The following is a 461373-nucleotide window of genomic DNA, read 5'->3' as shown; positions in this document are numbered from 1 at the left end:
TCTAGTCAAGCCTCTTTTGAGGAATTCTGCAATGCAGTTGTTCAAAGACTTAACATCAACAAAGCTCAACTTCGTCCTGAAGCTTCCTGGGTAGATGATGTCGGAATTTCTTCTGTAGATATCGTCAAAATTGTCATGTTAATACGTCAAAAATTTGGTGTGAAGATATCTACCACTCAAGCCGGAAAAATTAAAACTGTACAAGATGCTTACCAATTTTTAGAGACGGGAGTAAAGTAATGATTAGCACAGAGAACGTATATTTTCATAAGCTACATCAAATAACTTCTGGAAATAAGATTAGTTACTTGAGAATGGTAGCTTTTGATATGGATGGGACTTTACTAGATCCCCACCATCAACTTTCAGAACGTACAATTGCAGCTGTGAAAATGATTGCCAGAAAAGGCATAATTGTCTTATTGGCAACAGCTCGCATGGCCAGTGCTGTAAAAAATCATCTTGAAAAATTAGGAACGCCAGGTCTGATTGTTGCCCATAATGGAGCCTTGGTCAAAGATGTCAAAACAGGTCAAATTTATCATCATCAAACAATTTCCAAAGATGTAGTTGCAGCATTACTAAATTTGCTAGCAGGACAGGAGATAATTATTCATTTTAATTGTGATGATCATATTTATCTGACAACTCCTAATCCTTATAGCGATCGCTATTCACAAGAATTGCAAATTGCTCTGCAATATATCTCCTCATTAGAACAACTTGAAGAAACTCCCACAAGTATCTTAGTAATAGATACCAAAGATGTGCTAGAGCAATTATTAACGCAAGTATCTGCTCAATTACAAGGAAAAGTTGATTGCATATTAGTTCCTTGGCAAGGTAATATTTGGAGGATGCAGTTTTTACCTCCTAATACTTCCAAAGGCAAAGGAGTTTTGCAAGTCGCCAAACATTTGGGTATTGAACCAGAAGCAATTATCAGCTTTGGTGACAACTACAACGATATAGAAATGATTCAAAATGTGGGGCTAGGTATTGCAATGGGTAATGCAGTACCTGAACTTAAACAAGTGGCTGACTTTGTAACACTCTCTAACCGCGAAGATGGAGTAGCTTTGGCATTAGAAGCATTATTTGGGGTATGAAACAAATCAAGCAAGCTCGTTACGCCCTAGTCTTCCCAGGACAAGGTTCTCAGTATGTAGGAATGGGAAGGGAGATAGCTCAAGAGTTCCCATTAGCAGAGGAAATTTTCAAAGTTGCAGAACAGATTACCGATTTAGCTATTCAAGACCTTTGCTTCTTTGGTTCTGAAGATGATTTGACGGCAACTTCAATCACACAACCTTGCTTATTGACAACGAGCATAGCATTATACACTGTCTTTCAAATACATTTTCCTGTTAATCCAGATTTTATTTGTGGACACAGTGCAGGAGAATATGCTGCTTTGATTGCTGCTGGTGTACTCTCTTTCTCTGATGCTATACGTTTGATTCAGCTTAGAGGCTCTTTGATGTCAAAAATGCAAAAGGGCGGTATGGTAGCTCTGAAAGGAGTAACATTACAGGAAGTAGAAAGGTTATGTGCAAAGGCTGTTCAGTCAGAAGGTGTATTAGTTCCTGCTAACTTAAATTCACCAGAGCAAATAGTAATTTCTGGAGATGATAATTCTGTAGAAGCAGCAATTATATGTGCCTTTGAAAATAATATCAAGGCTATTCCTTTGCCTGTTTCAGGAGCATTTCATTCTCCTTTGATGCAAGAAGCTGCCCAAGAATTTGCTGATGAGATTCGTAATGTGCAATTTCGTAATGCAACTATACCTGTGATCTCAAATATTACAGCCCAGCCAGTTATTAACGGTTATGAATGGGCAAACTTGTTGAAGCAACAAATGACTTCTGCTGTCCTGTGGGAGGCTTCAATACGTTACATTCACCAACAAGGAATTGAAATTTTTGTTGAGATCGGCCCGGGGCAAGTATTATCCAAGTTAATTAGCAAAATTGTTCCGTCTGCTTTGATTTTGAATGTTGAAGATATTAATTCATTGCAGACAACAATTGCCCAGATAAAAGAAATTTTTGGAGCTAAGTCGATTTGACGATCAAAAGCTGCTTTATTTACATTTCATAGGAGGATCTTTCAATGACTTCAAACAACATTGCTTTATCTCCAGACTTAACAATCCAAATTGAAAATATAGATTCACCCGGACTGTTTCCTCAAGAACAGGGATTAGTTCGTGTTGTTGTCACAAATGAAGGTGAGGGACAATTTGCAGGACCTTTAGATATTAATCTCTATGCATCTATAGACTCAGATTTAGATTCACCTTTAAATGAAGGGAATTTAGTCGGTGAAGATGAGTTACTAGGCAGTGTAGATTCTGTTTTAGTTAACTTATCGCCTGGAGAATCCCAAGAATTTACTATAGACTTCGCAGGATCTGAAGTTCGTAACCCCTCTGTTGTTGCACCTGGTTCTTACTATTTGATTGCTGGAGTTGAAGCAGCCAATTACGTTGCTGAAAGCAATACAGAAAATAATCTAGGCAGCACACATGTTTCTGTTAACAATAGCGATGTTGTCATCGATTGGAATGCAACTGCTTTAAATGCAGTACAAAATACTCGAAAGTTTGCTCCAATAGCAGCACGTGATTTGGCGATCGTTCATGCGGCAATATACGATGCAGTCAATGCTATAGATCGCAGCTACGATCCTTATCTTGTGAGCGTGGAGGAATCTGTCGCTGAGGGTGCTTCCCTTGAAGCAGCAGCAGCAGCAGCAGCATATACTGCCTTAGTAGATCTGTTCCCAACTCAAACAGCTGAATTCGACCTCCAGTTCAAAAGATCGCTGGCAGAAATCCCTGATGATGCTGCAAAACTCAAAGGTATTGAGTTAGGAACATATGTTGCTGAGGAAATATTAGAAATTCGCAGTACAGATGGTGCAGATATTTATTCAGGGGGTTTCTACGAGCCAGGAACCGAAGCTGGTGAATGGCGACCAACGCCTCCTAATTACTTACCAGCAGGATTTTCGGAGTGGGGTAAAGTTACTCCCTTTGTTATACCTTCAGTTGATGACTACTTGGGCGAGGGTTTCCCAGAGTTGACAAGCGAACAATATGCAGCAGAGATTAATGAAACCAAGGCTTTAGGTAGTGTTGATAGCACATTACGTACAGATGACCAAACAGAAATTGCTAAATTCTGGTCTTTTGATCGCATAGATAGCTTTGGAGTCACGGGTTTTTGGAACCAAATTGCAGAAGAGATTGCTATTCAGCAGGATAATACATTAGTGGAAAATGCCCGCTTATTTGCACTGCTCAACTTTGGACAAGCTGATTCAGGTATTGCCGTCCTAGCATCCAAGTACAATTTTGGTCTATGGCGGCCAGTGACTGCAATTCGGGAAGCTGATAATGATGGTAATCCAGATACTGTTGGCGATCCAGAATGGATGCCACTGTTAACAACTCCACCTAATCCTGAATATTTAGCAGGACATTCTATAGGTGCTGGTGCAGCTGTGGAAGTTTTAACTGACTTTTTTGGTGAGGATTTTAATTTCACCATTACTTCACCAGAAACACCAGGTATATCTCGGTCATACGGTAGCTTCTATGAGGCTGGTGTTGAAGATAGTTTAAGTCGCATCTACGGTGGAGTACATTACCCAACTAGTGCCAATGAATCTTTCACATTGGGATTAAATTTAGGTAATTACGTTGTCAACAATGCTTTAGTGTAGTCAAAATTAGTACATACTTCCGAGAAGCGAGGTATGTACTACAATTTTTCATTAATTTGTAGCGAATTCTATGCAATAAAACTCTGCTACCTGGTGGGATGAATTCAGGTTTTTGGGGCATTTAAAAGCGCTACAATTTTACGCAAATCTGTAGTAAAAATTACAATTTACCTGAGTATTGAGCCGAATTTAACGATGTTGAAGATTAAATAATTCAGGTATTTAAATTGACAAACAATGTACAAACATCGCCGAATTTTCACACCTGCACTCAATGTCCCGTTGGTGATAACTGTTCTATCAGTTTGTGCTTTACTTGTACTGTCCCAACTTTACTTGGCAATTCCTTTAATTCCAGTTATTCGCGAATATTTTCATATATCTCCAATTGCAGCAACATGGATTGCAAGTACATTTGGTTTTGCATATGCTTTTGGTTTCTTGATATTTGGTCCTCTTTGTGACCGATTTGGTTGCAAAGTATTACTAGTTCCTGGGCTAGCAATGCTAGCTTTGATAACTATTGCTGTGGGTGCAAGTCCCTCTTTTGATTTCCTGATTAAATTTCGGACTTTGCAAGGATTTCTAGCTGCAACATTTGCACCAATCGCTTTAGTTTATGTCAGTGAAGTTTTACCTGTATCAACTCGTGCTACTGGTATTGCTTGCGTGAGTACAGGATTTCTTTTAGCTGGTATCGTAGGGCAAATATATTCCAGTATCGTAATTTTAACCTATGGCTGGCGTTGGATATTTTGGTTTTTAGCGATCGCTTACACTGTAGCTGCTTTTATTGTTGCTTATCGATTTCCTGATAGTGTAACCAAAAAGTCTGCTACAAGCGTTCTCAGTGTTTACAAAAATATGATATTCCTCTTGAAATCGCATCGACTTCTTGCTGCCTATACAGCAGCTTTCATGGTTCTCCTCAGCTTTGTATCAATGTACAGTGGATTGGAACCACATCTAGTTAGTCGATATGGAATTAGCCAAAACAATCTTTTGTTTATTCGGATGGCTGGTATTCCTGGAATGCTACTAGCTCCATTTACTAGTAGTTTCATCAAGCGATGGGGAAGCAAAAATGTAGTATTGACAGGACTTGTGCTTGCATCTATTGGTTTAGCTTTAGAAGCTATTTCTGGTCAACTGCTCATTCTAGTACTTTCGAGTGGTATCTTTGTTGCAGGTATATCTGCAATCATGCCATCCTTGATTGCCCTTGTGGGTTCTATTGCTACTGGAGCCAGTGGTTCTGCACTCGCTTTATACACATTTGTGCTTTTTATCGGTGCTAGTTTTGGTCCTTTAGTAACTAACCTTTTAAATCCTATTGGTTTTTCTGGTTTGTGTGCAATTCTAGCTCTCTTCTTATTGATCACAGCATTTATTATCAATATCAATATACAGGGAACTACACAAATTGGGTAAATGGTTAAGCCATGACGCATTTAACCTTATGGAGGTTTTATGAACCGTTTATTAGGAGCCTCAGAACAAACACTATCTTTACTAGCTCAGACTAAACCAATAAACGTTGTTCTTTGTGCAACTATTACAGGAGCAATCACTACTAAACAACTCAATGCAGCTTTGGCTTGGGTTCAACAGCGACATCCACTGCTGAAGGTAAAAGTTGTAGACGAAAACTCAGAGCATCCACGATTTGTATCAGAAGGAGTTGCTAGTATTCCACTGCAAGTCATTGAACGCCAAGGAGAAGGACATTGGTCTGTGGAGGTGCAAGAAGAACTTTCTCGTCCTTTTTCTAGGACTGATGATCCTCTCGTACGTGTGATGTGTCTGCAATCTCCTAGTATTTCTGAGCTTATTGTCAGCTTTGACCATTGTATTGGTGATGGCTTATCAGGAGTTTACTTATTACGAGATATCTTGTACTATCTTAGTGAACTTGACATAAATTACCTACCACAGCAGCGAGAATTACCTTCCTGTGAAGAGCTAATTCCTTTAAAAGACACTACTGATCAATTGATTGGAACAAGATATCCTATCAATCAAGAGAATTCCACAATCTTTGAACAAAAGTTATCTATTTCTCAAAACAGTATTGATGAAAAACAAAATCATCTAATTTACTGGTATTTTTTACCAGAGGAAACTGCTAAATTAATCTCTTACTGTCGAAAAGAGGAAATTAGCGTTCATAGTATACTATGTGCATCATACCTCTTAGCAATTGCTAATGAAATGAAGTTGGCAGACGATGCCATTCTCAAATGTATGTCTCCGATTAACCTCAGAAATTACCTTTTACCACAAGTAGGTGAAGATTTTGGAACATACTATACTCGTGAAGTCACTTACCATCAAATTAGAGATACAAGTAACTTATGCAATGTAGCTAGAGATGTTAAACGTCAGCTCAAACAGGTAATGGCAAGTGACAAGATATTCAATCATCTGTTAGAAGTAAAAGCTTTTTTATTTAACAAGCCTGATGCATTGAAGTTACGACAATATTTGAAAGGATTGATAGGTTCAGACCTAACTGTCACCAATTTAGGTCGCTTAGATTTTCCAGTGCAGTTTGGTTCATTGCACTTGCAGCAACTTTACATAACAGTGGCAGGAATTGCTCCAATTATTGTAGGAGCAGTCACATTGGGGGGTAAGATGTTTGTCACCTGTCGCAACTTAGAGATGATAGTACCGCAAGCTTACGCTCAAAGAATTAATCAGCAAGCAATCCAGCTACTCCGGGAAGTAGTCATTACATATCACAGCTAATTGATCAGGTAGCACCGCAGGATGTTGCAGCTGATATGCGTTATCCAGAGGCTTTGATGCGTACAGTTAACCTCTGAATCTAATTTTTTGGACTTACACTTTGACATCTAAATTTGTAGTGTAAGTTCTACCATGTCATTTTGTAAAAACAAGGAGAATATTTAGTATGAGCATGGATATAGCATCATTAGCCAATAAGCTTGGATTTTTGGCATTAGTTAGCTATATTGTCACATTGCTGCCTACGATTCTAAAAATCGTTTTTCCTCAAACAAAAGCAACCGGTCTGCCTCAATTGCTGCTGAAACATCGGCGTCTAATTGGTATTCTTGCTTTTTTTTTGCCTTGGGACATGGATTCCTAATGGTAAAAAAAAGGAACTTTGATGCTTTTGATCCAAAGACATATTTAATTTATTTTCAGGGGACAATCACTTTGATAATTTTTACACTTTTGGCTATCACTTCTAATAACTGGAGTGTGAAGAAACTGAAGAAAAATTGGAAAAAATTGCATCAACTGACTTACTTAGCTACATTTCTTTTGACATGGCACATTTGGGATAAAATGTCAGGTCATTGGACATATTTAACACCCGTTGGCATTGTAGGTTCTACCACGATAATAATTTTATTGCTGATTAGACTTTGGATTGAGTACCAAGAGCAACCACAAAAAACAAAGGAAAAAATATCTCAAACCAAGTTACCGGCAAACACTACAAGATAGCATGATTAACCATTGCATAGATTCTGAAAATGGAGCGCCTCTGTATGGTGTTAAAGCCAAATTACTATACAGTTTCAATAGCCTTGGCAATAACGGCAATGGCAGCTAGTCTTGGAATCTACTCATCTAGATTGTTTTCAAAATCAGAAACAATCACGCTAGCCTCTAACTCTGATCTAACTACTCAATCTTTTAGTACCTTCAAAAGTCATTCAGTATGGGTTTATGCACTCGCCTTCTACCCAGATGGCAAGACTTTAGTTAGTGGTAGTTATGATGGCACGATCAAAATTTGGAACCTGCATAGTGGTAAATTACTTCGCACTTTCAAAGCACATACCGATGCAATTGAATCTCTTGCTATCAGTCCCGATGGTAATATACTTGCTAGTGGTAGCTGGGATAATCGGATTAAGTTATGGAATTTGCAAACAGGGACTCTGATTAGTACCCTTGCAGGGCATACAGATGATGTGAAAGCGATCGCCATTAGCCCGAATGGAAAACTACTTGCCAGTGGTAGTACCGACAAGACTATACGGCTGTGGGACTTAAACACTGGCAAACAACTCTCCGCCTTTGAGGATGAAGACTGGGTAAGGTCTGTGGCTTTTAGTCCTCAAGGTAGTACCCTAGCTAGTGGCAATGAAAGTGGTAGCATCAAAATTTGGCAGTTACCCTCTCGCAAAGTGTTGCATGTACTAGCAGGGCATTCAGGAAGGGTGAGATCGCTTGCCTTTAGTTCTGACGGACAGACTTTAGCCAGTGGTAGTGCCGATAAAACCATCAAGCTATGGCACATTACCAATGGCAGAACATTATGCTCAGTTGTAGGGCATTCGGCAGAAGTATTATCAGTGGACTTTAGCTCAGACCAGCAAACTCTTGCCAGTAGTAGCTATGACAAAACAATCAAACTGTGGCATGTACCCACTGGTGAATTGTTGAACAATTTGACAGAACATTCTAAACCCGTTTGGTCAGTTGCTTTTAGTCCTCAAGGTAATACCTTAGCTAGTGGTAGTGGAGACGAAACAATTAAACTTTGGCGTATACCGATTACCAAACAACCTCTCAGTTCGACTTTATCCATTTGTAGCAATTCAGTAAACAGGTATTAACTATGGTTAGTTTGATAGGTTCCGCAATTCAGCAAGATGCTCTGAGCGTTGAAGAACTAGACAAGATGAACGCTTACTGGCGTGCAACTAATTATCTTTCAGTGGGACAAATTTATCTTTTAGATAACCCACTACTTAAAGAGCCGTTGCGATTAGAGCATATTAAGCCCAGATTACTTGGTCATTGGGGAACTACTCCCGGTCTTAATTTCATCTATGTACATTGCAACCGTATTATCAAGAAGTATGACCTGAACGTGATTTATATAGCTGGCCCTGGTCATGGTGGTCCTGCTTTGGTTGCCAACACCTATTTAGAAGGAACATACAGCAAATTTTACCCCAACGTTTCCCAAGATGCCGAAGGGATGAAGCGGTTGTTCAAACAATTCTCTTTTCCTGGTGGTATTCCCAGCCACCTTGCTGCTGAAATTCCTGGTTCCATTCATGAAGGTGGTGAACTTGGTTATTCTCTTGTCCACGCCTATGGTGCTGCTTTCGATAATCCTGATCTAATTGTTTGCTGCGTAATTGGTGACGGAGAAGCGGAAACAGGTCCGCTTGCTGCTAGTTGGCACAGCAACAAGTTCCTGAATCCTACACATGACGGAGCCGTTTTACCAATCTTGCACTTAAACGGTTACAAAATTGCTAATCCAACAATATTTGCCCGCATGAGTGATGAGGAACTAGAAAATTTATTTATTGGCTACGGCTATAAACCTTATTTTGTTGAGGGTTCATATCCGGTTGAAGATGCTCATCAGTCAATGGCAGCAACTCTCGACGCTGTAATACTAGAAATTAAAGCTATCCAACGTGAAGCTCGTGTTCATGGGTTTAGCAAGCGTCCGTTGTGGCCAATGATTATTCTGCGGACACCTAAAGGTTGGACAGGACCCAAAGAAATTAATGGCAAACCAGTTGAAGATTATTGGCGATCGCACCAAGTTCCCTTATCCGATTTAGCCACTAAACCAGAGCATCTCAAAATGCTCGAAGAGTGGATGAAGAGCTATAAACCAGAAGAACTCTTCGATGAAAATGGTAAACTTATAGCTGAACTTACAGAATTGGCTCCTAAAGGCGATCGGCGCATGGGTGCAAATCCCCAAGCTAATGGTGGCATGTTGCTTAGAGACCTGAAAATGCCAGACTTCCGCAGTTACGCTATTGATGTCCCTAAACCTGGTGTTGTTGTTGCTGAAGCTACCCGGATTATGGGTAGCTTTTTGCGAGATGTATTCAAGATGAACGCCGAATCTCGGAACTTCAGGTTAATGGGACCTGATGAGACTGACTCAAATCGCCTCAGTGCTGTGTTTGAAGCAACAAAGAAGGTGTCTACCGCAGAGATTCGTCCGAACGACGAAAATATTTCCCCTGATGGTCGAGTCATGGAAGTCTTAAGCGAACATATGTGCCAAGGTTGGCTGGAAGGCTATTTGCTTACAGGTCGTCACGGATTCTTTTCTTGCTACGAGGCATTCATCCATATTGTGGATTCAATGTTCAATCAACATGCTAAGTGGCTAAAGACCAGTCGTCACATTCCCTGGCGTAGACCGATCGCATCTCTCAACTACTTACTCACCTCTCATGTTTGGCGACAAGACCACAACGGCTTTTCTCACCAAGATCCTGGCTTTATTGATCATGTCGTCAATAAAAAGGCAGAAATTATCCGGGTATATTTGCCTCCCGATGCTAACACCTTGCTGTGGGTAACTGACAGTTGTTTACGTAGTCGTCATTGTGTCAACGTCATTGTTGTCGGTAAACAACCTGCATTACAGTACCTTGATATGGATGCTGCTATCAAACACTGTTCTAAAGGCATTGGTATTTGGGACTGGGCAAGCAATGATCAAGGTAGTGAGCCAGATGTAGTCATGGCTTGTGCAGGGGATATCCCCACTTTGGAAACTTTGGCTGCGGTTGACTTTCTTCATCAATACTTTCCTGATTTGAAAGTACGGGTGGTAAATGTGGTTGACTTGATGAAACTACAGCCACAAAGCGAACATCCTCACGGGCTGTCTGATCAAGACTTTGACAATATATTCACCACAGATAAGCCAATAATCTTTGCCTATCACGGTTATCCCTGGCTGATCCATCGCCTCACCTACCGCCGCACCAACCACAAAAATCTTCATGTTCGGGGTTATAAGGAAGAAGGCACTACGACAACACCTTTTGATATGGTTGTACTGAATGATTTGGATCGCTTTCATTTGGTGGCAGATGTGATTGATCGCGTTCCTAAACTGAAAGATAGGGTGGCTTATATCAAACAGATGCTCCAAGACAAGCTGATTGAGCATCAGCAATACATTACTGAACATGGCGAGGATATGCCAGAGGTTCGCAACTGGAAATGGCTTGATAGCTGAAGCAAAAACCATTAGGACTGACACCAGATAAATGATTTTTCTGAAGGTGTTAGTCCTAAAGCTTTACATATGAGATATTTTCTCAAACCCTCAAGACAAAATTAGTATCATGTCACAGCAAACAATCAAGTCTATTTTGCAGGAAAAGCGCTTATTCTATCCATCTGGTGATTTTTCCCAAAATGCCCATATTAAAAGTTTGGCAGATTATCAGCACCTCTACAACAAAGCTAAAGCCAATCCTGAACAATTCTGGGCAGAATTAGCAGAACAAGAATTAAACTGGTTTGCGAAGTGGGACAAAGTTTTAGATTGGCAACCACCGTTTGCCAAGTGGTTTGTGAACGGTAACATAAATATTTCTTACAATTGTCTTGACAGACATTTAACTACTTGGCGCAAAAATAAAGCCGCGATTATTTGGGAAGGAGAACCAGGAGACTCACGCACTCTCACCTACGCCCAACTACATCGGGAAGTTTGTCAATTTGCCAATGTGTTCAAACTATTGGGAGTACAAAAAGGCGATCGCGTTGGTATTTATATGCCGATGATTCCCGAAGCTGCCATTGCCATGCTTGCTTGTGCGAGAATTGGCGCACCCCACAGTGTTGTCTTTGGTGGTTTTAGTGCGGAAGCACTGCGGGATCGGTTAATTGATGCCAAAGCAAAGTTAGTTGTTACTGCTGATGGTGGTTGGCGCAAGGATGAGATTGTACCTCTTAAAGAACGAGTAGACCAAGCCCTCGCTAATAATGCTGTGCCTACAGTGCAAAATGTCCTAGTTGTCCAGCGTACCAATCAAAAAACTAACATGGAACCAGGACGTGACCATTGGTGGCATGATTTGCAAAAGAGTGTATCAACAGACTGTCCGGCTGAACCTATGGACAGTGAAGATATGCTGTTTATTCTTTATACTTCTGGGAGTACTGGTAAATCTAAAGGTGTTGTGCATACACACGGTGGCTATAACTTATACACACATATCACCACTAAATGGATCTTTGACCTTCAAGAGAAAGATGTATACTGGTGTACTGCTGATATAGGTTGGATTACCGGACATAGCTATATTGTCTATGGTCCCTTATCTAATGGCACAACAACGGTGATGTATGAAGGTGCGCCCCGTTTCTCTAACCCTGCTTGTTTTTGGGACATAATAGAGAAATATAGTGTGACAATTTTTTATACTGCACCTACTGCTATTCGTAGCTTTATCAAAATGGGTGAACATCTGCCCCAAACGCACAACCTGTCTTCTTTGCGCTTGTTGGGAACTGTAGGTGAACCGATTAATCCAGAAGCTTGGATGTGGTATTACAAAGTGATCGGTGGCGATCGCTGTCCGATTGTCGATACTTGGTGGCAAACAGAAACTGGTGGAATAATGATTACACCGTTACCTGGTGCTATCCCTACTAAACCTGGTTCAGCAACTCGTCCTTTTCCAGGAATTTTAGCTGATGTGGTGGATTCGGAAGGTAACTCAGTAAAAGACAACGAAGGTGGTTATTTAGTTATTCGCTATCCTTGGCCTGGCATGATGCGAACAATATATGGTGATCCAGACCGTTTTCGACGTAATTATTGGGAATATATTCCCCCAAAAGATGAACAGTATGTCTACTTTGCTGGTGATGGTGCAAAACGTGATGAAGAAGGGTACTTCTGGATCATGGGAAGAGTAGATGATGTCATTAATGTATCAGGTCATCGTCTTGGCACGATGGAAGTAGAATCAGCCCTAGTATCTCACCCTGCGGTGGCTGAAGCAGCCGTGGTCAGCAAACCAGATGAACTCAAAGGTGAAGATATCGTAGCTTTCATTACTTTAGAAAGTAAATATATATCTAGTGAAGAACTGAGTCAAGAACTGAAACAGCATGTTGTCAAAGAGATAGGAGCGATCGCTCGTCCTGGGGAAATTCGCTTTACGGACGGTTTGCCAAAAACGCGGTCGGGTAAAATCATGCGGCGGTTGCTGAGATCAATAGTAACTGGACAGGAAATATCTGGTGATACCTCAACCTTGGAAGATCGCAGCGCTTTAGAAAAGCTCCGGGAAACAAAAGTATCAAATCTTTAGCAAAAATCACTCAAAGCTTGATCGCTTAAGTCCATAATTACCAAGGAGGAAAAGCAAATGGTTTATGTACTTGCCATACTGACACCTAATCCTGACGAACCAGAAGCTCTAGAAAATTACAAAAGACAAGCTAAAGTCATCCGCGATGAATATGGAGCAGAACTGGTTTTACGTCTGAATGTCAAAGAACAATTGCTAGGCTCTTTTGAAGGAGAATCTATTCGGATATTAAAGTTTCCTTCTGCTGACCACGTACGCAAGTGGTTAACAGACCCTCGTTATTTAGAAACAGTACCATTGCGAGAGCGAGGTTACCGCCAAGTAACTATTACCCTTTTAGAAGAGTGACTCGGAAGAAAAACTCATCAGGGTGGGATTTGCGACAAGCTAGGGCTTGTGATCGCAAAACCGATTTACTGGTGATGAAAACAATGGTGTTGTTTGGTGAGGTTGAAGCAGATAAACCAAAGTGTCGATTGCGATCGCCTCAGATGATAAATATATCAAAATGCGGTTGAGGTTGCTGAAATCATGACTTCTAAGAAACACATTCAGTAGGTGTTTCTTAGAAGATCATCTGGTTTAAAAAACCCCGCTTACCCAAACGAGCGATCGCAGCTGCTACTGGCAATCTTGGCATATTTAAAATTTCAGCAGTTTTACTGCTATCTAGATATCCTATTTGTTGCACAGCCTCTAAGACTTTGTAGTCTAATTCCAAATTAGAGAATTCATTTTGCAGTACAGCCACAATTTGATCGATGACATCTTTGGCATTACTAACAGCTACACATTGACCACCGGTAGCTTGAGCGATCGCATTGAATGCCTTTTGTGCCAGCATATCACCACTCATACACAACCCATGAATAATAACTCGGTGGTTTTCTGCCGTTGCAGTTACTGACTGGACATTTAACCCACTAGGGCAAGCATCAGGCCAAGCATCACCACTATGATACCTGCGTGTCTCTAACATCATTTCTCGTAGCCATGTGCCAAAACCGTGGGGTGGTGCATCACCTACCAGTAAAATAAAACGACAACTGTGCTGACGCCATTTCATTTTTGTACAGGCATCGTAGACACCGCTATACACTGCTTCTGGGCCATCACCACCACCATCAGCTCTGAGTTTATTGATAACTTGCTGCATTTGCTGCAATTTAGCTGTCAGTGAGTAAACACGGGTAACAAAAGAGTTATCTTGGGGAGGATAGTCACGGTACTCTACCAAACCAATTTGCAAATCAATATTACTATTAGCCGACAGTACCTTGATAGTGTTTAACAATTGTTGCTGTGCTGAGTGAATAAAACTACCCATACTGGCAGTTGTATCAATAACAAAGCACAGGTCAACGTGGTTAAGAGGTTTCATAGAATTTTGATATGAATAAATTTGCTTGAATCTTAGGAATTTGTGATAAGCTATGTGGAGAAGTTTAAATTCGGTTGTGCGGTTTGTTTTTATTTGTACTTATATTACAGACTTCTCCGGATCTAAAACTCTACGCCATTTGATTCTGGAGATGTTTTATGTCGATTTACGTTGGTAATCTGTCCTATGAGGTTGAGCAAGACGACCTCAAGCAGGTTTTTTCCGAGTATGGAACTGTGAAGAGCGTTCAATTACCTGTAGACCGGGAAACTGGTCGTGTACGAGGATTCGCCTTTGTAGAAATGGGTTCAGAAGCAGAAGAAGCTGCGGCAATTGAAGCCCTTGATACTGCTGAGTGGATGGGTCGTAGCCTGAAAGTTAATAAAGCAAGACCTAAATCAGAGGGAGGTTCCTTTGGTGGTGGTAGACGTGGTGGCAATAATGGTGGAGGATACTCCCGACGCTACTAAGATTTGATGAAACCCAAGTTTAACTTTTAAGTCTCTTGGGCAGGCAAGGAGTCTGCCCTTTTTTGTTCTCTGTTAACTGGATTGGCAAAGCGAAAGTGCATTTTAATTTAGATATTTTCGGTTTTGAGGGAAATAGGGAAGCATAATTAATTTTTTCCCTCTACTCAAAAAATGCAAACTGAATGTTTATGAGCTTATCACTATCCAGTAGTAATATCTAAGGAGATAGAATGACCCAAATAGTAGTGGGCGAAAATGAAGCACTTGAGTCGGCTTTACGCCGATTTAAACGTCAAGTTTCCAAGGCAGGAATTATGCCTGACTTAAAGAAACATCGTCACTTTGAAACTCCTCTTGAGAAAAACAAGCGGAAAGCTAAAGCGGTTGCTAATTCTAGACGGTATAAGAAACGTTTCCGCTCTTAATATCTTTATACATTTAGTATGAATATACCTAAATAACATCTAGCGGCACAGCCGCTAGACGTTATTTATTTGTCATCCCGTACAGGTAGCGGTGTTTCTAAAATCTCCATCAACAATTCTAGTCGGGATGGACGAGATAGCAATGGCACTAGGTTCGGTAGAGAGTAGTAGTCACCCGCAAACGTAAAGGTATCCACAGGTATTTGCTTCTCCTTCAAGTTGCGTTCGATGTAATCACACCATCCTCCTACTCTGACGATAATCACATTAGGCATAACTCCTAAATCGCGCTGGTAAGCTTGGTAAGCAGCGACAAAGTAGGGTTGGGTGTTTTCGCCTTCGTCGGTGACAATGATGATTTGTTCTACCACCTGCTTTTTCAAGCGCATGGTTTCTAGACCTGCACCTATACTGGTTCCACCATTAGGGAAAATATGCTGGAATGCCTTTTCCCAATCTGATAGTTGTGTACCTTGAGCCTTGACTGGGTAAGCAATGGTGTCGAAAGCATAGACAAATAAATTTGCTTCAGTAATACCAGAAATCAAGGCAGCTATTTGCTTACCAACTTCTAGTGCTACATCCATACTTCCAGACTTATCAACCAACAAAGCTGTCGGCTTGGCAATTTTACCGCGCTTTTTGACTTGTTCGTTAGCGACATTTTCCAGTCGGGCCGCAGTCTCTGTATCCAGTTGAGTGACATCAGCCGCAACCGTGGCTTTAAACGCAGATATCCTATCACTCTTAGCTGCTTGTTCTAACTTCCCATTAATCAACGCCTTGACTTCTGGATGATCCATCGCACCGCGCTGCTTCAGAGATTTGAGGTTGTTAATTACCTCCTGTGGTGACATAGAGTTGATTAAAGCCACCAACACCGTTGGAGTAAGTTGCTTAACTGCACCAATGGCAATAGTGTAAGGGATGTTATGCTCAACTATCAAAGCAGCTTGTGCAGCTGGTGTTTCTGCCTTTGCTACCTGCTTCAGCATATAAGCCAAGCTACCCTCTGGTGGTGCATCTTTAAATAACACCGCATCTGCACGCATACTTGGTTTAATATGCAAAGTTGCATACAAGTGCTTCATCGCCTTACGTCCCCGTAAAGCAGCACGGTCAAAAAATTGGGGGTTTATTTCTCGCGCGCGCAAATAGCACTGTACAGCAGTACGTGTAGAACGGGGAACTTTACCGCGTTGCTGCTTCATAAAGTCCACAATCCGTGCAACTTGATAAGGTGGAAATTCTTGCAGCAATACAAAACCAGCATCACGGTGTGCAGTTACATTGCTTGTCAGCAGATGTCCCAAAAACACTTCCTTGTGGTCGCGGACATCGCCGTTATGCTGATACCATACAGCTAGGTGTCCGTAGAAAATTGGGTCAAGTTCTATCATTAACTTGTGAAATTCTGCTACCTTCTCCAACTCGCGGTGAGGCGTAGTCAGCAAGCTGTTGAGAAGTTCTAAACGCAAATCGCGTTCTGCTGTATTCATAGGTACTACCTCCATTAAGAATTTTGGATTTTAGATTTTGTTGCTTTTAGCGAAGCGTAGACACTCGTCAGGCGGCTTCCCGGAGGTTAGATCACGAAAACATAAATACACACTCATAATCTATCTGTGTCAATCTGTGTGTATCTATGTGCATCGGTGTTCGATTTCTAACAAATATCTTCGCCAGTGTAAACTTTAATTGCAAACAAAAACTAAAATTGTGGAGTATAGTTGTCACACGCTACGAGGTGAATAAAATCACCGCGCAAGTTGAGAAAGCTGTTGGTTTATACACAGGAATCGAACCTGTTACCCATCGGTTAATAGCCGACTGCTCTACCAATTGAGCTAGTATGTAAGCTTTTTCTGTTAGGGCGCGGTGACAACTACTGTTGTAACTGCAAGAAGACTAGATGTCAAATGCTACATTGAGACTCAGAATAAAATTGCCGCACAAGTTGAGGAAGCATAAGCCTGAAGACGGCTTCAGACGTAGACTCTGTTTTTTAAGTTGCTTATATAGGAGTGTGTAAGCTTCCTCGATGAGGGTACGGCAAAAATTATTAACTCACATCAAGATGTCTCAAATCTGGTTCAACCCAGCTTATACGGGCTTCCCAAGACATTAACAAATCCCGGCTATAGTATTGCAGTGGTAGATGCTTATTACCGTAACTATCGATGAGTCCATTAGTCAGCTGCAATAAGGAAGCTTGCTTTTGATTCACTGATAAATAATGACGCACCATGTGAATCCAGAATCTGGTAAGAGTTTCGTGATAACCACTATTTTTGCTGGTTTGGATACCTATAGCTGCGTTATAACGTTGGATAGCTTGGCGAATGCGATCGCTTGCTTGTTTTTCCTCGTACTCTATGAGGTAATATAATGCCACTGTTAAATGTGCAGTATGATGCCACTCACAGCTTGGTAAAGTACAATTTTTGAATGCAGTTATAAGATTTTCGATTTGCGTAACTGTTTGATATTTGCTATTTTCATCACTCATTATTCATATTTAATTACCCATGCAAGTTTAAAAAGCTTTTTCCAACTTACGATCGCTCTTACCCGTTTGATTCTCGAGCAGTGGGCGTGCATTCCGCATCTGGCGTGAGATGATGAACGCTGTCACTAGATCAGTCGCCCGATTTTCGCTACCTTAGGATCGTTATCACGTGTGTAGGCTTTTCAGGTTAGGACACGGGTTGAATTGTGAAATTGATAGGTCACTTCGCGCAAGTTGAAAAAGCCGTTTGTTCATACACAGGATTTGAACCTGTATAATCTTGAGCCGAAATCAAGCGCCTTTTCCATTTGGCTAGTATGTAAGCTTTTCCTGTGAGGGCGCGAAGTGGAATATTTAATAACTGGGAAAATGGTGTCCCGCATAAGTTTGTAAAGCCATGAACATTTTGCCTATACCAATTCGGCTACATCCCCATTGAACGGGGATGACAGGAATCGAACCTGTAAACTTCTTGCGAAGTTGAATTTGAATGTATGTAAGCTTCACCTGTGAGGATGCGGGACAAAAACTTATCTTTTATCCGTAAACTGCTTCTGGTCTTACTATTAAATCCCCACTTGGTCTACGGTCAATTACGTAAGATTCAAAGCGGTTTAGTTGCACATCAAAATGTTGTGCTAGTCGCTGTTTAATAATATTATCATTCATGTTAGCTGTTAAGCCTAGTTGCAACTCACTAACATCATAGGAACGACCTTCAAAGCGAATGTGAACCATACAACCTCCTTTGTGTAAATTTTTGGGAGGTAAGACTTTTTGTATTTGTTTAATTTGTTTGTTGTTTTTATACTACTAGCGTACTACAATAAATGTCAAGGGGTAAAAGAAAGTTTTTTCAAGATTCACAATTTGATGTTTTACGCTTAACCCAAAAAGTAAGTAGAGACGCAATGTTTCTCAAGTCTCTACAATCTGTTTTTAAGTGTTACACTAGTTTAGCTCTTGATCTGAGCGATCGCTACAGATGTCAGCTTTCAAAGTATTTATACTTAGCAAATTAGGATTTTTTATATAATAAAAAGCAGCACACACATCTTGACAATTATTGATTTATAAATACTACACACGTAAAAACTATCAAAAGTTGCTTGACACATGGGATTTAGACCAGCTTCGCTTTGAAATTTTAGAACTTATATTAAAATATTCTTAAATATATTAAGTACTTATAATTTATTTGCTAAATATTTTCTTTATTTTGTTTATAATCAGAAGGTGTAGCTACATTCTTTCAGCTTGATATACTTTTTCCTCTATATAATTTTGTTGTTAGAGCAAAAAGTACCGACTTGATAAAGTTGATAAACGAGCCAGTCTTGAATGAGCGTTATCTTACCGCTCTTGGAATGCCTCGTCTGTTCGTTCAGGAGGAACGGCGAATGCACATGAGATTGCCTGGAGAAGGAATGGAACTGGCACAAGTGTATATGGTTGATGAAAATAGACAAAGCTTCCAACCGCCATTGATACTGGTGGTGGAAGACAATGATGACAACCTATTACTGATGAGCTATGCTCTTGAATCATTTGGCTGTAGGCTTATTTGTCAAACAGACAGTTCTGCAACAGTGCTGGTAGCCAAAGAATATCAGCCAGATTTGATACTACTAGATATTTTGTTACCCGGCATCAATGGTATTGATGTAGTACGCTCCTTAAAACAAGAACCACTGACACATCATATTAATGTTATTGCAGTTACTGCTTTAGCTAGCTTAGAAGATAGAGAGCGTATTCTTGAAGCTGGCTTTGACGATTACATCAGCAAGCCTTACATGATAGAAGATCTAGAAGATATCGTTTCTCGTCATCTTGGTAGCCAATTAAAGCATAATTCAGCTCTTGACTTGTGTTAAAACTAAAATATAGGAGGACAAGAGTTTTTGATTGTTTATGAAGCCTTTTTCCTGATTTTGGTATTAGAAGCAGAATCACGAAGATCAGGTGTTTCGGATAAGATAGCAATAATCCCTGAACGCCCAGTTTCTAAGGTCGCATCACTTAGTATCTCTACTACAGATACATGCAAAATATGCTCAATTAATTCTCTTAATTGGGGTTGAATAGCTTCATCTAAATCAGAACGTACTTGTTCAGCTAATTCGTGTCTACCTGTTTGAGCTAATAACTGTTCTGGTGGTGTAATCGAATTTTCAATTACAATCACTAGATTTGTATCTGATAGGCGAGATGTTACTTTGCTAGGCTGATGTCCTAGTTGTTCGCGATATAAAGCCTGTATACGTTGTGCTAATGTACGTTCTACTTGACCGCGAGTGGGAATTGATTCTGCCATATATTTTGTATAACTAAGATATAGACCACTAGTAATAAGTCAACAAGTACAGCAACAAATCAACAATCAAGAGTCATTAGTTATTCGTTATTTATTAGTATTTAAAAACCAAACAATAACAAGCAACTATTAAGGAAATATAGACTCTTAATCATGAAATAATACCTCACTTTTTGAGTTATCACTAGCAGTGTAACCTAAAAAAATCATTGACGTATATTGATGTTAGAGATGATTTAGTGAGCCTGCTGTCTGCTGTTTAAGGTTGCTGTATTGAATAATAGTGGTACAAAATTTTTAGATCACCATCCCAATGAAGTATCTTCACTCTAAATCAAGTTATAAGTAAACTATCTGAAAGATATACACCTATGTATTACCTATAAAAATTTTTTATTATTTATTTGCTTAAATGTAATATATATAAGTCAATCTGAGTAAAAAAATTTCACTACTTCCCCTTGTTTCATATCTTGCGCTTGTCCAATTATTTGCCCTACTCTGAAAATAAGGCAGTCCCGATGAAAAAATTTCATCGCAATCATGTAAAACCTCACCCCTGCCCCTCTTTGCGAGTTCACCAGAGGGGTGTCCTCTTTTGACGGGGTGAGGTAACTTTCAGGTCATTTCTTTGGTAAACGGACTGTGAAAACACTGCCTTTACCCAATTCGGAAGTGGCTTCGATTGTTCCTCCGTGTAACTCGACAATACGACGTGATAAATGTAATCCTAAACCACTACCAGCACGTTTATTTTTACCTTGGCGAAATCGTTCAAATAGTGTTGGTAAGTCATCGGCAGCAATTCCGTATCCGGTGTCTTCTACTTCTATCTTGATCCAACCTTGATCTGTAGAAGATGGAGGAGTTGCACACATGCGAACGATTATACTACCTGTATCTGTAAATTTCAGAGCATTTCCAACTAAATTACTGATCAACCGCCGTAGTTCTAGGCGATCGCCTAAAATGATACAATCATTTTCAGTTTGTTGATTTAATTCACTGCTATCTACTTTTAGGAGTATTTCTTTTTCATCAGCGAGTGGATGTAATTCTTCAACTACTTCTGTGGCAATTTCGCAAACATCGCAGTTTTCAAATTGCAGTGTCTTTTTACCTGCTTCTAGACGATGGACTTCTAACAATGTGTTAACCATGTCCAATAAGTTTTGGTTGCTGCGAATCATGGCCGCGATCGCCTGTTTCATCTCTGGCGAAATTTTGCAGAAGGTTTCCTGGCGAAATAAATTTAGCATTCTGTCAGCAGCAACTAAAGGAGTCCGTAAGTCGTGAGTTAAACGTGAAACAAAGTCTTCCTGCTGACGAAATAATTTTTTTTGTTCATCAAGGCTACGCTTCAGTCTGAGTAGCGATCGCACCCTTGCTAATAGTTCATCTTGATCAAATGGTTTGCGGATAAAGTCGTCAGCCCCTGCATCCAAACCTTCCACAACACTCACATCATGAAATGCCGTCAATAACAAGATAGGAATATAATCTAGAAAAGGGTGATTACGGATGCGCCGGGTGACTTCATAGCCATCTAACCCTGGCATCATCACATCTAGTAAGATTAAATCTGGAGGAGATTCTTCGACTTGCTGTAAGGCTGTTGCCCCATCTGCCACTAAATCTATTTCGTACCCTTCAATTTCTAAGATTGTCTGTAGTAAGAATAAGTTATCAGGTGTATCATCAACGGCAAGAATTTTTTCTACTTTAGTATCTGTAGCTGAAAACATATTTCATTGGATAATAATATTGAGGAAAGCTGTATTGTCGTCATTTGTTATTTTTCTGTTTTTGCACTCTGTCATTATTTTTCATTTCACATTTCCACTTCATCAAAAATGACTAAATACATGAAATTACTTGCCTCTTTCTCTGGGTAGTTGCTGCACTTGGTCTTGGGCAAAATTAAGTGTCTCTGGCTGTTTACTCAAGGTCTTTTTTGATGATAATATATTAGAAATCCTTGGCGATCCATCTTGATTTTGTACCTTGGATGACAAAACTTGACGTGGTAGCGAAATCCGAAAGACTGAACCCTGGTTTAATTCACTTTCTATAGCTATTTTGCCCCCCATCATTTGGACTAGCGCATCTACAATTGGCAAACCAAGACCTGTACCGGGATATTTACGAGTAATACTTTGGTCAAGTTGGCGAAAGGCTTCAAAGATATATTTTAGATCTGAGGGGGCGATACCAATGCCTGTATCCCAAACAGCAATTTCTATTTGATGATCTGGCAGTTCTGTGACATCCACACCGATACTACCGGACTCTGTAAATTTAATCGCATTCGAGAGCAGATTCATTAAAATTTGCCGCACACGTACAGGATCATTAAATACCATACTATTTTGTAAGTTATTTTGAACCTGTACAGAAAGTTTTTTTGCCTCTGCTAGAGATAAAGTTTCAGCAACGGTAGCTTTGACTATCTGTGATAAATCGAATATTTCTGGTTTCAGACATAATCTACCAGACTCCAGTTTAGAGAAGTCAAGGACTTCATTTAACAACATTAATAAATGCTTGCCATTATTGAGGATACGTTCTACCATATCCCTTTGCTGGGCTGATAAATCACCACATTTGGGACGCAGCAATAGCTGAGAGAAGCCAATAATAGCATTCATCGGTGTCCGCAGTTCATGAGATATTGTTGCTAAAAACTGGGATTTTAGCAGTGAAGCTTCTTTCAGCTTGATGTTTTGTAGTTCAATTTGTTGTTGTTGTGCTTCTAATTCTTGATTTTTACGAATTAGCAATTCATTACTTTCTCGAAGTTGCTGGTTTACCAAAGCTACTTGCATTTCTGCCCGGTAAACTCGAATGGCATTTCGTAAAACCTGAGTTAGTGTGACTGGTGAGACTCTTGATTTGGAAAGATAGTCTATAGCACCAGCTTTCATCAACTCAACAGCAATTTGTTCGTCTCCTTGTCCGGTAAGGACTACCAAAGGCACTTTAATGTTACGAGAACGTACATCGTTGATCAAAGTTAATCCATCTTGATCTGGTAAGCGATAATCGAGAAAAACGCAGTCAAAAGAATTATCCTGCAAATGAGCGATCGCACTTTTACAGTCAGGGGCTTCAAACAGTTGTACATTTATCCCTGCGGCTTTCAAGCCCCGCCGGACTGACATGCGGTCTACTTCATCATCATCTACAACTAATACTTTTAGCGTTTCTTCCATCGCTTTTAATTATTGCTCTTATATACAGCTTCTCGTATAACATTGAAGTTTTCTAGTCATCTGGATAGTTTTTAGTTAGAAGTTAATGATTAATAATTGATTGTTAGTTCTTGGTTGACAATTATTTGCAACTGACCAATGATTTCTCAATCGTGCAAGCCGCTATATTTATGTGTAGAATTAATCCAACATCCAATTTTGGATGACATTTTACCAACTAAGGCATTTCACACAGAGTCCAATATTTATTGAGCGTTGCCATGAGTTCAATAAAATTATTAAAGGTCACAGGCTTGAGAAGATAACCAGCGACATTCAAATTATAAGCTTCCACTCTGTCTTTATCTTGATTGGAAGTTGTCATGACCACCACAGGAGTAGGTCTGAGTTGGGGATCAGCCCGTAGTTCTTGAAGAAATTCGATTCCACCCATTTTTGGCATATTTAAATCTAGTAATATCAAACGTCGGTTAGCAGGAACCTTAGGAGGTGTACCATTACTACTACGCAGCATTGCTAGGGCTTCTATACCATTAGTAGCAACATGTAATGGATTAGTAATATTAACTTTTTTGAATGCCCGTTTGACATTCATGACATCTACTTCGTCATCCTCCACTAGTAGTATGTTAATCATTCTTTGTGTCATCACCTACTTAAAATTGATTTAGTTCTATCCTAAATTCACTTTCCTGACTAGAGTATCAGAGTTATACTTATAGCTAATTACCAAAACATTAATACTTCTTAAAAATTAGTCATCATGATTTGGCAATCACCTTATTTGTTTTGCCTATGCAATTTTTAAGGAAAAAATTCGTTTCCCAAATTTTTCTCCCTAATAAAAGATAGGCCACATTAGCCTTGAGTATGCATTCCTAAATCACACAAATTCAAAGCAAAAAAAATAGTAAAAAAAAATACCTCCAATACCAGTTCATCCCAATTGTAGATTCACTGGTTGAATATCGTCTTCAGCCATTGGTCAGAGTTGCAATAAAGTTTTGCAATGAAAATATTCCACAGAGTTATTCTTTTGGTTGCTTAGGCCAAGTGAAGCGGAAGGTACTACCTACGCTCAGCTGAGAGTTCAAAGTGATTGTACCTGTTTCAGTTTCGACAATCTTTTTCACAATTGCTAAGCCCACCCCTGTACTTTCCTTATGATCGCGCGCTTCGAGTGTTTGGAAAATTACAAATATCTTATTTTGAAACTCAAGAGCAATGCCAGGCCCGTCATCTGCAATGGCAAATTCATAGTAATCTCCCCGGTCTTCTACGGAAATTTTGACGTGACCATCAGACCGATTGTGATGTTGAATTGCATTACTAATTAAATTACTAAACACCAGTTGCAGAGGCAGTCGCTTTGTTAGCAGAGTGGGCATTCCTGGTTGGATTTCAATTGTAAAACTTGGTGGTGGTGCTAAAGATTCAATGACTTCTTGCAACATCTCATCCACTTTTACTACACATAATGGCGTTTTGACCCGCCCAATGCGCGAATATTCCAACAACCCATTAATTAAAGCTTCCATACGCTGCACTCGTCCCCGCAGCAGGTGCATCTGTTGTCGATTTTCTTCTGGTAGTTGATCTTGCAGGTCTTCTTCTATCCATTCTGAAAGATTAGCGATCGCTCGTAAAGGCGCTTTCAAGTCGTGGGATGTGACATAAGCAAATTGATCCAATTCGTCGTTGCGCTTTTTCAACATTGTTGTTGTTTGCGCCAAGATAGTATTGACGCGTGTTAATTCTTCTGCCCGTTGTTGTATCGCCAATTCTGCTTGTTTGCGATCGCTAATATCAATACACGAACCAATATATCCAGCAAAACTACCATCCTCATTCCATCTTGGCGCGCCTACATCTAAAACCCAACGATATTCACCATCAAAGCGTCGCAGACGGTACTCCATTTCAAAATTCTGGCGAGCATCAAAAGCAGTAACATAAGTGTGTAAACAATGTTCTAAGTCCTCTGGATGCACTCCTTCTGCCCAGCCGTTACCTAGCTCCTGTTCCATTGTACGGCCAGTAAAGTCCAACCAAGGTTTGTTAAAATAATTACAAAGCTTGTTGACTCCAGACATCCAAATCATCATAGGCGCTGTATCAGCCAGCGCCTGGAAACGCTGTTCAGTCTCCCGCAATGCTTGCTCAGTTAACTTGCATTCAGTAAGATCAATTACCTGACCTTCCCACATTAAAGCGATGACTTGTCCTGTTTCACCTCGAATTGCTTGCACAGAATATTCGATGGTCAAAGCTTTATTTTCTTTGCTTTGAATGTGAACTTGGTTGCGAATTAATTTTCCTTGGACTGCACAAGCGATCGCTTCATGTAATTGAGTTTTAGCTTGTGCTGAAATCAATTTGTCCAAAACATCCCAAACCGGACAACCAACAACTGCGGTTTTCTCAAGTCCCAAAAAAGTTAAACTTGCCTGATTGACTTCAATAACACTACCATCCAACCCCATCAATAGGCAAAATCGCCAGTTTTGGTTAAAAAATCCACATAAGCATTGCTCTATTCTACTTGCTTCTACCTGCTCTACTTTGTTAATGTTGATTGCAGCAGATTGGGACTCTAGAACCATACCTAAATTCTTGTAAAACTTTATAAATTTATTTATACCGATTATTTTTTCATCAATACAGAACAAATTAGTGTTTATAAATTCAATATTGATTTCTTACTTAAGATAATTTCTGCTTACCGCTTCACACCAGGAATTTTTATTCATTAAGAGTCTATAGTAGCGGCGATTGTAGCTTAGTGACAGTATTCCATAGTTATTTGTGATTTAGCTATATGTCCTGGGCTAGATTTTCCCATCTGACGCGAGTAACAAACGTGGAAATGACTATTTCTATTGGTGGATGCAGATTTATTAAAATATCATCTATCTTAGGTTTTGGAAAATAAAAAAAATAAATCACTAAATGTCGGCTTACGACAGATGGAATTAGTAGAGAGTACAAGTAGCAATGAGTGAGATTAGTATTGTTTTAATTGAAGACCATGACTTGACAAGAATGGGATTAAAAGCAGCATTGCAAACTGACAGTGCAGTAAGAGTTATTGGCGAAGCTGCAAATGCTACTAAGGGTCTGAAACTTTTGGAAAGTGCCAAGCCAGATGTAGCTGTGGTAGATATAGGCTTGCCAGACATGGATGGTGTTGAACTCACCCGCAGATTTCGGCAGTGGCAAACTGAAACAGGAGATACAACAACTAAAATTCTCATCCTGACAATGGAACACTCAGAGGATACAGTACTTGCTGCTTTTGCTGCTGGTGCAGATTCTTACTACATGAAAGATACAAGCATCGAAAGATTAACAGAAGCGATCCAAGCAACATATGAAGGTAACTCCTGGATTGACCCTGCAATCGCCAATGTTGTATTACAACAAATGCGACAAGTTTTCCCAGAGAATCAGTCGGTTGACAAACCCAAGACTGTAAAAATAGATGCATTAGCGCCAGAATACGAGCAAGTCTTAGAAACTTATCCCTTAACTCAACGGGAATTAGAAATTCTAGAGTTGATTGTAGCCGGATGTAGCAATGGGCAAATAGCAGAAAAACTCTACATTACAGTTGGAACTGTCAAAACCCACGTTCGCAACATCTTAAACAAACTTTGTGCAGACGACCGTACCCAAGCAGCCGTTCGCGCCCTGCGTTCAGGGTTAGTAGCGTGAACAAATCCGCGCTATATCCTAAGGTATAGCGCAGGTTTTCCATTAGATATGTTCATACTGCTTATGATCAAATCAATTTACTCGGTTAGATCTTGAATTAAGTTATTGAGTCAATTTTATTTTTCTTTACAAAGTTTAAAATATAGAAATTTCAGAGAGAATTTGTAATGCATGAAAACTGCTTAATCAATGCATTACCTGTAACCCTTTTAATTAATTTATTACAAAAATAAGTATATTCACATATAATTTTGGATTATAAACTAATTGGATCAATTGTTGATACAAAACATTAAAATTAATTCATTTGTTTGATTTAATACCAAGAAAAACTATTCACATAATATTGTAAACATTTTCTTGATAGGTTTATTTTACTAATAATTTTATGAAGTTGATTAGCTAGATATTATTTCTTGCGATAGAGTCTCAACTGAACTTGAGATAGAACAAATAATATTTAGTAATTGTTATACTATTGGCAAATAGTAAGTTAATTGAGGAATAAATTAATTATGCTCAATCTAATTGCTTGGATAATTTTAGGTATTTTAGCGGGGGCTATCGCTAAAGCTATCTACCCTGGCCATCAAGGTGGTGGAATCATTGCAACCATGCTTTTAGGCATTATTGGTTCCTTAATTGGAGGAAGCTTATTTAATTTGTTATCCACAGGTAATTTGGTTCTTACAGGAGCAGGTTTTAGCATTGGAGGTTTAATTGTTGCCATCATTGGTGCAATTATTGCTATCTTTATCTGGAGTTTGATCACAAGACGTAGTGCAGTTTAGAGTAGTGTTGAATATGTATAAAATATCTGTGGTTAGCTCCAACAATTTAGGAACTAACCTTTTTTATTAATTAAGAGTAGAAATAATAATAGTTTACCCAATATCCAGTTGGATAAGATTAAATATAGCACTTTGTATTTAAATAGAGTATACACCGCAGCTTTGCTCAGCAAAGCTGCGGTGTACACATAAGTCTGAATAAGTCTGAAATCTGAAATAGCTTATGAATCCTGGTTTTACCCTACCTTAATCCTCCCCTTGTAAAGAGGAGGAAACTATATGTTTTGTTTCCCCCTGAAATTCGGGGGAATTAAGGGAAGGTACGTGATAGCACGGCTGGGTACTACTGTATAAACAATTTTTAGTAAATAGCTCTAGCAGTAATGAGGATTTTGTAAACAATTTGGCTAAGATAATCTGTTACTACACAAGCTAACTTTATCTATAAAAATTTTAGGAAACAACAAAAATTTTCCAGCTTAATTTTGCAATTTTTAGTTGTGTATAAACAAATTATAATCACCAGGCATCCTCTGGTTGCTAAAGCCCTAAATCTTGTTTTACTCTAAGGACTTTTTCACATCATCTTTGATGTTCTCAACTGTATGACGTAGCTGTGCTTCTGCTTGCTTCGCTTGACCTTCGGCTTTATCCTGAGGATTTCCAGTTACTTCGCCAACCATTTCTTGAACTTTTCCTTCTATGTTTTTAGCGGTTGCTTCTACTCTATTTTCGATACTCATAATTGTTTTTCCTCAATATATGTTGATCAAATACTATTGTTACTAATTCAAAAAGACATCGCCCTGTAGAGATAATTTTATTGAGTTACTCTTTACCAATAGATAGATTTTTTGATAAAAAACTTAAAACTAAACTATGAAATTTAAAGCTAATATCTTCCATATGATAGATACGACACTTTATGGAAGACTTCAAGCTTTTATTTCTAAACATCATTATTTGGTTGTAAGGGCAGTAAATTAAACACTTATTTATGCCTACATATCTATTTTCCAAGTAAGTATTAATTATATAGACAGAAAATAATGGGTGTAAAAAATAAACAGAAAAAAAATGTATGGGTACATGAAATTAACGATATTGTTAGGGGTATATGTGGTGGTTTTTTATTTGGAACCCCCTTACTTTATACGATGGAAGTCTGGTGGATAGGATCTATTGCTAAGCCATCAATAGTCATGTTAGCGATCGCATTGACGTTTATAGTAGTTTTTTTACTCAACCGCACAGAAGGCTTTCGCAGACGTAGACATGGTAGCCGACCTTATGAAGCAGTCACAGATACCATAGAAGCAATGGCAATTGGCATAGCCTGTTCTGCATTGATACTCCTACTATTACAAGAACTGACATCAGAAACTTCCCTCAGAGAAATACTGGGAAAAATCGTATTTGAAAGCGTACCATTTACTCTTGGTGTAGCACTAGCAAATCAATTTTTGGGAGACACTCGTGGCGAAACTAATTCACAGACACAAAAACGCTCCCCGGAAAACCAACACAGAAATAGTAACTCTGATGATCTATATGTCACCTTTGCAGATATTGGTGCGACTTTAATTGGTGCAGTCGTGATTGCATTTAACATCGCTCCCACAGATGAAATTCCCATGTTGGCGGCGGCAGTTTCACCACCCCGACTGATAGCTATTATTGCTGTATCTTTGCTGATTTCCTATGCCATTGTCTTTGAAGCTGGCTTTTCAGACCAAAAAAAACGCAGACAGCAAAGAGGTCTTTTCCAAAGACCAATCAGTGAAACGATTATGTCTTATTTAGTATCACTACTAGCAGCAGCTTTTATGCTGTGGTTTTTTCAAAAATTGTCTTTTAGCGACCCGTGGAGAATGTGGTTGGAATACACCTTACTATTAGGATTGCCTGGAACAATTGGTGGCGCTGCTGGTAGGTTGGCTATATGAACACAGAACAAGAACAACCAAAGCGTTCAGCTGCGGAATGGACTACTTTAGGTATAGCCTCATTCATCCTTGTTGTGATTGTGAGCTTAGTCGGTTACATTTGGCTCAATGAAAAAGATCAGCCTCCCATTCTTTCTGTCAGTAATAAACAGAAAACTTGGGAAGCTGACGGGCAGTTTTATGTTCCTTTTGAGGTCGTGAATATAGGCGGGGAGACAGCCGAGTCAGTTCAACTGATTGCTGAGTTAGAAATAGAAGGGAAACTTACCCAAACAGGAGAACAACAAATCGACTTTTTATCTCGTGGTGAAAAGCAGGAAGGAGCATTTGTATTCAACCAAAACCCCCGCAAAGGTAAGTTAACTATTCGAGTTGCCAGTTATAAATCACCTTAACAACTCGTTAACAACTCGTTGTGCATTATATTTTTTTCGTTATGGTCGTCATTAGTCATTAGTCAATTGACCAATGACCAATGACCTTTTCCCTAATTACTTCTATCCAATGACTAATGACTAAACAACCACTTTTTTCTTCGACCAAATACCATTATCATCTTCATCAAAATGTTGGTGAACAGCTTCCCAAGCAGCTTGTTCAGCCTTTGTTTGATCATTTGTCTCATCTAACACAGCATTGTAGCGCTCAATAAAGGTATTCTGAGCTTCAGGGGAAAGATGAGAGCGTACCTCAGCAGATAAATCCTCGGGACTATTGCAACGACCAGGACAGGGACGGGGTAATGCTGTTTCCATTGTATGAATTTCTTCACCACCGGCACTTTCCATCAGTATTTGAAATTCCCCACTCCGATCCGCAGGAACTTCTGCCATAACTAAGAACTCTCCTGCTTGCAGACGAGTTTGGTATACTGCGGCTTTATCTTCTGGCATACCCAAGGTGGCTAATACAGAGACTAAACCTGCACCCGCACTACCTGCGATCGCTCCACTTGCAGCCCCTAATAGTAATGCACCAATTGGACCTGCTGCTACAATTGGGCCAACAAAAGGAATAAATAATACACCAACACCTGTAAGCAAGCTTAAAAAAGAACCAAATAAAGAGCCAAAAATTGCTCCTGTTCTTAAACCACCGAGAATTACATCTTTTTTAGTAATGAAACCAGCAATGCGAGTTTCTGATTTAAAGTTTCTGCCCATGACCGAAATATGATCTCTGGGTACACCCCGGTCTAGCAAACGCCGAATCACGTTATCTACTTGGTTTTGTTCTTTGTACACAGCCGAAATTGTCCGTTCAGCTTTGTATTCTGCCGCCATTTAACACTCCTGTTATTTTGTTTTTGCACATATCCAAACAAATAGTTCGTAGTAAGTCTCTAGTCTTGATATATTCGGCGAAGATAGTACTTACTACGAACTTTCTTAATTCATGAGGTGTGAATTCTATCTATCTTTAGTTACACATAGTTACACACCCACAGGTGTTTTTTGGGTTTGGGGTTGAGAACCATCAGCTTGCAATGCCTGTCCTTCAATAAATGAACGTAACATCCAAGCAGCTTCTTCGTGACCTTCCATTAATCCAGTTAAGAAATCAGCAGTTCCTTGATCGTGGAATTCTTCAGCACAACGATCAATATGTTCACGAAGATTGCGAATAATTTGCTCGTGGTCATCTACCAGGCGAGACACCATCCCGGTTGCTGTAGGTACATTACCGCCTTCTTCCTTAATAGTACCTGCCTTCAAAAATCCCTCCATAGTGCCAATTGGATAACCACCTAAAGCACGAACTCGCTCAGCAATAGCATCAATATTTTCACTCAATTGTTCGTACTGTTCTTCCCAAATTTCATGCAGACTGCGGAACTGAGGTCCGACCACATCCCAGTGGAATTTTTTGGTTTTCACTATTAGTAGATAGGAATCTGCCAAATCTTGATTTAGCAAATTAATCACACCTTGACGTTGCTCGTCTGTCAAACCAATATTTAATGGACGCATTGTTTCTAAATCCTTAAGCTAACTCCTCTTATAACTTCAGCAATTCATGCCTTTGTAAACATCAATCCAAAGAATGATTATGTTTTATTTAGTAATAATGGCTTTTTTTGTTTAATAAACTATCTTATTCTCTCTCAAATTTATGTCTGTCTATAGATTTCACTAAAGACTATATTTTTTATTTAATGATTGGTATTACAGTTGTGCATGTATAGGTATACAAAGTATATACCGATAAAAATATTGAGATTATTTACACTCATCTAAATAACTTTTTTACAATATGAATATATAGCAATTCTATTTTATTTAGGAAAATTATCAGGCACAAATCCCCAACATCTTAGAGAAGTCGGGGATTCTATTTTCTGATATATAGAGAAAATCATAGTAAATAAATCCCCAGTTAAAAATACTGGGGCAAAGGACACTTGACGTCTATTACTTATTGCCTGTAACTTTTTTCAAAAAGTTACTTACTTCTTCTTCTACTGAGACTGCTTCTTGAGAATTTTCAGGACGATTCATTTTTTCAGCATCAGCAGTACCTTGAATTTCGTTCAGTCCTCCTCCACTAGTACGCTGTTGAGTTTCTTTCAATCCCAGAGGAGCAGATTTAGCTACCTCGTCAGTTTCACGCTGAGTTTCAAGTAATTGATCGGTAGCTTCTGTTGGATTACTTTGATAGCTTTCAATTGCAGCAGCAGGAAAAGCATTAGAGAATAACAGCAAAGCACATGTAAAGGCTACAACTAGAAAACGTACGGGACGCAAAATAGAACCTAAAAAAGAAATAGTTTTTTGCATTTTAATTCCTCCAGCGACTGGTGTAAATAATATAAGATCAAGAGGACATTGAGCAGTCATAAATACTAAATGCTGTTGTTGATTTAGTATTCATTTTTATTTATCTGTCTCAATAACTTTTTCTTGATTACATTTCACATTGATTTTTTTCAATGCGTGCATAGTAATTTTATAGTCGGGAATCTAGATTTGTTGAATCGACCTGTAGACTGAAAGTTTGAATACAAAAATTTACAAAATACTCTCTCTAGAGATAGATATTTTGATATATATTTGCCAGGCTAGTTATTAAATTATTACCTATAAGTAATAGTAATAATTCCATTTTTGAATGATCAAAAATGGAGAGGACTGGAATAGTAGACATCTGTAGAGCAGTTTCCCATCCTTATTATTTATGTATGATGATTGGTTATTTGGTCTTGATTTTTCCCGTTACTAGCTTACGCAACCTACATAATTAAATATTTAAGTGGATACAATATCATTCTATCTTTGGCGGTGGACTGTTATCCGCCTACTAGGGTCTTGCTTTCTGACCCAAGATAGGAATTTCTGCATTTGCGGCTCATTTCTAAGCTTCTCTATTGAATTAAGTTCTTTTGCAAGTAGTTTGTTATCAAAAAATGCATGAATTTGTCGATGACAGGCTGAACAAATATTCACAGTTGGCCCTGGGTCTGTTTTCTTGCGTTTGGTGTTTTGTCTTGGAACCAAGTGATGAACGGTAAGACATTCCATCTCTCTTTCACACAGTTCACATTGCATGGTTGATCTTTTTGCTCTTTGCTTGTAGTAAGCGTAAAGCATGCTTACTACAAAACAATTGTATTTCTCTGAATTGAGGATTGCGATCGCCTCAAGAAAAACGTCGCAAAATTTCGTCCAACTTGATTATTCACTCAAAACAGAGGCACAAGCTTGAGCCATAACCCAGAGTTTGTGTAGTAAAAACTCAGTGCGATCGCTCAGTGTGGTAACAAACACACCTTGTGCATTTTCAGAACCATCTGATAACCAAGAACCACTCAGAGTAACTTCAATGTACTCAGAATCAGATGCACATAAAGCGAGAATTTCTCTTTCTTCCCATTGCACCTGAGTTTTGAGTTGTTCTAGTCCTGGCAAATTCGCAGGAAGCAAAAAGGAAGCAGTGCTAGGTTCAACAGACAGACTTTGACCGACTCGCAGTGTCAAAATCACTCGTTGCGCTACCCATTCCTCAAGGGACTGAGCCAGACACTCTAGGTGAAAACTCGTTTCGGTGTAAGTTAATTTCAGCATTCCTCATGCTCTCCTGTTATTCCAGGTTTATTTGCATGTCCATCCAAAACTGTTCCGCAAAAGCAATCGTGGGATGGACTGGTGCTTTTGGTTTAGTACGTAGACGCATACCCGCTTCTTGTGGGGTTTTATCTCCTTTTTTGGAGTTACACCGTTCGCAAGCAGCAACCACGTTATCCCAGGTGTGCTGGCCACCTCGAGAACGGGGAAGCACGTGATCTAATGTCAAATGTTTGCTGCTACCGCAATATTGGCAACTGTGATGGTCTCGTCGCAACACTTCCCGTCTATTTACTGGTGGAACTTTCCACATCCGTTCCCGAGAAGCTATTTTCAAGCGAATTTGTTTTGGTACATCAATAACCAAGCTAGGAGAGTGAACTTGCCAGCCACCATTAGTGGTAATATCTAGCGGTTCCGCCTTATTTGTGATCAAAAGTACAATAGCTCGCTTGATATTTACTCGACACAGTGGCAAGTAATTTTGAGAAAACACCACCACAGATTGATCTAAAACTTGCGTTGCGATCGTCACGGTTTGACTCCTCATTAAAAAACCCCCGCTTTTTTCTTTAGTTAAAGCGGGGGTTGAGAATTGACTTTAAAAGTCTTTTATTCCTTTATCGGTACAGCATCTCGGTGTCTGTACCTCCCGCTTCTTTCTTTTAGTTGTGGTGCTCGATTAAGTACACCAATCCTGGCATATTTAGAATCATGATTACCCTCTGTAAATTTGCCCAGTTTTAGGCAAATTAGCCCCATAAATAAATACTCCACTTCCATAGGCGCTGATTCCCAACTGGTTTGGGACTGATCAGCACGTAAAGAAGTAGAGATGGGGTAAATGGATATCACAGAAAATTTCACCTATTGAACATTCCTTTAAACATACTACACTTGTATTACTATCCTGTCTATAGTTTTAAGGAGAAAAACTCATGCATACCATCACTCGCACCCCCACCACCGATATGGAAGTCACCAGCATCCGTCTTGAGCGCGAATTAAAAGATAAACTTAAAGATCTAGCAGGCAATCAGGGATATCAAGCTCTCATCCGCGATATCCTTTGGAATTATGTCCAGCAAAAATCAGGAGAGTGGAAACCTCGATTTTCGAGATCTGATATTCGAGCAAGTATAGCTGCTACAGCCCAACAAGAAGAGCGTTGTGTACTCACAGGTCAATTAATTCAACCGCAACAACCGATGCTGTTAGGACTGACGAGGACGGGCGATATGGTTCCTCTAAGTGTCGAAAGTTTAGCCGGATAAATTTGGATGCAGATGGATACAGCCTAGTTAATGTTATTTCAAGCAAAACTGGGCTGTGTTTATCATGAACTTTAGGAGAAACAAGATAGAAGGCAAACAAAGAATAAGGAAGCTTATTAGGTATAATTATTAACTCTATAAATTAATACTATAATTCGTTATTTTATCTATTTATTCATCAAATCAATAAAAACAGGCAGTAACAGTCGTAAAAATTCTGCCCGAATCATTGGGCTCCTTGCCCCAAAATTAAATTAGCTCAAAAAAATAAATATTTAACAGGAAAATAAACACACTGTTGCCTATTGCCCGTTCCTCCTTTTAAATAATGTTGAAACTATTTAGAAGCTTAGTAATTTATAACACAGGGGGTCTGACTACACTTGACAGATATAAAACATCAGCCTAAAGATTAAATGATTCTAAAGATGAGGAGTAAAGTAACTAGTCTCAATACAAATTTTTCCCTATCCCTTGTTTAACTGTCGAAAATTTTGCTAAACCCTGACGCTAATTACATCTATTGGTGTCTGACCTAACTAAAAAGTCAGCTATAGGAGCTAAATATGAAAAAATATTACATTTTTTATAAAAATTTTCAGTATTAATGCGGGAGTTAATTAGGAACTCTTGGTCACAAGTCTAGAGAAATTACGGTTTATGTATACTTATAGACAGGATAATCTAAGTAGATGTTAGTAACAAAATAGGCGTGTAAAAAGCTGTAATTATATTTGCTTAGTACAACTAAACTAATTTTTATGTATTTTATTACTCAAGGTTTCTGATATGAGATGATTTGACGATCTGCAATAGAAAAGGGCTATAACAGGTGAGAGTAAAGTCTTGAAGACAAGATGAAAGATTCAATTACAGGGTGCAGGGTTACAAAGGGATTAAGCATATGGCAGGAGGTTGGGTACAAAGGAAATGGGTTCAATATCCAAAAGCGTACCAGGAATGAGAAAGCGTTTGTCTTCGTTGCCACAACGCCCAGATGAAATAGATAGACTCAAACACTACCCGGTCAATCTGATGCAGCATGAGGAAGAGGCAGCCCTCCAGTTAGCACAAAAAATCAATCACATCATTGCCAATAGCTCAAAATCAGCAATGATGCTGCAAGACATTGCCCAATTGCTAGGAGTTGCATTCAAAGTAGATTGCTGCTGCTTAGTGACTGCACACAAAGAAGTGACTGGTGGTGAAGAAATTGCTGCAAATTGGTGTCCCCAAGAGTATTTAAATTCGTCGCCTGATGAAATATTCTCACTAGAGCAGCTGGATTTACCAGTAGTGCAATGTGCTGGTGAACCGACTATAGAGGACATTGCCACAATTCAAAACAGTCTGAAAATAGGATGCCAACAAGTGCCGATACCATTTAAATCGGTTCTGGCAATTACTACCCATTTTGGAAACAAAAAGAACGGCGTAATTAACTTAATTAAGTCCCAGCTATATGATTGGAGTGAGTCAGAAAAATATTTGCTCACAGCAGTGGAGTCAGTTTGCGCGATCGCTTTAGAACAAGTAGCACAAGCACAGCTGATCACTTCACAACAGCAATTTCTCCAAACTTGTGCCAAGCATCAAAACCTGATCAAGCAATTGACAATACTTGGTCGCAGCAACTTGGAGATTAATCAAATGCTTCAGGTGGCGATCGCATCTACTGCCGAGGCTTTAGAAGCAGACCGGGGTTTGATTATATTACTCAAATATACTGATCCGCTATTTAGAAATTTATTCAAAAAACAAATTCCCAAAGCGAAAGCTACTGTTATTGGTGAATGGTCTAGACAGCCAGAAAATTTTTACATTGAGAAACAAGATAACCAAGATCATTCCTTCTGGCTTTCAGAGTGTGGAATTAGTCGCCGCGCCTTTACAGCAGAGTCTGGCAAGCCTGTAATTATTAATGACACCAAAGATAGACGTAAGGATACCTCCACAATTGCCCAAGCGTTTATTTTAGAAAAATTGCCTGCAATGTTGTTAATGAGGTTGGAGAGTCAAGGCAAAGTTTTGGGATTTTTAGCACTACAGCAAACCCAACCTCGTTACTGGCATACAGCAGAAATCAACATGGTAGAAATGGTCTGCGCTCAACTCAGCAATGCCATCATTCAAACACAGACGCTGCGGCAAGTACAAATGTTAGTTGATGAGCGCACATCCCAATTGCAGCGCAGTCTAGACGTTCAAGCGAAACTCTATGAAAGAACAAAGCAATATGTTGAGCAATTGCGAGAACTCAACAAACTCAAAGATGAGTTTTTAAGTAACATGAGCGATCGCCTACGCTATCCTTTAACCAACATGCGTATGGCTTTGCGTATGCTGCGTCAACCAGGAAGAACCCCCGAACAGCAAACCAGGTATCTGGATATTTTGGAGGAGGAGTGTACAAAAGAAATTAACTTGATCAATGACTTGTTGACACTCCAGAAGCTAGAGAATCATCAAGAACCCCCGCAATTTGAAACCTTAGATTTAAATAGTAGAATCCAAGACATATCAGCATCTTTTGAGAAAAAGCTGGTAGACAAAGGATTAAATATTTCTTATGAGTTACCGGAACAATCTCTAGAATTAAAAACCGAACTAGAAAGTTTTGACCGCATCTTACAGGAACTTTTAACTAATGCGGTGAAATTCTCAGAACGAGATACTATCATCAAACTACAAGCCACACACCAAGTTATTCAACAGGTTGATCGAGTTATTATTAAAGTAATTAATATAGGACATGGCATCTCAGAGGCAGAAGGAACCTATATTTTCGATGCATTCCGTCGCGGTAGAGGAAGATGGACTCCTGGCACTGGCTTAGGACTTGCTCTGGTAAAATCCTTAGTGCAGCATTTGAGTGGGGAAATCGCTGTGGAAAGTACCCCGATTGAGGATACAGATCTCAGCCAAATCTGTTTTACCTTAAATCTGCCCCAATTTTCTGACCAAAACAAAACCTACTCCGAAAGTGACTGAAGAAAAATATACACCAGAAGAACTCAACTTGATCGCCATTGAAGACGAAACAAACCTCGAGGCGAAAGATTTACAAGCTGTGGCTGTTAAAATCGAGAAAATCACCGACAGACAGCGACAAATCACTGCTACAATTCAAATTCCCCAATCGGTGACAAAAGTTTGGGAAGTACTCACCAATTATGAAGCCTTAGCCGACTTCATCCCCAACTTAGCCCACAGTCGTTTACTGGAACATCCCAACGGTGGTATTCGTTTAGAACAAATAGGTTCTCAGCGCTTTTTACGCATGAATTTTTCTGCGCGTGTAGTTCTCGATCTTGAGGAACACTTTCCTAAAGAAATTACTTTCCAGATGGTAGAGGGCGATTTTAAAGATTTCTCTGGTAGCTGGTGCTTAGAGCCTTATTCTCTAGGTCAACAAACAGGGACTAGTCTGTGCTACACAGTCAAAGTTTGGCCTAAACTTACTATGCCCATAGGAATCATTGAGCGTCGCCTTGCGAAAGACCTGCAACTAAATCTGCTGGCAATTTACCAACGTTTAGAGGGTTAAGGTAGCCGACTTCCAACAAGCATGACGTTATCCGATTTTAGATTTTGGATTTTGCGAATAGGACACAACAATATTCAACATACAGTCTATCACCAGTGCGATTTAAGGGACTGTAAGATGAATGAAAGCGTCACCAAGATAATTCCTATAGTTATAAATAAGAGCGGATTAAGCCTTCAAAGATAAGGTTGGCAACTTTCTACCTAAGCAAATATCTTCATCTGTGATTGTATTTAGGGCTTTAGATGCAGAAAATCTAACTACAGTTGGAGACGACTAACCGACAATGCAGTTTTGATTAATATAACAATTTGAGCAAATCTTACTTCATTTCCTTCTAGGTTAGACTCGCTAAACTAAATGTTAGGAACTGCTTGGATTCTGATTCTAATTTGCAACAGAAAGATTTCTCATGTCGAACGATAACGAGCAAGCCAAAGCAGACCATCCGCTTGGGTGGAATGTCCCGAGTATCAACGATCTGCGCTCTGCGATCAAACATATCAAGAAATTCAAAGGGCAATACATTGAAACGGATCATCCTGTCGATCCCAAAGCAGAACTTGCTGGGGTATACCGATACATGGGTGCAGGTGGAACCGTAATGCGACCAACCCGGATAGGCCCAGCGAAACGAAGCGCACCAAGTTTATGTTCCTCCCAAACCCATCGACCCCAAGGAGATACCCAGCGCCATCCGCTCCTTTTTAGATGGCAACAACCTTCCTTCTAAACCGATGAATGCAATCCGCCTCTCCACCGTGAACGAAGAGGGCTGGCCTCATTCATCGCTCTTGAGCGTGGGTGAAGTTCTGGCTTTACCCAATGCAAAAATTCGATTCGCGATCTCTGCGAGAGCTAGCACAACAGCGAACTTGCTGCGAGATGGGCGGCTGACGATGGTCATTCCATTTGAGAAGGGCGTGTGCGAGATGCGGATGCGAGTGCAACAGATTAATCAGGAGGTCGAAGGCGTGCCCCTAACCTTCTTCGAGGCTCAAATCGAAAGTATTCGCCATCTTTTGCTACGTATGCTGATGTCTTGTCTGGAGAAACTTTCTCTCTGCACGAACCGCAAGCGGTATTTGCACGGTGGGACAAGCAAATAGCCCTTCAAGAGTCTGATAAGGCATTATGCGTGAAACTTACTGCTCTGCATGAAACTTGTAAATTTCATGCTTTATCTGAACAAGCAGATCGCGTACTCGATTTACTTGCTCCAAATTACCACTGCGTGCAATTTGTGTGACAGCATCATTCAACTGGGTTAAAGTACACCGCAACTCAATCAATTCAGAAGGCTTGTTTTCCGTAAATCTATCGTAAGTGTTTCTTGAACCAGCCTGTTGGTTGCGATCGCTCTCACCATCACGTTAAAACTTTCTAAGATTACTGAGGTTGAAATAAATCATTTCCAATCCAATCAATATGATCGTTGGGGGTTTGGGAAGGCATTACTCCCACAAAGTTTGCAGCATCGTCAATGCTTAAGGTGCCGTTATACCTAGCTTGCATCGGGTAAGGAAATATCGGTCTTGTTCTGACAATGTTTGCATTGCTGCTTGTTGATCCTTGGGTTGGATTACTAAAACCACCGCTTGCTGAGTTATTAGCCGTTTGGGATGCAATGACTTTGGTAGGTGGCTTACCTTGTTCAACCCATGCCACGATCGGTGTGAGCCAATCCACGCGGCTCGGACCCGTTCCACCTTGACAGTGATACACTCCAGACAGTGATACACTCCAGGCAGCATAAATAATCTGGCAAACGATTGCACCTTGGCAAGACCACCCATTGTGTCTTGAACTGCCTGATAGTAAGCGAGCGTGCCTTGAGGGGGAATTGCTGGATCAGCCCACCCATGATAGAGAATCAGTTTTCCACCGCGATCGCGAAACGCTTTGAGGTTAGGGTTGGTCGCATTGTACACTTTGCCCAGAGGACGCAGTCGCTCAAAGCCAAGAGCTGTAAATTGCCAGTCTTTGTAGGAAAACGATGCAGGGGGACTCTTGGGAAAGGCGAGATATTTCAGATAGCTGTTGGAGATCTCCGCTGCCATTGGCGGCATTCTAGTTGTGCCGATGCTCGCACCTGCCCACCCAAGTTCTGACCCAATCGTTTGGCTACCTGGATAAAGGAGCTTGCCCTGACGATCTACAGCACCCTGATAAAGTTTATTGACGACTGCAATCTGAGCCGTTGTTAAACAGCTTGCAGTAGCGCGATGATCAGGACAACGAAGCGATTGGGGCTTAAAAGTACAGACTCTTGGATCGGTGATTTGTCCATCGACTAGACCATCTTTACCGTCACAATCCGCGATCGCAGCCTTATGAATCAGCGCGAGTTTATCAACGGGCAGAATGGGATTTCCTTGCGAATCTTGGTTCGCGCGCCCATTCCACGTTTCGTATTCTCCATTGAGTGGTGCTTGGATGACAGCGGGTGCGCCAGCAATGATGCCAAGCAATGTAACATGCTCTGAGCGATAGCCGAAGTCAGCCCGCAGTTGGGGTTGATCCAGTCCCCAGAGTGCGCTCGCTGCGCCTATGCCGCCGCCAACGTGTCCGGTATTGTCGAACGCAACTGCAAAGTTTTGATTAAGTGCAGCAATAGATTCAGGTGAAGCTCTCAAACTGCCACAATATCCACCACAGCCAACTTGAAGGTAGCGACGATTCCAATTTTGGGTAGGCAACTGCACCTCAAATTGAATCTGGGGTGTCACGTACCCTTTGACATCGCAGTATTCAGGAGTTTGAGCGGTAGCAGGAACGACTTGAGTAGAAAGGATTGCGGTGGGCGCATCGGGAATAGCTGCAAAATCTCTCTGAGTTAAAACGCTACAGGGATTAGATGGCGTGGATTGTATCGGGACTTGTGCGATCGCACAAGTCTGGGATAATCTTGCCTTAGAGCTTAACAGCAAGTCTGAAAATAAAAGGGCGATGAGCAAGAAGCACAGAACGAGCGAGCTATCTCGGAACAATGATTGCAGTCTTTGACATCTGACAATAAATCTCCTCTGATTGTTTGCAGTCTAAATTCCCATTATTCCGCATCTGGAAAGCGCAAAAATCAGTTCAGATGCTTATTACTCACAACTGAAGCTCTCACCAAGCGACAGCGGAACACGAATGCGATCAGAAAGCTTAGTGTCGTGTGAGACAAGTTTTTTGATTTAGTCGCAGCCTGTAGAAACAGGCGAACGGAATAGTAAAAAAACACTCCACAAGCTGTTTAGCATAGCCGTGGAGTATTTTTATCGTATCAACTTTAGATACCCCCAGGGGAATTCGAATCCCCGTTACCTCCGTGAAAGGGAGGTGTCCTAGGCCTCTAGACGATGGGGGCGCGGGTCACACTTTTATTAATCTAACGGCTTTTACTTTTGATGTCAACAGTTTAAATGAATAATTTGATAGCAAAATTTTAAATTGCAGCAGGTTAAACTGGGTGGAAGCAAAAGTGATTCATTGCCAAGGGTTAAAAAATGCACTTTAGGAGGTAAAAATGGCACTGAAAAGCTGATAAATCAAGCATTAGGGTCGTTACCACTTTACCAATCCTCCGGAGCAAGTGTATCATAGGTAACTAAGTATAAAAACTTTTCTGCTTAGTAAAGAGTATTCAAGTTGTGATATTGCATCAGGTAAATAGAGTCTTTACAATTCTTTACAAGAGATTTTGAAAAACATAGCTCAAAATCTACAACATGGAAGCATCTTTTGAAATCACCTTGCAGATGGTTATTGCCGTCGTTGCCGGCATAAGCGCTCAGGTAGTAGCTGCGTACCTGCGAGTACCCAGTATAGTATTTTTATTGCTGTTTGGTATTCTGCTTGGCTCTGACGGATTTGGCCTGTTGCATCCTCATTTGTTAGGCACTGGATTAGAAGTTATTGTTGCTTTGGGAACAGCAATAATTTTGTTTGAAGGCGGACTAAACCTAGAATTGCGAGAGTTAAACAAAGTTTCTACAAGTTTGCAATTACTCGTAACTTTAGGAACTTTAATCACGTTACTTGGTGGGAGTATGGCGGCTCATTGGCTAGGTGAATTTCCTTGGCCGATCGCTTTGCTATTCGCCTCTCTAGTAGTGGTTACAGGCCCGACGGTAATTAGTCCTCTGCTCAAACAAATTAATGTGGAACGACAAGTTGCCACATTGTTAGAGGGTGAAGGAGTGTTAATTGACCCTGTTGGAGCTATTCTAGCTGTTGTGGTGCTGAACACGATCTTAAATGATAACGCCGATCCCTTTGGTGCTATCAGCAGCTTGCTTATGCGGCTAGGTCTTGGTGGCATAATTGGGGCAGTAGGCGGCTGGTTGATGGCGTTAATTTGCAAATATGCCAATTTTCTCTCTTTTGAGGTCAAGAACCTAGTAGTCTTGGCTGGTTCCTGGGGCTTATTTGCATTAGCACAAATGCTTCGCAGTGAATCAGGATTGATGGCGACTGTAGTCGCTGGTGTGATATTTGGAACTGCTTCAGTCCCAGAAGAACGACTACTGCGACACTTTAAAGGTCAGTTGACGATTTTGTGCGTTTCAGTCTTATTTATCTTACTGGCTGCTGATTTATCTATTGACAGTTTGTTTGCACTAGGTTGGGGCAGTTTATTTACTGTTTTGGCGTTAATGTTTCTTGTGCGTCCAATCAATATTCTCTGTTGTACTTGGAACAGTGACTTGAACTGGCGACAAAAATTGTTTCTTAGCTGGGTTGCTCCCAGAGGGATTGTTTCTGCTTCTGTAGCTTCTTTATTTGCAATTTTGTTGACCCAACACGGCATTAACGGTGGTGATGCCATTAAAGCCCTTGTCTTCTTGACAATCATCATGACAGTTTTCTGTCAGGGACTAACGGCTGGCTGGATTGCTAGGTGGCTGGAAATTACCTCCAAAGAAGCGACAGGGGCGGTAATTGTTGGTTGCAATCCTCTAAGTATTTTAGTTGCTCGCCTGCTGCAAGAACGGGGGGAAGCAGTTGTGATGATCGACACTGATCCTGAAGCTAGTAAACAAGCCCAAGCCGAAAATTTGCGAGTGTTAACCAGCAGCGCTTTGGATGCCAATGTTTTAGAAGAAGCAGGATTGGCTTCAGTGGGGACTTTTTTGGCGATGACCAAAAATGGCGAGGTGAATTTTGTTTTGGCACAACGAGCCGCAGAAGAGTTTAACCCACCTCGCGTCTTAGCAGTTTTCCCCCGTGATCCCCAAGCCACTAATGGTACAAATAATACTAAAGTCAGCCAGGCTTTCATTTCAGACCTGCAAATTAAAACCTGGAATCAATATCTCAACGATGAGCAAGTGAAGCTAGGGATAACAACACTCAAAGAACCTGGTTTTTCATTACAAAAGGTTCAGTTGCAGGCATTAATCCGGACTGGCGAGTTAGTACCACTCTTTTTAGAACGGGATGAGAAATTGCAGATCATGCCTGCGGGTGAAGCTTGGCAAAGTGGCGATCGCATCATCTACCTATTGCACGATCCCAGACCGAAGCTTTTAAAACGCTTATCGGGTGGTAGAGACTCAAATCGCCTCTCTCTAGAAAAATTACCAGAGGTTGAGGAAATCCCGATCGCTAAATTATCTCAACTTTCTGCCAGTGATGCTCCTGCACCTTGAATCTGACTTGGTGGCAAGCTAGCACCTTCAGAGTTGAGAAGCTGAGCTTTCATTTGTTTTTCTTGCCACAATACGCTGAATAAATGCACGCCAGAAATGATGATGGCAGCAATTGAAAGAATATAACTGTGTATGGTGTAAAGTCTTTGGATAGTTAGCGTACTAATTGCACCACCAGTCAGGATTTCGCGTAGCTGCGAACCAATCAAAGGAATCGCTTCAATGGTTCCTAACTCAATACTAAAACGCCAGAATCCTTCTTGATCCCAGCTTAAAATCATTGCTGTCCAACTTAACCCAATGGCAACGAGAGTGAAGAAAATCGCACTGATCCAGGCTGATAACCAACTCTTGCGAAATTGTCTGCCCAAAAATAACACCACGATTTGCACAAGTGCGATCGCAATCACTCCATTACCAGCTAAATTGTGGGCTTTGCGGAACAACCAGCCATATTGCACTTGCTCTGTAATCAATTTCAACGACTGATAAGCCCTACCTGCTGCTGGTTCATAGTAAAAAGACAACAAGATACCAGTAGAAGCTGCAACCAAAGATAGGGTAATAATAACGACAGATAATACAGTGGCTATGCGCCGCATAATCCTATTAAACTCGGTGCTTTCCATAACTCACCGCTCCTTTTATTAGCCAATAATGTACTTTTATAACAATTTTATCTAAGAAATATTAAGAAAGTATAATCACCAATTCACAATCTAAGCGAGAGAACAAGAGGAAAAGGGAAGAATTGGTGACTATAAATTATTCTCCTGACACTCCCCACTGCCCCTAATCCCCACCAGGGGCCGGTGAGTTCCCCATCTCCCCTCTACCTCGTCTCAGGATCATGCAATCGATAGCACATACTTTTATCTAATTGAACTCGCTCAAATGATTTATCCAGATTGATAGTTGTTTCGCCACTACCTAGAAACAAGTAACCATCAGGTCTTAATTGTTGCTTAACTTTATTCAGCAAGTTTTTTTTGGTTGATATATCAAAGTAGATTAAAACATTGCGTAAAAAAATAACGTCGATTTGGGGCAGGGATGACCAAGGTTGCACGATATTTATCTGGCGAAACTCAACCATTTGGCGAATTTCTTCGTGAATTTGCCACTCACTATCTAGCTTTTGAAAGTACTGTTCACAGAAATTTTTAGGCAACCCACGCTTAATTTCCAGTTGGTTATAACGCCCCTGACGGGCCCGCGCTAATACCTTGCTGGAAAAATCGCTAGCAATCAGCCTTACTGACCAATTGACAAGCATGGGAAAATGGGCGTGCAGCAGCATAGCAATACTGTAAGGTTCCTGTCCATGAGAGCAAGCAGCGCACCAAATATTTAGCGATCGCTCAATTGCCCGTTTTTTGAGCAATTCTGGTAGCACAAATTGTTTGAGTGCTTCAAAGGGATAGACATCACGGAAAAATGAGGTTTCATTGGTGACTAGTGCCTCAACCGTTTGAATGTGCAGATTGTTGAACGGTTGACTTCGTAGGTAACTTACCAAATTAGCGATTCCAGCAAATCCTGCTGATTCGGCAATTGGCTGTAAATGCAATTCTGCCAAGTAGCTTTTATCAGCATCCAAGACAACTGCGGAATGACGATGAACTAATTGACGCAGATAATCAAAATCAGTAGTGCTTATACCCATAATCTGCTGCATTACTGATCCAAAAGAATTCGTCGGATGATCTCATCTGCCATGCGATCAAGTCCCACAACTTGATCAGCAAGTCCAGCATTCACCACGAAACCAGGCATTCCCCAAACCACACTACTAGCTTCGTCTTGTGCTAGCACTTGTCCACCGACTTCACGGATACATTGACAGCCATACAACCCATCTTGTCCCATGCCTGTAAGTATAACTGCGAGTGTCCCAGCACCATACACTTGTGCAACCGAACGAAAGAGGACATCAACTGAAGGGCGACAGGAATTTTCCGGGGATTGCTGATGTGTAGCCAATCGAACCACAGCTTTGTCACGTTGCACGATCATGTGAAAATCTCCTGGTGCAATCCAGATGTGTCCTGGTTCTACTATGACTCCAGAAACAGCTTCTTGAACTGGGATTTGACACTTAGAGGATAATCTTTCAGCTAATAGTTTTGTAAACATCGGAGGCATATGTTGCACAATCAGGATCGGAACCGATAAATTGGCTGGAAGCTCACAAAGTAGTGTGGCCAGAGCATTAGGTCCTCCAGTAGAAACTCCAATTGCTACAACATCCACCCGATTTATATTCGTACGGGTAGGAAAAGCAACTGCATGAGCGATTTTGGTTGGCTTGAAAGAAGGACTAGTTACTGCACCAAATACCTTGATTTTGGGAATCAAGTCCTCGCGGATATGTTGGTTGATTGCCTCCACATTCCCTAAATTACTGGGTTTGGTTGCATAATCTGAAGCACCTAAAGATAGAGCTTCAAGTGTTGCACTTGCTCCGGTATACGTGGAGGTGCTGAACATAATCACCGACAGTTGGGGATAAGTTTGTCGAATCGCAGCTAGGGTTTCTAAACCGTTCATCTCCGGCATTTCGACATCTAAAATCACAACATCGGGATTTACATGAGGAATCTTAGCAAGAGCAATGCGACCATTGGCAGCAACCCCTACAACTTCTAACTCTGGATCGCTGGACAAAATTTTACTAACTCGACTACGAACTACCACTGCGTCATCTACAACCAGCACCCGAATTTTTGGCATAAGAGTTATCAGTTATCAGTTATTAGTTAGTAGAGACGCGAGGAACATCTCGTCTGTACATTAGTTTTCAGGTAATTTTTATTATCTTTACTGTTCACTGTTGACTGAAATTAATACTTAAAATTGTTGACGACTTTCTGTAAATCTACTGCCATCCGAGCTAGTTCTGTAGCTGCTTCAGATGTGTTACTGGCTCCAATTGTTGTACTTTGAGCATTGAGCGCTACAATCCCAATATTTTTGGCAATATCCGAGGTTCCTTTGGCTGCTTCAGCTATATTGCGAGCGATTTCATTAGTGGTTGCTGTTTGCTCCTCAACTGCACTGGCGATCACAGTTTGTAGATCATTAATTCGGTTGATAATTTCAGTAATCTGAGTAATAGCAGCAACCGCACCTTTAGTATCGGTCTGAATAGCTTCTATTCGCTGGCTAATATCCTCAGTAGCATTTGCCGTTTGCTTGGCTAATTCTTTGACTTCGTTAGCAACTACAGCAAATCCTCTTCCTGCATCCCCAGCTCTTGCTGCTTCAATTGTGGCATTGAGTGCGAGTAAATTTGTTTGTCCTGCGATCGAGGTAATGACTTTTATGACTTTGCCAATTTCAACGCTACTTTGACCGAGTTTGTCTATGGTTTCGTTGGTGCGATCAGCAGTTTTAGCGGCTTCATTTGCCACCTTTGCACCTTCCGCGACAGTTTTAGCTATTTCTCGAATGCTAGCATTCATTTCTTCCACCGCAGTTACAACTGTAGTGGTATTCTGACTGACTTGTTCTGCTGAGGCGGATGCAGAAGTGGCTTGTTCTGCGGTTTGTTTGGCATTTTCTGTCATTTCCTTACTAACAGCAGTCAGTTCTTCAGCAGAAGATGCAACTGCTGTCGCTACATCTGCCATTTGGCGGATTGATGACCTTAAGTTGTGAATCATCTGATTGGCGTTATCACTAAGCTGTTGAAACTCTCCAGCATTGGCTGCTTCGATGCGCTGAGACAAGTTTCCTTGAGCAACAGCAAGGGTGACATCATTTATACTTTTGATCTGCTCTGTGAGATTTGCAGACATTTGGTTTAAGTTGTCGAGTAATTCTTGCCAAGAACCCTTAGCACCTTTAACAACTGCTTGAGAACCGAGTTTTCCCTCCGTACCAATTTCAGATGCCAGGCGAGCAACTTCTTTAGTAACATTTTGGTTCAAACTCACCCATTCATTAAAAACTGAGGCAATTTCCCCCAAACCATTGTTCTCGACTGGTAAACGAACAGTAAAATCGCCATTTTTGGCTGCTTTTAATGCTTTTAGTAACGGCTGCAATTGCACATCTGTTGTAGTTTGATTGGTTTCGGTCGAATCTGCACTGTTGACCGAGGAAGATTTAGAATTGGCTGTTTTCCCAGATCGACTTGTAGCCATTTGCCAAGCACTCCTAAATTATCAGTTAGAGACGCGATGAATCGTGTCTGTACAATTATCAGTTAGAGATGCGATGAATCGGTCTGTACAGTGATCAGTTAGAGATGCGATGAATCGCGTCTGTATAGTTATCAGTTATCAAATTAAACTGGTCACTGTTAACTGTTAACTGTTCACTGATTTAAAGTCTCTAGAATTTTTTCGGTGTCTAGAACTAACAGAAAACCTTCTGCAAGGGGATAGGCTCCTGCTAGCATTTGACGCATTTTACCTTTTAACGTTGCGGGTGGGGGCACAAAGGTGTTCTCTGTAAACTCCAATACATCCCCGACCTGATCAACGAGTAAACTAGCTACTTCATAATCAGAACATACAATGATATTAAACCCCTGGGCTTCATCTTCCAGGTGAGTTGTTGATCGCACTGCTGATTCACCCATATCTAATCGCAGCTGCAAATCGATGACAGTGATAATTTGTCCCCGCAGGTTAATTAATCCACAAATATCTGCTGGTGCTAAAGGTACACGAGTCATAACTTGGGGACGAATTACTTCTTGAACATGCTGTACATCAATACCAAAGAAAATTTCGTTGAGAAAAAAGGTACACAATTGTTGTTGAGGTTGAGTCATTGTTTTTGAAGAGGTGGGGAGGACACGGGGGACACGGGGGACAAGGGGGAAGCGGATAGAATTATGATTATTTCACTGCTTCACGCGTCTTCCCCTCTCTGTGTCACCGTGTCACCGCGTCTTCTTTAGTGGCTTGCAGCAAGTGGGGGTTAGCAATGTGAATCACGGCTTCTATGTCAAGAATTTCAGTGATTTGATTTTGAATAACTGTATACAAAAGAACGCCTGGTCTACTGGGGGTACCATTAATTGTCAGTGGTTCTTCTACAATGTCGAGAATGCACTCAACTACTAAACCGACACTCAGTTGTGGGGAAGGGGAGACAATCACAATTGGGAGTGGATCGCTTAGCGTTGCTAAAGCTTGATCATTGAGATGATTTTGATGGCGATCGCCAAAAATATTTTGTAAATCAATTAATGGCAAAATTTCACCGTAAGAGCGGACTACGTACTGATTACCTACTTTTTCTATAGTAGAAGGGGGAATTTCTTCGAGCCGTAAGGCGATTGTCAGGGGAATTCCCATGCGTGCGCCTTGGGGACCCTCAAACAACAAAACCATTTGGCGATCGCTTACTTGCTCTTGGTTATTTCTAATTGTTGCACTCGATAGTAGCTGTTTTTGTTTTGCACTCACACCAGCTTGATTTGCTAAAGCGATCGCATCAATAATCAACGCTACTGTGCCATCTCCTAAAATAGTGGCTCCTGCAAATAGGGATAGCGCTTGCAACTGCTTTCCTAGAGATTTAACAACAATGTCTTGAATGTCTTCAATCGTGTCTACAACTAATCCAAATTGATAGTTATCAGCTTGGACAATGACCAAACTCAGTGTTTCTACGTTGCTGATGTTATCTGGAAGTTGCAAAACTTGATTTAAGTAAACCAATGGCACGAGATTACCGCGCAAGCGATACACTGGTACATCGTAAAATGTCTCAATACTATTTAGTGCTTGCTCTCCTTCTAAACGCACTAGTTCTTGTAAATTTACTTGGGGAATGCCATAGCGATCGCCTCCACTGCTGACAATTAATGCTGGGATAATTGTCAAAGTCAAGGGCATTTTAATTTTAAATGTTGTTCCCTGTCCCGGCTGGCTGTAAATTTCAATACTACCGTTCAGTTTCTCGATATTGCTTTTGACAATATCCATCCCAAACCCTCGTCCTGAAAGGTTATTAACCTGTTCAGTGGTTGAGAAGCTAGGTAAAAAAATTAAGTTCATAGCTTCCGACTCAGTCAGCGTCGCCGCCTGTACAGCGCTGACTAAACCTAGTTGCTGCGATCGCTCTTTGAGTTGTTCTGGATCAAGACCACGACCATCATCACCAATTTCAATATTGACTTTACTACCTTCATAAAAAGCTTTGAGAAATAAGCATCCGATGCTTGATTTTCCATTAGCTACTCGCTGTGTTGGTAATTCAATACCATGATCGATGCAGTTGCGGACTAAATGAATTAACGGGTCTTTAATTGTTTCAATAATACTTTTATCCAGTTCCGTATCTGCCCCTTGCATTTCTACTTGGACTTGTTTACCGAGTGCGATCGCTAAATCACGAATCACGCGAGGGAATTTTTGCCAGATAGTACTAATTGGTTGCAGACGAGTTTTCATCACTCCTTCCTGCAACTCACTTGTAATCAAGTTAAGACGCTGACAAGTTGCAGCCAAGCTAGTATCTTGAAACTTGTTACTCAAGCCGATCATCTGGTTACGGGTTAAAACGAGTTCACCCACCAAATTCATCAGCTGATCAAGCAAATCAACATTAACTCGGATATAGGAAGATTCTGATGCAGTGAAAGTGGAAACATCTGGAAGTTCACCGTCGAGAAAAATGGGTGTAGGGATATAAGGATGTGGGGGTGTAAGGGAGGAAAAAGTGTTTATTTGATTTGTATTGGGTAGCGCCTCGTCAGTGTGGCTACTCTGAAGCAATTGCACAGGTTCACTAGGCTGTTGCACTTGAGTATTCCCAGCCAGATGAGATGTGGGTTTAGTCTGTTGTAATTCCGTCAAAGCCTTGATGAGTGCAGAATAATCGTTGTCCCCCTCATGCCTAGTGTTTTTAATTTGAGATAGAATCTGTCGGATGCTGTCAACTGTTTGCAGTAAGATATTAATAATTTGAGGAGTGAGTACTAAATTGCGATCGCCGCCAGGCTGCTGCTTTGCTGCATCGCGCACAGATGAAAGCAAACTTTCCCCTGCATGTGCAAGCGCTTCTAATTTCGGAAACGGTAGAAAGCCACAGTTTCCTTTTAACGTGTGGAGTGAGCGATAAATACGAACTAGCGCTTCTCCATCAGGAGATGCTTTTTCTAAATCGATAATATTTCGTTCAATTTGATCCAGATTTTCATAGCTCTCAACTAAAAAAGCCTCTATGTCATCGTCAATTTCTGCTAACTCCATTTGGTTGATATACTTGAATTTTTCATGTTTTGTGTTAATAGTAACCTGATTTGAAAACAAGGAATAGGGAACTCTTAACACAGAATTCAGAGAAAACCTAAATTTTTATGCTATTTACTACAACATTTCACATATTCGTAGCGAAGTCTAAGCAGAAAAACTCTGCGAACCTCCGCGCTTTCCTCCGCGTCCCTCTGCGTTTCACGATCAACCAATGTACCTTTTTAGAGAGATGTATGTATAACTTAATCCTGAAAAGATTGAATTTACTTGAAATGATAAATTGAAGAGAATGTTGAGGCTTCCCGTGTCTCACACCTAATTAAAGTGCAGAAAAAAGATTAATTTCAACAAATCTCCCGATACATAGGCATTTTAATTTTAGCATCATTGAATTTATAAATCTTTTTATTATTTCATATAACTATAAATTTAGATTTTATTTAAATTAAGAATCCAGATTTTAACATATTAATTTTATACTTCATTTATATCGAGATTAGTTAATTACTTATAATAAAAAATCTCACTCTGCCTGCCGTACTCTTCTCCTTACCAATCAGAAGTGATGGCAGTGAAGTTAAATGGAAATTATAAGTAATCATCTGAACTTTATATTAGTCATAGTATTATCAACATAAAATTAATTGAGTATGAGTAAAACATCAAAAGGGTAAAGCTGATGGCGTTAATTCTAATTATTGATGATGCAGCTTTTTCTCGCAGAATGATTCGCAAATTTCTGCAAGCAGACGGCTATGAAATTCTAGAAGCAACCAATGGACGCGAGGGATTAGAAATAGTTCACAATCATAAACCGAATTGCGTGTTAGCGGATCTTTTAATGCCAGATATGAATGGCTTTGAATTCCTCCAGGCTTTACAAAATGAAGGATTGAAAGTTCCTACTATTATCATTTCTGCCGATATCCAGGAAGGATCACGCAATAAAAGTTATAATTTGGGAGCAGTTAACTTTATCAATAAACCACCAAAAGAACATGAACTGCGAGAGGCGGTTCAACAAGTTCTTCATAATAAGGAATGAAGTTCCCATGAATGTGACAGCAGATCAACTAGATGCGTTACAAGAATTGATTAATATTGGAGTTGGTCAAGCAGCAAGTTTACTCAATGAAATGCTTGATTCTCACATTCATTTGGAAATTCCATTTGTAAAAGTATTAACTGCTGCGGATACCTATCACGAATTAGCAACACGATTTCAGGATGACAGTTTAGCGACTGTCAGGCTTAGTTTTACAGGATCTTTTTATGGTACTGCTGGTTTGATTTTTCCTACAGAGAGTGCATCTACATTGGTTGCCATTTTAACTGGTGAAGAACCAGGTTCAGCTGATCTAGATGCAGTAAAAATAGGCACTTTGAGCGAGATAGGTAATATTGTGATTAATGGAGTCATGGGTTCGATCAGCAATGTGCTTAAACAACACATGAATTACACATTACCTGTTTATTTAGAAGATACTATTGAAAATTTACTATTACCTACCCGTGTAAGTGACTCCAATATTATACTTGCTCAAGCAAGGTTTGCTATTGAAAAATTAGAAATTATCGGAGACATTATTTTAATCTTTGAGGTAAGTACATTCGATGCGCTACTCAATGCAATTAATAAAGAGATTAGCGTCACCTGATGCGGAGAATTATTTTAGTGCATAAAAATATTAAAAACGGTTTGATGCAATGATGAACAAAATAGAACAAGCTCAGGAAAAATTTAGCCTTTTAGATAGAATTCCTTTAGGAGCTTTTGTTCTGCATTCAGATTGCACCGTTTTATTCTGGAATTGCTGTTTAGAGGAATGGACGAAAATTTCCAGAAGTAAGATTTTAGGAAACTCTATTTATGAATATTTTCCTCATCTAAATCATCCTCGCTATGCTAACCGTCTGCACCAAATTTTTGAAGGAGGTCCTCCTACAATCTTTTCTTCGCAATTGCATAAATATGTGATTCCTGTACCGCTACCACAGGATAGATACTGCATTCAACATACAACAGTAACTGCTGTTCCTGCATTAGATGGAGATGGATTTTATGCTCTTTTTTCAATTCAAGATGTCACTGATTTAACGTTTAGAGTTCAAGAATATAAAAACTTGCGAGATCAGGCTTTAGCAATAGCGGAAGAACGTCAACAAGCAAAAGAAGCAGCTGAAAAAGCGAACCGTGTTAAAGATGAATTTCTCGCTATTGTTTCTCATGAATTGCGTTCTCCGCTTCATCCTATTTTGGGTTGGGCAAAACTTTTGAAAAAAGGCTCATTGAACGAAGTTGCTAAAGTTCGGGCTGTGGAAACTATCGAACGGAATGCGGAACTACAGGTGCAATTAATTGATGATTTATTGGATATCTCGCGCATTCTTCGAGGTAAGTTAGCACTGAATTTAGAAACTGTTAATCTTGCTGCTATTATTGAAGCTGCTTTAGAGACAGTGCAATTAGCAGCCGAAGCTAAATCAATTCAAATTAGTCTGAATTTAGGTAAGAAGATTGGACGGGTAAAAGGTGATAGTGGACGTCTGCAACAAGTGATTTGGAATCTGCTCTCTAATGCAGTCAAATTTACCCCAACAGGCGGAAAAGTTGAAGTCTATTTAGAACAAATTGATTCTCACGTATATATTCGAGTTCAGGATACAGGACAGGGTATTAGTCTTGACTTTTTGCCCTATGTATTTGAGTACTTTCGTCAGGCAGATAGTAGCATCACCCGCAGTTCAGGTGGACTAGGACTTGGTTTGGCAATCGTACGTCAGCTTGTCGAGTTGCACGGTGGTAGAGTTTGGGCAGAAAGTCCAGGAGATGGACAAGGTGCAACATTTACGGTTAGTTTACCAGTGCTACAACAGAGTCAAAAATTAATAAGTGCAGATTACAAAGCATATGAGGCTTCTTATCCATTCTCAATGCTCCCTGTGCGGCTCGAAGGTATACAGTTGTTAGTCGTGGATGATGATGCAGATACACGCGAGTTTCTGGCCTTTTTATTAGAAGAACAGGGAGCAACTGTGACGATCGCAACCTCAGCGAATGAAGCACTTGCTGCGATCGCTCAATCAAAGCCAGATTTGCTATTAAGTGATTTGGGTATGCCAGAATTTGATGGCTACGCTTTAATTCGCAAACTGCGATCGCTACCTAGCAATCAAGGCGGAGAAATTCCAGCGATCACTTTAACTGCTTACGCCGCAGAAACGACACAACGACAAGTTTTTGCTGCTGGCTTTCAAATGCATATCGCTAAACCTGCTGATCCTGCAAAATTAGTTGCTGCAATTGCAGCACTTGTGAAGAAGTAAATCTTTATTCTTCAATTTTGAAATGTAAAGAGCGATCATCGCCACTGAGGAAGGCTATGCGCGATCTCACATTGTTACGTTGTAAGTAGAAATTGAGTTGTGGTTACGAACGTTGTTTCATCCATAGAGAACATCAAAGCGTTTGTCACAAATGTTTTAACGTTGCTTATTAACGTTGTTTCATCCATAGAGAACATCAAAGCGTTTGTCACAAACGTTTTAACGTTGCTTATTAACGTGAAGACGTTCATCACAAACGTGATCATTTTCATTGATAACATGATGGGCGAATGTCTAACGAAGTGCGATCGCTCTTAATCAAATACTCGTCTATGTCATATTTTGTACCAACTTTTCGTCGCGCCAAGAAATAAATTTTTTGGCTGATAGCGAAAGTCAGATCAATCTGACTAGGAAAGTCTTTGAGTCCGTTTAAACGGACTTATGCTATTGGGGTTGAGAATTTATTCTCACACCGGGATATGAGGTAACGAACACAGATGCACAGCGATAAACACAGATGGATTATCGCTGTGCATCTGTTTGAATTCACAATTTATTGTGCTGCCAAATACTCATACAATTGCCAACGTGCGTCTACTTCTGCTTGCGCTTGTTGTAGCAGGCGTTGAGCAAGTTCGGGTTTACTCTTTACAAGCATTTTGAAGCGATTTTCTTGATACATTGACTGCTCTAGTGATTGTTTAGGCGATCGCATATCCAATTGCAAAGGATTTTTACCCTGTTCTCGCAACTCTGGGTTATAGCGATACAGCAACCAACGACCTGATTCTACCAAAGCTTTTTGGTTGTTCATGGCTGTGGTCATATTAATGCCGTGAGCAATGCAATGACTGTAAGCAATAATTAGAGATGGGCCGTTGTAGGCTTCGGCTTCTAAAAATGCTTTTAGTGTTTGGTCATCACGTGCGCCCAACGCTACACTTGCTACGTAGACATTACCGTAGCTCATCGCCATTAATCCTAAATCTTTCTTGGCAGCAGGCTTACCACTAGCGGCAAATTTCGCGATCGCAGCTCGTGGAGTCGCTTTAGAAGATTGTCCACCTGTATTAGAATATACCTCTGTATCCATAACTAGGATATTCACGTTCCGGCCACTGGCAAGCACATGATCCAATCCGCCAAAGTCAATATCGTAAGCCCAACCGTCACCACCGACAATCCAAACGCTCTTTTTAACAAGATAATCAGCTAACAATTTTAGATTTTGGATTTTGGATTTTAGATTGGAGTTGGGTTGAGAATCGAGAATTTTATCTAATTGCTGTTTGAGCAATTCTACCCTTTGTCTTTGTTCATAGATATCTGCTTCGGTTTTTTGGGGTGCGTTAAGAATAGATTCAACTAAATCATCAGGAAGCTTACTTCCTAATTCTTGCAATAATTCCGCCGCATATTCAATATGTTTATCTAGAGATAAGCGAAAACCAAAACCGAATTCGGCGTTATCTTCAAATAAACTATTAGACCATGCCGGGCCTCTACCTTCAGAATTTTTAGTCCAAGGAGTTGTCGGTAGATTACCACCGTAAATCGAAGAACAACCAGTGGCGTTGGCAATCATCGCGCGATCGCCAAATAATTGTGATAGTAGTTTTAAATAAGGCGTTTCACCACAACCCGCACAAGCACCGGAAAATTCAAATAATGGTTCTTGTAGTTGTTGTTGGCGAATTTGGTTTAATTTCAGTTGCCGTCGGTCAGGATTTGGTAAATTCAAAAAGAAATTCCAGTTTTCCCGTTCTTGTTTCCGTAAAGGTAGCTGCGGCTTGAGATTAATTGCTTTCGTTTCTGGCTGCAATTTATTTTTCGCAGGGCAAATTTCAACGCAGATACCGCATCCTGTACAATCTTCCGGTGCTACTTGAATCGTAAATTTCTGTCCAGCAAAGTCTTTATCTTTGGCATTGATAGATTTGAATGTTACTGGAGCATTTGTTAATTCACTCTCTGCATAAACCTTACTGCGAATTGCAGCATGAGGACAAACCATCACACACTTACTGCATTGTATGCAGATATCAGCTTCCCAAACCGGAATCTCTAGCGCGACATTACGTTTTTCCCATTGAGAAGTACCTGTAGGGAAAGTTCCATCCGCAGGTAAAGCACTTACAGGTAAATCATCTCCTTCCCACCTCATAATTTTGCCTAAGACTTCTCGCACAAACTCAGGCGCACCCTCAATATTTTGGATTTTGGATTTTGGATTTTGGATTTCTACCTGTTGTGGAACATCGACTTTCTGCAAGTTTTCCAGCGTTTGATCCACTGCTTGTAGATTCATGCGGACGACTTCTGCACCTTTTTTACCGTATGTCTTTTCAATAGCTTGCTTGATTTTGGCGATCGCTTCTGCTTGGGGTAAAACTCCTGCTAAGGCAAAGAAGCATACTTGCATGATAGTGTTAATGCGTCCACCCATGCCACTATCACGGGCAAATTGAGTAGCATTAATCACGTAAAAATTTAGTTGTTTGCTGATAATTTGCTGCTGGAATTTGGCTGGTAGATATTCCCAGACTGTATCAGCATCATAAGGACTATTAAGTAAAAAAGTTGCCCTAATTTCAGCATCTTTCAGTACATCTACTCGATCTAAGAATACCCACTGGTGACAACCAATGAAATTCGCTTTACCAATCAGATAAGTAGAGCGAATTGGCTTCGGGCCAAAACGCAAGTAAGAAACTGTCATCGAACCAGATTTCTTGGAATCGTAGACAAAATAACCTTGGGCGTAGTTGTCGGTTTCTTCACCAATAATCTTGATTGAGTTTTTATTTGCACCCACAGTTCCATCAGAACCTAAGCCATAAAACATGGCTCTCACAACGTGATCTGGTTCGGTTGAGAAATTGGGGTCAAAGGTTAGGGAAGCATGATTAATGTCATCATTAATACCAACAGTGAAGTGATTTTGCGGTTGTGGTTGGGCAAGATTATCAAAAATAGCCTGCACCATTGCTGGGGTAAATTCTTTAGACGAAAGACCGTAGCGACCACCGATGATTGTTGGAGTGTGAGGGGTATGAGGGGTGTGGGGAGTATAAACATTTTCGTTATCCCCTTGTCCTCCAAGTCGTCCCCCTTGTCCCCTTATTCCTTCATGAATGGCGGTGACAACATCGAGATATAACGGTTCGCCGGCTGAACCTGGTTCTTTGCTGCGATCTAGAACTGCGATCGCTTTTGTGGTTTTTGGTAAAGCCTGAACAAATCTTTGGACATCAAAGGGGCGATATAATCTGACTTTGACAACACCAACTTTTTCACCACGGGCGTTGAAATAATCTACTGTTTCATGGACTGTTTCACAGCCTGAACCCATCAGGACAATGACGCGATCGGCGTCACTTGCACCATAGTATTCGTAAATTTGGTAATGTCTTCCTGTGCGTTCGCCAAATTTATCCATGACTTGCTGGACTATTTCTGCACAAGCATTGTAGTAGGGATTGGCGCGTTCGCGGGCTTGAAAATAAACATCGGGGTTTTGGGCAGTTCCCCGCAATACAGGGTGATCGGGAGTTAAAGCGCGGGTACGATGGGCAAGAATTAATTCTTCATCAATGAGCGATCGCAAATCGTCATCTTCCAGTAACTGGACTTTCTGAATTTCATGGGAAGTCCGAAAACCATCAAAAAAATGCATAAACGGCACTCGCGCCGCCAAAGTTGCAGCTTGGGCAATTAGCGCAAAATCATGGGCTTCCTGAACAGACGCAGAACACAGCAACGCAAACCCAGTACCACGGGCTGCCATAACATCACTGTGATCGCCAAAAATAGATAAAGCATGGGTAGCTAAAGCACGGGCAGCCACATGAATTACTGCACTAGTTAATTCTCCAGCAATTTTGTACAAATTAGGGACCATCAACAATAATCCCTGTGACGAAGTGAATGTAGTTGTCAGAGAACCCGTTTGTAGCGCCCCATGTACAGCCGCAGCAGCTCCGCCTTCACTCTGCATCTCGATTACACTAGGAACAGTACCCCACAAATTAGGGTGGTTTGACGCTGACCAAGCATCAGCCCATTCACCCATTGCTGAAGAGGGGGTGATGGGATAAATGGCTATGACTTCACTTAAACGGTAAGCAACACGGGCTACAGCCTCATTCCCATCAATGGTTGCAAAGGTTGTGTGCATGATTTCCTCCTGCAAGCTACCCCCAAAAGTTAAGGTTGTTGGTTGTTGTTTGTTGGTTGTTGTTTGTTGTACAGACGTGCCATGGCACGTCTGTACAGTGGTTAGTAGGGGTGTACTCTACCTTGAAGCCGCTTTGTGTCTACGGGTACTCTACCCTACGGGAACGCCTTACGGCGTACGAGAAGCCAGGCTTCGCCCGTCTACGGGGGTTCGCATACCCTTCCCTTACCTTAAGCCTATGAGCGCGTCTACGCGTAGCGTCTCCCTTCAGGGAGATAGAATTTGTATGGGTATCTTGAATTCAAAACAAAATATTTTCGTACAGTTTATAACCCGTTTTAACGGGTTTAAGCTTTCAGCCCAAAACTTTAGTTTTGGGATTACTAGACATATTTATTAATTATTTAGATTATCTCATTCACAAAAAATGCATGGATTGATGTTAATTAATAACTGTACTCATGCCAAAAAACTACCCATGAGTTAGCTTTTCAGAAAATATAAAAAATTTTTGGGGTAGAGGTTCAAGAATTAATTAATCAGAATTCTAGCGACTTTGTCTTCATTAGACCTCTTGCAGAAAAGTTTTGTGATAAATTAATGGGTTGGAGAAAATTGGGAAAAATTAATTGGCAGGTTGAAGTTCTGGTGCGGAATGTGGGATAAATTCGCATAGACCCTACTAGATTTGACCGTATAGAAACAACACTAGCTACACACAACAAATTCTTAGCCAGCTAGCTTCATTAAGCGTTCAAATGGCTCAATTGTTAGCACACCAAACTGCTAGAGGTGATCGTCATGATGAAGCACTAAGACAACTTGAAAATTCGATGCAAGCATTGTCCCAAACTCAAATTGATAATTGGGACTCATCTTTTCTTACCACGAATTGCTACACTCTTTATACAGCAAGCTCTTCATCGCGTATTGTCGCCCCGTCAATTAGGTACTTCAAGTTCCCCGATTTCTGCAAGATTATTATCTGTTTCTTTGATTTCCTCAGAGACTTCTTTTTGAATCCATAAAAATACTATGGCAAACACAGGAAAAGGCAAAATATAGAAAACTAGGGGAATCATGATCCAGGGTAGCCATGAAGCAGCATAGTCACCTGTTAGTTGTGTCATATCTACCATCATACAATTCCTCTGAAACTCAAAATTTAAAACTCAAATTTATCCAATGCAAAATTTGTGTTAAGAAAGTAACATTTAGCTAGCATTAACGGCTCCTCTAAGAATGGCATCCAAAGAGTCAAAGTTTTCGAGTAGCAAGTATGCAAATATAGCACCACCCATTGCACCAAGAAAAATTCCCCCATTTAATTGGCTCCATTCTTCACGAGTTCTCAATGGTCTTAAGGAATCTTTGGAATAGGAGCTGTAAGAACCTTTCGGATTTCCTTGAAATGTTGTAATCGCAAAAATGGAAATTCCTAAACAAGCGGATACAGCTATATATATAGCAGTGATTAATCCACTCAGATTTGCTCCATGTGCTGATTCCCGTAAAGGCCCAATTACAACCTCTGGTCCGACAAGAAAATAGCCATGAGCCATACCAATTTCCAGTCCCCGCATGAAAGGAGTTAACCCTTTGCGATAAGCAGGTAAATTATTGATGAAAGCTTTAGCTAAAGGAGAATCATTAATAGGAGTGGATAGATTACCAATACAGGGATCGCCTTTGAAAGGTTTAATTATATCGTTATCTACTGTATCAACTGTGTTAGACATTATTATTACCCTTTGAATTGAATTGGTTGATTGTTATCTTAATTTTTAATATATCAATTATCGATTTATAAAAATATCCTTTTAGATAATTTTAATAATATTATTAACAATGATGCAAACATAAATAGGAAAGTCTCTTGCTCAGTCAAGCAAGAGAGGAGGTCGAAACTTAATATTTTTAATAATTGATTTGTGAAGTAAAAATAACAAAATATAAACTTGATAATTGAAGTTTATTTGTTAACTGTTGACAGTCAAAAATTAACTGTCAACAGTTGATTCATTGACCAAATTTACTTGCCGTTGAGGCAATTAAAAAGGCTCCGTAGGTAGCGATATAACCAACAGTAAAGTGAGTTAAGCCGACTAAACGAGCCTGAACAATTGACAAAGCAACGGGTTTATCTCTCCAGTAGCCAAAGGACAGGGGTGTCTGTTCGTGTGCCCAAGCCAGGGTTTCGATTAACTCTTGCCAGTAACCCCGCCATGTAATTAGGAACATGAAGCTAACAGCCCAAGCTAAGTGTCCAAACAGGAACATCCAAGCCCAAACAGCTAAGTTACTGGTTCCGTAAGGGTTATAGCCGTTAATCAACTGAGCTGAGTTTGCCCAGAGGTAATCTCGGAACCAACCCATAAGATAGGTAGAAGATTCGTTAAATTGAGCAACATTCCCTTGCCAGATTGATAGATGCTTCCAATGCCAGTAGAATGTTACCCACCCCAGAGTGTTAAGCATCCAGAAGACAGCGAGGTAAGACGCATCCCAAGCTGAGATATCACAAGTGCCACCCCGACCGGGTCCATCACAAGGAAAGGCGTAGCCAAAGTCTTTTTTATCAGGCATTAGCTTGGAACCACGAGCATCCAACGCACCTTTTACTAATATCAAGGTGGTGACGTGCAAACCGAGAGCGATCGCATGATGAACATAAAAGTCACCCGGCCCAATTGTCAAGAACAATGAGTTAGTACCATTGTTAATTGCATCCAACCATCCCGGTAGCCAGACATTGGCATAGTTGGGCCATGCTGTGAAAGCAACACTATCTGGGTTTGATAGTAGTGTATGAAATCCATACAAAACCTTACCATTTGCTGACTGGATAAACTGAGCAAACACTGGCTCAATCAATATTTGCTTATCAGCCGCACCAAAGGCTACTTCTACATCATTGTGGACATACAAACCCAAGGTATGAAAGCCTAAGAATAGCGATACCCAACTTAGATGAGCAATAATAGCTTCTTTGTGCTTCAAGACTCGCTCTAGAACATTACCCTTATTTTGTTCTGGATCGTAATCTCTAATCCAGAATATAGCAGCATGGGAAAATGCCCCTATCATTAAAAAGCCAGCAATATACTGATGGTGTGTGTATAATGCCGCCATCGTGGTAAAATCCTTAGCGATAAAAGCGTAAGGCGGCATGGAATACATGTGCTGCGCCGTCAAAGAGCTAGCAACTCCCAGACAAGCTAACGCCAAAGAAAGTTGGAAATGCAGAGAATTGTTTACTGTTTCGTACAGTCCTTGGTGAGGGAGATTGAAGGGACCTTCAACTTTTCTACCAAAGAAAGTCTTTGAATCCATCATCTCTTTGAGACTGTGACCGATATCCCAATTAGTGCGGTACATATGACCTGCAATAATCAAGATAACTGCGATCGCTAAATGATGGTGTGCCATATCCGTCAGCCACAATGATTGTGTCTGGGGATGGAAACCACCTATGAACGTCAAAATTGCCGTTCCTGCACCTTGAGAAGTATTAAATACATGCTGGGCGGTATCAGGATTTTGAGCGTATGCTCCCCAATTCCCCGTGAAAAACGCCCACAAACCAGCGGGATGAGGTGGGGTAGATAAGAAGTTATTCCAGCCTACATGTTGACCGCGAGATTCTGGTATGGCAACGTGTATTAAATGACCAGCCCAAGCTAGGGAGCTAACACCAAATAAACCTGCCAAATGATGATTTAAGCGAGCTTCCGAATTCTTGAACCAACCTAAATTCGGTCTAAATCTAGGTTGTAAATGTAACCAGCCTGCAAATAAGAAAAGAGAAGCAAGTAAAATTAAAAACAAAGCACCAATATACAAATCAGTATTTGTACGTAAGCCAATGGTATACCACCAGTGGTAGACGCCGGAATAGCAAATATCTACAGGATTTCTTGCTCCTGCTTGGGTGAAAGCTTCAATTGCTCCTGGCCCAAATTGGGCATCCCAAATCGCATGAGCAATGGGACGCACATGTACAGGGTCTTGAATCCATACCTCAAAATTACCTTGCCAAGCAACGTGGAACAAAATCCCCGATGCCCACAGAAATATAATTGCTAGATGACCAAAGTGAGAGGCAAAAATCTTTTGATAGAGATTTTCCTCTGTCATTGCATCATGAGTTTCAAAATCGTGGGCAGTGGCGATCGCATACCAGATCCGACGTGTTGTCGGATCCTTTGCAAGGTCTTGGCTAAATTTTGGGAATTTAGTAGCCATAGTTTAGATAGCCGTTTTGCTTGTCAACTTATCGTTTGTTGTCATCAGTCATAAGTTATTGCACCACTATCCAAATGCCGTCATTCGTGCCAGGAAGAAAGCCCAAGTAGTGACAATTCCTCCTAAAAGGTAATGAGCAACCCCTACAGCGCGACCGTGAATGATGCTCAAAGCACGAGGTTGAATAGCTGGGGCAACTTTCAACTTATTGTGTGCCCAAACTATCGATTCAATCAGTTCTTGCCAGTAGCCGCGACCACTGAATAAGAACATCAAACTAAAGCCAAAAATGAAGTGTCCACCCAGGAACATTAAACCGTAGGCTGAAAGTGATGTGTTGTAAGATGTGATCACTTGTGATGATTGTGCCCAAAGGAAATCACGCAACCAACCATTATTAGTTATTGAAGAAGTCGCAAAATTTCCACCAGTGATATGAGTAACCACTCCATCTGCTCCCACCGTTCCCCAGACATCTGACTGCATCTTCCAGAAGAAATGGAAAATCACCATACTCAGAGAGTTGTACATCCAGAACAAACCCAGGAAGACATGATCCCAAGCCGATACCTGGCAAGTACCACCCCGTCCCGGTCCATCGCAGGGGAAGCGGAAGCCTAAATTAGCTTTATCTGGAATTAAACGGGAACTACGAGCAAATAAAACCCCTTTCAGCAGCACCAGAACAGTAACGTGAATCGTAAAGGCGTGAATATGGTGAATTAAGAAATCTGCTGTACCCAAGGTAATCGGCATCATCGCCACTTTCCCTGCCACAGCCACGACGCCACCACCAAAAGCATAGCTGACAGGCTCGTGTAAATTAGGAGCTGCGGTTCCCAATCCTGTTAGTTCTAGATTTCGCAAGCCGCCAAAAGCATGACCCAAAGGTGCAGCAACTGGGAGAGCTGGATTACCTACAGTCATCGTATGGATATGTTGCAACCACTGGGCAAACACCGGCTGTAATTGAATTCCCGTATCCGAGAACATATCCTGAGGACGACCAAAAGCGCGCATGGTGTCGTTGTGACAATACATAGCAAAGCTATGGAAGCCAAGAAACTGACACACCCAAACCAGGTGAGAAATAATAGCATCTCGATGCCGTAGTACCCGATCCAACACATTATTGAAATTTTGTTCTGGATCGTAGTCCCGCACCATATAAATCGCTGCATGGGCTGCCGCACCAACAATCAGGAAACCGCCAATCCAGACATGATGAGTGAACAAAGATACCACAGTTGCGTAGTCTGTTGCCAAATAAGGATAAGGCGGCATCGCATACATATGATGGGCAATAATAATGCTCAAAGAACCCAACATTGCCAAATTAATTGACAGTTGAGCGTGCCAGGAATTTGTCAGGACTTCAAACAGACCCTTGTGACCGACAGGCCCAATAAAGCTTAAAAATGGCAGCATATTGGGAGTTCGGGCATCATCTAGCATTTCTTTGATGCTGTGACCAATACCCCAATTAGTACGATACATATGACCAGCAATGATAAACATTACCGCGATCGCCAAATGATGGTGTGCAACATCCGTCAACCACAAGCCACCAGTAACAGGGTTAAGCCCACCCTTAAAGGTGAGAAAGTCAGTAAAATGCCCCCACTGCAACGTGAAGAAAGGTATTACACCTTTGACAAAACCCCAATCTACATGGGGATACAACTTGTTCATCAAACTGGGATTCAAGATGAACTCGTGCGGTAATGGAATATCCTCAAGAGCTACTCCCGCATTCAACAGCTTGTTAGTAGGTAGGGAAACATGGATTAGGTGTCCTGTCCAACCCAACGAACCCAAACCCAAAAGACCAGCCAAGTGATGATTTAACTTTGACTGGGTATTCTGGAACCATTCCAGTTTGGGAGCGCGTTTGTGATAGTGGAACCAACCAGCAAACAGCATCAGCGCTGCCATTACCAAACCGCCGATCGCAGTGCAATACAGCTGGGATGTATTGGTGAAACCAGCAGCACGCCACATTTGGAAAAGCCCAGATGTAATTTGAATGCCGTGGAAACCACCGCCCATGTCTCCATTCAAAATTTCTTGGCCAAATATCGGCCAAACAACTTGGGCGCTCGGTTTAATAGCAGTTGGATTTGCCATCCAAGCTTCAAAATTGGAAAAGCGAGCACCATGAAAATACATGCCGCTTAACCAAATAAACACCACCGCTAGATGCCCAAAATGGGCAGCAAAAATCTTGCGCGATATGTCTTCTAAATCGCTAGTATGAGTGTCGAAATCGTGGGCGTTAGCATGTAAGTTCCAAATCCAGGTTGTGGTTTTGGGGCCTTTGGCAAGGGTGCGGTCAAAGTGTCCTGGTTGCGACCACTTCTGAAAAGAAGTTGCCACTGGATCGTTATCAACTACAACCCTCGCCTCTTGCTCTCGCTCTGGCGTAAGAGTCATTGAACTCTCCCTCTTCTATTAAAGAAATGAGAACTTTACTCTGCTCAAAGTAGCTGTATTTAAGTTTTTTGTTGGTTGTTAGTTTGGGAATTAACTATTGCCACTAACCAAGAGAAAAAAGCCAGCGATTGGATTAACAGTGACGCTGGATTATCTTCTGTAGATAAATTATTCGCTCAAGAGACATCAAGTGGTTTTAAATAACCCTTTTAATAGAGAATAAGAAAAAAAAATGAAGAACTGATGAAGGAAGATAGTTATTAATAAAAAATTACAAAAACTAATTCCAATTCAGCACTTCAGCTACTTGTTTAGCTAAAGACATTAAATCAAAAGGCTTAGCGATCACAGCCCTCACCCCAAGTTTGACCATCTGGGATACTTCCTCTGTTGTTACCGTTGTTAATAAAATTACAGGAATATGATGGGTTACAGGGTTACTTTGTAGCTGTTGCAGGGTTGTAGACAAGTCTTGCTCGCAGACAAAAGCATCCACATCCATGAGGATAGCATCGACTTGCTCGATCTCAGTTTTAACAATTGCTTCATAACTGGATGCTGTTGTCAGCACTTCCCAGCCTGCCTCTGTTTCCAAGCAAAGCTGGGTCAATTCCCGAATAGCGTTTTCATTTTCAATCAGTAAAATGCGCCGGGTTACCACTACTAACATTTACCTTCTTGCCTCAATTCACTGGCAGATGTATAGTTCCAGCTTCTTGTAGAGTAGGCAACAAATCTGAATAATTAGTGAAGAAGGTTAAAAAGCTGCATCAGCAAACAGACTTAGTCCTCTATGCGATCGCAGTCATTGCTGAGAGCACAGACGGTAAAGTTGATGTACTCCAAAAACAACAATCAACAGCTATTACACGAAATATATTCACACCGACCCACTGATTAATGCCTCTAGCACTTGATCGGATAAGGTAAAAGGATCGTAGGGCTTGGTAATGACTGCCGCTATCTTGAGTTGAGTAAACTGACGTTGTTCGGCAGCCTGTGCTTTTGCTGTGAGCAAAACTACTGGAATATTCTGAGTAGTAGGATTTTTTTGGAGGTTTTGCAAGGTTGTTAACCCATCCATATCCGGCATCATCACATCCAAGAGAATAACATCAGGTTTTTCTGTTGCAGCTTTGATCAAACCTTCTTTACCGGAAACTGCTGTTAAAACTTCCCATTCACCTGCTATCTCTAGACACATCTGAGTAGTTTCTCGGATATCCTGTTCATCATCAATAATCAAAATGCGTTTTGTCATTTGTAATTTGTTGGTTGTTGGTTGTTGGTTGTTAGTTGTTAGTGGTTAGTGATTGGTATTTTACCCTTTCCCCTTTCCCCAATCCCCAATCACTAACCAATAGGCAATGTGAAATAAAAAGTGCTACCCTTCCCTAAAGTGCTCTCTGCCCAGATTTTGCCTCCATGCTGTTGTATTATGCTGCGACAAATTGCTAATCCCAAGCCAGTACCCCCTTGATGACGGGAGTTAGAAGCATCGACTTGCTGAAAGCGATCAAAAATTGTTTCTAGTTTATCTTCAGGAATACCTCGCCCTTGATCTTTGATTTGGAACAAGAGATACGAGGTAGGGGGAGTAGTAAATTTATTTTTCTCCACACAATCGGCTTTCTTTACTTCCCCCTCTTGTTGAAGTTCAACACTTAGCCATACTGTGCTACCTGGAGGCGAGAATTTAATAGCGTTGCTGAGTAAGTTAGTAATTGTCTGGATGATGCGGTCTGGATCTACCCATAATTGCACTGATGCCGGTGTCAGTTCTAGGTGAATTTCTGCTTTCTCAGCCATTGCTCGCATTTCATCCACAGCTTGAATCATTAAGTCTGCGGCGTTACAAGTTTGTTTGTGCATCGTCACTTTGCCTGAATTGATGCGCTCAATATCAAGGATGTCATTGATCAAACGCACTAAACGGTTGGTGTTATCAAAGGCAATTTCTAGCATCCGCTGACTTTTTTCGGGTTGATTGTTTAAGGAACCCCGTGCCAATAAGCCTAAAGCACTGCGAATTGAGGTTAAAGGTGTTCGTAATTCATGGCTGACAACAGAAACAAATTCATCCTTCATCCGTTCTATTATTTGTCGTTCGGTTATATCCTTAAAAATAACTACAGCACCAACAATTTTTTTTTGTTCTCGAATTGGTGTAGAGACGTATTCTACTGGAAATTTTGAACCATCGCGGCGGTAGAATATGTCGTCAGTAACATGTTGTACTGTTCCATTTTGCAAGGTAGCATAAATGGGGTTATCTTCCAAAAAATAGCGGACACCGTCGGGTCTAGAATGCTTCACGACTTCGTGCATAAATAGATTGATTAGTTCTTTCACCCCATATCCCAGCATTCTTGCTGCTGCTGGATTTACAAAAGTAATTTTGCCCTGACAATTTAAACCATAAATTCCCTCGCCGGCTGAGTTCAAAATTAACTCGCTTTGCCGACTAAGGCGTTCTAGTGAGGCTTGTGTTTGCTTGCGATCACGAAGTGCGCGTTCTCGTTCGTTGATTTCTTCCAACAATCGTCTATTGGCTCGTCGTAACTCTGCGGTTCGCTCTTGAACTCGTTGCTCTAATTCGGCATTCAATGCACAGATTTTTTTCTCAGCTTGCTTGCGCTCTTCGATATCGCACTGCAAGTTGGCGTTGAGAGCATTGACTTGCTGATACAGTTGGTACTGATGAATTGCCATTGCAAAGTGACTAGCTAAAGCTTGGGCAAGTTCAATTTCCGTAGCTTTCCATGCTTGGACTTGACCTCGCTTCAACTCTCGCCAGACCTCAAAGGATTTAATCGGGGACAAATGTCTCTCATCATCGCGGTCTGGTCGTCGTGCCCAGATGGTTTCTATGTCGATTTCGTTACGAAAAATACTTAAGTAACCCAAAATCTGCTGCCGATATTGCAAGCGCACAATTAACAAAGTACGAATCCCAGACTTCAAAAACGCCTGTGCTAAATCTGACTGTAGTGCCGCTTGATACAAATCATTAACAACCCAAACTGGGCTTTCTTCAACAACAGTTGTTTCCATTCTTAGCCATTCTCGCCAGCTAGGATATTCTTCGAGGGGAGTGTGAGGAGTGGGGAAAGACGAAGAATTTATTACTCCTCCTTGTCCCCCAAGTCGTCCCCCTTGTCCCCTTTTTACCCTTTTTCCCCCTTGTCTCCCTTGTTTTGTGTCGGGCTGTTTGCCAGTGGTAAACAACTGCGCTTTCTCACTAGAGTTCTGGGGAATGATACAAACTCTGCCGCCTGCGCCTTGTAGTGCTGATACAGTTAATTCTAGTGCTTGTTGCACCTGCATCTGTGTCATGGAGTGCAGCAGCTTGGCAACACGGTTAATTGTGGCTTCTTGTTGGGCTTGGAGGCGGGTTTGTTCGAGGAGAGTAGATTGAGCGATCGCAATTGATAATTGATCTGCGACTAACTGCACCACTTGTAATTCTCGCTCTGTCACTTGACGCGGTAAACTATGATGTGAAACTAATAAGCCCCATAATTGCTGACAATGCAAAATTGGCACTACTAAAGAAGATTGCACTCCCATTGAGGTGAGGTATTCTACATGACAAGGATCTACTGAACGAAATCGCATGTCATTTTTAAGTTCGATAGATTCGTCAGCTTCCGGCCCAGGGCTGAGTCCAATTTGTTGTGTTGCTACATCCACAATTGAACGCTGACGAGCCAACAAAAATAATTCTCTAGCTTCTTGTGGAATATCCTGAGCAGGAAAGTGTTGCCCTAGCAAGGATGGTAGACGTTCTTGATCCACTGATTCTGCTACCACTTCACCACTACCATCTGTATCAAATCGATAGATTTTAACCCGGTCAGTCTCCAAGAATCCACGGATTTCGGCAACAGTTATTGAGAGTATCGCTGGTAATTCCAGAGATTGGCGAATGCGATTCATCATCCGATGTAGCAATACTTCTAAAGAAGTGATTTGCTTTTCACCAGCAGTGTTAGTCTGATTTAACGCCTTGGAATGGGGATTATTCGATGGCATCATCTAAAACATCATGGCAAAGTATTTTCTCTAGTTCTGCAAACGCAGGCTGCTGTATTTCTTGCTTCAAGGCTATAACCAAGTTGTACAAATGCAACACTTGATTTTGATTAATGTTCATATGCGATCGCAACATCTGCTCAACTTCAAAAGCCAAACGCGAACCTTTGATAAAACCAAAGATGCCCAAAGCGCCTGCCAGTTTATGTGCTGCTTGCTGTGCTTTTTGTCTTAATTCGTCGCCCAGGTTGTTTTCTAGTAATGCTGTGGTGGCTTGTTCTAGGATGATGATGCGATCACAACTCTTAACTTTCAACTTCTCCCATAATTTAGTTAACGCTGCTTTGGTTTGTTGTATACCATTATGTAAATCTTGAGTCTCATCAAATGAATCTCCTGTCTGTTGTTTTGTACTTGGTTTTACATGATTCAATTTGCGATTTTCTGATATTTTTTTAGAAGATGTAGGTACTTTCAGACGATAACCTAGACCGTACACCGTTTCAATAAAATTATTCTCTGCTCCTGCTTGTTTGAGTTTTTGTCGCAAACCTTTAATGTGAGCTGTAACTGTATCTTCTTGAGGAGCTTCTTCCGTTGACCACAGGTGCTCTAAAATGTCGCTGCGGCTAAAAACTTGATGTCCATTGCGAAGAAAAAGTTCTAGCAAACGATATTCCTTGGGAGTCAAATTTAGAAGGTGATTGTTATAGACAACTTCACACTTACCAGGATCAAGACGCAGATTTTCCCATTCCAAAACTGTTTGTAGAGTTGAATTTCGCCGCCGCAATAAAACCCGAATCCGAGCTAATAATTCTGACATGTCAAAAGGTTTAACAAGATAATCATCTGCTCCAGCATCCAATCCCATCACTTTATGAGTGCTAGAATTTTGTGCTGTTAACAACAGCACTGGAGCTTGATAGTTATGAGAACGTAACCTTTGACAAAGCTGAATACCATCCAACTTCGGTAGCATGACATCCAACAAAATTAAGTCATAGTTGAAAGCCTCTACAAGCTCCCAGCCTAATTCCCCATCATTTGCAATATCAACAACATAATGTTGATTCCCAAGAATATTTTCTAGAGTATTGGCAATACACTCATCATCTTCAACTAATAAAAGTCTCATGAAATATTCGCCTTGTTATTAATCGGAATATATGGAATTACGCGCTTGTGTTTTGAGCTTGAACAATACGGAGAGATATTTAATCAAAAATTTCCGCTTGTTCGTTTCGATTTAGCAAGCGTGAGATTCACAATTAATCAGTTGACTGTTCCGATCATCTTTCGATGATGTCAAAGAAAGAATTCAAGAGAAAGATAAACAGGGAAGACTCACCTTTTCATCTTTTACTTTTTTAACAAGCAGCGTTGTAGAATTGCCATGCGATCGCTCCGCATCCTTTGGGAAGGCTCCAATTACAAAATGAAAGTACTTTGTTAAAAATGCATGGTTTTTGAATTAAGTTGCGGATAATTGTCAAAAAATCAAAAAAGCTGGGAACAAAAAATTTGGTTATTAAAAAGTAACTGATTGCTCACAAAAAATATTACTAACATTTTCCTTAGTTTAGGAGAATTTGGTTTATTAAATGTATATGGTGTTCACAGTTACAATCATTATTAACAGATTTCTCAACAAAACAGTTATCTAGCTTCAAGAAAGTTTTAGTTTCTTTACTTATTTTTATAAGTACTAGAGTGGTTTAAAGGGAAGAATTGTTACAGACCCCCGACACTCTAAAAACTCGGGGATCTTATTTTGTAGTTTGTCAAAGTAAAGTAAGCACTAAACTTCCGACTACGAACCACTTCTTAAAACTGCTCAAATTTACTATCAACTATTACTTAGTAAAGTTTTGTAAAGAAAATTAATTCCTTCATTAGTTCTTCATGTTTTTTCACTATTCTGATTTTCATCAATCTTGAATAATATTTTCGTCGTAGCTGATGAAGGTTTGACTGCAAATATATAGCCCTGCCATCGCCTCTGGTGTGAGAGTGTGCTGCGATGGAAACTCCTGCCCATTCAATGAGGATGTATTGAGTATGAAGCTAGAGTCAGACCATGTAATTGCAACCTCAGATAGTAGCAATTACACTTCTGAGCCAGCAGCAAACAAACTCTCAGAAAGACGCAAAAAAGTTAATCATTGGGAAAAATTTTGTTCATGGGTTACCAGCACAGAAAACAGACTATATGTCGGCTGGTTTGGTGTGTTGATGATTCCTTGCATCTTAACAGCAACAACTGTTTTTATCATCGCCATCATCGCTGCCCCTCCTGTAGACATGGATGGAATAGGTGCGCCCATTTCCGGTTCAATACTTTCTGGAAATAACATTATCACTGCTGCTGTTGTGCCAACATCGGCTGCAATTGGTCTGCATTTTTATCCAATTTGGGAAGCAGCTTCCATTGATGAGTGGCTTTACAATGGTGGGCCATATCAAATGATTGTGCTGCATTTTTTGATTGGCATCATCGCCTATCAAGACCGGGAATGGGAACTAAGTTACCGCTTGGGAATGCGTCCCTGGATTTCTCTAGCATTTACTGCTCCCGTCGCCGCATCCGTTTCAGTGTTGTTAGTCTACCCAGTGGGACAAGGTAGCCTATCTGCGGGAATGCCTTTAGGAATATCTGGCACATTTCACTTCATGTTGCAGTTTCAAGCAGACCACAACATCTTGATGAATCCTTTACATCAGTTAGGAGTGATTGGAGTTTTGGGTGGTGCTTTTGCGGCTGCAATGCACGGTTCCCTAGTCACATCTACCCTAATTCGCAGTCATAATCACAGCGAGTCTGAATCAATTAACAAAGGGTACAAACTTGGTCAACAACACCCAACCTATAATTTTAGGTCTGCTCAAGTTTATCTATGGCACTTGATATGGCATCGTGTTAGTTTTCCTAACTCTCGCAAATTGCACTTCTTTTTGGCAGCTTTACCAGTAGCAGGAATTTGGTCTGCGGCTTTGGGTGTAGACATTGCTGCCTTTGACTTTGACTACTTGCAATTTCATCAGCCTCAGATCAAAAGCCAAGGGCAGATTATTCATACTTGGGCAGACACAATTGATTGGGCTTCTTTAGGGATAAAAATTTTAGATGAACGCCATATTTATGACTTCCCTGAAAACTTAACAGCAGGTGAAGTAGTGCCTTGGAAATAGGCATCTTGAATTTTCAATTTGGAATTTTTTATGACTACTATTTCCACACGACCAACGAGCCGTTTCCCAACCTGGGATAGGTTCTGCGACTGGGTAACAAGTACCGAAAATCGTCTGTATATTGGCTGGTTCGGCGTCTTGATGATTCCTTTGTTAGGAGTTTCTATCTGTGTCTTTGTTATCGCCATCATTGCCGCTCCCCCAGTGGATATTGACGGCATCCGCGAACCAGTATCCGGTTCACTGCTCTACGGCAACAATATCATTACCGCCGCCGTAGTTCCTATGTCCAACGCAATTGGACTGCACTTTTACCCCATTTGGGAAGCAGCTTCTATGGACGAATGGCTCTACAACGGCGGGCCATACCAGATGATTGGTTTCCACTACATTCCAGCCCTTGCTTGCTACATGGGGCGTGAGTGGGAATTATCATACCGTCTGGGAATGCGTCCTTGGATTGCAGTTGCCTACAGCGCTCCTCTTGCCGCCACAACTTCAGTGTTCTTGATTTACCCAATTGGACAAGGTAGCTTCTCTGATGGTCTACCTATGGGTATCAGCGGTACTTTCAATTTTATGTTCGTGTTCCAAGCCGAACATAACATTCTCATGCATCCCTTACACATGATTGGAGTCGCTGGAGTCTTGGGAGGTTCGCTGTTCTGTGCAATGCACGGTTCACTAGTGACATCAAGTCTCATCCGTGAAACCACAGAATTAGAATCGCAGAACTACGGTTATAAATTTGGTCAAGAACAAGAGACTTATAACATCGTTGCAGCACATGGTTACTTTGGTCGCCTAATTTTCCAGTACGCCAGCTTTAACAATAGCCGCTCATTGCACTTTTTCCTCGCAGCTTGGCCGGTGATTTGTATATGGGGTACTGCTATAGGCATCAGCACAATGGCGTTTAACTTGAATGGCTTTAACTTTAATAATTCCATTCTTGATTCCCAAGGACGTGTACTCCCCAGTTGGGCTGATGTGTTGAACCGAGCAAATTTAGGCTTTGAAGTGATGCACGAACGGAATGCTCATAATTTCCCACTGGATCTTGCCTGTGGTGAAGCTGTTCCTGTAGCAATCACAGCGCCTTCCATCACTGCCTAATTGGTTTTCAGTTGTCAGCTTGATTCCTCCCTGACAACTGAACCTTTTCCTCATCGATTTGTTGTTGATTATTGGTTATTGCTTGTTTGTTATTTATAACCCACGAACCACGAATCAATGTACCAGACGTGCCATGGCACGTCTGGTACAACCACTAACCACTAACTAGAAAAATCAGGAGTAATGTAATGAGCGTTGTTACCGAATTAATTCTAAATGCTGATAGTGAATCTCGCTATCCTGCTCCTAAAGAGCTAAGGATTTTTCAAGACTTTTTGAAAACAGGAGATCAACGAATTCGGATTGCAAAAATTTTGTCAGAAAATGAACAACTAATTGTGCAACGCGGTAGCCAGAAATTCTGGGAACGCTGTCCTAATACACCTAGTAATAGTGGTAATGAGCGAAAAACAGCTTCCTGTCAGCGCGATCAAGGTTGGTATGTTCGCTTAGTTGCTTACTCAGTTTTGGCAGGCAGTGAGAAACCCTTGGAAGAAATAGGCACTGTTGGCATTAAAGAAATGTACAACAATTTAGAAATTCCACTCAGAAATATAGTGGAAGCAATGCGCTGCATTAAAGAAGAAGCTGTATCCATGATGAGTGAGGAAGATGCTGTTGAGGTAGGCCCATATTTTGACTACATCATTAGAGCGTTGTCATAGAAAGGAGTAACGGATGAATAATGAAGTATGAAAAATAAAAAATAAATTTATACTTCATTTTTCGTCTTTTCTTAAATATCTATTACTCGAATACTCAAATTAAGGACACAGAATTATGCAAGACGCAATTACTTCTTTGATTAATTCCTCTGACGTTCAAGGCAAATACCTGGATAACAATTCTTTAGAGAAGCTACAACACTACTACCATACTGGTGATATGCGGGCGCGTGCTGCTACTACGATTAGTGCTAATGCCAAAACTATCGTTACTCAAACAGTAGCAAAATCTCTGCTTTATACAGATATCACGGCTCCTGGTGGCAATATGTATACCTGTCGTCGTTATGCTGCTTGTGTTCGAGACTTAGATTACTTTTTACGCTATGCTACCTACGCCATGTTGGCTGGTGATCCCTCAATTTTAGACGAGCGCGTTTTGAATGGTTTGAGGGAAACTTACAACTCTTTGGGCGTTCCTATTGGTGCAACTATACGAGCAGTGCAAGCAATGAAGGAAGTAACTAATAGCATGATAGGTGTTGAAGCCGGTAAAGAAATGGGTGTCTATTTCGACTATATCGTCTCTGGTTTGAGTTAAAGAACAAAAAATAGGGGACAGTCAACAGCAAACAGCAAACAGTTATCAGTATGTTTATCTCTTTATTAATAATTGATAACTCATAACTGATAACTCATAACTGTTCCCAAATTCATACTTTTTTATTACCAATTAACAATTCCCTATTACCAATGAGCGTTATTATAAAATCAATTTTGAATGCTGATCGTGAAGCTCGGTATCTCAACGCTGGTGAGTTAAGCGCAATTCAACAATTTTACGAGGGCGGAGTTTCTCGGCTAAATCTTGCTGTGACTCTGACGGAAAATGAAAAAGAAATTGTAGAACAAGCAAGTCTCAAATTTTGGGAACGCTGTCCAAATACACCTAGTAATAGCGGTAATAGAATGTATCGAAATTCATGCTTGCGCGATCAAAGTTGGTACATTCGTTTGATTACTTATGCTGTAGTAGTGGGAGATGTAGAGCCTTTAGCAGCAATTGGCACTATTGGAGTGAAAGAAATGTACGAATCCCTAGAAATTCCCTTACCTAATTTAGTGGAAGCAATACGTTGCCTCAAAGAAGTATCTTTAGATTTATTTACTTTAGAAGACGCCACCGAAGTAGCGCCTTATTTTGATTATTTAATTCAAAGTTTGATGCCTTAATTTGTTAGTGGTTAATAGCAACAACCAACAACTAACTACCAACTACCAACTACCAACAAATAAAAAATGAGTACGAAAGCAAGTAGTAATATTTCAGTTGCTCATCCACAACTGTATCAAACTGTACCTCTTGCAGTTATTTCACAAGCAGAACAACAAGACCGCTATTTAAAGCGTACTGAACTTCAAGAACTCAATTCATTTTTTAGTTCTGGTAATAAGCGTTTAGAAATTGTAGAAACGCTAACTAAAAATGCAGATGAAATTGTCTCTGTGGGGGCAAATCGGATTTTTGTTGGCGGTTTTCCCATGGATTACTTGGAAAAAACCCAAGATCCCATAGGATTGCCAGGTTCAGGTTATTATGTAGGTGAGGATTACCTGAGTGCAGCACGAAGAAATGGTTATGTTCCGGATAAGGAACGGGTAAATTTAATACCAACGCCAAGATTTTTCAATCCTTTAAGGGGTTGGTGGGAACAAGCGCGTACTCTCTTTACTGACAGAGATCCGCTTCCGGAGGGCTTCCGTTTTATCAATATTTCTCGCTACGGGCCAACGAGAATGAAACGGTCTATGCGAGACTTAGCGTGGTTTTTACGTTATATAACTTATGCCATTGTTGCTGGTGATACTAGTATTTTGTCAGCTAATGCCAGAGGCTTGCGCGGTGTTATTCCAGAAGATGTAACAGATGCTACTGTTGTTGCTCTTAAGGAAATGCAACGACAATCCCTGAATTACTTTGCAAATGATGCTGAGGCGCAGGAAATTATCAAGCATAATTTTCAGGTATTAATATCGGAATACCTTGTTGAAAAACCTCCAGTTCAACTTAGAATTGGGGTTTCCAACGAACAGCAGGGTTTAGTATTACCTCAAAGTTATGCGATCGCCTCACTCGCGCGACTCAAATATGTGATGAAATCTGTCTTACCAGAGACAGAAAAGCAAGCAGTAATAAAAGCTGCCTATCGGCAAGTTTTTGAGCGCGATGTAACTGCTACCTATGGTTTCGCTGTAGATGAATTGGAGTCCCAACTCAAAGGTGGACAAATTTCCATGAAGGAGTTTGTTCGTTGTTTAGGTAAATCTCGCCTCTACCGCAGACTTTTCTGGGAGCCGTATACCATTAGTCGCGTGATTGAATTGGCAATGCGTCACTTTTTGGGACGGGGATTGAGTTCTCTAGAAGAGTTCCAAGAATACTTTGCTGTAGTTACCAAAGGTGGTTTACCTAAACTAATTGATACTTTGGTAGATTCCCAAGAATACGCTGACTACTTTGGCGAGGAAACAGTACCATATCTGCGTGGTTTGGGACAAGAAGCTCAGGAGTGCCGTAATTGGGGACCACAAATAGATTTGTTGAAGTACAGCGCTGTTATTCACAAAGTACCCCAGTTTGTGACCCTGTTTGGCAAATACGCCAAACCCCTACCCAATCAGCATCCTTACGGTTCTGGTAACGACCCTCTCGAAATTCAATTTGGTGCAATTTTTCCTGTAGATGCTTTACCCGCAACAACTCTCCACAGTCCTGCACCCTTTGGTAAAGATAATCGCCGCATACTGATTAGTTCTGATGGCTTGGGACAAGTCCCAGGAACTTTGGGAAGGGTAATCAAGTTAGATCATCCAGAGAAGTTACACACAAAATCTCTAGTAAATGGAAAACAAGCACCACCCAACGTCAGCCTAACAAATCATTCCCCGTCCGCAGTGATTCAGGCAGCTTATCAGCAAGTATTTGGACGCGATGTTTTTGAAGGTCAGCGTATAACAGTTGCAGAATCAGCATTCCTAAGTGGTGCAATTACAATGCGGGAGTTTATCCGCCAGTTAGCCAAATCTAAATTATTCCGCAGAATGTTTTGGGAACCACTGTACGTAACTAAAGCGATTGAATACATCCATCGACGCTTGTTGGGCCGTCCTACCTACGGGCGACAGGAAATGAATCATTACTACGACATCTCTGCAAATCAAGGCTTTTATGCACTGATTGATGAAATGATCGATAGTCCAGAATATATGCAAACTTTTGGGGAAGATACGGTTCCTTATGAACGCTATGTCACACCCAGAGGTTTTGCAATGCGATCGCCTAAATCATCTTACGCTGTAAATCTGTCAGTAAAATCTTTGCTGTCGTCGCCATCAGAATTAGATAGTTTTGTTCCCAAGCACCACAACGGACAAACGCAAACTTTGTCAGAGTTGGTAAATGAGTGTGAGACTAACCTCCAAGAACAAAAGTTGGAACCAGAACTAACCTATGTACAAGCTTCAGTGAGTGAGTCTGAAGGTGAAGACAACTATATCAATCCTGCCTGATAGGGAGGCGAGGTTTAAATCCTAATTTATAGGTTTTTCATGGTGTCTTTGCGTCTTGGTGGTGAAAAAATCTTTTTTGAAACACCAAGGCACAAAAACACAAAGAAGTTAGAAGTTACTGAAATTTAGGTTAGTTTCCTACTCACCTTGACACAGAGAGCTAATCCTAATTGCCAAATCCAAAATCCAAAATTGATATGAGTCTTGTAAAGCAGGTAATTGAGAATGCTGATGAACAGATGCGTTATCCTACTCCCGGAGAAATCCGCATGATTCAAAATTTTTGCCATTCGGGGGACAAACGGATTCGCATTGCTAAAACTTTGGCTAGTAACCAAAATCGGCTTGTAGAAACAGCTAGTCAAAAGTTCTGGAAGCGGTGTCCAGTGACACCCAGTAATAGCGGCAATATGAGGAAAACAGCTTCCTGCCAACGGGATCAAGGTTGGTATATCCGTTTAGTTGCCTATTGTGTTTTGGCAGGAAATGAGCAGCCCTTGACAGAAATTGGCACAGTTGGAATGCAACAAATGTATCAATCTTTAGGAATTCCACTTTCTAATTGGGTTGAGGCAGTGCGCTGTATTAAAGAAGAAGCTCAAGCACTGCTTGGTGATGAAGATGCTGCGGAAGTCACCCCTTATTTCGACCACATTATTCAAACTCTCTCCTTTCCAGGTGCTCCTTATTTTATGAATGATGGTCGGTCGGATTGGTGAACAAAGTTTTTTAGCAAAAGGATAAGTTCTTATGACCATTGCAATTAGACCCTCACGGACAAGGGGGTTTGAATGGTTTTATGTCCTCGATGACTGGCTGAAACGCGATCGCTTTGTTTTTATCGGTTGGTCAGGCTTGTTACTCTTCCCCTGTGCTTACCTGGCGATTGGGGGTTGGTTTACTGGCACGACTTTTGTTACTTCTTGGTACACTCATGGTATTGTGAGTTCTTACTTGGAAGGCTGTAACTTCCTGACAGCGGCTGTTTCCACTCCTGCTGATAGCATGGGACATTCTTTGTTGTTCCTGTGGGGGCCTGAGGCGCAGTGGGACTTTACCCGTTGGTGTCAAATTGGCGGTTTATGGGCTTTTGTCGCCCTCCATGGTGTTTTTGGTTTAATCGGCTTCATGCTGCGCCAATTTGAAATTGCTCGTTTAGTTGGCGTTCGACCCTACAATGCGATCGCTTTTTCTGCTCCCATCTCTGTATTTGTTTCTGTCTTTCTCATTTATCCATTAGGACAATCTTCCTGGTTTTTTGCGCCCTCGTTTGGGGTCGCTGCCATTTTCCGTTTCTTATTATTCTTCCAAGCGTTTCATAACTATACACTGAACCCATTTCATATGATGGGAGTCGCCGGTGTATTGGGAGGTGCGCTGTTGTGTGCTATTCATGGTGCAACAGTAGAAAATACTTTGTTTAGAGACACCAAAAGCTTTAACACTTTTGGGGGATTTTCTCCGACTCAAGCAGAAGAAACCTATTCTTTTGTGACTGCAAACCGCTATTGGTCACAGATTTTTGGAATTGCTTTTTCTAACAAGCGATGGTTGCATTTCTTTATGTTGTTTGTGCCAGTTACAGGCTTGTGGATGAGTTCTATTGGCATGGTGGGTTTAGCTTTTAACCTGCGGGCTTATGACTTTGTGTCTCAGGAAATACGCGCAGCAGAAGACCCAGAATTTGAAACATTCTATACCAAAAATATCTTATTGAACGAGGGAGCTAGAGCATGGATGGCGACTCAAGACCAGCCCCATGAAAAATTTGAATTCCCTGAAGAGGTACTGCCCCGTGGTAATGCTGAATGAGGGGATGGGTGTAGGGGTATAAGGGTGTAGGAGAGGAAAGTTGATTTGTAAGTATGATTACTTGGTTTTTAATTCTTTCCCTTACACTCCTACCTCCTTACACCCAAAATAGCCCCATGAAAAGTTTGAATTCCCTGAAGAGGTAATGCCCCGTGGAAACGCCCTTTGATTCTAAAGTTTCAAAACCAAAAGACGAAGTTCAAAAACCTGCTTATATTGTTAATTCACCAAGTGAAGGTCGTGATGAAGCCTCGACAGGATATGCTTGGTGGGCTGGTAACGCTCGTTTTATTAACCAATCTGGTCGGTTTTTGGGCGCTCATGTTGCCCATGCAGGGCTGATTGCCTTCTGGGCAGGAGCGATGCTGCTGTTTGAAGTCGCTCACTATGTTCCGGAAAAACCGATGTATGACCAGGGTTTGATCTTAATGCCTCACATTGCCACCCTTGGTTTTGGTGTGGGGCCAGGAGGTCAAGTAGTAGATATCTTTCCATTTTTTGCGATCGCTGTATTTCACCTGATCGGCTCGGCTGTTTTGGGTTTTGGTGGTATCTATCACTCCCTCAAAGGGCCGCAAAAACTTCCTGGTTTCTTCAATTTCGATTGGAGCGATAAAGATAAAGTCACCAGCATTTTGGGATATCACCTGATTGCTTTAGGTGTCGCCGCCTTCTTACTTGTCGGTAAGGCAATGTTGTGGGGCGGGTTGTATGACACCTGGGCCCCCGGTGGTGGTACTGTTCGCCTTGTTACCAATCCTACCCTTGACCCCAGAATCATCTTTGGTTATCTGTTCAAAGGTTTTACAGGTGGAGCAGGTAATATTGTTAGTGTTGACAACTTAGAAGATTTAGTCGGCGGTCATATTTGGATCGGTTCGCTGCTAATACTAGGTGGTATTTGGCACATTGTGACTAAGCCTTTTAAGTGGACTCATAAAGCCTTTATTTGGTCAGGAGAGGCTTACCTTTCGCAAAGTTTGGGCAATGTAGCCGGACAAGCATTTATTGCGACGATGTTCATCTGGTTTAACAACACTGCCTATCCCAGCGAATTTTATGGGCCGACAGTTGCTGAATCTTCCAATGCTCAGGCGCTAGTATTTCTTGTGCGTGACCAAAATTTAGGAGCGAACGTCGCTTCCGCTCAAGGACCAACAGGTCTGGGGAAATACTTGATGCGATCGCCAACCGGAGAAATTATCTTTGGCGGGGAAACTATGCGCTTTTGGGATGTCAAAGCGCCCTGGCTAGAACCTCTGCGTGGCCCCAATGGTCTAGATATTGACAAACTCCAGCATGATGTCCAGCCTTGGCAAATTCGCCGTGCTTCTGAATACATGACCCATGCACCTATAGGTTCCCTGAATTCTGTCGGCGGCTTAGCAACTGAACTCAACTCCTTTAACTTTGTTGGGCCTCGTGCCTGGCTAGCTTCTGCACATTTTGTCTTTGCTCTGCTTTTCTTAGTTGGTCATCTCTGGCACGCCGGTCGTGCCAGAGCCGCGGCCGCAGGCTTTGAAAGAGGTATAGACCGCGAAGATGAGCCAGTTCTATCCATGCCTCCATTAGATTAGTTAGCGATCAGGAATTAGGGATCGGGGATCGGGAATAGGGAATTACTTAATCCTTAAACTCTCCCTTCCCTTCCCATTTCCCAATCCCCAGTCCCCTATCACCAATCCCCGATCTCCCCACTCCCCATTAGGACTATGCAGTATTTGCTCAAAAATCAAATCATTGACTCTGTGGTTCACATAACTTTGTTGATGTTTTTTTGTGTAATTTTGTTTTTTTTGAAAAAATTTTTTCCTGATTCAGCGTCAGGTACATACCTACGACTTTTGTTCTAAATAAGAGATTTAATTCTCTTAACTCTTGACTTTTGACTAAGGAAGCACAATCGATGGGATTACCTTGGTATAGAGTTCATACAGTGGTCTTAAATGACCCAGGACGACTTATTGCTGTACACCTGATGCACAATGCTCTTTGTGCAGGCTTTGCTGGTTCGATGCTTTTGTTTGAACTAGCTTTGTACGATCCTAGCGATCCAGTACTCAATCCCATGTGGCGGCAGGGATGTTTTTTAATGCCGTTTGTGGCACGCTTGGGAGTGACGAATTCCTGGCAAGGCTGGAGTGTTACAGGTGAAACCTTCGCAGATCCTGGTTTTTGGACGTTTGAAACTGTAGCCATAGCTCACATTATCTTCTCAGGTCTTGAGTTCTTGGCTGCTTGCTGGCATTGGGTTTACTGGGATCTTGCCACATTCTTTGATTCCGAAACGGGCGAACCAACTTTAGATTTGCCCAAAATTTTTGGCATTCACCTATTCTTGGCTGGTTTACTCTGCTTTGGTTTTGGTGCTTTTCATCTCACCGGTATTTTTGGTCCGGGTATGTGGGTTTCTGACCCATACGGACTAACTGGTCATGTTCAAGGAGTTGCACCAGTATGGGGACCAGAGGGGTTTAATCCCCAAAATCCTGGTGGGGTTGTTGCTCATCACATTGCAGCGGGCATTGTGGGAATTATTGGTGGGCTTTTCCATATAGTTGTTCGACCCCCTGAAGTACTGTACAGGGGACTAAGGATGGGAAACATTGAAACCGTCCTTGCCAGTGCGCTGGCCACTTTCTTTTTTGCAGGTTTTGTAGCTGCTAGTAGTATGTGGTATGGTACTGCCACCACACCTATTGAACTGTGGGGACCGACTCGTTATCAGTGGGATCAAAGCTACTTTAAAAAAGAGATTGATAGACGGGTGCAAGCTGGTTTAGACGAGGGTAAAACTCTCTCACAATCTTGGTCAGCTATCCCAAAGAAACTAGCTTTCTATGACTATATTGGCAATAATCCTGCCAAAGGTGGTTTATTCCGAGTAGGTCGAATGGTGGATGGAGATGGAGTGGCTCGAAGTTGGCTTGGTCATCCAGTATTCCAAGACCGTGAAGGACGGGAATTGACAGTTCGTCGAATGCCTACTTTCTTTGAAACCTTCCCAGTAGTTCTGACTGACAAAGATGGTGTAGTGCGTGCAGATATTCCCTTCCAACGAGCAGAGGCAAAATATAGCTTTGAGCAAACTGGCGTTAATGTCAGTTTCTTTGGCGGGACACTTGATGGTCAAACGTTTACAGACCCAATGACGGTGAAGAAGTACGCACGTCAAGCCCAACTGGGTGAACCTTTTGAATTTGACCGCACAATCCACAATTCCGATGGAGTTTTCCGGACTAGTAACCGGGGCTTTTTTGCCTTTTTCCACACTTGCTTTGCTTTGGTATGGTTTTTCGGACACATCTGGCATGGTTCTCGTACCATCTACCGGGATGTATTTGCTGGCATTGACCCAGAACTTGATGAACAGGTAGAGTTTGGTGTTTTCCAGAAAGTGGGAGATACAACTACACGCAAGAAGCAAGCAGTTATCTAGCTTATCAGGTTTGTAGTAAGCGCTTAAGCGCTTACTACCACTGAATGTTTACCAAAAAAACTATCAATAATAGTCGGAGGAATCCATGCAAGCACAAAAGTTTCAATCTAAAAAAGTCGCACCTGTACAATATCTACTCAAAAAATTAAATACTGAGGCAGGTAAAGTTACTCCTGGTTGGGGTACTACACCACTAATGGCTATTTTGATGCTGTTGTTTTTTATTTTCTTATTAATGATTTTAGAGATTGTCAATTCATCGATTTTGCTTGAAGGAATCAATATGAATTGATAAATTGAATAAATTTGAGCAAATAATCATAGGTAAGAAACTAGGGGAAGAAGGAAATAGGAATAATGCAACACATTTATTTAGCTTATGGAGAGGGGCAATTTGCCTCAACAGCAACCGGAGTTTTTTTTGGTTTGATAACAGCTGTATCGTTTTGCGCTCTCTTGATAATTTATGCAGCCAACACTTATCCGATAAACCGTGAGTAAAGTCAAGGTTTAAATAAACAACAATTACTAACCAATAACTACTAACAACCAATACTCAGAAAATAACAAAATCATGAAAAGAATATTTGCTCTAATTCTCGGAATTTTGATTTGGTTTAGCGCTGTTTCTACTGCATTGGCAGAAAATACCACATTGGTTCCTTGTTACAAATCAGCTGCATTTGTAGAAAGGATGAAAAATGCTCCTGACAGTTATTACACTACAAAGCCATTAAAAGCTTATTCGCAGTTACTTTGTGGTGAGGATGGTCTACCTCGGATTGCTCTTGACCGCCTTAGTCTTGCTGTTGATGTAGCAATTCCTATCACCATATTTCTGTATACTGCTGGTTTTATTGGCTGGAGCGGTCGGTCTTACCTACAGGCAATTAAAAAACAAGATAAAGCAGAAGAAAAAGAAGTGTTTATTGATGTACCTTTATTCATCAGTTGTATGGTGATGGCTTTATTTTGGCCTCTGGCAGCAATTAAAGAATTACTAGCTGGTGAATTAGTTGCCAAGGATGAAGAAATTCCTATTTCAATTCGCTGAAATAATATTGAGAGGTTATCTGAAAAGTTTTTGTCAATATACCAAGTGATTGAGGCAAGATAATTCGTATTTGAACAGCTACCCTCTCAATAATCCAAATAAAAATACAAGTTCAACAAATTTGATTTAGGTTGGAGAATTTATCATGGAAGCACGTTATTTGCTAAGATATCTTTCCACTGCTCCTATAGTTGCTACACTAACATTGGTTACTATTTCTGTAATTATGATTGTATTGAATTATCTGTTTCCTGGTTTGCAATACGGTACTTTTTTCCATTCTTTGCCGTAATATCAAAGAAGTTTGAATGCGAGCGCCGCAGATTGTGTACAAAGGAAAAATAGCCTCCTGCTTTCATGAATGTAAAACCCTTGCAATCATACTGTTTGCTTGCGACTCATATCCGCCCCCAAACAAATTAAAGTGATTGAGGATGTGATACAAGTTATACAAAGTCTTCCTGCGTTTGTATCCTGGTTCTAGGGGAAACACTTCGTCATAACCACGATAAAACGCCGCAGGAAAACCGCCAAAAAGTTCGGTCATGGCGATGTCTACTTCCCTATCCCCAAAATATGTTGCTGGATCGAAAATAACTGGTTCTCCTTTAACGGCGTTGCTGAATAAAGGTATGTTTTAGGCAGGTAAGGGAACAGAACGATATTTGAGGTAGTGCAATAACAATCGAACAGAGTATCTCAGCATTTCCTCAGTTTTGGAATAACATAAAGTTTTACGATGAAGACGAGCCAAATAATGTCTAAGCCTTGTGTTTTCATTTTCGACTCGTGTCATGTAGGTCTTACTCACAATTTGGTCACCATCAGGAACAAAACAAGGGTAAACAGGGTATCCATCTGTGACGTAAAAATAACTCTGCCAACACTGGACAATGTTCCATAACTGTTGGAAAGTAGTCGAACTACGATCACCTAAAACCCAAGCAAGAATACCTTGAGTAAAGTGATTTACCGCCGTCCACAACCAGATTTTATTTTTTTTGAACCAATAAATGTTTCTAATTCATCTAGTTCTCCCACCTGCGGAATTTCCTTTGAATTTGGTGTATCCGCCAATTGTGTACCCACTCGTTTAACCCAATGAATAATGGTAGTATGATGAACGTTTTTCACCCTTTCAATTCCACGAAATCCCATACCATTGACGTACATTTTTAGGCATTCTTGTTTGATTTCATCCGAGTAGCCCCTGGGTGGTTTATAGACATCAATGAATTGACGACCACAATCACAGCAAATGTGATTCTGTTTACCTCTTTTCTTTCCATTCTTACGGTTATGACAAGATCCACAGCGTGGACATTCCATGATTAATTGACCTCAATTCATACCGCTATTATGCAACGCCCCTTTAACAGTACATCCAGCGTTACCCCCCCACAAATCACCATGTACTAGGGAGGGTTGTGGATCGTGGTCTGCTAATATTTCGGAAATAGCAGCTAGTAAATCTTCAGCTTGCGGAAATCTACCACCCCGTCGCCTTGCTAATTGAAACTGATAACCCAGGCGATGTTTGTTAAAAAATTCTGCCCAATTAGATGTCCAAGTATTTATTTGGGGCGTAGAACCAATAGTATTATTCATGTCCCAGCCAAAACTATTGACTGTAGTGGCTTTGTGCATCGCCGCTAACTTATGTCCCATCTCTTCCCAAGCTTTGGCATTACCTGAACCCATTTCCAACCACTCTAAAACCAAGTAACAAGAATTACCTGCTGTTCCATAACAGATTGGTTTGGGAACGCGGATAGTACCTGTGTTGTACATTTGTTCTAAACCCAGTGCTTCTGCTTCAAACATGGCAACTTGCGATGCTTGATTAAGCTTAACGAAGTAGGTAAGCTTGTCATCCGATATGGCATAACCTTGGTTGATGCACCCGCCACCAACTGAACGTCGTTGTGCAGAGTGGAATTTTTCACCAATGATTTGCGTAATATGGGCGTCGATGTCAGTCCACATGATTTTAGATGGGGAGGTGGGGAACTCACCGGTCCCCTCTGGGGATTAGGGGCGGTGGGGAGGTGGGGAGGTGGGAGGAGTGTGTAGACGCGTAGCGGCTTAAGGTAAGGGTGGAGTGTGAGGAGTAGTAAGCCATTAACTACTAACAACCAACAATCAACAACAACCAACCACTATTGTACAGACGCGATGTTCCTCGCGTCTCTACCTACTAACAACCAACCACTAACTAAACAGGTTTCATTACCACCACACCGTAAGCATCGGGGGTAAGATACTTTTGGGCAGCTTGCATTAATTTTGTTGCATCCTGTGCTTGGATGTGGCTGGGGTAGTCAAAGGCTGGTTCCAAATCACCTATTAGTGTTTGATAATAACCATATAAACCTGCGCGATCGCTTGGTGTCTCGTTGCCAAAAATAAATCTATTCGCAACTCGTTTCTGCACACGGGCAATTTCTGATTCTTGCACGAACTCGGTTTGTAAAGTTCTAATATGTTGAGCGATCGCTTCTTCTACTAACCCGACATTTTCTACTGGACAGTGGGCGGAAATATAAAATGTCCCCTGCAACTTATGAGTCATGTTACTCACAGAAATATGAGAAGCCAGTCCACGTTCTTCGCGTAACTCTCGGACTAATCTGGATGTACGTCCATGTCCGAGAATTGCTGCTAAAACATCCAAGGCGTAAGTTTCATCAAGTTTGTCTAAGCCTGGAACTCGCCAAACCATTACCAGTCGTGCTTGCTGTAAGCTTTCATCAGTAAACTCATGTCGGACAATTTCAGTAAATGGGAGTTCACAAGCAAGTGTTGGTAGTTGTTTGTTGGTAGTTGATTGGTGATTGTGAGATTTTCCAAAGCCTTGTGCAATGATTTCAATTAATTCTTCTACTGGTAAATTACCTATAGCGACAGCAGTTATTGACGGCGGTTGATACCAGGTAGCATGAAAATCTCGCATTTGTTGGGGATGGAGGTGAGAGATTACTTCTTCTGGTCCCAATACAGGTCGTCGATAAGGTAGTTGTGCAAAAGCCATCTCCATCGCCCTTTTGTAGGTGCGACGACGGGGATTATCTTCGGAACGTCTTATTTCTTCTAAAACTACCAACCTTTCCCGTTCAAAGGCATCATCAGGGATACTTGCATTAGCTACTACATCAATTTGCAGAGGCGCAAGCTCAGCAAAATCCTTAGGAGCAGTAGTTATATAGTAATGGGTATAATCCTGGCTAGTTGCAGCATTGGTAACAGCACCCCGCTCTTCAATTCTACGTTCAAACTCACCACTGATTAGTTGCTCAGTTCCCTTAAAAATCATATGCTCTAAAAAGTGAGCCATGCCATTAATTGCATCTGCTTCTACAGCTGAGCCAACGTTAATCCACAAACTCAGGTTAACTGCATCTATCGGCATTTGCTCCGCTATGATTGTTAAACCATTCGGCAATCGATGAAGCTGTGGTGCATTCAGACGAGGAAATTTTACCAGGGTTGAGGTCATGGGTAGTTGTAAGTGAGCAGTTACCTCTATCTTACATAGCACTTAAATGATAATTGCAGCGATCGCTTGACTACAAGAAATTTACTGGGTTCTTGATGTATGTGCGGTACGTTTTGGTAAATTTTTCTTGGTGTCTTCGTATCTTTGTGATGAAAATAAACCACGAAGACACTAAGATACTAAGATTCTGGTAGGAGATTGCTTCTTTATATTAAATATTTGTAAATTATAATTAGAAATATTAAGAAGTATATTACAGAATCAATGCCAAATCATCGTGTTGGCAAAAGTAAATCTCGTGTAATCGTCATTGGTGCAGGAATTGGCGGACTCACTGCTGGGGCATTATTGGCCCGTAGAGGTTATAGTGTCCTCATTCTAGATCAAGCCCTAGTGCCTGGTGGTTGTACTTCTACATTTAAACGCAAAGGCTTTACTTTTGATGTCGGCGCAACCCAAGTTGCAGGTTTAGAACCAGGAGGAATTCATCATCGGATTTTCTCAGAATTAGAAATTGATCTCCCGCCTGCAACGCCTTGTGACCCTGCTTGTGCGGTATTTTTACCAGGAGAAAATACACCCATCAATGTTTGGCGTGACCCTCAGAAATGGCAAGAGGAACGTCAGCGACAGTTTCCTGGTAGCGAACCTTTTTGGCAATTGATTGCAGAATTATTTAAAGCTAGCTGGGAATTTCAAGGGCGTAATCCGGTGCTACCACCGCGTAACACTTGGGATTTATGGCAGCTAACCAAGGCGGTACGTCCGAGTACTTTAATTACTGTACCTTATACCTTATTTACAGTAGGGGATGCGTTGCGTGCCTACAAGCTGTCAGACGATCAGCGTTTGCGGACGTTTTTGGATTTGCAACTGAAGCTATACTCTCAGGTAGATGCAGAAGAAACAGCACTATTATATGCTGCAACAGCGTTGAGTGTATCTCAGGAACCGCAAGGCTTGTTTCATCTCCAAGGTAGTATGCAGGTGCTGAGCGATCGCCTAGTTTCTGCTTTAGAACGAGATGGTGGTAAGTTATTAATGCGCCACACTGTTGAACAAATCAAAATAGCCCAAGGTAAAGCTAAGGCTGTAGTGATTCGCAACCAAAAAACTGGGGAAACTTGGACAGAATCAGCCGACCATATCATAGCTAATGTTACAATCCAAAATTTAGTGAAATTGCTAGGTGAAAAAGTTCCTTCTGGCTATAAGAAACGTATAGCAAAATTGCCACCTGCATCCGGTGCATTTGTAGTGTATCTAGGTGTGGATGCAAGCGCTATTCCCCTTGATTGTCCCCCCCACCTGCAATTTATGTATGATGCCAATGGGCCCATTGGCGAAAATAATTCCCTATTTGTATCTGTGAGTCATCCCGGTGATGGTCGCGCGCCTACAGGTCAAGCTACAATTATCGCCTCTTCCTTCGTAGACCCTCAACCTTGGTGGCAGACAGATGATTACAAAGGATTAAAACAAAAGTATACAGAAGATGCGATCGCTCGTTTAGCACAATACTTTTACTTAAAACCAGAAACTATCATTCACATAGAAGCTGCTACTCCCCGTACCTTTGCTCATTACACAGGTCGCGATCGCGGTATTGTCGGTGGTATTGGTCAAAGGATACCGACATTTGGCCCCTTTGGATTTGCCAATCGTACACCCATAGATCATCTCTGGTTAGTCGGTGACTCCACCCACCCCGGCGAAGGTACAGCAGGCGTGAGTTATTCAGCACTCACAGTAGTTAGGCAAATAGATGGGTAAGGGCAAGGGTCAATTGTTAATTGTCAATTGTCAATAGTTATTGGTTAGTAGTTAGTAGTTAATGGCGGCTTACTACTCCTCACACTCCACCCTTACCTTAAGCCGCTACGCGTCTACACACTCCCCCACTGCCCTTAATCCCCACCAGGGGATCGGTGAGTTCCCCACCTCCCTACCTCCCCAATCCCATCATGGCAAAAATCGATCTAAAGCTGCTTTGAGTTGCTCAATTTCCACATCAATATTGCCCTCTTGTGCTGCTCTAGCAATACACTCAGTTAAATGTTCATCCAAAACGATTCGTGCTACTTTATCCAGCGCACCTCGAACTGCGGCAATTTGCAATAACACCTCAGGACAAGGGCTATTTTGCTGTACCATTGTCTTGATCCCGCGAATATGTCCTTCTATACGTGATAATCGATTCACCAATCGACGCAAAGACTCTTCGCTATGAACGTGAGGATGAGGCGACTGCTCATGCTTGTGAGTCTTGTGTATGTGAACGTGGTCTGTTTCTTCCAAGAGTACATCTTCATCTTGCTCAAAACTAGGCAAAGATGATTTACCTAATTGCTTCGATCCATTCATGGGTTGCTGTTTGGAGTTTAGTAATACATAAGATCGTAGCTTAGACAGGGATAGTAATGGGAGAGTGTGGGGAGTAGGAGGAGTGTGGGAAGTGTGAGGAGTAAAAATATTTTCCTGATCCCCTTTATCCGTCTTTTCTGTCACAAGGGTCTGACAAAGGTCTCATGCTTGCTTTGGGAGCAATGAGTACATTTAAGTCCTATTTTGCTTTGTGATTTTAAGTGTAAGCATATATTATATCTTTGAATTAACAGCAATTACCAGGAATCAATCATCCTAATTCCCGAATATTGCGAGTGTAAGTTTCCAGAATAGCTTGGCAGCTATAAATTCACATAAATTGATTTACAAATGGATCATAATAATCCCCAAGTGTCAAGACTAAAGCAAACATGAAACTCTGACATGAGAGCTAGCGTCAACACTTAGGGATGATCATCAAATCTGCAACAATAATGTTTAGGTATGTAAGTAGTCATTATCAACTACTTGCACCAGAAAAAATGAACAAATACATAACTAACTAGCTGAAAAAATAAGGTTGTGGTTATGCGATTTTCCCAACTACCCAGGTCTATTAAACAACTCTTCACCCACGTATTAGCGATGTTTTTAGGAGTTGTTCTCACTGTCGGCACAATCCAAGTGTCACCTTCTCAAGCTGAGCCAGCACCTAAAATTGTCACAAATGACACACCACAACTTCTTGCTCAACGGCAATCACCAGCTACAGCAGCAATTGGTAACAGCAGCTTTGTGACTGCGGCGGTAAATCGTGTGGGGGCAGCTGTAGTTCGGATTGATACTGAACGTACGGTTACTCGTCGTCTACCTGATTTTTATGACGACCCATTTTTCCGCAGGTTCTTTGGAGAAAGTTTTCCCCAACAGTTACCTCCAGAGCAATTGCGAGGTCTGGGTTCTGGTTTCATTATTGATAAAAGTGGCTTAGTTATGACCAATGCCCATGTGGTCGATAATGCTGATAGAGTTACAGTCCGCCTCAAAGATGGACGTAATTTTGAAGGCAAAGTCCAAGGTGTTGATGAAGTTACTGATTTGGCAATAGTTAAGATTAACGCTGGTGGTGATTTGCCTGTCGCACCTTTGGGTTCTTCTTCTAATGTCCAGGTAGGAGACTGGGCGATCGCAGTCGGTAATCCCTTAGGATTTGATAATACCGTTACCTTAGGAATTGTCAGCACCCTGAGACGTTCTAGCGCTCAAGTTGGTATCCCCGACAAACGCTTAGACTTTATCCAAACAGATGCTGCAATCAACCCTGGTAACTCTGGCGGCCCACTGTTAAATGATCGAGGTGAAGTCATTGGTATTAACACAGCTATTCGTGCTGATGCTATGGGGATTGGTTTTGCTATTCCCATCGATAAAGCTAAACAAATTACAGCTCAATTGCAACGTGGTGGTAAAGTAGTTCATCCTTACTTGGGTGTACAAATGGTGACTCTTACACCCCAACTAGCCAAGGAAAGCAATAATGACCCCAATTCTCAGTTCATTATTCCAGAAGTGAACGGGGTTTTGGTCATGCGGGTTTTACCTAATTCTCCAGCCGCTAAAGCAGGTATTCGGCGTGGGGATGTTATTACCCAAGTTGATGGACAAGCAATTACTAGTGCTGAACAGTTGCAAAACCTTGTGGAAGACACTCGCGTCGGACAAGTGTTACAGGTGAAAGTGCAACGTGGAAATCAAACACAGCAATTATCAGTACGCACAGCTGAATTGAGGAGTACTTCGTAATTAGTTAGTAGATAGTGGTTAGTGGATAGTGATTGATAACTAATAACAATTACCAGTTACCTATTATCTACTAACTACTAACTACTAATGTACAGACGCGATGTTCCTCGCGTCTCTAACTACTAACTTTTTTGTGCTAAAAACTGACGCAAACTTAGTAAATTTAAACTTTGTCCTAAAGCCAGTGGCAAAAGTGATATTCCTTCTAGGCGAGATTGTACCCAACCTTCGCCCCAGTACCATTCATGAAAACCATCGATTCCTTGACTGAGAATTAAACGCAGACAATTAGGATTTGCTACATCTACTTGATGATGAATCGTGATTGGTCCGAATCGAGTTGCGAATTGAAATCCTGGATGTAACTGTTCTGGCATTCCGGGGGTAAGACTACCAGAAAGCAGCCATTTTTCCAATTGTGTAGGACGCAGCAGACTGTCTCCAATGGCAGCTGCTGATGCTTCCATTTCTATGCGGAGTTGACTTTTTTGGAAATTACCTAGCATTGTTGAGGCGATCGCTCTTATCGCTTTTTCTTTATAGTATGACCGATGTATGATCGATACTTCTTTGATCATACAAGCCCCTAGAAAAATCTGTAGAGTCAATCCAAAATCTAAAATCCAAAATCCAATATCTAAAATCGAATGGACTAGGATGAGCTATACTTCTGCTCTACGGAAAGCCGCTTGTGGTTGGTACGGTATTGTCATCCTAATTGCAATATATTTGGTCACTTTTAATCAAGCTGTGAACTTAAAATAGAGAAAGTAAATTTGTAAAGAAATGTAAGGATTTTCATGGCGGATCAATTAATTCGCGCTACAGCAGCCGATGGTGGAATTCGTGCGGTGGGTGCAATCACTACTCGTCTCACAGAAGAAGCACGGCAGCGCCATCAGATGTCTTATGTAGCAACAGCTGCTTTAGGACGGACTATGACAGCTGGCTTGTTGATGGCATCCAATATGAAGCGGACTGGCTCTAGAGTCAACATCCGGGTAAAAGGTGATGGACCTTTGGGTGGTATATTGATAGATGCCGGTTTAGATGGCACAGTGCGTGGCTATGTAGGCAATCCGGCGGTGGAACTACCACCCAATGCTCAAGGTAAATTAGATGTCGGTGGTGCAGTTGGTGATGGCTTTATTTATGTAGTGCGTGACATTGGTTACGGCTACCCGTACTCCAGTACAGTTGAAATTGTTTCTGGCGAAATAGGAGATGATGTGGCTCATTACCTGGTAACATCTGAACAAACTCCTTCAGCATTAGTACTAGGTGTATTTGTAGAACCAAAGGGGGTAACTGCTGCTGGTGGTCTCTTGGTGCAAGTGTTGCCCAAAGCGGCCAGAGATGAAGCTTTAATAGAAACATTAGAATCACGAGTTGCTGCTTTAAGCGGTTTTACACCTCTGCTCCAAGCTGGTAAGTCTCTAACAGAAATTTTTCAAGATTTACTGGGAGATATGGGAGTAAATATATTTCCCGAAACTCAGATGCTACGCTTCCACTGTGGTTGCTCTTTTGACCGGGTTTTAGGAGCGCTGAAAATGTTGGGAGAAGCAGAACTGCAAGACATGATCATCAAAGACAATGGCGCAGAAGCGACTTGTGACTTTTGTGGCACAGTTTACCAAGCAAGTAGCGATCACTTAGCTCAGCTAATTGTTGATCTGCAAGCAGAATCATCCGCTACGAGATAGTAGTGTAAAAAGATACTTTATGTTTGGGGTGGTAATGATATCTATGGAGCTATGATGGTGCAAGAGGTAGATTTTTCTCAATGAGAAAGTTACCATGACAACAACATAGTTGCAATTCAGCGCAGATCGCTATTAAACTACTTTGGTGTGAGAGATGACAGAGCGGGATACTTCAGAAAGTTGGTCACTAGGCAGAGCTAGAGAGCCAGATATGATGACAAGATTATCCCGAGCCGGGCACGTTAATGAGACTAAAATGTCTGGTGTACCACCTGCCGGCTCTAACTCCAAGTCTGTGATGCAGTCAAAACCAAACACTTCTGAACAACTACCACCCAGTGGTCATGGTTCTGGGAAAATGCCACGCTGGTTAAAAAGCTGGATTTTGTGGGCGCTTTTATTAACACTAGTCCCCGGCGGCATCGCCTTTATGGCAATGGGAATGCTGCTCAAGTTGCCATCTGCCCCCAACTGTCCATCTATTTTCTGGCCTCTGGCTAGTGCATCGGTACGCTTACACTGTGCCCAACTCGCCGCTTCTAAGCAAACAGTCAAAGACCTTCTCCAAGCAATTGATCTAGTTAAGCAATTACCGGAAAGCCATCCCTTACGAGAAGAAATAGACCGTTACCTGGAACAATGGTCACGAGATATTTTAAAGTTAGCAGATGAAAGTTTTCAACAAGGCAAATTAGAGGAAGCGATCGCCACTGCTAAGCAAATTCCGGAAGACCTTCCTGCTCATCAACTGGTAAAAGAGCAAATTACCGAATGGGAAAAAATTTGGTCAGAAGCAGAAGGTATTTACCAAGAAGTAGAAAACGAAATGCGTGAACAACACTGGCACGACGCATTTATGGCTGCTGCTAAATTATTACGAGTCGATAACAAGTATTGGGCGAGTATCAAATACGACCAATTAAATCGATTAATTACTAGTGCCAGGGAAGATGGCGATAAACTGGCAAAAGCTGAAAATCTAGCCCAAAGCGAGAATGTAGATAACTTACTCAAAGCGATTAAAATTGCAGAGTCGATCCAAAAGGACAGTTACGTTTATCCGAAAGCTCAAGAAGCTATTCCTAAATTTGGACGTGCAATGCTAGATTTAGCACAAAAAAATCTAGACCGTCGTGATGCCGACCAAGCAATATCTATTGCCCAACAAATTCCTATCAGTACAGGACTACAGTCAGAAACAGAGGACTTTATTGCGATCGCACAAGCCCAAAGAAATGCTTGGATTGGCACTGTAGCAGGTTTAGAGACAGCAATTGCCCAAGCTCAACAAATTGATCCATCGAGAACAGTCTACGACAAAGCCCAACAGTTAATCGCTCGTTGGCAACTAGAAATTGAAGATGTCTCGAAGCTCGAAAAAGCACGAACACTGGCGAGTCAAGGCACAATCAACGATTTAACAGCAGCGATCGCCGAAGCACAACAAATTCCCGATAGCAACCCGCGTGCACAAGAAGCTAGAGAAGAAATAAATGGTTGGGTTGCTCAAGTCCAGACAATCGAAGATAAACCTTATTTAGAACGTGCTGAAGAAATAGCCTTGTTAGAAGATATCAACTCTTTGCAGGCGGCAATTACTGAAGCAAGGCAGATTCGCCGAGGACGAGCATTATATAGAGAAGCACAGAGAAAAATTGCCATTTGGACAGCAAAGATAGAACGCATAGAAGACCAACCTTACTTGGATCAAGCACGAGACCTAGCTAGTAGTGGCAACCTTCCCGCCGCTATTAACGTTGCTCAACAAATACCCTCAGGCAGGGCATTATCTGGTGAAGCCCAAGCCGCTATAGATGACTGGCGCGCCCAAATTCGCGCTCGAGAAAACTGGAACAAAGCAAAAGAAGTGGCATTAGCTGGTACTCCCCAAGCTCTGATAGAAGCAATTAGACTTGCCAATCGAGTGCCTCGCAGTAGTATTCTCAGCAGTGATGCGAGCATTGCCATTGACCAATGGAGCCAGCAATTATTGGATATAGCACGCTCCCAAGGCGAGTCTGATATTCCCAGAGCGCTCGAAACAGCTAAGCTAATACCACGCTATGCCTCTGCTTACAACGCTGCTCAAGAACAAATTCGTATTTGGCGCAATTTCCTTAATCCTGCACCAGAGCAACAATTTGACCCATTATTGCCAGGAGGGATTCAACAACAGCAGTAATCTAAATTTGTTAGGGTGGATGGGCAGAGGAATGGGATTAAAAAAATTATTTCCCTTACACTCCCACACCCTTTTTAGTGCGAATAGAAAAATAACATAATTCTGTTGAATTTATACATATATGTGAGAAAGATGATTTAATAACTAGTTAGACAATTTGAAAACTTTCCTGTCAACTTTAATGCGGCACTGATCATTTATTTAATGATGAGCTATGATTTCTCACTAGGAAGTAATGATATGACCAAATATCTAGTGATAGCTTAACTGGTCGTAAAAACTATGCAGCGAAAAATTAAACTGTTTGCAAAATGCTTAATTTTACTTTAATAGTGATTAATTTAGCTGATTGCTAACTGTAATTTCAATAAAATTTTTTAATTTTTATATAGAGGCAATAATGTCTAACACTACCAATTTTAATAAAAAAAACACTCAAAATCAAGCATGGCGACACCAATCCCTATATCAAGAACAAAATCTAATTGAAGGAGAAACTCAAGACACAAAAATTGATGAAATACCGGAATTTTCGGAAGAAAGTACGATTTATAACATTTCCAATCGCGGGCGTGTAGTGATTTTGATTGATGGTTCTAACCTCTTTTATGCTGCTTTGCAATTAGGGATTGAAATTGATTACTCCAAGCTACTGTCTTATTTAGTAAAAGACGGTAGACTACTGCGTGCTTTCTTTTATAGTGGAGTTGACCGTACCAACGATAAACAACAGGGTTTTTTGTTATGGATGCGTCGTAATGGCTATCGCGTAGTCACCAAAGATGTAGTTCAATTTCCTGATGGCTCTAAAAAAGCCAATTTAGAAGTAGAAATTGCTGTAGATATGATGACTTTAGCTTCCCACTGCGACACAGTGGTTTTAGTCAGTGGGGATGGAGACTTAGCTTACGCTGTAAATGCAGTTTCCTATAAAGGAGTGAGAGTAGAAATTGTCAGTCTGCACTCTATGGCTAGTGAGAGTCTAATTAATTATGCTGACTGTTTTATTGATCTCGATAGCATTAAAGAAGAAATTCAAAAAGTTTCGAATACTGGCTATATGTAGTTAGTGGTTAGTGGTTAATGGTTGTTTAATACTTACTCCCCACACTCCCCACACTCCCCATCTCCCTTGTCCCCGATCCCCCATCCCTATTTTGTCTGAAAAATATTTTGTACCATTTTTTTATCTGTACTTGCTGCTGCTTTGTCCAGTTCTGCAATTTCGCCACAGTTGAGTTGCCAACCTAAAGTGCCAATATTATCTTGTGCCTGTTCTACACTTTTGGCTCCAGGGATAGGAATAGTTCCCTTGCAGATACACCAGTTGAGAGCTACTTGGGACATGGTTTTATTTCTAGACTGAGCAATCTGTTGTAAACAGGTTAAAAGCGATCGCACCCCTGGTAATAACTGTCTAAACAATAGTCCCCGAATTCCTTTGGGAAACGGGCCTTGCTCAGAATATTTTCCTGTTAATATTCCCAATGCCAAAGGACTGTAGGCAATTAGTTTAATTCCTAGTTCGTCACAAACCTTTTTAATCCCCAGTTGAGTGACAGGATAAGTAGACAGTAATGAGTATTGTATTTGCAGAGTCGCAATTGATATTCCTCGTTCTGCAAACTTTTTATGCACCTGTTTAAGCCGTTTCGATCCGTAATTAGATAAACCTACTCCTTTCACCAAACCTTGTTCGTAGAGATCTCCTAAACCATCCAACAGCGCCCCTTCTTGCCAAGGAGCATAGTTAGCTGTAGACCAGTGCATTTGTACCAAATCTACATTTTTTCCCAAACGCTTAGCAGAGGCTTGACAAGCCCGCACCATAGACTGGCGCGTCAATCTCCAAGGATAAGCAGCAAGTTTAGTGGCAATGCAAATATTTTCTTTACCTACACCTTGATATTCTCTAGTAAATCTTCCTAAAAGTAACTCACTACGACCATTCAATTTTCCCGTTCCGTAAGAGTCGCCCGTATCAAATAAAGTTACACCATGACTTACGCAAAGGTCAAAGACAGCTTGCAACTGGCTATCCATACTTTCATCGTATCCCCACAGCAGCCGATTGCCCCATGCCCAAGTTCCACAACCTATTGTTGGCAGAAAAAGTTTTTTGTCATTTGTCATTTGTCATTTTTCATGAATCATTGGTAAGGGTTTTAGGCTTGTTTACTGAATCACTGATTGGTTTTTTGTGATTAAATAAAAAGCTTTCCCAAAATTCATTATCAAACAATTCAATACATTCAATAAACTTATTCTTTGATTAAGTATTTACCCTTTGTGCAAAAGTAATACTAGGCACTAATGAGCTAGTATCTACGTCAATTATTTCACTGTGCTAAGTCTGCTTCAGTTTTTGGGCAGGCAGTAACTCAACGCGCACGGAATGAACAACTACTGATTAACCAGTTCGTAGACATGATGGCTAGTAAATTTCATAAACAAAGCAGACGATCGCACATGTGGGTAGATAAAAAATCATACAAACTTCAAGATTGCTGGCCTCCTAGCAGGCGATGGCTTAAGTATCTTCTCCCACTACTTTTTTTAATGTCATTCTTGACAACATCTTTGGTTAATAACCTTAACTCTGCAACCGCAGAGGTTTCTCGTCAAGAAATTCGTGGTGTGTGGATGACCAACAATGACTTTAACACCCTCAGGGATCGTACCAAAGTCCAAAATGCCGTTAGACAATTACGGGAATTGAACTTCAACACAATCTATCCCGTGGTGTGGAACTCTGGTTATGTCATGTATCCTAGTGCCGTAGCCAAACGCGAAGGTATCCAACCCTTTGTATTGCGAGGTTCAGATGGACATGATATCTTAGCAGACTTGATTAACCAAGCCCATCGTCAGGGCCTACTTGTGATTCCCTGGTTTGAGTTCGGTTTTATGGCTCCCCAGATGTCGGAACTGGTATTGAACCATCCAGATTGGTTTACTCAGAAACGGGATGGTAGCCAAACTTCCATCAGTGCTGCGGGTGAGGTGATGTGGCTCAATCCCTTTCATCCAAAAGTACAAGAGTTCATCACTAATCTCATCGTCGAAATCGTTACCCAATATGATGTCGATGGTATTCAGTTTGATGACCACATGAGTTTACCCCGCGAATTTGGCTACGACAAATACACAACTGCCTTGTATACTCAGGAAACTCAAAACAATCCACCTAGCAATCCCGAAGATCCAGCATGGATGCGCTGGCGGGCAGATAAGATTACAGCGTTTATGGTACAACTCAATCAAGCTGTAAAAGCCAGAAAACCCAATGCCATTTTCTCCGTTTCCCCTAATTACTACGACTTTGCTTATAAATTCCAGTTGCAAGATTGGCTAGCTTGGCTCGATCAAAATATTGTAGATGAGCTAATCATGCAAGTATATCGTTCCAATTTGGAAAGTTTCGTTGCTAAGCTTTCTCGTCCTGAAATTCAGATATCACAACAAAAAATACCAACAGGCATTGGTATTATGACAGGGTTACGAAATAATCCTGTGCCGATCCAACAAATTAAATCACAGGTGCGGGCTGCCCAAGAACGTGGTTTAGGCGTGGCTTTCTTCTATTACGAAAGCTTGTGGGAATATGCCCCAGAAACACCTGATAAGCGCCAGGCTGCATTTAAAACTCTGTTTGCAAATCCTGCACTCCGTGCCAGAGTTGAGTAATTTCTTTGTGTCTTAGTGTCTTATGTTTTAAAAATGATTTTTGAACCACCAAGGCACAAAGATACTAAGACAGTTGCAGTTACAAGCGTTTCTGTTGGCAGATCGCCATAGTCAACAAGCAAAAACTTTTCCGCTATCTAAATGGAACAATTCATCTCCCGTTAAGTCGTCGAATGTAACGGGAGATGTTTAGTATTTCTGCGTTGATCACTTTGCGGTTAGCTGGGGAGTGTCAATTCCATTCTTTGAATACACGCAGCCAACCAGACTAAACCTACAGCATAGCCAGCGACTACATCAGTAGGCCAATGTACACCTATATACAGCCGAGTTAAACCGATCGCCAAAATTAAAGCGGCAGTTCCGATAAAAATCAGTCGCCGATATTGAGGATATTGCTTTGCTAAGGTGTAACCAATCAAACCATAAATCACCATTGATGCCATAGCGTGACCGCTAGGAAAGCTATAGTGACGTACATTGACAAGATGATCCCACAGCACTGGACGCGCCCGACGAAATAGTTCTTTGAGAAAAATATTCAAGCCGATCGCACCAACTGCGGCTAGAGTTAAGTTATTTGCTTCCCAAGAACGCTGATTGTATGCTGATCTAGTTGCCAATCCCAGACAAACCAACAACAAAACTAGCGGCTCACCCAAAAAAGTGATACTAAGCATGATGCGGTCTAAAAGTGGCGTGTGCAACTTTTGAATTGTTAGTAAAATTACTTCGTCTAATCCAGACCTACGCAACCATGTGGCACATAAAACGAAGGTGGAAACAGCTCCTGATACCAGAATCAGTTTACTATTTGCTTTGTTTAGTTGTTTCTGCACAGGCAGGGTCAAGATAGGTGAATTCCTAACTTTTTTTTGTGCTGGGTTGGTGATAGCTGTTTTTACAGGTAATTTCCTAATGATTTTTGTGTAATCTACAACGATTTCTTGCAAAAGCCAAGCGATCGCATTTGGGTTAATCTCTGGATGGAAAAGAACCAGGACATTTCCTGTCACAGGATTAGCACGAACTTGTGTAATTATTTTCTCTTCTGACAATCTAGATTCCAGGTATGTTTTTAGATTTTCTGAATAATACAGTCCATTGACCTTATATCTAGCCCTGCCTTTGACAGCAGTATGTAGCGCCTGTATCAAAGGATTTCCGTTGGGGAAATGATTGAGAGAATTGCCCATTTTTACGAATTGGAGATTGGGGATCAGGAATCGGGAATCGGGGATCGGGAATCGGGGATCAGGGAATAAAAGAGAAAAATACCTCCTTGTCTCCTTTGTCGTCCTTACCTTCCAGTTCTTAATCTCCTATCCCTACTTTACTAATATCTAATATTTTAAGTATCTAAACAGAGTCAATTACACACTGTTTGTCTGTTAAGAGCACCCCACTAGCGGCACACCATCAGCTACGAATGAAGAAATAAACAACGAATCCTCTTCCCTTCGCCTTCTGCCTTCTGCCTTGTTTGTTTAAAGCTCCCTACTCCCTATTCCCTCTGTCCACTGAGTTTTGAGATACTTCACATTCAATTGACATTAGGTAACGATACACGATACACCAAAGCTTATGGTTGTGTAAATTTTTTCAATGCAAAGTTTTTTAAACTTTCAGTTTAATCAGCATAAGGAGGGATGGACATGGATGCCAATTTGATCGTATCCAACATCCTCAATCCCCCAATCTTGTTTTTTTTCTTGGGAATGACTGCTGTTTTTGTCAAGTCTGACTTAGAAATTCCCGCACCTGTACCCAAACTTTTTTCGCTTTATTTGCTGTTTGCAATTGGGTTTAAGGGAGGGGTAGAACTGATGAAAAGTAGCGTTACTCAAGAAGTAATACTGACACTTGTAGCAGCAGTACTGATGGCTTGTGTTGTGCCGATTTACACTTTTTTTATTTTAAGGCTGAAGCTAGATACTTACGATGCTGCTGCGATCGCTGCGACTTATGGTTCTATCAGTGCTGTTACTTTCATTACGGCGAGTGCCTTTTTAAATGAACTGGGCATTACTTTTGATGGTTACATGGTAGCAGCCTTAGCTCTGATGGAATCCCCAGCCATCATTGTTGGTTTGATCCTGGTGAATCTATTCACTAGTGATGGCAAGCGGGACTTTTCTTGGCCGGAAGTTTTAAGAGACGCATTTCTCAACAGTTCAGTCTTTCTTTTAGTTGGTAGTCTGCTGATTGGATTCTTAACAGGGGAACACGGTTGGCAGGTTTTAGAACCCTTTACTCAGGGAATGTTTTATGGCGTTCTCACCTTCTTTTTACTAGATATGGGGTTAGTCGCAGCTAGAAGAATTAAAGACTTACAAAAAACTGGGGTTTTTCTGATCTCATTTGCCATCCTGATCCCAATAGTCAATGCAGTCATTGGGTTAGCGATCGCCAAAGCAATTGGTATGCCTCAAGGAGATGCACTTTTATTTGCTGTGTTGTGTGCGAGTGCCTCTTACATAGCTGTGCCAGCAGCGATGCGATTAACCGTTCCAGAAGCAAATCCCAGCTTGTACGTTTCTACTGCTCTGGCAGTTACATTTCCGTTCAACATTATTGTAGGAATTCCGCTATATCTGTACGGAATTAACCTATTTTGGAGGTAATGTTATGCACCTAGTCAAAAAAATAGAAATTATTGCCAACTCTTTTGAACTGGCCAAAATTTTGGAGAGTTTAGACAAATCAGGTGTACATGGTCATATTGTAATTCGTAATGTCGCTGGCAAAGGATTACGAGGAACAGCTGAAGATTTGGACATGACGATGCTTGATAATGTTTACATCATCGCGTTCTGTATGCCAGAACAACTCAAGTCAGCTGTGGAAAATATCAGACCCGTACTCAATAAATTTGGGGGAACCTGTTACGTCTCCGATGTTATGGAAATCCGTTCATTAAAATGTGTCGCATCACTATGAGAAGGCAGAAGGGAATCCATCAATAAATTGAAGGATTTCAAGCAAGGATACCTTTTGTCTTCACTCTGGAAGTCTCGTAGACGCAAAGAGGCTTCAAGGGAGAGTAAAAGATCCTTTTACCCTTTTGATAAATATATTTTCTTCTGCCCTCTGCCTTTATTAGGTAAAAAACCTTACATGCAAGGAAGCTTTTCATGGAACGTCGTGACTTTTTAAAGTGGGGAATCTTTGGGGGACTTGGTTTATTGGTAACTGCTAGCGATTTACTCTGGCAGGTAGAACAAGTTCAAGCTGCTGAATTACCCCCAACAGCTGCTCCTTCCCTCAGTCCAGATGCTGCACTGCAAAAGCTGCTAGAGGGAAATCAGCGTTTTGTCCAGCATCAACCTCAATATCCCGATCAATCTCAGACTCGATTGCAGGAAGTAGCTCAAGCTCAACATCCATTTGCAACTATTTTAAGTTGTGCAGATTCGCGAGTGCCTGCGGAAATTATTTTTGACCAAGGCATCGGTGATATTTTTGATGTTCGCATTGCCGGAAATATTGCTACCCCAGAAGCGATCGGTAGTATTGAATATGCAGTTGCTTTGTTGAATACTCCTTTGCTGATGGTATTAGGTCATGAGCGATGTGGAGCAGTCACCGCCGCTGTGCAGAACGAAGTGTTACCTGGTGATATCAGTACTTTTGTCAAGGCAATTAAACCAGTCGTGGCCAAGGTCAAATATCAGCCAGGCGATAAAGTTGATAATGCTGTAATTGCCAATGTGCATTATCAAATTCAACGGTTAAAGCGATCGCCCCTTTTATCTGAGCTATTACAATCCGGGAAATTAAAAATCGTAGGTGGTCGTTATGATTTAGATACGGGTAGTGTAAATATTATCACTTAATAACATACCGTTGGTAATTGGTAATGAGCGATCATCTGCGTCATTACCGATTACTAGCCTTATAAGTCAAGATTTGAGTTAAATAACCGCCGCTTCCACAACCGCACCCTGCATTTTCTCAAATGCATCTATGAGGGTTTGCAACTGCTGATCTGCCTTGAACACTCCCAAACCACGCACTGTGACTTTTCCTGGTGAATAAACAAAACGAGATTTGAGATTTTCTGGTAAATTTCCTGCTAACAAATTCCAAGCAGGTTCTTCCATTGGTGTTTCTAAAACAACGTGTTGTTTTGCTTCTGGTTTAATGCGACTAAAGCCTAGTTTTTTAGCTAATTGTTTCAATTCCATCACTCGCAATAGTTGACTAGCAGGTTTGGGAATTGTACCGTAGCGATCGCTCCACTCGGCAGCAATTTGTGTTAGTTCTTCTTGAGATTTAGCAGCAGCCACCGCACGGTAAGCGCTCATTTTTTGGTCAATATCAGGGATGTAATCAGCAGGAACAAAGGCTGTAAGGTTGAGATCAATTTGGGTATCTTCAACTTGGGGTATTTCTTGTCCCCGGATTTCCCGAATGGCTTCTTCCAACATTTCCATGTATAAATCGAAACCGATAGCTTCCATTTGCCCTGATTGTTCTGCACCCAATAAGTTACCAACACCGCGAATTTCCATATCTCGCACAGCTAATTGATATCCAGAACCCAACTGTGTAAATTCCTGGATGGCTCGTAGACGCTGGCGGGCAGCATCAGATAGTGTGCGTTGCTTCGGGTAAAATAGCCAAGCGTGAGCCTGAATTCCTGCACGTCCTACTCTTCCCCGCAACTGATACAACTGTGCTAAACCAAAACGATGGGCATCTTCAATTAAAATCGTGTTGACACGGGGAATATCTAAACCAGATTCAATAATCGTCGTACAAACCAAAATATCTGCTTCCGCACTACTGAAGGAAAGCATGATCGATTCTAATTCGCCTGCTTCCATTTGCCCGTGAGCGATCACTATTCTCGCCCCCGGGATCATTTCCCGCAACTCATCTGTTCTTTCTTCGATACCTTCGACACGGGGTACGACATAAAACACCTGTCCGCCTCTGTCGAGTTCTTGCCGAATCGCACTGCGGACTGTTTCTGGGTGCATTGGTGCAAGATGAGTCTTGATCGGACGACGGGATGGTGGCGGTGTAGTAATCAAACTCATTTCCCGGATACCCGACAAAGACATATATAAGGTGCGCGGGATGGGTGTGGCTGAGAGAGTCAGTACATCTACCTGAGTTTTTAAAGTTTTAATTTTTTCTTTTTGATTCACCCCAAACCGTTGTTCTTCATCCACCACTAACATTCCCAAATCTTTGAAATTTACATCTTTACTCAATAGTTGGTGTGTACCTACAACTACATCTAATTCACCTGATGCTAGGCGTTTTTGAATATCGCGACGTTCTTGGGGACTGCGGAAGCGGTTCAGTAAACCAATGTTAATTGGGTAAGGTGCAAAGCGTTCTTTAAGAGTGTGATAGTGTTGCTGCGTTAGGATAGTAGTAGGTGCAAGGAGTGCCACTTGTTTGCCGGCGGTGACTGCTTTAAAGATAGCGCGGATAGCCACCTCAGTTTTACCGAAACCGACATCGCCACACACTAAGCGATCCATTGGGCGATTGCTTTCCATGTCCCGTTTCACATCTTGCACAGCTTTGAGCTGATCGGTTGTGGGTTGGTAAGGGAACGAATCTTCTAGTTCTTGCTGCCAAGGCATATCTGCCGGAAAGGCAAAACCTTTTTGTTGCGATCGCGCTGCATATAATTTCAGCAAGTCCACCGCCAGTTTCTTTATAGCTTTGCGGACTTTGTTCTTGGTATTTTCCCAAGCCTTACCAGTCATTTTGTTTAATTCTGGGGGCTTGTCGCTGGTGGTACGAAAACGTGATAAAGCATTAACTTGATCGGCTGCTACCCGCAATAAACCATCTGCATATTGCACCACCAAATAATCACGGGTTTCATTGTTAAGCGTGAGACTTTCCAACTTGAGGAATTTACCGACACCGTGATTTCTGTGAACTACATAATCACCGGGACGGAGTTTGTTGGGGTCTACTTGCTTAGAAGCAGCTTTACGCCGCTTGCGGATATAACCGAAGGTTGCCAGAGTATGCTGCCCGTAAAATTCCCGGTCAGTGACAATCACTGTGCGAAAAGTCGGCAGAATAAAGCCTTCCAACTCTGCCAAACCGGAATATTTCAGAGCAACTGGTACGTGATTAATTTGTAACTTGTCGATCGCCTGGTAGTCACGGGGATTAGGGATAAACTGAGCCGGACAATCGTGTTCTTGCAACAGTGAGACAGAACGACTGGGTTGTGCCGAAATTAACCAAATCGAGAAATTGCGCTCACGCTCTTGTCTAAGTGTTTCGGCAATTTTGGCATAAGCGTGCGGTGTCGTCGGTAGTCCACGACAAGCAAGATTTATACCTTGATTTTCTTCGGCAATTTCTGATAGATATATCTTTTTAAATGCTTGGGAAGCAGCTAAACAATCATCAAAACAACAATGAATTTTTGGTAAGGCGATCAAGGCTGCTTCTAAGGCACGATCACCTTCCTCTTCATCTGCTCCTCTACTCCCTAAAAGTAGCCATTGTTCCTCGGCATTTTCCACCCAGCGATCGCTATGAGCATGACACTGTTCTGGCTCATCAATTGCAATAAAGGTATTTGCTGGTAAATAATCTAATAATGAAGCTGGTTTTGTGAAAGCCAACCCTAAAAACCGACGGCTACCTTCCAACGATGCACCTGCTTCAATCTGTTCTTGTTCGACTGCGGAAAGATAAGTTTTGACATTTTCTAGCCTCTCTCCACTCAATGCTGCCATCACCACAGGCGCAAAGCTAGTGGGAGTAAGAATTAACTGGTCAATTTTATCTAAAGCTGAACGTTGAGTTGCTGGATCAAATTCTCGGATTTGCTCGATTTCGTCCCCAAACCACTCCAAGCGGACTGGTAGTTCAGAAGACACAGGGAACACGTCTACAATATCACCCCGCCGACTCCACTGCCCTTCTGTTTCTACTAATGCAACCCGTTCGTACCCTAGACTCGCTAATTTTTCACTGAAACTATTTAAATCCAACTCCATCCCTTGTTTGAGAGTGAGACACAAAGGAGCAAAGCTAGTTGGTGGTGGTAAGTGGGGTTGCAGGGCGGCGTGAGTGGCGATGATGGCCATTCGGCTGTTAGTGATGGGGTGATGGGGTGAAACTGTCTCCCCATCTCCCAACCTCCCCACCTCCCCATCTTCCTGGGTTCCAAATCTCACTAAGTCTGCCAATACCTGCATCTGTCCCCAAGTCATTTCGGTTTCAGGGTCAAAAGGTTCGTAGGGGGATGCTTCGGATGTGGGATAAAAATGTATAGTTTGCCATCCCATCGCTTCCAGTTGTGCTGTCCAGCGTCCAGCTTCCTCCAAAGTGGCACAGACCACAAATAAATTTTGTCCTTCAGTTTGAGCCAGTGCCGAAGCTAGTAAGCCTTTTGGTAGGCGAGGAATACCATTTAAATGTAAATTTTTTTGCCGATTCAGCTTAGAGATAAATTCTGTGGTGAGCGGCGATCGCCCTAGAGCGCGCACAATGGAAGAAAATGCCATAACTTTTTAAATAGGTGGGAGTCGTTCTGACCAGCAATGCACAATCATAGCGTTTACTTTAACTATTTTAGAAATGTCAACGATAATAGAGCTTTATTTCCAATAAGACAGAGGGCAGATAGCAGAAGGGGTAAGAATTTTCATGTTTGGTTGTCTACCAACATTCATAAGTGGCTTACCTTGAAAATATGTTAGTCCCTAGTACAATTACGACTGGACAATAGCTAATATACGGAAACAGTAGTTTTTTACCATTGACAATTGGCTATTGACTTTACTAAGTAAAGCTAAGTAAGTGTTAAACAACGCATACAGATTCAAATTAAATTTAAGTGTGGTTGCCGATAGCATCGGCAATTTTAAATAATGTCACCAACTGCTGAAATTTTACTTGTTTTATTACTAATCCTTGCCAACGCCCTGTTTGTCATGTCAGAGTTGGCTATTGTCTCAGCTCGAAAGGTACGCTTGCAACAGCTAGCAGAACGGGGAGATCAAAAGGCTCGTGTTGCGTTGGAATTAGCATCCTCCCCCAATCAATTCTTAGCAACTGTCCAGGTAGGGATCACTCTGTTAGCAATTTTATCTGGTGCTTTTGGTGAATCAGTGATCGCCAAGAGACTGGTTCCTATTTTTAATTCTATCCCTTTTTTGGCACCTTATAAAGATGTGACCGCTTCTGTAATAGCGGTTTTAATCATCACCTATCTGACGTTGATTATAGGCGAATTGGTTCCGAAACGAGTAGCATTAAACCACCCAGAACCAATTGCCTCCATTGTTGCTATTCCGATGCGGATGTTGGCAACAATTGGTTCACCTATCGTTTATTTACTCAGTATTTCTACAGATGCTGTATTGCGAATTTTAGGCATTAGACCATCCACAGAACCACAGGTAACAGAAGAAGAAATCCGAGTTTTAATTGAGCAAGGTACTGAAGAGGGGACTTTTGAGGAAGCTGAACAAGATATGGTAGAGCGAGTATTTCGCTTAGGCGATCGCCCTGTTAATTCTTTTATGACACCGCGTCCAGATATTGTTTGGCTAGACTTGGATGACTCTGCCACAGAAAATCGCCAAAAGGTAATTGAGAATGGTTATTCTCGGTATCCAGTTTGTCAAGGAGGACTAGATAATGTTCTCGGTATAATTGCTGTGACTGACTTGTTGGCTCGGAGTTTGTGTGGAGAACAGCTAGATTTAACTGTAGGATTGCGAAAGGCTGAATTTGTCCCAGAAAGCACCCGTGGCTTAAAGCTTTTGGAGTTGTTCAAACAAACCGCCACTCATATGGCGCTGGTAGTAGATGAATACGGTGTGATTCAGGGATTAGTCACTCTTAACGACGTGATGATTGAAATTGTTGGTGATGTTCCTACAGCAGATGAACTGGAGAATCCCCAAGCTATACAACGGGAAGATGGTTCTTGGTTATTGGATGGAATGTTATCTGTAGAAGAGTTTTTTGAAATGTTCGACCTTGAGGAATATCTACGAATTCATCAGGGAAATTACCAAACATTGGGTGGTTTTGTGATTACCCATCTCGGCCGAATTCCCGCAGCAGCCGATCACTTTGAATGGCAAGGTATGCGTTTTGAAGTGATGGATATGGATGGTAATCGCGTTGATAAAGTTCTGGTGATACCACAACAGATGCTATCTGATCGGGAAAAAGGAGATTAGGCGTTTGGGGAGGTGTGAGGGGTGTGTAGACACGCTCATAGGCTTAAGGCAGGGTGGGGTGTGAGAAGTAGAAGAACAAAATATTTTTTTACTCAGCACACTTCCCCTACTCCTCACACTCCCGATTCTAGGCTGTTTTAAAAAATCTAATAATCTCACGAACATGATCAAGAAATTGCCCATCGGTAGAAAGTTGAGCGATCGCAGCCCTTGCTTCTCTTGCTAAACGTTCGTGTTCTATTTGATTTATGGCGCGTAGTTCTTCTAAATTGGCAGAAAGACGAGCCAATTCTTTGCGTGTATCTTCTGTGTTACGTTGCTGATTTGCTACTAGCGAGTAGGAATTTTCGGGGTCTAGTTGTTCTTCTATGCGTTTAATTCTGTCTTCGGTGACATCAAAGCGGTTACGGAGTTCGACAATATCTTGGCGAGGATACTTCCATTCACTCCCAATTGCAGTTAAGCGTGTATATAAATATTCATAAGCACTAATCGCTGGACGTAAACCTGTTAAGAGTAAAGCTGCACCAGAACCGAAATATCCAACAGCACTAATACCTTTAACAGCGAGAATATAAAGACCGATGGCTGAGATTAAGTGTAAAGCAATGGCAATTAAGAGCGATCGCTTGGCCAAAATCTTCACATAATCTACTTGTTTGTGATCAACAGGGATTTCCTTTTCTGTTGATTGTTCTGCCTCTGCTAATACTTCTTTCGCTTTAAAATAGACATTCCAAGGCACTGTCACAATCACTAACAACCACCAAAAACTTGCACCACCAATCACCCAATCCAAAAAGTTACCAGAAGGTAAATGAAACCATTGGAATATACTAAAAATTAGCAATACAGAAACAACAATTCCAATACTGGAACTGAGAAAAAAGTTAAAATACATAATACTCTAGTTCCCATGAAGGTATTTTTTCCATCATGGCTTTGAGTTAATAGAAGAGCATAAAAGCTTGTGATGGTTTTCAGAGCTACACATTTTGGCATACCCCCCGTTGCTTGAGAAATTGCTTTAGCCTAGCTGGTTTTATGGATTAGTTGTGGGTTTTAGAAATAGCCATGCGACAAAAAATGTCGCTGCTGTGAATAATTGCGTTAAATCCAATGCAGATAGATATCCATCTGCAAACGAAGCAATACTTCTGTCTGTAATGCCAAACAACCAAGAAGAGATGCCAAACAACCAAATTCCATTCTTAAGATAGCCAACAAATTCCTTTGATTCAGAAGGTTGCTGGTTATTCATACTTTTTTGTCTCCGTTAGTTAAGAAATACGCAAAGAATCTAGATATGACGAAAAACCACTAGTAGCTGCCTTGGCTACCAGTGAAATACCCATGCGATATTCACTACATGCACTTTTTGCCTCTGATTACTATTAATTTCTGTATAACTATATTAATAAATATTTTTAGCTATTGACATAACTATCCAAAGATACATGTGTGGGAAGTTTCATTCATAGCGCTTCGTGATCGCCGCCAGTGCACCTGCTGCTAACAAACACATTAGACCTCTTGCATGAATCCTAAAAACCCCTCTCAATCACCCCTCCCCCCGTTCACGGGGGGAAGATTTAGTTCCCTCCCCGTAAACGGGGAGGGGTTAGGGTGGGGTAAAAAATATTTGTGCAAGAGGTCTATTGCATCGATTCAGAAATAGGGATGAGTTCTAGGTGCAGCAGCAACATTCAACCATCAACCCTTATACGCAAACAATGCGATCGCGTCCCTGTTTTTTGGCTTCATAAAGTGCTTCATCTGCGGCTGTGATCAGGGTTTCTGCTCTAAGGTTGTGAGTAGGAATTATACTTGAGACACCGAAACTTACAGTGATAAAGTCACTGATTTGAGATTGAATATGGGGTAATTTTAATAGTTTGATCGCTTTTTGAATTGCTTGGGCAACGGCGACAGCGCCTTGCTGTGTTGTAGAAGGCAAAATAATGGCAAATTCTTCGCCTCCGTAACGAGCAACTAAGTCTGCTGGACGCTTAAGGGTGTTACGCATGGCTGCGGCTACCCTTTTTAAACAAGCATCGCCTGCTTGATGTCCGTAGTGGTCATTGTAACTTTTAAAATAATCTACATCACATAAGATTAAAGATAAATACTGTTGTTCTCGTGCCATGCGTCGCCATTCTTGGGATAGGTATTCATCAAAGCGGCGACGATTTGCTACTTGCGTTAAGCCATCTAAAGTTGCGAGGCGTTCTAATTCTAAGTTTGCTTTGCGCAGAGCAATTTCGGCGGCTTTAGCTGCATCTTCAGCTCGTTTGCGTTCCCAAATTTCTTGTTCTAGGGCGATAGTTCTTTCGCGCACTTGTTTTTCAAGGGTACGGTTGTAGTCTGCTAAAAGTTGTTCTGTGTGTTTGCGTTGTGTGATGTCGATGACTACTCCATCCCAGATATTATCTCCGTTGGCTTGCTGTTCTGCTTGGGCTATGACTTGAATCCATTTCACCCGTCCAGAAGGAGTAATGATGCGGTGTTCAAGATTAATTGATTCTGGCTTGTGCAGAGATTCTGCAATCAGACTTTGGATAGCTAGGCTATCATCTGGATGAACTAAAGACCAAAGGTTTTGAGAATCCTGGATGATCGCTTCTGGTTCTAGTTCGTAAATTTCCCGACATCTGGGACTTAAATAAGTAAATTCATCATAACCATCAGGATGCAAGATATACCGATAGATCATGCCTGGTACATTTTCTGCTAGCCTACGAAACTGGGCTTCACTCTTCTTGAGAGCGTCTTCTGCTTGTTTGCGAGCAGTAATATCCATAGAAACACCAATCATTCCCTGGATGTTACCTTGGTCATCATAGAAGGGATTAGCCATCCCCTCTAATGTGCAACCATTGGTTGTAGCTGTGACGTAATAGGGAACACCTGTTGTTAGAGAATTGCGGAATGCTGCTACTACCTCTGGTAAATCGCCATACATCTCAAATACTGATTGACCAACAGCTTCTCCTGGCTTTAATCCCAATCCTTCTAATCCCTTTCCTTCTGAGAGGGTAAAGACCCCTTTTTTATCCATTGCCCAAAGAATTAGGGGAAAATTATTAACTACGGTACGTAAGTATGCCTCGCTTTTTTGTAGTGCTTCAGCTAAAACGGCTGCCTCTGCTTGTTTACGTTCTGTGATATCTTGAAATATTGCGATCGCATAAGCTACTTCACCACTGTCATCAAATATAGGAATAACCTTCATCTCTAGTGCGATCGTTTTTCCTTCACGGTAAATCTCTAAATCATCAGCATTTGCCACTTTCCCTGCTAATGCTTGTACTGATGGTAGTTGTTGACTAGGGTATAGTTGATTAGTACCAGCACGATAAATTTCATAGGCACCAGCAATGTGTTCGCTTACCAAATTCAGAACTTGACCTGCACCCAGTAAATTTTGCCCATTTTGATTGATGTAAGAATAGTTGCCATTTTTTTCGATGACAGCCACTCCTAAGGGTAAAACTTCTAAGACCTGATACAATCGCTGTTCAGCAAAGGGCAATATCGCACTCAAGGCTTTCATCGCATTAACGAGTTTTTATTATTATTTATTGGCTTGCCATCAAATTTATAGATTTGACAAGTTGTCTTATTGATAAGAGTTTATAATCTATTCATTACTATCTTTATTGACCATTTCAGGATGTTTTTTTATTTATTTCTAAGTCTGTCTTCAAGAAGCTAGAAATTAGAGATAGCGATCGCTTATTTTAAATACTGGTATCATAATTAACAAAAATCATGAAATTGCTTAAAAATAATTCTGTATAAATTATTTAACTATAGTAACGATTTAATTCAGTTAATATCATGAAAAAACCAGTTAATTTTTAACAGTAACTAAATAAAATACCTCGGATTATACTGAGTTCATCTCAGGAAAGGGAAAAGGTTAAAGGACAAAGGCAATAAATTCTTTATTCTCCCCTGTCCTCCTTGTCCCCCGTCTCCCTTCCCTTCTTTCACTTATCTTTAAACGTCCATACACCATCATCCCAATCTGCATCTGATGGAGGTTTTTGCAGCCAGTATAGACAACGGTTGTAATGCATCTTTGCAGCTTGGTCATTTTTGTCTATTTCCAAAACTCTGGCAAACTCAGCTTTGGCAGAGAAAAACTGACGATTCAGATAAAAATGCCGTCCTTTTTGATAATGTTCAATAACTTGTAATTTTTCACTGCTTATATTTTCAGAACGCAAGCCTACTAATTCATATATGGCTACTGGCTCATTTCTACCCTTCACACGAATGTAATCTAGTTCTCTAGCCCAGATATAATCTTTACAGGGGTGGTATGTTTTGTCACTGATAATAATGTCACAGCCGTACTGCTTGCTGACACTTTCTAGACGAGAACCAAGGTTGACTCCATCACCAATTGCTGTAAATTCCATCCGTTTGCTAGAACCAATATTGCCACTGATGACCACATCAGAATTAATACCAATACCAATATTAATGCGTGGCTTGTTACGGGCATGACGACGGGCATTAAATTCTTGCAGACGGCGGCGCATTTCTAAAGATGTCTGCACAGCCATCCAAGCGTGTTCTTGCAAAGGCAAGGGAGAACCATACACAGCCATGATGGCATCTCCTATATATTTATCAAGAGTACCCTTATACTTAAATACAGCTTCTACCATAGATTCAAAATATTCATTGAGCATACTTACCACTTCTTCCGCTTCTAGGTTTTCTGTCAAAGTGGTGTAGCCACGGATATCCGAGAATAAAATTGAAACTTCTTTGCGATCGCCTCCGAGTTTAGCGTCGTCCAATTTCAGTAATTCTTCTGCCAATTCCTGAGTCATGTAGCGATACATCGTACTCTTGAGGCGCTTTTCATCACTAATATCATCCATCACTATTAGCGCCCCCCGTACTTGACGATGATCGCTAGCATCGGCAATTGTATTAATCGATAAATTTACACTGTGTTGCACTTCGTCATTAGATACTAAGGTGCGATCAGGGTAATACTGTTCGCGATATTTGATCTCTGCTGCATTTAAAGCATGGTGACACCATTTTTTAAAGTTACCTTCTTTAATTCGAATGATGTCAGTAATTAATTTACCTTCTAATTTGTCTTCTGTTTCCCAACCTAACAAGCGCTTGGCACTTTCATTTACAGCGATAATATGACCAGCTTGATCTGTGGAAATCACACCATTAGAAAGACTGCGAAGAATATCTCGCTGCATTTGTTCTTGTTGCTTGACTGTAGCAAATAACTTCGCGTTTTGCAGTGCTACTCCCGCTTGAATATTAAAAGCTTCCATAAACTCTTCGTCGTTGCGATCAAAGCTAGCTTGGAAGCATTCAGGCGCTTGGGGCCAATGGATGGGGTTATACAGAGGAAAATCACCAGTTTTCTTTTTATTAACTAGTTGGGTGACACCAATCAATTCGCGATCAGCATTAAATACTGGCATACAAAGTAAGCTACAAGTACGATAGCCATTTTGCTGATCAATTTGTTTGGCTGTATCCGAGTCAGGATGGTTATACAAGTCAAAGGGAATATTTAGTGTTTTGCCGGATGCTGCGACTATACCAGCGAATCCTTTGCCAATGGGGACACGTAACTCTTTGGTAGAACCATTATCTTGATTGATTTTCGTCCATAATTCATGGCGATCGCGATCTACTAACCATAGCGTACTGCGATCAGCGTTCATTAATTCCTTGGCTTCATCCATCACTCGCTTAAGGGTATCTTCTAAGTCGAGACTGCTTTGAGAAAGGGATTTAATCGCCTTCATCAGTGCTGCTGCGGCCCTTTGTTTTTGAGTAGCGACATAAAAAGAGCGCGACGACTCTAAAATTAAACGAATAGAAGGGGCAAATTCCTGAAATAGCTGTTCATCAACACTAGTAAAGCCTCTGATATCAATTCGTTCTGATAGTGGTGCATGAAAATTGTTGGCATATTTTAATTTATTCAGCAATTGCACCACTGCCACTAACCGCCCTTGTTCGTTTAACAAAGGCAAAGCCAGCATTGTATAGGTACGGTAGCTGGTGCTTTTTTCTTGTTCTTGGGCAAAACGAGAACGTGGATCGTCGTAAAAATCAAAGGGAATATTGATCACCTGTTTATAAGTAGCTACTTCCCCAGCAATACCTTTGTCAGCCGGGATGCGAATTTCTAAAGAGCGATCGCCCTCCCCCCCAGCTACAATTGACCACAGTTCTTGTTTTTCTTCATCCAGTAAAAATATTGTCGTTCGGTCTGCTCCTAATAATTCTCCTGTTTTTAAAGTGATAGATTGTAACATTTCTTGCAAGATTGTCTCAAAGCCATGAGAGTCCAGCATGGATAAGGTTTGATTGACAATCAGTAACTTTTGTTCTACTTCCTTAACGACTTGTTTAAAAGTATCCTGCTTGAGAGGAGCAAGAAACGAAGAAATAGTCCCTTGTCTTTTGGCAAGAGTACCCACAGGAGTAGTATTTTGCGGCGAGTCGTGGTTTTCGCTGCGAACACCTATAATCAAATCGGCGGCTTCACCGCAACTACGTTGTTGAACTGACATAACTGACTTTTGATATAGGTAATGGTTTTATGTGTTTAAGAATGTCGTTAATACTTATGTAAATGTTGCTACCAGCTAGGCTAGATTAACATTATCCACAGTTTAATCTTTCTATAGAGTAAGCGTCACCCTGAATACGGAGGAAAAGATGGGGCGATGAGGAGATAAGATGATGGGATGGTGGGGTGATGGGGTGATAGAGTGATAGAGTGATAGGAGACAAGAAGTTGATTTTATTACCATATTTTTAATCGTAAATCCACTAGCATTAAATAGATACCATAGTCCAGGCTAAGCGTAAAGCTCAGCTTTGTGTCTTGGTGCCTTAGTGGTTTAAAAGACACGAAGAAATAAAAACTAGCTTTGCGCAAAAGGTAGTTTTTTTAAACGCAGAGTTACGCAGAGGAAGCGCAAAGGGGCGCGGAGGTTTGAGGAAGATTTTTCGCTGGGGATTAATGAGAGGTTAGACTTAGCTGTTCTACTAATTTATTAATATGGGTTTGCTCATGAGTTGCCATGAGAGAAATTCTGATTCTACTGGTAGGAACGGTGGGAGGACGAATCGCAGGGGCAAAAATGCCAGCAGATTTAAGTTGGTTTCCTGCTTGGAGTGCGTCTGTTGCGCTAGCAAATTGCAGCCCCAGAATGGGTGATTCTGAAGGTAGTAGTTTGAGATTGGGTAAGTGTTGGTGTATTAAGTTTTTTAAGTAATCTACATTTTTCCACAATTGTGTGCGGCGTTGTGGTTCTTGTTGAATAATATTGATTGCTGCTAATGCTGCGGCTGTATCTGCGGGTGAGACGGCTGTAGTATAAATCCAACTCGGGGCGCGATTTCGTAAATAGTCAATGAGTGTTGCACTTCCAGCTACATAGCCACCTAAGCTAGCTAAAGCTTTACTCAATGTCCCCATTTGTACTATTTGCTTACCTGTACAGCCGAAATATTCGACGCACCCTGCACCTGTTTTTCCTAATACCCCAGTAGCATGGGCTTCATCGACTAGCAGCATACAGCTAAATTCTTGGGCTAGATCAACTAGTGCAGGTAAAGGACATAAATCTCCATCCATACTAAAGACGCTATCGGTAGCGATCAAACAGCGTCGATAGTCTTGGCGTAATGTTTGTAACTCGCTTTTGACTGCTTCGACATTACAGTGGGGGTATTCAACAATTTTTGCACCACTGAGAATTGCCCCATTTTTAAGGCTGGAGTGATTATACTGGTCAGCTAAAATTAAATCTCGCTTGCCTACTAAGGCTGTGATTGCACCCAAATTTGCTAGATAGCCGGAACTGAATACAACTGCATCTTCTGTTTGCTTTAGGGATGCGATCGCTTTTTCTAGTTCTCTGTGGATTTTCTTATGCCCACTGAGTAACCGAGAACCAGTACTGCCAGTGCCAAATTCTTGCACAGCAGCAGTAGCCGCAGCTATCAAACGTTCATCCCCAGCCAATCCTAAATAATCATTACTGGCAAAATTAATTACTTCCCGCCCTTGAAGTAATACTGTTGCACCAGGAAGACCGTCAATAGTATGTACTGAACGATACCAGTCTGCACGGTGAATTGTTGCTAGAGATTGTTCTATCCAAGCGTAGGGATCGGGCATTGGGGAGTGTGGGGAGTGTGGGGAGATGGGGAGAGTAGTTCAGTTATTAGTTATCAATAGGACTTACGCAGTAGTAACGGAAAAACGAACCACCCTCCGGGTACTCTACCTTGAAGCCGCTGAGTCGTAAAGCGACACGCTGCGCGAACGTGTCTACGTGACGGAAACCGCTTTTTTTTGGGGGGCTGGACTCACAAAGGACACAAAGAAAGAGGCTTTCAGAGAGATTTTGCGTAAGTCCTAATCAAATTATATTACTTACTGTTAACTGTTAACAGTTAAGTGATTTCTAACCACTAACAACTAACTACTAACAAAAAACTAATAACTAAGATAATAATAAATAATTACTATTGACAATTGACAATTGACTAATAACTACATTCTGTACTACTAAGATGAGCGATCGCTTGTCTGAGCCATTCTTCTACGTATGCGTCTTTTGGTAGTCCAATATCTTCGCTAACTACATGCAAAGCGTGACTTACTTCAGTTGGAGTGTATCCCAATGCGAGGAGAGCCATTTGCACTTCTTCGAGAATTCCTGGTGCTGGTCCGCCTGTAGCGACGAAGAAGCCTGCTGTTTTGCGCCATTCGATTAATTTGCTTTTCAATTCTAGACAAATGCGTTCTGCGGTTTTTTTACCGACGCCAGGTGCTTGAATCAACAATTGAATATTACCAGTGATTATAGTCTGGACTAACTCTGGAACTTCTAGAGTATCTAATAAAGCGATCGCCAAAGCAGCACCGATACCACTCACACTCAGCAAGTGGCGAAATACATCCCGTTCTGCTGGGGAACCAAAACCGTACAGCAACGGTACTTCCTCACGAATTTGGTAATGGGTAAATAGTTGTACTTCACCTCCCGATTCTGGTAGCTGCTGTGCTAACCGCGCTGGGATTTGTAAATCGTAACCAATACCGTTGACTTCGAGAGTGAGAATATGGCGATTTCCACTCTGTTTTTGAATGCCAGCAACGATGCCTTTAAGATAACTAATCATTATTCCATCAGTCCAAAATATTTTAAGCCTTCCAAGATACCACCTGCACAGGCATTTTGTGCCAAGTAGCGGTGGTTAGCGGGATTTTTATTGTGCCAGTGGAGTAACTCTGGGCGAGCATTCCCAACAATAATCCCTCGTTCATTGCCTGTTGCGAATAAAGCAATATCATTACCAGAATCACCACAGACAACAGTTTGCTCTGCTACAAATTTCCACTTTTGGCGAAGAAACTGTACTGCCTGACCTTTATCGCTTCTGCGAGGCACAATGTCAAGGTCTATACCACTACTGTAGATTAACTTTACATTTAAATTAGATTTGAGCAACTCTGACTCTAGTTTTGGTAAAACTGCTACAGATGCCTCCTGTTCTAGGAAAAAACTTACTTTGAAAGGACGTTGTTCAGAATTTGGCTGTGGTTTTAACTCAGTGAATTCCGCAGTTTTAGATAACACTAAATTTCTGTCCCAACCCTGTGAAAGTATTGCTGCCCAAGTAGAGTCTGGGCTGTCGTTACCATCCAAGTATATTTCTGTTCCTACAGATAAAATTAGGGCATCTGGTTCAAGAAGATTTTTTTCTTCTTGCAGTTCACGGTACAGAACAGGCGATCGCCCGGTAGCATAAACAATTTTTGTACCATATTCTTCACGATGTCTTTGCAGGCGCTCATTCAATAGCAGCAGCGCTTGATCATCACCTACGAGAGTATGATCTAAATCAGTTACAAACAAAAATCCAGCCACGGCTACCTCTTTGGATGTTAGGTTTACATCAAAAGTGTATGCCGTTTTTGCTCCAATCTTATCTTGGCTAATAACTCAAGTCTACTAAAGTAGCAAAATTCAATAACTTAGTCATCTCAAGATGACTTTTACTATCAGCCTGGAACTTTAGTTCTAGGCGTACTTAGAGCAAGATGCAAGATATGCTCGCTCCAAATTATCCTCGCTAAATCTGCGTTTTGTAACGCTTCTTTCTAGAACGTAAGACTGACTAATTACTTACGATATCAAGCTTGGACATTGAGCATTGGGCATGGTGACAAAATAACTAATGATCACCAACTACCCATTACTAACTACGTTCTTGATACTTATATATAAAAATCGATAGTTATCATAGTATTTTGATTATAGTTTTGCTCTTGACATTTTTCATCTACTAAACTAGATAATACCAATTTGAAAAAAGAATACAACACATGGATTATATAAAACCTCACCCCAACCCTCCCCTTAGAAAGGGGAAGGTGCCGTCAGGCGGGTGGGGTTATTTGTCGCAAACACTATTTGAATTGGTATAGGCTAACAACTTACCACTTTACTTATGACGCAAAGTATGTAGATGAAAACAGAGGAGAGACTTGGAATTGATGCAATATAGAAATATATAGATTTAAATCAATAGTCACTATTTGATAAAAAATGTATAAGAATTTATTACAATAATTATCGTTGAATTGTCTAGGTAAGTAATTCCATTTTGAGAGACATAAGGATAATCTATATTTAATAAGATTAAGCAAATATAAATTTGTTTGAACTCCCATAGCAACGTTGTCTGGAAGTAACGGTTGTAATGACACAGCCGCTATTCGATCTTGCTGCAAATTTAGAGGTGAGTTAATGGCTCAGTTTCTGCTTGAAACGGTTTGGTTAGTACCTTTATATGCGTTAATAGGTGCGCTTTTAGCTGTGCCTTGGTCGCCGGGAATTATTAGGCGTACAGGGCCAAGACCGGCAGGGTATGTCAATTTAATCATGACATTTTTAGCATTTCTTCATGCTACTTTGGCATTTCCTGCTACTTGGAATCAACCTGCATATCAAGTATTTATACCTTGGTTAAGTACTGCGGGTTTAAATCTCTCCATTGATTTAGAAATTTCCTCGATCACTGTTGGCGCAATGATCGTAGTTTCTGGCTTAAATTTGCTAGCACAGATTTATGCCATTGGCTACATGGAAATGGACTGGGGTTGGGGACGCTTCTATTCTTTGTTGGGATTATTTGAAGCGGGACTATGCGCCCTTGCCTTGTGCAACAACCTATTCTTTAGCTATGTAATTCTGGAAATCCTGACTCTCGGAACTTACTTGCTGGTTGGGTTATGGTTTATCCAACCTTTAGTAGTCACTGGTGCGAGAGATGCGTTCCTAACTAAGCGGATAGGCGACTTATTCCTGTTGATGGGGGTACTGGGACTATGGCCTCTATCAGGAACTTGGAATTATACAGAACTAGCAGAGTGGGCAGCTAGTGCTAATGTAAATCCAACACTAATCACACTGGTTGGTTTGGCGCTGATTGCAGGGCCAATGGGTAAATGCGCCCAGTTCCCTTTGCATCTGTGGTTGGATGAGGCAATGGAAGGGCCTATCCCCAGTACTATTTTGCGTAATTCAGTGGTAGTTGCGAGTGGTGCTTGGGTGCTAGTAAAATTACAACCTGTTTTTAGCTTATCGCCTATAGTTTCTAACGCGATGGTTGGTATCGGTGCAGTCACGGCGGTAGGTGCTTCCTTAATTGCGATCGCTCAAGTTGATGTTAAACGCTGTTTGTCTTACTCTGTGAGTGCCTACTTAGGTTTGGTATTTATCGCTGTAGGTACGCAGCAAGACGAAGCGGCGCTGTTGTTGGTACTTACCCACGCTTTAAGCGCAGCATTACTGGTGATGAGTGCAGGTGCTGTTGTCTGGAACAGTATTACCCAAAATGTTACTTTGTTGGGTGGACTATGGTCACGTCGTCCAGTTTCCGGCTTAGCTTATATTGTTGGTATTTTAGGACTAATTGGTTTCCCTCCTCTAGGTAGCTTTTGGGCATTGTTGAAATTAGCAGATGGACTATGGACAACCAAACCTTGGCTAGTTGGAGTAGTAATAGCAGTCAATGCTTTGACAGCTTTTAGCTTAACCAGGGAATTCAGTCTCATTTTTGGTGGTAAACCCAAGCAAATGAGTGAGCGATCGCCTGAAGTTGGCTGGCAAATGGTGTTACCAATGATCATTTTGATGAGCTTTACTCTTCATTTACCCTTAATTTTGCAAAGCTTATCACTTCTACCTAGTTGGGCTGAATTAAATAAAGATGTTGCACTACTGTTAATTTGGTCAAGTATTTTTGGTTGCAGCATCAGTGGTGTAATTTATCTGGGCAATGTGCCAAAACCAATTCGCCTACCTTGGAAAGGTTTACAAGATTTAATCGCCTACGATTTTTACACTGCTAAACTCTATCGGATGAGTATTGTTTTGAGTGTTGACCTCATTTCTAAACTAGCCGACATTGTTGATCGTTTCGTAGTTGATGGCATTGTTAACTTGGTTGGTTTAGCTTCCATTGGTGGTGGCGAAAGTCTTAAGTATAGTACCTCTGGACAAACTCAATTTTATGCCTTCACTGTTCTGTTAGGAGTTGGTGTTTTAGGAATATTCGTCACTTGGCCCTACTGGGGAAATCAGTTCTTAGACATGATGTACTTGTCTCGCTAACAGTGCATCAAGTCAAAGGCGATAAGTTTTTTATCTCTGGTATTTGAGGAGCATTTCAGTGGAGAGAATTTTTTCCAGAAGAAATATACTGAAGCTAGGTGCAGGAGCATTAGGTACAGGAGTGGTAACAGCCGGTGTTGGCTCTCAATTAGTTTCTCCACCAAAAGTAATTGCCGAAAATAATATATCTCCCGACCAAGCATTGCAACAACTTCTAGAAGGTAATGAACGTTTTGTCAACAGAAAACGGAAAAATCCCCATCAAAGTTATACACGTCTAACAGAAGTTGCCAAAGGTCAAAAACCTTTTGCTTCTATTCTCAGTTGTGCAGATTCGCGTGTTCCTTCAGAGATTATTTTTGACCAAGGATTTGGCGATTTATTCGTATGCCGCGTTGCTGGTAATGTTGCCACACCAGAAGAAATTGGCAGTCTCGAATTTGGCAGCTTAATATTAGGTTCAAAAGTAATTATGGTGCTGGGACATGAAAGATGTGGTGCAGTAGATGCCACAATCAAAGGCGCTCAAGTCCCAGGTCAGATTGGTAGTTTAGTGGCTGCTATACAACCTGGTATAGAACAGTCAAAAAATCAACCCGGAGACAAGTTAGAAAATGCTTGTAAAGCCAACGTCAGGGCACAAATAGAGAAATTGAAAAAATCAACTGTTCTCTCTCAATTAATTCAAGAAAATAAACTCAAAATTGTTGGTGGATACTATGACTTAGATACTAGTAAAATCACGATTGTTAGTTAGCAAATTTACTTAAGTATATCGACACAAATAAAGCTAACTGGTGAGGATGGTCAATAGTTAATTGTCAATGGTCATTTGTCACTCGGTATGGGATGAGTAATTAATTTTTCTCCTTTGTCCTTCTTGTCTCTCTTTCCTTCGTCCGTACTTTAAGAACATCAATTTTACCATTCCAAATTATGCTCAGCGTTTTAATTTGGCTCCCGATTTTTGCGGCTGCTGTCATCGCATTATTACCAGGAAATATTTCTGCTAATCGTGTGCGTTTAGGAGCATTGTTTGCTTCTGGAATAGTACTGTTGTGGAATCTTTTTCTCTTACTCAAATTTGATATCAACAATCCAGGGATGCAGTTAAAAGAGTATCTCCCCTGGAATGAAACCCTTGGCTTAAGCTATCAGCTTGGGGTAGATGGACTTTCGATTTTACTGCTGATTTTAAATAGTTTGCTCACCTGGATTGCTATTTACAGCAGCAGTCAGCAAATAGAACGTCCTCGCCTTTTCTACTCTCTGGTGTTGTTAGTAAGTGGTGGAGTTGCAGGCGCGTTTTTAGCAGAAAATTTACTATTATTCTTCCTGTTCTACGAACTAGAATTAATACCCTTTTATCTGCTAATTAGTATTTGGGGTGGTCAAAGACGAGCTTATGCTGGTATTAAGTTCCTGATTTATACTGCCGTTTCCGGCGCATTAATTCTGGCTACCTTTTTGGGTATTGTCTGGGTGACAGGTTCCTCTAGCTTTAATTACGATGCCCTTTCTACTCAGACTCTATCAGCAACATTGCAAATTGTTCTGTTGGTAGGAATCATACTAGGCTTTGGGATTAAAATTCCCTTGGTTCCCTTGCATACTTGGTTGCCAGATGCTTACGTTGAAGCTTCCGCCCCGATTGCCATTCTGCTTGGTGGTGTACTGGCGAAGTTAGGAACTTACGGAATTTTGCGCTTTGGGATGGCTTTGTTTCCCGATGCTTGGAGTACTCTCGCACCAAGTTTGGCAATTTGGGGTGCAGTCAGTGCCATGTATGGGGCAGTAACAGCGATCGCTCAAAAAGACATCAAGCGCATGGTGGCATACAGTTCCATCGGTCACATGGGTTACATTCTCCTGGCTGCTGCTGCTAGTACTCCCCTTGCCCTTGTTGGTGCAGTTGCCCAAATGGTTAGCCACGGTATTATCCTAGCCATTCTCTTCCACCTAGTCGGAGTTGTAGAAGCCAAGGTGGGAACCCGGGAGTTGGATGTCCTCAATGGCTTAATGAATCCTATACGCGGTTTACCCCTAACCAGTGCCTTATTAGTTTTAGGCGGTATGGCTAGCGCGGGTATTCCTGGAATGACAGGATTTATCTCTGAATTTATCGTTTTCCAAGGTAGTTTCTCTGTCTTCCCCATCCCTACTCTATTGTGTGTAGTAGCTACTGGCTTAACCGCAGTTTACTTTGTCATTCTCCTCAACCGTACCTGTTTTGGTAAACTTGACAACAACCTTGCCTATTACCCACGAGTCCTGTGGCACGAAAAAATGCCAGCCCTAGTTTTGGCAGCCTTAATTTTGTTCTTAGGAGTACAACCCACTTGGTTAGTGCGTTGGGCTGAACCAACAACAACAGCAATGGTTGCAACCATTCCTCCCATCGAAAAACCAGTGACTCAGCAAGTAGCCCTGAAATAAAGAACTAAAAATGGTACAAGCACTAGATAAACCTACAACTAAATTACCGCCTTCTACTCATGAATTTGCAGAAATAATTCACCGTTTAGAAGCTGGCGGTTCAATGTTACCGGATACGCCAGAAAATTTGATGCAAATTATCGGCATTTATAAGGCTTATGCAGTGCCGATGGATTTCTACTGGCGTGACTTACTTTATATTGCCGAACAGGTTTTTTTAGATCCGTTTCCCTTCTTTAAATACTTTATTTCTCAGGAGTATTTAGAGCGGCATAATCATTATGCTGGTGACGATGCTGATTTGCGAATTTGGCGTGGTGAAGCAACAGCCCATCCAGAACTTTTGGCATTTATGGAAAAGGGTGAAACCTTTAAAATGCCAAAATTGCTTCATCATTGGTTTCATGACCGCATAAATATGGAATTTGCCGAAGAGTGTATGCGGGCAATGCTTTGGCATCGTCATATGTATGCACCAGTGAATCAATTTGATGCTTATCTCGACACTGAAGAGTACAAAGCTAATGCTGATCGCGCTATTAAGGCCTACTTCCAAGGCAACCCCGTAATGCTGGGATTGTATAAACTGTTTCCAGATATGTTTTTGGAACAGTGCCGCCAGATGTCTTATTACGCTAACCTGGGGTTGTTCTGGGAAGTCATGGCACCGGTTTTCTTTGAAATGTCGGACATCTATGATGAAGGCGGATTTAAAGGTGTCCCCGATGCTATGAATTTCTTGGTCAATGGAATTTTTGCGATCGCAGGTCGTCCCATTTACCATCATGTTTATATTCGGGGAGAATGTTACGAAATTATCCCTAAATCTAAGGGCTTTACCTGGCTTTATGAGGCAGCATTACCTTATGTAGAAGCTGTTTTCTATCGTACTTCTCCCTTCCGAGGTACAAAATCTTACAATGCCCAAGCCAGACAAATCCCTGATAAGCAAGAAGATTTCCACTACGGTATTTTATATGCCGATGTATTTCCTGTGGGGACTGCGGGCATTCCACCAACACTTTTAATGCAAGATATGTTGCATTTCTTGCCCCAATATCTTGTGGATTATTACAAACAACACTGTCGTGGTGAAGACGATATGTTGATTCAGTTGGGAATTACTTTCCAACGGTCAATGTACAACGTTACTTCTGCGGTAATTCAAGCCTTACGGACTGCACTTTTATATCCATTAGATGATCCAAATCCCAAACATTTACAAGCAAATCGCGAATTTTTTGAAGCACAATTAAATCGTTTTTGTCGCCCTGAATATGGTATGCGTGATGCTGCCCGTTTACGGCAAATTCAGCGACAGGATTATAGATAACTGATTCAGGGAAAAAGGGCAAGGGTTAAAGGGAAAAGAATAATCCCTTACCCTTGCCCTTTAAAATTTTCCCAAATATCATTAGACCTTTTGCATTAATCCTAAAAACCCCCTCAATCCCTCCATAAACAGGGGGAAGATTTTATTTCCAGAAAAAAACCTCCTTGCGGTACAAGACGAATTAATTGAAAGTAGTGCAACGTAGGAATAGTGTAAATATCAAATCTAGTAAATTATGGACGCTGCTAAACGCCTTACTACTCTCAACCGCATTCGTAAACTTAGCCAATTGATGGATACATCTATACGTATTCCTTTGATCGGCTTTCGCATTGGACTAGACCCCATTATTGGTTTAGTTCCAGGTGCTGGTGATTTAATTAGTACAGCTTTTTCAGCCTATATTATATATTTAGCTACCCGCTTTAGTATTCCACGCCAAGACCTAGCCAAAATGATTTTCAATGTCGGTTTGGAAGCAGTTGTTGGCAGTGTGCCTTTAGTAGGTGATTTATTTGATGCTTTCTATAAATCTAACATCCGTAATTTGGCAATTTTAGAAGAACATTTAATGGTAGTTGATCCGGAACTTGAAGAAACAAAACTTGAAGAATTCGCTCCAATTAACTCTTAATTCTTATTTTCTCTCAACTGATAAAATTTACTGACCTCCCTGGGGAAGTCTCCTTGAGGGACATCTACATGTGTGTTCGATAAAACATTATTTTTTAATATTATCAACACGCTGATTTAACTCTCTAACTTGTCGATTTAACTCTATTTGTCTTTTAATTAAAACATCAAAATCTGATTTCGTCGCTAAATTTGCTTGATTGGGAATAACTTCCTCCACCTGATTTAAACAAGCATTCATGCCAGCAGCAAACTCATAACGAGTGACTGCTTGAGAACCACGATACTTACCATCAGGATATCCAGACAAACAACCCGTCGGAGGCGCTGTGTTACGCCCACCCTTTATAGTTTGTGACAACGTTTTAGAAGGGTAGCAAATAATTGTTACTAATGCGAAAGTCGTCGCTAAGGCCACTGGAGTAATCCTGGACATTAGTTATGCCTCCAAGCCATTGACTGTAATATCTTCATTTTATAGCAGGCTGAGAAGCTAGAACCCCACAAGCAACAGACTTCTTGCAGAAGTCGGGAACAGGAAACGGGGAAGTCTTAACAGGAAAGATTTGGCAGTTTTGCCTGTGAAGAATTGCCTGTTCCCTACCTCTTGCAAAAGTACCTTTTGCAAGAGGTCTAATTAAGCCTACAACGAGGGCATGAAAATTTGACTCTTCCTACTACACCCCTATACCCTATTTTCAAGACAGGCAAGAGAAATAACAGATAATATAAAAAGCGCTTCATAGTTCTTAAACTTTTTCTAACCAATGGCAAGAGATTTGAAGGAATTTATCAAACTACTGGAACAAAAAGGACAACTACAGCGAATTCAAGCGCCAGTAGATCCAGATTTAGAAATTGCGGAAATTTCCAACCGCATGTTGCAAAAGGGCGGTCCGGCGTTATTGTTTGAAAACGTCAAAGGTTCATCTGTGCCAGTAGCGATTAATCTGATGGGGACGGTGGAAAGGATATGCTGGGCAATGAATATGCAGCATCCACAGGAGTTGGAAGAATTAGGGAAAAAGTTGGCGATGCTTCAACAACCTAAGCCGCCCAAAAAGATTTCCCAAGTGATCGATTTTGGTAAAGTGCTGTTTGATGTACTCAAGGCGAAACCAGGAAGAGATTTTTTCCCCGCTTGTCAGCAAGTGGTGGTGCAAGGGGGAGATTTGGATTTGAATAAGTTACCTTTGATACGTCCTTATCCAGGTGATGCTGGTAAGATTATAACGCTGGGATTGGTAATTACCAAGGATTGCGAGACGGGTACACCCAATATTGGCGTGTATCGCTTACAACTACAATCTCATAATACAATGACCGTGCATTGGTTATCGGTGCGGGGTGGGGCGAGACATTTACGTAAAGCAGCCGAACGTGGGAAGAAATTAGAAATTGCGATCGCACTCGGCGTTGATCCTCTAATTATCATGGCAGCAGCGACACCGATTCCGGTAGATTTATCTGAATGGTTATTTGCTGGACTTTACGGTGGTTCTGGTGTGCAGTTAGCAAAGTGTAAAACCGTAGATTTGGAAGTCCCCGCCGATTCTGAAATTGTTTTAGAAGGGACGATTACACCAGGGGAAGTTTTACCAGACGGGCCTTTTGGCGATCATATGGGTTATTACGGTGGTGTAGAGGATTCACCTTTGATTCGCTTCCAGTGTATGACACATCGTAAAGACCCAATTTATTTAACCACATTTAGCGGTCGTCCACCCAAAGAAGAAGCAATGATGGCGATCGCTCTCAATCGGATTTATACTCCTATACTGCGGCAACAAGTTTCGGAAATAGTCGATTTCTTCTTGCCAATGGAAGCTTTGAGTTACAAAGCAGCCATTATATCTATAGATAAAGCCTACCCTGGGCAAGCGCGACGGGCAGCATTGGCGTTTTGGAGTGCGCTACCACAGTTTACTTACACCAAATTTGTGATTGTGGTGGATAAAGACATTAATATCAGAGATCCGCGTCAAGTTGTGTGGGCGATTAGTTCAAAAGTAGATCCCACACGAGATGTATTTATTCTGCCGAATACACCCTTTGACAGCTTAGATTTTGCCAGTGAAAAGATAGGTTTAGGTGGACGCATGGGAATTGATGCTACCACAAAGATACCACCAGAAACCGAACACGAATGGGGTGCGCCCTTAGAATCAGATCCAGAAATAGCGGCGATGGTGGAAAAGCGCTGGGCGGAATATGGTTTAGCAGATTTGCAACTGGGAGAGGTTAATCCGAATTTATTTGGTTACGATTTGAAGTAAAAAGATGACATCAGCAATATTGCTGGTGTCCAAAAATCGGAGAAAGCAAGTGAACAATCAAGCAGCCAAGTTAGCGATCGCCTTAGCATTTAGTAGTATTAGCGTACTTGTTAATACTGGTATAGCTAATCATCATGTGTTAGCCCAATCACCCAAACAACAAAAGTGTGATATTTCTGCCTACATCATTACCAAAGATCCACAAGGTTTAAATGTGCGGAGTGGTGCAAGTCCCACTCACAAGATTTTGGGACAAATAGCTACTAATGAGACAGTAAAAATTACCGCAGCCTCCGGAGAATGGGTGCAAGTTACTGATGTTACTGGTGATTTTCAAGGAACTGGCTGGGTATATTTGCCAATGTTAGGTATATCATCGCGGGGCTATGGAACTAACGGCGTGAATCTTTACACCAATGCTGATCAGCAAAGTCAAAAAGTGGGACAAATTCCCCCCAGCACGAGTGTGAAATTATTAGGCTGTCAGGGAGAATGGGCGCAGGTAGAATATCAAGGTATCAAGGGTTGGTTGGCAAGTGAAGATCAATGTGGTGCTGCGCTGACTAGTTGTTCTTGAATTACACCTTCTACTGTTGTCCTACATGAGAGGGGGTAAGACAGAGAAAATAACTATAGAAACGCACAAGAAGTAACAAGAGAGTGTTTCAGGGAGATACTTTTATGCCTTCTCCATTTCCAGGAATGAACCCTTATTTAGAACATCCTGAACTATTTCCAGGATTACATCATTGGCTGATTATGCCTCATGGATCTGCTCGAATTGTAAACGTCATCACTCAAGAATATTTGAGTAATTTTAACAAAGCATTGTGCTGAATAGATAGGCGATCGCACTCTTTAACTCCTCAAAACCTGGCATAATCAAACTTTTACCACTCGCAAATCTGATGTAAATCCTGCCAATGCCTAACGATGAGTATGACAGCCCGTGGAAAGAAGCAATTGAAACCTACTTTCGAGAATGCATCGAATTTTTCTTCCCTATCGCAGCCGAGGGGATAAACTGGGAGCGAGGCTATACTTTTCTGGACAAAGAGTTACAGCAAGTTGTTCGAGATGCAGAATTGGGGCAAAGGTTGGTGAACAAAGGTGGGTATTAGTCCATCTAGAAGTCCAAAGTCATGAAGAAACTAACTTTGCCCAACGGATGTACGTCTACCACTACCGCCTGTTTGACCGTTACAATCGGTCTGTAGCTAGTTTAGCTATCTTAGGTGACGATCGCCCGACATGGAAACCAAACCAGTATAGCAATGAGTTATGGGGCTGCGAAGTCAAATTTAAGTTTCCTATAGACAAATTGCTTGACTATAGCCAACTATGGACAGAATTAGAAGAAAGTTCTAACCGCTTCGCTACAGTGGTTATGGCTCATTTGAAAGCAAAGGAAACACGCCAAGATGACGAAGGACGTAAGCGGTGGAAGCTTTATTTGACAAAACGACTCTATGAAAAAGGCTATTACCGCGAAGATATTATCAACCTGTTTCAGTTTATCGACTGGGTGATGAGATTACCTGAAGAATTAGAGAACAGCTTTTGGCGAGAAGTGACTCAATATGAGGAGGAAAAGAAAATGCCGTATGTAACTAGTGTAGAAAGAAAAGGGATTCAAAAAGGTATAAGGGAAGGGTTATTGGAAGGCATTGAAATGGGTTTGGAGCTAAAATTTGGTGATGAGAGGCTAACAATATTACCAGAAATCTCTCAGATACAGGACGTAGATGTATTAAGAGCGATTCTCACCAGTATCAAAACCGCGAATACTCTAGAAGAACTCCGGCGAATTTATCAATAAATTACTACTGATACCCTACTGTAAAAAGCAGCAATATTCTGACAAAACAAGCTACTCTCTCTTAGTACACACTCATCTCCAGTGCATCGCATTAGCCCCCTCCTCGCAAGCGAGAAGGGGGAATGAGAGTGAGATAGAAAGCTTTGTGAGTTCTCTTGTTGAGTCATTTGATGATTAGAGGCTAGCTGATTTATGTGCGTTTATTTTTCCCACTATCCTTGGCTACACAACTAAAAGCGTTGCGAATCTAACCAGATGGCTTAAGGCGATCGCATCCTGCATCCTACTTCTCAATACAGTTCAGTGAAGCGCCTATTCATCTACATCTGTTGAATTGCTTGAGTTTATTTGTGCGATCGCAGCAAACTAATCTATATTGTGAAAACTACCTCGTTGGATTGAGGGATTGTTTAGTTAAAAATATTAAATTTTGTAATATTTAATCTATATAGCTTGATTTTGCAAAAAAGCTATGAAAGCAAACAAAGGCATTTTACAAAAAGCTTTGTTCAGTATTGTTGGTACGGGTAGCCTATTTGCCTTGTCTGCCTGTGGTCAACCTAGTGTAGAAAATACCACCCCTTCAGCACAAACACCTACAGAAAATTCTTCATCCGTAGCTGAAGTAACTCCCACAACTACTGCACCCGCAACACAAACTCCTACTGGTACAACTGCAAACAAAAACTTTGCAGAACTTGCCCAAGCAGCAGCCAGCCAAGGTTCATTTAAAATTTTGACCCAAGCAACAAAAGCAGCAGGTTTAGAAGAACAACTAACAGCACAAGGACCCTATACAGTCTTTGCACCTACTGATGCTGCTTTCAACGCTTTACCACAAGGTACTTTAGAAAATCTCCTCAAACCAGAAAACAAACAACAACTAGTGCAACTTCTCACCTACCACGTCATTCCTGGACAAGTCACCTCAAGTCAATTGACATCTGGAGACGTAAAAACAGTCGAGGGTACTCCTGTCACAATCGATGTTAATAGTACTGCTAGAACAATATCAGTTAATGGTGCGAAAGTTACTCAAGCCGATATATTGGCTAGCAATGGTGTTGTTCACGTAGTCGATAAGGTAATTTTGCCTCCCAATTTTCAAGTAAATCCTACTTCTAGTCCAACATCACAATAAGTTAATAAGTAGCCATCATGAATTATATACACCAAAATGAATGAAAAACCTCACAAGAACTACCCCTCTGCCATCTGCCTTCTACTTATCATCAAATTAAAAAACCGGGGAACATAATTGCTACCCGGTTCAGTCTACTACGATGAGAATCCTCAGTTTAGGGACACCTTACTGCTGTGTCCCTATTTATTTAGTTTGTCTAGATTACAGAGCAACAGTTTTCTTGATAGCAGCATTGAGTTCGCCTTTAGCATACTTAGCAGCAAACTCTTCCAAAGAAACCTGCTTGATCTTACTAGCATTACCAGCAGTTTCAAATTGTTGGTAGCGTTCAGCACAGACTTTTTGCATGTACTTAATAGAAGGCTTGAGGAAGTGACGGGGGTCAAATTCTTTGGCATCTTTTGCCAAAGCTTCCCGCACAGCAGCAGTAATTGCCAAACGGTTGTCGGTGTCGATATTTACCTTGCGTACACCGCTCTTGATGCCTTTTTGAATTTCTTCTACAGGTACACCGTAGGTTTCAGGAATAGCACCACCGTACTGGTTAATCAAAGCAATCAAATCTTCAGGTACGGAGGAGGAACCGTGCATTACTAAGTGAGTGTTAGGCAAACGGCGGTGAATTTCTTCAATACGGCTGATTGCCAAAATTTCACCAGTTGGCTTGCGGGTGAACTTGTAAGCACCGTGGCTAGTACCAATCGCAACAGCCAAAGCGTCCACTTGGGTTTGCTCAACAAAATCAACAGCTTGGTCAGGATCAGTCAACAGTTGGGAATGATCAAGTTTACCCTCGAAACCATGACCATCTTCTGCTTCGCCCATACCAGTTTCCAGAGAACCCAAGCAACCGAGTTCGCCTTCAACGCTGACACCCAGTGCATGAGCTACTTCCACCACTTGGCGGGTAACTTTGACGTTGTACTCATAGCTAGCAGGGGTTTTAGCATCAGCTTCCAGGGAACCATCCATCATCACGCTGGTAAAGCCGTTCTTAATTGCTGAGTAGCAAGTGGCAGGCTCGTTACCATGATCTTGGTGCATAGCAATGGGAAGATGGGGATAAGTTTCCACTGCTGCCAAAATCAAATGACGCAGGAAGTTTTCACCAGCGTATTTACGAGCGCCACGAGAAGCTTGCAAAATCACGGGGCTATCTGTTTCATGGGCAGCTTGCATAATCGCTTGAATCTGCTCCATGTTGTTCACGTTAAAAGCTGGAATACCGTAATTGTTTTCAGCCGCGTGATCCAACAGCAGCCGCATTGGCACGAGCGCCATAGATAGTCCTCCTAATTGTGTTGTCAGCTAGTCGGTTTGGAATTTAGCGTAAATAAATATTACGCCAATCTTAAGAAAATATTGTGAGCCTATAGGAAATTATAACTAGTGATGGGTGATTTCTGTAGAAAAACTTTGCCCTATGGCTCAACATAAACCTACCTAATAGTTGCCTATATTTATTATCTACCTTTTTTATATGGGTCGCCTGGGATTCGAACCCAGAACTAATCGGTTAAAAGCCGAGTACTCTACCTTTGAGTTAGCGACCCGCTGTCCGCGATTTGCAACTTCACCACTATATCACATATAGCTGGGGATTTGTAAAGGGGTTTAGAAAAATTTTGCCGAAATTCTCACATTTGCTGTACAAGTGTCTCCTGGTTGCAACACTGTCAGATGTTCACTAGTATTGATGGCGTTACGGGGCGCACTCCAAGGTTCTAGACAGTAAAAATCTTTGCCCTTGAGAGTCCAAAACACAAGGGTAGAAAAGATATTGTCGTATTCCAGCGTGAGTTTTAATTTCCGGCTATTGTCAATTACACTGGCTGATTGACTAGCTAGCTGTTTAAATGCCACATCGATTTCATCTTGATTGAAATCAAATTTACCTGCAAAAGAGTGAATTTCCTGACTTCTTTGGTCTTGGTATTCTTGAGCAGGAATCTCAAACTGCAATTGGGTTTTATCCTGGGTAAAAAAGTAAGGATGAAACCCAAAAGAAAAGGGCATTACTTCCAAGGAAAGATTTGTATACTGCTGCTGGATTCCTAAGGTATTGCCTTGGATTTTATAATTAAAAATTAGCTGAAAATCAAAAGGATAAACTGCTCGTGTTTGTTCATTGCTATTAAGAGTAAGACTCAAACTCACTGCATCTTGAGTAACTTGATCAGTTACTTGCCAAGGTAAATCACGAGCAAAACCATGTTGTTTTAAGGTGTACTGCTTACCGTTGTAAGTGTAACTATTGTCGGGTACATTGCCGCAGATGGGGAACAAAATCGGGATACCACCCCTAACACTCAACTCTGGGTTAGCAAAGCGTTCTGTATCTAGGTAAAGAATTTCCTGCCCTTGAGTTCGCCAACGAGTAATAATACCGCCACGTTCTGGAACAACTTCTAGCTGAGAGTTGGCAATTTCATGCGTGAGAATGTAGGTTTTATATTGTTTTTGTTGAATAGAGATAGAAGACACTGCTTTGGAATAATGAATTATAAGTAACGTCTAAGGTGAATTGAAAAAGCAACATAAGGTTTTTTGGCAATTGTCCAGTTTGATTTTAATTAACGAACACCGATACACACTCATAGAACACAGAGAGATTTTCGCCTTACACGGTATTCATCTATGTTCGCCTTAAAAACAGGATTTTTGCCATAGTTTTAATTCACATTAAGACATAAATAATAAATTATGAAATTATGAAATTTTTCAGCATTCATAATTCATAATTCATTATTTCTATTAGTCTTCCGCAAATACGTAGCGATACAGTTCGCTTGGGTCTGGTTCCGGGCTACTTTCAGCGAACTTCACTGCCTCTTCTATTTCTTGCTGGATTTTGCGGTCAATCTCTTTTAATTCTTCCTCTGTTGCCAGGTTTCTTTCTGTAAGATAAGCAGCAAATTTCTTAATTGGATCACGGGCAAACCAAAATTCTTTCTCATCCTTGCTACGTAACTCATCTGGATCTGCTAAAGAGTGACCCCGGAAGCGGTAAGTAAGTGCTTCAATCAATGTCGGGCCTTCACCTGCACGGGCGCGGGCTACGGCTTCCTGGGCCACCGCACGCACTGCCATAATATCCATACCATCTACTTCCACACCCACCATGTTGAAGACGCTGGCTTTTTTATAAATTTCGGGGTCGGAAGTTGCCCGTTCATGAGCCATACCAATAGCCCATTTGTTATTTTCAACGACGAAAAGGATTGGTAATTTCCACAGCGCAGCCATATTTAAGGTCTCAAAAAACTGACCGTTGTTACAAGCACCATCACCAAAAAAGCAAGCTGTAACTTGATCAGCACTGGCATCACCTAGCACTTCTCGGCGGTATTTACTTTGAAAAGCTGCCCCAGCTGCTACAGGAATACCTTCTGCGACGAAAGCATAACCACCCAACAAATGATGTTCCGCAGAGAACATATGCATGGAACCGCCACGTCCTTTACTGCAACCTGTGGCTTTGCCAAATAACTCTGCCATTACTTCTTTTGCTGGTACTCCCGCACTCAAAGCATGAACGTGGTCGCGGTAGGTACTGCAAACAAAATCTTCTCCTGGTCGCATTGCTCCTTGGATGACACCTGTGGAGACTGCCTCCTGACCATTGTACAAGTGGACAAAACCAAACATTTTGCCCCTGTAATACATTTCGGCACATTTGTCTTCAAAGGTGCGTCCGAGTACCATATCTTGATACAATCGCAGTCCTTCTTCTCTATCAATTTGGGCGCTAGCAACGTCAAATTTGGGTAAAGTACGTTCTTGAACCATTATTTTTTAGTATCCCTGTAGTAACACTTAAAGTTACCATTTTTAAAAGAATTGGATAATTTAGACTCGAAAAACGAGTTAAAAATTAAACAGTCCTTTACTATTACTGTTTTATGTTTTTTCCTGGAGGAGTTAAGATAACAACCCTAGACCCAAGACTATCAACCAGGATAGCTTGCTTTCTGCATAGTCATTAACAAATTAAAAAATTGAATATTTTATATTTTTACTTCCCTAGATAATTGCCATAAATATACAACTATGTTATACTTCGGTTCGCTCGCCAGCAGCAGCAAACCTATGAAACGGGGTCTGCTTGATGGCATGTTTGGAAACTTTCCTCACAAGCAGTCGCAGGAATGTTTAACTCATACATTCCAGCCAGAAAAAAATAGTAAATATCTGCCAACAGAATATGATTGGCGCTACTCTCAAATAAATTGGAGGAGCAGAATAAAACTTGTTGCAAAACACACTTGTTGTGTGAAAACAACGAGTTATTATTATGGCACGGTTTTACACTCTTGGAATGCTCTCTTAGAATTATGTCGATCGCGCTGCAGGGGAAGTAGGCTGTGCGAATCCCGCTAGATTACTACCGAATTTTAGGACTGCCTTTGGCAGCAAGTGAGGAACAATTGCGGCAGGCGTATAGCGATCGCCGGCAGCAATTGCCACGACGCGAGTATTCCCAGGTAGCGATTAACTCTCGCAAACAACTTATTGAAGAAGCTTACGTGGTTTTATCAGATCCCAAAGAACGCAGAGCCTACGATCAAATTTATCTTGCCCATGCCTATGGTTCCGAGAGGGAAAACAATCCTACCGTAGCAGTGGAAAACCGTGCTGTTGACCATGACTCGATTGAGTCTCAAGGTCTCAGTATTGAAATTAATCCAGAGGAATTAGCAGGTGCTTTGCTGATTCTGCAAGAGTTAGGAGAATACGAACTGGTACTAAAGCTAGGTCATCCATACCTGACTAACAATAACAGTACTGGCGTCCAAGTAGGCAAAACTCCAGAAACTAGTGAATTTAGTGATATAGATCCCCAAAGAGCAGATGTTGTTCTTACAGTTGCTCTTGCTTGCCTAGAACTAGGTCGAGAAGAATGGCAACAGGGTCATTACGAAAATGCAGCTGCTTCCCTAGAAACAGGCGATCAGTTATTAGCACATTTTGGTCTATTCCCAAATGTGCAAGCTGAAATTCAGGCAGACCTTTACAGACTGCGACCGTACAGAATTTTAGAGTTACTTGCCTTACCCCTAGAAAAAACTGCCGAACGCAAGCAAGGGTTGCAATTACTACAAGATATCTTAGACGATCGCGGCGGTATTGATGGTACAGGGAATGACTACTCTGGTCTCAACATTGATGACTTTCTACGCTTTATTCAGCAACTGCGTAACCACCTGACAGTAGCAGAACAACATCAATTATTTGAAGCGGAAAGTAGGCGTCCTTCTGGCGTAGCCATATACTTGGCTGTTTATGCATTGATAGCACGCGGATTCACCCAACGTCAACCAGCTTTGATTCAGCAAGCAAAACAGATGCTGATCCGTCTAGGCAAGCGCCAAGATGTGCATTTAGAACAGTCTTTATGTGCTTTGATGTTGGGTCAAACAGAAGAAGCTACCCGGGTCTTAGAACTGAGTCAGGAATACGAAGCCCTAGCTTTTATTCGGGAACATTCTCAAAACTCTCCTGATCTGCTTCCAGGCTTGTGCTTATACGGTGAACATTGGCTGCAAAACGATGTTTTTCCTAACTTCCGAGATTTACTCAAGCAGCAAGCTTCCCTGAAAGATTATTTTGCTGATCGGCGGGTACAAACTTATCTAGAACAGCTACCTACGCAGGCAGAAACTAATTATGAAGGGTCAACAACTAACCAACCTTCCCATGCTCCAACCCAAATAAATCCTCAAAGTTACGGCAGCGACCCTAATATAGTTTACGGACAATTTCCCAATAGTAGAACTTATTCAGCAAAATCTCCACTCCAGTCATCTTCATCCTCTCCAACATCACCAACCCATTCAACTACCGAGGATACAAGAGTAGACATGCCCGTTATTCCCGTTTCTGGTGTGGAACGTGCAAGCAGAAGTAATAACTATTACATGAATGGTTCTGCTAGAGATGATGTACACTCTCATCCACAAACCCCAAGAAGACGTAAACCCAACCAATCTCCTCATTCCAGAGGACACTATAGAGAACAGCGTCCACCTGCTGCTTCACGCCGGAGGCGTTCTGCTTCTCGGGGGGGCAATGCCAAAATGCGGTTACTTTGGGTGGTGGTGACTACTTTGGCAAGTCTATTAGTTTTATGGCTGGCGATTTCAACAACTATAAAATTCGTACATAACGCATTGAGACCAGCACCAACTTTACAAGGTCAACAATTATCAATCCAAATCAATGAACCACCATTAACTATTCCTGAGCGCAACAGTAAACCCCAGTTTCCTACAGGGAAACTCACAGAAGTGACAGCAGAAGAGGTGATTCAGACCTGGTTAGCAACTAAATCTGCTGCCTTAGGACCAAATCATGAAATTGATAGTTTGGAGAATATTTTGATCGGCTCAGCCCTGACTCAATGGCAACTCGTTGCTCAACAAGACAAAGCTGATAACCGTTATCGCAAGTATGAACATAGCGTTAAGGTAGAATCTTTAGAAATTGATCCCACAGATCAGGAACATGCTGCGGTGCAAGCTTCCGTAACTGAAGCAACTAGTTTTTATGAAAACGGTTTACTAAACCAGCAGAAGTCCTCTAAAGAAACGGTGCGAGTTAGATATAACTTGGTTCGCAAACCTGATGGATGGCGTATCCGGGAAATCTCGGTTTTGAATAAAGTTAGTTAATTGTTATTAGTTAGGAATCAGTTAACAGTTAACAGTCAGTAATAGAATTTGATAACTGATAACTGATAACTGAGTTATGCACCTGATGATTTTTCATGTCTTGAAGTTAAGTCAAATTATCTACTTAAATCGGAGCAAAAGCCTCTGGCGGAATCGGTATCAGTTCAGGAGTTGCTAAGGTAGTTGCCTGTCTGTACCAGATGCCATCAACCTCAAAACTCTCAAATTGGGTTGTGAGGATTGCCCAAGTTTGTTCGTTTAACCCACCCCGGTAAGTCATAGTGAATCTGCTTTGCTGAGTTAGTCGTCGTTCCAGTTCTGCCAAATCTTCTGCTAACCAGAACCTATTCATCACCCTTTGAGTGGCAACCTCCGGGGGAGTTTGTAGCATGTCAGACATTAGTTGATTAACAATTATTTGTTTATTGTTATCTTGTCTGATAATGCTAATCGGACGTTCACTTTCAGCAGCAGCAACCATACGTTTCAACAACCCTACTGGTAATAGCAGCTGACTGCAAAAAACTTCGCCTCCCACAGGTAACATGCGCTCGGCAGTTTCGGCGGGTGTTGGGGGTTTCTGGGATGCCATCCACCCATAAAATTCAATGGGTCGCTTGCAGTGTCTCCACCCAATTCGCACCTTACCGTTGATTTTTGCTGCGGTTTCACTTAAAGCATATCCGTAGCTTTGAGCAAGGTGGGTTGCATCTTTCTTGGTTGGGGCAAGGATAGAAACCCCATCATAGGACAATTTATAGTTCCAGCCCGGTTGGTTTAGGACTTTCAGAACGCTCGCACTCATTCACACCACCAAAATCATTGTTTAGGGAACTAAAAGTTTTTTGCCAAATCATTTTTTGTTCTTCCTCAGGGATAGCCAAACTAGACATAATAATGGCGAAGTCCCCTGGTGTAGGCAGAACTTCTCCTTTGGCAAGCGCTTGTAGGTTTTTGACTCCACAGCGCTTAAGTTTTGTCATGTTGGCTCGAACTACATCAGCAATTGTGATCAGGCGATTTGCCTGTTCTAGTTGGGAGGAGTTGGAAGCTGTTTTTTTTCCCAGCCACTCACGGATCATCTCTTCTAACGCGTCGCTTTGAGACACACCCTCACGAGCGCAGATGCTTTTGAATTCCCGCGCCAACTCTACCGGTACATAACCGCTGACTTGTTTGTAATCCTCACAACGCCTTCTGTCGGTCATTTTGTGAACTGTATAGATATCACATTTGTCTTCTATTCTCTCTCATGATATCTAAATTGTTTGACATGATTTTTTGTCATTTTTACATGAATCATTGACATGAAAAAATGACAAGTGTTAGCATAGCAGTACTGACACAATTAATCGGTCAGCTACTGCAACTTAGTAAAATTTAAGATTAACGGTAGATGCCTATAAAAAAGGTAGATACCCTGGTAATTACTTGGCTACCCTGATAACTAGCTTGCGGGTGAAAAACAAGGGGCTTAAAGCCCCTTTGCTAGTTATTATACAATCATCAAGTTTAATTATGTATAATATTTTATAAATTCTCTGATAAGAAATTGAAATTTAGCTACACACAGAGAAATTTGAAGAAATATTAAGTATTTGGCTGGTAACAGGTAATATCAAGTTCGGCTAATTGCTGACGATATTATGCTTCGTTGTTGGGCATTAGGCATGGGAAAATCATCAGTATCTTAATTACCAATTACCCATCACCAGCCTATGCGACAGTATAACTGTTCAAGCGGACATGATATATCAAAAAATAAAAATTACTTGTAAGTCCCACTTTTGCTGTTGACGAATAATTTCTACTTGACGAATGAATTCGCGAAAATAAAATCGTCGTTCTGGTTCTGATAAATCCAACCAAAATTGAGGGATAGAAACTGCAACTGCAACAGAACGCAAGTTTACTGGTGGTAAAGCCGCTAACTTTGCTTGCAGTGTAGATATTTCTGTGCGGAGTTTGTATGCCCTTAATTTGGCTGTTTGTGCATCTAGTACTCCAGTTTCGACTAAAGCTGGTAATTGTGTGAGTATTTCTTGCTGACGAGCGATCGCATCCCCTAAGCTATGCTTAACTGCATCCAATTGAGGAGAATTCATTTTGTCCACCGCCACGGGTAAATCGCGACAAATAGCTTGAATAGTCTGCTCTAATACTTCTTGATAAGGAATAGCCCGACACTTGGGCTGTTTTATACAGCTAATTGGACGTAAATAAAGATACTCTTTGTCTTGGTTGCGAATAGTAACGCGAGCAACACCCATATGTGATTGACATTCGCCACAAACAACCAACCCCGCTAGAGAACGCGGCGCACTTGCAGTCCGTGATGGTAAACGACTATTACGGCGTAAAAGCCTGTCAACTTGCGCTGCTTCTTCCTGAGAAAGGATAGGGGGATGGGTATTGGCAAGAATTTCCCCATTTTGATAAGCAGTACTACCACGATAAACTGGATTAGTCAACCAACGACGCCCTGTGGTGACAGAAATTTTCTTGCCGTATTTTTTCGCGAGGTAACGCACTGCTCCTCGCAGGGAACCATAAAGCAGAAACTGTTCAAAAAAATCTTTAACTACAGGAGAAGTACTACGGTCAATAATGTACTTATCTTTACCTCGACGATATCCATAAGGTGCTTTTCCAGGAGGGGGAGTAGCATCTAAACGATTACGAGCGTGTCCTTGACGGATACGGCGACTGTGTTGCTGTCGTTGAATCTCATGTAGCAATTGTAACAATTGAGCATGAAGATTAGGAGAGTTCTCAGCAGAATTGTAACCTTGCTCCACTGCAACCAGCGTTATCCCCATTGCTTCGATTTGGCAAAGGCGATCGCTCACTTCCTCAACGTTATCCCCCAATTCATCTAGACGGCGGACAATGATATAATCAGGCGGATCGTTTTGACAGTCAATTAGTAATTGTTGTAACTCCGTGCGCTGTCCTAAATCTTGGTACACTCTATCTATTTCCCATCCCCAAGTCTGAGGATCGGCAGCAGTTTCTAGTAAAGGATCGTTGTAGGTGTAAGCAAGAATTTTCATCAGACAGAAGTTAGATGTTTGTTGGTTGTTGGTTGTTGGTTGTTGGTTGTTAGTGGGTACAGACGCGAGGAACATCGCGTCTGTACATTAGTAGTTAGTAGTTAGTAGTTAGTGGTTAGTGGTTAGTGGTTATTTACTCCACCCTTACCTTAAGCCTATGAGCGCGTCTACACACTCCCCACTGCCCCTAATCCCCACCAGCGATCCCGAGTTCCCCATCACCCCTGACTTAACTCAATCACATTTCCATCCGGATCTTGGGTGAAAACAGCAGGGCGACCAGAAGCACTGGGTTGTATTAGGCAGTTATAATTTAATAGCTGCTGTTTAGCGGCATCTAAGTCGGAAACTAAAAAAGCAACGTGGGGATTGCGTCCCCATTTTTCATTTTTGGATTCGTCCTTAACGCTAGGCCCTACGATCAGGTGAATTTGATACTCGCCGACTTGATACCAAGCGCCAGGGAATTTCATCGGACGTTCTACTTTGGGCAATCCCAACACAGTGCCATAAAAATGTTGGGAGCGTTCTAAGTCAGTTACAAGAATTGCTGTATGAACACACTGGGTAATCTGCATATGGAGAATCGGGGATAGGGGACAAATAATCAGTTATCAGTTATCAAATTAAACTGGTCACTGATTTAGGATACGGGGGAGGTGGGGGACAAGGGAGAACATCTATACTCCTCACACTCCACCCTTACCTTAAGCCGCTACGCGTCTACACACTTCCCCCACCTCCCCACCTCCCAATTCCTCTACGCAGGCACAATAAACTTCTCACTACCTGCTAGTCCAAATGCTGCATGAATAACTTGTAGTGCCTTCACACCTTCTTCTTGGGTGACTACACAACTAATTTTGATTTCTGAAGTAGCTATCATTTGAATGTTTATATGATGCTGCGCTAGGGCTTCAAACATTTTCGCAGCAATGCCTGGTTGTCCTACCATGCCAGCACCAACGATACTGACTTTGGCGATCGCCTGATCTAGGGCTACTTCACCCCAACCATATTCTACTGCTTTGGCTTGCAACATTTTCTGTGCTGCTTCTGCATCCATCTGCGCCACTGTAAAAGCAATATCGCGCATCGGCACACCATTAACTACATGACAGCGTTGGGACTGAATGATCATGTCCACACTGATATTGTTGTCTGCCAAAAGTCCAAACAGTTTTGCCGCAGTTCCCGGACGATCTTGAACTTGGCGAATAGCTAGACGTGCTTGGTTCATATCGAGGGCGACACCGCGTACGCAAGTGTGAGGAGTGAGGGGAGTGGGGGGAGTGTGAGGGGTGGGGGGAGTGTCTAAATCGAACGCTTCTTTAAGGGCGGCGACGGTGCGATCACATTCTTGGGCAGCAATGACGCAGCTGACTTTAATCTCACTGGTAGAAATCATTTGGATATTCACACCTGCTGCTGCTAGGGTGGCGAACATTTTGGCGGCGACTCCGGGACGCCCGATCATCCCTGCACCAGCAATACTGACTTTCGCAATATTTTGCTGCACCATCACCTCAGCTTCTTCATTTGGGCTACTCTTGTGACTGCGGAGAACAGGAGCAATGGCAGCAGCTACGGCTTCGGCTTTCGGTAGAACTGGTGTAATTACGGTAAAAGCAATGTCATTACTATTACCTTCATGGATTGATTGAATAATTAAATCTACATCTACATCCTGACGAGCAATTTCTCCAAACAGCCGCGCTGCGACACCTGGTTTATCTGGGACACGTAATAATGCTACTTTGGCTTGATTAGTATCAGATTCAACACTATCTACTGGACGTGCAATCTCTAAATTGATTAGCGATCGCTCTTTGACTGGAGGTGAAGTTACCCAAGTACCGGGATCATCTGTCCAGCTAGAACGTACAACCAGAGGCACTCCGTAGTTACGGGCAATTTCCACAGCCCGAGGATGCAAGACTTTTGCCCCTAAACTAGCGAGTTCTAGCATCTCATCGCAGGTGATTTCACTCATCAACTGCGCCTCAGGAACTAGACGAGGATCGGTAGTGAGAATCCCTGGTACATCGGTATAAATTTCACAAAAATCTGCCTTTAAAGCAGCTGCGATCGCCACAGCAGAAGTATCTGAGCCACCTCGCCCTAAGGTAGTAATTTCTAATGCATCGGTTCTGCTAATGCCTTGAAAACCAGCAACAACAACAACTTTGCCTTCTTGAAGATGCTTAGTGAGCCGTTCTGTTTGAATATGTAAAATCCGAGCGCGGGTGTGTTCAGCTTCGGTGACAATTCCTACTTGAGCGCCAGTCAGAGAAATTGCTAGTTGTCCTAACTCTTGCAACGCCATACTCACTAGAGCAATCGATACCTGCTCACCTGTAGAAAGCAACATATCCATTTCCCGACGGCAAGGATTTTTAGAGATTTCCGCAGCTAATTTCACAAGTCCATCGGTGGTTTTGCCCATCGCAGAAACCACCACCACTATGGAATTTCCTGCTTTTGCAGTTTTAGAAACGCGTTGTGCAACAGAGACAATGCGTTCAACGGAACCGACAGATGTACCACCGAATTTCTGAACTATGAGCGACATAACTTTTACTAAAGGAATTGTGCTTGCTTTATCAACACCCGCACTGCATGAGTAAGTTGGGAAGGCTCTGCAAGTATATTAATTTAACAACTTATCAGAATTAGCTGACACAAAAAATGTGAAATTTAAACTTCTTTGATAATACTTGGTTGTGGTTGCTGGAGAAACACGCTAGCTTGTGTTCTACAATGGATTATGACTCAAATAAATAAAACTGTATTCAAGCACCTGCTTTTGAAGTCTATTAGATATACACTAATCGTATCTTTAATCCTTGCCACTGTTGTTAATATACAAGCGTGCATTAAGTGTATTATTTATAGCAATTCTAAATCATTTGTGAAAAACAAGATCCCCGACTTTTCTAATAAGTCGGGGATCTGGGTGATGTGATTGTTTACAGATCAAATAGAATTGCTATAGTATATCTTGTCACTAATTAAATTTATTTCAAGACTGATACCTAAACAGGGATAGAAACCTTAATTAAGATTTGATGAACTTTCCTAGCTACTTTTAGCTAGGAAAATACCAACAAAAGCTTTTACTAGAATTCATAATTTATCCTGTTCATAGCAAATCTATGCGAGTCCACTATTACTCGACACATAAGTTTTGACTCTTCGCGAGGCGTCAGATCCCCAACTTTTTCAAAAAGTCGGGGATCTGGTCAACCTATCAAAATCAATTTGGTGAACTACTAGGAGCCAATTATTACTGAGGTGCTATTAGAAGTTTTGCTGGAGTTAGCTCCTAGCAGTATAGATATGTTGGCGACAGTTGCTGAGTATATCTAAGGGATTTATTAGGAAAAAACTAAAGCTTCAATGCAATTAGTTTTAACAAATATCAATGAGCGAGTGAAGATAAAATTACCTTATGCATCCTATACTATTGCATCTCCAAATATTACTTGAAACTGATTACAAAGATTACATCTTTCGCATATTTCTACTTTCAGGGTTAAAGCCATAAGAAAATTTGGTGCTATCGTCGTAACAAGCCCCTGTTAAATTTGCTCCAAATAGTTTGGTATGTTGTAGTTTAGCTCCACGTAGATTTGCTTCTATCAACTTTGCACCACTAAGGTTAGCTCTGGTTAAATTTGCTTTGGCTAGGTTTGCTCCACCTAAATTAGAACCCCATAGTTTAGCTTTTGCCAGGTTAGCACCACTCAGGTCTGCTGCGTACAAATTGATGCCAACTAAGTCTGCTCCTATCAACTTAGCTCCAGCTAAATTGACAGCAGTAAAATCTCTTTCTCCGGCGGCGTAACGCCGTATTAATTCATCGGCATCCATAATTGTTTCACCTTCATCAGCAAATCAGAAGCAATTTGTTCCCATTCTTGCTCAAGTCCAGCATGAAATTCTGGCTTACTACTACGTCTATACCAATAACGGGCATTGCTCAAATCACCTTCTTTTCTGTGCAAATACGCATGAACCCAAGCACTATCAAGATCATTGGCATTTTGAACGATTTCATGCGCTCTATCCCAGTTACCTTTATAGTCAAGCCACAAAGCTTGCAGGGCTTTTGGCAAGGAATCGGGACATTTTTGCTGTTTTTCTATCAATTGCTTGAATTCTTCTAGCGTCATCATTTTTACCCATCCAGTATCAAGCTTCTATTTACCACTCTACCAATGAGTTGTGGCGATCGCATGTGAGATCTTAATTGGAATTTGGATTAGTACTAGTATAAAAAGGTAGGGAACTCTTAATAGGGAAACAATGTGTGTAATTAATTCTGTTTAGCCACTTATAAATATCTACCAAAACCCGCCCCTACTAACAACTAACAACTAATAACCAACAACCAACTATGAATGATTGGCTGAATCAGAACCGTTCTATTTTTCAACTAGCACAAATTATTAGTTGGGCAGCTAATCACCCAATTATCAGTTGCATCATTCTATTGTTTGTTCTAGCTATAGTTAGCAGTATTATTCAAGCAATTGGTCGCTTGGTTGAAGTAGTTAGTAGATCAATATTACAAGTTCCTTTGAAGTTAATGTTGGCTGTGATTAAGTTTAGTTTTTTATCATTTACTCAAGTTGGTAGTATTGTAATCAAAAAGCTAACTAATTCTCAGAAATATGACCATAGTTTACCTGTTTTACCACCAGCAAATTCGCAACTGATGCACGTTCAAAAGCAACAAAGATTAGAAGAAATTTACCAAAGGCTAGCTGAAATTCATAAGGAACAACAGGAACTTTTACAAGAAGCTACAGAACTTATAGCTAAATCGGAGATTGCAAGCGAACAGGAGATAATTGGCAAATAATTTCGTCTTCTTTGCCTGTTAAATAATTGGCAAAGCGTTGAGCTAAAGGTGGGACAATTACTAAGGGGTTGCTAAATCCAGAGAATATGTAGATTCCATTAAATTCGGGAATAGCACCGATTATGGGAAGACGAACGCTACTAAATGCCACTAAACAATGATGCCAAGTTCCTGGTAAATTAGACAATGCTGGCAATATTTCTCCTATACTTCGCCTTAGCCAGCTTTCACTTACTTTTCTATCTATCTCAGCATTTGGATCAGTGAGAACACGGCTAATTTGACCCAAGCGTATACTACCATCTTGAAACTGAATTGCACCCGCATCTAAAATTGGCGTTGCTGGTTGATTTCCGGGTTGATTCCATAGTTCATCAACTCTGCTAGACTCTGCTTCTAATTGAAAGCGTTGCAGATTAGCTGGCATTACTAAGGTACGCAATTGCACTTCTACAGGTGGAGTTTGGATCATCTCCGCATGGGTGAAATACAACCGTATAGGAATACCGGATACTTTTAGCAATTGTCGAGAAAATCCGCCAGCACAGACGACAACGTTAGTGCTGTGATAAGTTTTTGTAGTTGTTTTGATAGTTGGCGAAGCATGGTTTGAGATCAACTGCTGTACTTGGGTAATTTCCATTTCACCCCCAAGGCGCAAAAATGCTTGAATGTAAGCTTGTGCTGTTTTTTCTGGGTTAATATGACCGTGTTTGACAGTTAAAGCGCCTGCGATCGCTTCTTTGTTTAATAATGGTTCCATCTCCCATGCTTGATCAACACTAAGTAACTTGGGAGGAATCGCAAAATGAGCATAAGACGCCGCAGCTACTTCTGGATCGGTATCGGTAGCGATTGTCAATAATAAATCTAACTCTCGAAATTCAATATCAGTGTTTAACTCTTGCGCCAGAATGCGATAACGTGCTATTCCCTCATCGCACAACTGACGCGTGAGGGGAGTTGTACCAGACCAAAAAGCTAAGCCACCATAACTATAATTAGTGGCATTGCGTAAAGTTGCATCTTGTTCTAACAAAAGTACTGAAAAGCCTGTTCTTACAAGTTCATAGGCAAGTGCAGCACCTGTAAAACCCGCACCAATCACGATCCAATCGTAGGTTTTCATCGTTTTGTTACAACTAAAGATGACTTAATCCAAGGATAAGCCGACTTTAGTCGACTTAAGCTATTAGCCCCAAATTTATTTGAGGGCGAGATGTTAAGTGCGCCCTTGAGATTATAGGGAAAAACGAACACAGATGTACACAGATGCACACCGATAAAGTTGTAATTTATCCAAACGAGAAGCGCTATATATTTTTTATTTAATAATATTTACTGGCTTATTTCCCCTACGTTTTGCTTTCAGAGCAATGGCAGCTAACATAAAAGATAAAGCTGAACCTAGATAAGTTGAAGGTTCTGGTGCTGCTACTTTTACTTTGCTTCTTCTTACTGCTACTAAAGTCAGATTTGTTTTATTCTCAAAAGAGCGTTTGTAAGAGCCATTAATAACAGCTCTAGCTAGTTCTTCATTTCCCACAAAATCAGATTCTTGAAATTCATTCAAAAAGCTAATATTTTGGCTGTTTTGATAGGATAGAAAATCATCATTTCCAGTAGTATTGACATTGCCAGTGAGTGAAAAGTAGTCTAAAGGATCTATGCCAATGCTTTGATTGCCAGATATGACAGCAGCGATCAAATCTGAGATATTTACTGGGTCAATATCACTCGTATCAAATAACAAGAATGAAATATCTCCAATTGCTCTGGCATTTTCTGCTAGGGGATCATCTATTGATGTTCTTAAATTTAAAGAAGCTCTGAAATCAAAAGCAAACAACTCTCCAGCATCAATGTCAAAATTACCAACAATTTTTCCCAGAGTATCTGCTGTTCCTAAATAACTTGTACCTTGACCACTAGCGAGACTCAAACCCACTTTAGTATATGCTTGTGGCGGAGTCAAAGTAAAATCTGTTTGTGCTTGTTGATTGAGAGTTAATACTGTTGCATCTTCACTGACAGTAGAAGCATTGGTGTTAGCCTGATTTTGTCTATCAATGATTCCAAAACTTTCACTAAAGCTGGTAAAACTTAATTCTTCCTGAGCAAAAGCTAGAGTAGCAGCTTGGCTAGGTGGGGTTGCTAAGATAGAACTAGCTATCATTGGAGTAATTACCAGTAAACATTGCTTAGCAAATCCCAGATATTGCTTCATATTTTCCTCTTTTTGGTCTTGGAAACTTAGTTAATTTTTCGGAATTTTTGAGTAATAAAAAATACTACTATGTGTGATAGTTCAATTTCGCAAACTCTCAAAATTCTTTGACGGTTTTTAAGTTTTAAGTAAAAATTAATGCTTGTTTATGTATACTCTGATTCCGTAAAGATATTTAATAACCCAATAGGTAGGCAATTATACGTAATATAATGTGAATTTTCAACTAAAAAACGCAATATTATTGTAAATTTTAGGTAATTAGCGCAGAAAATGTGAATTTAATGTCTGGGAAGCCTGTAGTTGCTCCCGGCATAGTTTTTCTAGAGATCATGGTATGAAAATTCTTTGTGTCTTAGAGTCTTAGTGGTTGGTGATTTTCACCATCAAGATACAAAGGCACTAAGTATTTCCCGGAAGTTAGGCAAAATTGATGTGCGATCGCAATTTGAGAAATTAAGCCAATAGTTAGATCCATCCAGCTTTGGGCAACCTATAATCTACAAAAGTTGAAACCGAGAGATGAAACTGTGGATGCACTATTCGAGCGATCGCACCAACTCAAGCAAGCGTTAATTGATTTTATTTTGGATGCAGATGATGAACTAGCACAAGCGCTGGAAACTTATGCAGCAACGCAGTTGCGTCGTGGTTCAGGTGATCTGATCCAACAAGAGTTATCAATAGACAGTTTTGCCATAGAAGGCAAAGTCGGAGATAACTCACCACTGGATCTGTTTATCCAAACTCATCCGGAACTGTCCGAAAGCGATCGCCAATTGCTCAATAGTTGGCATCGTAGTTTTATGGGTTTATTTGCGATCGTTAAAGTATTGGATGATGGCTTTGAGTTGATGAACTGGCTGACAGCCAAAAACTACATTGTTAAATTCAACAATACTAAAATACAACAGGAAATGTCGCGGTTAAAAGAAGGAGAAATTCTCCTGACTCGCATTTCTCCTGTAACAGAATCTGACTGGACATTTTCTGGCCCGTATACACAAATGGGGAAATTAGGTAAACCAAAATTAGCGGTGGCGATTGGTAATTTTAAAGATAATTACAAAAATCATCTTTACAGTGATGCACCCGATTTATTGGAAGAAGCTTGGCAGTCGGTAGTAAGGTATCATGAACAGTTTGTTGAGTTTTTTGGTAGTGATGAAGTCACAATGCCAGGATATCAACTCAACAAAAAAATAGCTGAACTCCAGGAAATAAATACAGAAAAAAGCTTAGCAGCAGCAGGAATTGATTCCTCAAAATCCCTTGCAGAAATTGCCCAAGAAGCAGGAGTTGATGAAGAGGAAATTGAAACCGCAGCAGCAGATTTGGGTGCTGACTCTAAGGTAGTATCACAATTGTTAAACAGCAAAACTACCACAGCCAAAATGGTAGCATCAAAAGTAGAGTTGCCTGCTGAACTCAAAAAAGCAGAAGCAGTAACAGCCCTTTCTCATCCCCGTTGGGGACAGATGTTTTTACCAACATACACAAAAATCAAAACTATATTAGTAGCAGAAGATTGGCAGAGTATAGAAGGAGCCGAAAAGCTAATTCGCCACTATTTAGAAAGCAAAAATATCAATGCTTTTATCTGGTATCGTCTAGCAGCAGAGTATCCAAATTCATTAGAAAAAATATTGCAAACAGTCTTACAGCGTCCAGACTTTAACTTGAAAAATGACTTAGATGCACTTTTGCAAGAATATGATAAACCTCTAGAACCAGAATTACCAGAAATAGCTAGTGTACCTGTACATCTACATAATCTATTCCAAGAAGCTTTAGGAGAAGTCCATAAATCTAAACCTAAAAGCAAGGGACAAAAGAAAGCAGCAAAAGGCTTTCAAACACTGTAAAGGTTAAACCTACGAAAAAATTAGGTTGAAAATATCGTAGACGCGCTCATAGGCTTCAAGGTAGAGTACCCGAAGGGCTTAAGGCAGGGTACACAGATAAACACAGATACACACCGATAACCTATCTGTGTGCATCGGTGTGCATCGGTGTTCGTTTATTCAAAATAACTAGTGAGACTTTGAAACTTTCTAATTGAAGCACAAATAACAAAACGCCAAACAAGTGTACTATAAAAAACTAAGAACTTACTGTGAGGTCGCATCCAGAGGTCAGGTGCTATGCCTAAACGCCTTCTAGTAGTTGAATCCCCCGGTAAAGTCAAAAAGCTCAGTCAAATCCTGGGAACGGAGTGGATTGTGCGTGCTAGTTGCGGTCATATCCGCGAACTTAGCAATGAAGGCGAGGATTCCTTGGGCTTTTCTATGGATGGTGACACTGTCCAGTGTCGATATATTCCCCGCGATCAACAGGCAAAAGAAACGATTCAATCGCTAAAAGCTGCCGCTAAACAAGCTAAAGAAGTAGTCTTAGCTACAGATCCCGATAGAGAAGGAGAAACCATCGCTTGGCATCTCAAGGAAGCTTTGGGATTAAAGGAACCAAAACGAGTTGTCTATACGGAGATTACAGAGTCTGCGGTGCGGGCTGCGATCGCTCATCCCAGAAAACTTGATTCTAACTTGATCGGAGCAGGATTGTGCCGAGATTGCTTAGATAAGCTGGTAGGTTATAAGGGGAGTCCTTTAGTTTGGGCGTTGAATAATGGAGCAAAAAGTGTTGGTAGAGTCCAGAGTGCTACTTTACACTTGATTTGCCAGCGTGAACGGGAAATAGTCTGTTTTGTTCCCCAAGATTATTGGAGTGTTTGGGTAGACTACGCTGAAGGTTTCCGTGCTTTCTATAAAGGAAATGTCAATGCTCCCAAGGAAGAAGCAAAGCAGGAAACTGAAGTTCATGATGATACGGCGGTAAATACTACAGAAGTCACCGAGTCTACCCGTGTGCTTTCGGAAGCCGAAGCCACACGCTTAGTTGAAGAAGCAAAACGCCATCCTCATCAAGTTATCCAATATGAGGGAAAAATCGTTAACCGCCAACCACCTCCAGCTTTTATTACTTCTACTCTTCAGCAGGCTGCTGGTTCTAGGTTGCGATTTGCCCCTGAGAAGACAATGCTTGTAGCCCAAAAGTTATATGAAGCTGGTTTAATTACTTACATGCGGACGGATTCAGTCATGCTGAGTCCAGAGTTCTGCAAGAGTGCGCGTCAATGGTTAGAGCAAAATGATCCGGAGAATGTACCACAGCAAACTGCTAGACATAGAAGTAATAAAACAGCACAGGAAGCCCACGAAGCAATTCGCCCCACCGATGTATTTCGTCCTTCTGCTCAATTACGAGTAGAACTTGCTACCGATGAATTTAACTTGTATGTCCTGATTTGGAAACGAGCGATCGCCTCTCAATGTCGTCCCGCCGTCCTCCGTAAAACCCTTGTCGTGACTCAGTCGGGTGAACTTTTATGGCAAGCTAGAGGACAGGTAGTAGAGTTTCTCGGTTATGCTCGTTACTGGTCAAACCTCAGCAAAGATACAATTCTGCCCAACTTGCAACAGGGACAGATGTTGACTTTGGAGAATGCAGGACACGAGAAGAAACAGACCCAACCACCACCACGTTACAGCGAACCAAAATTAGTCCAACTGATGGAGCGCAAAGGCATTGGTCGTCCCAGTACCTATTCTCCCACGATCGCAACCTTAAAGAAACGGGGTTACGTCCAACTCACCAAAGAAAATCTCCAGCCGACATCTTTGGGTTTGGAAGTTGATGATTTTTTACAAAAAGCATTACCAGATTTATTAGAAACAGAATTTACTGCCAAAATGGAAGATGCACTAGATGCGATCGCTTCTGGAAAACAATCTTGGCAGCATTATCTGACAAATTGGAACCAAAATTACTTTGCACCAGCGTTAGCGAAAGCCAAAACTGTACCTGTTAATTCTTCAGAAAATAGTACTAAAGCGTCTGGTATAACTGCGCGCAAATTTGAAACTTCCAGAACTCGTTGTCCTGAGTGCAAAAATAATCTGGCCAAAATTCCTAGTAATAAAGTCAAAAAGAAATACTTTCTTAAATGTGTCAGTGGGTGTGAGAATATTGTTTTGTTTTGGAACGAATACAGCAAAACTTGGGAAGCACCTCGTTCAAAAACTGCTGAAGATGCAAAACCTCAAAAACCTCCGGCTAAGATAACACAATATCCTTGTCCAGTGTGCAAAAAACCTTTGGAAGAATACACTTACACAAAAGACGGACAAAATAAGACTATGCTGCGGTGTTCAAATTCTAAATCCCGCAATGATCAAAAACATAAAGATGTCGCTTATTTCAATACTCAGAAAGGGTGGTGGAGTCCCAAATTTGGGGATTTGAAGTGTTAAGCAATTAAAAAAAATCATGACCGATATTAATAAACGTGTTGATTTTGATAGTCCTTAGAAAGAAATATTAGAAGCTTACTTTCCTCAAGCAATGCAGTTCTTTTTCCCTCAAACAGCTGTATTAATTAATTGGGAAAGTCACTATGAATTTCTAGATAAAGAATTTCAACAAATTGCCCGTGAAGCCGAACAAGGTAAACGATATGCTGATAAATTAGTTAAAGTTTGGCGCACTCAAGGAGAAGAACTTTGGTTATTAGTACATGTTGAAATTCAAGCCAAAAAAGAAGATAATTTCACCAAGCGGATGTTTACTTACAACTTTCGCATCTTTGATCGCTTTAACCAACCAGCCATTAGCCTCGCAATTCTCTGTGATGCAAATCGTGAATGACGACCAAACAATTACAGTTATAATTATCCCGATACTCGCTTAATTTTTGAATTTGGAAGTATTAAGCTTTTAGATTATGAAAATCGCTGGGAGGAGCTAGAAAATAGCAATAACCCGTTTGCAACTGTAGTAATGGCACATTTGAAAACGCAACAGACACAAAAACAACCCGAACAACGCAAAATATGGAAATTTGGCTTGATTCGTAGACTTTATGATTCAGGCTTACAAGAACAGGATATTCGTAACCTGTATCGATTTATTGATTGGGTTATGATATTACCAAAAGCATTAGAAAATCAGTTTTGGGAAGAATTGAAACAATTTGAGCAGGAGCGTAGTATGACTTATATTACGACAGGCGAGCGCATAGGCTACGAACGCGGGAAACAAGAAGGTAGACAAGAAGGCGAACAAACAATTATTCTGTGATTACTACAAAAAAGGGTGGGGGAATTATCACCAGAAGTTCGAGACCGCATCCAATCTCTTTCTTTAATTCAATTAGAAGCGCTTGGCGAAGCTTTGTTAGATTTTACTACAATTGCAGATTTATTGAATTGGTTACAGGCAAATCAACCAGAATAAATTGATAAATATACTTAATATTTTTGTAGCTGCGATTACGAACATCGCCAGAGATTTCTTCCAAAACTGGATTCTTCCTTAAAACATGAGTCCCACGCCTGCGATCGCACTTATAATTTTACTCTATTGCAGTCACATCCTGTTTTTTCTATGTCTTAGAAAAGTTGATGAATTTTATTTACTGCACTGATGATCACAGAGGATGCTTTTTCTATTTCTTCTGTGTTTGTAAATTTGCCAATCCCAATTCTTAAAGCTCCTTCAATGATATTTTCCGAAAGATTCATCGCTTGTAAAACGTGAGATGGTGCAACAACACCTGATGAACAAGCAGCACCACCAGAAATAGCTAATTGATGACGAACTCTTGCAATTATGGCACTATTGGGAATATCAGGGATAGAAATATGTAAGTTACCTGATAAACGGTGATTTAAGTCTCCATTCACTACTAAATCAGGAATTTGAGCTTGCAGCAAGTTTTGCAGTTGATCTCGCAAAATTGCGATCGCACTTTCATCTGCTGACATTTCCAATTGTCTCAATTGACAAGCTTCCCCCAAGCCAACAATTCCAGGGACATTGAGTGTACCGGATCTGAGTCCCTGTTGATGTCCACCACCATAAATCATCGGTTGAAGATGATAACCTTGTCTTACTACTAATGCACCAACTCCTTTGGGTGCATAAAGTTTATGTCCTGAAATAGCCAGATAGGTAATACCCCAGTCTTGAAAGTTGATGGGAATTTTACCGACTGCTTGGGAAGCATCACATAAGAAAGGGATATAGTAGTGTGAAGCGATCGCGCCAATTTTTTGCATTGGGTAAATTGTCCCTACTTCGTTGCTAGCAGCCATGACACAAAGTAAGGAAGCACCACTAGAGCAGACTTTTTCTAAATATTCTAAATCAATCTGCGCTTGTTTATTGACTTTTAACCAAATAATTTCTACAAGTCCTTTTTTAGCTAATGCTTGACAGGTATCTAGGATGGCTTTGTGTTCAACTGGGGAAACAATGATTTTGGAGGGAGTATTTTGTTGAGTAATATGTCCTTGAATTGCTAAGTTAATACTTTCTGTTGCACCAGATGTAAAGATAATTTCTTTTGGGGAAGCATTGATTAATTGGGCTATTTGTTGACGGGCTTGTTTAACTGCTTGTGTTGCTTTGTCTCCGTAACTATGATCTACACTACTGGCATTACCAAAAGCAGTAGTCATGTAGTACATGACTTTTTCTGCTACTCTCGGATCAACGGGAGTAGTTGAGTGGTAATCGAGGTAAATTATCTTTTGTTGTGTAGTCATTTTTTTATTTTTTAACGCAGAGGGACGCAAAGTGAGCGCGGAGGAACACGGAGAAGTATCATATAAACTCTCTCAAATTTATGCGTCTCTACGTGAGATTTATTCATCATTCATTCTCTAAAAATCTTCGACACTACAATTTAAGATTTACTGAAAGTTTAAATATTCTAAAATTAGTAATCTTAAGTAGTCTAACATTCTTAAGTAACATTTTATCTTCTCGTATTGATGAGAATTATTAAAAAAAATTGAGAAATCTTAGGAATATCAAACACTCGCTTGTGTTGTAAATCTTTGATTGCTTCATCTGGGTTTTCTATATAACCTCTGGCTTCGATTTGACTAGCGTAACCCCGAATATGTGTAGTTAATAGTTCAATTTATTCTAATAACGTAAATTCGTCTTCAGATGTAGAAGATTGATGAGCGATCGCTTGTCGTTCTGATTTAGTATTTTGATAATCAATCGTTAATTGCTCTAATAGTTGAATGATATAATTTTTAGTTAGTTCAGGATTTTGATTAGTTAGCGTGGTATTAGTCATCGTTAACTCCATAGGTGACGATTTTTTCAATGCCAAATTTATCTGGACGAACAATTAAATATTCATTGCCTTTACGATAAACGGCTGAACCATCTTGACGATAACCTGTTTTTGGTACTCTCAATGCTGCTTTTTTGTTAAAATTATGTACTTTGCGGAGTAATTTTAACAGCTCAATTTCTTTTCTAGCAGCATGATCTAAAATATTATGTATGGGCGACGCTGACATAACTAGCTTTATCCCAGTCGGTTAAATATTGTTCAATTTCAGCAATTTCCGAGGATGTGTATTCTTGACAGAGTTCTACAAAAAATGGATCATCTTGTGATTCATTAGGCATTATTTTATCGCTTCGCTACTCATTCTCTAAAAATCTTCTGGCAACTCTCCCCCAATCAATGCGAGTATCTATAGCATTTTCTTTGCGTTTACCATCTAGTTCATCTTCATATCTTGCCCATGCCATGAGTAGTAGTTTTAACCCATCTAAAGAATTAACTAGACGTGAACGTAAGGTATCTATATCGGCTTTATCTACATCCTCTTCTAAGATTTCTACTAAGTTTTGATAAGCTGGGTGATTGGTATTCAATGTAACAATAATTGCTCCGCCTCTGGATTGAACAGTGAAGAATTCAGGGGTATCAATAGGAGCTTGTGCAAAGGTATATTTTAAGCCATCATCTACTGTAGTTGCTGCTAATAATTCTGCTTGGGCTTCGGTCACTCCCTCTTCTTTTAAAGTTTCTTTGATAACTTGTTTGCGTTATCTAACTCATGGCTACCCCAGAAGCGATAGGTGGAGAGGGTGCGATCACCTAAACTATCCCATGCTTTTTGAAATTCTGTAACAACTTGTTCGCATAGTTCTTCACTATATACTAATAGAAATTCAAAATTCAAAATTCAAGATTAAGAATTTTAGGTGTAAATCCATTCAGGGCTAAAACCTTGGAGAGTTGCTAAAGAAATCAAAGGTTGTATAGTTTTTGTATAAACATTCATAAGAATTTCTAAATTTAATAAGTCATCTGGTTGCTCAACTTTCAACTCTGCCACAAAAGATTCAGTATCATTCAACCATTTTGTTTGAGAAACATTTTGCTTATAAATAGTTAAGCCTAAATGCTGTAATGTTACAAAATCATCAAAATATTTTTCTGATGGTAAATTATTAGACTTAGAAGAATTAACAGATTTTGTAGTCGGAATTAAATTCCATAATTGATCGTGAGCCACAAAAGACCAAGGCAAATAATGATCTAAGGAAATTTCATTCTTATTTAATTTGATTTTAGAATAAATACATTCAATATCTCGATGTTCTAAAATAATCTTCCAATATTTAGTTTGATTACTTAGAGAATCTCTCTCTTGTGGCATAAATAATTTATTAACTACATTAGGGGTACTGGGATTTCTCTGCTGCATATAATTCAACCATTCCCAAGAAGCCCACCCCCTAACTATTGTGTAATTTTCCTCTAAATAATGAATCCAATCGGGATGTAAAATAATAGCGTTACAATTTTTCTGGTCTTCAGCATTAAAGCAATATAAAGACTTTTTAGTATCAAATTGATTGTTAGCTAAATTAATAATAGTAGAATTAACATCGTAATCTTTTAAGCCTCTCGTTTCTTGAGAAAAGAAAGGACGAATTAAGCGATAAGAAACATAGCGATTAATGGAAATAACTATATCATCGAGATTTTGGTTATTAATAGCTGTACGCAAAAGCTTTTTGTCTGTATCTCTAAACTTTAAAATTGGTTCTGTAATTTCTAGTTCAAGAATATCTAATTTATTGGCAATTTGGTCTTGTTTTCCAAAAGACAGCTTAAAATAATTGTGAGGATACCAAGCATTAGCTAACATCTCAACAATGATTTCTCGAAAGCTGATAGGAGATAAAGTATCAAAATTTCTTCTTTTTATAATATCTAGTATTGATAAAAAGTAAAGATATTTATAAGAGTTAGTTATATTATTAAATATTTGAGATAATATTGTAACATTAACTTTATTTGACTTTGGTAAATCCTGACTCATAATTTGATCTTTACCAAAAGTACGTGAGCAACTTCATCAAAAAATTCAAGAACTTTCAAAAAAATATGGTGAAGTTTATGATACAGAAGTTAGATATAGAATCTCATCTCGATTGACTGCTTGGGCTTCTGAAGTTCATGATCTTAAATCTGTTTTTAGTTTTAATTCTCAATACTGGAACTTGTAATCTTATATAAGTGTTTGGCGTATAACCAAGTTTTTGAGTAATTGTATGCTCATACGGTTTAGGTATTAATTCCACTTTGCAATATTAAATAGGTGAATTATGGCAGAAGAATTTGTGATATTAGAAGATGACAGCAGCAATCAAGTCCAGGTAAGTAGAGAAAAGATAAAACATATATTAGTTGGTAGTCCTAATTTAGTGAGGAAGACTATCTGCGTTTTACATACCATAGGTTATGCAGAAATAGGCTCTTGGTCTAAACCTGTAAAAGCAGGTAATTTAGGTGAATCAGGCGACGTAGTGAGTGTATTGATTAGATAGCAAGTTTAGAAAATAAAAGATACAGGAGTTGGGCGCGATCGCACTAACTCTTGATAATCAAAATAGAATATTTAATATTGGTGAGAATCATAAATGACAAACTAAACAAGGTAAATCTTCTTTTTCTTGATTTAAACTTTCTTCTAATGCTTCAACCAAATGAAGATTAAAAGCCGTCTTTTTCTCTTTAACCATTAACTTCTCATGTGGAGCAATAATTTCATCCTTGCGTTCTAGAAGCTGCAATAAACTTTCCCCATCAGTCCAAGTATAGGTTCTACCATCAGCATGATTTGATTCATACTCAACAGCCTTTTGAAATAAATCAGGATGTTCCTGCGCTAACATTACCCATTCATACTTGCGTTGGAAGAAACAGAAAAAACACCCAGAACGACTGCGCCAGCGATAATAGTCAGGGAGTCCAATTCCACTATCTTCTAATAGCCGAATAATATCAGCCTTAACTAAACCCCTTTCCTTAAACGGAAACACAGGTTTAATATTAGGTTTAGTGGAAATATAACCATCACGATTTTCATCAGCACGAATGCCAATGTAACTAACAGCCTCATCATCCCCCACAAAATCCTCTAAAGGCTTAATTTTCATCTTCACCGTACACCAACGCATTTGGGGTGAAGGTAATAAACCATCATGAATCGCTAACCAATGGTCAAAGCCTCGTTTGTCACTGAGATAATGAATTTTAATCCCCAAACGGGCTTTAATGCGGTCAAGATATTCGTAAGTTTCCGGTAATTCTTTATGGGTATCACAAAAAAAATATTCCATCTCTGGAATTTCCTTATGTAGTAATACCGCTAAAGCTGTGCTATCCTTTCCCCCAGAAAGTCCTAATATGTGTCTAACTTTGCTCTCTGCCATGCTTGTTTCTTAGTGCTTTTTGGCAAATATATTAAGAATGCTAGTATCTTAGCAAATTTTAAAAAGTAATGTGTAGCATTTTTATACAAATGTTAAAAGCACTTCGTAAAATTACTGATAGCATTATATTTATATAAACTTATATAAACTGGGCAATTACGCTTTTATACCTTACTTAAAACTTACATAGTCATTCCTAAATTATTCGTAAACAAGATCCCCGACAACTTTCACAAAGTCGGGGGTCTGCTTCTCTCAAACTTATTGTAGGTATCGCTATCTCATTTGTTTGCGATCGCGTTGCCAAATTTTCGGACAATAACAGGTTTACGACTCAAAAACTTGATTTCCGACTCAGAAACTTAGTTTACAACTCAGAAACTTGATTTACGGCTCAAAAAGTTGAATTACAATTTAAAAAACTTGATTTAAAGCGTTTAATTAACTAAAATCTACCATTTTCGGAATTTTATGAGATTTTATCTTGATTTCGATTAATCACTTATAATGAAAAACCTCACCCCGCCCTATCGAACACCCCTCTTTGCGAGTTCGGAGAGGGGCTGGGGGTGAGGTTGTGATTCTAAGCTTTTCAAGTCAATTTAAATCAAGTTTTTCTGACTTCTGTGTACACCGTAGCCTCGCAGGAGAGAGAATTAGAGAGAGGTTTTCCAGATCCCGTAAAAAGTCAGGTGCTTCCGTAAGCGATCGCACTAACTCAGGATTTCAGAGGATGATTAATTTTGAATTTTGACCCTTAGACTACGCTCAGGGTAAAATTTTAAATTTGGAGCAAAGCGACGTGACGCGCTTTATCCATGATAAATTCGCCAAAGACTATCTGGAAGAATTACTAAAAAATTACGGCGAAGTCAAAGCCTCAGAAAAAGTCTCAGGAGAAATTAAAGAAATAGATGTTCTATTCACATCTAACAAACAGCAAAACTCTGACTTACAAATCCTGGGTTTGCTAGGAAGATTTGCCGAAAATCCTGCAATAATAGAACCCTTACGGGTTCGCCAGTCGCTCATGGGGGAAACCCCCTGCGTTCCCGTCGCTGGCTCACCATTCCGTAATCCAGCTTCTGGTGATGAAATCTGCGACTGTATTCTCAAATTATTAGAAGTTAAAGCTTTCTTACGACGAGAAGCCAAAGCCAATAAAACCAAACTTCAGGACTCAGAAATTCCTAAGTTGTGGATTCTGACTCCAACGGTATCCGAAACTAGATTATCTAGTTTTGGAACTATGCAAAAAGCAGATTGGTTATCCGGAGTACATTTTCTTCCTAAAGCACTGCGGACAGCAATTGTCGCCATCCACTAACTACCGCAAACACCAGAAACTTTATGGTTAAGGCTTTTGGGTAGGGGAAGCGTGCAGTCACAAGCAATTATCGAATTGCAAGCGTTACCATTAAATCATCCATACCAGAAAGCAACCCTCGAATTAGTTTACAACTTGCGCGAAAACTTAGGAGTCAATCAAGAATTAGAAACAGACGATCGGGAGTTAATTATGCGATTAGAACCACTTTATCAACGAGATAGAGAACAAGCTGTATGGGAAGGAAATAAATAAGGAGAACAACGTCTAGTTATACGTCTACTCAATCGCCGTATTGGGGAAATTAATCAATCATTAATTGAGCAAATTCAAGAATTATCGATCGAACAATTAGAGAATTTAGGGGAAGCATTACTAGATTTTTCTAATGTTGCTGATTTGGAAACTTGGTTAAATCAACAACAAGGATAAATCATCAGTAGATTTGAGAGGCTCAGATCCCCGACTTCTTTAAGAAGTCGGGGATCTTATTTTGTTCTCTTTCCACACAATAATGCTTCTTCTAACCTAATTTTTTCCCCTTGATATTTTCATCATTTCCCTTGTCCCCAATCTTCGTAACTGTCTCTGGCAAATCAGAACTTAAAATCCTTTCACTTAACTTTGCCAAAATCGCCTGTCTTAACTGCTGATCGTCAGGTAAATTCGCTAAAATTTCGTCAACAATCTTCTCAACTTGCGACTCTCTTTTATGATCTACCCATACCATTCGATTGATATCATTACCATCGGGACGAGTGATGGTAATTCGTCGGGCTTCAAAACCTTCCCCTTTGGCGGCGACTTCCTTTTGCAAAGCTTCCAAATTCTTAAACCGTCGCACCAAATCCGCTAACTTCATTTCAAATGCAACTGCATCATCATCTGTCCACGACTCAGCAGGTTTATCTGCGACAATCATCACTAAAGCTTCCAACCACTGAGAATCACTCTTGGTTTCATCCGATGCAGCACGAATAAAGCGTTTGAGTAAAGGTTCAATACATTTTCCCGCTAAATAATTCGCCCTGACTCGCAAATCTTCCCGCAGTTTTGTTTCTTGACTTCTCACACCAAAGGCTTCATAAATCAGTTTTTGGCAATCACTTAATAAATGATCATAAGCTGTATGAATGTCTCTTAAGGCGTGAACTAACTTAGTTCGTAAAGTTCTCGCCGTCACACCATCATCCCCAGTTTCAGTCCCAATTGCAGGTAAATTACAAGCTGCTGGTAAAGCTTTAAACAACAATTCATCCGGTTCAACTGTAGTTTGTAACGCCTTTAAAATCGCTCTGGGTTCATCTGCAAGCCGTCGGGTTTGTTGAGTATATTTCGGCAGTTTTTTCACAAATTGATAAAGCGGAGTCACCACTGTTAATAAAGTAGCGTTACGCACTTTCCCCAATTTTTTGATCTGCGGATTGCGTAAAATAACTTCTAATTCTTTGAATACTTCCGCCCTTAAGCCGACGACTGCAAAATATTTAACTGCAAATCGTTCAGGATATTTTACTAATAATTCAAAATGTTCTGTTCCCAATACAGGAATAAATGTTCCATCTTGATAAAGCCCCAAATCATCAGCGTGATACAACAATACCGCCGCTAAAATTACAGGAACTGCACCTTGTTTCACACCATAGGGAGGTGCTACTAAATATTGATAGAGTAAATCAAAACTTTGGCTTTTTTCTGTGGCGGCTAAACAAAAATTCTCCACCGCTTCCCACAGAGAATTCAAACCCGAATTTTCAGATGGTGGATAAAAGTCCCAATTTTCATCTTCCTGGCGATGAATCCCTGTTTCTTCTAACAGGGAATAATACATACTAACTTCCGCGGACCATAACCTTCTAAACCCAATCTCTCTTCATATTGGTGTTCCAACATTGCTTGAATTAATTCGCGTCTTGCTTTCGCCCCTTGAGAGGTTAAATCTCGACGGTTAATTAATTCATTCCACAAAATTGCACTACGATGATAAACGCGATCGCAAATATCAGAAAGCTTACTATTAAAATCAGTAATATTGTTGAGTGTTGCGATTTGTCCTTGAATCCAACATTGCTGATTTTCCTCAATACTAAAGGATTGATTGAGGGTTTCATCTAAAAATTGTTCAGCTTCTTTAGCGCGATAATTTACCTCTTTTCTCGCTACTCCATCAGTTTGTAACTCTTTAGCGGTTTTTTTGATATTATTTAAAGCCACAAATTCCAGAGTACGAATTCGCAAAATATCTAAATTAGCCGCACTCAAAATCACCAATGGTTTACCATCACTAGTTGTGTCAGGAACAGAACTCGGAACTTCATCATCTACCCAATATCCGACAAAACCATCTGCATCTACACTACTGCAACTTAACTGACTTAAATCCTGGGAATTATCTAAATAATGGCGTTCAAAATAACGTAAAGTTCCAGTTTGATAGCTGTGACGTTGGGCGACTAAAGGTTTCAGAGGACGATGCACAGATAATAGCTTAACTAAAGGCGATCGCTCTTGTTCTATATATGTACTTAACTCACCATCAACATTAAAATCAGAACCTTGCCAAATCCGCAATTCATCTAATTGACGACGATGAGTAATTAAATTCTGCTTGAGTAATTTATCAATAATTTGTTGCCAATAATTAATCTGTTCTGCTGAAGGGCGATCGCACATAGCTAACGAAACTAAAGTTATGGTCGCCCTCATTGAACCCGTAACCGTAATTAAGTTCAAAATTCCGATTGTTTTTAGTACCTTGAGACTATCTTCTTCTAAGCGTTTAGCATCATTAATTAAATCTTGAATTTCTACCCATCTTTGCAAATTAGGACGAGAAGCTAAACCCATTCCTGCGGCTTCAATAAAATAGTCATAAACTCGCTCTAATTTCAGACTTGGCAAAATATCATTTTTCACCGTGACTTCTTCTAAGAAATTACGAAAAGATAAAGGTTCACTACTAGTTAAAAATGTAAATAAAGAACGGTCATTTTGAGCATAACGTTGACAAAGAGTAGGTAAAACTAAAGCAGATAAAGGATGTAATGGGTAAACTTCTTTAATCACTTGCTCAGTTACTTCTTCGTCTACAATTGTAGATTCTAAATATTGCCACCACTCCTGGGAGTAACTATTAATAGCACAACTTATATTTTCTGCTGCTGAAGAGTCAATTGCTTGTCCAATCAAACCCATCATTTGTCCAGAGGATTCTGTAAACGGAATATCCTCAAATCGTCCCTGAATCTTTGCCCATTCATGGCGTTGAACAGTTGCTAATCGTTGACTATATTCTGCAAATGCCTGATGTAAAATACCTAAAATATAAATAGGAGTTTTACTATTTTTTGGTAATTCAGCTAACTGTTGTAAAACATATAAATCTTCAGTACCTTGAGCATGAGCAGCATACTCTAAATTTTTACCCAATTCATCAATAACTAGGAAAATTCCACTTTTAGATTCCTTTGCAACTTCTAATACTAAATTAGGAATTTCTTTACTATCAACTTTTCCACCATCATTAATTTCTGCTTCTAAATCTACTAACTGACGGATAACATTAATTTTGTTCCTTTGGTTAGCAGTCCAAAAATTATCAACACCTGTTAACAAAGCTCTAATAATGGTATGGCTAATTGGTTCTCTTTGTCCCGTAGCCACAGCCCTAATTAATCCTTTTGGGTTAATTTTCTCTTGAATTAATTGATAAATCTCACTATCTCTACCTAATTTCTCTTCAGCGATCGGTAAAGCTTTAATGTGCATTCTATTTTGTGAATTAGCAGCCAGAGAAATTAAATAATGAGCAAAAGCAGATTTCCCTGTACCATAAACACTAGTTAATGTCCAAGCTCTATTTCCTTCATCAGAATTAAAATTAGTTAGAATACGTCCTAGAGAATCAATTGCTCTTTTAGTCAGCACATAACCCTCTAAAGCTTCCACACTATCTAAATCTCTTTCTAAATTAATGGAACGAGAATAGCGACGCTGAAGACTAAAATAATGGGATAGCTTTTGATTAGTCATAATCTTACTCATTTGCTCAAGAATTATAATATTGCTCTAAAATTTCGTCAGCTAAAATCTCTGGTTCATCAGGTAAAGATAACTGAATTAAGCCAGCAGTATCAGAAAGAACTATTGCATCAAATTTTCTAGCAACCGTCTCAATAGCTGCACATAAAATATTTTCTGTCAATTTAAACACCATCCCCGGACTACCTTCATCATAAAGTAGACTAGGAATATTAATTGTGTTTCTTCCCTGACAGACTCGACTAGCGTATTCTAAACAAGTAGCTACTATAATTTCTGCTGGTAAATTCGCCTTAGTACCAATTTTAAATTGATAATTTTTCCCAAAATGACGAATCAAACCAAGTTCGTTAAAAGGACAATCAATAGAATCTTCAATGGGGGTATTGTCTCTAAGAAAATCTTGTGCTGCATACATTCTTAAAATACAATTTACATCTTTAATGAAAGAAGAGTCAGCAATAGTTTTGTTGAAATTATTTATATAATCTTTCAGACCTGCGAAAATATCTTCTTTGGTAAAATCTAAATCACGAAAAACATTAAAAATATAATACCAAGCAGCCGCTTCACAAGTAGGTTTTAACAAATTCCAATGTAACAACCATAATGATGCCGGATCTTCTAAATAACAGTCCCATCCATTGTTTCCTAAAAGTTTTTCCCCAAACATTGTTGGTGAATTATTTTTATCAAGTATCTTGAATGCACTACACCAATAACGAATAGCGCGTACCATATTTTTACCAACACCTAAACGTACAGGAGCATCATCTTGTAAAAAAATACCTGGATTTCTCTTAGCTGCATCAAATCCTTTTTTCAGCCAACCAAAACGAGGGTGAAAAGTTTCATGGTTGGCAAATATTGGAATGACTGGATTTTCAAGATGTTTGAAGTTCAGAGTAGTTTGAATCATGATAGGATTGATATAATAGCAACTGTTTTGGTTATTATGACTCAAAGTAGACAAAAATTAGTTAATTTAGTAAAAAAATAGTTACACGAAAAATCAAATATAAATACAACATTTTTTGAATCTTAAAAATTCCTGTAAGTGTTGTATTAATAGCACTGCATTTATTTTATGTTTCCACTTCACTGCCACCACCGTTATAGAAAAATCCCCTTCTAAGAGTAAATAATCTGCAAATTTCCGTTGACGATGGTTTGATGCTAACTTTATTGATTTAATTTTGCTCGAAGTGAAGTAACAAGGTTACGAACCCTTAGCATTCTTGGTGTCTTAGCGGTTTAATAACAAAAGCGGGTGATGGGACTCGAACCCACGACGTTCACCTTGGGAAGGTGACATTCTACCACTGAATTACACCCGCGCCTAGCATTTAGCATAAATCAAGCTAAATGCCATTATACAACTAGTTTTTCAAATTTGAATTGATGGATCACAAAGTTCGTAGTCAGAACTTTAGTCCTGAATTTTTAAGCACTAAAGTGCTTACTACAAACCCTCACTACTATTTTTTGATGGAGTACTGATGTGGTGGATCTTCGCTCGAAGATGGCAGAATTACCACTTCATCCTCAACCACTACTGAACGCGGAGGTTTTTTCCCAAAGCCATACTTGACTGTATTGATAATCCAGGTTTGGAAATTATCAATGTAGCTGAACAGCACCGGAACAACAAGAAGTGTCAACAGAGTAGATGTTGTGAAGCCTCCTAAAATCGCAATCCCCATCGGTTGACGATATTCTGCACCCGCACCCACACCCAAAGCCAGGGGAAGAGTACCAGCAATAGTAGCCAGAGAAGTCATCATAATTGGGCGCAGACGCGACACACCAGCTTCGATCAATGCCTGACGTTGAGTTTTCCCTTCTTGTAGGTTGATAATGGTGTAATCTACCAAGAGAATTGAGTTTTTGGTCACAATCCCCAACAGCAACACAATACCAATCAGGGCATATAATCCCAAGGCTTTTTGGGCAATCAGCAAGCCTATGAGTGTACCTCCTAAACAGAAGGGCAATGCTGCCATAATGGTGAGAGGATGTAAGAAGTTGTTATACAGCAGCACCAGAATTGCATAGATAAATATTAATGCCAATGCTAATGCGCCACCAAAGCGACCAAAAATTTCTGCCATGATTTTGGCATCACCAGAGTTTTGCAGTTTGACTCCCGGCGGCAAGTTTTTTAAAGCGGGTAGTGCAGTCACAGCTTGCAGCCCATCTCCCAAGGAAATACCTTGCAAGTTAGCTTCTAGCGAAACTTGGCGGGAACGATCATAGCGGTTGATAGTAGCAGGACCACTAGCAAAGCTGATATCTGCTACCGACATCAGAGGAACCAAACTACCGTTTTGAGTCGGAACTTGGAGATTTTTGATCGTGTTGATGTCTTCTCGCGCTTTGGGGTCAATTTGGACGCGAATCGGAATTTGGCGATCGCTCAAATTAAACTTAGCTAAGTTGGCATCATTATCTCCAATTGTTCCCAGAGAAGCAGTACGGGCAATTGCTTGTACAGTCACACCCAAATCTGCGGCGCGTTGCGGATCGGGAATGACAACAATTTCTGGTTTCACCAAACTTGCAGATGAAGATACCTCCACCAATCCAGGAACAGTCCGCATTTGCTTTTCTACTGCATCAGCAGCTTGATTGAGTGCTTCGGGATTTTCACTTTGTAGCAGTATAGTTAAATCTTTACGACCACCAACCGCCCCTGCACTTTCAAAACTGATTTTAGCTCCTGGCACTTGTTGAAACTGGGGACGTATCTGTTGTTCAAACTCTAATTGAGAAATCTTTCGTCCTGCTTCTTTAGACTTGAGCTTAACAGAAAGGGTTGCCGAGTTCACCTGTTCTGAGGCAAACACTGATTCTACTAGTGGATCTTTGTTGATGATATTGGTCAGTTGGCTGACAACCTTATTGGTATCAGTTAAGGTAGAACCGGGAGGTAATTCTACATTTAGGGTGGAAATACCGATGTCACCACCATCCACTAATCCCTTGGGAATAAAGGGAACTAGCATCACACTAGCAATGAAGAAAGCTAAGGCAATACCCAAAGTCGTCAATTTATGACGTAACGACCATTGCAGAAGGGATTTGTAGGGGTGGAAGCGGGGGGGAGTGTGGGGAGTGTGAGGAGTGGGGGGAGTGTGAGGGGTAAAAGAGGAGAAGTTATCTTGTCTTGTTGATTTCAGAGTTGGGAGTGTGAATTTGAAATTCCAGAATTTTATAACTCTCTTAGTTCCCTCATTCTGAGTAGCTTTTTTGTTTCCTTCCTTATCCTTGAGAAGATACGCCCCCATCATTGGTGTCACCATCCGCGCTACCAAGGTAGAGAAAATGGTGGAAACGGCAACGGTAACGCCAAAGGGTTGGAAAAACTGCCCTGGAATCCCACCCATGAAGGCGACGGGTAGAAATACAGCAATAATTGTGGCGGAACTAGCGATTACTGCTAAACCTACTTCATCGGATGAATCAAAAGCAGCTTCCCAAGCTGATTTACCCATTGCCATATGCCGTTCCATATTTTCAATTTCCACGACGGCATCATCCACTAAGTTACCCACTGCTAATGCTAATGCCAGCAAGGTCATGCTATTGAGGGTATAACCCAAGGCATACTGCACAGCAAAGGTAGGAATCATAGACAAGGGTAAAGCTACTGCTGTAATTAAAGTTGCCCGCCAATCACGTAAAAATAAAAGTATGACTATAACTGCAAGTACAGAGGCTTGAATTAATTCCTCTATCGTGCTTTGATAAGATTCCCGGACAAAATCAGCTCTGGTAAAAATTAATTCCAGCTTGACGTCAGAGGGCAGTGTTTTCTCTAGTTCTTTGATGGCTGCTTTGACTCCTTCCTCTACAGTCACCATGACGCTGCCGGTACTACGCAACACCTGGAACGCTACTACGGGTTTGTTATCTAAACGTGCGGTTTGTCGAACTTCGGCATAGCTATCTTCTACCGTTCCCAAACTAGATAAGAGAACAGAACCACCACCAGGTAGGAGAATTTCATAGGTTTTCAAGACATCCACACTCTTAGCACTACCCAAGGTACGGATACTTTGTTCGCTACCACCAACTTCGGCGCGCCCACCTGGTAGGTTGATATTCAGGGCGCGAATTTGATCGTTGACTTGAGTAGCGGTAATTCCCAAAGATTGTAAACGGTCTGGGTCGAGATTAACTCGGACTTCGCGATCAACTCCGCCCACACGCTTAACTTGGGCTACTCCTCTGACAGCTAACAAAGCGCGGCTGATAGTTTGGTCAACTAAGTAACTGAGTTCTTCTACGGAACGTCGGTCAGATTTCACCGCGTAGGACATAATCGGCCCACCAGAAAAATCTACACGTTCAACGATGGGGTCGTTGATGTCTTGGGGTAAATTTTGCCGAATTTGCGATACGGCATTGCGAACATCATTCGTAGCGCGGTCTGTATTTGTACCCAAGACAAAGGTAATTGTGGTTGTGGAATTACCATCGGTGACAGTGGATCGCAGTTCGTCAATGTTGCCTAAACTGGCGATCGCATCCTCAATTTTTTTGGTGAGTTGGAACTCTAGTTCCGCAGGCCCCGCCCCTGGTTGGGTAACTGTAACCCGCACTGTGGGTACATCAATATTGGGGTTGATATCAATTCCCAACGAATTAAATGAGAACCAACCAACCAGAGTCAAAATTAAAAATAAAACTATTGTGGGGACAGGTTTTTTAATTGACCAAGCAGAAATATTGAAGGACATAGATTATTGTTGATAGTTAGTAGTTAGTGGGTAGAGACGTGAGGAACATCGCGTCTGTACATTAGTAGGTAGTAGTTAGTGGGTAGTAGTTGATTGGTGGTTGGGTTGGTGGTTAATATTTTTCCCATTACCCATTCCCTATTGCTACTAACCACTAACCGCTAACCACCAACCACTCTGACTTTGTCACCATCTTTGAGATATCCAGCACCGTCAACTACGACGCGATCGCCTGTTTGCAAACCAGTTTTAATTTCCACTTTGCCACCGTTGAGGATTTCTCCTAGTTCTACTTTTTGAGCGCGAACCGTGTCTACACCCGATAAGGTGAATGCGATCGCACTGCCATCTGGTTGGGGTAGGACTGCTTTTTGTGGTACTACCACACCTGTGGTTGTATTAGTTGTGACTGCTGCCCGGGCAAACATTCCTGGTTTTAATAAGTTTGTCGGTGGTAGGTCAATTTTTACCGTTGCTTCCCGGCGTTGGTCGTTAACTATCGGTTCAATTTCTCGTACTTGTCCTTGTAAACGTATGCGTTTATCGGCATCCGAGGTAACTTCTACTGCTGCACCAACTTTTACCTCTGGTAGTTGTACGCTGGGAACTTGGGCTTGGAGTTCCAACTTGCCTTCCCGAATAATAGAAAACAATTTTTGTGTCCCACCCACCACATTTCCAACTTGAGTTTGGGGTGGTATACCAGTGACATCCCCGACTCTAGCCAGTTTCTCGGCAATTGTTCCTGATACAGGCGCACGCACCAAAGTTTGTGCGAGTTGAGTTTTCAACTGCTGGAGTTTGGCAGCATTACTTTTAACGTTGGCTTGGGCGCTGTTAATGCCTGCTTGGGCACTGTTAATATTTGCTTGGGCACTGCTGACATCTGCTTCGGCACTGCGAACATTTTCTTCGGCTACCCTGACTGCTTCTTTGGCAGTTTTCAAGGTAGTTTCCCGTGTTTCCAGTTCTTGTTTGCTGATCGCACCATTGCTGGCAAGTTTTTGATAGCGTTGATAATTTCTTTGTGCTTCTTCTAACTTCGCCTTGGCTTGGGCTAAATCTGCTCGTTTTTGTTGCACAACTGCTTGCAAGGAAGCAACATCTGCCTTTTTCGCTTCCAGATTTGCCTGATTAGAAGCCACATCTGCTTGTCTAGATTCTATATCTGCCTTTGCTTGGCTAATTTGGGCTTGCAGTAGGGAATCATCCAAAACTGCTAGTAATTGACCGACTTTGACTGTATCTCCTTCATTAACTAGTACCTGCTTGATTTGTAGACCGTTTGTCTGTGGTAAAACTGGTATTAAATCTCGTGCTGCCACTGTGCCAGTAATCTTAAGGGTACGGGCTATAGTGTTAGCTGCTGCTGAGACTGTGGTAACTGTCATGGTTGGGGCAACTTGCTGTGTAGATTTTGCTGCACCAGCATTTTTGCTAGGAGTCTGACGGTTACTTACAACACCCATCCCCAAAAAAGCGATCGCTACTCCCAAACCAGTACCAAGTAACAAAGGTAGCAGCCAAGGACTGCGCCTGTTTAGTTTTTTTCCTTCCCAGTCGCCATCTGCAATAACCACTGACTGTTGTGTTCCCAGTTCCGAATAACTCTCCTCGCCCACTGTCTTGCCTCCACTTCCTGCCTGATTCTCACTCAGCAGTTGTGCTTAAAAAAGTTTTAAGTAAGTTAATGTATATTTACTATGACCTATTTTTTTTATTTCTGGTGGTAGCATACCCAGAATCTGACGATACACAACTAGAAAAGCTTGCCATCATCTCAGATTAAGCAGTGATAATAACTACAAGGAGACATAAGCGTTGTGCTGAATTTTATTTAAAGCCAATAATGCATAAATAATTTAATTGTCCGACTGAGTAACTAGTATGTTCAATGCTACAGAAATATTAATAGATGCTTTTGTAAGGCAAATTCGAGAAGGCTACCGTCGTACCTACGGCTGCTTAAAAACTGATTATCAAGACATAATTGCTTGGGCGGGGAACATGGCTTTAGAAAACATTGCCAACAGCGACGCCCTCTATCACAATGTAGAACATTCGATTCTCGTTACGTTGGTAGGACAAGAAATTTTACGCGGCAAACACATTCGGGAAGGGGGTGTTTCCAGTGAAGACTGGTTGCACTTTATTATTTCCTTACTATGTCATGATATTGGCTATGTTAAAGGAGTGTGCCGAGAAGATCGTGAGGAAGAAGGCTTATATGCTACAGGTAAAGATAACAGAATGATTTCTCTTCCCCCTGGAGCCTCTGACGCTAGCTTGACACCTTATCATGTGGATAGAGCCAAACTTTTTATTGATGAACGCTTTGGCGGTCACAAATTGATAGATTCGGAAGTTATTAAGACCAATATTGAATTGACTCGCTTTCCCGTACCTGCTGCTGAGGATCATCAATGCACAAGTAGCTTTGCAGGTTTGGTTCGTGCAGCTGATTTAATCGGACAATTAAGTGACCCCCGCTACTTGAAAAAAATTACTTCTTTGTTTTACGAATTTGAAGAAACAGGGATGAATAAAGTTTTAGGGTATCAAACACCTGCTGACTTACGCAAGAACTACGCCAAGTTCTACTGGCATGGAGTTTACCCATATATTCAAGAAGCACTACGTTACCTAACTCTGACACAGCAAGGCAAACAAATTATTGCCAATCTCCACTCCAATGTTTTTGTAGTGGAACATGAAGTTCCTCAAGATGAAAAGTTATATTTTGTTGAACAACTACGTGCTTAGATATTAGTCATTGGTCAATCGACAAATGACAAAGGACAAAGGACAAATGACAAAGGACAAATAACTAACTATGAACTGGTGGCAAAGATTAAAGAAAAATCCTTTGGCGCGATTTGGGGCAATTTTGCTCTTAGTCTTTTATATAGCAGTAATTGCTGCTGATTTTGTTGCCCCCTATGACCCTTATATTCCGCAACCGGGTGGTTCCCTATTGCCACCAACAAGAATTTACTGGTTTTCGACTTCAGGGAAGTTTATTGGACCTCATGTTTATCCTACAACTCAAGGAGACACAAATTTAGAAACGGGCGAGCGCGAACTGATTGTAGATAAAAGTAAACCCTCGCCTTTGCGGTTATTTGTGCAAGGTTCAGAATACCACCTTTTACACTTGAGTTTGCCCTTACCTCCCAACTGGAATGAAGTGACTATTTTTCCCGGAATTCCTTTAAATTGGCATTTATTTGGTACTACTGGCGAAGCTAAAATCAACCTCCTGGGTACTGACGATCAAGGGCGCGATCAATTTAGTCGCTTATTACATGGAGGTCGCATCAGTTTATTTATTGGAATTGTGGGAGTAGCCCTGACTTTTCCTCTAGGGATGATCGTTGGCGGTATTTCTGGTTATTTCGGTGGCTGGATTGATGCTGCGATCATGCGTTTAGCTGAAGTACTAATGACGTTTCCTAGCATATATTTATTAGTCACCTTGGGTGCAGTATTACCACCAGGGTTAAGCAGTACGCAGCGATTTTTGTTAATTGTATGTATTACGTCGTTTATTAGTTGGGCTGGTTTAGCGCGAGTGATTCGTGGTCAAGTCTTATCCATCAAAGAGCGCGAATTTGTGCAAGCAGCACGAGCGATGGGTGCTAAGCCATTTTATATCATCACTCGCCATGTTTTACCCCAAACTGCAACTTATATTATTATCTCTGCCACTCTGGCAGTTCCCAGTTTTATTGGCGCAGAAGCCGTATTAAGTCTGATTGGACTGGGAATTCAGCAACCAGATCCTTCATGGGGAAATATGCTTTCCTTGGCAACTAATGCTTCCATCTTAGTGCTACAACCTTGGTTGATCTGGCCGCCAGCGTTGGTCATTATCTTGACAGTTTTGGCGTTCAACTTGCTGGGTGACGGACTCAGAGATGCCCTTGATCCTCGCAGTTTGGAAAGGTGATCAACAGTTAACAGTTAGCTACAGACGCGATGTTCCTCGCGTCTGTACATTTATCAGTTAACAGTTTTGACCAATCATTTCTCTTAGGATACAAGAAAGCCAGTAAATCTTGGGAATCAATTTGTATTCCAAAATCCAAAATTCCCAAGAAAGCGGATTGCTGTGTGGGTCAATCCAAAATCACGCCACGTGCTACAACAGAGGGAACCTCCGCAACGCAGTGGTTCCAAAATCTAAAATCCAAAATTTTTTGGCCGATGTAATAGCGGCATTGTAAACAAACCCCATGCCAAACCTGTAACCAATCCAAACAAAGTTACAACATAATTATTGAAACTCCACCACCCCAACACCTCAGCAGCTAACTCCAATGGATAAGCCATCATCAACACACTAGCGATCGCTGCACCATTCCAGCCGTATTGATGCAGCCAGTAAAAACTCTTACCATCACTCACCCCAAGTAACAACCGAGTCAACAATAAACCCGTTACTGTACCGTAACAACGCATACATACAGCCATGAGAAACGGTGATGCCAGCATCATCCCCATCTCTGGTTGTGGGCATACATGACGACCCATAAAATAGATAATTTCCGCAATTCCAGGTAAAATAAACAACCCAGATGCAGCTAGAAAAGGAGCAGCCAACGGCCCGACCACCATCCCCAACAACAGAAAATCAGCAACAAAACTTACCCAATTAATCCTTAAGCTTCTACCAAAAACAACTCCTTGCATCTCTGTTTCCTTCGTGTCCTTCGTGTCCTTCGTGTCTTACGTGGTTCGTTATTATCATAAAACTTAACAAATATAAAAAAAATAAAGGGAACAAACCTACTTTATGTTTGTAGTTCGCGACTCTAGGCGGATATAAGTACTTGATTGAGAAGATTGTGGTTGGTTAGATTTTGAACCAGAAAATTGGTATATCAACCATATTCCTCCAATTATCGCGCTAAAAATTGCAATCGTGGTGAGGTATACGTTTCTTATTTGCTTCCAGTTGAAAGGAACTCGTCGTATAAGATATTCAGACGAACTAGCAATAATTTGAGCCACTCCCCCGTTTTGAAAACGGGGGATTCAGGCATCAAACAGAGATTGCAGTCTGAGACTGTCTAACATCTCCTACGCCTAGAGTCGAACTCCCGACTCTTTTAATATTAAGACTGGCGTTTTCATCTCTATCATTTTCAGATTGACATGAAGGACAACGCCAGCGTCTAATCGACAAATCCAATTTTTCTAAAATGTGTCCACAGCTAGAACAAGTTTTTGTGGATGGATACCATTGATCTACAAACACTACTTGTTTATGCTTCTTCTTAGCAATCCATTCTAGAATTTGCAGAAATTCACGCCTCGCCAAGTCTGATATTTTCCTACCCCAAAGACGTTGCATTCCTTTAAGATTTAAGGTTTCAAAACAAAGCACATCAAAATTATCTGTTAATTTATGAGCGAGTTTCCAAAACCAATCACGTCTACGATGAGAAATATCCTCATATTTGCGAACTAGATTTTTTCTAAATCGCTCTCTGTTTGATGAACCTTTGAGTTTTTTAGAATGCTGTCGGCTAGCTTTCCTAATGGCATTTAATGATTGTTTTAAAAATTGGGGAGACTCAATTTTTGTTCCGTCCGAGCAAGTGAGGAATGTTTTTAATCCAAAATCAAATCCCGCTATTCTACCAGTCGCAAACTTGATTTTTGAATTAGAACAATCATCAACAACTATAATCATAAATAGCTCGCCTAAAGGAGTGCGTTTTATGGTTAAGGTTTTGACTGTTCCCTCTATCTCTCTCGACTTCCAAAATTGATAAACTTTGTTCCCAATCTTGACTCGATTTCCACCTAAAAACTTGTATCCAGATTGTTTAAGAGTGAATGATTTGTATTTCTTAACTTTTTTAAATCCTGGCGGTCTAACTCCTTTTTTGTTGTGTTTAAAAAATAATTGGTAGGCTTTCTCAATGCGTTGACAAATATCTTGTACTGATTGAGAACCTACTGTTTGCCAAAATGGATTACATTTCCGCAGTTTGGCAATATGAGATTGAAGTTTTGCACAGCTTAAGTGTTTGCCCCACATTCGATAGTAGCGTTTGTGTAGGGCAATACAATGATTGTAGATTATCCCACTCGCGTTAATCATGCGCTTGAGGAATCTATTTCTTTTGTGCTGATACAGTTTAAACTTCAGGGTTTTCATGTGATTATGATATCATCAGTGGTGTAGATAATCAATACTCATCTACATGAAAACTGTTTATAATCATTACAATCATGCTGTTGGATTAGCTACTGTCCATTTAATCTGGATACCATGCAGACGCGCTCGTGTATTCGCTAATAACGAAAACTTAAAACTTCGATGCATTGAAGTATTCCAGTCTGTTGCTAATGACAAGAAGTGGATTATCAAAGCATTAGAAGTTGCGCCGGATCATATACATCTACTAGTTGAATATGATCCGCACCACTCAATATCTCAAATAGTTAAAGCTTTTAAAGGAAGGTCATCAAGACTACTAAGAAAAGAATTTCCAGAATTATTGAGATTACCTAGCTTATGGACACATTCTTATATGTTTGACACGACTGGAAAGATTAGTACTCAGAAGGTTTTAGAGTATATTAATGACCCCCTTCACGGATGAATAAATTCATCATGTTCGCTTATATCCGCCCTTTAGAAAAAGGCGGCTTTACGCATCACGATTCGTAAAAAGAAAGTAATTTTCTTTTGCCTTTTAACTTTTAACTTTTGCTTTGTTTGATAAGGATATAGGGGTGTAGGGAAGAGAAAGCAGCTATTTCTTCCCCTTACACCCTTACACCCTCACATCCTCACATCCTTACACCCGTCCCAAGGGACTTGGTTAAACTGGCTTGTGAGCGATCAAATATTTGCTCATGAAATGAACTTGCACTTCCACATTCTCAAAACCAGCTTTTTCTAAGCGCTCTACCAAATCATCAGTCATGTAATGCTTATAGTAGGGTTCGTGGTAAATTTCGTGGAAGTTCTCCATCAGAAGTTCCATTTCTGGAGAATCGCTCATTTGAATAGAGTCACAAATTATAAATACTCCTCCTGGTTTTGTTACCCGGTAGCATTGTTCAATGACTCGCTGGCGTACTGCCGCCGGCAATTCATGGAAAAGAAACACAGAAGTCACTGCATGAAAATAATTATCCAGGTAGGGTAACTCTTCAGCATTTGCCTGCAACAGTTGTGGCAATTCTCCTGGGATTTGGCTTAACAATTCATTTGCCTTTCGCAAATAAGCTGGTGACAAATCCGTACCAGATAGGGATGCTTGCGGTAAAGCTGCACGAATCATCTTCAAAGTTCGACCCGTTCCACAAGCTACATCTAAAATACGTACTTGCTGGGATACTGTATCAGCAAAAAATCTTAGCTCTTCTTTGAGGGGTGCAAGAATTCGCCGTCGCATTGGATCGGCTGTACCGCCGAACAGAATTTCTACCTGTAAATCGTAGAGATTGGCTGACAAGTCACTCAAGTAGCCATCTGTTTGGTGATGGAAGTTCTGTACATAGTAACTGGGATAACCAGAAGTTTCCACATTTGGGGGAAAGTCTTGATACTTCTTCTGCTTAGCCCGCTCCCACATTTGGAATATATCTAGGCAGACTACTGGGTAGTATTGGAAAAAGTCTTGCCAAGGATTATCAAACAGCAAGCTGGTAGGATAGATGCCCCGCTCTGCATCTTGCCAATCAATTTCCAGTAGATTATCCAGTCTTTGTTGAAGTTTGGGTATAACTTCAATAGGAATGGGTTTGGCTTGCTGCTCAACAGGAGAAATTAAATTTAACAAGCGTGCGCTCAATGTTTTATGAGCCAAACCAAAGTAGTTTTTGCCTTGCTGAAAAGTTTGATAAGTCAGCTTCGTTAATGTGTCGGACATGTGAATGGCTAGGCTTTTATTTATTTTTATTTATGTAACTTAAATAATTGTAACTATGAATTCATTAATCTTGAGAATGATCTATTCACTAGAATTTTTCTCATTAACCAATACTCAGTAGGGTAGGCAAAGATTCACGTCACGACTCCAGCCGCACTTAATGAAGGGAAACGAAAATAAAGCAACAGTAATAAAGATTTTTTCTCTTGCCCTAACTAGTCATCTAAATATTAATTTTTGTTAAAGTGTATCATTCCGTAACTTAGTATACAGAATTTTATGTTATGTTATTAACAAAGAAAAACAAATCAATCAAATAAAACAACAGGGAGGACTCTGGTATGTCTACCCAAGACAAAGCTCGTGCTTTAATGATGCGTCATTATCAGCTGATCAAAAATCGGCAGCAATCGATGCTAGAACGTGCAGGGGAAGAATTGGGTCTTCCTGGAGAAGTGTCTCACTACTGGAACCCGACTCAAGGGAAAATAGACCCCAATGCTCGCATGACCTATGACCGCAGTAATGCTGCGATGAGTTAAATAATTGTTGGTAGAGACGTGAGGAACATCGTGTCTGTACATTAGTAGTTAGTAGTTAGTGGTGAGTCAGCACGCATTTATAGGGCGTTTCCCTCATGTAGATGCCTACACTCACCCCCTAGATTCCTGTAGGGTACGACCAAGGAAAACGAAGGGTTGGTAAAGACCAATGAACAAAAACCAGCAAATAGCTATTAAAAAAGCCACCAAATAAAGGTGGCTAAATTAATGCTCTCAAATAGCTAAGTTTGGTTAAATAGAAAATCATTAGATAAGTAGCTAACAGCAGGCGAGCAACCGATACTCACTAACTACTAACTACTAACTACTAACCCTTTCAAATTAACAATCGTAGTAAAGAGCAAATTCGTAAGGATGAGGACGTAAACGCATTGGGTTAACTTCATTGTCTAGCTTGTAAGAAATCCAAGTTTCAACGAAGTCTTCGGTGAATACACCAGGTTCGGTCAAGAAAGCATGATCTTTCTCTAGTGCTTCCAATGCTAATTCTAAAGAACCAGGAGTGGAGGGAACTTTCGCCAGTTCTTCTGGAGAAAGTTCATAAATGTTTTTATCCAGAGGTGAGCCAGGATCAATTTTGTTCTTGATACCATCTAAACCAGCACAAAGCATGGCAGCAAATGCCAAGTAGGGGTTAGAAGTCGCATCAGGACAACGGAACTCTAAGCGCTTGGCTTTGGGGTTAGTACCAGACAGAGGAATACGAATAGAAGCAGAACGATTCCCTTGAGAGTAAGCCAAGTTCACAGGTGCTTCATAACCAGGTACTAGGCGCTTGTAAGAGTTAGTGGTCGGGTTGGTAATTGCCAACAGTGCTGGTGCGTGCTTGAGAATGCCACCGATGTAATGCAATGCTGTTTCACTCAAACCAGCGTATTTATCGCCTGCGAACAGGGGTTGACCGTCTTTCCAAATTGATTGGTGGGTATGCATCCCAGAACCATTGTCTTGGAAGACAGGCTTAGGCATGAAGGTGACAGTTTTACCATATTTCCTGGCTACGTTCTTGATGACGTATTTGTAAGTCATCAGCCAGTCGGCAGCTTCAATTAACTTACCAAAGCGAAAACCAAGTTCGCACTGACCACCAGTAGCTACTTCGTGGTGCTGCTTTTCAATAGGCACGCCGCATTTTGCCATTGTCAGCAGCATTTCTGTACGAATATCTTGGAAAGTATCGGTGGGGGGCACTGGGAAATAACCCTCTTTGTAGCGGGGTTTGTAACCCAAGTTGGGACCTTCTTGTTTACCGGAATTCCAACGCCCTTCAACTGAGTCTACGTAGTAGTAGCCTTCATGAGAGTTTTGGTCAAAACGGACATCATCAAAGATGAAAAATTCAGCTTCAGGACCAAAGAAGGCTGTGTCACCAAGACCGGAGGAAACCAGATAATCTACTGCTTTTTGAGCAATCACACGAGGACAACGACTGTACCATTCGCCCGTACGGGGTTCTTTGATACTACAAATGATACTAAGAGTCGGTTCTTTCATGAATGGGTCGATCCAGGCAGTGTTTGGATCGAGAACCATTGCCATGTCTGATTCGTTAATAGCTTTCCAACCCCGGATACTGGAACCATCGAAGGGTACGCCGTCTGTGAAGCTACTTTCATCGATTTGATTGTGAAAGACTGTCAGGTGCTGCCATATCCCTGGCATATCGATGAATTTCAGATCGATCATCTGAATGTTGTTGTCCCGAATCATCTTCAGGACGTCTTGTGGGGTTGTCATGGTTACTCCTTCTCCGCCAATTTAGTACAGTAAACCACAATGTTAATGCACGCTGACCTTGCTTGATGAACCCAAATCATTAAAGACACCTGAAATATCCTAAGGATATAAATTTGAGATATTTTGTATTTTTTGTTACAGAATATCATGTTTATAGGTTATGTTCACTTTTGCTGAACAAACTCTACAAAACTTGACAGTTCATCTCACGAGGCCAACTTTGGCATAGAATCCTTTAAGTAGCGCATACATTGTTTTTGTGCTTGAGCTTCTTTTAATCAGTGAACAGTGAACAGTGAACAGTTATCAGGTATATGGTGCGGGGTTGTTACCCGTCATACAACGCCTTCCATATTGGTGGAGGGACGTTATCAAGTGATAAAACTGATAACTGATAACTCATAACTGATAACTGTTAATTTCATTGGCACAAAAATTAGCCGCTTGCAAAAGCAGTCAAATAAATATCAAACCATAAATAGCAATGATTGGGAGATAAAGGAATGCGGGATGCAGTCACAAGTTTAATTAAGAATTATGACGTTGCTGGGCGGTATTTTGACCGGAATGCGATCGACAGTCTCAAGTCCTATTTTGAAAGTGGGACAGCACGAGTACAAGCCGCAGGAGCTATTAATGCAAATGCGGCAGCAATTGTCAAGCAGGCTGGTTCGCAATTATTTGATGAACAGCCAGAGTTGATTCGTCCCGGCGGTAATGCCTACACTACCCGGCGGTATGCGGCTTGTCTGCGGGATATGGATTACTACCTGCGCTATGCTACTTATGCGATTGTTGCTGGCAGTATGGATGTACTGGATGAGCGTGTGCTGCAAGGTTTACGGGAAACTTATAATTCTTTGGGTGTTCCCATTGGCCCTACAGTTCGTGGTATCCAAATTATGAAGGATATTGTCAAGCAGCAATTGGCAGAAGCTGGTGTTAGTGGTGCTAGCTTTGTAGATGAGCCGTTTGACTACATGACCAGCGAGTTGAGTGAGAAGGATATTTAGTCCTTCTATACAAGCAGGCTTTTTGCCTGCTCGATTGGTATAAGATAGAGTCAGCCTCCTCAGGTTGGAGCTTTGTCAGCGCACTCTAATTAAGATGTTGTGTTAGCAAAGTTCAGGCCTGGGAGGTTAGTTTTTTATACGAACCATAAAGGCGTGAAGGACACCAAGGGAAGATTGGCAAAGAAGAGATTGGATGTTTTATTGGTAGAACTTGATTTATGTTCTTCTAGGCAACAGGCACAACGGTTAATTCAAGCGGGAGAAGTGACTGTTGATGGTAAGCTTGTTGATAAGCCGGGGACAGAGGTTGAGGTTGCTGCTGAGGTTAAGGTTAAGGAGCGATCGCGTTTTGTTTCTCGTGGGGGTGAAAAACTTGCCAAAGCGCTGCAAGAGTTTGCTATCACTGTAGAAGGTCGTGTTTGTTTAGATGGTGGCATTTCTACAGGGGGTTTTACTGATTGTCTCCTGCAAGCTGGGGCAAAGTTAGTTTATGGTGTTGATGTCGGTTACGGACAAGTTGACTGGAAGTTACGTAATGACCCACGAGTTATTTTGAAAGAACGCACGAATTTACGCTATCTAACGCCTGATGAGTTGTATGATGTATCCCCCCTAGTAGAAACGGAGGGGGATTATGCTGATTTGGTGGTGGTGGATGTTTCGTTTATTTCGTTAACGAAAATTCTGCCTGCGTTGTGGCAATTAACTCAACCTCAGCGTGAAGCGGTTTTGTTAGTGAAACCTCAATTTGAAGTGGGGAAGAGTCGTGTTGGGAAAAAAGGGGTGGTACGTGATCCCAAAGATCATGCTGATGCGATCGCTCAGGTGTTACAAGCAGCTGTTGAGCTAGGATGGCATTACAAAGGTCTAACTTGGTCGCCTGTGACTGGGCCAGCAGGAAATATTGAGTATCTTTTGTGGTTAGGAATGGATAGTGAGATAGCACCGCCAAATTTAGAAGCTATTGAGCAAGTTACAAAATCTGCTGTTGTTGATTTTAGAGAAAGTTAATTGTCGTAAATCCGACACTCAACAGCTTCTGGATGAATTTCACAGTAGCGTTCTAGGTCTGTTTTACGTTTTGTGATTTGCTGTTGGCGAGATTGCTCTGCTCTTAATTTTTCCACTATTTCCCAAGCTAAAATACATTCATTTGAGTTAGTTCCTTCTTGGTCACAAATCATACGAGCCTCATCGAGTGCTTGAAAGATATCTAAAGTTTGTGATGTCATAATTTACCCTTTTTGTACTGTACAATATGACTCAAAGTTTATGACTTCTTGAACCTTTATTAATAGCGTAGATAGACAAAATAAAAAAGTGTAGTTGTAATATTTTTCGTTATATAAAAATTTATAAAATTGATTAGATTTAATAAACTTTTGCTGGATTCATAAGTAACAAATCAATTAAATTAAAGCGATTTTCGACAAGCATGAAGTACAAAACCTCACCCCACCCTATCAGACATCCCTCTCCTTGCCAAGGAGAGGGGCAGGGGTGAGGTGTATTCTACTCAAATGCAAAGCGCTATATTACTTAATACATTCTTGGGTTGATTGAAAAAACCGCCCCTATAAAATCCAATCAAAGGGCGGATTTCAATATCAAACTTTTTATTAATCCTTTTGCCTTCTGCTTTCTTCATTTCTTCAACTTACTGAAATTGGTGTACCGCTAGACAAAATCAGTGGAAAATTATGGGTATTGGGAGCGTGCATAGCTTGTAAGCCTAAATTGGCTCGATTGAGAATATCAGCATCTGTAGGAATCATTGCACCCCGACTATCCAAGATAGAGTGATTGAAATTAAATCCGTTCAGGTTGAAGGCTACAGAACAAACACCTAGTGCAGCAAACCAAATACCTATTGTTGGCAAGGCAGCAAGCAGGAAATAAAAAGCACGGGGATTTCGACTAGCAAAAGGTGGAATCAGCAGGCGACCTAAGAAACCATAGTGACCTGCTAAGTAGCTGTAAGTCCTTTGCTGTTGACCAAGTCGATACCCAGCATTGATCGATTCATTTTCGTCGGTATTGCGAATCAGCGTTGAGGTAACTAACGAACCATGCAAGGCACTTAAAAGTGCGCCGCCAAAGACTCCAGCAACCCCCAACATGTGGAAGGGATGCGTCAGAATATTGTGATTTGCTTGCACGGCCAGCATAAAGTGAAATGTCCCTGCAATTCCCAAAGGTAGACCGTCAGCAAAGCTACCTTGACCAATAGGGTAAACTAGCAAAACTGCTGTTGCGGCTGCGGCATTTGCAGAAAAGGCGATGGCAATCCAAGGACGCATACCAAGGCGATAGCTAAGTTCCCAAAGTCTTCCCAAGTAGCACCAAATACCAATTAAAAAGTGCAGCACAATCAACTGATAGGGACCGCCATTGTAAAGCCATTCATCTAAGGAAGCAGCTTCCCAAATTGGATAAAAATGCAAGCCAATCGCAGCAGAAGTTGGCACAACAGTCGCTGTAATTAAATTGTTACCATCCATCAAAGAACCTTTAATTGGCTCTCTAATACCTTCCATATCTACGCCAGGAGCAGCAATGAAAGCGAGAATGAAACAGATAGTAGCAGCTAGTAAAGTAGGAATTATCAGCACGCCAAACCAGCCGATGTAAATCCGATTATTTGTGCTGGTAATCCATCCGCAAAATCGCTCCCAGAGATTAGAAAAATCAAATTCTTTTCGACGTTGAACAATAGTCGTCATCGTTTATGCCTCCTCTGAAAAGAGAATGTGCATTAATTGTTGAAAATGAGCTAAATTCGCATTGTTTCAGTTTTTATGCAGTTAACGTTGTATATTTTGTAGTTGTAAAATCTGGTGGCAAATAGTCTTTTAATTGCTGAGTTGAAGAGTTACTAAATCTCTTAAATATTCTCTATATATTCTAGAAAAAATATCAGTAACGCTTACTAAGGAGTTAAATAACTTTGCAATCTTTTGTGGATGTTTACTTCACAGAAAGACGGCAGTTATAAGCGCTCCTTGGCGTGGCGTTCCCAATCGCCGCCCGCCGTCTTTGGTAACGGGTAATGGGCGCTCTTACTGTTTAGTTTTAGCAATTCTAAATTATTTGTAAAAATAGATTAAATTGTAATTGTAGAGTGTATTATTACTCACTTTATAAAGAAAATTGGAAATAATTACTGAATCTATCCAAAGTAGGAAGTGATTAATTCATAAATTTTAGAAATTATATAAAAAGCTTAAAACTTTATTTTCTGTTCAAAAATGTACTCTAAGGAGAAAGAAGAGTTTTTTCATACTGAACTAGTTAAGTATGGCGTCGATTATCAAAGAGCTGCTCAAGTCGCTCAAATTTTAGCATCTGGAAAACCAGATGAGCTGTTGAGTGAAAAAGAGATACAAATTGCTAAAGAAGTTTGTAGAGAGTGGTTAAGACAATACAAGCGCTACAAACACTTGAACTCACTCTTAAGAGAATATAAGCGTTTGTGATGCTTAAAAACTTTAGTCATCCGCCATACCTAAGTTTCGTTCCAATTCCTGCCGCAAACGATACAAAATTGTATTTGATTCTACCTCAGCCAAAATTTCTGTAATAACAGTGCTAGCACCTAGTTGTCCCCACGTACAGCCTTTCTCTAGATATACTTGGGCAGCTTTACCGACTGCATACGCTCCATAGCCTGCGATCCCAGCTTGAGCGATCGCACTTCCGGCAAAGGCTGTTATATTACTAGGATTATCACCACTGGCAATAGCTGCCGTACTTTTACCTAAGCCTAAAATCAAACTGCTACCTAATTCCCCTAGTAGCAAACCACCAGAACTAAATAAAATAGTTTTTAATAGTCTCCCGGCTTCGTAACCAGTCATAGGTAAACTATACAACCTTGCTAAGGAACGAATTAAGGCTAAGTCGGCAACAGTTCCACCTAAGACATCTAAAAAAGCGATCGGATTTAACCCGACAGCGACAGCTTTATATTTGGTAAATTGCCAAATTAATTCTTCTGCTTCTTGTTGACGTACATCGATGGTTTTGAATGCGATCGCTTCTTCAGCATCTCGCGCTTGGATAAGTGCATTTAAAGCAATTAGCGATCGCCCTTCCCGGTTGAGAATTTTCAAAAGAGTCTGTTTGAGTTCGTCTATTTGGGGGGGTGGTGTCTCCCATTCATAAGTTACCTTCCCATCCGGCCATTCAACCCGTACTTCTATAGGTGCTGGTTCCGCCGCAATCATGACAATTTCATCGGGTTGTAAGGGTTTGGCTTGGATACTACCTGCACCGAGTTGTTGTAAATTTTTGTAAATCTTCTCGCGGTCTGTATCTGGATACAAGTCTATTTTGTTAAACACGAGAATCAATGGCTTTTGTGCCTGTCGCAATTCGCACAAAGCCTGATATTCAGTGCGGGTAATATCGCCAGCAACCACAAACAAAATCAAATCTGCTTGACGCGCCACATCTTTTGCCATTTGCGATCGCGCTTCTCCCGCAATTTCATCTAGTCCTGGCGTATCAATTAACTCCACCTGTGCTTGCTCACCAAGGTTCCAACGTACCGAACGGGGATACTGAGTTACACCATGTAGAGGCCCAGTTTGGAGAACCTTTTGCCCTAACAAAGCATTTAACACTGCTGACTTACCACGACTCACCAAACCAAAGGCGGCAATTACAATCACATTATGGTCTAGTTTGTTGAGGCTAGCAGTTAAAACCTCTAATTCTAGTTTTACTAAACCTGCTAATTTTGGGTTTGCGGATGCTTGTCCGGGTTTGCGGAGATTGCCATACCAGGATAGCGCTTGTCTGAGACTAGCACGAGCGCGGTTGAGATGAGTTTCTTGTGGGTTTTTTGGCACTTGCTGAGGTTGAGTCAAGGCTATTTCAATTTTAGATTTTAGATTTTGGATTTTGGATTGGGAAATTAAGTTTACAGCTTACTTATTCATTTTCCTTTATCTAAAAATACATAACGGGTAATCTATCTGTATCCATCAGTATTAATCGGTGTTAATCGGTGGTCGATTTCTCCAACATTTTGGTATTGAAAAATGAAAACTCGAAGGTTTTGATCATGATATAACTAAGGTTAATACTAGTATTAATTTTGACTAAAGAATATGGGAATAATAACTTCGGCTGAAGATTTAGTCGATGTTACTAATTTAATAGAAACATGAAATTATTTTATTCCCAGGGCTTTGCAAAAGTTCCTTTACGAGTGATCTTAATTGTTCCCTTCGTAGTTCAAATTTCTACCTCTGTTGGTTTAGTCGGATATCTATCCTTCAAAAACGGGCAGAAAGCAGTCAACGAACTTGCTGATCAAGTAATGAACAAAACTAACAGCCTAGTCAATCAGCATCTTGATACCTATCTAGCGATTCCCCATCAAATTAATCAAATGAACGCGGATGCTGTCAAGACGGGGTTGCTGGATTTACAGGACTTTGAAAGTGTAGGAAAATACATGTGGAAACAGATGCAGCTCTATAAAAATTTCAGCTACAACGGCTACACTCTAGTTACTGGTCAAGGGGCTGGTTCTGGTAATTATCCGGCAAGTAAATTTATCACGTTAGATTTATATCCTACTGCTATCAACAGAGTATCTAAGGTTTATTCCTATGCTACGGATTCCCAGGGCAACCGAAGTAAGCTACTTAGTACATATGATTACAATACTTTTGCACAACCTTGGGCTATAAATACAGTAAAAGCTGGTAAACAGATTTGGAGTGGTATCAATGCTTGGGATGGCGAGGCTGGTTATATTGCTGCTTCTGCTGGCTATCCTATTTATGACAAAAATGGTAAATTGTTTGCTGTTTTTGGCATAGATTTATTGCTGTCGAGTATTAGTGATTTTCTGCGGCAAATTCATGTGAGTCAAAATGGTAGTGTTTTTATTATTGAGCGCAACGGATTATTGGTTGCCAATTCCAGTAATCAAAAACCCTATGTGATAGTTAATCGTCAAACCAAACGATTAGCTGCAACTGATAGCCGTGATCCTCTAATTCAAGCTACTGCTAAGTACTTACAGCAAAGACTGGGGGACTTGCAACAAATTCAAGAAAAGCAGCAGTTAACGTTTGATTTTAAAGGCGATCGCCAATATGTCAAAGTTACTCCCTGGCGTGATCAATTTGGTTTGGACTGGCTTGTGGTTGTAACTGTCCCCGAGGCTGATTTTATGGGACAAATCAACACCAATACCCGTACTACAATCGCCTTGTGCTTGTTGACTTTGGTAGTAGCTTCAATAGTTGGCATTTATACATCTCGTTGGTTTACTCAACCCATATTACAGTTGAGTCAGGCAAGTCAGGCAATTGCTAATGGAAAATTAAATCGCCTAGTAGAAGTCAAAGGAATTAATGAGTTAGAAATTCTTGCTCAATCCTTCAACCACATGGCTAGACAGTTGCAAGAATCTTTTACAGCTTTAGAAACAGCCAACCAACAATTAGAGAAGACTAACGCTGAACTCGAACAACGCGTGGAAGTACGCACAGCTGAACTCCAAGCAACCATTGCGGAACTGCACTACACCCAAGCGCAGATGGTGCAGAGTGAAAAAATGTCAGCCCTTGGTCAAATGGTGGCAGGAGTCGCCCATGAAATCAACAATCCAGTTAATTTTATTCACGGTAATGTGACTTATGTAGAGGAATACACTCAGGATTTATTGCGCTTGGTGCAACTTTATCAAAAATATTTACCCGAACCACCTCTAGAAATTCAAGAGGAACTTGTAGCCATAGATTTTGACTTTTTAGAGCAGGATTTAACTAAGATACTCCAATCAATGCGGATGGGAACCAACCGTATTCGTGAAATTGTGTTGTCATTGCGAAACTTCTCGCGATTAGATGAAGCAGAGGTGAAAGAAGTTGATATTCATGAAGGTATCGATAGTACACTGGTGATTTTGAACAATCGTCTCAAGGCTAAGCCAGATCGTCCCGAAATCCAGGTGATCAAAGAGTACGGAAATTTACCTTTAGTAGAGTGCTATGCAGGGCAATTAAATCAGGTGTTTATGAATATTCTCAGCAATGCCATAGATGCATTGGAAGAACGCGATCGCAACCATACACCAGAGGAAATTCAAGCTCAACCAAGCACAATTCACATATCAACTGCTGCTCAACATCGGACTGTTACTATTAGTATTAAGGATAATGGAGCTGGTATCACCGAGGTAGTACGTTCCAAGCTGTTTGATCCGTTTTTTACTACTAAGCCAGTTGGTAAAGGCACAGGCTTGGGTTTAGCCATTAGCTACCAAATTGTGACTGAAAAACATGGTGGAAAGCTTTTTTGTTATTCTCAACCAGGACAGGGAGCAGAGTTTTTGATTGAACTTCCCATACTGCAAGCATCTGCTTATCCACAAGTCTACACAAATTTAGTGTAAGTTATATCATGTCGACTTGAACACTTATATTACTCGTTGGGGTCGGTAATTGGTAATTGGTAATGGGTAATTGGTAATTAAGATAGCGATGATTTTCCTATACCCGATGCTTAATACTCAATGCCCAAGCTTTATATCGTAAGCAATTAGTCGGACATGATATAAGTCACAGTAGGGATTGAGGCTGGGACAAATATTTTTTTATGAGTCGATCACAGATGCACACCGATGGCACAGATAGGTTAGCCGTGTGGAGTTTAAAAATTTTTAGAACTTATCTTTAATTACTTTTCTTCTTGGTTCGATGACATGTGCAGAAACACCGTAGTATTGAGCAGCTTGAGACATATTTAGTTTCAATAAACTTTCATCACCCAAGTGCATCTTTGTTTGTGGTTTGACTGGAACTACCCCCAAAACGTGAATAATAGAAGTTGCGATCGCTTTTGCAAGTAAGGGAGGAACTGAGTTTCCTACTTGTCGAAAGCCGTGCCATTTAGTGACATGGAACCGAAACCAGTCCGGATAGGAGTGTAACCGCGCTGCTTCTCGAACAGTAATACAGCGTGGACTCACAGGATGAATTGGTCGAGGAGAGGTAAAAGCCCCCCGATTACTGGCTGTTCCAGCCCTGAGAGTATTGCAAATACCATGTTTGTCAAGTTTATGAAAGCGGCTAATTGGTTCAGTTTCACCTGGTTCAGTTTGTTGAAATCTCAGTATAGATTCTGTACTATGTTTAGTGCGAATACTGGAAGTCAAAATTCTAGAATCAAATAGGCGTTCATAGGAGTAGTCATCTGCACTCCTATCTAAACCACGCAGCTTTTTGCTATAGTTGCTAGGCTTGCCGTACTCTGCTATTATCCAATCTCTACTCAACAATTCTGGATAAAAATTCACTTCCGGTAAATCGCCAATAGCTTCCCAAACTGTAGGCGTGTTTGGTAAATCAGAATTGAGTACAATGCCCACTGATTTTTTAGACTTTGCTGGTTGTGTTTGCGGTTGAGGATATTCTGGTAAATCAAATCCCTGACGGCATCCCAAAAGAAATAATCTGGCTCGATGTTGGGGTACTCCGTAATTAGCAGCATTGAGAACCTGATAGTTTGTTTCAACTTCATAACCTGATTCTCTAAACTCTTCAATAATTTCTAAGAGAAATTGGCGATGTTTTCCAACTGTGAGTCCAGGTACATTTTCAAACACAAAGTATTTAGGTTGTAGTTCTAAAACTAATCGTAAATAGTGAAACACAAGCGCATTACGGGGATCTTCAAAAGCACGTTTGCCAATCATTGAAAAACCTTGACAAGGAGAACCACCAAACACAACATCTATTTCTTGACTACCAATAGTTGAAATTTTTCTAATTTCTTCGCCTGTAGCGTATTCGACACTTTGACACAATGTAGACCAAAACGGAAAATTATATTTGTGTGTAGCGCAATGAATCGGATCTAACTCAACAGCAGCAAGCACATCAAACCCAGCTTGTTCAAAGCCAAGGGACATCCCACCAGCGCCTGCAAATAAATCTACACCTATAGGTCTTTGTTTGCTATCCATCCAATTTACAAGAAAGCAGAGGGCAGAAGGCACCAGGGCAGAAGGAATTAATCTCGATGATTTGCTTGATTACTCTATGGTATGGTCTAGTTTACCCGCAACTTGTTTGAAAATGATCCTAGTAGTTGGTGGGTGATTGTTAATTGTTGGTTGTTAGAAATCAGTTAACAGTTAACTGTTAACAGTGAGTAATAGAATTTGATAACTGATAACTGAACTACACTCCCCACCTCCCCATCTCAAGTCTATTTTTCCTGTATTTGAGCAGAAAACGGCGTATACTTTCCTCCCAATGCTTCCACAATAGTCCGTGTATTTGCTGCCATCATTTTGCTGTAGGTATCACCCTCACTTCCAGCAGCACCTATGGAATCAGAATAGAGTTGACGTGGTGCTAACTTCACTCCTGCTTCTTGTGCTACTGTCTGAATTAAATTTGGGTTAATTGTGGTTTCCGCAAAAATCGCTGGAACACCAATTTTTTTGATTGACTCTACTAGTTGCTTGACAGTTTGGGCGCTAGGCTGTTCTTCAGTGCTAATACCTATCAGCGTACCTGCGATCGCAATTTGATAAGCACGTCCATAATATTGAAATGCATCGTGGGTGGTTACAAGTTTGCGTTGATTTGGGGGGATCGTTTGAATTTGCTGGCTAATCCAGCTATCTAATTGTTGTAATTCTGTAGTTAGTTGCTGTGCATTCTGGGTAAATTCGGCTTTGTCTTGGGGTGATAACTCAATTAAGGCATCCCGAATTGCATTCACCATCGCGATCGCATTTTTCACATCACCCCAAACATGCGGATCTGGTACTACTTCACCTTTACCTTTGTCTAGCTGTAATGGTTTGACGACTTCTCCCACCGCTAACTTCTGCGCCTTTGTTCCAGCAGCATTCATCAACTTAATGAGTCCAGGTTCTAGGTTATACCCGTTATACAAAATCAAATCTGCTTCTTCTAAAAATCTACTATCTTGTGGTCTAGGTTCGTAGACATGGGGATCTGTACCCGGTTGAAGGATTCCTGTTAATTCAATTTCATCTCCTCCAACCTCCTGTGCTAAATCAGCAATAATTGTGCTAGTTGCCACAACTTGCGCCTTGTCATCCGCCCTTGAGTCGGAATTTGATGGCGTACAGCTTAATAAAGCAAGCGGTAAAAGTATCGCTAGACAAGCATTTTGGCAGATTTGCCACCACAGGGAAGAGGTGGATAATGGCAACAAGAAAGCTATTTTTCTCCCTTGTCCCCCTTCTGCTTCCAGTCTTCTACCCACAGTATTAGCTTTACTTATAACGAACATTATTCCCAGTTATAGATGTTTTCATTTTCTTTTCATTTTTATAGTAAGCTGAAGTTAAGAACTATAAAAACACAACTATGGAAATGCTATTTTTAGACCCAAGCCAACCTCAAGCTCAAGCAGTAGAAATACTTAGTACAGAGATAAAAGCTATTGAAAATAATGTTAGTGATGCTATTACCATTGCTCATTTAAGCGTGTACTATCGAGCAGTGGAAGCCCTCAGAGACATAAATTGCCTCATCAAACCAGGACAACTCACGGGTATTTTTGGCCCCAATGGTGCTGGTAAAAGTACGCTGATGAAAGCAATGTTGGGATTGGTTCCCAGTAGTGGCAAAATACTGTATAAAGGTAAACCCTTAATGCAGCAACTAGATCAAGTCGCTTACGTACCCCAGCGCAGTCAAATTGATTGGACTTATCCCGCCACTGTTTGGGATGTAGTCATGATGGGAAGGGTAAAAAAAACAGGCTGGTTACGGGGTTTTAGTACGGTGAGTCGGCAAGTAGCAAAAACTGCACTAGAACGAGTAGGCATGGGTGAATACCGTAATCGTCCTATTGGACAGCTTTCTGGTGGACAGCAACAACGAGTGTTCTTAGCACGTGCTTTAACACAGGAAGCAGAAATTTTTTGCTTTGACGAACCTTTTGTAGGTATCGATCAGAAAACTCAGTCAGTGATTTTTCAAGTCTTCCACGAACTGACTACTGCTGGCAAAATAGTTCTTGTTGTGAATCATGACTTGGGTGAGTCAATCTCTCATTTTGATGAATTAATTTTATTAAATCGTGACTTAATCGCTACAGGTTCTCGACAACAGGTTTTAACTCAAGAAAACTTGTCTCGCGCCTACGATGGTAATGTAATCTTTTGGAAAGAGGCAGCGTAATTTAGTCATTAGTCATTGGTCATTGGTATGACAAAGGACAAATGACTAATGACAAATGACAAAGAACAAAGGACAACTATGTTAGAAGCGTTGATTGAGCCTTTACAATATGGCTTTATGCAGCGATCGCTGATTATCGCCATTTTGGTAGGGATGTTGTGTGCGGTTGTGGGTAGCTACTTGATGGTACAACGCCTGGCTTTGCTGGGTGATGCAATCAGCCACTCGGTTTTACCTGGATTAGCGATCGCTTTTTTGTTGGGTGCTAACATCTTTATTGGGGCTTTCATTGCTGGGGTTTTGAGTACAACATGTATCGCCTGGATCAGGATGCGATCGCCTATCAAAGAAGATGCTGCAATGGGAATAGTATTCTCGGCATTTTTTGCTCTTGGTGTGACTTTAATTACTGTCATTCAAAAAGAAAATAAAATTGACCTCAACCATTTTCTTTTTGGGAATATTTTGGGCGTAACTATACAGGATGTAAGAGATACAGCTATTATTGCAGCCATAGTATTTGTAGTTGTTTTTTTGCTCTACAAAGAACTTCTATTTTACACATTTGATCCTTTAGGCGCACAAGCAGCAGGTCTACCAGTGAATCGCCTCAATTTTGGACTTATGCTGTTGATTGCTTTAACAATAGTCGCTAGCATGAAAGCCGTTGGTGTTATTTTAGTATTATCACTATTAATTACACCAGGAGCTACTGCCTATTTATTAGTGCAACGCCTACACGAAGTCATGATATTAGGGGCAGTAATTGGGGTCATTTCTAGTATTAGTGGCATGTATTTAAGTTACTTTTATAATTTACCTTCTGGCCCTGCGATCGTTTTAGTGGTATCAGGATTATTTGTGTTAGCTTTGTTATTTAGTCCTAATCATGGTGTTTTTAATCATAGACAGAATTTGAAAAATCAAGAGTAAAAAACAATATACACAGATACACACCAATGATTTATCTGTGTGCATCTGTGTGCATCTGTGTGCATCTGTGTTCGTTATTCATGAATTTTTGATTGTGGCAGAAAATTCTTGCGATGAATTCATATAAAAATGCAAAATTTAAATTCATGAATACGCTAAGCTGACAACAGCAGCTTTAATCTAAAAAAACAATGGCAAATATTCCCTCAATTCTCGCCCTAGACTTTGATGGTGTAATTTGCGACGGACTAATTGAATATTTTGAGGTAGCATGGCGTACTTATTGCCAAGTGTGGTTCCCTACTAATGAAACGCCACCAGATGGTTTAGCTTCTCAATTTTATCGACTCAGACCCGTAATTGAAACAGGTTGGGAAATGCCTGTTTTAGTTAAAGCCTTGTTAGAGGGAATTACAGAAGCAGAAATTCTCCAGCATTGGCACAGTATTAACCAGAAAATTTTGCTAGCAGATCATCTTAATGCCAAAGAAATAAGCACTAAATTAGACAAATTACGCGATGAATGGATTGCTACAGATTTAGAAGGTTGGTTGAGTTTGCATAAATTTTATTCAGGTGTAATTGAGAAACTTAAATCTACTATTGCCAGTACAACCAAATTATATGTTATCTCTACAAAAGAAGGACGTTTTGTCCAACAATTATTGCACCAAGAAGGAATAGAACTAGGATCAAAAGAGATTTTTGGTAAAGAAGTGAAGCGCCCTAAATACGAAATTTTACGAGAATTAATTCAATTACACAAAGTACCTACAGAAACGGTCTGGTTTGTGGAAGACAGATTAAAAACATTACAACTAGTAGATCAACAAATAGACCTTAAAGATGTAAAACTTTTCCTCGCAGATTGGGGTTATAACACTCCCTCAGAAAAAACTACAACCCAAAATGATCCACGCATTCAGCTATTATCACTTTCCAAATTTAGTCAAGATTTTTCCCAATGGTTAGTGGAATAAACTGTTTGCAAGAAGAATTTGGGCTTGTGGTTTAATTTGATTTGCGGACTACTCAACTACTAACTTGCCCTATTTTTTTAATTTGTGTAAAAGGTTTTATTGTATAACGGACAACCTTGCGAGTAAAAAGAAAAGAAAAGACAAGTCTTTCACTCTGACGAAAGCCACAAAGATTTTGTAGAAAAATATAAATTGCTTTTCTACTTTTCTTCTTAAAGCTTGGGTAGGTAATTAAAACTTCTTCTACTAATTTAAAGTATAATTTAAAATAGTTATGCCTTAAAGCCACTCTAGCCTGGTTCAAATAGCATTGAGCTATAGCATAACGATATTTATCGCCAAGTTTATTTAACTTCAATAGCTTATTTTCTGCTTTTTTTAAAACTATAGAGTGGTATTGAATCCAGCGCCTTGACGAGGAACTGGAGACTGTGATATAGCCATAGCGTCTGTAAACTGAATAGCAACCTGGTTGATATACGACTTTAGCACCACTGATAACGACTGATAAGAAAAAATCTCTATCTTGTGCGACTGCTAATTCTTCATCCCAGCCACCACTTTTTTCTACAGCTGTTCTTCTATAGAATAAAGAAGCAACAGCAGTCCACCAATCTAATAGTAGAGATTCAAGAATATCTGCTTGTTCTCCCGGAATCTCAATTTTGTCTAAATAACTTGTTCCGTCGGGTAAATGATGCTTGTATCTCCAATCACCATAAACAACATCTGCCCCCGTTGTTTCTAAAAAGCGCACTTGCCTTTCGATTTTTTCAGGTAAGATGTAGTCATCTGCATCCAAGAACTGAATATACTCTCCCTTTGATAAAGCAAAGCCGAAATTTCTAGCGTAATTTCCTCCTTGATGAGAGCAACTTTTCCAGATAATTTTGTCACCATAACTTTTGAGAATTTCTAAAGAGTTATCAGTTGAACCATCATCAATGACAATAATTTCAATATTAGGATAAGTTTGTTGCAAGCAGCTATCTATTGCCTCTGCTAACCATCTAGCGGCATTAAAGCAGGGTATAATTACTGAAACAAGCTTTGACATTTTTGTTAACCTCTAAATTTAGAAAAAGAAACAGGTAATGTCATTACGATGGAAATGGCAGTTATTTCTTTTTTCCCATCTGTCTGAATCTGAATTTTTTAATTTTTGTTGATCATCTGAACGGTTTTTTTCTAAATGAACAAACATTACTGCAGATATTTTCACCATTTTTTTTCAAAAAAGCAGAGAGTTTAAATTTTTTAATCTAAAAATAATTTACTACTCTCGATAGAGCAAATGAGAATAAAAATAATATAAACAAGTTCGTGATAAAAGTTTCTGTATCCTTAAAATAGTGAGCCAAATCGCTTTCTACAATTTGGCTCACGATGGGATTGGATTGCTGGACTACTCAATGATGAACTTGCTCTTGTTTCTTGATTCAACAAATTATTAACAAGCCAAAAATTCTTGTTGTAACCGTTTTTGAAAGGCTTCTATCCCAAAATTAGCGATCGCCATTTCTCGCAACCACTCACCATTACAACGTTGATCTTCGCCTTTGAGGATTTCAATACAAGCCGCAGCTACAGCATCAGGATCGCGGTGTGGGACTCGCCATCCGAGTTTACCATCCTGCAATGGCTCGGCTGAACCATCAGCATCACCAGATAGCACGGGTACACCACAGGCCATTGCTTCTAAATAGACAATACCAAACCCTTCTTGAGAAGGCATAATGTAAGCATCAGCAAGGCGGTAGTGTTCCACGAGTTCTTCTGTGGGTACAAAACCAGCAAACACAACGCGATCGCTTACTCCCAAATCTTGTGCTAATTTGGCCAGACGCGGTTGATCATCACCACGACCTATTACTAAATATTTCACTTCTGGGAAAACTTGAGCAATTTGTGGTAAGGCTTGAATTGTAATATCTACACCTTTATAAATATCACCAGACCACAACCGCGCTACAGTCATTAATACTTTCGCTCCTTGTAAACCATAGTGTTCTATTAAACTAGCTGGTTTGTCTCCAGGTGTGAGGCGATCGCCATCCACAGCACAGGGTAGAATTTTGACGCGATCAGGATTAAGATGATTAGCACTACAGGCAACTTCACGAGTGTAGCGGCTGATTGTCCAAACTTGTGCTGCTTTTTGCAGGCTAGATTGCATCGACTTTGGTAATGGTTGCCAAACTTCTTTACCGTAAGTGATTACAGTATAAGGAATTCCCAGAAATTTACATAGCATCCCTACCAAGGGCGCTAGCTTGATATGACCACAAAAAACATGCTGGGGTCGGCGACGGATAAGATGAGTGAGTAATGCGATCATAATTTTTGCTCGTCCTAATTGGGGAGACGGAGTTTTAAAATAATGAAACTGGCAACGATCAGATACAAACGGATTTGTGCAACCAGGGGCATCACGCAATATAAATATATCTGCATGTATTGGTTTTGTTAACGTCAAATAGGCTTGAAAAATGTCCTTGACATAAGATTGAATCCCACCTTCACAAGAAAAAATTTCCAAAAATACAAAGACGTGATTAACAGGGGAATTTATTGATTGGCTGAAATCGAAATTGTCTTGAATTTGAGAAGTTAGCATTTTTGTTAATGTTGTGATTACTAATAAATAGCAGGGTTAAGTTATATTATGTCCGCCTAGATCGCTAATAGGTAATTGGGGTATTACCTATATAGTTGCGATGGTCGAAGACTGGTCACAAAATTTTTCTTTGTAATATCGTTTCACCATAATTCTGATACACTTGGTGAACTGGAAGACAAGGAAGACAAGGAAGACAAGGAAGACAAGGAAGACAAGGAAGAGAATTTTTAACAATAATTTTGTGAAATTGTATAACTAATTTTTGATAAGTTTATATATAAAGGATTTACATAAGTGGTATTACTTAACTTATACCAACTCTTAAAAGCGCAGAGATATGTCATGTCACGTCTCTACAACACACGGTTCGTAGTCAGCACTTAAGTGCTTACTAAAAGCCAAGAACATTCGTAGTCATTTTTTGGATAAATAGTATGAGACTGAAATTCAGAAAATAGTAAAAATAAAAGCCCCCTCTAAAAAAATTGGGGGCTAAAGGCAAAGGGTAATTTGCCCTATGGCTCTTTGATACTAGCTATGCCAATTTCACAAAAGTTCACTCGCAAGATGGGAATTTAAATTAAGCAGCATTGTGATAGTAATCACAGATTTAAGTAGTTCTAAATGACATTTTCGTTAGGCTGAGAAGATGGTTTTCTGTTGAAAAACTTCCAGATGCTTTGCAGGGCAAATATTAGAAAACCAATGACGATGATTCCTGCTACCACTGGTAAAGCGATCGCTAATACAGATAGTGCAATTGCGATCACTAACTCAATGGTTGACACAACTGGATTAGTTAATCCGCCTGATACGCCTGTAGAGGTGATTCGTAAAATATTCATTAATACCTTCGTTAACCCTGCACTACCACCACCAGCTATTAAAGCTAACGTCCATTGCACCAAAGGGTTCATTTCCGGGGCAACCGATGCTGCTACAATTGTCCCAGCAATAAATGCAGCAGGCGTGGCAACAGTATCTAGCAGATGATCTAGCCAAGGAATGTAGTATCCAATAATTTCCAGCAAACAAGCAGCTGTGAATACAATCAAGGCTTGAGGCGTTTCCAACCAATCAAAGTCTGTTGGCAAATCAAAATGTCCTAATACCGAAGCCGCACTCAATACTAACAGTGGTACAAATACTCTAAAGCCAGCTGCGGCGCTCAAACTAATTCCCAATAGAAATTCAATCAATGTATCTAGATTGAATAAAGAATTTATGTCAATAGTAGGATTCAAATTCTCCTCCTGCTGCTCAAGCTAAATTGTCAAATGTATTCCTGCTGTTAATTGCTTTTGCGTTCCTAGTGATGACATTTACTCAACAGCGATCCAGAGTTAACACTAACAAATTGCGCTCAAACCTTCATCAGTCTATTGGTTTTGACTTCAAATGAATGTAGGAATAATCTCGCCATATAGTAACGGGTTTTTAGAAGTTGTACCAGAGGGTGAAGGTAGCGATTATTGGCAGATTGCAGCCATACATATCAATGGCAAAGCTTTCTGTCCTAGTCCTCGGCTTTATCGTTCAGAACAAGTAGCGTTAGCACAAGCAGCACAAATATATGATTGGATAGCTAACCACGAGCCAGAAATCAGTGGAGGGGATTGCTACTGCTCTAAGTTGAATTTAATGCTATGGTATCAACCGAAAGAATTTTAGCAGTTAAATTAATACACCAATGTGATGAAGTCTATGATTCCTTGCTGCCAATGCACCGCCTCTGAGTTCTTTTCCAGATTTACTTTTGAGCAAACAGCAACTTTCTGATGAAATAGAAGCCTGTCGTACTTCTAAAGAGCAAGCAGGGAAGATGAATGGCATTGTAAATGTCTTTACTAATGCATCGCCTGTAGACTCAATCAAAATAGCCAGATGCTCCTGCATCTGGGAATCTGACATTACATTAGTTTTATAACTGATCACAATTGATGCGGCATTAAGATTAACGCGGACACTTGTTACGTAGGCATCAGTTGCGAGCAATTTTTCCAGCCACTGTGCATATATCAAATCTTGGGCAATCCGAGGCACGTTAAATCTAACTCGTCCCGGAATTGCATGAACAATAGTGTAGGCAAATTTTTGAGATTGTACTGAATTTATCTTTTCCCTGCTAACATTTTCCTGGTTTGTACTTTCTGTTTGCTCAATTACCTTCAAAGTTAGATCAACAGTAATTAGGTAGAATAATATTGCTGCCCAGCCTTTGAGGCCTAGCATTCTTGCTACTAATAGACCTGCAAGAAGGACAATGAAATTAATTCCCTGCTCTTTCCAATAGCTAACTGATTTCCACTCAGTTAACTCTGATATGGTTGTTTTTTTTGACTGATAGTGATGTTCGCTTTGCTTCCACTCAGAGATTAAATTAGGAGGCGTTTTCAACTTAGCATCTGTATCTTCCCCAATACTGACAGTGCTTGTCATTTACGAGAAAGCTAAATAAAGGTTAATTATAAGTTAACTATAGTTTAGGTTAGGTATTGCAAGATCACCCTTGAGAGTGAAAACTATTACACCCCAGCAACCATCTGGAACCTTCCACAGCTAATTTGGATATGGCCATTGCTAGCATATGCGATCGCAAGATTCAGATGTGGAATTGTATTTACCTCACCAATCAATGATACTACTATTTCAATTAAATACGTTATACCGATAGATAATTAGTGATTAGCTGTTATCAAGAATCTTTTCATGAGTGGGGATAAAAATCAAGTGCTTTTTGTTGAGCAAAATACGTCATATCATGTTCGTCTGAACACTTATATTATCCGTTGGGGTCAGTAATTGGTAATGGGTAATTGGTGATAATGAGTTATTTTTCACCATCCCCAATGCTCAATACCTAAGCTTTATATTGTAAGCAATTAGCCGGACATCATATTCAGACTATTAAATCAGGGAACAGGAAAGAAGTACGTGGGTAGTGGTTGCTAGAGTGAGCCTTACCCAAGTGATAAAACTGATAACTGATAACTGTAATTGAAGGAGATTACAAAATCAATGTTGATACGTAAATGGTATAAATGGAGTTTATTGCTGTTGGCTGCTCTTCCTTTAATTTTGTCAATGAGTGCTTGTAGTAGTAGATCGGCAGGAAGTAATAGCCGCTTAGATACAATCAAAAATCGTGGCAAACTGATTTGTGGAGTCAGTGGACAATTGCCAGGATTTAGCTATGTCAAAGCTAATGGCGAATATGCAGGATTAGATGTAGATATTTGTCGAGCGATCGCAGCTGCTATCTTTGACGACCCGAAAAAAGTCGAATTTCGCAATTTAAACGCCAAAGAACGCTTTACCGCCGTGCAAACAGGTGAAGTAGATATCCTCAGTCGTAACACCAGCTGGACTATCAGCCGTGATACCTCTGTAGGTTTAGAATTTGCACCAGTGGTATTTTATGACGGTCAAGGGATTATGGTACGTAAAAATAGCAATATTAAAAAGCTAGAGGATCTTAAAGACAAATCTATCTGTACCCAAACCGGAACCACCAATGAACAGAACCTCAGCGATCAAATGCGTCAAAAAGGTATAACTTACAAACCATTGGTCTTTGAGGATGTAAATACTACCTACGCAACCTATGAACAAGGTCGCTGTGAAGCCATAACTTCTGATCGTTCCCAGCTAGTTTCTCGGCGTAGCACCTTCTCAAAACCAGATGATCATGTAGTGTTGGATTTAGTACTTTCCAAAGAACCCTTGACACCCGCCGTCGCTAATGGCGATTCTAAATGGTTTGATGCCGTCAAATGGACTGTGTATGGTTTGATAAATGCAGAAGAATTAGGTGTAAATTCACAAAATGTTAGTCAATTAACCAATAGTAGCAATCCAGAAATCAAACGACTTCTAGGAACAGAAGGAGATTTAGGCAAAGGAGCAGGTCTTTCCAATGATTTTGTTGCCAGAATTATTAAACATGTGGGAAATTATGGTGAAATTTACGAGCGTAATTTAGGTAAAAATTCACAGTTAAAACTAGATAGAGGACTAAATAAACTTTGGAATCAAGGTGGAATTGTTTACGCTCCGCCATTTCGGTAATCTATGAACAGAGAAAGGGGAACAGGGAGAATAATATACTAACCAATCCCCAATCCAAAATCCAAAATCTAAAATCCAAAATCAAATGACTCCTATTTGGTACAACCGGAAGTTTTGGGGTATTGTCATCCAACTGGGTGCTGTTTTTATCGCAGTTGCGATCGCACTACAGTTATGGGTAAACCTGACAGATAATTTACAGCGACTAGGTATTCAATTAGGGTTTGATTTTCTCAATTCCCAAGCATCCTTTGATATTAGTGAAACTCCTATTGCTTATCAGGCTTCTGACCCCTATCGTCGTGCTTTATTAGTAGGTCTGCTCAACTCTCTGCGGGTAATAATTTTCGGGATTATCTTTGCTACAGTTGTTGGTATTACTGTAGGAATAGCACGGCTATCTGATAATTTGTTAGTAAAGAAACTGGCTTTAATTTATGTGGAAATTCTCCGTAACACACCCTTACTACTACAGTTGTTTTTCTGGTATTTTGCGATATTTTTGAGCTTGCCAAAATCAGAAAGCACAATTTCTTTTTTAGGATTAATTCAAATTAGTAATCGTGGAATTTATTTACCTTTTAGTATTCAACTTTCTCCCGAATTATCAACATTAGCTCTGGGATTAACTTTGTATACTGGAGCTTTTATTGCCGAAATTATTAGAGCTGGGATTTTATCAGTTCCAAAAGGACAATGGGAAGCTGCAAAAGCATTAGGTTTTAAATCAAAATTAATATTGCGTTTAGTGATTTTTCCCCAAGCTTTACGGTTAATTATTCCACCATTAACAAGTCAATATCTGAATTTAGCCAAAAACTCAAGTTTAGCTATAGCAATTGGTTATCCTGATATTTACTTTGTGGCTTCCACTACTTTTAACCAAACTGGTAGGGCTGTAGAAGTGATGCTGCTAATTATGATTACTTATTTAACCATCAGTTTAGTTATTTCATTCATGATGAATTTGTTGAACCAGACTGTGCAGTTAAAGGAAAGATAAGCGGATGGCAAATCAAAATATTCAAAAATGGGTGAAAAAAAATCTTTTTAATAGCTGGTATAACAGTTTTTTAACTGTAGTTTGCATTTTGCTGGTAAGTTCGGCAATTACAAATATTTTTAACTGGATATTTAAACAAGCCCAATGGTCAGTAATTCAAGCTAATTTATCTTTATTTTTAGTGGGTCGTTATCCTGCGGAACTTTACTGGCGACTATGGTTAGTACTGGCTATTATTTTGAGTCTTTCTTTTGTGTCATGGGTAATTTTTACACAGCGTCTTTCCAGTCGTTTTAATACTTTTTTACCCGTAGCATGGGCGCTATCATTTCCAGTAGTGTTGTGGTTAATTGGGGGTGGTTTAGGATTACAACCTGTAGATACTAATTTATGGAATGGCTTACTACTGACTCTCGTCACTGCTGTCATCAGTATAGTGCTTTCTTTTCCTTTGGGTGTTCTCTTGGCATTGGGGCGTCAAAGTAAATTATTTGTGATCAAAAATTTTTCTATTCTTTATATTGAAATTGTGCGGGGATTGCCACTGATTGGTATTTTATTTTTAGCTCAGGTAATGCTACCGTTATTTTTGCCAATAGAATTTCGTTTAGATCGAGTTATCAGAGGTATTGCGGGTTTAACCCTTTTTAGTGCTGCCTATTTAGCAGAAAATGTGCGTGGAGGACTACAATCAATTCCTCATGGTCAATATGAAGCAGCTAGAGCCTTAGCATTAAATACTCCTTTGATGATGTTACTTATTATTTTGCCACAAGCTTTACGAGCAGTGATTCCGGCTTTGGTTGGACAATTTATTGGTTTGTTTAAAGATACTTCCTTATTATCAATTGTAGGATTATTAGAATTAACTGGTATTTCCCGTTCAATTCTGGCACAACCACAATTTCTGAATCGTTATGCTGAAGTTTATTTATTTGTTGGTTTACTTTACTGGATATTTTGTTATGCAATGTCCTTAACTTCTAGACGATTAGAAAAGCAGTTGGGAATTGGGCAAAGGTAAAAAGAAGGCAGAAGGTTTTACAAAGAAGGTTTAAAACTTTTTATGAATATAAAAGAGCCAATTATTGTTGCCCAAGATGTACATAAATGGTATGGCAAATTTCACGTTTTGCAGGGTGTCAGCCTGACAGTAAACCGGGGAGAAGTAGTGGTGATTATGGGTCCTTCTGGTTCCGGCAAATCGACTTTTATTCGCACTTTTAACGCCTTAGAAGACTATCAAAAAGGACGTATAGAAATAGATGGAATTGCTTTAACAGATGATTTACGTAATATCGAAGCAATTCGGCGGGAAGTGGGGATGGTGTTTCAGCAGTTCAACTTATTTCCACATTTGACAGTGCTACAGAATATTACTTTAGCGCCAATTTGGGTGCGTAAGCGATCGCGCATTAAAGCTGAAGAAGCGGCGATGCAGTTATTAGAACGAGTGGGAATCTTGGAACAAGCACACAAATATCCAGGACAACTTTCAGGAGGACAGCAGCAACGGGTAGCGATCGCCCGGGCTTTGGCAATGCAACCCAAAGTTATGCTATTCGATGAACCAACCTCTGCTCTCGATCCAGAGATGGTACGTGAAGTATTGGATGTCATTAAGACTCTTGCTGCGGATGGAATGACGATGGTGGTTGTCACTCACGAAGTCGGGTTTGCCAGGGAGGTAGCTGACCGAGTTATTCTCATGGATGGAGGTGTCATTGTAGAAGTAGCCACACCCTTAGAGTTTTTCCAAAATCCCCAGCAGGAACGTACCCGCAAGTTTTTATCCCAAATTCTTTAACATAATGATCTTTGAGGTCAATGGATTCTCACTCAGATCCAGAGTTAAATAAAACGCTTTCATAATGCTCCACAGTCGGAAATGGATCATAGAAGTGGTGCAGTAGCGATCGCCACTCTTGATATTTTGACGATTGTCGAAATCCAACCGTATGGTCTTCTAATTGCTGCCAGCGTACAAGCAGAATATAACGATTTGTAGTCTCTAGACATCGTTGAAGTTCATGGGAGACATAGCCCGACATAGAAGCAATAATCTTTGAGGCTGTTTTGAATGCAGCTTCAAACTCTTCAGCCGAACCAGGTTTAATATCAAGAATTGCCACTTCCAATATCATAGGCTGAAATGATTTAACCTTGATCAATCAGTGCATGAGGTAGACGGCTCCACTCATTCCACGATCCATCATAATTTCGCACGTTGGGATAGCCGAGTAAATACTTCAAAACAAACCAGATATATGCAGATCGTCCACCAATGGCACAGTAAGGAAATACTTCTTTATCAGCTGTAATGCCTCGGCTGCCATAGAGAGTGCGTAACTCTTCTACTGACTTAAACGTGCCATCTTCATTCAGCGTGAGAGTATGCTCAAGATGCACAGCACCTGGGATATGTCCCCCACGTTCCGACCCTTCTGGTGGCTTGATCATAAATACTTCGCCACGGTACTCTTGAAGAGTACGGACATCTAACAACACGCAATCCGAGCGCCCCAGAGATGTCTGAACCTCTGCCTGTAGAACTCGCAAATTGGGATCAAAAGATATTGCATGGTACTGAGTAGGTGCGAAGCTTGACAACTCTGATGTCACTGGACGACCTTCCGCCACCCATTTCTGATGTCCACCATTGAGGACATACACTCTCTCATGTCCAAAAAGTTGCAAAAGCCAAAATATCCAGGCTCCTGTGCCGGGGTAACTGCCATAGACAATCACAGTCGTTTCCTGAGAAATTCCCGATCGCGACATCAGTTTCTCAATGGCAACTTGCTCTAGATTCATGCGGAGGTCGGGCATAAGTAGATCCGCAAAGATATTCCAGAAAATTGCACCAGGAATATGAGCATCTTTGTAGGGTTCTGGACTCATATCGACTTCAACCACAGGCACCATCGGATCGTTGAGGTGATCCATCAGCCATTGCGTATCGACCAAAACTTCAGGGTGAGCATATTGGGACATCGGTTTTCTCCTGTCATTAGCACTACAGCTAAGATTAAAAGAGGCAGTTTCCTGCGCCCAGTCCTCGATCAAGTACACTTTTTGCCATCGCGACAATGACCAGTTCCTTGCAGCTTTTATTTGAAGCCATCAACCACCTCAAGGATGAACAAGACCTGCGATCGCGCATCGTACCGAAAATTGGTGAGTATTTTGCGGCAAAGCGATGGGGTATTTTTTTCTTCGATCAACTGTCTTTAGCAGATCGTAATCTTCAAAAAACACTGCAAATTGGGCTATCTATCGAACGTATATCCGGTTGTGCGTTATCTCGTAGAGCGTCATGCTCCTGTTCACGAGGCATTGGTAACATCACCCAAGGTTTGGACAATGATTTGTCCTCGACCAGATCATTGGCATGTGATGGCAGGACCGATCATCAGCAGTGGTCAATTAATAGGTGTTGTGGGTTGCACACGCCAACAGTCAATGCCTGCCTTTGATTCACAAAATCTAGCCGATTTGAGTGCAGTCTGTTTGCACTTGTCAGTTTGGGCTGCAACAGTACGATTTCAATACCAACGGTTCAAAACAGATTGCTTAACGCCTCGTGAATTGCAAATAGCTGAATTAGTTGCTTTGGGACGAACCAACGCAGAAATTGGGAATGAACTTTGGATTACTGAGAATTCAGTTAAGCAAGCTCTCAAGCGAATGTTTCGTAAGCTTGAAGTTTCATCTCGTGCACAGATGGTTGCCCAGCTTTCCGCTACAAAATACATGTTGTCTTAACTCATCAACGCTCATTGTGTCATAATTAGCAGTTATCATGGCTCCTATCTACCAGTAGGCTTGATTTTGAGAACAGAGATTCTACTGCTTTAGACCCTTCATCAACAAACCTATCCGCTTCAATTTTTCATTAATATCAAGTTCGCATGATTACTTACAATTCCCTTTTACCTCACCCCGCCTTCGGCACCCCTCTCCTTAGCAAGGAGAGGGGATGGGGGGGTCCCCTCTGGGGAACTCGGGGGCCCCACTCCCCTAAGGGAGTGGGGATTAGGGGTGAAGGGGCTGTTCTTGTGAGGTTTTTTATTCTAAGTGATTAACCGAACTTGATATAACTTCTATCACTCGCACTTTCACGAAAATTTAGCAAAAAAAGTAGCGATCGCATCTTGCTCATTAGCACCTGAGTTTTTCAATTGGGCGATCGCTTCCAGTTATTTTGCTAGTATTTGGACTTTATAGTAAGCGATCGCACTCATGCGCGATCGCTCATCTATAGCTATAACAAAGCGATCAGCAAACTCTGGAATCCTAACCAGGAAAAGCTGATCTTCGTCAGACCATTAGACCATTGAATTATCATGCTGTATCGACTCATGAATCATCGCCTCACATCCTTACAATTATCAGTTAATTGATAATCTCAAGGTTTCAAAGGCAATCGCCTACAGGTTACATTGTTTTCAATTACTTCTTGTGTGTCAGTGTCGATCATTAGTATTCCTTCATCTTTGTCATTTAGTTGTCCTACCAATAAGCCTTTGTTATTCCAAATTGATGTTTTTCCTGCACATTCATAACCATCAGATTGTCCAACGCAGTTTGACATTAATACTGCATTGAATATTTATTAGCAATCTCGGATAACCTGTTAATTGCTTTGTCAACTCCATTCACAAATTTTGCCACACTTGCAATATAAATTTCTGCCCCACTTTTAAAAGCGTTCTCCGAATGCTCATGAACTGATAATTCATAACAAATTGCAAGTGCAATGTTGGTTTTGTTAACTTTTAAACCAGTAAAGCTTTGTCCGCTAATAAAAAATTCCTCTTCATCAGGGTGTAAATACTGCTTTGAATACGTTTGTTTTGCTTTATATGGCTGAAAAATAACCATACTAATGCAGATGCCTGTATTACTTTTTGTTGGCACTCCAACTCCAATTGTTATCTGCTTGGCATCACTGGTTTTTTGGAAATCGTCAAACCTACTATCGTCTTGATTAGTCGCTAATTCTTTTGATAGTTTCGGTTCATATCCCGTTAACGATAGTTCTGGAAAAATAACTATGTCTGCTCGATTGGAAATGGCCAAATCAATTAATTTTTTGTGATTATCAATATTACTTTGAATGTTACCTTTGATAGGTCTTGTCTGTGCTGTACAAATTTTCATTTTTGTTGCCTTTTTTAAATTGCCACTAACGACAACATTTAGCAGATTCAATTAACCTTGAACTAAGGATAAAATACTCCATTCATTCTAGGGTTAATGCTCTAACAGGCATAAAGTTTTTGAGCTTCTGAGATTTTCAATCGGGCGATCGCTTATTGTTCTTTGGGCAGAAGCTAGTATTTATTATGTGAGCGATCGCTATCACTTGTTTATATAAATTCGTTGGAATTTCTATTACCTAATATACTTCGTCATGACTACCAAGATCTACAAACACAGCATTCCCATCCTCTGTGAAGTAAATCGAATATAGTTAACTAAGTGTAAGGCGATCGCTTACAGGTAGTTTGCTGATATCTGGACTCCTTTATGAGCGATCGCGCATTGTTGCGATTGTAAGCTGTAGCCTAGTTTTGTAGACTCTCGCATGACACGCGCAACAACCGAAATTAACTGATTATCTCGCTTTGCTTTGACTGGCTCAAAAATTAATCGGGGTAAAACTTTAATCAACGGTTTCGGCTCTTCCCAGACGAAGGACACTTTTAGATAAGTTTGCTGGTTCATCGGCGATCGCAACAACAATCTGTAAACTTTGTGGACATGCTACAAAATAATACAAAACCCTATTGTTAGGGTTCCGAATGCTCATAAATAACTTTCAGGCTACTGTCCCCACCAAGATTGAGCGGCATAACTATACTATTAGCTTGCTGTTGATGCTTTTGATCTGCAAATCTCATAGCGCAATTCTGCGAAAGCTGTTCCATAAGTTGTGGCAGATAGCAATTTGAGAGGCGGAGTCGTGATGACGCGCGGCAGCAAGGGCGCGCCACTGCCAAGAGTGACGGAAGCAATCGTCACAATTATTTCGTCCAATAAATCCGCATCGAAAAACTGACCCGCCAAGTCGCCCCCGCCGACCAGCCAAATGTTTTTATCGCCCGCAACTTTTGCCATTTCTGCGTGAACAGGCTGAACATCGCCTTTGACGAAATGAACATTCGCACCGTCAATCGTCGGCAGAGTACGTGAACTGAAAACCCATGTAGGTTGCTGATAGACCCATGTTTTCGGGTATTCTCCATGTTCAATTTTATGATGGTTCAAAATCCACTCATAAGTTGTTGAACCCATAGCGATAGCACCGACTTCGCTAAAGAACTGCGGATAGCTGGTTTCCGACACGTTGCCTAATTGTAAAAGCCAATCGAGTGAATTGTTTGAATCAGCGATAAATCCATCAAGGCTGGATGCGGTGTAATACTGAGTTTTCATGTCGTGCATTAAATTCTGATAAAATGCCGCAACTTTCGTCAAACTACGCGCAGCAAGCTAACGATTCGCTTGAGCGGCTGCAAATAATACTCGCAACTTGACTAAGATTTCTTGTCAGTTCGCTCCAGCAGGGTGGTTAGCCTTCGCTTTTATAATCATCTTTTTCAACAAATATGCACATAGCGAAAGTTGTTTGAGCTACTACAACTCCCAAAATTGCACTTCCAAGAGCTACCGTAGTCTGAAATTTTCTAAGAGTATCAAGCCTTTCCGTTTCAATACGTAGACCCGAATGGTCGAGATTGAATTGCCATTTTGCTGCATAAGCATCGAGATAAAAGCTCATCGGTATACTAATAATGTATCCAAGAGCTAAGAATACTAGGGCTGTTGGAATAGTGAATTTTAAGTTTCGCAAGAGCAAAGATTGCATAGCGAGAATTTGCTTCTAATAGCTGCTTATATGAAACTAGAATGTTAACAATAGTAGACAATTTCTATAGGCTAACAAAGTAAAATCAATAGCATCAGCACCCAGTAGTCGGAGAAGAAATGAAGTGCCTTTACAGCCCTGCTCAAGGAGTAATGATTGCATCCCCCCAACAAGCCTCTCAACCATCTTCCGACAGATAACTTATAGAAGGCTAACGGCACAGTTGTGCGGCGGCAGACAAGCTCGAACACCTACCGATAACCTCTGTACCGTCCGCACCAACGCAGTGTGTACGCCCGGCATGGGCGTGAACTAATGGGGTGAAAGTCCCCTGGAGGAGAACCAGCGTCCAAATGCTCGAAAGTCTTGGAGCCGAGTGACGACAACTCCTAGCTTAAGGCAAGGGCACTTCTGTGAGGAAGGGTCTGAAGGAAGCCAGCGGCAAATCTGCAAGCCGACGAACAGAAACGTCATAGAAGGCTGAGACAGTCCTGGGGCGAGTTGGCACAACACAACGAAGCCCTCTGGTTCAGGGAACACAGTAAATGACGCGGTTGTGCAGAGACAGTTCACACTCTTATCCGGGGAGGTCTGTCGGGTTGCGGTTCTCACTGCGATGGGAGTCTGATTGAGGTCTAGCTGGAAACGGCTAGGGAGCCACAGAACCCTAAGGCAGCAAGAACAGCACATTTGGGGGAAACCCCGATGTTAAGCCCGCCAGAAGTCAGCAGAAGCCATAGTAGTCCCACTGGGATGAAGGGCTGAACATGAACGAACTAAGGAGGAGTGATGAACAACTCAAGCCCATTGATGAACCCGGACGGGGGAGATCGGGTTTGGCGTGATGACAGAGAACCAGCCTTAGATAACCTGATGGCGCGAATCTTAGAGCGCGACAATGTCAAGCGGGCATGGGCAAGGGTGAAGTCCAACCAGGGTGCCCCCGGCAGTGACGGGATGAGCCTAGAGGATTTTCCAGCTTATGCCAGAGAACATTGGAGTGAGATTCGCCAATCCCTACTCGATGGCAGTTACCAACCTCGCCCTGTCAGGCGGGTGGTCATTCCCAAGCCCCAGGGCAAGGGAGAAAGAAAGCTAGGTGTCCCTTGTGTCGTAGACCGGGTAATCCAGCAAGCCATCCTCCAAGTACTATCGCCCATCTTTGAGCCAGAGTTTTCTGACTCAAGCTATGGGTGCCGCCCGAATCGTTCGGCTCACGGAGCAATCCGACAGGTGAAAACGATCCTCAAATCGGGATACCGCATCGCGGTGGATCTGGATCTGGAAAAATTCTTTGATACTGTCAACCACGATGTCTTGATGTCCCGGATCGCCCGTAAAGTAGCTGATAAAGTGCTATTGCGGTTAATCGGTCGTTACCTGCGAGCCGGAGTTTTGGTCGGAAGCACCGTTGAACCGACCGAATGGGGGACGCCGCAAGGCTCTCCACTTTCACCTTTGTTTTCCAATGTCTTATTGGACGACTTGGACAAGGAACTCGAAGCAAGAGGGCATCGCTTTGTTCGCTATGTAGATGACCTAGTCATTCTGGTCAAAAGTAGACGGGCAGGGAAACGGGTGATGGTGAAAATCAGCCGTTACCTCACACAAGTCCTCAAGTTGAAGGTTAATCGGGAAAAGAGCCGAGTGGTCAAGATCGAGGATCTGAATTACCTGGGATTTACGTTCCGAGGGATTCGCATCTTCGCCTCTGACATTGCCATGCAAGCGTTCAAACATCGATTGCGCGGCTTAACGTCACGCAGTTGGGGCGTTTCTATGGCAGAGCGATTCGAGCGATTGAACCGATACTTGCGCGGGTGGATGAACTACTTTGGCATTTCCCAGCACTACACCCCGATTGAAGAGCTAGATGGTTGGTTAAGGCGAAGGATTCGCATGTGCTATTGGAAGCAGTGGCGCAGACCGAGAACCCGCATTGCTAACTTGCTCAAACTGGGGACAAGTAAGCGTCATGCAATTTTGACCGGCATTAGCCGCAAAGGTTATTGGCGGTTGTCGAAAACGTTAGCGACGCAAACGGGAATGACCAATGAATGGTTGGAACAACAGGGATTGTTATCAATTCGGAATCTTTGGATGAAAGTTCAAGGATACGCTTAACTATCAGTGTTGTTTGCGCGTCTTCATGAACCGCCCATTGCGGACCCGCACGATGGGTGGTGTGGGAGGGGGGAGTTAAATGCTCTCCTCGACCCGATTAGCTGGCTTACCCCATAGATTACCTTCAAGTACGAAGAGAATTTAAGGTTGAAAGCGAAGGCTCTGGAGAGGTCGGACTTGGACAATAGTTTCAAAGTCGCGATCATTGTGAACCAAAAGTAAATTGTTTTCTAGCGCAACTTGAGCAATGCAGCAGTCGATTGGACTGCGAACGGTAAGCCCTTGACGGCGCAGGTCAAAGTAGATGTGGGCTGCTGCTTGCCAAGACTGATCTGTAAGTTCAACGTCATCTTGTGTTTCTAGGTACGTAGAGAGGAGACTCCATTCTTGCTCGTTCAAGCTACCTTGAAGCAGTTCCAGCTGAGTAAATCGGGAGAGTATTACTTCTCGATTAGCAATCAGGGTTTCGAGTTGCTGACGAACTTGACCACTGCGATCACGGAAGACGCTGATCCAAACAGATATATCAATCAGCAACATGACGAGTTTCGCGCAGGGTTTTGTGGTCAAAGTCTGGGGCAAACTGAATTTGTCCCGCGAGATCGAGAAGATTTTTCTTGCGGCGCGATCATACAAATTCCTGTAACGCTAGATTAATGAGTTCTTCTTGATTGGTAAGATTGGCAAGTTGGAACGCTTCGTTGAGAAGGGCTTCATCAATATTGATAGTAGTTTGCATGAGATAACTACCCTTAAAAGTTGTCCAAAGATTTCATGATCTCCGAATACTCGTCTATTGTGTCTAAATAAATTTCCGCATCACGGAGAAGAGAGCTATATCTGACTTTGAGGTCTGAATCTAATTCTTTATTCTTTTGTCTTGAGCTATCGACTTCGTTGATTACTTCAATAGGATCTATTCCAGATAGTTCCATACCAAGCAAATATTCATGAATTAATTGCTTGAGTTCTTCACTAAATCTCTCTCCTGATTTAATTTCATTTTCCAGTTTAAGAATTGTTTGTTCATACATCTGAACATACCCCGAATATATGTTAGAAGCAGCGGCAAATGGTATTTTAGTACGAATTTCCCCAATGCTAACTCTGTACTCAGAGATTTTTTGCATCTATTCTCCAAGTTTCTCTGAGCATCTCTCCTATCTCTTGCCAATTTTTAAAGTTATGATAATTGTCTTTAGGTATGAAAATGTCATCCAGGTTATAGGTTTCCTTAATTAATTTGAGGTCATACAACTTAGCTTCGGTACGAACAGTGCTTTTTCTAGTATGATCAAAGTCTTTTTTTACAACTCTTTTCCTATAAAGCCCTTCTAGCTCAGGGCGAATAACTATAAATTTAAAGGGCGAGCGACCATCTTTAACCTTATCATCTTTAAAGCTCTCTCTCGGAATTACCGCCAAATAACTGGTTGAATCACTCCATCTAGACTCTGGCACAGCTACTACAAACTTAGCATTTTCAACAAGCAGTCTCTTACGACGTTTGTATACTACTGATGACAACCATAACACAGTAGATAAGATGGAGAGAACACCTATAAAAGTATCGAAAGCACCGCTCATTTAAACGTTACTCCCATAATCTAGAGCATTTTGTACTTAAGGAGTGGCAGTGAAGAATCATAGATTGACTTCTCACTGATATATGACATTAGTAAGTCGGTAACACAATCGATAAAGTCCCTGAGTTTGTTCATTTGTGGGTTTCATGTCATACGTGTAGCTTAACTTACCAATTTATGATAGTAGCTTTTGTGCAACAAATAATACACACACTAGATATAATCTCGTAGTAACGACTAGAGTCGTTGCTTTAAAATAAGAGGACTAAAGTCCTTACTACGAACAATTTTTATACATGATGTGAAAATAGAGAATTTACTGCTTCACACCCTTCATCGACAAACCAATCCGCTTCAATTTCTCATTAACTTCCATCACTCGCACTTTCACGACTTGTCCCACTTTCACGATTTTCTTGGGATCATCCACAAATCTGTCTGCAAGTTGGGAGATATGCACTAAACCATCCTGGTGGACGCCAATATCAACGAATGCACCAAAGTTAGCAACATTCGTGACGATACCTTCTAGTTCCATCCCCTCTTTGAGATCAGAAATTTCTTTAATTCCTTCTTGGAAGGTGGCATACTTAAACTCGGCACGGGGATCTCTGCCTGGTTTTTCTAGTTCTTTGAGGATGTCGCGTAGGGTTGGTTCACCTACGGTTTTGGTGACGTATTTTTTCAAATTTGCCTTTTTGAGTTTTTCGGCAATTTCTGTCACTTGTTGTAAGGGTACATTTAAGTCGGTAGCGATCGCTTCCACTACTGAATAACTTTCTGGATGTACAGCAGTATTGTCTAAGGGATTTTTACCATTACGAATCCGCAGAAAACCTGCTGCTTGTTCAAAGGCTTTTGGCCCCAACTTGGGAACTTTCAGCAGTTCCCGACGATTTTTAAAGGCTCCGTTTTGGTTGCGGTAGGTGACAATATTGTTGGCAACGGTGGGCGTAATCCCAGAAACAAAAGTCAAAAGTTCTTTAGAAGCAGTATTTAAATCTACACCGACGTAGTTAACACAGCTTTCAACCGTTTCGTCTAATTTCTTTTTCAGCAACTTCTGATCTACGTCGTGCTGATATTGTCCCACACCAATAGATTTGGGATCGATTTTCACTAGTTCCGCTAAGGGATCTTGCAAGCGGCGACCGATGCTAATTGCACCGCGTACGGTAACATCTAAATCGGGAAATTCTTGTGCTGCAACTTTACTAGCACTATATATAGATGCACCAGACTCATTAACTATAACTTTTATCGGTTTACGTTCCAAAGTCTGCAAAACTTCTGTGACAAACTCGTCTGTCTCACGGGAAGCTGTACCATTGCCAATAGCGATTAACTCTATATTGTATTTTTCTATAAGATTTTTCAATATTTGTGCCGCTTTCAGACGTTGTTCGGCTGCTTGGTGTGGAAATACCGCTTGATACTCCAAAAATTTTCCGGTTTCATTGAGAATGGCAACTTTACACCCAGTTCTAAACCCTGGATCGATCGCCATTGTTGGTTTCATTCCCGCAGGTGCAGACAGCAGTAACTCCCGCAGGTTTGCTTCAAATGTCTTAATTGACTCAACATCAGCGTATAGTTTCTTCTGTGAGATTACCTCGCTGATTAAAGAAGTTTTCATCAGGCGGTTGAAGGCATCTTTGAGCATTTCCTGATAAAAGTTACGGATAGGACGGTGTTTGGAGCGAATTTCCTGGGCTTCTAAATAGGAAAGCACCATATCCTCATCAAAGGAAATGTCAAAACTCAACACTCCCTCATTTTCACCCCGACATAAAGCTAGCAGGTTGTGGGGTGCGATATTCTTAACTTTAATCTGATAGTTGCGGTACATCTCAAACTTAGTTGTACCTTCAGGATGTTCATCTTTGATCCGGGAGACAAATATTCCCTCCTCTAGCAGATATTCACGCAGATATGCACGTAAATCAGCTTTTTCTGCTATTTCCTCTGCAAGGATATCAGATGCACCCTTTAGCGCCTCTTCTGCCGTTTTAACTCCTTTGTCTTCAGAAATATACTTCGCTGCTTCTTCTTCCAAGTTTGCGGGTGCAGCATTTTTGGTATTCAACGATTTGATAAATTCTGCTAATTGTTCTAGTCCTTTTTCTCTGGCGACGGTGGCGCGGGTACGACGCTTAGGACGGAAGGGTAAATACAAATCTTCCAGTTCTGTTTTTTGTAAACAAGCTGTGATTTTTGCTTTGAGTTCGTCAGTGAGTTTACCTTGTTCAGCGATCGCATTTAAAATTACCGATTTTCGTTCTTCTAGTTCTGTCAAGTAGGTATGTCTATCTGCTAAGTCGCGCAGTTGGACTTCATTCATTTCCCCAGTGCGTTCTTTGCGGTAACGTGCAATGAAGGGAATAGTTGCACCCTCAGCCAGGAGTTCTAGGGCATTTTGCACCTGATAGGCTTTGAGGTTAAGTTCAGTTGCCAGTAGTTGAGGAATGTTCAGCATTGGGTGTCAGTCAGAAAAGCTACTCCATCAAGGTAATACCTTAGATAGCTTTGATTATGCAAGCGTATGATGATAAGCTAATATATTAGACTTTTTTGGAATCCTTATTAACGGTGTTGTTGTTTATTGAGTAGCGCATTATGACTTAAAAACAACATGAGTGTATAATTACTACACGTCTTTAAACTTCAGCCCCAATATTAAAATACTAAAAATTAGCGCTTCTGGTTTAGTTCAGAGGTGAAAGAAAAATGGCCTTGTTGTTTTTGATACCACTTTTTACTGGTCTAGTAACTGCCTATATTTTTAAGAAAAGCACCGATGAAATCGGGCAGATTATAGGTGTAGTAGCCGCTGTTAGCCTAGTTTTAGGCTTGATATTAGCGCCTTGGCAAGTACAGCTTTTGTTACTAGTAGTCGTTCTCGTTAGTACCAAAAAACTACTACAACAAAACGAGTACAAACTGAAGCAGCAGGAAAAAGAACAAGAACAATTCAACAATGGTTATAACCAGGAAGTAATTAGTTCCCAAGCTCCAAAAATTGAGCATGAAGCAACACATAAATATCGTGGTAGTTACTACCAAGCAACAGATGTAAGTGTTGAAGTTCAAGAGGGAGAAATTATCGGCAGATATCGTGGTCTTCCTTGGAGAATGCATCAAGTAGTCAATACACCCAGAAGCATGGAGTAACTATCTGAACAATGGCAGCAAAATTACCAGATACTACAACCTGTATCGCAATTCAAATCGAGCAGGCGATCGCTCCTGTAGAAACATCTAGGGTGAGAGCAGTTTAAAGAGTTGTTGATTGAAGGATTAATCATCAAATTTTACTCCTAAATCAATATTAAGCACTCGCTCAATCTTTCTCAGGGTATCTTCAGGTAAAGTATCCCGTATCCGTTCCGCTTCAATATCATGCCAGTAAGCTCGGCTAATTTGAGCTTCTCCTGCCAAAACCTCGACTGAACGCCCATCAGCTTTTCTAGCTTGTCTAATTTTTGCTCCTAATCCTTCAACTTTAATTTCTACATAGCGTCTGACTTTCACAGTGTCCACCTCTAGTAAATCATCGTTTTCTATTTATTATAAATTATCGTACGTCTGTTGACGATTGTCGTATGATGTTCTACTATAGAAGACTTAGACAACAGCGTTCCCAGTCTGAACAATGGACTCAACTTAAACCTATCAAAACAGAAACTACAGCTAACGCTAAAGCGCAGCAATTGTTTATTTCGGCAAATACAGCCTTTTGCATCTAAATAGAGTACAACTTCCCCAACCCCAAGCACAAGCGGAGAGGGGGCGCGCAGCGCGGGTGGGGTTCTTCTGTACCTCACTCAGATGAAATTTGCTGTATATAGATTAAAGTAAGCATAAATTATTCACCGAAATTATCTGAAAGAGTCACCTGTTGCTGAATAGTTAAACACATAGCGATTTGTTTCTCAAGATAGGCAGCTTCAGCAAGAAAAACGGGATAACAAATCGAATTTCCTTGATAGCTGATTTCCTGTCCATCAAATCCCAAAAACATAGGAGAGTTTGGATAAAGCGGCTCATAATCTTTAAGTTGAGGTGCAACCATCGCTTTTAATTCTCCTTGCTCATTCCTTGGATAGTCTATTGTTTCTACCTGTTTATAAATCAAAAAACTATTATCAATAGGCTGTTTTATTCCCTGGTTATTATTTTGTATATAATCTAATATCTGACAAAGCACTAATTCTGTTTGTAAGAATAAATATCCATTTAAAACACCTTGGGGAACTGGGCCTACTTCTATTGCTAATCCTAATTCACAAAGACTCCTAAGATAAGAGGGTTTTTGTTTTTGTGAATATTGTAGTATTTTGACTAACGGGTTAACTGTACTCAAATAGGCAGCTAGATGTAGCAAGAAACTATTATCATTATTCAAAATTATTGTGACTCCCATATGAGCAGTTGAACTGTGTAGATCGATAATAAAGTCAACTTTTTCTTGATGCAAATGCTGAGCAATTTGTTTGGCTCGTATTTGTTCATAATTAATGAGATGCGGATTTTGTAAATCTTCAGGTTGAAAACATCGATTTAAGTCGGTATCTATGTATCTTCTACCCACTTCTACAGCTTTGGGATTAGCTAGTAAAGTGAGAGTAGTAAAATTTGCTCGTTCAATCAACTGGGGAAATTTTTGAAACTTTTTAATTAGGTAAACTCCAGTTAATTCATTACCGTGAGTTCCACCAATAACAGCAACTTTTTTTATTGATTGACAAGACATAAAAAACTCCTTTAGTTCTTGTTAAAGCAATAATATAATTGATTATTTTTTCAATAATTCAGCGAATTATGTTGTTATTATAAAGAAGATTTTAGTATGAGTGCTAGCATAGTTTGTGCATAATAATATATAAAAAATCATATATTGTTGAAGTTGATAAACAATGGAAATTCAGCGCTTACAAGATTTTGAGTTGCGACACTTGCGTTACTTTATTGCTGTAGCCGAAAACAAAAACTGTAGCATTAGTGAGGTGGCTGAAGAGTTACATATGGCTCAACCTAATCTCAGTCAACAACTCAAAGATTTAGAGACAAAATTAAAGGTGAAACTGTTTGATCGCCAGAAACGTCCACTAAGGTTAACAAATGCAGGAGTAGAGTTTCTTAAGCAAGCTCGTTTAATCTTAGCTCAGGTTAACCATGCTATTGAGACAGCACAACAAGCAAGTCAAGGTACAATTGGAAGGCTGATAGTAGGCTTCAATAGCTCAGTTTCTAATAGTGTTTTACCTGATCTCCTGAGGAAATTTCGGAATTATTTTCCTAAAGTAAAACTTATTTTACAAGAACGTACAGCCTACAGTTTGATAGAAGGACTACAAACACAACAAATTGATATTGGTTTAATGCACTGGTCATCTCTGAACAGTCAAGACGAAACATTATGTGTCAAGAAAATTCAAGAAGAATCCTTGGTTCTTGCTCTTCCAGAAAATCATCCTTTTGTTACTCAGCAGGAAATTTCCTTAAAATCTCTGAGCGATGAGTCTTTTATTTTACCGCCATCTCATCTCCCTTACAGCTTGTATGAATCTATTGTTAGCTTTTGGAAACAGATAGAATTTGTTCCGAAAGAGATTCAAGAAGCAACATTGATGCTAACTATACTCAGCTTAGTAGCTGGTGGAGTTGGAGTCGCTTTGCTACCAGCAAATGCCCAAAATATTGGACGCAAAGGTGTTATTTATAGAGCAATTCAAGAACAAACACCAACTTTAGAGATAGTGGCTGTTTGGCGGCGCGATCGCTCTTCTACTGTTTTACAAAATTTTTTAGAGGTAATACAGACTATAGCCACTTGAACCAAGCTATACGACTATGGAAGCTTTGTGGATGCTTATAACCAAAATGAACCACTAGACCTCTTGCATGAATCCTCAAAACCTCACCCCAACCCTCCCCTTACTAAGTGGAGGGAGTTAATATATTGTTTTCCCCCTTGACAAGGGGGGACTAAGGGGAGTACTACAAATATTCGTGCAAGAGGTCTACTATATTTAAACGGAAGCCAAGACTAATTGCAGATATAAAACCACACTGTGTTACTAGTGTGGTGAGATAGAGTATAGAGTTTAAAAATTAGGAGATTTATACTAAATAACAGCGATCGCTCGATGTTATTAGTAGCTACAGAGCCAATACTCTGTATTCCCGAATTTTAAGTAAATTATTTGAATTTTTAATAGCAGCGTAGACACCACTACGCTGCTTGATATTAATAATACGCACAATTCAAATTTTGTTTTATCTGAGTAACCTAGTTACTCTAATATCATATTCAGTGCCTTTTGGATGGTCAGTTTTAGCCTGTTGAAATGCCATACCATCTGCTTTTTCTCTTGACTCTGCATCAATTTCGTAACGTGTGGTTCCGCTTTGAAAGCCAGTGCTTAGCTGATCACTATATTCTCTAATATCAACTAATACCTCGTATGTGTGAACCATTTTGGGCCTCCTCGTGCAACATGCAAACGATTGGGAATAAAACCAGTATATGAATATAAACAGGTGGTAGTCTTTAACAAATACAAATCTTATGAAAATGAAGTTTTAATACCTAATAAATTTTAAATTTTATTTACCAAAGAGTTCCTATTCCAGTTTATGAAAACAATTGATACTATTTCTGTAAATGATAAATACAAAAATTCTATTTCTTTAATAATTATAAAAGTAATTACTATAAATTATTTATAGTTTTATTTTCAATACAGGACTTACGCGGCTCAGATCTCCGACTTCTCCAAGAAGTCGGGGATCTTGTTGTTTACGCTTGTCCCCCACTTGCTTCCCAACTCTCCTAAAAGTCGCCAAACCGCACCTAGAGGGACGGACACCACTACAGTAACTAAGATTAAAATTGCTTAATATTTCGTTACGATAGAACTATCAAGAGGAACAAAAACCTCTAGTGGCTGAAATCAAAGGTAAACAGCATGAATAACACAATTCGCGTTGGCAACCTGTTTGGGATTCCCTTTTATATCCATCCGTCCTGGTTTTTAGTCTTGGGTTTAGTAACTTGGAGTTATAGCGGTGGACTAGTGGCACAATTTCCCCAGCTAGGGGCGGGGTTAGCTTTGCTACTAGGATTAATGACAGCGCTACTGTTATTCAGCTCTGTGGTTGCTCATGAACTAGGACACAGCTTTGTTGCCATGCGTCAAGGAATTGATGTCAAATCAATTACATTATTTATATTTGGTGGATTGGCAAGCTTAGAAAAAGAATCGAAAACTCCGGCTGAAGCTTTTTGGGTAGCGATCGCTGGTCCTTTAGTAAGCTTAATTCTATTCGGTATCTTTACAGCTATTGGTTTTGGGACTGCGGTATCTGGGCCATTAGCAGCGATTCTTACTGTAGTTGCTACTGTAAATTTGGCATTAGCGCTATTTAACCTCATTCCTGGCTTGCCTTTAGACGGGGGCAATATACTAAAAGCTATTGTATGGAAGATTACAGGTAATCCTTACAAAGGTGTGGTTTTTGCCAGCCGAGTTGGACAAATCTTTGGTTGGATAGCGATCGCCTCTGGTTTACTACCACTAATATTATTTGGTAGCTTTGCTAGCTTCTGGAACTTATTAATCGGTTTCTTCTTGCTGCAAAATGCTGGTAACGCAGCCCAATTTGCTAGGGTGCAAGAACAACTTACAGGATTGACAGCAGCAGATGCAGTCACTCTTGATAGCCCAATCGTCTTTGCTCATCTTACCCTCAGGGAATTTGCTGATGAACGTTTATTTAAATGGCAAAACTGGAATCGCTTCTTAGTTACAGATGACAACGGACAACTATTGGGAACAATCAATATTGATGATCTGCGATCAATTCCTGTAGGACAGTGGACAGCAACTCAAATCAAACAGATCATGCGACCAATCGAAGCGTCTAGCACTGTAAAATCCGACCAACCCCTGTTAGAAGTCATCCAACGACTCGAACAACAAAGATTGTCTTCACTAGCTGTGATTCGTGACAATGGCATACTAGTCGGAATCTTAGAAAAAGCTGCAATCATCAACTTGCTACAGAACAGAATGCAAACCAATCCTGCATAATCTTTGGTATGTCCTGTAATACAAAAACCCAGTCACGATGACTGGGTTTTTTGCTAAGAAAGAGTGGGGCTATATTGCCCATAGGTTAGTTATAAGAAGTTAGTTATAGATCGTTAAGCGCTATATATAACTACCAAACCCCTTCTATGAATTTCGGAAAATAAAAAACATAGTTTGAAATAAATGCAAACGAATAATCTATCTGTGTCCATCTGTGTTCGATTTCTAAAACATGATATTTTTAAACGTGATAAACCCTTATTTCTACTCCATTCACATTAGGTTTAATTTCCAATTAGTCCTGAGTCACTTGACAACGTTCGTGAGTCTTACATTCAATCCGTTGATTGCGTTCAGCAACAATCGTTGCTAAATCAGGTCTTCCAGTCAAACTCAGCCGCCAGTCAGCCCAAATAGCATACAATTTATCAACTACAGGGCCAATAATCGGCCATCTTGTCGCAGCATAAACCCAACTCATCCCCAAAATTTCGTAGACTCGTCGAAAAACCTCAACATTTTTGATGACAGTACCATCAGGTAGCACAGCATGTATTCGTCCCATTGCTGTTTCAAAGTCAATACCACCATTTGCTTCGGGGGTATAGTCATCGTCTGCAATATCTACAAATGCTACTAAACCTCGACCTGCATCCCGTTTTTGCAAAAAGTTCACTTCCCGCAAACATAACGGACACTGACCATCGTACAGTAGCTTAATTTGCCATGACGGCGTAGTTTCAAAGGATTTGCGAGATTGAGAATCCAATTCTGACATATGTATTTAAAAAAAGAATAAATGAAGATACTTAAATATTTTAATAAAAATTAACAAATCACCAGTCTATAATTTGGTGTAATCAAACGATGACTATTATGAAAAAGCAGTAGAAAAATCGGGACTATCTTAAAGTAGCTCCCATGAACTGCGTACACCAGGGTGAATAAAAATATAGCTCTTCTCACACCCCTACACCCTTTTTTTAGTCAGGTTTGATTCATGACTCAAAAAGCCTCAACACCTTCTTGTTTAGTAATTGGCGGTGGTATCTCTGGTTTGATTGCAGCTACAGTACTACGCGATCGCAACATGCACGTTACTGTCGTTGATAAAGGTCGGGCGATTGGTGGCAGAATGGCAACTCGTCGCATCAGAAATCCTCAGTACGGCGAAGGTGTTTTTGATTACGGCGCTCCATATTTCACTGTCCAAACTCCCAAGTTTCAAGCTTTAGTTAATAGCTGGATTCAAGAAGGAATCGTGAAGGAATGGTCACTGAATCATCAAATTTTGAGTAGAAAAGTTTACTATCGAGGAGTCAACAGTAACCGTAGCATCGCCCAGCACCTGGCTGAAAATTTGGATGTCCATACAAATACAAAAGTAGTCAGTTTTGCATGGCAAGACGATTATTGGCAGGTACTCACAGAAAAGAACGAAACCTTTGCAGCAGATATATTAATACTGACGCCACCACTACCCCAAACTCTAGAACTATTAGACCGATCGCAAATAAAATTACCACTACAAACAAAACATCGGCTAGAAGAAATTGTCTACCATTCTTGCATAGCACTACTGGCGTTGTTAGCACAACCTAGTCAGATTCCGAGTCCTGGTGGTATGCAGTTGGATGGGAATATTTTAAGTTGGATCGCTTGCAATCAAAAAAAGGGAATTTCACCTCAAGGTAACGCGGTGACACTGCACGCAACTTCTGAATATAGCAAAATCCACTGGGAGATGGATAACGCAGTCATTGCCAATCAACTTTTAGAAGCTGCATCACCGTGGCTTGGCTCATCGGTGATTGATTACCAAGTGCATCGTTGGCGCTACAGCCAACCACAGACAGTATACGGTGAACCTTATCTAGTGGTGACTAAACCGGGGCCAATAGTTATATGTGGAGATGCTTTTATTCAACCAGATGTTGAAGGTGCTGTTTTGTCTGGGTTAGCTGCTGCTGAGTATTTATTAGGATAGCGATCGCTTCACCTATCACTACAGCAGATATAAATTTCAAAATTCAGCTAAGATGAAAAAGTTATTTTCCGCCGAATCAGCTAAGCCGTTCGGTGAGATTTCCTTGTACCAATACGGCTAAGCCCGAAGGAAGAAAATATGTCATGGATGGAGTTAAGCCTCAACACAACAGAGGAGGCGGTCGATTGGGTCTGCACTCTACTTGCCTCAACCAACTATACCAGTGATATTCGGATTGCCAAATACACTGAACCCAATTCTTACAAACTAGTAGAAGATATTACACAACCCTGCTGGGCGTTTACAGTTTGCTTCTATCTACCCTGTGATGTTCATACAAATGTACGCAGGTCAGAAATTATTAATTTGCTCTCACCCTTGGAACGAGTAGGACTTGCTACTCCTATTCATACAGATGTATTTGAGGAAAAACCAGCACATCCAGAAGTACTCAATCCTGTTATCCATCGTATTGGTGAACGATTTGTTGTGCTTTCTTCTAACGCCTGTTATCATTCTGAAGCGGTAGACGAAGTTACCTTGAGACTTCAAACTAGCTTCGCCTTTGGTAGCGGTTTACATCCAGCAACTATCCTCAGCCTTCAACTACTTGAGCGCCATATTCTTCCCACAATGAATGTCCTCGACCTTGGCTCAGGTTCAGGTATTCTGAGTGTGGCAATGGCAAAGCTTGGAGCGCAAGTCTTAGCGCTGGACAACGACTTGATCGCTGTGCAATCAACTCATGACGCTGTAAATCGTAATGGAGTCGAGCAACAGGTAACTGTAATGGAAGGGAGTTTGGGACATGGCAGCGACTTGGGGCATTGGCTAAATGGGGATACGATCAAGAATGTACCCACCATTGAGCCAACAGCAGCTTTTGACCTCATTGTCGCCAATATCTTAGCACGAATACATATTGCCCTTGCTCCTGACTTCCGACGGGCGCTGCGTCAGACTGATACCCAGGGAGGAACATTAATTTTATCCGGTTTTAGCAGCGATTATGAGGATGCAGTCACAACATCCTTAAATAAGGAAGGATTCGAGGTTATCGATTGTGAAAGATTAGATGAATGGGTAGCAGTAGCTTACAGTTTGCAGTAGAAGCTTAAAGTCCTCCTTTCTTAAAATCCCACGCCAAAATCAACCCCCAAAGCCTCTTCTATCTTGCGGAGGTTCTCAATTGAGAGCGCTCCTTTGAGAGTTTCCTTTTCGATGTCGTACCAGTAAGTACGTGACACACCAACCTCATCGCATATCTGTTCGAGAGACTTCTTGGAATCTAGTCGAGCTTGCTTGATGCGATCGCCCAATCCCTCAATATCAATTTCTTTGACTTGTCTTATTCGCATGATCGCACTTATTACACAACCACATTAAACTTATATATCTAATATACACCAAAAATTTTTAGCTTGCTAACTAAAAATTTTTAGTGTATAATAAAAAATATAGAGAAGGCGCTTCCGAGCTCACAATCTCAAGCGCCTCTCTATTTCAAAACCATTATTTAGAACAATTGTTTTGATTATTCAAATTGTAGCAATGACACAACCCATTTTTTGCCAAACACCTAACAGAGGCTTTGTAAATTTAGCTTACGTTCGCAAAGTTTGCTTTCGGAAAATACATCTTCATATGGCTTGGCAACTTGCCTGCCTCATCGTTTGGAGTAATGGCGACAAGGAAACTTTTTTTGGAAAAGATGCTCAAGCTATAGCCCAAACACTTAAAAAAATGAAATAAAATAACATTCATTGCGGGGGGTTTCCTCCGCAATTAAAGGACTTGAACCATTAAGACCCCACCCAATTACCAATTACCAATCCTATATTTCTTTTTTCTTACGGTTGGAATACCATACCAAAAACACAAATAACCCGATCCCAACCAGATATTTTAATGGTAATGGTACACGGGGGTTAGGAGAGAAAAAACCCTCAATTGTACCAGCAATAATTAACATTGGCACTATTCCAAATACTAGCTGCACTGCTAGAGAACCGTAGAATTTTAATGCATCAGCACGGCGATACTTACCAGGAAATAAAAGCGCTTTGCCAATTAAAAAGCCTGCACCACCAGCAAAAAAAATAGCAGGTAATTCTAAAGAACCGTGGGGAAATACAAATGCCCAAAAAGGATAGGCAAGATTGTTTTGTCCTACCAGAGTACCAACAGCACCAATTAATAAACCATTAAATAATATTAAAAATGCTGTATAAGCTCCAGCTGTGATCCCACCAGCAACAGCACCAAAGGACACCGATAAATTATTAATCATAATATTGCTAGATGCCAAAGGTTCAATCCCAACAATTGATCCCATCCATAACTCATGCTTATCCCGCACTTGAATAATCATGCTTTCAGGCACTATTAAGGACATAAAGCTTGGATCTTGCCAAGCATACCACCAAGCAACTAGCGCGCCCAACAAAAATAAGCCAGTGGCAAAGGCAATATACAGCAATGTCTGCTGTATTACAGATGGCAAACCCCAACTGTAAAATTGCAGTACTGCTTGCCACTCTTGACGACGGGAACTTTGGTAAATTTGCGTGTAGGCGCGTGTGGTTAATAATTGTAAATTCTGTATCAGCATATTACCGACTTGCTGGGTGCGGGCGCGGGCTAAATCTGCTGATACAGAACGATATAAACTTGCTAGTTCCCTGATTTGTGAAGCTGGCAGTGATTTTAGCCCTTTTTTTTCTGCGTGTTTTAATAAAGTTTCTAGACGCAGCCAATTTGCTTCTCGCCTGGCAATCCATCGTTGAATATTCATAAATTTTAGGAACACTAGCTTGTACTTAGCTTAAGATAGCCTCAATTCAACACAGTAGATTATAAATAGGAGCAGTGTATGTCTTATAATTTGGGTTCTCCTAGTCCCATAGAACCACTAAGTCTCGGTAATGTCATTACTGCGGGAATACGGATATATCGATCCCACCTAAAAGATTATTTTTTGTTAGCTTTAAAAGCTTATGTGTGGTTACTTGTTCCAGTTTATGGCTGGGCAAAATTTTATGCCCTCTCTGCATTGATCTCTCGTTTGACTTTTGCTGAATTAGTCAACCAACCCGAAAGTATTTCCTCAGGGCAGCGTTTCGTCAATTCTAGAATATGGCAATTTTTAATTAACATGCTACTCATGTTACTTTTGGGTACGGGAATTGTTATTGGTGTTGTAGTTGTATTTGCTATTTTTGGTGTTTTATCAGCAGTATTGCTTGGGGGATTCAATCAACAAGCTAATATTGGCGTATACCTGATTTTGGGTTTGCTTGCTTTTATAGTTGGCATTTTGGCCCTTATAGCAGTGTTGTGGATAACTACACGGTTTTATTTAGTGGAGGTTCCTCTAGCAATTGAAGATAATGTTGATGGAACGTCAACAATTGGTCGGAGTTGGGAATTAACGAAGAGTTACGTATGGCGAATTATTTTGATTTCTTTTGTTGCTTTTTTGATTACGCTACCAATTCAAATTGTCGTTCAGATTATTAGTACTATTGTGCAATTAATTTTTACACCTTTACTAGAACAAAACTCTGGTTTTGGACTTCTGTTTGCTGTGATTATCTTGGCTTTAAGTTTTGCTAGCGGTGCGGTAATTTTACCATTTTGGCAAGCTATCAAAGCAGTAATATACTACGACCTGAGGAGCCGCAGAGAAGGTTTAGGTTTGAAGTTACGCGATTACGAAATCTAAAAAAATTAGCTTTAAATACAATGCATATTTTTAATCGTGTTAAATACCAAACACCAGAAAGTGTAGAACTTGAATTTGTTCTAGCTGGGATTGGTAGTCGTGCTTGGGCTTTAGTGATTGACTATCATATCTTGGCTTTAATTTTAGTTGTTTTTCTAGTTGCTTGGGTAGCAATTTCTTTTCAGATCATCGATTGGTTAAGCAATATTATCGGGTCTGAAAATATAGGTATTTGGTTTTTGGCGATCGCTATTTTAGTTAATTATTTTGTTTACACAGGATATTTTGTTTTTTTTGAAACTCTTTGGCATGGTCAAACCCCTGGCAAACGTATTGCTAAAATTCGTGTCATTAAGGACAATGGTCAACCAATAGGATTGCAGCAAGCAGCTCTGCGTGCTTTATTACGACCTATTGACGATACCTTATTTTTAGGAGCTTTTTTTATTCTTTTCGGTCGCCGTGAAAAACGTTTAGGTGATTGGGTAGCTGGTACAGTTGTGATTCAAGCACAAACAAGATCTATATCTACATTGACGATTTCGGAACAAGCTAAACCCATCTCTGAACAGTTATTGCAAACAGCCGATATCTCAGCAATGTTACCTGATGATTTTGCTGTGATTCGTGAATATTTGCTTAGACGTAGTGGTATGGCGGCAAAAGCTAGAAGTTCAGTGGCTCTGCAATTAGCGAAACAGGTAAAAGCGATTATTGACTTAGAAAAAGTACCAGAAAATGTCAGTCCTGATCTATTTTTAGAAGCAATTTATCTAAGTTATCAACAAAATTCAAATTTTGGTCAATAGTCATTTGTTATTTGTTATTAGTCATTAGTCATTTATCAATTGATTACGACTAAAAATTAACCAATCATCACTAAGTCATCACTAAATACTAAACAATTACTACTAGCTACTAACCATCGACCAATGACCAATGACTAATGACCAATGACCATTGACCATTGACTAACTAAAATTTAGGGCTGGCCAATCTGCTTGGCGGTAATAATAGGTCATATCATCAAATTTCCGTAATTCCGCACGGTGGATCAGAAACTCTGGTGTGTTCAATAACCATTGTTGATTCAACTGTGACAATAGAGTAGCCAGGCGATCGCGATCTAAATTTGGTGAAATTTCCCCAAAATAACCTAAGGTAACGTGGGCAGTAAAATGATACTGTTGTTCGATACCTAAAGTCATAATGTTAGGATTTTGGTAAATTGCCCGGCGAAAGTTAACAATTTCTTCGTAAGAGTTTTGATCTTGCGGTACTAGACAAACAGCCACAGCTCTTGTCATTACCATCAGTCCTAGCATTTGCCAACGAATAGGATGAACAACACGTCGTGTCAAAGATTGTTGATATTGCTGAAAAATTTCAGCAAAGCAAGAACGTAACTGTTGTTCGTATTCAGGATTTTTTTCACAAGCATCACAAAAAGCACTATCCCAAATTAAATCTGCCAAAGTTACATGGAAGCTAGCAGGCGGTACGGGTACAATCAGATCACTAGCAACAGGTAACTGCAAAAGTTCCTGTTGATAACTCTGTAACTGAGTATAAAAATTAGAGTTTTGTGTCTCTTCTTGCTGGGTTGGAGTAATAACTGTATAACCCGGAAAAGACACAGCCTGTCTTTCCCCGTTGTGTATAGGCTGAAATTTGGAAGATTCCAGGATATGCTGGACTTGAGTTCCAAAGGCTTCTGGCAGCGTCATCCGTGCTACCCGGTTGAGGTAGGTTTGATAATTGTCGTCCACTTTTCATATCCTCGCACTCTGTCCTTGATTTTAATTTGTTAGTGGTAGTAGTTAGTAGTTGGTTGTTGGTGGTTAGAAATCAGTTAACAGTTAACAGTTAACAGTGAGTAATAGAATTTGATCACTGATCACTGATAACTGAAACAGGAGGTTTCACTATGCCAATTTATGTTTACTGGGGTGAGGACGATTTTGCGATCGAAAAAGCAGTTGCAATTTTACGCGATCGCGTCCTTGACTCTGGGTGGGCAAGTTTTAACTACACTACCCTTTCCCCAGATCAAGCTGATGCTGCGATCACTGGGTTGAATCAAGTGATGACACCACCCTTTGGTGCTGGTAGTCGCTTGGTATGGCTTGTCAACACTACTATTTGTCAACATTGTCCAGACAATGTGTTATCAGAACTAGCACGAACTTTACCAGTAATTCCCGAAGATGCATTTTTATTGCTGACTAGCCGTAATAAGCCTGATGAACGGCTCAAATCTACAAAACTTTTAAAACAATTCGCTGCTGAGTTTCAGGAATTTTCGTTAATTCCGCCTTGGAAAACAGAACTCTTAGTACAATCTGTTCAGACTACTGCCCAAGCTGTAGGTGTAAAATTAACTGCTAAAGCTATAGAAATTTTGGCAGAGGCTGTAGGCAACGATACACGACTACTGTACAATGAGTTAGAGAAAATACAGCTTTATGCTGGTGACAGTAACAAACCACAAGATATAGATGTTGTTACTCAGCTAGTTAGAAATACGAATCAGAATAGCTTGCAATTAGCAGCAGCGATGAAGGTGGGAGATACAGCCAAGGCTTTAGCTATATTGGCAAATCTCATGAATGCTTGTGAACCCTCTTTACGGATCGTTGCTACACTGATTGGTCAATTTCGTACTTGGTTATGGGTAAAGCTGATGGTGGAAAGTGGTGAACGCAATCCTCAAGCGATCGCCCAAGCTGCTGAGATAAGCAACCCCAAGCGTATCTACTTTTTACAGCAAGAAGTTAAATCGCTTTGTGTACAGCAACTTATTGACTGTTTACCCCTACTACTAGAGTTAGAAGTTAATCTCAAACAAGGAGCAGCAGAAATGTTAATTCTCCAAACAAAAATTATAGAAATTTGTCAAGTATGTCAAAGAAGCTAAAAAAAAATATGAATATTGCCTAAACTCAGTATTTTCTTGGAACTTCTTTCTCCTAAAATTATTCATTCTAATTAACATAATTCTATATTGTAGTTGTTTTGAACACAGCAAATGAACAGATTGTCTCAACCATTCTGCCGCTCTAACGCGACTAGAATGCTTTCTAAAATAACGTTTTTTCGCTTTTTGACTATAGCTAGCTTTGTCTCTAGTATTTTAGTCTTTAGCTCAACAGCTAATGCTCAAAGTCCTCAACTCAACAATACAGACATAGTGAACTATTCTCGAGTTTTATTACGAATTGAGCCAGAGCGACAGCAAGCATTTGACAAAATCAAGAAAATTATTGGAGATAGAGAAATTCCTAAGATTGTTTGTAACGAACCCAATAGCTTTAAATCTCTACCATCCGAAGCTAGAGATGTGGCGGTAAACTACTGCAATCGCTCTCAGCAAATTGTCGAATCTAATGGTCTTAGCATTGATAAATTTAACAATATTACTCTCCAGTTACAAAATAATGAAGACTTAAAAAGACAAATTTATAATACTTTAATCCGTCTGCAAAAAGTACCTAATAATCAATAAGAGATATTTACTGAGATATAACCCTCCTGTATCCTACACCCCAGCTGTAGGAAACTGACTTTCTAAGAATATTTGTCGCTTGGCATGAATATTCTTCATATGTTTTTTCACAGTATTGATACTTATGTAAAGATGCTCTGCAATTTCTTTATAACTATAATTAGCTCTATACAGACTCCAAATATCAGCTTCTCGTTGTGTGAGATTATATTGTGTAACTTCTGCATTAACTAGGTTTCTAATTGATTCGTATCGATTCTCGATGGTAACTAAAAAGCAATAATGTTTGAATTTTGTTAAATTAAGTAATTTTACACGAACTCGAAATAATTTTAACTTATCAAGTGAAATTTCATCAGATAAGATGAATAATTTATCAGGAAAAAGATTATGACTTACAAGTAATAACTCACAAATTTGCCAAATAGCTTGTGGTAATTTGTGCTGATGATATTTATCTTGACTAAGTTGATTAAAAATATGATGTGCCGATGCATTAGCGTAAATAAGTTCACCTGTTTCACTTATAATTAGTAAACCATCTTGTAAGCTTTCTATAACTTCTTTTAAAAAATCAGCTTGCTGCCAGTAATGACATTTAAAATTATCTTTTAGATGGAGTGATATGTTTGCGAGAGTAATCATAGTAATTTGATGATTATTTTTAAAATTTTTATATTTGAATTGATTAGAATAAAGACACAAAACTAACTTATAGTCACACCGAAGCGCAACCATAAACAAGAATATGTATTGCAAAGATGGAAGTTTATTTAAATTGACATAGTTTAAATACAAATGTTTTATTGATTATTTCGGATATAGTTTTTAAGCATGTTTACTATTTGCATCAAAAAATATAACAAAAGTAGTAAATATGCTGTTGAGACTTTGTTTTTAATTTTATATTTACTAAGTATTTACTTTGAAGACATCGTAAAAATAGCTACAAGTTTTCAACTAAGTTATAATTTTTAGCTAGTATTAAGTAACACCTTAATAGCTAGATTTACAATAGTTTAGAAAGGCAGAAGGAAAAAATAAACTTTCATTGCTTTTTTGTGAACTCTATTCCTGGGAGTCTTGCATATACCTAATATGTCGCTAGAGAATAAAATCTCTGGCTAATACTCAACCATATAAGTTTTGAGGGATTGCCAAGATTCAGTTCTCCAACTTTGTTAAAAAAAGTCGGGGAACTGACCAACCTAATCAATGCAAATAACAATTACATTATTTTTCACAATTTTTTAGAGAATCGTTAACTATAACATAAACTCGGTATGCTCTCACCAGTTAGTGCGTTACCATCCTAAATAATGTAAATGACATTACAAGAGCTTATGGAGCCAGATACTTTACCAACCGAGGTAATTCTGACACATCCGCGTCAGTCCCTCGGTAGTGTGAAACTTGATTGGACACCGCAACCAGGAAATTATCTTGAGCTAGAAGGAAAAACCTATGCTGTTTTAGAACGTCGTCACCGTTATCAGCTAAAGTCGGGGCGCTACCGTTTACATAAAATAGCTTTGTATGTACAATCTGCCAAACGTCCAGAAGAAAAAAGCTGGTTAGATGGACGTTGGATCATCGGTAATCCCAGCTGTCGCTACAATGCTCGTTCAGAAATTATTCGCTGTGCAGTTAATCCAGAAGGTCCATGCGAATCTTGCCGTTACTATAAAAAGGATGAAGGATGAAGGATGAAGTGTGAAGTATGAAGTATTAGTATTTATCCTTATGCCTTCTGCCTTCTGCCTTCGACCCTCTGCCTTCTGCCTTCGACCCTCTGCCTTTATTCATTAATATTTTCAAATACTTCTGCTACTGTTAAACGCATCCCATTAACAAAATCCCATCCTGACTGGGGACGTTTCCCAGCTAGCTGGACTTCTCGTAAAATTAACAAACCATCTCCTGTCTGTGCGATCGCTCCTATTCCCTTGGCAATACTTACTACTTCCCCAGGTCTACCTGACACCGTTGACCAGTTAGATTCTTTTTGAAAATATTCCTGAATTTCCGATGGTAGTTCGTGCAAATAAGTAGAGTCAAGGGGAGCGGTTGCAGTAATTTTTATTGGTTGGTTGCGAAAGCTAGTAATACAGTTGGGGTAAAAACCTCTAATTTGATTGTGTAGTTGTATGGCGCTTTTTGACCAATCCAATTGGTAATCTTCCTTTTTAATCAAAGGTGCATAAGTAGCTTCAGAATTATCCTGAGGAATTGGCTTAATTTCCCTACGTTCTAAACCGATCAAAGTTTCTACTAATAAATCCGCGCCTATTGTCGCTAATTTTTCTGCCAAATCTTGAGCATTATCTAATAAGTTTATTGGTGTAGTTGCTTTCAATAGCATTGCGCCAGTATCCATACCCGCATCCATCAACATAGTTGTGATACCTGTTTGTTTTTCCCCGTTATACAAACACCACTGAATTGGAGCTGCACCCCGGTACTTAGGTAAAATCGAGCCATGTACATTCACACAACCTAATTTGGGCATATCCAAAATTTCTTGAGAGAGAATTTGCCCATAAGCAATCACCACAAATACATCTGCACCTACCTCCTGAAGCAAAGAGAGCGTTTCAGTATCTTTTTTGACTCGTTGTGGTTGCCATACAGGCAAATTATGAGTGGTCGCAACAGTTTTTATAGGCGAAGGTGTTAATTGATTTCCTCTTCCTCGACGCTTATCTGGCTGGGAAACAACTGCCAATACTTCAAATTCTGGATGATTCAACAATTTTTCCAGAGTAGGAACTGCAAATTGAGGAGTACCAAAAAATACAACTTTCATAGTTTGTCAATGGTCAATGGTCAATGGTCAATAGTCAATGGTTATTCTCTGTGAGATCTGGTCAATCATCTCCCTTTTCCCCCTTCGCCCCCTAATCCCCTCCAGGGAACCCCGAGTTCCCCCCTGTCTCCCCACACTTTCCACCTCTCCACCCTCTCCTGTGAAAGAATATTTGGTAGGTTTTTCTAGTAGAGTTATAATAAACTGGTTAAGTAATCAAATAAGCCAGTATTAACTGTATCTATTACAACCAAGTCCAACTCTTTGGCTTTGTCTAGCGACAAGTCAGCCAGCGTCTACTATAATCGATATAATTTTTATAAATGTTTCCCAGAAGCCAGCTGCTTTTGCTAAGCTTCTGTGTTAGGGTTGTGTTGCCAAAATCACTGCAAGCATAAAAACTTATCTTCTTGCAGTTATTCTCATATAAATTACTTTTGGCTAGACTTTAATTCTTATCATTTGGATTTGTTTTCAATGATACTTTTGCTAAGTTCCTTTAGCAAGGCTGCACTATCTCCCCTTGTCTGGAAATGTTGGTGTAGCAGTAACAAAATAGACAGGCTATATCTACCAATTTCACCTACGCATCTTTCAGATCTCTAGTAGTTAATATCACATACTAAGTTAATAACTAATCTAGGATGATGCTTAGGTATTAATTTCAATGACATTTAGCATTGACAAGAATTTTGTCAGGTAATGACAAGTGTCAGTTTTTCATCGATTTAGCGTCATGCTAGTAGATTTTGCTAGCAAAGGTTGGCTGATAACTTTTTGTAATAACTCATACACAAGACTTTGTAAAATTATGGCAAATTTTAGTGATTTATTTCGTGAATACAGTTAGTTTCCTGTTATACATATAATCAAACTCTGCTTTCTCACTATACTGGCATCTCTTCTCACACAGCACCCGCCCTCTAGAGAGTCAACCAATGCTTAAACATCTTTTGCTGTCGGGATGGTTTCGCGTGCAACCATTCTTCAAGTATGTTGTCGTCGTGATGCTGATTGCCCCCTTGGTAGATGCATCTAGTTACTCTTCCTCAGCGCAATCACAAACAGCTAAAAGTACTTCGATGATGACGGAATTAGCCTCTGTTTCCGCAGGAATAGATGCTAATAACACACTAAATCAAACTCAAGTATCAAAAATAACTAATGTTGACTCTTCGGCAGACAAATACCATTCCCGGCGAATGTCTGTAAATGCTGCTGAACCGCAAATATTAATAGTAGATAAGGTAGAGTCTTGGGTAGTAGAAAATGATTCTCTGTCGGTGATCGAAATACCTGAGAATGACTCATTGGCGGCGGTGGAACTTGCACCAGCCAAGGTGCAAACAGATTTTGTGTCTGGAGGGCTGTCTACTAGTCAACTAAGTTTGGTGGAAAAATTAAAGGCTGCAAAAATACAGTCTTTGGCTGGGGATAAAATTTATATATCGATGGATAAGTCTGCTAACCCATCACCTCAAGCAGCTACGAACGTAGCTCCCCAGTATCAAGAATTACCTGTTGTGGAACAGTCTGAACAGGTACAACAGGAACAGCAAGATCCGATCGCTAGTCCTCATCCAATTCCTTGGAATTGGATCATGACTACCCATGAAACTGTTAGTTCTAAAGAAGGTTCTGGAGTACGCCATTATCGCAGCCTACCTGTAGTTTCCCCTGATGGCAGGTATGCTGTTTACAGTCGTGTACAGCTAGAAATAAAACCAGAACTTTATAACAGCCGTGTCAGTAGCGTTTTGTTTTTAGAAGACAGGCAAAGCCGGAAATTGCGCGTATTATCTTCCACTTCTCGCAATATGGATACTTTAATAAATGCTAAAGTATCCCAAGATGCCAATGGCGAAGGGACTATCGGGGTATTAGTTCCCGTAAGTTGGTCAGAAAAAGGCGATCGCTTCCTAGCACGTAAATTTGAAGCTGTATTTAACACATCTGATGCTACAGATAGGGCAGTAATTTGGGATCGCCAAAGCGATCGCACTAACACCATTTCTCCTGCTTATGATGAGCAAGACCATGAAAAGATTGCTATACTCTTAGGCTGGAGTAAAACCCAACCGAATAACGTTCTATTCCGTACAGGTGAAATGGGCGAAGAAGAATGGCCTGTGTTAGCAGTTGCTAGTGATGGTAGCACTGTCCTAGCAGCAGATGCAGATAAAGCAGTAACTTTTGGTGAAACAGTCAAACAAGTCTGGCCAGGGCCGCAAGTTGCTTATCGGTAAAGTAATTTGAAATACTATTTAAGCTAAAACTGTATTTACTTAGCCTGCGTTTGCAGGCTTTTTTTTATCATTTTGGATTGCAACACACTTTGCGATCGCTCCAAAAATTACGAATCATGAACTATGCTTTTTTTCATAATTCACCATCTTTTTTAACTATGTCCAAAGAATTTAGCATCGGTAGTAAAGTCCGCGTCATTGCCTTACCCCCCTACGTCAAAACTGCTGATCCCATGCCTATGCTGCGTCCGCCCGACGTGATTCATATTGGCGAAGAAGGCGTAGTACTGGATCGCCGTCCTGCTGGATACTGGGGCGTCCGTTTTGCTAAAGGGGCTTTTCTGATGGAAAGCCAATATATCGAAAGTGTAGAAACAACCCAAGCTGAGAATAGCAACGAGTAATTGTAAACTTGTGTTAAGTTGTGATTCTGGTCAGCACAATGACTTCTCGCCGCCATTTTTTAACGATATTATTCGCTAGTTGTTTTGCATTCATCTGTTGGTTAAATTTTGCCCCAGCAGCTAACGCCTTAGGTGGCAAACTTCCCACTATTAACCAACCTGCACCAGAGTTTACTTTACCAACTAACTTGGGCGAAGGTAAACTTTCTCTGTCTGATTATCGTGGTCAGTGGGTAGTTCTTTACTTCTATCCCAAAGACTTCACCCCTGGTTGTACCATAGAGGCTCGTCGGTTTCAACAAGACTTACCTAAATACCTCGAAAAAAATGCACAAGTAATTGGTATTAGTGCTGACGATGTAAATTCTCACGCGGAATTTTGTGATTCACAAGGACTAAAATTTCCTCTGTTGGCAGATACAACAGGCGCAGTCAGCAAAGCTTATGGTTCTTGGATGAGTTTTGTTTCTGTACGCCATACATTTATTATCGATCCCCAAGGCATTCTGCGAGAGACTTTTGTCAAAGTTAATCCAGCTATTCACAGCCAAGAAGTATTAGCCCGGCTAGAGAAATTGCAACAAGCTACCTCATAGCTTAAGTGATTTTTGGTGCGTTAGGACTTCTGTCCATAACGCACGCTACCAGCTACCAGAATAAAAAACTAGCTACAAATCCTAGCGCGACTATATCCTAATGAATTAGCTTTAGACTTATAAGTAAGAATCATTGGTAATTAGTTATTCATTATTAGTTACTAATTGTTACAAATGACTCATGACTCTGTACTTTTGATTCTGGACTAATAACTATGGATTTTAAAAGCGAAGTAAATATTAAAAATAATACACAAAATATAAAATTTACTCAGCCCACTGTCACCCGTAAACCATTGGAATTCCTCAGAGAAACTGAGGCTTTGTTACGGCGGCCGACTGTAGCAAAATTAGCACCATTATTGCCACCAAAGGCAGGGAATAACTTACAAATCGCCTCTTCTGTAGCAGAAGAATCATTACAAGAGTTAGCAGAAATCGACTTGGAAACAATCAGTGATTGGGAACTAAGACCTATCCGAATTCGGATTGGATTAAGTTTTGTTGGGTTTGGAGCGCTGATGACAGTTTTACTGCTACTTTACTTAAATACTCTCTACTCACAATTAAGTCCGATTGAGCAGATAGGGAGATATTGGCATCAGTATGTTTGGTTTGTTTGCTTAGGTGTAACTGGAATGTTTATTCTAGGTCGAGAAGCAATGCGTCCTATTAACAAACCTCAAAAATCGGGTGAAAAATAAATTTGCGTGATCCGAATTTAACCAAGTAGATCAGGTTATGATGGCTGCTTAAATTTGTTTGTGAAACCAGGTTCAAGAATTTCTCTCGAACCATCGCTTTAATACATTATCCTACTGATCACAAGTAGTTTACACGCCTCGCTATTGCTGATATTATTCTTTCAAAGTAAAAACAACTAAAACTGAGAAATCTATAAAGTTAAGTAAAGAACATAGATAGCGGCTCTTGCAAGCTAAGGCAATGCTAGAGCAGGAAGATTGACTTTAGAAACCATAACTTTAACATATTGCCTAAGGATAGGTGGCGAATATGGAACCAGGGAGACTTGCACAATTTCTTAATTTTCTGCAAGAAGATTTAGCAATTCCTACCACTGATCTTCAGTTAGCATTACGGCATCCTGAACAGACCCCAAATTTATTACCAATAATTTTGTGGCAATACGGACTAATAACATTGAACCAGCTGGATTGTATTTTTGACTGGTTACAGGGGAATGTTTGAAGTGAAGCCACAATGAAAGCAAAAAAATCTTGGTATTTTGACCAGTAGTGGCGAATGTCGGAGTTAATACAATTGCAGATATTTTATCGCCTAACCTGCAATACTACAAACAACGATCGCGCCATTGTTGTAGAGATAATGGCGTTTACATCTGCACACTCGCTATAGAAATCAAGCGTGTTAGTAACTAACCTAATTGATGTCTCAGTTTCCGTATTGGGACAAATCTAACGTGATGGAACCCCTCAGCTAGCGATCACACTGTGATTAAATAGCAAAATTTTAGCTTTTGAGTTTTAAATCATTATTTAAATGATTCATACCTCCTATTGCTGATTTTAGCTGCCTATTGCTTCTCATATCTCTAACTTTTGGATATGATTGAGATTTCTTATCAAAAACTAATGAGAAAAGTTTGCACTTAAGGTATGCTAATTTAAGGAGTTCTACTCCCGATAATATCCATGTCAACGGAGTCGAAGCGCAGTATTTACTGCGAGTTTATTGCACTTTGAGGGCGGCAATCTTGAAGTCTTTCAGTTCAGAACTAGAAGCAAAATACGTTGTAGAAGTGAATTGGTCAGACCGTTGGCAGGTCTATCAACGTTTGCGGGAATTAGATATTCCTTGCTGGTGTGAGACTAACCAACCATTGACAGTTCAAATTGACAATGCTTACACAGCTATTCAACTTTGGAGTGTCATGCGGCAATTCACGGCATCTCGGCAAGTATTGATTTGGGCTTTAGAAGTGTGTTGGTAAAAGAATTCCAAATTCAAAATTAAATGCCAACGATTGATTTTACTAGTAAAAAACAGGTCACAATTATGGGTAAATTCCACGAGAGTGAAACAACAGCATTTTGTCTGGAGGCCAGATTTCTCGATTTTGTCATTAAAGATGGTTATAAACTCAAAGGGCTAATACTCGCGACTCCAGAAGGTGAATGTTATGTCAAACTAGCTAAACATTTACGAGTAGCTTTTGATTGGCACTTGCCACGTGGTACTTGGTTGCAAGTTGTGGGTGAGAAAAAATACGATCGCAAAACTGGTGAAGTTAAGCTGAAAGCTGAACGAATTTTGGCAGCCAGAATAGACACGGTGACGCAAAGACAAGATGCGGAGAAAGATGTGGAGAATTTCTCTGTGTATTCCCCTAAGGAAACCAAGCCAAAAGCAGTGAAATCAACTATTTTGGTATGTCAAAAATCTGATTGCATGAAACGTGGTGGCAAAGAGGTGTGCCAAGCTATACAAGCAGCTATGAGCGATCGCGGTTTAGAAGATCAAGTAACTATTAAAGGTACTGGCTGTATGAAGAATTGTAAAGCAGGGCCTAATGTAGTTATGCCCGATAAAACCCGCTATAGTGGCATCAAACCCACACAAGTACCCACGCTTATGGATAAGCATTTTGCTGCCAAACATCAAGACAGTGAAATGACAATAGCGATCGCTAAAAGTACCAATATTTAAAAAGAAAAAATTTAATAAATATATTTTGTTGCGGGTTTGATACTCAACTCTATTTTTTATGCCCTATGTGAGTTGGGTGGAGACACGATGTTCCTCGCGTCTGTGGGAAATTATTTTTTGAAAATCGAACACAGATGTAGACGCGCTCATAGGCTTAAGGCAGGATACACTCATGGAACACAGATAGATCATCCGTGTGTATTAATTATTCTGTTCCCCGTTAAGAGTTAAGAGTTCTCAATCTAACTTGGAGAAAAGCCCGTCCCAATCAATTACAGAAGGTCGCGGCCCAGTGTTGACTATCTCAAAAATTTTTCTTTCACAATGAGAATTGGTGATACATTCTACGCAGGCTGTGGCAACATCGATGCGGCTAGTCTGACCAGTGAGTTTGTCACCTGTTCCTAATACTACGCCAAGCTTACCTTCTGTTTTGGCTTTCAACAAAGTGTTGAGGTCGTATGAAGTATAAGGGCCGTCAATCAGGCGACCTGGGCGGATAATAGTGTAAGGCAAGCCGGAATTAATGATCGCTTCTTCACCCTTTTGTTTGGCATCAAGTACACCAAAGGCATTGAGAATACTATAAGGAAACTTATCTTTGTGTAGAACTCCGCACGAAGATATGTAAACAAATCGCTTCAACCCAGAGGGCGCTGCTTGTACTAAATTGGTGACACCTTGGGCATCAACTTTTTCAGGGCTATTTTTTGCTTTGGCTTTGGCATCTGAGGGATTAAAAAATAGCTTTATCCATGTAACCAAGTTAGGTGTTTCTTCAAAATCCCATTTAGCAGAAGGGAAAGCAGTAGTGCCAGTACAACATATGATGTAACTTACATCCATCATCGCTGCTGGGAGTGTAGCCTCCTCGCGTATATCACCAACAGCAATTTCTACTTTGTCATCAAACATCTTTTGGGCTTTGGCAGTGTTGCGTGTCAGGACGCGAACTTTAAAACCCTTTTCCAACAACTTGCCTACTACCAATTGCCCCACGCCACCAGTCGCGCCAGCAACAAGTACTCTTTCTTCAGTAGATACTCCCTCAGAAGTCATAACCGTACCATTAACTAACTTACTTACTGTTAATCCAGAAAACTCTGCGTTTCTGTGCGTTTACCTTTGCGTCCCTTAGCGTTTCAATTCCAACCCTTACAGAGAATGTCGCAAAAACTCAACCACCACTGATTTTGGCTTTATACCCCAGCTTGGTCAAAATTTCCAGAATTTTCTGCTTGTGTTCGCCTTGAATTTCAATTTCGTTATCTTTAACTGTGCCACCTGTACCGCACTGAGTTTTCAATTGTTTTACTAATGCTTGTAAGGTTTCTGGTTTGGTTTGAAAACCGCTAATTACAGTGACAGTCTTCCCTTTGCGCCCAGCGCGAGTTGCTTGTACCCGCAGATTTTGTTTTTCTGGTGGTAGTTCTTGAGTTGGTCTTTCTAATGCTGGGGAATTGTTGTCACCAAATTCACGGTAGACAAAGCGATCGCTAGATAATTTATCCTTTGGGGAAGCCATAAACTTTAATAATCAGTGAATAGTTATCAGTTATCAAAAACTGACAACTGTATTATTAGTCTTAACTAATCTGTTTTTATCCTAATCCGCTTCAGACTTTTTTATAATGAAGTTCATCTTGTAGTTTAAACTTCAACCCAAGCTACCAGCCCCCAAATTTCATCAGTATCAAGGCACGTGGCGGTGGCGACGCTATTGACACACCTGTGCCTCAGCAATCCCAAATCTCAAATCCAAAATCCAAAATCCAAAATCGAATGACCACTACTCCCATTTTCCCTAATTCCCAAACTCATCAACACCCTGATCCCCAAGGACGCTTTGGTCGCTTCGGTGGTAAATACGTTCCGGAAACACTCATGCCAGCGCTGGCAGAATTAGAAACAGCATACGAACAATATCGCAATCAACCTGCTTTTGTTGCTGAATTACAACAGTTACTCCGCGACTACGTAGGGCGTGTCACTCCTTTGTATTTTGCCGAACGCCTCACCGCCCACTATGCCCGACCAGATGGTACAGGTACGCAAATTTACTTAAAGCGTGAAGATTTAAATCATACAGGCGCTCACAAAATTAATAATGCGATCGGTCAGGTGTTGTTGGCAAAACGCATGGGCAAAAAGCGGATTATCGCCGAAACTGGTGCTGGACAACACGGTGTAGCAACAGCGACAGTATGCGCTCGATTTGGTTTGGAATGTGTAATTTACATGGGCGTTCACGATATGGAACGTCAAGCTTTGAATGTGTTTAGAATGCGGCTGATGGGGGCAGAAGTACGTCCAGTAGCGGCGGGAACAGGTACACTCAAGGATGCCACTTCGGAAGCAATTCGGGATTGGGTAACAAATGTAGAAACAACTCACTATATTTTGGGTTCGGTGGCTGGGCCCCATCCTTACCCAATGATGGTACGGGATTTTCATACAGTGATTGGGCAAGAAACCCGCGCTCAAGCAATGGAAAAATGGGGAGGCTTACCTGATATTCTTATAGCTTGTGTCGGTGGTGGTTCTAATGCGATGGGACTTTTTCACGAGTTTGTGAATGAACCATCTGTGCGGTTAATTGGGGTGGAAGCTGCTGGCGAAGGTGTAGATACAGACAAACACGCCGCTACCTTGACAAAAGGACGAGTTGGTGTATTGCACGGGGCAATGAGTTATCTGCTACAAGATAACGATGGACAGGTGATTGAAGCCCATTCGATTAGTGCTGGTTTAGACTATCCAGGTGTTGGGCCAGAACATAGTTATTTAAAAGATTCTAGACGTGCTGAGTATTACAGTGTCACCGATGCGGAAGCTTTAGCAGCATTCCAGAGACTTTCGCGCTTAGAGGGAATTATACCTGCACTAGAAACCGCCCATGCGATCGCCTATCTCGAAACTCTGTGTCCCCAACTTAGCGGTAGCCCCCGAATTGTGATTAACTGTTCTGGACGTGGCGACAAAGATGTGCAGACAGTAGCAAAGTTCCTCGATCAGTGAACTGACGACTGATAACTGATAACTGACATTGTACTCATTGGTGTCTATCTTAGGATTCTGGTTGCACTCAAGACTATAGTGTTACATTCAAAAAGCCAGATTAAAGCTGGGAAATTTGTTTGTAGTAAGTGCTTTAGCGCTTACTATGAACTATCAGCAACTTGTTAGTAACACAAGTGCAAGAGAAACTGATAGATAGTGATGGCTAATAGTGCCACCAAAAAGCATATGCTCACCGAAACGTCTTTGGCAGGAAAAGAAAGCCAATATTCTCACCAAAACGTACTGATTGTTGGGGGAGGACCAGCAGGACTTGCCACTGCGTTAATGTTAGCCAAACGTGGTTGGAGAAATATTACAGTTCTAGAAAAACGCGCTACTGCGGATTATTATGAACCCGATAAGTCATTCAATTACTTAATTGATGGTCGGGGTCAAAAATTTACTGACTTGTTTGGACTAACTCAGCAGTTAGCAACACTTAGTGTACCAAGTACAGAGTTTTATTTAACTGTCATTAAACCAAATGGTAGCCGCAAAACATCAAAAGTACCTGTTGTAGACCCAAAACGAAAAACTGCCTACTGGATACCACGCCGAGCATTTGTTAATTTACTCTATCAAGAAATAGAAAAGAATTGGTCAAACCACATCACTGTGTTATTTAACACGCAATGTGTAGAAATCAACAAAATAACTGTAGATAGTGAAGATGCAGAAAAGCTAGAAGTTTTTGCCCAGACAAACAATAGCAATCAAACTAAATTTGAACCTGATTTTCTTGTGGGTTGTGATGGAATAAACTCTATTGTGCGGGAGACCCTGAAAAAGTGGGATAAATCTACATCTAACAGATTTGAAATGAAGAAATTTCCCTCGCCTAGTTCAGGTTTGAGGTATAAAGTATTGAGTTTCCCGCCCAATTTTCCTCTTGATCACACTGATAAGGAACATGCTATCAGCACAATGGCCTATGGTATTCGTGGGGCACTTCGGGGTCGAAAGCATTCTGTATCTCTGGGTTTGTTACCTCTGAAAAATCCTGATGAGCCTCGTAGCGCCAATATCATTACATATCCAGACCATCAAATTTGGGAATTGCAAAGTGGTGAGGAAGTTTATAATTTTCTTGAGCAAGCTTTCCCGCAATTACCTATCAACAAAATCTTGTCGCTTCCAGAAGCAGAACGCTTTGCTAAAAGTGAAGGTGGGTACTTTCCCAATCCTCAGTACTCTTGTGAATTATACTTTTTGTTTAAACAACAACCAGACAAAGGCATAGTACTTTTAGGAGACGCTATCCATTGCTTTCCACCTGATATTGGACAAGGTGTAAATTCAGCATTAGAAGATGTTTATATCTTGAATGAGGCACTCGAAAGGAGTGATGATAAACTTTCAGATGCCTTACCTTTATATGAATGTTGGCGTTTACCGGATACCAAAGCACTGATACGTCTTGCTCAAATTGCTTATCCTTGGCAGTATAACCAAGCTCCTGTTCGCAAGTGGCTATGGAGTATTAATTTTGTTTGTCGGCTTCTACTTAATCGTTTGCTGCCATATGTATTTAGCCCGCCAGCCTTTTTTATGATTCAAAATCACCAGCTTTCCTATCAGGAAATCATGGTTATGGCTCAACATACCACCCAAAAATTATATTTACTTGTTTTAGCAGTTATTTTTGGATTTTTATCATTACCTTATTTTGTCTATTTTAAAGATATTTTTTAGAGGACAATGACTGAGCAACATGAGCCTGACTTGCCGTCAGCAAATATTCAAAAGTCAAATGAACCGACTGATGATGTCAACAAAGAGTCGGTAGATAATTCCAACACTAATGCGATCGCGAGTGTTTGGAACAAAACAACAGCACGATTGATACAATTATTACCTGTAGAACAAATTTCACAGGCTTTTGTGAAATGGTTCAGTGTCAACGAAGCTCAAGTTGCAGAGATTCTAGAGCAAGTAAGAGCAGAACTGCCCACCACACAAGCTTTATTGCTTGGTAAGCCTCAGTCTGGAAAAAGTTCGATTATACGGGGATTGACGGGGGTTTCGGCCGAAATTGTCGGTCAAGGATTTCGCCCCCATACCCAACACACTCAACGTTATGCCTATCCTTCCAACGACCTTCCTTTACTGATTTTTACGGATACAGTCGGGCTAGGTGATGTTAATCAAGATACTGATATAGTCATTCAAGAACTAATTGGCGATTTGCAAAAAGAGAGTCGTGGCGCTAAAGTTATAATTCTCACTGTCAAAATTAACGATTTCGCCACCGATACACTTAGGCAAATTGCTCAGGAGTTACGTCAAAAATATCCAGACATTCCCTGTTTATTGGCAGTTACCTGCTTACATGAAGTTTATCCTTCTGATGCTGCCGATCATCCAGAGTATCCACCAGCCTATGAAGAGATCAACCGCGCCTTCTGTGCCATACAGGATACTTTTACTGGACTCTATGATCGCTCTGTGATCATCGACTTTACCCTAGAAGAAGATGGCTACACACCAGTATTTTATGGCTTGGAGGTTTTGAGGGATACTCTAGCAGATTTACTTCCAGAAGCCGAAGCACGAGCAATTCATCAATTATTAGATCAGGAAACTGGTGAGAAAATTGGTAATCTCTACCGAGATGTAGGACGCCGTTATATTTTGGCATTTGCCGTGATTGCTGCCACGCTCGCAGCCACACCACTACCATTAGCGACAATGCCTGTGTTAATTGCATTGCAAGTATCAATGGTCGGGCTGTTAGGTAAATTGTATGGGCAGACACTCACCCCTTCTCAAGCTGGTGGTGTAGTCAGTGCGATCGCAGGTGGTTTTTTTGCAAGGGCGGTAGCACGGGAGTTAGTTAAGTTTATACCTGGGTTCGGCAGTGTGATTGCTGCTTCTTGGGCTGCTGCCTACACTTGGGCATTAGGGGAAGGAGCCTGTGTATACTTTGGTGATTTGCTGGGTGGTAAAAAACCTGACCCCCAAAAAATTCAATCTGTGATGCAAGATGCGTTTAAGCAAGCGAAAGCACGTTTTAAGGGAATGAAGTAGGAAGTGGGGAGGTGGGGAACTCGGGGTTCCCTGGTGGGGATTAGGGGCAGTGGGGAGTGTGGGGAGTGTGGGGAGTGTGAGGAGTGTGTAGACGCGTAGCGGCTTAAGGTAAGGGTGGAGTGTGAGGAGAATAACCAACCACTAACTACTGATGTACAGACGCGATGTTCCTCGCGTCTATCAACCAATACCATCAAAATCTAAAATTTAAAATTTTATGGGTGATGCGATCGCAAAAATTCTTTAACTTACCTAAGAAGCGGTAACTCTTACGAACAATATCTAGGACAAAGTATGGAAGCCTGAGTCGCAATGGCGAGAGGATGGGGCGATATAACCAATAGTATGCTCTTTTTAGGTTGTTCCATTTTGAACATTTTTCTTCTTGCAGGAAGTCTGAAATATCTACAACTAATCCCCTACCGTGATGCATCATGACATTACGCCCGTGGACGTCATGGGGATATAGTCCCCTCTTACGTGCATAATCTAGGGCCTCGTCAATGTCTTTGATTACCTGATTGGGGATACGTAGACCACGATGGATGCAGTCGTAGAGAGTGACTCCATGTAGCCGCTTCAAAATTAAAAAGCCCTCGGCAGCATACAGAGACTCAGAGAAGGCAGGGTGAGAACCGAGACGGCGGTAGACTTCTACCTCTTCCTCAAAGCCTGGGCGTCCGGGTGCGTAAATCTTGACTACCCAGTTTGGGTAATCAGGATGATAGACGACCGCAGCGTAATTTCCTGCTCCGAGCCTTTGCCAAGGATGGGGAAGATAGCTGACTTTTACCGGGTCATGGGGATCTATGCTCTCAATCTGTAACTTAGGAATTAATTGTTGGTGAACGGTCTCTATGAATTCATCTATGAGCGAGCCATCCATACTGAGTCCCCTGAGAGTAGTGAAGCTGTTCGGGATTATACATTACGGTTAGATGATCTAGAGTCATTCTTAGCCTACCCGAATTTCCAGGATTCACACATAATGTTGTATAGAATTCTTGCATCTAGTTGCGATCGCATCTAGACTACTGGTGAGCAAAACATGGAATAGCCAATTATAATTCCTAACCTGGAGGAGCAAAATGTTTATCTGCGTCATTGCAGACTACGGTACAGGAGATCCGGCATTTGCTGAAGTCAGCCAACGTCTCCTGATGGCTTTTCCTCAAGCCCAGATTCATTTGCTTTCGGTTCCTCCCTTCAGTACCTTGGCAACAGGTTTTTGGATAGCTCAATTAGGGCTGAACCCTGGGCCTGGCGATCGCCTGATTTATCACAACTGCGCTCCTCGTCAAGATGATCCACAAGCCCGTCGGGACAATGAGGGTGAGGGATTAACCTATGCTTTGTTATCTAATGGTGTCAAAGTAGTGGGTGTAAATGCAGGCTATACGCTGTCATTTATCAAACATCATAGTCAGGTCTTGCGAACGGTCAATGTTTCTCGCGGTGGTTCACAATTTCGCTCACGGGATGTCTTTCCGCCTGCGGCAGCTGTGATCGCGGGTGAAGATTTTAGTATTTTAGGAGACAGCTTGCTGCCTGAGCAAATTCCAGATGTACCAAGCGATCGTATTGCCTGGATTGATGGTTACGGCAATATCAAAACTACTATTGCAGCACATACAGTGAATCTGGAGCCTGAAAGCAAGATTGTGATCCGCATTGGAGATGTGGTTAGTGATGCTATCTATTCTGATGGTAGTTTTAAAGTTCCCGAAGGAACTTTGGCTTTTGCTCCCGGTAGTTCAGGTTGGCGATCAGCAAAGTCAAAAGAACCATTACGTTGGATGGAACTGTTTCTACGGGGTGGTAATGCTTGGGAACGGTTTGGCAGGCCCCGCTTGAATCAGCAAGTGACTCGAATAGTCTAAATTGAAGCAGGATGGTTTCATACAATCGTAGAAAAATGAAAATTTAGAGCCAATAATCAACTTGAACATATTTTTATTTGATTGCATGAAATTATTCTGCTCTCTGATCTGGAGAGAAGGCATAAGGTTTTCCATTGGCACTTCTTTCTTTCTACTTAATGAAAATTTTTACCTTTTATACAAACTCTATTCATTGCTAACAAACGACAACACCGCCTACTGCTCAGTTGTGTAGCTAACTGCTCTTAATGGCTAATATATGTCAAACGATTTGATGATATGTATTTTCAATAATAAATATACAGAAGTTTTGTTTAGTAAAAAAATCAGAATTTAATCATATTGCTCCAGTTGGTTTTCATTTTTAAAATGCTAATATGTAAAAACCTAAGCAGTTAGAAACTATAGCTGCTCAAAAGCGAGGAGAACAATGTCTGAAACGCAAACTTTATTACAAAATTTTGGTCAAGTTTATGACAATCCTGTGTTACTGGATCGCAGTGTTACCGCTCCAGTTTGCGAAGGATTTAACGTTGTTCTAGCTAGTTTTCAAGGTCTGGCTTTACAGTATCAAAAGCATCATTTCGTAGTTGAAGGTGCAGAATTCTACTCCCTGCACGAATTTTTTAACGATAGCTATCAAGAAATACAAGAACACATCCATGACATTGGTGAACGCTTAAATGGCCTGGGAGGAGTACCAGTTGCTACTTTTGCTAAATTGGCAGAACTGTGCTGCTTTGAACAAGAAATAGATGGTGTCTTTTCTTGCCGTGACATGGTAGTAAATGACCTCAAAGCAGAGCAAGCTATGATTAAATTGATCCGTAGCCAAGCTTCTCAGGCAGAAAGTTTAGGCGATCGCGCTACACGTTACCTCTACGAAAAAATCCTTTTGAAAACTGAAGAAAGAGCTTACCATTTAGCTCATTTCCTTGCTAAGGATAGTTTAACTTTAGGTTTCGTTCAACGTGTTCAAAACTAACACCTAATCGCTTTCAAATCCTTTTGTTAAACTTCAAAAAAATTTGCAAGTGTTAGTTGTAAAAAATTATAAAAAAGGCAGAGATCCAATTTTTAATTTCTCTGCCTTTTTATTCTTGTATATATCAACACACAGTGTCACTGTTCTAGAAAATTATTATTTTTTTATAAAAAATATTCTTGAATGAAAAAAGTCTAAAATTTGAAAACTTAATTTATGTAGAGTTAAAAATAAAATTATGGTTGTATTGATAAAAATCAAATTTATCAGCAAGCAAATTAAAAATGCTACATCTCTCCTACATGTAATTTTAGATATAAAAAATGGTAAAAACATGTTTAAAAAACTAAAAACTAAAATGAAAGTGTAATTTAACTGTATTTATAATTGTGAGACTTCTATAACTTTAGCTGACGAATGATTCCTCCCAGGGTAGAAGAAAGCAGATTTATCCGTGGAGTCAATCCAAAATCGTCTGAGTGCTTCTATCAACAGCAAGCAATTACACAAAATACTGGTAACACCAGGAAAATCAACAAGAGTGGCTTTTCTTTAGTTGGTCACTGTGATTTTGTCTAGAAAAGTTGATAATAAACAGCATTAGTAGTGGGTAAAGACCCTTAAAATAATCAGGATTTGTATTCTCTTACTCCAAAACAAGAACTATGCCACGCCGTGATGACATTAAAAAGATTCTGCTATTAGGGTCAGGTCCAATAGTAATTGGACAAGCTTGTGAGTTTGACTACTCTGGAACACAGGCTTGTAAAGCGTTACGAGAAGAAGGTTATGAAGTAGTGTTGGTCAACTCCAATCCTGCTACGATTATGACCGACCCAGAAACCGCCGATCGCACCTATATTGAACCGCTAACACCAGAATTAGTCGAAAAAGTGATCGCCAAAGAACGCCCCGACGCCTTATTACCAACAATGGGAGGACAAACCGCCCTCAACATTGCTGTGACTTTGGCAAAAAGTGGAGTGCTAGAACAGTATAACGTTGAGTTAATTGGTGCAAAGTTACCAGCGATAGAAAAAGCGGAAGACAGGCAACTGTTTAACGACGCGATGGCTAAAATTGGTGTGAAAGTGTGTCCGAGTGGCACAGCTTCATCACTAGAAGAAGCAAAAGTAATTGCCCGGCGCATTGGTACTTATCCTTTAATTATTCGTCCTGCCTTTACCTTAGGTGGTACTGGTGGTGGTATTGCTTACAATGAAGAAGAATTTGCGGAAATGGCCCAAACAGGAATTGATGCTTCGCCTGTATCGCAAATTCTGATTGATCAGTCCCTATTGGGTTGGAAAGAATACGAACTGGAAGTCATGCGGGACTTGGCAGATAACGTTGTTATTATCTGCTCAATTGAAAACTTAGATCCGATGGGTATCCATACCGGAGACTCTATTACCGTCGCCCCTGCCCAAACCCTTACTGACAAGGAATATCAACGGCTACGGGACATGGCAATTAAAATTATCCGTGAGATTGGTGTGGAAACTGGTGGTTCTAATATTCAGTTTGCTGTCAATCCTGTAGATGGGGAAGTAGTTGTGATCGAAATGAACCCCCGTGTTTCTCGTTCTTCAGCTTTGGCAAGTAAAGCAACTGGTTTCCCGATCGCCAAAATGGCAGCCAAGTTAGCTGTCGGCTACAGCTTAGACGAAATCAAAAACGACATTACGAAAAAAACTCCTGCTTCTTTTGAGCCGACTATAGATTATGTAGTCACCAAAATACCCCGATTCGCCTTTGAAAAATTCCCCGGTTCGGAACCAGTGTTGACCACACAAATGAAGTCTGTAGGGGAAGCAATGGCAATGGGACGGACATTTAATGAGTCTTTCCAAAAAGCTTTGCGTTCTCTAGAAACAGGACGTGCTGGTTGGGGATGCGACATCAAAGAAAAACTCCCCAGTGGTGAGCAAATTCGCGCCCAACTACGAACACCAAATCCTGAGCGCATTTTTGCTGTGCGCCACGCTATGCAATTGGGGTTAAGCATTGAAGAAATTTATGAGTTGACAGGTATTGACCCCTGGTTCCTAGAAAAAATGCAGGAACTACTAGAAATAGAAAAATTCCTCAAGCGTACATCCTTGCGACAGTTGACAAAAGAGCAAATGTATGAGGTAAAGCGGCAAGGATTTAGTGATCGCCAGATTGCCTATGCCAGCAAAACCACAGAAGATGAAGTTAGGGCATACCGCAAACAATTAGGTGTTATTCCAGTTTACAAAACTGTTGATACCTGCGCGGCTGAGTTTGAGGCATTTACTCCTTACTACTACTCTACCTACGAACAAGAAACAGAGATTTTGCCTACTGATAAACCCAAAGTCATGATTTTGGGAGGCGGGCCAAACCGAATTGGACAGGGAATAGAATTTGACTATTGTTGTTGTCATGCTGCTTTTGCACTCAAAAACGCAGGCTATGAAACAATCATGGTCAACTCCAACCCCGAAACTGTGTCAACAGATTATGACACAAGCGATCGCCTTTATTTTGAACCACTGACAAAAGAAGATGTCTTAAACATCATTGAGGCAGAAAATCCAGTAGGTATAATTGTGCAGTTTGGTGGACAAACACCATTGAAATTGGCTGTACAGTTGCAGAAGTATTTAAACCAACTTAATAATGGGTTATCGGTAATTAGTAATGGAGAAGAACCTAACCAATTACCAATTACCAAAATTTGGGGTACTTCTCCAGATTCTATTGACATTGCCGAAGACCGGGAGCGGTTTGAGAAGATTCTCAAACAATTAAATATTGCCCAACCAGCAAATGGAATAGCCCGTACTTATGAAGATGCGTTGATTGTCGCTAAACGTATTGGCTATCCGGTAGTAGTGCGTCCTAGCTATGTATTAGGAGGTAGAGCAATGGAAATAGTCTACTCTGATACAGAACTAGAACGCTACATGACCTTTGCGGTACAAGTGGAACCAGAACACCCAATTTTAATCGATAAGTTTCTAGAAAATGCGATCGAAGTCGATGTGGATGCGATCGCTGACCACACAGGTAGAGTAGTCATTGGTGGGATTATGGAACACATTGAACAAGCCGGTATCCACTCAGGAGATTCGGCGTGTTCTTTACCTGCTATTTCCTTATCTGCAACAGTTCTTGATCAGATTCGTCAGTGGACAGTGCAATTGGCACAAGCACTAAATGTAGTGGGGTTGATGAATATCCAATTTGCTGTAGCTGGTTCCCAAACTGAATCGCCCCAAGTTTACATTTTAGAAGCTAATCCCCGTGCCTCTCGGACTGTACCATTTGTTTCTAAAGCTACAGGCGTACCTTTGGCAAAACTGGCATCCTTAATTATGTCAGGTAAGACTTTGGAAGAACTAAGCTTTACAAAAGAAGTTATACCATCCCATATTGCCGTGAAGGAGGCTGTACTACCATTTAATAAATTTCCTGGTACTGATACCATCCTCGGTCCAGAAATGCGCTCTACTGGTGAAGTTATGGGCATAGATAGTGATTTTGGCCGCGCCTTTGCTAAGGCAGAATTAGGGGCTGGCGAACGTTTACCCTTAAGTGGTACAGTTTTTGTTTCAATGAATGATCGCGACAAAGCAGCAGCAGTACCAGTAGTCAAAGAATTTATGGATTTGGGCTTTGGTGTCATGGCTACCGATGGTACTCGCCGTGTCCTCCAAGAACATGGTTTAGAAGTTGAGTTAGTATTAAAACTCCATGAAGGCCGCCCCCATGTTTTGGATGCAATCAAAAATCACAAAATTCAACTGATTATTAACACACCTTCTGGAGAAGAAGCCCAAAGCGACGCTAGACTGATTCGGCGTACAGCCTTAGCTTACAAAATTCCCATTATCACTACTATTGCTGGTGCCAAAGCCACCGTCGCTGCTATCCGTACTCTGCAAAACACAACCTTAGATGTGAAAGTGATCCAAGAATATTGCATGGTTCCATAAGGGATAAGGGATTGGGGATTGGGGATTGGTCAATTGTCAATTGTCATTGGTCAATTGTCATTGGGCATGGGGCAAACAAGTCAAAAGTTCTTGATGCGTGAATTTTGCTTGGTTGAATTTTGAATTGATTATGTCTGCCTTGTCCCCATTACCCATTAAAAACTTAATTCTTTCATAGGGTTATCATTATAGTTAATATTGTGTTTTGTTAAGAAATATTAGAAAAAATTCTTGCCCTTGCTAGAGTTATGGAATAAGCTGGTAGATACAATTTCAGAAAAATACGTAGCCGAAGTTAGCAAAAAGAACATACAATTTTAGTCTGTCCTCTAGTCAAAAAATTATCATAAATGTTACAATGCTTAACAATGTAACAATAGTAAAATGTTTTACAAAATACCATCTTTCTATCCGTAGATACTTGTGCATCAAGAAAAGCAATTATAGTCTTTAACAACTGAGAACAAATCGGAACATTAACAGTCGTCCTCATCTTAGTGGGCGTGTAAATTGCAAATTACAGCATGGGTTCCCAGTTTGACTGGGTAGTCACCCAGGTGCAGGCATCCATAAATGACTTACTTCCACACCCAGAATTATTAAAGAGTAGTGCCATGAAGACCGCTCAGACAGCTACAGACCTAGTGCGGACTTACCTACGTGAAATTGGTCGCGTGCCATTGTTGACACACGAGGAAGAGATTTTTTATGGCAAACAGGTGCAACGGGCAACAGCCCTGCACGAAGTTAGAGAGTTACTTGCCACCCAGTTAGGTCGTGAACCAACATTAGAAGAATGGGCGACAGCGACACAGTTAGAACCGACGGAATTAGAGCGAGCGATCGCTGATGCCGAAATTGCTAAGCGCAAGATGGTAGAAGCTAATCTGCGACTGGTGGTTTCTGTGGCGAAAAAATATATTAAGCGCAACGTCGATTTGCTTGACTTAATTCAGGAAGGTAGCATTGGGATGCAGCGCGGTGTAGAGAAATTTGACCCCACTAAAGGCTATAGATTTTCCACCTATGCTTATTGGTGGATACGTCAAGCCATCACTCGCGCGATCGCTGAAAAAGGGCGTACGATTCGACTGCCAATTCACATCACCGAGAAACTGAATAAAATTAAAAAGGCACAACGTCAATTATCTCAGAGATTAGGACGCGCCCCTTCAGTTGCAGAATTAGCGCAAGAACTAGACTTAACTCCCAAACAAGTACGAGAGTATCTAGAAAAAGCACGTGTACCTCTGTCTCTAGATATACGCTTGGGAGATAACTATGATACCGAATTAGGAGAAATGCTAGAAGATCCAGGAGCATCTCCCGAAGAGTTTGTGACACAGTCTTCCTTGTCTGGTGACTTAGAACGTCTTATGGCAGAACTCACGCCACAACAACGGGAAGTAATATCCTTGCGTTTTGGTTTAAACGACGGACACGCCCTAACATTGGCAAAGATCGGCGAAATACTCAATATCAGTCGCGAACGAGTACGACAAATAGAACGAGAAGCCCTCAGTAAACTCCGTAAATCGAAACTCGGTATCAATGAATATTTAGCAAGTTAGTTAGTAGAGACGCGATTAATCGCGTCTGTACATTAGTAGTTAGTAGTTAGTAGTTGGTAGTTGGTAGTCATTAGAAAAATGCATTCACCCTTACACCCTCCTGCTACTTTTTTAACTAAATTTGTTGTTTACCACTAACCATTAATGTACAGACGCGAGGAACATCGCGTCTGTACCCACTAACCACTAACTACTAACCAATAACCTGGTGATACTTTCCGCTTTCTTTGGTACGGTTACACCCACTGTCAACACCAACTGTACCTGTTACATTAGTTTGCAGGAACACACAACAGCAATAGCAAAGTCAAACAGATTATGAATATCTGTGATTCAAGCTTACTCAATCTGTTTAGCTGCTGTGATAGTACAGGAGGAAAAACGTGAGCAACCAATCCAATCGAGTCTCAGAATTTTTTAACAGTGAGTCAGAAACCGAGAACTTGCTTTGGCAGTATGTTAAATCATTGAGTCCAGATACCGTTACTCAACTATCTAAACCTAATTCTCCTGAAGTATTTCAGGTAATGGAACGGAACATCATAGGACTGTTGGGTAATTTACCATCTGAACACTTCGGCGTCACAATTACCACTAGCCGTGAAAATCTCGGTCGTCTACTAGCATCTGCTATGATTAGCGGTTACTTTTTGCGTAATGCTGAACAGAGAATGAACTTTGAATTAGCGCTGCAAGGTACAGAAGTCAACAATGATTATGAAGTTGAATAGCAAATAAAAACTGGCTATTAATAGATCAAACACATTGACTTCATGCTTTGTCTTAATCACATAAAATAAATTCAAAATTATTCTCTGCGAAATCCTTCTAGTCTTTAGTTCAAAAGCATAGAGACAAATCAGAAAGCTAAAGTAGTCTAGAAGTCAATTAAAGTTCTGTTAAAGAGAATAAGCTGATTCAGCAAGTATTGTGATGATAGTGTACATGAAGATACTTGATTTACTCAGCCTCTGCAACAGAAGTACTAAAAAGATAATATACAAATTGTCATAAAATACATACTCGGCAAATAAATATTTGTCGAGTTTTGTTGTTTGTATGGTAGTTGTGATTACCAAATAACCAACCACCAACTACCAACCATCAATCACCAACAACTATCTATGAATGAATCTACTTTTGTTCCACCTCATAAAATTATAGGTGTTGCTGTAATTGCAAATGACCAAGGACAAATTTTAATTGATCGCCGTCGTCAAGAAGGCGCAATGGGTGGATTGTGGGAATTTCCTGGAGGGAAAATCGAGAGAAATGAAACTGTCGAAGAGTGTATTCAACGGGAAATAAAAGAAGAATTGGGAATAGTGGTTGAAGTCGGTGAACACATAATTACCATTGACCATACCTATAGCCATATCCGTGTTACTCTCACAGTACATCATTGTCGCCTCATACAAGGAATTCCCCAGCCCATAGAATGCGATGAAGTACGCTGGGTTAGTGTAGATCAACTAGAGTCTTTTGCTTTTCCAGAGGCGAATATTCAAATTATTGCTGTATTGCGGGAGTGGGAAGGTGGGGTGATGGGGTGTAGACGCGCAAGCGGCTTCCCGTAGGGTAGGGGTGATGGTGATGGGGTGATGGGGAGTGTGAGGAGAATAAAAAGTGACCAATGACCAACAACCAACAACCAACAACTACATATACACTGGCAATGTAAAGTGGAACCATGCACCGTTACTAGGTGAAGAATCTACCCATATTTGACCGTAGTGAGCGCGGATGATACGTTGGCACAAACATAGACCAATACCGTAGCCTTCTTTACTTTCATCTCGTTCTAGACGGAAGTGGTTTTCAAAAATCCGATCGCGATTTTCTTCGGGTATGCCAGGCCCTGTATCACCAATACTAAATTGAACTTTTTGGGTTGTGCGGTGCAGTCCTGCGACTGTGATTATACCGCCTTTTGGTGTATATTTAATGGCATTATCCAGGAGATTGATCAATACCTGACGGATACGTTCTGGATCGGCGTAAACTTGGGGTAAATCTTTGGGAATATCCTTTTCTACTTTTAGGGATTTAGCTATGTAGCGATCGCTCAATTCTTCCAATACATCCAAGCACAGTTGTCCCAAATTCGTTTTCTGCGGCTTCACTGGAAATTCTCTCTCGTTATGACCTACTTGCAAAAGGTCAGTAATCATACGGTCTATGATGCGAGTCTGGTTACGAGCTTGTTTAAATAAGTTAGTTGTCATTGTCGGCGTTAGCCGCTCAAAACCTGCTTTGTCTGGATTATAGTTAGATTGCAGAGTTTCTACAGCTATGGCAGTGGCTGTTAGGGGATTGCGCAGGTCATGAGCTAACATAGCAATTACCCTGTCTTTAAATTGCAATTGCTCTTCGAGTTGCTCTTTCTCTTGTTTTAAGCGAAAAATTTCATCTGACAGGTGCAGCAATTCGGCAGAAAGAGCCACTGAATAAATTGAGGATTTAGAAGATGAAGCAGTACGACCGTTATCCTCTGTATTTTCTTGCAGGTCAGTCTGTAATTTTAGATAGGCATCTACTGCGGTTTGCCAGCGCGGCCACCAGCTTTTGAGCTGCGTAATTATATTACTACCAGCCAGAACATGTCGAGGTTCTGGGTGAATTTTTATTAAAGCTGGTGTTGCTACCAGTTTAAAGTGTTCAGCCAAATAGGGTTGTTGTCCAACATCAACAATTTGTAGTTCAAACTTGTAGTCAGCCTGCAATTCTTTCAGATACGCACGAATTCGCTGGACTTGTTGTCGAGATTTTGGTCGTCCATCGACAAAAAGTAACAACTGTAGTGGAGCTTCAGAATAAATAGGCTGATCCTGGGAAGCTTGCATGTAATCGTGTTTTAGCACTGGTAACAAACCGACGACGCTTAACAAAAAGTAAAATCGATTGGCGTATGTCGATGATAATGGTCTTTCTTGTTTTTCAATTTAATATCTATTTTAGATTTTTCATACTCCTATCACCCATAGGTTTTTGAGATAAAATATGTCTTTTTTAACTGTTTGCTCCACTTTAGTGATCAGACTTATGCCCTATAGCCTAATTTGCGATCCTCGCCGAATCAAAATCTTTCGTCAAGAGCAGATGACAAGAGCAGATGAATTGATTTATACAACAGGTTCTTGACAGTGACAAGAACAGGATACTGGAAATGTAAACTAAACCCTATGTAAGGGCGATCGCATCACCAATAATAATTTATCTAGCTGTCAATTACATAGATAAATTAAGTACAAACCACAACCGCATTTTCCCAATGACACGATTTCAAAATTTTTGGGAAACACTACCAAGCTTGAATGCTTTGCAACGGAATGTCAAAACAATTACTGATGGGTTTTTAGTTGCACTTGAGCGCTAATAACAAAGTCAGCAAACTACCACCAGCCGTGCAATACTATCAAGTTTTTAGAAATGGCTAGCACTGGTAGTTTTTTAGTTTTGGTCTATCTAGCTTACCATCTTCAGCTAAATAGTCCTAGCGATCGCTTTCCTTTTCTATAGTTGGATAAAGCAAGTGTGGACTTATTTCCAGCTTACCACTTTCAACTACAGTTCACATCTGGGGATTGGGTATTGGTCAATTGTCAATTGTCATTGGTCAATGGTATTTTCTCCCCCAAGTCTCCCAAGTCTCCCTTGTCCCCTTTCCCTTTTCAAATACGCTAGGGTAGGAATTGACACTCAATTTTTGATTTCCTGTGCTGTACTTTCAACGTTCAGCTGTCCTTCTCAGTTTGGCAGTTTTACTTACTTCACTCACAGCCTGTACCAATAGTAATATTGGTAAAAGCCTTGAGCAGTCTTTAGCGGCAGATCCTCGGCTCAAAGATAACCCAGTGATTTTTGGCGCTAACCAAACGCCTAATAGCGATCGCCAAAATCCCAATCAATCCACCCAGCCAACAGTCCAGTTACCAGCAGATTTCCCCAAAGACATCCCCATATATCCCAATGCTCAAATACAGGAAGTGTCTCCTGCAACTGACTCACAGAACAAAGTAACTACTCGTTGGCTAAGTTCTGATCCAAGCAATTTCATTGCCAGTTTTTATCGCAATCAGTTGCAAAGTAATAATTGGCAGGTTTCCCAACAGCCTGCTGATGACAATGGTGGTACTTTTACAGCAAAGCGCAATGACTTGCAGCTTGTAATTTCTATTCAACCAAAGTCAGTCACTAACGCTGCACCCAATCAACCACAGACAGCCACTGAACTCCTAATTGAGTACCAGCCAAACTCCTCGACTACAGCTCAAGCTAGCCCAACTCCTAGCAGCGAAATTACTAGTAATGATACTGCCCCTCAACCGGGCAACCCACAGTTCATTGGTCCTGTACAACCAAAAGGCTCACTCACCCAACCAACTGGTATATCCAATACTACTAACTCTACACCAACAGCAACATCCAGCACTCAAGAATTCAGCGACTTAAACAAAGCACCCCAAGAATTGCAAAAATATATTCAAGATGTCGCTCGTTTGGGTGTTTTATCCGTAGAGTCCCAAGCTGCGAAAAACAATTCCACAACCACGACCAACCTGTTTGAACCTAATAAAAATATTACCCGTCGAGAATATGCTCGTTGGCTAGTAGCTGCTAATAATGCTATGTATGCCAACATCCCATCTAAACAGATTCGCTTGGCATCAGAAAACGCACAACCTGCTTTTAGTGACGTACCAAAAACAGATCCAGATTTTGCAGCTATTCAAGGACTAGCTGAAAGTGGTTTATTTCCAAGTCTTTTGTCTGGGGATTCCACACAAGTATTGTTTCGTCCAGATGCACCATTGACGCGCGAACAATTACTCATGTCAAAAGTACCTCTGGATACCCGCCAAGCTTTACCTGCTGCTAGTGTCAGCGCAGTTAGCCAAACTTGGGGTTTCCAGGATGCAGCAAAAATTGACCCCAAGGCCTTACGGGCGATATTAGCTGATTTCCAAAATGGAGAACAATCAAATATCCGTCGAGTCTATGGCTATACGACGCTTTTCCAACCTAAAAAACCAGTAACTCGGGCAGAAGCGGCAGCAGCGTTGTGGTACTTCGGTACTCAAGGCGAGGGTATATCGGCAACTGAGGCTGTGAAATTAACACGGAGTCAGACTCAGCCATAAATATTTCTTATTTTTACCAATCATCAAGTGAATGAATAAGAAATAGCAAAGATAAATCTTGACAAAAATTTGATTCACTCATGATACAATCCTTGTGACTACGTAGCTTTACGTAGTCTTTTTTATTGAGCAAGCTTTTTTAAATAACAAAAATATTTGAGTGAATTTGTCTAGAAAAACTAGTCTTTTTGCAGAACTAGCTATCAATACAAGGACAAAATTTATATGAAAAAAGAACTCGTAGCGGCAGGAATTTTGCTTCTATCTTTTCTGTCGCCTGTGAAATCTTCAGCTACAACACATATTAGTAAAATTTACGTATTTGGTGATAGTCTTTCTGACCCTGGCAATCTTTACAACGCTACACAATCCCAAATACCACCAAGTCCGCCCTACTCTGACGGACGTTTTTCCAATGGTCAGGTGTGGGTAGAATATCTTGGAGATGAACTCGGATTATCCCCCACTTTATTTACTGAGTTACAGAACAGTAACCCCACCGAAGGTATTAATTATGCCTTTGGTGGAAGTAGCTCTGGTCTAGGTAATACTTTGATTCCTGAATCATTATTACCAGGAGTCCTTGGACAAGTTGGTTTATTTACCCGCTCCTTACGAGAAAGCAATCAATCAGCTGATCCAGATGCTCTTTATATTGTCTGGGGTGGTGGCAATGATTATGTATTTGGTAATGTCACTGATGTTAGTCAACCAATTGCAAATTTATCAAGATCAGTAGCATTGCTTGCGCTTGCAGGTGCTAAAAATATCATGGTGGTTAACTTACCGGATTTGGGTAAGATTCCTTTAACATCAGGTCAAGAAAATTCCAGTCAATTAACGACTTTAAGCCGCAAACATAACATAGCATTGGCAGCAACTTTAAAAAGCTTGAGTGCAATTCCTAGCATTAATATCATTCCGATTGATATTAATTCCCTATTTCAAAGAGTGCGACGTTTTCCCAGTGAATTTGGTTTAACCAATGTTACCGATGCTTGTCTTGTAGGTGATTTAGACGATATCGCCCAAGGAAATTTTACTGTATGTACTAACCCAAACGAGTATTTATTCTGGGATGAGGTACATCCTACGACACGCGTCCACAGCATCGTCGCAGAAACAGCACTCTCTGCGCTGGATACTCAGCCCGTACCCGCACCTTGGCAAAATCAGGAATTTGAGGATTTGCAACTGTTGGAACAGTAGGAGTACTCAAGCTTATTCCAATAAATCTGGTTCTTGTCGCACAATCATTTCATACAAAGGTTGAAAACTAAACCAGCCCATGTAATGGGAACCTACCTGACTTTGTGCTAAGCTGGCATACTTATGTTTGATTGTCTCTGGTTTACCAGCTGCTTCTGCTAATAATTGAGCTTGACAGGTGCGTTCCATTGTAATAAACCACCATGCTGCCTCATCTACTGAATGACCGATAGTGAGTAAGCCGTGATTTTTCAGAATGACTGCTTTATTATTGCCTAGAGTTTGGGCAATGCGTTGACCCTCTTCTAAGTCGAGAACCACACCTGTATAATCGTCGAATAAGCTGTGGTCTTCGTAGAACATACAAGCATCTTGGGTAAGAGGGTCAAGTAGGCGACCAAGACTAGACCAACTTTTGCCATAGAGCGAATGAGCGTGAGCTGCTGCGACTACGTCAGGACGAGCAGCATGGATTTGGGAATGAATAGTGAAAGCTGCTTGGTTGACGGGGCGATCGCCTGCAATGACATCACCTTTATGGTTAACTAAAATTAAGTCACTAACTCGAATTAAACCGAAGTGCATCCCAACAGGATTAACCCAAAAACAATCGAGTTGTTCTGGATCACGAGCGGTAATATGACCTGCAATACCTTCATTAAATCCAAAACGAGAAAACAAGCGAAACGCCGCTGCTAGGCGTTGTTTGCGATGTAGACGTTCTTCTTCAGGTGTAGAAAAACTTGGGGGTTGAGGAAGATTAGGTTTTTCAACAGAGATAGCTTGCATTTTACCCACCTAATATTATGATTGTTTGCATTCAAAAGCTTGTATATCTCCGAGTATACTTATACCCATTAAAAAAAAATGCGACAGATTGACATTGCAAACGCTTATCCCATAAATATTTCACAATCCAAAATCCAAAATCTAAAATCCAAAATCGTATTATGTGGGATTACGACCACTTATTCAAAATAATTGCAGAATTGGTAATGCACCACTCTCCTAGTGGTGCTGAAACAGAAATTAATAAATACTTAATGCAGAGATTTACAGACCTGGGAGTAAAAGCATGGTGCGATCGCGCAGACAACATTATTGCCAAAATACCTGGTAAAAATTATGACCAAGCGATCGCCATCACTGCCCATAAAGATGAAATTGGTGGAATTGTCAAAAGTATTGGTGAGCAAGGTAGAGTCGAAGTCCGAAAATTAGGAGGTGCATTTCCGTGGGTTTACGGTGAAGGTGTTGTCGATTTACTAGGCGATCACACAACTATCAGTGGAATTCTCAGTTTTGGTTCTCGTCACGTTTCCCATGAATCACCACAAAAACTTCAGCAAGAAGATACTGCTGTGAAATGGGAAGATGCTTGGATTGAAACAAAATGTACCACTGCGGAACTAGAAGCAGCTGGCATTCGACCGGGAAGTAGAATGGTGATTGGTAAACATCGCAAGCATCCAATTCGTTTAAAAGACCATATTGCCAGTTATACATTGGATAACAAAGCCTCCGTTGCTATTTTGTTAGCCCTGGCAGAAAAGATCAAACAACCAGCAGTTGATGTTTATTTAGTTGCTTCAGCAAAAGAAGAAGTAGGGGCAATTGGCGCACTTTACTTTACTCAAAACCAGTGCTTGGATGCCCTAATTGCTTTAGAGATTTGTCCTTTATCGTCAGAATACCCCATAGAAGATGGCAAAAGCCCTGTAATTTTATCTCAGGATGCCTATGGAATGTATGATGAAACCTTAAATGGACAACTGCGCCAGTCTGCAAAAAAATTAAATATACCAGTGCAACTTGCAATCTTAAATGGTTTTGGCAGCGATGCTTCTATCGCCATGAAATTTGGTCATGTCCCCCGCGCCGCCTGTTTAGCCTTCCCGACACAAAACACCCACGGTTATGAAATTGCTCATTTAGGAGCGATCGCCAATTGTATTGATTTGTTACAAGTATTTTGTGAAACTCAATCATTTGTTAACGGTTAGTAGTTAGTGGGTAGAGACGCGATGTTCCTCGCGTCTGTACATTAGTAGTTAGTGGTAATAATCAATAACTATTGACCCTTGATAATTGACAAATGACCAATGACCAATGACCAAAATTCTCTACAATAATCCCAGAGTGGTTGATAAAAGGTATCAGCAAACAAATGCCTAAGACCGTTGCCGACGTAATGAGTCGTGACCCAATTGTAGTCCGACCCGAAACTCCTCTGAAGGAAGCTATCCAAATTCTGGCAGAACGACGCATCAGTGGACTACCTGTTGTAGATGACGCCGGTAAATTGGTAGGCATTATTTCGGAAACTGATTTAATGTGGCAAGAGACAGGTGTTACGCCCCCGGCGTATATTATGTTTCTTGATAGCGTGATTTATTTAAAAAATCCGGCCACATACGAACGCGATTTGCACAAAGCCTTGGGGCAAACTGTTGGGGAAGTTATGAGTAAACAGCCGCTTACCGTCTCCCCAGAAAAAACTCTCACAGAAGCCGCCAAAATCATGAATGATCGCAACGTTCACCGTCTACCAGTTCTTGACAGCGAGGGTCAAGTAATTGGTATTCTTACCCGTGGTGACGTAATTAGAGCAATGGCAGCAGGCCAAGATTAGTTAATGGTTAGTGGTTAATAGTTAGTAGTTAGTTGTTTACCACTAACTACTATCTACTAACTACTAACAAAATACCTTTAAAAAGTGAGATTAATAAATGAGTGTCAATCCTGAATCTGTAAAACAATTACTGGTGTCTGAAGATTTGGGCGATCGCTTACGAGCAGTAAATCAAATTCGCCAACTAGAACCAACGATTGGTTTTGAATTAATTCAAAACGCTATTAATGACAGTAATTCCCGTGTGCGTTACTCAGCCGTTAGTCAGTTGGATACCTTGGGTGGACAAAATTTAGATTTGTCTTTGAGTATATTACGCGATCGCTTACTCAATGACCCAGAACCAGATGTGCAAGCAGCAGCAGCAGACTGCTTAGGTGCTTTAAAGCTAAAAGCAGCTTATGAAGATTTGCAACAGCTTTACCAAACCAGCAATGAATGGATTGTGAAATTTAGCATTATCGCTACTTTAGGAGAATTGGGTGATCCGCGATCGTTTGAACTACTTCAACAGGCGCTTTCCTCGGACAATGAATTAGTGCAAACTGCTGCTATTAGTTCTCTTGGTGATTTAGGAGATACACAAGCAGTTCCTCTTTTAGCCCCCTACGCTACAAATCCTGATTGGCAAATTCGCTATAGAGTTGCACAAGCTTTAGGTCGTCTGAAAAGTACAGACGCCAAAACTATATTAGAAACATTGGTGAATGATGAAGTCGAGGCTGTTGCAACAGAAGCGCAAAAATCTCTAGAAAATTTCTAATATCATTTCACCTGTCTATTGAATAAAACAAAAATCGGTTCACAAATTAGATGATTTTGTTGGTGAATTAAAAACGAACCTAAGCAATCAGCGTTAATCTATGCACATTTGAGTGCGTTTAAACGTACTTAAGGTATTAGCCCGCAATTTCTTGCAGGGCGAGAGAGTGGTGCAAAAGCAAAGTTTTAATGCTGAAAGGCAATTTACCAACAAAATCATTAGGTTCGTGAACCTATTTTTATAAAAATTATTTACTTAATACGTATAATTTTCATAAACCAAGTAGTTAATATCATTTACAATCTCCTTATTTTTTTATTTAAGTAATTTCTTAATAATTCTGCGTATAATTTACTTTAGCTATTTTAAGTATTTTTCCCAAACTTATTTTCAAAATTAAGAATAGGTAAATATTCTGATTTTGAGATGACAATTACTCGGATACGGAAATAACATACGGATATGTTTCAGAAGAAACACAAAAGTTTGTGTCTGATACCCGAAATCATCCTTAGTTATTTCAAATAAATCATGCAAAAAATCTCTGCTTTAGCAAAAACACTGATAGCATTTTCTGTTGGATTAAGTGTTGCTGCTGCTATACCTTCAGCAAAAGCAGCTTCTCTAGTTCCTCAATTAGAAGGAGAAGTACAAACAAATCTCGGATGTCTTGATCCAAATCAATGTATTGATACAACTTTATTAGGTTACACAGTCACAAGTTTAGATTTTGATGGGGCTGGTGGTTATGGGCCTAGCCGACTATTTGTCGACAGCAGAAGCACTTCTAATACCTATGAAGGACAAGGTTTAAAAGTTAGTTTTGGTACAAAAGATGCAGGCACAAATCCAGCATTAAACGAGTATTGGTTCCGTCCTGTAGCAATTACAGAAAGCGGTAATTTACCTGAAAGTGGACAATTAGAAGTTGGTCGCTTCTTATTTGAGTTCACAGAGGTGATGTCGGAAATAACTTTAGACTTCTTTGATGTAGAAGATATAGGTACTGCTATCTTGATGCTAAATGGTGAAGATATTACTGATTTAGTTTTACAAGCTGGCAAAAATAACGGTATTCAGTCATTGACTCTTTACAACGTTAAGTCTTTTGAGGTGCAGTTGGGTAACGCTGCTTCTAGCAAATTCCCAAAAACTGGTGATGGCGTTGATCTCAAAGGGAATGTGGTTCCTAAACTAGTACCTGAACCAGGAACCACTCTCAGTTTAGGTGTTTTAGTAGTTGTCAGTATATTCGGTTTACGGCAACGGAAAAAAACCGCATCAGTAGCTTAGAAATTGATGATGAGATTACATACTAGTGATCTACCTCACACACCTTAACTTGTAGCGTATTTTCTGAAAAAGCCGGTTTCCCAACTTTAAGAAACCGGATGTCCATAACTCAGAAATATTGTATTAAACTAATATTTTTTAGACATTTAATATTCACAAAATTCTCCTTCTGTTTAATCTCATTGAGTAGGTATAGTAAATAAGTCCAGCACTTAATTACTCTAAACTACTCAATTTTTTATGGGTAGATTGTAATTTTTAGATCAATACAGCAATGTATAGACGTGACATGATACGTCTCTACACCTCATCAAATTTCACTAAAAATTCTTAAATAAACCGTATTTACTTATAGGTATAAACCACGAGATTGAATTTTATAATTACTAGTATTTCAATCCGTTATCAATTAAATTAAATTTAAACACTTGCTAGTATTAAGTTAAAAAATATTTTTATTAATAGTTAATCTCACGTATAGACATTGTATTTTTGCGGACAAGATTTGTATTTTTATTCGCAATTAAAGATAATGTAAAATCTATTTTTTGCTCTAGCAATTTCAGCAATTTATCTATTAGCTTAGTGGTGCATTAAGAGTAAATCATCATTTTTTTACTGCTACTTTCATATCAGGTTTGCAGAAGGGGAATCATGCCTAAGTTTAATTTTTTAGCAACAATGATAGGAACAGCTTTGGGTTTAGGCGTAGTTGCTGGTATGCCTGCTGCTCATGCTGCTTCTCTTATTCCTGAACAAGAAGGCGAAATCAAGACTAATCTGGGCTGTCTTGAGCCGAATCAATGTATTGACACAACTTCATTAGGTTACACAGTCACAAGTTTGGATTTTGATGGGGTTGGTGGCTATGGTGCAAGCCGATTATTTATAGATGATAGAGCTACTTCTAACACCTACCAAGGATCAGGTCTAAAAGTTAGTTTCGGAACAAAAGATGCTGGCACTAATACAGGAGTTAATGAATATTGGTTACGTCCTGTAGCTATTACAGAAAGCGGTAAGTTACCTGAAAATGGTCAATTAGAAATAGGTCGCTTCTTATTTGAGTTCACACAAGAAATGTCGGAAATAACTTTAGACTTCTTTGATGTGGAAGATATAGGCACTGGTGTCTTACTGATCAATGGCAAGCCTGTTGACGATTTAATGTTGTCTGCTGGCAAGAACAACGGTATTCAGGCTTTGACTTTTTATAACGTCAAATCTTTTGAAGTGCAGTTGGGTAATGCTTATTCTAGTAAGTTTCCGAAGTATGGTGACGGTGTAAACTTATCGGGAATCAAGGGAACACCAAAAGCTGTACCGGAAGCAGGAACAACCCTGGGCTTAGGTGCCTTGGCAGTAGCAGGTATGTTTGGCTTACGGCAACGTAAAAAGATTTTATTTGCAGGCTAAAGCTAACTCAGTTCTAGCTGCTGAAGAGATCAGCAGCTTTTTTTGGCACTGTTACTGATGATATCAAGCGAGTTCGTGAACTCCAATAAAGTTTAATCACATGCAATGATATTCATCTACCGTCCATTTGGCTGTACTTACACTTATAGCGATCACTTCTATTTGCGTGTTTCGTTATGTAAATTCACATTGTGACCTAACTTATTAGCAAGAAATAAACTAGATAGTTTATTTGCTAGAAAAATTAGTAATACAAATCACAGAATTTATAAATCCAAATCATTCCTGAGGAGTATTATTATTACTTTGGTTGAGAAAAAAAAAGATTTTAGCTAAAACTAAAAGTAGATATCGTTTTATAAATTTTGTGGCGTGGGGAGTACTATGATGGAGAGACTTTTGCTAGCTATAGTACTAACATTTACTTTGATCATTTTTACTGAACTAAAATGGCCTTCTTTCGCTCAGACTACTAGAGTCATAAATAGTCAAAACAGGCTGGTTTTTAATTTCAAGCATAACAATTAAAATATCAAGCAGCATGACTGCTTGATACAGCAATAATAAAAGCCCCGGCTAAACCCTTTCACTATAAGTTTGATATATTTGGCGACAAGGAGATAAGGACAACAAGGAAGGTAAAGGGGAGGATTTGTATCAAGAATTTTGTGAAATGGTATAAACTAACCGAGGCTACTCATCAAAAGTTCGGCAATCTACTCAAGATCCCTCATTTTTGCGTCATTTGGCGTTGCAATTGTTTCAAAGTTTGATACATATCGGGTAAGCGATTCAAAATCGCAGATACTTTTACAAACTGTTTATGAGGAATGGCGGGAAGACCGGAGACAATCTCTCCTGGTGCAACATCACTGTGAATCCCAGCTTTAGCGGAGGCGATCGCGCCATCGCCGATTTTTACTTGATTGGCAATTCCTGATTGTCCTGCTAAAATTACGCGATTGCCGATTTTGACTCCTCCTGCTATCCCCGATTGTCCTGCCAACGCACAACCTGCACCAATTTGGCAGCCGTGACCAATTTGTACTAAGTTGTCAATGATTGTATAACGACCAACTCGTGTTTCACCGACTGCTGGACGATCTATGGCACTGTTACAGCCAACAACAACACCATCTTCTAAAACCGTATAACCTGATTGTTCGACTTTGAGCCAGCCAGTGGCAGTAGGCACAAAGCCAAAGCCCTCTGCACCAATGACTGCACCACTGTGGATTTCACAATCTGCACCGATGAGAGTACGTTCGTGGATAGTGCAGTTAGCATGTAAAGTTGTGCGATCGCCTATCTTAGCATCGGGATAGATAACGACATTGGCATGGATGCATACACCACTGCCAATTTCTACTCCTTGATGAACTACTGCATGAGGCCCAATATAAACATCATTGCCAATTTTCACATGCGGATGAATGACGGCAGTAGGATGGATCTCCGGAGTAGGACGCCAAGGCTGGTAGAAAAACTTAAGTGTTCTTGCAAATATTAGTTTTGGTTCTGGGGTGGCGATCCAAGCAATACCGCGTTCTTGTGCTTGTGTCTGTAATGTTTCATCTTGAGGCACAATTAAAGCACTTGCACCTGTTTTGCCTACCATTGCACCAAATTTTGGCCCTTCAATGTAGCTGAGAGTACCACTTGTCGCTTCATCAACTGCCGCCATGCCAACAATTTCTGGATTGTTGTCTTTATTGAGATTCAAGCTATTACAGACGGCAGCATCACCAAGTTTTGCTAGTATATCGCTAAATTTCATAGTCAAAAACGGATTATAAGGGATCGAGGAAAAGGGATCGGGGAATGGGAGACAAGGGGGACACGAGGGACAAGGGAGACAAGGAGGACAAGGGAGAGAATAAACACCCATGCCTATGCCCTATGCCCTATGCCCTATGCCCTATGCCCTATGCCCAATCCCCGATCCCTGATCCCCAATCCCCAACTACTCCTTCAGCAGCAAATAATATAGAGTACCATTACTACCTGTAATACCGGCGCGATCGCCTGCTAATTTCCCAGTTCCCATAAAATAATCTACCCGTCCCGGGCCTTTAATAGCACTGCCAGTATCCTGATCTAGAACGAAGCGACTAACTCGGCGCTTAACCAATTTTCCTTTATTAGCAGGATAAGGAAATGAAGTATTAACTATTGCTAAGGCTCCTGGCGGCATGAGAGATTTATCTGTGGCGATCGAACGTTCTGGTGTGACTGGTACGCCAATACTGCCAGTTGCAGGTGTACCGCCAGTTTCTTTGAAAAAGACAAAGCGTTCCCACCGTGGTAGATAGTTATTCATCTCCTTAGGGTTCTGGCGAAAGTATTTGACTAAGATAGGCATTGTTAAATTTTGTAAAGGTAACTTGCCATCTTTAGCTAGTTCTTTGCCAATACTTGTCCAAGGATAGTCTGTGCCTCCTGCATAACCAACAGAGGTTTTTTTACCATTAGTTAATTTGAGTTGGGCAGAACCTTGGATATGTATCAAATATGCATCTAAGCGATCGCGCAACCAAAATAATTCCAAACCATGCAACTGACTTTCATTACCTAGTAAACCATCTTTTCCTTCCAGATCAATGCGTTTAGGATGTGGTTTTGCCCATGTGTCAAAGTTGGGTGGCAATTTATAAAGAGGATATTTATATACAGAAGTACGAACTTTACTAGCAGTGTACACTGGCTCATAATAAGCGGTGAACTTCACCGTACCTTGGCCGTCATTGCCAACTGATTGATAAAAATCAAATTCTCGACGCACAGCAGCTTGCAGTTGACCTGGCGATTTGGAATTAACCAGCAACTGGCGAAAACGCTGCAAGCTACGACGAACGCGATCAAGGGTGATTTCAGGAATAGGATAATTTTGATACGCTGCTAGTGCCTTGTTTGTTGCCAGGTAACGTAAACTGTTGTCAATAGATGCCAACAAAGCTTTGCGATCGCCCAGTTTACTCTTTCCACTCCAAAGCTGTTCGTCCCAACCCAAACATTGATGAACAGGTTTACAGTCCGTTCCTAGCCTTACTAATTTTAGTGGTGGTGATAACTCTGGTGGCGGTAACGGTTCAATAGGGCTAACTGGTGATGGTAAAGGCGTTATGTTAATAGGAACCTGAGCCAACACAGAGCAAACAGGATTTACAAAGCTAAGTCCCAGACTCAAGGAAACCAAAGCAAGCGTTTTTCTCATGATTTATGTAAATCTTTCCACACTAGAGCTAAAGAGTGGTTCCACCCGAATTGCCACAATCCGCGAGGGACGCACAACCATGTATTCACCTTGAATATTTTTGATCGGCACGTTTATAAAATCATCAGAAGCGGATTTGGGCATCAGTTCGCCACTGTACCACTTCTGAAAATCCTGAATCGTCGGAAAACGTACTTCTTCCCGATGACCACTTGCCATTAGTAAGTGTACTGCGTATTCATTGGGAGTTCTAGGCATATTGTTTGAATCATTTGAAACACATCCAACCCATTTTGGACTACGCACTGCCCGAATGGGAAGAGTGAAAAAAGCACAGTTGGGACTATGACGGTTGTTATCCTATTAAGGGTTCCCGGTTTGGAGAATTGGGGAGGTGGGGAGTGTGGGGAGTGTGAGGGGTGTGAGGAGTGTGTAGACGCGCCTTCTTCGGCTTAAGGTAAGGATGGAGTGTGAGGAGAAAAAATATTGACTAATGACTAATGACCAATGACAAATGACAACCAACAATCAACCACTAACTACTAACTATTGATTAAGACTTGTTTTTAAAACTTCATATTTTGTGAACATTAACTTATAAAAATATAAGACTTTTAAAGTATTTCTTTCTAGATATTTTGTGTATCTACTCTTTAAGAAAGATGATCTAATCAAAAGACTGGGTTGCTGACAATTAACCTGGAATTTTTAGTAAAGTTTAGTTTCAAAAAAACACACCCATATATAAGAGTGCTAATCTAATAATTGAAGCTAAACAAAGCTTCCCTGGCAGATCAAACAGCTAAATTCAAAAGTAAAAAGAGGTAAAAACGCTGTTGAAACTCTATCTGTCTCGTTATAAAACAACAACACCTAACTCTAAAAGCGATATTTCCTCATAGTGAAAAAAAAGGGGGCGCTGTGACTGCTTGACTTCATTGAAGTCAAAGGTGATTCACCCAGTACATCCCCGGCTAGAATTAACGATGAGAGGAAGTAGCTCAGCTATTAGTTGCTTGGGTGTTGTTGTTTTTTACAATACTCCAGCATTTCATTTTCCTTTTGCTCCTTAGCCTTTCCTCATCTCGGACTACTGAGTGTAAGCTGGTACGAAGTGGAATCGCACGAGACATTTAAAATAGTTGAAATAGCGCCTTATGTCAATAATTGCTCTTAGAGCATGGTATCTTGAGAATTACGAGCCGATACAAGAACTGGAAAAACGTCCACCGGATATTCGCCTCAGTAAAAAGAGTCTGCTGAAATCGGGGCTAAGAGCAGATTTCTTGGAAGATAGTGATGAAATCAGAAAATCAACGTGGTTTGGTCGCTATCTAGAAGGGGAAAATATTGAATTTTATATAGAAGGTAGTGGAGGCTATTGCGTAGCTAATATTGACTTGATTAGTCACGAAATTTATTTCACAAAGCAATCAATATTAGCACAGTTAGAACCTACTATATTTTTCTGTTCGCAAATAGAATATCCACCAGCAACTGATGCATTGCGGGAAGCATTATTGATTAGTTTGGAAAAATTGAACTTGCGATCACGCCTGCCTTTAAAATTAGTAGAATCTTATCGCCCTAAAGAAGTTCCTCTACGACTAGGAAGCGCAATGATGCGAAAAATTCGTAGGAGTTTGTTGTTTATTGCAGACACAACACCCATTGCTAAAATCGAAAGCAAACAAACTGCTCAATCAATACCCAGCCCAACCGTCTGTGTAGAAATTGGCTATGCTATTGGCAATAAAAGGTCTGAGCAAATTTTACTAGCGCAAATGCAGCGCCCTGATTTCCCAGAGCAGTTTCCCTTTGACTTGCTGCCTACACAAATTTTACAATTTCAAGACACTGTAGAATTACATAAAATTCTGCTGTCAACAATTGAAAGCCAACTCGTGCGATTTAAATTGTTTTTCTAAAAGTAATTAGTAGTAATTAGTGATTTGTAGGCAGTAGCTGACCAAAAAGCATTAATTATTTTCTGCTGATTAAGAAAAATATGCATAAAGATAGATTGAAAAAAATCTAATTTATCGCCCATATTACATTAGTAATGTAGTACATAATGGTAGAAATATCCTAATTAGAAAGAAAACTTTCATTACATCCCATAATTAGTTGTATTCGCCTGATTGTACTAGCACTTGCTTGTGATCAGTCTTTAAACTGACTGCAATCGATAAATGCAGTTACAACATCTTCAATGCTAAAAGTCAACCGCCTACACCAGCAAGATTTTCATCCAGTCTTTTCATCTTTACTAATTGCACAAACTGGAAGCATAATCGCTATAGTAATTGGCTGCTCAGTCATGCTTGGCTGGTGGTTCAATATTGACTTTTTCAAGAACTGCTTTTATCTCAGCACAGTGACAATGAAAGGTAATACAGCCCTGTGCTTTTTTTTATCAGGTTTATCACTGTGGCTGTCTTTGAGAAGGCAGGAGGCAGAAGGCAGAAGGCAGAAGGAGGAGTCCTCACTGAGTGCGGATAAGGTGCAATGGGGAGAAGACTTCACCCCACCACCCCATCACCCCTACCCTACGGGAAGCCGAGTAAAGCGCGTCTACACCTCATCACCCCACCACCTCATCACCCCACCACCCTATCTCAAAATCATTGCTCGAGTCTGTGCATTCACTGTGTTTACAATTGCGGCACTGACATTAACTCAATATTTATTTGGTTGGGATTTTGGTATTGACCAGTTGCTGTTTCACGAAGATGCAAACCCAATGCTGACTTTCCGCCGAGGGCGAATGGGTTTGAATACAGCACTAAGTTTTATGCTGGTAGGTAGGTCTTTAGAGCTTTTAGAGAAACCAAAAACCCGTCGCAGTTATTGGTTAGCGCAGATTTTCACGCTGATTACAGTTTTGATTGCTTTATTGGCTTTGGTTGGTTATGCCTATGGAGTAAAGATTTTTTATGACACGCCTGCTAATATCACATCAATGGCATTACACACCGCTATCGGGTTGATTGTACTTTGTCTAGGTATTTTGTGGAAGCGGCCAGAAAAGGGAGTAATGCAAGTAATCACAAGTCCGACAGCTGGTGGTTTGCTAGCACGTCGTTTATTAATAGCCGCGATCGCAATACCCTTGCTCACAGGGTGGTTAATTCTGCAAGGACAAAAGGCAGGAAAATATGAGTCGGGGTTTGCAATTTCCCTATTTGCCATTTTTCTGATGACAATTTTTGCAATCGTGATTTGGGAAAATGCAGCAGCGATTCAAAAGCTTAGTACTCAACGCGATCGCGCTAAATTAGCACTGAAAGCAAATACAGAAAAACTCAGAAGTTTTGCAGACTCAAACGTCATCGGCATTTTATTTGGTGATATTTACGGTGGTATCAGCCATGCCAATGACAAATTTTTGCAGATGATTGGCTACACACGAGAAGATTTACAAGCAGGTGGCATTAATTGGAAAGACATTACACCACCAGAGTATTTACCTGCGGATGCACAGGGTATTGCCCAAGCCCAATCTCAAGGTGCTTGCATCCCCTACGAAAAAGAATACATTCGGCGTGATGGCAGTCGCATTCCAGTTTTAGTAGGTTATACGTTAGTAGGAGAGAAACAACAAGAGTCGGTAGCGTTTATCCTAGATTTGAGCGATCGCAAAAAAGCTCAAGCAGCCCTACTCGAAAGTGAAGAGCGATTTAGATTGGCGGTTGATCACATGCCAGATGTTTTTGCCATTTATGATGCCCAACGGAGGTTTCAATTTGTCAATGCGGCGGCTTTGCAGCACCTTGGTAAGCCGAAAGAGGAAGTTATTGGACGCACTGACGAAGAAATCTTTCCAGTTGAGATTACACAACTTTATCTTCCGATTCTATTCAAAGCAGTTGAAACACGTACGACTCAAACAACAGAAACCACAATTACTTTACCTAATAATGGCACATTGACAACACTAATTAAGTATGTGCCGATAGTTGATGATCAAGGGGAAATTTATCAAATTTTGGCATTTGCTGAAGATATTACAGTCCGCAAGCAGGCAGAAGAAGCGCTCCGCAATCAACAAAAATGGTTGGAAGACTTACTCAATCTCATGCCCACACCCCTGTTATTGATAGAACCAGGGACAGCACGAGTCACTTTTGCTAATAAAGCTGCTGACGAAGTCGCTGGGGGGAAATTTCCGAAAGCAGATTCAGCCACAGAATATCAAGCTCTCTATTACTCAACTGACGCCGATGGCAATCCCATTGCCGATGAACAAGCACCAGGCATTAGGGTGGCCCGTGGCGAACGCTTAGACGGAGTAGAGTTAGACTGGCATACACCGACAGGTATCCGTTCTTTGCTGATTTATGCTGATACTTTACCAGCAATGCACGGCTATCCAACTACTTGTGTATTAACCTTCCAAGATATTACCAATCTCAAGCGCGTAGAAAAAGCACTATCGTTAGGTTATAAACGACTGCAACTACTATTTGGTACAGCCAGCGATTTACTTTCTAGCAAAGAGCCAGTCGCGTTGATTGAAAGTTTATTCCAAAAACTAGCAGAGCAAATTGGTTTAGATGTTTACTTTAATTTTTTAGTGAATGAAAACTCCCAGGTCATGCAATTAGCCTCCTGGCACGGAATTGATGAGCAAACTGCTAAAGCAGCAAATTGGCTAGAGATTGGTCAAGGAATGTGTGGTACAGTTGCCCAAGAACGCCGTCCCATTTCTATAGAAAATGTCCAGGAATCAAATGATCCAAAAACAGAACTCCTGCGTGTTATTGGTATTAAGACTTATTACGGCTACCCATTAATGGCTCAAGGAAAGTTGTTGGGTACTCTGTGTTTTTGCAGTCGCAGTCGCTTGCAATTTAGCCAAAATGAAATGGGAATGATGCAAGCAGTTTGTGATCAAATAGCGATCGCGATCGAGCGGGCACGATTAATAGCTTCTTTGCAACAACAAACCGAACAGTTGCAAGAGGCAAATCGGATGAAAGATGAATTTTTAGCAATATTATCCCACGAATTGCGATCGCCCCTCAATGCTATTCTGGGATGGTCGCAGTTGCTGCGTTCTCGCAAACTCAATGAAACCCAAATCACCAAAGCACTAGAAACTATAGAACGCAACGCTAAAACACAAACACAGTTGATAGAAGACTTACTTGATATCTCGCGGATCATCAGAGGCAAATTACGTTTAAATGTACGTACTTGCAATTTGATTGCGATTATAGAAGCCGCCTTAGATACAGTACGCCTAGCAGCGCAAGCAAAAGATATTCACATCCAAACTATGTTTGATTCTAAGGCAGCATTAGTTTCTGGCGATGGCGAGCGCCTACAGCAGGTAGTCTGGAATTTACTATCCAATGCCATCAAATTTACACCTGCTGGCGGTAAAGTAGAGGTAATTTTATCACTGATCAAAGAAGAAATAGGGACACAGAAATACAGAAATACCGAGAGTATCTTTGATAGATTCTCTGCATCACCCCGGCTGAACATTGGCGCGTCTTCCAAAGCATCATCGCCTCTGTCCACACTAAATGCAAAAATGGGAGGAACCCCTGCAACACAATGGTTTTCCTCCACCTCCTCTGAAACTGCTTATGCCCAAATTACAGTCAAAGATACTGGCATTGGTATCAGTCCTGAGTTTTTACCTTATGTATTTGATCGTTTTCGCCAAGCAGATAGTTCTAGTACTAGATCACATGGTGGGTTGGGACTAGGTTTAGCAATTGTGCGTCATTTAGTAGAAATGCATGGCGGTACTGTTGATGTAGCAAGTCCGGGAAAGGAACAAGGTACAACCTTTACAGTCAAACTACCACTCCTCAAAAGTCAAGATGCAATAGTCAACACTGAAGAATTAACAGTCAATAGCCAACAGCCAAATTTAAATTCTCTGCCGATCTCATCTTCTGTTCTAGATGGCGTACGTGTACTAGTCGTGGATGACGAAGCTGATACACGTGACTATCTCACTACTTTACTAAAACAGTCTCAGGCTCATGTACTAGCAGTAGCATCAGCACAAGCAGCAATAGAAGCTGTTAAGCAGTGGAAACCAGATGTTTTAGTCAGTGATATTGGAATGCCAGAGGAAGACGGTTACTCTTTACTCCGGAGATTGCGATCGCTTTCGCCAGAACAAGGAGGAAAAATACCAGCAGCAGCTTTAACAGCCTATGCTAGAGCAGAAGATCGACGCCGAGCTATACAGGCAGGTTTTCAGTTGCATTTACCTAAACCCGTCGATCCATCTGAGTTAATTACAGTAGTGGCTAGCCTTGTGGGACGCACTTAACTGCCAAGGCAATCAGATGAATCTACAGTTACCAGAAATTGTCATTTATCCTGACCGTAAGAAAACACTTTATCAAGAAAGGCTTCAGGCAGATGGCAGAAGGCAGCTATGCGAAGATCTAAAGTTTTCGTTCGTGATTGAGCCATCTGTACCCTCTGCCAAATGGGTTGAAGACCCCCAGTAAATCTTCGATTTACTGGTCTGCAATGTTCCTGGGGGTCACAAGACGCGGAGCGGCTTCCGCAGGTATCCCCCTTTAATTCCCTTCTGCCACGGCGTTCTTTGTTCGCCCGCAGCTTTGCAACCCACGCCTCCTCTGCCTCCGTACTTCTGCCTTCTTCAATATTTTATAAATTTCCTCTTTTTTACCCTGTTAGGCATTTGGTTATTATTCCAAGAAGGCGTTGCAATCATTGTCGGTTTGATAATCTCCCTTATTCTTGTACCAGGAACAATATTTCATGGATATCGTTTATTTTTTGTTCCACCAGCTTTAATTATTAATATTCATGGTCTTTAAGATAATACTTCTTTAATTAGTCTTGGCAGAATTGCTTGGCAACAAATACAGGCATTAATTCCAGGAGACTATATTGGTATTTATCCATGCGATCGCAAGATATTTCTATCTTCTCAGCCTGTCTGGAAAAAAGTTATATTCATTTTATTTCGTATGGGCAAGCCACTATCCCCATTTTTGATGCCAATGCAATGCTTGCGTGGAGAATCCAATGATATTTTCCAAACAATATACTATTACATGCAAGCCAATATTCATGCTGTCGATTGTGCAGTTAGTTGGTATTACAAAGGATATCTTTTATAATACTTAAGTGAAAAAAAGTCGTGTGATTGCTCAATGGCAACCTCAGTCAGAAAATCTTGATCTCAATTCACAATTATACTTAGAAAAATCATTATTTGCCTTTGAACAAGCGCTTGCTTTAGAAGCATTTCATCCTGATTGGTGGTATGAATTTGGTACAATTTTGGAAAAACACCAGTATTATTTAGATGCAATTACAGCTTATAAACAAGCAATTGAATTGAAACCAAATTTTGATGAAGCTTGGTATCGTGTAGCAGCAAGTTATGCAACTTGTGGTGATAAAAATAACTGCTTGCAATATTTGGCTGAGGCTTTGAAACTAGACCCAGATATGAGAAAAGATGCGGTAAATAATTTTGCTAACTTTGCCAACGATGAAGATTTTCAAAAAATCATAGGCGACACAAATTAAGTAAATCACCAGAGTGCAGGAAATCATCTATTTTGTTGCAACAAGTTTGTTCAACTAGCAAGATTCTACGATTAATAACTATTAATCGCAATTAGTAATAAGTAAATTCCCTGGCACTCTAGTGGTTTTTTAGCGGACAGTGCCGCTAACATTACAAAAGTAAAGGGCTTTGAAATACTATCTTATTTATTATTTCTGTATCGTATAAATGCACACAATTTTGCCCGAAGTTTGGGCATTGTTTAGTATTTCATACCATTTTATATTTCAGATTTGGAACTCTTTCCTAAAGCAATTTTTCATCGAATTAACCAAATACTTATACTGCCATTTTACGTGCGCTACTCAATACTCGGGAGATGGCTGATTTTGTCGCTTAAATCAGTAGAGTGAATGCGATCGCTGATGCTAATCCTGGATGCGTGTGGCGTTTACGTGGTCAGGGTGCAGACAATGCTACCAGTATTCGTGCTTTTGAGGATGAGCGAATTCTTATCCCTCTCCTTGTTTGGAAATCTTTGGAAGCTTTATGAGATTACGTTGATCGTAGCGATCACGCAAGTATCATGCGCGATCGCTATCGTTGGATGTTATCAAATCGATAGCATACCTCAAAATTATTTACTTCAGAGCATAATTTTGGTTATATTCTACTAGCTCAATTTCATTACCATCGGGGTCATTGACATAAATTCTATGCTTGGTTTCTGGTGCTGACATTGTGTAATATTCAATGCCTTTATCTTCAAGCAGCTTTTTCATGATTTCGCCATCTTTAATTACAAAACCAACATGGTTTATACCAATGTTTTCGTAAGCATTATGAACACGTTCTTGATGATTTTCATCATTCAAAGCTAAATAAAATTGGCGATCGCCTAGATGCATCCAACGACGACCATTAAATACACCTTCTGCACGCACGTACCACTCAGGAAACAAAGTTTGGTAAAAATTCCTGCTGTCGTCTATATTTTTACAAGATAGGTTAATGTGTTCAAAGCGAATCAAGTTCATATTTTTGTCCTTTGTTTTGATAATAATTACGTCTTCCTGTATTTATCCTCATCACCAAATAATTGATTATTGATAAGTTTTTACCCTAAGGTGATATCCAAAAACATCATGACTACAAAACCAATCATTACACCGATTGTTCCTTCTTTTTCTAAACCTTTGCAATGAGATTCGGGAATAATTTCATCACTGATGACAAACAACATTGCTCCAGCAGCAAAAGCCATCGCCCAAGGCAAAATAAAATTTGCAATACTCACTAATCCAGCGCCAATCAAACCACCAATTGGCTCAACTAAACCCGTCAACAAAGAAATCCATAAAGCATAATTTGTTGAATAACGCTCGGCAACCAAAGACAATGCTACAACTAAACCTTCGGGAATATTCTGTAAACCAATACCCAAGGCAACGGGAATTCCTTCTGTAATATTATGATTGCCAAAATTTACTCCCACAGCTAAACCTTCAGGAAAGTTATGGATAGTAATTGCGCCAATAAATAGCCAAATTTTCTTTAAATTTGCACCATTACAGTTTTCTTTCCCTTTAAAAAAATGTTCATGGGGTAAAAACTTATGGACTAGTTGCAAAAAAACTCCACCTAATAGTATGCCAATGACAATAGTCAAAGCTGCATAGGGTTTTGATGCTCCTTGAGCAATAGCTGCCTCGGTTCCCGGTAAAATCAATGAGAATGATGTCGCTGCTAACATCACTCCTGCACCAAAACCCAGCATGATTCCTTGTAGTCGTTGCGTAAGATTAATTGGTAACAAAATCGGTAAAGCGCCTACTACTGTCGCCAGTCCCGCGCCTAAACTGGCGATCGCACCGATAACAAGGCTGTCCATATCCGGGATTTTTGATTTAACTCCTTTAAATAAATCATAGTCGTTATGAGTTTTAGTTGCAAGTTTTTTTGCTTTGTGATTGTAGAGGGTGGAGAGTAGGGAATGCTGTGTTTTTCGCGTCTGGAACAAAAATTATGATTTAGAAATCGACCACCGATGCATACAGATGGACACTGATAAATTATGCGTTGGTGGCTGAGACCATTTCACAAAATTATTGATACAAATCCTTCCCCTTGTCTTCCTTGTCCTCTTTGTCCCCCTTGTCCTCTTTGTCTCTCTCGTCGCCATTAACTATTGATCGCTCCCCTGACCAAAATCACGGTACTGTCTACACCAGAGGCGATCGCTTCCGGAATGTTCCCTTTTATAGCCTGTTGTAGCAATCCCTCGCGGGAAGCACCTAGAACAACTACATCATAATGTTCGGTTTTTACTAGGTTGATTACTCCTTCGGTGACAGAATCTGCTTTCACAGGTGCAGCTACTACAGTACTGGATGATTTCTGGCGGCGAACAAGCATCCGAATTGCTTCTTCTAAAACTTTCATGTCTGGTTCTGATTCCGATGGCTTAAACACGCGGGTGAGGCGGATTTTCGGGTCATTTCCTAGCGTTACCAAAGCAGGTAATAATTTAATCGCCGCCCTAGCATTGGGACCGCCAGCCATTGGTACTAGCCAACTGTTGAATTGGGGAGGAGGGAGGGGGAGATGGGGGGCTAGGGGTCCCCACTTTGTAGGGTTGGGGGGCGATGGGGAGTGAGAGAGGGGAGGAGTAGGGAAAAGATGAGTTAAGGAGGGTCTTTGATGATTGATGATTGACTCTGGAGTTTTCCCTAACTTCACTAACACCATCTCACAAGTAGCTTGGCGAATCACACTGTCCACAACATCGCCAAAAATGCGACCAGGGGTGGAAGTGCTGCCCTTCCACCCCATTAGAATTAGGTCAATGTGTCTTTCTTTGATTGTCTCTAAGATTGCATGGGCAATATCATGAGTAACTCGGATCTGTGTATGCACCGGAATTTTCCATTTTTTGCCTAAAACTTCGGCGTTTCGCAGTAATCGCCGACTTTTGGCTGTCCTAACAGGGGTTTCGGCTGGAGATCTTTGACGAGAAACAAGGATTACTTGCAGACATTCTATTTCGTAGTGGCGATCGCGGGCGATCGCAGCTGCCATTTGTAATAGTGTGGCAGCTGTTTCAGGGTTTGCAACTGGTACTAACAATCTACCTCTACCAGTGCTGGGCGATCGCGTTTGATAAACTATGTAAGAAGGTTCTGGTTGTGGCCCATGTTCTCTAATTTGACAGTTGAGACTGTCGGCTTCTGCCCGAATAATATCAGCACGAGTAATGATGCCAATGATTCTGCGCCCTTCTACTACTGGCAAGCGACTGATTTGATGACGATCCAATAAATACAGCACATTGCTTAAATTATGGGTGGGCGTAACTGTCACTGGCTGCGGTGTCATGATTTCCCGTAGGGGAGTATCTTTTGCTAGGTTGTGATCGCGTATTTTTAATAAATCAGTTTGGGTGACAATTCCTAGCAATTTACCTTGTTCAACTACAGGAAATCCTCGGTGGTGAGAACGAGAGAAAGCCTGTACTACTTCTTCTACAGACATCTCTGCATCTAGGGTTTCCACCCGGCGCTGCATGACATCTTTTGCTGTTAACTTGGTGAATGCACCCTCAACGGGGGGTGCATTTTCGATGTTGATGCCACTGAAGTGTAAAAGTTTGGTATACAGCGATCCTGGCATCAGCTTGTCAGCAACCAGGTAGGATGTGACTGAGCCAACCATTAAAGGTAACACCAGATTAAAATCTGTTGTCATTTCAAATACAATCACGATCGCTGTGATTGGCACTTTCGAGACGGCACTAAAAAATGCCCCCATGCCTGCTAAAGCATAGGTCGTTGGGGAACCTAATCCGAATAGCTGAAATTCACCAACACCGACGATATAACCCAAACAAGAACCTAAAATCAAACTAGGCGCAAATAACCCTCCTGGCGCCCCTGAACCAAATGCTACCAAAGTTAAAAGAAATTGAGCCAAAAAAGCGATCGCCGCTATAGGTGCGTTAGCCTGACCAGCTATTACAAATTCTCTTAATCCCGTATTATCACGGAAAGAAGATGGTAAAACTGCAACTACTACACCAGAGATACATCCAGCTAAAGCTACCCTAAGGGGTAAGCTAATACGTAATCTACGATATATTTTAATACTTTCAATTAATCCACGATTAAATAATGCTGCTAGTAATCCTGCAAAAACACCCAAAACCAGGTAAAAAGGAATTTCTATGATTGAGAAACTGCTAGAAGATTGAGTTAATTCCAAGTTCAGTAGCAAACTACGACCACCCAAAAGACGGGAGACAACACCACCAATAAAAGAGGCAATGATTGCAGTTCCCAATGTTAGCCCCGATAAATCTTGGAGTAACTCTTCTACCACAAACAAAACGCCAGCAATGGGCGCATTGAAGGCTGCTGCTAAACCTGCACCCGCACCAGCAGCAATCATCTGGCGTCGATGATCTGGAGATGTGGGAACCCAACGACTCATCCCTGCTGCCAAAGCAGCCCCGACTTGTACAGTCGGGCCTTGCCTACCTAAAGTGATTCCTGAAGCTAAAGAGATCATGGCACTGAGTAACTTCACAAGTGCTACTCGCCACGAAAGCTTGACTGGTACATTGGCAAGAGAAGCTTTCACATGGGGGATACCACTGCCAGAAGCTTCTGGTGCTAACCTTTCTACCAATAATCCAGCTAGAAACCCGAAGCCCAAACCGACTGTTGGTAGGAATAACCAGGCTGGCAAAACGTGGGAATTATGAACTCGCCATGTTCCTAGCCATCCCGAACCAAATTTCAAGCATACAGCACAAAGGGCGGCAACAAGACCAATAATACAGGCTTCTGCGATCGCTAAACCTCTTCTTGGTTGCCAGACAGTGCGAATATACTGATTCAGAAAAGGGGGCGACATAGCAATTAAAAATTAAAAATTAAAAATTAAAAATTTAGTACTTTTGATATTTATAGGAGAAATTTTAACTTCTTCCGCAACCTTGTGATACCCAAAATCGTTGCAGTGCGTAGACATGTAGGGGCTTCTTGGAACGCGATCGCTCACCTTTACAAAATCTTATCAAAATGCCTGATTATTAAGAAATGCTGTATTTTCAGCTAGTAACTAGATATAATACTCACCAAAGTTAAGGTTAACCCTTTTTTTCTATCAACTTTAATTACTTATGAAGCTGGGGTTATTTAATCAAGGTTTGACAAAGGTAGTAGTCACCTCACTGGCGACACTCACCGCTGCTACAATCATTCACCAGCCCACTTACGCTCAAGGTACAAACTTCTACTGCGGTACAAGTAAATACCGAAATCAAAGTATACCTGCAACTTTTGTCCGTACCCAAGATGGTAGAAATGTGGCGATGATTCGCTGGTTACACACCAACTACTTTTCATCAAATTGGACTCCACAAATGCGTTGTCAAGAAGTAGCCCGCAGATTTCAAAAAAATTATGATAATGGAATGCTCAGACGCATAAATACTGGGACACTCAAAGGACAACCGGTTGTATGTGCTGCCATCAAACAAAGTGATCCTTGTACAGACAGCACCTTGTTATTCACTCTCAACCGTAATGTCAATCCTGAAAAAGCTTTAAAAATGCTCATGGATCGTCGTGGTTTGGCATCTGGAAACGCGTTTGTATCTAGAGGTCAAAACGTATCTAGAAGCGAAAAAAATAATAGTTCCTTTAGCGTTGAATTTGATAGTTATATTCAAGGTGCTACCGTTGAACCAAGTAATCCTCAACCTGAAAACAACAATACACCCTAATGGATTTATAATTAGGTAATTATGTAGTCAATATTGCTAAATTTTCATTGAGTGTTCACAGATTTGATTTTTCCAACCCCTACAGAAAGGGGCAATGGCAAATGAAATGGCACAATCAAAAGTCAGTAACATTGGTTACTGGCTTGTTATTTGTAATTTGTGTATCGGCAGTATATCTGAGATATTCGGCTAAGTGTACTAATATTAACTGTGAGGAGCAAAAGACTACACAGATAAACCGATTATCAATAGAACAAATACGTCATACTAGCGAAGCTATTACTGTGAAAGTGATGTCGAAAGAATTCTTGGGTTCAGGAATTCTACTGAAAAAGCAAGACTCTGCTTATACAGTTTTGACTAATGCCCATGTATTGCGTGCTGATGATCCTCCCTATCGGATTCAAACACCGGATGGTCGGATTTGGTCTGCGAATTTGCTGGCAAATGTCAAGTTTGGCACTAATGATTTAGCCATATTACAGTTTCGTAGCCTACACAGAAATTATACTGTGGCATCCATTGCTTTTAACGCTGCTATAGGTGATGAAGTATTTGCTGCTGGATTTCCCTATGGAGATGACGGAAAAGACAAAGGCTTTACATTTACAACTGGTAAGGTAGCACTAATATTACCAAAGGCTTTAGAAGGTGGTTATCAAATTGGCTACACAAATGATATCCAAAAAGGTATGAGTGGAGGGCCACTCCTCAATCATCAGGGTGAAGTAGTTGGAGTGAATGGAATGCACGCATACCCTTTGTGGGATGTTCCTTCAGTATTTGCTGATGGTTCCGAAGCAGATCAAAAATTGCATGAACAGATTATTCGCCTCAGTTGGGCTGTACCAACGGAGAAATTTACGTTTAGAAGCAAGATTGGTCAATTATCTAATTAATCTCAAAAGACTTTATCATTTCATTCACGGTTTTGATAAATTCATCATAATCATCTATCGCTGCTGTATAGGTAATTATGTATGCTTTATCACCTTTTAAAGTCCAGATTTGCAAATTTTTTAACTTAGTATCTTCGTCTTTGCCTGTGTAGACTATCTGATTTGCTGGTTTGAATGCCAAAGTAGTTGAACTCGTATTAATAATTTGAGCTTCTGGCAAAGTATTTTTAATTTCATCAACAAATAATTTTTTAGACTCAGCTAATGTTCCGGAAAATTTCTCAATATCTACATTTAACTTTTCTTGAAATTTATCTGTCTCACTTTGTTTTGGAGATATAAACGTTACTATTTCAGTAACGCCTAAAACATCAATTTCTTTGATTTGTAGCTGCCAACTGGCTGGATATTTGATTTTTAAACCGTAATTGGAATTCTCATAGGGTATAAACTTTTCTGGTTCCTGCCCAGGTCGAATTGCTACAAATACGCTAGCAAGCACTGCAACTATACCTAAAGGAACTAACCATTTCCAACCAGATGTGGAAGAACGAAGTTTCAGAATCGATGGAAGTCTTGTTTGTCCCTGTGTAAAAGTGTGATTTGAGTGTGAGATTTGTCTTAGTGCTTGTAGTGCTGACTCTGCTGACTGATAACGTCCACTAAAGTGATAGCGTACCATTCTATCTAGAATATCAGCTAGCTCAGGGCTAACCCGCGCTTGGTCACGCCAAACAATTTCTCCGGTTTGGGGATCTCTAGGTAATTTGCTTCCTTGGGAAGGGTCAGGATATATACCTGTTAAGGCTTGGATACCTATCACTCCTACAGCATAGACATCGCTGCTAAATTGTGGTTCACCAGCTGCTTGTTCACTTGGCATGTAGCCAAGAGTACCAATAGCCACGGTGACAGTTTGCCCCTGTTGATTAACTTCCAAACCTCTTACCTTTTTCACCGCACCAAAATCAATCAGGACAATTTTTCCGTCCTGTCGTCGCATGATATTGGCTGGTTTGATATCCCTGTGAATTACTCCTTGGCGATGGACAAAGGCTAAAACCTCTAGGATTTCCGTCAAAAGCTTAATCGTCTCGGCTTCAGTTAGTCTATCGGCTAATGGAGGTAATTCTTGCCTGAGGTCGTGACCTTCAATAAATTCTTGAACTAGATAAAATTCTTGATTTTCTTCAAAATAAGCTAAAAGACGGGGAATCTGATCATGATTGCCTAATTCTTCTTGAATTTCTGCCTCTTGTTTAAAGAAGCGTTGTGCTATTTGTAGAGTATTCGGGTCGTTAGTTCTTGGTTTTAGCTGCTTAACTAGACACTTAGGATTACCTGGGCGGTCGGTGTCACACGCGATGTAAGTAGCCCCAAATCCTCCTCCTAATCCCAATTGTTGGACAATTTGGTAACGTCCACGAAGCTTGTGACCCAACATTACATTCACCTTACATGCTAATAAGTTTAGAAGTTATGACTCAAAGCGTCTATGTGTTGATGTTATCTTGACATAGTTTGACACTTATACGATAAAAGTACCAGCAGCAGTTCTTGACGTACAATATTCAGGAAGTTTTTAGATTTATCGTCAAAAATAGGAATCCAGGGTAGGTGACAGAGTCACCCTAAATCTTGAGTGAATTAAGAATATTTTCCTCTTAGTGTTTTAGTGCCTTGGTGTTTCAAATAAAGATTTTTTCACCACCAAGTCACTAAAACACTAAGAAAAATCCTATTTCGACGTGCATAACCCACGATCTGTTACCAAGTAAACTACAAAAGTCCCCAACCAGTGACTACTAGAATAGTGTTCACTAACAGCCTCGATTGTGCTACTTTGACGATGTAGAACAGCAGCAGCACGAAGGGTTTCTATTCGAGGATCAGTTTCAGGCAAGCCAAAGATTATTCCTTCAAGCATCCAAGCGCGACTGAGATTTAAACCATGAAAATGAGATTGTAAATAGTCTTGAAAATTAGTGACTTTTACAGGTTGTAGGCAATCTACTGACTCATCAACAGTTAATTGTGGCAGAAAATCGGTGAGCCAGTGGGCAAAATCTGTCGGTGAAAGAATTCGTCGTACCAGATCAGCTTCAGCGAGGCAGGGGGAGATAAAATCATAGCCGAGTGGTTCTAAATGTAGCGGATAACTGCGATCGCTCAAATAAAATTGTTGGATTTTGTTTTCAATCAAATCAGCAAAGTTCTCATTTTTAGTGATTCGCGCCCAATCTATTACTAAACCCAGGGCAAACGCCGTTTGACTATGTGTTCCTGTGCGGTTGGGTAGTTCGAGTTTTTGCAGCCATCGCTGGAAATTACTCGCAACCAAGGTTTCTAGGGGTTCCAACACAGCTAGCCATTCTTGGGCTTGGGTATCATTCCATTCACGTAGTTCCGCAGCCAGTTGTAATAGCCATGCAAAACCATAGGGACATTCAAAGTAGGGATGTTTATGTAAATGGGCAATTTCCCCTTGAATTTTTTCAGGTATGAAGCTTTGAGTTAGGGCTTCTCTGACTGTTGTCTGAAAGGAGGCTTGAGGAAAATAACGAGTCAGACGTGTGAGTAACCAGTGTCCGTGTACGGCTGAATGCCAATCCAAGCAACCATAAAAAACAGGTGTTAATTCCCGTGGTGGCTTGATATCTTCGTCGCTATTAAACCAGTAAATAGCATTATGGGGATACTCTTGTTTGATGCAGTTAAGTACCAATTGCACAAGTTTTGTTGCGATCGCTACGTCAATCTCCATAGCTTTGGTTTTCATAATGACTCGTTTCGGTTGGTGGACAGGTTTAATTGTCGCTTTGAATTAGCTTGAGTCCTAGTAGGCGATCGCACACCGAAAAAGTCTGATCACAACTAAATTCCTGACTACAAAATTAGGTAACTTCCAAAAATAAATCATTTCCCCTTGTCCCCTTAATTTTCACAACCGTCGAATTCCCTTTTCCAAACCTTGACAAACACCAGTCAGAAAATCCAAATCTAAGGTGGCAATTGTATCACTGGGTTTGTGATAGTGGGGATTTCGCAAAAAAGCTGTATCTGTAATCATGATGGCTGGATAACCTGCATCCCAAAAAGGGGCATGATCACTCTGTCGAGTTTGCCGGACTATATGACCTTTGTTAGGTACTGGTAGCCATTGACTTGCTACACCTACTTTCCGAATACTGCGGCTAATGCTAATTAAATCTCTTAAGGTTCGCCAATTGCCAATTAAACCAATAAAATCGCCACGACTAGGATAAATATGTTGTAAAGGTGGTGGGTAAATTTGGGAACCAGGGTTAGTGTTACAGTAACCTAACATTTCCAGAGAAATCATTAATCGTAGCGGTTGCTGTTCTTTTTGCAACTTAGCTACATACTCAATGCTACCTAACAAGCCATACTCTTCCATATCAAAAGCTACTAGCTGCAAAGGATATTTGATTGGTTCTGTTGCAAACATCCTTGCTAACTCTAGTAACACTGCTACACCTGTAGCATTATCATCAGCCCCTGGTGAACCAGGCACAGCATCATAATGGGCACCAATTAAAATTGGTGGCAAGTCTCTTGTTTGTAAATCCGCAGCAGATAAGTTCAAGACGAGATTTTTGCAAGCTTTACCACCCACATAAAAGGTGTGGATATCCACACTCCCCCACTGTGCAAATGAGGCGCGAATGTATTCTTGAACAAAAAAATGGCCAGCACTTGCCATGAAAGGATCGCGATCGCGGACTATTTGAGTAAGATGAGTTTCCAGTTGGTTTTTTAAATTCACAAGATGCTAACAGCGAACCTGGTTGAAGGTGTATTTATCAACAGCAAGATACAATAAATCAAGCATTAGTTCTAAACAAAAAATTTATATAGAAATACTAGGAGAAACTTAACGCATGGGCAAGGTAGTAGGCATCGACTTGGGTACAACGAACTCTGTAGTCGCCGTTATGGAGGGTGGCAAGCCGGTGGTTATTGCCAATGCAGAAGGAATGCGCACAACTCCCTCCGTAGTTGGCTTTAGCAAAGACGGCGAACGCCTTGTAGGGCAAATGGCCAGGCGGCAAACTGTCCTCAACCCTCAAAATACTTTTTTTGCAATTAAACGCTTCATGGGACGTAGGTATAGCGAACTGAGTCCAGAATCAAAGCGCGTACCCTATACCATTCGTAAAGATGAAGTTGGCAATATTAAAGTTGTCTGTCCCCGTTTAAATAAAGATTTTGCCCCAGAAGAAATTTCGGCAATGATTCTCAAGAAATTGGCAGAAGATGCTAGTAAATACTTGGGGGAACCCGTTACAGGGGCAGTAATTACCGTTCCCGCCTATTTTAATGATTCTCAACGGCAAGCAACGCGGGATGCTGGTAGAATTGCTGGCCTAGAAGTTTTGCGAATTCTCAACGAACCAACTGCTGCTTCTTTAGCTTATGGTTTAGATCGCGGTGAGACAGAAACCATTTTAGTATTTGATTTGGGTGGTGGCACATTTGACGTTTCTATCCTAGATGTCGGTGACGGTGTATTTGAAGTGAAAGCTACCAGTGGTGATACTCAACTCGGTGGTAATGACTTTGATAAAAAAATAGTCGATTGGCTAGCAGAACAATTTCTCGAACAAGAAAAAGTAGATTTAAGAAGAGAACGACAATCTTTGCAGCGTTTGATGGAAGCTGCGGAAAAAGCCAAAATTGAACTTTCTGCTGTCAGTGTCACTGAAATCAACTTACCCTTCATTGCTGCTACAGAAGAAGGGCCTGTACACTTAGAAACTCGCCTGACTCGTTCCCAGTTTGAAGGCTTATGCGATGACTTGTTAGGGCGGTTGCGTGTCCCAGTAAAACGGGCTTTAAAAGATGCTGGACTCACCCCCAATGATATCGACGAAGTTGTACTAGTAGGCGGTTCTACGCGGATGCCTATGGTACAGCAACTAGTACGGGCGATGATTGGCAGAGAACCCAATCAAAACGTCAACCCTGATGAAGTTGTAGCAGTGGGTGCAGCGATTCAGGCGGGAATTCTTGCAGGCGAACTCAAGGATGTATTGTTATTGGATGTGACGCCCTTATCTTTGGGACTGGAAACTATAGGTGGTGTCAAGAAAGTACTAATTCCCCGCAACACTACTATTCCTGTCCGCCGTTCGGACATCTTTTCCACGTCAGAAAATAACCAGAACACTGTGGAAATTCACATAGTCCAAGGAGAACGGGAAATGGCAGCAGACAACAAATCCTTAGGGCGATTCAAGCTGTACGGTATCCCCCCAGCACCTCGCGGTATTCCCCAAATTCAAGTAGCATTTGATATCGATGCCAACGGGATATTACAGGTAACTGCTTTAGACAGAACCACAGGTAGAGAGCAGAGTATTACAATTCAAGGTGCTTCTACTTTGAGTGAAACTGAAGTGCAACAAGCGATTCGAGAAGCCGAGAAATTTGCTGACATAGACAGACAACGTAAAGAAAAAGTAGAAAAACGTACGCGGGCTGAGGCTTTGATTTTACAAGCCGAAAGACAACTGCGGGAAGTAGCACTAGATTTTGGTATGGCATTTGCCCGGAACCGTCGTCAACAAATTGATAACATCTGTCGGGAACTGCGCGAGAGTTTAAAAGAAAATGATGATCGCGGCATAGATCAAGCCTACGCCGACCTGCAAGATGCCTTATATGACCTCAACCGCGAAGTTCGACAATACTACGCTGAAGAGGAAGATGATGATTTGTTGGGTGCGATCAAAGACATTTTTACAGGTGGTGGTGATAAAGACCGGGATTATCCTAGAGACACTTTCCGCGATCGCGATTACTATGACAGAGACTATGACCGAGGCTATGGCAAAGATTATGACCGAGGTTATAGCAGAGATTATGACCGCAGTCCCAGCAGAGATTACGACCGCAGCCCCAGTCGAGACTACGACAGAAGCTATGGTCGAGACAATCGTTCCTCTGCCTTTGACAACAGTGGTTCTTCACGCCGTTCTCGCCCCACCTATCAAGATAACTGGGATGATGACGATGATTGGTAATCAAGCTTGTTAGGTAAAATGATCGCTCCTTCCCTATTCATATGTACTGCTTGTGCAAAATACTGAATATTTAGTTAGAAAAAGGTGATGAAATTGATTTGAAATTCGGATTTAGTCATTATTAATAGGTAATAGTTAGTGGTTCAGTGGTTATTTGTTTTTCCCAACAACTACCAACTGCTAACAATTGATCATTCATGAATCAAAAATTAACAACCAACAATCAACTATCTTAAAAAAATAAAAACTAAATCCCTAATTATAACTTATTATGCAGAATTTGCGGAATTTTCGCGATTATTACGAAGTTTTGGGAGTATCTAAAGATGCCACCAATGAAGATATTAAAAAAAATTATCGGCGTTTAGCTAGGCAGTATCATCCTGATCTCAATCCAGGTAACAAAGCAGCAGAGGAAAAATTTAAGGATATCGGTGAAGCTTATGAAATTCTCTCCGATCCCACAAAGCGGGCCCAATATGACCAATTCAGTCGCTACTGGAAGCAAAAAGGCTTTGATAAACAAGCACAGAAAAAACCTTGGGGCGCGGATAGCCGTAGCAATGGTCGCAGTACTCAAGATGTCAACCCTGGTAATTATTCAGATTTTACAACCTTTATTAATGAAGTCATTGGTGTAAAAACTGGTCGAAACGCCACATCTACAACTGCCAATACTACCAACACCGATCCATTTCGTACCCCAAGAACAAAAGTTGCATATACTCCAAATCAACGCCCTACCCGGCGAGATATCGAAGCAAGATTATCTCTACCCCTAGAAAAAGCTTATCACGGTGGTTTGGAAAGAATTCGCTTAGAGGATGGGCGATCGCTAGAAGTAGAAATGCCCGCAGGGATGGTAACAGGTCAAACGATTCGTCTCCGTAATCAAGGTATTAATGGTGGCGATTTATACTTAAAAATTACAGTCGAACCTCATCCTCTTTTTAAAATAGAAGGTACAGATATTCACTGTCAAATCCCTATTACTCCCAGCGAAGCTGTATTAGGAGGTCAAGTCGAAGCACCTACGCTTGATGGTTTGGTGAAAATGTCAATCCCTCCCGGAGTTAGATCTGGACAAAGATTACGTCTAGCTGGTAAGGGTTATCCCACTGACAAAGGTAAACGCGGCGACCAATTAGTAGAAATTCAGATAGTTACTCCTAAAAATATTAGCCAAGAAGAACGGCAATTATACGAGAAAATACGGCAGATTGAAAATTTTAAACCCCGCGCTGATTTATTTTCATAAGGTTGTTGGTTGTTGGTAGTTAGTAGTTAGTGGGTAGAGACGCGAGGAATATCGCGTCTGTACATTAGTAGTTGGTAGTTAGTAGTTACTTGTCCTTTAAACTACTTACTCCACCCTACGGGAAGCCACTTGCGTGTCTACACACTTCCCACACCCCTCACACTCCACCCTTACCTTAAGCCTATGAGCGTGTCTACACACTCCCCATCTCCCCATCCCCCCACCTCCTCTGCTTGAGCCAGGAGTTACAGAGTAAGTTTAAAATATTAGAAAAAAGTTTAGCGCTAGGTGAATTAAACAGCCGTGAATCAGAATGGTGCAATGTCACAAAGCAGCGAGAACACGTACTATATTCTGCTAGGATTGCATCCGAGTGCATCGCCAATTGAGATCCGTCGTGCTTATCGGGAATTGAGCAAACGCTATCATCCTGATACTACAAGCTTACCCACAGTTGTCGCTACTGCCAAATTTCAGCAACTCAATGAAGCCTACGCTACCTTAAGTAACCCAGAACGACGGTTAAGTTATGACCTGAAAATTGGTTATTCTCGGTTTGGAGTAATTCAAGCACCACCCGATTTAAATCGTCCCGTTTCCCGTTCCTACGACTGGTCTAAATCAGCTTATCTTGATGCTAGCGATCGCCCCCTCTCATCGGGTGAAATCTTTGCTTTATTTATCCTGGGTTTAACATTTTTAGGTTGCTTACTGTTAGCGATCGCCATTGGCTTAACTCGTGGTGAGGCCGCTTTCCAACCTGTAGGATTGATTTTACAACTCTTTATTTTTAATTTTTAATTGTTATGTCTCTTCCCCCGTCTGACACACCACTATATAACCACCCTCTTCCCCAAATTGAGCAGTGGTTAAGAGAACAAGGTTGTGAACAAGATGAAATACAGCTACATTGCTGGCGCGTACAGCGTCCTAGTTGGCAAGCAGAACTTTGGCTAGACATTGAGCAAATTGTAGTCCGATATCTCAATGTTGGAGACAATGGACAAGATATCCAACGCGCCTTCAAATATTCCTTGAGTCGGCGAGATGTAGAACAGGCTGTGTTTTCCGGACCATAGTGAACAAGAGTAGAGGAGTAGGGGGAGTGTGAGGAGTGTGTAGACGCGCTGTGCGCGGCTTCCTGTAAGTGGAGTAGGAATGTAGTTGGTGAGATAAATAATTTTCCCCTCATACCCCTCACACTCCTCACACCTCTCATACCCCTCATACCCCTCATACCTTCCCAAACCGCCTTTCCCGTTGCTGATACGCACACAAAGCGCGGTGGAATTCATGGCGATCAAAATCAGGCCAGAGAGTATCAGTTATATATATTTCTGAATAGGCTATTTGCCAGAGAAGAAAATTTGAAACTCGCATTTCTCCACTGGTGCGAATTAATAAATCAGGGTCACAAATACCGATGGTGTAAAGATGACGTTCAAATGTTGCTTCATCAATTTCATCTGGCTGGAGTAGACCTTGTTGGACTTTTTGGGCGATCGCTCGACAAGCTTGAATAATTTCTTGTCTGCCGCCATAATTGGTCGCGATCGTAAACTTGATCCCACGATTATCTTTCGTTTCTTCCATCGAACGGCTAATTTCTGCTTGTAGCGATCGCGGTAAGCTACTCAAGTTACCTACAAACCGAATTTGCACATTCTCTTCCACCATTTCCCGCAGTTCTTGACGCAAAACTCGCTGAAATAGAGTCATCAAAAAATCTACTTCTTCGTGTGGTCTTCCCCAGTTTTCCGTGGAAAACGCATAAGCTGTCAGGGCCTCAATCCCCCAATCTTTACAACAACGGAGTAAATCTTTTAAGGCATCAACACCAGCTTTATGACCCATAATTCTGGGTAGCCCTTGATGCTTTGCCCATCGACCATTGCCATCCATAATCACTGCAACGTGCTTGGGCAGCAGTTCTTGTTTTAAGTCAGGAGGCAGGTATTGCAGTTCAGTTTGTTGTGCTGTCATTTTTTGTCTCGCGATGCGGTCGATGGTAATCCGAGTAAACGTGAAACCAATGCTAAGGCCTGACTACGAATCTGACGACCCAAACTGATCAAACCAGGAGCAACAGCCTCCCGATCTACAGTTGGGGAAAATCTCGCTTCTAAAGACTCTTTCAGCTTCGTAATCGTCAGTGGTCTATTTAGAGTTCCCTTTTCCGCTAAAGAAATAGAACCTGTTTCTTCAGATACCACGACACAAATGCAATTCTCGACCCGCTCAGTTATTCCCATCGCCGCCCGGTGGCGTGTTCCCAACTGGCGCGAAGCTGTACGTCCCGAAAGCGGTAAAATTATACCCGATGCCACGATCCGAGAACCTCGTATCAATGTAGCACCATCGTGTAAGAGAGTTTTCGGTTGAAAAATTGTTTGTATTAGCTCTTTGGACACTTCAGCGTTCAGTTTTACTCCTGGTACAGAAAAATCCCGTTCATCAATAGGGCCAGTCGTTTCCAAAATTAGTAGCGCACCTATCCGATTTTTCGACAGTTCTCTGACTGCTTCGACTATTTCATCAATTACACTATCAGATTTAGGAACTGCTAGACGGGACGGTTGAAATAATTGCCAGAATTCGCCACGTCCTAATTGTTCCAAAAATCGCCGAAACTCGGATTGGAGAGCAACTGCCATTGCGACAGCACAACCAATCACTAACTTTTCTAGTACAAAATTTAGCAATTGTAGCTGTAACTTCCCACTGATGGCTGATGCCAGCATCAGAATAATAAAACCTCGCACCATCCACAGTGTCCGGCGCTCACTAATAATAATTAGTATCATGTACGTCAGCGCCAGCACTAAAACAATATCCAGAGTCTCAAGCAGCAAAGGCTGAGACCAACCTTGGTTTATCAGCCATTGCTTCCACCAATCTCCCATGACATCTGGGGTGAAAGTATGAAGTATGAGGTATGAAGTATGAAGTGTAAAGTATGAAGTGTAAAGTATGAAGTATGAAGTGTAAAGTATGAAGTGTGAACTATAAAATCTAAATTCTTATTTTCATCCTTCATCCTTGAGTTTTCATCCTTCATCCTTGAGTTTTCATTCTTCCTCCTTCATCCTTCAGTCTTTATCCTTCATCCTTCTTAAGTCTTTCTGGTAGGCAATCCTGTCGAATCAAATCCTGATAGGTTTCGCGTTGCAAAATCAAATTTGCTTCGCCATTGGCTACTACAACAGCAGCCGATCTGGGCAGGCGGTTGTAGTTAGATGCCATACTGTAATTGTAAGCACCAGTTGCCATAACTACGAGAATATCTCCAGATTCAGTTTTGGGTAGTTGGGCATCCTTAATCAAAATATCCCCTGATTCACAATGTTTACCAGCAATTGTGGTCGTTTCTGTCAAGGAAGCAGATATGCGGTTAGCAACTACAGTACGATACACTGACTGGTAAGTAATAGGACGGGGATTATCAGACATGCCACCATCAACTGCTATGTAAGTGCGAATATCGGGAATAACTTTAGAAGAACCTATAGTGTAAGCCGTAACACAAGCCGTAGCAATTAGCGATCGCCCTGGTTCGCAAAGTAATTTCGGCAAAGGCAAGTTTTCTGCTGCACACGCTTGTTGAATTACTTCACAAATTGGCTTTACCCACTCTTCAATACTAGGGGGATCATCCGATTCTGTATACTTGATCCCCAAACCTCCACCAACATTTAACTCTGTCACAGTTAAACCATAACCAGCAGCTTTACTCATCCACTGCACCATCACAGCTGCTAAATCTTGATGTGGTTGGCGTTCAAAGATTTGGGAACCAATATGAGCGTGTAATCCCACACAGTTTAAAACAGATTGCTGACTAACAAAAGCAAATAATTCATCTAAGTCATTGGGATCAAAGCCAAACTTACTATCCAGGTGTCCCGTACGAATATATTCGTGCGTATGACATTCAATACCTGGTGTTAGCCGCAGCATGATCCGGACGGAGTGATGAGGTGGTGGGGAGAGGGGGTGGTGGGGAGAGTTTGATTTTACATTCTCCCCATCTCCGTTTCTCCCCATCTTCCCATCGCTAAGCGTCTCTACATCTTCGGTTCTCTCAATCTTTTCAGTTATCTCCACCAAACTCCGTAACTCATACCAATTGTCTACAACAATAGTACAACCAGACTGAATTGCCAGAATTAATTCTTCTCGGGATTTATTATTACCGTGAAAATAAATTTTTTCGGAACTCACACCCGCATTTAGGGCTGTGTAGAGTTCACCTCCAGAGACAACATCAATTCCCAAGCCTTCTGAGGCGGCGATCGCACAGACTGCCAAACAACTCCAGGCTTTGGAGGCATATAATACTTGAGATTCACCCTTGTAATAGTGCTGGAAACTTTCCCGGTACTGGCGGCAAGCTATTCGCAGGGTTTCTTCATCCAAAATATACAAAGGTGAACCAAACTGTTGCACAAGAGTTGTCACATCACAACCCCCTATTTCTAGGTGGTCTTGATTATTTACTTTGGCAGTCAGTGGTAAAAGTTCTTGATTGGGTGAAAGATTAATGTGATTGCTAGCTGTTTGCGGTAAATACTGTCTACCAGAAAGTTGAACCCCGGCAGGGTGAGTCGATACCATAACTATTAAGAGTTGTCCTTCGTACTAATTACAAGCGATGAGCGGATATGCCGATTCCCAGTTTACCGAATAACGTGCTTTTTCGCCCCTGTCTTTCGGCATTGATTGAGAATGTGGGGAGTGCGGGGAGGGGAGATGGGGGACAAGGGGGACAAGGGGGACACGGAAGACAAGGGAGAAAACCTACGATCAACAAACAACAACGAACCACTAACTACTAACCAATGACCAATGACCAATGACAAATGACCAATTAGAACTGAAATCAATAACAGTAGATGATTTGAGTGCGGTTGTGGAACTAGATCAGGCTTGTTTTAGTGGTCTTTGGACTCAGGATGCCTATAAACGAGAGGTAGATAGTCCTAACAGCGTTTTACTCGGTTTATTTGCACCTTTGTCTACTGTAAAACTGCTGGCAATGGGTTGTTTTTGGTCAATTTTAGAAGAAGCTCATATTACTATTTTGGCGGTTCATCCCCAATATCAAGGTCAAGGTTTAGGACAGGCTATTCTTTATTTCTTGCTAAAGGCTGCTTATGAACTGGGCTTAGAAAGAGCTACCCTAGAAGTCCGAGTTTCTAACAAAGCTGCAATTTCTCTATATCAAAAATTTGGCTTTAAAACAGCAGGACAGCGAAGGCGTTACTATAAAGATAACGATGAAGACGCCTTGATTTTGTGGTTAGGAAATATCCAATATCCAGAATTTCAAGATTCTTTGAAAAAGCTATATATCAAAATGAGCGATCGCCTCAATCTATACAGTTGGTATATAGTTGATGGTTAGTTGTTTGTCAATGATCAATTGTTAGTAGTTAGTGGTTAGTGGTTATTATTTTACTCCCCACACTCCCCACACTCCTCATACTCTCCCTTGTCCCCTCCCAATCCCTGATCCCTGATCTCCTATCCCTAATAATAAATTTTTTATAAAAATTTTTAACTTAAGACGGTATTTTATTACCTATAAAAAATTTTCATACTGTTCAATAGTAAATTGACAGTTACAAAAAAATATGATAAAAATCTTTCCTTGGGATTGGCATTAAAAACTTGCAAGCCCAAACTCTTTTTTGCTTGTCAATCTCCACAAAGACAGTAAATTCAGACTCCTCAATACACACTCAATAAAAAGTAATAAAAAGTTAGCAATTCCCATTAAGGCTGGGTGATCCCGATTGAATGTCTATTTCTTTATACAGACATTCAATCGATTTGGCTGTGCTAAAATCAGCGTACCGGCACGACGCAGGTGATGGGAAAAATGCCATGTTTGAACGCTTCACAGAAAAAGCCATTAAGGTAATCATGTTGGCCCAGGAAGAGGCACGCCGCCTGGGACACAATTTCGTTGGTACCGAGCAGATCCTCCTGGGTCTGATTGGAGAAGGTACCGGAGTGGCGGCTAAGGTGCTGAAATCTATGGGCGTTAATCTCAAAGACGCTCGGATTGAAGTAGAAAAAATCATAGGCCGGGGTTCAGGCTTTGTAGCCGTGGAAATTCCGTTTACGCCACGGGCAAAGCGAGTTCTGGAACTATCCTTGGAAGAAGCGCGCCAATTAGGGCATAACTACATTGGCACCGAGCATCTGCTGTTGGGCCTGATCCGAGAAGGGGAAGGTGTAGCAGCCAGAGTGCTAGAGAATCTGGGTGTGGATCTTTCTAAGGTAAGAACTCAAGTGATCCGGATGCTGGGAGAGACCGCTGAGGTTACGCAAGGAGGTCCATCACGCGGCAACAAAACCCCGACCTTGGATGAGTTTGGCTCGAATTTGACCCAAATGGCATTGGACGGCAAGCTCGATCCAGTGGTGGGACGCGCCAAGGAAATTGAGCGGGTGATTCAAATCTTGGGTCGCCGCACCAAAAATAACCCAGTCTTGATTGGGGAACCAGGGGTTGGTAAAACCGCGATCGCCGAAGGTCTGGCACAGCGTATTGCCAACAAAGATGTCCCCGACATTCTAGAAGACAAGCGCGTAGTCACCTTGGATATCGGTTTACTCGTAGCAGGTACAAAGTACCGGGGTGAATTTGAAGAGCGCCTGAAGAAGATCATGGATGAGATTCGCCAGGCTGGAAATGTCATTTTAGTCATCGACGAAGTACACACCCTAATTGGTGCAGGTGCAGCAGAAGGTGCAATTGATGCGGCAAACATCCTCAAGCCAGCCTTGGCTAGAGGTGAATTGCAATGTATTGGTGCTACAACCTTAGATGAATACCGCAAGCACATAGAGCGAGATGCAGCCTTAGAACGCCGTTTCCAACCAGTGATGGTCGGCGAACCCTCAGTCGATGAGACAATTGAAATTTTACGTGGTCTGCGTGACCGCTACGAACAACACCACAAGCTCAAGATTTCTGACGAAGCTTTGATTGCGGCGGCAAAATTGTCTGACCGTTACATTAGCGATCGTTACCTACCAGACAAAGCCATCGACTTAATCGATGAAGCTGGTTCCCGCGTCCGTCTGATTAACTCCCAACTGCCACCCGCAGCCAAAGAGTTAGACAGGGAACTACGGCAAATTTTAAAAGAAAAAGATGATGCAGTTCGCGCTCAAGACTTTGATCGAGCCGGAGAACTGCGCGATCGCGAAATGGAAATCAAAGCCGAAATTCGCGCGATCGCTCAAAGCAAAACTGGTACTGGCCGCAGTGAAGGTGAAGAACCAGTAGTTACAGAAGAAGACATTGCCCACATTGTCGCTTCCTGGACAGGTGTACCGGTTAACAAACTCACCGAATCTGAGTCCGAAAAGCTGCTGCACATGGAAGACACCTTGCATCAGCGCCTAATTGGTCAAGAAGATGCTGTGAAGGCTGTTTCGCGGGCAATTCGTCGCGCTCGTGTCGGCTTAAAGAACCCCAACCGACCCATTGCTAGCTTTGTCTTCTCCGGGCCTACCGGCGTCGGTAAAACCGAGTTGGCAAAAGCATTGGCATCTTACTTCTTCGGTTCGGAAGAAGCGATGATCCGCCTGGATATGTCCGAATACATGGAACGTCATACTGTCTCCAAGTTAATCGGTTCGCCTCCAGGCTATGTTGGTTATAACGAAGGTGGTCAGCTTACTGAAGCAGTACGCCGTCGTCCTTACACCGTGGTGCTATTCGACGAAATCGAAAAAGCCCACCCCGATGTTTTCAACATGCTGCTGCAAATTCTGGAAGACGGTCGTTTAACTGATGCCAAAGGTCGCACTGTAGACTTCAAGAACACCTTGCTGATTTTGACTTCCAACATCGGTTCCAAGGTGATTGAAAAAGGTGGCGGCGGTATCGGCTTCGAGTTTGCTGAAGACCAAAGCGAATCGCAGTACAACCGCATTAAGTTCTTGGTCAACGAAGAACTGAAGAACTACTTCCGTCCAGAATTCCTCAACCGTCTGGATGAAATTATCGTCTTCCGTCAATTAAGCAAGGAAGAGGTAATGCTAATTGCCGACATTATGCTTAGAGAAGTATTTGGTCGCCTTACCGAGAAAGGAATCAATCTCGAAGTGAGCGATCGCTTCAAAGAGCGCTTGTTACAAGAGGGTTACAACCCCAGTTACGGTGCAAGACCCTTACGTCGAGCCATTATGCGCTTACTAGAAGACAGCCTCGCCGAAGAGATTCTGTCTGGTCGCATCAAGGAAGGCGATACAGCCATTGTTGATGTCGATGAGAGCGGTAATATCACGGTCAGAGGCGAACAGCGCCGAGAATTGATGACGCCTGGAGTTGAGTAAGATTTTGGGTTGAATCTAAAATTTAAATTGAAAACGGTAGGGGATGAAAGTCTTCTACCGTTTTTTGGTGTCACTATTTTGGATTAATATTGAGAATTAACACCTCTTATCAAAAGCAAGCCATGTTCGACATTCCTATTTTGCTTGCCCAAACAACTAATACAATTCAGATAGGTATTAATATTAATGGAATTGTAGCGCTAATAGCAGGAATACTAATTCTTTTGCTTCCTAGACTGCTTAACTATATAGTGGCAATTTATCTAATAATTATTGGGCTGGTACAGATTTTTAATATTCGTATTTGATTGTAGAGTAATGTTTCAACGCAGAGGGGCGCAAAGGGAAGCGCAGAGGTACGCAGAGTTAGAGGTTATTGGCTATGCGTTTGATACCTTCTTTGAGGTGGAGGACGTTAAAGTTGATGAGAAGACCAAGTTTACAGTTGGCGAGTTTGAGATAAGTAAGGAGTTGAACGGAGTGAATTGGTTTCAATATGTCTACGGATTTGATTTCAACAATGACTTTGTTTTCGACTTGCAAATCTAATCGATAAACACAGTCTAATTGCACTGATTGGTATACTAAAGGTAAAGGAACTTGTTTGTTAACATTCAATCCTGTTTTTTTTAGTTCATAATACAAACACTCTTCGTAAGCAGACTCCAGTAAACCTGCTCCTAAAGCTGTGTGTACTCTCATCGCACAACCAATAATCCCTCCGCTCAACTCATTTTCTGTCATCAATATTTGGGTGAAAAAGTAACTACTCTTAACTTGCCCAAAATTAAAATGAATCACATCACCTCCAACCAACCTGTAAACAAGCGCAGAGAAATATAAAAAACTCTGCGTTCCTCTGCGTTTTCCTCCGCGATCCTTTGCGTTTAAAACTCTTGCCCAAACTCTGTCAAGAATCTAAACGCCTTCACCACATAACTAGCACACTCCTTAGGAGAAGTATTGTAAAACGATCGCCACGCACTACCTTTGTCTTCATCATAGCGATCGCCTCTTTCTGGATGTCCATCTAACCATGCAAGTCTGACAGCATGACCGATTAACACATCTAAGACAATATATTCTTCGATCTGTAAATCGGGATTATTGGATGCGATCGCAGCTAATTCCATTAATGTTTCAATATTCACTTGGCGATACTCGGGAGCCTCTATTTTATTTAACAGATGCTCGATTTGCAGAGCAAAGTTCTTTTCCCCGGCTGTCATCTCCGAGATCATTTCTTCACTCTCTAAACGGTTGCGGCGTTCTAGTTTATCGCCAATCACCAAACCCTTACAATGATGCATTAACAACCAAACTTGTTTGTAAAAGTCTTTGGGTGTGCGTCCGGTTGCACCTTCAGCTTGACGGAACCGTCGCCAACCACCTGGTTGGACTTCAATATCCTCAAAAATTATTGGTTGTACCACCCAGTCAATATCGCTTTCTTTTTGTTTGACGTGCAAAGACTCTTGCTGGCGTAATAGCTTACTCATGTCTGAGTACTCACCTAATACCTGACGTAACCGGGTTTTGACTTCAAAAGGTGAAAGTTGCATCAAGGTTTCGTAGGCTTCATCTTGAGTAACTTTCAACTCCTGTGCCAGTTCGCTGGTAAGCAACAAAATCAGATAACCAACTCTCAGGGTGAGTAGTCCTTTAAATAATTCTGGTTCTGATTTAATTAACGTACTCAGATAAATGAGGATTTCTTGAGTTAAAACGCGATCGCGTATATCCTCACGGCAAAAATGATTGATTTTCTCGACTATTTCGTTGTGGGAGAGGGGTACAGTGATCAACGACGCTTCACTGTAAGCTTTACCAACTGCTATTTGCTTACCCCGAACGATGATACTTGTAACTACGTCTGATAAAGCAATATACGCCATTTGCCGCAATCCGGCTGCACGCCGCACAACTGCCCAAATCCCTAATTCTGCGGCTTTAGTGTAAACTTCATCTAGCAAATCCCCGACTGTGACAGGATTTCCTGAACCGCCAAAACCCGTATCAAATTCTAGCCCTTGCAAACGTGTCAGCGTCTGTAATAACTCTATTTGTTCATAAATATTTTCTGAGGAACGCAAGTAACTCAGCAATAACCCGAAGTTGGTTTCACATTCTACTTGAAATTCTTGAGTATGTCCTAAGGGCCAATTTTTACCTGGATGTAGTGCTAAATAAACGCACCGAGGTTTCGCATCTTTGACAGAAGACAGGGTAAATTCAAACTCTGGTAGAAAATCAATTCGTTCGATCGCTGCTGTTAACATCAGCTGATTCAACCGTCCTAATTTTACCCGTACGCCGTTACAAATACCATCTTTGAGTTCTTGCATTAAGTTCAGTAATGCTTCGGAACCTGTTTCTAGCATGGTGCGCGTTAACATTAAAGTTAAAATCGGACGCCCCAAATCACTCCAATACTTTTGAATGTAACCAAGTTCGCTTCGTAATTGTGCTACCAAAAAATGATAATCCAGCGTTAAATAGAACTGTTGAAAGTCTACAAATGAGGGTAAAAATACAACTGTTTCGCTACCAATACGAAAAATTCTGGATGTAGTTAAACTGCGGGGACGACGGGGTGGACGTCCTGTTAAACCAAGTTTGTCACTACGTCCAATTTGGGCATAAATATTAATAAAATCATCAGCTTGGCGGACTTGAATTGGTTCTACTTGCTTGGGTGTTTGGGTTTCAATTCCGTGAACTTCTAGTTCTGCTTGTAAGTCTTCATCTTCTGCTAATAAAGCAATTTGCACCAGAGGTTCTCGGTGTTTATCCATGCGTAAGTGTCGTCCCAAGGGATCTATATCCCCAACAGCAATTAATCTTTCACTTAGCATTTGAGCCAGATAATATAAACTTTGCGCCCATACTAAAGGCACATTTTCATTAGGTAAACGCGGCTGAGTTGATGGTGCTTGTTTTTCTGCTTCTACAAATTCTGCGCTCACATAATAAAGTTCTGGCAATAAACCCAAACCATCCCTTTCTACAAGTAGAGACTCTAAACGTTCTTGGTAATATTTAGCTTGTTCTTGATTGCCACAAAATAGCCCATCGAGAAATAAATAGGTGAAAAATAGCGGCCATTCACATTCGATATTTTCAAATTGTTTGAGTTCCCACGGTTCATAGTGCAAGCGTTTGTTATCTTCTAAAACTGTTTGATGTCCGTCGCGTAAAAACCTCTTGCAGCCGTATTTACCTTCTAGTTTTGTCATAATATCATTGCGAGTGCGTTCGCGAAGCGTCTCCGTAGGAGAATCGCGTAGTTGTACATCTTCAACTGCAAATGCGGGAAAACTAATCACACTCAAAAGAGCTGCATCTATTTCTTTAGAAGCTGATTCTCTTGGTAATAGAGATTCCAGAGTAATTCTGGCACGGGCAATTTCATCTGGCAATACATGAATTACTGATGCTTGACTACCACGTATACCAAATAAATCTAGTCCATCAATTGCTTCTAAAGCAGCTTTCGCCATACCGATAGAACTAGCATTTAATTCTGCATTGCCATGATTAATTTTATTGCCTCTTTCCCAAATTCCATAATCTGGTGTGCGATAAGCCCTCCCAATGTAGTAAACCAAATTTTGTACAAAGTTAACTTCATCAAGAGTGAAAATTATTTGCAATCCCGAAGAAGTCATTTGTGCCAGCATCAGCACAAATATTGATGTCGCATCCAGCTGCAAGTGTCCCCATTCTTCATCACCAACAACAATATCTCCTGTAGCGGTGTTGTATTTGGCATGTAAAGCATCTAAAGGTGACTGAGTATGTTTAAATTTTTCGACTTTGTGCGCTTGGCGCATCATCGCAAACAGTAAACCCCGCATCAATTTGACGACGCTATGTTCCAATTCATAAGTGCGTCCTTTGTCTTCATCAACTTTGCGGTATGCTAACGCTAACCCCCAAACTGCCAAAATACTGTAAACATTATCACGTACCCAAGCATCAGTGTAATCACCGTGGGCTGTGATTGCTGTACTTGCAGGCAGTAGACCAGTAATTGGATTTTGCCGTGCTAGGATGATTGTCTTGATTTGCTGATAATAATACTCTAGACGATCTTGCAATTGAAAAGCTTTTTTCATGATTGGACTAGAGAGTAGATTCCGGAAATTAACCCTGTGACTTTGTATTTAAGTATGTCAGCCAAGCTAGAAAAGCTTCTGTAATTGTAATGGGCAATAAAATTACAGTTTCAGTTCAGGGGTTGATTTATTATCTCTTGTGAATAGCTAATTGAACATAGGGATGAAAGACCACGCCCTAGATATTTGGGAATAACAGACAAAGAATAATAAAAAATCAAACATTTGATTTTGTTTATGTTGTTAATGATTAACTATAATCATCATACTAATTTTAACAAAACTATTTCATTGATTTTACTGAAACTTTTTCGATTTTAACTAATTAAAATTGTAGCATTAAATATTTTTATAACAATATTACAAAAAACAAAAAATAAGTAGATAAATCTATTATAAATTTTTAGCAATGAGGAACTATGTGTGTACGTTACAACGAAAATAAATCACCATTAGTAAAAATTGTTTACTCCCAAGTTAAAGTTAATGGCAAAGTAGAATTAGTACCATTAGAGTTATATGCTGATGGTAAAATTAAGCGCCAAGAAATAAATTTATTGGCGAGCTAGGGTGTTAATTGCAACCGACTTCTGCTATGAACTTTAACAATCGTTTCTATAACAAAAATAGGATAGGTGCAAAATATAGGCGTCCAAAGGGCACTTTTTTTTGCTAGCAACAAATGAATTAAATACATCTCACTGTTAAGAGTTTCCTGTGTTTTTTAAGTATTGGACTACACCAATCTTGTGATTATCTTTTAAAATTGACTAAATAATCCAGTGTTGCACAATATAAAGTAATAAACAGCAAAGAAGAGTCATCGCGCCCTTGGGAATTCCCGAGGGCGCAGTGATTCCAAAATCTAAAATATTGTTAGCGGATGACTACCAACTGTCAGACTGACAATAGTAACAATTTTCGTCAGTCAAACTACTAGTGGTCTGGCAACCAAACTTTGAGGGGTAAAGAACAAACCACAAAGGACACAAAGAACGCAAAGAAAGAGGTTTAATCGATTTGTCCAAGTTGTTTTACCAAGCAAAGTTGCCTGATCAGAGTAATAGTGTCATTATGATTGCTTAATTTTTGTCTGTAATGCTTAGAAAATGTATTGAAATAATGACTAATTCTCAAGTAGGAATTATTTTAACTTTATGAAGTTTAAAAATTAATCCTCACAGAAGCTTGACACAATTGCTGGCAGTAGTAGAATCTACTCAAAGCAATCAAAAAAAGTCAGGGTAGCTAAGTGGGTTGCTCGTGGGCAACATCATGGAATATCCACTTTAACGCTTGGCATCCGCCGGATCATGTAAATGATTCCGAGTTAGTATAATGACTTAGCGATGCCTTGATTGGTTATCAATGTTGAGTTCCTAAGATTTTATGGACCAAAGTCCACAAGACGGTAGTACTATCCTCCTCTGAGCTGGCGAGTTTGTCTCCCAGCGCGGGGGAGACAATTGGGAGGTTATGAATAAATGCTTGTACAGGACGTTCGCAATTCTGTCATTGACGTTGCTGACTTAAACCAGCTCAAATGGGATTTAAATCGTTTACAAGCCGTTGATGTAGGTGAGTACATTACACAATTACCCAGCAAGCAAAGGGCGATTGCATTTCGGCTACTCAATAAACATCAAGCCACAGACGTTTTTGAATATCTACCTCCAGAGGTGCAAGAAGAATTAATTAATTCTCTGCATGATGTGCAGGTTGTGCAAATTGTCGAGAATATGAGTCCCGATGATCGGGCAGAATTGTTTGATGAGTTACCCGCAAAGGTCGTAAGACGCTTATTACAACAACTTAGTCCGGAACAAAGACAAGTAACAGCAACAATTCTTGGCTATCCTGAAGGCACTGCTGGTAGGGTAATGACCACAGAATACGTACGCTTGCGGGAGGGATTGACTGTAGGTGAAGCTTTGAGCAAAATTCGTCGCCAAGACGAAGATAAAGAAACGATTTACTACGCCTACGTTACAGACGACAATCGCAAGTTAGTGAGTGTTGTCTCTCTGCGGCAATTGTTGTTTACTTTTCCTGATGTTCTAATTCGAGATATTGCTGGCGATCGCGTTGTCAAAGTCAAAACAGAAACGCCCCAAGAAGAAGTTGCCCGCATCATGCAGCGTTACGACTTGATCGCTTTACCTGTAGTTGATCGGGAAGATCGATTAGTTGGGATTATCACCATTGATGACGTGGTTGATATTATCGAAGAAGAAGCCACAGAAGATATTCAAAAACTGGCGGGGGTGAGTGGTGGAGATGAAGCCACTTTGTCTTCTCCATTAATCACGCTCAAAAAACGTTTACCTTGGCTGTTTGGAGTGATGCTGCTGTATATCGGGGCATCGAGTGCGATCGCACCGTTTCAGTCTACGATTTCAATGGTGCCAGTATTGGCTGTAATTATGCCTCTTTTTTCCAATACGGGCGGTACTGTTGGCATTCAAGCTTTAACAGTGACAATTCGCGGACTTGGTGTCGGAGAGGTAACACCCAAAGATACTTTGAAACTGCTGCGTAAAGAACTGACAGCAGGACTGGGTACAGCCTTAGCTTTAGGTTTGACAATGATTTGTCTTTCCTTAATTTGGGCGCCTCCCCAAGAACGTTGGGTATCATTAATTGCTGGAACGGTAATGGCTATCAATACCCTCGTCGCCGTCACATTAGGGACTTTGTTACCAATGGTTTTAAAGCGCCTGAAACTCGACCCAGCGCTAGTTAGTGGGCCATTAGTGACAACAATGCTGGATGCGATCGGTTTTGTGATTTTCTTAACTTTGATTTCTAGCGCTTTGCATATATTCCACTTAAAACCTTAAGAAAGTGGGAAACTTCCTTCCTGGTGAGATGGGGAAAGTTGACGTTGCACAAAATAGGGATGAATAACGAACCGCAAAGCACTCGAAGTACGCAAAGAAGGAGTTTTTTAAAGAGGAGAGAAATAAATATCATCCCGCAAATATGCAACACCGGGAGAGTTTAATTCTAGGTTCACCCCATCACCCCATCTCTTTCTAGACTTTCTGTATTCCTAAACGACCATTTTCAATCACAAATGAAGCACGTTTACTAATTGTGCCAGATTCAGTTGTCACGTTCGATAAGACTAGATAGTCAGTCTGCCAGTTTATAGGATTTAGTACACAACGGACATACCCGCGTTGACCATTGTAAAACTTAATGTGTGGGTTATCTGGCAAGTAAGCTGTAACTGTGGGGTTTGAGTCTGAACCATCACCACCAGAGGAAATAGAGGTACAAACGAATTCACTGCCGACAATACTAGATTCTGGATTACTATAGTCAGCCTTGAGATCCATTGCCCAGTTAGAATGAATATCACCTGTCAAGACGACTGGATTAGAAGGTTTGCGTTGTTCTAGAAAACGCATAAAGCGATCGCGAGAAGCCAGATACCCATCCCACTTATCCATGCTAAAGGTTTCACCTTCCCCTGGTGTAGTGTCTCTCTGAGCAACCATAACCTGCTGAGCCACAATATTCCATTGAGCCTGGGAGCGATCTAAGCCGCGATATAGCCAATTTTCTTGACGCTTGCCAGTAATTGTTGCATTCGGATCGAAATTCTCTGGACACCGTTGTTTTGTGCCATCACCACAGGGCTGATCTGTACGATATTGGCGTGTATCTAATACATGGAAGGTTGCCAAATTACCAAAAGAAAGCCGACGGAAAAGTTGCATATCCGGTCCTTCGGGCTTTGAGAAAGGTCGGAGCGGCATATGCTCATAATAAGCTTGGTAAGCAGCAGCTCGTCGCTGTAAAAAGACTTCAGGGTCTTGATCAGGTTCATTATCGACTTCTGAAGTGGCATTAGCGTAGTTATTTTCTACCTCATGGTCATCCCAGGTCACAATCCAAGTAAATGCCGCATGAGCTGCTTGGAGATTAAGATCACTTTTGTAGAGGGCGTAACGGTTGCGATAATCCTCTAAAGTCAAAATTTCAGGACTATTATGTTGTCTGACACGACCTGAGGTTATTCCTCCTTCATAGATGTAGTCACCTAAATGCACAACCAAATCTAGGTCGTCCTCTGCCAGATATTTGTATGCTGTATAATAGCCCTGCTCATAGTGTTGACAAGAGACAAATGCAAAGGCAAATTTACTTACGTTGCTACCTAGTTTAGGAGCCGTACGAGTACGACCGATTGGACTTGCTTCTCCACCTGATGTAAACCGATACCAGTACCAAGTGTTGGGTTTCAGCCCTTCAACAACAACTCGCACTGAATGAGCTAATTCTGGGATTGCAATTTCTGTCCCCTTTGCTACTATATGCTTTAAGTAAGGATCGGTTGCTACTTCCCAGCGAATGGGAACATTGACTTGGGGCATCCCACCACCATTTAAAGAATCTGGGGCCAAACGCGTCCAAAGCACAATGCTAGTTGGATACGGTTCACCGGATGCCACACCAAGGGTAAACGGATAACTGGAAAATGGAACTTGAGCGATCGCTCTTTGATGAGAAAATTGGCTGGCAAGTGCTAAACCAGTTAATGCTCCTGCTCCGATGATTAAGCTACGTCGCTTGATGCGGCTGTAGATAAATCGCTCAAAATTTTGGTAGTCCACCGTTGTTGCTCCTCTAACTAATGAATGGAAGCGGAGGAACAGATGACACAAGGCAGGGCGATCGCTGAGAAATTCTATAACCAATAGCCCAATCCAGGCTTAAATCACTTGGTTTCATCTCAAACAAAAATCAAACCTTATGATTTTAGCCAGGGCTGGGTGGCTTTGTTATAGTTGTAGAAGGTATACTTATTGGGTCATTCAAAGCACGCAAGCCATCAGATGATCCTGCCGTTTTATGGTGTCAACTGTTGCTTTGTCGTGTCTAACCTATCATTTGGATATTAATTTTTTGTCAAGAAATAGTTAATACAGACTTAATTAATTTTTCCTATAGAACTTTCGGTACGTTCATTAGAACATAGCTGCTGCATAAGATAAAGAATTGCTGCTATGTACTCCTGGGAGATTTCGACGGGACATAATAAATATGAACTTTTATTAACGATATATCGTGACATATCTATAATCAGAATAGAAGTATTTGAGACAAGCAATTATGTTTTTAGGTCTTCCTAAACACCGTCATTTTGCAGGTATGTTTTTAGGTGTTCCTATGCATCGTCATTTTTTTGAATCAGGATGCGACGATATGCCTCATAGAGGTAGGCATCGCCGATCCTCAAAGTGGGATTGGAAAGATGAGCAACGGACACCACGTGGTGATATTAAGTACATCCTGCTATCGTTACTGGCAGAGCAACCCCGACATGGATATGATTTGATCAAAGAATTAGAGGCACGTTACGGGGGTTTTTGGAAACCCAGTCCAGGTTCCGTTTATCCCACACTCCAGCTACTTGAAGAAGGGGGCTATCTCACTTCGGAACAAGTAGAAGAAAAAAAAGTATATACAATCACTGAAAGTGGTAGGCAATTATTAGCTGAACGGGGTGATCCTCAAGACTGGATGACCAGAAGAAATAAACCCCAACAGTGGATAGAATTGGGAAACGCGATCGCTGATTTAGGTGGAGTAGTAATGCAAGTTGCTCGTAGTGGCAACACAGATCAGATCAACAGAGTACGTGAAATCCTCAATCGAGCCAAACGCGAAATCTACACTATCTTGGCAGAAGAGTAATGCGTTTAGGTTGGTTGTTGGTTGTTAGTTGGTGGTTGGTGATTGTTTGTTGATTGTTAGTAGTTAGTGGTTTACTCCACCCTACGGGAAGCCACTTGCGTGTCTACACACTCCACCCTTACCTTAAGCCGCGCAAAGCGCACGGCAGGTGACGCCTCTTTCTTTATGCCGGGAAACCCTTACTTTACAGAAGCCGAGTAAAGCGCGTCTACGGCAATCGCTCATGGGGGACTCACCGGTCCCCATCACCCCATCTCCAACACTCCTACAACGCCTCTGGTGGTGAAATATCTGGCCCAACAGTTACACCAGCATTGCTAGACTTGATTCCCGGTGTGGTTCTAGACTCATTATGCTTTAACGAGTCTGAAACAGAAGAAGAGGTAGGAGTAACTGCATTTTGATTTACTAGTCTGCTAGTCTCTCCTTGCTGTGAAACATACGATAATCCACCGATAGCGCTAGCAACAAGGGCTGTGTAGCCTACATATAAATGCATGGGGCGAATTTCAAAGCCAACTCCTCTAGAGGTTTTTTTCGACTCACCCCAAGAAGGTAAAACGGATTTTGTTGTTTCTGGTGCTGGTAAGGAAGCAGCTAAAGCTGTGCCATTGAATCCTAAAGCATTTCCCATTACACGGATAAAACCACGTACAAAAACATCTTCTGGCAGTAACTCCCAATTACCATTTTCTACCGCTTCCATTTGATTGGCTGAGATGTAAGTGTAAACGCAGAGTTGTTCCAAAGAAAGACCTCTAGACTCACGAGCTTGGCGGAGTTGTTGCCCAATTTGACGCAGACTTTCTGTACGTCGTTCGTCTACGGAATGCTTTGTTGGCTCTGTTTTGGAAACTGTTTTATTTTTTAGCCATTCTAAAGATGTTTTTACTGTTGTCAGATTTTCGTGAGTGGCTATATTTGCTACTGCATTTGCTACTGCGTTAGGCTGAGATGGTAAATTTTCTTCTTTAGTATTTTCTTGGTTTTCTTTAGTATTAAATTTTACGGTGGTTAAATATTTTGATAAGTTATTGCTATTATCTTGTTGTGTTTGTTGTGTGAAATCGGCAGTCTCTGTTGGTGGTTGATTATTTGTCAGTTGTTCAACAGGGTTTTCCACTTTTTGATAATGTTGAGCTAATTGTCGAAATGCTAAACCAATCGCTTCTCTGCCCACGGCTTTTAACAACATCTTGCCTTGTTCGGTGGAGTCACCAAGTAATTTTTGTATAGTAGCTAAAGCACGACGGTAAACTTGAGAATTATGCAGTTCTGCTTCTATTTCTCCTAAAAGCGATCGCAATTCATCTTGAGAAATTTCAATAGTGGGATTGCCCAAAATTTGTAAGAAGTACACAGGTGTAGTAACCATCACTAGGAGTCTCTTTCAAGAAAGTAATACCTGTATTATTTCTTCTAACTTGACGCTCATATATCCGGATTTTTAGGTATCAATTTAGTGCTGTTTACTAGACAATAATGAATTATTTTAGCGATCTCTTCTTATAATTTTGTGTACGTAAATTTACTTGTAAACTAGTTAAGCATAATACTTTTTTTAAACAAGTTATTTAACTTTTCTGCCCTTATTCAATGACTTTATCCTCTCCCTCACACAGCCTATTGCATAAAAAAAGTACTGCTTCGAGGTATTTCACAGAAGCGACCTCTGCTACGTTATTATGCCCAGCACCGGGAACCAAAAGTAATCTTTTCGGTTCAGGAGCAGCATCATATAGTTCTTCACTCATGAAAACGGGGATAGTTACATCGCTGACACCATGAATGAATAAAACAGGCACTTTTAGTTGAGGTACTTTTTGGATTGAATTAAATTGCTGTGTCAGAATCAAATCGACAGGAAACATCCGAAAAATGTTCCTGTATGCTACTACTTGCCGAATTGAGGTAAAAGAACTTTCTACAATCAATCCAGCTGCATTTGGCTGTTTAATAGCTAGGTCAATAGCGATCGCACCCCCCAAAGAATGACCGTAGATAAATATTTGACTAGGTGTAATCTTTCGCTGTTGTACTAAATAGTTCCAAGCGATCGCTGCATCTTCACAGACTCGCTTTTCATTGGGAAAACGACCCCGGCTGCGACCGTAACCTCGATAGTCAATTAATAACACCGAAAATCCAAGTTGATAAAACCTACTGGCATGGGTAATATTTGCGCCAATATTTATACCGTTACCATGTAGATAAAGTATAACTTTCCCATTAGATTGATTTGCACTGAGCCACCAACCATGAATATATTCCACCTGATGCGATTTAATTTGTACAGGCAGCCAAACTTCTTCATAATGTAAATTTAAAAACGTTGGCGTCGTTTCAATGATAGAAGATGGAAAAAATATAAATCGTGGTTGTTGTAAAAAAAGAAGTATACATACAGCACAGTAGCTTAGTGCTGCAAGCATTCCAACCCAAACTAATAAATAGGTTAACAATTGTATTTTATGTTGCAGCTTATTTTTTCAGATGCCAGTATTTATGTATACAATATAATCACTAAAATCTGTAATTGTAGTATTTGACAATTAACATTGTTTATCAAAAAATTTATTATTGAAAAGTTTAATAAATAAAAAATAGTAGATTATCAGTAGATTTTGGGAGATGACAGTGACGTCGTTCAATGAGGCTCAACAAGAGCAACTCAAGGAAATCGGAGCATATTTACGACAGATACGCGAAGACAAATCCGTGCGTATAGAACAAATAACTGCTCAAACCCTGATCAGACAAGCCTTTTTAGAAGCATTGGAAGAAGGTCGATATGAAGATTTACCAGAGCCAATTTTTGTACAAGGATTTATCCGGCGCTACGGTGATGCACTTGGACTTGATGGTGTATCATTAGCCAAAAATTTTGCAATTAACTTTTTCCTTCTCGATTCTGGAAATGATGGTAAGGAAGAACAAAAAAATTCAAGTATACATATCCCTCTTGCTGTTCCTTATGCAGTATTATTAACTGTTGCTTCTTTTATATTGTTTTTTCGCCTGAATCCTAAAAGTCCAGCCGATTCTGTTGCTCAGGAACAAAAACCTAAAGCTTCCACCCAAACAACAGTATCTCCACCTGTAGCTTCGTCACCAACATTATCCCCATTTACTACCCCAGTAGCTACAACTCCATCACCAGCCTCTTCAGCTACCCCAACAACTGTAGCTGCGTCGCCAACATTGTCGCCATTTACTACCCCAGTAGCTACAACTCCCTTACCAGAAACATCTCCTTCAACCCCAGCAACTTCTCCAGTTGAAGTGACAGTCGAACTACAAGGAGAATCATGGGTGCGAGTCAAAGCAGACGGTAAAACTATGTTTGTGGGGACTTTAAATAAGGGAGATCGAAAAACTTGGACAGCAAACAAGGAATTGACTATACGTTCTGGTAACGCAGGTGCTGTATTGGTTTCTGCTAACAAAAGTGAACAAAAACCTCTGGGAGATTTAGGAAGGATAAGGACAGTAACCTTTACTCCTGAATCAGTCAGTAGTCAAGAGTCCATAGTCAATAGTCAATAGTTTTACCATTGACTATTGACTATTGGCTATTGACAATTGACCAATAACTAATAACTATACTTGCGGCATACGCAAGTGCCATGAAGTAGATTGTTCATAAGCATAAGCCACTTGAAACAGTTGATCTTCTCGTAAAGGTCTACCAATCAACTGCAAACCAATCGGTAGTCCATTGTTATCAAAGCCACAGGGTACACTTATACCTGGTAAACCTGCTAGATTCACAGGAATAGTCATTAAGTCGACCAAATACATACTTAGAGGATCAGCAGTTTTTTCTCCCGCTTTGAATGCGGTGGTAGGGGCGGTAGGACAAGCTAAGACATGAACTTGTTCAAAAGCTCTTTCAAAATCTTCTTTAATCAGGGTGCGTACCTTTTGCGCTTTTAAATAATAGGCATCGTAGTATCCTGCTGAAAGAGCATAGGTTCCTAACATAATCCGCCGTTTGACTTCTGCACCGAAACCACTAGCACGAGTACGGGTGTACATCTCCATCAAATTTTCTGCTTCCTCAGCACGATAACCATACTTGACGCCATCGTAACGAGCCAAATTTGCTGAAGCTTCTGAAGGGGCAATAATGTAGTAGCTAGGCAAACCATAACGAAAGCGGGGACAGGAAACTACATGAATTTCTGCACCCAGATTTTGCAGTTGATCAAGTGCTTTGGTAATAGCCTGTTCAACTTGTGAATCTAAACCTTCGCCAAAAGTTTCTTTAATAATGCCAATTCTCAGTTGTCCTCTGGGTTTGAGATCTGGTTTTAAGCTGGCGGCGTAGTTGGGAATAGCAACTTTTAAGCTAGTAGAGTCTTTAGGATCATAACCTGCGATCGCTTGCAACAATATCGCTGCATCTTCCACAGAACGAGCAAAGGGGCCAATTTGATCCAAAGACGAAGCAAACGCTACTAAACCATAACGCGAAACAAGTCCGTAGGTTGGCTTGATCCCCACCACCCCACAAAAAGAAGCTGGTTGACGAATCGAACCCCCAGTATCAGAACCCAGAGAAATAACACATTCTCCTGCTGCTACCGCCGCCGCCGAACCACCAGAAGAACCACCCGGAACTCTCGATAAATCCCAAGGATTAGCAGTCAGACCATAGGCTGAGGTTTCTGTGGAACCGCCCATCGCAAACTCATCCAAATTGGTTTTACCAACCATCACTGCATCGGCTGCCGCTAACTTTTGTGTTACCGTGGCTTCATAGGGCGGTACAAAATTTTCTAAAATTCGGGAAGCACAAGTAGTAGTAATTCCCTTTGTACATATATTGTCTTTAATGCCGGTGGGAATGCCTGCCAATAAACCAATTTCTTCGCCTGCGGCGATTTTAGCATCCACTGCCCGCGCTTGTTCCAATGCCCGTTCGGCAGTTACACACAAGAAACTGTGTAATTTTGGCTCTAGCGCTTGAATGCGGTCTAAAGCTTCTTGAGTAATTTCTACGGCAGAACGTTCTTTTTTAACTAGCTGTTTGTGCAACTCGCGGATGGATGCCATATTGCTTCCTTTGTGACTCAAGTCATTGATTTTAGTACAGTTTGACAATTTATGCTTAGTTGAAAGTTAGTAATTAGTGGGTAGAGACGCGAGGAACATCGCGTCTGTACATTAGTAGTTAGTGGTTGGTGGTGAGTCAGCGACGGGAACGCAGGGGGTTCCTCCCTTGGAGGAGTGGGGACCGGTGAGTCCCCCATGAGCAACTGACGAACCCGTAGACGCGCAAGCGTCTTCTCAAAAGAGTAGGGTTGGTGGTTGGTGGTTAGGAATCAGTGTAGACACATAGCAGCTTGCCGCATACAGTACTAGTCGCAGTAAGCAGTAGAATTTGATAACTGATAACTGAATTACACTCACAATTAGATTAATATGTATTCCACACTAAGTAAGTTGGTGGGAATAAACATAACATATGTTAAGAACAGTAAACATGCCTGTAAAGGCAAAGCATTTGTATGTATATCTTGACATCAAAACAGAATTTACTATTACAAATGCTTTACCCCTACCCGATGACGTAGACGCGCCTTCTTCGGCTTCCCGTAGGGTATGACGAATGACGACCCCAACTAGTTAACTTTATTTGTGCCGACTTACTTGCACAATTTTATAGAATTAACTAATTCTCAAGATTTCAGTTTTTTATAAAAAATGGTTAAAATTATAACTCGCCAATCATTAGGTACACAGAATGTATATGACATTGGAGTAGAGCAAAACCATAATTTTGTGATTAAAAACGGTTTGGTTGCTTCCAATTGTTTCAATAAATCCCACTCTACAGCTTATGGGTATGTAACTTATCAAACTGCATATTTAAAGGCTAATTATCCTTTAGAGTATATGGCGGCACTGTTAACAGCTAACAGTGACGATACAGATAAGGTGCAAAAATATATTGCTACCTGTACAAACATGGGTATTCAGATCGACCCACCCGATATTAATCGTTCTGGCGTTGATTTTACTCCTTTGGATGGTAAAGTCCTGTTTGGATTATCGGCGGTGCGGAACGTTGGACAAAATGCGATCGCTGCTATTTTAGAAGCCAGAGAATCTAAAGGTGAGTTTAAGTCATTGTCTGATTTTTGCGATCGCGTTGATTTGGGTACTGTTAACCGTCGCACTTTAGAATCACTAATTTATTGTGGAGCCTTTGACAAAATTGACTCCAATCGTAATCAGTTACTGCATGACTTGCCTCTAGTATACGACTGGGCCCAATCCCGCGCCAAAGATAGAGCTACTGGACAAGGTAATCTCTTTGATTTATTAGGCGGCGGATTTGCTAGCAATACTAATAAAAGTACAATGCAAAATAGTTTTGATAGCGCCCCGAAAGCAAAGCCTGTTCCTGATTTACCTCCCCAAGAAAAGTTACGCAAAGAAAAAGAATTATTAGGCTTCTACGTCTCAGATCATCCCCTAAAATCCATACGCAGATCAGCACGAGTCCTAGCACCAGTTAATCTTTCTCAATTAGGTGAACAAAAAGAAGAATCAACTTTATGTGCAGTAGTAATGCTTAATAATGTCAAAAAAGTCATCACCAAAAAAGGTGATCCAATGGCAATATTACACATAGAAGATTTAACTTCTCAATCAGAAGCAGTAGCATTTCCTAAAACTTACGAACGCATTAGTTCACTTCTGCAAGTTGATTCTAGATTAATCATTTGGGGTAAAGTAGACCGAAGAGATGAGCAAACTCAATTTATTGTTGAAGATGCAGAAGCAGTAGAAACAGTACAAATGGTGATGGTAGAATTAAACGTCCAACAGGCAGCTACCATTGAAGAACAGCATCGCTTACGAACAATTTTACAAGAGCAGTCAGGGGATAAAGAAAAAGCAAAAGTCCCAGTAATCGGAATTGTTCAGGCTGGAACTTCCCGCCATCTAGTCCGTTTTGGACGTCAATTCTGGGTGCAGGATTCTCGAAGTACTGTTTTAGCTTTACACAATGCTCGATTTTCTGCTCACGCACAACTACTTACTAACACTTAAATTATTACGCAAAAATTAATACTAGAAGTTTAAGTTTACTAAATTGCAATAGAACTCTTGTAAAAGTCGAAATTAATCCCCTCAATCGACCACTCTGGGGTTGTAGGGAAAGAAAACTTAGCTTTCTCTACAAAACGGGGAGGCTTAAGGAGGAGTTCTTTTTATTTTTGCAAGAAACTGGATTCTCTTCTATCTCTGTGTACTCTGTGTACTCTGCGGTTTATTAAAGCATTTCCATATTAAGAAGGGGTTGTATTGAGGAAAAAGTAATTACTTTTTCCCATTTCTATTTTTCAGTAATTAACCGTATGATTTAGGAAGATAATATGTTTTTTTAGTTACTTCTGCGGATGATGTTTTCCTGGAAAACATGGTATCTTTTTATGCCATGAGAATAAATGCAGTCACCAGGGTAAGGAGCAAACACTTGGTAAGCGCAAATGCGCTAGATCAGTTTGTTAAATATTGCAAAAAAATTCAACCTCAATCTCAAGAAGAAATTCAAAGATTTTTTGAGGGGGTTGTTGGGTTTCCTTATGACAAAGAACTTCTGTTGCAAGCATATTTATTTTTAAATATCAATAATTTATTTCCGATTTGTGCTGAATTGTTGTTATTTGAAAAGTCTCCTATTGCCGACTATACAGATTTAGGTAAATGTGATTTTGTCTATCTTACTTCTAAAAATAAATTGTTTTTAATTGAAACGAAATTTATTGATACAAAAGCAACAGGAGCAACAGAAAGAAAACGAAGAAACAAACATAGAAACAAAGTTTTTGAACAAGTTATCACTTTGAAAAATCGATTCAGTCAGTACTGGAATATCAAATTAGAGGAATTAGAATGTGGTGTTTTTACAACCGATCCAGAAATTGATTGGAGAGGAAATGACGTCAATGTCATGACTAAATCAGTACCGATTGAGAAATTAGAAAAGTGGCGAAAACAGTATAAAGTAGAAGGGTAAAGGGGAAAGGGAAAAGGGCAAGGGAATGGAAAAAAAGAAAATTGAAAGTTTTGAGGATCTAAGAGTATGGCAAAAAGGTATTGAGTTAGTTAAGCAAATATAATGTTTCCCCCTCACCCTCCTTAAGAACTATGTAACACTAGAGAGGAAAAGCGCACACAAGAGGTATAAAGAAGGTGTTTAGAACACTTTTGGTAATTGCCATTGGTTTCTTACCATCGCTATTCTCCCTGTGGTTGATGCGTAAAACTCAGGCTAGGATGCGATCGCACCTCAGACGCGTGGCGAGAAATTTTCCCAGAGAACCAATTCCATTAGATTCTAGACCAGAACTAAGCGATCGCTACTACTTAGAAGGAGTAGGTTATCTTATTGGTGACATCAGCTGTCGATATAATGCTCGTTCTGGTTACTTACGCTGTGCCGTCAATCCTAGCGGACCGTGTGAGGGTTGCCGTTACTATGAAGCCAAAGAATTCACTAAATGATAATTTATGTTTAATGTGAATTGAAGCGATGACAAAAATTATATTTTATAAATCGACTACAGATAAACACAGATGAAATTGGTAATCAGTTAATTGCTGGTTTTTCACCATTACCTATTACCCATTACTCATTACCAGTAACAGTTAATTCACATTGGACGTAATTTATTAGACAAATTATGACAATCTATTTTTATAGCACTCGTGAGGAATACGGATGCTTTTCTAATTTTTCACCTCATGGCTTTGAGTTAGATAATCTGTATTGGTACACTAGTGAACATTATTTTCAAGCACAAAAATTCCCTGGAACACCTCATTTAGAGCAAATTCGTCTTGTCAAAACACCAAAAGATGCAGCAAGAATGGGGCGAGAACGCAAACGTCCCCTACGTCCAGACTGGGAAAAAGTTAAAGACGATATTATGAGGAAAGCAGTTTTATGCAAATTTGAAACCCATACTGATATCCGAGAAATTCTCCTTTCCACAGGCGATGAAGAAATTGTTGAAAACTCTCCTATTGACTATTACTGGGGCTGTGGTGCTGATGGCAGTGGTAAAAATATGTTGGGAATCATTTTAATGGAAGTGCGAGAAATATTACGCCAGCGCTGAAACATCTCTAACAATTCCAAGGTTTCTGAACAGTCCAATGGCGATCGCTTGATTGATAAACTTCCACTTCAGACAAACCCACTTCAGCAAGTAAATTCCTCACTTCACCTATCGTTAAAGCAGCGTGCAAAGAATCACGAAATAATTTTTTTTGATGCTCGTTGTATTCTGCACCAATACTGTCAACTAAAGCATTCATTGTTGCTTCATCGCGAGGTCGAAATAAATCACGAATAAAAATACCACCATTAGGTTTCAATACGCGCTTGAGTTCTCGAAAAAAAGACAAAGGATCGGGTAAATGGTGGATAAGACTATTTGATACAACCATATCAAACTGCCCATCTCCGTAAGGCATATGTTTGACATCTACTAATTCCAAGCGAATTTGCTCTTGTAAACCAGCTTCTTGAACATGATTAGCAGCAATTTGTAGCATACTTGCAGCTAAGTCAATTGCGATTACTTGCCAATTGAGTCTTATTTTACACATCAAAATTGGAATCCGTCCCGTACCAGTACCAGCATCCAATACCACACCTTGTTCTGGTGGTCCCAAAGCGATCGCTTCTTGAGCAAAAGCACTATTTACCTCAGTAAAATCCATTGCATCATACTCAATAGCTTCTTCAAGGCTATCCATCACCTCTGGTTCTAACACTCTTTCCATAGTCATTTGTTAATGTCAATGGTCAATGGTCAATTGTCAGTTATCATTGGTTAGTAGTTATTAGTTAGTGGTTAGTAGTCATTGGTCATTTCTCATTGGTCAAAAGTCACTATTTATTCTCCTCACACTCCCCCCATCTCCCCATTGCCCCTTATCCCCACTCCCTTGGGGGAGTGGGGGCCGGTGAGTTCCCCATCTCCCCATTCCCTAACATGTAAAGAAACATCCACCTTTTGGGAACACTAGACTTATCACCAAAATAATCAGGGAAAAGTCGATGTGGAAAGGCGGATTTAATCATAACTCGAAAAATACACTCCCCTTGCACATATCGGAAACATACCTCAAAGCAAGGAAACATAATACAATTACCCATGAATTTCAGGACAGTTCCGAAGTAGAAATCCAAGTTCTCCAAGATCAAGCAGACCACGCATCAGAAGCATATATGCTACTACAGCTTGGAGTTCAGCAGCAGCAAGCTGGTGAATTACATTTGGCAATGAAATCTTTACAACAATCTTTGGCATTATTTCAAGTAGCTGGAGATTGTCACAAGCAAGCACAGGCTTTTTGTTGTTTAGCTTTGATCGCTTATAATTTAGGCGACTACAAAGGTGCGATTTCCTACTCCCAGCAATGCTTATCTTTAGCAAAAAAAATAGCTGACTTACAGTTGCAGATCCAAAGTTTTTCCCATATGGGCAATGCTTATCGTCACTTGGGTGAAAACCACAAAGCAGTTGAATCTTTGCAAGAGTGCTTGCAGTTAGCACAGCAAGTACAAGATGGACGCAGTCAGATAGCAGCGCTGAATAATCTTGGATTAGTTTATAAAGCTTTAGGTAATCTATCAAAAACAATAGAGTTACAGCAGCAAAGTCTGTTAATTATCAAGCAGTTCCAAGACAATTGGGGCGAACAACAAGTATTAAAAAATCTTGGCAACGCTTATTATAGTTTGGGAGATTACGTAAAAGCGATTGATTATTACAAGCAGTGTATAAAAATTTCCAAATATCTGAATAATTACCGTAGTGCAATTCAAGTTCTTAAGAATTTAGCCAATGCTTGCTATACCCTAGAAGAATACGCTGATGCAATCATGTATCATGAAGAACGTTTAAAAATAGCTATAGAAATCCAAGATCAACGTTCTCAGGAACAGTGCTTAGGCAGCTTGGGAATAGCTTGTGAAGCCTTGGGAGATTATGCCAAAGCAATTGCTTACTATGAAAGGCGTTTGGAACTAGCTAGAACTCTTAATGACCGTCGTAGTGAAGAACAAACCCTTGCCAGTCTCAGAGTAGCTTGTTATGCCTTAGGTGACTATGCCAAAGCGATGCAATATCAAGAGCCAGAACATGGAAGTGATAATATTGCTTATTAAAGATATATTTCGCGTCAATATTAATAAGTAGAGTGTCCGTCTAATTTTGGAACCAAATAGTTAACTTCATATGACCTCTCAGAAAAGTAATACAAAAGACGCTTCTGCGTCGTCAGGAGTATGGCGCAGTGTGCGGGAAAATTTGGGTTTGATAGCTATTGCCTTAGTTTTGGCATTCTTAATCCGGACTTTTATTGCTGAACCTCGCTACATTCCCTCAGATTCAATGGTGCCAACTCTACATACAGGCGATCGCTTAGTAGTAGAAAAAATCTCTTACTATTTTCACCCTCCACATTTGGGCGATATCATTGTTTTTCAGCCACCGGAAAAACTACAACAAAAAGGATACCCAAAAGATCAAGCCTTCATTAAGCGTGTAATCGGTGAACCAGGTCAAACAGTGGCAATTACTGATGGTAAGGTTTACATCAATGGACAACCCCTACAAGAAGACTATATTGCCGAACCACCAATTCAGCCATTTACACAAGTGCAAGTCCCGGAAAACGAATTTTTTGTTATGGGAGATAATCGCAACGATAGTAATGACTCCCGTTACTGGGGCTTCTTGCCTAGACAAAATATCATCGGTAGGGCTGTTTTTCGCTTTTGGCCCTTTGACCGGATTGGATTGGTTTAATTATTATTGTGTGTTGGTAGTTGTTTGTTGTTAGTTGTTTGTTGGTAGTTGTTTGTTGGTAGTTGTTTGTTGGTAGCAGCCCCACTGAGGGCACACCACCCGCTACGAATGAAATACAAATCCTCTTCCCTTCTGCCCTCTGCCTTGTTTCTTCAACAATCAACAACCAACTATCAACATTTAAAACCTGAGATAATACATCAGCTGGGCCAGGATATCACCAGAGAGATTCAAGCGTCGTTGGAAATCTACTAAATTACGATAGGGCCCAGCTGCTTGGCGATTGTCAATGACTGCCTGAGCAATGGATGAGTCTATAAATGGGATTTTTGCTAAACTCTCAACTGTTGCTGTATTAGGATTAATTGTATAAGTAATATTATCTACAGATTCGTCATCATAATAACTAAAATTTAAAATCGCCTCTAAAGGCTTGAGTCGCTGTACTGAGATGCTTAAAGCAGCTGCTATATCCTCTATACAGTAAAATTTAACACCAGTACGTGATAGTTCTACAAGCGATCGCGCCTGATGAATAGATAACCCTGGTAGGCGCAACCAATCATCTACAGTCGCCTGGTTGACATCTATACGTATACCCAAAGATATAGCGATCGCGATTTCTTCTATGGACTGAAATCTGTAGTAGGGGTCATTAAGCAGTTTAGAACGCAGTTTTTGTAATCTAGAGTTAAGTGTAAATGGCAACCTGTTTTGGTTCATGACATTGTTGTGGATAGTGGTTAGTGGATAGTAGATAGTGGTTAGTAGTTAAAAATTGCCCAACAACTACTAACTACTAACCACTAACAAATTAAGAAATTTGATCGAGCAATTGACGGCGTTTTTGTTCAAATTCATACTCAGAAATCAATCCATCTTGACGTAAAGCATCTAACTCACGCAAAGCATCTGCAACCGCCCCGACTTGATTTGCTCCTGAGTGTACAGAACGAACTACTGACTTACCTTGATTAAAATTGTGATCAAAAGCTTCTTCATCTTGAGCTAAATACCAAACTCCTTCAATGGCACTTGCTACCTTCGGAATCGGCGTCCATGACAGCAGCACATATAAAACGCCCCACAACGGCTGTCCCAAATAAAACTTATGTAAACCGGAAATTGTTAATGTGCCAGCAAACGCTAAAATCGCAGCAACACTTCGGCTTTTTCGCTTAGTCAACATCTTTGTTTCCTCATCCAACCAACCACTACCATACTTTTGATTGCAAGACAGCCATATTAGCAAAGACCCTTGATAAAATGAGCATTGCTGCTATCTAACTTTAAACCTCTAAATATTTATTGTATTGAAGCTGAGGATTGGTAATGGGGAGTGTGAAGAGTGTGAAGAGTGTGTAGACACGCAAGTGGCTTCCCGTAGGGTGGAGTAAGGTATTAACAACCAACCACCAACACCAACTACTAACCACTAACCAATGTACAGACGTGCCATGGCACGTCTGGTACAACAATCAACTACCAACAATTGACTATTGACAAATGACAATTGACCAACTAATTTCTAATTTCGTCAAGTGTTGATATCTCGGTAAAAAACCGTACTTTAACCGAAGCTTATTTTCTAGGTTAGTTCCCTAGACTAAAATAGACCTAGAGGCAAAAGTTATAAGACAAAGTGAGCTACTGATCATCAGTACTCATAGGGTACAGAAGTAAAATGGGATTCTTTGACTCTGAGATAGTTCAGCAAGAAGCAAAACAGCTATTTGAAGATTATCAAGCGCTGATTAAACTTGGCAGCAATTACGGCAAGTTTGATCGCGAGGGTAAGAAGCTGTTTATTGAGCAAATGGAAGCGATGATGGAGCGTTATCGCGTCTTTATGAAGCGATTCGAGCTGTCTGAAGATTTTATGGCGCAAATGACAATCCAGCAGCTGAAAACTCAGCTTAGTCAGTTTGGCGTCACACCACAACAAATGTTCGAGCAAATGCATGTCACCCTGGAACGGATGAAAGCAGAACTGGAAAAACAAAACTAGAGACCAGGGGCTAGAGGCTAGAAAATGAAAAACAAAAAATACAAAATTAAAATTTTTTAATTTCTAATTTTTAATTAACTTGTCTCTAATCCCCAATTTTTAGCTGCTAGTCCCTACTTTTTAGGGCGAGGAAACTTAGATGGTGGCTTGAAGTACTCTACTGGCTGATTCTTAAGTGCTTTCAGCATAAAGTCTCGCCAGATAGGAGCTACCATAGTACCGCCTGTGGCACCAGTCGCTAATTGTCTATTGTCGTCTCTACCTACCCAAACAGCAGTTGTCAGTTGGGGTACAGTGCCGACAAACCAAATATCTTTTTCTGAAGAAGTTGTTCCCGTCTTCCCAGCTGCTGGACGGTCAATAGCCGCATTCTTACCAGTACCATCAGTAATTACTGATTGCATGACATTCAAAATTGCTGCTGCTGCCCAAGGTTCTAGAACTTGTTGAGGCTTGGGAGTATTATCTAACAAGACATTACCGCTGCTATCGGTAACACGGACAATTACTGTTGTTGGTGACTGCCAACCATAATTGGCAAAGGTAGCATAAGCGCCTGCCATTTCCACAGGTGTCACCCCAATAGCCCCAAGGGGTAAAGAAGTCACCGGTTCCATCGGACTCATAATTCCCAAGGTACGGCATGTCTCAACAACTTTGTTCATGCCAATAGCCTTACCTATCTTGATCACGGGGACATTACGAGATAACTTCAAAGCAGTGCGGATTGACATAGCCCCACTGTAACCGCCGTCGTAGTTACGTGGACTATACCAACCACTACCATCTCGATAGCTAACTGGAGTATCATACACTATTGTTTCTGGATTGTACTTGCCAGTAGCAAAAGCGGTATAGTAAACAAAGGGTTTAAAGGCAGATCCTGGTTGCCGATAAGCTTGGGTTGCGCGGTTAAATTCACTCGTTTTAGGGTCTACACCTCCCACCAAAGCTTTTACGTAATGGGTACGAGGATCAATTGCTACTAAGGCAATTTGGTTTTTAGATAACCCTTGCCCAAGTAATCTTTTGTGCCACTTACTGACGGTATCCTCTGCCATTTCTTGAAACTTGGCATCAACGGTGGTTTGTACCCGCATACCGCCTTTTAACAAAGCTTCACGACCAAATTTCCTTGCTAGTTCTTGAGATACAGCGTTGGTTACATAAGGTAAGGCACTACCTTGGAATGATCGAATTCTACCTAGTTTGATTTTTTCTTTTAAAGCGTTGTCGTATTCTTTTTGAGTGATCCAGCCCAAAGTCAGCATTCGTCCCAAAACTTCCTTCTGCTGGTATTTAGCTTTTTCCATACTGACAAACGGGCTATACTCTTCTGGTGCTTGGATTAAACCCGCCATCATTGCCGACTCACCTAGAGTTAAGTACTCTGCTGACTTATTAAAATAACTGCGCGCCGCCGTTTGGACACCATAGTTGTTGTGACCCCAATACACTTGATTGAGGTACATTTCTAAGACTTGGTCTTTTGTAAGTATTTGTTCGAGGCGAATTGCCAATACCGCCTCTGCGATTTTACGGGTAAATTGACGTCTCTGGGACAAAAACAGGTTTTTCACCAGTTGCATGGTGATCGTAGAACCACCCTCACGCACCCCACCAGCTACCCAGTTGGTAACAACAGCACGCCCCACACCTTTGGGGTTAATACCGTGGTGAAAGTAAAAGTCAGCGTCTTCACTTGCTAGTACTGCACGCTTGAGTTGCGGGGAAATTTTATCTAGTGGTACAACCTCTCGATTAGCTTCACCGTGGATACTCGCTAATAACTTGCCCTTGATGTCATAAATATAGGTTGTTTCTGAAGGGAAAAAATTACGTAGCTGTCTTACATCAGGCAAGTTGCGGAAACTGATGGCTAAACCAACTAATCCTCCCGCTACAATGGAACTCGCTAGCATGGTAATTGATAGCAGAGTACCGCCAGCTACCTGACCGACTCCTTTCAAAAACTCAACGCCAGATGAAGGGCTACCTTGGGATTGCTTATCTTCAAAAGTCCTAGACGACACGGCGTTCTCACTTCCTCACTTGTAAATATAACTATAATTTCTTCAGCGCAGCAAAACGATTAATTTTTTGCAATTATATTAGTTTGGCAGATAAAAGAACGGAAGCATTGCTAGTGACTATAACCTACCCAACTTCCATATTGCAAAGTATAGATAACACTCAATATCCTCATAGTATGGCGCAGAATTTTTCTTGGTTACGTCGCGGCGTTGTCGAAATTTTTCCACAACCAACTGATTCGGACAGTGAATCTGAAAGTCTAGAAAAGCGTTTAGCCACAACCGACCGACCTTTGCGGATAAAATTGGGCATTGACCCGACAGGCGCGGATATTCATCTCGGTCATAGCATACCAGTAAGGAAACTGCGAGCTTTTCAAGATGCTGGTCATACAGCAGTGTTGATTATTGGTGATTTTACGGCACGGATTGGCGATCCTACAGGTAAGTCAGATGTACGTTGCCAACTTACACAACAAGAAGTTGAAGCAAACGCTCAGACTTATCTTGACCAAGTACGACCTATTTTAGATTTTGACACACCTGGAAGGTTAGAGGTGCGATATAACTCACAGTGGCTTTCCAAGCTGGACTTGGGAAAAATTTTAGAGTTACTCTCAACCATGACAGTGGGACAAATGCTAGCAAAAGAAGGATTTGCTGAACGTTATAAAAAAGAGAATCCAATTTTTCTACATGAGTTCCTTTATCCGTTAATGCAGGGTTTTGATTCTGTGGCTGTGGAGGCTGATGTGGAGTTGGGTGGTACTGATCAGAAATTTAACATAGCAGTAGGACGAGATTTACAGCGTCATTTTGGACAGAAACCCCAGTTTGGTGTACTGCTGCCGCTTTTACTTGGCACAGATGGCCTGCAAAAAATGTCTAAGTCTTTAGGTAACTACGTAGGATTACGAGAGCATCCTAGTCAAAAGTATCAAAAATTGCAAGGTATTCCAGACCACCTGCTAAAAGATTATTTTGAACTGTTGACAGATTTACCTCTAGACAAACTACCAGAAAATCCACGCGATCGCCAAAAACTACTCGCGCAAGAAATAGTCCGGCAGTATCACGGACAGAATGCCGTGGATAACATTGAAGCAGGAGATCTACCCGAATTTTCTCTATCTAAAGTAGAATTTCCAGCAAAATTATCCTATATTCTCAATGCCAGTGGCTTATGCAAAAGTAGTGGAGAAGGAAAGCGGAAAATTCAAGAGGGTGGTGTACGACTAGATGGCGATCGCATCACTGATGTAGATACTGCTTTCCAAGCTGCTGGTGAATTGTACGGACGAGTTTTGCAACTGGGGAAAAATAAGTTTGTCAGACTTGTACCATGATCGGTAATGGGTAATGGTAATAGGGGATAAAAAATACCAATTCCCCTTCGGGTTCGCTACTTTGCCATCTCGGCATAAGCCAAGACGGCAAGTAGTCTCACCAATTACCAATTACCAAAACTAACGTGATAAACCCTAAATGGACGCAGAGCAAAAAATTATTGTTCCCTTAGATGTGGCAAATATTACAGATGCGATCGCCCTGATGGAAAAATTGCCACAAGTCAGTTTTTGGAAAGTTGGTTTAGAGTTGTTTACAAGTACAGGGCCGCAGATTTTCCAGGAGTTAAAATCGCGGCAAAAGCGGATTTTCCTAGATTTGAAATTTCATGATATCCCTAACACCGTTGCTGGTGCTTGTCGGGTGGCAGCAGGTTACGACGTTGACTTGCTAACAATTCATGCCACAGCTGGTAGAGATGCCCTTAAAGCAGCAACAGAGGCAGTACAAACAGGGGCAGCACAAGCAGGAGTGGAACCACCTAAACTGATTGCCATTACAGTTTTAACTAGTATTTCTTCCCGACAGTTGGCATTTGATTTAAAAATTCCCCTAGAATTGCCAGAGTATGCTCTGGAAATGGCACTGATGGCCCAAGAGGCAGGGTTAAACGGGGCAGTTTGTTCGCCCCACGAAGTGGCACAACTGCGGCATAGTTGTGGAAATGAGTTTTTACTAGTTTGTCCAGGCGTACGTCCCCCTTGGGCAGAAAAAGGAGATCAAAAGCGATCACTTACCCCCAGCCAGGCACTAAAAGCAGGAGCAAATTATCTTGTGATTGGGCGTCCCATCACTGCTGCTATGGAACCTGAGTTAGCCTGGAAACAAATTTGCGAGGAGTTAGCAACAGTGGCATGAAGTCCAAAGCCAAAAAAAATCAACCCCAAACAGTAAGGGAAGGATTACAGGGTAAGGGAAAAGGGAAAAATGCCAACCCTTTAACCTTGAACCTTTACTCTTTACCCAACTTCTGTAAGAAGTCTATTTATTGCTTTTGGCTTACAGCTTGTAGCTTCTGGTTGTTCACCTCAAATTTCCTTAACTACCAAGTATTCGCGCAAAATCCTACCTCTTCATCAATAAGCAGGGAGAAGTCTTTTTGTTCAGAACCAAATCTAGAAATATTAACTACGCAGCTTTTGCGGGATTTACCTAGTTATGCCAATCGAGTTATTCAACGCGCCCGCCGCTTTGGCAGAAAAACTGATATTTTTAGTTATGTTCTGATAGCAGGTAGACCGGAATTTGCACCACTGCCCCTAAACTTAACCGGAGAAATCCCTAAAGAATTAAAATATACTGAAAAAGATGTTAGTCAAGTATTTTTTACTACTTTAGAGCGGCAGTATATTGGTAAAAAAGCTGTGGAATTACAACAATTTCACTGGCTATTTTTAGCCAAAGCTGAGAATGGATGGTGGATGGTGATGATGTTTTCTCGAACGGGTTCTGATCCTAAACAAAATCCTCCCACACCACCACAGGATAGCAGTCACGGTGTAGTTGCCCAAGGAATTAAAACATGGTTAAGAGATTGTCGTGCAGGAGATGTGCGATTTCAAAGAGCTATACTTAGCAGCACATCAGAGGAATAATACAGAGGGTAAATTTTCCCTAGTCGTTGTCTGAAAAACTGTATAATTATCCACCTAAACAAAAAAATTGATAATTTTAGAAGGATAAAAGACTGATGGCGCGTAGTAATGACTTTTGGGCTGATTTTCGCAGGTTTTTGATGCAAGGTAACGTGATTGATTTAGCTGTTGCAGTGGTTATCGGAGCTGCATTTAGCAAAATTGTCACTTCTGTTGTAGAGGATATCATCACACCAGTCATTTTGAATCCTGTATTAAAAGCTGCAAAAGTAAATGACTTACAAAATTTATCAGTCAACGGCATTAAATACGGTGTGTTTTTGGCTGCAATCATCAACTTTTTGGTGATTGCTTTTTGTATTTTTCTGATCATTCGTGCTTTTGAAAAAGCCAAGAAAAGATTCGTTCGTAGTGGGGAGGCTGCTGCGGAAGCAAGTGCGACTGATCCAGCAGTTGCAGCCCAAGAAAGATTAACTGACGCGATAGAACGTCTAACAACTACAATTGAATCTCAAACAAGCAGATAGCTAGTAGTAATCAAAACTCTAGTCTTTAGTCCCTAAAATTTCATCATACTTAGCGCGCACTGCTTGGATATCTTGCCACATCAACCATTTAGGGCTACCAACTTCGCGGGAAGGGTTACGCAGTAGGTAAGAAGGGTGAAAAATCGGCATACATAAACGTCCTTCCCACTCCATCCAAGTTCCGCGAATTTTAGTAATCCCTCGTTTATCGCCAATTAAACCTTTAACAGCAGTTGCACCTGTCAAAAGAATGATTTTTGGATCTACCAAGCGAATTTGTTCTAATAAATAGGGTTTGCAAGCTTCGATTTCTTCATTGGTAGGAACTCGGTTATTTGGTGGTCGGCATTTATTTACGTTACATATGTATACATCTTTTTCTGTATCTAGTTTTACCGACTCTAGAATTTTCTCTAAAAGCTGTCCTGCTCGACCAACAAATGGTAGCCCTGTTTCGTCTTCGTTTTGTCCAGGTGCTTCGCCTACAACCATAATGGGTGCTTTGAGGCTACCGCGTCCGACAACAGCATGGGTACGAGTGTTTCCTAAATCACAGCGATGACACTGGTTACAATGCTGTGCTAACTCGACCATATCGGCATAAACTCCCATAGGAATGGGAATTTTAGCGTCTGTGGGAATCAATTCTTTTTTGTCAAAATTAGATTCCTGTAAATTGGATTCCCCAAAAAGACTAAGTTGATGTTCGCTGCTCATGAAACTTGCAATATTAATTTAAGCACAAGGTGTCTAATCTGAGTAAAATCATTAACCCAAAAACTTGCACGTTCAGCCCAGCAGTGCAGTACCTTGTGTCTGTTAACATTACGAAATTATACTTTTATTGGGCTATTTGTGAACGTTTGTGCCAACAAAACTGTTTCTAGTTTAACAAAATAGAAAATTTGTTCAATTTCAGAAAAATTCAGTCATGATCAAAGCAATGGTATTGTCATGTACTGGGGGAAAACAATGTCAAATACCCCGCTTTTTAATGATCGTACTCAAGCTGGAGAGAGACTAGCCGAAGTAGTTCAGTCAACTTTAATTAAACAAGCATCTGAGTCTGAAATCAAGCCTGTACCAATAGTCTATGCTTTGCCGCGAGGTGGACTAGAGGTAGCAGCACCAGTTGCACGTGTTTTAGATTGTCCATTAACGATATTAGTATCGAAAAAGATTAGCCATCCAGAAAATCCAGAGTTGGCAATTGGTGCGGTAAGTGCTTGTGGTAGTGTAATTTGGGAGCAGCCAAGAAGATCAGATCAAAGACACAATTGGCGATCGCACATAACAGCATTAGATACAGCAATTAACCAAGCTAAATCTTTGGAAGCACAGTTGAGTGTTGCTTGCCCACAGGTGAATGCAGAAGGTGCTATAGCTATTATTGTTGATGATGGTATTGCGACGGGAATGACAATGGCAGCAGCAGCTGTTGCCATCAGAAAACTTTCTCCAGCAGAGGTTTGGTTATGTGCGCCAGTCGCACCACTACGATTAGTACCTTGGTTACATCAATGGGGCGATCGCGTCATTGTTTTAGCCACACCAGAACCGTTTGCCAGTGTGAGCAATTTTTATCAAGAATTCCCCCAAGTAGAAACTACAGAAGCTCTTACATATCTTCAATGTCAATAGTCATTGGTCATTTGTCATTTGTTATTAGTTAGTGGTTAGTTGTTGATTGTTAGTAGTTAGTGGTTAATGGTTGTTTGTTGGTTGTTAGTGGTTAGTTGTTAATGGCTTACAACTCCTCATACTCCCTTGGAGGAGTGGGGGCTGGTGAGTTCCCCACCTCCCCACACTCCCCCCACCCCTCACACTCTCCCTACTCCCAGCCGCACAGCTTGCACTAAATCATTTGGTGTACCAATATCTAGGTAGGTTCCATCGGCAAATACTTCTGCTTGAACATGAAAACCCTGTTTAATTGCAGCTTGAATGACATCTCCAATCGGCAGTTCTGGTAACTGAGGTAAATTAGGATTAGCCTTGAGAGGAATAAGATACTCATGTAGAAACTGAGTAAAAGCTGGTGTCCAAACAGCAATACCCCACATATAACGCAAGTCCGATTGGCGGGGTTTTTCGATTATTTGCCGTACTCTACCTGTATCATCGAAGTCAACCATACCTGCTTTCTCTGGTTGATCAGTGGGGAATAATCCCAAAACCACGTCTGCTTGAGTAACCTGTTGACGTGCTAACACCTTGACAAACGCATCTTGGGGTTGAAACAAGATATCAGGAAAACCCAACGCGATGATTGCATCCCGAACAAAAGGGTAAGCTTGATCTAAGGTAAACGGTACGCCATAAGGCAAACCCATAATTAGATAGCCCAAGCTCATAAAGAGCATAGCACCATCCCGAAAATACTCCGGGATATCCCACTTCCCCGGACGCAAAATAAAGTATGCCTGATTAATTTCCGCCAGTTGCATTTTCTCTAGCAGGTACTGGCAAACTACTTTCGGTCGCCAGTTATTTGGCTCACCAAAATCTTGAAAACCGACAGGATATAACTCTTTGCTTAGCGGTAAAGGAGAAATCCGTTTTGCCTGTCCACCTGCTGGTAGCAGTCCAATAACTTGGCGATCGCTCATAAATTATTTGTTAGTAGTTAGTGGGTAGAGACGCGAGGAACATCGCGTCTGTACATTAGTGGTTAGTAGTTAGTGGTTGGTTATTCTCCTCACACTCCCCACACTTCCCACACTCCCCACTGCCCCTAATCCCCACCAGGGGACCGATGAGTTCCCCCTTGTCCCCCTTGTCTTCCGTGTCTCTGTTCTAATACCCAATCCAAAATCTGTCTTGAAAAGTTTGTGTCTACAAAGTTTTCGCAAAATCTAAAATCCAAATTTGTATAAAAAATATCCCCTTCCCAAGCCATTCTGGCAACAGAAAGGGGTGATTCAATTTTAAGATTCAATTGCAACTATTTAACGGAAACTGCATCAACATCCACAGTCGTGCTGGAGGTAGAATCCTTAGTAGTATCAGTAGCTTCAACTTCTACATTGGCGTCTACATTACTCCGACGCGCTTTGAAGCCTTCAATTACGAGCCCTGATACCTCAGTTACCAGCAAAGTTAAAAGAAAAACATCGTCAATTTGTCCCACAATTGGTAAGAAGTCTGGGGCGATATCAAATGGACTGACAAAATATAAAAGTGTTCCTAAAATTACCCACCAGCGATATTTAGGGTTACGAATCAAGTCGCGATACCAGGTATAAAGAGATTGAACTGAAAATTTCATGACCTTCACCTCTAGTTACTTTTAATTTTGGCAAATGATTCTTTATAGTTCTTGGGGAAATAACCGTCCTAATATGTCTGGAAGTTGCTACCAAAATTGGGGATAGGGTATAGGGGACTGGAAGGGGTTATTTTTCTCTCCCTGCTCCCCGCTTCCCAATCCCCAATCCTTAATCCTTAACTCCTATTTAAACTTGTATGTCTTCCCAACTCTGGCCCTACCTAAGTCCTGGCATTCCTGATGATTTATTTGAGCATTTGCCAGGAATTCCCCTCAGTCAAAGAGAAATTCGACTACTGTTGATTGCCCAATTACGACTCTTACCCAACACAGTTTTATGGGATATTGGTGCAGGTACGGGTACTATTCCCGTAGAAGTTGGATTGTTATGTCCCCAAGGGCGAATCATTGCAGTGGAACGAGATGAAGAAGTTGCCAACCTGATTCGTCGTAACTGCGATCGCTTTAATGTCAAAAATGTTGAAGTTATTGAAGGTAGCGCTCCTGAGTGTTTGCATAATCTGAAGGAAACACCCCACCGTGTCTGTATAGAAGGTGGACGGGCCATCCAAGAAATTTTGCAAGCAGTCTGGTATTATTTGCCACCATCAGGTAGAGTGGTCGCCACAGCTGCTAATCTAGAAAGTCTGTATGCGATTTCTCTAAGCTTTGCCCAACTGCAAGCGAGAAATATTGAAGTTGTACAATCTGGGATTAACCGCTTGGAAACACGCGGTTTTTCTCAAACTTTTACTGCTGTCGATCCAATTTTTATCCTCAGTGGTGAAAAGTTAGATTAAATTCAATAACAACAAACTAGGAGATTACTCAATTCAAAATTAAAAAATCTTAATTGATTAGTCTCCAGTCCCTAGTCTCTATTTCCTACCTATGCCTTGGTCTCGAATTTTGAGTGGAATTGTTGCGATCGCTGTTGCTTTATCAGCAACTGTTTTGGGTGGATGGTACTTTACCATCGTATTTGCAATCATTATCTTTTTAGGTCAAAACGAATTCTTTGATTTGGTCAAAGCTAAAGGCATAGCTCCCACTGTTAAAACTACTATGGTTGTCAGTCAAATTCTCCTAGCAATTTGTACACTAGATGGCAATTTAGCTGATGCTGTTATGCCCTTAGCCGGTACTTTTATCTGTTTTTACTTGCTGTTTCAACCCAAAATGGCTACGATCGCGGATATTTCCGCTTCAATACTGGGACTTTTTTATACTGGATATTTACCGAGCTACTGGGTAAGATTGCGAGCATTTAACACCACAGCTAGCAATCTTCCTCTGGGAGGCTACTGGCCTCCAAATTGGGCAGATTTCTTCGCACATAAACACTCAGTTACTTTACCAGATGGTCTGACGGCTACACTAATGACTTTCCTTTGTATCTGGGCGGCAGATATTGGTGCTTATACCTTTGGTAAATTTTTTGGCAAGACTCCCTTATCTGATATTAGCCCGAAAAAAACTGTAGAAGGTGCTGTGTTTGGTGTTGCTGCAAGTATAATAGTTGCATTTGCTACAGCTTACTATTTTAACTGGCCTAAATACCCTATTACTGGTTTGATATTGGGCTTGTTAATTGGGGTTGCTGGTCTTTTAGGTGACTTAACTGAATCAATGCTTAAACGAGATGCTGGAGTCAAAGATTCAGGACAACTAATCCCTGGTCACGGCGGCATTTTAGACCGTACTGATAGTTATATTTTTACCGCTCCTTTAGTTTACTATTTTATATCTCTTCTATTACCGTTATTGATTTAGTTAGCAGTTGGTTGTTGGTTAGTAGGTAGAGACGCGAGGAACATCGCGTCTGTACATTAGTAGTTAGTGGTTAGTAGTTAGTGGTTAGTAGTTAGTTCTTAGTTATTCCTCACACCCCATCTCCTCATCTCCCCATCTCCCATAACTTCATAAATCTAATTGAATTTCTAGTAATGCTGATGGTAAAGATTACAAAGTTCAATCGTTGACTTTAAAAAGCAACCCTGAAAAATGTACTTTAATAAGGATAATAAATAATATATTATCTCAATACAAGAGATAACCTTGTTACATAAAACTATTGATAAACTATACTAATTTCAAGGCTGCATTCAACCAACCACTTCCTATCCATACAAATAATGTTTTGAAAAAGTGGCAATAACAGCCCAGCGGCAAAGGAGAAGCCAATGCGATGGGAACAGTCCCTGGCCATTGATGTGACTAGAGTAGATGTTCGTAAGCATGTTCTCACCAGACCGCCCATATTATCAAGCCATGAATCAGGATGGGAAAACCTGGGTTTGGAGTATCACATCCAGCCTGCCTATGAAAGCCCGGAACATTACTCTACTAATTATGTGCTTGTAATTAGGATTAGATGCCAGTTAGAATTAGAAAGGTGGCTAGGTGAATGCCATAAAAGCGAAACCTCCATGCCAGGGGATGTTGCAGTCATACCGCCTTACATAACTCATAGAGCAATCACTGTAGAGGAATCTGAGTTTATTGCTTTAACTTTGGATTCTGAATTAGTAGCCAAAATAGCCCACGAGTCAGTTGAATCAGACGTAGTTGAGATTATACCACACTTTTCCAAGCCTGATCCTTTGATTTATCAAATTGGGCTTGCCCTCAAGAGCGCACTAGAATCTAATCATTCTGTTAGTCGTCTTTATGCTGATTCTATGGCCACTGCATTGTCAGCCCATTTGTTGCAACACTACTCTGCCCCAAAACATTGTCTGCAAGATTACCGAGGAGGTTTACCCAAACACAAGCTACAAAGGGTAACAGAATATATTATTGACCATTTGGCAGAAGATTTGTTGCTGGGAGCGATGGCTCAGGAAGTTGGTCTGAGTAGATACCACTTTGCCCGATTATTCAAGCAATCCACAGGTCTTTCTCCCTATCAGTACGTAATTCACTGTAGGATTGAGCGTGCCAAAATGTTGCTCTTACAGAGTAAACTCAAAATTTCTGAAGTTGCTTCCATAGTAGGTTTTGCAGATCAAAGCCAATTTACACGCCATTTCAAGCGTTTATTGGGAGTCACACCCAAAGAATTACGTAGAAAATAGCAACAATATTCTAAAAAAGCAATAATCATCTATACAGCAACAATCAAGTTTCGATACCTTTAGATAGAAGATTTGGCGTTGCTGAATAAAGGTATGTTTTAGGCAGGTAAGGGAACAGAACGATATTTGAGGTAGTGCAATAACAATCGAACAGAGTATCTCAGCATTTCCTCAGTTTTGGAATAACATAAAGTTTTACGATGAAGACGAGCCAAATAATGTCTAAGCCTTGTGTTTTCATTTTCGACTCGTGTCATGTAGGTCTTACTCACAATTTGGTCACCATCAGGAACAAAACAAGGGTAAACAGGGTATCCATCTGTGACGTAAAAATAACTCTGCCAACACTGGACAATGTTCCATAACTGTTGGAAAGTAGTCGAACTACGATCACCTAAAACCCAAGCAAGAATACCTTGAGTAAAGTGATTTACCGCCGTCCACAACCAGATTTTATTTTTTTTGAACCAATAAATGTTTCTAATTCATCTAGTTCTCCCACCTGCGGAATTTCCTTTGAATTTGGTGTATCCGCCAATTGTGTACCCACTCGTTTAACCCAATGAATAATGGTAGTATGATGAACGTTTTTCACCCTTTCAATTCCACGAAATCCCATACCATTGACGTACATTTTTAGGCATTCTTGTTTGATTTCATCCGAGTAGCCCCTGGGTGGTTTATAGACATCAATGAATTGACGACCACAATCACAGCAAATGTGATTCTGTTTACCTCTTTTCTTTCCATTCTTACGGTTATGACAAGATCCACAGCGTGGACATTCCATGATTAATTGACCTCAATTCATACCGCTATTATGCAACGCCGAAGATTTAAAATCCCTATTGACATCGGCTAGTGGTGTTCAGCCCTAGCAATTCCCCCCAATTTCTGCCCTCACAGGTAGCTATTTGTCTACAACCCAAAGTAAACCGATGGGTAAAGGTTAAAGATCAAGGGGAAAGGAACTTTTCATCTATAACTAACCCTTTCCCTTTTTCCCCTCTTCTTTACCCTGACCTCTGCGATGATTCTGGTGCTTGTAAGGTAATAACAGGTGTGAGTGGGGGATAAAAGCTGAAGCAAAAGTCTGAAAGTGCATCCCAACAGATACTTATGCCAAAAGCGCTAGCTGGGCGTTCTATCACTAGATCTTTTTCCTTTCTTCTCTAAGGAGAGCGAATGAACGGTAGTAGTGAGCCTCGTGGTAAACGCCTAAATACATCTGAAATTAACCTACCCTTACAAGTTCGAGCGCAACTTATTGATATTCTCAATCAAACGCTTGCAACCACAATCGATCTCAAAACTCAAATTAAGCAGGCATATTGGAATGTTGATATTACAAATTCCTCCAATTTACACGAGTTGTTCAATGAAATTGCATCTGAATTAGATTTGTATATCGACTTGCTGGCACAGCGAGTTACAGTTCTTGGAGGTTTGGCAATTGGTACTGCTCGGAGTGCAGCAGGACTATCAGTTTTACCTGAATATCCCCTTCATATTGTACAAGGTAAAGATCATGTGACTTCGATCGCAGAGCGTTTGGCTATATACGGAAATTTACTCTGGGAAAATATTGACCGGACTGCCGTTTTAGGGGACGCTGATACAGCCTATCTCTATGCAGAAGTTTCTATGGTGGTTGATAAGCGTTTATGGTTTCTAGATGCCCATCTAGTCAATTCGGTTTTGCAAGTTAGTAATCAACTGGCGGAATATAACTAGACCAGTGTAAAAGTCAATTGTTAATGGTCAATAGGAGAAAAACTCTTAACAATTGACTACTTTGTTAAGGGTTAACATTAATTCGTCCGTGACAAACTAATTTTCCTGGGAGCAGCTTTAGCTGTTGGATATCAACATCTGAACCCAAATTCAGATAGTGTCCATTATGGCTTTCTAGGACTGTTCCCGTGTTGTTTTTTGCCTGGATGTGTGATATTTGCAACTCATGAGCGCTGAGTAACTCAATGTTTGCACATACTTCTGAAACTGTGGAGCTGTTTTCAGCAGGTTGAGAAATGTAAAGTATTATCCGACTGTGGGCAAGAATAATTTTTTGGTAAAAAATTGACTTGGATTTTGGACACTGTTCTGGTAAAAGTTTATCCAGTACATCATTTAAAGCAGTTGATAACAAAGAAGATGAAACAGAAGCGTTAAGTTCATCCTCCTCTACTATGACTTCACCAACCACTGGTACAGTTTCTAACAGCCGTAGTGGCTGACCCTTGAGTACTGAGCCAATGTTGATACGAATATTTTCTGCCACAAGTTGAATTTGCGTAAGATGAATACCTTGATAAACGGCATAACTAGCAAAAATCGACACCCAAGGAATGTAACCAGAGAGAATATCGCGATCGCTCGCTTTCATCTCGACTTCCAACTCATAGACTTGGCTAACTTGGGATCTCAGCCATAATTTGAGTGCTTTCGTCAGCACATTCGTAATGATGCGAATTTTTTTGTTCTGAGTTTGCCTTTCCAAATTGTTCTGTGCCATCTACCACTCTATTATTTGCTTATGATTAATTACTTACAAATCTCTAATTATTTAAACAAGTCTTAACTGTATCATTTGCGGCTACTTACTACCAACCGCAAAAGTAAAATCTTGTGCAATTGATTGTGTGTTTTATTATTGACTATAAAGTCAAGTAATTTCCACATGGAGGAAAGGTTACAAAAAATCTTATCCCAATGGGGTATTGCCTCACGCCGTCAAGCCGAAGAAATGATCAGGCGAGCGCGCGTGCGGGTCAATGGCGATTTGGCACATTTAGGTCAAAAAGTAGATCCTCAAAAAGATACAATCACAGTTGACGGAAAGCCAGTATCATCTGGGCAGCGTCCGAATTTAGTGTATCTACTACTGCACAAAGGCGTAGGTGTAGTTTCCACTTGCCATGATCCCCAAGGAAGAAAGACTGTTTTGGATCTGTTACCACCAGAATTGCACTCTGGTCAAGGGATTCACCCTGTTGGTCGCTTGGATATAGACTCTACAGGAGCCATCATACTGACAAACGATGGAGAGTTAACATTCTGGCTTACCCACCCACGCCATAGTATCCCCAAAACTTATCGTGTTTTAGTAGAAGGACATCCAACCGAATCAGTACTACGCATGTGGCGTCAGGGTGTGCTGTTAAACGGAAGAAAAACACGACCAGCACAGGTGCAACTAATCAAAAATTTTGCTGATACTACTTGTTTGGAAATCATTTTAAAGGAGGGAAGAAATCGTCAGATTCGCCGTGTAGCCGAACTGTTAGGACACCCAGTAATTAAATTGCATCGTACCGCCATAGGTTCAATTCAACTAGAATCACCTGGAAGAAAACCCTTAGGTGAAGGTGAATATCGTCACCTAAAAGAAAGTGAAATTCGCTTTTTACAAAAAGTTAAAGCAGATTCCTATAAATGATTTAGCTAGATTTAAGGAGTGAAAATAAAACATGAATTGGCTAACTAGGAAAAATAAGCATGAGTTGACAACTTCATTAGATCAACAGCGAGGCGAAAAGTTAGTAGCAATGGGCGCAAAACTTAGCTCCTCACGCCAGGAAAAAGGTTTATCATTAGACGAAATTGTTTTATTGACCAGAATACCCCGGCGGCTGTTGCAAGCAATTGAAGAAGGTAATTTAGCAGAACTACCCGAACCAGTTTACATTCAGGGTTTAATTCGGCAATTTGCTGATGCATTAGGTCTTAATGGTGCAGAATTTGCTAGTAATTTTCCCATTGGAACTCATCGAGTCAGTTTAAAATCTAGTTGGAAACATACACCAATAGGTGAGTTACGTCCATTGCATCTTTACCTACTTTACATATTTATGATTTTGTTTTCTGTAGGTGGCTTATCTCAGTTATTAAATGCTAATGCTTTGCAAGCAGTAAATAATAATCAAAATAAGCTCAAACAAAATCAACAGACTCTAATTCAATCGCAAAAGTTTCAACCTGTTAGTGATATAAATAAAAGTGTAAATCCTCAACAAGTGCAAATTGGTTTGACCCTAACAGAAAAATCTTGGATTCAGGTATTAGTTGATGGCAAGGTAGAGTATGAAGGTGAACTACCAGAAGGAACTCATAAGACTTGGAAAGCTCAAGAGCAACTAACAGTCAGAACAAATAATGCTGGTGGTGTATTAGTAAGCATCAATAAAGAAAAAGCTAAGCAACTGGGAGAACCAGGAAAACAAAAAGAAGTGACGATCGCTGCTAATACGAGGTCATAGTTAAATTGTGAATTATAAACTTGTGCTGTCTATGCTTTGGGCATAGCAGCACTATTTTTTGTTATCTGAGTAATCGTAAAAATCTTCTCCCTCTATGTCAGAAGAAACTATCAATTCGCTATCAGGAGCGTAATCTACAACAGCTGTCATTGCAGCTATTGCCAGTTGATGCTTTTGCTCTTTGTGATTGATTGTTGTTCTTGACGAATCAGTAGCAAAGCTGCTTCAGCGATTTTTAAGCGATCACTAACACTTAATTTTGGTAGTGCTTGGAGAATTTCTTTAGTTTCCATAAAGATTGTAGTCACTATCTTAACCCCAAGTTTAGCAGTCATAGGTAATCGTAAAGAGTTGCGATCGCTCTCAACTCACACTGATTAATATAGGTTAGGGATATACCCTAATAGGAGCATCCCCGCCATGAGTGAAGCAAAAGTTGCAGTAGTAGTTGGTGTCGGGCCAGGATTAGGTTGTGCAGTTGCTCATCGGTTTGCCCGTGAAGGATTTGCTGTGGGATTGATGGCCAGAAATATAGATAAACTCAGCCAAATTCAAAAGGATATTGAAGCTAATGGTGGGAAAGCGCTGGCTGTTGCTTGTGATGTGTCTGATCCTACGTCTGTCAACAACGCCTTTGAGCAAGTAAAGTCGCAACTAAATGCACCGGAAATCTTGGTGTATAATGCTGGAGCCTTTACAATGGCTGGTATTCTGGAACTGACACCAGAACAGTTTGAAGCAAATTGGAAAGTTAACTGTTTTGGTGCATTTCTCGCTGTACGGCAGGTTCTACCCCAAATGGTGGAACGAAGCCGAGGTACAATCCTGCTGACGGGCGCTACTGCTGCAACCAGAGGTGGGGCGCGGTTTGCAGCTTTAGCTGTAGGTAAGTTTGGGTTAAGGGCGCTGGCGCAGTCCTTAGCACGGGAGTTTGGGTCTCAAGGTATTCATGTTGCCCATATTATTATTGATGGCATGATCAATACTCCCAGAGTGCAAGCAATGGCCAGCAACCGAGATGCACACACTTTAGTTTCACCAGATGCTATAGCCGAAACTTACTGGCAACTCTACAAACAGGATACAACAGCTTGGACTTTAGAACTGGATTTGCGACCTGCGGTGGAGAAGTTTTAGATTTTTGTTAGTGGTTAGTAGGTACAGACGCGAGGAACATCGCGTCTGTACAATAGTAGTTAGTGGTTAGTTTTTTATTTTCTCCCATGTCCCCCTTGTCTTCCTTGTCCCCTTGTCCTTCCCATCTCCCCTTTCCCCTTTCCCTAACCATCATCAATGCCAGATTGTTCTTCGCTATTGGTGATTTTTTTGACTACTAAATCATCTGTTTCTTTTGTACTTTCATCGTTTAAATTGTCAGAAACTATGACAAATTCAGTTTCTCTTTTAGATTTACCATTCCATTGATCTAAAACATCTTTCACAAAAACTTCTTCCAACCAAATTTTAGCTACAACAGTTAATGGTAGAGCTAAAAATAAGCCTAAAAAGCCAAATAGATATGCGAAAAATAGTTGAGCAATTAGAGTAATTGCTGGTAGTAAGGAAACCTGATGCGCCATCACCACTGGTGTGATGAAATTGCTTTCAGTTTGTTGAATAACAAAGTAGAGTCCCAAGACAGCTAAAGATTTCCAGGGAGCATCCAAAAGAGCGATCGCCATTGCTGGGATAACGCTGAGTGTCGGGCCTAGATTGGGAATCAAGTTTAAAAATCCTGCTAAAACCCCTAAAGCTAGGGCGGCGGGAACACGCAAAATTGATAAGCCGATGACACTCATCAGTCCCACTACAGACATAGCGATAAAAGCGCCTGTAACCCATCCTTCTAAGGAAACTTCGCATCTATCCAAAATTCCATCTACTCGTCGCCGATAGAAGGAAGGAAACAACCGAATAAATAGCTTGCGGTATGCTTGGGGATCTGCTAAGAACATCCCTGTTAAAACAAGCACTAGTAATATTTTCAGAACAACTTCCAAAGAGCCAGAAACGACGGCAAAAGAAGTACCGACTGCACGATTAATAAATGGTTGTGCTTGTTGGCTCAAACTATTAATATCAGGGATATATGGAGTTATCTGGCTAGGAAGTGCTGATCTGAGATGGAAAAGCCAAGTATTAAAACGCTCTATACCTCTAGGAACCTGATAGGTGAGTTGTTGAAACTGCACGGCAAATGGCGGGACAATGAGCCAGAAAAAACCGATGATAACACCTATAAGAATGCCTACTGACAAAGCTACAGCAAATCCACGTCTCATGCCCGAACGTTGAAATCTGCGAGCGAGCCGATTTAAGGTAGTTGCTAGTACGATCGCAGCAAACATCAGTAGAAGTACTTCTTTGAGTTGCCACAATATATACACTGATAAAAGTATGGCAATTAAGCCTATCCATTGACCTAGATTCACGCCTTAACTCCTGGCAGCTTATCAACTGCTATCTTAAATCAGTCATCGCTTACCGAGGAGGGGAAAAGGGAAAAGGGCTTTAGACCTAAAACTAAAGTTTTTTTAGAAGACAGGAGGTAGAATCCCTTCTGCCCTCTGCCTTTCCTTGGTAAACTAGCTTTGTTTGTGGGCTTGAAATCGCCACAACAGAGCGATCGCCATCATCACAGTCGGTAATAAAACTATAATCAAAGCGTTGACTGACGTTGCAGGTATAAAGAGAAAAGGACCGACATACTTAATCAATAGCGAAATCACAGCAGAGAGTAAAAATACCTTTAAAACAAAGCTCAGTTGATCTTTCATAGAAAGTACGGCTATTCCCATTGTTATAGGGGGGTACACACGAAAACGAATTGTAACATCCAATTTTTACAATAAATTCAAGCAGAGCAAAAGCAAACTCCCTGCTTGCATACCCTTTATGATCTATTTGCCAGTTTCACTACTGCTATTTCTGCTGCTGCTGCTATTAGTCCCTTTTCTCTGGTTTGTGTTGGCAGTAGATGTGGTACAAATCGCAGTAGCTAAGTTGGGATTTTCTCCTAATATAGCTTTTCTACTGTTGATACTGGTGATTTTAGGCAGCACCATCAATATACCTTTGTACCGCGCTCGATCTGAGATTGTTGTAGCAAACGACTTGATTGATTTGTGGTTAAAGGAGTTTTGGGGTATTCCTCTGAGGAAAGTGCAACGTTCCACTATCATAGCCCTAAATGTTGGTGGTGGTTTAATCCCTGTACTATTAGCGCTGTATCAATTTACGCAAGGAAATATATTAGCTATTTTGTCAGTGACTGCGATTGTCACAGCAGTAAGTTACTATGCAGCACGGGTAGTGCCAGGAATTGGTATTCAAATGAACCCCTTACTAGCGCCCTTGACTGCTGCTGTGTCAGCTATGTTAATCGCCTCTTCCCATGCTGCGCCTGTTGCTTTTGCAGGCGGCATTTTGGGAACTTTAGTTGGTGCTGATTTATTGCACCTGAAGGATATTGTCGCTAAAAGTTCAGGAGTATTAAGTATTGGAGGTGCTGGTGTATTTGATGGTATCGCTTTGTGTGGTTTATTTGCACTGTTATTGAGTTAGTCATTGGTCATTTGTCATTCGTCATTAGTGATAACAAATGACAAATAACTAATGACAAATGACAAAAAACTTTTTAATCGGAGAGTAAATCAAAAATGCCTGTAGAAACTAACAATAATAAAAATCCCATTAAACCCCCAAGGGCGCGGCAGTTTGGTGGTAGTTTACTAATCCTTTTTACCCTGCTGTTACTGCTTAACTTTGTTGTTCCCAGTTTTTTTGGCCCCAGGTTGCCAGAAGTCCCTTATAGTGATTTTGTGGCTCAGGTAGAAGCAGGTAAAGTTGATCGGGCCGTTGTGGGTAGCGATCGCATTCAATATTCTATCAAAACTCAAACAGCCGATGGCAAAACTGTCGAACAGGTTTTCCAAACCACACCCATAGCAGTTGATCTGGATTTACCTAAGATTCTGCGCGATCATAATGTCGAATTTGCAGCACCGCCACCAAACCAAAATGGTTGGATCACCACTCTTCTGAGTTGGGTTGTACCACCATTAATTTTCTTTGGAATTTGGGGATTTTTACTCAATCGTGGTGGCGGTGGCCCTGCTGCACTTACTGTAGGTAAAAGCAAAGCTCGTATCTATTCCGAAGGAACAACAGGTGTAAAATTTATCGATGTTGCTGGTGTAGATGAAGCTAAAGCCGAACTGGAAGAAATCGTAGACTTCCTGAAAAATGCTGCGAAATATACCCGCTTGGGTGCAAAAATCCCCAAAGGTGTGTTGTTGGTAGGCCCTCCCGGAACTGGTAAAACCCTCTTAGCTAAAGCTATTGCTGGGGAAGCAAGTGTTCCCTTCTTCAGCATCTCTGGTTCCGAATTTATCGAGTTGTTTGTGGGTGTAGGTGCGGCCCGTGTGCGTGACTTATTTGAACAAGCTAAACAACAAGCGCCGTGTATCGTCTTTATTGATGAATTAGACGCGCTGGGTAAATCTCGTGGTGGTGCAGGCCCGATCATGGGTGGTAACGATGAACGGGAACAAACCCTCAACCAGTTACTCACCGAGATGGACGGCTTTGATGCGAACACTGGTGTGATCATCATCGCTGCAACCAACCGTCCAGAAGTTCTTGATCCAGCTTTGCGCCGTCCCGGACGTTTTGACCGTCAAGTAGTTGTAGATCGTCCTGATAAAATCGGTCGAGAGGCAATTCTAAAAGTTCATGCCCGTAACGTCAAATTAGCTGATGATGTCGACTTGGGCATTATTGCCGCTAAAACCCCTGGTTTTGCTGGAGCAGATTTAGCTAACCTGGTGAACGAAGCTGCACTGATGGCTGCACGGCAAAATCGCCAAGCAGTGACAATCGCAGATTTTAATGAAGCGATCGAGCGCCTTGTAGCTGGTTTAGAAAAACGCTCTCGCGTCCTCAATGAAATCGAGAAGAAGACTGTAGCTTATCACGAAGTTGGTCACGCCATCATTGGTGCTTTGATGCCTGGATCTGGTAAAGTCGAAAAAATCTCCGTTGTACCTAGAGGGGTGGGTGCTTTAGGTTATACAATTCAGATGCCAGAAGAAGACCGCTTCTTGATGATTGAAGACGAAATTCGTGGTCGTATTGCTATCCTGTTGGGTGGACGTTCCGCAGAAGAAACAGTGTTTGGTAAAGTCTCTACTGGTGCTAGTGACGACATCCAAAAAGCTACTGATTTGGCAGAACGCTATGTTACTCTCTACGGGATGAGCGATAAACTTGGCCCTGTGGCATTTGAGAAGATTCAACAGCAGTTTATTGAAGGTTACGGTAATCCGCGTCGATCTATTAGTCCGCAAGTAGCTGAGGAAATTGACCGTGAAGTGAAGCAAATAGTAGATAATGCTCATCATATGGCTTTAACTATTTTGCACGAAAACCGTGACTTGCTAGAACAAACCGCTCAGGAACTGTTGCAAAAAGAAATTCTCGAAGGTGCAGAACTACGCGAGAAACTCAATCAAGCCAAAGCACCAGCACAGTTAGAAGAATGGTTGCGGACAGGCAAGATATCAGAAGATCAGCCTTTAATGCAAACACTTCTAGTTTAGCTAGTTCGGTCAGAAGCCCCACGTCTTAGGCGAAGCCGAACGTGGGGACGGCGGCTCTATTCGTAGAAATCCCAAAAAAAGCGATCGCTTCTATTCATAAGTAGATATCTGATCGCTTTTTTGTGTTTTGAGGTGATTCTACAGCAGATTTCATCTGAGTCAAGAACAGAAGAACCTCACCCGCCTGACGACACCCTCCCCTTTGAAATTGGTATTACGCTAGAGCAGGAATAACTTTCTCACCAAACACTTCAATAAATTGCTCCTGTTCGCGGTTGACGTTATGTAGAATCAATTCATTAAACCCTAATGCAATATCTTTTTGCAACCACTCAATATGCTGCTGAGGCTCAGCCGAAATGCGTACGTGTTCATCTAGCTCCTGTGGCTTGACAAACTCACCAGCAGCATCAAATTGTTGGGGAGTTCGCAGTTCTGTCATCATTATGTTTTTAAAGATATTATTGCGCCACTGCTGATGCGCTTTTTGTCGTGCTATTTCCTCGTCGCGGTCATAAGAAAGTTGTACTTTCAAAATCATTGGCTTACCTTCTCCACCGCCACGCCGAAAAGCATCAACAACTTTTTGTAACTTGTGTGGGGGGCGAGATATAGTAATCAATCCATCTGCCCAGCTACCCAGCCATTCTGCTGTTTCAGTAGTAATGGCAGCACCAATAATGAGAGGAAGGTTTACTGGACGGGTATAAAGCTTTGCTTCTTCAACACATACTAAACCGTGATGGCTGATAGTTTCTCCTGCCCAAAGAGCGCGGATAATATCAACACACTCTTTGAGGCGGGCGTTGCGATCGCTTTTGCAGGGCCATTTGTCTGCGGTAATATGTTCGTTGATTGCTTGACCACTACCTACAGTAAGCCAAAAGCGGTTGGGAAACATTTCTGCCAAAGTTGCTGCTGCTTGGGCGATGATAGCAGGATGATATCGCTGTCCGGGAGCGCAAACAACGCGATAGCAAAGTTCAGGTGTTGCTTGCATGGCTGCACCAAGCCAAGACCAAGCGAAACCACTTTGTCCCTGGTCTTCACTCCAAGGGTGGAAATGGTCGGAGGAAAGGGCAAGGGTAAAGCTTGTCTGTTCTGCTATTTGTACATACTTCAACAGTTCGCTAGGTTTGAATTGTTCATGGGAAGCATGATATCCAATCTTGACCATTTTATGTACACCTATGGTTTTCAACTTATTCGATTCACTTGCAACCAGCGATAACCGTATGCCTCCAAAGGGATAGAAGACAAATCCCCATCACCATCAAGTGGTTCATATTGTGAATCGCTAAACAAATCAAACAAATACTTGTACTCCTGTACTTGGAGTCTGGCTATACATGGCTTGTCTGATAAATTATGCACAGCGATCGCTGCTTTACCTTCCCAATCACAACCATGAGCAAAGACACATTCAGAGTCTGTCTCTAAAATTTGCCATTTACCCCAACCAAACTGCGGACATTGTTTACGAATCCCGATTACCCGTTCCATCCAGTTAATTAACGAATCGCGATCGCGCTGCTGTGTTGCAACATTAACCCCTTTATACCCGTACTCTCCTTCTTTGATCACAGGTTGAGCAAGTGCATCCGGCGAAGCTGTGGCGAAGCTGTGGAGAAACCCCCATTATGTGCATTCGACCATTGCATCACTGTACGAACGCTGTTTCGACCCGGAAGCGACAGATCATCACCCATACCAATCTCTTCCCCATAACGTAACAGTGGCGTACCAGGTAGACTAAATAACAGACTGTAAGCAAGTTCGATCCGACGCCGATCACCTCCTAACATTGGTGGTAGGCGACGGCGAATACCATGCCCAAAGATTTGCATATTCTTTTCGGGAGCAAAAGCTTGGAAGATTTCTTCCTGTTCAGATTTACTCAGACCGTCAAGTGTTAACTCGTCATGGTGGCGAACAAAGTTAAGCCATTGCCCAATTTGAGGAATATCAGGTAGTATTTTCAACCCTTCACGCAATGCTTGCGAATCTTTGCGTGCTAAAGCCAAAAATATATGTTGATTCAACAGGAAGTTAAACAGCATTTGGCATCTATCACCATTGCCAAAGTAAACAGGTATTTTTTCTGGTGGGACGTTTGCTTCTGCTAATAGCACTGCATCACCCCGACGGGACATGAGAAACTCTCGCATTTCTCTAAGGAAACTCTCCAAATTTGGACTCTCTGGAATTCCCAGTGGGTTAATTAAAAATGGAGCAGCGTCAATGCGAAAGCCAGACACACCCAGTTGCAACCAAAAGCCCATGATTTTCCTTATTTCTTCCTGTACTTCTGGGTTAGCAATGTTTAAATCTGGCTGTTCTTTGTAGAAATGATGCAGATAGTATGCTCCTGCTTTTTCGTCGTACTCCCAAATACTTTCCTGCTCACCAGGAAAGCTAATCTGTTCTGGTTGCGTTGCGGGTGGATTTTCTACCCAAACGTAGTAGTGATAGTACTTGGAGTTTTTGTCAGAACGTGCCGCTTGAAACCAAGGATGTAAATTAGAGGTGTGATTTACTACCAAATCAATCATTACCCGAATACCACGTTCCCTGGCTTGATGCATAAACTCAACAAAATCCCCCAAAGTTCCTAGCCGGGGGTCTATGTTGTAATAATCCATAACATCGTAGCCGTTGTCCCGATTAGGTGAAGGATAAAAAGGTAGCAGCCACAAACAAGTAATCCCCAATGCAGAAAGATAATCTAGACGGCTGGTCAGTCCTTGAAAATCACCAATTCCATCACCATCTGAGTCTATGAATGTCTCTACATCCAAGGAGTAAAAAATCGCATTTTTATACCACCAGTTTCTCATTACAATTGTTTGATCAGCGCGACAACAATTTCGACTCAAAAGCCCTGGCCACAAGCTTAAATAATGTAAAATAATTACTCGCCAACAGCATCGGCAATACCCAGTAGCTCATTGCAGATATATGTTGATTATCCTTCTGCTATTGCCCAATGTGTATGTCCAACAGCTTTACTCATCGCTTAATTGTCTCCTGTTTTTGCCTTATTTCTTGAGTTTGCATTTCTTTACGCTTTCTCCTCACCTTCCTTTTGGTGGAAATTAGCGAACACTTTAGTAATGTTTCTGCTCATTAGACTTCTTACATGAATCCGGGCTACCACAATATACAAGTTGGATGTACCCCCCCTTAATCCCTCCGACTATCGGGGGGAAACTCCTCTATTTCCCTCCCCGGGTTTACGGGGAGGGTTAGGGTGGGGTAAAAGATATTGTTGCAAGAGGTCTATTATTTGGTATGAGATATTTGCACAAGCAACGCCTGAATTTGATTTAGTTCAAAAAGACCTGACCATCTTGTTGAATTCTCAATGCACTCCGACTGTTATTAACGTTAGTCGTTTCATCCAGCAAAACTGTTAGTACTCCCTCTGGGGAATCTGAGGCGGGCTGAACTTGGAGCAGTCCTCCATCTTCACGTACCATTGTTATGGTTACAGGTGTTGGTAGACCTTGCAGGACAATTTCTTCTCTACCTGCAAGCGATCGCGGTTCTGTATGTCCGATCGCTTGATAGGAAACACGGGCATTAGTGTTATTTTTTATTCTCACATTTACCGTGCCTGCTATAGGTGTGATGGTAGTGATCGGATTCTGTCTAGTTTCTGGCAAAGGTGGTTGTATAGGAGTTACACCTGTAACACCAGGAGCAGCAGGAGTAGTCTGCTCTCCAGATACTTGACCTTGCTGTCTCAGAGTTGCAGCATTCGGTGGACATCCCTGCGGAACCAAAACTCGGTTATTATGTGGCTCTTCGTAGAAAATTCTAGGACAGGGGTTGAGTGCAGAAGAAGGAGCTGCTGATGCAGCTAGGGGTATAACTGGCAAACCGATTAATAAACCGCCAAATATACTTCCCAATAGCCCTAACTGTTTTGTAGTTTTGAGATTTTGTTGATTCATAGCTATCTCCATTGATTCAATAGAAATTTGCAAACAAAAGATTTAATTCTGATTTTTATATTCTTTAATTTTTTTCATGACAATTTATAGTCTTATTCTGCTTAAATGTTAAGAGTTATTATTCAGAATAAGTACAAGTATTGCTTTAATTCCAGCTTAAATTCCGATAGTGAAAAATTTGTGGAACATGGAAGCTTATTTTTAAAATTACTACTCCAGAAATAGTGTAATGACTATTTCTAGAATTTTCTATTGTTCTGACTGATTCACAAATTCAATCTATAGACTGACAAAGATTTAATTCTGAAGAGAGAAGCCAAAACAAAACTATCCTGCATAACTAAGTTACAAGATTTTAAAATTAAACTATATATAGCCGCAGCAAACAAAGCTTTTTTATGTAATTAATTGTCAATGACACTACAATTGACTACGAGTTGTTGGGATTAGTATTAGTTTGAGATGGAAGTGGTTCAGGTCGTACTGTAAATTGCAAAGTCTGCCCGTTACGTAGCACTTTAATTTGCAAGTTGCTACCTACCCCATTTTGATCAAGAATCTGGAGAAGTTGGTCAGTAGTAGTAACTGGTTGATTATTAATTTCTTGAATAACATCTCCTACACGTAGCCCGGATCTAGCAGCTGGAGAACCAGAAATTACACGGACAATAAGAAGTCCTTGGTCTACTTCAATACGAAGGTTACTATTAGGATAATTATTAATTCTTTGCTTAATTTCAGGTGTGATGGACAGCATCTCAATACCTAAGTATGGGTATTCAACTTTTCCCTCAGTAATCAGGTTTTGGGCGATTCTTTTAGCCGTGTCGATAGGAATAGCAAAGCCGATACCTTCAGCACCCTGAATAATTGCTGTGTTGACGCCTATCACTTGACCACGAGCATTTAGCAGTGGACCACCAGAGTTTCCAGGATTAATTGCAGCATCGGTTTGAATATAGCTAGAGGGTCTGGTGGAAAGATTTAAGGAACGATCTATGGCACTAATAACGCCGACTGTTACTGTTTGTTGCAAACCCAAGGGATTACCGATCGCAATTGCCCATTGTCCCGGTCGTACTGATTCAGGATTGGCAATTTCTACTGTTGGTAAATTATTTCCTGGAATTTGTACAACTGCAACATCACTTACAGGGTCTGTTCCTAATACTTGACCCTCAAAAGTACGACCATCAGAGAAAGATACTGTTACCGTATCTGCATTATTAACAACGTGAGCGTTAGTGAGAATGCGCCCATTAGGATCGATGACAAAACCAGAACCAAGACCACGTACAACTCGTTCTTCGGGTTGTGTTGGTAAAGCTTCACCAAAAAATCGCCGAAAGAATGGATCATTAAGTACATCTGGTAATTGTGGTACTGGAGTTTTGACAGTTCGGGAAGTGTTAATTTGAACCACTGCTGGTTCTACTTTTTCGACAACTGCAACCACAAAGTTATTGTCATCCGCAGTTGGCGTCAGGGGGCGATTGTTGAGAGTTGAAGTTGGAGAAGGAACAGCAGGCGAAGGAACCTGTCTAGATAAATTTCTCGAGCAGCTACTCAAACCTACTATTATCCCTACACAAGGTAATAGTAAATAAGCTATTTTTTGATTTCTCGAATGCTTGTACCATCTTGCAGTCGAGAAAAACGAGAAAAAGGTGAAAAGAGAACTAGAAATTCTCATACAGAGATTATAGGCACAATTAAAGGATTTTTTAATGATTCAGCAATGATCATGATACTTAAAATTCTTAGTGCTTAACTCCATCTGTAGTTAGTCGTGGGGTGTATACATAAATTGTCTGGCTAGAGACTGTGTACAATCAAATACATAAGAATATCTTATTAATATACATTTTTGATTGCGAAACATTAAGGAATATTGCAATTCCGTGAAATCCCAACAGACAGAGAGAAATGAGCCAAAAGTCCGTGATACGATGCTTTCGGTAAAAGTGAAGATTGGGAGTAAACCTTTGACACTACGGGTTGCTGTTGTTGGGTCAGGCCCAGCTGGCTCATCTGCCGCAGAAACTTTGGCAAAAGCTGGGATTGAAACCTACTTGTTCGAGCGCAAGCTAGACAATGCCAAGCCCTGTGGCGGTGCAATTCCCCTGTGCATGGTCAGTGAGTTTGACCTGCCTCAGGATATAATCGATCGCCAAGTGCGGAAGATGAAAATGATTTCACCCTCTAATCGTGAGGTTGATATCAATTTAGTAAAACAAGAAGAATATATAGGAATGTGCCGTCGCGAGGTGCTGGATGGTTATCTGCGGAATCGTGCGGCAAAGCTAGGCGCAAATTTAATAAATGCGACTGTTCATAAACTAGATATACCTAGAAACAACACCGACCCCTATACTATCCATTATGTAGACCATACAGAAGGTGGGGCCCAAGGCATTGCCAACACCCTCAAAGTTGATTTAATCATTGGGGCGGATGGGGCAAACTCCCGTATTGCCAAAGAGATAGATGCTGGGGATTACAATTATGCGATCGCTTTCCAAGAGCGCATTCGCCTGCCCCAGGAGCAAATGACCTATTATAATGACCTAGCCGAAATGTACGTCGGTGACGACGTTTCTACCGACTTCTACGCTTGGGTTTTCCCCAAATACGACCATGTAGCTGTCGGTACTGGCACAATGCACGTTAACAAAGCCAGCATCAAACAACTGCAAGCTGGTATCCGCGCCCGTGCTGCCCGTAAACTGATAGGCGGTCAAATCATTAAAGTAGAAGCACATCCCATCCCGGAACACCCCCGTCCCCGTCGCGTCGTCGGTCGTGTCGCCTTGGTCGGAGATGCAGCAGGTTATGTTACCAAATCCTCTGGAGAAGGTATTTACTTTGCTGCTAAATCTGGACGCATGTGTGCTGAAACCATTGTAGAAGTGTCCAACGGCGGTACTCGCATCCCCACGGAAGCTGACCTTAAGGTTTACTTAAAGCGTTGGGATAAGAAATACGGACTCACCTACAAAGTATTAGACCTCCTGCAAACCGTATTTTATCGTTCTGATGCCACCCGCGAGGCATTTGTGGAAATGTGTGCTGACCTCGATGTGCAAAAGCTAACTTTTGATAGCTATCTGTACAAAACCGTTGTGCCGGCTAATCCCATTACCCAACTCAAAATTACTGCCAAGACCATTGGTAGCTTAATTCGCGGTAATGCCCTGGCCCCCTAATCGAAGAAGATTGAGACTAAGGGTTATTGAGAAGAGGACAACACAAGACGCACCTGATTTGGGGAAATTCTCCGTTTTGGGTGTGTCTAGTCGTTGAGGAATAAACCACCATCAAGCAGTAGGCTTGACCTATCTTGAAAATGGGTGTGAGGGATTAATAAGAAAACGTGAGTTCGAGGACTGGAAAACTACCAACTCAATTAATGACCAAAGCGATCGCTTGCCATACTGCTTGAAATAATTCGCGATCGCTCACTCAAATAATAATGCCACAACAACCGCGTTGCTACTGCTCTCCAAGGACGCCAATTCTCAGCAATAATTTCGATTTCTTGTGGTGTAGGTCGTTGTGCTAATTTTTTCACTTTTTGGATTGCCAATATTAACCCTAAATCTCCCTTTGGTAAAGCATCTAGTCGCCGCAATGCCATTAATAAATATATGTCTACTGTCCAATCTCCAATACCTTTGAGTTGTTTGAGGATGCTACGAACATCTTCATCATTCATTGTGTTGAGAATGTCTAAATCAAGTTGTCCAGCAATAATTGATTCTGCTAACAAGCGTCCATAAATAGCTTTTTGGCGACTAAAACCAATTGTTTTTAATTCTGTGTGATCCAGTTGAAAAAATTTTTCGGGAGTAATTGGTGAGATTTTTGCTTGCAATTTTGCAAAAACTGCTTTGGCTGAAGTGAGAGAAACTTGTTGTTCGAGAATGATTTGGATGAGAGTTGCAAAACCTGGTTCTCGTATCCACAATGGGGGTAAGCCAAAAGTATTGAGAATGTATTCAAGGTCTGGATCTTGTGCTGCGAGTACATTCAATGCGTGAGTAAAGTTGTTTTCATTTAGTGTTTCTAAATAATTCATAGTTCACGCTTGATGTGAATTAAAGCTGTAGTAAAAATGTTTTTTGGTTAACGAACACAGATGCACACAGATAAACACCGATTGACACAGATAGATTAGTCGCCGGGCGTTGATGACATCATCAACCTCTCGCACCTGTTACATAAGCAGCCGTCAAGGGATGTTGGGGATATTCAAAAATTTGCTGCACTGAACCGGATTCAATTAATTTTCCCACACCCTCTTGCACCCAAAATAAGGCAACTTTATCCGCGATGCGTTTGGCTTGCGCTAAGTTATGGGTGACAATTAATAATGTATACCGTTGACGCAAGCTAGTAATTAAATCTTCGACAACTGCACTGGAAATCGGATCAAGAGCGCTACATGGTTCATCTAATAGTAAAACTTGTGGTTGCAAACCCAAAGCCCTAGCTATACACAAACGCTGTTGTTGTCCACCAGAAAGTGCCAAAGCTGAGGTTTGCAGTCTGTCTTTGACTTCATCCCACAGTCCTACATCCTTGAGACTTGTCTCGATAATGGCATCAATTTGATGGCGATCGCGAATACCATGTTCTCGCAGTGGTAATTCTAAATTCTTCCAAATTGATAAAGGAAAGGGATTAGGCTTTTGAAAAATCATCCCGACTTGCCGCCGCAGTGCGATCGGATTTGTTTTGGTACTTAGCACTTCTAAATTACCAATCCGAATTCGCCCCTTCACCCGACACTGAGGAATCATATCTGTCAAGCGATTTAGACAACTGAGAAAGCTAGTTTTTCCACAACCAGAAGGCCCAACCAATGCTAAAATTTTCCCTGCATTCACACTTAAATTGACATTAGCAAAAGCGGTTTTTTGACCATATTGTAGGGTGAGATTTTCTGTTTGAATCAATACTTCCTCTAGTTTCATAGAGAAATAATTCTCCTGTGTAACCAAACTTCTGCAATCCATGCTGCTGTACCATTAATCAGCAGTAGTAACAGCAGCAAAACTAATGCTGAGGCGTAAGCATTGGCATCTCCCCCAGAAACATTCATTGATAAATCAAAAATATGAATCGAAAGCGCCCGTCCCGAATCTAGCAGCGATTCTGGCATTCGATCAACATAGCCACTAGTAAAAATTAACGCCGCAGTCTCCGCGATCGCTCGACCAATACCTAGCACTAAACCTACGACTAAACCGGGAACAGCAGCAGGTAACAATAATTGAAATAAAGTTGTTGTGCGCGAAAAACCCAGGGCTGCGGCTCCCAATCTATACTCATTGGGAACAGCGCGAAATCCTTCTTCTGTGGAACGAATCAAGATTGGCAGTACCATACACGCTAAGGTCAATCCTCCCGAAAGAATCGAAAATCCCAATCCCAAAACTTTGCAAAAGAAAACATTGCCAAATAATCCAAACACAATTGAGGGAACACCAGCCAGAACATCTAAACTACGCCGCACTAATCCACCAAACCAATTATCTATGGGGGTAAATTCTGCCAACAGGACAGCTGTACCAACACCAATAGGAATGGAAACAGCCATACAAATTGCCATAATCAGGAAAGTGGAAACTAGAATCGGAGCAATTCCCCCTTCCCTACCAGCATTTTCTGGTTCAGTGGTGAGAAATTCCCAGGATAAATGTCCCACACCATGCCAGAGAATATCACCAAGTATCCAGAGGAAGATACTAGTAACTAAAGCAGCAGTTGTCCAAACGATGATTGTTGGTAGCTTCATATCTATTTTGAAAATAAGGCAGAAGGCAGAAGGCAGATGGCAGATGGCAGATGGCAGATGGCAGATGGCAGAGGGCAGAAGGGGTAAGAAATTTTACCCTTGGTTGTGCCAAAACTTAGCATCATTGACAGTCTTGAAAATGGGGAAGTCTTAATAGGGATCAACTTAACAGCAAACCCATAACCCATCGGTGTCCATCGGTGTCCATCGGTGTCCATCTGTGTTCGTTATATTCTTAATCACCTCGTTGTGGGCTATTAGCTCGTAGAATTCTGACTGATAACTTCCGCAACCGCAACTAACAGCACAATCATTACCATCAACACCAAACCACTGACAAATAGTGCAGAACGATGATCTCCTGTAGCGTAAGCCATTTCTAGGGCAATATTAGCTGTTAGCGTGCGGATGGGGTCAAATATAGATTTGGGAACCTGTACTACATTCCCGCACACCATCAGAATTGCCATTGTTTCACCGATCGCTCGCCCTGTTTCTAGAATTAAGCCTGTGAACAATCCCGATTTAGCAGCCGGAAACACTACTTTATAAATAGTTCCCCAACGAGATAAGCCTAAAGCTGCTGCTCCCTGGAGGTAAGATGTAGGAACTTTTGCAAGACTCGCATCAGCTACAAGCGCAATTGTTGGTAAAATCATCACCGTCAAAATCGCCACACCAGCCAATAAACTTGCCCCTGGTGGATGCATCTTAGCAATCAGGGGAACTAGTACTACCAATCCCCAGAAACCATAGACTACAGAAGGAATTCCCGCTAATAGTTCAATTAAGCTACGGTAGAACCTTGCTACTACTGGCGGGGCGTAAAATTGGCAAAAAACAGCAGACAAAATCCCGATAGGTGTAGCAATCAGCACCGAGCCTACCATTGCCAACAGCGTACCTAGTAACATGGGCAAGAGATTATATAGCCCTGCGGTTGGGTTCCAAGAAGAGTCAGTAAAAAAGCGTTTTAGTCCGACATGATTGAGGACTGGTAGGGATTCTAAAATCAGAAAGATGATGATTAAAAGTGCGATCGCCCCTGCTATTACTGCCAATAACCGCAGTGTCCAAATTAACCACTGGTCATTTGGAAACGACAACAAAGTTTTGCTTTTTAACAATGTCACTCACCTGCTGCGATCGCGCGAAGTCAAGAAATTCCTTTGTCAGTCCCTGGGGTTCGGTTTTTGTTACCAGGTTAAGTGGACGAGAAATGGGAAAAGTACCGTTTTGGACATTCGCTGTTGTGGCAGCTATACCATTTACAGGTAGCAGTTTGATAGAGACTCCATTGGTTACACTATTTTCTGCCGAACCTATTGAGACATAACCAATGGCATTGGGATTACCTGCTACTGTCTTAATTCCCTGCTCATTGTCACCTATGACTACTTGCGCTTTGATATCTGTGTTTTTGAGTTTGAAGTAGTGAGTAAATAATTCCAATGTCGAACGTCCTTCGGCTTTGTTAACAACCGTAATTAACCCATCCTTCCCTCCTACTTGCTTCCAATTCGTGACCTTGCCTGTATAGATATCTACAATCTGCTTGTCACTCAAAGATGCTATTGGATTGTCTTTATGGAGAATCACCGTCACGCCATCACGAGCAATAGCAAATGCTTTTAAATCCTTTTCTTCCGGCTTCAAGGCACGAGAAACCATACCAATATCAGCTACACTCTGGCGAGCATCAGTAATACCACGAGAAGAACCTCCTGATTGGACATCAATTCGTACACCGGGATGCTCAGATTCAAAGCGCTTACCGATTTCAGCCGCTAAAGGTGCAATTGTACTGGAGCCAGTAAGTACTAGTTTTCCCTGAAGCTTATTTGGATTATTTGCGGCTTGATTTGCCGAGGAACAACCTTGCAAACAAACACAGACTGCCAACCCCACTGCAAGGGAGGCTAGAATTTGTGAACTTTTGCTCATTACTTCTTAACCTAAATCAAGGCTTTTATTCAAAACAGAGGACGCAACAGCCAAGGTTTAAAGCTTTGCCTGTAGTTACTTCTACTTCTGGAGCAAGGCGGTATAGAACTGATTTACCATCACGCTCTCCTACAACAAAATTTGCCCGACGTAGAACTTGCAAATGATGGGAGAGCAGGCTTTGTTCTAAGCCTAAAATTGCATTCATCTCTCCCACATATCTGGGATTGTTGATTAGTAGCTGTAACACTGCTAGACGAGTTTCGTCTGCCAGTACCTTGAGCTTTTCTGCACAGTCAACCTGCTTGCTGCTATGTTTCATTTTTTACAAATAATCAGGATTCATATGAAATTTAATTCATTTGTAGTGTAAAAAATACCACACTTTTCCATGATGCTTAACTTTTTCTTAACTAAAGCTTAATATATGCACTTTTGAAAAGTCTGAAAATAATCCTTAGGCACGGCATTGCCGTGCCTATGCCCTCCATTTTCATTTACAGCAATTCAACTAGGTAGGAATCTAATTCCAATTCTCTAAATTCTGCTACACATCAATCTCCACGTCACCGTGTCCCCGTGTTATTATCGGTAGCTATCTTTCAGAGAACAGGCATAATTTATGGCAAGGCAGCTGCTGGACTTAAATCCAAGAGGCTGAGCAAACGAGTAATATCAAAATGTTCAGCCATTAAATTACGAATGCAGTGGACTTTAATTGGTTCGTGGACACGCACTTGACCAAAAGTCCGATCCACAATTTCCACAGTAGTTAAGGTATCCAAATCTACTGATAAGATGGGGATTTCTAGTTCTTCAGCGCGGGTGAGAATGAAATTAGGTGGTGGTAGTTGTCCAGTCAGAATCAGACATTGGGTGGAAGTTTCCAAAGCTGCTTGCTGAATTTCGACGCGATCGCCCCCTGTTACTACTGCCATATTCCGACGTTTGCGAAAATACTTAACAGCAGCGTTCACGTTCATGGCTCCAATAGCTAAACTTTCCACCATTAAATCTAAGCGATCGCTGCGACAAAGAACTTCGGCGTTTAATTGATGTACTAGTTCACGAACGCTGACGCTACGTAACAAGTCGTTTTTCGGCAATATTCCTAACACGGCTATATCGTGCTGTTCCAAAAATGGACGGATAGTACTATCCAGGGCTGGTATTTGTTGTGCAGGAACATCGTTGATGACAACACCAATTAGGCGTTTTCCTAGTCGCTGTTTTGCAGACAGTAAAGACTCAACCGATAGCAGCGATTGATAACGGGTGACTAATACCACGGCAGCATCAATTATTTCAGCTACTTGTGGTAAAGACAAGTTAAACAAACTGCCTTCTTCCAAATTACCTGGCCCTTCTAGCAACACCAAATGACCAACCGATATTTGTAGATATTGTTGTAATAAGGCTTGACAATAATCGGTTTTGTCTTCCCCGCGCAGACGTTTTTGAATTGTGGCTTCATTTAAAGCCAACATGGATGGTACGATGTGGTTTTCGGGCAGATTGAGGCTAGCTGCAATAAACTGGACATCTTCCTCAACCATACTACCAGCAGATTCACTCAAACAAGTTCCTATTGGTTTGCCATAGGCAACATCCAATCCTTTTTGCTGTAGCAGATGAGACAAACCCAGAACAGTTGCAGATTTGCCACTGTAAGCCTCCGTCGAACCAATTAGCAAATGTTTAGCAGATTTTGGCACACATGCACTCCTAAATTCAAAAGTCGGCACAACCTTTGCTTGGTGTTTCCTAATTTTAGGGCGAACTAATGCGATCGCGGTGTTGCCAGAGGAGACATTAGGGGCAGTGGGGACCGATGAGTCCCCCATGAGCGATTGCCGTAGAGGCGCTAGCGGCTTCTGTAAAGTAAGGGTCCCCCGGCATAAAGAAAGAGGCGTTGGGAATTAGGGGCAGTGGGGAGAGTGAGGGGAGTTGTAAGCCATTAACCACTAACCACTAGCCACTAACCAACAACCACCAACCAATATTATTCATCTATCCGTAAGAGTTTACGGTAAAAGGTTTGAGAAAAATCTGTAAGTCGATAGCGTTTATAATTTTCCATCATCTCAATTAAAAAATTTATAAACTCGAAGCTAGCCATCATCACTTCATAACTTAGATCTGCGTTACCTTCAAACTGGACTCGACAACGGGTTAAGTCTGAGGGTAGGGTGGCAATATTCCAAGTCGCCACAAAAGGGATATTTTCACTGCCTTCTATTTTGCGGTGTCCTTCCAAAACACCTTTATGATAAAGGCTGATGGCATAGGGTAAGAAATTGCGCTTGCTGCTTTGAATGTATGGCAAGTAGACATTTGCTTGTTGTGGCGTCGCAGGCTGAAGTTGCTCAAAAGACATACTGAAATATTCCTCACGTAAGTTGACAACGAAAGATACTAGTGGTCTTACATAGTGTTCCCAAAAGGAGTGTTGTTATACACACTTTCTACGAGAGGTAAGGAGACAAGGGAGACAAGGAAGAAAACAAACAAAAAACAACTAAAAGCTAACCACTAACAACCAACAACCAACCACTAACCACTAACCACTAACAATTGACCATTGACAAATGACAAATGACAAATAACTAAATAATTATTGACTGTGTGTAAACTACGTTTAAAGATGTCTTAAGGAAAACTTTAGTGGTTTAACACTATAGGATTTTATGGCACCACTGGTTGCAAACTACTACTTGACTTATCGTTGTAATGCTCGATGTCATTTTTGTAACATTTGGGCATTAGAACCTGGAAAAGAAGCGGATTTTGAGACAATTAAACATAATTTACAGGATTTACGCCGCCTGGGAGTCAAATATGTGGACTTTACAGGTGGTGAACCACTGCTGCGGCAAGATGTGGGGCAGATTTATACTGAGGCAAAACGCCAAGGTTTTTATACCAGCATGACCACAAATACAATCTTGTATCCGCAGAAAGCAAAAGAAATTCAGGGGTTAGTGGACTTTTTGAATTTCTCTTTGGATGGTGCGGATGCTGAGACTCATGATCACTCGCGCGGAGTGAAAATTTTTGACAACTTAGTCGAGTCGGTAAAAATTGCTAAGTCTTTAGGAGAATTCCCAGTACTCAATCATACCGTCACCGCCCAAAACTACGAACGTATTGATGAAGTGGGTGAACTGGGTAAAAATTTGGGCGTGCGCGTCTGGCTGAACCCAGCTTTCACAGCCCATGAACACTACAACTCCAATAAAAATCCCACCCCTCAAATGGTGGCGGCAATAGAAGCTACTGCCAAGAAATACAAAAATGTCGGGTACAATAAGGCTGCATTGGCTTTTATTGAAGCTGGGGGCAATGACACTAAAAATCCCCGCTGCAAAGCGGTAGATGCAGTCATTGCAATTTCTCCTAACGACGAGCTGTTGCTACCTTGTTATCACTTTGCCCAAACCGGAGTTCCCATCCAAGGGCGACTTTACGAACTTTATCGTGAGTCGGAGGAGGTAGAAAATTACCGCCAATCTCAAGGTAAGTTAAAAGTGTGTGAAGGATGTACAGTTTGGTGTTACTTAATACCCAGCTTCTTTATGGGTGTTGACAAATACTGGTGGTTAAATCAAGTGACCTATGCCAGCGAATTTCTGGCCCGAAAACGATTCTTACAAAGAGCTTGATCCGCTTGACTCTTTGCTTTCTGAGCTAGCGGTGGAAGAGGAGTTAGAAGAAGAGACATCGCCTTGTGTGTCTCATCCGTCCCGGTTTCAAGGTCGCAGACGCAAAGCCGCTCTAGTTCTAACTATGGTCTGGAGTAGCACGATCGCGTTGCACCTAGTTTCTTGGGGTTATTTGTTCGTACTAGGACTGACTACTATCATCGGGCTTCATGTATTTGTGCTGGTGTTTACTAAACCCCGCCGTACTCATGAGCAATTAGAGGGTGATTACCCCTATGTTTCGGTGTTAGTGGCTGCGAAAAACGAGGAAGCTGTAATTGGCAAACTCGTCAAGAATCTTTGCAGTCTGGAATACCCAGAAGAAAAGTACGAAGTTTGGATTATTGATGATAACAGCAGCGATCGGACTCCGCAGTTTCTAGCAGAACTGGCCCAAAAATACGATCAATTAAAAATTTTTCAACGTTCACCAGGAGCAGGTGGTGGCAAATCCGGAGCTTTGAATCAGGTTTTACCACTAACTAAAGGTGAGGTTTTGGCGGTGTTTGATGCTGATGCTCAAGTTCCACCAGATATACTGCTACGAGTTGTACCCTTGTTTGAACGTCAAAAGGTGGGGGCGGTGCAAGTACGAAAAGCGATCGCCAACGCCAAAGAAAACTTTTGGACAAAGGGACAAATGGCAGAAATGGCATTAGATGCCTATTTCCAACAAGGGCGGACTGTTGTTGGTGGTTTGGGTGAACTACGGGGTAATGGTCAATTTGTCCGGCGAGAAGCACTCAAACGTTGCGGTGGCTGGAATGAAGAGACGATCACTGATGATTTGGATCTAACATTTCGTTTGCACCTAGACAACTGGGACATTGAAAATGTCTTTAACCCCGCAGTTGAAGAAGAGGGCGTAGTAAGTGCGATCGCTCTTTGGCATCAACGTAACCGTTGGGCAGAAGGCGGCTATCAACGCTATCTAGATTATTGGGATTTAATTCTCAAAAACCGCATGGGTAGCCGCAAAACCTGGGATTTGCTGGTTTTCCTGCTTAGCCAGTACATCCTACCCTCAGCAGCAGTACCAGATTTATTGATGGCGATCGCTCGGCATCGTCCACCGATCCTTAGCCCTATGACAGGCTTGACCATTACAATGTCGATGGCAGGTATGTTTGCTGGTCTGGTGCGGATTAGAAAACAAAAGGGGCTAAATTTGTCTAGTTATTTTCTGCTGCTGCTTCAGACTTTGCGTGGTACTCTTTATATGCTTCACTGGTTAATAGTAATCAGTAGCACCACCGCTCGCATGTCTGTGCGTCCTAAGCGTTTGAAATGGGTGAAAACTGTACATACAGGAAGTAAGTAAATTACCCAGCGCTCACGCTTGGCGTAGAGCGCGGGCTTCCTGGTTCATTTGAAAGTTTTGTTCAAAGTTCAAGACTGCAATCATACTCTTTAGCAGTTTGTTATGAGTGCAGAAAGCGACAGCGAGGCTCAAAGCTTTTCAAGACGGATTTTGGATTCAGAGTCTTTGCCAATACGCTATTCCAACAATCTCAAACAATACGATTTATCCCTGTAATCATCTAAAATCATTTACTCTTAATTATTTTTATTAAAATAGCGTAATTGTATCACAAACCGAGTTATACTTCCATGATTTAAATTTTTATATGGTAATTATAAAAACTATAAATCATAAATAGTGTAAACTGATCATAAAAATAGTATTTACTAGAATTTAATACTTGCGATAAATATTCACACAATAGCCTAGTAAATTCAGTGAACTAATTTCCTGAGTTAAATAATGTAAAGCAGGCAATATTTCTTTGCAAAATACGCTTTACATCTACTTGTCTATTGGTGTTAAATATCGTAATCAAATTTTCCATATCTTCATATATAGTCTGTGAGGAGTTATCATGACGAGATATCTACTAGCCTCTGCTGGTGGAGCAAGTTTATTATATTTAATTATGGGATTGTTACCATTACAAGGCCTGGCTAATTTTGAGATTGCAGAGCAAAAGCAGGTACAAAATAATTCTGAAAAAATAGCAATTTCTCACATTGGTAACACCCCTGAAAAAATAGATATTAATAGCGGAGTGAAACCTAATAATTCTCCAAAAAAATTAATTCTAGCTAGTGAGCATGAACAAAATTCACCTGTCTTAAATCAGAAGCAACAAGACAAAAATTTAGAGTTAACTTCAGCTCCTAATTCTTCACTACCAACTTCCTCCCAATCTGCAAATTCACCTCAGCCATCAGACAAAATCGCACAAGTTACATCTGTATCGCAACTATCTGATGTGCAACCTACAGACTGGGCTTTTGGTGCATTACAATCTTTGGTTGAGCGCTACGGTTGTATTGCTGGGTATCCCAATGGTACATACCGCGGTAATCGTCCGATGACTCGCTATGAATTTGCTGCTGGCTTAAATGCCTGTCTTGATCGAGTCAACGAAATAATTGCTACGGCGACTACTAATTTAGTAACAAAAGAAGATTTAGCCACTTTGCAGAGACTGCAAGAAGAATTTGCTGCGGAATTGGCGACACTGCGGGGTCGGGTAGATGTGCTGGAAGCACGCACCGCAGAACTGGAAGCAAATCAGTTTTCCACAACTACCAAACTGAATGGTGAGGTAATTATTGCAGCTATTGGTGCTACAGGAGGTTCTCCAGATACAGATGACCCTAATATCATCTTGACAAATAGAGTGCGGTTAAATCTCAACACCAGTTTTACAGGTAAAGACTTACTAATTACTGGTTTACAATCTCATAACTTTTTGGGCGGTTTGGATGGTAGCGGTAGCCTGCAAGAATCTTTGGGATTAGCTTCGCCTGTACTTAGCGCCAGTAGCGCTCGTACTAGTTTTGAACCTCAGTTTCCTGGTCTTGACGTTAAGACTTTATCAGATGTCAGCGCTAATGATGTTGAGCTTTACAAACTGCTTTATATCTTTCCAGTTGCTGATAAATTAACTTTGTTTGCTGGAACTGCGGCGGAAACATCGGATGCTTTTCCTGCCATTACACCTTTTTATGGTGAAGGACAAGAGTCAATTTCTCGCTTTGGCAATTTGAATCCTGTAGTACGTGTCTCCGGTGGTACTTCTGGTTCTGGCTTGGCTTCTGCTGTAGGGTTTATTTTTAACATTTCCGACCAGTTAGACCTTAGAGCTTTATACGGTAGCGTTAATGCTAACATTCCTGAAAATGCGCCAGACATTCAACCAGGAGTTTCTGGTACACCTTTAGGATCTGGTTTTTTTGGTGGTAGTAGCGTTATAGCCGCACAATTAACCTTTAGACCAACTAGTTCTATAGATATTGGTCTCAACTATGCTAATAGTTATCACGAAATCAATATCTTGGGTACAGGATTAACTAGTAGTGATATTGGTGCTTTGGCTGGTGTTTCACTGGGAACACCCGTCAAACTTAATTCTGTTGGTGGCACACTCACTTGGCGTTTCTCTCCAAAAATTGCTTTATCTGGCTACGGTGCAGCAATATTCGTAGATGATTCTTCCCGTGATGTTGATGCTTCTACTACCTTCACTAGTTGGATGGTGGGGCTTCACTTCAACGATTTGTTCAAACAGGGAAATAACGCAGGTATTCTATTTGGACAGCCACTATATCGCACTTCTGCTGATGGTGATGCTGAACTTGCCTCTACAGGTGTAGATCGGGCTACTCCTTATCATTTAGAAGCTTATTACCGCTTGAAACTAAGTGATAATGTAAGCATTACTCCTGGGGCATTTGTGCTGTTTAACCCCGAGGGTGACAACAGAAACGACACAACAACCGTTGGTGTACTCCGTACTACCTTCACTTTTTAACGGTCAACAGTTCTGATACGCACAATACACGTAGGTAGAGAGGCGAAGAACATCACCTCTCTACAAGCTATTTTTATACACAAATTAAAATTCCTCATCTGTTTCTACTTCGTTTTCCCACTCTGAGTTTGTGCTAGAGTCGGTAACTTCTACTACATCATCTGCAAAGCGAATAATTTCGCCATCAAAAAATTGTGCTAGACGTTGGGCTGCGATCGCTCCTTCATCACTCTCCCAATTGGCTGGTGGCATCTGAGGCTGTGGTAGGGGCATTTGCGCCACAGCAGTATTTGTTACTGAGTCTGTTTTTGTGATTACTGGTTTTACTGGTTGATGATTTTCAGCTACAGGCAGTTGCTGTTGATTGTAACTAGGTGGAGGCGGCTGATGAGCTTGAGGAGTATTATTTTTAGGAATATCTTTTTTTTCATTACTAGGTGCAGTTTTTCCCTGGTTTCCAACCAAGCTCACTTTATATTTTTGCTGAAAAACCTTCACAAAAGCGGCTTCCACATCGGCTAATTTGCCTTGAGCAAGTTTGATCAGCTTTGGTGGCACACCCACAACAGCGACACCATCACCGATACTTAATAAACGTCCGTGTTGGTTTAATAATGCTTTGGCAGGTATAGGCAAAGATTCTACTATTCTTTGCCAAGTTGCTTCCAATGATTCTTGAGTGGAAGAGTTTAGTTCCTCTTGTTCAGAAGGTGGGGGTGGGGAGATGGGGAGGTGGGGAGATGGGGAGGTGGGGGAGTGTGGGGAAGTGTGGGGAGTGGGGGAGAGACGGAAGATTTTTCGTTGTTGCTGTGTTGCTGTGTCGTTGTGTCTTGTTGATTTCCCGTGTCACGTTGTACCTGTGTTGTCTTGCCGTTAGAAACTGGGGAAGGTGGGATAAAAGGGGTTGGTGATACTGTGGGTACTACACGGTTTGTTGTTGATGGCTGAGTACGAATAGTTGCTGAAGGCAACCATCCCAGCAATGTAACTTCTAGCCACAAGCGGGGTTGGGTGGTATTTTTTAGTTGCACCTCAGCAGTTCTTAGGTGTTGTTGTCCTTGTAAAATTGTGCTGATATCTAACTGTTGAGCAAAACTAACAAGTGCTTGCCAAGTTTGGGGAGTGCAAGCAACCAAGTTTTGACGACTAGGTGCAGTTTTGGCTATGAGTAAATCGCGGTAAAAAGCGGCAAAATTTTGGAGAATAATCAGAGGTTCTCGACCACGATCTAGGATTTGACGAGTACAATCAACAACTGCTTCTGGGTTGTCTGTGGCGATCGCACCTAAAAGTGTGAGTAAGTCCCGTTCGCTTACCGAACCCACTAAATCCCACACTTGGTCTGGTGTGACTTCCCCTGATAATAAACTTAATTGGTCAAGTAAACTTTCGGCATCCCGCAATCCCCCCTGAGCAATTTGAGCTACAAGCGTAATTGCTTCAGGATTAATATTAATGTTTTCTTTTGTAGCAATAGTACTCAAATGCTGCACCATTGCTTCTAGAGGTATGCGGCGAAAATCAAACCGTTGACACCGGGAAATAATTGTAGGTAGTACTCTTTGTGGGTCAGTTGTTGCCAGGACAAAGATTACGTGCTTAGGTGGTTCTTCTAGGGTTTTTAGTAGTGCATTGAACGCTGCGGTACTGAGCATGTGACATTCATCGACCACATACACTTTATAACGACACTGAACAGGGGCAAATTGCGCTCTTTCGATAATCTCTCTAATGTTGTCTACACCTGTGTTGCTGGCAGCGTCGATTTCAATTACATCTAAGGAGTAGCCTTTGGTGATTCCTTGACAAACATCACACACACCACAAGGTTCAGCTGTGGGTTTGTCACTTTTAAGACAATTGAGTGATTTAGCTAAAATGCGGGCGCTGGAGGTTTTACCTGTACCTCTTGGGCCTGTGAATAAATAGGCTGGTGCAATTTTGGATGCACGGATAGCATTAGTGAGGGTGGTAGCGATCGCTTCTTGTCCCACCAGTTCAGCAAAACTCTTTGGGCGGTACTTATGGTGCAGGGGTTCGTAAGACATGGATGGCAATGCCTTTTCTGGTTTATGAGTCGCACCCAGTCGAGTTTGGGATTCAATCATTTTAGCTAAAGAGGGAACGAGGATCAGTTATCAGTTATCAGTAAACTGTTAACTGGTCACTGTTAACTGATTCATACCCATCCAAACGCGTAGCGACTAGCCGTAGACATCGCTACAATCTTAGGGTAAACAAAACTCGGGGGGGTGCCACAGATGCTTAAAAAGCTCATTTTATGGCTAAAAAGGTTTTTTCAACGCTTATTTGGCAACCAAAAAGCGCCAACAACATTTGCGGGTAATCATCCCAAAGAACCACCTCCACCTCTAACTGACACAGATTTAGAATTTTTGTTCACCGAACTGTTAGAAGGAGTACATCAAGCCCGAGGACAACAATGGGCGCTGAAATGGCTACATAATATTGAGCATCGCGTCCCAACAGAACGTTGGCTAGAGTGGTTGCATGGCTTTGGTGAAAAACTGTTGGCATCACCCACTCCTAATAATGAATTAGCCGCTCGGATGGTACAACTAGGGGAATTGGAAGTTGGAGAAGTGGGAGATGTTGCCTATGACATTGGGATGCAATTATTGACACGCAATCAAGGAGAACCTGTATGGGAGTATGAAGGCCCAGATGCTCAAATAGCAACCTTTGGCTCGGCAGAAGACACTGATGTAGAAAATTTCCCACCTAGTCAAGTTTTCCAAGCAGCAGATGACGTAGGAAGTCTCCCCGAAGGAGAATTCCAAACTGTAACTTTAGACGAATTACTGGCACTCATGCAGCAGGATGAAAATCTACGCCAGATGATTGCTCAACAATTGGGAGTTGAGACGGAAGATCCGCAAATGATTATCCAAGCATTGATTGATCAATTTCATGCTGCAAATCAATCAAATACAGAACAAGGTTGACGACATACTCACCGGACTGAAGTCACGGTGATTCTTGACGGTTCACAGCAACTTGCGTGACTGTTGCAGTCTTATGGTCGCTCCCGCCCGTTTAAGGTCGTGCCGATGCCCCATGCCGACCATTTCTATATTTCGGGCTGCGTTCTCATCTGTGTCCTGTTGAGTACCGCAATTCAAGCAAAGCACTGAACGGATTGAAAGATCGATTTTGCCCCATCGGAAACCACACTCTGAGCAAACTTGGCTTGTGGGTTCCCATCTGTTGACAGTCTGAAAATCCCTACCAAACTTCTCAGATTTAGCTTCACACAAATTCCTGAACTCTCTCCAACCTTGCAAACTAATCGAACGGGCTAACCGTCGATTCTTCACCATTCCAGACACATGCAAATCTTCTAAAATGATCGTTTGGTTTTCACTAACAATTTTAGTTGATAGCTTGTGCAAGAAATCCTTGCGGGTGTCAGCACTTAGATTGTGCAGTTTACCAATCTGAATCCGGGTTTTATTTCTCCGCTTTGAGTCCTTCTGTTGACGTGCTAGTTTGCGTTGTAGCTTGCGAATTTTGCGATCTTGTTTTGAGTAATCCGGACTCTTAGCTTTTTCGCCATTGCTCATGAGTGCAAACGTTTTGATTCCCAAATCAATTCCAATACTTTGGTTTTTAGCATCGATTTGATTTGCTTCAATCTCTAAAACAAAGCTGAGAAAATAGCGGTTAGCACAGTCCTTGATTACCGTGACTGAACTTGGATCACAGGGCAATTCTCTAGACCAAATCGGCTTTAAGTTACCGATTTTTGCGAGGTAGACTTCTCCCTTCTTGATTAAGAATGCGACTTTTGTCAACGTTGCAGACTGATCATTAGTCTTTTTCTTAAATCGAGGTTGACCTACTTTTCTACCCTTCCACTTGCCTTTAAGCGAATCGAAATAGTTTTTATAGGCTACTTTTAACTGCTTAAGAGATTGCTGTAATGGAACAGACGAAACATCATTCAACCATCGTCTTTCTTCAGTCTTTTTAGACTGAGTGAGAGACTTAGCCAAACTGTTGTAACCGGGATACTTGCTGGCTTTGCTCAGAGCTAAGGCATCATTCCAAACTATCCGAACACACCCGAACCACTCAGCTAGTCTCTGTTGCTGTTGGTCTGTTGGATAGAAACGGTATTGATATCTCGCTTTCATTGCTTGTGCTATAAATTATTGCGCTCCTTATGGGCGCAGTTCAAATATCGTAGTGGAGGCACGAAGTTGTCAGATTTGTTGCATACATTTGATGTACCTAGTTCATAATAATTGTTCAATAGCTGCATTGCATTGATATTTGTAGTTATATTGAATAGTACATAAATACTAAATTATCAAAAGACCAAATGTCAAACCCTATTTGTAGTTATATTGAATAGTACATAAATACTAAATTATCAAAAGACCAAATGTCAAACCCTGAAAAATGATAATAGTTCATAAAAAAGCAGCCACTTCTTCTCGGAAATGGCTGCTTTTTTTATAGAGGTGAGTTAAGATACTCACCCTACGCAATAATTTTAGTAATCGAAGTCGCCGCCCATACCAGCACCAGCACCAGCAGGAGCGCTATCTTTAGGCTCTGGCTTGTCAACAACAATACACTCTGTGGTCAACACCATACCAGCGATGGAAGCTGCGTTTTGCAGTGCAGAACGGGTCACTTTGGCAGGATCAACGATACCAGCAGCAAACAGGTCAACGAACTCGTTGGTAGCTGCGTTAAAGCCAACGTTGAATTCCTTCTCTTTCACGCGTTCAGCGATCACAGCACCATTCTGACCAGCGTTTTCAGCAATCCGCTTGAGGGGAGCAGCCAAGGCACGAGCAACTATCAGCGCACCAGTCAACTCTTCGCCTTTGAGATTACCATTTGCCCACTCTTCCAACTGAGGGCTGAGGTGAGCCAAGGTTGTACCACCACCAGGAACGATACCTTCTTCTACCGCAGCTTTGGTAGCGTTGATCGCATCTTCAAGGCGCAGTTTCTTGTCTTTCATTTCGGTTTCGGTAGCAGCACCAACTTTAACTACTGCTACACCACCGGACAACTTAGCTAAACGCTCTTGCAATTTCTCTTTGTCGTAGGAAGATTCGGTTTCGTCCATTTGACGACGAATCTGTTCGCAACGAGCTTTCACAGCTTGCTCGTTACCTTCAGCAACGATGGTGGTGTTGTCTTTGGTGATCGTGATACGGCGAGCTTTACCTAAACTATCCAGTTTGGTGTTTTCTAGCTTCAGACCAGCATCTTCAGTAATCAACTGACCACCAGTGAGAATGGCGATATCTTCCAGCATTGCTTTACGGCGATCGCCAAATCCAGGAGCTTTCACCGCAGCTACGTTCAGTACACCCCGCAGGCGGTTAACAACCAAGGTTGCCAAAGCTTCTTTTTCAATATCTTCGGCAATAATTACTAAGGGTTTGCCTTGACGTGCTACTTGCTCAAGGACGGGTACTAAATCTTGTACCAAAGCAATTTTCTTATCGGTCAGCAGTAAGTAAGGATCGTCAAATACTGCTTCCATCCGTTCAGGATCGGTAGCGAAGTAGGGAGAGATGTAGCCTTTGTCAAAGCGCATCCCTTCGGTGATTTCCAATTCGGTGGTCATAGATTTCCCTTCTTCTAGGGAAATTACACCTTCCTTACCTACTTTGTCCATTGCTTCAGCAATCATCTGACCGACTTCTTCGTCGTTACCAGCAGAGATTGCACCAACTTGAGCGATCGCTTTGGAATCTTCAACAGGACGAGCGTGTTCTTTAATTTTTTCTACTAAGAAGTTGGTAGCTTTATCAATACCACGCTTCAACAGAATAGCATTCGCACCAGCTGCTACGTTCCGCAAGCCTTCTTTGACCATTGCGTGTGCCAAAACAGTAGCGGTGGTGGTTCCGTCACCAGCAGCGTCGTTGGTTTTGGAAGCAGCTTGGCGGATCAAAGAAACGCCTGTATTTTCAACGTGGTCTTCTAATTCAATTTCTTTAGCAATGGTCACACCGTCATTGATGATTTGGGGTGCGCCAAATTTTTTCTCTAGTACTACGTTACGACCTTTGGGACCGAGGGTAACAGCCACTGCCTCAGCCAGGATATCCATGCCTCTTTCTAAGGCGCGACGAGCGTTTTCGTTGTAGATAATGCGCTTTGCCATAATTTCTTAGTTGTCCTTTGTCATTTGTTATTTGTCATTCGTTATTTGTCTTTTGTCATTTGTCATTTGTAATAAACCAATGACCAATGACCAATGACCAATCACTAAGAAACAATTGCTAAAATGTCTTTCTCAGAAAGCAATACGTATTCGTCGGTTCCTAGCTTGATATCAGTACCAGCATATTTAGAGTAGAGAACTTTATCCCCTACTTTGACATCCATTGGCTGACGAGAACCATCATCTTTGATTTTGCCTTCACCAACCGCAACAACTTCGCCAACTTGGGGCTTTTCTTTGGCGGTGTCGGGTAAATATAAACCACCAGCGGTCTTTTCTTCAGAGGCGCTCACTTTTACAAATACGCGATCGCCTAAAGGTTTTACAGTAGAAACGCTAAGAGATACAGCTGCCATACGAATTTCTCCAGAGTTAGCACTCTCAACTCCTGAGTGCTAATTTAGCGAACCACTGTAGGCAATGGCAATATTTGGGTTTGTACGGGTTCCCGAACTTTGGGAGAAGTGTGGGGGTGATGGGGAGGTTGGGGGGAGTGTGAGGGGTGTGTAGACGCGCTAGCGATGAGACAGCGCGGTCTTGGGGAGCCACTGCGCCCTTGGGGATTCCCCCCGTTGTAGCACAAGCGCGTGGTCTCCCCATGAGCGACTGCGTTCGCGTAGACGCGCTAGCGGCTTCTCGTAAGAGTAGCGTCCCGGAGAAAACTACCCGAAGGGCTTCCCGTTCGTCATCAGGCGTTCCCGTAGGGTAGGGTGGGGGGTGTGAGGAGAATAAATACTAACAAATGACCACCAATTCAAGTAAAAATACTCAATTATTTTAGTATTTCAGGTTTTTTTATATAAGTAACGAATAGTTATATATAGTCAACTTTATTTGCAAAGTTTAGAAATTGTTATAGAACAGAAATCAGAAAGCGCGAGATGGGTAACAAAATAGTGATCCAGTCCAGCCACAAAATAGAGAAGGCAACTCCACCACCAGAAAATAAAGCCCTAAATTACTCTATAGAAACTTTGGGACTAAAAAAAATTCAGCGACATGTTTTTATCTGTGCTGATCAAACATTGCCTAAATGTTGTTCAAAGCAAGCAAGTCTGGAAGCATGGGAGTATTTAAAAAAACGCCTGAAGGAATTAAGGTTAGATGTGCCTCAACAAGAGCGACCTAGTTGCATATTCAGAACCAAAGCTAATTGCTTGCGAGTTTGTTGCTCTGGGCCGATAATGGTGGTTTACCCGGATGGTGTCTGGTATCGCCAAGCAACCCCGGAAGTTATCGAGCGGATTATCCAGGAACATTTAATCGAAAATAAGATTGTGGAAGAATATGCTTTTTTAGTTCATCCTCTGTCAGAAACCTCTGTGGTTACTGAAGAGCAGCGCAACAGAAGCTTAACATCCAAGGGATATGGTGAAGCGGTGAGTTACACAAGTGCGGATTAACTGTTTACCGGGAGCATCTTAGAACTAGTGAAGTTTGATAATCTATAAGGATTATTATTCTGTTGAAGTTTTTTGCCCGCTCCTTTCAAAGCGATATATAATAACGCATTATAAATACTACTGCTCTACGTATCCTTACTGGACTTTTGCCATTGATAGAGTAGTTTCAGGGAAAGTAATTTTCAATTTTGAAACATTTACTCAACAAAGGCAAGTTAAGTGGGAAAAAGCACAACATCACAATCATCCACCAAAAAGGATCGCTATACAAGGCCCCTATGGATCTACGCGCGACAAGTGCCACTGCTATGAAAGAACCCAGCATGAAAGAATACAAACGACTTCTACTCATTGATGATGACCCTAACCTCATCTTGCTGGTGAAGGATTACTTGGAATTCCGGGGATACGAAGTCATCACCGCAGAAAACGGTCGAGAAGCTTTGGAAATTTTAGAGCAGGATGTTCCAGATATGATCATCTGCGACGTGATGATGCCGGAAATGGACGGATATACTTTTGTTGAACAAGTCCGGCAAAACGAACGCACTAGTTGGATTCCTGTTCTATTTCTCTCAGCAAAGGGACAAAGCGCAGACCGGGTCAAAGGACTAAATAAAGGTGCTGATGTATACATGGTCAAGCCCTTTGAACCAGAAGAGTTGGTGGCGCAAGTAGAATCGTCTCTCAAGCAAACCATTCGTTGGAAAGAACATCAAGCCAAAGGAGGAGACAACGGTTCGCGTATTCAAGTTCCCTTTGATGTGCAGTTAACCCCAACCGAACTAAAAGTTGTCCAGTTTGTCGCTAGGGGTTTAGCTAACCGCGAAATTGCTGAAGAACTAAATGTTAGTCAGCGTACAGTTGAAAGCCATGTGTCCAACATGTTGGGCAAAACCAATCTCCACAATCGTACTGAATTAGCACGGTGGGCGATTGAGAATCAAATGGCATAGATCAAGCTCTAATTTATGAGTGTTGAGTTATGAGTTGGTTTGTGACGATTTCAAACTCATAACTCAATTACTTGTTTTTTATCCAGTGAGTGTTTTTTAATGATTGCACTAATGCTAGCGATCGCTTCAGTTCTATCTAGCAATTTTTAATGTTAGTTCGATAAATATTACTAGACTCGCCCGCTAGTAAACTGCGGGCTAATAGTTCAATTCTACTAAAAGTAGACTGATTGCATAAGCTTTTCAACCCACTTTAAGTGGGTTTTAGCTATCAGCCCGCAACTAAAGTGCGGGCTAGATAAGCACCTAGCCTTAACGATTAGAAATCGTGGCTATACAAACTAATGTGTCTAAAACTCCGCACTTTCTGGTGTACGTGGGAAAGGAATCACATCACGAATATTCCCCATCCCGGTCATAAATTGCACGAGTCTTTCAAAGCCCAATCCAAAACCAGCATGGGGAACAGTACCGTAACGACGCAAATCTAGATACCACCACAAGTCTTCTAGTTTCATTCCTTGCGCTAGTACCCGCTTTTCTAACACTTCTAAACGTTCTTCCCGTTGGGAACCACCGATAATTTCACCAATCTTCGGTGCTAGAATATCCATCGCCGCAACGGTTTTTTCATCATCGTTTAAGCGCATATAAAAGGCTTTGATTTGGGCTGGATAATCAGTCACAATTACTGGTTTTTTGAATAATTGTTCACAAAGATAACGCTCGTGTTCTGATTGTAGATCTAAGCCCCAATTAACGGGATAATCAAACTGCACATCGGCTTTTTCTAAAAGTTTGATGGCTTCTGTATAAGTGATACGTTCAAATTGATTGTTAATTATATTATCTGCTGTTGCTAACACAGTATTATCAATGCGCTGGTTAAAAAATTCCATGTCTTCTGGGCATTTTTCTAGCACATATTTAAAAATATATTTAAGGAATTCCTCTGCTAAATCCATATCGCCATGGAGATCACAAAAAGCCATTTCTGGCTCAACCATCCAAAATTCTGCGAGATGACGGGAAGTATTGGAGTTTTCGGCGCGAAAGGTAGGGCCAAAGGTGTAGACGTTGCTAAACGCCATCGCCATGATTTCGGCTTCTAATTGACCGCTAACTGTTAAGTATGTGGGTCTGGCGAAGAAGTCTTTAGTATAGTCTACAGTTTGATTTTCTGTGCGGGGAATGTTTTTTAAATCTAAACTAGTGACGCTAAAAAGTTCTCCTGCACCTTCACAGTCACTGGCGGTGATAATAGGAGTATGTACCCACATAAAACCGCGTTCTTGAAAGAATTGGTGGATGGCGGTAGCACAAGCATTGCGGACACGGAAAACTGCACCAAAGGAATTAGTACGCGATCGCAAATGTCCAATAGTCCGCAGAAACTCAAAGGAATGACGTTTCTTTTGTAGAGGATAAGTTTCGGGATCAGCTTCTCCGTAAACTTTGACGCTATCTGCTTTTAATTCTACACGCTGTCCTTTGGCAGGAGAAGCTACTAAAACCCCAGACACTTCTACGGAAGCGCCTGTATTTAACTTTTTCAAGATATTTTCATAATCCGGCAATTCTTGATTAATTACTACTTGTAGGTTAGCTAGAGATGAGCCATCATTTACTTCTATAAAAGCAAAACCTTTTAATTCGCGTTTAGTACGCACCCAGCCTTTAACTTCTAGTGAGTCATCAGGCTGACCATTTCGCAATATTTCTACAATTCTTTTATCTACCATATCTGTATCAGAGCATAAAATCTAGAGTGTGACATTTTTAGAATTGTAGACTCTAAATTTTAATTTAAAAAATTAGATCTTAAATAAATCCCCGATTCCTACCCAGCACAAGACTTTAATATCCAACCTATGATAACGCCCATTCCGCCAAAGCGTATGGCTTGCCAAAAAGGTTCTTTGAAACTGCGCCAAGAAAACAGTTGACTCTCTAAGCAGACTTCCAATACTTCTAATTGCTGTTGAATTTGCCGTAACTCTGCTTCTATTTCTGGTGTTGGTTTTTTATCTTGACTGAGTTTATAAAGTTTGTATTGCAGTTGTTTTTGTTGACGAAGATCGCGCTGTACCTGTTGATAACGTTCTCTTAAAGCTGCAAGCGATCGCTCGACTTCTAAGAGTTCTTGTTCAAAATCAAGTTCCTGATTATCCTCTTGTGGTGGTTCTGACGGTTTTTGAGGCTGCTTCATTAAAGTAGTAGAGTAAAAGTAAATGCGACAATACCTTGGAGTGTATGTCTCAATCTACACAGCCGCTTAAAAACAGTCAACTGAATCAATTTACTACTTTAGAATTAGCTCAAGCCCTGATGGAAAGGTTGAGCATTTCTCCTAATGATTGGCACCGCCTCAAATCTAACCGTAAAGCTCGTGCTGGCGAACAAGCAGCAGCAGCTATTGTCTTCCTCCTTAAGGAAGAACCACAAGAAGCTCTCACGAGGTTAGAACAAGCAACAGGTTGGTTAGATCACTCTATTTCTGCACCACCTTGTCCGACACACGGAACTAAGATGGGGTGATGGGGTGATGGGGAGATGGGGTGCTTTTTTCTCCCCATCTCCCACCTCTAGCGCAGCAATGGTATACGCGGTCGAGCTTGCTCCAATTGCTTACACAACCTTAACTCAGTACCTTTGGTATTCCACTCAACTTCGTCAAAAACAAGATGCAAAATCGACAAACCACGACCGCATTCTGACTCATCCGGTGGCAGGTACTCGGTTGGATCTGTATCACACTTACAAGAAGGAGTAAATCCTCCGCCTTGGTCTGAGATGATCCACCAATATTTGTTATCTATTAGGGAATAACGTACTATTACCTTTTTACTAGGATCAAGATTATTGCCATGTTTAGCTGCATTAACTAAGGCTTCTTGAAGCCCTAGTCGCAGTTCGGCTTGCATGGGCGTTGGAATTTCTGCCAGAAGCAAATCTAATATTGGACACAGATATAAAGTTGAGGCGAAACTAATAGTCCCCCAACTACGTCCAACTGGACGAAGTGAAATGGTGATCACAAGAGAAACCCCGCAGCTTCAGAGTTAGCTAGACATCAGTTTGCTGTCACAGGCACCCTGATTATTTGTGAGGTGGTCGTGTTGCCTTCAAACCTAACGTCTTTGGAACTAAATTTTGAAAATGCTAGGGAGCATTGGCTCTCCTAATGATTTTGGGCTGTTCTCACACAAAACGGCTGAAGTAACTTTACCCAAGTAGTTAGCAACTCAAAAAAATGCTTTGCTTTCACAAAAGAGTATAAACATACTCTTTCATTTGCCGATTTTTAGTTTAGACGACCCAATTCATGTCTGAGAGTAGCCCATGCAGCTTCTATTTTTTTGCACAATTAGAATTATATTTTTAGCTTAATTCTAGTTTAGCATTTTTACTATCCGCTAGACTACAAATTTTCAATTTGAGTTTTTTAAAAGACTCATCTTTGTTTAAAGCAACTGCGATCGCACAAGAAAAGCTGCTGCTTCTACATGGGCGGTTTGAGGAAAAAAATCTGCTGGTTGTACACGTGTAAGAGTATATACATCATTTTCGCAAAGTAATTTCAAATCGCGTGCCAGGGTTGCGACTTTACAGCTGACATAAACGATACGTTCTGGTTGAAATGTTAATAAAGTTTCAACAACTTGGCGATCGCATCCTTTGCGTGGGGGATCTAGCAAAACAATATCTGGTTTAATTTCCAGTTGTGGCAGTAATTTTTCCACTGCACCTGTTATAAAAGTCACATTATGAATTTGATTGTTTTGAGCATTACAAATTGCCTGTTCTACCGCCTCTGGTTGTATTTCCAACCCAATTGCTTGGTGAACTTGTTTTGCTAGTGGCAAAGTTAACGTACCGACACCACAATAGGCATCAAGTAACACTTCAGTTCCTTGTAAATGCAGTTCTGATTGAATAACCTGTAACAATGTCTCTGCCGTCTCCGTGGAAACCTGGAAAAACGTGTCTGGACGTACCTGAAATTCTAACCCGGCAAATTCTTCTCGCAGATAACCAGTACCGACAATACAACGAGTTTCCCTACCAAAAATAGTATTTGTGCGTTTCGAGTTATAGTTTAAACAAACTCCTACTAAAGTAGGATAGCGATTAAACCATTCCTGTGCTTGCTCTTTAATACCTGGTAAATCCCAATCTTTTACAACCAAAGTTAATAATATTTCTCCTGTCCGCCGACCGATGCGTAATCCAAGATGACGTATTATTCCTGTGTGGTCTTTTTCGTTATAAATTGCCCAATTTTGCTTTTGAATATCTTGTTTAATTCCTGCCAATAAAGAATTTAATCGTGGATCTTGGACTGGACATTGATTTAAATTAATTAATTGATGGCTAGCTTTTTGGTAGTAGCCTGTTTGGACATTTCCAGTTGCAGATACACCCATAGGATAGGTGACTTTATTGCGATAACCCAGAGGCGAAGCAGCCCTTAAAACCAAATCTACAGGTGGTTGGACAAAACCACCGATACGTTCTAAAGCTTGAATAACTTGATTGCGTTTCGCTTCTAGCTGATATTCATAATCTATATGTTGCCACTGGCAACCACCACATTTATCAGCGACAATGCAGCTTGGTCGAATGCGGTGGATCGAGGGTTGTAATATTTGTTTAAGCTTAGCGTGGGCATAGTTAGATTTGACGTGTACTAGACGGACAATAGCGCGATCGCCTGGTACAGTATCTGGTACAAACACCACCCGTTCATGCGATCGTCCTACACCATCGCCTGTATCAGTTGTGTCTGTGATCTGAACTTCTATTAACTCACCTTGTTTCCAAAAAGAATTAGTCATTTGTCAATAGTCAATTGTCAATAGTAATTTGTTAGTAGTTAGTGGTTGGTTGTTGGTAAGAGGGAACTCTTAACTCTTAACAGGAAATAGGTAATTTCTTCCTTGTCCTTCAAGTCGTTCTTGTCTCCCCACACTCCTCATACTCTCCGCCCCCTTCCCCACCAGAGACCCCGAGTTCCCACGTGCCCTTCCTTGTCTCCCGTGTCCCTCTTCCCTTCCCATCTCCCCAATCCCCCTTCACTTGTGTCCACAAGACTCGTTAAACTAGCAAATAATAAATCTCGTGATTCAATATCATGACTGTAGTAAGCCAAGTTATTCTCAAAGCCGACGACGAACTGCGTTATCCCAGCAGTGGTGAACTCAAAAGCATCAAAGAGTTTTTACAAACCGGCGAACAGCGCGTACGCATTGCTAGTACGCTAGCTGAAAATGAAAAAAAGATTGTTCAGGAAGCTACCAAACAGCTTTGGCAAAAGCGTCCTGATTTTATCTCACCAGGAGGTAATGCCTACGGAGAACGCCAACGTGCTTTATGTATCCGTGATTTTGGCTGGTATTTACGCCTAATTACTTATGGTGTACTTGCCGGCGACAAAGAACCAATCGAAAAAATTGGTTTGATTGGTGTGCGAGAAATGTACAATTCCTTGGGTGTTCCTGTACCTGGAATGGTAGAAGCCATCAACTGCTTGAAAAAAGCCTCCCTTGATTTACTGAATACAGGCGACTCTGCTGAAGCAGCACCTTACTTTGATTACATCATTCAAGCGATGTCTTAATCGAAGGCCAGACTCACAATGTCTCAAGGTGCAGTTTCGCTTGCGCTTGTCTAAGTGCAAAATCGCACCTGAATATTGATCATGATTTCTTAATACCATCATACTCCCCACACTTGCTAGTGGCTCTGGCGGAATCTCCGTCAAGTTACCAGCCAGTTGTGGGGATATTTTATTTTGTTAGTAGATAGTTGTTAGTTGTTGATTGTTAGTAGTTAGTAGGTAGAGACGCGAGGAACATCGCGTCTGTACATTAGTAGTTAGTAGTTAGTAGTTAGTAGATAGTGGTAAATAAGTAATACCATTTCACTATCTGTTACATTTGGCGACAAGGAGATGGGAAAGGTGGGGGAGTATGAGGAGTGTGAGGGGTAAAGGAATTACCAGTAACTATTAACCACCAACCATTAACTACTAACTACTAACTACAATTTAAATTATGGGGTTTTGGTTAGGCTAGAAAATGATGTTGACAGAAAAACTTGAGCAACTCAAAGCCATATTCGCCCAGATGAATCAAGCTTTAATTGCTTATTCTGGTGGTGTTGATAGTACTTTGGTTGCTAAGGTTGCTTATGATGTCTTGGGCGATCGCGCTTTGGCTGTGACAGCTGTTTCGCCGAGTTTGTTACCTGAAGAATTGGAAGATGCTAAAATCCAAGCAGCAATGATTGGGATTCCCCATCAAATCATCGCCACACATGAGATGGAAAATCCTAATTACACTTCTAACCCTGTTAACCGTTGTTATTTCTGCAAAAGTGAATTGCACGATACCCTCAAACCTTTAGCTGTAGAAATGGGTTATCCTTACGTAGTAGATGGGGTGAATGCTGATGATTTGCATGATTATCGGCCAGGAATTCAGGCAGCAAAAGAAAGAGGTGCGCGATCGCCTCTAGCAGAAGTTGGGATTACCAAAGGCGAAGTGCGGCAAATTTCCCAACAACTCGGTCTACCTTGGTGGGATAAACCTGCCCAACCTTGTCTGAGTTCTCGTTTTCCTTATGGCGAAGAAATTACTGTAGCGAAGTTACAACGTGTAGGTAGGGCAGAAATTTATCTGCGGAAGTTGGGATGGCAGAATTTACGGGTTCGTTCAGAAGGCGATACTGCCAGGATTGAATTACCACCAGAAAAAATTAAAGATTTTGTCTTGAATACAGATTTAAACACAGTTGTCACCACATTTCAAGAGTTTGGTTTTATCTACGTAACTCTAGATTTAGAAGGTTATAGCAGTGGCAAATTAAATCGGGTTTTAAAGTAAATTCCGCGCTTTAAGTTGCAAGTATCTATCAACTAGTTGTTCTGTAATTTGATTTGCGGGTGCGTCGAGAACTAACACACCTTTTTGCTTGAGTTGGGCAAATGCTACTTGTCGCTGTGCTAATAAGTCTAAAGCAACTGCGCGGGTATAAGCATTTTTCACTCCCTCAAAGTCTGCTGTTGGGGGAAGATGTGCTAGACGATCTACTTGGGGATCGCGTAAAGTAACAGCAAAAGAAAGATAGCGGGGTGTAAGTCTCGAAAGAGCAGCCAGCAGTTCGGCAGAGGCAGTATTATCAACTATATCGGTAATAACTACAATTAAGGCTCTACGAGTTTGTTGTTGGACAACATGAGTTACCGCACCCATGTAATCAGATTCTAGTAGCACTGGTTGAATGGGAGTCAAGCGATCAATGAGAGTTCCTAAATGATTTTGTCCCCTTTCTGGGGAAATCCATGTATGCATCTGGCGATCAAATACACCTACCCCAACGCGATCGCCTCGATGTAATCCTGCTAAAGCCAAAGATAAAGTCGCATTTAAACCCCAGTCAAACCGTCGCAAACCCTGGACTTTTGCTGTCATCAACCTTCCCCGATCTAGCAAAATCAACAAAGTTTGCTCTTGTTCTGGTTCTAATACCCTGACTAATGGCGGTGTATTCCCATAACCAACCCGCCGCGCTGTTGCTTTCCAATCAATCAACCGCAAATCATCACCCGTACGATAGTTTCGCAGTTCCGCAAACTCTGTGCCAATTCCCAACTGGCGAAACTGACGCATAGCACCAGAAGATTGCAATGTCAAGCGAATAGAAAGCGATCGCAACCCGACTAAATCTGGATAAACCCAAACTTTCAGAATTTGGGGAATCTTGCGATCGTCCCAAGCTAAACCCCAAGCACCGAGTTGTCTCACCTGGATATCTCCCCAAGAAAATTCTCCCCGTTGGGTTGGGTGGACTGTATAAGTTAACTCTTGAGTGGTCTGACTAGGAATCTTAGCGTCTAGTGTTGGTGTCGAGACACCAAACTCACTTGGGTAATAGTCGCGAATTTGAATGATTGCCTGATTTTTTTCCGAAGTAACTCGCAGTACTACCAAATTATCCCGTCCTACAGACAAGCGCGGTAGTAATTCCCGTGACACCTGCACCCGGTGACGCCGAACTAACAAACCATCCACAACCATAGATGCCAAAACTACGGCATCATATAGCAAAATTATAGTGATGCTGGCACGAACGCCAAAAAAGATGGCTAAAGTAGACGCGATCGCAATTCCTAAAATTAAAAGTAAATAAACTCGTTTTGAGGGAATCATATTTTGAAGGATGAAGGGTGAAGTTAGGAACGTTTATTGTTTTTAGCACGGACAATTATCGTTGTGATAATTGATATTAGTTCCTCGGTTTCATCGGTCAAAGATGTTAAATTTTGAGTTGGAATAATTTCTGATTTAGCTAAAAGACGAAGCTAGTACAAGCTTTCTCTTGCTTCTTTTTGAGCAATATTGTACTTGTGAATGGAATCTGATTTACTTTCGCTTCTATTTGACTGCTTCAATGTTAGCCCCGATAGAAGTTGCTGCTCTGAAGAATTGTTTGCCAATAATGTAACCAGCTTGGTCTTTGCCTTGCTGCAAAAATTGATAAAGTTTGATTGCTCGTAAAGCATATTCAAACGACCTTTCTCTAATATCCCACGGCTTTTGCTTTTCACCCTACTCTACCTTGAAGCCGAAGAAGGCGCGTCTACACCTTTCATCCTTCATACTTCATCCTTTACCTTGGTACTGGAACTTTGTTAAGTATTGAAGCGATCGCTGCATCAATTTGTAAACCATCTAACAGTGCTTCTGGTTTCAAAAGCAGACGATGACGCAACAGTGGAGTTGCAACTGTTTTGACATCATCAGGAGTAACAAAATCCCTACCTGCTAAGTACGCCGTTGCTTGTGCTGTTACAAACCAAGAAGTAGCAGCGCGGGGTGATGCACCCAAAGCTAAATCCGGGTGTTGTCGCGATGTTCTTACCAATGCCAAAAGATAATCTATGATTGCTTCAGAAACTTGCACTTGTTTGACTTCTTGTCGCGCCTGCAAAATTTCCGCTACATTCGCCACTGGTTTAAGGCTAGCAATATCTAAACGTCGTGCTGCAAACCCCGCCTGTCGATTTAGTAACATTTGTTTTTCTGCTACTTCATCTGGGTAATCTACTACCAGCTTGAATACAAATCTGTCTAGTTGTGCTTCTGGTAAAGGATAAGTACCCTCAAACTCCAAGGGATTTTGCGTAGCAATTACCCAAAATAAATCTGGTAATGGCAAACTTTCACCATCCAGCGTTACCTGCATTTCTTCCATTGCTTCTAGTAGCGCCGCTTGGGTTTTGGGGGGAGTGCGGTTAATTTCGTCTGCTAACAGCACTTCAGTAAACACTGGCCCCTTTTTCAAAGTAAAACTGCGACTATTTAAGTCAAAAATATTAGTACCAGTAATATCTGCGGGTAAAACATCCGGCGTGAGTTGGATACGACGAAACTCCGCTTGGATAATCTGTGCCAAAACTTTTACCAAGAGTGTTTTACCAGTTCCTGGTACACCTTCCAAAATTACGTGGCCACCTGCCAACAGTGCGATGAGTAGCTGTTGTACAATACTAGATTGCCCGACAATGACTCGGTTTAAAGCTTGACTAAGGCGATTAAATACAGTGTGGGTTTCGCTCATGTTTTTAATGTTAGTTATTAGTGGTTAGTAGTTAGTGGTTGTACCAGACGTGTCATGGCACGTCTCTACATTGGTTAGTGGTAAATAGAATAACCAACTACCAACCAAAACTATTAACCAACCTTTATAGTCATTTTTTTACTTAATGCACAGTTATCGAATTTAAGCAATAGATTATATAGCGGTTTGCAATTAGGTGGGAAAAACGACCACTGTGCAAGGCGATACACACCGATGCATCTACAAAGAAATGCTATCAACCTATTTTTAAGCTTATAAGTAAGCAAACACCGACACATAACATAAATACCTACGGATAATCTATCTGTGTTCATCAGTGTGCATCAGTGTTCGATTTCTCTAAACCTCAATTTTGGTTACAGTCCCAATTCATAAATTAAGTATTATTTTTAATTCTCCTCAAGGTTTGCCACTTTCCTAACCAACTAATCAACTCTCGTTCACTTATGCGGCGCTTTGGAGATTGTTGCAACACACTATGAAGTTCTGCTGTTGCAGTGCCAATTTGTTGCTGCCAAGTATTGACTAAAGTTTGTTTATCTCGTAAATCTGAGCCTAAACCTAAGGTTTTTTGTAGTTGTAACTGTTCTTCTTTGCCGATCATTTCTACCAAAAAATCGGTGGATTGAGCCTTATGCAGTACTCCCGCTAGTGCTTGAATATAAGCTTCGCTGTTATCTAGTTCTGGTGTATCCAAAGCTACAGGCTTACCAAAGCGGCGATTTTGTGCCCAAATTAACACCAATAGTAAGATACATACCTGAATAAATGCTGGAAGTAATGGGGTTCTAGCTAAATAACTAAATAAATCCCTTTCTCCTTCACTTTTTCTGACATCAGCATCCTTATAACCGTGGATATACTCATCCACCAATAATAAGTTACCTTTTTGGCTGACCAAACTGGCTAAATACTGGAAATTACTGGAATAATCTTGGTAAGCATTCGCAGCTAAATAGGGAGTAGTAGAAAAAATTATTTTGCCTTTACCGCGCCTTTCTTCCCAAACAACAGCACCAAAGCGATCGCCCAAAGAAATTTTTTCCTGATCAGATATAGATGCCAATCGTCGCCGTGTTGCAATTTTGACATTGCCAAAGGGCGAGTTTTGCATGGTGCTAAAGTTGGCTGCTGTTACCCGTTCGCGCACACCCAAAACTACTAGAGTATTGCCAGCTTCTACCCATTCTTTTTCTTGGGATAACAGAACCGGGTGGTTGAGTTGGCTGTAAATTTGTAACAGCGTTACAGGACGCTTTTCTTTCTTTAATTGCTCAAAAGGCTTTTGCCAGCGCTTGATTGTTGTTCCACGGTCTTGCATAAAAGCATACCAGGCTCCATAGCCATCAGGAGCAAGACCATAAGTAGAACCACTATTAATTTTGCTATTACTAGGAGCAGCAATGATGGTTAGTAAAATTAATACTGCTATCGCGATCGCACCCAGCCAGATTAGGCGATTTGAAGCTTTCATAAGTTAGGTTAGTGGTTAATGGGTAGAGACGCAAGGAACATCGCGTCTGTACATTAGTAGTTAGTAGTTGTTTAATACTTACTCCTCCTACTCCCATCTCCCCATTGCCCCTAATCTCCACTCCTTGGGGGAGTGGGGGCCGGTGAGTTCCCCATCTCCCCATCTCCCCACTCCTTTCACTCTCCTACTATTGTTGAAAGATTTCCCGGTATGCTTGCTGACAATGCTCGTAATTTTCAGCAAGCATCTCAGCATCACTAAAGCATAACTGCTCATGAGTTGTAATTAAAGTTTCATAAGGCTGGATTTGGAGACGTGACAGGCGCAAAAGTTGTAAATATTCGCCATCGGTACGGCTTTTTTTCTGGGGGAGAATACCTTTTTCGTGCAAGTGCTGTAACATCGCAAAGTAAAGATAACGACAAGCATCACGGTAGTTTTCCTGACGATAAAATTCTTGTGATCGCGTCAATAATTTTGCTGCTGACAACTCAACATTTGCTGTTTGGGAAGCAGAGTCAGAACCTTTAGCCCCAGCTAGCCTGGAATATAAATAAGGACTAAATTCTCGCCACAACCACCAAACTAGCCAAATCACAAATATACTTACTCCCAGCCACAACAGAAACTTTAAGAGTGAGATAAACCAAGAATCTATCGACCAGCCAGAAGGCAATTCTGGTAGTGTGGGATTAAGACGAGACCACTGATATTCCAGCCACTCTCCAATTTGTTGCTGAAATTGAGAACTTTGCCAACCTAAACTTGTTTTTTCAAATTCTGTAGTCATTTGTCAATTGTCATTGGTCAATTGTCATTGGTTAGTGGTTGATTGTTGGTTGGTGGTTGTTCTCCCATACCCCTCACACTCCTCACACTCCCCCCACTCCTCACACCTCCCCTAATCCCCACTCCCTTGGGGAAGTGGGGGCCGGTGAGTTCCCCATCTCCCATCCCTACTCCCCAGGATTATCACCTTTATTGACCAGGTTTTTTTCTCGTTTAATAGTTTCTTCGAGGGCTTGAATTTGTTCTCGACGTGCTTCTAATTCTAGGGTGCGGCGTGCTAAATCTTGGTTTTGCAAAGTCAAATTTTGCCGCCACTGTTCAGCCCTTTCTGCTTCTTGGCGCAAAAAATCTGGAGTAATGCCTGTGGTAAGGTAAGTACCTATTAAATCCAGTACCCAGTTAGTAGCTTCTTCTATTCTTTCTATATCACCTGTGGGGGAAAGCTCGACTAAAACAAGTAATTTTTCTGTCAGAGTCTTGCCCTTTCCCAGGAGAATAAAAGCTTCTTCTGGGATTCTTACCCATATATTTTGAGCTTCCTGACGTGCTAATAAATGTAACTGGAACTGGTCTAAAAATTCGTTTTTGTGTACTTGGGCTAGATATAACATGTCAATCAAAGGGGAAAGGGGGAAAGGGGAAAGGGAAAGGGGAAAAGGGAAACGAGGAAAACAAAAGGTTAAAAGCTGATAGGTAAATGTAGTAATTTATACTTTATTTTCATCATTTACCCTTATCCTTCACCCTTCATCCTTGAATTTTCATTCTTTATTGTTATGCTAGCTGACGCAAGCGATCGCGCAAAATTTCAGCTTGTTTTTGGGCTTCTGCTAAAGCGTCTCGTGTTTCCTTTACCACATTTGGCGGAGCTTGTTCCACAAACTTAGGATTACTTAACCTACCAGTCAGAGATTTAATTTCTGCTTCCAGCTTGGTCAGGCGTTTTTGCAGTTTGGCCACATAAGCTTCTATATCGACCACGCCAGCCAGGGGAAGTAGAACTTGCACTGTACCAACCACACCTGCGATCGCTTTTTCTGGTGCTTGTGGTTGTTGTGATACTTCTGATGATGCCATCTGGTCAGCAGGTGGTTTGAACAATTGTTGCCAGAACTTTTGTCTAGCCTCAACAGACAATAAGTTTTGGCTTACAAACCACGTTGCATAAATAAAACCTACAACTTCAAAGAAACTTCCCAGCAGAGGAATATCATCAACCGCATCAGCGATCGCTAAACCAAGTCGGAAAAAGTAGACTACTGCAATAATTAATGCAATCTTCTTCCAACCGATCTGGGGTTTTTCTCGCTGTTGCTGACTCTCACCAGCAGCGATCATTAAATTCTCTACATTCGCCAAATCTTGAATGTAAGATTGTCCAACAGTGAGAATTTGCCTTTCCTTGTCGCTGTCAGTTTGCAAGTTTACATTTACTTTTACCCCTCGTTTCACATCTGCTTCGGCGCGCAAGTTGCGAATCGTGCGGATTGTACCAATCAACAGCTCAAAGTGTTCTTCTGTTTCAGAGTCTATTAAATTTGTCTGTGCCTCTGGATACAATTGCCAAGATAAACTTTGCTTAGTCTCTGCCCCTTGTTGAGTCAGAGTATGCCAAATTTCTTCCGTAATGTGAGGCATAAAAGGACTAAGCAGCTTCAAAATCCCTTCCAGTACGTATGCCAGAGTTTGTTGTGCTACTCGTCGCGATGCCGGATCAGCATTATTTTGCAAGCGAGATTTGACAAGTTCAATATACCAGTCGCAAAAATCACCCCAAATAAACTCATACAAACCCTTAGCAGCTTCACCAAGCCCGTAATTATCCAGATAATTGCGGGTTTGCTGAACAACACGATGGTAACGCGAAAGAATCCAGCGATCGCTTAACTCTGTAGGATTAGGTTCACCCAATTGCTGCGGCGTCTGTCCATCCAAATTCATCATCACAAACCGCGCCGCATTCCACAGCTTATTAGCAAAGTTACGGGACGCTTCCACCGACGGCGACTCATCCGTCTTCCGGTTGTAGTCCATCCGGATATCTTGACCCGCACCAGCTACTTCCTTAATCATCGTGTAGCGCAGGGCATCTGTACCGTACTTCTCAATCAAAATCAACGGGTCAATACCATTACCCTTAGTCTTAGACTGCTTTTGACCATTTTCATCTAACACCAACCCGTGGATGTAAACATCCTTAAACGGCATTTGACCAGTAAAATGTCCCGCCATCATCGTCATTCTGGCAACCCAGAAAAAGATAATGTCAAAACCAGTCACCAAAGTACTAGTAGGGTAGTAAGTCGTTAAATCCGGGGTTTGTTCCGGCCATCCCAAAGTTGAAAATGGCCAAAGTCCAGCAGAAAACCAAGTATCCAGTACATCTGGATCTTGCTCTACCTTGACATTCTCCCCAAATTGTCCAACTAAGTTTTCTCGTGCTTCTGCCTCACTCCGCGCCACAACAAACGGCGTGTTATCAGTAATTTCATCACCCGTTTCACTGACAGCGTACCAAGCCGGGATTTGGTGTCCCCACCACAATTGCCGGGAAATACACCAATCCTTTAACTTTACCAACCAATCACGGTAAACCTTAGTCCAGCGTTGAGGCACAAACCGAGGCGAATTTTTCTCGTCGAGGAATTCCAGTGCCCGGTCTGCCAGTGGGCGAATTTTGACAAACCACTGGGTTGAAAGCAACGGTTCTACAGGCACTTTCCCACGCTCACTATAAGGAACCGAATGCTTATAATCTTCCACCTTCACCAGAAAACTGTCTGCTTCTAAACGAGCAACCACATTCTTTCTGGCAACAAAGCGGTCTTGTCCTTGAAACTCACCGGCATTCTCATTTAGAGAGCCGTCCTTATTCATAATATTGATAAACGGCAGACTGTGACGTTTGCCCATTTCAAAATCATTCGGATCATGGGCAGGAGTCACCTTCACACAACCAGTCCCGAAAGTTGGGTCAACTAACTCATCGCCAATAATCGGAATTTCCCGATTCATAATTGGTAGCGTCAGAGTCTTCCCAATCAAATGCTGATAGCGTTCATCATTAGGATTCACCGCCACCGCCGTATCACCCAGCATCGTTTCTGGTCGAGTCGTCGCCACCTCTACATAACCAGAACCATCTGTCAGTGGATAGCGGAAGTGCCAAAGATGACCATCAACCTCTTTGGCATCTACTTCCAAATCAGAAACAGCTGATTGTGACTCTGGACACCAGTTAACTAAATACTTTCCACGATAAATTAGCCCTTCTTCGTAGAGACGGTTAAAAGCTTCCAAAACAGCTGTGGTTAAACCTGCATCGAGGGTAAAGCGTTCCCGCGACCAATCGACCGACACACCCAAGCGTCGCAGTTGATTGACAATTGTTCCCCCAGATTCTGCCTTCCACTGCCAAGCCCGTTCTAGAAACTGCTTGCGTCCTAATTCATTGCGAGTTTTGCCCTCTGCCTTGAGTTGCTTTTCCAGCATTGTATGGACAGCGATACTGGCGTGGTCAGTTCCGGGGAGGTAGAGAGCATTATCTCCTTTCATGCGGTGATAGCGCACGAGGGTATCAATCAAACTATTGTCAAAGGCGTGACCCATGTGTAGGCTACCGGTGACGTTGGGTGGTGGGATGACGATGCAGTAAGGTTCACCACCTGCATGGGGGTCGGCTTTGTAGGTTTGATTTTCTTCCCAAAATTTTTGCCATTTAGCTTCGGTGGTAAAGGGATCGTATCGATCAGGGAGATTAGTAATTGTTGCGGTCATGCTGGGAAAACTAAGTGCGGAAGGACTTTAATAAATTTTGCCACAGGCTTTTGATAGAAACGAACCACGAAGGACACAAAGGACACAAAGAAAGAAGAGGAAGGAAAGATGAGACAGTCAAAAAATGAGGAGGAGGAGTTTGCGTGTGCTGTGATTAGTGCAGCGATTGAGGTACATCGGGTGTTAGGGGCTGGGTTTTTGGAGTACCCCTCGCCCTTCTCATCAACTTCAACGTTACTCTCCTCAAAGACGGTATCAAACGTATCATCCTCTCATAACCTCTCTTTAATCTTTGCGCTCTTTGTGTCCTTTGTGGTTCGTTAATCAAAAAATCCCTTAAGAAATTGCTTATTTAACACGTGAAATTATTTATTGCATTACTCAAGAGGTAAATTCTAACAATCTCAACACAAAAACCCATGAAACTGAAACCTAGCTTATTCCAACTCATCGTTGTCTTAATGACTCTGGTGGTCATAGCAGCAGTAGCTATCTTCTGAGAGTTACACAAGCAAGTCTGGTACTTGCACGACAAAGAGCAACTCTAACAGTTCTAAAGTAGGGCGTGGTTTTGGTAGTCTCGGTAGTGGTAGTCGGGTGAGTGGATAAAGTTGAGTAGTGGGGATTGCTTGTTTCGCTCGATGAAAATGGGTTGGTATAATGTTTGCCCAATTGATGAAACAACAGGTTAGTGTCAGGTTGGGTATTTATTTATGAAACATCAATTTGTATCTCGCTTACCTTGGGCTTTTATCCCAACTCTTTATTTTGCCTCTGGTGTACCCTACGTTATTATCAACACTGTTTCTGTAATTTTTTATAAAAAGCTGGGCATTAGTAATGCTCAAATTGCCTTATGGACTAGCTTTCTGTATTTACCGTGGGTAATCAAAATGTTTTGGGGCCCATTTGTTGATATTTACTCTACTAAAAGAACATGGATTTTAGCTACACAATTAACTATGTTCTTTTGTTTAGGTTTATTAGCTTTTTCTTTACAACTACCAAATTTCTTTTTTATTTCTCTAGGAATATTAACTATAGGTGCTTTTATTTCTGCTACTTATGATATCGCTACCGATGGCTTTTATTTATTGGCTTTAACTCCAGAACAACAAGCATTTTTTGTTGGAATTCGCTCACTTTTCTATAGATTAGCTGTGATTTTTGGTTCTGGAATATTAGTATTTTTAGCTGGTAAGCTAGAAGTAAATTTAAAAAATATTTCTTTAAGTTGGACAATCGCTCTTGGTGTATCAGCTTTAATTTTAGCAATGATTTTTATTTTACACCGCTTTGTTTTACCTTTTCCAGAATCAGATGTTAAACGACAAACAGAAACACAAACAGCGATTCCTTTTTTACAGATTATCACTTCCTATTTTCGACAGCAGAAAATTTTAGCAATCTTAGCATTTATCTTACTATATAGATTCGGAGAGGCAATGCTGCTCAAAATAGCCTCGTTATTTTTATTAGATAAACCAGAGGTTGGTGGCTTGGGATTATCAACGTCAGATTTAGGTTTGGTATATGGCACTTTTGGAGTGATTTCATTAATTTTTGGTGGTATTTTAGGTGGATTAGCAATTTCTAAATATGGACTAAAAAAATGCCTTTGGCCTATGGCTTTAGCAATGAATTTACCAAATATATTTTATATCTATATGGCTTACCATCAGCCTTCACTCAATTTAGTTTATCCTTTAGTTTCTTTAGAACAATTTGGTTATGGTTTTGGATTTACGGCTTTTAGTGTTTATTTAATGTATATCTCTCAAGATGAATATAAGACTTCTCATTTTGCTATTTCAACTGGCATTATGGCTTTAGGTATGATGTTACCAGGAATAATTAGTGGTTATCTTCAACAGTTATTTGGATATCCATTATTTTTTATATTGGTTTGTGTATTAACTATTCCTGGTATGATTTCTATGCTATTTATTCCTTTAAAGGAAGAAAAACAAGTATAGTATTTTAGGTGGGAAAGGCGATCGCATTCTTCATTCCATATTATTTTTACAATCTCAAATCCAAAATAATATGAGCTATGTTTTAGGAATAGATGGTGGTGGTAGTAAGACTATTTGTGTTTTAATGAATCATCAAAAAGAAGTAGTAGGTCGTGGAGAAGCAGGTGCATCTAATTATCAAATTATTGGGGTTGAAGCAGCTATCACATCAATTCAAACTGCAATTATCGCCGCATTAAATTTAACTGATACAATCACAGTTAATGCTATCTGTCTAGGACTAGCAGGTGTAGGTCGTTCCGCAGATATCGAAATTATCAAAGGTATATTAGAATATTTGCAAAATAGCGGTTATATTCCTATTATTTGGTCATTAAAATCATCAAATATCATCATCACCAATGATGCTTTGATTGCCTTAGTCGGGGGAATTGGTAATGATGTAGGAATTGTCGTTGCAGCCGGGACTGGTTCAATAGTTTTAGGTCAAAATCAGCAAGGAAATACTAAAAGAGTCGGGGGTTGGGGCTATCTTTTAGGCGATGAAGGAAGTGCTTACAAAATTGCTGTTGCTGGTATGCAAGCAGCATTAAAATACTATGACGGACGTGAGATAAAAACTAGAATTTTGGCAGATTTAAAGCAGCATCTGGGTTTAGCAAGGATTGAAGATTTAATTGAAGTAGTATATCGACGTGGTTGGGGTGTTAAAGAAATAGCAGCTTTAGCGCCAATTGTTGACAACGCCGCGGCTGTAGGAGATGAAGTTGCGAATCAAATTATTGATAGTGCTGTTCAAGAGTTAGTTAAAGCAACTTCTACAGTAATTAACGCTATTTTTAGTCTTGGTGAAGTTTTGGAAATAGTCACAACCGGAAGTGTATGGCAAGGTAAATGCAAGATGCATGAAAGATTTTCAGCATCTATGATCAATAAATTTCCTTCTGCCAAAGTTATTTTGCCAAGATATGAACCTGCTTATGGTGCTGGTTTGTTGGCATTGAATAGTTTGGTAGGGGAAAGGGAAAATTAATGAATTGATGAGCAACTAGCTAATTAATTACAAATTGTTGATTGTCAATTATCTCCAGTTAATTATGCAGTCAAATTTGGAATAACATAACTGAGTGGTCAGTCCCTCGGCTAGGAAAAAGTATAATTATGACAAAAGTCACAGCGCAAGAAATAGCACAGTTTCGCTCTCAGCTGGCAGAAAACCCTACAGTGATGGAAGCACTTGATGTCATTGAGGATTGTGATGGTGATTTGGAAGACGCAACAATGACATTAGCTATTCGAGCTGGACAACAACCAGAAACAGGTAATTCAGAGTGGTTGGATGCTTTGGCGAAAAAGTGGCGTACTGTGATTTGTGAACAAGGATTTCGCGAAGACTTGCTTCAAGGTTCAGTCCAAGAAATTATGGGACAGTTAAAAACTATATCGGCATTTCCGCAAATTTTAGCAACACCAGTTTTAATGTATGTCCTCAAACAAGGCGTCAATACTTTTTGTGAACCACTAGATGAAGTGTTAGAGTAAGGGTCATTGTTAGTTGTTGTTTGTTGTTTGTTCCAATCAACCACCAACTACTAACCACTGATACCCTGTTAATTAGGGCAAATTTTACTTGAGAACTGTTTTTATTCAATGAATTACCTGATTGCCGTATTAGCAGACCGTATTCAAGCCGAAGCAGCTTACTTAGCCTTAGAAAAAGAAGGCATAAAAGGTACAATTCTTGGTAAGGGTTACAAAAGCGCCGATGAATTTGGCTTAATTGACCCTAAGGAAGTTGCTCAAAAGCAAGCAAGACTCATGGCTTTGTGGCTAATACCTTTTGGATTTTTTGCAGGAGCCACTTTTAACATCATTACAGGGTTAGATACCTTTGCCTGGGCAGGTGAAATCGGCAATCATATTGTTGCAGGGTTGCTAGGAGCTGGAAGTGGAGCTTTAGGTAGTGTATTTGTTGGTGGAGGAGTAGGTCTAATTACTGGTAGTGGCGACGCTTTACCTTACCGCAATCGCTTGAATGAAGGTAAATATTTAATAGTGGTGCAAGGTTCAGATAGTGTTCACCGTCAAGCAACTCAGATTTTGCGTCAGTTTGAACCTGAAAATATTCAGGGTTATAAAGAGTAGTTAGTAGTTAGTGAGTAGAGACGCGATGTTCCTCGCGTCTGTACATTAGTAGTTAGTAGTTATTAGTTTAGCAAAAACCATCAACCACTAATAACTGTAGACCGCTTACATTTGTAAGAAGATATTTAATTTCTAACAAAGATACCCACCCCATAGCTTCACCCTACCAACCATTAACCACTAACATCTAACTACTAACCACTAACCATTAACAATCAACCACCAACAGAATGAAATAATGCTACCAAGGGAAGAACTTTTAAAAGGTATTGAAAATAGAGATACTGTTGCTCGTGTAATTGATCAAGCTGAGCAAGCGATTAAAACTTGGGAAGTAGTGTTGACTGATTTTCTTTCTCCCCCAGAGTTAGCAGAAATTCAACGGGTATTTAGTCGCTTAACTGAGGTGCAATTACTGGTGTGGGGAGGATACCCGCAAGCAGAACGTCAAAGAATTGCGATCGCACGCTCGGAACTTCCTTTAGATTTATCTCAAGTTGCGATCGCAGCGCTAGATATTGCTGGAAATTTTCTGTTTGATACTGCGACTCACCGCGACTTTTTAGGCGCAATGTTGGGAACTGGAATTATCCGCGAAAAGACGGGGGATATTATTGTTTTGGGTGAACGGGGAGCGCAGGCAATTGTTGTACCGGAATTAGTAGAATTTTTAGAAATGAACCTCAAGCAGGTACGTTCAGTTCCGGTCAAAACTCAACGCATTGATTTAAGCGAGTTAAAAGTACGAGAACCAAAGAAAAAAGAATTAACTACTGTTGAAGCTTCTTTAAGATTGGATGCGATCGCCTCAGCCGGGTTTGGCATGTCCCGCAGTAAAATGGTAGAGTTAATTGATGATGGTGATGTACGTGTCAATTGGAAAGAAATCACTCAAGCTAGTTCTCAAGTCAAAACAGGTGATTTAATTGCCATTCGCGGTAAAGGACGTTTAGAAGTTGGAGACATTGCTGTTACAAAAAAAGACAGATATCGTGTGCAATTAACTCGTTATATGTAAGTTAGTAGTTAGTACAGACGCGATTAATCGCGTCTGTACATTAGTAGTTAGTAGTTAGATTTTCCCCTAGTCCACCAAGAATTAAAAATTCTTGGCTCATAGTTCAAGTCTGTTAAAACCGACTAAATAAGCTATGAGTCCGTTTTAAAGGACTTAGGCTATTAGCCCGGAAACTTGATTTCTGGGCGGGTTAGGCCAAGAATGAAATAGCCCTGAGTTAGTAGGTAGTATTTGACCACTAACTACTAACCACTAACCACTAACAAATATTAAGCTTTAAACTGCTTTTCCAAAAGATTCAACAAAGTCTCACGTGGGACTACACCAGCTACTTTGGTAATGAAGTGAGTCGAAAATCCGCCAATTACAACAGTAGAATCTCCTCTTGCCAATGCTTTAAGCGTTTCTTTCACGACTTGTTCTGAAGTTGATACTTGAGTGTTTTTACTTGCAAGAGTTGGTGGAAATTTTGCTTCTGTGAAAAAGTTTGTTTCTGTCGGGCCTGGACAAGAAACTAAAACGCGAATGCCATATCGACGATTTTCTGCCCATAATGCTTCACTAAAATGACGTACAAAAGCTTTACTAGCAGAATAAACAGAAAGATATGGTATCGGTTGGAATGCAGCTAAAGAAGAAACATTAATAATACTGCCAGAACCGCGTTGTCGCATTAGTGGTAAGAATTTATGGGTTAAATCTACTAATGCCAAAACATTCAATTGCACTATTTTTATTTGCCGTTCTTCATCTGTTTCGGCAAAGTCTCCGTAGTCTCCAAAACCGGCATTGTTAATTAATAAATCAATTGTCAGTCCTTTTTCTTTGGTAAACTCAAAGACGGCATTAGTAGCACCTAGCTCTGTTAAATCTTTAGATATTACATCAACTTGGATTTGATATTTTTGGTTTAATTGGTTGGCTAATTCGTTTAATTTGTCTTCTGAACGAGCAACAAGAACAAGATTATGATTTTGTGCAGCTAACTCCTCAGCAAAGGCTCTGCCAATACCACCGGAGGCTCCTGTAATTAAAGCAGTCGGCATTTTAAATAAAACGATATTTTTTAATTATTCTATATATATTAACAACACTTGCTTGATATTTAACCTGCCCAGAGTCATAAGCCGAAAAACTCAAAAGCAGGCTGAAATAATGTGTGTAATTTTTCCACTGCTTACAGTAATAATCTAATTCTCGTGTTGGTAATGGGTAATTGGAGTATAGCTAATAGTTGCCGCAATTGCGGTAGAGTCTAGATACAATCCCTACCTAACCTTTAGTATAGGTAGGACTGTTCAATTTTAATTATGCTACTTCCCTTAGTTGTGGCTTTTCGTTTACATCTGAAACATTTAAAGATAATTGTTCGGCTTGAACTACAGTTGCTTGTTCTAAAACTTTTACTTCAATATTCACACTCACCAAATAGCTACCTGTGTCAGTACCAACAGCCTCAGCCACTAGTTTGGCAAGATCTGGACGCTTGGCTGTTAGTGGATCACGTAGAATACACCGATCCCAGTCATGTTTAGCAGTTGGATTGAGGCTGAGAATATAATGCTTAATCATATGGCAAATCCTTGACCCATCTCCAGAAGTCTGTCTAGTCGGAGAAAACGGGAAAGGGAAAAGGTAAAGGGATTTAAAATCCTTGTTCCTTTGTCCTTTTGTCCTTTCCGCATTTCACTTTGTGAATCCTTTTCTATTATAGTACATAAGTACTATATGCAGTGATCAGTTATCAGTTATCAAATTAAATTACTCACTGTTAACTGATTTATAACCACTAATGTACAGACGCGAGGCATCGCGTCTCTACAACAATCAACAACCAACAATCAACAACCAACCACTACTGATGACCATTGACTTTTGACTGTTGACCCCTGACTCTTGAATCTGAACTAACTAACAATTGAGCATCATTTACCCAGATGGCTTGTTGGGGGACGGGAATAAAAATTCCTGCATGGTCGAAGGCGATTTTGAGACGGCGGCGAAACTCTCGGGCTACGTCCCATTGCTTGAGTGGCTGGGTTTTGATCCAAACACGAATTAATAAACCGCGATCGCCAAAGTTGTCTATTCCTAAAACCTGGGGTGTTTCAACAATTTGATGTTGCCATTTGGGGTCTTCATCCATTTCTATGGCGACTTTCTGAATTAAACTCAAAGCCTCGTCAATATCAGTTTTGTAGTCAACTGGAATTGTTAAATCAGCGCGTGACCAACGACTAGAGAGATTGGCGACGATTTTAATTTCACTGTTGGGAATGGTGATTAAGCGTCCTTCTGCATCTCGAACTTGAGTCATCCGCAGATTCAGATTTTCTACTAAACCTCCCACAGTCCCTACAGAAATGACATCACCTAAAGCGTACTGGTCTTCCAGGATGATCAAAAAACCGTTAATCGCATCTTTGATCAAGTTTTGGGAGGCGAGAGATACAGCTACACCAACTAAACCTGCACCTGCTAGCAAAGGAACAACATCTATACCTAAGGCCAGCAGCGCACATAAAATACCCACCCCCATACAGACAATCGTAACTATACTTTTTGCTACACCTGAAATCGTAGAAACTCGCAGTTGTAGACGTTCAGAAGTTTCTGGAGTTAGTAAAGCGCTACTACTAACAAAAGCAGAGGTGAAGCGATCAATAAGTACATAGCTTAGACGCACCGATACATAAGTTCCAATTGCTACAGCACCTAAGATCACGGGAAATTGCAAACCAAGGAAAATTCCTGACTGGAGCGATCGCGTATAGGGAAACAAACCCAGGATAAATAATCCTCCGCCTCCCCAAATACCTACTTGGGCGATCTGATACAGCCGTTTTGTGACTTCTTGGATATGGCGTTGTTGCTGTTGATTTAGCTGTGTTGTTATTGGTCTAGCTGTTGGTGAAGCGGTAGAAGCTAGTTGCTGTTGGATTAAAGTCCTTTGTGAGCGGTTTTTCCAACAAGTTAGTCCCCAACTAATGATAAGGATGCTTAGTCCACATCCAACAGCAATTGCACCCTGGCGGACTAAAAATTCTGGTTCTCGCTCTTGTTTTGCCTGTTGTAATTGTTCTCGTAAGCTTTGGGAGATTTGATTTGCCAACGTCAAAGGATCTACCTGTCGCAGTCTGGCATCTTGGTAAGTAATAGTCATTAACTGTTGGTCATTGACATAAATGACTGGCAATCCGTTTTCAGTCTTAACTTGCACATCCAGTTTTGCATCCGGATTTTGAAAGTATTCTTGGCTAATTTGATCGACTTTTTGTTGGATATTCTCTAAACGCTCCGTAATATTTGCTCTTGGTGCGGTGATCTGAAATAAACGCTTACCATCCAAATAAACCCAGCCTGTAACTGTTCTGCTTTCCGATTCACTACTCCGCAAATTCGGGGGTTGCAGATTGGGTATAAAGGGAATCTGCGCTGTAGCTTGTGGCATTACTCCAACAGTGACGACTATTGAAGAGAAAGCGATCGCTACAAATCGAGAGCGCAATGGATACCTCCTTTATTCAGTGAACAGTGAACAGTGAACAGTAATCAGTAACCAGTGATTGATAACTGATAATTGACAACTGGTCACTGAATTTAATTCATACTGCCAAATCTGTTTCAGTGATTATACCTGTCTACAGTTGAGTATTTACTCTTATTTACTTTAGAGGAAGTTTATTCTTTGTTCAAAATTATTTTTACTCTACGCAAGCTCAACGGCTGAAAAGGTAATAGGGAATAGAGAATGGGGATTGGGAAACAGGAGAATAATTAACCCCTAAATTTAGAAGCCCTTAAATTGATTTAGAAAAAATTATTGAAATGAGGCGATGACCTTTGATATTTAAATGTATCTGATTCAAATCCCCAAACTTCTACCTGAGAAATTTCCCTTTTGCAAGAGTGCCTATTCCCCGTTCCCCCCTTCCCCAATTCCCAAAACATGAATTTAAAACTAAAAATTTTGGTTGAATTCGTCAGTCTTGGAATAATCTAGTAGAGTGCGTAAGAATTACGTAACTTTATTACTTTGAATAGAGGAACTATTTGATGACCGCAACATCTCCCCGATTAAAGCACGAGGTTAAAGACCTCGCCCTCGCTCCCTTGGGAAGACAGCGCATTGAATGGGCAGGACGTGAGATGCCAGTTTTACGGCAGATTCGCGATCGCTTTGCTCAAGAAAAGCCCTTTGCAGGCATTCGCCTTGTAGCTTGCTGCCATGTCACAACTGAGACAGCAAATTTGGCAATTGCCCTGAAAGCTGGTGGTGCAGATGCTGTGTTGATTGCCAGCAACCCCCTCTCCACCCAAGATGACGTAGCTGCTTGTCTGGTCACTGACTACGAAATTCCCGTCTTTGCTATTAAAGGCGAAGATAACGAAACTTATAACCGCCACGTCCAAATCGCTTTAGACCACCGTCCCAACATTATTATTGATGACGGTTGTGATGTGGTTGCCACCCTAGTAAAAGAACGCCAAGAGCAACTGGCAGACATCATTGGTACGACAGAAGAAACCACCACAGGCATTGTGCGATTGCGTGCTATGTTCAAAGATGGCGTTCTCAGCTTCCCAGCTGTGAATGTAAACGACGCCGACACTAAGCACTTCTTTGACAACCGCTACGGTACAGGACAATCAACCCTGGATGGAATTATCCGCGCTACAAATATCCTGCTAGCTGGTAAAACTGTTGTTGTTGTTGGTTATGGCTGGTGTGGGAAAGGTACAGCCTTGCGCGCCCGGGGACTTGGTGCGAACGTAATTGTTACTGAAATTGACCCCATCAAAGCGATTGAAGCTGTCATGGATGGTTTCCGCGTCCTGCCAATGGCAGAAGCTGCACCGCTAGGTGACTTGTTTATTACCGTGACTGGTAACAAGCACGTGATTCGCGGTGAACATTTCGACATTATGAAAGATGGTGCGATCGTCTGTAATTCTGGTCACTTTGATATTGAAATTGACCTCAAAGCTTTAGGCGCTAAAGCCAGAGAAATCAAGACAGTCCGCCCTTTCACCGAAGAATATCGCCTACAAAACGGCAAGTCAGTTGTAGTTTTGGGTGAAGGACGCTTGATTAACCTCGCTGCTGCTGAAGGACATCCCAGCGCGGTTATGGACATGAGTTTTGCTAACCAAGCTCTCGGTTGCGAATACCTCGTGAAAAATAAAGGTAAGCTGGAACCCGGTATCCACGCCATTCCTACCGAAGTGGATCAAGAAATTGCCCGGTTGAAATTACAGGCAATGGGAATTAAAATAGACACCTTGACACCGGAACAAATCGAGTACATCAATTCTTGGACTTCTGGAACCTAATCTTTACCGATAATTTACCAAAAGTCATTGAAGAAAAGCGTAAGCTATAGCTAGGTTTTCTAAGGCTATTGCCTTGGGGTAGGCACACCGCCTATCCCTTTTTTTTATTTGGTGGTTAGCGGTTGTTGTTTTGTAACTTAGTTAAAGTTTGGGTAAGACGACACTAGGAGGCTTGGCCTCTGGTGAGGATATAGGTAATAGGCGCAAATAAAATCAGCTCACGTAAATAAAGAAGAGTTTAACACACTGGGCAGCACTCGCCCTATAGTAAATAAACCTCTTGCTGGCTTCTTCGGAAAAGTATAGCCTTACTTCTGATTTACCAGAGTGGCGATCGCGTTCACTAGCACTTCTGGCTCTACAGCATATAGCCATTAATCTCTAGCATTCCAACATCACCACTGATGGAGGTCAGGCAAGCATTGTCACCGGATAAAGACGTAGTGTTTCAGAGCAGACAGCATTTAAATAAGGCGATTACCAAATATCACCAATCTTAGGATTATCACCCAAGCTATCCAATTCTTGTAGTAATTTTTCACATGCGGATCAATAACACAATTGCCGAATCTTTGCTGGTGTTAATTCCTGCACATTATTCAAAACTATAGCTGCTCCTGCTTGCCGTAGTGTCTCGCCATAAGCATTACGCCGTGCTGTCGTTTCTTGGACGTGTGGTGGTAACACCCCTACACCAATCCAAGTTTTTTCAGGTTGGAGATTTCGCGCTTTCTCTACTGTATACATATCAGCTACTGTATCTCCCACATATACAATCATTGATAAATTGTCAATATTATCTTTCAACAGTCGAACAGTCGCGAAAAGTCCGGTAGGATCTGGTTTTCCTGGGGCATCTTCCATCGCAATCAAAACAGGAGATTGTAAACCCAAACGACCTTGCAAAACATAGTTCGCAGAAGCACGAGTTGCACCACTGAAAAATCCCCAAGCAATACCAGCTAAAGTCAGTTGTTCAAGATAGCTAGGACTTAATAATAAAGGTTCATCACAAATATACCCAGTAAAATTTTCGGGATCTGTACCTCGATAACGAGCTTGAAAAAAAGCAACAATATTTTTGTAGTCCAACCCTAATTGTTCGCGGGGCTGTCCTTGGGTTTCAAAATAGCGATAGATTAACTCTTGGGATGCCTCCCAATCATTATTCCAAATCCCTTCAGACTTTAACTGGTCAATATCCACTGATGTAGGACGATAGGCTCCTACTGTAAAATTCTCCACAGTATCTGCAAGCGCTCGACGATAGGAACCACTCACATCGCGCACAACACCATCAATATCAAAAATAACAATTGTGTTCATAATTTAGTTGTTAGTGGTTAGTTGTTTACTCCCCACCTCCCTATCACCCCACTGCCCCTAATCCCCACCAGGGGCCAGTGAGTTCCCCATCTCCCACTCAATTTGTTCACTCGGCAAGGATTGCGATAGAATAAGCGATCTGTCATTAGTTAAGTATTGCCCGGAAATATCCCGGAGGTGCGATTGTCCAAATTCATTTTGAAAATATTGTGGTTAGATGAAAACGTCGCCTTGGCGGTTGATCAGGTGGTAGGTAAAGGTACTAGTCCGTTGACAAAGTACTTTTTCTGGCCCAGAAATGATGCCTGGGAAGAACTCAAAAAAGAGCTAGAGTCAAAACACTGGATTACTGAAGTAGATCGGGTAGAGTTACTCAATAAAGCTACCGAAGTTATCAACTACTGGCAAGAGGAAGGTAGAAACCGCCCGATGTCAGAAGCACAAGGGAAATTCCCTGATGTTACCTTCACAGGTAGCGCCTAGAAAAAGGCAGAAGGCAGAAGGCAGAAGGCAGAAGGCAGAAGGCAGAAGGCAGAAGGCAGAAGGCAGAAGGCAGAAGGCAGAAGGCAGAAGGCAGAAGGCAGAAGGCAGAAGTATTAAAATTAATACTTCATCCTTCACACTTCATCCTACTCTACGAGAAGCCTATGAGCGCACGGCAGATGCTTTATGCCGGGAAACCCGTCCACCGCACTGCCTCGTCTACACCCTTCACCCTTCATCCTTGCTGTTGTAAAAGCTGCCATAGCTTGATAGTTTTATCCCTGCTGCCACTTACAATTAGTTGTGCAACAGGGTCAACAGCAATAGCAGATACTGAATCCACATGTCCGGTGCGAGTAACAATTTCTTCCCCTGTACTTACTCTCCAAAGCTTGACTGTAGTGTCTCTACTACCACTAATTAGTAGTTTGCCATCGGCACTAAAAGCCACTGCTAGAACTGACCACGAATGACCTAATAGTGTGTGAATTACCTGACCAGTATTTACGTTCCATAATTTTATAGTGTTATCATCGCTACCAGTTGCCAAGATTTTACCATCCGGACTGAAGGCGACTGTCAAAACTGCCCAAGCATGACCACAAAGGCTATAGCATGTGCAGTTTTCAAATTTTTTCTGTGTTTGGGTGTGAAGGGGAGACAAATCCCACAGACGAATTGTCCTGTCAAAACTAGCACTCGCAAGTAGTTGATTTTGAGGACTAAATGCAACAGCACTTACCTGTAACTGATGTCCGGTTAAGGTAGAAATCTCTTGACCTGTTGTGATATTCCAAAGTTTAACTGTTTTATCCCAGCTGCCACTAGCCAAAATTCCTCTAAGGCTAAAAGCAACTGATTTGACAGCACTTAAATGTCCATAGAGAGTAAAAATTTCCTCAAGAGTATTCAGATTCCATAACTTAATAGTTTTATCATCGCTTGCTGTTGCCAAAGTATTTCCCTCTGGACTGAAAGCAACTGATTTCACGGCTTGGGAATGTCCAGTTAACGTAGATATCAGTTTGTGGGTGTTTAAATTCCACAATTTAATAGTTTTGTCATCATGACCACTGGCTAATATTTGACCATCAGGACTAATAGCAACAGAATTTACACTACTCAAATCACTTGGATATCTTGTTAAAGTATGTAAGCATTCTTGTACATGATTGGGAATTTTGCCTCGTTCCCAGACTGGTAGATTTTGAGTTGAATTAATACCCATCGCTTGCATAACTTCATCAGCTGATCGAAAGCGACGACTCATGTCAGTTTCTATCAGTTGATCAATTATTTTAACTAAGCGATCGCTCACTTTCACAGTTAAATATTGTTGCCAAACCCAGGAATTATTGGCAATATCAAATAAATCAAAAGGGGAAATATGGGTAAGTAAGTAAATACAGGTTACACCCAAACTATAAAGGTCACTGGCAAAAACAGCTTGACCTTGCATTTGTTCTGGTGCCGCATATTCTGGACTACCTAAACTTTTTTTAGCCAAGATTTGCTGATGTGGTAGCAGTTTTGCTGTACTAAAATCAACTAAAAATAGATTCCCGTTTGTGAAGTTAGAGGAGGATTTTAAGATAATATTTTCTGGTTTAATATCACAGTGAATAACATTGCGATCGCTTATAAATTTAATCACAGGCAACAAAGTTTCTAAAAGTTGCCAAATTTGAGTTTCATTAAAAGCTCCCTGTTCTTCTAACAACGCAGCTAAATCCTTACCCTCAATCAACTCTTGTACTAAATAAAAATGATCATTTTCGGCAAAATATGCTACAAGGATAGGAATTTGTGGATGTTTACCCAATTCCTCTAATCGTTGTGCTTTTTGTACAAAAGTTTCAGGTGTATAATCTTGTTTTGCAAATTGTTGGACAACACAAAAAAATGAAAGAGATTGACCTTCATCAACAGCGAGAAAAGTTTGACAATCTCCCCCTTGACCAATTTGTTTAATGAAGCGATAGCGTTCTTTTATAAATTTCAAAATAAAAAATTAAATTTTATGAAAAGTATAGAGATAGATAAATTTAAGTACTTTAATAAAAAACTATTACCTTAACTGTAATCTACTAAAAACATTTTCGTCTTCTAAACTAGTCACTCTAATATAAAATCCTTGTAGTATTGGTCTATTTGTTATCCATGCAAAAACACCATCACTTGCTGTTTTAGATGCAATCACACTAATTAATTTTGACCCTTGGTACAATTCTATTTTTACATAACCTATGATATTGTCTCTCCACAAAATTAGGTAATGTTTGCGACACATTCAGAATATGAGAGCGATAAATCGCATCTCTACAGAATTCATCTGTCGCACTCTTTTTTTCACATTAGTATAATCTTGAAAAATCCCCCGAAAATAAACCTAAATAGTCGTCATGAAATTTGTAATACTTCATGGCGACTACTTAATTGAATTGAATTAATTATGAAAGTGCAAATCACCAATTACTAACCAACATTCCCATCCAACGGGAAATCAACAACCACGGGTGAATTACCATTTAGTTGAATTGGTTCTGGTTCGGTAACTGGTGGTTTCGGCTGCAACGGTGAAATGATTTCACCTGGTTTAGCTGTTTGATTCCATAAAATCATCGAAAGTAACCCATCAACCAAACCGTTGCTAGTGCCATTGTTAGCACCAACTAAGACATCGGGGATGAGACGGACATGGCGATCGCCGATAATTTGCATCAACTGCATGGCTGTGTAACCCTGTGAACCCAAGGCTTCCACCCCAGCGTGGTAAGCTTCTGCTTTAGCGTTACCTGTGGCGCGGATGGCTTCGGCTTCAGCCAGGCTTTTGAGTCGTAAAGATTGAGCTTCTGCGTCGGCTCTTAAACGAATGGCTTCGGCTTCACCTGTGGTTTCTTTAACTTTGGCATTGGCTTTAAGTTCGGCAATTTTTACGCCTTGCTCAGATTTTACCGCCTCTTGTTGAATGTCAGCTTGAGCTTTGAGTTCAGCAATTTTGACACCCTGCTCCGACTTGACCATATCTTGTTGGATATCAGCCAAAGCTGTTTCCCGTACCAGCTGCTGTCTTTGAGTTTGCGCCTGCTGCTGAACTTCAAAGGTTTTACGCTGTTCTTCGGCAATTTTCCGGTCTGTTTGCGTTTGCATCAACGTTGCTGGCGGTTGGATATCACCAATCAGAGTATCGATCGCCTGTACATCATAAGCCCGCAGCGCTACTCTAATATAATCGGCGGCTTCTGCTTGCCGTTCACTGCGAGCGCTTAGAAAGTCCAGCACCGTGTAATCTTGGGCTGAGTTGCGGAAATAGTTACCGATTGTTGGTTCCAACACATGATCCACTAAATTCTGCATTGAACCTACTCGAGAGATCACCTTGGGAGCATCCAAAGCGCCAACGTGGATAATTTGGGCAATTTCCAAGTCAAAAGCAAACCCGTCTTTAGAACGCACTGTTAAAGAGCCGAGTTTGGCGTCATAATTATGGCGTTCGGTGCGGCTCGACCAATTTAAAACAATGTTGGTCGTTGGAACCAACTCAATCTTCATGACGCGAGTATTGACTGGGTGTTTACCTGGATACAGTGGTTCTATCCAGACGCCTTTGTGTCCAGGGTTCACTAAGTTACCGTGAGTAAAAGCTGCACCACTCACATCTTCGTGCGCTTTACCAACGAATGAAATCACCACACCCACATAACCAATGGGAATTTCTGTCATTGGCACTTGCTCAACCTGGACAAACCAAGGATTCAAATTCCAAGAACCAGAAAGCAAAATCTGTTCTTGCAAACCCCGACGTCCACCACCATCAATGAATCTTTGTCCATTTTGAAAGTTGTCGTGAGCGGCGATCACCGGACCTGCAATTTCACCACCAGGAATAGGAAGACCATCTAGAGTGGTAACGATACCAACTTTGTCACCTGCAACATGATACACCCGCAAGTGTTCTGGACTCATACCATGTTTGCTGGCGTTAGCTGCTGTGATGATCTTAAATAGGGCAGTGTTGATTCGGTAAGTACCAGCTGTGAGAAAACCCATTTGTCGCCCTTTTTCCCCGCCATTAGTCAGGAATTTCCGGGCGTCTTGAAAATTATCGCATTCTACAACCTTGCCCAAAATACGTTCGGGTGGGGTGTGTGTACCATCTTCCGCTACAATCAGGGCAATTTCACCTTGAGGAACAACAACGACTGGCTCTTTTTTCACTGAGTATTGCCAAGGCCAATAGCCCCAATGCCAACCAGGGGCTAGGGTATCAGCCTGAAAACCAGCTTCGCCATTCATCGCGATTAAGCGTCCGGCGGGGAGTCCACGTCCAGAAATGGTAAATTTTTTAATAACAATACCAACTTCTCGCTCACCAATCACAACCAGTCCGCCAAAAAACAGGGGGACAAAAATCACCACACCACCCACAACAATAATGGGGACGATTCCCCAAGGTGACACACCTGCAAGTTGAATAGTCGTTGGTTGTGTCTGCTGAATTTGGGTTGGGACTGAGGCGAATTCTTGGGGAGTAGCTTTCTTAATCGGATTAGCGCTAGCAGTATAAATGCTACCAGCTAAAGTCAAAGTCGTGATTACAGATGCTGCGAAACGAAGTATTTTATTTTGCTTTTGTTTACTTTTATTAGAGGAATCTTGTGAGCCTTCCATATAATATTTGCCCCTTTGGGCAACTAATTATCTAAGTTATCACTCCATTTAGACTTCCCCTAATTTCTTAAACTTGTTCTTATTTTGATAAAAGTTTACCAATAACTAAAAGTACACGCAAAATTTCTCGGTGTGCATCATTTTGCACGATGGTCAATATCTAAAAACCCGGTTTCTAGAAAGAAGATTAAAGGTTTTGCTACACCGTACCCTTGCGAATCATTCCAAAACTATATACATAAATATCTGCAAATTTATAGCGTAAACCCGGTTCTTTACAGAAACCGGGTTTTTAATTATACCATGCCACCAGCAGCTTGAAAACGAGCGCGGGCGCGTTTAAAAGCTTGATTGGCTTGGATTTGACCTTGGCGATCGCCTTCTTTCACTTGACCTAAACGGGTTTGTGCTTCGTTAAAAGCAGCACGAGCCTCTTCAAGATCAATGCTGTCACCACGTTCAGCACCGTTAACCAAAATGGTTACTTCATCTTCTTCAACTTCAGCAAATCCACCTAGAAGCGCAATGGGTGTCCAGCCTTGATTTTTACTAGGACGTACTCGCATCACACCAGTATCCAAGGCAGTCAATAATGGTGCGTGTCCAGTGAGGATACCAAGCTGACCAGTGGTACTAGGTAAAATCACTTCTTCAGCAGGAGCATCCCAGATTGTTTTGTCTGGGGAAATTACACGAACGGTTAATGGCATATGTCCTTTGTTAGTAGTTAGTAGTTAGTGGTTAGTAGTTAGTAGTTAGTAGCTGTTACCACTAACCACTAACCAACAACCACTAACTAATTACCCTTTGAGTTTTTCAGCTTTAGCAATGGCTTCATCAATGCTACCGACCATGTAGAATGCTTGTTCTGGCAGTTCATCTAACTCACCAGACAAAATCATGTTGAAGCCTTTGATTGTGTCTTCCAACTTTACGTATTTACCAGGAGAACCCGTGAATACTTCAGCTACGAAGAACGGCTGAGACAAGAAGCGCTCGATTTTGCGGGCTCGTGCAACAATCAGACGGTCATCTTCAGACAATTCATCCAAACCCAGAATGGCGATGATGTCTTGCAGTTCCTTGTAACGCTGTAGAGTTGCTTGGACAGCACGAGCGGTGTTGTAGTGTTCATCACCAACTACGTTAGGCTGCAACATGGTGGAAGTGGAACCCAGAGGATCTACCGCCGGATAAATTCCCTTAGCTGCTAAACCACGAGACAATACAGTGGTTCCATCCAAGTGAGCAAAGGTAGTAGCAGGTGCAGGGTCAGTCAAGTCGTCCGCAGGTACGTACACAGCTTGGATAGAGGTAATAGAACCTTCGTTGGTGGAGGTGATGCGCTCTTGGAGTTCACCCACATCTGTACCTAATGTTGGCTGATATCCTACCGCAGAAGGCATCCGTCCTAACAGCGCTGATACTTCGGAACCAGCTTGTACGAAACGGAAGATGTTATCGATAAACAACAGTACGTCTTGCTTGTTCACATCCCGGAAGTACTCTGCCATAGTCAAACCAGACAGACCGACACGCATTCTTGCTCCGGGTGGTTCGTTCATCTGACCGTAAACTAGAGCAATTTTAGATTCGTTGAGGTTGTCTTTGTTGATCACCCCAGATTCGATCATTTCATTGTAGAGGTCATTGCCCTCACGAGTGCGCTCACCCACGCCGGCAAACACTGACACACCACCGTGTTGAGTCGCGATGTTGTTAATCAACTCCATCATGATCACGGTTTTGCCGACGCCTGCACCACCGAACAGACCAATCTTACCGCCACGACGGTAGGGAGTCAGCAGGTCAACAACTTTAATCCCAGTCTCAAAAACGGAAGGTTTGGTTTCCAGTTCAATGAGTTTGGGAGCAGGACGATGGATAGGCAGTTTCTCTTCAGTGTTGACAGGTCCTCTATTGTCCACAGGTTCGCCCAGGACGTTGAAGATCCGACCCAGGGTGGCTTTACCAACAGGTACGCTAATGGGAGCGCCAGTATCGACAGCTTCCATACCACGTACTAAACCGTCGGTGGAAGTCATCGCCACAGCCCGCACCTGATTGTCACCAAGCAGTTGCTGTACTTCGCAGGTAATTGCGATTTTCTGTCCAGCTTCGTTAGTGCCTGAGACTTGCAAAGCGTTGTAGATTGGTGGCATTTTTCCGCTAGGGAATTTTACGTCTACAACCGGCCCAATGATTTGGGTAATGTAACCAATGTTTGTTTTTTCTGCTGTGGTGACCATGCTGAGTCTATTGATTGAAGCTATATTTCAGATAGGGTCGTAAGAGACTTAAGATTAAGCTATGTCATTTTCAAGAGTAGCACTGAACGACCCCAGAATTTGGCATAAATTCATTATCAAGCTTGGGTTCTTGAATGAAGCACTCAGGCTAGGATTGGAGTAGGGGCGTTGAAGATAGGAATAAGAGACTGAGGGAGAAATTTTCACAATTGATTTGTGAGGTTTTATCCTAAAAATTTGCTGTATCGCCACATTGTAATCCAGAGCTGCTTTTTTATACTCCTGGAGTTGTCTATGGGCACAACTCCGTCTGGAGTAAGCAAGAGCATTGTTAGGTTGGAGTCTAATAGCCTCTAAATCAGCGATCGCTCTTTTATAATCTTTAAGACCAATTAAAGAAGTAGATCGAATCTCTGTGCCTGATTGGGTATAATCTTTAAGACCAATTAAAGAAGTAGATCGAATCTCTGTGCCTGATTGGGAAGTTTAGCTTTATACACGTTGGGGTATTGATGTTTTCGCCTTCTCCTGCTTCAAAAAAACAGCCCTCCCCACAGACCAGCAGAGAGAGCAAAGCCATGCCATTTCACTATTAATGAAATACACATGGTTTTAATCCTATTTCGTAAACTCAAGTAAAAAAATCAGCTGATAATAAAGTAACGTTTCTTCAATATCAAAATTTCATCGCATAGCCATCAAGCGATTACCCTCCGCAGACTGGAGAACATATATAGCCCCGTAGCGTCCACCTAGACGCATCAATTCTATATAGATTATATTTTCTATAGTTTTTTCTGAAACTGATCTTTCTCCTTTTTCAGGTTGGGTTAGCTTTGCCTAAAGCCGCATTAACTTTGAATCTTTTCTTCTATTTTGTTTATGAGCTTCATACCTTAGATAGATACTTATTATTTATTTTTCTGTATCAAAATATTTGCAAATCTAACCAATATCTTTAATATTAAATATAGGTATCACCACCACTTCACAATATTCAATCTGAACTGTAAACCTATACTCGGCATAAGCTTATGAATATCTCGTCAGCGCGGCAATATTTTTACCAGGAAATTCAGCAGCCTGATGAGTATATAGATTTAGCAAGAGCAGCTTTATATATTGCTCAAGAAGAATATCCTGACCTTGATCCAGAAGAATATATTAATAGTCTAGATATAATGGCAGCAGAATTAGAAGAACGGTTGCCAGCAGAACGTTATCCTTTGCGAATCATCCAGACTATTAATCAATATCTCTATAACGATTTAGGATTTGCAGGAAATAAACAAGAATATTATGACCCTCGCAACAGCTATTTGAATGATGTGATTGATCGTCGCGTGGGGATTCCAATTACGTTAGCGCTAATATATCTAGAAATTGCCCGACGGATTGATTTTGCGATGGTAGGTATAGGAATGCCAGGGCATTTTCTAATTCGTCCTGACATTTGTGATATTGAGATTTTTGTGGATACTTTCAATCAAGGTGAGATATTATTTCCGCAAGATTGTCAAGAAAAATTGACTCAAATATATCAGCATCCCGTGACTCTGCAACCAGAATTTTTAGCAGCAGTAACAAACAAACAAATTCTGGCAAGAATATTAACAAACCTCAAATATATCTACTTGAATAAACAGGAATTAGAAAAAGCCTTAGCAGCAGTAGAAAGAATTTTATTATTATTTCCTGGTTTCGCCTTAGAAGTGCGCGATCGCGGTCTTTTATGTTATCAACTCGGTCGCTTTTCCCAAGCAGCCAATGACCTAGAAACTTACTTAGTTAAGACCCCAGAAGCCCAAGACGCCTACATGATTCGGCGATTACTGACTCAACTTGGTAGAGGATAGTCAATCGTCAATAGTCAATAGTTAGTAGTCAGTAGTTAGTGGGTAGAGACGCGATTAATCGCGTCTGTACATTAGTAGTTAGTAGTTAGTAGTTAGTGGTTAGTGGTTAGTTGTTCACAACTCCACCCTTACCTTAAGCCTATGAGCGTGTCTACACACCCCCCCTCTCCCCACACTCTCACTCCTACTGCATCTCCTCCGCTACAAGCTTAAGTCGACGTAGTTGGGCTTGCATGTCTTCTTTTGTCCAATTTTCGGCAAAGGTTTTAAAACCCCAACTCACCAAAGAATTGGGTATCTCAAATTCAAAGCGATTGAGTAGGCGTGTTCCTTTCGCTTGTGGTTGACATTCCCAGCGATCGCGTCCTTTAAAAAAACCCTCGAACCCCCAAACAATCAAACCTGGTTTTCTTTCTACAACGGTACTATTTAATGTCGGTTTAATTATAGGTATTTGAATTACAAAGCGACTGTGACTACCAACATCGGTACTCCATTCACCTACAGGTTCGCAGCGCAATACAGGATTAAGCCAACGGTGCATTAAAATGCGATCGCTAATACAGCGTTCCACAACTGCGGCTGGAGCATTAATATCTATTGATTGTTCAAAAACTTCCATTGCAGACATTGAGCTTAAGTTTTTTTATATCTGCACTCAGAGTAACGCAAATTAAGGGAATTGGGGGACTCATTGCTTCCCAACTCCCAATCACCATCATCGAGTCCCACTACCATAAGAAGGACTATCGGGACCGCCATAATTTGGTGGTTCATAGTCGCTACTCGATTGAACATTTGTAGTTTTACGCTTTGAACTTTGAGAATCAACCTTCAGACTGATCAAATTACTTGTGGCCCGATCACTACTCTGATGATTAACAGTCGCATCAGTAAATATCCAAGTGCTATCAGCCATTTTGAGAATTATCAGAGCGACTCCGATAAAAAACAAGACAACGCTAGTAGTTCTCAAGCTAGTCTTCATAACCCTTGGTTTTTATTTAATTAACAATCTTTTGCTTTGAAAATCTAAGTTTTCTTAAAACTTCGGAAAAAGTTTAAATTTTTATCCGCATAATCACTGAGTGAAAAGCACAAATTTTTTATTAATCAAGCTCGGATGTAAACTTTTTATCGTATAGACACTTACCTTCTTTTTGTTTACTTTCTATTACTCTCATGGCATTTACATCTATCCAAAGTAGTACTTTAACCATAAATACCACAATCACATTAGATACTTTAACTAATTTTAATAATTTATTAATAATCTTACGAGTAAGTACTATATTAGGAAAATCACAAATACTTATGAACCTTAAATTTGTACTCAAATGCATATGGGACAAGACTTTAATTTATAAGTAAAATTGTTGGTATGACTGTTTTTCATCCGGAAAAATTTACAAAAAAACATTATTTACTTATTAATATTCCAGTAGATATACTGAACATTAAAGTAAATGACTATGCTAATAACAGGAAATTCACTCACTGTAAAAATACTTATATAGTTTCAACGGCGCTCTGCTAGAAAATAATGTTATTTTTCTACAAAGGTTGTTAGTGATTAGTAGTTATACCAATTCTTTGTGAAGCTGGGCCAATTTTATAACGAAATTCCTCTAGCCTAGCCAAACTCTGCGTTTCTTTGCGTTTAAAAACACTACGAATTAATGCAAACTAGTACTAACTGAATTCATAACGATTTTTTCCCAAACGCTTAGCATGATACATTGCAGCATCTGCTTGTTTAATCAAAGTTTCATAGTCGTGACTATTGAGAGGATAAACACTAATGCCAATACTGGCGGATATTTTTATAGTGTGTCCATCCAAGACAATTGGCTCGGTGATGGTTGCTAAAATTTTTTCAGCCACTATAGCAGCTACTTCTAGTTTGGGGATTGCTCGTAAAATTGCGGTAAATTCATCGCCACCCAAGCGAGAAACAGTGTCACTACCTCGTAAACAATTGCTGAGGCGTTGAGCAACAGTGATCAGCAGGCGGTCGCCTATTTCATGTCCAAGGCTATCATTGACTTGCTTAAAGCCATCCAGATCAATAAACAGCAGTCCTAGTAACAATTTATTATTGCGCGCCCATACCACAGATTCGTGTAGTTGTTCAGCAAATAACTTCCGATTAGGTAAACCAGTCAGAGGATCGTGATATGCCAAATAACGTAAATGATCTTCTTGAAGCTTTAATTCACTGTTAGAACGGAATAACTCAGCAGCAGTGCGCTTGAGTTCATCTTCTAGAAGTTTACGTTCAGTGAGATCACGAATCACCCCCACCAAAAAGAAATTACCGGCGCCATCTTTATGAAGCGATCGCTTAGTGGAAATAAAGTGAGTCTTACCCTTAGCATCAGTAAATTCTTCTTCATGTTCTTGGGGTTGCTGCGATCGAAACACCAATTCATCTTGCTGACGAAACAACTCAGCTTCTTTTTCAGTGAAAAAATCATACTCTGACTTTTCTAGTAATAAACTCTTGGGATAACCAATTAATTGACAATAAGCTTCATTTAAAACAATCCATTGATGTTTTTCATTTTTAACAAAAATTGGATCAGGAATTGTATTAATAACTTGATGCAAGAACTCTTTAGATCGTTTTAACTCTTCCTGCATGTGCGCGATTTGCGACGTCATGACAATTGCTGAGACACCAAAGCTAAGTAAAGCAGGGGCCATTGGTATCCACCAACCAAACAAGAAAGCTATATAAGAACTACCAAGCAACACCAAGCAAAACAACAGGATACTCAAGATACTTCTGTTCAAGCGCCGTACTCGCCACCTCGTTGCTGCACCCACATAAGCCCAAACACAAATCCATAACCCTTCTATCAAGTCAGGCCAGACTTTGAGTAAAGGTCTTCCTTGTTGAGCAGCGCGGATAAATTCACTGATAAAATAGGCTTGCAGTTCCACACCTGCTACAGGCTTTGCCGTACCCATCAACCGACTGGAGTAGGGAATTAGCACCATATCTTGAAGACTAGGTGCAGTAGAACCAATTAAAACAATGCGATTGTGAATCCACTGGCGAGGTACTTGGTCAGTTAGCACATCTCGCATGGAAACCCTACGGAAGGCACAAATATCTGAGAATGAATTTCTACAAGCTAATTTCGGAAAATTTGACAATATTTGATAGCCTTTATTATCAACCCCTACATAGCCACCATCATGGGGTTGAAAACGATGGAATACAGCCTTGCCTAACTGTAAATTCTTGGGATTTTGTACAGCTTTTTTGGCTCTAATACCTTCTGCCTGAAGATAAAGCTTTGCCAACTTTAAAGCAAAACTTTCGTGTGCTTGGTCTTCAACATGCCAGTACAATAAGCTACGACGTACTTTGCCATCAGCATCTAGTAGTATGTTGTTAAAACCCACTCGTTTAACTTTACTTAATTCTGGTGGTGGTGCAACACTATTATTTTGCTTATTGGAAAGCAATTCAATCCCAATCAAGTTTGGTATTGATTTGTAAGTATTTAACAAATTTTTATGACCAGGTTCTACCTTTAAATCTCGAAAAATATCTAAACCAATAGCACGTGGTTGTTGGAGATGTAATTTTTGTAAAACTTCAGCAATTACACCATCGGGAATTGGCCAAGAACCAACCTCACGTAAAGAAGCCTCATCAATTGCAACAATAGTAATTGATTCTTCTGGTGTTTCGATAGGCCGTAGTTGAAAAAATTGATCTAAAGCTGCCCATTCTAAAGATTGCAATAATCCAAAAAAACGCAATAGTAAAATGCAGATGGCAACGCTAGAGGCAGTGACAAATTCTCTGTTTCCTCGACACAAAAATTTTTTCAACAGGAATATTAACCTCACGAAACGTTTGCCTTGCTGCTTATTCATGGGTTTAGGTGTAGGCAGTTAATTTACGACTAAATAACAAAAGAGTACTGACACAAATATCAATCGACAAGTCAAAATTATGCATAACAAAATGTGAGTTCGATAAACATTCTCAAAATAGACCAGGACTGACGGACACTCACGAACCCTTGGCGTTCTACTCTTAAATAAATTCAGCTTCTTGTCAATTTTTACGTAATACCTGTGATAATTAATACTAAATTTCTAAGCGGTAGTCTTGTTTCAAAATCCTGGAATAGCTAATTAATCAATGGTTTTAATCCAAAATCTAAAATCCAAAATTGGTATAACTATAGCAATCCTAAATCATTTGTGAAAAACAAGATCCCCAACTTTTTAGAAAAGTAGGGGATCTGGGCAATGTAATAGTTTACAACTCAAATAGGATTGCTAGAGTAAAATCTACTGAGAACAGCATTTATGCTTGTTTTAAAACATACTTAAAACTACGTGGGCCTGCGTAATTACTAATGTTTGCTAGCTGCTCTAAAGTTTGCACTCCTGCATAGGTTTTACCATTAATAATCCAAGTCGGGTAGCTTTGAATTTTAGCTGCTCTACACTCATCTTTTAGACCATTTGGGTTATCAATAGGAACGCAATCTATATGGTCAATTTCGCTGTAAGCTTCTTTACCAAAAAGTAATTTTTGTTCATGGCAGTGAGGACACCACCAAGCAATGTATTCTTTAGCACCTATTTGCTTTAAGTGACGTGCAAGGGCAATTTCTGCCTCGCCGGAGGTAGTGGTAACTTCCCAACCAACCCCTGGTTTGGGTTCTTCCACTGGTCTGAAACTAATGATTGCTGGTTTGCCGGAATTTTCAACAATAGTAACTCCACTATTATTATTTGGTGGAGGAGCATAAATAGCTAAAGTCCCAACTAACGTTACCATGCCGACAACAATGGCAGTAAAAAAGATTTGCCCGATTTCTTCCCAAGCACGACCCACAATAGTTAGGACTAACATACTTAAGGAAAAAATTGCTGAGGCAACACAGTAGATACATAATGCTTTAATCTTGAATACCAGCAGGTACATCAAGAAACCACTGAACACCGACATAGCGATCGCTCCGATCAACAGCAGCAACCAAGTTAAATTTTCCAGCTTTTTTCGAGAATCTTTCTTTTTAACTGGGTCGACAGCCAACGGGGTTAAGGCAAAAACTGCCATACTCACATAAGCTAAAAAACCGAACAAAGCCAGAGGCAGTCCGAAAACCGTCGCATAATCGCTCTGTAGTACAATATCGCAACTTTTAGTAGGACAAGCAGCTGAGCTTTGGCTAAATTTAACTATGGTCAGGTAAGCAGTGGTTAATGCACCTAAAATAGCGATCGCACCAATTAGCAAACGCGATCGACGATGAATCCAAGGGGTAGAAGAAAGGCGGCGTTTCATAAGCAGGTTCAGTAAATAGGGTAAAGGTTAAAGGGTAAAGGTTAAAGGGAACGAATATTATTATCCTTTTACCCTTCCCCTTTACCCCTTCCTCTCATGTTTGTTTATGATTTTAGGCTTACAGAAGAAATAGATTTGCGATCGCCCCTGTTGTTCCAGCTACGGTGTGCGGCCTCTACAAATTGACTAACACGAATTGGGTCAATTGTTTGTTCGCGACGACCGTGACGTTTTAAGGAACTAGAGACAATCACTCCATCTGCTGCTTGTAACAATGTCGCAACATTTTCCCAAGATGCCCCGCTACCAACAAATACTGGTGTGCCTGCTGCTGCTTGTGCAGCTAATTCCAAATCTTCTTGGTTAGGTGGACTACCTGTAGCCCAACCAGACAAAATCACGGCGTCTGCCAAACCCCGTTCGATTGTATCTTGCACTGCTACAGTCAGATTTGGCGAACTTAATGGACGAGCGTGCTTAACTAAGACATCAGCGAAGATTTTGACATCACAACCCAATTCGCGCCGATAGCGCAGTAATTGATGGGCTTCTCCCTCAATTAAACCTTGATCGGTTGCCATAACTCCAGTGAGGACGTTCACACGGATAAATTGCGCCCTCACACAGCTAGCGATCGCCATCGCACTTTTGGCATCATTCCGTAAAACGTTAATGCCAATGGGCAGCGTCACCATATTCTGTATCCGCTGCACTACTACAGTCATGGCGCTAACAACTGCGGCATCGACCTGGTTTTTACTAAACGGTGCATCAAAAAAATTTTCTACAATGATACCGTTAACTCCGCCACTGGCTAAAGCTGTTGCTTCTTGTTCAGCACGGTCAATTACTGTTTTTAGGCTACCTCCCCAACGGGGCGAGGTAGGTAATGGTAGTAAATGAACTACACCAATAATCGGTGTGCGGGTTTTAAATAGCTGATATAAGTCCACGTCTTTAATCCGTAACACACAGTCCAGAGTCAATAGTCAATAGTCAATAGTCAATGGTCAATGGTCAATGGTCAATAGATTTTGGATTTTAGATTTTAGATTTTAGATCTTGGATTGACCCTGACCACAAGGGGGTGGGCATAAACCGAAATAATCTGGAGATTGTGGATTTCTCCCACTCAAGGGCTGACAAATTCTAGATTGTTAATTTTTGTTTTGTTCCGTCTGACTAGCAGTTAGAACATAAACTAAAAAATTTTATCCAAAATTTAAAATCCATAATCCAAAATTGGCAGTCAATATCCTGTAGACTGAGAATTCTGGACTGTTGACTTAGGACTTTAGACTGTTGACTTTTGACTAACTTTTCCAACTTTTTTTAAGCTGATCGGTTTTCCGCCTCCCCCTTAAGATGGAAATTAACGTAAAACCTTCCATAAGATATGTTAAGATAAAAACTGTTTACAAGAGGAGTTTGCAACTCACAAGACGCACAAGACGCCAAGCGGCTTTCCGTAAGGTAGCTGTTCTTCCTCGAACAGCTAAAGAGTCTGTTACAGCTGCAGGTAAAACCTGAACTGATTGGTAGCATTACCGCTGTCAAGGCGTTAATTTTAGTGCGTGTTTTCCTAGATGGTAGCGACTTCTCACCACACATCCCATAGGGGAAAGTGGCTCCTTTTAGGGTAGAGTAGATTCACAACGCACGCGCTGCGGTAATGTAAAATACCAAAAGCAATTTGCACCAAAAATTACGAGTGTCTATTTTACCCAAAAACTATTTGTTTTTCCCTTGGAAACACACAATAGTAAGAAAATCATAGCATGATCTCTGTGCAATTCATCGAGGTCATACATTCGGTGTGGTTGCGTTCGGATTTTGTCATGCAGGCATGATGTAAAAGAGTTTGGCTCTTGAGCAAGTGTCTGAAAATCCTTAGTTAAGAATTAACTTTTGGAGTGCAAAAAAACTGAAAACTTTATATTTCTAGTATGGGTGAAAAACCAACCATTGCAATATCTCACCTGGGTTGTGAAAAAAATCGAATAGACACAGAACATATGTTAGGACTGCTGGTAGAAGCAGGCTATGGCGTAGATTCTAATGAAGAGTTAGCAGATTACGTTATTGTTAATACTTGTAGTTTTATTGAAGCAGCTCGGGAAGAATCTGTCAGGACTTTGGTAGAACTGGCAGAGGCGAATAAAAAAATTGTCATCACAGGTTGTATGGCGCAACATTTCCAAGAGCAGTTGTTGGAAGAGTTGCCCGAAGCAGTGGCGGTAGTAGGTACAGGCGATTATCACAAAATCGTTGATGTGATTGCACGAGTAGAACAGGGCGATCGCGTCAAAGAAGTGAGCGCCGAACCAACTTACATAGCCGATGAAACCACACCCCGCTATCGCACTACAACCGAAGGTGTGGCATATGTCAGAATTGCGGAAGGATGCGACTATCGCTGTGCGTTTTGTATCATTCCGCATCTGCGGGGAAACCAGCGATCGCGTACTATAGAATCAATAGTCGCGGAAGCTGAACAGCTAGTAAGTCAAGGGGTACAGGAAATCGTTTTGATTTCCCAAATCACCACAAATTACGGTATAGATATCTACGGGAAGCCTAAATTAGCCGAATTGCTTCGTGCTTTGGGGAAAGTAGACGTGCCGTGGATTCGGATGCACTACGCTTATCCGACAGGACTAACTCCAGATGTGATCGCGGCAATTCGTGAAACACCCAATGTCTTACCTTATCTGGATTTGCCCTTGCAACATTCCCATCCCGAAATTCTCCGCGCCATGAACCGTCCTTGGCAAGGACAAGTTAACGATGCAATTATCGAATGCATCAAGGAGGCACTACCACAGGCGGTACTGCGGACAACATTTATTGTTGGGTTTCCTGGCGAAAGTGATGAACATTTTCAGCATCTATTTCAATTCATCCAACGCCATGAATTTGACCATGTCGGTGTTTTCACCTTCTCTCCAGAGGAAGGAACACCAGCCTACAACCTACCCAATCAGTTGCCGCAAGCAATCAAAGACGAGCGGCGGGACATATTGATGGAACTGCAACAGCCGATTTCTCTAAGTAAAAATCAGCAAGAAATTGGCAGAGTCGTTGATGTTTTGATTGAACAAGAAAATCCTTCAACAGGAGAATTAATCGGTCGTTCGGCTAGATTTGCCCCGGAAGTAGATGGTCAAGTTTACGTTCGTGGGCAAGCAAGATTGGGAACTATCGTACCAGTAACCATCAAAGAAGCTGATACGTACGACTTGTACGGAATAGTTAGTAGTTAGTAGTTGTTAGTTAGTAGTACACAACTAACCACTAACCACTAACCAATAACTAATAACCAAATACAAACTAGGAGAGTTAATGACACTTTCTTTTCAAGAACTAGGTATCTCACCAGAACGGATTGAGCAGATTGAAAAAATTGGTTTTACCACACCAACCAATATTCAAGCCCAAGCGATTCCCCAACTTTTAGCCGGTCGCGATGTGGTTGGTCAATCCCAAACAGGTACAGGTAAAACAGCTGCTTTCTCTTTACCAATTCTAGAGCGGCTGGACGTCAGTCAAAAAGTAGTGCAAGCACTAGTTTTGACCCCAACCCGTGAGCTAGCAATTCAAGTTCAAGATGCCATCTGCGAATTTATTGGCAACGAAGGATTGCGTGTCATGGCAATTTACGGTGGTCAATCTATTGACCGCCAAATTTTACAACTCAAGCGCGGCGTTCACATGGTCGTGGGTACACCAGGGCGAGTCATAGATTTGCTAGAACGGGGTAGCTTGAAGCTGGATCATGTGAAATGGTTTGTTTTAGATGAAGCCGACGAAATGCTCAGCATGGGCTTTATCGATGATGTGGAAAAGATTCTTTCCCAAGCACCCCAAGAACGACAGACAGCTTTATTCTCCGCCACAATGCCGCCATCCATCCGGCAGCTGGTGAATAAGTTCCTCAATGATCCAGTCACAGTTGCCGTTGAACAACCAAAAGCTGCTCCGAACAAAATTAATCAGGTAGCTTATCTAGTGCCGCGCCATTGGTCAAAAGTCAAAGCTTTACAGCCGATCCTGGAAATGGAAGATCCAGAATCAGCTTTGATCTTTGTTCGCACTAGACGCACGGCTGCTGAACTCACCAATCAATTGCAAGCTGCTGGTCACAGCGTTGATGAATACCACGGTGACTTATCCCAACAAGCGCGGGAACGTTTGTTGACTCGATTCCGTAATCGTCAAGTGCGCTGGGTAGTAGCTACTGATATTGCAGCGCGGGGCTTGGATGTTGACCAACTATCCCACGTGATTAACTTTGATTTACCCGACAGCGTCGAAACCTATGTCCACCGTATCGGTCGTACTGGTCGTGCTGGTAAAGAAGGTACAGCAATCACCTTGGTGCAGCCCTTTGAACGACGCAAGCAGCAGTTGTTTGAGCGCCATGTGCGTCAAAGTTGGCAACTACTTTCGATCCCCACACGGGCGCAAATTGAAGCTAGACAACTGGAAAAATTACAAACCCAGGTGCAAGAAGCTTTGGTGGGTGAACGTATGGCTTCATTTTTGTCTATCGTTAGCCAGCTGAGCGAAAAATATGACGCTCATGCGATCGCCGCAGCTGCATTACAAATTGCCTACGACCAAACTCGTCCTGCTTGGTTGCTGTCAGAAGCTGACTATCCCGAAGAAGACCTCCGACCCACTCCCAAACCTAAACTACGGGGTGGCGGTCGTCGCGAATCTAATCGCGAGTCTAGTGGTGAACACCGTCGCCGTTCCTCTTGGGTATCATCAGAAGTAGGTGCAGAAGGAGACAAACGCGGTTCCTCCAAGCCCAAATTGCGGACAGGACGACGGGATACTCCGATGCCGAAAAAGGTAAGTTCTCATCCAGCTAGAGAGTCTGCTTCGTAGTCAATGGTCAATAGTTATTACTCATTGGTCATTGGGAAAGAGGTGATTATTGGGTCAAGGGTTATTGCTCAAATGACAAATGACAAATAACAAAGGACAAATGACTCTTAACTTAATTTAGCCAAGGGCGACTAACTTCTTCTAAGTGGGCGATTTCATCGTCAGTTAATCTCCAGCCCAAAGCGCCTGCGTTATCTCGTACTTGTTGAGCTGTTTTTGCCCCAGCAATCGGAATAACGTTGCCTTGAGCAATTAACCAATTCAGGGCGACTTGGGCAGGAGTACGACTATATTTTTCCCCAAATTGGCGTAGCAAAGATACCACTGGCTCAATTTTTTGCAAGCCTTCTTTGCTAAAGCGTGAGTCTAATTTTCTCGCACCACTGGGGGTTGAGCCTCCAGCTATGGTGTACTTGCCAGTTAGTAGTCCTTGGGCCAAAGGACTATAGGCTAAGATTGTTACACCCAATTCATGAGCGGTGTGGAGAATTCCATTACTTTCAATTTGGCGAGTTAGCAAAGAGTAGCGCACTTGATTAACAGCTAAAGGTACACCCCTTCTAGCTAGTATTTGGTGTGCTTCTCGCATTTGCTGGACTGAGTAATTACTCACACCTACTGCTGCAATTCTGCCCCGTTCCACTTCATCTGCGAGGGCATTCATTAAGGTTTCTTGACTCATTAAAAAAGTAAAGGGCCAATGGACTTGGTAGAGGGCTACTTTTTGAACTTGGAGGCGTTTGAGACTTTCTGTAAGGGCATCAGCAACAGATTGGGCTGTGATTCGCCAAGGAAAAGGCCCGTATTTAGTAGCAATTTGGACTTTTTGTGCGGTTTTTTGGAGGAATTGGGCAAGCAACTCTTCTGAAAGCCCGAATCCGTAAACTTCTGCTGTATCAAAAAAGGTGATACCTGCTTCTAGGGAAGCATCAAATGCTGCTTGCAATTCCTGTGATCCGTATTCTTTGCCATAATTCCAAAATAAGCGATCGCCCCAAGCCCAAGTACCGATACATAAGGGTGTGACGACAGGGCCGCTTTGCCCTAATGTGATGGTTTCCATTTTGATCAAACCTATTTACATTTGTTTACTTTATTTAGTGTAACTTTACAGATTTCATCTCATCAGGGTACACATTTGATTAGAGAAGCAATGTTCTGCGTGTCTGGTGCAAATATTATGTTTTAGAAACGAACACAGATGCACACCGAGGAACACAGATAAACACACATTTTGGTGAAGAAATGGGTTTATCTTGTTTAGTATGAAGTAATTTTGCTGTTTTGATTGGGAGTGGTTATGGCAACTAGTAATGTGTCACCCAATTCTGAATCAAACGAGTCAGGAAAATCCACATCCATTCCCAAAGTGAAACTATGGACAATGTTTCGACTAGGCCTGTTTCAGATGGCATTGGGCATCATGTCGATTCTGACTCTGGGAGTGCTAAATCGAGTCATGATTGAGGAATTGCGAGTGCCAGCACTAATTGTAGCTGGGGCGATCGCAATGCATCAATTTGTGGCTCCGATCAGAGTGTGGTTTGGGCAAATGTCAGACACCAAGCCTTTGCTTGGCTATCACCGCAGTGGTTACGTTTGGGTTGGTGCAGCTTTATTTGCGATCATCTCATTTTTCGCTGTGCAAGTAGTTTGGCAACTGGGCATAAGTTGGCAATCAGGTTGGACGACTCAAACCTCTGGTTGGGCGGCACTTCTGGCTTTGATCTTTGCTCTTTATGGAGTTGCCATTAGTGCTAGTTCCACACCTTTTGCAGCGTTGTTAGTCGATGTTTCCGATGAAGACAACCGCTCAAAATTGGTGGGGGTTGTCTGGTCAATGCTGATGGTGGGTATTATTATTGGGGCAATTATTAGCAGTGGTTTGCTCAGACAAATTGCCTTAGATGCACCCCTAGAAGTAATCCAAACTCAAGTCAATCGCTTGTTTTTGATCGTCCCAGGTATTGCTTTCGCACTTTGTCTGCTATCAACAGTCGGTGTGGAAAAGAAATATTCTCGCTATACCATGCGTTCCACAGCGATTAACCGCGAAGATAAGATTACTCTTGGTATGGCAATGCAGGTGTTAACTGCTAGCCGGCAAACAGCAATCTTTTTCACATTTTTGCTGTTGATGACACTCAGCTTGTTTATGCAGGATGCGGTGTTGGAACCCTACGGTGGTGAAGTCTTTAAAATGACTATTGCCGAAACCACAAAACTCAATGCCTTTTTTGGTACAGGGACGCTGATTGGCTTGAGTTTAACTGGCTTTTTGATTGCCCCGCGTTTGGGTAAGAAAAATACAACCAAGCTCGGATGCGTGGCTGTGGCAGTCTGTTTGATAATAATTTTCCTAGCAGGGACAACTGCTAATTCCAAATTCCTGCAATTGAGTTTAACCTTGTTTGGTTTTGCTTCTGGCGTCACTACAACTGGGGCGTTAAGCTTAATGCTGGATCTGACTGCTGCGGAAACCGCCGGAACGTTTATTGGTGCTTGGGGGTTAGCACAGGCAATGGCAAGGGCCCTCGCTACGGTTTCTGGCGGTGCAGTGCTAAACTTGGGTAAATCTTTATTGACAACGCCATTATTTGCATATGGATTGGTGTTTACTATACAAGCCGTAGTCATGTTGTTGGCGCTGGGATTATTAAATTGGGTGAATGTCACAGAATTTCAACGCAATGCGAAACAAGCGATCGCATCTATATTGGAAAGCGAATTAGATTAATTGTTAGTAGTTAGTAGTTAGTAGTTAGTTGTTGGTTGTAAGTAATTGATGATTTGTGATTGATATTTTTTCCCACTACTCTATTACCCACTAACCATTAACCACTAACCACTAACCACTAACCACTACCCACTAACTATTTATCAAATGACTGAACTTTGGACTACAGTTTTAGAGTTTGCCCAAATTACTACCGCCAGGGTAGGTAAGCAGTTAATGGAAGATTTTGGGCAAGTACAAGCTTCCCATAAAGCTGATGGTTCTTTAGTCACCCGTGCTGATAAATGGGCTGATCAAGAACTGCGAAATGCGATCGCCTCTACATTTCCTGATTATGGAATTTTGACGGAAGAGGGTGGTAAGGTTTTTCCTGGTACAGAATGGTGTTGGGTAGTTGACCCGTTGGATGGCACTACTAACTTTACACGCGGTATTCCAATTTGGTCAATTTCGCTGGGATTATTGTATCAAGGCACACCTATATTTGGTTATGTTTACGTGCCACCACTGAAAGAGTCATTTCATGGTTTCTGGGAAGGTTCATCGGGTTTAGGAGCTTCCACCGGGGCTTTTCGCAATTATTACCCGATTCAAACTAGTGAAGAAGATCCTAGTCAGCATCACTTTTTTAACCTCTGTTCCCGTAGCACCTCGGTAATCCAAAAAGATTTTCCTTGTAAAATCAGGATGCTGGGTGTTGCTAGCTATAACTTCCTGACAGTTGCCACAGGGGCGGTATTAGGTGGTGTGGAAGCAACACCAAAAGTCTGGGATCTAGCCGCCGCTTGGGTAATAGTTCAAGCTGCGGGAGGAAGTTGGATCTCACTCAAATCAGAACCTTTTCCTTTGATTGCTGGAGTTGATTATAGCGATCGCTCTTTCCCCACTTTGGTTGTCAGTCGTCCAGAATTGGCGTCTACATTTAAGCCATATTTGGAAAATTTAAAGATTTGAACAGTAAAGACAGTAGCGTCAACCTGTAGGTGTTTTGGAGAAAACATGAAAATTTTGGGTTGAAAGCTTTACTCCTCAAGTATTTCAGAATTGTAAGCCCAAAAAGAGGTTGACGCAAAAGCGGAAATGTTTGCCAGGAAAGGATTTAAGACTAATTTGAACAAGCCAATCTTGACAACGCGATCGCTCAAAGCTATAATCACCTCTAGATTGACGAAATTGAACCTTGAAAACTAAATAATGCAAGGGTTGTAGATGTTGGCGGTAAAAATCACTTAAAATCCCTATCAGGAATTGAAACCCGATCGGTAAAATCTTCTTCTGTATATCGTTCTTGGGTAAAAATCACTTAAAATCCCTATCAGGAATTGAAACATGCCCACCCCAGTCATCACGGCTGAGGTCAGGAGGTAAAAATCACTTAAAATCCCTATCAGGAATTGAAACTTATACCACTATACCACGATCTAGGCAGAACATCGGGTAAAAATCACTTAAAATCCCTATCAGGAATTGAAACACGGATGGTGGCAGGAGCTATAGGGATCTACATGGGTAAAAATCACTTAAAATCCCTATCAGGAATTGAAACATAGTGCTTACCAGTACCCGTAATATCTTCAAATTGAATTGGTAAAAATCACTTAAAATCCCTATCAGGAATTGAAACTCCGGTTTAGAGATTAAAAAAGGTAACGCCGATGTAAAAATCACTTAAAATCCCTATCAGGAATTGAAACACGCAATTCAATTTGATTTTGGTAGAGCAGATGGTAAAAATCACTTAAAATCCCTATCAGGAATTGAAACCGCCTCTGAAAAACTAGCCGACATCGACACCTGCCACGTAAAAATCACTTAAAATCCCTATCAGGAATTGAAACATTATCAAGTCAATACTTTAAGCCTGAAAATGGTGCTGTAAAAATCACTTAAAATCCCTATCAGGAATTGAAACACCACAAACAACTTCCAGCTTCAGCTAGTAGGTGGCAGCAGGTAAAAATCACTTAAAATCCCTATCAGGAATTGAAACGGCACTATTTTGCAGTTGAGCAAGAGAAATATCCGTAAAAATCACTTAAAATCCCTATCAGGAATTGAAACAAACGCACGTCGTAGCTACAATCTGGATCGTCAAATAAGAGTAAAAATCACTTAAAATCCCTATCAGGAATTGAAACTGAGATGAAAACAGTCGAACAGTTAAAAGCAAGGTAAAAATCACTTAAAATCCCTATCAGGAATTGAAACTGCGTAACTATCATGCAAGGTTGGGAGAGCCCCGTAAAAATCACTTAAAATCCCTATCAGGAATTGAAACCCCTGATCAACGTGCCGACGAATGGGGCTATCTCGTAAAAATCACTTAAAATCCCTATCAGGAATTGAAACCTTAAGTTTTCTCATGTATCTGGGCGCTACAAAATACTGTAAAAATCACTTAAAATCCCTATCAGGAATTGAAACGCTACAATCTGGATAAGCAGGTACGCTATAAACGCAGGTAAAAATCACTTAAAATCCCTATCAGGAATTGAAACAATATAACTATTTGCTTGCCCAAAGGTTTGATTGGTAAAAATCACTTAAAATCCCTATCAGGAATTGAAACAGGAAACGCCAGATCTGGGGTTGCCCCACGAGTAGTAAAAATCACTTAAAATCCCTATCAGGAATTGAAACCTTCTAGATGTAGGGGAAAGACAAGTTGTTACTTTGTAAAAATCACTTAAAATCCCTATCAGGAATTGAAACCGCAAATTGGGACTTCTGGACAACAACTACAAAAAGTAAAAATCACTTAAAATCCCTATCAGGAATTGAAACATTCACTCAGCGTGATTTAAGTAAGTTAAAGAGGATAAAGTAAAAATCACTTAAAATCCCTATCAGGAATTGAAACAGGGAAGTGGGTGACCAAAAAGTAATTAGCTTTGGGTAAAAATCACTTAAAATCCCTATCAGGAATTGAAACATTCATAAAACAATGTCTTTCTCACAACAGGAAAATTTTCGTAAAAATCACTTAAAATCCCTATCAGGAATTGAAACCTATTCAAAAGTAGATGACGTAATTCTAAATACGTGTAAAAATCACTTAAAATCCCTATCAGGAATTGAAACATTTAGTTTTTCTACCTGTGCCAAGATGGCTGAGGGGTAAAAATCACTTAAAATCCCTATCAGGATCAGGGATTGAAACCACTTAGATCTGTACAAGAATCATACCCAATCCATGTAAAAATCACTTAAAATCCCTATCAGGGATTGAAACACTTCGGGCGCTCCTGGAGTTGCTGCAAGCACTTCCGTAAAAATCACTTAAAATCCCTATCAGGGATTGAAACCGAGAATTTCGAACTCAGCAATCAATTTAACGAAGTAAAAATCACTTAAAATCCCTATCAGGGATTGAAACCTTTTTGACTTACAAAGAAAAGCTACAGCTTTATTGTAAAAATCACTTAAAATCCCTATCAGGGATTGAAACAAAACCCACATGGGCATGGAGTAAACGATCCAACGTAAAAATCACTTAAAATCCCTATCAGGGATTGAAACTTGTTTATTTGAGTGAGTCAACCTCTGACCGTGTTTGGTAAAAATCACCTAAAATCCCTATCAGGGATTGAAACATAAAATAGCCTACAGATCCAAAGCACAAAGATGTGTAAAAATCACTTAAAATCCCTATCAGGGATTGAAACAGATCCAGTCGTCAGTTAATCAAATGAATAGTGAGGTAAAAATCACTTAAAATCCCTATCAGGAATTGAAACTCATTGCCTGTGACGGTGCGACAAGCTCAAAAGAGTAAAAATCACTTAAAATCCCTATCAGGAATTGAAACACTTTGGCTATAATCGCCCTGGCATGATGCCGCCGGAGTAAAAATCACAGAAATAAATAATACGTACAGAGCGATCGCTGTAAAAATCACTTAAAATTCCTATCAAGGATTGAAACAGGTGCGATCGCCTACCCGATTTATGTTTACCATTTTAGTAACCAAAAAATAACTATTTAGTAAAACTTTGGTAACTAAATAGCGACGAAATGGAGTATAAACTAGTAGAGTATTAATTATGACTAGTCTAAAATAGTTGCTAAAAAAAGGAATCGTAGGTTTCCTGTCAATTTACCCATAGTAAAAGAGATTCGCCTATCTTTGTAGGCGCATACTAGGGGAGTCTCCAAAACCTGAATGGCAGAAGCAATCTTGATTGATCGGGTGTCAAGTGCAGACAACTGGAATGAGGTATGCAAAGATTTAATTCAAGAAGCTGCTATTCGTAAAATTCCAGTTGAAGAATTGATTAAAGAAATTCTTAAAGCTAATGGATATGAGGACTCCATAGAAATAGAAGGAGTCGATTGGAGTAGTCTATTAGATAATAAAGAACCTGAAATAGACACATCAGAAGAATATGAAAATCAACTGTAGGTGATTCGCCCTAATTTGATGAAAGTTAAACTGGCGTATGATTTGGTCAGATTGAAAGCGAATGAAAAACCGTAATATAAAACCACACTGTTGTAGCAGTGTGGTGAGACTTACGTATAGCACTTTAAAATTAGGAGATTTAATTCATAATCACCATCGAGTGGTGTTATTGTAAGCTACAAAGTCAATGTTCAGCATTCCGGACGAAACACAAACATTTTTTGGACAACAACCTTAAGAAAAAATGATGTCGCAAAACAATCCCTGGACTATAGTCTTAGTCGTGATTGTGTCAATCGCTGCCACCCAGATAGGTTTTCGTAACCTGATGTGGTTTTTGGATACTGTTAATCTCATCCACACTCAGCCTTCTTCGCACCAGAGATAACGCTGAAGTAACGAAATAACTACTGTCTGTAGAAGAGGCAGATGGCAGAAGGAACCATCACAAATTATTAGAAAACTCTGCGTACCTCTGCGTACCCTCCGCACGCCTCTGCGTTAAAAAAACCAAACTTATACGCAAAACCTTACTTAAATCTATTATTTAAAAATAAAATCAGCGATCGCCACCTCATCTTTACTTGTTATAGTTTCTTGGGGAGGACTCAGCAGAACAGATAGCTGCATCAACTTCTTACCTCTAAGACGACGTGCAACGCGGCTAGGAATTCCGTAACCATAGACAATATGTCCTTGTCCAGCCAACACTACCAATCGATAATCTGGATTGGCTTTGACAAACTTAGCAATTCCTTCTGCCATTGTTTCATCCCATAATACTTGCGCCAAAAAAAAGCGTTCAGCACCAGAACTATTACCGTGTCCAGCATTTTGATGCTGTTGAAAAGCTTGTAGTGATAATTGTTTATACTTTTCGTTATCAGTGTGAATTTCCGAAAAAGGCGGAATAAATTGCCTTTCGGATACTGTAAGACTTTCTAATCCTTGACTTGCAACTTTGCGTGTAATTTCTGTCGGGGTGTTTAAAGCTAAAACAGGTAGTTGTTTCTCTTTGGCAAAGCGGAGAATCGGCGCGTAATCTTCCCAAGGGAAACCCCAGCGTTTTTCGTACTCACTTTTCTCTATCAGTTCTTGTTCCGTGAGTTTACCCGCGAGATATTGATCAACAGCACCTTGATAAGGACGCTGAAACATCTCCATCGCAATGGCAATTTTCGGATGACGCTGCTGGAGTTCCTGAATAATTTGTAGTTGATTTTGATGATCCACAGAACTGTCGTGAGTTTCTCCAAGATACACCACATCTGCTTTTGCTAATTCCGCGAACATTTGTTGACGACTATAAATAAAATTCTCTGGTTTGCCACAACTTTTATCCCAATCTGGAAAGATTGTATCGATATTGCTGGACGATGCAGCCATGACTAACTTGGGAGGACAGGGACTTTTGACAGTTTCAGCGCAAGCAGGTAAGGTCGAGAGTAAAAAGTAAAAAGTAAAAGTTAAAAGGTAAAAAAATAGTTTTTTGTTTTGGAAGCTTTGCTGTTCATTTGCTAAGATTCTTGCGTATGCCAGTAACTTGGTTTGCATAAATAGTGTCATTTTCTTTACACAACGCTGGATAGGTTCAGCTATTAATATGAAAGGACTGTGGCTAGAAAACAAGCAACTCCAATTACGTACTGATATCCCCATTCCCGAACCGCCACCAGGGGAAGCATTGGTACGGGTTTTATGTGCTGGTATTTGTAACACTGATTTAGAACTGACCAGAGGATATTACCCTTACACTGGCATTTTAGGTCATGAATTCGTCGGTGTTGTGGAACAAGGCCCAGAAAATTTAGTCAATCGCCGTGTAGTTGGCGAAATTAACGCTGTATGCGGTAAGTGTCGCTTTTGTCGTAGCGGTAACTCGACTCATTGCGAAAACCGAACTGTGCTTGGTATTGTGAACCGCAATGGTGCTTTTGCTGAGTATCTGTGTTTACCTGTAGAAAATCTGCATCTTGTACCAGAGAGTGTCCCCACAGCAGTAGCGACATTTACTGAACCTGTAGCTGCGGCATTGGAGATTCAGCAGCAGATAGCATTGCATCCAAATGATAAAGTGTTAGTAGTTGGGGATGGTAAGCTAGGACAATTAGTAGCCCAAACTCTCGCTTTGACAGGTTGTGACCTCTTGGTGGTGGGACGCCATCGTGATAAGCTAGCTAACTTAGAAGCACGAGGTATCAAAACAGGCTTCGCGGATGCAGTGACAGACAGGACTTTTGATATGTCCGTAGAGTGTACAGGCAATGCAGAAGGATTTGTGATCGCTCGCCGTGCTTTACGTCCCCGTGGTACGCTAGTACTAAAAAGCACCTATGCTGGCAATCTCAGTCTAGATGCTTCCTCTTTGGTCGTCGATGAAATTACTCTGATTGGTTCACGTTGTGGGCCGTTTGCACCTGCACTCGACCTACTTGCACAAGAGAAAGTGGACGTACAACCCCTGATTCAAGCCTGTTACCCACTTGCAGAAGCAATAGCAGCTTTTAGACATGCCCAAACAAAAGGTGTGTTAAAGGTACTATTGGAAACGGAGAATTGTTAGTGGGTGATAGGGAGGTGGGGATTAGGGGCAATGGGGAACTCCCCGGTCCTCTGGAGGGGATTAGGGGCAGTGGGGAGAATAAATAGTAACAAATGACAAATGACCACTAACCACTAACCACTAACAAACAACAAACAACTAATAAAACATTGAATTCGTTTTTGGTTGGTAATCTATGCATTGTATGGCCTCTTCCGTGTTAGCAATGGAAGGATGGACTGTGCATTTGAGACGATGATCATCGGTGAAATACTGACAACTGGCGCAGGGAATTTGGTGCATTTTTTGGGCTGTTTTGACGCCATCACGGGTTGCAGCCCACAGACTCCAAACAACTATAGTAACCAATATCCAAGCGCTGACAAAACAAATAGGTACAAGCAGCTTTTGAATTGCAAGAAAAAGAAAATGTATTATTTGCAACACGGCAATGATTGCGAAGATCTACAAAAAATGTGAGTGAGAAATGAGAAGTTATAGTTATATTAACTCTTCATTCCTCACTCATGACTTCTGACTAAAGAGATATCAGTTATCAGTTACCAGTTATCAGTTATCAGTTTTTGATAACTGTTGACTGTTGAGTGTTCACTAGATACCAGCATGACCAATTGCTAAACCAGCCACAAGCATTCCCAAGACCAGGAAAGGTTGGGCGCTGGCTTGATATTTGACATCATTAGTCAGGGGGTCACGCAGAAAATACATATCTTGCAAGGTAATTTGTGGGATGATGAGTAATGCCAGAATCGCAGCGTACAAATTTTCGTGGATGTAAACTAAATAACCAGCGATCGCACCTTGAAAGACATCAATCATGATCACACAAATCCAGGCTGCTGTCGTGACACCAAACATTACAGGCAGTGATTTTAATCCGAGTTTGCGATCACCTTCGACACTCTTGAAGTCATTGATGATACCAATGCCCAACCCAGCCAAACTGTAAATTAGGGTAAGAACAACTATTTTCCAGTTGAGTTCCCCAAATAAAGCATGACCAGTACACCAGGGGAAAGTAATATAACTTGCACCCAAGGCATAGCTACCTAACCAACCATTTTGCTTCAACTTCAAGGGTGGGGCAGAATAGATGTAGCCGACAAATGAACCGATGATCGCGATCATTGTAATTGTGGGAAATTCATTACCAGCCCATTTATCGAGGGCAAAGGCAACAGCTATACCAGCAATAAGTAATACCCAAATTTGCGTAATTACCTGGGGTATGGAAATTGCTCCAGAGGGAATTGGGCGGTAAGGTTCGTTGATAGCATCAATTTCGCGATCGTAGTAATCGTTCATGATTTGCACATAACCTGCCATCAATGGCCCTGATAGCACCATACAAACTGCTGCCTTCAGGACATTTTCTAGCGTCCAAGTAAATTCACCAGAAGAAGCCGCACCGCAGATTACACCCCACATTAGAGGAATCCAAGTGATTGGCTTCATCAGTTGTAGGCGGATTTTCCAAATCGAACTTTCTCCAGGTGCAGCACCTTTCATACCCAACAGTTGCCTGGTTTTAGCACTGCGGTCAACAGTACCATTTGCTTGGTCTGTGGGTGCGCTGGAATCAGGGGTAATGGGGGTTGAATCAGACATAGGCTGTACTTGTAAATTGGTAATTGATAATTTGTAATTGGTAATTGGTGAGACTACTTGCCGTCTTGGCTTATGCCGAGATGGCAAAGTAGCGAACCCGAAGGGTAATTTGGTAGTTTTCCTATTACCCATTACCGATTACCGATTACCTCTTCCCTAAAACGAGATTATCAAATAATTATTTTGGAATTTAGCGCCAGTAACAGGCCTGCCACTCAAGGCGGGAGGTAGGAAAATATTCCGTCTTTGGTCTCCAGCTTCAATAGTAACTTCTGGGCCGTATTGAGTAAGTTTGACCTGTTTTTTGTCAAATCCAGGCAAAAATAAGCTTACTTTGTGTTCTTGGATGTTAATTTCAATTGGTTTGGGAGCTTGTATCGCTTGTTCTACAAAGTTGGGTAGGGCATCAGTGAGGGCTTGCCAGTCCTCTGTTTTGACATCTGGAACCATACTCACATTTAGAGGAGTAAATTGCTCAGAAATTTGGACACCTGTATCATTAGATACAATAATAATACCACCCACGGTTAGACCAACTTGTTGAGCGCTACCCCAAAGATAGCGCGCAGAAGCAATTTCAACAGGATCATCGCTTGTTACCAAGAAAGCAGCAACTTGTTTGGGATCAGCGAGGGCGGCTCTACCCTTGTCTAAAAAGTTGTTAACTTGGTTAGTAGGTTGGGCAAAGTTATCCGATGTCCAGTTGATATTGAAAAAAGTGCTAATTAGCGGTTGAATCAAGGGCGATTCGGAAATTGCTTTACCGAGATCGGAATTGACAAACAATTGCCGGAATCGCCGCACGTACCAACTAAGAGATTCTGGCATCCCGAACATTCGCAAAGTCGAGGTGTCGCCATTGCCATCGTAGACGATCGCGTCATATTTACCGCTTTCGTAGTACTCGCGGATGGCGTTGAGGACAAGGGCGCTGTCCATCCCCGGTAAGACCGATAGTTCTTGACCGTATACCTCTTTGAGAATGGGCGTTTTGAGATATTGTGCTTCCAGTTTTTTCACATCCTCCCAACTACGTTCTAGTAGTACAGAAGTCTGAAACTGAACGACGTGCAAATTAGCAGCAATTTCTTGGGGGTCAAAACTAATAGGAACACCCAACAAAATTTGCAAAGCTGGTTCTGCACTCCCAGCTAAAAGTACACGCTTTCCTTGGCTTGCCAATTGTTTGGCTGCGGCGATCGCTACTTTTGTCCTAGCACTACCGCTTTTGCCCAAAAATGTCAATATCAGGGCCATTACTTGATTCCTATTTTTTACCGCCGATTTTTTCAACTCCAACTTAGCACTCGGCTGATTTGAGTAGCTTCCTTCTCAAGTTCAGCACTTAGAGGACACCCCGCTGATCGCTCATATCGATTTGAAAAAAGAATGCAACACATGAATAATTATGAGAACCCCTCCCCAACCCTCTCCGAGATCGGGGAGGGTGCCGTTAGGCGGGTGGGGTTATCTGCCCTTAAATATTTTTTGAATTAGTATTACTGCACTAGTTTGAGTTCATCTTCAAAAAACCAAGTGGCAAAATTATCATCAAATTTGACTACGATGCCAACACCGCTACCATCGGTCATTTTGTAACCTTCGATAGTACCGATTTGTCCTAGTCTTTTAACAATAGGAGCAGGTACGCGATCGCGCAAACGAAGAACCTTTACTTTTTGTCCGATTTCCATGCCAACTCACAATGCAATAAACCAAGACTCAGTGTACCGGAATCCGGTGTCCAGTGGGAGGTGGGGAGGTGGGGAGATGAGGTGGTGGGGGGAGTGTGTAGACACGCAAGTGGCTTCCCGTAGGGTGGAGTGTGAGGAGTAAAAACTACTAACTACTAACTACTAACCAATGACAAATGACTAAAATTAAATCAACTAGTAAGTAGGTATAGATCGATGTCAAATGCAGCGCAACAGTTGGAACAACAAATGCCTGATGCTACTCGATTATTAAGTGATGAACCAGAAATGGAAAGTTCTTTGCATTATCTTCAGTTGTTGTTATTGGTAACATCTTTAGAGTGGCTGTGGCGAGAGCAAAATGATTTTTTTATTGGTGCGAATCTGACGATTTATTTTAGTCGGCAGCAATTGCGAAATCGTGATTTTCGAGGCCCAGACTTTTTTTTAGTCAAGGATACAGAAAAGCGACCTCGTAATTCTTGGGTAGTTTGGGAAGAAGATGGTCGCTACCCAGATTTGATTATTGAATTGCTTTCTGATAGCACGGCTAATGTTGACCGGACTTTGAAGAAAAATCTTTATCAAAGCCGTTTTCATACACCAGAATATTTTTGGTTTTCACCAGAAACTCTGGAATTTGTTGGTTTGGAATTAGTTGGGAATCAGTATCAAGAAATTGTCCCCAATGCACAAGGATGGCGTTGGAGTCAAGTACTTGGTTTGTATTTAGGAATACACGAAAACAAATTACGCTATTTTACTGCGGGCGGTGATTTGGTTCCCACACCGGAAGAAGCTGCTTTTATAGCTCAACAACAAGCACAGCAAGCTCAACAACAAGCACAGCAGGCAACAGCTAAGGCAAATGATGCAGAATTACTTTTACAGCAGGAAAGACAGCGATCGCAACGTTTAGCTGAGCAGTTGCGTTCTTTGGGAATTGAACCAGATAAATTAACTTAGCCTCACAAAACCCAAGACTAGAAATTAACAGAGTCAATCCTATAACCATTTGTGGTAAAATCACCTAAATATTTTTGCTGCTATTTTGGAGTAGCAACTATTTTCCATAAAATAACAAAGGAACTTTCATAACGAATCGGCTTCAAAAAAAGCAATTAGGTGTGTAGGAAGTGAGCGAGGAAACAAAAATTGTTGCAAACCATGCGAGGAGTTGTCCGAAAAGCAGGAAAGCTGAAAAAATGGCTACCAATCAATGAATTGTGGTGGGCAAAATTTGATTTATTAAGAGCGTTGGTAAGACGCGATTTAGAAGCCCGCTACAAAGGTTCGATTCTAGGTAATTTGTGGCCTCTATTGAATCAGCTATCGCAGTTACTGATTTACACTTATGTATTTTCGATAGTTTTAAAAGTAAAACTCAGTCTTAAAGGCGTTCCAGAAAACAATTTTACCTTTGGTTTGTGGTTATTTGCTGGTTTACTACCTTGGATTGCTTTTAGCAGTGGATTAATTCAGGCTGCAAATTCCGTAGTAGGACAACCAAATTTAGTTAAAAAAGTAGTGTTTCCTCTGGCTTTATTACCACTAGTACCAACTTTATCAACGTTCATTGAAAGTTCCTTTGGATTAATGGCGTTGATTTTTTTTGTAGCTGTATCTACCCATACTTTACATTCAACTTTAGCGCTGTTGCCGTTAATCTGGATAACACAATTATTGTTAACAGCAGGATTAGGTTATCTCATGGCAGGGTTAACCGTGTTTTTGCGAGATATTCCCCAAACTTTAGGAGTAATTCTCAATATTTGGTTGTATTTAACTCCAATTCTTTATCCAGCAACAGCAATTCCAGAAACGTGGAGAAATTGGGTGTTTTGGTTAAATCCCATGACAGCTATTGCTGAAGTTTACCGCGATTTAGTTTTAGTGGGAGAAGTCAAGCATTGGGGTGAATGGGGAGCCACTACTGTAATATCTGCAATTGTATTTTGTATAGGTTTTTTAGTCTATAAAAGATTGCGCCCAGCGTTTGCTGATGTTTTGTAAATAGCTGCGTGCAACTAACTCAAACAGAAACCTTATACTGTTTGATGACATTAATGTGTAGAATTTAGCACAGTTCTTTTTGAAAGCGTGTGTAGTGATATGGGTGAGGAGATTGCAATTTCACTAAAGAATATCTCTAAGTGCTACAAGCGCTATGCTCGTCCCGTTGATAAACTCAAAGAAATCTTATTACGTGGTCAGAATCATGCTCAAGAGTTTTGGGCTTTACGGGATATTAACCTGGAAATTCCTAAAGGTGAAACTGTAGGAATTATTGGTCAAAATGGCTCTGGTAAAAGTACGCTATTACAAATTGTTGCTGGAACCCTCACGCCTACTACAGGTGAGGTGTGGGTAAATGGACGAGTTTCCGCGTTATTAGAACTGGGTAGTGGTTTTAATCCAGAGTTTACAGGACGACAAAATGTATTTTTTAATGGGCAAATTTTAGGTTTAAGTAAAGAACAAATAGAAGCAAAATTTGATGACATTGCAGCTTTCGCTGAAATTGGTGATTTTATAGAACATCCAGTTAAAACCTATTCTAGTGGAATGGTGGTCAGGTTGGCATTTGCAGTTATTGCCAATACGGAACCAAGTATTTTAATAGTCGATGAAGCTTTAGCTGTAGGCGATGCGAGATTTCAAGCTCGCTGCATGAAGCGAATTCGAGAAATGAAAGACCAGGGAGTAACTCTTTTATTCGTTTCTCATGATTCTTCAAGTGTCAAAATGTTGTGTAAAACTGCTGTGTTAATGAATCATGGCAGAGTTCTAGAAATAGGTAAACCCAAAGAAGTAGTCAATCATTATATTGCTTTATTAAGTACTGAAAAAATAGAAAATTATACTTCTTCTGTGTCTGAGAAAGAGAACGAAGAAATCAGGCAAAATGAAAGCCACGATAATTTTGTCGTAGAAGAACCCCAGAGAAAGGCTTTGCACAGACATGGAAATCAGCTGGCGATTATTAATAGTGTTACAATTACTGATTTAGATAATCAAGAACTTAGCAAGGTCGAAACAGGGTCAGTTTTTCAGGTTATAGTTTGCTTGGAAGCTAAGGGAGAACTTTCTGATTTGGTTGTAGGTATCTCCCTAAGAAATTTAATGGGATTAGTGATATATGGTACTAATACTTACCTCATGAATGTCAAGTTACCAAAACTGACAGCATGTCAAAAATTAACAGTTTATTTTCAAGTTCCCTGTTACCTGAATAAAGGTGTTTACACTTTAACAGTGGGTGTACATTCAGAAGAAGGGATAAGTTATGACTGGATTGATGAACTAGTTGTTTTTGAAGTTAATAACACTGTTTACTGTGACGGTATAGTAGATTTAAAATCTACCATAAAAATTGGTGAAGAAAAATGTTATGCAGTGGTTCAAGAAATATAAAGAAAAAGTATGTTTGAATCTAGCCAGCCTGAAATTAATGTTGAAGAATTGATGCAAAAAATTCGAGAGGATGTAGCTAAGCGAAATCATAACTCTCAAGTGTCATCTGTTTCTACCCCAAATATTTCCTCCTCCACTATTGATACAACAAAAATTAATCGGAGCTTCAGCCTGATTGAAGGATTACTGAGAAATGCAGAATCTAGAGCAGTTGTCCGCACAAAGTGGCCAGAGAATTTAAATCGGTTTCCTTATAACTTAAGTCGAGGTCTGCAAAAAATAGCATTAAAAATACTAAATTTTATATTTAAAGATCAACGAGAAGTAAACTTCAATGTCATTAACGCTTTAAAAGAGTCTGTAGCACTGAATCGGCAGTTAAGTGGACAAATAGCAAGTTTGCGATCGCAATTAGATGAATGCCTAAATATTGTAGATACTCGCTTACAAAAAATGGATGAGCGTTTAGATCTCATAGATATGAATCTACAAAGACTAGACGAACGTCTCAGTACTGCTGACAGTAGCATTCAAAAGCTGGATGAGCGTTTGCATCATCTAAATAGCAGCATCCAAAAAGTAGATAATAATTTTAATAAAATTGATACTCAGACAAATACTTCGATAAACAGTATACAAGAACATTTAAATGCAGCTAACAGTCGAATAGAAGCTATAGATGAGCATCTGATTTCTGTGGATACTCTAGTTCATGCACTAGATGAACGTTCTATTAGAAACGAAAGTTATCTCAAAAACGATTTGATGCAGCAGAAGCGCCTGATAACATTGTTTCTGGAAGAGGCATGGCAAAGATTACCAGAACCTTTTACTCAACAACAATTGCAAAGCTTTGCAGAGGAAAAACAACATTTACTAGATGCATTGTATGTTGCTTTTGAAGACCAATTTCGAGGTAGCAGAGATCTTATTCTTAATAGATTAAAAGTTTATTTGCCCTTAATTGCAGAAGCAAAGGTTGGTACACCAGAAACACCTATTTTAGATGTAGGATGCGGACGGGGTGAATGGTTAGAACTGCTACAGGAATCTGGTTATACGGCAAAAGGTCTAGATATTAACAGAGTCATGCTAGAGCAATGTCGCCTTAAAGGGCTGGAGGTGATAGAAGCAGATGTCATTGCATATTTGCAATCTTTACCAGATGCCGCCACGGGAGCAATCACTGGATTTCATATTATTGAGCATTTGCCATTTGAAGCGTTAATAAAGTTATTGCTTGAGACAGCAAGAGTATTAAAGCCTGGTGGATTGGCAATTTTTGAAACACCAAATCCCGAAAACATAATAGTAGGTTCATGTAATTTCTATTCAGATCCTACTCATCGAAATCCCTTGTTTCCACCAACAGTTAAATTTCTCATGGAACAATATGGTTTTGCAAATGTTGAACTTCTGCGCTTACGTGAGTTTCGTACAGAAGATAACCTTAAATTTATCGAAGCAGATCATCCTTTAGCACCTACACTCAATCCAATTATTGAAATTATCAAATCTCGTTTTTGTGCAGCACCAGATTTTGCAGTAGTTGGCAAGAAAGCTTAATGAAAAATATTCTAATTACATTCGTGACTCCCTGGTACGGTTACTTTGCAGGAGGAGCAGAAGTAGCAGCTAGATCCTTGGCAGAACAATTAGCTAAAAGAGGATGTGATGTCCAAGTTCTGACAACTTGTTGTCGTTCTCCTTTTGAGAATTGGTGGCAGAATACATTACCATCAGGTGTTGAGCAGCTTAATGGCGTGACTGTGCGACGTTTTCCTGTAAATAATCAGGGAGAAGACCTTTATCATGCAGCCAACTATAAAATTATTCACGGAATACAAATAGATGAAAAATATCAGCGTCAGTTTGTCAATCACAGCATTAATAGTCAAGCCTTAATTGATTTTGCTTGTGTCAATACTAGGGGTCATTTAGTAATTGGTCTACCATACATTTATGGTTTAACCTATTCCTTGGTTAAAGCATTAAACGGTAGAGCCAGTATTATGCCATGTTTTCATGATGAGCCTCAGTTGAAATGGATAACTTCAGCAGAAATGATGACTCTGAGTCGGCAAATTTTATTTTTAACAGAAGCAGAAAAAACACTAGCAATTCAGCAATTTGGTCAAGTAGTTGGTCGAAGACTTGTAGAAAGCACTGTGATTGGAGTAGGCATAGAATTACCTGCTAATATTAAAAAAATACTCGATAAAAATGATTATAGTTATAGTAAAGATATTAAATTAAAGTATCAGCTACCAGAAAAATTTTTTGTATATGTTGGTCGCAAAGATATTGGCAAAAATATCTTGACATTAATAAATTACTTCCAAGACTATCAGGCAAGTGGAGGCGAAGCCAGTCTGGTATTTTTAGGAGGAGGTGATGCTAACCTCTTACCTAAAGATAAGGAGTTTATTGACTTGGGATTTTTGCCGGAAGAAGATAAATACTTAATTATTTCCCAAGCGCAGGGTTTGATTAACTTGTCTGTGAATGAAAGTTTTTCATTGGTACTCATGGAGGCTTGGCTTTGCGAAATACCGGTAATTGTTCATCGAGGATGTGAAGTAACTACCGGACATTGCTTGAATAGCCAAGGAGGTATACCAATTTCATCTAGTGAAGAATTTCAAGCTGCATTGAAAGTATTGAGCAACGAAGATACCAACAAGATTTTAGCTAGGTTTGGTAAACGTTACGTGCAATCAAAATATTCTTGGGATTCTGTAATTGATCGTTTTTTGAGGAGTGCGTATCAAGGATGAGATTTTTAATCGATGGTCAAACACTTTCTACTCCGGAAATTCATCGTGGGATAGGTGTAGTTTTTAAACAGATATGCGAACAATTGGTACTACATGATATTAGCAAAGAGTGGTTGATCACCGTTCGCGATCGCTCAGACTTAAAGCATTTTAGTCATGCAGTACAGAAACGGTTAATACCTATTATAGTCAATGAATCTTTGAATCAAGATGATTATATTAACCAAACAAAACATTACAGTCAATTATTGAATCAAGTAGTCACTGAGCTAAAAATCGATGCTTACTGGGTTCCTAACCCATTAATGGTAAATGTCGTTTTGCCAACAGATTTGTCTAATGTAACTATTTTCGCAACAATATACGATCTGATACCACTATTAATGCCAGATTATTACATAGCTAAGTGGCCAGATCATATTAAAGCAGAGTATAAGCGAAGGATTGAAATACTTCCAACTTGGGCAGACAAATTGATATTTATTTCGGAAAGTGCCAAAAAAGATTATGAAAAAATAGATCCTCGTGTAGCAAATAAATCATTAGCCATACCCTTAGCAGTAGATCATACTAAATTTTGGTCATACATTTCACCTAGAGATAAATCCCAAGAACCTTATATTCTATTTACAGGAGGCTTTGATCCCAGAAAAAATATGTATGCGGCACTCGAAGCCTTTTCATATCTTGTCAAAGATAACTATCAAGAATTTAATAATCTAAAGTTCTATGTAGTTTGTGCTTACAATGAACAAGAAAAGAGAGATTACGAACATTTTGCAGCTAAATTAGGTGTTTTAGACAAGCTTGTCCTTACTGGATATGTAAAGGATGAAGAACTAATTACTCTTTACCGCCAAGCTAGCATCTTTTTCTTTCCTTCACGCTATGAAGGCTTTGGACTACCTGTACTAGAAGCTTTAGCATGTGGTTTACCAGTTGTAACTACCAATGTTTCATCGATTCCAGAAGTTGCAGGAGATTTAGCTTACTATTGTTCGCCAGATGATCCAAAAGATATGGCTATTGCTTTGAAGAAAGCTCTTTGCGATCGCGCTAACAATCAAAGCAGGCAACAAGATTATATCCAACATGCAAAAGAATTTACATGGTCTAAAACTACTGCAAACTACTTTAGATTATTTACCAACACTTTATTTGATGTAAATACCTCAGAAAAATTAAACTACTACAAAATTGCTTATGTATCACCCTGGCCTCCTCAACGCTCAGGTATTGCAAACTATAGTTATGAAATTGTTCGTTACCTGAAAGAGTATGCAGACATTACTCTTTATGTAGATAATGAACAAGAGTGTAGAACCGATACATTAGAATTACCACTCAAGAATATATCTGCACTACCCAAAGATGTAGATAAATATGACTGTATTGTCTACCATATTGGCAATAACACTAAATTTCATCAAGAAATTTACCGAATGGCATGGCAGTATCCTGGTATTGTGGTACTTCATGAATTAAATATTCATCCCTTTCTAGCAGATGCATTTTTAAATACAAAAGATGAGTATTTATATGCAGATGCATTAAGAGAAGGATATGGTGAGCAAGGAGCATCTAGTTATGATGATGTCAAATTTAAAAGAATTAATCCGAATATATGGACATTTCCTTTATCCCATGCTTTAGTGAAGCGAAGTATTGCCACTATCGTTCATAGCCAGTGGGTAAAGGAGCAACTGCAAGAAATTAAAAATATTTTCGTCATTCCTCATGGCTCTGTATATAAAACTGTTTTTAATATAGAAGATGATGTAATTGCGTTAAAAAAACGTTTTGGTATTTCAGAGAAGAATTTTCTTATTTCTACTTTTGGTTTTGTTAATGTACTTAAACGTATACCTACTATTTTAGAAGCTATCAAGATACTGATTGACCTGGGTTATCCCATTCAGTTGTTTATAGGCGGTGAGTTGCTCGAACCTTCTCTTAGGATAGAAGAGAAAATTGAGACATTAGGTATTTCAAATAATGTAATAATCAGTGGTTATTTGAGTGATGAAGATTTTGATCACTGTATAAAGATGAGTGACATTATTCTCAATCTTAGATATCCAAGTCTAGGTGAATCTTCTGGCGTTTTGATGAAGGCATTTAGCTATGGTAAAGCTTGTATTGTGAGCGACTACCAACAATTTTCTGAGTTACCAGATTCTATATGTTGGAAGGTAGATGTAGGTGATTTAGAAGTTCCACTGTTAGTAGCTTATTTAGAAGAATTGATGCGTAATCCAGCAGCTAGAAAACAGCTAGGTAAGAATGCAGCTTTTTTTAGTGCTAATTATTCTTCCTATGAGATTGCAGGTAAGTTGTATAGCCTCGCAATTAGTAGAGTAATGCAAGTTAAGAAATTAATTCTTCTGTAACGCCAGGAGGCGACGATATCACTGATGTGTCTCACAGGCTTGAGCTTTATTATAATCGGGGTCATATTAGTAGTCTGGCAAAAATAAAATAAGTTACAGCCATGACCAAAAAAGCCCTAATTACCGGATTAACTGGACAAGACGGTTCTTATCTGGCCGAACTCCTTTTAGATAAAGGCTACCAAGTATTCGGCCTAGTCCGCCGTTCTAGCACAAGTAACCTAGAACGCATTAGTCATTTGTCTAACCGAATTCAAATTGTATCCGGTGACTTGTTAGATCAGTCTTCGCTGATGGATGTGGTGACTGAGTGTCAACCAGATGAGATATATAACCTTGCATCCCAAAGTTATGTTCCCCTGTCTTGGACACAACCAGCGCTGACTGCGGAATACACTGCCTTAGGGGTATCGCGCCTCTTAGAAGCGATTCGGCGCTGTAAACCTGATGCTAAATTTTACCAAGCTTCCAGTAGCGAAGTTTTTGGGCAACCGGATGAATCACCCCAAACCGAACGTACTGCTTTTCGTCCACGCAACCCTTATGGTGTTGCCAAAGCTTACGCTCATTGGATGACAGTCAACTATCGGCAAAAGTACAATCTTTTTGGTTGCTGTGGGATCACCTACACCCATGAATCTCCTCGTCGCGGTACAGAGTTTGTCTTTCGCAAAGTTACCCACACTGCGGCAATGATTAAACTAGGTTTAGCCCAAGAATTAAAACTTGGTAATTTAGATGCACGTCGTGACTGGTGCTACGCCAAAGATGCAGTACATGCAATGTGGTTGATGTTGCAGCAAAGTAAAGCAGATGACTATATCATAGCTAGTGGTGAAACTCATTCGGTGCGAGAACTGGTAGAATGTGCCTTTAACTATTTAGATTTGAACTGGGATGATTATGTATCTGTTGATCCTGTATTTTACCGTCCAGATGAGCCTATAGAACTAGTCGGTTGCGTTTATAAAATTAAAGCTGAATTAGGTTGGAAGCCCCAGTATTCCTTTGAACAGATGGTGCAGCTAATGGTTGATCATGATTTGAAAGAATTGAGTAACAAGTAATAGTTTTATAAATTTAATTTTGTCTTGCAGCTACTGTTTTAATGTATCAGTTTGCTGCTTTATCATCTATGCTATGTATTTATCTGTGTGTATCTGTGGATAATTATCTAAAACTGGTAGGGGTACATAGTTGTGTACACCTAACTGCCGTAATCCGATATTTTAGGAGAAAAATATGAACTTCAAACCTGAAATTAGCAACAATACCTTTAGCAATAATTTTGGTGTGAATATTTCAGGTTATGTTAACAGTGAATTTGGACTAGGTGAAGGAGTCAGAGGAACGATAAGAGCTATTGAGGCAGTAGGAATTCCTTTTGTTATTAATAATTGTACTTTTAACACCATGCATAGGAAGATGGATTATTCCTACACAGATTTTGCTAATGATAATCCTTATGTGATAAATATTATTCAGGTAAATGTGGATATGATTAATACTTTTATCAGTTCTACTAGTCCTGAATATTTTAAAGATAAGTACAATATTGGCTTTTGGGCATGGGAATTACCAGAATTTCCCAAAGAATGGTTGCCTGCGTTTAATCTTTTTCATGAAATATGGACTCCTAGCGGTTATTGTGTGGATGCGATCGCACCTGTATCTCCTATACCAGTATTGAAGGTCATGCATAGCATCTCGCTTCCTCAACCTGCAATTACTAAACAATCATTAGGCTTACCAGATAATAAATTTATTTTTCTATTTATATTTGATTTTTGTAGTGTATTTGAACGAAAAAATCCTGCGGCACTTATTGAAGCATTTAAACAAGCTTTTGATGAAAAGAATGAAGATGTCTTACTAGTAATTAAGTTTTCTAACGCCAATTACTTTCCTGAGCAACTCCAAAAACTCCTAGATTTAATTGAAGGTTTTACTAATATAAAATTAATTGATAATTATTTACTCAAAGATGAACTTAATGCTCTAATTTATCATTGTGATTGCTATATATCTTTACATCGTGCAGAAGGTTTTGGCTTAACAATGGCAGAGGCGATGTATTATGGTAAACCAGTCATAGCAACAGCCTACTCTGGGAATACAGAATATATGAATATTGGTAATAGTTTTCTTGTCAAGTATTCTTTAATGACTATCACAGAAGATTACGGCCCTTATAAACCAGGAAATATATGGGCAGAACCAGATATTGACCACGCTGCATATTTAATGCAGTACGTATTTAATAATTATGAGGAAGCAAAACAGCTAGGAATAAAAGGAGCTAAGTCTATTGATGCAATGCTTAACCCAAAAGTAATTGGAGAGAAGATGCAAGCGAGATTAGAATACGTAATGCGAAGATCAAATGATTTTGCAATTAAGTCAAATTTTCAATCAATGCAATCTACGCTTCCTTCAATTTATGTAGAGTTATGCCAAAAAAAACTTGAGATTGAGCAAAAAAATCTTGAAATTAATCGGTTAAAAAATTTAGTGGATGCTATGGAGAGTAGTAAATTTTGGCAAATGAGGCAACAGTGGTTTAAATTTAAAAGGATGCTAAAAATCAAAGTAGTGGAGTAAAAAACACCTGACTAACAATAAGTATAAATTTGTAAAATTCAATCAATTATTTGTTGAGAAAAGTCAATATGGAATTTGAAAAACTTAATAAAATCAGAAAGATTAAAAGGGTTTGGCAAGAACGAGGAACACAGGGATTAATAAAATTTTTGTATCAAAAACTCGTCTTCAAGTTTCGTAATCAAATAAGCTACCAAAGATGGGTAGCAATACATCGCTTAACTCAGCAAGATATCACAACAGCTAAGAGACAAATATCTCAATGGCATCTGCGTCCTAAATTTTCAATAATTATGCCTGTCTACAACGTAGAGGCAACATGGTTAAAAAAAGCTATTGAATCTGTGATTAATCAAATTTATCCAGACTGGGAACTCTGTATTGCTGACGATGCTTCTACCCAGCCCCATATTAGTTTGATTTTAAATCATTATAGTAAACTTGATTCTCGTATCAAAGTTTTATTCCGAACAGAAAACGGTAATATTTCTGCTGCTAGCAACTCTGCTTTAGATTTGGTTACAGGAGATTATATTGTACTTCTAGATCATGATGATGAATTAGCAATTGATGCGTTATTTGAAAATGCCAAGCTCATTAACCAGTATCCAGATGCAGATTTTATTTATAGCGATGAGGACAAAATAGATACTAAAGGAAAACGTTTTGACCCGTTTTTTAAACCAAATTGGTCTCCAGAGTATTTTTATTCTTGTATGTATACCTGCCATTTAGGTGTATACAACACTAATTTAATCCGTAAAATTGGTGGTTTTCGCAGTGAATATGATGGAGCGCAAGATTACGATTTAGTATTACGAGTTGTTGAACAAACAAAAAACATTTATCACATTCCCAAAATACTCTATCATTGGCGCGTTATTTCTACATCTGTAACATCAGGAGAACAAGCGAAACCTTGGGCTTATATTGCTGCACGTAAAGCTTTGGAAGCAATGTTAGAGCGTAGTTCCTATCCAGGATGGGTAGAAGAAACTTCACGGGCAGGCTTTTTTAGAGTCAGGCGTAATGTAATTGGAAATCCTTTAATTAGTATCATCATTCCCAGCGCTGGTACAACTATTAATACTTCTTCTGGTTCCCTATGTCTTTTAGAAAATTGTATTCGCAGCATTCAGCAACTGAGTAGCTATCGCAATTTTGAAATTATTGTAGTAGATGGTTATGATATTCCAGAAGAAACTTTAGAGAAAATAGTTTCTCTTGGGGTAGAATTAGTCCGTTGTACTGAACCTTTTAACTTCTCGATGCGAATTAATAGAGGTGCAGCCAAAGCCAAGGGACAATTTCTACTGTTATTAAATGATGATACACAAGTGATTACTGCCGACTGGCTCCAATCAATGTTAGAACTTACACAGCAACAAGAAATTGGTGCAGTAGGGGCAAAACTATTTTTTCCTGATGGAAAAATACAGCACGTTGGAGTAATGATACTTGCAGGTAATCCAGGTCATGTCTTCCATGAAGTTGAAGGTGATCATCCTGGTTATTTTTGTTCAAATATTGTTAATAGAAACTACCTTGCTGTCACTGCTGCTTGTCTTATGATGCGTCAAGAGGTTTTTCAATTATTAGGTGGGCTTGATGAAGCTTTTCCCCTAAACTATAACGATGTGGATTTATGTTTAAAAGCGCATCAGGCTGGATATCGTAATGTGGTTACACCCTATGCTCAACTGATTCATTATGAATCTGCTAGTAGGCAAAAAGGTTTAAAACCAGGTGAATGGAAGCAATTAAATCATAAGTGGCAAGATTATTTTGAGAAATTAGGCACAGATCCTTACTACAATCCCAATCTGTCTTTAAAAGCTCCTAATTTTGAATTGTTCTGAAGAGGATATTGATTGAAGTCAAATTTTATTCACACTCAGCGATTCTCGTAATCACATAGTGATCGCTCTTGCTGCACCGTCACTTGTTACAGTGTGTAAGTCCTGTAAATATTGCCACTTTTACTCTACTCATTCAATTTCTTTTATATATTCTCGAAGTATTAAGTATCAATCTTCTTTAGATACTTCATTCTCAACAACTTTTATTGCTAGTCTATAGGCATTATCATCTGAGATTTCCAGTTCGTAATTATTTAAATTCAAAAAAGTTACCATGACCGCAAATGCGGTTCTTTTATTTCCATCTACAAAGGCATGGTTCTTAGATATATGAAAAAAATAAGCTGCTGCTTGCTCAACAATCGTAGGGTGTAACAGTTCTCCCCCAAAAGACATTTCGGGCATGGACAGCGCAGAGCTGAGTAAACCTTCATTGAGAAATCCTGGGTTGCCTCCATATTTCTCAATAAGTTTGTCATGAATTTTTATGACATCTGATTTTTTGATAAAATTATGATTCTGCAAGCTTTTTGTAAACCAAATCCCATTTTTTTACAGACAACAAAAAGATTAACACAGTTTTTGGTTCTTTAGGTGTTATCTCTTCTAAATTGAGATTTTCAATAGCTTCGTTGGGCAAAAAATTTAGTCTTAGCCCCGTATCAATAAGTGCTTTCAAAGCGTATTTTAGGGCTTCTTCTATGATGTATTGCACCTCTTCATCTTCAGGTTTAGAGTATCCACCCTCTGCTTGTTTGATGAACATATACAAAGATATATGAGCATCTATAAATGGTTTCCAAGTTTTTGTATTTTCTTCTTTATGCTTGATTGGATGTTGGTTATTTTCTGCAATTTCTTTAACCAGAAAATTATAGTTAATCCAATTTAAAATTATATCCTTGTTAAAATTGGATTCTTGTCTTTCCTCTATTTTATTTCTAATTTTTTGTAATATTGCAGAACATTCCTTCAGTTTGTGCTGAATTAATTCAAGCTCATTTAAACGTTTTTCTAAGTCATTTTTACGTTGACTTAGAGCTTTATTAATATTAATTACTTCTAAGATTGCTGCTTTTTCTGTATCTTTATTATCTGGTTGATTTAGGCATCTTTCTAGCGTTTCTGCTTGATTTTGAATGTATGATAATTTATCTTTAAAAATGATAAAACCGCGTGTCATTTGTTTTCCTATTTATATTTTTATAAAACTATTTACATTATATTAATTCATGCCTTGCTCTACTATTAAATTTATTATAATCATAAGAAGTATAAAGCATAACTAATAGTTACGCTTATTTGAAAATCAGTTAGTCAACTGCAAAGGTCTCTCCACACCCCAACGCCCAAAGCAAATATTTTATTTTTCGTTTGAGTGCATAAGTCCTGATTTTCTAATGATCGCGCCCAACTATAATACCGCTTGGGGGCGGAGTGGACTTGATGCGACAAATGATTTTAGCTTCGGGTATTCACGGCCAAAAGTTGAGAAGAGAGGTTAAATTTAATATCAGAGGTGTTTGATAACCCGGATACTTTGGATTGGCTGTGCTTAATCAGTGGTGGTCACGTGTAAGGTTTGCTCGGACTGCTGTTTGATTATTTGCGAGAACAAAATCCTCCTTTTGAGAGGGATTGCGTGTAACTGGTGATTCAAAAATACTGCGATTATCGCACCAATGCCATCAACTCCCATGAGTGGGACTTAATCTTTCAAGTTATCCAATAGCAAAGAGTAAACGGTAATATTAAATACTATACTTAGTTGCAAGCTTGTTTGTATTTGAGTACCGCAATCATCAGGGGGCTTGGTTTGCCGTCAACCCAGTTTTAGCAGAAACCCTAAAGTTTAAATCATGGTTGCAGGAAACCCACCAGCAGATATAACCGCAGCTAACGAAAACTCTCTGAAGAGTTTAGGAAGAGCGATCGCTTTTTCGCAAGGTCAATTTTCTCTAGTTTTGGTATGCTGCAACTATGGCATCTTGCGAGAACAAATGCTGCAACGACTCCAAGATGAATACTTAGCAGGCTATCAAATTCATCAGGTCGCTCTGCCCCACAATGTTATTAATGTCTACACTGCTATTCATCTACAACTTACTAATAATCAACCATCGGCATTGTTCGTTATGCAATCACAGACTTGCAAAGCCGGGGAGTCAGCATAGAACCCGATTTAAATGCCAGCTTGGAATTTGTTTTTGGCTTAGAAGATTATATTTGCGATCGCATTGACTCAGCCTCAGAACATTTTCAGCACAGTTTCCAGTTTTGGCAACAGCAACGAGAAGACAAGGAGGACAAGGAAGGACAAGGAGGACAAGGAAAACATCTCTACTCCCCACACTCCACCCTACGGGAAGCCACTTGCGTGTCTACACACTCCTCACGCCCATCGTTGATATTCGCTTATTGCGGACATTGCGATCGCTTTATTTTGACTCCGGTCGGTATTTAGAAGCTTTTTGCATCCGCCAGCAAAGACGTTCAGTTGAACACCAGTAGCGACTGCGAACCCGGAGAGACGCGTGTTTGTATAGCCGCGATTTATAATCGTCAGGGCTAGGTGCTAAAGGACTAGTTAGTACAGTAAGACCAGGAAAACAAGGCAGAAAAATTGTTTCTTTGTCTCCCGTGCCCTCCTTGTCCTCCTTGTCTGCCGTATCCTCCCAATCCCCATTACCTTACTGCTGTGGCAATTGTGGGTGCTTGGCTGAGTATTGCCTTACTAACCGGGAAATTTCGGGATTATAAAGTCGTAAATAATTCCAGTAGTTGCCAAATACTTGACGTACATAATTTTTAGTCTCGTCAAAGGGTATGAGTTCGACAAATTCATCTGGATCTTGTGTTGGTATGGTTCGCAACCACTTAGCAACATTACCGGGTCCGGCATTGTAACTAGCGATCGCTAACAACGAGTTATTACCGTATTGCTGGTGAGTGTGATCTAAATACCAAGTACCCAACATGATATTGTCGTTGGGGTCTTCAAGGTTAATTTTTTTACTATCCTCTTTAATTTGAGGAGCAATCCATTTAGCTGTATCTGGCAATACCTGCATTAAGCCAGTTGCATTAGCAACAGATTTAATTTTTGGCTGAAACCGTGACTCTTGACGAATCAATGCTGTTACCAGTAAGGGATTTAGCTGACGTTGCTTTGACCAATATTCTATTTCTTTGAGATAAGGAAAGGGATAACGTGCTTGCCAGTAGATAATTTTTTTGCTTAAAGCTTCATACTCAGCTTTTTCTTCTGGTTTTTCTCTGTCTTCTAATTTAGAGATTTTGTCAATTCCCAGTAAATTTTCTCCTTGGGTGAGCAGCATTAAACCCTCAGTAAATTGTTCTGCTACCGTAGGTTGGGCTTTGTTTTGAAATTCAGCTTGCCACTGCAACCAAGCATCACGGTCTTGACCAAGCAGATATAATTCTTTGAAGGTTTCAGAACCGGCTGTGGGTACAGGACGTACAAGGGGAACTACTTCTGGTGTTAACTGACGGACGTTGTTGAAGTTGCCGACATTTAGCCCCAAAGTTACTGCCGAACGCCATGCATAGTAGGATTGGGGAAAGTTACTAATTACATACTCGTAAGCCTGTTTAGCCTCCTGCATTTTCCCTAAATTTGTTGCCCATCTCCCGACCCAAAAACCTGCTCTCGGAGCCAAAATACTGTCAGGATTAGTAGTAGGAATGGGTTCTGCCCATTGCCATGCAGCTTGGTAATCTTTGGCTTTAGCTTTTTCTAATGCCATTTTCCACCGATATTCTGCCGCTTCTTCAGTATTTCCATACTGGCTAATAAGTAATTGCAGTGCTGCATTTGCTCCTTCAGTGTTATTTTGAGCTTGCAAAATTTTGACTTTTGCTAACAGCGCTTCTCCTGCCAGATCAGGGAATTTACTGATGACTTGGTCAAGATAAGGCAGAGCATTTTGACGCGGTTTGTTCATTTCTGCTAAACGCAGTAAGGCAGTACCTGTTTGTTGGGCTTCTGGGAAAGTAGTGAGTAGTTTTTTATAGGTGGCGATCGCTTGATCTTGTTTACCATCTATCTGCAATCCCCGGGCTATGCGATAGAGGTTACGAGGCGTCTTGTTTGATTTCGCGTAGGCATTTGCTGCTTTAGCAAATTGATTATTTTCCCAGTAGGCATTAGCAACAATTTCCCATTCTTCTGGCTTTAAATTAGTATTTTTATTTAAAGCATCTAAGACGGGAATAATTGCTGGTTGATCATAGGCGTGTTTTGCCAAAATTAATTGTAATTGTGGCTGATTAGGATTTTCTGCCAACCGCTTACGAATAATATCCCACGTTAGGGGATGGGAAGGAAAAGCAGCGATCGCTTTTTGGTGATACTCAGGCAGTGCTATTAAATAGAGGGCTTTCACACTGGCTGGATGTTTAGGATAATTTTTTACGACTGTCTGTCTATTATCTGAGGCTTTACCTGCTTCTCCTAAAATGTCATATGCCTGGGCCTTTTTCAGCAAAATGTAGGGGGCTAGTCGCGGATAGTCCTTCTCTAGCCCCTCCAGCAAACTTAACGCCTCTTTGGCTTCCTTGCGTTCAATCAAATCACTCGCCAGCAAATAACGAGCGCGATTCCGGTCTTGTGATGGAAACCCTTTGGCTAATTCTTCAAGTTTTGCTGCTCTTTCCCCAGGAGATTGCAGTACCAAAGAAAAAACAGCTGATTCTGCTTTATTGGCTTCTGTCAGTTGTTCTGGCTGATTGTTAAATTGTTTGAGCCATTGCCCCAGATATTTTCCTATCTGAGGGGCTGAAACCATTGCCCCAGCCAGAAAGGCACAAACTCCTGCACCCACAATGATAGATATTTGTTTTTTCTGTAGCTTCTTCAGCATTGAGACCCGCTGAAAATTTGACATGAATTTCTTGCCACTTTAGCATTACTAATGCTGTAGAGAACCATTTTTGCCTTGCAATTTTTGATTGATGACGAAAAAATTGGCAGTTAATAGCTATTGCTACATTTATACTTTTATTAAGAGAAAATTAGCAACAGACTTTTATATTTAGCATCATTCAATAGATATATCTTCATGTTCCAACAGAGGTATGTTTGCAGTAGAAGTAAACATGACTACATAATTTATATTGGAATTGATACTTGCTATTCGTCTTCACCCAAATGAATCACCCTAGTAGGTGAAACTCAAATTCCACATGTCTATCAGGTGAGAAGCCCCAACCAGGTGACGCTCTAAAGCAGTTATTGGGTTGAGATGACCAGGAGCTGCCGGACAGATAATACCAAAATGAGTTATAGTATTAGCTTAGTGTTTGTGATCGCTATATTTTATTGCTTCACCAACTAATATAGGCTTTCCTGTTTGATATCAATCTATTTAGTTAATTTTTTTGCGATAGGAGAGAATCAAATAACGAATCAGCTGCAAACGACTCACCCATTCAGCTATAACTGTGGAACTGTCTGTTTGTGCGTTTTCCCCTATGCTTTGTAATCGCCGCAGGAACGGATATGTTGGTAAGGTATTCAGAGTAACATCTTCTTCTAGTATTGATATAAATCCTGTATTTTCAGCTAACTTACGGTATGCGGTTAGCGTGATATTACTGTCAACATAGCCGAAAAAGTTACTCAAAAAGGGTTGAATCAAATAAGACCCAAATTGCATTATGGGCAAAAAAGCTTCTTGGGGTACAAAGTCACACAAAGCAAGTTTTCCCCCTGGTTTTAACACCCGCCATGCTTCTTGAAAGAATTTTTGGCGACTAGGAAAATGAAATATGCACTCTACTGCTAAAACCAAATCAAATGAGTTATCTGCAAATGGTAGCTGACAAGCATCTGCTTCTATAAATTCGATGTAGTTGGAATTTTGCGGTTGGACTAGTTCTTTAGCCCTAGCAAGTTGGCGGGGGTCGATATTTAAGCCAACGAGGTGCATATTAGTAAAGCGATCGCTGAGACTGGCGATCGTACCACCGAAACCACAACCACAATCTAAAATTTTCTGCCCATCCTCTGCACTACCTGCATCACATACTCGTCGAGTTAAATTTTCGGCGGCGTTGGCAAAGTCATCTATTGAACCATCGGCTGTGTTGGGATTTTGCCAATAGCCCCAATGTACATGATGCCCAAAGCTTTTGATGACACCGGTGTTACCTTGGCGAATGTCTTCAAAAAGTTGGTCAAAATAAGGTAGTTCAATTTTCTGGTTTTGCAAGATTTTGATACCAATTCATCTCGTGTGTGTATTGTACCTATGAACCAGTATCGCTTCCGATGCTCATTTACTGAAGACTATTAGTTTTTGTTTTTGGTTAGTGGTTAGTAGTTAGGAATCAGTGTAGACGCGTAGCGGCTTGCCGCAGGCTACAGTAAACAGTTATCAGTTATTGATCACTGATAATTGAACTACACCCCCACACCCCTCACACCCCTCACACTCCCACACTCCCATCACCCCACCCTCTGGGCAACTCTCAATTTTGCAGAACGAGAACGGGGGTTATTGACAATTTCTTCTTGATATGCTGTAATCGGCTTTTTGGTCAAAACCTGCAATAGGGGTGAATTCCTCAGACCATGTTTAACCAAACGGTCTTCTAAGCTATGAAAACTGATAATCGCGATTCTGCCACTAGGGACAAGCGCTTGTGGTGCTTTATCTAGAAAGGATTCTAAAGACTTTAACTCGTCGTTAACAACAATTCGCAGTGCTTGAAAAACACGAGTAGCAGGATTAATTCTGCCATAACGGTATTTGGGGGGGACACTGTAAGCGATCGCCTGTGCTAACTCTGTGGTAGTTTCAAAAGGACGCTGTTCGACAATACGTTTAGCAATCCGTCGTGATAGTCTTTCTTCCCCGTACTTAAAAAATATATCTGCTAATTCAGCTTCATCCCACTCATTAATCACATCTGCTGCTGTTAGAGATTGTTGCCGATTCATTCGCATATCCAAATTAGCTTCGTGGCGAAAGCTAAAACCTCTGTTTGCTGTATCCAGATGGTGAGAACTCACTCCCAAATCAGCAAGAATACCAGCAAAAGTAAGAGGTGGAAATTCGTAAGCAGCAAAGTTAGTATGGATGAATGTGACGCGTTCTCCAAACTCTGCTAATTCCTTTTGCGCTGCTGCTAAAGCATCCTCATCTTGATCAATAGCAGTTACTTGTACATCGGGCGCAGCTTCTAAAATTAAACGAGTGTGACCTCCACCCCCCACCGTGACATCAAGATAGTGTCCCCCTGCACATACCGCTAAACCCTCAATCACTGCTTGAGGTAAAACAGGAATATGGGAAAAAACCGATTCTTCGATATCTATTGGTTCAGAGGCATGAGAGTTCATCTTGACTGGACAATAAAAATAGACAACTTTAACAGTTATATAGTTATCAGTTATCAGGAAATAACGCATCTTTGTTTGGGTTTAAGTTCCCGACTCATAGGTCGAAAGCGTTAGTCTGCTTTAACACCACACCATACGCCTGTTCACTGATTGAAACTACACTTTTTGAATTTGGTGTGAGAAAACACTAGGATAGCTTATGGTAATCTTCTTGAATGTCTATGGATAGTTCTGTTAGTGTAAATCGGCTTGTCTACACCCATCTCAATATAATTAGATTAGTTGAATCCAAGGCAAACGCATGAATTCTCCAATCCTAAGTTGTTGAATTTATGTGTATTAGTAGCAAATATATCGTCAAAAAGCCACCCGAAACCAAAAACGTCAACTAAATTTTTAAGTAGGGGTCACTGGCTTCATCGTTCACAAACCGGAGAACACTGAAATCTATGGCAAGAATAGAAACCCGTACTGAACCAATGGTGCTGAACATGGGGCCTCATCACCCTTCAATGCACGGGGTTCTGCGGTTAATTGTCACTCTAGATGGCGAAGACGTTGTTGATTGTGAGCCGGTAATTGGCTATCTACACAGGGGGATGGAAAAAATTGCGGAAAACCGCACTAATATCCAGTATGTCCCCTATGTGAGTCGCTGGGACTATGCGGCGGGTATGTTTAACGAAGCCGTTACAGTCAACGCCCCAGAAAAGTTAGCAGGAATTACCGTCCCCAAACGCGCCAGCTACATTCGCGTCATCATGCTGGAGTTAAACCGCATCGCTAACCATTTATTGTGGTTTGGCCCCTTCCTTGCTGACGTGGGCGCTCAAACTCCCTTTTTCTACCAGTTCCGGGAACGGGAAATGATTTATGACCTGTGGGAAGCTGCTACAGGTTATCGCATGGTCAACAACAACTACTTCCGCATTGGGGGAGTGGCAGTTGACTTACCCTATGGTTGGGTAGATAAGTGCCTAGACTTCTGCGATTACTTTTTACCCAAAGTAGATGAGTATGAACGCTTAGTAACCAATAATCCTATTTTCCGTCGACGTGTAGAAGGTGTTGGTACTATTACCCGCGAAGAAGCAATTAACTGGGGACTTTCTGGCCCAATGTTACGTGCATCTGGCGTCAAGTGGGATTTGCGGAAAGTAGACCACTATGAATGCTATGATGACTTCGATTGGGAAGTACAGTGGGAAACAGCCGGAGATTGCTTAGCCCGTTACTTGGTGCGGATGCGGGAGATGCGGGAATCTGTGAAAATTATTCGCCAGGCCATCAAAGGACTTCCAGGCGGTCCATACGAGAACCTAGAAGCGAAGCGGATGCAAGCGGGCAAAAAATCTGAGTGGGATGACTTTGATTATCAATACATTGCCAAAAAAGTTGCTCCTACCTTTAAGATTCCCAAAGGTGAAATTTACTCCCGTGTAGAAAGCGGTAAAGGTGAATTAGGAATTTATTTGATTGGTGATGATAACGTCTTCCCTTGGCGGTGGAAGATTCGCCCAGCAGATTATAACAACCTGCAAATTCTTCCTCATTTGCTGCGGGGCGTGAAAGTAGCGGATATTGTAGTAATTCTGGGCAGTATCGACGTAATTATGGGTTCTGTAGACCGCTAGTTAGTTATGATTTTGGAATTCGGAAGTCGGAGTTGATTTTACTTCCGAATTCCGAGTTTATTTTTTTGAGTTGGTTTTGGAATAAGCCGCACCAGAATGGAGAGAAAGAATTGGAAGGAGTGCGATCGCCCCATACCATTTTGGATTTTGCGAAAAATTTGTAGACGCGAAGCGTCCCAGAGGGAACTTCTAAGCTTTTCAAGACGGATTTTGGATTTGACCCCCAGGATTTATTCGAGGGCTTGAGGATTTTGGAAAATGGAATTGCTCTACAGATAAATCTGCTTGCTTTGTATCATCAAGGAATTATTGGTCAATTCATAACATTCTAATTAAATCAGCAAACCCATAAAAACTAACAATTAATAATAGTAATGCTGTCAATTGGGTAACTCGTGTCTGAGGAGAGGGAGCGATCGCTTCTCGGACTAAGATAGAAATTGATGCACCAACTACAAAACTTAAACCCAACACCATATAAGGAATTTCGGTTGGTACAAGACTAGAAATTGTCAGCATAGCAATTGCTAGCGTTAGCATTAACAATTCTACAAACCGGGGTGGGTTGTATTGGCTAGATAAAATTAAGGTGTTTAACCAAAAGCGCCAGCTTCTCATCACAAATCCACCATTTAGGAGTTAGTAGTTAGTAGATAGTAGTTAGTAGTTAACTATTAACTTTTATTTACCACTAACCAATAACCACTAACAACTAACAATTACTAATTAACGAACACCTGCTTTCAATTGACCAGTACCATTTATTTGTGCGGTGTCTTCTGATAGTTCTACACCAAAGACACGTGCAAAGGCTTTGTCAACTTTATAACCAGAATCTATCGATTCTAGGGGATCTTTCCTAAGTCGGTGTCGCAAACATAGTACAATCACGCGACGGATATCATCAATAGTCACATCGGTACGCCCTTCAAAGGCTGTTAAGGCTTTAGCGGCGCGGTTGGTAACAATATCACCCCGTAAACCATCGACATCAAGTTCAGAACATACTTCCGAAATTTTTACCCGCAAGTCGTAGTCAATATTAACTGAGGGCAAAAGTTCTTGGGCTTTAATAATGCGCTGTTGTAGATCCTGTTGCTGGGACTGATACTTTTCCACAAAAGCAAGGGGATTTTGGTCAAATTCAGCCCGTTGTTCTACAATTTGCACCCTGAGTGCTGGTTCTTTGACAGTGTGAATTTCGGCGTGCATCCCGAAGCGATCAAGTAACTGGGGACGTAGTTCGCCTTCTTCTGGATTACCGGAACCAACCAGAACAAAACGGGCCGGGTGGCGGATAGAAATACCTTCCCTTTCTACTGTGTTCCAGCCGCTAGCAGCAGAGTCCAATAGCACATCCACCAGGTGATCGTCAAGCAAGTTTACCTCATCCACATAAAGAATGCCCCGGTTGGCCTTTGCTAAAAGTCCTGGTTCAAAGGCTTTTACACCTTCAGATAGAGCTTTTTCAATATCGATAGTGCCACAAACCCGGTCCTCTGTAGCGCCCAGTGGCAAATCAACCATTTGGACTTTTTTATGTTCGATGGGAATATCGTCGCCAGTTTCTAGTTTTTGGCGGATTTCATCACTCATCAAATCAGGATCACTGGGGTGGCTATTGAAGGGGTCATTCGCAACCACGGGAATTTCTGGCAGTAAGTCAGCCAGCGCCCGAATAGTTGTGGATTTGCCTGTACCGCGATCGCCCATAATCATCACACCACCAATTTTCGGGTCAATCACGTTCAATATCAGAGCCAGTTTCATTTCTTCCTGGCCTACAATTGCCGTAAACGGAAATACCACACGACGCGCAACAGCTGTTGGACTCACTAAACTACCTTTATCAATATTTTTATTTATTACCGTTTTTTATTGTGCCATAGATGGGGAGTGTGAGGAGTGAGGAGTGAGGAGGTGGGAGTGTGGGGAGTGTGGGGAGTGTGGAGAGTGTGAGGAGTGTGTAGACACGCTCATAGGCTTAAGGTAAGGGTGGAGTGTGGGGAGTGTGAGGAGTGTGGGGAGTAAATATTAAACAACAACCAACAACCAACAATAAACAACCAACAATCAACTACTTAATTTGATGTTACGATCTTTTAGTTGCTGCTTTTGTCTGGCTGTTGATGAATAAACTATTGGATGAAGCGCTGTCTATTGATATTGCTGCTCGCATCAAAAGCAAGGCTAAAAAACCGTTTGATAATGCTTATAAAGCTGCATTGGCGACGGAGGGAGCTATTTATGTCCAAGGATTTTTAGCTACAAAGGGTAAACCTTACCAACCTATGGAATATGCTTGGATTGAGTTGAGCGATCGCATAGTCGATCCTACCTTACCCCATCTTCATAAAAATGTAGAAGAACTTTGGTATTTTGCGGCACAATCGTTAACAGTAAAAAAACTGAAAGCTATCATCGAAGAATCTCAAGAAGATTATCCGGAAGACGACCCACTGCCAATTTATGGCGAAGCGCCTTATGAGTATTACGGTGACTTAATGTTGGGTGGCAAAGATTACTTACAAGCCTTTCAAGCGGCAGAAGCTAAGTGCAGAGAACTAAATAAGTCAATTGCTGAGAACAACTAGATGAAGGATGAAGGATGTAGACGCGCTCATAGGCTTCAAGGTAGAGTAGGATGAAGGATGAAGAAGTAATTTATCCTCCAGCAAGCTGCCTTCTAATCAATTCGACTTGCCATCACTGCCAAAATACTCTCGGTAGCTACAAATTTTGTTGTCACGCACATCAAAGGAAACTGCTACCCGATTTTTATATGGTTCTCCAAATAACATCCCTTCATCTCGGAATTCAAACACAACCGTTGTTTCATTGCTGGTAACACGGTCTAATGAAGTCAGTTTCAGTCCAGGACTAAAGGACTGTGTAACATACTGAAAAAACTCTTGCGCTCGTTGTTTACCCACATTCAACCCGTGAAATTTCCCCATCGGAAACCAAAAAGTGAAGTCTTCTGTGAGCATATCCAAAAACTGTTTCCAATCACCAGTTTCTAAACCATGGTGAAAGTATGCAAATGCTTCACGACCAACTTTCAAAGTATTTTCTGACTCTTGGGTCATAATGATTATCAACTAAATTCAATTATTTGCGAGCATCAAATAAAACCTGAAAGTGTTTGACATTTGGTTCTAGTTCTAGAAGATACTCTTTATCTCTAGGAAGATACCGGGCTTTTTCAATATCATTACCTGCAAACTTCCGAATCGCGTCCAGCGACTCCCAATAAGAAATAACAGTAAACTCCGTAATATTGCCGTTAGTACGACGAAAAACTTGCGCTCCTAAATTCCCAGGAATCGACTCAATTTTCTTGATACCAGCTTCTATAAGATAGGCATAGTATTCATCTGCTTTAGAAGTCAGGGTTCTACCGTGCCAGAACCGTGCGATCGCTTTTTTAGTTTGGAAAGGAGTATTATTTGTTTGAGCAATAACTGGCAAATGCTTAACCTGTGCTAAAAAAGTAAAGGATAAAGCACTTAGCAATACCCCCAGTGCAAAAAAAATACCAAGATATTTATCCCGTTTCATAGCCATGAGATGGAGTACCATCCTCGAAATTATCATATTTTCATGGCAAGGTTTGTGAGATTTTCTCGACCAATGTCCTTTGCTTTCTTAAACTTTGAATTGTAGAAATAACATGTTGTCCCACCCGTTCCATCTCCTCTGCTGTATTAAACCGACCAATACCAAATCTAATCGACGCATAAGCCAACTGTTCTGAATGTCCTAAGGCTGTCAAAACATGAGAAGGTGCAGTGGTTGCTGAGGAACAAGCCGAACCAGAAGATACTGCCATGATTGGTTGCAAGCCTAACAGCAAAGCGGCTCCATCGACTCCCTCAACGCTAATATTCAAATTTCCTGCCAGTCGTTGAGTAGGATGGCCATTAAAATGAATACCCTCTAACACAGAAAGCTGCTCCCATAATCTCTGTCGGAGTTGGGTGAGGTGTTTGTTTTCTGTAGCTTGTGCTTGCACAGCTATTTCTACCGCCTTACCAAATCCGACTATTTGCGGTGTATACAAAGTACCAGAACGCATTCCCCGTTCATGTCCACCGCCATGCTGCTGGGGAGCTAGTTGCACTCTGGGGTTGCGACGCCGGACATACAGCGCCCCGATTCCCTTGGGGCCGTAGACTTTGTGTGCTGTCAGTGACATCAGGTCAATTTGCATTGTTTGCACGTCTAAGGTAATCTTACCAATAGCTTGAGCAGCATCACTATGAAAAATTACACCACGTCCACGGCACATTTCACCAATCTCTGCTAATGGCTGCAACACACCAATTTCGTTATTAGCAGCCATCACCGAAACTAAAATTGTGTCAGAACGAAAGGCTTTTTCTAATTGATTTAAATCTATCAGTCCGTCTGTTTGAACAGGCAGAATTGTAATTTCAAAACCGAGAGTTTGCAAATATTTACAAGGATCAAGTACAGCACTATGTTCAGTGGCAACAGTAATGATATGCTGACCTTTTTGAAAATAAGCTTCAGCAACTCCCTTGATAGCTAAATTATTCGCTTCTGTCGCACCACTAGTAAAAACAATTTCTTCTGGTGTGGCATTGATAGCTGTCGCTAAAATTTCTCGTGATTTTTTGACAGCTGCTTCTGTTTCCCAACCGTAAACATGATTAATGCTGGAAGGGTTACCAAAGTGTTCGGTAAAGTAGGGTAGCATTGCTGCTAGTACCTGTTCATCTACAGGTGTGGTGGCGTGGTTGTCGAGGTAGATAGGACGATTAGACATAATTATTCAATTAAAATTTGACTTAGCTTTTTTAATATACTCAGAACTTTATATAATTCATTTTCTCGCTTTAAAAGTGTAAATTCATCAGAGAAAGCATATATTGGTGGATTTTGTTTAGTTAGTTTTAAGAAAATAAAATCACTGCCATTCAATACTAATCCAAAACCTGGTCGCTTAGGATCAGGATTACTCAGCATATAAGCCAATGCTTGTGGTATGGCAGTCAAAAGAGAAAATCCTGCACTTTTAGACTCTATTACAAGTAACCAAAACTGTTGTTTGATAACTAAGACATCAATGCGTCCCCGAAAAATTTCTCCCGCATCTTCTAAGGTGATTTCTATAGATTTTTCGGTTTCGATGTCAAACGGAGAACGATAAAATCCTGCTAAATCTAGCAAGGGAGCTAGCACCACCATTTTGACCATTTCTTCAGAGATAGGACGACGCTCAACCAGGCTGAGATAATTAGTTTTAACTCTATCTAGAGTTTGCTTTTCTTGCGTGGTTATTTCTGGTAAATTCTCAAACCACTCAGTAAAGAATTGATCACTTTCAGCTAACTGTAATCCAAATTTTTCTTTTATGTATGTAATGTTAACTGTTTGTGTTTGTATGATTTGAACCATAATTTCTGAAATTAAAAATTTACGTCTAATGTGATTATGAAGAAGCAATATAAGGTTTTTGGCAATTGATCAGAGTTTGATTTCAAAAACAATATTTTTGCCATAGTTCTAATTCATATTAGGCGTAATTTACTATTAATTATTGTAGAATGATAGCTTTACGCCAATGAATAAATAAAGATAAAATTGCAATGAGACTTTGTAGAGGTTGCTATGTCTCTCACAATTCAGGATTTAAAAAAGTTACAAGAAAACCTGCAAGAAGAACAACTTGACTACTAACTGGAATTACAGGAAGGAAACATTGTCGTAATGGGGCCATCAGATATCGAATCAAGTGAAATAGGCGCCGAGTTTATCAGACTGCTGGGTAATTGGGTTAAACCTCGCCGACTTGGAAGGATATTTGATTCTAGTGGTGGATTTATTATGCCCAACACGGATCTAAGAGCGCCAGATGTTTCTTTTGTGTCAGCAGCAAGATTAAAACTTACTGTACGCGATTTTGCTAATTTGGTTCCAGATTTGGTAGTAGAAATTAAATTGAAAACAGATCGTATTCGTACGATTGAAGAAAAAATCAAGCTATTTTTGCAATTAGGAGCGCAGGTTGGAATATTAATAAATCCAGATGAATTAACTGTGAGTGTGTATCGTCCAAATGGTGAGATGGAATTGTTAGCAGGTGAAGATAAGTTAGCTATTCCTGAGTTATTTCCTGGTTGGGAAGTTGCAATTTCTGAACTATAGCCGCCTGTATTTGAGTAGTGTATGAGAAGTTCTCAAGCTGACAATACCCACCAACCAGATTCGGAAAAGTGCTTTCGCAAAATCAGCCATTGAATTGTCCCTGTAACAATTCCGCTTACTGCTGCACTCACACCATAGCTTAAAGGCGTAGGCGTAGGAATAGCCAACCAAATATAAAAAGAATTATTTACACCCTCACCAACAATACATGTTAATAGCCACTTTAGCCAAAAGCCCCATCCAAAAGATTTGTTTTGAACAGGCGCTGTCGCTGGTATTGTTGATTGAGGTGTGTATACTGGCTGTATCGGTGGAACTGATGAAGTCGCAGACACTGAAGGAGTAGAACGAGGCTGACGCGGATTCAAAATTTGGTCAATCTCTGCCAACCTTTGTAAAATCACCTGAGTATTGGCTGGACGCTGATCAGGCGAATGTGTCATCATCTGGTCAATCAAATCTGCAAGCTGCGGCAGAATGTTATTAGCATAATCACGCCAACGCATCTGGGCTGTATAAGCATCATAAATTGCCGGGTTATTTGGTTCTTTACCTATCAGCAAAAAGACAAATGTGCGTCCTAATGCAAAAAAATCAGACTGAGGTACAGCCTGTCTACTAAATTGTTCTGGTGGGGTGTAGCCTGCGGAAATAATAACTGTAATATTACCTTAAGTTAATCGGATTACTGACTAACAGATTTGTCTCTTAGTTTACCGTTAGTCATGTGTTGATCAAAGCACTGTTTATCATGAGTGCTGAAGCACTCACTACAAGCTTCAACAATACCAATTACCACTCCAACACCCACAGAAAATCCATCTGTGTCATCTGGAGGACACTGCGTTGCGGGGGTTCCCCCCGTTGTAGCACGTGTCCGTTGTTTATCGGTGTGCATCGGCGGAAAGTTTGAGCGCCGGCTTGGGGCGATCAAAGCTTTCCAAGAGAGTGGTCGATTTCTAAAAAAACTATTTTTTACCAAACGCAATGTTCCTTCCGTCTTCATATCAGCCGTAAGTTGTACTTGGGAAGTATTATCCCTATTCAAATTAAGCGATCGCACTAACGATAGTGGCAATGGTTGTTGACTAATTCTGTTGATGTAATCTGCACTTAAATAAACTAGGTAACTTGATTGATTCGCCACATAGCTTTGGAAAAATGGCAGGCTTAAAAACTTAACATAGCGTTGTGCCAAGGCTGGATTTGGGCCGATTACTTGTTCTGGAACAGGGATGACGGAGTTTGGTGATTCTGCAATTGTCGAAAAGTGCGTACCGCCACTAATTAATGCTAAATACTTGTTAGGAGTTGTTAACCAAGTAAAAGGTAGAATTTGTTCTGGCAAAGCCGGAGCAGCTGTATCATTACTGCTACTGACAATCATGACCGGAATTTTGATTTGACTGAGGCTATCTTTGCCGAGAACAATGCTGTTAACTGGGTTAATAGCGATCGCTGCTTTGATGCGTGGATCAGACAGATTATACTCCTCAGATAAGGGTAATTCCGCAGTCAAACACTGGAGCAAAAGCGAGACATTGAGGGTATCTCGAGAGGATGGACAGCTTTGTTGGATCTGGGGAAAGTTTATTGGTGCGCCTGCTAATGCTAAAACTGTGTAACCTCCAAAGGATTGACCAATCACGCCTACCTGTTCCAAATTTAACCGTCCTTGGAAAGCTGGTTCAGACTTTGATAGGCGAGCAAGTTCATCTAAAAGGTATCTTATATCCAAAGGTCGATCAATGAACTCCCTGGGACTTGTAATCTCAGCTGATCTACCTGATAGTAAAGCTTGTAACTGCTGAGCGTTGCTACCAGGATGTTCCGGAACCGCGACAACAAACCCATAGGAAGCCAAATATTCAGCTAAGTAAACAAAACTAGTTCGATCAGAACCAAGTCCGTGGGAGATGACAATAACTGGTCTAGGCTGAGAAACTTGTGGTAAGTAAATGTCGGCCGGATAGATACGATCGCGAGACTTGTCATTGAGGTTAATGGTTTGCTTTTGCCATTGATAAGATCCTGGTTGCAATAAGTTTGTAGTGGTACTAATATTTTCTGGTGAAGCAGTGGTTGTTTCTTGGTTAGCTTCTTTTTGAATTAGGGCGATCGCTTGTTGAGTCTGATTGAGAAAACTCTGGGCTAAGTTGGCTAGCTGTAGGGCGCGGGCTAAATTAATCGAAACCTCACTTGAGGGAAACTTGCGTAGTACATTTAATAAAGTTAAGCCTTCCGGTTCAGCCGCAGCTAAAATTAATGCTGCACGAATTCCGTATAAACCAGTAGCGCGAGTTTCACCCTCAATCACTGTTGCCAAATTTTCTAGTAATCTCTCCCCAATTGGTGTGTAGAGAAACTGGGAAACTTGTACTACATTCAAGGGAATAGGAGTTAGTAAAATCTGTTTGACCTGCTGTAGTCGCTCTTTGGGTGCATATTGAAAATAGGCAGCCAATTCATCGTCTATTTTGCCTGTTCTGGCATAATCTTCTAAAGATTTAACCGATACAGAACGTTCTAACAGACCGTAGGACAGAGTTAACCTTTCTGCACCCAAAACAGGACGGGGAATAATTGTAGGTATGAGACAGGTGGTGATGAGAAAAGCACATGAGAACCACCCAATACGATTTTGGATTTTCGATTTTCGATTTTGGATTAGGAATGCTCGTATGCGTCTGGGTTGTGTGAATT

At 40.9% G+C, this 461373-nt stretch carries 401 protein-coding genes, 5 tRNA genes, 12 pseudogenes and 1 CRISPR repeat array (2 of these 419 running past the window's edge); of the genes and pseudogenes, 205 read left to right on the top strand and 213 right to left on the bottom strand.

From position 1 onward, the window contains the following. The 13 genes from RS893_RS21115 to RS893_RS21055 all read left to right on the top strand — a co-directional run. On the top strand, nt 1–240 hold the 3' portion of the coding sequence (locus RS893_RS21115) for an acyl carrier protein (protein WP_315787627.1). It extends 24 nt beyond the left edge of the window; the window shows 240 of its 264 coding nt (coding positions 25–264); its start codon lies off the left edge, out of view; the stop codon is at nt 238–240. Then, nucleotides 240–1109 carry a Cof-type HAD-IIB family hydrolase gene (locus RS893_RS21110; protein WP_315787625.1) on the top strand — a complete coding sequence of 290 codons (870 nt, stop codon included), beginning with the start codon at nt 240–242 and terminating at the stop codon, nt 1107–1109. The genes RS893_RS21115 and RS893_RS21110 overlap by 1 nt, the downstream gene beginning before the upstream one ends. After that, nucleotides 1106–2071 carry an ACP S-malonyltransferase gene (fabD, locus tag RS893_RS21105; RefSeq protein ID WP_315787623.1) on the top strand — a complete coding sequence of 322 codons (966 nt, stop codon included), beginning with the start codon at nt 1106–1108 and terminating at the stop codon, nt 2069–2071. The genes RS893_RS21110 and fabD overlap by 4 nt, the downstream gene beginning before the upstream one ends. Before the next feature lie 44 nt (nt 2072–2115). Then, nucleotides 2116–3732, top strand: a complete 1617-nt coding sequence (locus tag RS893_RS21100) for a CARDB domain-containing protein (RefSeq protein WP_016869938.1) — start codon at nt 2116–2118, stop codon at nt 3730–3732. A gap of 237 nt (nt 3733–3969) precedes the next feature. Then, nucleotides 3970–5163 (top strand): MFS transporter, encoded by a 1194-nt coding sequence (locus RS893_RS21095; RefSeq protein ID WP_315787621.1) that lies wholly within the window; start codon nt 3970–3972, stop codon nt 5161–5163. Between the two features lie 39 nt (nt 5164–5202). Beyond that, on the top strand, nt 5203–6483 hold the full coding sequence (locus tag RS893_RS21090; protein ID WP_315787620.1) for a phthiocerol/phthiodiolone dimycocerosyl transferase family protein: 1281 nt from the start codon (nt 5203–5205) through the stop codon (nt 6481–6483). Between the two features lie 172 nt (nt 6484–6655). After that, nucleotides 6656–6847: a hypothetical protein gene (locus RS893_RS21085; RefSeq protein ID WP_315787618.1), complete on the top strand. Its 192-nt coding sequence runs from the start codon at nt 6656–6658 to the stop codon at nt 6845–6847. Then, entirely contained in the window at nt 6847–7212 is a 366-nt protein-coding gene (locus tag RS893_RS21080; protein ID WP_258001439.1) for a hypothetical protein, read from the top strand. The genes RS893_RS21085 and RS893_RS21080 overlap by 1 nt, the downstream gene beginning before the upstream one ends. A gap of 44 nt (nt 7213–7256) precedes the next feature. Next, complete coding sequence (locus RS893_RS21075; protein WP_315787615.1) at nt 7257–8333, top strand: WD40 repeat domain-containing protein; 1077 nt, start codon at nt 7257–7259, stop codon at nt 8331–8333. A gap of 2 nt (nt 8334–8335) precedes the next feature. After that, nucleotides 8336–10729: a phosphoketolase family protein gene (locus RS893_RS21070; RefSeq protein WP_315787613.1), complete on the top strand. Its 2394-nt coding sequence runs from the start codon at nt 8336–8338 to the stop codon at nt 10727–10729. A gap of 109 nt (nt 10730–10838) precedes the next feature. After that, entirely contained in the window at nt 10839–12821 is a 1983-nt protein-coding gene (gene acs / locus RS893_RS21065) for an acetate--CoA ligase (protein WP_315787611.1), read from the top strand. A gap of 57 nt (nt 12822–12878) precedes the next feature. Beyond that, nucleotides 12879–13169 carry a DUF1330 domain-containing protein gene (locus RS893_RS21060; RefSeq protein ID WP_102181090.1) on the top strand — a complete coding sequence of 97 codons (291 nt, stop codon included), beginning with the start codon at nt 12879–12881 and terminating at the stop codon, nt 13167–13169. Then, nucleotides 13166–13339 carry a hypothetical protein gene (locus RS893_RS21055; RefSeq protein ID WP_315787607.1) on the top strand — a complete coding sequence of 58 codons (174 nt, stop codon included), beginning with the start codon at nt 13166–13168 and terminating at the stop codon, nt 13337–13339. The genes RS893_RS21060 and RS893_RS21055 overlap by 4 nt, the downstream gene beginning before the upstream one ends. A gap of 47 nt (nt 13340–13386) precedes the next feature. On the opposite strand, the gene RS893_RS21050 is transcribed toward RS893_RS21055, so the two are convergent. After that, the gene (locus tag RS893_RS21050) at nt 13387–14202 is read right to left on the bottom strand and encodes a vWA domain-containing protein (protein WP_315787605.1); all 816 of its coding nucleotides are present in this window, start codon (nt 14200–14202) and stop codon (nt 13387–13389) included. 158 nt (nt 14203–14360) lie between these two features. On the opposite strand from RS893_RS21050, the gene RS893_RS21045 reads away from it, so the two are divergent. Both RS893_RS21045 and rpsU read left to right on the top strand, forming a co-directional pair. Further along, entirely contained in the window at nt 14361–14672 is a 312-nt protein-coding gene (locus tag RS893_RS21045; RefSeq protein WP_016865356.1) for an RNA recognition motif domain-containing protein, read from the top strand. A gap of 230 nt (nt 14673–14902) precedes the next feature. After that, nucleotides 14903–15097, top strand: coding sequence for a 30S ribosomal protein S21 (gene rpsU / locus RS893_RS21040; protein ID WP_016859922.1), 195 nt, complete (start codon nt 14903–14905; stop codon nt 15095–15097). A 65-nt stretch (nt 15098–15162) separates the two neighbouring features. Here rpsU and RS893_RS21035 read toward each other — a convergent pair whose 3' ends face one another. The 5 genes from RS893_RS21035 to RS893_RS21015 all read right to left on the bottom strand — a co-directional run bounded on the left by RS893_RS21035 (nt 15163) and on the right by RS893_RS21015 (nt 18344). Beyond that, complete coding sequence (locus tag RS893_RS21035) at nt 15163–16596, bottom strand: vWA domain-containing protein (RefSeq protein ID WP_315787597.1); 1434 nt, start codon at nt 16594–16596, stop codon at nt 15163–15165. Between the two features lie 287 nt (nt 16597–16883). Then, nucleotides 16884–16952: transfer RNA gene (locus tag RS893_RS21030), tRNA-Asn, on the bottom strand. Between the two features lie 207 nt (nt 16953–17159). After that, on the bottom strand, nt 17160–17606 hold the full coding sequence (locus RS893_RS21025; protein ID WP_315787595.1) for a hypothetical protein: 447 nt from the start codon (nt 17604–17606) through the stop codon (nt 17160–17162). A 252-nt stretch (nt 17607–17858) separates the two neighbouring features. Further along, nucleotides 17859–17928, bottom strand: a tRNA-Arg gene (locus RS893_RS21020). Between the two features lie 215 nt (nt 17929–18143). After that, nucleotides 18144–18344, bottom strand: a complete 201-nt coding sequence (locus RS893_RS21015; protein WP_315787592.1) for a hypothetical protein — start codon at nt 18342–18344, stop codon at nt 18144–18146. Between the two features lie 662 nt (nt 18345–19006). Between RS893_RS21015 and RS893_RS21010 the strand changes: the two genes are divergently transcribed. Then, nucleotides 19007–19483, top strand: a complete 477-nt coding sequence (locus tag RS893_RS21010; protein ID WP_315792058.1) for a response regulator — start codon at nt 19007–19009, stop codon at nt 19481–19483. A 35-nt stretch (nt 19484–19518) separates the two neighbouring features. Here RS893_RS21010 and RS893_RS21005 read toward each other — a convergent pair whose 3' ends face one another. From RS893_RS21005 to RS893_RS20985, 5 genes are all read right to left on the bottom strand, one after another. Beyond that, entirely contained in the window at nt 19519–19923 is a 405-nt protein-coding gene (locus RS893_RS21005; protein ID WP_315787590.1) for a DUF2294 domain-containing protein, read from the bottom strand. 623 nt (nt 19924–20546) lie between these two features. Then, nucleotides 20547–21668 (bottom strand): hybrid sensor histidine kinase/response regulator, encoded by a 1122-nt coding sequence (locus tag RS893_RS21000; RefSeq protein ID WP_315787589.1) that lies wholly within the window; start codon nt 21666–21668, stop codon nt 20547–20549. A gap of 126 nt (nt 21669–21794) precedes the next feature. Beyond that, a complete protein-coding gene (locus RS893_RS20995) occupies nt 21795–23135 on the bottom strand; it encodes an ATP-binding response regulator (RefSeq protein ID WP_315787587.1) in 1341 nt (446 codons plus the stop codon). A 217-nt stretch (nt 23136–23352) separates the two neighbouring features. Next, the gene (locus RS893_RS20990) at nt 23353–23784 is read right to left on the bottom strand and encodes a response regulator (RefSeq protein WP_315787585.1); all 432 of its coding nucleotides are present in this window, start codon (nt 23782–23784) and stop codon (nt 23353–23355) included. 379 nt (nt 23785–24163) lie between these two features. After that, nucleotides 24164–25738: a PAS domain S-box protein gene (locus tag RS893_RS20985; RefSeq protein ID WP_315787583.1), complete on the bottom strand. Its 1575-nt coding sequence runs from the start codon at nt 25736–25738 to the stop codon at nt 24164–24166. A 391-nt stretch (nt 25739–26129) separates the two neighbouring features. Between RS893_RS20985 and RS893_RS20980 the strand changes: the two genes are divergently transcribed. Together RS893_RS20980 and RS893_RS20975 are read left to right on the top strand one after the other, a co-directional pair. Next, complete coding sequence (locus RS893_RS20980) at nt 26130–26849, top strand: response regulator transcription factor (protein WP_315787582.1); 720 nt, start codon at nt 26130–26132, stop codon at nt 26847–26849. Nucleotides 26850–27364: 515 nt separating this feature from the next. Next, complete coding sequence (locus RS893_RS20975; protein WP_315787580.1) at nt 27365–27640, top strand: GlsB/YeaQ/YmgE family stress response membrane protein; 276 nt, start codon at nt 27365–27367, stop codon at nt 27638–27640. Between the two features lie 560 nt (nt 27641–28200). Here the strand turns inward: RS893_RS20975 and RS893_RS20970 are convergent. Then, nucleotides 28201–28383: a CsbD family protein gene (locus RS893_RS20970; protein WP_016865367.1), complete on the bottom strand. Its 183-nt coding sequence runs from the start codon at nt 28381–28383 to the stop codon at nt 28201–28203. A 306-nt stretch (nt 28384–28689) separates the two neighbouring features. Between RS893_RS20970 and RS893_RS20965 the strand changes: the two genes are divergently transcribed. Continuing rightward, nucleotides 28690–29586, top strand: a complete 897-nt coding sequence (locus RS893_RS20965) for a TIGR02587 family membrane protein (protein WP_315787573.1) — start codon at nt 28690–28692, stop codon at nt 29584–29586. Then, nucleotides 29583–29981, top strand: coding sequence for a TIGR02588 family protein (locus RS893_RS20960; protein ID WP_315787571.1), 399 nt, complete (start codon nt 29583–29585; stop codon nt 29979–29981). Before RS893_RS20965 ends, RS893_RS20960 begins: the two co-directional genes overlap by 4 nt. A 120-nt stretch (nt 29982–30101) precedes the next feature. Here RS893_RS20960 and RS893_RS20955 read toward each other — a convergent pair whose 3' ends face one another. The 6 genes from RS893_RS20955 to RS893_RS20930 form a co-directional block, all read right to left on the bottom strand. Continuing rightward, nucleotides 30102–30869: a ChaB family protein gene (locus tag RS893_RS20955; protein WP_315787569.1), complete on the bottom strand. Its 768-nt coding sequence runs from the start codon at nt 30867–30869 to the stop codon at nt 30102–30104. A gap of 150 nt (nt 30870–31019) precedes the next feature. Further along, nucleotides 31020–31556: a Dps family protein gene (locus tag RS893_RS20950; RefSeq protein WP_315787567.1), complete on the bottom strand. Its 537-nt coding sequence runs from the start codon at nt 31554–31556 to the stop codon at nt 31020–31022. A 441-nt stretch (nt 31557–31997) separates the two neighbouring features. Then, the gene (locus RS893_RS20945; RefSeq protein WP_315787566.1) at nt 31998–32363 is read right to left on the bottom strand and encodes a hypothetical protein; all 366 of its coding nucleotides are present in this window, start codon (nt 32361–32363) and stop codon (nt 31998–32000) included. Nucleotides 32364–32852: 489 nt separating this feature from the next. Beyond that, the gene (locus tag RS893_RS20940) at nt 32853–33131 is read right to left on the bottom strand and encodes an HNH endonuclease (RefSeq protein ID WP_315787564.1); all 279 of its coding nucleotides are present in this window, start codon (nt 33129–33131) and stop codon (nt 32853–32855) included. A gap of 126 nt (nt 33132–33257) precedes the next feature. Beyond that, a complete protein-coding gene (locus RS893_RS20935) occupies nt 33258–33647 on the bottom strand; it encodes an alr0857 family protein (RefSeq protein ID WP_315787563.1) in 390 nt (129 codons plus the stop codon). Between the two features lie 16 nt (nt 33648–33663). Further along, entirely contained in the window at nt 33664–34197 is a 534-nt protein-coding gene (locus RS893_RS20930) for an HNH endonuclease (protein ID WP_315787561.1), read from the bottom strand. Between the two features lie 388 nt (nt 34198–34585). On the opposite strand from RS893_RS20930, the gene RS893_RS20925 reads away from it, so the two are divergent. The 4 genes from RS893_RS20925 (at nt 34586) to RS893_RS20910 (ending at nt 39577) form a co-directional block, all read left to right on the top strand. Further along, nucleotides 34586–34921 carry a hypothetical protein gene (locus RS893_RS20925; protein ID WP_009453717.1) on the top strand — a complete coding sequence of 112 codons (336 nt, stop codon included), beginning with the start codon at nt 34586–34588 and terminating at the stop codon, nt 34919–34921. A 930-nt stretch (nt 34922–35851) separates the two neighbouring features. After that, a complete protein-coding gene (locus RS893_RS20920) occupies nt 35852–37912 on the top strand; it encodes a GAF domain-containing sensor histidine kinase (protein ID WP_315787545.1) in 2061 nt (686 codons plus the stop codon). Next, nucleotides 37905–38468, top strand: coding sequence for an SRPBCC family protein (locus RS893_RS20915; RefSeq protein ID WP_315787543.1), 564 nt, complete (start codon nt 37905–37907; stop codon nt 38466–38468). Before RS893_RS20920 ends, RS893_RS20915 begins: the two co-directional genes overlap by 8 nt. A gap of 668 nt (nt 38469–39136) precedes the next feature. Next, complete coding sequence (locus tag RS893_RS20910) at nt 39137–39577, top strand: pyridoxamine 5'-phosphate oxidase family protein (protein ID WP_315792057.1); 441 nt, start codon at nt 39137–39139, stop codon at nt 39575–39577. 280 nt (nt 39578–39857) lie between these two features. Here the strand turns inward: RS893_RS20910 and RS893_RS30350 are convergent, their stop codons facing one another. The 3 genes and pseudogenes from RS893_RS30350 to RS893_RS20900 all read right to left on the bottom strand — a co-directional run bounded on the left by RS893_RS30350 (nt 39858) and on the right by RS893_RS20900 (nt 41823). After that, entirely contained in the window at nt 39858–40157 is a 300-nt protein-coding gene (locus tag RS893_RS30350; protein WP_396336376.1) for a tannase/feruloyl esterase family alpha/beta hydrolase, read from the bottom strand. Between the two features lie 71 nt (nt 40158–40228). Beyond that, a pseudogene (locus tag RS893_RS20905) lies at nt 40229–41398 on the bottom strand (tannase/feruloyl esterase family alpha/beta hydrolase); the annotation flags it as partial. 352 nt (nt 41399–41750) lie between these two features. After that, nucleotides 41751–41823: transfer RNA gene (locus tag RS893_RS20900), tRNA-Glu, on the bottom strand. A 361-nt stretch (nt 41824–42184) separates the two neighbouring features. Between RS893_RS20900 and RS893_RS20895 the strand changes: the two genes are divergently transcribed. Then, nucleotides 42185–44107 (top strand): cation:proton antiporter, encoded by a 1923-nt coding sequence (locus RS893_RS20895; protein WP_315787539.1) that lies wholly within the window; start codon nt 42185–42187, stop codon nt 44105–44107. Here the strand turns inward: RS893_RS20895 and RS893_RS20890 are convergent. The 6 genes from RS893_RS20890 to RS893_RS20865 form a co-directional block, all read right to left on the bottom strand. Then, on the bottom strand, nt 44074–44736 hold the full coding sequence (locus tag RS893_RS20890) for a cytochrome b N-terminal domain-containing protein (protein ID WP_315787537.1): 663 nt from the start codon (nt 44734–44736) through the stop codon (nt 44074–44076). The genes RS893_RS20895 and RS893_RS20890 overlap by 34 nt on opposite strands. Nucleotides 44737–44939: 203 nt before the next feature. Then, nucleotides 44940–45773 carry a protein-glutamate O-methyltransferase CheR gene (locus RS893_RS20885; RefSeq protein WP_315787535.1) on the bottom strand — a complete coding sequence of 278 codons (834 nt, stop codon included), beginning with the start codon at nt 45771–45773 and terminating at the stop codon, nt 44940–44942. Between the two features lie 11 nt (nt 45774–45784). Continuing rightward, nucleotides 45785–46840, bottom strand: a complete 1056-nt coding sequence (locus tag RS893_RS20880) for a chemotaxis response regulator protein-glutamate methylesterase (protein WP_315787533.1) — start codon at nt 46838–46840, stop codon at nt 45785–45787. 110 nt (nt 46841–46950) lie between these two features. Further along, complete coding sequence (locus RS893_RS20875) at nt 46951–48255, bottom strand: methyl-accepting chemotaxis protein (protein WP_315787532.1); 1305 nt, start codon at nt 48253–48255, stop codon at nt 46951–46953. 173 nt (nt 48256–48428) lie between these two features. After that, on the bottom strand, nt 48429–48890 hold the full coding sequence (locus tag RS893_RS20870; protein ID WP_315787530.1) for a chemotaxis protein CheW: 462 nt from the start codon (nt 48888–48890) through the stop codon (nt 48429–48431). 103 nt (nt 48891–48993) lie between these two features. Continuing rightward, nucleotides 48994–51321, bottom strand: coding sequence for a chemotaxis protein CheA (locus tag RS893_RS20865; protein WP_315787528.1), 2328 nt, complete (start codon nt 51319–51321; stop codon nt 48994–48996). 682 nt (nt 51322–52003) lie between these two features. Between RS893_RS20865 and RS893_RS20860 the strand changes: the two genes are divergently transcribed. From RS893_RS20860 to RS893_RS20850, 3 genes are read left to right on the top strand one after another with little or no spacing between them, the layout of a single operon-like run. Further along, nucleotides 52004–52369: a response regulator gene (locus tag RS893_RS20860; RefSeq protein WP_315787526.1), complete on the top strand. Its 366-nt coding sequence runs from the start codon at nt 52004–52006 to the stop codon at nt 52367–52369. 7 nt (nt 52370–52376) lie between these two features. Continuing rightward, complete coding sequence (locus RS893_RS20855; protein WP_315787524.1) at nt 52377–52982, top strand: chemotaxis protein CheC; 606 nt, start codon at nt 52377–52379, stop codon at nt 52980–52982. Between the two features lie 52 nt (nt 52983–53034). Continuing rightward, nucleotides 53035–54651 (top strand): hybrid sensor histidine kinase/response regulator, encoded by a 1617-nt coding sequence (locus RS893_RS20850; RefSeq protein ID WP_315792056.1) that lies wholly within the window; start codon nt 53035–53037, stop codon nt 54649–54651. A 556-nt stretch (nt 54652–55207) separates the two neighbouring features. On the opposite strand, the gene nifJ is transcribed toward RS893_RS20850, so the two are convergent. The 6 genes from nifJ to RS893_RS20820 form a co-directional block, all read right to left on the bottom strand. Next, nucleotides 55208–58831 carry a pyruvate:ferredoxin (flavodoxin) oxidoreductase gene (gene nifJ, locus RS893_RS20845; protein ID WP_315787522.1) on the bottom strand — a complete coding sequence of 1208 codons (3624 nt, stop codon included), beginning with the start codon at nt 58829–58831 and terminating at the stop codon, nt 55208–55210. Nucleotides 58832–59772: 941 nt separating this feature from the next. Beyond that, complete coding sequence (locus RS893_RS20840; protein WP_315787520.1) at nt 59773–59961, bottom strand: hypothetical protein; 189 nt, start codon at nt 59959–59961, stop codon at nt 59773–59775. 84 nt (nt 59962–60045) lie between these two features. Next, a complete protein-coding gene (locus tag RS893_RS20835; RefSeq protein WP_315787518.1) occupies nt 60046–60570 on the bottom strand; it encodes a photosystem I reaction center subunit XI in 525 nt (174 codons plus the stop codon). Nucleotides 60571–60850: 280 nt separating this feature from the next. Continuing rightward, complete coding sequence (gene psaB / locus RS893_RS20830) at nt 60851–63076, bottom strand: photosystem I core protein PsaB (RefSeq protein ID WP_315787517.1); 2226 nt, start codon at nt 63074–63076, stop codon at nt 60851–60853. A 66-nt stretch (nt 63077–63142) separates the two neighbouring features. Continuing rightward, nucleotides 63143–65509: a photosystem I core protein PsaA gene (psaA, locus tag RS893_RS20825; RefSeq protein ID WP_315787515.1), complete on the bottom strand. Its 2367-nt coding sequence runs from the start codon at nt 65507–65509 to the stop codon at nt 63143–63145. Nucleotides 65510–65789: 280 nt separating this feature from the next. Continuing rightward, nucleotides 65790–66179: a response regulator gene (locus tag RS893_RS20820; RefSeq protein ID WP_315787513.1), complete on the bottom strand. Its 390-nt coding sequence runs from the start codon at nt 66177–66179 to the stop codon at nt 65790–65792. 77 nt (nt 66180–66256) lie between these two features. Between RS893_RS20820 and RS893_RS20815 the strand changes: the two genes are divergently transcribed. Further along, on the top strand, nt 66257–66406 hold the full coding sequence (locus RS893_RS20815) for a hypothetical protein (RefSeq protein ID WP_315787511.1): 150 nt from the start codon (nt 66257–66259) through the stop codon (nt 66404–66406). Here the strand turns inward: RS893_RS20815 and RS893_RS20810 are convergent. From RS893_RS20810 to RS893_RS20800, 3 genes are all read right to left on the bottom strand, one after another. Then, complete coding sequence (locus RS893_RS20810; RefSeq protein WP_315787510.1) at nt 66390–66770, bottom strand: response regulator; 381 nt, start codon at nt 66768–66770, stop codon at nt 66390–66392. The genes RS893_RS20815 and RS893_RS20810 overlap by 17 nt on opposite strands. Before the next feature lie 92 nt (nt 66771–66862). Beyond that, nucleotides 66863–69544: an ATP-binding protein gene (locus tag RS893_RS20805; protein ID WP_315792055.1), complete on the bottom strand. Its 2682-nt coding sequence runs from the start codon at nt 69542–69544 to the stop codon at nt 66863–66865. Further along, entirely contained in the window at nt 69531–70682 is a 1152-nt protein-coding gene (locus tag RS893_RS20800; RefSeq protein ID WP_315787508.1) for a response regulator, read from the bottom strand. Before RS893_RS20800 ends, RS893_RS20805 begins: the two co-directional genes overlap by 14 nt. A 923-nt stretch (nt 70683–71605) precedes the next feature. On the opposite strand from RS893_RS20800, the gene RS893_RS20795 reads away from it, so the two are divergent. From RS893_RS20795 to RS893_RS20735, 13 genes are all read left to right on the top strand, one after another. After that, nucleotides 71606–72736 carry a photosystem II q(b) protein gene (locus RS893_RS20795; protein WP_315787506.1) on the top strand — a complete coding sequence of 377 codons (1131 nt, stop codon included), beginning with the start codon at nt 71606–71608 and terminating at the stop codon, nt 72734–72736. Nucleotides 72737–72766: 30 nt separating this feature from the next. Beyond that, complete coding sequence (psbA, locus tag RS893_RS20790) at nt 72767–73852, top strand: photosystem II q(b) protein (protein ID WP_315787504.1); 1086 nt, start codon at nt 72767–72769, stop codon at nt 73850–73852. A 188-nt stretch (nt 73853–74040) separates the two neighbouring features. Continuing rightward, complete coding sequence (gene apcD / locus RS893_RS20785) at nt 74041–74517, top strand: allophycocyanin subunit alpha-B (RefSeq protein WP_315787502.1); 477 nt, start codon at nt 74041–74043, stop codon at nt 74515–74517. A 115-nt stretch (nt 74518–74632) separates the two neighbouring features. Next, the gene (gene apcB / locus RS893_RS20780; protein WP_315787500.1) at nt 74633–75118 is read left to right on the top strand and encodes an allophycocyanin subunit beta; all 486 of its coding nucleotides are present in this window, start codon (nt 74633–74635) and stop codon (nt 75116–75118) included. A 152-nt stretch (nt 75119–75270) separates the two neighbouring features. Beyond that, entirely contained in the window at nt 75271–75750 is a 480-nt protein-coding gene (gene apcD, locus RS893_RS20775) for an allophycocyanin subunit alpha-B (RefSeq protein WP_315787498.1), read from the top strand. 66 nt (nt 75751–75816) lie between these two features. Beyond that, the gene (locus tag RS893_RS20770) at nt 75817–78087 is read left to right on the top strand and encodes a phycobilisome rod-core linker polypeptide (protein ID WP_315787497.1); all 2271 of its coding nucleotides are present in this window, start codon (nt 75817–75819) and stop codon (nt 78085–78087) included. Nucleotides 78088–78284: 197 nt separating this feature from the next. Then, a complete protein-coding gene (gene apcD / locus RS893_RS20765; RefSeq protein WP_315787496.1) occupies nt 78285–78806 on the top strand; it encodes an allophycocyanin subunit alpha-B in 522 nt (173 codons plus the stop codon). Nucleotides 78807–78837: 31 nt separating this feature from the next. Continuing rightward, nucleotides 78838–79899 carry a photosystem II D2 protein (photosystem q(a) protein) gene (gene psbD, locus RS893_RS20760; RefSeq protein ID WP_315787494.1) on the top strand — a complete coding sequence of 354 codons (1062 nt, stop codon included), beginning with the start codon at nt 78838–78840 and terminating at the stop codon, nt 79897–79899. Nucleotides 79900–80051: 152 nt separating this feature from the next. Beyond that, complete coding sequence (gene psbC / locus RS893_RS20755; RefSeq protein ID WP_315787492.1) at nt 80052–81476, top strand: photosystem II reaction center protein CP43; 1425 nt, start codon at nt 80052–80054, stop codon at nt 81474–81476. Between the two features lie 329 nt (nt 81477–81805). After that, nucleotides 81806–83338: a photosystem II chlorophyll-binding protein CP47 gene (gene psbB, locus RS893_RS20750; RefSeq protein ID WP_315792054.1), complete on the top strand. Its 1533-nt coding sequence runs from the start codon at nt 81806–81808 to the stop codon at nt 83336–83338. A gap of 85 nt (nt 83339–83423) precedes the next feature. Further along, the gene (psbH, locus tag RS893_RS20745) at nt 83424–83630 is read left to right on the top strand and encodes a photosystem II reaction center phosphoprotein PsbH (RefSeq protein ID WP_315787490.1); all 207 of its coding nucleotides are present in this window, start codon (nt 83424–83426) and stop codon (nt 83628–83630) included. Between the two features lie 282 nt (nt 83631–83912). Then, nucleotides 83913–84392 (top strand): Photosystem I reaction center subunit III, encoded by a 480-nt coding sequence (locus RS893_RS20740; RefSeq protein WP_315787489.1) that lies wholly within the window; start codon nt 83913–83915, stop codon nt 84390–84392. Nucleotides 84393–84537: 145 nt separating this feature from the next. Then, nucleotides 84538–84684 carry a photosystem I reaction center subunit IX gene (locus tag RS893_RS20735; protein WP_071846743.1) on the top strand — a complete coding sequence of 49 codons (147 nt, stop codon included), beginning with the start codon at nt 84538–84540 and terminating at the stop codon, nt 84682–84684. 63 nt (nt 84685–84747) lie between these two features. Here the strand turns inward: RS893_RS20735 and RS893_RS20730 are convergent. From RS893_RS20730 to RS893_RS20715, 4 genes and pseudogenes are all read right to left on the bottom strand, one after another. Continuing rightward, nucleotides 84748–85005: pseudogene (locus RS893_RS20730) on the bottom strand (fructosamine kinase family protein); the annotation flags it as partial. A 24-nt stretch (nt 85006–85029) separates the two neighbouring features. After that, nucleotides 85030–85721 (bottom strand): IS1 family transposase gene (locus RS893_RS20725; protein ID WP_315784082.1). Its coding sequence is split into 2 segments (ribosomal slippage): nt 85030–85397 and nt 85397–85721, totalling 693 coding nucleotides; the frame shifts between segments, so codons are not numbered across the junction. Nucleotides 85722–85760: 39 nt separating this feature from the next. Beyond that, nucleotides 85761–86378, bottom strand: a pseudogene (locus tag RS893_RS20720) (fructosamine kinase family protein); the annotation flags it as partial. Nucleotides 86379–86607: 229 nt separating this feature from the next. Then, nucleotides 86608–87888 carry a pitrilysin family protein gene (locus RS893_RS20715; protein WP_315787486.1) on the bottom strand — a complete coding sequence of 427 codons (1281 nt, stop codon included), beginning with the start codon at nt 87886–87888 and terminating at the stop codon, nt 86608–86610. Nucleotides 87889–88152: 264 nt separating this feature from the next. Between RS893_RS20715 and crtD the strand changes: the two genes are divergently transcribed. Next, complete coding sequence (crtD, locus tag RS893_RS20710) at nt 88153–89661, top strand: C-3',4' desaturase CrtD (protein ID WP_315787485.1); 1509 nt, start codon at nt 88153–88155, stop codon at nt 89659–89661. 189 nt (nt 89662–89850) lie between these two features. Here crtD and RS893_RS20705 read toward each other — a convergent pair whose 3' ends face one another. Then, nucleotides 89851–90252 carry a metal-sensitive transcriptional regulator gene (locus tag RS893_RS20705; RefSeq protein WP_315787483.1) on the bottom strand — a complete coding sequence of 134 codons (402 nt, stop codon included), beginning with the start codon at nt 90250–90252 and terminating at the stop codon, nt 89851–89853. A gap of 549 nt (nt 90253–90801) precedes the next feature. Between RS893_RS20705 and RS893_RS20700 the strand changes: the two genes are divergently transcribed. Beyond that, a complete protein-coding gene (locus RS893_RS20700) occupies nt 90802–92016 on the top strand; it encodes an HhoA/HhoB/HtrA family serine endopeptidase (RefSeq protein ID WP_315787481.1) in 1215 nt (404 codons plus the stop codon). A gap of 122 nt (nt 92017–92138) precedes the next feature. On the opposite strand, the gene RS893_RS20695 is transcribed toward RS893_RS20700, so the two are convergent. Continuing rightward, complete coding sequence (locus tag RS893_RS20695) at nt 92139–92522, bottom strand: hypothetical protein (protein WP_315792053.1); 384 nt, start codon at nt 92520–92522, stop codon at nt 92139–92141. Between the two features lie 294 nt (nt 92523–92816). Here RS893_RS20695 and hslO point away from each other — a divergent pair, with 294 nt between their 5' ends. The 3 genes from hslO (at nt 92817) to RS893_RS20680 (ending at nt 96970) form a co-directional block, all read left to right on the top strand. After that, nucleotides 92817–93722 carry an Hsp33 family molecular chaperone HslO gene (hslO, locus tag RS893_RS20690; protein WP_315787479.1) on the top strand — a complete coding sequence of 302 codons (906 nt, stop codon included), beginning with the start codon at nt 92817–92819 and terminating at the stop codon, nt 93720–93722. A 154-nt stretch (nt 93723–93876) separates the two neighbouring features. Then, nucleotides 93877–95904, top strand: a complete 2028-nt coding sequence (locus tag RS893_RS20685; protein ID WP_315787477.1) for a chromosome segregation ATPase — start codon at nt 93877–93879, stop codon at nt 95902–95904. A gap of 400 nt (nt 95905–96304) precedes the next feature. Beyond that, nucleotides 96305–96970 (top strand): NYN domain-containing protein, encoded by a 666-nt coding sequence (locus RS893_RS20680; protein ID WP_315787475.1) that lies wholly within the window; start codon nt 96305–96307, stop codon nt 96968–96970. Between the two features lie 86 nt (nt 96971–97056). Here RS893_RS20680 and RS893_RS20675 read toward each other — a convergent pair whose 3' ends face one another. Continuing rightward, complete coding sequence (locus RS893_RS20675; RefSeq protein WP_315787473.1) at nt 97057–98037, bottom strand: aldo/keto reductase; 981 nt, start codon at nt 98035–98037, stop codon at nt 97057–97059. A gap of 297 nt (nt 98038–98334) precedes the next feature. Between RS893_RS20675 and RS893_RS20670 the strand changes: the two genes are divergently transcribed. Further along, nucleotides 98335–99591 (top strand): glycoside hydrolase family 10 protein, encoded by a 1257-nt coding sequence (locus RS893_RS20670; protein WP_396336467.1) that lies wholly within the window; start codon nt 98335–98337, stop codon nt 99589–99591. 218 nt (nt 99592–99809) lie between these two features. Here the strand turns inward: RS893_RS20670 and RS893_RS20665 are convergent, their stop codons facing one another. Continuing rightward, nucleotides 99810–100787 carry a phosphatase PAP2 family protein gene (locus RS893_RS20665; RefSeq protein WP_315787470.1) on the bottom strand — a complete coding sequence of 326 codons (978 nt, stop codon included), beginning with the start codon at nt 100785–100787 and terminating at the stop codon, nt 99810–99812. 459 nt (nt 100788–101246) lie between these two features. Between RS893_RS20665 and RS893_RS20660 the strand changes: the two genes are divergently transcribed. The 3 genes from RS893_RS20660 to RS893_RS20650 all read left to right on the top strand — a co-directional run bounded on the left by RS893_RS20660 (nt 101247) and on the right by RS893_RS20650 (nt 103427). Next, complete coding sequence (locus RS893_RS20660) at nt 101247–102215, top strand: sodium-dependent bicarbonate transport family permease (protein ID WP_315787468.1); 969 nt, start codon at nt 101247–101249, stop codon at nt 102213–102215. 4 nt (nt 102216–102219) lie between these two features. Next, nucleotides 102220–102531, top strand: a complete 312-nt coding sequence (locus RS893_RS20655) for a P-II family nitrogen regulator (RefSeq protein WP_009453674.1) — start codon at nt 102220–102222, stop codon at nt 102529–102531. Between the two features lie 194 nt (nt 102532–102725). After that, nucleotides 102726–103427 carry a carbonic anhydrase gene (locus tag RS893_RS20650; protein ID WP_315787458.1) on the top strand — a complete coding sequence of 234 codons (702 nt, stop codon included), beginning with the start codon at nt 102726–102728 and terminating at the stop codon, nt 103425–103427. Between the two features lie 78 nt (nt 103428–103505). Here the strand turns inward: RS893_RS20650 and mfd are convergent, their stop codons facing one another. Further along, the gene (gene mfd / locus RS893_RS20645; RefSeq protein ID WP_315787457.1) at nt 103506–107090 is read right to left on the bottom strand and encodes a transcription-repair coupling factor; all 3585 of its coding nucleotides are present in this window, start codon (nt 107088–107090) and stop codon (nt 103506–103508) included. 366 nt (nt 107091–107456) lie between these two features. Between mfd and RS893_RS20640 the strand changes: the two genes are divergently transcribed. Next, nucleotides 107457–108779, top strand: coding sequence for a hemolysin family protein (locus tag RS893_RS20640; protein ID WP_315787455.1), 1323 nt, complete (start codon nt 107457–107459; stop codon nt 108777–108779). Between the two features lie 127 nt (nt 108780–108906). Here RS893_RS20640 and RS893_RS20635 read toward each other — a convergent pair whose 3' ends face one another. From RS893_RS20635 to RS893_RS20605, 7 genes are all read right to left on the bottom strand, one after another. Further along, the gene (locus tag RS893_RS20635; RefSeq protein WP_315787453.1) at nt 108907–109680 is read right to left on the bottom strand and encodes a hypothetical protein; all 774 of its coding nucleotides are present in this window, start codon (nt 109678–109680) and stop codon (nt 108907–108909) included. A gap of 141 nt (nt 109681–109821) precedes the next feature. Continuing rightward, entirely contained in the window at nt 109822–110040 is a 219-nt protein-coding gene (locus tag RS893_RS20630; RefSeq protein WP_102150241.1) for a hypothetical protein, read from the bottom strand. Between the two features lie 459 nt (nt 110041–110499). Beyond that, on the bottom strand, nt 110500–112332 hold the full coding sequence (locus RS893_RS20625; RefSeq protein WP_315787448.1) for a diguanylate cyclase domain-containing protein: 1833 nt from the start codon (nt 112330–112332) through the stop codon (nt 110500–110502). Between the two features lie 439 nt (nt 112333–112771). Next, nucleotides 112772–115354, bottom strand: a complete 2583-nt coding sequence (locus RS893_RS20620) for a GAF domain-containing protein (protein ID WP_315787447.1) — start codon at nt 115352–115354, stop codon at nt 112772–112774. 452 nt (nt 115355–115806) lie between these two features. Beyond that, a complete protein-coding gene (gene bioF / locus RS893_RS20615) occupies nt 115807–116973 on the bottom strand; it encodes an 8-amino-7-oxononanoate synthase (RefSeq protein ID WP_315787445.1) in 1167 nt (388 codons plus the stop codon). A gap of 371 nt (nt 116974–117344) precedes the next feature. Next, nucleotides 117345–117983, bottom strand: a complete 639-nt coding sequence (gene ruvA, locus RS893_RS20610; protein ID WP_315787443.1) for a Holliday junction branch migration protein RuvA — start codon at nt 117981–117983, stop codon at nt 117345–117347. Then, nucleotides 117983–118732, bottom strand: a complete 750-nt coding sequence (locus tag RS893_RS20605) for a sucrose-phosphate phosphatase (RefSeq protein WP_315787441.1) — start codon at nt 118730–118732, stop codon at nt 117983–117985. Before RS893_RS20605 ends, ruvA begins: the two co-directional genes overlap by 1 nt. An 882-nt stretch (nt 118733–119614) precedes the next feature. Between RS893_RS20605 and RS893_RS20600 the strand changes: the two genes are divergently transcribed. The 5 genes from RS893_RS20600 to RS893_RS20580 all read left to right on the top strand — a co-directional run bounded on the left by RS893_RS20600 (nt 119615) and on the right by RS893_RS20580 (nt 125886). Next, nucleotides 119615–121483 carry an NAD(P)H-quinone oxidoreductase subunit F gene (locus tag RS893_RS20600; RefSeq protein ID WP_315787440.1) on the top strand — a complete coding sequence of 623 codons (1869 nt, stop codon included), beginning with the start codon at nt 119615–119617 and terminating at the stop codon, nt 121481–121483. 58 nt (nt 121484–121541) lie between these two features. Further along, nucleotides 121542–122240, top strand: a complete 699-nt coding sequence (locus RS893_RS20595) for a carbonic anhydrase (RefSeq protein ID WP_315787438.1) — start codon at nt 121542–121544, stop codon at nt 122238–122240. Nucleotides 122241–122419: 179 nt separating this feature from the next. Further along, nucleotides 122420–123919, top strand: a complete 1500-nt coding sequence (locus RS893_RS20590) for an NADH-quinone oxidoreductase subunit M (protein ID WP_315787437.1) — start codon at nt 122420–122422, stop codon at nt 123917–123919. Nucleotides 123920–123929: 10 nt separating this feature from the next. Then, nucleotides 123930–125252 (top strand): CO2 hydration protein, encoded by a 1323-nt coding sequence (locus RS893_RS20585; RefSeq protein ID WP_315787435.1) that lies wholly within the window; start codon nt 123930–123932, stop codon nt 125250–125252. A gap of 235 nt (nt 125253–125487) precedes the next feature. Further along, nucleotides 125488–125886, top strand: a complete 399-nt coding sequence (locus RS893_RS20580) for a DUF4112 domain-containing protein (RefSeq protein ID WP_315787433.1) — start codon at nt 125488–125490, stop codon at nt 125884–125886. An 87-nt stretch (nt 125887–125973) separates the two neighbouring features. Here RS893_RS20580 and RS893_RS20575 read toward each other — a convergent pair whose 3' ends face one another. Beyond that, on the bottom strand, nt 125974–126321 hold the full coding sequence (locus RS893_RS20575; protein WP_315787432.1) for an S-layer homology domain-containing protein: 348 nt from the start codon (nt 126319–126321) through the stop codon (nt 125974–125976). Nucleotides 126322–126652: 331 nt separating this feature from the next. Here RS893_RS20575 and RS893_RS20570 point away from each other — a divergent pair, with 331 nt between their 5' ends. The 5 genes and pseudogenes from RS893_RS20570 (at nt 126653) to RS893_RS20550 (ending at nt 131121) form a co-directional block, all read left to right on the top strand. Continuing rightward, nucleotides 126653–128161, top strand: coding sequence for a UbiD family decarboxylase (locus RS893_RS20570; protein ID WP_315787431.1), 1509 nt, complete (start codon nt 126653–126655; stop codon nt 128159–128161). Nucleotides 128162–128165: 4 nt separating this feature from the next. Beyond that, nucleotides 128166–128738, top strand: a complete 573-nt coding sequence (locus tag RS893_RS20565; protein WP_315787429.1) for an SH3 domain-containing protein — start codon at nt 128166–128168, stop codon at nt 128736–128738. 104 nt (nt 128739–128842) lie between these two features. Beyond that, a pseudogene (locus RS893_RS30345) lies at nt 128843–128923 on the top strand (DUF4058 family protein); the annotation flags it as partial. Between the two features lie 220 nt (nt 128924–129143). After that, nucleotides 129144–129980, top strand: a complete 837-nt coding sequence (locus tag RS893_RS20555; protein ID WP_315787425.1) for a cytosolic protein — start codon at nt 129144–129146, stop codon at nt 129978–129980. A gap of 472 nt (nt 129981–130452) precedes the next feature. Next, nucleotides 130453–131121: a fasciclin domain-containing protein gene (locus RS893_RS20550; protein ID WP_315787424.1), complete on the top strand. Its 669-nt coding sequence runs from the start codon at nt 130453–130455 to the stop codon at nt 131119–131121. A 204-nt stretch (nt 131122–131325) separates the two neighbouring features. On the opposite strand, the gene fba is transcribed toward RS893_RS20550, so the two are convergent. From fba to pdhA, 4 genes are all read right to left on the bottom strand, one after another. After that, nucleotides 131326–132405, bottom strand: a complete 1080-nt coding sequence (gene fba, locus RS893_RS20545; protein ID WP_315787422.1) for a class II fructose-bisphosphate aldolase — start codon at nt 132403–132405, stop codon at nt 131326–131328. Between the two features lie 200 nt (nt 132406–132605). Continuing rightward, a tRNA-Lys gene (locus RS893_RS20540) sits at nt 132606–132677 on the bottom strand. A gap of 61 nt (nt 132678–132738) precedes the next feature. Further along, nucleotides 132739–133608, bottom strand: a complete 870-nt coding sequence (locus tag RS893_RS20535; RefSeq protein ID WP_315787420.1) for an aldose epimerase — start codon at nt 133606–133608, stop codon at nt 132739–132741. Between the two features lie 270 nt (nt 133609–133878). Beyond that, complete coding sequence (gene pdhA / locus RS893_RS20530; protein WP_315787418.1) at nt 133879–134913, bottom strand: pyruvate dehydrogenase (acetyl-transferring) E1 component subunit alpha; 1035 nt, start codon at nt 134911–134913, stop codon at nt 133879–133881. A 575-nt stretch (nt 134914–135488) separates the two neighbouring features. Here pdhA and RS893_RS20525 point away from each other — a divergent pair. Further along, nucleotides 135489–137795 (top strand): IMS domain-containing protein, encoded by a 2307-nt coding sequence (locus RS893_RS20525; protein ID WP_315787417.1) that lies wholly within the window; start codon nt 135489–135491, stop codon nt 137793–137795. Nucleotides 137796–137919: 124 nt separating this feature from the next. On the opposite strand, the gene RS893_RS20520 is transcribed toward RS893_RS20525, so the two are convergent. From RS893_RS20520 to RS893_RS20490, 7 genes are all read right to left on the bottom strand, one after another. Then, complete coding sequence (locus tag RS893_RS20520) at nt 137920–138600, bottom strand: hypothetical protein (protein ID WP_315787415.1); 681 nt, start codon at nt 138598–138600, stop codon at nt 137920–137922. Beyond that, nucleotides 138551–139003, bottom strand: a complete 453-nt coding sequence (locus RS893_RS20515; RefSeq protein ID WP_315787413.1) for a ribbon-helix-helix domain-containing protein — start codon at nt 139001–139003, stop codon at nt 138551–138553. Before RS893_RS20515 ends, RS893_RS20520 begins: the two co-directional genes overlap by 50 nt. Before the next feature lie 546 nt (nt 139004–139549). After that, nucleotides 139550–140848, bottom strand: a complete 1299-nt coding sequence (locus tag RS893_RS20510) for a recombinase family protein (protein WP_315792052.1) — start codon at nt 140846–140848, stop codon at nt 139550–139552. A gap of 218 nt (nt 140849–141066) precedes the next feature. Continuing rightward, complete coding sequence (locus tag RS893_RS20505) at nt 141067–141426, bottom strand: VOC family protein (RefSeq protein WP_315787411.1); 360 nt, start codon at nt 141424–141426, stop codon at nt 141067–141069. A gap of 182 nt (nt 141427–141608) precedes the next feature. Beyond that, on the bottom strand, nt 141609–143420 hold the full coding sequence (locus RS893_RS20500) for an aspartate kinase (RefSeq protein ID WP_315787409.1): 1812 nt from the start codon (nt 143418–143420) through the stop codon (nt 141609–141611). 932 nt (nt 143421–144352) lie between these two features. Continuing rightward, nucleotides 144353–144721 (bottom strand): pentapeptide repeat-containing protein, encoded by a 369-nt coding sequence (locus tag RS893_RS20495; protein ID WP_315787408.1) that lies wholly within the window; start codon nt 144719–144721, stop codon nt 144353–144355. Then, entirely contained in the window at nt 144703–145023 is a 321-nt protein-coding gene (locus tag RS893_RS20490) for a hypothetical protein (protein WP_315792051.1), read from the bottom strand. The genes RS893_RS20495 and RS893_RS20490 overlap by 19 nt, the downstream gene beginning before the upstream one ends. Before the next feature lie 224 nt (nt 145024–145247). Between RS893_RS20490 and RS893_RS20485 the strand changes: the two genes are divergently transcribed. Continuing rightward, nucleotides 145248–145715 carry a hypothetical protein gene (locus tag RS893_RS20485; protein WP_315787406.1) on the top strand — a complete coding sequence of 156 codons (468 nt, stop codon included), beginning with the start codon at nt 145248–145250 and terminating at the stop codon, nt 145713–145715. Here RS893_RS20485 and RS893_RS20480 read toward each other — a convergent pair. The 3 genes from RS893_RS20480 to RS893_RS20470 form a co-directional block, all read right to left on the bottom strand. After that, nucleotides 145672–146844 carry an FAD-binding oxidoreductase gene (locus tag RS893_RS20480; protein ID WP_315787405.1) on the bottom strand — a complete coding sequence of 391 codons (1173 nt, stop codon included), beginning with the start codon at nt 146842–146844 and terminating at the stop codon, nt 145672–145674. The genes RS893_RS20485 and RS893_RS20480 overlap by 44 nt on opposite strands. A 195-nt stretch (nt 146845–147039) precedes the next feature. Beyond that, entirely contained in the window at nt 147040–147942 is a 903-nt protein-coding gene (locus tag RS893_RS20475) for a hypothetical protein (protein WP_315787404.1), read from the bottom strand. Between the two features lie 355 nt (nt 147943–148297). Further along, the gene (locus RS893_RS20470; RefSeq protein WP_315787402.1) at nt 148298–148420 is read right to left on the bottom strand and encodes a hypothetical protein; all 123 of its coding nucleotides are present in this window, start codon (nt 148418–148420) and stop codon (nt 148298–148300) included. Nucleotides 148421–148472: 52 nt separating this feature from the next. Between RS893_RS20470 and RS893_RS20465 the strand changes: the two genes are divergently transcribed. The 3 genes and pseudogenes from RS893_RS20465 (at nt 148473) to RS893_RS20455 (ending at nt 153237) form a co-directional block, all read left to right on the top strand. After that, nucleotides 148473–149807, top strand: coding sequence for a hypothetical protein (locus tag RS893_RS20465; RefSeq protein WP_315787400.1), 1335 nt, complete (start codon nt 148473–148475; stop codon nt 149805–149807). Nucleotides 149808–150086: 279 nt separating this feature from the next. Next, nucleotides 150087–152255: a type I DNA topoisomerase gene (gene topA / locus RS893_RS20460; RefSeq protein ID WP_315787398.1), complete on the top strand. Its 2169-nt coding sequence runs from the start codon at nt 150087–150089 to the stop codon at nt 152253–152255. Nucleotides 152256–152319: 64 nt separating this feature from the next. Next, a pseudogene (locus tag RS893_RS20455) lies at nt 152320–153237 on the top strand (DUF4351 domain-containing protein). A gap of 155 nt (nt 153238–153392) precedes the next feature. On the opposite strand, the gene RS893_RS20450 reads toward RS893_RS20455, so the two are convergent. From RS893_RS20450 to RS893_RS20420, 7 genes are all read right to left on the bottom strand, one after another. Further along, complete coding sequence (locus RS893_RS20450) at nt 153393–154550, bottom strand: cysteine desulfurase family protein (protein ID WP_315787396.1); 1158 nt, start codon at nt 154548–154550, stop codon at nt 153393–153395. A 380-nt stretch (nt 154551–154930) separates the two neighbouring features. Beyond that, entirely contained in the window at nt 154931–155095 is a 165-nt protein-coding gene (locus tag RS893_RS20445; RefSeq protein ID WP_315787395.1) for a hypothetical protein, read from the bottom strand. Then, a complete protein-coding gene (locus RS893_RS20440) occupies nt 155088–155324 on the bottom strand; it encodes a hypothetical protein (RefSeq protein WP_315787393.1) in 237 nt (78 codons plus the stop codon). The genes RS893_RS20445 and RS893_RS20440 overlap by 8 nt, the downstream gene beginning before the upstream one ends. Beyond that, the gene (locus RS893_RS20435) at nt 155302–155436 is read right to left on the bottom strand and encodes a hypothetical protein (protein WP_315787392.1); all 135 of its coding nucleotides are present in this window, start codon (nt 155434–155436) and stop codon (nt 155302–155304) included. The genes RS893_RS20440 and RS893_RS20435 overlap by 23 nt, the downstream gene beginning before the upstream one ends. Nucleotides 155437–155451: 15 nt before the next feature. Further along, nucleotides 155452–155823 carry a hypothetical protein gene (locus RS893_RS20430; protein ID WP_315787390.1) on the bottom strand — a complete coding sequence of 124 codons (372 nt, stop codon included), beginning with the start codon at nt 155821–155823 and terminating at the stop codon, nt 155452–155454. A gap of 11 nt (nt 155824–155834) precedes the next feature. After that, on the bottom strand, nt 155835–155999 hold the full coding sequence (locus RS893_RS20425) for a hypothetical protein (RefSeq protein ID WP_315787388.1): 165 nt from the start codon (nt 155997–155999) through the stop codon (nt 155835–155837). Between the two features lie 18 nt (nt 156000–156017). Then, nucleotides 156018–157148: an HNH endonuclease domain-containing protein gene (locus RS893_RS20420; RefSeq protein WP_315787386.1), complete on the bottom strand. Its 1131-nt coding sequence runs from the start codon at nt 157146–157148 to the stop codon at nt 156018–156020. A 286-nt stretch (nt 157149–157434) separates the two neighbouring features. Here RS893_RS20420 and RS893_RS20415 point away from each other — a divergent pair, with 286 nt between their 5' ends. Beyond that, nucleotides 157435–157656 (top strand): hypothetical protein, encoded by a 222-nt coding sequence (locus RS893_RS20415; protein ID WP_315787385.1) that lies wholly within the window; start codon nt 157435–157437, stop codon nt 157654–157656. 87 nt (nt 157657–157743) lie between these two features. Here RS893_RS20415 and RS893_RS20410 read toward each other — a convergent pair whose 3' ends face one another. Beyond that, nucleotides 157744–158544: a phosphoadenosine phosphosulfate reductase family protein gene (locus RS893_RS20410; protein WP_315787383.1), complete on the bottom strand. Its 801-nt coding sequence runs from the start codon at nt 158542–158544 to the stop codon at nt 157744–157746. 802 nt (nt 158545–159346) lie between these two features. On the opposite strand from RS893_RS20410, the pseudogene RS893_RS20405 reads away from it, so the two are divergent. Further along, nucleotides 159347–160303 (top strand): annotated as a pseudogene (locus tag RS893_RS20405) (DUF4351 domain-containing protein). A 91-nt stretch (nt 160304–160394) separates the two neighbouring features. Here the strand turns inward: RS893_RS20405 and RS893_RS20400 are convergent. The 6 genes from RS893_RS20400 to RS893_RS20375 form a co-directional block, all read right to left on the bottom strand. Then, a complete protein-coding gene (locus tag RS893_RS20400; RefSeq protein WP_315787381.1) occupies nt 160395–161702 on the bottom strand; it encodes a hypothetical protein in 1308 nt (435 codons plus the stop codon). After that, nucleotides 161684–163903 carry a hypothetical protein gene (locus tag RS893_RS20395; RefSeq protein WP_315787379.1) on the bottom strand — a complete coding sequence of 740 codons (2220 nt, stop codon included), beginning with the start codon at nt 163901–163903 and terminating at the stop codon, nt 161684–161686. The genes RS893_RS20400 and RS893_RS20395 overlap by 19 nt, the downstream gene beginning before the upstream one ends. Nucleotides 163904–163919: 16 nt before the next feature. Continuing rightward, nucleotides 163920–164831 (bottom strand): DUF4007 family protein, encoded by a 912-nt coding sequence (locus RS893_RS20390; RefSeq protein WP_315787377.1) that lies wholly within the window; start codon nt 164829–164831, stop codon nt 163920–163922. A gap of 346 nt (nt 164832–165177) precedes the next feature. Then, nucleotides 165178–165249: transfer RNA gene (locus RS893_RS20385), tRNA-Gly, on the bottom strand. Nucleotides 165250–165390: 141 nt separating this feature from the next. After that, nucleotides 165391–168654 (bottom strand): efflux RND transporter permease subunit, encoded by a 3264-nt coding sequence (locus RS893_RS20380; protein WP_315787376.1) that lies wholly within the window; start codon nt 168652–168654, stop codon nt 165391–165393. A gap of 161 nt (nt 168655–168815) precedes the next feature. Next, nucleotides 168816–170276 (bottom strand): efflux RND transporter periplasmic adaptor subunit, encoded by a 1461-nt coding sequence (locus tag RS893_RS20375; protein WP_315787374.1) that lies wholly within the window; start codon nt 170274–170276, stop codon nt 168816–168818. Between the two features lie 265 nt (nt 170277–170541). Here RS893_RS20375 and RS893_RS20370 point away from each other — a divergent pair, with 265 nt between their 5' ends. Then, nucleotides 170542–171417, top strand: coding sequence for an Npun_R2479 family HD domain-containing metalloprotein (locus RS893_RS20370; protein ID WP_315787372.1), 876 nt, complete (start codon nt 170542–170544; stop codon nt 171415–171417). 70 nt (nt 171418–171487) lie between these two features. After that, nucleotides 171488–172603 carry an ABC transporter permease gene (locus RS893_RS20365; protein ID WP_315787371.1) on the top strand — a complete coding sequence of 372 codons (1116 nt, stop codon included), beginning with the start codon at nt 171488–171490 and terminating at the stop codon, nt 172601–172603. Between the two features lie 233 nt (nt 172604–172836). Here the strand turns inward: RS893_RS20365 and RS893_RS20360 are convergent, their stop codons facing one another. Continuing rightward, nucleotides 172837–173346, bottom strand: coding sequence for a DUF2085 domain-containing protein (locus tag RS893_RS20360; RefSeq protein ID WP_315787369.1), 510 nt, complete (start codon nt 173344–173346; stop codon nt 172837–172839). 352 nt (nt 173347–173698) lie between these two features. Beyond that, the gene (locus tag RS893_RS20355) at nt 173699–174823 is read right to left on the bottom strand and encodes a transposase (RefSeq protein ID WP_315787367.1); all 1125 of its coding nucleotides are present in this window, start codon (nt 174821–174823) and stop codon (nt 173699–173701) included. A 46-nt stretch (nt 174824–174869) separates the two neighbouring features. Between RS893_RS20355 and tnpA the strand changes: the two genes are divergently transcribed. Further along, complete coding sequence (gene tnpA / locus RS893_RS20350) at nt 174870–175271, top strand: IS200/IS605 family transposase (RefSeq protein ID WP_315787365.1); 402 nt, start codon at nt 174870–174872, stop codon at nt 175269–175271. A gap of 222 nt (nt 175272–175493) precedes the next feature. Here tnpA and RS893_RS20345 read toward each other — a convergent pair whose 3' ends face one another. Then, nucleotides 175494–176549 carry a class I SAM-dependent methyltransferase gene (locus tag RS893_RS20345; protein ID WP_315787363.1) on the bottom strand — a complete coding sequence of 352 codons (1056 nt, stop codon included), beginning with the start codon at nt 176547–176549 and terminating at the stop codon, nt 175494–175496. Between the two features lie 341 nt (nt 176550–176890). Between RS893_RS20345 and RS893_RS20340 the strand changes: the two genes are divergently transcribed. Further along, nucleotides 176891–177091: a hypothetical protein gene (locus RS893_RS20340; RefSeq protein ID WP_315787361.1), complete on the top strand. Its 201-nt coding sequence runs from the start codon at nt 176891–176893 to the stop codon at nt 177089–177091. A gap of 342 nt (nt 177092–177433) precedes the next feature. On the opposite strand, the gene glnA is transcribed toward RS893_RS20340, so the two are convergent. Then, entirely contained in the window at nt 177434–178849 is a 1416-nt protein-coding gene (glnA, locus tag RS893_RS20335; RefSeq protein WP_315787359.1) for a type I glutamate--ammonia ligase, read from the bottom strand. 503 nt (nt 178850–179352) lie between these two features. Between glnA and apcB (RS893_RS20330) the strand changes: the two genes are divergently transcribed. Then, complete coding sequence (gene apcB, locus RS893_RS20330) at nt 179353–179862, top strand: allophycocyanin subunit beta (RefSeq protein WP_062246731.1); 510 nt, start codon at nt 179353–179355, stop codon at nt 179860–179862. Between the two features lie 174 nt (nt 179863–180036). Further along, nucleotides 180037–180873 carry a TlyA family RNA methyltransferase gene (locus RS893_RS20325; protein WP_315792050.1) on the top strand — a complete coding sequence of 279 codons (837 nt, stop codon included), beginning with the start codon at nt 180037–180039 and terminating at the stop codon, nt 180871–180873. Here the strand turns inward: RS893_RS20325 and RS893_RS20320 are convergent. Next, nucleotides 180870–181094, bottom strand: coding sequence for a Calvin cycle protein CP12 (locus RS893_RS20320; protein WP_315787355.1), 225 nt, complete (start codon nt 181092–181094; stop codon nt 180870–180872). The two genes, RS893_RS20325 and RS893_RS20320, sit on opposite strands and share 4 nt — an antisense overlap. Nucleotides 181095–181514: 420 nt before the next feature. Then, nucleotides 181515–182585: a Photosystem Q(B) protein 1 gene (locus tag RS893_RS20315; protein ID WP_315787354.1), complete on the bottom strand. Its 1071-nt coding sequence runs from the start codon at nt 182583–182585 to the stop codon at nt 181515–181517. Between the two features lie 525 nt (nt 182586–183110). Here RS893_RS20315 and RS893_RS20310 point away from each other — a divergent pair. After that, nucleotides 183111–183338, top strand: coding sequence for a hypothetical protein (locus tag RS893_RS20310; RefSeq protein ID WP_315787353.1), 228 nt, complete (start codon nt 183111–183113; stop codon nt 183336–183338). 12 nt (nt 183339–183350) lie between these two features. On the opposite strand, the gene RS893_RS20305 is transcribed toward RS893_RS20310, so the two are convergent. Beyond that, nucleotides 183351–184733, bottom strand: a complete 1383-nt coding sequence (locus RS893_RS20305; protein WP_315787351.1) for a GTP-binding protein — start codon at nt 184731–184733, stop codon at nt 183351–183353. A gap of 299 nt (nt 184734–185032) precedes the next feature. On the opposite strand from RS893_RS20305, the gene RS893_RS20300 reads away from it, so the two are divergent. After that, nucleotides 185033–187279 carry an ATP-binding protein gene (locus RS893_RS20300; RefSeq protein WP_315787350.1) on the top strand — a complete coding sequence of 749 codons (2247 nt, stop codon included), beginning with the start codon at nt 185033–185035 and terminating at the stop codon, nt 187277–187279. Nucleotides 187280–187546: 267 nt separating this feature from the next. Here RS893_RS20300 and RS893_RS20295 read toward each other — a convergent pair whose 3' ends face one another. Together RS893_RS20295 and RS893_RS20290 are read right to left on the bottom strand one after the other, a co-directional pair. Beyond that, on the bottom strand, nt 187547–188851 hold the full coding sequence (locus RS893_RS20295; protein WP_315787348.1) for a DNA cytosine methyltransferase: 1305 nt from the start codon (nt 188849–188851) through the stop codon (nt 187547–187549). A gap of 245 nt (nt 188852–189096) precedes the next feature. Further along, complete coding sequence (locus tag RS893_RS20290) at nt 189097–190158, bottom strand: metal ABC transporter substrate-binding protein (protein WP_315787346.1); 1062 nt, start codon at nt 190156–190158, stop codon at nt 189097–189099. A gap of 77 nt (nt 190159–190235) precedes the next feature. Between RS893_RS20290 and RS893_RS20285 the strand changes: the two genes are divergently transcribed. From RS893_RS20285 to RS893_RS20275, 3 genes are all read left to right on the top strand, one after another. Then, nucleotides 190236–191054, top strand: a complete 819-nt coding sequence (locus RS893_RS20285) for a metal ABC transporter ATP-binding protein (RefSeq protein WP_315787345.1) — start codon at nt 190236–190238, stop codon at nt 191052–191054. A gap of 78 nt (nt 191055–191132) precedes the next feature. After that, on the top strand, nt 191133–191987 hold the full coding sequence (locus RS893_RS20280; protein ID WP_315792049.1) for a metal ABC transporter permease: 855 nt from the start codon (nt 191133–191135) through the stop codon (nt 191985–191987). Between the two features lie 191 nt (nt 191988–192178). Beyond that, nucleotides 192179–192967, top strand: coding sequence for an HAD family hydrolase (locus RS893_RS20275; protein ID WP_315787344.1), 789 nt, complete (start codon nt 192179–192181; stop codon nt 192965–192967). 52 nt (nt 192968–193019) lie between these two features. Here RS893_RS20275 and RS893_RS20270 read toward each other — a convergent pair whose 3' ends face one another. From RS893_RS20270 to RS893_RS20260, 3 genes are all read right to left on the bottom strand, one after another. Then, on the bottom strand, nt 193020–194024 hold the full coding sequence (locus tag RS893_RS20270) for a glycosyltransferase family 2 protein (protein WP_315787342.1): 1005 nt from the start codon (nt 194022–194024) through the stop codon (nt 193020–193022). Between the two features lie 393 nt (nt 194025–194417). Further along, complete coding sequence (locus RS893_RS20265) at nt 194418–195584, bottom strand: glycosyltransferase family 4 protein (RefSeq protein WP_315787340.1); 1167 nt, start codon at nt 195582–195584, stop codon at nt 194418–194420. Between the two features lie 623 nt (nt 195585–196207). Continuing rightward, nucleotides 196208–196831 (bottom strand): DUF4126 domain-containing protein, encoded by a 624-nt coding sequence (locus tag RS893_RS20260; protein ID WP_315787338.1) that lies wholly within the window; start codon nt 196829–196831, stop codon nt 196208–196210. A gap of 154 nt (nt 196832–196985) precedes the next feature. Between RS893_RS20260 and RS893_RS20255 the strand changes: the two genes are divergently transcribed. Continuing rightward, a complete protein-coding gene (locus RS893_RS20255) occupies nt 196986–197258 on the top strand; it encodes a hypothetical protein (RefSeq protein ID WP_315787337.1) in 273 nt (90 codons plus the stop codon). Between the two features lie 3 nt (nt 197259–197261). Here RS893_RS20255 and RS893_RS20250 read toward each other — a convergent pair whose 3' ends face one another. Continuing rightward, complete coding sequence (locus RS893_RS20250) at nt 197262–198026, bottom strand: HMA2 domain-containing protein (protein WP_315787335.1); 765 nt, start codon at nt 198024–198026, stop codon at nt 197262–197264. Between the two features lie 579 nt (nt 198027–198605). Between RS893_RS20250 and RS893_RS20245 the strand changes: the two genes are divergently transcribed. The 4 genes from RS893_RS20245 to RS893_RS20230 all read left to right on the top strand — a co-directional run bounded on the left by RS893_RS20245 (nt 198606) and on the right by RS893_RS20230 (nt 202465). Beyond that, nucleotides 198606–199655 carry an amino acid ABC transporter substrate-binding protein gene (locus RS893_RS20245; RefSeq protein ID WP_315787333.1) on the top strand — a complete coding sequence of 350 codons (1050 nt, stop codon included), beginning with the start codon at nt 198606–198608 and terminating at the stop codon, nt 199653–199655. Between the two features lie 85 nt (nt 199656–199740). Continuing rightward, complete coding sequence (locus tag RS893_RS20240) at nt 199741–200658, top strand: ABC transporter permease subunit (RefSeq protein ID WP_315787332.1); 918 nt, start codon at nt 199741–199743, stop codon at nt 200656–200658. 4 nt (nt 200659–200662) lie between these two features. Beyond that, nucleotides 200663–201682, top strand: coding sequence for an amino acid ABC transporter permease (locus tag RS893_RS20235; protein WP_315787330.1), 1020 nt, complete (start codon nt 200663–200665; stop codon nt 201680–201682). A gap of 42 nt (nt 201683–201724) precedes the next feature. Continuing rightward, entirely contained in the window at nt 201725–202465 is a 741-nt protein-coding gene (locus RS893_RS20230; protein WP_315787328.1) for an amino acid ABC transporter ATP-binding protein, read from the top strand. Between the two features lie 28 nt (nt 202466–202493). On the opposite strand, the gene RS893_RS20225 is transcribed toward RS893_RS20230, so the two are convergent. Together RS893_RS20225 and RS893_RS20220 are read right to left on the bottom strand one after the other, a co-directional pair. Next, nucleotides 202494–202802 carry an antibiotic biosynthesis monooxygenase gene (locus RS893_RS20225; RefSeq protein WP_315787327.1) on the bottom strand — a complete coding sequence of 103 codons (309 nt, stop codon included), beginning with the start codon at nt 202800–202802 and terminating at the stop codon, nt 202494–202496. Nucleotides 202803–202815: 13 nt separating this feature from the next. After that, complete coding sequence (locus RS893_RS20220) at nt 202816–203652, bottom strand: sulfurtransferase (RefSeq protein WP_315787325.1); 837 nt, start codon at nt 203650–203652, stop codon at nt 202816–202818. A 95-nt stretch (nt 203653–203747) separates the two neighbouring features. Between RS893_RS20220 and RS893_RS20215 the strand changes: the two are divergent. Beyond that, nucleotides 203748–204423: pseudogene (locus RS893_RS20215) on the top strand (LuxR C-terminal-related transcriptional regulator). A gap of 500 nt (nt 204424–204923) precedes the next feature. Here the strand turns inward: RS893_RS20215 and RS893_RS20210 are convergent. From RS893_RS20210 to RS893_RS20180, 7 genes and pseudogenes are all read right to left on the bottom strand, one after another. Beyond that, nucleotides 204924–205021 (bottom strand): annotated as a pseudogene (locus RS893_RS20210) (type II toxin-antitoxin system HicB family antitoxin); the annotation flags it as partial. A 45-nt stretch (nt 205022–205066) separates the two neighbouring features. Beyond that, complete coding sequence (locus RS893_RS20205; RefSeq protein ID WP_315787323.1) at nt 205067–205252, bottom strand: hypothetical protein; 186 nt, start codon at nt 205250–205252, stop codon at nt 205067–205069. Then, nucleotides 205252–205872, bottom strand: coding sequence for a carbon-nitrogen hydrolase family protein (locus RS893_RS20200; protein WP_315787321.1), 621 nt, complete (start codon nt 205870–205872; stop codon nt 205252–205254). Before RS893_RS20200 ends, RS893_RS20205 begins: the two co-directional genes overlap by 1 nt. A gap of 285 nt (nt 205873–206157) precedes the next feature. After that, entirely contained in the window at nt 206158–206334 is a 177-nt protein-coding gene (locus tag RS893_RS20195; protein ID WP_315787320.1) for a hypothetical protein, read from the bottom strand. Continuing rightward, nucleotides 206327–206473, bottom strand: coding sequence for a hypothetical protein (locus RS893_RS20190; RefSeq protein WP_315787318.1), 147 nt, complete (start codon nt 206471–206473; stop codon nt 206327–206329). Before RS893_RS20190 ends, RS893_RS20195 begins: the two co-directional genes overlap by 8 nt. Nucleotides 206474–206526: 53 nt before the next feature. Beyond that, nucleotides 206527–207141: a dihydrofolate reductase family protein gene (locus RS893_RS20185; protein WP_315787317.1), complete on the bottom strand. Its 615-nt coding sequence runs from the start codon at nt 207139–207141 to the stop codon at nt 206527–206529. A 94-nt stretch (nt 207142–207235) separates the two neighbouring features. After that, on the bottom strand, nt 207236–207532 hold the full coding sequence (locus RS893_RS20180; RefSeq protein ID WP_315787316.1) for a hypothetical protein: 297 nt from the start codon (nt 207530–207532) through the stop codon (nt 207236–207238). Between the two features lie 789 nt (nt 207533–208321). On the opposite strand from RS893_RS20180, the gene ltrA reads away from it, so the two are divergent. Beyond that, nucleotides 208322–209656 (top strand): group II intron reverse transcriptase/maturase, encoded by a 1335-nt coding sequence (gene ltrA, locus RS893_RS20175; RefSeq protein ID WP_315784868.1) that lies wholly within the window; start codon nt 208322–208324, stop codon nt 209654–209656. A gap of 141 nt (nt 209657–209797) precedes the next feature. Here ltrA and vapC read toward each other — a convergent pair whose 3' ends face one another. From vapC to RS893_RS20150, 5 genes are all read right to left on the bottom strand, one after another. Continuing rightward, on the bottom strand, nt 209798–210238 hold the full coding sequence (gene vapC / locus RS893_RS20170) for a type II toxin-antitoxin system VapC family toxin (RefSeq protein WP_315787314.1): 441 nt from the start codon (nt 210236–210238) through the stop codon (nt 209798–209800). Between the two features lie 46 nt (nt 210239–210284). Continuing rightward, nucleotides 210285–210395: a type II toxin-antitoxin system VapB family antitoxin gene (locus RS893_RS20165; RefSeq protein WP_315787312.1), complete on the bottom strand. Its 111-nt coding sequence runs from the start codon at nt 210393–210395 to the stop codon at nt 210285–210287. A gap of 13 nt (nt 210396–210408) precedes the next feature. Further along, complete coding sequence (locus RS893_RS20160; protein ID WP_315787311.1) at nt 210409–210786, bottom strand: hypothetical protein; 378 nt, start codon at nt 210784–210786, stop codon at nt 210409–210411. Then, complete coding sequence (locus tag RS893_RS20155; RefSeq protein WP_315787309.1) at nt 210770–211243, bottom strand: hypothetical protein; 474 nt, start codon at nt 211241–211243, stop codon at nt 210770–210772. Before RS893_RS20155 ends, RS893_RS20160 begins: the two co-directional genes overlap by 17 nt. Before the next feature lie 315 nt (nt 211244–211558). Continuing rightward, nucleotides 211559–213718 carry a Tex family protein gene (locus tag RS893_RS20150; protein ID WP_315787307.1) on the bottom strand — a complete coding sequence of 720 codons (2160 nt, stop codon included), beginning with the start codon at nt 213716–213718 and terminating at the stop codon, nt 211559–211561. A 251-nt stretch (nt 213719–213969) separates the two neighbouring features. Here RS893_RS20150 and RS893_RS20145 point away from each other — a divergent pair, with 251 nt between their 5' ends. Continuing rightward, the gene (locus tag RS893_RS20145; protein WP_315787305.1) at nt 213970–214413 is read left to right on the top strand and encodes a DUF4278 domain-containing protein; all 444 of its coding nucleotides are present in this window, start codon (nt 213970–213972) and stop codon (nt 214411–214413) included. A 126-nt stretch (nt 214414–214539) separates the two neighbouring features. Here the strand turns inward: RS893_RS20145 and RS893_RS20140 are convergent, their stop codons facing one another. Further along, nucleotides 214540–214773 (bottom strand): helix-turn-helix transcriptional regulator, encoded by a 234-nt coding sequence (locus tag RS893_RS20140; RefSeq protein WP_315787303.1) that lies wholly within the window; start codon nt 214771–214773, stop codon nt 214540–214542. Nucleotides 214774–214844: 71 nt separating this feature from the next. Here RS893_RS20140 and RS893_RS20135 point away from each other — a divergent pair, with 71 nt between their 5' ends. Further along, nucleotides 214845–214988: a hypothetical protein gene (locus tag RS893_RS20135; protein WP_315787302.1), complete on the top strand. Its 144-nt coding sequence runs from the start codon at nt 214845–214847 to the stop codon at nt 214986–214988. A gap of 119 nt (nt 214989–215107) precedes the next feature. Here RS893_RS20135 and RS893_RS20130 read toward each other — a convergent pair whose 3' ends face one another. Continuing rightward, nucleotides 215108–215995, bottom strand: a complete 888-nt coding sequence (locus RS893_RS20130; protein WP_315787301.1) for an aspartoacylase — start codon at nt 215993–215995, stop codon at nt 215108–215110. 163 nt (nt 215996–216158) lie between these two features. On the opposite strand from RS893_RS20130, the gene RS893_RS20125 reads away from it, so the two are divergent. Continuing rightward, entirely contained in the window at nt 216159–217079 is a 921-nt protein-coding gene (locus tag RS893_RS20125; RefSeq protein WP_315787299.1) for a LysR family transcriptional regulator, read from the top strand. 442 nt (nt 217080–217521) lie between these two features. Here the strand turns inward: RS893_RS20125 and RS893_RS20120 are convergent, their stop codons facing one another. Further along, nucleotides 217522–217722 carry a hypothetical protein gene (locus tag RS893_RS20120; protein ID WP_315787297.1) on the bottom strand — a complete coding sequence of 67 codons (201 nt, stop codon included), beginning with the start codon at nt 217720–217722 and terminating at the stop codon, nt 217522–217524. A 491-nt stretch (nt 217723–218213) separates the two neighbouring features. Between RS893_RS20120 and RS893_RS20115 the strand changes: the two genes are divergently transcribed. Beyond that, complete coding sequence (locus tag RS893_RS20115; protein WP_315787295.1) at nt 218214–219338, top strand: site-2 protease family protein; 1125 nt, start codon at nt 218214–218216, stop codon at nt 219336–219338. A gap of 295 nt (nt 219339–219633) precedes the next feature. Here the strand turns inward: RS893_RS20115 and RS893_RS20110 are convergent, their stop codons facing one another. Next, nucleotides 219634–220116: a DUF393 domain-containing protein gene (locus tag RS893_RS20110; RefSeq protein WP_315787294.1), complete on the bottom strand. Its 483-nt coding sequence runs from the start codon at nt 220114–220116 to the stop codon at nt 219634–219636. Between the two features lie 222 nt (nt 220117–220338). Here RS893_RS20110 and RS893_RS20105 point away from each other — a divergent pair, with 222 nt between their 5' ends. Together RS893_RS20105 and RS893_RS20100 are read left to right on the top strand one after the other, a co-directional pair. Continuing rightward, entirely contained in the window at nt 220339–221325 is a 987-nt protein-coding gene (locus RS893_RS20105) for an NAD(P)/FAD-dependent oxidoreductase (protein ID WP_315787293.1), read from the top strand. 138 nt (nt 221326–221463) lie between these two features. Next, the gene (locus RS893_RS20100; protein ID WP_315787291.1) at nt 221464–222435 is read left to right on the top strand and encodes a 50S ribosomal protein L11 methyltransferase; all 972 of its coding nucleotides are present in this window, start codon (nt 221464–221466) and stop codon (nt 222433–222435) included. 20 nt (nt 222436–222455) lie between these two features. Here the strand turns inward: RS893_RS20100 and RS893_RS20095 are convergent, their stop codons facing one another. Further along, nucleotides 222456–222683 carry a helix-turn-helix transcriptional regulator gene (locus RS893_RS20095; RefSeq protein WP_315787289.1) on the bottom strand — a complete coding sequence of 76 codons (228 nt, stop codon included), beginning with the start codon at nt 222681–222683 and terminating at the stop codon, nt 222456–222458. 193 nt (nt 222684–222876) lie between these two features. Here RS893_RS20095 and RS893_RS20090 point away from each other — a divergent pair, with 193 nt between their 5' ends. Continuing rightward, nucleotides 222877–223077, top strand: a complete 201-nt coding sequence (locus RS893_RS20090; protein WP_315787287.1) for a hypothetical protein — start codon at nt 222877–222879, stop codon at nt 223075–223077. Nucleotides 223078–223159: 82 nt separating this feature from the next. Here RS893_RS20090 and RS893_RS20085 read toward each other — a convergent pair whose 3' ends face one another. Next, nucleotides 223160–224119, bottom strand: a complete 960-nt coding sequence (locus RS893_RS20085) for a stage II sporulation protein M (RefSeq protein WP_315787285.1) — start codon at nt 224117–224119, stop codon at nt 223160–223162. A 78-nt stretch (nt 224120–224197) separates the two neighbouring features. On the opposite strand from RS893_RS20085, the gene RS893_RS20080 reads away from it, so the two are divergent. After that, nucleotides 224198–225049, top strand: coding sequence for a DUF975 domain-containing protein (locus tag RS893_RS20080; protein WP_315787284.1), 852 nt, complete (start codon nt 224198–224200; stop codon nt 225047–225049). A gap of 20 nt (nt 225050–225069) precedes the next feature. Next, complete coding sequence (locus RS893_RS20075) at nt 225070–225858, top strand: RDD family protein (protein WP_315787282.1); 789 nt, start codon at nt 225070–225072, stop codon at nt 225856–225858. Between the two features lie 162 nt (nt 225859–226020). On the opposite strand, the gene RS893_RS20070 is transcribed toward RS893_RS20075, so the two are convergent. After that, entirely contained in the window at nt 226021–226818 is a 798-nt protein-coding gene (locus RS893_RS20070; protein ID WP_315787280.1) for a DUF1868 domain-containing protein, read from the bottom strand. Nucleotides 226819–226976: 158 nt separating this feature from the next. Between RS893_RS20070 and holA the strand changes: the two genes are divergently transcribed. Beyond that, on the top strand, nt 226977–227966 hold the full coding sequence (gene holA, locus RS893_RS20065; protein ID WP_315787279.1) for a DNA polymerase III subunit delta: 990 nt from the start codon (nt 226977–226979) through the stop codon (nt 227964–227966). A gap of 111 nt (nt 227967–228077) precedes the next feature. After that, entirely contained in the window at nt 228078–228554 is a 477-nt protein-coding gene (locus RS893_RS20060) for a DUF4168 domain-containing protein (RefSeq protein ID WP_315787277.1), read from the top strand. Between the two features lie 33 nt (nt 228555–228587). Here the strand turns inward: RS893_RS20060 and RS893_RS20055 are convergent, their stop codons facing one another. Continuing rightward, nucleotides 228588–229199: a LuxR C-terminal-related transcriptional regulator gene (locus RS893_RS20055; protein WP_315787275.1), complete on the bottom strand. Its 612-nt coding sequence runs from the start codon at nt 229197–229199 to the stop codon at nt 228588–228590. A 698-nt stretch (nt 229200–229897) separates the two neighbouring features. Between RS893_RS20055 and RS893_RS20050 the strand changes: the two genes are divergently transcribed. After that, on the top strand, nt 229898–230257 hold the full coding sequence (locus tag RS893_RS20050; RefSeq protein WP_315792048.1) for a DUF6464 family protein: 360 nt from the start codon (nt 229898–229900) through the stop codon (nt 230255–230257). Between the two features lie 95 nt (nt 230258–230352). On the opposite strand, the gene fmt is transcribed toward RS893_RS20050, so the two are convergent. Then, nucleotides 230353–231360 (bottom strand): methionyl-tRNA formyltransferase, encoded by a 1008-nt coding sequence (fmt, locus tag RS893_RS20045; protein ID WP_315787273.1) that lies wholly within the window; start codon nt 231358–231360, stop codon nt 230353–230355. A 1007-nt stretch (nt 231361–232367) separates the two neighbouring features. Here fmt and RS893_RS20040 point away from each other — a divergent pair. From RS893_RS20040 to RS893_RS20010, 7 genes are all read left to right on the top strand, one after another. Beyond that, complete coding sequence (locus RS893_RS20040; protein ID WP_315792047.1) at nt 232368–233606, top strand: hypothetical protein; 1239 nt, start codon at nt 232368–232370, stop codon at nt 233604–233606. A 158-nt stretch (nt 233607–233764) separates the two neighbouring features. Further along, nucleotides 233765–234010: a regulatory protein SipA gene (gene sipA / locus RS893_RS20035; RefSeq protein ID WP_315792046.1), complete on the top strand. Its 246-nt coding sequence runs from the start codon at nt 233765–233767 to the stop codon at nt 234008–234010. Between the two features lie 38 nt (nt 234011–234048). Beyond that, nucleotides 234049–234606 (top strand): peroxiredoxin, encoded by a 558-nt coding sequence (locus RS893_RS20030; protein ID WP_315787271.1) that lies wholly within the window; start codon nt 234049–234051, stop codon nt 234604–234606. 215 nt (nt 234607–234821) lie between these two features. Then, on the top strand, nt 234822–235310 hold the full coding sequence (locus RS893_RS20025) for a hypothetical protein (protein WP_315787270.1): 489 nt from the start codon (nt 234822–234824) through the stop codon (nt 235308–235310). Between the two features lie 310 nt (nt 235311–235620). After that, nucleotides 235621–235815, top strand: a complete 195-nt coding sequence (locus tag RS893_RS20020) for a DUF2949 domain-containing protein (protein ID WP_315787268.1) — start codon at nt 235621–235623, stop codon at nt 235813–235815. A gap of 526 nt (nt 235816–236341) precedes the next feature. Then, complete coding sequence (locus RS893_RS20015; RefSeq protein WP_315792045.1) at nt 236342–236578, top strand: Asr1405/Asl0597 family protein; 237 nt, start codon at nt 236342–236344, stop codon at nt 236576–236578. 65 nt (nt 236579–236643) lie between these two features. Next, the gene (locus RS893_RS20010; protein ID WP_315792044.1) at nt 236644–237294 is read left to right on the top strand and encodes a (2Fe-2S) ferredoxin domain-containing protein; all 651 of its coding nucleotides are present in this window, start codon (nt 236644–236646) and stop codon (nt 237292–237294) included. Nucleotides 237295–237531: 237 nt separating this feature from the next. Here the strand turns inward: RS893_RS20010 and RS893_RS20005 are convergent, their stop codons facing one another. Together RS893_RS20005 and RS893_RS20000 are read right to left on the bottom strand one after the other, a co-directional pair. Continuing rightward, nucleotides 237532–238353 (bottom strand): SDR family oxidoreductase, encoded by an 822-nt coding sequence (locus tag RS893_RS20005; protein ID WP_315787266.1) that lies wholly within the window; start codon nt 238351–238353, stop codon nt 237532–237534. 118 nt (nt 238354–238471) lie between these two features. After that, nucleotides 238472–238819, bottom strand: coding sequence for a translation initiation factor (locus RS893_RS20000; RefSeq protein ID WP_315787265.1), 348 nt, complete (start codon nt 238817–238819; stop codon nt 238472–238474). A gap of 257 nt (nt 238820–239076) precedes the next feature. Here RS893_RS20000 and trpB point away from each other — a divergent pair, with 257 nt between their 5' ends. From trpB to RS893_RS19985, 3 genes are all read left to right on the top strand, one after another. Next, nucleotides 239077–240312: a tryptophan synthase subunit beta gene (gene trpB, locus RS893_RS19995; RefSeq protein WP_315787264.1), complete on the top strand. Its 1236-nt coding sequence runs from the start codon at nt 239077–239079 to the stop codon at nt 240310–240312. 228 nt (nt 240313–240540) lie between these two features. Next, nucleotides 240541–242046: an NAD(P)/FAD-dependent oxidoreductase gene (locus RS893_RS19990; RefSeq protein ID WP_315792043.1), complete on the top strand. Its 1506-nt coding sequence runs from the start codon at nt 240541–240543 to the stop codon at nt 242044–242046. Between the two features lie 6 nt (nt 242047–242052). After that, a complete protein-coding gene (locus RS893_RS19985) occupies nt 242053–243381 on the top strand; it encodes a YcjF family protein (protein WP_315787262.1) in 1329 nt (442 codons plus the stop codon). Nucleotides 243382–243574: 193 nt separating this feature from the next. On the opposite strand, the gene RS893_RS19980 is transcribed toward RS893_RS19985, so the two are convergent. Further along, nucleotides 243575–244267 (bottom strand): serine/threonine protein kinase, encoded by a 693-nt coding sequence (locus RS893_RS19980; protein WP_315787260.1) that lies wholly within the window; start codon nt 244265–244267, stop codon nt 243575–243577. 202 nt (nt 244268–244469) lie between these two features. On the opposite strand from RS893_RS19980, the gene RS893_RS19975 reads away from it, so the two are divergent. From RS893_RS19975 to mutT, 7 genes are all read left to right on the top strand, one after another. Next, nucleotides 244470–245261 carry a hypothetical protein gene (locus tag RS893_RS19975; RefSeq protein ID WP_315787259.1) on the top strand — a complete coding sequence of 264 codons (792 nt, stop codon included), beginning with the start codon at nt 244470–244472 and terminating at the stop codon, nt 245259–245261. A 430-nt stretch (nt 245262–245691) separates the two neighbouring features. Continuing rightward, on the top strand, nt 245692–246246 hold the full coding sequence (locus RS893_RS19970; protein WP_315787258.1) for a Dps family protein: 555 nt from the start codon (nt 245692–245694) through the stop codon (nt 246244–246246). Nucleotides 246247–246663: 417 nt separating this feature from the next. Further along, nucleotides 246664–246825, top strand: coding sequence for a hypothetical protein (locus RS893_RS19965; RefSeq protein ID WP_315787256.1), 162 nt, complete (start codon nt 246664–246666; stop codon nt 246823–246825). An 86-nt stretch (nt 246826–246911) separates the two neighbouring features. After that, on the top strand, nt 246912–250211 hold the full coding sequence (gene carB / locus RS893_RS19960; protein ID WP_315787254.1) for a carbamoyl-phosphate synthase large subunit: 3300 nt from the start codon (nt 246912–246914) through the stop codon (nt 250209–250211). Between the two features lie 614 nt (nt 250212–250825). Then, nucleotides 250826–251782, top strand: a complete 957-nt coding sequence (locus RS893_RS19955; RefSeq protein WP_315792042.1) for an RNA polymerase sigma factor, RpoD/SigA family — start codon at nt 250826–250828, stop codon at nt 251780–251782. A gap of 383 nt (nt 251783–252165) precedes the next feature. Further along, nucleotides 252166–252513: a DUF760 domain-containing protein gene (locus RS893_RS19950; RefSeq protein WP_315787252.1), complete on the top strand. Its 348-nt coding sequence runs from the start codon at nt 252166–252168 to the stop codon at nt 252511–252513. 393 nt (nt 252514–252906) lie between these two features. Further along, nucleotides 252907–253359 carry an 8-oxo-dGTP diphosphatase MutT gene (gene mutT / locus RS893_RS19945; RefSeq protein ID WP_315787251.1) on the top strand — a complete coding sequence of 151 codons (453 nt, stop codon included), beginning with the start codon at nt 252907–252909 and terminating at the stop codon, nt 253357–253359. An 81-nt stretch (nt 253360–253440) separates the two neighbouring features. On the opposite strand, the gene RS893_RS19940 is transcribed toward mutT, so the two are convergent. Continuing rightward, on the bottom strand, nt 253441–254625 hold the full coding sequence (locus tag RS893_RS19940) for a histidine kinase (protein WP_315787249.1): 1185 nt from the start codon (nt 254623–254625) through the stop codon (nt 253441–253443). Nucleotides 254626–255498: 873 nt separating this feature from the next. Here RS893_RS19940 and RS893_RS19935 point away from each other — a divergent pair. Both RS893_RS19935 and RS893_RS19930 read left to right on the top strand, forming a co-directional pair. After that, the gene (locus tag RS893_RS19935; protein WP_315787247.1) at nt 255499–256923 is read left to right on the top strand and encodes an S-layer homology domain-containing protein; all 1425 of its coding nucleotides are present in this window, start codon (nt 255499–255501) and stop codon (nt 256921–256923) included. A 225-nt stretch (nt 256924–257148) separates the two neighbouring features. Continuing rightward, nucleotides 257149–258132 carry an SGNH/GDSL hydrolase family protein gene (locus RS893_RS19930; protein ID WP_315787245.1) on the top strand — a complete coding sequence of 328 codons (984 nt, stop codon included), beginning with the start codon at nt 257149–257151 and terminating at the stop codon, nt 258130–258132. 12 nt (nt 258133–258144) lie between these two features. Here RS893_RS19930 and RS893_RS19925 read toward each other — a convergent pair whose 3' ends face one another. After that, nucleotides 258145–258921 (bottom strand): class II aldolase/adducin family protein, encoded by a 777-nt coding sequence (locus tag RS893_RS19925; protein WP_315787243.1) that lies wholly within the window; start codon nt 258919–258921, stop codon nt 258145–258147. A gap of 161 nt (nt 258922–259082) precedes the next feature. Between RS893_RS19925 and RS893_RS19920 the strand changes: the two genes are divergently transcribed. The 5 genes from RS893_RS19920 to RS893_RS19900 all read left to right on the top strand — a co-directional run bounded on the left by RS893_RS19920 (nt 259083) and on the right by RS893_RS19900 (nt 264236). Next, entirely contained in the window at nt 259083–260135 is a 1053-nt protein-coding gene (locus tag RS893_RS19920) for a M42 family peptidase (RefSeq protein ID WP_315787241.1), read from the top strand. Nucleotides 260136–260299: 164 nt separating this feature from the next. After that, nucleotides 260300–260764 carry a CBS domain-containing protein gene (locus RS893_RS19915; protein ID WP_315787239.1) on the top strand — a complete coding sequence of 155 codons (465 nt, stop codon included), beginning with the start codon at nt 260300–260302 and terminating at the stop codon, nt 260762–260764. A gap of 97 nt (nt 260765–260861) precedes the next feature. After that, nucleotides 260862–261527: a phycobilisome degradation protein NblB gene (gene nblB / locus RS893_RS19910; RefSeq protein WP_315787237.1), complete on the top strand. Its 666-nt coding sequence runs from the start codon at nt 260862–260864 to the stop codon at nt 261525–261527. 531 nt (nt 261528–262058) lie between these two features. Further along, nucleotides 262059–262820, top strand: a complete 762-nt coding sequence (locus RS893_RS19905; protein WP_315787235.1) for an LEVG family PEP-CTERM protein — start codon at nt 262059–262061, stop codon at nt 262818–262820. A gap of 654 nt (nt 262821–263474) precedes the next feature. Further along, the gene (locus tag RS893_RS19900) at nt 263475–264236 is read left to right on the top strand and encodes an LEVG family PEP-CTERM protein (protein ID WP_315787233.1); all 762 of its coding nucleotides are present in this window, start codon (nt 263475–263477) and stop codon (nt 264234–264236) included. 730 nt (nt 264237–264966) lie between these two features. Here RS893_RS19900 and lpxD read toward each other — a convergent pair. From lpxD to RS893_RS19885, 3 genes are all read right to left on the bottom strand, one after another. After that, on the bottom strand, nt 264967–266013 hold the full coding sequence (lpxD, locus tag RS893_RS19895; protein WP_315787231.1) for a UDP-3-O-(3-hydroxymyristoyl)glucosamine N-acyltransferase: 1047 nt from the start codon (nt 266011–266013) through the stop codon (nt 264967–264969). 186 nt (nt 266014–266199) lie between these two features. Next, nucleotides 266200–267450 carry a murein transglycosylase A gene (locus tag RS893_RS19890; protein ID WP_315787229.1) on the bottom strand — a complete coding sequence of 417 codons (1251 nt, stop codon included), beginning with the start codon at nt 267448–267450 and terminating at the stop codon, nt 266200–266202. Nucleotides 267451–267453: 3 nt separating this feature from the next. Continuing rightward, nucleotides 267454–267708, bottom strand: coding sequence for a hypothetical protein (locus RS893_RS19885; protein WP_009454195.1), 255 nt, complete (start codon nt 267706–267708; stop codon nt 267454–267456). An 899-nt stretch (nt 267709–268607) separates the two neighbouring features. On the opposite strand from RS893_RS19885, the gene RS893_RS19880 reads away from it, so the two are divergent. The 5 genes from RS893_RS19880 to RS893_RS19860 all read left to right on the top strand — a co-directional run bounded on the left by RS893_RS19880 (nt 268608) and on the right by RS893_RS19860 (nt 275522). Then, nucleotides 268608–269378: a hypothetical protein gene (locus RS893_RS19880; protein WP_315787211.1), complete on the top strand. Its 771-nt coding sequence runs from the start codon at nt 268608–268610 to the stop codon at nt 269376–269378. A 284-nt stretch (nt 269379–269662) separates the two neighbouring features. Continuing rightward, nucleotides 269663–273748: a PAS domain S-box protein gene (locus RS893_RS19875; protein ID WP_396336375.1), complete on the top strand. Its 4086-nt coding sequence runs from the start codon at nt 269663–269665 to the stop codon at nt 273746–273748. Nucleotides 273749–273764: 16 nt separating this feature from the next. Continuing rightward, entirely contained in the window at nt 273765–273932 is a 168-nt protein-coding gene (locus RS893_RS19870) for a hypothetical protein (protein ID WP_315787209.1), read from the top strand. A gap of 649 nt (nt 273933–274581) precedes the next feature. Then, nucleotides 274582–274989: a TPR end-of-group domain-containing protein gene (locus tag RS893_RS19865; RefSeq protein WP_315787208.1), complete on the top strand. Its 408-nt coding sequence runs from the start codon at nt 274582–274584 to the stop codon at nt 274987–274989. Nucleotides 274990–275378: 389 nt separating this feature from the next. Beyond that, entirely contained in the window at nt 275379–275522 is a 144-nt protein-coding gene (locus RS893_RS19860; protein WP_315787207.1) for a DUF3291 domain-containing protein, read from the top strand. Between the two features lie 88 nt (nt 275523–275610). On the opposite strand, the gene RS893_RS19855 is transcribed toward RS893_RS19860, so the two are convergent. The 3 genes from RS893_RS19855 to RS893_RS19845 form a co-directional block, all read right to left on the bottom strand. Continuing rightward, complete coding sequence (locus RS893_RS19855; RefSeq protein WP_315787205.1) at nt 275611–276006, bottom strand: VOC family protein; 396 nt, start codon at nt 276004–276006, stop codon at nt 275611–275613. A gap of 80 nt (nt 276007–276086) precedes the next feature. Further along, a complete protein-coding gene (locus RS893_RS19850; RefSeq protein ID WP_315787203.1) occupies nt 276087–276860 on the bottom strand; it encodes a ZIP family metal transporter in 774 nt (257 codons plus the stop codon). Between the two features lie 290 nt (nt 276861–277150). Continuing rightward, nucleotides 277151–279880, bottom strand: coding sequence for a chloride channel protein (locus RS893_RS19845; protein ID WP_315787201.1), 2730 nt, complete (start codon nt 279878–279880; stop codon nt 277151–277153). Nucleotides 279881–280148: 268 nt separating this feature from the next. Between RS893_RS19845 and RS893_RS19840 the strand changes: the two genes are divergently transcribed. Next, nucleotides 280149–280754: a COP23 domain-containing protein gene (locus tag RS893_RS19840; RefSeq protein WP_315787199.1), complete on the top strand. Its 606-nt coding sequence runs from the start codon at nt 280149–280151 to the stop codon at nt 280752–280754. Between the two features lie 101 nt (nt 280755–280855). Beyond that, the gene (locus tag RS893_RS19835; protein WP_315787197.1) at nt 280856–281653 is read left to right on the top strand and encodes a serine protease; all 798 of its coding nucleotides are present in this window, start codon (nt 280856–280858) and stop codon (nt 281651–281653) included. On the opposite strand, the gene RS893_RS19830 is transcribed toward RS893_RS19835, so the two are convergent. The 3 genes from RS893_RS19830 to RS893_RS19820 form a co-directional block, all read right to left on the bottom strand. Then, on the bottom strand, nt 281646–283097 hold the full coding sequence (locus RS893_RS19830) for a protein kinase domain-containing protein (protein ID WP_315787195.1): 1452 nt from the start codon (nt 283095–283097) through the stop codon (nt 281646–281648). The two genes, RS893_RS19835 and RS893_RS19830, sit on opposite strands and share 8 nt — an antisense overlap. Before the next feature lie 294 nt (nt 283098–283391). Continuing rightward, a complete protein-coding gene (locus RS893_RS19825) occupies nt 283392–284432 on the bottom strand; it encodes a DUF2891 domain-containing protein (protein ID WP_315787192.1) in 1041 nt (346 codons plus the stop codon). Between the two features lie 162 nt (nt 284433–284594). Beyond that, on the bottom strand, nt 284595–285440 hold the full coding sequence (locus tag RS893_RS19820; protein ID WP_315787191.1) for a M28 family peptidase: 846 nt from the start codon (nt 285438–285440) through the stop codon (nt 284595–284597). 115 nt (nt 285441–285555) lie between these two features. On the opposite strand from RS893_RS19820, the gene dnaK reads away from it, so the two are divergent. From dnaK to RS893_RS19800, 4 genes are all read left to right on the top strand, one after another. Beyond that, on the top strand, nt 285556–287700 hold the full coding sequence (gene dnaK / locus RS893_RS19815) for a molecular chaperone DnaK (protein ID WP_315787189.1): 2145 nt from the start codon (nt 285556–285558) through the stop codon (nt 287698–287700). 271 nt (nt 287701–287971) lie between these two features. Continuing rightward, nucleotides 287972–288958, top strand: a complete 987-nt coding sequence (locus RS893_RS19810) for a J domain-containing protein (RefSeq protein ID WP_315787187.1) — start codon at nt 287972–287974, stop codon at nt 288956–288958. Nucleotides 288959–289279: 321 nt separating this feature from the next. After that, nucleotides 289280–289759: a J domain-containing protein gene (locus tag RS893_RS19805; protein WP_315787185.1), complete on the top strand. Its 480-nt coding sequence runs from the start codon at nt 289280–289282 to the stop codon at nt 289757–289759. Between the two features lie 5 nt (nt 289760–289764). After that, nucleotides 289765–290037: a DUF3143 domain-containing protein gene (locus RS893_RS19800; protein WP_315787183.1), complete on the top strand. Its 273-nt coding sequence runs from the start codon at nt 289765–289767 to the stop codon at nt 290035–290037. A 154-nt stretch (nt 290038–290191) separates the two neighbouring features. Here RS893_RS19800 and RS893_RS19795 read toward each other — a convergent pair whose 3' ends face one another. From RS893_RS19795 to lysA, 3 genes are all read right to left on the bottom strand, one after another. Further along, nucleotides 290192–290941: an isoprenyl transferase gene (locus RS893_RS19795; protein WP_315787181.1), complete on the bottom strand. Its 750-nt coding sequence runs from the start codon at nt 290939–290941 to the stop codon at nt 290192–290194. Next, on the bottom strand, nt 290938–291861 hold the full coding sequence (gene cdaA, locus RS893_RS19790) for a diadenylate cyclase CdaA (protein ID WP_102149714.1): 924 nt from the start codon (nt 291859–291861) through the stop codon (nt 290938–290940). The genes RS893_RS19795 and cdaA overlap by 4 nt, the downstream gene beginning before the upstream one ends. Before the next feature lie 193 nt (nt 291862–292054). Further along, on the bottom strand, nt 292055–293572 hold the full coding sequence (gene lysA / locus RS893_RS19785) for a diaminopimelate decarboxylase (protein ID WP_315787177.1): 1518 nt from the start codon (nt 293570–293572) through the stop codon (nt 292055–292057). A 238-nt stretch (nt 293573–293810) separates the two neighbouring features. Here lysA and rimI point away from each other — a divergent pair, with 238 nt between their 5' ends. The 3 genes from rimI to RS893_RS19770 all read left to right on the top strand — a co-directional run bounded on the left by rimI (nt 293811) and on the right by RS893_RS19770 (nt 297621). Then, nucleotides 293811–294362 carry a ribosomal protein S18-alanine N-acetyltransferase gene (gene rimI / locus RS893_RS19780; protein ID WP_315787175.1) on the top strand — a complete coding sequence of 184 codons (552 nt, stop codon included), beginning with the start codon at nt 293811–293813 and terminating at the stop codon, nt 294360–294362. Nucleotides 294363–294844: 482 nt separating this feature from the next. Continuing rightward, nucleotides 294845–297313: an ATP-dependent Clp protease ATP-binding subunit gene (locus RS893_RS19775; protein ID WP_315792040.1), complete on the top strand. Its 2469-nt coding sequence runs from the start codon at nt 294845–294847 to the stop codon at nt 297311–297313. 122 nt (nt 297314–297435) lie between these two features. Continuing rightward, nucleotides 297436–297621, top strand: a complete 186-nt coding sequence (locus tag RS893_RS19770) for a DUF3096 domain-containing protein (RefSeq protein WP_315787173.1) — start codon at nt 297436–297438, stop codon at nt 297619–297621. A gap of 58 nt (nt 297622–297679) precedes the next feature. Here RS893_RS19770 and RS893_RS19765 read toward each other — a convergent pair whose 3' ends face one another. Together RS893_RS19765 and RS893_RS19760 are read right to left on the bottom strand one after the other, a co-directional pair. Continuing rightward, complete coding sequence (locus RS893_RS19765) at nt 297680–298057, bottom strand: GxxExxY protein (protein WP_315792039.1); 378 nt, start codon at nt 298055–298057, stop codon at nt 297680–297682. Between the two features lie 143 nt (nt 298058–298200). After that, nucleotides 298201–301431 carry a glycoside hydrolase family 15 protein gene (locus RS893_RS19760; RefSeq protein ID WP_315787171.1) on the bottom strand — a complete coding sequence of 1077 codons (3231 nt, stop codon included), beginning with the start codon at nt 301429–301431 and terminating at the stop codon, nt 298201–298203. Nucleotides 301432–301850: 419 nt separating this feature from the next. On the opposite strand from RS893_RS19760, the gene RS893_RS19755 reads away from it, so the two are divergent. Both RS893_RS19755 and mgtE read left to right on the top strand, forming a co-directional pair. Then, nucleotides 301851–302000, top strand: coding sequence for a hypothetical protein (locus RS893_RS19755; protein WP_315787169.1), 150 nt, complete (start codon nt 301851–301853; stop codon nt 301998–302000). A 915-nt stretch (nt 302001–302915) separates the two neighbouring features. Then, nucleotides 302916–304271 (top strand): magnesium transporter, encoded by a 1356-nt coding sequence (mgtE, locus tag RS893_RS19750; RefSeq protein WP_315787167.1) that lies wholly within the window; start codon nt 302916–302918, stop codon nt 304269–304271. 195 nt (nt 304272–304466) lie between these two features. On the opposite strand, the gene RS893_RS19745 is transcribed toward mgtE, so the two are convergent. Next, nucleotides 304467–306053 carry an alkaline phosphatase gene (locus tag RS893_RS19745; protein ID WP_315792038.1) on the bottom strand — a complete coding sequence of 529 codons (1587 nt, stop codon included), beginning with the start codon at nt 306051–306053 and terminating at the stop codon, nt 304467–304469. Nucleotides 306054–306552: 499 nt separating this feature from the next. Here RS893_RS19745 and RS893_RS19740 point away from each other — a divergent pair, with 499 nt between their 5' ends. Beyond that, nucleotides 306553–307137, top strand: coding sequence for a PadR family transcriptional regulator (locus tag RS893_RS19740; protein ID WP_315787164.1), 585 nt, complete (start codon nt 306553–306555; stop codon nt 307135–307137). A 265-nt stretch (nt 307138–307402) separates the two neighbouring features. On the opposite strand, the gene RS893_RS19735 is transcribed toward RS893_RS19740, so the two are convergent. Further along, the gene (locus RS893_RS19735) at nt 307403–308512 is read right to left on the bottom strand and encodes a helix-turn-helix domain-containing protein (RefSeq protein WP_315787162.1); all 1110 of its coding nucleotides are present in this window, start codon (nt 308510–308512) and stop codon (nt 307403–307405) included. Between the two features lie 214 nt (nt 308513–308726). Further along, nucleotides 308727–309569, bottom strand: a complete 843-nt coding sequence (locus RS893_RS19730; protein ID WP_315787160.1) for an alpha/beta hydrolase — start codon at nt 309567–309569, stop codon at nt 308727–308729. A gap of 199 nt (nt 309570–309768) precedes the next feature. Between RS893_RS19730 and RS893_RS19725 the strand changes: the two genes are divergently transcribed. After that, the gene (locus tag RS893_RS19725) at nt 309769–310683 is read left to right on the top strand and encodes a helix-turn-helix domain-containing protein (RefSeq protein WP_315787158.1); all 915 of its coding nucleotides are present in this window, start codon (nt 309769–309771) and stop codon (nt 310681–310683) included. 54 nt (nt 310684–310737) lie between these two features. Here the strand turns inward: RS893_RS19725 and gatA are convergent, their stop codons facing one another. Further along, nucleotides 310738–312195: an Asp-tRNA(Asn)/Glu-tRNA(Gln) amidotransferase subunit GatA gene (gene gatA / locus RS893_RS19720; protein WP_315787156.1), complete on the bottom strand. Its 1458-nt coding sequence runs from the start codon at nt 312193–312195 to the stop codon at nt 310738–310740. A gap of 430 nt (nt 312196–312625) precedes the next feature. Between gatA and RS893_RS19715 the strand changes: the two genes are divergently transcribed. The 5 genes from RS893_RS19715 (at nt 312626) to RS893_RS19695 (ending at nt 316277) form a co-directional block, all read left to right on the top strand. After that, nucleotides 312626–312748 (top strand): hypothetical protein, encoded by a 123-nt coding sequence (locus RS893_RS19715; protein WP_315787154.1) that lies wholly within the window; start codon nt 312626–312628, stop codon nt 312746–312748. Between the two features lie 98 nt (nt 312749–312846). Then, nucleotides 312847–314202: an OB-fold nucleic acid binding domain-containing protein gene (locus tag RS893_RS19710; protein ID WP_315787152.1), complete on the top strand. Its 1356-nt coding sequence runs from the start codon at nt 312847–312849 to the stop codon at nt 314200–314202. A gap of 388 nt (nt 314203–314590) precedes the next feature. Then, nucleotides 314591–315172 carry a hypothetical protein gene (locus RS893_RS19705; RefSeq protein ID WP_396336466.1) on the top strand — a complete coding sequence of 194 codons (582 nt, stop codon included), beginning with the start codon at nt 314591–314593 and terminating at the stop codon, nt 315170–315172. A gap of 176 nt (nt 315173–315348) precedes the next feature. Next, nucleotides 315349–315660, top strand: coding sequence for a DUF6464 family protein (locus RS893_RS19700; RefSeq protein ID WP_315787150.1), 312 nt, complete (start codon nt 315349–315351; stop codon nt 315658–315660). A 179-nt stretch (nt 315661–315839) separates the two neighbouring features. Continuing rightward, complete coding sequence (locus RS893_RS19695) at nt 315840–316277, top strand: NADAR family protein (protein WP_315787148.1); 438 nt, start codon at nt 315840–315842, stop codon at nt 316275–316277. A gap of 7 nt (nt 316278–316284) precedes the next feature. Here the strand turns inward: RS893_RS19695 and RS893_RS19690 are convergent, their stop codons facing one another. Then, on the bottom strand, nt 316285–316947 hold the full coding sequence (locus RS893_RS19690; protein WP_315792037.1) for a class I SAM-dependent methyltransferase: 663 nt from the start codon (nt 316945–316947) through the stop codon (nt 316285–316287). A gap of 277 nt (nt 316948–317224) precedes the next feature. Between RS893_RS19690 and RS893_RS19685 the strand changes: the two genes are divergently transcribed. Both RS893_RS19685 and lepB read left to right on the top strand, forming a co-directional pair. Continuing rightward, on the top strand, nt 317225–318337 hold the full coding sequence (locus RS893_RS19685; protein ID WP_315787146.1) for a tetratricopeptide repeat protein: 1113 nt from the start codon (nt 317225–317227) through the stop codon (nt 318335–318337). Nucleotides 318338–318407: 70 nt separating this feature from the next. After that, nucleotides 318408–318980, top strand: a complete 573-nt coding sequence (lepB, locus tag RS893_RS19680) for a signal peptidase I (RefSeq protein ID WP_315787144.1) — start codon at nt 318408–318410, stop codon at nt 318978–318980. 180 nt (nt 318981–319160) lie between these two features. Here lepB and RS893_RS19675 read toward each other — a convergent pair whose 3' ends face one another. Both RS893_RS19675 and RS893_RS19670 read right to left on the bottom strand, forming a co-directional pair. Further along, complete coding sequence (locus RS893_RS19675) at nt 319161–319703, bottom strand: ComEA family DNA-binding protein (RefSeq protein ID WP_315787143.1); 543 nt, start codon at nt 319701–319703, stop codon at nt 319161–319163. Between the two features lie 91 nt (nt 319704–319794). Beyond that, nucleotides 319795–320169 (bottom strand): NINE protein, encoded by a 375-nt coding sequence (locus tag RS893_RS19670; protein ID WP_315787141.1) that lies wholly within the window; start codon nt 320167–320169, stop codon nt 319795–319797. 495 nt (nt 320170–320664) lie between these two features. On the opposite strand from RS893_RS19670, the gene RS893_RS19665 reads away from it, so the two are divergent. Continuing rightward, the gene (locus RS893_RS19665) at nt 320665–320988 is read left to right on the top strand and encodes a DUF1825 family protein (protein ID WP_315787139.1); all 324 of its coding nucleotides are present in this window, start codon (nt 320665–320667) and stop codon (nt 320986–320988) included. A gap of 113 nt (nt 320989–321101) precedes the next feature. On the opposite strand, the gene RS893_RS19660 is transcribed toward RS893_RS19665, so the two are convergent. After that, nucleotides 321102–323021, bottom strand: a complete 1920-nt coding sequence (locus RS893_RS19660; RefSeq protein WP_315787137.1) for a transglycosylase domain-containing protein — start codon at nt 323019–323021, stop codon at nt 321102–321104. Nucleotides 323022–323197: 176 nt separating this feature from the next. Between RS893_RS19660 and tyrS the strand changes: the two genes are divergently transcribed. From tyrS to mscL, 4 genes are all read left to right on the top strand, one after another. Next, nucleotides 323198–324367, top strand: coding sequence for a tyrosine--tRNA ligase (tyrS, locus tag RS893_RS19655; RefSeq protein WP_315792036.1), 1170 nt, complete (start codon nt 323198–323200; stop codon nt 324365–324367). A 139-nt stretch (nt 324368–324506) separates the two neighbouring features. Continuing rightward, nucleotides 324507–325226, top strand: a complete 720-nt coding sequence (pyrF, locus tag RS893_RS19650; protein WP_315787135.1) for an orotidine-5'-phosphate decarboxylase — start codon at nt 324507–324509, stop codon at nt 325224–325226. Then, a complete protein-coding gene (locus RS893_RS19645) occupies nt 325223–325963 on the top strand; it encodes a hypothetical protein (protein ID WP_315787133.1) in 741 nt (246 codons plus the stop codon). Before pyrF ends, RS893_RS19645 begins: the two co-directional genes overlap by 4 nt. Before the next feature lie 95 nt (nt 325964–326058). Continuing rightward, nucleotides 326059–326490 (top strand): large conductance mechanosensitive channel protein MscL, encoded by a 432-nt coding sequence (gene mscL / locus RS893_RS19640; RefSeq protein WP_315787131.1) that lies wholly within the window; start codon nt 326059–326061, stop codon nt 326488–326490. A gap of 18 nt (nt 326491–326508) precedes the next feature. Here mscL and RS893_RS19635 read toward each other — a convergent pair whose 3' ends face one another. Beyond that, entirely contained in the window at nt 326509–327207 is a 699-nt protein-coding gene (locus RS893_RS19635) for a uracil-DNA glycosylase (RefSeq protein ID WP_315787130.1), read from the bottom strand. Between the two features lie 255 nt (nt 327208–327462). On the opposite strand from RS893_RS19635, the gene RS893_RS19630 reads away from it, so the two are divergent. Beyond that, a complete protein-coding gene (locus RS893_RS19630; RefSeq protein WP_315787128.1) occupies nt 327463–328131 on the top strand; it encodes a phosphoribosyltransferase in 669 nt (222 codons plus the stop codon). Between the two features lie 179 nt (nt 328132–328310). On the opposite strand, the gene RS893_RS19625 is transcribed toward RS893_RS19630, so the two are convergent. Together RS893_RS19625 and RS893_RS19620 are read right to left on the bottom strand one after the other, a co-directional pair. Next, entirely contained in the window at nt 328311–329099 is a 789-nt protein-coding gene (locus tag RS893_RS19625) for a nucleotidyltransferase family protein (protein ID WP_315787126.1), read from the bottom strand. Nucleotides 329100–329434: 335 nt separating this feature from the next. After that, a complete protein-coding gene (locus RS893_RS19620; protein WP_315787124.1) occupies nt 329435–329758 on the bottom strand; it encodes a YkvA family protein in 324 nt (107 codons plus the stop codon). A 197-nt stretch (nt 329759–329955) separates the two neighbouring features. Between RS893_RS19620 and cbiT the strand changes: the two genes are divergently transcribed. The 3 genes from cbiT to RS893_RS19605 all read left to right on the top strand — a co-directional run bounded on the left by cbiT (nt 329956) and on the right by RS893_RS19605 (nt 332835). Beyond that, nucleotides 329956–330558 (top strand): precorrin-6Y C5,15-methyltransferase subunit CbiT, encoded by a 603-nt coding sequence (cbiT, locus tag RS893_RS19615; RefSeq protein ID WP_315787122.1) that lies wholly within the window; start codon nt 329956–329958, stop codon nt 330556–330558. A gap of 91 nt (nt 330559–330649) precedes the next feature. Continuing rightward, nucleotides 330650–331531 (top strand): phosphatidate cytidylyltransferase, encoded by an 882-nt coding sequence (locus tag RS893_RS19610; RefSeq protein WP_315787121.1) that lies wholly within the window; start codon nt 330650–330652, stop codon nt 331529–331531. 410 nt (nt 331532–331941) lie between these two features. Beyond that, nucleotides 331942–332835, top strand: coding sequence for an AraC family transcriptional regulator (locus RS893_RS19605; RefSeq protein WP_315787120.1), 894 nt, complete (start codon nt 331942–331944; stop codon nt 332833–332835). 98 nt (nt 332836–332933) lie between these two features. Here the strand turns inward: RS893_RS19605 and RS893_RS19600 are convergent. After that, a protein-coding gene (locus RS893_RS19600) for an IS1 family transposase (protein ID WP_315784082.1) occupies nt 332934–333625 on the bottom strand; the annotation gives its coding sequence in 2 pieces (ribosomal slippage) (nt 332934–333301 and nt 333301–333625; 693 coding nt in all). A 395-nt stretch (nt 333626–334020) separates the two neighbouring features. Between RS893_RS19600 and dps the strand changes: the two genes are divergently transcribed. Next, the gene (dps, locus tag RS893_RS19595; protein WP_315787118.1) at nt 334021–334569 is read left to right on the top strand and encodes a DNA starvation/stationary phase protection protein Dps; all 549 of its coding nucleotides are present in this window, start codon (nt 334021–334023) and stop codon (nt 334567–334569) included. A 64-nt stretch (nt 334570–334633) separates the two neighbouring features. On the opposite strand, the gene RS893_RS19590 is transcribed toward dps, so the two are convergent. Beyond that, nucleotides 334634–335350: a DUF2993 domain-containing protein gene (locus RS893_RS19590; RefSeq protein WP_315787117.1), complete on the bottom strand. Its 717-nt coding sequence runs from the start codon at nt 335348–335350 to the stop codon at nt 334634–334636. A 165-nt stretch (nt 335351–335515) separates the two neighbouring features. Between RS893_RS19590 and RS893_RS19585 the strand changes: the two genes are divergently transcribed. Together RS893_RS19585 and RS893_RS19580 are read left to right on the top strand one after the other, a co-directional pair. Continuing rightward, nucleotides 335516–336274 carry a pseudouridine synthase gene (locus RS893_RS19585; RefSeq protein ID WP_315787115.1) on the top strand — a complete coding sequence of 253 codons (759 nt, stop codon included), beginning with the start codon at nt 335516–335518 and terminating at the stop codon, nt 336272–336274. A gap of 31 nt (nt 336275–336305) precedes the next feature. After that, on the top strand, nt 336306–337094 hold the full coding sequence (locus RS893_RS19580; RefSeq protein ID WP_315787113.1) for a helix-turn-helix domain-containing protein: 789 nt from the start codon (nt 336306–336308) through the stop codon (nt 337092–337094). 155 nt (nt 337095–337249) lie between these two features. Here the strand turns inward: RS893_RS19580 and RS893_RS19575 are convergent, their stop codons facing one another. Next, nucleotides 337250–337387 carry a hypothetical protein gene (locus RS893_RS19575; RefSeq protein WP_315787111.1) on the bottom strand — a complete coding sequence of 46 codons (138 nt, stop codon included), beginning with the start codon at nt 337385–337387 and terminating at the stop codon, nt 337250–337252. A gap of 127 nt (nt 337388–337514) precedes the next feature. Here RS893_RS19575 and RS893_RS19570 point away from each other — a divergent pair, with 127 nt between their 5' ends. Further along, nucleotides 337515–338231, top strand: a complete 717-nt coding sequence (locus RS893_RS19570) for an SDR family NAD(P)-dependent oxidoreductase (RefSeq protein WP_315787109.1) — start codon at nt 337515–337517, stop codon at nt 338229–338231. A 143-nt stretch (nt 338232–338374) separates the two neighbouring features. On the opposite strand, the gene RS893_RS19565 is transcribed toward RS893_RS19570, so the two are convergent. Together RS893_RS19565 and RS893_RS19560 are read right to left on the bottom strand one after the other, a co-directional pair. Next, entirely contained in the window at nt 338375–339526 is a 1152-nt protein-coding gene (locus RS893_RS19565; RefSeq protein ID WP_315787107.1) for an AI-2E family transporter, read from the bottom strand. A gap of 153 nt (nt 339527–339679) precedes the next feature. Next, complete coding sequence (locus tag RS893_RS19560) at nt 339680–339871, bottom strand: hypothetical protein (protein ID WP_315787105.1); 192 nt, start codon at nt 339869–339871, stop codon at nt 339680–339682. A gap of 118 nt (nt 339872–339989) precedes the next feature. Here RS893_RS19560 and RS893_RS19555 point away from each other — a divergent pair, with 118 nt between their 5' ends. Together RS893_RS19555 and ftsH are read left to right on the top strand one after the other, a co-directional pair. Further along, entirely contained in the window at nt 339990–340658 is a 669-nt protein-coding gene (locus tag RS893_RS19555) for a DUF1614 domain-containing protein (RefSeq protein WP_315787103.1), read from the top strand. A gap of 95 nt (nt 340659–340753) precedes the next feature. Then, nucleotides 340754–342694 (top strand): ATP-dependent zinc metalloprotease FtsH, encoded by a 1941-nt coding sequence (gene ftsH, locus RS893_RS19550; RefSeq protein WP_315787101.1) that lies wholly within the window; start codon nt 340754–340756, stop codon nt 342692–342694. 214 nt (nt 342695–342908) lie between these two features. On the opposite strand, the gene RS893_RS19545 is transcribed toward ftsH, so the two are convergent. The 5 genes from RS893_RS19545 to RS893_RS19525 form a co-directional block, all read right to left on the bottom strand. Next, a complete protein-coding gene (locus tag RS893_RS19545) occupies nt 342909–343871 on the bottom strand; it encodes a TIGR03885 family FMN-dependent LLM class oxidoreductase (RefSeq protein ID WP_315787099.1) in 963 nt (320 codons plus the stop codon). A gap of 20 nt (nt 343872–343891) precedes the next feature. Next, a complete protein-coding gene (locus RS893_RS19540; protein ID WP_315787098.1) occupies nt 343892–344278 on the bottom strand; it encodes a hypothetical protein in 387 nt (128 codons plus the stop codon). Continuing rightward, on the bottom strand, nt 344275–345531 hold the full coding sequence (locus RS893_RS19535) for an alpha-amylase family protein (RefSeq protein WP_315787096.1): 1257 nt from the start codon (nt 345529–345531) through the stop codon (nt 344275–344277). The genes RS893_RS19540 and RS893_RS19535 overlap by 4 nt, the downstream gene beginning before the upstream one ends. 489 nt (nt 345532–346020) lie before the next feature. After that, on the bottom strand, nt 346021–346650 hold the full coding sequence (locus RS893_RS19530; RefSeq protein WP_315787094.1) for a hypothetical protein: 630 nt from the start codon (nt 346648–346650) through the stop codon (nt 346021–346023). Nucleotides 346651–347080: 430 nt separating this feature from the next. Next, nucleotides 347081–348343, bottom strand: coding sequence for an HhoA/HhoB/HtrA family serine endopeptidase (locus tag RS893_RS19525; protein ID WP_315787092.1), 1263 nt, complete (start codon nt 348341–348343; stop codon nt 347081–347083). 256 nt (nt 348344–348599) lie between these two features. On the opposite strand from RS893_RS19525, the gene chlP reads away from it, so the two are divergent. Beyond that, nucleotides 348600–349856 carry a geranylgeranyl reductase gene (gene chlP, locus RS893_RS19520; protein WP_315792035.1) on the top strand — a complete coding sequence of 419 codons (1257 nt, stop codon included), beginning with the start codon at nt 348600–348602 and terminating at the stop codon, nt 349854–349856. 200 nt (nt 349857–350056) lie between these two features. Here chlP and RS893_RS19515 read toward each other — a convergent pair whose 3' ends face one another. The 3 genes from RS893_RS19515 to pstA all read right to left on the bottom strand — a co-directional run bounded on the left by RS893_RS19515 (nt 350057) and on the right by pstA (nt 352450). After that, nucleotides 350057–350728: a DNA-3-methyladenine glycosylase 2 family protein gene (locus RS893_RS19515; RefSeq protein ID WP_315787090.1), complete on the bottom strand. Its 672-nt coding sequence runs from the start codon at nt 350726–350728 to the stop codon at nt 350057–350059. Nucleotides 350729–350849: 121 nt separating this feature from the next. After that, nucleotides 350850–351626: a phosphate ABC transporter ATP-binding protein gene (locus RS893_RS19510; protein WP_315787088.1), complete on the bottom strand. Its 777-nt coding sequence runs from the start codon at nt 351624–351626 to the stop codon at nt 350850–350852. Then, nucleotides 351623–352450 (bottom strand): phosphate ABC transporter permease PstA, encoded by an 828-nt coding sequence (pstA, locus tag RS893_RS19505; RefSeq protein WP_315787087.1) that lies wholly within the window; start codon nt 352448–352450, stop codon nt 351623–351625. The genes RS893_RS19510 and pstA overlap by 4 nt, the downstream gene beginning before the upstream one ends. A 7-nt stretch (nt 352451–352457) precedes the next feature. Between pstA and RS893_RS19500 the strand changes: the two genes are divergently transcribed. Beyond that, a complete protein-coding gene (locus RS893_RS19500; RefSeq protein ID WP_315787086.1) occupies nt 352458–352604 on the top strand; it encodes a hypothetical protein in 147 nt (48 codons plus the stop codon). A 103-nt stretch (nt 352605–352707) separates the two neighbouring features. On the opposite strand, the gene pstC is transcribed toward RS893_RS19500, so the two are convergent. From pstC to ebsA, 5 genes are all read right to left on the bottom strand, one after another. Beyond that, complete coding sequence (pstC, locus tag RS893_RS19495) at nt 352708–353583, bottom strand: phosphate ABC transporter permease subunit PstC (RefSeq protein ID WP_315787084.1); 876 nt, start codon at nt 353581–353583, stop codon at nt 352708–352710. Further along, nucleotides 353540–354394: a phosphate ABC transporter substrate-binding protein gene (locus tag RS893_RS19490; RefSeq protein ID WP_315787082.1), complete on the bottom strand. Its 855-nt coding sequence runs from the start codon at nt 354392–354394 to the stop codon at nt 353540–353542. Before RS893_RS19490 ends, pstC begins: the two co-directional genes overlap by 44 nt. Nucleotides 354395–354419: 25 nt before the next feature. Further along, complete coding sequence (locus tag RS893_RS19485) at nt 354420–354716, bottom strand: metalloregulator ArsR/SmtB family transcription factor (RefSeq protein WP_315787080.1); 297 nt, start codon at nt 354714–354716, stop codon at nt 354420–354422. Nucleotides 354717–355014: 298 nt separating this feature from the next. Then, nucleotides 355015–356109 (bottom strand): phosphotransacetylase family protein, encoded by a 1095-nt coding sequence (locus RS893_RS19480; RefSeq protein WP_315792034.1) that lies wholly within the window; start codon nt 356107–356109, stop codon nt 355015–355017. A 287-nt stretch (nt 356110–356396) separates the two neighbouring features. Next, nucleotides 356397–356771 (bottom strand): type IV pilus biogenesis protein EbsA, encoded by a 375-nt coding sequence (ebsA, locus tag RS893_RS19475; RefSeq protein WP_315787078.1) that lies wholly within the window; start codon nt 356769–356771, stop codon nt 356397–356399. Nucleotides 356772–357081: 310 nt separating this feature from the next. On the opposite strand from ebsA, the gene RS893_RS19470 reads away from it, so the two are divergent. The 3 genes from RS893_RS19470 to RS893_RS19460 all read left to right on the top strand — a co-directional run bounded on the left by RS893_RS19470 (nt 357082) and on the right by RS893_RS19460 (nt 361916). Continuing rightward, the gene (locus RS893_RS19470) at nt 357082–358056 is read left to right on the top strand and encodes a radical SAM protein (protein ID WP_315787076.1); all 975 of its coding nucleotides are present in this window, start codon (nt 357082–357084) and stop codon (nt 358054–358056) included. Then, nucleotides 358010–359416, top strand: a complete 1407-nt coding sequence (locus tag RS893_RS19465; RefSeq protein ID WP_315787075.1) for a glycosyltransferase family 2 protein — start codon at nt 358010–358012, stop codon at nt 359414–359416. Before RS893_RS19470 ends, RS893_RS19465 begins: the two co-directional genes overlap by 47 nt. Before the next feature lie 559 nt (nt 359417–359975). Further along, nucleotides 359976–361916 (top strand): iron uptake porin, encoded by a 1941-nt coding sequence (locus tag RS893_RS19460; protein ID WP_315787073.1) that lies wholly within the window; start codon nt 359976–359978, stop codon nt 361914–361916. Nucleotides 361917–362000: 84 nt separating this feature from the next. Here the strand turns inward: RS893_RS19460 and RS893_RS19450 are convergent. Then, nucleotides 362001–363964: pseudogene (locus tag RS893_RS19450) on the bottom strand (DNA polymerase III subunit gamma/tau). Between the two features lie 213 nt (nt 363965–364177). Between RS893_RS19450 and RS893_RS19445 the strand changes: the two are divergent. Further along, entirely contained in the window at nt 364178–364882 is a 705-nt protein-coding gene (locus RS893_RS19445) for a hypothetical protein (protein ID WP_315787068.1), read from the top strand. A gap of 42 nt (nt 364883–364924) precedes the next feature. Here the strand turns inward: RS893_RS19445 and RS893_RS19440 are convergent, their stop codons facing one another. The 3 genes from RS893_RS19440 to groES form a co-directional block, all read right to left on the bottom strand. After that, on the bottom strand, nt 364925–366073 hold the full coding sequence (locus tag RS893_RS19440) for a transposase (protein ID WP_315787067.1): 1149 nt from the start codon (nt 366071–366073) through the stop codon (nt 364925–364927). Nucleotides 366074–366435: 362 nt separating this feature from the next. After that, entirely contained in the window at nt 366436–368073 is a 1638-nt protein-coding gene (gene groL, locus RS893_RS19435) for a chaperonin GroEL (protein ID WP_315787066.1), read from the bottom strand. 104 nt (nt 368074–368177) lie between these two features. Continuing rightward, on the bottom strand, nt 368178–368489 hold the full coding sequence (gene groES, locus RS893_RS19430) for a co-chaperone GroES (RefSeq protein ID WP_009457502.1): 312 nt from the start codon (nt 368487–368489) through the stop codon (nt 368178–368180). 146 nt (nt 368490–368635) lie between these two features. Here groES and RS893_RS19425 point away from each other — a divergent pair, with 146 nt between their 5' ends. The 3 genes from RS893_RS19425 (at nt 368636) to RS893_RS19415 (ending at nt 370492) form a co-directional block, all read left to right on the top strand. Then, nucleotides 368636–368842, top strand: coding sequence for a hypothetical protein (locus RS893_RS19425; protein WP_315787062.1), 207 nt, complete (start codon nt 368636–368638; stop codon nt 368840–368842). A 172-nt stretch (nt 368843–369014) separates the two neighbouring features. Beyond that, nucleotides 369015–369536 (top strand): ferredoxin, encoded by a 522-nt coding sequence (locus RS893_RS19420; protein WP_315787060.1) that lies wholly within the window; start codon nt 369015–369017, stop codon nt 369534–369536. A gap of 278 nt (nt 369537–369814) precedes the next feature. Beyond that, a complete protein-coding gene (locus tag RS893_RS19415) occupies nt 369815–370492 on the top strand; it encodes a response regulator transcription factor (RefSeq protein WP_009457500.1) in 678 nt (225 codons plus the stop codon). A 350-nt stretch (nt 370493–370842) separates the two neighbouring features. Here RS893_RS19415 and asnS read toward each other — a convergent pair whose 3' ends face one another. Both asnS and RS893_RS19405 read right to left on the bottom strand, forming a co-directional pair. After that, nucleotides 370843–372234: an asparagine--tRNA ligase gene (gene asnS, locus RS893_RS19410; protein ID WP_315787041.1), complete on the bottom strand. Its 1392-nt coding sequence runs from the start codon at nt 372232–372234 to the stop codon at nt 370843–370845. A gap of 98 nt (nt 372235–372332) precedes the next feature. Further along, entirely contained in the window at nt 372333–372701 is a 369-nt protein-coding gene (locus RS893_RS19405; protein ID WP_315787039.1) for a hypothetical protein, read from the bottom strand. Nucleotides 372702–372745: 44 nt separating this feature from the next. Between RS893_RS19405 and RS893_RS19400 the strand changes: the two genes are divergently transcribed. After that, entirely contained in the window at nt 372746–373030 is a 285-nt protein-coding gene (locus RS893_RS19400) for a DUF6439 family protein (protein ID WP_315787038.1), read from the top strand. Nucleotides 373031–373077: 47 nt separating this feature from the next. Here the strand turns inward: RS893_RS19400 and RS893_RS19395 are convergent, their stop codons facing one another. Next, a complete protein-coding gene (locus tag RS893_RS19395) occupies nt 373078–373530 on the bottom strand; it encodes an anti-sigma regulatory factor (protein WP_315787036.1) in 453 nt (150 codons plus the stop codon). A 426-nt stretch (nt 373531–373956) separates the two neighbouring features. After that, nucleotides 373957–375330, bottom strand: a complete 1374-nt coding sequence (rlmD, locus tag RS893_RS19390) for a 23S rRNA (uracil(1939)-C(5))-methyltransferase RlmD (protein WP_315787035.1) — start codon at nt 375328–375330, stop codon at nt 373957–373959. Nucleotides 375331–375626: 296 nt separating this feature from the next. On the opposite strand from rlmD, the gene RS893_RS19385 reads away from it, so the two are divergent. Further along, entirely contained in the window at nt 375627–376112 is a 486-nt protein-coding gene (locus RS893_RS19385; RefSeq protein ID WP_315787033.1) for an allophycocyanin subunit alpha-B, read from the top strand. Nucleotides 376113–376572: 460 nt separating this feature from the next. Further along, the gene (gene larE / locus RS893_RS19380; protein ID WP_315787031.1) at nt 376573–377379 is read left to right on the top strand and encodes an ATP-dependent sacrificial sulfur transferase LarE; all 807 of its coding nucleotides are present in this window, start codon (nt 376573–376575) and stop codon (nt 377377–377379) included. On the opposite strand, the gene RS893_RS19375 is transcribed toward larE, so the two are convergent. From RS893_RS19375 to RS893_RS19345, 7 genes are all read right to left on the bottom strand, one after another. Continuing rightward, a complete protein-coding gene (locus RS893_RS19375; protein WP_315787029.1) occupies nt 377371–378705 on the bottom strand; it encodes a DUF58 domain-containing protein in 1335 nt (444 codons plus the stop codon). The genes larE and RS893_RS19375 overlap by 9 nt on opposite strands. Before the next feature lie 225 nt (nt 378706–378930). Beyond that, on the bottom strand, nt 378931–379026 hold the full coding sequence (locus RS893_RS19370) for a hypothetical protein (RefSeq protein WP_315787027.1): 96 nt from the start codon (nt 379024–379026) through the stop codon (nt 378931–378933). Nucleotides 379027–379165: 139 nt separating this feature from the next. Beyond that, the gene (locus RS893_RS19365; protein WP_315792033.1) at nt 379166–380125 is read right to left on the bottom strand and encodes a MoxR family ATPase; all 960 of its coding nucleotides are present in this window, start codon (nt 380123–380125) and stop codon (nt 379166–379168) included. Nucleotides 380126–380513: 388 nt separating this feature from the next. Beyond that, a complete protein-coding gene (locus RS893_RS19360) occupies nt 380514–381611 on the bottom strand; it encodes a DUF4350 domain-containing protein (protein ID WP_315787026.1) in 1098 nt (365 codons plus the stop codon). Between the two features lie 187 nt (nt 381612–381798). Further along, nucleotides 381799–382401 (bottom strand): DUF4129 domain-containing protein, encoded by a 603-nt coding sequence (locus RS893_RS19355; RefSeq protein WP_315787024.1) that lies wholly within the window; start codon nt 382399–382401, stop codon nt 381799–381801. A 166-nt stretch (nt 382402–382567) separates the two neighbouring features. Further along, nucleotides 382568–383011, bottom strand: a complete 444-nt coding sequence (locus RS893_RS19350; RefSeq protein WP_315787022.1) for a hypothetical protein — start codon at nt 383009–383011, stop codon at nt 382568–382570. A 163-nt stretch (nt 383012–383174) separates the two neighbouring features. After that, nucleotides 383175–386177 carry a valine--tRNA ligase gene (locus tag RS893_RS19345; protein WP_315787020.1) on the bottom strand — a complete coding sequence of 1001 codons (3003 nt, stop codon included), beginning with the start codon at nt 386175–386177 and terminating at the stop codon, nt 383175–383177. Between the two features lie 713 nt (nt 386178–386890). Between RS893_RS19345 and RS893_RS19340 the strand changes: the two genes are divergently transcribed. From RS893_RS19340 to RS893_RS19320, 5 genes are all read left to right on the top strand, one after another. Further along, nucleotides 386891–388153, top strand: a complete 1263-nt coding sequence (locus RS893_RS19340) for an MFS transporter (protein WP_315787018.1) — start codon at nt 386891–386893, stop codon at nt 388151–388153. A 70-nt stretch (nt 388154–388223) separates the two neighbouring features. Next, complete coding sequence (locus tag RS893_RS19335; protein ID WP_315787016.1) at nt 388224–389186, top strand: N-acetylglucosamine kinase; 963 nt, start codon at nt 388224–388226, stop codon at nt 389184–389186. Nucleotides 389187–389314: 128 nt separating this feature from the next. Next, a complete protein-coding gene (locus RS893_RS19330; protein ID WP_315787014.1) occupies nt 389315–389695 on the top strand; it encodes a hypothetical protein in 381 nt (126 codons plus the stop codon). Between the two features lie 108 nt (nt 389696–389803). Then, complete coding sequence (locus RS893_RS19325) at nt 389804–390298, top strand: hypothetical protein (protein ID WP_315787012.1); 495 nt, start codon at nt 389804–389806, stop codon at nt 390296–390298. A 238-nt stretch (nt 390299–390536) separates the two neighbouring features. Beyond that, entirely contained in the window at nt 390537–391316 is a 780-nt protein-coding gene (locus tag RS893_RS19320) for a photosystem II S4 domain protein (protein WP_315787010.1), read from the top strand. Nucleotides 391317–391585: 269 nt separating this feature from the next. Here RS893_RS19320 and RS893_RS19315 read toward each other — a convergent pair whose 3' ends face one another. The 3 genes from RS893_RS19315 to RS893_RS19305 form a co-directional block, all read right to left on the bottom strand. Next, nucleotides 391586–392362, bottom strand: a complete 777-nt coding sequence (locus tag RS893_RS19315; RefSeq protein ID WP_315787008.1) for an SDR family oxidoreductase — start codon at nt 392360–392362, stop codon at nt 391586–391588. Between the two features lie 262 nt (nt 392363–392624). Then, nucleotides 392625–392888, bottom strand: coding sequence for a hypothetical protein (locus RS893_RS19310; protein ID WP_315787006.1), 264 nt, complete (start codon nt 392886–392888; stop codon nt 392625–392627). 283 nt (nt 392889–393171) lie between these two features. Beyond that, a complete protein-coding gene (locus RS893_RS19305; protein WP_315792032.1) occupies nt 393172–394767 on the bottom strand; it encodes a mechanosensitive ion channel family protein in 1596 nt (531 codons plus the stop codon). 605 nt (nt 394768–395372) lie between these two features. Between RS893_RS19305 and ahcY the strand changes: the two genes are divergently transcribed. Next, complete coding sequence (gene ahcY, locus RS893_RS19300; RefSeq protein WP_315787004.1) at nt 395373–396650, top strand: adenosylhomocysteinase; 1278 nt, start codon at nt 395373–395375, stop codon at nt 396648–396650. Nucleotides 396651–397064: 414 nt separating this feature from the next. Here the strand turns inward: ahcY and RS893_RS30340 are convergent. Together RS893_RS30340 and RS893_RS19295 are read right to left on the bottom strand one after the other, a co-directional pair. Continuing rightward, nucleotides 397065–397190 (bottom strand): annotated as a pseudogene (locus tag RS893_RS30340) (cytochrome P450); the annotation flags it as partial. Between the two features lie 9 nt (nt 397191–397199). Beyond that, a complete protein-coding gene (locus tag RS893_RS19295; RefSeq protein WP_315787003.1) occupies nt 397200–397976 on the bottom strand; it encodes a TIGR01548 family HAD-type hydrolase in 777 nt (258 codons plus the stop codon). A gap of 183 nt (nt 397977–398159) precedes the next feature. Between RS893_RS19295 and RS893_RS19290 the strand changes: the two genes are divergently transcribed. After that, nucleotides 398160–398459 (top strand): 30S ribosomal protein PSRP-3, encoded by a 300-nt coding sequence (locus tag RS893_RS19290; protein ID WP_062250540.1) that lies wholly within the window; start codon nt 398160–398162, stop codon nt 398457–398459. Next, complete coding sequence (locus tag RS893_RS19285) at nt 398434–398712, top strand: hypothetical protein (RefSeq protein ID WP_315786993.1); 279 nt, start codon at nt 398434–398436, stop codon at nt 398710–398712. Before RS893_RS19290 ends, RS893_RS19285 begins: the two co-directional genes overlap by 26 nt. Here RS893_RS19285 and RS893_RS19280 read toward each other — a convergent pair. The 4 genes from RS893_RS19280 to atpD all read right to left on the bottom strand — a co-directional run bounded on the left by RS893_RS19280 (nt 398695) and on the right by atpD (nt 405379). After that, the gene (locus RS893_RS19280) at nt 398695–400461 is read right to left on the bottom strand and encodes a protein kinase domain-containing protein (protein WP_396336374.1); all 1767 of its coding nucleotides are present in this window, start codon (nt 400459–400461) and stop codon (nt 398695–398697) included. The genes RS893_RS19285 and RS893_RS19280 overlap by 18 nt on opposite strands. Before the next feature lie 473 nt (nt 400462–400934). Beyond that, a complete protein-coding gene (locus tag RS893_RS19275; RefSeq protein ID WP_315786991.1) occupies nt 400935–403130 on the bottom strand; it encodes a flotillin family protein in 2196 nt (731 codons plus the stop codon). A 296-nt stretch (nt 403131–403426) separates the two neighbouring features. After that, on the bottom strand, nt 403427–403840 hold the full coding sequence (gene atpC / locus RS893_RS19270) for an ATP synthase F1 subunit epsilon (protein WP_315786989.1): 414 nt from the start codon (nt 403838–403840) through the stop codon (nt 403427–403429). A 90-nt stretch (nt 403841–403930) separates the two neighbouring features. Beyond that, nucleotides 403931–405379 carry a F0F1 ATP synthase subunit beta gene (gene atpD, locus RS893_RS19265; protein WP_315786988.1) on the bottom strand — a complete coding sequence of 483 codons (1449 nt, stop codon included), beginning with the start codon at nt 405377–405379 and terminating at the stop codon, nt 403931–403933. Between the two features lie 1034 nt (nt 405380–406413). Between atpD and RS893_RS19260 the strand changes: the two genes are divergently transcribed. Further along, nucleotides 406414–407235 carry a SirB1 family protein gene (locus RS893_RS19260; protein ID WP_315786986.1) on the top strand — a complete coding sequence of 274 codons (822 nt, stop codon included), beginning with the start codon at nt 406414–406416 and terminating at the stop codon, nt 407233–407235. 184 nt (nt 407236–407419) lie between these two features. Here RS893_RS19260 and RS893_RS19255 read toward each other — a convergent pair whose 3' ends face one another. The 5 genes from RS893_RS19255 to btpA form a co-directional block, all read right to left on the bottom strand. Then, entirely contained in the window at nt 407420–407857 is a 438-nt protein-coding gene (locus RS893_RS19255; protein WP_315792030.1) for an SRPBCC family protein, read from the bottom strand. A gap of 96 nt (nt 407858–407953) precedes the next feature. Next, the gene (locus RS893_RS19250) at nt 407954–408223 is read right to left on the bottom strand and encodes a hypothetical protein (RefSeq protein ID WP_315786984.1); all 270 of its coding nucleotides are present in this window, start codon (nt 408221–408223) and stop codon (nt 407954–407956) included. A gap of 704 nt (nt 408224–408927) precedes the next feature. Then, a complete protein-coding gene (locus RS893_RS19245; RefSeq protein WP_315786982.1) occupies nt 408928–411129 on the bottom strand; it encodes a CHASE2 domain-containing protein in 2202 nt (733 codons plus the stop codon). Between the two features lie 439 nt (nt 411130–411568). After that, nucleotides 411569–412558, bottom strand: a complete 990-nt coding sequence (locus RS893_RS19240; RefSeq protein WP_315786979.1) for a vitamin K epoxide reductase family protein — start codon at nt 412556–412558, stop codon at nt 411569–411571. A gap of 104 nt (nt 412559–412662) precedes the next feature. Continuing rightward, on the bottom strand, nt 412663–413511 hold the full coding sequence (gene btpA / locus RS893_RS19235) for a photosystem I biogenesis protein BtpA (RefSeq protein WP_315792029.1): 849 nt from the start codon (nt 413509–413511) through the stop codon (nt 412663–412665). Between the two features lie 993 nt (nt 413512–414504). Between btpA and rimO the strand changes: the two genes are divergently transcribed. Continuing rightward, nucleotides 414505–415821: a 30S ribosomal protein S12 methylthiotransferase RimO gene (gene rimO, locus RS893_RS19230; RefSeq protein ID WP_315786977.1), complete on the top strand. Its 1317-nt coding sequence runs from the start codon at nt 414505–414507 to the stop codon at nt 415819–415821. 79 nt (nt 415822–415900) lie between these two features. Continuing rightward, complete coding sequence (locus tag RS893_RS19225; RefSeq protein WP_315786975.1) at nt 415901–417451, top strand: DEAD/DEAH box helicase; 1551 nt, start codon at nt 415901–415903, stop codon at nt 417449–417451. Between the two features lie 112 nt (nt 417452–417563). On the opposite strand, the gene RS893_RS19220 is transcribed toward RS893_RS19225, so the two are convergent. Further along, nucleotides 417564–418514, bottom strand: coding sequence for an aldo/keto reductase (locus RS893_RS19220; protein ID WP_315786974.1), 951 nt, complete (start codon nt 418512–418514; stop codon nt 417564–417566). A 237-nt stretch (nt 418515–418751) separates the two neighbouring features. On the opposite strand from RS893_RS19220, the gene RS893_RS19215 reads away from it, so the two are divergent. The 3 genes from RS893_RS19215 to RS893_RS19205 all read left to right on the top strand — a co-directional run bounded on the left by RS893_RS19215 (nt 418752) and on the right by RS893_RS19205 (nt 424590). Then, a complete protein-coding gene (locus RS893_RS19215) occupies nt 418752–420188 on the top strand; it encodes a BCD family MFS transporter (protein WP_315786972.1) in 1437 nt (478 codons plus the stop codon). Nucleotides 420189–420335: 147 nt separating this feature from the next. After that, the gene (locus RS893_RS19210; RefSeq protein WP_315786970.1) at nt 420336–421142 is read left to right on the top strand and encodes an inositol monophosphatase family protein; all 807 of its coding nucleotides are present in this window, start codon (nt 420336–420338) and stop codon (nt 421140–421142) included. A gap of 264 nt (nt 421143–421406) precedes the next feature. After that, nucleotides 421407–424112: direct repeats of the CRISPR family, unit length 37 nt; unit sequence GTAAAAATCACTTAAAATCCCTATCAGGAATTGAAAC. 238 nt (nt 424113–424350) lie between these two features. Continuing rightward, entirely contained in the window at nt 424351–424590 is a 240-nt protein-coding gene (locus RS893_RS19205; RefSeq protein ID WP_315786968.1) for a hypothetical protein, read from the top strand. A 543-nt stretch (nt 424591–425133) separates the two neighbouring features. Here the strand turns inward: RS893_RS19205 and RS893_RS19200 are convergent. Beyond that, on the bottom strand, nt 425134–426156 hold the full coding sequence (locus RS893_RS19200) for a ChaN family lipoprotein (RefSeq protein ID WP_315786966.1): 1023 nt from the start codon (nt 426154–426156) through the stop codon (nt 425134–425136). A 37-nt stretch (nt 426157–426193) separates the two neighbouring features. On the opposite strand from RS893_RS19200, the gene RS893_RS19195 reads away from it, so the two are divergent. Next, nucleotides 426194–427153, top strand: coding sequence for an MDR/zinc-dependent alcohol dehydrogenase-like family protein (locus tag RS893_RS19195; protein ID WP_315786964.1), 960 nt, complete (start codon nt 426194–426196; stop codon nt 427151–427153). Between the two features lie 138 nt (nt 427154–427291). Here RS893_RS19195 and RS893_RS19190 read toward each other — a convergent pair whose 3' ends face one another. The 4 genes from RS893_RS19190 to petP form a co-directional block, all read right to left on the bottom strand. Then, nucleotides 427292–427579, bottom strand: a complete 288-nt coding sequence (locus RS893_RS19190; RefSeq protein WP_315786962.1) for a hypothetical protein — start codon at nt 427577–427579, stop codon at nt 427292–427294. A gap of 165 nt (nt 427580–427744) precedes the next feature. Next, complete coding sequence (gene chlG, locus RS893_RS19185) at nt 427745–428761, bottom strand: chlorophyll synthase ChlG (RefSeq protein ID WP_315792028.1); 1017 nt, start codon at nt 428759–428761, stop codon at nt 427745–427747. Nucleotides 428762–428917: 156 nt separating this feature from the next. Continuing rightward, nucleotides 428918–430018, bottom strand: coding sequence for a Get3/ArsA fold putative tail anchor-mediating ATPase NosAFP (locus tag RS893_RS19180; protein ID WP_315786960.1), 1101 nt, complete (start codon nt 430016–430018; stop codon nt 428918–428920). Between the two features lie 242 nt (nt 430019–430260). Further along, nucleotides 430261–430455: a cytochrome b6f subunit PetP gene (gene petP / locus RS893_RS19175; RefSeq protein ID WP_315786958.1), complete on the bottom strand. Its 195-nt coding sequence runs from the start codon at nt 430453–430455 to the stop codon at nt 430261–430263. A 216-nt stretch (nt 430456–430671) separates the two neighbouring features. On the opposite strand from petP, the gene RS893_RS19170 reads away from it, so the two are divergent. From RS893_RS19170 to RS893_RS19130, 9 genes are all read left to right on the top strand, one after another. Then, on the top strand, nt 430672–431421 hold the full coding sequence (locus RS893_RS19170) for a Uma2 family endonuclease (protein ID WP_315786956.1): 750 nt from the start codon (nt 430672–430674) through the stop codon (nt 431419–431421). 201 nt (nt 431422–431622) lie between these two features. Continuing rightward, on the top strand, nt 431623–432468 hold the full coding sequence (locus RS893_RS19165; RefSeq protein WP_315792027.1) for an ABC transporter permease: 846 nt from the start codon (nt 431623–431625) through the stop codon (nt 432466–432468). Between the two features lie 99 nt (nt 432469–432567). Continuing rightward, nucleotides 432568–433869 carry an ABC transporter ATP-binding protein gene (locus RS893_RS19160; RefSeq protein WP_315786954.1) on the top strand — a complete coding sequence of 434 codons (1302 nt, stop codon included), beginning with the start codon at nt 432568–432570 and terminating at the stop codon, nt 433867–433869. Between the two features lie 9 nt (nt 433870–433878). Beyond that, nucleotides 433879–435435, top strand: coding sequence for a class I SAM-dependent methyltransferase (locus RS893_RS19155; protein WP_315786952.1), 1557 nt, complete (start codon nt 433879–433881; stop codon nt 435433–435435). Beyond that, a complete protein-coding gene (locus RS893_RS19150; protein ID WP_315786950.1) occupies nt 435435–436646 on the top strand; it encodes a glycosyltransferase family 4 protein in 1212 nt (403 codons plus the stop codon). The genes RS893_RS19155 and RS893_RS19150 overlap by 1 nt, the downstream gene beginning before the upstream one ends. Then, a complete protein-coding gene (locus RS893_RS19145) occupies nt 436643–439036 on the top strand; it encodes a glycosyltransferase (protein ID WP_315786948.1) in 2394 nt (797 codons plus the stop codon). Before RS893_RS19150 ends, RS893_RS19145 begins: the two co-directional genes overlap by 4 nt. Nucleotides 439037–439137: 101 nt before the next feature. Next, nucleotides 439138–440103, top strand: a complete 966-nt coding sequence (locus RS893_RS19140; protein ID WP_315786946.1) for a GDP-mannose 4,6-dehydratase — start codon at nt 439138–439140, stop codon at nt 440101–440103. Nucleotides 440104–440278: 175 nt separating this feature from the next. Then, nucleotides 440279–441637: a glycosyltransferase gene (locus tag RS893_RS19135; RefSeq protein ID WP_315786944.1), complete on the top strand. Its 1359-nt coding sequence runs from the start codon at nt 440279–440281 to the stop codon at nt 441635–441637. 68 nt (nt 441638–441705) lie between these two features. Beyond that, entirely contained in the window at nt 441706–443496 is a 1791-nt protein-coding gene (locus tag RS893_RS19130; protein ID WP_315786942.1) for a glycosyltransferase family 2 protein, read from the top strand. Between the two features lie 168 nt (nt 443497–443664). Here the strand turns inward: RS893_RS19130 and RS893_RS19125 are convergent, their stop codons facing one another. Further along, on the bottom strand, nt 443665–444021 hold the full coding sequence (locus RS893_RS19125; protein WP_315786940.1) for a type II toxin-antitoxin system death-on-curing family toxin: 357 nt from the start codon (nt 444019–444021) through the stop codon (nt 443665–443667). Then, nucleotides 444008–444679, bottom strand: coding sequence for a hypothetical protein (locus RS893_RS19120; RefSeq protein ID WP_315786938.1), 672 nt, complete (start codon nt 444677–444679; stop codon nt 444008–444010). The genes RS893_RS19125 and RS893_RS19120 overlap by 14 nt, the downstream gene beginning before the upstream one ends. Before the next feature lie 251 nt (nt 444680–444930). Between RS893_RS19120 and RS893_RS19115 the strand changes: the two are divergent. The 3 genes and pseudogenes from RS893_RS19115 to RS893_RS19105 form a co-directional block, all read left to right on the top strand. Further along, nucleotides 444931–445386, top strand: a pseudogene (locus RS893_RS19115) (ATP-binding protein); the annotation flags it as partial. After that, nucleotides 445356–445670, top strand: coding sequence for a hypothetical protein (locus RS893_RS19110; protein WP_315786936.1), 315 nt, complete (start codon nt 445356–445358; stop codon nt 445668–445670). The pseudogene RS893_RS19115 and the gene RS893_RS19110, both read left to right, overlap by 31 nt. Continuing rightward, nucleotides 445646–445960 carry a hypothetical protein gene (locus tag RS893_RS19105; RefSeq protein WP_315786935.1) on the top strand — a complete coding sequence of 105 codons (315 nt, stop codon included), beginning with the start codon at nt 445646–445648 and terminating at the stop codon, nt 445958–445960. The genes RS893_RS19110 and RS893_RS19105 overlap by 25 nt, the downstream gene beginning before the upstream one ends. A gap of 226 nt (nt 445961–446186) precedes the next feature. Here the strand turns inward: RS893_RS19105 and RS893_RS19100 are convergent, their stop codons facing one another. From RS893_RS19100 to rsmH, 3 genes are all read right to left on the bottom strand, one after another. Then, a complete protein-coding gene (locus RS893_RS19100) occupies nt 446187–448379 on the bottom strand; it encodes a transglycosylase SLT domain-containing protein (RefSeq protein WP_315786933.1) in 2193 nt (730 codons plus the stop codon). 504 nt (nt 448380–448883) lie between these two features. Further along, nucleotides 448884–449729, bottom strand: coding sequence for a class I SAM-dependent methyltransferase (locus RS893_RS19095; protein WP_315786931.1), 846 nt, complete (start codon nt 449727–449729; stop codon nt 448884–448886). A gap of 236 nt (nt 449730–449965) precedes the next feature. Next, nucleotides 449966–450862 (bottom strand): 16S rRNA (cytosine(1402)-N(4))-methyltransferase RsmH, encoded by an 897-nt coding sequence (rsmH, locus tag RS893_RS19090; protein ID WP_315786929.1) that lies wholly within the window; start codon nt 450860–450862, stop codon nt 449966–449968. Nucleotides 450863–451311: 449 nt separating this feature from the next. Between rsmH and RS893_RS19085 the strand changes: the two genes are divergently transcribed. Then, entirely contained in the window at nt 451312–452496 is a 1185-nt protein-coding gene (locus RS893_RS19085) for an NAD(P)H-quinone oxidoreductase subunit H (RefSeq protein ID WP_315786927.1), read from the top strand. 318 nt (nt 452497–452814) lie between these two features. Here RS893_RS19085 and RS893_RS19080 read toward each other — a convergent pair whose 3' ends face one another. Together RS893_RS19080 and bchI are read right to left on the bottom strand one after the other, a co-directional pair. Then, nucleotides 452815–453114 (bottom strand): hypothetical protein, encoded by a 300-nt coding sequence (locus RS893_RS19080; RefSeq protein WP_026086104.1) that lies wholly within the window; start codon nt 453112–453114, stop codon nt 452815–452817. A 108-nt stretch (nt 453115–453222) separates the two neighbouring features. Further along, nucleotides 453223–454332: a magnesium chelatase ATPase subunit I gene (gene bchI / locus RS893_RS19075; protein ID WP_315786924.1), complete on the bottom strand. Its 1110-nt coding sequence runs from the start codon at nt 454330–454332 to the stop codon at nt 453223–453225. 293 nt (nt 454333–454625) lie between these two features. Between bchI and RS893_RS19070 the strand changes: the two genes are divergently transcribed. Then, a complete protein-coding gene (locus RS893_RS19070) occupies nt 454626–455090 on the top strand; it encodes a hypothetical protein (RefSeq protein WP_315786922.1) in 465 nt (154 codons plus the stop codon). A 96-nt stretch (nt 455091–455186) separates the two neighbouring features. On the opposite strand, the gene RS893_RS19065 is transcribed toward RS893_RS19070, so the two are convergent. Genes RS893_RS19065 through RS893_RS19050 form a run of 4 tightly spaced genes read right to left on the bottom strand, consistent with a single transcriptional unit; the run spans nt 455187 to nt 457920 of the window. Next, nucleotides 455187–455585, bottom strand: a complete 399-nt coding sequence (locus RS893_RS19065; RefSeq protein WP_315786920.1) for a nuclear transport factor 2 family protein — start codon at nt 455583–455585, stop codon at nt 455187–455189. Nucleotides 455586–455607: 22 nt separating this feature from the next. Then, entirely contained in the window at nt 455608–456063 is a 456-nt protein-coding gene (locus RS893_RS19060) for an antibiotic biosynthesis monooxygenase family protein (protein ID WP_315786918.1), read from the bottom strand. Between the two features lie 34 nt (nt 456064–456097). After that, nucleotides 456098–457288, bottom strand: a complete 1191-nt coding sequence (locus tag RS893_RS19055; RefSeq protein ID WP_315786916.1) for an IscS subfamily cysteine desulfurase — start codon at nt 457286–457288, stop codon at nt 456098–456100. A 2-nt stretch (nt 457289–457290) separates the two neighbouring features. Next, a complete protein-coding gene (locus tag RS893_RS19050) occupies nt 457291–457920 on the bottom strand; it encodes a restriction endonuclease subunit R (protein ID WP_315786915.1) in 630 nt (209 codons plus the stop codon). A 282-nt stretch (nt 457921–458202) separates the two neighbouring features. Here RS893_RS19050 and RS893_RS19045 point away from each other — a divergent pair, with 282 nt between their 5' ends. Continuing rightward, nucleotides 458203–458670, top strand: coding sequence for a Uma2 family endonuclease (locus RS893_RS19045; RefSeq protein WP_315792026.1), 468 nt, complete (start codon nt 458203–458205; stop codon nt 458668–458670). A 32-nt stretch (nt 458671–458702) separates the two neighbouring features. On the opposite strand, the gene RS893_RS19040 is transcribed toward RS893_RS19045, so the two are convergent. Next, entirely contained in the window at nt 458703–459233 is a 531-nt protein-coding gene (locus tag RS893_RS19040) for a hypothetical protein (RefSeq protein WP_315786913.1), read from the bottom strand. Between the two features lie 455 nt (nt 459234–459688). Beyond that, a pseudogene (locus tag RS893_RS19035) lies at nt 459689–461373 on the bottom strand (alpha/beta hydrolase); its annotated part runs 13 nt beyond the window's last position; the annotation flags it as partial.

Source organism: Fischerella sp. JS2, assembly GCF_032393985.1.
Classification (GTDB): Bacteria; Cyanobacteriota; Cyanobacteriia; order Cyanobacteriales; family Nostocaceae; genus Fischerella.
Note: the sequence above shows the minus strand (reverse complement) of the source record. Positions and strands in the feature narration are given on the sequence as shown.

What these genes read in the sequence shown, in the direction of transcription:
- RS893_RS21110 (WP_315787625.1), top strand. Translation starts at nt 240, where the DNA reads ATGATTAGCACAGAGAACGTATATTTTCATAAGCTACATCAAATAACT.
- fabD (WP_315787623.1), top strand. Translation starts at nt 1,106, where the DNA reads ATGAAACAAATCAAGCAAGCTCGTTACGCCCTAGTCTTCCCAGGACAA.
- RS893_RS21100 (WP_016869938.1), top strand. Translation starts at nt 2,116, where the DNA reads ATGACTTCAAACAACATTGCTTTATCTCCAGACTTAACAATCCAAATT.
- RS893_RS21095 (WP_315787621.1), top strand. Translation starts at nt 3,970, where the DNA reads ATGTACAAACATCGCCGAATTTTCACACCTGCACTCAATGTCCCGTTG.
- RS893_RS21090 (WP_315787620.1), top strand. Translation starts at nt 5,203, where the DNA reads ATGAACCGTTTATTAGGAGCCTCAGAACAAACACTATCTTTACTAGCT.
- RS893_RS21085 (WP_315787618.1), top strand. Translation starts at nt 6,656, where the DNA reads ATGGATATAGCATCATTAGCCAATAAGCTTGGATTTTTGGCATTAGTT.
- RS893_RS21080 (WP_258001439.1), top strand. Translation starts at nt 6,847, where the DNA reads ATGGTAAAAAAAAGGAACTTTGATGCTTTTGATCCAAAGACATATTTA.
- RS893_RS21075 (WP_315787615.1), top strand. Translation starts at nt 7,257, where the DNA reads ATGGTGTTAAAGCCAAATTACTATACAGTTTCAATAGCCTTGGCAATA.
- RS893_RS21070 (WP_315787613.1), top strand. Translation starts at nt 8,336, where the DNA reads ATGGTTAGTTTGATAGGTTCCGCAATTCAGCAAGATGCTCTGAGCGTT.
- acs (WP_315787611.1), top strand. Translation starts at nt 10,839, where the DNA reads ATGTCACAGCAAACAATCAAGTCTATTTTGCAGGAAAAGCGCTTATTC.
- RS893_RS21060 (WP_102181090.1), top strand. Translation starts at nt 12,879, where the DNA reads ATGGTTTATGTACTTGCCATACTGACACCTAATCCTGACGAACCAGAA.
- RS893_RS21050 (WP_315787605.1), bottom strand. Translation starts at nt 14,202, where the DNA reads ATGAAACCTCTTAACCACGTTGACCTGTGCTTTGTTATTGATACAACT.
- RS893_RS21045 (WP_016865356.1), top strand. Translation starts at nt 14,361, where the DNA reads ATGTCGATTTACGTTGGTAATCTGTCCTATGAGGTTGAGCAAGACGAC.
- rpsU (WP_016859922.1), top strand. Translation starts at nt 14,903, where the DNA reads ATGACCCAAATAGTAGTGGGCGAAAATGAAGCACTTGAGTCGGCTTTA.
- RS893_RS21035 (WP_315787597.1), bottom strand. Translation starts at nt 16,596, where the DNA reads ATGAATACAGCAGAACGCGATTTGCGTTTAGAACTTCTCAACAGCTTG.
- RS893_RS21025 (WP_315787595.1), bottom strand. Translation starts at nt 17,606, where the DNA reads ATGAGTGATGAAAATAGCAAATATCAAACAGTTACGCAAATCGAAAAT.
- RS893_RS21015 (WP_315787592.1), bottom strand. Translation starts at nt 18,344, where the DNA reads ATGGTTCACATTCGCTTTGAAGGTCGTTCCTATGATGTTAGTGAGTTG.
- RS893_RS21010 (WP_315792058.1), top strand. Translation starts at nt 19,007, where the DNA reads ATGCACATGAGATTGCCTGGAGAAGGAATGGAACTGGCACAAGTGTAT.
- RS893_RS21005 (WP_315787590.1), bottom strand. Translation starts at nt 19,923, where the DNA reads ATGGCAGAATCAATTCCCACTCGCGGTCAAGTAGAACGTACATTAGCA.
- RS893_RS21000 (WP_315787589.1), bottom strand. Translation starts at nt 21,668, where the DNA reads ATGTTTTCAGCTACAGATACTAAAGTAGAAAAAATTCTTGCCGTTGAT.
- RS893_RS20995 (WP_315787587.1), bottom strand. Translation starts at nt 23,135, where the DNA reads ATGGAAGAAACGCTAAAAGTATTAGTTGTAGATGATGATGAAGTAGAC.
- RS893_RS20990 (WP_315787585.1), bottom strand. Translation starts at nt 23,784, where the DNA reads ATGACACAAAGAATGATTAACATACTACTAGTGGAGGATGACGAAGTA.
- RS893_RS20985 (WP_315787583.1), bottom strand. Translation starts at nt 25,738, where the DNA reads ATGGTTCTAGAGTCCCAATCTGCTGCAATCAACATTAACAAAGTAGAG.
- RS893_RS20980 (WP_315787582.1), top strand. Translation starts at nt 26,130, where the DNA reads ATGAGTGAGATTAGTATTGTTTTAATTGAAGACCATGACTTGACAAGA.
- RS893_RS20975 (WP_315787580.1), top strand. Translation starts at nt 27,365, where the DNA reads ATGCTCAATCTAATTGCTTGGATAATTTTAGGTATTTTAGCGGGGGCT.
- RS893_RS20970 (WP_016865367.1), bottom strand. Translation starts at nt 28,383, where the DNA reads ATGAGTATCGAAAATAGAGTAGAAGCAACCGCTAAAAACATAGAAGGA.
- RS893_RS20965 (WP_315787573.1), top strand. Translation starts at nt 28,690, where the DNA reads ATGGGTGTAAAAAATAAACAGAAAAAAAATGTATGGGTACATGAAATT.
- RS893_RS20960 (WP_315787571.1), top strand. Translation starts at nt 29,583, where the DNA reads ATGAACACAGAACAAGAACAACCAAAGCGTTCAGCTGCGGAATGGACT.
- RS893_RS20955 (WP_315787569.1), bottom strand. Translation starts at nt 30,869, where the DNA reads ATGGCGGCAGAATACAAAGCTGAACGGACAATTTCGGCTGTGTACAAA.
- RS893_RS20950 (WP_315787567.1), bottom strand. Translation starts at nt 31,556, where the DNA reads ATGCGTCCATTAAATATTGGTTTGACAGACGAGCAACGTCAAGGTGTG.
- RS893_RS20945 (WP_315787566.1), bottom strand. Translation starts at nt 32,363, where the DNA reads ATGCAAAAAACTATTTCTTTTTTAGGTTCTATTTTGCGTCCCGTACGT.
- RS893_RS20940 (WP_315787564.1), bottom strand. Translation starts at nt 33,131, where the DNA reads ATGCAATGTGAACTGTGTGAAAGAGAGATGGAATGTCTTACCGTTCAT.
- RS893_RS20935 (WP_315787563.1), bottom strand. Translation starts at nt 33,647, where the DNA reads ATGCTGAAATTAACTTACACCGAAACGAGTTTTCACCTAGAGTGTCTG.
- RS893_RS20930 (WP_315787561.1), bottom strand. Translation starts at nt 34,197, where the DNA reads ATGAGGAGTCAAACCGTGACGATCGCAACGCAAGTTTTAGATCAATCT.
- RS893_RS20925 (WP_009453717.1), top strand. Translation starts at nt 34,586, where the DNA reads ATGCATACCATCACTCGCACCCCCACCACCGATATGGAAGTCACCAGC.
- RS893_RS20920 (WP_315787545.1), top strand. Translation starts at nt 35,852, where the DNA reads ATGGGTTCAATATCCAAAAGCGTACCAGGAATGAGAAAGCGTTTGTCT.
- RS893_RS20895 (WP_315787539.1), top strand. Translation starts at nt 42,185, where the DNA reads ATGGAAGCATCTTTTGAAATCACCTTGCAGATGGTTATTGCCGTCGTT.
- RS893_RS20890 (WP_315787537.1), bottom strand. Translation starts at nt 44,736, where the DNA reads ATGGAAAGCACCGAGTTTAATAGGATTATGCGGCGCATAGCCACTGTA.
- RS893_RS20885 (WP_315787535.1), bottom strand. Translation starts at nt 45,773, where the DNA reads ATGGGTATAAGCACTACTGATTTTGATTATCTGCGTCAATTAGTTCAT.
- RS893_RS20880 (WP_315787533.1), bottom strand. Translation starts at nt 46,840, where the DNA reads ATGCCAAAAATTCGGGTGCTGGTTGTAGATGACGCAGTGGTAGTTCGT.
- RS893_RS20875 (WP_315787532.1), bottom strand. Translation starts at nt 48,255, where the DNA reads ATGGCTACAAGTCGATCTGGGAAAACAGCCAATTCTAAATCTTCCTCG.
- RS893_RS20870 (WP_315787530.1), bottom strand. Translation starts at nt 48,890, where the DNA reads ATGACTCAACCTCAACAACAATTGTGTACCTTTTTTCTCAACGAAATT.
- RS893_RS20865 (WP_315787528.1), bottom strand. Translation starts at nt 51,321, where the DNA reads ATGGAGTTAGCAGAAATTGACGATGACATAGAGGCTTTTTTAGTTGAG.
- RS893_RS20860 (WP_315787526.1), top strand. Translation starts at nt 52,004, where the DNA reads ATGGCGTTAATTCTAATTATTGATGATGCAGCTTTTTCTCGCAGAATG.
- RS893_RS20855 (WP_315787524.1), top strand. Translation starts at nt 52,377, where the DNA reads ATGAATGTGACAGCAGATCAACTAGATGCGTTACAAGAATTGATTAAT.
- RS893_RS20850 (WP_315792056.1), top strand. Translation starts at nt 53,035, where the DNA reads ATGAACAAAATAGAACAAGCTCAGGAAAAATTTAGCCTTTTAGATAGA.
- nifJ (WP_315787522.1), bottom strand. Translation starts at nt 58,831, where the DNA reads ATGCACACAACCTTTGCAACCATTGATGGGAATGAGGCTGTAGCCCGT.
- RS893_RS20840 (WP_315787520.1), bottom strand. Translation starts at nt 59,961, where the DNA reads ATGACACAACTAACAGGTGACTATGCTGCTTCATGGCTACCCTGGATC.
- RS893_RS20835 (WP_315787518.1), bottom strand. Translation starts at nt 60,570, where the DNA reads ATGTCTAACACAGTTGATACAGTAGATAACGATATAATTAAACCTTTC.
- psaB (WP_315787517.1), bottom strand. Translation starts at nt 63,076, where the DNA reads ATGGCTACTAAATTCCCAAAATTTAGCCAAGACCTTGCAAAGGATCCG.
- psaA (WP_315787515.1), bottom strand. Translation starts at nt 65,509, where the DNA reads ATGACTCTTACGCCAGAGCGAGAGCAAGAGGCGAGGGTTGTAGTTGAT.
- RS893_RS20820 (WP_315787513.1), bottom strand. Translation starts at nt 66,179, where the DNA reads ATGTTAGTAGTGGTAACCCGGCGCATTTTACTGATTGAAAATGAAAAC.
- RS893_RS20810 (WP_315787510.1), bottom strand. Translation starts at nt 66,770, where the DNA reads ATGACAAAACGCATTTTGATTATTGATGATGAACAGGATATCCGAGAA.
- RS893_RS20805 (WP_315792055.1), bottom strand. Translation starts at nt 69,544, where the DNA reads ATGCCATCGAATAATCCCCATTCCAAGGCGTTAAATCAGACTAACACT.
- RS893_RS20800 (WP_315787508.1), bottom strand. Translation starts at nt 70,682, where the DNA reads ATGAGACTTTTATTAGTTGAAGATGATGAGTGTATTGCCAATACTCTA.
- RS893_RS20795 (WP_315787506.1), top strand. Translation starts at nt 71,606, where the DNA reads ATGAAGCTAGAGTCAGACCATGTAATTGCAACCTCAGATAGTAGCAAT.
- psbA (WP_315787504.1), top strand. Translation starts at nt 72,767, where the DNA reads ATGACTACTATTTCCACACGACCAACGAGCCGTTTCCCAACCTGGGAT.
- apcD (WP_315787502.1), top strand. Translation starts at nt 74,041, where the DNA reads ATGAGCGTTGTTACCGAATTAATTCTAAATGCTGATAGTGAATCTCGC.
- apcB (WP_315787500.1), top strand. Translation starts at nt 74,633, where the DNA reads ATGCAAGACGCAATTACTTCTTTGATTAATTCCTCTGACGTTCAAGGC.
- apcD (WP_315787498.1), top strand. Translation starts at nt 75,271, where the DNA reads ATGAGCGTTATTATAAAATCAATTTTGAATGCTGATCGTGAAGCTCGG.
- RS893_RS20770 (WP_315787497.1), top strand. Translation starts at nt 75,817, where the DNA reads ATGAGTACGAAAGCAAGTAGTAATATTTCAGTTGCTCATCCACAACTG.
- apcD (WP_315787496.1), top strand. Translation starts at nt 78,285, where the DNA reads ATGAGTCTTGTAAAGCAGGTAATTGAGAATGCTGATGAACAGATGCGT.
- psbD (WP_315787494.1), top strand. Translation starts at nt 78,838, where the DNA reads ATGACCATTGCAATTAGACCCTCACGGACAAGGGGGTTTGAATGGTTT.
- psbB (WP_315792054.1), top strand. Translation starts at nt 81,806, where the DNA reads ATGGGATTACCTTGGTATAGAGTTCATACAGTGGTCTTAAATGACCCA.
- psbH (WP_315787490.1), top strand. Translation starts at nt 83,424, where the DNA reads ATGCAAGCACAAAAGTTTCAATCTAAAAAAGTCGCACCTGTACAATAT.
- RS893_RS20740 (WP_315787489.1), top strand. Translation starts at nt 83,913, where the DNA reads ATGAAAAGAATATTTGCTCTAATTCTCGGAATTTTGATTTGGTTTAGC.
- RS893_RS20735 (WP_071846743.1), top strand. Translation starts at nt 84,538, where the DNA reads ATGGAAGCACGTTATTTGCTAAGATATCTTTCCACTGCTCCTATAGTT.
- RS893_RS20715 (WP_315787486.1), bottom strand. Translation starts at nt 87,888, where the DNA reads ATGACCTCAACCCTGGTAAAATTTCCTCGTCTGAATGCACCACAGCTT.
- crtD (WP_315787485.1), top strand. Translation starts at nt 88,153, where the DNA reads ATGCCAAATCATCGTGTTGGCAAAAGTAAATCTCGTGTAATCGTCATT.
- RS893_RS20705 (WP_315787483.1), bottom strand. Translation starts at nt 90,252, where the DNA reads ATGAATGGATCGAAGCAATTAGGTAAATCATCTTTGCCTAGTTTTGAG.
- RS893_RS20700 (WP_315787481.1), top strand. Translation starts at nt 90,802, where the DNA reads ATGCGATTTTCCCAACTACCCAGGTCTATTAAACAACTCTTCACCCAC.
- RS893_RS20695 (WP_315792053.1), bottom strand. Translation starts at nt 92,522, where the DNA reads ATGCTAGGTAATTTCCAAAAAAGTCAACTCCGCATAGAAATGGAAGCA.
- hslO (WP_315787479.1), top strand. Translation starts at nt 92,817, where the DNA reads ATGGCGGATCAATTAATTCGCGCTACAGCAGCCGATGGTGGAATTCGT.
- RS893_RS20685 (WP_315787477.1), top strand. Translation starts at nt 93,877, where the DNA reads ATGACAGAGCGGGATACTTCAGAAAGTTGGTCACTAGGCAGAGCTAGA.
- RS893_RS20680 (WP_315787475.1), top strand. Translation starts at nt 96,305, where the DNA reads ATGTCTAACACTACCAATTTTAATAAAAAAAACACTCAAAATCAAGCA.
- RS893_RS20675 (WP_315787473.1), bottom strand. Translation starts at nt 98,037, where the DNA reads ATGACAAATGACAAAAAACTTTTTCTGCCAACAATAGGTTGTGGAACT.
- RS893_RS20670 (WP_396336467.1), top strand. Translation starts at nt 98,335, where the DNA reads ATGGCTAGTAAATTTCATAAACAAAGCAGACGATCGCACATGTGGGTA.
- RS893_RS20665 (WP_315787470.1), bottom strand. Translation starts at nt 100,787, where the DNA reads ATGGGCAATTCTCTCAATCATTTCCCCAACGGAAATCCTTTGATACAG.
- RS893_RS20660 (WP_315787468.1), top strand. Translation starts at nt 101,247, where the DNA reads ATGGATGCCAATTTGATCGTATCCAACATCCTCAATCCCCCAATCTTG.
- RS893_RS20655 (WP_009453674.1), top strand. Translation starts at nt 102,220, where the DNA reads ATGCACCTAGTCAAAAAAATAGAAATTATTGCCAACTCTTTTGAACTG.
- RS893_RS20650 (WP_315787458.1), top strand. Translation starts at nt 102,726, where the DNA reads ATGGAACGTCGTGACTTTTTAAAGTGGGGAATCTTTGGGGGACTTGGT.
- mfd (WP_315787457.1), bottom strand. Translation starts at nt 107,090, where the DNA reads ATGGCATTTTCTTCCATTGTGCGCGCTCTAGGGCGATCGCCGCTCACC.
- RS893_RS20640 (WP_315787455.1), top strand. Translation starts at nt 107,457, where the DNA reads ATGTCACCAACTGCTGAAATTTTACTTGTTTTATTACTAATCCTTGCC.
- RS893_RS20635 (WP_315787453.1), bottom strand. Translation starts at nt 109,680, where the DNA reads ATGTATTTTAACTTTTTTCTCAGTTCCAGTATTGGAATTGTTGTTTCT.
- RS893_RS20630 (WP_102150241.1), bottom strand. Translation starts at nt 110,040, where the DNA reads ATGAATAACCAGCAACCTTCTGAATCAAAGGAATTTGTTGGCTATCTT.
- RS893_RS20625 (WP_315787448.1), bottom strand. Translation starts at nt 112,332, where the DNA reads ATGAAAGCCTTGAGTGCGATATTGCCCTTTGCTGAACAGCGATTGTAT.
- RS893_RS20620 (WP_315787447.1), bottom strand. Translation starts at nt 115,354, where the DNA reads ATGTCAGTTCAACAACGTAGTTGCGGTGAAGCCGCCGATTTGATTATA.
- bioF (WP_315787445.1), bottom strand. Translation starts at nt 116,973, where the DNA reads ATGCCCGATCCCTACGCTTGGATAGAACAATCTCTAGCAACAATTCAC.
- ruvA (WP_315787443.1), bottom strand. Translation starts at nt 117,983, where the DNA reads ATGATTAGTTATCTTAAAGGCATCGTTGCTGGCATTCAAAAACAGAGT.
- RS893_RS20600 (WP_315787440.1), top strand. Translation starts at nt 119,615, where the DNA reads ATGGCTCAGTTTCTGCTTGAAACGGTTTGGTTAGTACCTTTATATGCG.
- RS893_RS20590 (WP_315787437.1), top strand. Translation starts at nt 122,420, where the DNA reads ATGCTCAGCGTTTTAATTTGGCTCCCGATTTTTGCGGCTGCTGTCATC.
- RS893_RS20585 (WP_315787435.1), top strand. Translation starts at nt 123,930, where the DNA reads ATGGTACAAGCACTAGATAAACCTACAACTAAATTACCGCCTTCTACT.
- RS893_RS20580 (WP_315787433.1), top strand. Translation starts at nt 125,488, where the DNA reads ATGGACGCTGCTAAACGCCTTACTACTCTCAACCGCATTCGTAAACTT.
- RS893_RS20575 (WP_315787432.1), bottom strand. Translation starts at nt 126,321, where the DNA reads ATGTCCAGGATTACTCCAGTGGCCTTAGCGACGACTTTCGCATTAGTA.
- RS893_RS20570 (WP_315787431.1), top strand. Translation starts at nt 126,653, where the DNA reads ATGGCAAGAGATTTGAAGGAATTTATCAAACTACTGGAACAAAAAGGA.
- RS893_RS20565 (WP_315787429.1), top strand. Translation starts at nt 128,166, where the DNA reads ATGACATCAGCAATATTGCTGGTGTCCAAAAATCGGAGAAAGCAAGTG.
- RS893_RS20555 (WP_315787425.1), top strand. Translation starts at nt 129,144, where the DNA reads ATGCATCGAATTTTTCTTCCCTATCGCAGCCGAGGGGATAAACTGGGA.
- RS893_RS20550 (WP_315787424.1), top strand. Translation starts at nt 130,453, where the DNA reads ATGAAAGCAAACAAAGGCATTTTACAAAAAGCTTTGTTCAGTATTGTT.
- fba (WP_315787422.1), bottom strand. Translation starts at nt 132,405, where the DNA reads ATGGCGCTCGTGCCAATGCGGCTGCTGTTGGATCACGCGGCTGAAAAC.
- pdhA (WP_315787418.1), bottom strand. Translation starts at nt 134,913, where the DNA reads ATGGTTCAAGAACGTACTTTACCCAAATTTGACGTTGCTAGCGCCCAA.
- RS893_RS20520 (WP_315787415.1), bottom strand. Translation starts at nt 138,600, where the DNA reads ATGAGTGCGAGCGTTCTGAAAGTCCTAAACCAACCGGGCTGGAACTAT.
- RS893_RS20515 (WP_315787413.1), bottom strand. Translation starts at nt 139,003, where the DNA reads ATGACCGACAGAAGGCGTTGTGAGGATTACAAACAAGTCAGCGGTTAT.
- RS893_RS20510 (WP_315792052.1), bottom strand. Translation starts at nt 140,848, where the DNA reads ATGAAAATTCTTGCTTACACCTACAACGATCCTTTACTAGAAACTGCT.
- RS893_RS20505 (WP_315787411.1), bottom strand. Translation starts at nt 141,426, where the DNA reads ATGCAGATTACCCAGTGTGTTCATACAGCAATTCTTGTAACTGACTTA.
- RS893_RS20500 (WP_315787409.1), bottom strand. Translation starts at nt 143,420, where the DNA reads ATGTCGCTCATAGTTCAGAAATTCGGTGGTACATCTGTCGGTTCCGTT.
- RS893_RS20495 (WP_315787408.1), bottom strand. Translation starts at nt 144,721, where the DNA reads ATGGATGCCGATGAATTAATACGGCGTTACGCCGCCGGAGAAAGAGAT.
- RS893_RS20490 (WP_315792051.1), bottom strand. Translation starts at nt 145,023, where the DNA reads ATGACGCTAGAAGAATTCAAGCAATTGATAGAAAAACAGCAAAAATGT.
- RS893_RS20485 (WP_315787406.1), top strand. Translation starts at nt 145,248, where the DNA reads ATGAATGATTGGCTGAATCAGAACCGTTCTATTTTTCAACTAGCACAA.
- RS893_RS20480 (WP_315787405.1), bottom strand. Translation starts at nt 146,844, where the DNA reads ATGAAAACCTACGATTGGATCGTGATTGGTGCGGGTTTTACAGGTGCT.
- RS893_RS20475 (WP_315787404.1), bottom strand. Translation starts at nt 147,942, where the DNA reads ATGAAGCAATATCTGGGATTTGCTAAGCAATGTTTACTGGTAATTACT.
- RS893_RS20470 (WP_315787402.1), bottom strand. Translation starts at nt 148,420, where the DNA reads ATGGATCTAACTATTGGCTTAATTTCTCAAATTGCGATCGCACATCAA.
- topA (WP_315787398.1), top strand. Translation starts at nt 150,087, where the DNA reads ATGCCTAAACGCCTTCTAGTAGTTGAATCCCCCGGTAAAGTCAAAAAG.
- RS893_RS20450 (WP_315787396.1), bottom strand. Translation starts at nt 154,550, where the DNA reads ATGACTACACAACAAAAGATAATTTACCTCGATTACCACTCAACTACT.
- RS893_RS20445 (WP_315787395.1), bottom strand. Translation starts at nt 155,095, where the DNA reads ATGACTAATACCACGCTAACTAATCAAAATCCTGAACTAACTAAAAAT.
- RS893_RS20440 (WP_315787393.1), bottom strand. Translation starts at nt 155,324, where the DNA reads ATGTCAGCGTCGCCCATACATAATATTTTAGATCATGCTGCTAGAAAA.
- RS893_RS20435 (WP_315787392.1), bottom strand. Translation starts at nt 155,436, where the DNA reads ATGCCTAATGAATCACAAGATGATCCATTTTTTGTAGAACTCTGTCAA.
- RS893_RS20420 (WP_315787386.1), bottom strand. Translation starts at nt 157,148, where the DNA reads ATGAGTCAGGATTTACCAAAGTCAAATAAAGTTAATGTTACAATATTA.
- RS893_RS20415 (WP_315787385.1), top strand. Translation starts at nt 157,435, where the DNA reads ATGGCAGAAGAATTTGTGATATTAGAAGATGACAGCAGCAATCAAGTC.
- RS893_RS20410 (WP_315787383.1), bottom strand. Translation starts at nt 158,544, where the DNA reads ATGGCAGAGAGCAAAGTTAGACACATATTAGGACTTTCTGGGGGAAAG.
- RS893_RS20400 (WP_315787381.1), bottom strand. Translation starts at nt 161,702, where the DNA reads ATGTATTATTCCCTGTTAGAAGAAACAGGGATTCATCGCCAGGAAGAT.
- RS893_RS20395 (WP_315787379.1), bottom strand. Translation starts at nt 163,903, where the DNA reads ATGACTAATCAAAAGCTATCCCATTATTTTAGTCTTCAGCGTCGCTAT.
- RS893_RS20390 (WP_315787377.1), bottom strand. Translation starts at nt 164,831, where the DNA reads ATGATTCAAACTACTCTGAACTTCAAACATCTTGAAAATCCAGTCATT.
- RS893_RS20380 (WP_315787376.1), bottom strand. Translation starts at nt 168,654, where the DNA reads ATGTCCTTCAATATTTCTGCTTGGTCAATTAAAAAACCTGTCCCCACA.
- RS893_RS20370 (WP_315787372.1), top strand. Translation starts at nt 170,542, where the DNA reads ATGTTCAATGCTACAGAAATATTAATAGATGCTTTTGTAAGGCAAATT.
- RS893_RS20365 (WP_315787371.1), top strand. Translation starts at nt 171,488, where the DNA reads ATGAACTGGTGGCAAAGATTAAAGAAAAATCCTTTGGCGCGATTTGGG.
- RS893_RS20360 (WP_315787369.1), bottom strand. Translation starts at nt 173,346, where the DNA reads ATGCAAGGAGTTGTTTTTGGTAGAAGCTTAAGGATTAATTGGGTAAGT.
- RS893_RS20355 (WP_315787367.1), bottom strand. Translation starts at nt 174,823, where the DNA reads ATGAAAACCCTGAAGTTTAAACTGTATCAGCACAAAAGAAATAGATTC.
- tnpA (WP_315787365.1), top strand. Translation starts at nt 174,870, where the DNA reads ATGAAAACTGTTTATAATCATTACAATCATGCTGTTGGATTAGCTACT.
- RS893_RS20345 (WP_315787363.1), bottom strand. Translation starts at nt 176,549, where the DNA reads ATGTCCGACACATTAACGAAGCTGACTTATCAAACTTTTCAGCAAGGC.
- RS893_RS20340 (WP_315787361.1), top strand. Translation starts at nt 176,891, where the DNA reads ATGTCTACCCAAGACAAAGCTCGTGCTTTAATGATGCGTCATTATCAG.
- glnA (WP_315787359.1), bottom strand. Translation starts at nt 178,849, where the DNA reads ATGACAACCCCACAAGACGTCCTGAAGATGATTCGGGACAACAACATT.
- apcB (WP_062246731.1), top strand. Translation starts at nt 179,353, where the DNA reads ATGCGGGATGCAGTCACAAGTTTAATTAAGAATTATGACGTTGCTGGG.
- RS893_RS20320 (WP_315787355.1), bottom strand. Translation starts at nt 181,094, where the DNA reads ATGACATCACAAACTTTAGATATCTTTCAAGCACTCGATGAGGCTCGT.
- RS893_RS20315 (WP_315787354.1), bottom strand. Translation starts at nt 182,585, where the DNA reads ATGACGACTATTGTTCAACGTCGAAAAGAATTTGATTTTTCTAATCTC.
- RS893_RS20310 (WP_315787353.1), top strand. Translation starts at nt 183,111, where the DNA reads ATGTACTCTAAGGAGAAAGAAGAGTTTTTTCATACTGAACTAGTTAAG.
- RS893_RS20300 (WP_315787350.1), top strand. Translation starts at nt 185,033, where the DNA reads ATGAAATTATTTTATTCCCAGGGCTTTGCAAAAGTTCCTTTACGAGTG.
- RS893_RS20295 (WP_315787348.1), bottom strand. Translation starts at nt 188,851, where the DNA reads ATGGATAGCAAACAAAGACCTATAGGTGTAGATTTATTTGCAGGCGCT.
- RS893_RS20290 (WP_315787346.1), bottom strand. Translation starts at nt 190,158, where the DNA reads ATGTTCGTTATAAGTAAAGCTAATACTGTGGGTAGAAGACTGGAAGCA.
- RS893_RS20285 (WP_315787345.1), top strand. Translation starts at nt 190,236, where the DNA reads ATGGAAATGCTATTTTTAGACCCAAGCCAACCTCAAGCTCAAGCAGTA.
- RS893_RS20280 (WP_315792049.1), top strand. Translation starts at nt 191,133, where the DNA reads ATGTTAGAAGCGTTGATTGAGCCTTTACAATATGGCTTTATGCAGCGA.
- RS893_RS20275 (WP_315787344.1), top strand. Translation starts at nt 192,179, where the DNA reads ATGGCAAATATTCCCTCAATTCTCGCCCTAGACTTTGATGGTGTAATT.
- RS893_RS20270 (WP_315787342.1), bottom strand. Translation starts at nt 194,024, where the DNA reads ATGTCAAAGCTTGTTTCAGTAATTATACCCTGCTTTAATGCCGCTAGA.
- RS893_RS20265 (WP_315787340.1), bottom strand. Translation starts at nt 195,584, where the DNA reads ATGCTAACTTCTCAAATTCAAGACAATTTCGATTTCAGCCAATCAATA.
- RS893_RS20255 (WP_315787337.1), top strand. Translation starts at nt 196,986, where the DNA reads ATGAATGTAGGAATAATCTCGCCATATAGTAACGGGTTTTTAGAAGTT.
- RS893_RS20250 (WP_315787335.1), bottom strand. Translation starts at nt 198,026, where the DNA reads ATGACAAGCACTGTCAGTATTGGGGAAGATACAGATGCTAAGTTGAAA.
- RS893_RS20245 (WP_315787333.1), top strand. Translation starts at nt 198,606, where the DNA reads ATGTTGATACGTAAATGGTATAAATGGAGTTTATTGCTGTTGGCTGCT.
- RS893_RS20240 (WP_315787332.1), top strand. Translation starts at nt 199,741, where the DNA reads ATGACTCCTATTTGGTACAACCGGAAGTTTTGGGGTATTGTCATCCAA.
- RS893_RS20235 (WP_315787330.1), top strand. Translation starts at nt 200,663, where the DNA reads ATGGCAAATCAAAATATTCAAAAATGGGTGAAAAAAAATCTTTTTAAT.
- RS893_RS20230 (WP_315787328.1), top strand. Translation starts at nt 201,725, where the DNA reads ATGAATATAAAAGAGCCAATTATTGTTGCCCAAGATGTACATAAATGG.
- RS893_RS20225 (WP_315787327.1), bottom strand. Translation starts at nt 202,802, where the DNA reads ATGATATTGGAAGTGGCAATTCTTGATATTAAACCTGGTTCGGCTGAA.
- RS893_RS20220 (WP_315787325.1), bottom strand. Translation starts at nt 203,652, where the DNA reads ATGTCCCAATATGCTCACCCTGAAGTTTTGGTCGATACGCAATGGCTG.
- RS893_RS20205 (WP_315787323.1), bottom strand. Translation starts at nt 205,252, where the DNA reads ATGTCAAACTGCGTTGGACAATCTGATGGTTATGAATGTGCAGGAAAA.
- RS893_RS20190 (WP_315787318.1), bottom strand. Translation starts at nt 206,473, where the DNA reads ATGAGCATTCGGAACCCTAACAATAGGGTTTTGTATTATTTTGTAGCA.
- RS893_RS20180 (WP_315787316.1), bottom strand. Translation starts at nt 207,532, where the DNA reads ATGCAATCTTTGCTCTTGCGAAACTTAAAATTCACTATTCCAACAGCC.
- ltrA (WP_315784868.1), top strand. Translation starts at nt 208,322, where the DNA reads ATGAACAACTCAAGCCCATTGATGAACCCGGACGGGGGAGATCGGGTT.
- RS893_RS20165 (WP_315787312.1), bottom strand. Translation starts at nt 210,395, where the DNA reads ATGCAAACTACTATCAATATTGATGAAGCCCTTCTCAACGAAGCGTTC.
- RS893_RS20160 (WP_315787311.1), bottom strand. Translation starts at nt 210,786, where the DNA reads ATGCAAAAAATCTCTGAGTACAGAGTTAGCATTGGGGAAATTCGTACT.
- RS893_RS20155 (WP_315787309.1), bottom strand. Translation starts at nt 211,243, where the DNA reads ATGAGCGGTGCTTTCGATACTTTTATAGGTGTTCTCTCCATCTTATCT.
- RS893_RS20150 (WP_315787307.1), bottom strand. Translation starts at nt 213,718, where the DNA reads ATGCTGAACATTCCTCAACTACTGGCAACTGAACTTAACCTCAAAGCC.
- RS893_RS20145 (WP_315787305.1), top strand. Translation starts at nt 213,970, where the DNA reads ATGGCCTTGTTGTTTTTGATACCACTTTTTACTGGTCTAGTAACTGCC.
- RS893_RS20135 (WP_315787302.1), top strand. Translation starts at nt 214,845, where the DNA reads ATGATGTTCTACTATAGAAGACTTAGACAACAGCGTTCCCAGTCTGAA.
- RS893_RS20130 (WP_315787301.1), bottom strand. Translation starts at nt 215,995, where the DNA reads ATGTCTTGTCAATCAATAAAAAAAGTTGCTGTTATTGGTGGAACTCAC.
- RS893_RS20125 (WP_315787299.1), top strand. Translation starts at nt 216,159, where the DNA reads ATGGAAATTCAGCGCTTACAAGATTTTGAGTTGCGACACTTGCGTTAC.
- RS893_RS20120 (WP_315787297.1), bottom strand. Translation starts at nt 217,722, where the DNA reads ATGGTTCACACATACGAGGTATTAGTTGATATTAGAGAATATAGTGAT.
- RS893_RS20115 (WP_315787295.1), top strand. Translation starts at nt 218,214, where the DNA reads ATGAATAACACAATTCGCGTTGGCAACCTGTTTGGGATTCCCTTTTAT.
- RS893_RS20110 (WP_315787294.1), bottom strand. Translation starts at nt 220,116, where the DNA reads ATGTCAGAATTGGATTCTCAATCTCGCAAATCCTTTGAAACTACGCCG.
- RS893_RS20105 (WP_315787293.1), top strand. Translation starts at nt 220,339, where the DNA reads ATGACTCAAAAAGCCTCAACACCTTCTTGTTTAGTAATTGGCGGTGGT.
- RS893_RS20100 (WP_315787291.1), top strand. Translation starts at nt 221,464, where the DNA reads ATGTCATGGATGGAGTTAAGCCTCAACACAACAGAGGAGGCGGTCGAT.
- RS893_RS20095 (WP_315787289.1), bottom strand. Translation starts at nt 222,683, where the DNA reads ATGCGAATAAGACAAGTCAAAGAAATTGATATTGAGGGATTGGGCGAT.
- RS893_RS20090 (WP_315787287.1), top strand. Translation starts at nt 222,877, where the DNA reads ATGACACAACCCATTTTTTGCCAAACACCTAACAGAGGCTTTGTAAAT.
- RS893_RS20085 (WP_315787285.1), bottom strand. Translation starts at nt 224,119, where the DNA reads ATGAATATTCAACGATGGATTGCCAGGCGAGAAGCAAATTGGCTGCGT.
- RS893_RS20080 (WP_315787284.1), top strand. Translation starts at nt 224,198, where the DNA reads ATGTCTTATAATTTGGGTTCTCCTAGTCCCATAGAACCACTAAGTCTC.
- RS893_RS20075 (WP_315787282.1), top strand. Translation starts at nt 225,070, where the DNA reads ATGCATATTTTTAATCGTGTTAAATACCAAACACCAGAAAGTGTAGAA.
- holA (WP_315787279.1), top strand. Translation starts at nt 226,977, where the DNA reads ATGCCAATTTATGTTTACTGGGGTGAGGACGATTTTGCGATCGAAAAA.
- RS893_RS20060 (WP_315787277.1), top strand. Translation starts at nt 228,078, where the DNA reads ATGAACAGATTGTCTCAACCATTCTGCCGCTCTAACGCGACTAGAATG.
- RS893_RS20055 (WP_315787275.1), bottom strand. Translation starts at nt 229,199, where the DNA reads ATGATTACTCTCGCAAACATATCACTCCATCTAAAAGATAATTTTAAA.
- RS893_RS20050 (WP_315792048.1), top strand. Translation starts at nt 229,898, where the DNA reads ATGGAGCCAGATACTTTACCAACCGAGGTAATTCTGACACATCCGCGT.
- fmt (WP_315787273.1), bottom strand. Translation starts at nt 231,360, where the DNA reads ATGAAAGTTGTATTTTTTGGTACTCCTCAATTTGCAGTTCCTACTCTG.
- RS893_RS20040 (WP_315792047.1), top strand. Translation starts at nt 232,368, where the DNA reads ATGCTGATTGCCCCCTTGGTAGATGCATCTAGTTACTCTTCCTCAGCG.
- sipA (WP_315792046.1), top strand. Translation starts at nt 233,765, where the DNA reads ATGTCCAAAGAATTTAGCATCGGTAGTAAAGTCCGCGTCATTGCCTTA.
- RS893_RS20030 (WP_315787271.1), top strand. Translation starts at nt 234,049, where the DNA reads ATGACTTCTCGCCGCCATTTTTTAACGATATTATTCGCTAGTTGTTTT.
- RS893_RS20025 (WP_315787270.1), top strand. Translation starts at nt 234,822, where the DNA reads ATGGATTTTAAAAGCGAAGTAAATATTAAAAATAATACACAAAATATA.
- RS893_RS20020 (WP_315787268.1), top strand. Translation starts at nt 235,621, where the DNA reads ATGGAACCAGGGAGACTTGCACAATTTCTTAATTTTCTGCAAGAAGAT.
- RS893_RS20010 (WP_315792044.1), top strand. Translation starts at nt 236,644, where the DNA reads ATGGGTAAATTCCACGAGAGTGAAACAACAGCATTTTGTCTGGAGGCC.
- RS893_RS20005 (WP_315787266.1), bottom strand. Translation starts at nt 238,353, where the DNA reads ATGACTTCTGAGGGAGTATCTACTGAAGAAAGAGTACTTGTTGCTGGC.
- RS893_RS20000 (WP_315787265.1), bottom strand. Translation starts at nt 238,819, where the DNA reads ATGGCTTCCCCAAAGGATAAATTATCTAGCGATCGCTTTGTCTACCGT.
- trpB (WP_315787264.1), top strand. Translation starts at nt 239,077, where the DNA reads ATGACCACTACTCCCATTTTCCCTAATTCCCAAACTCATCAACACCCT.
- RS893_RS19990 (WP_315792043.1), top strand. Translation starts at nt 240,541, where the DNA reads ATGCTCACCGAAACGTCTTTGGCAGGAAAAGAAAGCCAATATTCTCAC.
- RS893_RS19985 (WP_315787262.1), top strand. Translation starts at nt 242,053, where the DNA reads ATGACTGAGCAACATGAGCCTGACTTGCCGTCAGCAAATATTCAAAAG.
- RS893_RS19980 (WP_315787260.1), bottom strand. Translation starts at nt 244,267, where the DNA reads ATGGATGGCTCGCTCATAGATGAATTCATAGAGACCGTTCACCAACAA.
- RS893_RS19975 (WP_315787259.1), top strand. Translation starts at nt 244,470, where the DNA reads ATGTTTATCTGCGTCATTGCAGACTACGGTACAGGAGATCCGGCATTT.
- RS893_RS19970 (WP_315787258.1), top strand. Translation starts at nt 245,692, where the DNA reads ATGTCTGAAACGCAAACTTTATTACAAAATTTTGGTCAAGTTTATGAC.
- RS893_RS19965 (WP_315787256.1), top strand. Translation starts at nt 246,664, where the DNA reads ATGATTCCTCCCAGGGTAGAAGAAAGCAGATTTATCCGTGGAGTCAAT.
- carB (WP_315787254.1), top strand. Translation starts at nt 246,912, where the DNA reads ATGCCACGCCGTGATGACATTAAAAAGATTCTGCTATTAGGGTCAGGT.
- RS893_RS19955 (WP_315792042.1), top strand. Translation starts at nt 250,826, where the DNA reads ATGAAGACCGCTCAGACAGCTACAGACCTAGTGCGGACTTACCTACGT.
- mutT (WP_315787251.1), top strand. Translation starts at nt 252,907, where the DNA reads ATGAATGAATCTACTTTTGTTCCACCTCATAAAATTATAGGTGTTGCT.
- RS893_RS19940 (WP_315787249.1), bottom strand. Translation starts at nt 254,625, where the DNA reads ATGCAAGCTTCCCAGGATCAGCCTATTTATTCTGAAGCTCCACTACAG.
- RS893_RS19930 (WP_315787245.1), top strand. Translation starts at nt 257,149, where the DNA reads ATGAAAAAAGAACTCGTAGCGGCAGGAATTTTGCTTCTATCTTTTCTG.
- RS893_RS19925 (WP_315787243.1), bottom strand. Translation starts at nt 258,921, where the DNA reads ATGCAAGCTATCTCTGTTGAAAAACCTAATCTTCCTCAACCCCCAAGT.
- RS893_RS19920 (WP_315787241.1), top strand. Translation starts at nt 259,083, where the DNA reads ATGTGGGATTACGACCACTTATTCAAAATAATTGCAGAATTGGTAATG.
- RS893_RS19915 (WP_315787239.1), top strand. Translation starts at nt 260,300, where the DNA reads ATGCCTAAGACCGTTGCCGACGTAATGAGTCGTGACCCAATTGTAGTC.
- nblB (WP_315787237.1), top strand. Translation starts at nt 260,862, where the DNA reads ATGAGTGTCAATCCTGAATCTGTAAAACAATTACTGGTGTCTGAAGAT.
- RS893_RS19905 (WP_315787235.1), top strand. Translation starts at nt 262,059, where the DNA reads ATGCAAAAAATCTCTGCTTTAGCAAAAACACTGATAGCATTTTCTGTT.
- RS893_RS19900 (WP_315787233.1), top strand. Translation starts at nt 263,475, where the DNA reads ATGCCTAAGTTTAATTTTTTAGCAACAATGATAGGAACAGCTTTGGGT.
- lpxD (WP_315787231.1), bottom strand. Translation starts at nt 266,013, where the DNA reads ATGAAATTTAGCGATATACTAGCAAAACTTGGTGATGCTGCCGTCTGT.
- RS893_RS19890 (WP_315787229.1), bottom strand. Translation starts at nt 267,450, where the DNA reads ATGAGAAAAACGCTTGCTTTGGTTTCCTTGAGTCTGGGACTTAGCTTT.
- RS893_RS19885 (WP_009454195.1), bottom strand. Translation starts at nt 267,708, where the DNA reads ATGCCTAGAACTCCCAATGAATACGCAGTACACTTACTAATGGCAAGT.
- RS893_RS19880 (WP_315787211.1), top strand. Translation starts at nt 268,608, where the DNA reads ATGTCAATAATTGCTCTTAGAGCATGGTATCTTGAGAATTACGAGCCG.
- RS893_RS19875 (WP_396336375.1), top strand. Translation starts at nt 269,663, where the DNA reads ATGCTAAAAGTCAACCGCCTACACCAGCAAGATTTTCATCCAGTCTTT.
- RS893_RS19870 (WP_315787209.1), top strand. Translation starts at nt 273,765, where the DNA reads ATGAATCTACAGTTACCAGAAATTGTCATTTATCCTGACCGTAAGAAA.
- RS893_RS19855 (WP_315787205.1), bottom strand. Translation starts at nt 276,006, where the DNA reads ATGAACTTGATTCGCTTTGAACACATTAACCTATCTTGTAAAAATATA.
- RS893_RS19850 (WP_315787203.1), bottom strand. Translation starts at nt 276,860, where the DNA reads ATGGACAGCCTTGTTATCGGTGCGATCGCCAGTTTAGGCGCGGGACTG.
- RS893_RS19845 (WP_315787201.1), bottom strand. Translation starts at nt 279,880, where the DNA reads ATGTCGCCCCCTTTTCTGAATCAGTATATTCGCACTGTCTGGCAACCA.
- RS893_RS19840 (WP_315787199.1), top strand. Translation starts at nt 280,149, where the DNA reads ATGAAGCTGGGGTTATTTAATCAAGGTTTGACAAAGGTAGTAGTCACC.
- RS893_RS19835 (WP_315787197.1), top strand. Translation starts at nt 280,856, where the DNA reads ATGAAATGGCACAATCAAAAGTCAGTAACATTGGTTACTGGCTTGTTA.
- RS893_RS19830 (WP_315787195.1), bottom strand. Translation starts at nt 283,097, where the DNA reads ATGTTGGGTCACAAGCTTCGTGGACGTTACCAAATTGTCCAACAATTG.
- RS893_RS19825 (WP_315787192.1), bottom strand. Translation starts at nt 284,432, where the DNA reads ATGAAAACCAAAGCTATGGAGATTGACGTAGCGATCGCAACAAAACTT.
- dnaK (WP_315787189.1), top strand. Translation starts at nt 285,556, where the DNA reads ATGGGCAAGGTAGTAGGCATCGACTTGGGTACAACGAACTCTGTAGTC.
- RS893_RS19810 (WP_315787187.1), top strand. Translation starts at nt 287,972, where the DNA reads ATGCAGAATTTGCGGAATTTTCGCGATTATTACGAAGTTTTGGGAGTA.
- RS893_RS19805 (WP_315787185.1), top strand. Translation starts at nt 289,280, where the DNA reads ATGTCACAAAGCAGCGAGAACACGTACTATATTCTGCTAGGATTGCAT.
- RS893_RS19800 (WP_315787183.1), top strand. Translation starts at nt 289,765, where the DNA reads ATGTCTCTTCCCCCGTCTGACACACCACTATATAACCACCCTCTTCCC.
- RS893_RS19795 (WP_315787181.1), bottom strand. Translation starts at nt 290,941, where the DNA reads ATGACAGCACAACAAACTGAACTGCAATACCTGCCTCCTGACTTAAAA.
- cdaA (WP_102149714.1), bottom strand. Translation starts at nt 291,861, where the DNA reads ATGGGAGATTGGTGGAAGCAATGGCTGATAAACCAAGGTTGGTCTCAG.
- lysA (WP_315787177.1), bottom strand. Translation starts at nt 293,572, where the DNA reads ATGGTATCGACTCACCCTGCCGGGGTTCAACTTTCTGGTAGACAGTAT.
- rimI (WP_315787175.1), top strand. Translation starts at nt 293,811, where the DNA reads ATGACAAATGACCAATTAGAACTGAAATCAATAACAGTAGATGATTTG.
- RS893_RS19775 (WP_315792040.1), top strand. Translation starts at nt 294,845, where the DNA reads ATGTTTGAACGCTTCACAGAAAAAGCCATTAAGGTAATCATGTTGGCC.
- RS893_RS19770 (WP_315787173.1), top strand. Translation starts at nt 297,436, where the DNA reads ATGTTCGACATTCCTATTTTGCTTGCCCAAACAACTAATACAATTCAG.
- RS893_RS19765 (WP_315792039.1), bottom strand. Translation starts at nt 298,057, where the DNA reads ATGACAGAAAATGAGTTGAGCGGAGGGATTATTGGTTGTGCGATGAGA.
- RS893_RS19760 (WP_315787171.1), bottom strand. Translation starts at nt 301,431, where the DNA reads ATGAAAAAAGCTTTTCAATTGCAAGATCGTCTAGAGTATTATTATCAG.
- RS893_RS19755 (WP_315787169.1), top strand. Translation starts at nt 301,851, where the DNA reads ATGTGTGTACGTTACAACGAAAATAAATCACCATTAGTAAAAATTGTT.
- mgtE (WP_315787167.1), top strand. Translation starts at nt 302,916, where the DNA reads ATGCTTGTACAGGACGTTCGCAATTCTGTCATTGACGTTGCTGACTTA.
- RS893_RS19740 (WP_315787164.1), top strand. Translation starts at nt 306,553, where the DNA reads ATGTTTTTAGGTCTTCCTAAACACCGTCATTTTGCAGGTATGTTTTTA.
- RS893_RS19735 (WP_315787162.1), bottom strand. Translation starts at nt 308,512, where the DNA reads ATGGTTACTACACCTGTGTACTTCTTACAAATTTTGGGCAATCCCACT.
- RS893_RS19730 (WP_315787160.1), bottom strand. Translation starts at nt 309,569, where the DNA reads ATGCTTGCAGCACTAAGCTACTGTGCTGTATGTATACTTCTTTTTTTA.
- RS893_RS19725 (WP_315787158.1), top strand. Translation starts at nt 309,769, where the DNA reads ATGACAGTGACGTCGTTCAATGAGGCTCAACAAGAGCAACTCAAGGAA.
- gatA (WP_315787156.1), bottom strand. Translation starts at nt 312,195, where the DNA reads ATGGCATCCATCCGCGAGTTGCACAAACAGCTAGTTAAAAAAGAACGT.
- RS893_RS19715 (WP_315787154.1), top strand. Translation starts at nt 312,626, where the DNA reads ATGCCTGTAAAGGCAAAGCATTTGTATGTATATCTTGACATCAAAACA.
- RS893_RS19710 (WP_315787152.1), top strand. Translation starts at nt 312,847, where the DNA reads ATGGTTAAAATTATAACTCGCCAATCATTAGGTACACAGAATGTATAT.
- RS893_RS19705 (WP_396336466.1), top strand. Translation starts at nt 314,591, where the DNA reads ATGAGAATAAATGCAGTCACCAGGGTAAGGAGCAAACACTTGGTAAGC.
- RS893_RS19695 (WP_315787148.1), top strand. Translation starts at nt 315,840, where the DNA reads ATGACAATCTATTTTTATAGCACTCGTGAGGAATACGGATGCTTTTCT.
- RS893_RS19690 (WP_315792037.1), bottom strand. Translation starts at nt 316,947, where the DNA reads ATGGAAAGAGTGTTAGAACCAGAGGTGATGGATAGCCTTGAAGAAGCT.
- RS893_RS19685 (WP_315787146.1), top strand. Translation starts at nt 317,225, where the DNA reads ATGTGGAAAGGCGGATTTAATCATAACTCGAAAAATACACTCCCCTTG.
- lepB (WP_315787144.1), top strand. Translation starts at nt 318,408, where the DNA reads ATGACCTCTCAGAAAAGTAATACAAAAGACGCTTCTGCGTCGTCAGGA.
- RS893_RS19675 (WP_315787143.1), bottom strand. Translation starts at nt 319,703, where the DNA reads ATGAACCAAAACAGGTTGCCATTTACACTTAACTCTAGATTACAAAAA.
- RS893_RS19670 (WP_315787141.1), bottom strand. Translation starts at nt 320,169, where the DNA reads ATGTTGACTAAGCGAAAAAGCCGAAGTGTTGCTGCGATTTTAGCGTTT.
- RS893_RS19665 (WP_315787139.1), top strand. Translation starts at nt 320,665, where the DNA reads ATGGGATTCTTTGACTCTGAGATAGTTCAGCAAGAAGCAAAACAGCTA.
- tyrS (WP_315792036.1), top strand. Translation starts at nt 323,198, where the DNA reads ATGGCGCAGAATTTTTCTTGGTTACGTCGCGGCGTTGTCGAAATTTTT.
- pyrF (WP_315787135.1), top strand. Translation starts at nt 324,507, where the DNA reads ATGGACGCAGAGCAAAAAATTATTGTTCCCTTAGATGTGGCAAATATT.
- RS893_RS19645 (WP_315787133.1), top strand. Translation starts at nt 325,223, where the DNA reads ATGAAGTCCAAAGCCAAAAAAAATCAACCCCAAACAGTAAGGGAAGGA.
- mscL (WP_315787131.1), top strand. Translation starts at nt 326,059, where the DNA reads ATGGCGCGTAGTAATGACTTTTGGGCTGATTTTCGCAGGTTTTTGATG.
- RS893_RS19635 (WP_315787130.1), bottom strand. Translation starts at nt 327,207, where the DNA reads ATGAGCAGCGAACATCAACTTAGTCTTTTTGGGGAATCCAATTTACAG.
- RS893_RS19630 (WP_315787128.1), top strand. Translation starts at nt 327,463, where the DNA reads ATGTCAAATACCCCGCTTTTTAATGATCGTACTCAAGCTGGAGAGAGA.
- RS893_RS19625 (WP_315787126.1), bottom strand. Translation starts at nt 329,099, where the DNA reads ATGAGCGATCGCCAAGTTATTGGACTGCTACCAGCAGGTGGACAGGCA.
- RS893_RS19620 (WP_315787124.1), bottom strand. Translation starts at nt 329,758, where the DNA reads ATGAAATTTTCAGTTCAATCTCTTTATACCTGGTATCGCGACTTGATT.
- cbiT (WP_315787122.1), top strand. Translation starts at nt 329,956, where the DNA reads ATGTCTTCCCAACTCTGGCCCTACCTAAGTCCTGGCATTCCTGATGAT.
- RS893_RS19610 (WP_315787121.1), top strand. Translation starts at nt 330,650, where the DNA reads ATGCCTTGGTCTCGAATTTTGAGTGGAATTGTTGCGATCGCTGTTGCT.
- RS893_RS19605 (WP_315787120.1), top strand. Translation starts at nt 331,942, where the DNA reads ATGCGATGGGAACAGTCCCTGGCCATTGATGTGACTAGAGTAGATGTT.
- dps (WP_315787118.1), top strand. Translation starts at nt 334,021, where the DNA reads ATGAACGGTAGTAGTGAGCCTCGTGGTAAACGCCTAAATACATCTGAA.
- RS893_RS19590 (WP_315787117.1), bottom strand. Translation starts at nt 335,350, where the DNA reads ATGGCACAGAACAATTTGGAAAGGCAAACTCAGAACAAAAAAATTCGC.
- RS893_RS19585 (WP_315787115.1), top strand. Translation starts at nt 335,516, where the DNA reads ATGGAGGAAAGGTTACAAAAAATCTTATCCCAATGGGGTATTGCCTCA.
- RS893_RS19580 (WP_315787113.1), top strand. Translation starts at nt 336,306, where the DNA reads ATGAATTGGCTAACTAGGAAAAATAAGCATGAGTTGACAACTTCATTA.
- RS893_RS19575 (WP_315787111.1), bottom strand. Translation starts at nt 337,387, where the DNA reads ATGGAAACTAAAGAAATTCTCCAAGCACTACCAAAATTAAGTGTTAGT.
- RS893_RS19570 (WP_315787109.1), top strand. Translation starts at nt 337,515, where the DNA reads ATGAGTGAAGCAAAAGTTGCAGTAGTAGTTGGTGTCGGGCCAGGATTA.
- RS893_RS19560 (WP_315787105.1), bottom strand. Translation starts at nt 339,871, where the DNA reads ATGAAAGATCAACTGAGCTTTGTTTTAAAGGTATTTTTACTCTCTGCT.
- RS893_RS19555 (WP_315787103.1), top strand. Translation starts at nt 339,990, where the DNA reads ATGATCTATTTGCCAGTTTCACTACTGCTATTTCTGCTGCTGCTGCTA.
- ftsH (WP_315787101.1), top strand. Translation starts at nt 340,754, where the DNA reads ATGCCTGTAGAAACTAACAATAATAAAAATCCCATTAAACCCCCAAGG.
- RS893_RS19545 (WP_315787099.1), bottom strand. Translation starts at nt 343,871, where the DNA reads ATGGTCAAGATTGGATATCATGCTTCCCATGAACAATTCAAACCTAGC.
- RS893_RS19535 (WP_315787096.1), bottom strand. Translation starts at nt 345,531, where the DNA reads ATGAGAAACTGGTGGTATAAAAATGCGATTTTTTACTCCTTGGATGTA.
- RS893_RS19530 (WP_315787094.1), bottom strand. Translation starts at nt 346,650, where the DNA reads ATGAATCAACAAAATCTCAAAACTACAAAACAGTTAGGGCTATTGGGA.
- RS893_RS19525 (WP_315787092.1), bottom strand. Translation starts at nt 348,343, where the DNA reads ATGAGAATTTCTAGTTCTCTTTTCACCTTTTTCTCGTTTTTCTCGACT.
- chlP (WP_315792035.1), top strand. Translation starts at nt 348,600, where the DNA reads ATGCTTTCGGTAAAAGTGAAGATTGGGAGTAAACCTTTGACACTACGG.
- RS893_RS19515 (WP_315787090.1), bottom strand. Translation starts at nt 350,728, where the DNA reads ATGAATTATTTAGAAACACTAAATGAAAACAACTTTACTCACGCATTG.
- RS893_RS19510 (WP_315787088.1), bottom strand. Translation starts at nt 351,626, where the DNA reads ATGAAACTAGAGGAAGTATTGATTCAAACAGAAAATCTCACCCTACAA.
- pstA (WP_315787087.1), bottom strand. Translation starts at nt 352,450, where the DNA reads ATGAAGCTACCAACAATCATCGTTTGGACAACTGCTGCTTTAGTTACT.
- RS893_RS19490 (WP_315787082.1), bottom strand. Translation starts at nt 354,394, where the DNA reads ATGAGCAAAAGTTCACAAATTCTAGCCTCCCTTGCAGTGGGGTTGGCA.
- RS893_RS19485 (WP_315787080.1), bottom strand. Translation starts at nt 354,716, where the DNA reads ATGAAACATAGCAGCAAGCAGGTTGACTGTGCAGAAAAGCTCAAGGTA.
- ebsA (WP_315787078.1), bottom strand. Translation starts at nt 356,771, where the DNA reads ATGTCTTTTGAGCAACTTCAGCCTGCGACGCCACAACAAGCAAATGTC.
- RS893_RS19470 (WP_315787076.1), top strand. Translation starts at nt 357,082, where the DNA reads ATGGCACCACTGGTTGCAAACTACTACTTGACTTATCGTTGTAATGCT.
- RS893_RS19465 (WP_315787075.1), top strand. Translation starts at nt 358,010, where the DNA reads ATGCCAGCGAATTTCTGGCCCGAAAACGATTCTTACAAAGAGCTTGAT.
- RS893_RS19460 (WP_315787073.1), top strand. Translation starts at nt 359,976, where the DNA reads ATGACGAGATATCTACTAGCCTCTGCTGGTGGAGCAAGTTTATTATAT.
- RS893_RS19445 (WP_315787068.1), top strand. Translation starts at nt 364,178, where the DNA reads ATGCTTAAAAAGCTCATTTTATGGCTAAAAAGGTTTTTTCAACGCTTA.
- RS893_RS19440 (WP_315787067.1), bottom strand. Translation starts at nt 366,073, where the DNA reads ATGAAAGCGAGATATCAATACCGTTTCTATCCAACAGACCAACAGCAA.
- groL (WP_315787066.1), bottom strand. Translation starts at nt 368,073, where the DNA reads ATGGCAAAGCGCATTATCTACAACGAAAACGCTCGTCGCGCCTTAGAA.
- groES (WP_009457502.1), bottom strand. Translation starts at nt 368,489, where the DNA reads ATGGCAGCTGTATCTCTTAGCGTTTCTACTGTAAAACCTTTAGGCGAT.
- RS893_RS19420 (WP_315787060.1), top strand. Translation starts at nt 369,015, where the DNA reads ATGGGTAACAAAATAGTGATCCAGTCCAGCCACAAAATAGAGAAGGCA.
- RS893_RS19415 (WP_009457500.1), top strand. Translation starts at nt 369,815, where the DNA reads ATGGATCTACGCGCGACAAGTGCCACTGCTATGAAAGAACCCAGCATG.
- asnS (WP_315787041.1), bottom strand. Translation starts at nt 372,234, where the DNA reads ATGGTAGATAAAAGAATTGTAGAAATATTGCGAAATGGTCAGCCTGAT.
- RS893_RS19405 (WP_315787039.1), bottom strand. Translation starts at nt 372,701, where the DNA reads ATGAAGCAGCCTCAAAAACCGTCAGAACCACCACAAGAGGATAATCAG.
- RS893_RS19400 (WP_315787038.1), top strand. Translation starts at nt 372,746, where the DNA reads ATGTCTCAATCTACACAGCCGCTTAAAAACAGTCAACTGAATCAATTT.
- rlmD (WP_315787035.1), bottom strand. Translation starts at nt 375,330, where the DNA reads ATGACTAATTCTTTTTGGAAACAAGGTGAGTTAATAGAAGTTCAGATC.
- RS893_RS19385 (WP_315787033.1), top strand. Translation starts at nt 375,627, where the DNA reads ATGACTGTAGTAAGCCAAGTTATTCTCAAAGCCGACGACGAACTGCGT.
- larE (WP_315787031.1), top strand. Translation starts at nt 376,573, where the DNA reads ATGATGTTGACAGAAAAACTTGAGCAACTCAAAGCCATATTCGCCCAG.
- RS893_RS19375 (WP_315787029.1), bottom strand. Translation starts at nt 378,705, where the DNA reads ATGATTCCCTCAAAACGAGTTTATTTACTTTTAATTTTAGGAATTGCG.
- RS893_RS19360 (WP_315787026.1), bottom strand. Translation starts at nt 381,611, where the DNA reads ATGAAAGCTTCAAATCGCCTAATCTGGCTGGGTGCGATCGCGATAGCA.
- RS893_RS19355 (WP_315787024.1), bottom strand. Translation starts at nt 382,401, where the DNA reads ATGACTACAGAATTTGAAAAAACAAGTTTAGGTTGGCAAAGTTCTCAA.
- RS893_RS19350 (WP_315787022.1), bottom strand. Translation starts at nt 383,011, where the DNA reads ATGTTATATCTAGCCCAAGTACACAAAAACGAATTTTTAGACCAGTTC.
- RS893_RS19345 (WP_315787020.1), bottom strand. Translation starts at nt 386,177, where the DNA reads ATGACCGCAACAATTACTAATCTCCCTGATCGATACGATCCCTTTACC.
- RS893_RS19340 (WP_315787018.1), top strand. Translation starts at nt 386,891, where the DNA reads ATGAAACATCAATTTGTATCTCGCTTACCTTGGGCTTTTATCCCAACT.
- RS893_RS19335 (WP_315787016.1), top strand. Translation starts at nt 388,224, where the DNA reads ATGAGCTATGTTTTAGGAATAGATGGTGGTGGTAGTAAGACTATTTGT.
- RS893_RS19330 (WP_315787014.1), top strand. Translation starts at nt 389,315, where the DNA reads ATGACAAAAGTCACAGCGCAAGAAATAGCACAGTTTCGCTCTCAGCTG.
- RS893_RS19325 (WP_315787012.1), top strand. Translation starts at nt 389,804, where the DNA reads ATGAATTACCTGATTGCCGTATTAGCAGACCGTATTCAAGCCGAAGCA.
- RS893_RS19320 (WP_315787010.1), top strand. Translation starts at nt 390,537, where the DNA reads ATGCTACCAAGGGAAGAACTTTTAAAAGGTATTGAAAATAGAGATACT.
- RS893_RS19315 (WP_315787008.1), bottom strand. Translation starts at nt 392,362, where the DNA reads ATGCCGACTGCTTTAATTACAGGAGCCTCCGGTGGTATTGGCAGAGCC.
- RS893_RS19310 (WP_315787006.1), bottom strand. Translation starts at nt 392,888, where the DNA reads ATGATTAAGCATTATATTCTCAGCCTCAATCCAACTGCTAAACATGAC.
- RS893_RS19305 (WP_315792032.1), bottom strand. Translation starts at nt 394,767, where the DNA reads ATGCCACAAGCTACAGCGCAGATTCCCTTTATACCCAATCTGCAACCC.
- ahcY (WP_315787004.1), top strand. Translation starts at nt 395,373, where the DNA reads ATGACCGCAACATCTCCCCGATTAAAGCACGAGGTTAAAGACCTCGCC.
- RS893_RS19295 (WP_315787003.1), bottom strand. Translation starts at nt 397,976, where the DNA reads ATGAACACAATTGTTATTTTTGATATTGATGGTGTTGTGCGCGATGTG.
- RS893_RS19285 (WP_315786993.1), top strand. Translation starts at nt 398,434, where the DNA reads ATGTTACCTTCACAGGTAGCGCCTAGAAAAAGGCAGAAGGCAGAAGGC.
- RS893_RS19275 (WP_315786991.1), bottom strand. Translation starts at nt 403,130, where the DNA reads ATGGAAGGCTCACAAGATTCCTCTAATAAAAGTAAACAAAAGCAAAAT.
- atpC (WP_315786989.1), bottom strand. Translation starts at nt 403,840, where the DNA reads ATGCCATTAACCGTTCGTGTAATTTCCCCAGACAAAACAATCTGGGAT.
- atpD (WP_315786988.1), bottom strand. Translation starts at nt 405,379, where the DNA reads ATGGTCACCACAGCAGAAAAAACAAACATTGGTTACATTACCCAAATC.
- RS893_RS19260 (WP_315786986.1), top strand. Translation starts at nt 406,414, where the DNA reads ATGAATATCTCGTCAGCGCGGCAATATTTTTACCAGGAAATTCAGCAG.
- RS893_RS19255 (WP_315792030.1), bottom strand. Translation starts at nt 407,857, where the DNA reads ATGGAAGTTTTTGAACAATCAATAGATATTAATGCTCCAGCCGCAGTT.
- RS893_RS19250 (WP_315786984.1), bottom strand. Translation starts at nt 408,223, where the DNA reads ATGAAGACTAGCTTGAGAACTACTAGCGTTGTCTTGTTTTTTATCGGA.
- RS893_RS19245 (WP_315786982.1), bottom strand. Translation starts at nt 411,129, where the DNA reads ATGAATAAGCAGCAAGGCAAACGTTTCGTGAGGTTAATATTCCTGTTG.
- RS893_RS19240 (WP_315786979.1), bottom strand. Translation starts at nt 412,558, where the DNA reads ATGAAACGCCGCCTTTCTTCTACCCCTTGGATTCATCGTCGATCGCGT.
- rimO (WP_315786977.1), top strand. Translation starts at nt 414,505, where the DNA reads ATGGGTGAAAAACCAACCATTGCAATATCTCACCTGGGTTGTGAAAAA.
- RS893_RS19225 (WP_315786975.1), top strand. Translation starts at nt 415,901, where the DNA reads ATGACACTTTCTTTTCAAGAACTAGGTATCTCACCAGAACGGATTGAG.
- RS893_RS19220 (WP_315786974.1), bottom strand. Translation starts at nt 418,514, where the DNA reads ATGGAAACCATCACATTAGGGCAAAGCGGCCCTGTCGTCACACCCTTA.
- RS893_RS19215 (WP_315786972.1), top strand. Translation starts at nt 418,752, where the DNA reads ATGGCAACTAGTAATGTGTCACCCAATTCTGAATCAAACGAGTCAGGA.
- RS893_RS19210 (WP_315786970.1), top strand. Translation starts at nt 420,336, where the DNA reads ATGACTGAACTTTGGACTACAGTTTTAGAGTTTGCCCAAATTACTACC.
- RS893_RS19205 (WP_315786968.1), top strand. Translation starts at nt 424,351, where the DNA reads ATGGCAGAAGCAATCTTGATTGATCGGGTGTCAAGTGCAGACAACTGG.
- RS893_RS19200 (WP_315786966.1), bottom strand. Translation starts at nt 426,156, where the DNA reads ATGACACTATTTATGCAAACCAAGTTACTGGCATACGCAAGAATCTTA.
- RS893_RS19195 (WP_315786964.1), top strand. Translation starts at nt 426,194, where the DNA reads ATGAAAGGACTGTGGCTAGAAAACAAGCAACTCCAATTACGTACTGAT.
- chlG (WP_315792028.1), bottom strand. Translation starts at nt 428,761, where the DNA reads ATGTCTGATTCAACCCCCATTACCCCTGATTCCAGCGCACCCACAGAC.
- RS893_RS19180 (WP_315786960.1), bottom strand. Translation starts at nt 430,018, where the DNA reads ATGGCCCTGATATTGACATTTTTGGGCAAAAGCGGTAGTGCTAGGACA.
- petP (WP_315786958.1), bottom strand. Translation starts at nt 430,455, where the DNA reads ATGGAAATCGGACAAAAAGTAAAGGTTCTTCGTTTGCGCGATCGCGTA.
- RS893_RS19170 (WP_315786956.1), top strand. Translation starts at nt 430,672, where the DNA reads ATGTCAAATGCAGCGCAACAGTTGGAACAACAAATGCCTGATGCTACT.
- RS893_RS19165 (WP_315792027.1), top strand. Translation starts at nt 431,623, where the DNA reads ATGCGAGGAGTTGTCCGAAAAGCAGGAAAGCTGAAAAAATGGCTACCA.
- RS893_RS19160 (WP_315786954.1), top strand. Translation starts at nt 432,568, where the DNA reads ATGGGTGAGGAGATTGCAATTTCACTAAAGAATATCTCTAAGTGCTAC.
- RS893_RS19155 (WP_315786952.1), top strand. Translation starts at nt 433,879, where the DNA reads ATGTTTGAATCTAGCCAGCCTGAAATTAATGTTGAAGAATTGATGCAA.
- RS893_RS19150 (WP_315786950.1), top strand. Translation starts at nt 435,435, where the DNA reads ATGAAAAATATTCTAATTACATTCGTGACTCCCTGGTACGGTTACTTT.
- RS893_RS19145 (WP_315786948.1), top strand. Translation starts at nt 436,643, where the DNA reads ATGAGATTTTTAATCGATGGTCAAACACTTTCTACTCCGGAAATTCAT.
- RS893_RS19140 (WP_315786946.1), top strand. Translation starts at nt 439,138, where the DNA reads ATGACCAAAAAAGCCCTAATTACCGGATTAACTGGACAAGACGGTTCT.
- RS893_RS19135 (WP_315786944.1), top strand. Translation starts at nt 440,279, where the DNA reads ATGAACTTCAAACCTGAAATTAGCAACAATACCTTTAGCAATAATTTT.
- RS893_RS19130 (WP_315786942.1), top strand. Translation starts at nt 441,706, where the DNA reads ATGGAATTTGAAAAACTTAATAAAATCAGAAAGATTAAAAGGGTTTGG.
- RS893_RS19120 (WP_315786938.1), bottom strand. Translation starts at nt 444,679, where the DNA reads ATGACACGCGGTTTTATCATTTTTAAAGATAAATTATCATACATTCAA.
- RS893_RS19110 (WP_315786936.1), top strand. Translation starts at nt 445,356, where the DNA reads ATGGTTGCAGGAAACCCACCAGCAGATATAACCGCAGCTAACGAAAAC.
- RS893_RS19100 (WP_315786933.1), bottom strand. Translation starts at nt 448,379, where the DNA reads ATGCTGAAGAAGCTACAGAAAAAACAAATATCTATCATTGTGGGTGCA.
- rsmH (WP_315786929.1), bottom strand. Translation starts at nt 450,862, where the DNA reads ATGAACTCTCATGCCTCTGAACCAATAGATATCGAAGAATCGGTTTTT.
- RS893_RS19085 (WP_315786927.1), top strand. Translation starts at nt 451,312, where the DNA reads ATGGCAAGAATAGAAACCCGTACTGAACCAATGGTGCTGAACATGGGG.
- RS893_RS19080 (WP_026086104.1), bottom strand. Translation starts at nt 453,114, where the DNA reads ATGAGAAGCTGGCGCTTTTGGTTAAACACCTTAATTTTATCTAGCCAA.
- RS893_RS19070 (WP_315786922.1), top strand. Translation starts at nt 454,626, where the DNA reads ATGAATAAACTATTGGATGAAGCGCTGTCTATTGATATTGCTGCTCGC.
- RS893_RS19065 (WP_315786920.1), bottom strand. Translation starts at nt 455,585, where the DNA reads ATGACCCAAGAGTCAGAAAATACTTTGAAAGTTGGTCGTGAAGCATTT.
- RS893_RS19060 (WP_315786918.1), bottom strand. Translation starts at nt 456,063, where the DNA reads ATGGCTATGAAACGGGATAAATATCTTGGTATTTTTTTTGCACTGGGG.
- RS893_RS19055 (WP_315786916.1), bottom strand. Translation starts at nt 457,288, where the DNA reads ATGTCTAATCGTCCTATCTACCTCGACAACCACGCCACCACACCTGTA.
- RS893_RS19050 (WP_315786915.1), bottom strand. Translation starts at nt 457,920, where the DNA reads ATGGTTCAAATCATACAAACACAAACAGTTAACATTACATACATAAAA.